The 452283-nt window shown below is 65.2% G+C and carries 435 protein-coding genes, 4 tRNA genes, 1 other RNA gene and 11 pseudogenes (1 of these 451 only partly in view); 268 read left to right on the top strand and 183 right to left on the bottom strand.

What is annotated here, in order from left to right; all coding sequences use genetic code 11:
- Positions 1–85: 85 nt before the first annotated feature.
- Positions 86–451, bottom strand: a complete 366-nt coding sequence (locus OJF58_RS19205) for a hypothetical protein (RefSeq protein WP_300779366.1) — start codon at positions 449–451, stop codon at positions 86–88.
- 99 nt (positions 452–550) lie between these two features.
- The gene (locus tag OJF58_RS19210; RefSeq protein ID WP_300779367.1) at positions 551–1003 is read right to left on the bottom strand and encodes a hypothetical protein; all 453 of its coding nucleotides are present in this window, start codon (positions 1001–1003) and stop codon (positions 551–553) included.
- 1259 nt (positions 1004–2262) lie between these two features.
- On the opposite strand from OJF58_RS19210, the gene OJF58_RS19215 reads away from it, so the two are divergent.
- Positions 2263–3027, top strand: coding sequence for a DUF6675 family protein (locus OJF58_RS19215; RefSeq protein WP_300779368.1), 765 nt, complete (start codon positions 2263–2265; stop codon positions 3025–3027).
- Positions 3028–3166: 139 nt separating this feature from the next.
- Here OJF58_RS19215 and OJF58_RS19220 read toward each other — a convergent pair whose 3' ends face one another.
- The 3 genes from OJF58_RS19220 to OJF58_RS19230 form a co-directional block, all read right to left on the bottom strand.
- The gene (locus tag OJF58_RS19220) at positions 3167–3388 is read right to left on the bottom strand and encodes a bacteriocin (RefSeq protein WP_300779369.1); all 222 of its coding nucleotides are present in this window, start codon (positions 3386–3388) and stop codon (positions 3167–3169) included.
- A 187-nt stretch (positions 3389–3575) separates the two neighbouring features.
- Positions 3576–3878: a sigma factor gene (locus OJF58_RS19225; protein ID WP_300779370.1), complete on the bottom strand. Its 303-nt coding sequence runs from the start codon at positions 3876–3878 to the stop codon at positions 3576–3578.
- 141 nt (positions 3879–4019) lie between these two features.
- Positions 4020–4571, bottom strand: coding sequence for a hypothetical protein (locus OJF58_RS19230; protein ID WP_300779371.1), 552 nt, complete (start codon positions 4569–4571; stop codon positions 4020–4022).
- 334 nt (positions 4572–4905) lie between these two features.
- On the opposite strand from OJF58_RS19230, the gene OJF58_RS19235 reads away from it, so the two are divergent.
- Positions 4906–5262 (top strand): hypothetical protein, encoded by a 357-nt coding sequence (locus OJF58_RS19235; RefSeq protein ID WP_300779372.1) that lies wholly within the window; start codon positions 4906–4908, stop codon positions 5260–5262.
- Positions 5263–5362: 100 nt separating this feature from the next.
- Positions 5363–6298, top strand: coding sequence for a hypothetical protein (locus tag OJF58_RS19240; protein WP_300779373.1), 936 nt, complete (start codon positions 5363–5365; stop codon positions 6296–6298).
- An 89-nt stretch (positions 6299–6387) separates the two neighbouring features.
- Here OJF58_RS19240 and OJF58_RS19245 read toward each other — a convergent pair whose 3' ends face one another.
- From OJF58_RS19245 to OJF58_RS19255, 3 genes and pseudogenes are all read right to left on the bottom strand, one after another.
- Entirely contained in the window at positions 6388–7416 is a 1029-nt protein-coding gene (locus OJF58_RS19245) for a fatty acid desaturase (protein ID WP_300779374.1), read from the bottom strand.
- 366 nt (positions 7417–7782) lie between these two features.
- Entirely contained in the window at positions 7783–9411 is a 1629-nt protein-coding gene (gene groL / locus OJF58_RS19250; RefSeq protein ID WP_300779375.1) for a chaperonin GroEL, read from the bottom strand.
- Between the two features lie 42 nt (positions 9412–9453).
- Positions 9454–9651 (bottom strand): annotated as a pseudogene (locus OJF58_RS19255) (co-chaperone GroES); the annotation flags it as partial.
- Between the two features lie 127 nt (positions 9652–9778).
- Here OJF58_RS19255 and OJF58_RS19260 point away from each other — a divergent pair.
- A complete protein-coding gene (locus OJF58_RS19260; protein WP_300778536.1) occupies positions 9779–11152 on the top strand; it encodes an IS1380 family transposase in 1374 nt (457 codons plus the stop codon).
- Positions 11153–11226: 74 nt separating this feature from the next.
- On the opposite strand, the gene OJF58_RS19265 is transcribed toward OJF58_RS19260, so the two are convergent.
- From OJF58_RS19265 to OJF58_RS19275, 3 genes are all read right to left on the bottom strand, one after another.
- Entirely contained in the window at positions 11227–11493 is a 267-nt protein-coding gene (locus OJF58_RS19265) for a hypothetical protein (RefSeq protein WP_300779376.1), read from the bottom strand.
- Positions 11494–11531: 38 nt separating this feature from the next.
- The gene (locus OJF58_RS19270; protein ID WP_300779377.1) at positions 11532–11786 is read right to left on the bottom strand and encodes a hypothetical protein; all 255 of its coding nucleotides are present in this window, start codon (positions 11784–11786) and stop codon (positions 11532–11534) included.
- A gap of 216 nt (positions 11787–12002) precedes the next feature.
- Complete coding sequence (locus OJF58_RS19275; RefSeq protein ID WP_300779378.1) at positions 12003–12725, bottom strand: hypothetical protein; 723 nt, start codon at positions 12723–12725, stop codon at positions 12003–12005.
- Positions 12726–12775: 50 nt separating this feature from the next.
- On the opposite strand from OJF58_RS19275, the gene OJF58_RS19280 reads away from it, so the two are divergent.
- From OJF58_RS19280 to OJF58_RS19290, 3 genes are all read left to right on the top strand, one after another.
- Positions 12776–13324 (top strand): hypothetical protein, encoded by a 549-nt coding sequence (locus OJF58_RS19280; protein WP_300779379.1) that lies wholly within the window; start codon positions 12776–12778, stop codon positions 13322–13324.
- 163 nt (positions 13325–13487) lie between these two features.
- The gene (locus tag OJF58_RS19285; protein WP_300779380.1) at positions 13488–14687 is read left to right on the top strand and encodes an IS256 family transposase; all 1200 of its coding nucleotides are present in this window, start codon (positions 13488–13490) and stop codon (positions 14685–14687) included.
- 539 nt (positions 14688–15226) lie between these two features.
- A complete protein-coding gene (locus OJF58_RS19290; protein ID WP_300779381.1) occupies positions 15227–16006 on the top strand; it encodes an exopolysaccharide biosynthesis protein in 780 nt (259 codons plus the stop codon).
- A gap of 102 nt (positions 16007–16108) precedes the next feature.
- Here OJF58_RS19290 and OJF58_RS19295 read toward each other — a convergent pair whose 3' ends face one another.
- The 6 genes from OJF58_RS19295 to OJF58_RS19320 form a co-directional block, all read right to left on the bottom strand.
- A complete protein-coding gene (locus OJF58_RS19295; protein WP_300779382.1) occupies positions 16109–16459 on the bottom strand; it encodes a hypothetical protein in 351 nt (116 codons plus the stop codon).
- A 140-nt stretch (positions 16460–16599) separates the two neighbouring features.
- Positions 16600–16962, bottom strand: coding sequence for a response regulator (locus OJF58_RS19300; protein ID WP_300779383.1), 363 nt, complete (start codon positions 16960–16962; stop codon positions 16600–16602).
- Between the two features lie 1733 nt (positions 16963–18695).
- On the bottom strand, positions 18696–19403 hold the full coding sequence (locus OJF58_RS19305; protein WP_300779384.1) for a hypothetical protein: 708 nt from the start codon (positions 19401–19403) through the stop codon (positions 18696–18698).
- A gap of 180 nt (positions 19404–19583) precedes the next feature.
- On the bottom strand, positions 19584–20735 hold the full coding sequence (locus OJF58_RS19310; RefSeq protein WP_300779385.1) for a hypothetical protein: 1152 nt from the start codon (positions 20733–20735) through the stop codon (positions 19584–19586).
- A gap of 97 nt (positions 20736–20832) precedes the next feature.
- The gene (locus OJF58_RS19315) at positions 20833–22032 is read right to left on the bottom strand and encodes an IS256 family transposase (protein WP_300779380.1); all 1200 of its coding nucleotides are present in this window, start codon (positions 22030–22032) and stop codon (positions 20833–20835) included.
- Between the two features lie 683 nt (positions 22033–22715).
- Positions 22716–23537 carry a cell envelope integrity protein TolA gene (locus tag OJF58_RS19320; RefSeq protein WP_300779386.1) on the bottom strand — a complete coding sequence of 274 codons (822 nt, stop codon included), beginning with the start codon at positions 23535–23537 and terminating at the stop codon, positions 22716–22718.
- 120 nt (positions 23538–23657) lie between these two features.
- Between OJF58_RS19320 and OJF58_RS19325 the strand changes: the two genes are divergently transcribed.
- Positions 23658–23930 (top strand): helix-turn-helix transcriptional regulator, encoded by a 273-nt coding sequence (locus OJF58_RS19325; protein WP_300779387.1) that lies wholly within the window; start codon positions 23658–23660, stop codon positions 23928–23930.
- A 132-nt stretch (positions 23931–24062) separates the two neighbouring features.
- Entirely contained in the window at positions 24063–24365 is a 303-nt protein-coding gene (locus OJF58_RS19330; protein WP_300779388.1) for a hypothetical protein, read from the top strand.
- A 152-nt stretch (positions 24366–24517) separates the two neighbouring features.
- On the opposite strand, the pseudogene OJF58_RS19335 reads toward OJF58_RS19330, so the two are convergent.
- Positions 24518–24922 (bottom strand): annotated as a pseudogene (locus OJF58_RS19335) (integrase core domain-containing protein); the annotation flags it as partial.
- On the opposite strand from OJF58_RS19335, the pseudogene OJF58_RS19340 reads away from it, so the two are divergent.
- From OJF58_RS19340 to OJF58_RS19360, 5 genes and pseudogenes are all read left to right on the top strand, one after another.
- Positions 24905–25297, top strand: a pseudogene (locus OJF58_RS19340) (DUF2130 domain-containing protein); the annotation flags it as partial. The pseudogenes OJF58_RS19335 and OJF58_RS19340 overlap by 18 nt on opposite strands.
- A gap of 442 nt (positions 25298–25739) precedes the next feature.
- Entirely contained in the window at positions 25740–26018 is a 279-nt protein-coding gene (locus tag OJF58_RS19345) for a DUF3489 domain-containing protein (protein ID WP_300779389.1), read from the top strand.
- Between the two features lie 10 nt (positions 26019–26028).
- The gene (locus OJF58_RS19350; protein WP_300779390.1) at positions 26029–26472 is read left to right on the top strand and encodes a DUF2924 domain-containing protein; all 444 of its coding nucleotides are present in this window, start codon (positions 26029–26031) and stop codon (positions 26470–26472) included.
- Positions 26469–28049, top strand: a complete 1581-nt coding sequence (locus OJF58_RS19355; RefSeq protein WP_300779391.1) for a recombinase family protein — start codon at positions 26469–26471, stop codon at positions 28047–28049. The genes OJF58_RS19350 and OJF58_RS19355 overlap by 4 nt, the downstream gene beginning before the upstream one ends.
- A 157-nt stretch (positions 28050–28206) precedes the next feature.
- Complete coding sequence (locus OJF58_RS19360; RefSeq protein ID WP_300779392.1) at positions 28207–28926, top strand: dienelactone hydrolase family protein; 720 nt, start codon at positions 28207–28209, stop codon at positions 28924–28926.
- A 1224-nt stretch (positions 28927–30150) separates the two neighbouring features.
- Here the strand turns inward: OJF58_RS19360 and OJF58_RS19365 are convergent.
- On the bottom strand, positions 30151–30462 hold the full coding sequence (locus OJF58_RS19365) for a DUF1476 domain-containing protein (RefSeq protein ID WP_300779393.1): 312 nt from the start codon (positions 30460–30462) through the stop codon (positions 30151–30153).
- A gap of 453 nt (positions 30463–30915) precedes the next feature.
- Between OJF58_RS19365 and OJF58_RS19370 the strand changes: the two genes are divergently transcribed.
- Together OJF58_RS19370 and ftsH are read left to right on the top strand one after the other, a co-directional pair.
- The gene (locus OJF58_RS19370; protein WP_300779394.1) at positions 30916–31371 is read left to right on the top strand and encodes a DUF1269 domain-containing protein; all 456 of its coding nucleotides are present in this window, start codon (positions 30916–30918) and stop codon (positions 31369–31371) included.
- Positions 31372–31824: 453 nt separating this feature from the next.
- Entirely contained in the window at positions 31825–33843 is a 2019-nt protein-coding gene (gene ftsH, locus OJF58_RS19375; RefSeq protein ID WP_300779395.1) for an ATP-dependent zinc metalloprotease FtsH, read from the top strand.
- Positions 33844–34061: 218 nt separating this feature from the next.
- On the opposite strand, the gene OJF58_RS19380 is transcribed toward ftsH, so the two are convergent.
- The 5 genes from OJF58_RS19380 to OJF58_RS19395 all read right to left on the bottom strand — a co-directional run bounded on the left by OJF58_RS19380 (position 34062) and on the right by OJF58_RS19395 (position 39399).
- Positions 34062–34754: a trimeric intracellular cation channel family protein gene (locus OJF58_RS19380; RefSeq protein ID WP_300779396.1), complete on the bottom strand. Its 693-nt coding sequence runs from the start codon at positions 34752–34754 to the stop codon at positions 34062–34064.
- Between the two features lie 21 nt (positions 34755–34775).
- Positions 34776–36038 (bottom strand): M20 family metallopeptidase, encoded by a 1263-nt coding sequence (locus OJF58_RS19385; protein WP_300779397.1) that lies wholly within the window; start codon positions 36036–36038, stop codon positions 34776–34778.
- A gap of 60 nt (positions 36039–36098) precedes the next feature.
- The gene (locus OJF58_RS27195; RefSeq protein ID WP_366526788.1) at positions 36099–36344 is read right to left on the bottom strand and encodes an integrase core domain-containing protein; all 246 of its coding nucleotides are present in this window, start codon (positions 36342–36344) and stop codon (positions 36099–36101) included.
- 422 nt (positions 36345–36766) lie between these two features.
- The gene (locus OJF58_RS19390) at positions 36767–37159 is read right to left on the bottom strand and encodes a transposase (protein WP_300779398.1); all 393 of its coding nucleotides are present in this window, start codon (positions 37157–37159) and stop codon (positions 36767–36769) included.
- A gap of 260 nt (positions 37160–37419) precedes the next feature.
- Positions 37420–39399, bottom strand: coding sequence for an HAD-IIB family hydrolase (locus OJF58_RS19395; RefSeq protein ID WP_300779399.1), 1980 nt, complete (start codon positions 39397–39399; stop codon positions 37420–37422).
- Here OJF58_RS19395 and OJF58_RS19400 point away from each other — a divergent pair.
- Positions 39319–39567: a transposase domain-containing protein gene (locus OJF58_RS19400; protein WP_300779400.1), complete on the top strand. Its 249-nt coding sequence runs from the start codon at positions 39319–39321 to the stop codon at positions 39565–39567. The genes OJF58_RS19395 and OJF58_RS19400 overlap by 81 nt on opposite strands.
- On the opposite strand, the gene OJF58_RS19405 is transcribed toward OJF58_RS19400, so the two are convergent.
- Together OJF58_RS19405 and OJF58_RS19410 are read right to left on the bottom strand one after the other, a co-directional pair.
- The gene (locus OJF58_RS19405) at positions 39551–40243 is read right to left on the bottom strand and encodes a site-2 protease family protein (protein ID WP_300779401.1); all 693 of its coding nucleotides are present in this window, start codon (positions 40241–40243) and stop codon (positions 39551–39553) included. The two genes, OJF58_RS19400 and OJF58_RS19405, sit on opposite strands and share 17 nt — an antisense overlap.
- Positions 40244–40439: 196 nt before the next feature.
- On the bottom strand, positions 40440–41276 hold the full coding sequence (locus OJF58_RS19410; RefSeq protein WP_300779402.1) for a ferritin-like domain-containing protein: 837 nt from the start codon (positions 41274–41276) through the stop codon (positions 40440–40442).
- 237 nt (positions 41277–41513) lie between these two features.
- Between OJF58_RS19410 and OJF58_RS19415 the strand changes: the two genes are divergently transcribed.
- A complete protein-coding gene (locus tag OJF58_RS19415; RefSeq protein ID WP_300779403.1) occupies positions 41514–41690 on the top strand; it encodes a hypothetical protein in 177 nt (58 codons plus the stop codon).
- 593 nt (positions 41691–42283) lie between these two features.
- On the opposite strand, the gene OJF58_RS19420 is transcribed toward OJF58_RS19415, so the two are convergent.
- Both OJF58_RS19420 and OJF58_RS27200 read right to left on the bottom strand, forming a co-directional pair.
- Positions 42284–42667 (bottom strand): hypothetical protein, encoded by a 384-nt coding sequence (locus tag OJF58_RS19420; RefSeq protein WP_300779404.1) that lies wholly within the window; start codon positions 42665–42667, stop codon positions 42284–42286.
- Positions 42668–43070: 403 nt separating this feature from the next.
- Entirely contained in the window at positions 43071–43643 is a 573-nt protein-coding gene (locus tag OJF58_RS27200; RefSeq protein WP_366526789.1) for a PTS sugar transporter subunit IIA, read from the bottom strand.
- A 1101-nt stretch (positions 43644–44744) separates the two neighbouring features.
- Here OJF58_RS27200 and OJF58_RS19425 point away from each other — a divergent pair.
- Positions 44745–45434: a PRC-barrel domain-containing protein gene (locus OJF58_RS19425; RefSeq protein ID WP_300779405.1), complete on the top strand. Its 690-nt coding sequence runs from the start codon at positions 44745–44747 to the stop codon at positions 45432–45434.
- A gap of 41 nt (positions 45435–45475) precedes the next feature.
- A complete protein-coding gene (locus tag OJF58_RS19430) occupies positions 45476–45844 on the top strand; it encodes a DUF488 domain-containing protein (RefSeq protein ID WP_300779406.1) in 369 nt (122 codons plus the stop codon).
- Between the two features lie 388 nt (positions 45845–46232).
- Here the strand turns inward: OJF58_RS19430 and OJF58_RS19435 are convergent, their stop codons facing one another.
- Positions 46233–46616, bottom strand: coding sequence for a transposase (locus OJF58_RS19435; protein ID WP_300779407.1), 384 nt, complete (start codon positions 46614–46616; stop codon positions 46233–46235).
- A gap of 74 nt (positions 46617–46690) precedes the next feature.
- Here OJF58_RS19435 and OJF58_RS19440 point away from each other — a divergent pair.
- Positions 46691–47332: pseudogene (locus OJF58_RS19440) on the top strand (IS5/IS1182 family transposase); the annotation flags it as partial.
- Between the two features lie 266 nt (positions 47333–47598).
- On the opposite strand, the gene OJF58_RS19445 reads toward OJF58_RS19440, so the two are convergent.
- The 4 genes from OJF58_RS19445 to OJF58_RS19460 all read right to left on the bottom strand — a co-directional run bounded on the left by OJF58_RS19445 (position 47599) and on the right by OJF58_RS19460 (position 51171).
- The gene (locus OJF58_RS19445) at positions 47599–48783 is read right to left on the bottom strand and encodes a CBS domain-containing protein (RefSeq protein ID WP_300779408.1); all 1185 of its coding nucleotides are present in this window, start codon (positions 48781–48783) and stop codon (positions 47599–47601) included.
- A complete protein-coding gene (locus tag OJF58_RS19450; protein WP_300779409.1) occupies positions 48780–49265 on the bottom strand; it encodes a PAS domain S-box protein in 486 nt (161 codons plus the stop codon). The genes OJF58_RS19445 and OJF58_RS19450 overlap by 4 nt, the downstream gene beginning before the upstream one ends.
- A 426-nt stretch (positions 49266–49691) precedes the next feature.
- Positions 49692–50297, bottom strand: a complete 606-nt coding sequence (locus tag OJF58_RS19455; RefSeq protein ID WP_300779410.1) for an FABP family protein — start codon at positions 50295–50297, stop codon at positions 49692–49694.
- A 43-nt stretch (positions 50298–50340) separates the two neighbouring features.
- A complete protein-coding gene (locus tag OJF58_RS19460) occupies positions 50341–51171 on the bottom strand; it encodes a universal stress protein (protein WP_300779411.1) in 831 nt (276 codons plus the stop codon).
- Positions 51172–51550: 379 nt separating this feature from the next.
- Here OJF58_RS19460 and OJF58_RS19465 point away from each other — a divergent pair, with 379 nt between their 5' ends.
- From OJF58_RS19465 to OJF58_RS19495, 7 genes and pseudogenes are all read left to right on the top strand, one after another.
- Positions 51551–51730 (top strand): hypothetical protein, encoded by a 180-nt coding sequence (locus OJF58_RS19465; RefSeq protein WP_300779412.1) that lies wholly within the window; start codon positions 51551–51553, stop codon positions 51728–51730.
- Complete coding sequence (locus tag OJF58_RS19470) at positions 51727–52029, top strand: hypothetical protein (RefSeq protein WP_300779413.1); 303 nt, start codon at positions 51727–51729, stop codon at positions 52027–52029. The genes OJF58_RS19465 and OJF58_RS19470 overlap by 4 nt, the downstream gene beginning before the upstream one ends.
- 56 nt (positions 52030–52085) lie before the next feature.
- Complete coding sequence (glgA, locus tag OJF58_RS19475; protein WP_300785320.1) at positions 52086–53582, top strand: glycogen synthase GlgA; 1497 nt, start codon at positions 52086–52088, stop codon at positions 53580–53582.
- A gap of 174 nt (positions 53583–53756) precedes the next feature.
- Positions 53757–54680, top strand: coding sequence for an adenylate/guanylate cyclase domain-containing protein (locus OJF58_RS19480; protein ID WP_300779414.1), 924 nt, complete (start codon positions 53757–53759; stop codon positions 54678–54680).
- A 445-nt stretch (positions 54681–55125) separates the two neighbouring features.
- Complete coding sequence (locus OJF58_RS19485) at positions 55126–55986, top strand: tyrosine-type recombinase/integrase (RefSeq protein WP_300779415.1); 861 nt, start codon at positions 55126–55128, stop codon at positions 55984–55986.
- A gap of 12 nt (positions 55987–55998) precedes the next feature.
- Entirely contained in the window at positions 55999–57189 is a 1191-nt protein-coding gene (locus tag OJF58_RS19490) for an IS91 family transposase (protein ID WP_300779416.1), read from the top strand.
- Positions 57190–57560: 371 nt separating this feature from the next.
- Positions 57561–58312, top strand: a pseudogene (locus OJF58_RS19495) (IS5 family transposase).
- 266 nt (positions 58313–58578) lie between these two features.
- Here OJF58_RS19495 and OJF58_RS19500 read toward each other — a convergent pair.
- Positions 58579–58977 carry a cytochrome c family protein gene (locus OJF58_RS19500; RefSeq protein ID WP_300779417.1) on the bottom strand — a complete coding sequence of 133 codons (399 nt, stop codon included), beginning with the start codon at positions 58975–58977 and terminating at the stop codon, positions 58579–58581.
- 22 nt (positions 58978–58999) lie between these two features.
- Positions 59000–59587 carry a ferritin-like domain-containing protein gene (locus tag OJF58_RS19505; RefSeq protein WP_300779418.1) on the bottom strand — a complete coding sequence of 196 codons (588 nt, stop codon included), beginning with the start codon at positions 59585–59587 and terminating at the stop codon, positions 59000–59002.
- 753 nt (positions 59588–60340) lie between these two features.
- Here OJF58_RS19505 and OJF58_RS19510 point away from each other — a divergent pair.
- The 11 genes and pseudogenes from OJF58_RS19510 to OJF58_RS19560 all read left to right on the top strand — a co-directional run bounded on the left by OJF58_RS19510 (position 60341) and on the right by OJF58_RS19560 (position 75282).
- Positions 60341–60883 carry a hypothetical protein gene (locus OJF58_RS19510; protein WP_300779419.1) on the top strand — a complete coding sequence of 181 codons (543 nt, stop codon included), beginning with the start codon at positions 60341–60343 and terminating at the stop codon, positions 60881–60883.
- Between the two features lie 183 nt (positions 60884–61066).
- Complete coding sequence (locus tag OJF58_RS19515; protein ID WP_300779420.1) at positions 61067–63934, top strand: aconitate hydratase; 2868 nt, start codon at positions 61067–61069, stop codon at positions 63932–63934.
- Positions 63935–63947: 13 nt separating this feature from the next.
- A complete protein-coding gene (locus tag OJF58_RS19520) occupies positions 63948–64712 on the top strand; it encodes a Crp/Fnr family transcriptional regulator (protein ID WP_300779421.1) in 765 nt (254 codons plus the stop codon).
- Between the two features lie 364 nt (positions 64713–65076).
- Positions 65077–65937: a tyrosine-type recombinase/integrase gene (locus OJF58_RS19525; protein ID WP_300779415.1), complete on the top strand. Its 861-nt coding sequence runs from the start codon at positions 65077–65079 to the stop codon at positions 65935–65937.
- A gap of 12 nt (positions 65938–65949) precedes the next feature.
- Positions 65950–67140 (top strand): IS91 family transposase, encoded by a 1191-nt coding sequence (locus OJF58_RS19530; RefSeq protein ID WP_300779416.1) that lies wholly within the window; start codon positions 65950–65952, stop codon positions 67138–67140.
- A gap of 613 nt (positions 67141–67753) precedes the next feature.
- A complete protein-coding gene (locus tag OJF58_RS19535) occupies positions 67754–69586 on the top strand; it encodes a response regulator (RefSeq protein ID WP_300779422.1) in 1833 nt (610 codons plus the stop codon).
- Positions 69587–70369: 783 nt separating this feature from the next.
- Positions 70370–71068 carry an ATP-binding protein gene (locus tag OJF58_RS19540; RefSeq protein ID WP_300779423.1) on the top strand — a complete coding sequence of 233 codons (699 nt, stop codon included), beginning with the start codon at positions 70370–70372 and terminating at the stop codon, positions 71066–71068.
- A gap of 495 nt (positions 71069–71563) precedes the next feature.
- A complete protein-coding gene (locus OJF58_RS19545) occupies positions 71564–73297 on the top strand; it encodes a molybdopterin-dependent oxidoreductase (RefSeq protein ID WP_300779424.1) in 1734 nt (577 codons plus the stop codon).
- 296 nt (positions 73298–73593) lie between these two features.
- Positions 73594–73944, top strand: coding sequence for an ATP-dependent metallopeptidase FtsH/Yme1/Tma family protein (locus OJF58_RS19550; protein ID WP_300779425.1), 351 nt, complete (start codon positions 73594–73596; stop codon positions 73942–73944).
- Between the two features lie 17 nt (positions 73945–73961).
- Entirely contained in the window at positions 73962–74585 is a 624-nt protein-coding gene (locus OJF58_RS19555; protein WP_300779426.1) for an AAA family ATPase, read from the top strand.
- 160 nt (positions 74586–74745) lie between these two features.
- A pseudogene (locus OJF58_RS19560) lies at positions 74746–75282 on the top strand (hypothetical protein).
- 260 nt (positions 75283–75542) lie between these two features.
- Here OJF58_RS19560 and OJF58_RS19565 read toward each other — a convergent pair.
- Positions 75543–75683, bottom strand: a complete 141-nt coding sequence (locus OJF58_RS19565; RefSeq protein ID WP_300779427.1) for a hypothetical protein — start codon at positions 75681–75683, stop codon at positions 75543–75545.
- Positions 75684–76040: 357 nt separating this feature from the next.
- Here OJF58_RS19565 and OJF58_RS19570 point away from each other — a divergent pair, with 357 nt between their 5' ends.
- Positions 76041–76913 carry an XdhC family protein gene (locus OJF58_RS19570; RefSeq protein ID WP_300779428.1) on the top strand — a complete coding sequence of 291 codons (873 nt, stop codon included), beginning with the start codon at positions 76041–76043 and terminating at the stop codon, positions 76911–76913.
- 317 nt (positions 76914–77230) lie between these two features.
- On the opposite strand, the gene OJF58_RS19575 is transcribed toward OJF58_RS19570, so the two are convergent.
- Positions 77231–77422, bottom strand: coding sequence for a hypothetical protein (locus OJF58_RS19575; RefSeq protein ID WP_300779429.1), 192 nt, complete (start codon positions 77420–77422; stop codon positions 77231–77233).
- A 96-nt stretch (positions 77423–77518) separates the two neighbouring features.
- On the opposite strand from OJF58_RS19575, the gene OJF58_RS19580 reads away from it, so the two are divergent.
- Together OJF58_RS19580 and OJF58_RS19585 are read left to right on the top strand one after the other, a co-directional pair.
- A complete protein-coding gene (locus OJF58_RS19580; protein WP_300779430.1) occupies positions 77519–77908 on the top strand; it encodes a hypothetical protein in 390 nt (129 codons plus the stop codon).
- A 433-nt stretch (positions 77909–78341) separates the two neighbouring features.
- Positions 78342–79556 carry an MFS transporter gene (locus tag OJF58_RS19585; RefSeq protein ID WP_300779431.1) on the top strand — a complete coding sequence of 405 codons (1215 nt, stop codon included), beginning with the start codon at positions 78342–78344 and terminating at the stop codon, positions 79554–79556.
- 923 nt (positions 79557–80479) lie between these two features.
- On the opposite strand, the gene OJF58_RS19590 is transcribed toward OJF58_RS19585, so the two are convergent.
- On the bottom strand, positions 80480–81679 hold the full coding sequence (locus OJF58_RS19590) for an IS256 family transposase (RefSeq protein WP_300779380.1): 1200 nt from the start codon (positions 81677–81679) through the stop codon (positions 80480–80482).
- Between the two features lie 787 nt (positions 81680–82466).
- Between OJF58_RS19590 and OJF58_RS19595 the strand changes: the two genes are divergently transcribed.
- The 7 genes from OJF58_RS19595 to OJF58_RS19625 all read left to right on the top strand — a co-directional run bounded on the left by OJF58_RS19595 (position 82467) and on the right by OJF58_RS19625 (position 86736).
- Positions 82467–82730, top strand: a complete 264-nt coding sequence (locus OJF58_RS19595; protein WP_300779432.1) for a helix-turn-helix transcriptional regulator — start codon at positions 82467–82469, stop codon at positions 82728–82730.
- Between the two features lie 538 nt (positions 82731–83268).
- Entirely contained in the window at positions 83269–83421 is a 153-nt protein-coding gene (locus OJF58_RS19600; protein ID WP_300779433.1) for a hypothetical protein, read from the top strand.
- 133 nt (positions 83422–83554) lie between these two features.
- Positions 83555–84754, top strand: a complete 1200-nt coding sequence (locus tag OJF58_RS19605; RefSeq protein WP_300779380.1) for an IS256 family transposase — start codon at positions 83555–83557, stop codon at positions 84752–84754.
- A 239-nt stretch (positions 84755–84993) separates the two neighbouring features.
- The gene (locus OJF58_RS19610) at positions 84994–85275 is read left to right on the top strand and encodes a hypothetical protein (RefSeq protein ID WP_300779434.1); all 282 of its coding nucleotides are present in this window, start codon (positions 84994–84996) and stop codon (positions 85273–85275) included.
- A gap of 81 nt (positions 85276–85356) precedes the next feature.
- Positions 85357–86061, top strand: coding sequence for a ParB/Srx family N-terminal domain-containing protein (locus OJF58_RS19615; protein WP_300779435.1), 705 nt, complete (start codon positions 85357–85359; stop codon positions 86059–86061).
- A complete protein-coding gene (locus OJF58_RS19620) occupies positions 86058–86381 on the top strand; it encodes a DNA methyltransferase (protein ID WP_300779436.1) in 324 nt (107 codons plus the stop codon). The genes OJF58_RS19615 and OJF58_RS19620 overlap by 4 nt, the downstream gene beginning before the upstream one ends.
- Positions 86368–86736 carry a hypothetical protein gene (locus tag OJF58_RS19625; protein WP_300785414.1) on the top strand — a complete coding sequence of 123 codons (369 nt, stop codon included), beginning with the start codon at positions 86368–86370 and terminating at the stop codon, positions 86734–86736. Before OJF58_RS19620 ends, OJF58_RS19625 begins: the two co-directional genes overlap by 14 nt.
- A 19-nt stretch (positions 86737–86755) precedes the next feature.
- On the opposite strand, the pseudogene OJF58_RS19630 reads toward OJF58_RS19625, so the two are convergent.
- Positions 86756–87471, bottom strand: a pseudogene (locus tag OJF58_RS19630) (IS3 family transposase); the annotation flags it as partial.
- A gap of 128 nt (positions 87472–87599) precedes the next feature.
- Between OJF58_RS19630 and OJF58_RS19635 the strand changes: the two are divergent.
- From OJF58_RS19635 to OJF58_RS19645, 3 genes are read left to right on the top strand one after another with little or no spacing between them, the layout of a single operon-like run.
- On the top strand, positions 87600–87881 hold the full coding sequence (locus OJF58_RS19635; RefSeq protein ID WP_300779437.1) for a DUF3489 domain-containing protein: 282 nt from the start codon (positions 87600–87602) through the stop codon (positions 87879–87881).
- Between the two features lie 10 nt (positions 87882–87891).
- Positions 87892–88335: a DUF2924 domain-containing protein gene (locus OJF58_RS19640; protein WP_300779438.1), complete on the top strand. Its 444-nt coding sequence runs from the start codon at positions 87892–87894 to the stop codon at positions 88333–88335.
- On the top strand, positions 88332–89912 hold the full coding sequence (locus tag OJF58_RS19645; RefSeq protein ID WP_300779439.1) for a recombinase family protein: 1581 nt from the start codon (positions 88332–88334) through the stop codon (positions 89910–89912). The genes OJF58_RS19640 and OJF58_RS19645 overlap by 4 nt, the downstream gene beginning before the upstream one ends.
- A gap of 239 nt (positions 89913–90151) precedes the next feature.
- On the opposite strand, the gene OJF58_RS19650 is transcribed toward OJF58_RS19645, so the two are convergent.
- Positions 90152–90225: transfer RNA gene (locus tag OJF58_RS19650), tRNA-Gln, on the bottom strand.
- Between the two features lie 134 nt (positions 90226–90359).
- Here OJF58_RS19650 and OJF58_RS19655 point away from each other — a divergent pair.
- The 3 genes from OJF58_RS19655 to guaB all read left to right on the top strand — a co-directional run bounded on the left by OJF58_RS19655 (position 90360) and on the right by guaB (position 93790).
- Entirely contained in the window at positions 90360–91427 is a 1068-nt protein-coding gene (locus OJF58_RS19655; protein ID WP_300779440.1) for a Ppx/GppA phosphatase family protein, read from the top strand.
- A gap of 4 nt (positions 91428–91431) precedes the next feature.
- Positions 91432–92127, top strand: a complete 696-nt coding sequence (locus tag OJF58_RS19660; RefSeq protein ID WP_300779441.1) for an RlmE family RNA methyltransferase — start codon at positions 91432–91434, stop codon at positions 92125–92127.
- A 199-nt stretch (positions 92128–92326) separates the two neighbouring features.
- Positions 92327–93790, top strand: a complete 1464-nt coding sequence (guaB, locus tag OJF58_RS19665; RefSeq protein ID WP_300779442.1) for an IMP dehydrogenase — start codon at positions 92327–92329, stop codon at positions 93788–93790.
- 11 nt (positions 93791–93801) lie between these two features.
- Here guaB and OJF58_RS19670 read toward each other — a convergent pair whose 3' ends face one another.
- From OJF58_RS19670 to OJF58_RS19685, 4 genes are read right to left on the bottom strand one after another with little or no spacing between them, the layout of a single operon-like run.
- A complete protein-coding gene (locus OJF58_RS19670; RefSeq protein ID WP_300779443.1) occupies positions 93802–95400 on the bottom strand; it encodes a gamma-glutamyltransferase family protein in 1599 nt (532 codons plus the stop codon).
- A gap of 12 nt (positions 95401–95412) precedes the next feature.
- Entirely contained in the window at positions 95413–96006 is a 594-nt protein-coding gene (locus tag OJF58_RS19675) for a hypothetical protein (RefSeq protein ID WP_300779444.1), read from the bottom strand.
- Positions 96007–97728 carry a long-chain fatty acid--CoA ligase gene (locus OJF58_RS19680; RefSeq protein WP_300779445.1) on the bottom strand — a complete coding sequence of 574 codons (1722 nt, stop codon included), beginning with the start codon at positions 97726–97728 and terminating at the stop codon, positions 96007–96009.
- Positions 97729–97749: 21 nt separating this feature from the next.
- Positions 97750–98499 (bottom strand): GNAT family N-acetyltransferase, encoded by a 750-nt coding sequence (locus tag OJF58_RS19685; RefSeq protein WP_300779446.1) that lies wholly within the window; start codon positions 98497–98499, stop codon positions 97750–97752.
- 69 nt (positions 98500–98568) lie between these two features.
- On the opposite strand from OJF58_RS19685, the gene OJF58_RS19690 reads away from it, so the two are divergent.
- Positions 98569–99357 (top strand): DUF2272 domain-containing protein, encoded by a 789-nt coding sequence (locus OJF58_RS19690; protein ID WP_300779447.1) that lies wholly within the window; start codon positions 98569–98571, stop codon positions 99355–99357.
- 6 nt (positions 99358–99363) lie between these two features.
- Here the strand turns inward: OJF58_RS19690 and OJF58_RS19695 are convergent, their stop codons facing one another.
- From OJF58_RS19695 to OJF58_RS19710, 4 genes are all read right to left on the bottom strand, one after another.
- A complete protein-coding gene (locus tag OJF58_RS19695; protein ID WP_300779448.1) occupies positions 99364–100956 on the bottom strand; it encodes a choline dehydrogenase in 1593 nt (530 codons plus the stop codon).
- Positions 100957–100967: 11 nt separating this feature from the next.
- Positions 100968–101720: a DUF2272 domain-containing protein gene (locus OJF58_RS19700; protein ID WP_300779449.1), complete on the bottom strand. Its 753-nt coding sequence runs from the start codon at positions 101718–101720 to the stop codon at positions 100968–100970.
- A 7-nt stretch (positions 101721–101727) separates the two neighbouring features.
- Complete coding sequence (locus tag OJF58_RS19705; RefSeq protein WP_300779450.1) at positions 101728–102465, bottom strand: VOC family protein; 738 nt, start codon at positions 102463–102465, stop codon at positions 101728–101730.
- Positions 102466–102532: 67 nt separating this feature from the next.
- Positions 102533–103057 (bottom strand): gamma carbonic anhydrase family protein, encoded by a 525-nt coding sequence (locus tag OJF58_RS19710; RefSeq protein ID WP_300779451.1) that lies wholly within the window; start codon positions 103055–103057, stop codon positions 102533–102535.
- 68 nt (positions 103058–103125) lie between these two features.
- Here OJF58_RS19710 and OJF58_RS19715 point away from each other — a divergent pair, with 68 nt between their 5' ends.
- From OJF58_RS19715 to OJF58_RS19730, 4 genes are all read left to right on the top strand, one after another.
- Positions 103126–103563, top strand: a complete 438-nt coding sequence (locus OJF58_RS19715) for a MerR family DNA-binding transcriptional regulator (protein ID WP_300779452.1) — start codon at positions 103126–103128, stop codon at positions 103561–103563.
- Between the two features lie 10 nt (positions 103564–103573).
- A complete protein-coding gene (locus OJF58_RS19720) occupies positions 103574–105361 on the top strand; it encodes an acyl-CoA dehydrogenase C-terminal domain-containing protein (protein WP_300779453.1) in 1788 nt (595 codons plus the stop codon).
- 121 nt (positions 105362–105482) lie between these two features.
- On the top strand, positions 105483–106388 hold the full coding sequence (locus OJF58_RS19725) for an MBL fold metallo-hydrolase (protein WP_300779454.1): 906 nt from the start codon (positions 105483–105485) through the stop codon (positions 106386–106388).
- Positions 106389–106513: 125 nt separating this feature from the next.
- Complete coding sequence (locus OJF58_RS19730; RefSeq protein ID WP_300779455.1) at positions 106514–107554, top strand: 2OG-Fe(II) oxygenase; 1041 nt, start codon at positions 106514–106516, stop codon at positions 107552–107554.
- A gap of 5 nt (positions 107555–107559) precedes the next feature.
- Here OJF58_RS19730 and OJF58_RS19735 read toward each other — a convergent pair whose 3' ends face one another.
- Entirely contained in the window at positions 107560–108351 is a 792-nt protein-coding gene (locus OJF58_RS19735; protein ID WP_300779456.1) for an enoyl-CoA hydratase-related protein, read from the bottom strand.
- Between the two features lie 325 nt (positions 108352–108676).
- Here OJF58_RS19735 and OJF58_RS19740 point away from each other — a divergent pair, with 325 nt between their 5' ends.
- The gene (locus tag OJF58_RS19740; RefSeq protein ID WP_300779457.1) at positions 108677–109750 is read left to right on the top strand and encodes an OmpA family protein; all 1074 of its coding nucleotides are present in this window, start codon (positions 108677–108679) and stop codon (positions 109748–109750) included.
- A 134-nt stretch (positions 109751–109884) separates the two neighbouring features.
- Positions 109885–110541, top strand: a complete 657-nt coding sequence (locus OJF58_RS19745; protein ID WP_300779458.1) for a cell cycle transcriptional regulator TrcR — start codon at positions 109885–109887, stop codon at positions 110539–110541.
- Positions 110542–110556: 15 nt separating this feature from the next.
- Here the strand turns inward: OJF58_RS19745 and OJF58_RS19750 are convergent, their stop codons facing one another.
- Positions 110557–111552 carry an NAD(P)H-quinone oxidoreductase gene (locus OJF58_RS19750; RefSeq protein WP_300779459.1) on the bottom strand — a complete coding sequence of 332 codons (996 nt, stop codon included), beginning with the start codon at positions 111550–111552 and terminating at the stop codon, positions 110557–110559.
- A 65-nt stretch (positions 111553–111617) separates the two neighbouring features.
- Between OJF58_RS19750 and OJF58_RS19755 the strand changes: the two genes are divergently transcribed.
- The 7 genes from OJF58_RS19755 (at position 111618) to OJF58_RS19785 (ending at position 116775) form a co-directional block, all read left to right on the top strand.
- Positions 111618–111806 carry a DUF1192 domain-containing protein gene (locus OJF58_RS19755; protein ID WP_300779460.1) on the top strand — a complete coding sequence of 63 codons (189 nt, stop codon included), beginning with the start codon at positions 111618–111620 and terminating at the stop codon, positions 111804–111806.
- A 4-nt stretch (positions 111807–111810) separates the two neighbouring features.
- Positions 111811–112596 (top strand): 3-hydroxybutyrate dehydrogenase, encoded by a 786-nt coding sequence (locus OJF58_RS19760; RefSeq protein WP_300779461.1) that lies wholly within the window; start codon positions 111811–111813, stop codon positions 112594–112596.
- Positions 112597–112604: 8 nt separating this feature from the next.
- Positions 112605–113900, top strand: a complete 1296-nt coding sequence (locus OJF58_RS19765; RefSeq protein WP_300779462.1) for an O-acetylhomoserine aminocarboxypropyltransferase — start codon at positions 112605–112607, stop codon at positions 113898–113900.
- Between the two features lie 2 nt (positions 113901–113902).
- Positions 113903–114691 (top strand): alpha/beta hydrolase, encoded by a 789-nt coding sequence (locus tag OJF58_RS19770; RefSeq protein ID WP_300779463.1) that lies wholly within the window; start codon positions 113903–113905, stop codon positions 114689–114691.
- Positions 114684–115421 carry an SDR family oxidoreductase gene (locus tag OJF58_RS19775; protein WP_300779464.1) on the top strand — a complete coding sequence of 246 codons (738 nt, stop codon included), beginning with the start codon at positions 114684–114686 and terminating at the stop codon, positions 115419–115421. The genes OJF58_RS19770 and OJF58_RS19775 overlap by 8 nt, the downstream gene beginning before the upstream one ends.
- Positions 115422–115514: 93 nt before the next feature.
- Entirely contained in the window at positions 115515–116270 is a 756-nt protein-coding gene (locus OJF58_RS19780) for a DUF169 domain-containing protein (protein ID WP_300785322.1), read from the top strand.
- 1 nt (position 116271) lies between these two features.
- The gene (locus OJF58_RS19785) at positions 116272–116775 is read left to right on the top strand and encodes a 2'-5' RNA ligase family protein (protein WP_300779465.1); all 504 of its coding nucleotides are present in this window, start codon (positions 116272–116274) and stop codon (positions 116773–116775) included.
- Between the two features lie 6 nt (positions 116776–116781).
- Here OJF58_RS19785 and OJF58_RS19790 read toward each other — a convergent pair whose 3' ends face one another.
- The 4 genes from OJF58_RS19790 to fabI are packed head-to-tail and all read right to left on the bottom strand — an operon-like array spanning position 116782 to position 121027.
- Positions 116782–118539 carry a S49 family peptidase gene (locus OJF58_RS19790; protein WP_300779466.1) on the bottom strand — a complete coding sequence of 586 codons (1758 nt, stop codon included), beginning with the start codon at positions 118537–118539 and terminating at the stop codon, positions 116782–116784.
- Positions 118540–118569: 30 nt separating this feature from the next.
- Positions 118570–119106 carry a hypothetical protein gene (locus tag OJF58_RS19795; RefSeq protein ID WP_300779467.1) on the bottom strand — a complete coding sequence of 179 codons (537 nt, stop codon included), beginning with the start codon at positions 119104–119106 and terminating at the stop codon, positions 118570–118572.
- Between the two features lie 6 nt (positions 119107–119112).
- Complete coding sequence (gene aroC, locus OJF58_RS19800; RefSeq protein ID WP_300779468.1) at positions 119113–120183, bottom strand: chorismate synthase; 1071 nt, start codon at positions 120181–120183, stop codon at positions 119113–119115.
- 10 nt (positions 120184–120193) lie between these two features.
- Positions 120194–121027, bottom strand: a complete 834-nt coding sequence (gene fabI / locus OJF58_RS19805) for an enoyl-ACP reductase FabI (protein ID WP_300779469.1) — start codon at positions 121025–121027, stop codon at positions 120194–120196.
- An 80-nt stretch (positions 121028–121107) separates the two neighbouring features.
- Here fabI and pdxH point away from each other — a divergent pair, with 80 nt between their 5' ends.
- The 3 genes from pdxH to OJF58_RS19820 are packed head-to-tail and all read left to right on the top strand — an operon-like array spanning position 121108 to position 124099.
- Positions 121108–121701: a pyridoxamine 5'-phosphate oxidase gene (pdxH, locus tag OJF58_RS19810; protein WP_300779470.1), complete on the top strand. Its 594-nt coding sequence runs from the start codon at positions 121108–121110 to the stop codon at positions 121699–121701.
- A 29-nt stretch (positions 121702–121730) separates the two neighbouring features.
- Positions 121731–122603 (top strand): cation diffusion facilitator family transporter, encoded by an 873-nt coding sequence (locus OJF58_RS19815; RefSeq protein WP_300779471.1) that lies wholly within the window; start codon positions 121731–121733, stop codon positions 122601–122603.
- Positions 122603–124099 (top strand): bifunctional aminoglycoside phosphotransferase/ATP-binding protein, encoded by a 1497-nt coding sequence (locus OJF58_RS19820; protein WP_300779472.1) that lies wholly within the window; start codon positions 122603–122605, stop codon positions 124097–124099. Before OJF58_RS19815 ends, OJF58_RS19820 begins: the two co-directional genes overlap by 1 nt.
- Before the next feature lie 7 nt (positions 124100–124106).
- Here the strand turns inward: OJF58_RS19820 and uvrA are convergent, their stop codons facing one another.
- Both uvrA and OJF58_RS19830 read right to left on the bottom strand, forming a co-directional pair.
- Positions 124107–127007, bottom strand: coding sequence for an excinuclease ABC subunit UvrA (gene uvrA, locus OJF58_RS19825; protein ID WP_300779473.1), 2901 nt, complete (start codon positions 127005–127007; stop codon positions 124107–124109).
- Positions 127008–127094: 87 nt separating this feature from the next.
- A complete protein-coding gene (locus tag OJF58_RS19830) occupies positions 127095–128342 on the bottom strand; it encodes an MFS transporter (RefSeq protein WP_300779474.1) in 1248 nt (415 codons plus the stop codon).
- A 270-nt stretch (positions 128343–128612) separates the two neighbouring features.
- Here OJF58_RS19830 and OJF58_RS19835 point away from each other — a divergent pair, with 270 nt between their 5' ends.
- On the top strand, positions 128613–129278 hold the full coding sequence (locus OJF58_RS19835) for an aspartate/glutamate racemase family protein (RefSeq protein WP_300779475.1): 666 nt from the start codon (positions 128613–128615) through the stop codon (positions 129276–129278).
- A 118-nt stretch (positions 129279–129396) separates the two neighbouring features.
- Positions 129397–129870, top strand: coding sequence for a single-stranded DNA-binding protein (gene ssb / locus OJF58_RS19840; RefSeq protein ID WP_300779476.1), 474 nt, complete (start codon positions 129397–129399; stop codon positions 129868–129870).
- Here the strand turns inward: ssb and OJF58_RS19845 are convergent.
- On the bottom strand, positions 129867–130508 hold the full coding sequence (locus OJF58_RS19845) for an HAD family phosphatase (protein WP_300779477.1): 642 nt from the start codon (positions 130506–130508) through the stop codon (positions 129867–129869). The genes ssb and OJF58_RS19845 overlap by 4 nt on opposite strands.
- Before the next feature lie 249 nt (positions 130509–130757).
- Between OJF58_RS19845 and gyrA the strand changes: the two genes are divergently transcribed.
- The 13 genes from gyrA (at position 130758) to OJF58_RS19910 (ending at position 144234) form a co-directional block, all read left to right on the top strand.
- Positions 130758–133490 carry a DNA gyrase subunit A gene (gene gyrA, locus OJF58_RS19850; RefSeq protein ID WP_300785324.1) on the top strand — a complete coding sequence of 911 codons (2733 nt, stop codon included), beginning with the start codon at positions 130758–130760 and terminating at the stop codon, positions 133488–133490.
- A 70-nt stretch (positions 133491–133560) separates the two neighbouring features.
- Positions 133561–134067 carry a pantetheine-phosphate adenylyltransferase gene (gene coaD, locus OJF58_RS19855; RefSeq protein WP_300779478.1) on the top strand — a complete coding sequence of 169 codons (507 nt, stop codon included), beginning with the start codon at positions 133561–133563 and terminating at the stop codon, positions 134065–134067.
- Between the two features lie 87 nt (positions 134068–134154).
- A tRNA-Lys gene (locus OJF58_RS19860) sits at positions 134155–134229 on the top strand.
- 28 nt (positions 134230–134257) lie between these two features.
- Positions 134258–135133 carry an ABC transporter permease gene (locus tag OJF58_RS19865; protein WP_300779479.1) on the top strand — a complete coding sequence of 292 codons (876 nt, stop codon included), beginning with the start codon at positions 134258–134260 and terminating at the stop codon, positions 135131–135133.
- Positions 135111–135893, top strand: coding sequence for an ABC transporter ATP-binding protein (locus tag OJF58_RS19870; RefSeq protein WP_300779480.1), 783 nt, complete (start codon positions 135111–135113; stop codon positions 135891–135893). Before OJF58_RS19865 ends, OJF58_RS19870 begins: the two co-directional genes overlap by 23 nt.
- 6 nt (positions 135894–135899) lie before the next feature.
- The gene (locus tag OJF58_RS19875; protein ID WP_300779481.1) at positions 135900–137042 is read left to right on the top strand and encodes a glycosyltransferase; all 1143 of its coding nucleotides are present in this window, start codon (positions 135900–135902) and stop codon (positions 137040–137042) included.
- On the top strand, positions 137039–137449 hold the full coding sequence (locus tag OJF58_RS19880; protein ID WP_300779482.1) for an STAS domain-containing protein: 411 nt from the start codon (positions 137039–137041) through the stop codon (positions 137447–137449). Before OJF58_RS19875 ends, OJF58_RS19880 begins: the two co-directional genes overlap by 4 nt.
- A gap of 78 nt (positions 137450–137527) precedes the next feature.
- Positions 137528–138652 (top strand): polysaccharide biosynthesis/export family protein, encoded by a 1125-nt coding sequence (locus tag OJF58_RS19885; protein WP_300779483.1) that lies wholly within the window; start codon positions 137528–137530, stop codon positions 138650–138652.
- Positions 138653–138690: 38 nt separating this feature from the next.
- Positions 138691–139689, top strand: coding sequence for an HlyD family efflux transporter periplasmic adaptor subunit (locus tag OJF58_RS19890; RefSeq protein ID WP_300779484.1), 999 nt, complete (start codon positions 138691–138693; stop codon positions 139687–139689).
- Between the two features lie 101 nt (positions 139690–139790).
- Positions 139791–140954, top strand: coding sequence for an ABC transporter permease (locus OJF58_RS19895; RefSeq protein WP_300779485.1), 1164 nt, complete (start codon positions 139791–139793; stop codon positions 140952–140954).
- A gap of 2 nt (positions 140955–140956) precedes the next feature.
- Positions 140957–141670 (top strand): ATP-binding cassette domain-containing protein, encoded by a 714-nt coding sequence (locus OJF58_RS19900; protein ID WP_300779486.1) that lies wholly within the window; start codon positions 140957–140959, stop codon positions 141668–141670.
- A 13-nt stretch (positions 141671–141683) separates the two neighbouring features.
- Positions 141684–142928, top strand: a complete 1245-nt coding sequence (locus tag OJF58_RS19905; RefSeq protein WP_300779487.1) for a glycosyltransferase family 2 protein — start codon at positions 141684–141686, stop codon at positions 142926–142928.
- A 4-nt stretch (positions 142929–142932) separates the two neighbouring features.
- The gene (locus tag OJF58_RS19910; protein ID WP_300779488.1) at positions 142933–144234 is read left to right on the top strand and encodes a glycosyltransferase; all 1302 of its coding nucleotides are present in this window, start codon (positions 142933–142935) and stop codon (positions 144232–144234) included.
- Position 144235: 1 nt separating this feature from the next.
- Here OJF58_RS19910 and OJF58_RS19915 read toward each other — a convergent pair whose 3' ends face one another.
- A complete protein-coding gene (locus tag OJF58_RS19915; protein WP_300779489.1) occupies positions 144236–145183 on the bottom strand; it encodes a hypothetical protein in 948 nt (315 codons plus the stop codon).
- Positions 145180–146373 carry a cyclic nucleotide-gated ion channel gene (locus tag OJF58_RS19920; RefSeq protein ID WP_300779490.1) on the bottom strand — a complete coding sequence of 398 codons (1194 nt, stop codon included), beginning with the start codon at positions 146371–146373 and terminating at the stop codon, positions 145180–145182. The genes OJF58_RS19915 and OJF58_RS19920 overlap by 4 nt, the downstream gene beginning before the upstream one ends.
- Before the next feature lie 94 nt (positions 146374–146467).
- Here OJF58_RS19920 and OJF58_RS19925 point away from each other — a divergent pair, with 94 nt between their 5' ends.
- From OJF58_RS19925 to OJF58_RS19935, 3 genes are read left to right on the top strand one after another with little or no spacing between them, the layout of a single operon-like run.
- Positions 146468–147469: a TRAP transporter substrate-binding protein gene (locus OJF58_RS19925; RefSeq protein ID WP_300779491.1), complete on the top strand. Its 1002-nt coding sequence runs from the start codon at positions 146468–146470 to the stop codon at positions 147467–147469.
- The gene (locus OJF58_RS19930; RefSeq protein WP_300779492.1) at positions 147466–148050 is read left to right on the top strand and encodes a TRAP transporter small permease; all 585 of its coding nucleotides are present in this window, start codon (positions 147466–147468) and stop codon (positions 148048–148050) included. Before OJF58_RS19925 ends, OJF58_RS19930 begins: the two co-directional genes overlap by 4 nt.
- Positions 148047–149351: a TRAP transporter large permease subunit gene (locus OJF58_RS19935; protein ID WP_300779493.1), complete on the top strand. Its 1305-nt coding sequence runs from the start codon at positions 148047–148049 to the stop codon at positions 149349–149351. The genes OJF58_RS19930 and OJF58_RS19935 overlap by 4 nt, the downstream gene beginning before the upstream one ends.
- A gap of 10 nt (positions 149352–149361) precedes the next feature.
- Here the strand turns inward: OJF58_RS19935 and OJF58_RS19940 are convergent, their stop codons facing one another.
- Positions 149362–151041 (bottom strand): Na/Pi cotransporter family protein, encoded by a 1680-nt coding sequence (locus tag OJF58_RS19940; RefSeq protein WP_300779494.1) that lies wholly within the window; start codon positions 151039–151041, stop codon positions 149362–149364.
- A gap of 122 nt (positions 151042–151163) precedes the next feature.
- Here OJF58_RS19940 and phnA point away from each other — a divergent pair, with 122 nt between their 5' ends.
- The 3 genes from phnA (at position 151164) to OJF58_RS19955 (ending at position 155142) form a co-directional block, all read left to right on the top strand.
- The gene (phnA, locus tag OJF58_RS19945) at positions 151164–152426 is read left to right on the top strand and encodes a phosphonoacetate hydrolase (protein WP_300779495.1); all 1263 of its coding nucleotides are present in this window, start codon (positions 151164–151166) and stop codon (positions 152424–152426) included.
- A 398-nt stretch (positions 152427–152824) separates the two neighbouring features.
- Positions 152825–153649 carry an isocitrate lyase/phosphoenolpyruvate mutase family protein gene (locus OJF58_RS19950; RefSeq protein ID WP_300779496.1) on the top strand — a complete coding sequence of 275 codons (825 nt, stop codon included), beginning with the start codon at positions 152825–152827 and terminating at the stop codon, positions 153647–153649.
- Positions 153649–155142, top strand: a complete 1494-nt coding sequence (locus OJF58_RS19955; RefSeq protein ID WP_300779497.1) for an NAD(P)/FAD-dependent oxidoreductase — start codon at positions 153649–153651, stop codon at positions 155140–155142. Before OJF58_RS19950 ends, OJF58_RS19955 begins: the two co-directional genes overlap by 1 nt.
- Here OJF58_RS19955 and OJF58_RS19960 read toward each other — a convergent pair.
- On the bottom strand, positions 155087–157024 hold the full coding sequence (locus OJF58_RS19960; protein ID WP_300779498.1) for a hypothetical protein: 1938 nt from the start codon (positions 157022–157024) through the stop codon (positions 155087–155089). The genes OJF58_RS19955 and OJF58_RS19960 overlap by 56 nt on opposite strands.
- Positions 157025–157144: 120 nt before the next feature.
- Positions 157145–157603 carry an ester cyclase gene (locus OJF58_RS19965; RefSeq protein ID WP_300779499.1) on the bottom strand — a complete coding sequence of 153 codons (459 nt, stop codon included), beginning with the start codon at positions 157601–157603 and terminating at the stop codon, positions 157145–157147.
- A 50-nt stretch (positions 157604–157653) separates the two neighbouring features.
- On the opposite strand from OJF58_RS19965, the gene OJF58_RS19970 reads away from it, so the two are divergent.
- From OJF58_RS19970 to OJF58_RS19990, 5 genes are all read left to right on the top strand, one after another.
- Positions 157654–158148, top strand: coding sequence for a MarR family winged helix-turn-helix transcriptional regulator (locus tag OJF58_RS19970; RefSeq protein WP_300779500.1), 495 nt, complete (start codon positions 157654–157656; stop codon positions 158146–158148).
- Positions 158145–159290: an FAD-binding oxidoreductase gene (locus tag OJF58_RS19975; protein WP_300779501.1), complete on the top strand. Its 1146-nt coding sequence runs from the start codon at positions 158145–158147 to the stop codon at positions 159288–159290. The genes OJF58_RS19970 and OJF58_RS19975 overlap by 4 nt, the downstream gene beginning before the upstream one ends.
- 34 nt (positions 159291–159324) lie before the next feature.
- Positions 159325–160662: an aminotransferase class III-fold pyridoxal phosphate-dependent enzyme gene (locus OJF58_RS19980; protein WP_300779502.1), complete on the top strand. Its 1338-nt coding sequence runs from the start codon at positions 159325–159327 to the stop codon at positions 160660–160662.
- Between the two features lie 16 nt (positions 160663–160678).
- Positions 160679–161653, top strand: a complete 975-nt coding sequence (speB, locus tag OJF58_RS19985; protein WP_300779503.1) for an agmatinase — start codon at positions 160679–160681, stop codon at positions 161651–161653.
- Between the two features lie 143 nt (positions 161654–161796).
- Positions 161797–162585: a class I SAM-dependent methyltransferase gene (locus OJF58_RS19990; RefSeq protein ID WP_300779504.1), complete on the top strand. Its 789-nt coding sequence runs from the start codon at positions 161797–161799 to the stop codon at positions 162583–162585.
- Between the two features lie 36 nt (positions 162586–162621).
- Here OJF58_RS19990 and OJF58_RS19995 read toward each other — a convergent pair whose 3' ends face one another.
- The 4 genes from OJF58_RS19995 to OJF58_RS20010 form a co-directional block, all read right to left on the bottom strand.
- Positions 162622–163620: an FkbM family methyltransferase gene (locus tag OJF58_RS19995; RefSeq protein ID WP_300779505.1), complete on the bottom strand. Its 999-nt coding sequence runs from the start codon at positions 163618–163620 to the stop codon at positions 162622–162624.
- The gene (locus OJF58_RS20000; protein ID WP_300779506.1) at positions 163617–165137 is read right to left on the bottom strand and encodes a lipopolysaccharide biosynthesis protein; all 1521 of its coding nucleotides are present in this window, start codon (positions 165135–165137) and stop codon (positions 163617–163619) included. The genes OJF58_RS19995 and OJF58_RS20000 overlap by 4 nt, the downstream gene beginning before the upstream one ends.
- An 87-nt stretch (positions 165138–165224) precedes the next feature.
- Complete coding sequence (locus OJF58_RS20005) at positions 165225–166112, bottom strand: glycosyltransferase family A protein (RefSeq protein WP_300779507.1); 888 nt, start codon at positions 166110–166112, stop codon at positions 165225–165227.
- 369 nt (positions 166113–166481) lie between these two features.
- Complete coding sequence (locus OJF58_RS20010; protein ID WP_300779508.1) at positions 166482–167627, bottom strand: iron-containing alcohol dehydrogenase; 1146 nt, start codon at positions 167625–167627, stop codon at positions 166482–166484.
- Between the two features lie 62 nt (positions 167628–167689).
- On the opposite strand from OJF58_RS20010, the gene OJF58_RS20015 reads away from it, so the two are divergent.
- The 4 genes from OJF58_RS20015 (at position 167690) to OJF58_RS20030 (ending at position 171675) form a co-directional block, all read left to right on the top strand.
- Positions 167690–169084, top strand: coding sequence for a M20 family metallopeptidase (locus OJF58_RS20015; RefSeq protein WP_300779509.1), 1395 nt, complete (start codon positions 167690–167692; stop codon positions 169082–169084).
- A gap of 41 nt (positions 169085–169125) precedes the next feature.
- Positions 169126–169461, top strand: a complete 336-nt coding sequence (locus OJF58_RS20020) for a hypothetical protein (RefSeq protein ID WP_300779510.1) — start codon at positions 169126–169128, stop codon at positions 169459–169461.
- Positions 169462–169595: 134 nt separating this feature from the next.
- On the top strand, positions 169596–170144 hold the full coding sequence (locus tag OJF58_RS20025; RefSeq protein WP_300779511.1) for a carboxymuconolactone decarboxylase family protein: 549 nt from the start codon (positions 169596–169598) through the stop codon (positions 170142–170144).
- A 16-nt stretch (positions 170145–170160) separates the two neighbouring features.
- A complete protein-coding gene (locus OJF58_RS20030; RefSeq protein ID WP_300779512.1) occupies positions 170161–171675 on the top strand; it encodes a M81 family metallopeptidase in 1515 nt (504 codons plus the stop codon).
- On the opposite strand, the gene OJF58_RS20035 is transcribed toward OJF58_RS20030, so the two are convergent.
- The 4 genes from OJF58_RS20035 to OJF58_RS20050 all read right to left on the bottom strand — a co-directional run bounded on the left by OJF58_RS20035 (position 171672) and on the right by OJF58_RS20050 (position 173941).
- Positions 171672–172052 carry a hypothetical protein gene (locus OJF58_RS20035; RefSeq protein WP_300779513.1) on the bottom strand — a complete coding sequence of 127 codons (381 nt, stop codon included), beginning with the start codon at positions 172050–172052 and terminating at the stop codon, positions 171672–171674. The two genes, OJF58_RS20030 and OJF58_RS20035, sit on opposite strands and share 4 nt — an antisense overlap.
- The gene (locus OJF58_RS20040; protein WP_300779514.1) at positions 172049–173098 is read right to left on the bottom strand and encodes a 2OG-Fe(II) oxygenase; all 1050 of its coding nucleotides are present in this window, start codon (positions 173096–173098) and stop codon (positions 172049–172051) included. The genes OJF58_RS20035 and OJF58_RS20040 overlap by 4 nt, the downstream gene beginning before the upstream one ends.
- Positions 173099–173129: 31 nt before the next feature.
- Positions 173130–173204 (bottom strand) — tRNA-Val (locus OJF58_RS20045).
- A gap of 35 nt (positions 173205–173239) precedes the next feature.
- Positions 173240–173941: an HAD-IA family hydrolase gene (locus OJF58_RS20050; protein ID WP_300779515.1), complete on the bottom strand. Its 702-nt coding sequence runs from the start codon at positions 173939–173941 to the stop codon at positions 173240–173242.
- 59 nt (positions 173942–174000) lie between these two features.
- Between OJF58_RS20050 and glmU the strand changes: the two genes are divergently transcribed.
- Together glmU and glmS are read left to right on the top strand one after the other, a co-directional pair.
- Entirely contained in the window at positions 174001–175359 is a 1359-nt protein-coding gene (glmU, locus tag OJF58_RS20055) for a bifunctional UDP-N-acetylglucosamine diphosphorylase/glucosamine-1-phosphate N-acetyltransferase GlmU (protein ID WP_300779516.1), read from the top strand.
- Between the two features lie 25 nt (positions 175360–175384).
- Entirely contained in the window at positions 175385–177208 is a 1824-nt protein-coding gene (glmS, locus tag OJF58_RS20060; protein ID WP_300779517.1) for a glutamine--fructose-6-phosphate transaminase (isomerizing), read from the top strand.
- Positions 177209–177247: 39 nt separating this feature from the next.
- On the opposite strand, the gene OJF58_RS20065 is transcribed toward glmS, so the two are convergent.
- Positions 177248–178627, bottom strand: coding sequence for an EF-hand domain-containing protein (locus OJF58_RS20065; protein ID WP_300779518.1), 1380 nt, complete (start codon positions 178625–178627; stop codon positions 177248–177250).
- On the opposite strand from OJF58_RS20065, the gene OJF58_RS20070 reads away from it, so the two are divergent.
- From OJF58_RS20070 to OJF58_RS20115, 10 genes are all read left to right on the top strand, one after another.
- Positions 178605–179393: an ABC transporter ATP-binding protein gene (locus tag OJF58_RS20070; RefSeq protein ID WP_300779519.1), complete on the top strand. Its 789-nt coding sequence runs from the start codon at positions 178605–178607 to the stop codon at positions 179391–179393. The two genes, OJF58_RS20065 and OJF58_RS20070, sit on opposite strands and share 23 nt — an antisense overlap.
- A complete protein-coding gene (locus OJF58_RS20075; RefSeq protein ID WP_300785325.1) occupies positions 179393–180106 on the top strand; it encodes an ABC transporter ATP-binding protein in 714 nt (237 codons plus the stop codon). Before OJF58_RS20070 ends, OJF58_RS20075 begins: the two co-directional genes overlap by 1 nt.
- A 19-nt stretch (positions 180107–180125) precedes the next feature.
- The gene (locus OJF58_RS20080; protein ID WP_300779520.1) at positions 180126–181031 is read left to right on the top strand and encodes a branched-chain amino acid ABC transporter permease; all 906 of its coding nucleotides are present in this window, start codon (positions 180126–180128) and stop codon (positions 181029–181031) included.
- A gap of 1 nt (position 181032) precedes the next feature.
- A complete protein-coding gene (locus OJF58_RS20085; RefSeq protein WP_300779521.1) occupies positions 181033–182037 on the top strand; it encodes a branched-chain amino acid ABC transporter permease in 1005 nt (334 codons plus the stop codon).
- 66 nt (positions 182038–182103) lie between these two features.
- Entirely contained in the window at positions 182104–183327 is a 1224-nt protein-coding gene (locus OJF58_RS20090; protein ID WP_300779522.1) for an ABC transporter substrate-binding protein, read from the top strand.
- Between the two features lie 213 nt (positions 183328–183540).
- A complete protein-coding gene (locus tag OJF58_RS20095) occupies positions 183541–184761 on the top strand; it encodes an ABC transporter substrate-binding protein (RefSeq protein ID WP_300779523.1) in 1221 nt (406 codons plus the stop codon).
- A 174-nt stretch (positions 184762–184935) separates the two neighbouring features.
- Positions 184936–186126: an ABC transporter substrate-binding protein gene (locus tag OJF58_RS20100; RefSeq protein WP_300785327.1), complete on the top strand. Its 1191-nt coding sequence runs from the start codon at positions 184936–184938 to the stop codon at positions 186124–186126.
- A gap of 102 nt (positions 186127–186228) precedes the next feature.
- Positions 186229–187593, top strand: a complete 1365-nt coding sequence (locus tag OJF58_RS20105; RefSeq protein ID WP_300778177.1) for an IS1182 family transposase — start codon at positions 186229–186231, stop codon at positions 187591–187593.
- 185 nt (positions 187594–187778) lie between these two features.
- On the top strand, positions 187779–188999 hold the full coding sequence (locus OJF58_RS20110) for an ABC transporter substrate-binding protein (protein WP_300779524.1): 1221 nt from the start codon (positions 187779–187781) through the stop codon (positions 188997–188999).
- 129 nt (positions 189000–189128) lie between these two features.
- On the top strand, positions 189129–190349 hold the full coding sequence (locus OJF58_RS20115) for an ABC transporter substrate-binding protein (RefSeq protein ID WP_300779525.1): 1221 nt from the start codon (positions 189129–189131) through the stop codon (positions 190347–190349).
- Positions 190350–190417: 68 nt separating this feature from the next.
- On the opposite strand, the gene OJF58_RS20120 is transcribed toward OJF58_RS20115, so the two are convergent.
- The gene (locus tag OJF58_RS20120) at positions 190418–190894 is read right to left on the bottom strand and encodes an EF-hand domain-containing protein (protein WP_300779526.1); all 477 of its coding nucleotides are present in this window, start codon (positions 190892–190894) and stop codon (positions 190418–190420) included.
- Between the two features lie 134 nt (positions 190895–191028).
- Here OJF58_RS20120 and gor point away from each other — a divergent pair, with 134 nt between their 5' ends.
- The 4 genes from gor to OJF58_RS20140 all read left to right on the top strand — a co-directional run bounded on the left by gor (position 191029) and on the right by OJF58_RS20140 (position 196365).
- Positions 191029–192417: a glutathione-disulfide reductase gene (gene gor / locus OJF58_RS20125; RefSeq protein WP_300779527.1), complete on the top strand. Its 1389-nt coding sequence runs from the start codon at positions 191029–191031 to the stop codon at positions 192415–192417.
- Positions 192418–192516: 99 nt separating this feature from the next.
- A complete protein-coding gene (locus tag OJF58_RS20130; RefSeq protein WP_300779528.1) occupies positions 192517–193953 on the top strand; it encodes a class II 3-deoxy-7-phosphoheptulonate synthase in 1437 nt (478 codons plus the stop codon).
- Between the two features lie 46 nt (positions 193954–193999).
- Entirely contained in the window at positions 194000–195148 is a 1149-nt protein-coding gene (locus OJF58_RS20135; RefSeq protein ID WP_300779529.1) for a hypothetical protein, read from the top strand.
- Positions 195149–195159: 11 nt separating this feature from the next.
- On the top strand, positions 195160–196365 hold the full coding sequence (locus OJF58_RS20140; protein ID WP_300779530.1) for an MFS transporter: 1206 nt from the start codon (positions 195160–195162) through the stop codon (positions 196363–196365).
- On the opposite strand, the gene hemA is transcribed toward OJF58_RS20140, so the two are convergent.
- The 3 genes from hemA to OJF58_RS20155 all read right to left on the bottom strand — a co-directional run bounded on the left by hemA (position 196366) and on the right by OJF58_RS20155 (position 199458).
- Positions 196366–197589: a 5-aminolevulinate synthase gene (gene hemA / locus OJF58_RS20145; protein ID WP_300785329.1), complete on the bottom strand. Its 1224-nt coding sequence runs from the start codon at positions 197587–197589 to the stop codon at positions 196366–196368. It lies immediately after the preceding gene.
- Between the two features lie 104 nt (positions 197590–197693).
- Entirely contained in the window at positions 197694–198047 is a 354-nt protein-coding gene (locus OJF58_RS20150; protein ID WP_300779531.1) for a hypothetical protein, read from the bottom strand.
- 1 nt (position 198048) lies between these two features.
- Positions 198049–199458 carry an aspartate aminotransferase family protein gene (locus OJF58_RS20155; RefSeq protein WP_300779532.1) on the bottom strand — a complete coding sequence of 470 codons (1410 nt, stop codon included), beginning with the start codon at positions 199456–199458 and terminating at the stop codon, positions 198049–198051.
- Positions 199459–199668: 210 nt separating this feature from the next.
- On the opposite strand from OJF58_RS20155, the gene OJF58_RS20160 reads away from it, so the two are divergent.
- From OJF58_RS20160 to OJF58_RS20195, 8 genes are all read left to right on the top strand, one after another.
- Entirely contained in the window at positions 199669–201285 is a 1617-nt protein-coding gene (locus tag OJF58_RS20160; protein WP_300779533.1) for an ABC transporter substrate-binding protein, read from the top strand.
- 61 nt (positions 201286–201346) lie between these two features.
- Entirely contained in the window at positions 201347–202336 is a 990-nt protein-coding gene (locus tag OJF58_RS20165) for an ABC transporter permease (protein WP_300779534.1), read from the top strand.
- Between the two features lies 1 nt (position 202337).
- Positions 202338–203273, top strand: a complete 936-nt coding sequence (locus OJF58_RS20170) for an ABC transporter permease (RefSeq protein WP_300779535.1) — start codon at positions 202338–202340, stop codon at positions 203271–203273.
- Positions 203273–204307, top strand: coding sequence for an ABC transporter ATP-binding protein (locus OJF58_RS20175; RefSeq protein WP_300779536.1), 1035 nt, complete (start codon positions 203273–203275; stop codon positions 204305–204307). Before OJF58_RS20170 ends, OJF58_RS20175 begins: the two co-directional genes overlap by 1 nt.
- Positions 204300–205340 (top strand): oligopeptide/dipeptide ABC transporter ATP-binding protein, encoded by a 1041-nt coding sequence (locus tag OJF58_RS20180; protein ID WP_300779537.1) that lies wholly within the window; start codon positions 204300–204302, stop codon positions 205338–205340. Before OJF58_RS20175 ends, OJF58_RS20180 begins: the two co-directional genes overlap by 8 nt.
- Before the next feature lie 110 nt (positions 205341–205450).
- Positions 205451–206644 carry a M20 aminoacylase family protein gene (locus tag OJF58_RS20185; protein ID WP_300779538.1) on the top strand — a complete coding sequence of 398 codons (1194 nt, stop codon included), beginning with the start codon at positions 205451–205453 and terminating at the stop codon, positions 206642–206644.
- A gap of 23 nt (positions 206645–206667) precedes the next feature.
- Complete coding sequence (locus tag OJF58_RS20190; RefSeq protein ID WP_300779539.1) at positions 206668–207528, top strand: DUF6671 family protein; 861 nt, start codon at positions 206668–206670, stop codon at positions 207526–207528.
- 38 nt (positions 207529–207566) lie between these two features.
- Positions 207567–208568, top strand: coding sequence for a TauD/TfdA family dioxygenase (locus OJF58_RS20195; protein ID WP_300779540.1), 1002 nt, complete (start codon positions 207567–207569; stop codon positions 208566–208568).
- Here the strand turns inward: OJF58_RS20195 and OJF58_RS20200 are convergent.
- The 4 genes from OJF58_RS20200 to OJF58_RS20215 all read right to left on the bottom strand — a co-directional run bounded on the left by OJF58_RS20200 (position 208565) and on the right by OJF58_RS20215 (position 212929).
- A complete protein-coding gene (locus OJF58_RS20200; protein ID WP_300779541.1) occupies positions 208565–209470 on the bottom strand; it encodes an ABC transporter permease in 906 nt (301 codons plus the stop codon). The genes OJF58_RS20195 and OJF58_RS20200 overlap by 4 nt on opposite strands.
- Positions 209467–210447, bottom strand: a complete 981-nt coding sequence (locus tag OJF58_RS20205; RefSeq protein ID WP_300779542.1) for an ABC transporter permease — start codon at positions 210445–210447, stop codon at positions 209467–209469. Before OJF58_RS20205 ends, OJF58_RS20200 begins: the two co-directional genes overlap by 4 nt.
- A 4-nt stretch (positions 210448–210451) precedes the next feature.
- Positions 210452–212065: a peptide ABC transporter substrate-binding protein gene (locus OJF58_RS20210; RefSeq protein ID WP_300779543.1), complete on the bottom strand. Its 1614-nt coding sequence runs from the start codon at positions 212063–212065 to the stop codon at positions 210452–210454.
- A 141-nt stretch (positions 212066–212206) separates the two neighbouring features.
- On the bottom strand, positions 212207–212929 hold the full coding sequence (locus OJF58_RS20215; RefSeq protein WP_300779544.1) for an orotate phosphoribosyltransferase: 723 nt from the start codon (positions 212927–212929) through the stop codon (positions 212207–212209).
- 268 nt (positions 212930–213197) lie between these two features.
- Here OJF58_RS20215 and OJF58_RS20220 point away from each other — a divergent pair, with 268 nt between their 5' ends.
- From OJF58_RS20220 to OJF58_RS20240, 5 genes are all read left to right on the top strand, one after another.
- Complete coding sequence (locus OJF58_RS20220; protein ID WP_300779545.1) at positions 213198–213827, top strand: DUF1345 domain-containing protein; 630 nt, start codon at positions 213198–213200, stop codon at positions 213825–213827.
- Between the two features lie 121 nt (positions 213828–213948).
- Positions 213949–214590 carry a hypothetical protein gene (locus tag OJF58_RS20225; RefSeq protein WP_300779546.1) on the top strand — a complete coding sequence of 214 codons (642 nt, stop codon included), beginning with the start codon at positions 213949–213951 and terminating at the stop codon, positions 214588–214590.
- A gap of 12 nt (positions 214591–214602) precedes the next feature.
- Positions 214603–216549: an OmpA family protein gene (locus tag OJF58_RS20230; RefSeq protein ID WP_300779547.1), complete on the top strand. Its 1947-nt coding sequence runs from the start codon at positions 214603–214605 to the stop codon at positions 216547–216549.
- A complete protein-coding gene (locus OJF58_RS20235) occupies positions 216546–217049 on the top strand; it encodes a Rab family GTPase (protein ID WP_300779548.1) in 504 nt (167 codons plus the stop codon). The genes OJF58_RS20230 and OJF58_RS20235 overlap by 4 nt, the downstream gene beginning before the upstream one ends.
- Positions 217050–217052: 3 nt before the next feature.
- Positions 217053–218258: an adenylate/guanylate cyclase domain-containing protein gene (locus OJF58_RS20240; protein ID WP_300779549.1), complete on the top strand. Its 1206-nt coding sequence runs from the start codon at positions 217053–217055 to the stop codon at positions 218256–218258.
- A 28-nt stretch (positions 218259–218286) separates the two neighbouring features.
- Here OJF58_RS20240 and OJF58_RS20245 read toward each other — a convergent pair whose 3' ends face one another.
- From OJF58_RS20245 to OJF58_RS20265, 5 genes are all read right to left on the bottom strand, one after another.
- The gene (locus OJF58_RS20245; RefSeq protein WP_300779550.1) at positions 218287–218562 is read right to left on the bottom strand and encodes a hypothetical protein; all 276 of its coding nucleotides are present in this window, start codon (positions 218560–218562) and stop codon (positions 218287–218289) included.
- A 45-nt stretch (positions 218563–218607) separates the two neighbouring features.
- A complete protein-coding gene (locus OJF58_RS20250; protein ID WP_300779551.1) occupies positions 218608–219714 on the bottom strand; it encodes an IS5 family transposase in 1107 nt (368 codons plus the stop codon).
- 75 nt (positions 219715–219789) lie between these two features.
- Entirely contained in the window at positions 219790–221217 is a 1428-nt protein-coding gene (locus OJF58_RS20255; protein ID WP_300779552.1) for a DHA2 family efflux MFS transporter permease subunit, read from the bottom strand.
- A gap of 1 nt (position 221218) precedes the next feature.
- Entirely contained in the window at positions 221219–222298 is a 1080-nt protein-coding gene (locus OJF58_RS20260; protein WP_300779553.1) for a serine hydrolase domain-containing protein, read from the bottom strand.
- 4 nt (positions 222299–222302) lie between these two features.
- Entirely contained in the window at positions 222303–223859 is a 1557-nt protein-coding gene (locus OJF58_RS20265; protein ID WP_300779554.1) for a gamma-glutamyltransferase, read from the bottom strand.
- Positions 223860–223959: 100 nt separating this feature from the next.
- Here OJF58_RS20265 and OJF58_RS20270 point away from each other — a divergent pair, with 100 nt between their 5' ends.
- Genes OJF58_RS20270 through OJF58_RS20290 form a run of 5 tightly spaced genes read left to right on the top strand, consistent with a single transcriptional unit; the run spans position 223960 to position 228353 of the window.
- The gene (locus OJF58_RS20270; RefSeq protein WP_300779555.1) at positions 223960–224505 is read left to right on the top strand and encodes a sigma-70 family RNA polymerase sigma factor; all 546 of its coding nucleotides are present in this window, start codon (positions 223960–223962) and stop codon (positions 224503–224505) included.
- Between the two features lie 50 nt (positions 224506–224555).
- Entirely contained in the window at positions 224556–225101 is a 546-nt protein-coding gene (locus tag OJF58_RS20275; RefSeq protein WP_300779556.1) for a hypothetical protein, read from the top strand.
- Position 225102: 1 nt separating this feature from the next.
- A complete protein-coding gene (locus tag OJF58_RS20280) occupies positions 225103–225636 on the top strand; it encodes a periplasmic heavy metal sensor (protein ID WP_300779557.1) in 534 nt (177 codons plus the stop codon).
- A 9-nt stretch (positions 225637–225645) separates the two neighbouring features.
- A complete protein-coding gene (locus tag OJF58_RS20285; protein WP_300779558.1) occupies positions 225646–227184 on the top strand; it encodes a DUF1800 domain-containing protein in 1539 nt (512 codons plus the stop codon).
- Positions 227185–227192: 8 nt separating this feature from the next.
- A complete protein-coding gene (locus tag OJF58_RS20290; RefSeq protein ID WP_300779559.1) occupies positions 227193–228353 on the top strand; it encodes a DUF1501 domain-containing protein in 1161 nt (386 codons plus the stop codon).
- Here the strand turns inward: OJF58_RS20290 and OJF58_RS20295 are convergent.
- Together OJF58_RS20295 and OJF58_RS20300 are read right to left on the bottom strand one after the other, a co-directional pair.
- Complete coding sequence (locus tag OJF58_RS20295) at positions 228323–229723, bottom strand: MFS transporter (RefSeq protein WP_300779560.1); 1401 nt, start codon at positions 229721–229723, stop codon at positions 228323–228325. The two genes, OJF58_RS20290 and OJF58_RS20295, sit on opposite strands and share 31 nt — an antisense overlap.
- Positions 229724–229862: 139 nt before the next feature.
- The gene (locus OJF58_RS20300; RefSeq protein ID WP_300779561.1) at positions 229863–230627 is read right to left on the bottom strand and encodes a DUF1849 family protein; all 765 of its coding nucleotides are present in this window, start codon (positions 230625–230627) and stop codon (positions 229863–229865) included.
- Between the two features lie 70 nt (positions 230628–230697).
- On the opposite strand from OJF58_RS20300, the gene OJF58_RS20305 reads away from it, so the two are divergent.
- Complete coding sequence (locus OJF58_RS20305) at positions 230698–231195, top strand: L,D-transpeptidase family protein (protein ID WP_300779562.1); 498 nt, start codon at positions 230698–230700, stop codon at positions 231193–231195.
- Positions 231192–231914: a ligase-associated DNA damage response endonuclease PdeM gene (gene pdeM / locus OJF58_RS20310; protein WP_300779563.1), complete on the top strand. Its 723-nt coding sequence runs from the start codon at positions 231192–231194 to the stop codon at positions 231912–231914. The genes OJF58_RS20305 and pdeM overlap by 4 nt, the downstream gene beginning before the upstream one ends.
- Positions 231915–231923: 9 nt before the next feature.
- Here the strand turns inward: pdeM and OJF58_RS20315 are convergent, their stop codons facing one another.
- Positions 231924–232724 (bottom strand): hypothetical protein, encoded by an 801-nt coding sequence (locus OJF58_RS20315; RefSeq protein ID WP_300779564.1) that lies wholly within the window; start codon positions 232722–232724, stop codon positions 231924–231926.
- Between the two features lie 46 nt (positions 232725–232770).
- On the opposite strand from OJF58_RS20315, the gene mobA reads away from it, so the two are divergent.
- Both mobA and dksA read left to right on the top strand, forming a co-directional pair.
- A complete protein-coding gene (gene mobA, locus OJF58_RS20320) occupies positions 232771–233487 on the top strand; it encodes a molybdenum cofactor guanylyltransferase (RefSeq protein ID WP_300779565.1) in 717 nt (238 codons plus the stop codon).
- Positions 233488–233897: 410 nt separating this feature from the next.
- Positions 233898–234323 (top strand): RNA polymerase-binding protein DksA, encoded by a 426-nt coding sequence (gene dksA, locus OJF58_RS20325; protein WP_300779566.1) that lies wholly within the window; start codon positions 233898–233900, stop codon positions 234321–234323.
- A gap of 61 nt (positions 234324–234384) precedes the next feature.
- Here the strand turns inward: dksA and OJF58_RS20330 are convergent, their stop codons facing one another.
- The 3 genes from OJF58_RS20330 to OJF58_RS20340 all read right to left on the bottom strand — a co-directional run bounded on the left by OJF58_RS20330 (position 234385) and on the right by OJF58_RS20340 (position 238593).
- On the bottom strand, positions 234385–235851 hold the full coding sequence (locus OJF58_RS20330; protein ID WP_300779567.1) for a D-aminoacylase: 1467 nt from the start codon (positions 235849–235851) through the stop codon (positions 234385–234387).
- Between the two features lie 3 nt (positions 235852–235854).
- Positions 235855–237363, bottom strand: a complete 1509-nt coding sequence (locus OJF58_RS20335) for a M81 family metallopeptidase (protein WP_300779568.1) — start codon at positions 237361–237363, stop codon at positions 235855–235857.
- A 330-nt stretch (positions 237364–237693) separates the two neighbouring features.
- Positions 237694–238593: an N-formylglutamate amidohydrolase gene (locus OJF58_RS20340; RefSeq protein WP_300779569.1), complete on the bottom strand. Its 900-nt coding sequence runs from the start codon at positions 238591–238593 to the stop codon at positions 237694–237696.
- 104 nt (positions 238594–238697) lie between these two features.
- On the opposite strand from OJF58_RS20340, the gene OJF58_RS20345 reads away from it, so the two are divergent.
- From OJF58_RS20345 to OJF58_RS20370, 6 genes are all read left to right on the top strand, one after another.
- Positions 238698–238772, top strand: a tRNA-Val gene (locus OJF58_RS20345).
- A gap of 17 nt (positions 238773–238789) precedes the next feature.
- Positions 238790–240832 carry an NAD(+) synthase gene (locus OJF58_RS20350; RefSeq protein WP_300779570.1) on the top strand — a complete coding sequence of 681 codons (2043 nt, stop codon included), beginning with the start codon at positions 238790–238792 and terminating at the stop codon, positions 240830–240832.
- A 54-nt stretch (positions 240833–240886) separates the two neighbouring features.
- A complete protein-coding gene (locus OJF58_RS20355) occupies positions 240887–241297 on the top strand; it encodes a DUF3775 domain-containing protein (protein WP_300779571.1) in 411 nt (136 codons plus the stop codon).
- 72 nt (positions 241298–241369) lie between these two features.
- Positions 241370–241777, top strand: a complete 408-nt coding sequence (locus OJF58_RS20360) for a rhodanese-like domain-containing protein (RefSeq protein WP_300779572.1) — start codon at positions 241370–241372, stop codon at positions 241775–241777.
- Between the two features lie 9 nt (positions 241778–241786).
- Positions 241787–243403, top strand: coding sequence for a class I adenylate-forming enzyme family protein (locus OJF58_RS20365; RefSeq protein ID WP_300779573.1), 1617 nt, complete (start codon positions 241787–241789; stop codon positions 243401–243403).
- Positions 243404–243407: 4 nt separating this feature from the next.
- The gene (locus tag OJF58_RS20370; RefSeq protein ID WP_300779574.1) at positions 243408–243878 is read left to right on the top strand and encodes a DUF3237 domain-containing protein; all 471 of its coding nucleotides are present in this window, start codon (positions 243408–243410) and stop codon (positions 243876–243878) included.
- A gap of 107 nt (positions 243879–243985) precedes the next feature.
- Here the strand turns inward: OJF58_RS20370 and OJF58_RS20375 are convergent, their stop codons facing one another.
- From OJF58_RS20375 to OJF58_RS20420, 10 genes are read right to left on the bottom strand one after another with little or no spacing between them, the layout of a single operon-like run.
- On the bottom strand, positions 243986–244828 hold the full coding sequence (locus OJF58_RS20375) for an alpha/beta hydrolase (RefSeq protein ID WP_300779575.1): 843 nt from the start codon (positions 244826–244828) through the stop codon (positions 243986–243988).
- Positions 244829–244830: 2 nt separating this feature from the next.
- Positions 244831–245214 carry a hypothetical protein gene (locus OJF58_RS20380; RefSeq protein WP_300779576.1) on the bottom strand — a complete coding sequence of 128 codons (384 nt, stop codon included), beginning with the start codon at positions 245212–245214 and terminating at the stop codon, positions 244831–244833.
- A gap of 1 nt (position 245215) precedes the next feature.
- Positions 245216–246400: a CoA transferase gene (locus tag OJF58_RS20385; RefSeq protein ID WP_300779577.1), complete on the bottom strand. Its 1185-nt coding sequence runs from the start codon at positions 246398–246400 to the stop codon at positions 245216–245218.
- 21 nt (positions 246401–246421) lie between these two features.
- Positions 246422–248668, bottom strand: a complete 2247-nt coding sequence (locus tag OJF58_RS20390) for a TRAP transporter permease (protein WP_300779578.1) — start codon at positions 248666–248668, stop codon at positions 246422–246424.
- Positions 248669–248696: 28 nt separating this feature from the next.
- Positions 248697–249848 (bottom strand): TAXI family TRAP transporter solute-binding subunit, encoded by a 1152-nt coding sequence (locus OJF58_RS20395; protein WP_300779579.1) that lies wholly within the window; start codon positions 249846–249848, stop codon positions 248697–248699.
- A gap of 9 nt (positions 249849–249857) precedes the next feature.
- Positions 249858–251006 (bottom strand): TAXI family TRAP transporter solute-binding subunit, encoded by a 1149-nt coding sequence (locus OJF58_RS20400; protein WP_300779580.1) that lies wholly within the window; start codon positions 251004–251006, stop codon positions 249858–249860.
- 44 nt (positions 251007–251050) lie between these two features.
- Complete coding sequence (locus OJF58_RS20405; RefSeq protein ID WP_300779581.1) at positions 251051–251437, bottom strand: cupin domain-containing protein; 387 nt, start codon at positions 251435–251437, stop codon at positions 251051–251053.
- The gene (locus tag OJF58_RS20410; RefSeq protein ID WP_300779582.1) at positions 251434–252402 is read right to left on the bottom strand and encodes a hydroxymethylglutaryl-CoA lyase; all 969 of its coding nucleotides are present in this window, start codon (positions 252400–252402) and stop codon (positions 251434–251436) included. The genes OJF58_RS20405 and OJF58_RS20410 overlap by 4 nt, the downstream gene beginning before the upstream one ends.
- 19 nt (positions 252403–252421) lie before the next feature.
- Positions 252422–253927 carry a tripartite tricarboxylate transporter permease gene (locus tag OJF58_RS20415; protein WP_300779583.1) on the bottom strand — a complete coding sequence of 502 codons (1506 nt, stop codon included), beginning with the start codon at positions 253925–253927 and terminating at the stop codon, positions 252422–252424.
- Position 253928: 1 nt separating this feature from the next.
- Positions 253929–254378, bottom strand: coding sequence for a tripartite tricarboxylate transporter TctB family protein (locus OJF58_RS20420; RefSeq protein ID WP_300779584.1), 450 nt, complete (start codon positions 254376–254378; stop codon positions 253929–253931).
- Positions 254379–254749: 371 nt separating this feature from the next.
- Between OJF58_RS20420 and OJF58_RS20425 the strand changes: the two genes are divergently transcribed.
- The 3 genes from OJF58_RS20425 to OJF58_RS20435 are packed head-to-tail and all read left to right on the top strand — an operon-like array spanning position 254750 to position 257234.
- Positions 254750–255796, top strand: a complete 1047-nt coding sequence (locus OJF58_RS20425; RefSeq protein WP_300785331.1) for a phosphotransferase — start codon at positions 254750–254752, stop codon at positions 255794–255796.
- Complete coding sequence (locus OJF58_RS20430) at positions 255793–256455, top strand: TetR/AcrR family transcriptional regulator (RefSeq protein ID WP_300779585.1); 663 nt, start codon at positions 255793–255795, stop codon at positions 256453–256455. The genes OJF58_RS20425 and OJF58_RS20430 overlap by 4 nt, the downstream gene beginning before the upstream one ends.
- Before the next feature lie 17 nt (positions 256456–256472).
- Positions 256473–257234 carry a C13 family peptidase gene (locus tag OJF58_RS20435; RefSeq protein ID WP_300779586.1) on the top strand — a complete coding sequence of 254 codons (762 nt, stop codon included), beginning with the start codon at positions 256473–256475 and terminating at the stop codon, positions 257232–257234.
- Between the two features lie 3 nt (positions 257235–257237).
- Here OJF58_RS20435 and OJF58_RS20440 read toward each other — a convergent pair whose 3' ends face one another.
- Positions 257238–257627: a RidA family protein gene (locus tag OJF58_RS20440; protein WP_300779587.1), complete on the bottom strand. Its 390-nt coding sequence runs from the start codon at positions 257625–257627 to the stop codon at positions 257238–257240.
- A gap of 94 nt (positions 257628–257721) precedes the next feature.
- On the opposite strand from OJF58_RS20440, the gene OJF58_RS20445 reads away from it, so the two are divergent.
- Together OJF58_RS20445 and OJF58_RS20450 are read left to right on the top strand one after the other, a co-directional pair.
- Positions 257722–258504, top strand: a complete 783-nt coding sequence (locus OJF58_RS20445) for an enoyl-CoA hydratase-related protein (protein WP_300779588.1) — start codon at positions 257722–257724, stop codon at positions 258502–258504.
- 1 nt (position 258505) lies between these two features.
- The gene (locus OJF58_RS20450; protein WP_300779589.1) at positions 258506–259717 is read left to right on the top strand and encodes a cobalamin-independent methionine synthase II family protein; all 1212 of its coding nucleotides are present in this window, start codon (positions 258506–258508) and stop codon (positions 259715–259717) included.
- Between the two features lie 31 nt (positions 259718–259748).
- Here OJF58_RS20450 and OJF58_RS20455 read toward each other — a convergent pair whose 3' ends face one another.
- Entirely contained in the window at positions 259749–261368 is a 1620-nt protein-coding gene (locus OJF58_RS20455) for an AMP-binding protein (RefSeq protein ID WP_300779590.1), read from the bottom strand.
- Positions 261369–261466: 98 nt separating this feature from the next.
- Here OJF58_RS20455 and OJF58_RS20460 point away from each other — a divergent pair, with 98 nt between their 5' ends.
- Entirely contained in the window at positions 261467–262063 is a 597-nt protein-coding gene (locus OJF58_RS20460) for a glutathione S-transferase N-terminal domain-containing protein (protein ID WP_300779591.1), read from the top strand.
- 59 nt (positions 262064–262122) lie between these two features.
- On the top strand, positions 262123–262431 hold the full coding sequence (clpS, locus tag OJF58_RS20465; protein ID WP_300779592.1) for an ATP-dependent Clp protease adapter ClpS: 309 nt from the start codon (positions 262123–262125) through the stop codon (positions 262429–262431).
- Between the two features lie 14 nt (positions 262432–262445).
- Here clpS (OJF58_RS20465) and OJF58_RS20470 read toward each other — a convergent pair whose 3' ends face one another.
- Both OJF58_RS20470 and OJF58_RS20475 read right to left on the bottom strand, forming a co-directional pair.
- Positions 262446–263648, bottom strand: coding sequence for a pyridoxal phosphate-dependent aminotransferase (locus OJF58_RS20470; protein WP_300779593.1), 1203 nt, complete (start codon positions 263646–263648; stop codon positions 262446–262448).
- A 104-nt stretch (positions 263649–263752) separates the two neighbouring features.
- Positions 263753–263929, bottom strand: a complete 177-nt coding sequence (locus OJF58_RS20475; protein ID WP_300779594.1) for a hypothetical protein — start codon at positions 263927–263929, stop codon at positions 263753–263755.
- A 3-nt stretch (positions 263930–263932) separates the two neighbouring features.
- Here OJF58_RS20475 and OJF58_RS20480 point away from each other — a divergent pair.
- Positions 263933–264217, top strand: a pseudogene (locus OJF58_RS20480) (DJ-1/PfpI family protein); the annotation flags it as partial.
- Positions 264218–264220: 3 nt separating this feature from the next.
- On the opposite strand, the gene OJF58_RS20485 reads toward OJF58_RS20480, so the two are convergent.
- Positions 264221–264646 (bottom strand): heme-binding protein, encoded by a 426-nt coding sequence (locus OJF58_RS20485; protein ID WP_300779595.1) that lies wholly within the window; start codon positions 264644–264646, stop codon positions 264221–264223.
- Between the two features lie 69 nt (positions 264647–264715).
- Between OJF58_RS20485 and OJF58_RS20490 the strand changes: the two genes are divergently transcribed.
- The 10 genes from OJF58_RS20490 to OJF58_RS20535 all read left to right on the top strand — a co-directional run bounded on the left by OJF58_RS20490 (position 264716) and on the right by OJF58_RS20535 (position 276370).
- Positions 264716–265600 (top strand): DUF72 domain-containing protein, encoded by an 885-nt coding sequence (locus OJF58_RS20490; RefSeq protein WP_300779596.1) that lies wholly within the window; start codon positions 264716–264718, stop codon positions 265598–265600.
- Position 265601: 1 nt separating this feature from the next.
- Positions 265602–266216: a UdgX family uracil-DNA binding protein gene (locus tag OJF58_RS20495; protein WP_300779597.1), complete on the top strand. Its 615-nt coding sequence runs from the start codon at positions 265602–265604 to the stop codon at positions 266214–266216.
- Positions 266217–266340: 124 nt separating this feature from the next.
- Positions 266341–266466 carry a type B 50S ribosomal protein L36 gene (gene ykgO, locus OJF58_RS20500; RefSeq protein WP_300779598.1) on the top strand — a complete coding sequence of 42 codons (126 nt, stop codon included), beginning with the start codon at positions 266341–266343 and terminating at the stop codon, positions 266464–266466.
- 91 nt (positions 266467–266557) lie between these two features.
- A complete protein-coding gene (locus tag OJF58_RS20505; protein ID WP_300779599.1) occupies positions 266558–268045 on the top strand; it encodes an FAD-linked oxidase C-terminal domain-containing protein in 1488 nt (495 codons plus the stop codon).
- Between the two features lie 13 nt (positions 268046–268058).
- Positions 268059–269228, top strand: coding sequence for a glycolate oxidase subunit GlcE (gene glcE / locus OJF58_RS20510; protein WP_300779600.1), 1170 nt, complete (start codon positions 268059–268061; stop codon positions 269226–269228).
- Between the two features lie 3 nt (positions 269229–269231).
- Positions 269232–270551 carry a heterodisulfide reductase-related iron-sulfur binding cluster gene (locus tag OJF58_RS20515; RefSeq protein WP_300779601.1) on the top strand — a complete coding sequence of 440 codons (1320 nt, stop codon included), beginning with the start codon at positions 269232–269234 and terminating at the stop codon, positions 270549–270551.
- A 4-nt stretch (positions 270552–270555) separates the two neighbouring features.
- Complete coding sequence (locus tag OJF58_RS20520; protein WP_300779602.1) at positions 270556–271167, top strand: tetratricopeptide repeat protein; 612 nt, start codon at positions 270556–270558, stop codon at positions 271165–271167.
- A gap of 30 nt (positions 271168–271197) precedes the next feature.
- Positions 271198–272433, top strand: a complete 1236-nt coding sequence (locus tag OJF58_RS20525; RefSeq protein ID WP_300779603.1) for an amidohydrolase family protein — start codon at positions 271198–271200, stop codon at positions 272431–272433.
- 34 nt (positions 272434–272467) lie between these two features.
- The gene (locus OJF58_RS20530) at positions 272468–275074 is read left to right on the top strand and encodes a DUF2339 domain-containing protein (RefSeq protein WP_300779604.1); all 2607 of its coding nucleotides are present in this window, start codon (positions 272468–272470) and stop codon (positions 275072–275074) included.
- Positions 275075–275089: 15 nt separating this feature from the next.
- Complete coding sequence (locus OJF58_RS20535; RefSeq protein WP_300779605.1) at positions 275090–276370, top strand: AMP-binding protein; 1281 nt, start codon at positions 275090–275092, stop codon at positions 276368–276370.
- Between the two features lie 3 nt (positions 276371–276373).
- On the opposite strand, the gene OJF58_RS20540 is transcribed toward OJF58_RS20535, so the two are convergent.
- The 12 genes from OJF58_RS20540 to OJF58_RS20595 all read right to left on the bottom strand — a co-directional run bounded on the left by OJF58_RS20540 (position 276374) and on the right by OJF58_RS20595 (position 287856).
- A complete protein-coding gene (locus OJF58_RS20540; protein WP_300779606.1) occupies positions 276374–276619 on the bottom strand; it encodes a hypothetical protein in 246 nt (81 codons plus the stop codon).
- Between the two features lie 65 nt (positions 276620–276684).
- The gene (gene pyk / locus OJF58_RS20545; RefSeq protein ID WP_300779607.1) at positions 276685–278097 is read right to left on the bottom strand and encodes a pyruvate kinase; all 1413 of its coding nucleotides are present in this window, start codon (positions 278095–278097) and stop codon (positions 276685–276687) included.
- An 83-nt stretch (positions 278098–278180) separates the two neighbouring features.
- The gene (locus tag OJF58_RS20550; RefSeq protein WP_300779608.1) at positions 278181–278648 is read right to left on the bottom strand and encodes a spore coat U domain-containing protein; all 468 of its coding nucleotides are present in this window, start codon (positions 278646–278648) and stop codon (positions 278181–278183) included.
- Positions 278645–281056: a fimbria/pilus outer membrane usher protein gene (locus tag OJF58_RS20555; protein WP_300779609.1), complete on the bottom strand. Its 2412-nt coding sequence runs from the start codon at positions 281054–281056 to the stop codon at positions 278645–278647. Before OJF58_RS20555 ends, OJF58_RS20550 begins: the two co-directional genes overlap by 4 nt.
- Positions 281057–281077: 21 nt before the next feature.
- Positions 281078–281809 (bottom strand): fimbria/pilus periplasmic chaperone, encoded by a 732-nt coding sequence (locus OJF58_RS20560; RefSeq protein WP_300779610.1) that lies wholly within the window; start codon positions 281807–281809, stop codon positions 281078–281080.
- 66 nt (positions 281810–281875) lie between these two features.
- A complete protein-coding gene (locus OJF58_RS20565; RefSeq protein ID WP_300779611.1) occupies positions 281876–282337 on the bottom strand; it encodes a spore coat U domain-containing protein in 462 nt (153 codons plus the stop codon).
- Positions 282338–282541: 204 nt separating this feature from the next.
- The gene (ltnD, locus tag OJF58_RS20570; RefSeq protein WP_300779612.1) at positions 282542–283456 is read right to left on the bottom strand and encodes an L-threonate dehydrogenase; all 915 of its coding nucleotides are present in this window, start codon (positions 283454–283456) and stop codon (positions 282542–282544) included.
- Positions 283453–284244, bottom strand: coding sequence for a 2-oxo-tetronate isomerase (otnI, locus tag OJF58_RS20575; RefSeq protein ID WP_300779613.1), 792 nt, complete (start codon positions 284242–284244; stop codon positions 283453–283455). Before otnI ends, ltnD begins: the two co-directional genes overlap by 4 nt.
- A gap of 11 nt (positions 284245–284255) precedes the next feature.
- Positions 284256–284900: a 3-oxo-tetronate 4-phosphate decarboxylase gene (gene otnC / locus OJF58_RS20580; RefSeq protein WP_300779614.1), complete on the bottom strand. Its 645-nt coding sequence runs from the start codon at positions 284898–284900 to the stop codon at positions 284256–284258.
- Entirely contained in the window at positions 284897–286153 is a 1257-nt protein-coding gene (gene otnK / locus OJF58_RS20585) for a 3-oxo-tetronate kinase (protein WP_300779615.1), read from the bottom strand. Before otnK ends, otnC begins: the two co-directional genes overlap by 4 nt.
- 9 nt (positions 286154–286162) lie before the next feature.
- The gene (locus OJF58_RS20590; RefSeq protein ID WP_300779616.1) at positions 286163–286582 is read right to left on the bottom strand and encodes a hypothetical protein; all 420 of its coding nucleotides are present in this window, start codon (positions 286580–286582) and stop codon (positions 286163–286165) included.
- Positions 286579–287856 carry a glycerate kinase gene (locus OJF58_RS20595; RefSeq protein WP_300779617.1) on the bottom strand — a complete coding sequence of 426 codons (1278 nt, stop codon included), beginning with the start codon at positions 287854–287856 and terminating at the stop codon, positions 286579–286581. Before OJF58_RS20595 ends, OJF58_RS20590 begins: the two co-directional genes overlap by 4 nt.
- A 29-nt stretch (positions 287857–287885) precedes the next feature.
- On the opposite strand from OJF58_RS20595, the gene OJF58_RS20600 reads away from it, so the two are divergent.
- The 3 genes from OJF58_RS20600 to OJF58_RS20610 all read left to right on the top strand — a co-directional run bounded on the left by OJF58_RS20600 (position 287886) and on the right by OJF58_RS20610 (position 289377).
- Entirely contained in the window at positions 287886–288653 is a 768-nt protein-coding gene (locus tag OJF58_RS20600; RefSeq protein WP_300779618.1) for an N-formylglutamate amidohydrolase, read from the top strand.
- A gap of 42 nt (positions 288654–288695) precedes the next feature.
- Positions 288696–288995, top strand: a complete 300-nt coding sequence (locus OJF58_RS20605; RefSeq protein WP_300779619.1) for a DUF1244 domain-containing protein — start codon at positions 288696–288698, stop codon at positions 288993–288995.
- Between the two features lie 109 nt (positions 288996–289104).
- Entirely contained in the window at positions 289105–289377 is a 273-nt protein-coding gene (locus OJF58_RS20610; RefSeq protein ID WP_300779620.1) for a DUF2312 domain-containing protein, read from the top strand.
- On the opposite strand, the gene OJF58_RS20615 is transcribed toward OJF58_RS20610, so the two are convergent.
- The 4 genes from OJF58_RS20615 to OJF58_RS20630 form a co-directional block, all read right to left on the bottom strand.
- Positions 289378–290262: a hypothetical protein gene (locus OJF58_RS20615; RefSeq protein WP_300779621.1), complete on the bottom strand. Its 885-nt coding sequence runs from the start codon at positions 290260–290262 to the stop codon at positions 289378–289380.
- 15 nt (positions 290263–290277) lie between these two features.
- Positions 290278–290952: a DUF429 domain-containing protein gene (locus tag OJF58_RS20620; RefSeq protein ID WP_300779622.1), complete on the bottom strand. Its 675-nt coding sequence runs from the start codon at positions 290950–290952 to the stop codon at positions 290278–290280.
- A gap of 7 nt (positions 290953–290959) precedes the next feature.
- Complete coding sequence (locus OJF58_RS20625) at positions 290960–292177, bottom strand: NADP-dependent isocitrate dehydrogenase (RefSeq protein WP_300779623.1); 1218 nt, start codon at positions 292175–292177, stop codon at positions 290960–290962.
- Between the two features lie 87 nt (positions 292178–292264).
- On the bottom strand, positions 292265–292858 hold the full coding sequence (locus OJF58_RS20630) for a TIGR00730 family Rossman fold protein (protein WP_300779624.1): 594 nt from the start codon (positions 292856–292858) through the stop codon (positions 292265–292267).
- Between the two features lie 121 nt (positions 292859–292979).
- Between OJF58_RS20630 and OJF58_RS20635 the strand changes: the two genes are divergently transcribed.
- The 16 genes from OJF58_RS20635 (at position 292980) to OJF58_RS20710 (ending at position 308963) form a co-directional block, all read left to right on the top strand.
- On the top strand, positions 292980–293996 hold the full coding sequence (locus OJF58_RS20635; protein ID WP_300779625.1) for a LysM peptidoglycan-binding domain-containing protein: 1017 nt from the start codon (positions 292980–292982) through the stop codon (positions 293994–293996).
- Positions 293997–294026: 30 nt separating this feature from the next.
- Complete coding sequence (locus OJF58_RS20640; protein WP_300779626.1) at positions 294027–294719, top strand: phosphatidylserine decarboxylase; 693 nt, start codon at positions 294027–294029, stop codon at positions 294717–294719.
- A gap of 20 nt (positions 294720–294739) precedes the next feature.
- Positions 294740–295567, top strand: a complete 828-nt coding sequence (pssA, locus tag OJF58_RS20645) for a CDP-diacylglycerol--serine O-phosphatidyltransferase (protein ID WP_300779627.1) — start codon at positions 294740–294742, stop codon at positions 295565–295567.
- Between the two features lie 124 nt (positions 295568–295691).
- Complete coding sequence (locus tag OJF58_RS20650) at positions 295692–295856, top strand: Flp family type IVb pilin (protein WP_300779628.1); 165 nt, start codon at positions 295692–295694, stop codon at positions 295854–295856.
- A gap of 303 nt (positions 295857–296159) precedes the next feature.
- Positions 296160–296651 carry a prepilin peptidase gene (locus OJF58_RS20655; RefSeq protein ID WP_300779629.1) on the top strand — a complete coding sequence of 164 codons (492 nt, stop codon included), beginning with the start codon at positions 296160–296162 and terminating at the stop codon, positions 296649–296651.
- A gap of 40 nt (positions 296652–296691) precedes the next feature.
- Positions 296692–297648, top strand: coding sequence for a Flp pilus assembly protein CpaB (gene cpaB, locus OJF58_RS20660; protein ID WP_300779630.1), 957 nt, complete (start codon positions 296692–296694; stop codon positions 297646–297648).
- A complete protein-coding gene (locus tag OJF58_RS20665; protein ID WP_300779631.1) occupies positions 297645–299801 on the top strand; it encodes a type II and III secretion system protein family protein in 2157 nt (718 codons plus the stop codon). Before cpaB ends, OJF58_RS20665 begins: the two co-directional genes overlap by 4 nt.
- Before the next feature lie 11 nt (positions 299802–299812).
- Entirely contained in the window at positions 299813–300493 is a 681-nt protein-coding gene (locus OJF58_RS20670) for a CpaD family pilus assembly lipoprotein (RefSeq protein ID WP_300779632.1), read from the top strand.
- 10 nt (positions 300494–300503) lie between these two features.
- Positions 300504–301790, top strand: a complete 1287-nt coding sequence (locus OJF58_RS20675) for a cellulose synthase operon protein YhjQ/BcsQ (protein ID WP_300779633.1) — start codon at positions 300504–300506, stop codon at positions 301788–301790.
- A gap of 9 nt (positions 301791–301799) precedes the next feature.
- On the top strand, positions 301800–303572 hold the full coding sequence (locus OJF58_RS20680) for an ATPase, T2SS/T4P/T4SS family (RefSeq protein WP_300779634.1): 1773 nt from the start codon (positions 301800–301802) through the stop codon (positions 303570–303572).
- Positions 303569–304576: a type II secretion system F family protein gene (locus tag OJF58_RS20685; RefSeq protein WP_300779635.1), complete on the top strand. Its 1008-nt coding sequence runs from the start codon at positions 303569–303571 to the stop codon at positions 304574–304576. Before OJF58_RS20680 ends, OJF58_RS20685 begins: the two co-directional genes overlap by 4 nt.
- Before the next feature lie 6 nt (positions 304577–304582).
- Positions 304583–305527: a type II secretion system F family protein gene (locus OJF58_RS20690; RefSeq protein ID WP_300779636.1), complete on the top strand. Its 945-nt coding sequence runs from the start codon at positions 304583–304585 to the stop codon at positions 305525–305527.
- 201 nt (positions 305528–305728) lie between these two features.
- A complete protein-coding gene (locus OJF58_RS20695) occupies positions 305729–307129 on the top strand; it encodes a pilus assembly protein TadG-related protein (protein WP_300779637.1) in 1401 nt (466 codons plus the stop codon).
- A gap of 10 nt (positions 307130–307139) precedes the next feature.
- The gene (locus OJF58_RS20700; protein WP_300779638.1) at positions 307140–307616 is read left to right on the top strand and encodes a TadE/TadG family type IV pilus assembly protein; all 477 of its coding nucleotides are present in this window, start codon (positions 307140–307142) and stop codon (positions 307614–307616) included.
- Positions 307617–307627: 11 nt separating this feature from the next.
- Positions 307628–308044, top strand: a complete 417-nt coding sequence (locus OJF58_RS20705) for a TadE/TadG family type IV pilus assembly protein (protein ID WP_300779639.1) — start codon at positions 307628–307630, stop codon at positions 308042–308044.
- 100 nt (positions 308045–308144) lie between these two features.
- Positions 308145–308963: a tetratricopeptide repeat protein gene (locus tag OJF58_RS20710; protein ID WP_300779640.1), complete on the top strand. Its 819-nt coding sequence runs from the start codon at positions 308145–308147 to the stop codon at positions 308961–308963.
- 2 nt (positions 308964–308965) lie between these two features.
- On the opposite strand, the pseudogene OJF58_RS20715 reads toward OJF58_RS20710, so the two are convergent.
- The 4 genes and pseudogenes from OJF58_RS20715 to OJF58_RS20730 form a co-directional block, all read right to left on the bottom strand.
- A pseudogene (locus tag OJF58_RS20715) lies at positions 308966–309410 on the bottom strand (SDR family oxidoreductase); the annotation flags it as partial.
- A 241-nt stretch (positions 309411–309651) separates the two neighbouring features.
- Positions 309652–309948: a NepR family anti-sigma factor gene (locus OJF58_RS20720; protein ID WP_366526790.1), complete on the bottom strand. Its 297-nt coding sequence runs from the start codon at positions 309946–309948 to the stop codon at positions 309652–309654.
- Between the two features lie 35 nt (positions 309949–309983).
- A complete protein-coding gene (locus OJF58_RS20725) occupies positions 309984–310589 on the bottom strand; it encodes a sigma-70 family RNA polymerase sigma factor (protein ID WP_300779642.1) in 606 nt (201 codons plus the stop codon).
- A 119-nt stretch (positions 310590–310708) separates the two neighbouring features.
- Complete coding sequence (locus OJF58_RS20730; protein ID WP_300779643.1) at positions 310709–311158, bottom strand: sigma-70 family RNA polymerase sigma factor; 450 nt, start codon at positions 311156–311158, stop codon at positions 310709–310711.
- A 165-nt stretch (positions 311159–311323) separates the two neighbouring features.
- Here OJF58_RS20730 and OJF58_RS20735 point away from each other — a divergent pair, with 165 nt between their 5' ends.
- From OJF58_RS20735 to OJF58_RS20770, 8 genes are all read left to right on the top strand, one after another.
- Positions 311324–311521, top strand: coding sequence for a CsbD family protein (locus OJF58_RS20735; protein ID WP_300779644.1), 198 nt, complete (start codon positions 311324–311326; stop codon positions 311519–311521).
- Between the two features lie 272 nt (positions 311522–311793).
- Complete coding sequence (locus OJF58_RS20740) at positions 311794–312564, top strand: response regulator (RefSeq protein ID WP_300779645.1); 771 nt, start codon at positions 311794–311796, stop codon at positions 312562–312564.
- 15 nt (positions 312565–312579) lie between these two features.
- Positions 312580–314307, top strand: a complete 1728-nt coding sequence (locus OJF58_RS20745) for a sensor histidine kinase (RefSeq protein ID WP_300779646.1) — start codon at positions 312580–312582, stop codon at positions 314305–314307.
- The gene (locus OJF58_RS20750) at positions 314300–316870 is read left to right on the top strand and encodes a response regulator (RefSeq protein WP_300779647.1); all 2571 of its coding nucleotides are present in this window, start codon (positions 314300–314302) and stop codon (positions 316868–316870) included. The genes OJF58_RS20745 and OJF58_RS20750 overlap by 8 nt, the downstream gene beginning before the upstream one ends.
- Positions 316871–317092: 222 nt before the next feature.
- Positions 317093–317296 carry a CsbD family protein gene (locus OJF58_RS20755; protein WP_300785332.1) on the top strand — a complete coding sequence of 68 codons (204 nt, stop codon included), beginning with the start codon at positions 317093–317095 and terminating at the stop codon, positions 317294–317296.
- An 11-nt stretch (positions 317297–317307) separates the two neighbouring features.
- On the top strand, positions 317308–317865 hold the full coding sequence (locus OJF58_RS20760; protein ID WP_300779648.1) for a hypothetical protein: 558 nt from the start codon (positions 317308–317310) through the stop codon (positions 317863–317865).
- A 665-nt stretch (positions 317866–318530) separates the two neighbouring features.
- Complete coding sequence (gene ltrA / locus OJF58_RS20765) at positions 318531–319784, top strand: group II intron reverse transcriptase/maturase (RefSeq protein WP_300778228.1); 1254 nt, start codon at positions 318531–318533, stop codon at positions 319782–319784.
- Positions 319785–319891: 107 nt separating this feature from the next.
- Entirely contained in the window at positions 319892–320152 is a 261-nt protein-coding gene (locus tag OJF58_RS20770; protein WP_300779649.1) for a GNAT family N-acetyltransferase, read from the top strand.
- Positions 320153–320158: 6 nt separating this feature from the next.
- On the opposite strand, the gene OJF58_RS20775 is transcribed toward OJF58_RS20770, so the two are convergent.
- Together OJF58_RS20775 and OJF58_RS20780 are read right to left on the bottom strand one after the other, a co-directional pair.
- Entirely contained in the window at positions 320159–320356 is a 198-nt protein-coding gene (locus OJF58_RS20775) for a hypothetical protein (RefSeq protein WP_300779650.1), read from the bottom strand.
- 64 nt (positions 320357–320420) lie between these two features.
- Positions 320421–320555 (bottom strand): hypothetical protein, encoded by a 135-nt coding sequence (locus tag OJF58_RS20780; RefSeq protein ID WP_300779651.1) that lies wholly within the window; start codon positions 320553–320555, stop codon positions 320421–320423.
- A 195-nt stretch (positions 320556–320750) separates the two neighbouring features.
- On the opposite strand from OJF58_RS20780, the gene OJF58_RS20785 reads away from it, so the two are divergent.
- Positions 320751–321074, top strand: coding sequence for a hypothetical protein (locus OJF58_RS20785; protein ID WP_300779652.1), 324 nt, complete (start codon positions 320751–320753; stop codon positions 321072–321074).
- Positions 321075–321084: 10 nt separating this feature from the next.
- On the opposite strand, the gene OJF58_RS20790 is transcribed toward OJF58_RS20785, so the two are convergent.
- The gene (locus tag OJF58_RS20790) at positions 321085–321975 is read right to left on the bottom strand and encodes a hypothetical protein (protein ID WP_300779653.1); all 891 of its coding nucleotides are present in this window, start codon (positions 321973–321975) and stop codon (positions 321085–321087) included.
- On the opposite strand from OJF58_RS20790, the gene egtB reads away from it, so the two are divergent.
- On the top strand, positions 321974–323374 hold the full coding sequence (gene egtB / locus OJF58_RS20795; protein ID WP_300779654.1) for an ergothioneine biosynthesis protein EgtB: 1401 nt from the start codon (positions 321974–321976) through the stop codon (positions 323372–323374). The two genes, OJF58_RS20790 and egtB, sit on opposite strands and share 2 nt — an antisense overlap.
- Positions 323371–324339, top strand: coding sequence for an L-histidine N(alpha)-methyltransferase (egtD, locus tag OJF58_RS20800; RefSeq protein ID WP_300779655.1), 969 nt, complete (start codon positions 323371–323373; stop codon positions 324337–324339). Before egtB ends, egtD begins: the two co-directional genes overlap by 4 nt.
- Positions 324340–324577: 238 nt before the next feature.
- On the opposite strand, the gene OJF58_RS20805 is transcribed toward egtD, so the two are convergent.
- The 3 genes from OJF58_RS20805 to OJF58_RS20815 are packed head-to-tail and all read right to left on the bottom strand — an operon-like array spanning position 324578 to position 327411.
- Entirely contained in the window at positions 324578–325069 is a 492-nt protein-coding gene (locus tag OJF58_RS20805; protein WP_300779656.1) for a DUF6306 domain-containing protein, read from the bottom strand.
- On the bottom strand, positions 325066–326193 hold the full coding sequence (locus OJF58_RS20810; protein ID WP_300779657.1) for an amidohydrolase/deacetylase family metallohydrolase: 1128 nt from the start codon (positions 326191–326193) through the stop codon (positions 325066–325068). Before OJF58_RS20810 ends, OJF58_RS20805 begins: the two co-directional genes overlap by 4 nt.
- 6 nt (positions 326194–326199) lie before the next feature.
- Positions 326200–327411: a winged helix-turn-helix domain-containing protein gene (locus tag OJF58_RS20815; RefSeq protein WP_300785334.1), complete on the bottom strand. Its 1212-nt coding sequence runs from the start codon at positions 327409–327411 to the stop codon at positions 326200–326202.
- A gap of 261 nt (positions 327412–327672) precedes the next feature.
- On the opposite strand from OJF58_RS20815, the gene OJF58_RS20820 reads away from it, so the two are divergent.
- On the top strand, positions 327673–328413 hold the full coding sequence (locus tag OJF58_RS20820; protein ID WP_300779658.1) for an SDR family oxidoreductase: 741 nt from the start codon (positions 327673–327675) through the stop codon (positions 328411–328413).
- Here OJF58_RS20820 and OJF58_RS20825 read toward each other — a convergent pair.
- The gene (locus tag OJF58_RS20825) at positions 328370–329614 is read right to left on the bottom strand and encodes an amidohydrolase family protein (protein WP_366526791.1); all 1245 of its coding nucleotides are present in this window, start codon (positions 329612–329614) and stop codon (positions 328370–328372) included. The genes OJF58_RS20820 and OJF58_RS20825 overlap by 44 nt on opposite strands.
- 51 nt (positions 329615–329665) lie before the next feature.
- Here OJF58_RS20825 and OJF58_RS20830 point away from each other — a divergent pair, with 51 nt between their 5' ends.
- From OJF58_RS20830 to OJF58_RS20880, 11 genes and pseudogenes are all read left to right on the top strand, one after another.
- Entirely contained in the window at positions 329666–330436 is a 771-nt protein-coding gene (locus OJF58_RS20830) for a metallophosphoesterase family protein (RefSeq protein ID WP_300779660.1), read from the top strand.
- 674 nt (positions 330437–331110) lie between these two features.
- Positions 331111–332430 (top strand): outer membrane beta-barrel protein, encoded by a 1320-nt coding sequence (locus OJF58_RS20835; RefSeq protein WP_300779661.1) that lies wholly within the window; start codon positions 331111–331113, stop codon positions 332428–332430.
- 183 nt (positions 332431–332613) lie between these two features.
- Complete coding sequence (locus OJF58_RS20840) at positions 332614–332808, top strand: hypothetical protein (RefSeq protein WP_300779662.1); 195 nt, start codon at positions 332614–332616, stop codon at positions 332806–332808.
- Between the two features lie 15 nt (positions 332809–332823).
- On the top strand, positions 332824–333048 hold the full coding sequence (locus OJF58_RS20845) for an MAPEG family protein (RefSeq protein WP_300785336.1): 225 nt from the start codon (positions 332824–332826) through the stop codon (positions 333046–333048).
- Positions 333049–333231: 183 nt separating this feature from the next.
- The gene (locus tag OJF58_RS20850) at positions 333232–334581 is read left to right on the top strand and encodes a substrate-binding protein (protein ID WP_300779663.1); all 1350 of its coding nucleotides are present in this window, start codon (positions 333232–333234) and stop codon (positions 334579–334581) included.
- 52 nt (positions 334582–334633) lie between these two features.
- A complete protein-coding gene (locus tag OJF58_RS20855; RefSeq protein ID WP_300779664.1) occupies positions 334634–335509 on the top strand; it encodes a branched-chain amino acid ABC transporter permease in 876 nt (291 codons plus the stop codon).
- Positions 335510–335522: 13 nt separating this feature from the next.
- Complete coding sequence (locus OJF58_RS20860; protein ID WP_300779665.1) at positions 335523–337355, top strand: branched-chain amino acid ABC transporter ATP-binding protein/permease; 1833 nt, start codon at positions 335523–335525, stop codon at positions 337353–337355.
- Positions 337352–338050, top strand: a complete 699-nt coding sequence (locus OJF58_RS20865) for an ABC transporter ATP-binding protein (protein WP_300779666.1) — start codon at positions 337352–337354, stop codon at positions 338048–338050. The genes OJF58_RS20860 and OJF58_RS20865 overlap by 4 nt, the downstream gene beginning before the upstream one ends.
- A 59-nt stretch (positions 338051–338109) precedes the next feature.
- Positions 338110–338935, top strand: a pseudogene (locus OJF58_RS20870) (oxygenase MpaB family protein).
- Positions 338935–339285 (top strand): ArsC family reductase, encoded by a 351-nt coding sequence (locus OJF58_RS20875; protein WP_300785337.1) that lies wholly within the window; start codon positions 338935–338937, stop codon positions 339283–339285. The pseudogene OJF58_RS20870 and the gene OJF58_RS20875 overlap by 1 nt, the downstream one beginning before the upstream one ends.
- A 147-nt stretch (positions 339286–339432) precedes the next feature.
- Positions 339433–339657 (top strand): bacteriocin, encoded by a 225-nt coding sequence (locus OJF58_RS20880; protein ID WP_300779667.1) that lies wholly within the window; start codon positions 339433–339435, stop codon positions 339655–339657.
- Positions 339658–339667: 10 nt separating this feature from the next.
- Here OJF58_RS20880 and OJF58_RS20885 read toward each other — a convergent pair whose 3' ends face one another.
- The gene (locus tag OJF58_RS20885; protein WP_300779668.1) at positions 339668–340000 is read right to left on the bottom strand and encodes a DUF2794 domain-containing protein; all 333 of its coding nucleotides are present in this window, start codon (positions 339998–340000) and stop codon (positions 339668–339670) included.
- A gap of 119 nt (positions 340001–340119) precedes the next feature.
- Between OJF58_RS20885 and OJF58_RS20890 the strand changes: the two genes are divergently transcribed.
- Genes OJF58_RS20890 through der form a run of 3 tightly spaced genes read left to right on the top strand, consistent with a single transcriptional unit; the run spans position 340120 to position 343582 of the window.
- Positions 340120–340812, top strand: coding sequence for a tetratricopeptide repeat protein (locus OJF58_RS20890; RefSeq protein ID WP_300779669.1), 693 nt, complete (start codon positions 340120–340122; stop codon positions 340810–340812).
- A gap of 3 nt (positions 340813–340815) precedes the next feature.
- The gene (locus OJF58_RS20895) at positions 340816–342153 is read left to right on the top strand and encodes a PQQ-binding-like beta-propeller repeat protein (RefSeq protein WP_300779670.1); all 1338 of its coding nucleotides are present in this window, start codon (positions 340816–340818) and stop codon (positions 342151–342153) included.
- Positions 342140–343582: a ribosome biogenesis GTPase Der gene (gene der, locus OJF58_RS20900; RefSeq protein WP_300779672.1), complete on the top strand. Its 1443-nt coding sequence runs from the start codon at positions 342140–342142 to the stop codon at positions 343580–343582. The genes OJF58_RS20895 and der overlap by 14 nt, the downstream gene beginning before the upstream one ends.
- A 2-nt stretch (positions 343583–343584) precedes the next feature.
- On the opposite strand, the gene OJF58_RS20905 is transcribed toward der, so the two are convergent.
- From OJF58_RS20905 to rpsF, 12 genes are all read right to left on the bottom strand, one after another.
- Positions 343585–344295 carry an SDR family NAD(P)-dependent oxidoreductase gene (locus tag OJF58_RS20905; RefSeq protein WP_300779673.1) on the bottom strand — a complete coding sequence of 237 codons (711 nt, stop codon included), beginning with the start codon at positions 344293–344295 and terminating at the stop codon, positions 343585–343587.
- Positions 344296–344299: 4 nt separating this feature from the next.
- Positions 344300–345760: an amidophosphoribosyltransferase gene (gene purF / locus OJF58_RS20910; protein WP_300779675.1), complete on the bottom strand. Its 1461-nt coding sequence runs from the start codon at positions 345758–345760 to the stop codon at positions 344300–344302.
- 46 nt (positions 345761–345806) lie between these two features.
- A complete protein-coding gene (locus OJF58_RS20915) occupies positions 345807–346412 on the bottom strand; it encodes a CvpA family protein (RefSeq protein WP_300779676.1) in 606 nt (201 codons plus the stop codon).
- Positions 346413–346449: 37 nt separating this feature from the next.
- Positions 346450–347889 (bottom strand): DNA repair protein RadA, encoded by a 1440-nt coding sequence (gene radA, locus OJF58_RS20920; RefSeq protein WP_300779677.1) that lies wholly within the window; start codon positions 347887–347889, stop codon positions 346450–346452.
- 94 nt (positions 347890–347983) lie between these two features.
- On the bottom strand, positions 347984–348757 hold the full coding sequence (locus tag OJF58_RS20925; RefSeq protein ID WP_300779678.1) for an ATP-binding cassette domain-containing protein: 774 nt from the start codon (positions 348755–348757) through the stop codon (positions 347984–347986).
- Positions 348758–348762: 5 nt separating this feature from the next.
- Positions 348763–349542, bottom strand: coding sequence for an ABC transporter permease (locus OJF58_RS20930; protein WP_300779679.1), 780 nt, complete (start codon positions 349540–349542; stop codon positions 348763–348765).
- On the bottom strand, positions 349539–350687 hold the full coding sequence (gene alr, locus OJF58_RS20935) for an alanine racemase (protein ID WP_300779680.1): 1149 nt from the start codon (positions 350685–350687) through the stop codon (positions 349539–349541). The genes OJF58_RS20930 and alr overlap by 4 nt, the downstream gene beginning before the upstream one ends.
- Before the next feature lie 7 nt (positions 350688–350694).
- Positions 350695–352224: a replicative DNA helicase gene (locus OJF58_RS20940; RefSeq protein WP_300779681.1), complete on the bottom strand. Its 1530-nt coding sequence runs from the start codon at positions 352222–352224 to the stop codon at positions 350695–350697.
- Positions 352225–352314: 90 nt separating this feature from the next.
- Positions 352315–353550, bottom strand: coding sequence for a cyclopropane-fatty-acyl-phospholipid synthase family protein (locus OJF58_RS20945; RefSeq protein WP_300779682.1), 1236 nt, complete (start codon positions 353548–353550; stop codon positions 352315–352317).
- Positions 353551–353778: 228 nt separating this feature from the next.
- Positions 353779–354417, bottom strand: coding sequence for a 50S ribosomal protein L9 (gene rplI / locus OJF58_RS20950; protein ID WP_366526792.1), 639 nt, complete (start codon positions 354415–354417; stop codon positions 353779–353781).
- Positions 354418–354427: 10 nt separating this feature from the next.
- Positions 354428–354661, bottom strand: coding sequence for a 30S ribosomal protein S18 (gene rpsR / locus OJF58_RS20955; protein WP_085933286.1), 234 nt, complete (start codon positions 354659–354661; stop codon positions 354428–354430).
- The gene (gene rpsF, locus OJF58_RS20960) at positions 354658–355110 is read right to left on the bottom strand and encodes a 30S ribosomal protein S6 (RefSeq protein ID WP_300779685.1); all 453 of its coding nucleotides are present in this window, start codon (positions 355108–355110) and stop codon (positions 354658–354660) included. The genes rpsR and rpsF overlap by 4 nt, the downstream gene beginning before the upstream one ends.
- Before the next feature lie 267 nt (positions 355111–355377).
- On the opposite strand from rpsF, the gene fabD reads away from it, so the two are divergent.
- The 10 genes from fabD (at position 355378) to OJF58_RS21010 (ending at position 364665) form a co-directional block, all read left to right on the top strand.
- Positions 355378–356319, top strand: coding sequence for an ACP S-malonyltransferase (fabD, locus tag OJF58_RS20965; RefSeq protein WP_300779686.1), 942 nt, complete (start codon positions 355378–355380; stop codon positions 356317–356319).
- 12 nt (positions 356320–356331) lie between these two features.
- Positions 356332–357069, top strand: coding sequence for a 3-oxoacyl-[acyl-carrier-protein] reductase (gene fabG, locus OJF58_RS20970; RefSeq protein ID WP_300779687.1), 738 nt, complete (start codon positions 356332–356334; stop codon positions 357067–357069).
- A 135-nt stretch (positions 357070–357204) separates the two neighbouring features.
- On the top strand, positions 357205–357444 hold the full coding sequence (locus OJF58_RS20975; protein WP_300779688.1) for an acyl carrier protein: 240 nt from the start codon (positions 357205–357207) through the stop codon (positions 357442–357444).
- Positions 357445–357474: 30 nt separating this feature from the next.
- On the top strand, positions 357475–358734 hold the full coding sequence (fabF, locus tag OJF58_RS20980) for a beta-ketoacyl-ACP synthase II (protein WP_300779689.1): 1260 nt from the start codon (positions 357475–357477) through the stop codon (positions 358732–358734).
- 17 nt (positions 358735–358751) lie between these two features.
- On the top strand, positions 358752–359765 hold the full coding sequence (mltG, locus tag OJF58_RS20985; protein WP_300779690.1) for an endolytic transglycosylase MltG: 1014 nt from the start codon (positions 358752–358754) through the stop codon (positions 359763–359765).
- A gap of 3 nt (positions 359766–359768) precedes the next feature.
- Complete coding sequence (locus OJF58_RS20990) at positions 359769–360473, top strand: molecular chaperone DnaJ (RefSeq protein ID WP_300779691.1); 705 nt, start codon at positions 359769–359771, stop codon at positions 360471–360473.
- 129 nt (positions 360474–360602) lie between these two features.
- A complete protein-coding gene (galU, locus tag OJF58_RS20995) occupies positions 360603–361478 on the top strand; it encodes a UTP--glucose-1-phosphate uridylyltransferase GalU (protein WP_300779692.1) in 876 nt (291 codons plus the stop codon).
- Positions 361479–361481: 3 nt separating this feature from the next.
- On the top strand, positions 361482–362798 hold the full coding sequence (locus tag OJF58_RS21000) for a UDP-glucose/GDP-mannose dehydrogenase family protein (protein ID WP_300779693.1): 1317 nt from the start codon (positions 361482–361484) through the stop codon (positions 362796–362798).
- 32 nt (positions 362799–362830) lie between these two features.
- On the top strand, positions 362831–364231 hold the full coding sequence (gene pgmG / locus OJF58_RS21005) for a phosphoglucomutase/phosphomannomutase PgmG (protein ID WP_300779694.1): 1401 nt from the start codon (positions 362831–362833) through the stop codon (positions 364229–364231).
- Positions 364231–364665 carry a gamma-glutamylcyclotransferase family protein gene (locus OJF58_RS21010; RefSeq protein WP_300779695.1) on the top strand — a complete coding sequence of 145 codons (435 nt, stop codon included), beginning with the start codon at positions 364231–364233 and terminating at the stop codon, positions 364663–364665. The genes pgmG and OJF58_RS21010 overlap by 1 nt, the downstream gene beginning before the upstream one ends.
- On the opposite strand, the gene OJF58_RS21015 is transcribed toward OJF58_RS21010, so the two are convergent.
- Positions 364634–366202: a D-alanyl-D-alanine carboxypeptidase gene (locus OJF58_RS21015; RefSeq protein ID WP_300779696.1), complete on the bottom strand. Its 1569-nt coding sequence runs from the start codon at positions 366200–366202 to the stop codon at positions 364634–364636. The genes OJF58_RS21010 and OJF58_RS21015 overlap by 32 nt on opposite strands.
- Position 366203: 1 nt before the next feature.
- Here OJF58_RS21015 and OJF58_RS21020 point away from each other — a divergent pair, with 1 nt between their 5' ends.
- The 4 genes from OJF58_RS21020 to OJF58_RS21035 all read left to right on the top strand — a co-directional run bounded on the left by OJF58_RS21020 (position 366204) and on the right by OJF58_RS21035 (position 369908).
- Positions 366204–366896 carry a hypothetical protein gene (locus OJF58_RS21020; RefSeq protein ID WP_300779697.1) on the top strand — a complete coding sequence of 231 codons (693 nt, stop codon included), beginning with the start codon at positions 366204–366206 and terminating at the stop codon, positions 366894–366896.
- A 114-nt stretch (positions 366897–367010) separates the two neighbouring features.
- Positions 367011–367382, top strand: a complete 372-nt coding sequence (gene clpS, locus OJF58_RS21025; protein WP_300785341.1) for an ATP-dependent Clp protease adapter ClpS — start codon at positions 367011–367013, stop codon at positions 367380–367382.
- Positions 367383–367413: 31 nt separating this feature from the next.
- On the top strand, positions 367414–369735 hold the full coding sequence (gene clpA / locus OJF58_RS21030) for an ATP-dependent Clp protease ATP-binding subunit ClpA (protein ID WP_300779698.1): 2322 nt from the start codon (positions 367414–367416) through the stop codon (positions 369733–369735).
- Positions 369735–369908, top strand: coding sequence for a hypothetical protein (locus tag OJF58_RS21035; protein ID WP_300779699.1), 174 nt, complete (start codon positions 369735–369737; stop codon positions 369906–369908). The genes clpA and OJF58_RS21035 overlap by 1 nt, the downstream gene beginning before the upstream one ends.
- 12 nt (positions 369909–369920) lie before the next feature.
- On the opposite strand, the gene OJF58_RS21040 is transcribed toward OJF58_RS21035, so the two are convergent.
- Together OJF58_RS21040 and OJF58_RS21045 are read right to left on the bottom strand one after the other, a co-directional pair.
- Complete coding sequence (locus OJF58_RS21040; protein ID WP_300779700.1) at positions 369921–371099, bottom strand: GNAT family N-acetyltransferase; 1179 nt, start codon at positions 371097–371099, stop codon at positions 369921–369923.
- 405 nt (positions 371100–371504) lie between these two features.
- Positions 371505–375197, bottom strand: coding sequence for a vitamin B12-dependent ribonucleotide reductase (locus OJF58_RS21045; protein WP_300779701.1), 3693 nt, complete (start codon positions 375195–375197; stop codon positions 371505–371507).
- Positions 375198–375495: 298 nt separating this feature from the next.
- Between OJF58_RS21045 and OJF58_RS21050 the strand changes: the two genes are divergently transcribed.
- From OJF58_RS21050 to OJF58_RS21065, 4 genes are read left to right on the top strand one after another with little or no spacing between them, the layout of a single operon-like run.
- Positions 375496–375849, top strand: coding sequence for an NADH:ubiquinone oxidoreductase subunit NDUFA12 (locus tag OJF58_RS21050; protein ID WP_300779703.1), 354 nt, complete (start codon positions 375496–375498; stop codon positions 375847–375849).
- Positions 375850–375904: 55 nt separating this feature from the next.
- Positions 375905–376339: an outer membrane lipid asymmetry maintenance protein MlaD gene (gene mlaD, locus OJF58_RS21055; protein ID WP_300785343.1), complete on the top strand. Its 435-nt coding sequence runs from the start codon at positions 375905–375907 to the stop codon at positions 376337–376339.
- Positions 376339–376569 carry a hypothetical protein gene (locus tag OJF58_RS21060; protein WP_300779706.1) on the top strand — a complete coding sequence of 77 codons (231 nt, stop codon included), beginning with the start codon at positions 376339–376341 and terminating at the stop codon, positions 376567–376569. The genes mlaD and OJF58_RS21060 overlap by 1 nt, the downstream gene beginning before the upstream one ends.
- The gene (locus OJF58_RS21065; RefSeq protein WP_300779707.1) at positions 376566–377075 is read left to right on the top strand and encodes a DUF2155 domain-containing protein; all 510 of its coding nucleotides are present in this window, start codon (positions 376566–376568) and stop codon (positions 377073–377075) included. The genes OJF58_RS21060 and OJF58_RS21065 overlap by 4 nt, the downstream gene beginning before the upstream one ends.
- Here OJF58_RS21065 and aat read toward each other — a convergent pair.
- The 5 genes from aat to OJF58_RS21090 form a co-directional block, all read right to left on the bottom strand.
- Positions 377012–377662, bottom strand: coding sequence for a leucyl/phenylalanyl-tRNA--protein transferase (gene aat / locus OJF58_RS21070; RefSeq protein ID WP_300779708.1), 651 nt, complete (start codon positions 377660–377662; stop codon positions 377012–377014). The two genes, OJF58_RS21065 and aat, sit on opposite strands and share 64 nt — an antisense overlap.
- Before the next feature lie 7 nt (positions 377663–377669).
- Entirely contained in the window at positions 377670–379013 is a 1344-nt protein-coding gene (gene accC / locus OJF58_RS21075; RefSeq protein ID WP_300779709.1) for an acetyl-CoA carboxylase biotin carboxylase subunit, read from the bottom strand.
- 15 nt (positions 379014–379028) lie between these two features.
- Entirely contained in the window at positions 379029–379499 is a 471-nt protein-coding gene (gene accB / locus OJF58_RS21080; protein ID WP_300779711.1) for an acetyl-CoA carboxylase biotin carboxyl carrier protein, read from the bottom strand.
- A gap of 20 nt (positions 379500–379519) precedes the next feature.
- Entirely contained in the window at positions 379520–379990 is a 471-nt protein-coding gene (gene aroQ / locus OJF58_RS21085; RefSeq protein WP_300779712.1) for a type II 3-dehydroquinate dehydratase, read from the bottom strand.
- 77 nt (positions 379991–380067) lie between these two features.
- Complete coding sequence (locus OJF58_RS21090) at positions 380068–380529, bottom strand: MarR family transcriptional regulator (RefSeq protein WP_300779713.1); 462 nt, start codon at positions 380527–380529, stop codon at positions 380068–380070.
- 52 nt (positions 380530–380581) lie between these two features.
- On the opposite strand from OJF58_RS21090, the gene hppD reads away from it, so the two are divergent.
- The 6 genes and pseudogenes from hppD to OJF58_RS21120 all read left to right on the top strand — a co-directional run bounded on the left by hppD (position 380582) and on the right by OJF58_RS21120 (position 386908).
- Positions 380582–381664: a 4-hydroxyphenylpyruvate dioxygenase gene (gene hppD / locus OJF58_RS21095; RefSeq protein WP_300779714.1), complete on the top strand. Its 1083-nt coding sequence runs from the start codon at positions 380582–380584 to the stop codon at positions 381662–381664.
- A 16-nt stretch (positions 381665–381680) separates the two neighbouring features.
- Positions 381681–382829 carry a homogentisate 1,2-dioxygenase gene (locus OJF58_RS21100; protein ID WP_300779715.1) on the top strand — a complete coding sequence of 383 codons (1149 nt, stop codon included), beginning with the start codon at positions 381681–381683 and terminating at the stop codon, positions 382827–382829.
- Positions 382830–382840: 11 nt separating this feature from the next.
- A complete protein-coding gene (locus OJF58_RS21105) occupies positions 382841–383833 on the top strand; it encodes a fumarylacetoacetate hydrolase family protein (protein ID WP_300779716.1) in 993 nt (330 codons plus the stop codon).
- Positions 383834–383862: 29 nt separating this feature from the next.
- Positions 383863–384507 carry a maleylacetoacetate isomerase gene (gene maiA / locus OJF58_RS21110; protein ID WP_300779718.1) on the top strand — a complete coding sequence of 215 codons (645 nt, stop codon included), beginning with the start codon at positions 383863–383865 and terminating at the stop codon, positions 384505–384507.
- Positions 384504–385979 carry a hypothetical protein gene (locus OJF58_RS21115; protein WP_300779719.1) on the top strand — a complete coding sequence of 492 codons (1476 nt, stop codon included), beginning with the start codon at positions 384504–384506 and terminating at the stop codon, positions 385977–385979. Before maiA ends, OJF58_RS21115 begins: the two co-directional genes overlap by 4 nt.
- An 87-nt stretch (positions 385980–386066) precedes the next feature.
- Positions 386067–386908, top strand: a pseudogene (locus tag OJF58_RS21120) (IS5 family transposase).
- 28 nt (positions 386909–386936) lie between these two features.
- Here the strand turns inward: OJF58_RS21120 and OJF58_RS21125 are convergent.
- A complete protein-coding gene (locus tag OJF58_RS21125; RefSeq protein ID WP_300779720.1) occupies positions 386937–387713 on the bottom strand; it encodes a DsbA family protein in 777 nt (258 codons plus the stop codon).
- A gap of 37 nt (positions 387714–387750) precedes the next feature.
- The gene (locus tag OJF58_RS21130) at positions 387751–389121 is read right to left on the bottom strand and encodes a M48 family metalloprotease (protein ID WP_300779721.1); all 1371 of its coding nucleotides are present in this window, start codon (positions 389119–389121) and stop codon (positions 387751–387753) included.
- Positions 389122–389260: 139 nt separating this feature from the next.
- Between OJF58_RS21130 and OJF58_RS21135 the strand changes: the two genes are divergently transcribed.
- From OJF58_RS21135 to OJF58_RS21145, 3 genes are read left to right on the top strand one after another with little or no spacing between them, the layout of a single operon-like run.
- Positions 389261–390484 carry a gamma-glutamyltransferase gene (locus OJF58_RS21135; RefSeq protein ID WP_300779723.1) on the top strand — a complete coding sequence of 408 codons (1224 nt, stop codon included), beginning with the start codon at positions 389261–389263 and terminating at the stop codon, positions 390482–390484.
- A 5-nt stretch (positions 390485–390489) separates the two neighbouring features.
- Positions 390490–391641 carry a pyridoxal phosphate-dependent aminotransferase gene (locus OJF58_RS21140; protein ID WP_300779724.1) on the top strand — a complete coding sequence of 384 codons (1152 nt, stop codon included), beginning with the start codon at positions 390490–390492 and terminating at the stop codon, positions 391639–391641.
- On the top strand, positions 391638–392639 hold the full coding sequence (locus OJF58_RS21145; protein WP_300779725.1) for a DUF3298 domain-containing protein: 1002 nt from the start codon (positions 391638–391640) through the stop codon (positions 392637–392639). Before OJF58_RS21140 ends, OJF58_RS21145 begins: the two co-directional genes overlap by 4 nt.
- Here the strand turns inward: OJF58_RS21145 and OJF58_RS21150 are convergent.
- Entirely contained in the window at positions 392636–393115 is a 480-nt protein-coding gene (locus tag OJF58_RS21150; protein ID WP_300779726.1) for a nuclear transport factor 2 family protein, read from the bottom strand. The two genes, OJF58_RS21145 and OJF58_RS21150, sit on opposite strands and share 4 nt — an antisense overlap.
- 77 nt (positions 393116–393192) lie before the next feature.
- Between OJF58_RS21150 and OJF58_RS21155 the strand changes: the two genes are divergently transcribed.
- Both OJF58_RS21155 and OJF58_RS21160 read left to right on the top strand, forming a co-directional pair.
- The gene (locus OJF58_RS21155; protein ID WP_300779728.1) at positions 393193–394350 is read left to right on the top strand and encodes an acyl-CoA dehydrogenase family protein; all 1158 of its coding nucleotides are present in this window, start codon (positions 393193–393195) and stop codon (positions 394348–394350) included.
- A gap of 17 nt (positions 394351–394367) precedes the next feature.
- Complete coding sequence (locus OJF58_RS21160; protein WP_300779729.1) at positions 394368–395423, top strand: acyl-CoA dehydrogenase family protein; 1056 nt, start codon at positions 394368–394370, stop codon at positions 395421–395423.
- Positions 395424–395433: 10 nt separating this feature from the next.
- Here OJF58_RS21160 and OJF58_RS21165 read toward each other — a convergent pair whose 3' ends face one another.
- The 8 genes from OJF58_RS21165 to OJF58_RS21200 all read right to left on the bottom strand — a co-directional run bounded on the left by OJF58_RS21165 (position 395434) and on the right by OJF58_RS21200 (position 402495).
- Entirely contained in the window at positions 395434–395730 is a 297-nt protein-coding gene (locus tag OJF58_RS21165; protein ID WP_300779730.1) for a DUF6166 domain-containing protein, read from the bottom strand.
- Positions 395727–395930: a hypothetical protein gene (locus tag OJF58_RS21170; RefSeq protein WP_300779731.1), complete on the bottom strand. Its 204-nt coding sequence runs from the start codon at positions 395928–395930 to the stop codon at positions 395727–395729. The genes OJF58_RS21165 and OJF58_RS21170 overlap by 4 nt, the downstream gene beginning before the upstream one ends.
- A gap of 19 nt (positions 395931–395949) precedes the next feature.
- On the bottom strand, positions 395950–396741 hold the full coding sequence (locus OJF58_RS21175) for a sterol desaturase family protein (RefSeq protein ID WP_300779733.1): 792 nt from the start codon (positions 396739–396741) through the stop codon (positions 395950–395952).
- Positions 396742–396783: 42 nt separating this feature from the next.
- Complete coding sequence (locus OJF58_RS21180; RefSeq protein ID WP_300779734.1) at positions 396784–397911, bottom strand: Zn-dependent alcohol dehydrogenase; 1128 nt, start codon at positions 397909–397911, stop codon at positions 396784–396786.
- Between the two features lie 5 nt (positions 397912–397916).
- Positions 397917–398627, bottom strand: a complete 711-nt coding sequence (locus OJF58_RS21185) for a GntR family transcriptional regulator (RefSeq protein WP_300779736.1) — start codon at positions 398625–398627, stop codon at positions 397917–397919.
- Between the two features lie 84 nt (positions 398628–398711).
- A complete protein-coding gene (locus OJF58_RS21190; RefSeq protein ID WP_300779738.1) occupies positions 398712–398978 on the bottom strand; it encodes a hypothetical protein in 267 nt (88 codons plus the stop codon).
- Between the two features lie 90 nt (positions 398979–399068).
- A complete protein-coding gene (locus OJF58_RS21195) occupies positions 399069–399509 on the bottom strand; it encodes an EamA family transporter (protein ID WP_300779739.1) in 441 nt (146 codons plus the stop codon).
- A 103-nt stretch (positions 399510–399612) separates the two neighbouring features.
- Positions 399613–402495 (bottom strand): Rne/Rng family ribonuclease, encoded by a 2883-nt coding sequence (locus tag OJF58_RS21200; protein WP_300779740.1) that lies wholly within the window; start codon positions 402493–402495, stop codon positions 399613–399615.
- A 457-nt stretch (positions 402496–402952) separates the two neighbouring features.
- On the opposite strand from OJF58_RS21200, the gene OJF58_RS21205 reads away from it, so the two are divergent.
- The 4 genes from OJF58_RS21205 to OJF58_RS21220 all read left to right on the top strand — a co-directional run bounded on the left by OJF58_RS21205 (position 402953) and on the right by OJF58_RS21220 (position 408080).
- The gene (locus OJF58_RS21205; RefSeq protein ID WP_300779742.1) at positions 402953–403798 is read left to right on the top strand and encodes an N-acetylmuramoyl-L-alanine amidase; all 846 of its coding nucleotides are present in this window, start codon (positions 402953–402955) and stop codon (positions 403796–403798) included.
- A 109-nt stretch (positions 403799–403907) separates the two neighbouring features.
- Positions 403908–406406, top strand: coding sequence for a penicillin-binding protein 1A (locus OJF58_RS21210; protein ID WP_300779744.1), 2499 nt, complete (start codon positions 403908–403910; stop codon positions 406404–406406).
- Between the two features lie 79 nt (positions 406407–406485).
- Positions 406486–407608 (top strand): peptide chain release factor 2 gene (prfB, locus tag OJF58_RS21215; protein ID WP_366526793.1). Its coding sequence is split into 2 segments (ribosomal slippage): positions 406486–406554 and positions 406556–407608, totalling 1122 coding nucleotides; the frame shifts between segments, so codons are not numbered across the junction.
- 37 nt (positions 407609–407645) lie between these two features.
- The gene (locus tag OJF58_RS21220) at positions 407646–408080 is read left to right on the top strand and encodes a hypothetical protein (protein WP_300779748.1); all 435 of its coding nucleotides are present in this window, start codon (positions 407646–407648) and stop codon (positions 408078–408080) included.
- A gap of 23 nt (positions 408081–408103) precedes the next feature.
- Here the strand turns inward: OJF58_RS21220 and OJF58_RS21225 are convergent, their stop codons facing one another.
- The gene (locus tag OJF58_RS21225) at positions 408104–408421 is read right to left on the bottom strand and encodes a hypothetical protein (protein WP_300779750.1); all 318 of its coding nucleotides are present in this window, start codon (positions 408419–408421) and stop codon (positions 408104–408106) included.
- A gap of 157 nt (positions 408422–408578) precedes the next feature.
- Here OJF58_RS21225 and OJF58_RS21230 point away from each other — a divergent pair, with 157 nt between their 5' ends.
- The 4 genes from OJF58_RS21230 to OJF58_RS21245 are packed head-to-tail and all read left to right on the top strand — an operon-like array spanning position 408579 to position 411898.
- Positions 408579–409205 (top strand): TetR/AcrR family transcriptional regulator, encoded by a 627-nt coding sequence (locus tag OJF58_RS21230; protein WP_300779752.1) that lies wholly within the window; start codon positions 408579–408581, stop codon positions 409203–409205.
- Entirely contained in the window at positions 409202–410737 is a 1536-nt protein-coding gene (locus OJF58_RS21235) for an acyl-CoA synthetase (RefSeq protein WP_300779754.1), read from the top strand. Before OJF58_RS21230 ends, OJF58_RS21235 begins: the two co-directional genes overlap by 4 nt.
- A 9-nt stretch (positions 410738–410746) precedes the next feature.
- Positions 410747–411421 (top strand): sulfite oxidase-like oxidoreductase, encoded by a 675-nt coding sequence (locus OJF58_RS21240; protein ID WP_300779755.1) that lies wholly within the window; start codon positions 410747–410749, stop codon positions 411419–411421.
- Entirely contained in the window at positions 411422–411898 is a 477-nt protein-coding gene (locus tag OJF58_RS21245) for a glutathione peroxidase (RefSeq protein ID WP_300779756.1), read from the top strand.
- On the opposite strand, the gene OJF58_RS21250 is transcribed toward OJF58_RS21245, so the two are convergent.
- Together OJF58_RS21250 and OJF58_RS21255 are read right to left on the bottom strand one after the other, a co-directional pair.
- Positions 411895–412545, bottom strand: coding sequence for a uracil-DNA glycosylase (locus OJF58_RS21250; RefSeq protein WP_300779757.1), 651 nt, complete (start codon positions 412543–412545; stop codon positions 411895–411897). The two genes, OJF58_RS21245 and OJF58_RS21250, sit on opposite strands and share 4 nt — an antisense overlap.
- Positions 412546–412556: 11 nt before the next feature.
- Positions 412557–413177 (bottom strand): NYN domain-containing protein, encoded by a 621-nt coding sequence (locus tag OJF58_RS21255; protein ID WP_300779758.1) that lies wholly within the window; start codon positions 413175–413177, stop codon positions 412557–412559.
- Here OJF58_RS21255 and folK point away from each other — a divergent pair.
- From folK to OJF58_RS21320, 13 genes are all read left to right on the top strand, one after another.
- A complete protein-coding gene (gene folK / locus OJF58_RS21260; RefSeq protein WP_300779759.1) occupies positions 413176–413835 on the top strand; it encodes a 2-amino-4-hydroxy-6-hydroxymethyldihydropteridine diphosphokinase in 660 nt (219 codons plus the stop codon). The two genes, OJF58_RS21255 and folK, sit on opposite strands and share 2 nt — an antisense overlap.
- Before the next feature lie 74 nt (positions 413836–413909).
- Positions 413910–414272, top strand: a complete 363-nt coding sequence (rpoZ, locus tag OJF58_RS21265; RefSeq protein ID WP_300779761.1) for a DNA-directed RNA polymerase subunit omega — start codon at positions 413910–413912, stop codon at positions 414270–414272.
- A gap of 87 nt (positions 414273–414359) precedes the next feature.
- Positions 414360–416534: a bifunctional (p)ppGpp synthetase/guanosine-3',5'-bis(diphosphate) 3'-pyrophosphohydrolase gene (locus OJF58_RS21270; protein WP_300779762.1), complete on the top strand. Its 2175-nt coding sequence runs from the start codon at positions 414360–414362 to the stop codon at positions 416532–416534.
- Between the two features lie 149 nt (positions 416535–416683).
- Entirely contained in the window at positions 416684–417433 is a 750-nt protein-coding gene (locus tag OJF58_RS21275; protein ID WP_300779764.1) for a pyridoxine 5'-phosphate synthase, read from the top strand.
- Entirely contained in the window at positions 417430–417831 is a 402-nt protein-coding gene (gene acpS / locus OJF58_RS21280) for a holo-ACP synthase (protein ID WP_300779765.1), read from the top strand. Before OJF58_RS21275 ends, acpS begins: the two co-directional genes overlap by 4 nt.
- A 150-nt stretch (positions 417832–417981) precedes the next feature.
- On the top strand, positions 417982–418803 hold the full coding sequence (gene lepB / locus OJF58_RS21285; RefSeq protein WP_300779766.1) for a signal peptidase I: 822 nt from the start codon (positions 417982–417984) through the stop codon (positions 418801–418803).
- The gene (rnc, locus tag OJF58_RS21290; RefSeq protein ID WP_300779767.1) at positions 418755–419507 is read left to right on the top strand and encodes a ribonuclease III; all 753 of its coding nucleotides are present in this window, start codon (positions 418755–418757) and stop codon (positions 419505–419507) included. The genes lepB and rnc overlap by 49 nt, the downstream gene beginning before the upstream one ends.
- Positions 419504–420424 (top strand): GTPase Era, encoded by a 921-nt coding sequence (gene era, locus OJF58_RS21295; RefSeq protein WP_300779768.1) that lies wholly within the window; start codon positions 419504–419506, stop codon positions 420422–420424. The genes rnc and era overlap by 4 nt, the downstream gene beginning before the upstream one ends.
- A gap of 49 nt (positions 420425–420473) precedes the next feature.
- Complete coding sequence (gene recO, locus OJF58_RS21300) at positions 420474–421190, top strand: DNA repair protein RecO (protein WP_300779769.1); 717 nt, start codon at positions 420474–420476, stop codon at positions 421188–421190.
- Between the two features lie 54 nt (positions 421191–421244).
- On the top strand, positions 421245–423488 hold the full coding sequence (gene parC, locus OJF58_RS21305; protein ID WP_300779770.1) for a DNA topoisomerase IV subunit A: 2244 nt from the start codon (positions 421245–421247) through the stop codon (positions 423486–423488).
- A gap of 4 nt (positions 423489–423492) precedes the next feature.
- Positions 423493–424299 carry an undecaprenyl-diphosphate phosphatase gene (locus OJF58_RS21310; protein ID WP_300779771.1) on the top strand — a complete coding sequence of 269 codons (807 nt, stop codon included), beginning with the start codon at positions 423493–423495 and terminating at the stop codon, positions 424297–424299.
- A gap of 65 nt (positions 424300–424364) precedes the next feature.
- Complete coding sequence (locus OJF58_RS21315; RefSeq protein ID WP_300779772.1) at positions 424365–425471, top strand: TRAP transporter substrate-binding protein; 1107 nt, start codon at positions 424365–424367, stop codon at positions 425469–425471.
- Positions 425472–425632: 161 nt separating this feature from the next.
- Positions 425633–426739 carry a TRAP transporter substrate-binding protein gene (locus OJF58_RS21320; RefSeq protein ID WP_300779773.1) on the top strand — a complete coding sequence of 369 codons (1107 nt, stop codon included), beginning with the start codon at positions 425633–425635 and terminating at the stop codon, positions 426737–426739.
- 56 nt (positions 426740–426795) lie between these two features.
- Here the strand turns inward: OJF58_RS21320 and OJF58_RS21325 are convergent, their stop codons facing one another.
- The 5 genes from OJF58_RS21325 to recR all read right to left on the bottom strand — a co-directional run bounded on the left by OJF58_RS21325 (position 426796) and on the right by recR (position 431086).
- Positions 426796–428385 (bottom strand): TRAP transporter large permease subunit, encoded by a 1590-nt coding sequence (locus OJF58_RS21325; protein ID WP_300785345.1) that lies wholly within the window; start codon positions 428383–428385, stop codon positions 426796–426798.
- The gene (locus OJF58_RS21330) at positions 428385–428930 is read right to left on the bottom strand and encodes a TRAP transporter small permease subunit (RefSeq protein ID WP_300779775.1); all 546 of its coding nucleotides are present in this window, start codon (positions 428928–428930) and stop codon (positions 428385–428387) included. The genes OJF58_RS21325 and OJF58_RS21330 overlap by 1 nt, the downstream gene beginning before the upstream one ends.
- 153 nt (positions 428931–429083) lie before the next feature.
- Positions 429084–429818 (bottom strand): arginyltransferase, encoded by a 735-nt coding sequence (locus OJF58_RS21335; protein WP_300779776.1) that lies wholly within the window; start codon positions 429816–429818, stop codon positions 429084–429086.
- Positions 429819–429882: 64 nt separating this feature from the next.
- Entirely contained in the window at positions 429883–430482 is a 600-nt protein-coding gene (locus OJF58_RS21340; protein ID WP_300779777.1) for a DUF4126 domain-containing protein, read from the bottom strand.
- A 10-nt stretch (positions 430483–430492) separates the two neighbouring features.
- Positions 430493–431086 carry a recombination mediator RecR gene (recR, locus tag OJF58_RS21345; RefSeq protein ID WP_300779778.1) on the bottom strand — a complete coding sequence of 198 codons (594 nt, stop codon included), beginning with the start codon at positions 431084–431086 and terminating at the stop codon, positions 430493–430495.
- A gap of 47 nt (positions 431087–431133) precedes the next feature.
- On the opposite strand from recR, the gene OJF58_RS21350 reads away from it, so the two are divergent.
- Complete coding sequence (locus OJF58_RS21350) at positions 431134–431478, top strand: DUF559 domain-containing protein (protein WP_300779780.1); 345 nt, start codon at positions 431134–431136, stop codon at positions 431476–431478.
- 56 nt (positions 431479–431534) lie between these two features.
- Here OJF58_RS21350 and OJF58_RS21355 read toward each other — a convergent pair whose 3' ends face one another.
- From OJF58_RS21355 to ffs, 3 genes are all read right to left on the bottom strand, one after another.
- On the bottom strand, positions 431535–431864 hold the full coding sequence (locus OJF58_RS21355) for a YbaB/EbfC family nucleoid-associated protein (protein WP_300779781.1): 330 nt from the start codon (positions 431862–431864) through the stop codon (positions 431535–431537).
- On the bottom strand, positions 431864–433639 hold the full coding sequence (locus OJF58_RS21360; protein ID WP_300779782.1) for a DNA polymerase III subunit gamma/tau: 1776 nt from the start codon (positions 433637–433639) through the stop codon (positions 431864–431866). Before OJF58_RS21360 ends, OJF58_RS21355 begins: the two co-directional genes overlap by 1 nt.
- A 91-nt stretch (positions 433640–433730) precedes the next feature.
- An RNA gene (gene ffs, locus OJF58_RS21365) (signal recognition particle sRNA small type) lies at positions 433731–433825 on the bottom strand.
- Between the two features lie 133 nt (positions 433826–433958).
- Here ffs and OJF58_RS21370 point away from each other — a divergent pair.
- The 3 genes from OJF58_RS21370 to OJF58_RS21380 all read left to right on the top strand — a co-directional run bounded on the left by OJF58_RS21370 (position 433959) and on the right by OJF58_RS21380 (position 437084).
- Positions 433959–435176, top strand: a complete 1218-nt coding sequence (locus tag OJF58_RS21370; protein WP_300779783.1) for a histidine kinase dimerization/phosphoacceptor domain -containing protein — start codon at positions 433959–433961, stop codon at positions 435174–435176.
- A gap of 115 nt (positions 435177–435291) precedes the next feature.
- On the top strand, positions 435292–436467 hold the full coding sequence (locus tag OJF58_RS21375) for an acyl-CoA dehydrogenase family protein (protein ID WP_300779784.1): 1176 nt from the start codon (positions 435292–435294) through the stop codon (positions 436465–436467).
- 2 nt (positions 436468–436469) lie between these two features.
- A complete protein-coding gene (locus tag OJF58_RS21380) occupies positions 436470–437084 on the top strand; it encodes a TetR/AcrR family transcriptional regulator (RefSeq protein WP_300779785.1) in 615 nt (204 codons plus the stop codon).
- A gap of 27 nt (positions 437085–437111) precedes the next feature.
- Here OJF58_RS21380 and OJF58_RS21385 read toward each other — a convergent pair whose 3' ends face one another.
- The 7 genes from OJF58_RS21385 to OJF58_RS21415 all read right to left on the bottom strand — a co-directional run bounded on the left by OJF58_RS21385 (position 437112) and on the right by OJF58_RS21415 (position 444947).
- On the bottom strand, positions 437112–438593 hold the full coding sequence (locus OJF58_RS21385; protein WP_300779786.1) for a hypothetical protein: 1482 nt from the start codon (positions 438591–438593) through the stop codon (positions 437112–437114).
- A 106-nt stretch (positions 438594–438699) separates the two neighbouring features.
- Positions 438700–439149 carry a hypothetical protein gene (locus OJF58_RS21390; protein ID WP_300779787.1) on the bottom strand — a complete coding sequence of 150 codons (450 nt, stop codon included), beginning with the start codon at positions 439147–439149 and terminating at the stop codon, positions 438700–438702.
- A gap of 21 nt (positions 439150–439170) precedes the next feature.
- Positions 439171–439674: a Gfo/Idh/MocA family oxidoreductase gene (locus OJF58_RS21395; protein WP_300779788.1), complete on the bottom strand. Its 504-nt coding sequence runs from the start codon at positions 439672–439674 to the stop codon at positions 439171–439173.
- A 54-nt stretch (positions 439675–439728) separates the two neighbouring features.
- Positions 439729–440832 carry an ABC transporter ATP-binding protein gene (locus OJF58_RS21400; protein ID WP_300779789.1) on the bottom strand — a complete coding sequence of 368 codons (1104 nt, stop codon included), beginning with the start codon at positions 440830–440832 and terminating at the stop codon, positions 439729–439731.
- Positions 440829–441860, bottom strand: coding sequence for an extracellular solute-binding protein (locus tag OJF58_RS21405; protein ID WP_300779790.1), 1032 nt, complete (start codon positions 441858–441860; stop codon positions 440829–440831). Before OJF58_RS21405 ends, OJF58_RS21400 begins: the two co-directional genes overlap by 4 nt.
- A gap of 28 nt (positions 441861–441888) precedes the next feature.
- Positions 441889–443652 (bottom strand): iron ABC transporter permease, encoded by a 1764-nt coding sequence (locus tag OJF58_RS21410; protein WP_300779791.1) that lies wholly within the window; start codon positions 443650–443652, stop codon positions 441889–441891.
- A gap of 98 nt (positions 443653–443750) precedes the next feature.
- Positions 443751–444947 carry an aminotransferase class V-fold PLP-dependent enzyme gene (locus tag OJF58_RS21415; protein WP_300779792.1) on the bottom strand — a complete coding sequence of 399 codons (1197 nt, stop codon included), beginning with the start codon at positions 444945–444947 and terminating at the stop codon, positions 443751–443753.
- A 64-nt stretch (positions 444948–445011) separates the two neighbouring features.
- Between OJF58_RS21415 and OJF58_RS21420 the strand changes: the two genes are divergently transcribed.
- From OJF58_RS21420 to OJF58_RS21440, 5 genes are all read left to right on the top strand, one after another.
- The gene (locus OJF58_RS21420; protein ID WP_300779793.1) at positions 445012–445677 is read left to right on the top strand and encodes a GntR family transcriptional regulator; all 666 of its coding nucleotides are present in this window, start codon (positions 445012–445014) and stop codon (positions 445675–445677) included.
- The gene (locus OJF58_RS21425) at positions 445674–448601 is read left to right on the top strand and encodes an FAD-binding and (Fe-S)-binding domain-containing protein (RefSeq protein WP_300779794.1); all 2928 of its coding nucleotides are present in this window, start codon (positions 445674–445676) and stop codon (positions 448599–448601) included. Before OJF58_RS21420 ends, OJF58_RS21425 begins: the two co-directional genes overlap by 4 nt.
- 83 nt (positions 448602–448684) lie before the next feature.
- Positions 448685–449617 carry an NAD(+) diphosphatase gene (gene nudC / locus OJF58_RS21430; protein ID WP_300779795.1) on the top strand — a complete coding sequence of 311 codons (933 nt, stop codon included), beginning with the start codon at positions 448685–448687 and terminating at the stop codon, positions 449615–449617.
- 23 nt (positions 449618–449640) lie between these two features.
- A complete protein-coding gene (locus OJF58_RS21435; RefSeq protein ID WP_300779796.1) occupies positions 449641–450771 on the top strand; it encodes an NADH:flavin oxidoreductase/NADH oxidase in 1131 nt (376 codons plus the stop codon).
- A gap of 78 nt (positions 450772–450849) precedes the next feature.
- Positions 450850–451758, top strand: a complete 909-nt coding sequence (locus tag OJF58_RS21440; RefSeq protein ID WP_300779797.1) for a DMT family transporter — start codon at positions 450850–450852, stop codon at positions 451756–451758.
- Here the strand turns inward: OJF58_RS21440 and OJF58_RS21445 are convergent.
- On the bottom strand, positions 451742–452283 hold the final stretch of the coding sequence (locus tag OJF58_RS21445) for a transcription antitermination factor NusB (RefSeq protein ID WP_300779798.1). 754 nt of this gene lie beyond the right edge of the window; only the last 542 of its 1296 coding nucleotides appear in the window; its start codon lies beyond the right edge, outside the window — the gene reads right to left on this strand; its stop codon occupies positions 451742–451744. The two genes, OJF58_RS21440 and OJF58_RS21445, sit on opposite strands and share 17 nt — an antisense overlap.

A 452283-nucleotide genomic window follows, 5' to 3' on the forward strand; every position in this document is an offset into this window, starting at 1 on the left:
CTGCAGTCCGTAGTTTTGCTATACGGCAAGTGCGGCGGCGTCGGACTCGCGGAGAGCCGGCGAGGGAGCACCGAGGCGCCTGATCCTATTGTACTGGCGTAAGCTTGAACCGGCATGAGAACCGCTTGTTGAACGCCTCGAACTCCCGCGTCTTCACATTCCCCGTAAGTTCGAGGGAATATGTATTCGCGCCGAGAGATCCCATGAAGGTTGTTTTGACAGAACCATCGGCGGCAACTGGCGTCGAGTACGTCTTCCCGCTATCGGTCTTTACCGAAAGCTCGCTGTCGGTCACGGTGAGATCGTAGAACAACTTTGAGACATCCGCCTCAACGCAGTTCGCGGGCGACCCCACTTCCATAAGCGTCACCTTCGTCCGCCAAGTCTCAGCAAGCACTGGTGGCGATAAGGTGACAATGCCTAGAACGGCTATGGTTGCAAGTGCGCGCATGTTCGACTCCAATGGAGCGCCGTCTGCCCTTGCTGCTGCCTAAATCAACGCGTGCCCTCGGTTGCATTAACAGCAGCCAGACGGCAGAGGCAGCGGCATCTACCCGGCGGAGTTATCGATCACCAACTCTACCAACTTCGCTATCTTCTCGCGTGTGAGATCGCCCGAATTCGAAATGAAAGGTTCAGCATCCGGCGGATACACAAACGCAACGCCCTTTGAGGATCCACTGGCCCCCAAACGAGTCACAACAATATTGCCGAACGCGGTCGTGATGGTTGTGGGCGCGCCGTCACCGATTCTAAACGAAACACCCACTGGCTTGTGGTCGATGTCTATTTGCGGCGCGAAAGAAAACTGATCAGCTCCGAAGTGGTACTCAAGCTCTGCGAGGAACGGCATCACCTGCTGTTCCATTGCTCTCTTGATGTGGACCACGTCGTCCAATCGGCTTTTGGCGCGGTCGGTCGCAACGGTTTGTTGACGTTGCTGCTCCGAGGCAGCAGCGGCAACCTTGGCGGAGAATTTCTGAGCCAGTTCCTGAGCGTTCATACGGCGGCTCCTTGTGGCGCGTATGTGGCTCGCGACGATTAAGAGGCTCCCTCCTCGTCGCGATAAGGACGAAAGCCCGCAATATTGCAAACACCATCCGAACAGATTAGTTGCACAGACTGCCAAAATGTCCGGAGAGCGAGTCGCGCGGCGATCGAAGTGCTGCTCCTGGCACGGGCTGCCGGCCGGACCGACGCGGCCGGCCTCGGAGAGAAAGCGGCTATCAACGAGCCGCAGATCGCCGATTTGAAGCCGGCCCTCGAGCGAGAAGTGCGAGACCGTCGAAGCTTTCAGACTCAAGCCGACCTGGCACGCGAGGCACACCATGCAGCCAACGAAAGAGCGGCCAGGGCAAGTGCATCGAGCTTCAGGGAAGGAGCTCCGCCGCGAGGATGTCGAGGCCGAAATCGCCCAGCTGAGGAGCGAGATCGAAACGCTGAAGGTTCGCAAGTGCCGCTGATGGCGCCGCCCTTTCATACGCCGCCACGGCGATGTCGCCATGGCGGTTTCGATGCCTCACCCGCTGAAGGCACGCCCGGGGGGCTGGAAGGTGCTGGTGCCACGATTGCCCGTGCGACCGGCCAGGGTCGAAGACCGACTGTCCACCGGAAATTGTATGGTCGCGGTCAATACGAGACAGACTCTGACCCGGCCCACTGTGACCCTCCACGAACACCGGCGAGCTCGCACTCTCCCCGCGGCAGTCGCCGTTATAGCCCGTCTGGGTGAGCCCCTCGCTCAGACGGGCGTCTCTTCTTGACGGGCATCTTGTTGGACGCGGTGAGCGAAAGCCAATGGGCACCCTGTCGGATGTCTTCTGGACAGTCCTCTTTGAGACAGACAGGGGCGTTTATGTACCTCACCCTGCGGACATCCACATCGCTGGAGAATGAACATGGACCGCAATTACAGGGCGCTGCTGAGCTGGCAAGAATTTGCCTCGCTGCGTCGACTAAGGTCCGATACAAGGCATCGGACATCAAGCAGACATCGGCAGTTGCTTCTGTCGATGGGCCTGGTCGCCGACGCCGGCGACGAGTTGAACCTCACCGAGACCGGCCGTACTCGCCTCGATGTCGAGGACCGTTGGCTTTCCCGCGAGGGGTCTAGTTCGCATAGTCGCACGACCTGAATCACGTGCCGCAGCCGATCGTGCCGTCCTCGGCTGGTCCGGAATTCGTCAGAGATGGCGGCGATGGTGATTTCTTGGGAACGATGCGGTCTGCAGGGGTTTGCCCGCGTCGGAGGCAACTACGGTCATGCACCGGCTGCTGCCATTGCTGTTGATCCTTCTGCCGATCGGGGCACCTCAGCCCGCAGACGGAGCGCTTCGGCCCCCATGCGACGAGGCCGCGATACCCGCATTTCCGGCAGCCGACGAGCCGCCTGCCGTCGCCGTGTGGCAGGAGAGCGAGCTGCGTCAAGCGCATTGGTCGCCGTCCGATTGTCTCAGGTGGAGCGGGACTACGCGTCTTGCGGGGGCGATTGCTGGCACATTTACTTTCGCGGCCGGCATGGATGGCTTGCTCGATCGGATCGGCGCCTTCTCACACTATCGGTTGATTCCCTACTGGTCGAACTCAAGGCGCGTTTGGGAACCCCTGACGCTTGAGGCCGGGCTTGTCGCAAGCGCGACATCCTCGCCAACCGAGCGAGATCTGCGTGCGGCCGATTTCGTACCTGGCCGCGCCTATGCCTATTTCGAGGTCGACCGCGCGGGGCGCACGACCTATCAGTTGACAGTTCGCGAACGCGGCCCCGAGCGCGCTGTGCTTGCGATTGAGAACACCAGCTCAATTCGCTTTGCATTCCTGCCGCTGTTCGATTCGTCTGCGCTACAGTCGGTAATCTTCCTCGAACGTCGCGGTCCCGACCTCTGGCAGTACTTTCAGGCGATGCGTGCAGGCGAAGGGGCCAGCCTGCTTGCGCTCAGCAATCCCGGCTCCTACGTCAACCGGCTAACCGCATTCTACCGCTATGTCGCATCACGCCCCGATCCGCGCGAGAAGGCAAAGGGCAGGTAGTGCCCTCTTGATCGTCGCTGATCACCTGGCCGGCGGTTAGGGCGCCGATATCGCGCAGCATATCCTTGCCGCCGGTCACCGAAACCGGGCGCCAGCGGCACCTTGAGACCTCTGCGGCGCCTCGCTGCGACGGGCCCGATCAACCGCGACGACCCGGCGTGGTCGCCGCGCCGACGCCGGCGCCCACGACACCGCCCACGACCGCGCCCGGCAGGACACCAATGCCGGTCACGGCGCCGACGGCAGCTCCCGAGCCGGCGCCGATCGCACCACCGGTGACCGCGCGCTGGCCCCACGTATCGCCGCAGGCCGTAGCACCGAGCAGAATTGACATGATGACCATGAACTTGATGGCATGCATTGGATGCCTCCTCCAGACAAGAGCCTTCTTGGGGATAGAGGTAACGCGCCGGACGATCCCCGCCTCCGGCGACGGAGGGGCGACGAAACCTCTGCCGTCCCTCGAGCCGACAATGAAGGTTAAGGAATGTTAGTATTCAGGTTGATGCCAGCGCCGTAGACTATCGGCGGCATTGGATCGACCTCCTTTAGACGCGTTGAGGGTGGGTATCCGATCTCTTGTAGCGGAGAGTGTCAGTGACGACGTCGTCGACCCCTACAGTTGGTCGAGCGTGCCGCAAGCCGGAGATGAATTCGTTGCGCTGAATGCGGAACAACCATGCGGCGAAATTCTCGCCAGGACGAAACGATTTGCAGTCGGCCAGCGCTTTTAATGCGGTCTGCTGGACCAGCGTATCGGCGAGTCCACCGTCGCGGGTCAACGACAGGGCGTAGATGCGAAGGCGCGGCAGCATGCTCTTGAATTCGAGATCGAAATCGTTGGTCGTCATTTGGCTTCTCGACATATGAGTCTCCGATTTCGTATGCATTGCCGCCGATGAACCGACGTGTCGCCGGTCTAGCTCCCTTTCGATTGGCAATTGCGCGGTCCGTCGTTGACGGGTCTGCAACGGACCGCGGAAGAAGCGCGCCTAGGGCGTTGTGCTCTGTGGGCTGATGATGCGTCCGTTGCGATCGATGCGATCGCCCTGCGTGTCGTAACGGAAACCATATTCGTCGCGGAAGGCTTCAATGCCCGTCGTAGCGGTGCGTGTGCCTACATAGGGTGTGGGCGACGGCATAGGGTTGTAGCCCGCGGCGTTGGCTCGTGGTGGTAAGGGCGTTTGGCTGTACTGGTCACGATAGCGTCGAGCATCGATCTCTCGCGTCACGCAGTTGTCGTAGCGTTGCGTGCCTCGCCCGAGGCCATAGCTGTAACAGGCCTGACGTGCGTCTTCGCTCAAGCGTGCTTCGGGGTAGTCGCGATTCGCGCGTCCGGCCGCCCGAGCGCTTGATTCGTTCCGGACACAACGATCGAAGGCCGGGGTGCCGGAGGCAAAGCCATAGTCGAGGCAGTTTCGCTCCGATGCCGTCGGGGTGCTCGCGACGCTTGACGACATGGAAGTCTGCCGGTCGTATGGACCCGCACAAGCGGCCGCGATCAGGCCGACCGACAGCGCCGCAAACAGTTTGGGATTGAACATTTGGATCCTCCTGAAAATTCGTCTGCTTCGATATGCCTTGGAGGTCGCCATACAAAAGGCGGTGTCGAGGAGAGCCTCCTTGCGACACCGGATCCCAGCGGGTGAACTCGTCCTAAGCGAGATTCGACGGGACTGGCGGACGCAGACATCAATGACTAGCAGCAGGACAGGAGTCTGTTCGGTATTGATCACATTCCCGAATTATTCATGGGACGTCGAACACCCCACTACACCCAGACACATCTGAGCAGGCAAGCCTTGTCATCTTCCTGTCGTTTGAAACGACAGGGTCAGTAGTCTGACCTCTGGAAACCGGATCGTTCGAAACTAGGACTTGGCCGTCTTGTCGGTGGTGGTTTTCACGCTCAGCACCCTTCCGCTCGAATTTGCAACGGCGCATCATCAACGATGCCATCAAGAACAGCGCAACTCGCTCGATTCTGGAGGTTACCTCATGTCCGACAAAGAGATGGATTCCGCAGCCTCTTTACGACAGCGCCAGCTAGCGCTTTCGAGGTGGGACAACGAAGGGGGAGCCGGACCTCGTGGACCGCAAGGCGCATCGGTGCCTGCGGAAACGCCGTCCGAGATCCCTCAATTGACGAATGCCCAGCTGGTGCAGCTCCGCATTCGCGTAATAGCGCTGGAGAATTTGGTGATCGCGTTGCTCGCCGAGGCGTCGGAGCGGTAGGTCGGCGTTGCCCGCGAAATGGCGACCTACATCTTGCCGAAGCCGGGCTTCACCCCCCCCAATCCGCTGACGGTTCAGGCCGCGGCTCGCATGATCGATCTTGTTGAAAGAGCCGGTCATTTCCGGGCCGCGACGCCTTCATAAACAGGCCGGGCGTTTGCCCCGCGTTCGACGAAATCACGTTGCCGATCAGATTTTTGGGCATGGGCTGTTCGTCGATAATACCGGGCGCCGGGCTTCAATGTCGGGTCTGGCATCCCCATATCTGCCGTGGTCCGGCGCTCGTTTCGATACCGGCGCACACGCATCTCCGCTCCTGGAGATGCTGGTCCACCCCGAGAAAGGGGCATCCATGACAATCCGATCTCACTACACCGCCGCGAGCTTGATCAAGAGCGGCGCAACCGCCCCTGCCGACGCGAAACAGGACGAAGGGCCGCCCGACAATTGCAAAAGCGAGGATACCGAGTCCGTCGAACACCAGTCGCTGGCGGAACCCGAAAACACCGATCTTGAACGACGCGTTCTTGCCCATGAGCGCATACTCCAGGCGCTGATAGCGCACATGGCGGAGTCCGAACCCGAGTTCGTCGAGAGGCTGGATTCGGTCTTCGGCGGGCCAATGCGGATGAGCCGTCGTGAGCACGACTATACCGATACCGATGCCTACGCCGACCGTTTCATCCGAGGAATCCGGCGGCTCGATGACCCTCCGGAGAAGGTGGCCGCGCCCCGCGCGCCCGATGCGCCACGATCGGCGGACCTCGATCCGGTCCCATACATGGTCGAACAGCCGGAGATCGTCCCGACCCTTCTTCTGTTGGCCCGCAGAGCCGGCGTTTGGGAGGTAACCAAGGATGGCGTTTTCTACGGCCACTATTATGAGCAGCAACCGGCGTTTGACGCCATGAACGCGGCGGCCCGGACTATCGTGGCGAATGGCGGGTCCGCCGACATTTTGCTTCGTGGCGAAAGGCCACGACGGCAGTCGTCGATCGTGCCGGGCCCTTCAGATCCGGTGAGGCCTGTAGTGTAAGCGGCTCGAGGCCTGGACCAAAGGCGGGTCGCGCCAGCTGATCGTCAGCCGATACCGAGGCCGGGTCAGCCGATACCGAGGCCGGACGGTCATCCTGCCACCTTCTCCACGTCGCGGAAGCGCACCAGCCGGCCGGAGGCCTCGTCCCACAGCGTCAGCCATGGTGCGCGCAAGGCGCCAGGGATGCTGAGGGGTCTTATCGGCAACAGGGCGTGCACCGCTTCATGTGCTGCGCGAAGCCGATAGCTCGGTATGCGCGGATTGAGGTGATGAACGTGATGGAAGCCGATGTTGCCGGTCAGCCAGTGCAGGAAGGGCGGCAGGCCGAACCAGGATGAGCCTTGCAGGGCCGCATCGGCAAAGCTCCAGTCACCCTTGGCGGTCCAGCGTGCGGCCTCGAAACGATGCTGCACCGAAAACAGCCACACGCCCGCGATCGAGGCCACGACCATGATGGGCAGGTGGATGAGCAGAACCTCCCGCCAGCCAAACAGCACGACCAGCGCGCCGAAAGCCGCGGCTAGCGCCAGGTTGGTGAGATGCACCGACCATCGCTCGCGTTTCCAGGCCTTCGGCGTGTCGAACGGCAGCCGATAGAGCAGCACGAAGACCAGCGGTGGCAGCAGCACGTTGGCGATCAGGGGATGGCGCGGCAAGCGGTAGAGAATGCGTTGCCGGGGCGACAGCGCCGAATAGGCGCGCACCGTCAGACAGGACGAATAGATGTCGGCGCCGCCGCCCTTGCGGTCGAGGTTGTTCCAGTCAGCGTGATGCAGTCCGTGTTGGCGCCCCCAGTTGGCGAACGGCGTCAGCGTGATCAGGCTGCACAACCGGCCGACCATCGCATTGGCCCGGCGCGAGGCGAAGAATGAACCGTGACCGCAGTCGTGCTGGATGATGAAGATGCGCACCAGAAGGGTGCCAGTCGGCACGGCGAGGGCAAGTGTCAGCGGATAGGAGATCGGGAAGACGAGATACATTGCCACGCACGCGGCAACGAACGGACCGAAGGAAGTCAGGAGCTGCAACGCGCCTCGTTCAGCGATCGGCTGTGCGAAGGCGGCTGCCGCCTGTCGTACCTCGACTCCCGAGCGAACATGAGTCCGTTCGGTCTCCATGAGGGGGTCCTTTTTGCGAGTATCGCCACGCGTTACATGGGGATTCCCGCGCCGGTGCGCAACGTCCTTGCAGACAGAGTGACTTGCTCCCGAGACAAATGCGAATTCGACGGCCTACCCGCGGGGCATGCTAGCATGTCCATGTTGTGAAAGGATTTTCCCAAAACTACGGCGACCGTGAGGTTCTTCAACATCAACCGGGTTTGACTTCATCCAGCCGGTTGGTGGCCTTCGTCCATATCGGTGCCGTCGAGCGCCGGCCTCAATCATCTGGTCGAGGGGCGAAAGATCCAGTTCAACCTGGTTGTCTGGCTTCCCGACTTCACGAGGAGGCTCTGTGCCCGCGACGACAAGAAGCAACGGATTTTAAAAGCCCATATCGCCGCTGCCTGGCATTGCCTGTTGCGCGTTCTTGGCCGACGCTTCGGCCACCATCGCCTCGGTCGTGATCAGCAGCCCGGCGACTGACACCGCGCCCTGGAGCGCTGTCCGGACGACCTTCGTCGGATCGATGACGCCTGCCTTGATCATGTCGACGTACTCCGCCTTCTGGGCGTCAAAGCCGAAATGCACGTCCTTCTGGTCGAGCAGGCGGCCCGCCACCACCGCGCCGTCGAAGCCGGCATTCTCGGCAATCTGGCGCAGCGGTGCCTGCAGGGCACGCCGCACGATGTCGATGCCGACCTGCTGGTCGTGGTTGGCGCTCCGCCTGTTCTCGAGCACGCGGGTCGCATAGAGCAGCGCCGCGCCGCCGCCGGCAACGACGCCTTCCTCGATCGCGGCCTTGGTCGCATGCACCGCGTCCTCGACCCTGTCCTTTTTCTCCTTGACCTCGATCTCGGTGATGCCACCCACCTTGATGATCGCCACGCCGCCGGCGAGCTTGGCCAGCCGCTCCTGCAGCTTCTCGCGGTCGTAGTCCGACGTCGCCTCCTCGATCTGCGCCTTGATTTGGGCGATCCGAGCCTCGATCGCCTTCTTCTTGCCCGCGCCGTCGATGATGGTGGTGTTATCCTTGTTTATGTGCACCCGCTTGGCGGTCCCCAACATGTCCAAGGTCACGTTCTCGATCTTGATGCCGAGATCCTCGCTGATCTCGCGGCCGGCGGTCAGGATCGCCAGATCCTCGAGCATCGCCTTGCGCCGGTCGCCGAACCCTGGCGCCTTGACGGCCGCGACCTTGAGCCCGCCGCGCAGCTTGTTCACGACCAGGGTCGCCAGCGCCTCGCCCTCGATCTCCTCCGCGATGATCAAGAGCGGCCGGCCCGACTGCGCCACTAGTTCGAGTAGCGGCAGGATCGCCTGCAGGCCCGACAGCTTTTTGTCATGGATGAGAATGTAGGGATTTTCGAGATCGCAGATCATCTTCTCGGCATTGGTGATGAAGTAGGGTGAGAGATAGCCGCGATCGAATTGCATGCCTTCGACGACTTCGAGCTCGGTCTCCAGGCCCTTCGCCTCCTCGACCGTGATCACGCCCTCGTTGCCGACCCTGTCCATCGCCTTGGCGATCATGTCGCCGATCGCCTTGTCGCCGTTGGCCGAGACGGTGCCCACTTGCGCGATCTCCTCGCGGGTCGAGACCTTGCGCGAGCGCGCCTTCAGCTCCTCGACCACCCATTCGGCGGCGGAATCGATGCCGCGCTTGAGATCCATCGGGTTCATGCCGGCGGCCACCGATTTGGCGCCCTCGCGCACGATCGCCTGGGCAAGCACGGTCGCCGTGGTGGTGCCGTCGCCGGCCGCATCGGAGGTGCGGGTCGCGACCTCGCGCGCGAGCTGGGCGCCCATGTTCTCGAACTTGTCGGAAAGCTCGATCTCCTTGGCCACCGTGACGCCGTCCTTGGTGATGCGCGGCGCGCCGAAGGACTTGTCGAGCACGACATTGCGACCCTTGGGCCCGAGCGTGACCTTGACCGAGTCCGCCAGGATATCGACACCGCGGATCATGCGGGTGCGGGCATCGCCGCCGAAACGTACGTCTTTTGCTGACATGTTCTTGTTCCTTGTTTGAATGCCTCGACAATTCGATTGGTGTTACACCGCTTTCTTCTTGGCGTTGGCGACACCCGGGTTCTCGATGACGCATCCGATTTCGTTCATGATTAGGAGATCCTCACCATCGAACTTGATCTCGGAGCCCGACCACTTGTCGAACAGGATGCGGTCGCCCGGACCGACGGCGGCGATCTCGCCCTTCATTGGCTTTTCCCGGTCGGTATCAGAAATGATGATCCGCCGGTCGTCTTGCCTTCAGGCAGGGTTAGCCCGGATATCTCAAAGGAGAGAGGTGCATCGGAGGGCTGACTCTGAGAAAGTTGTTTTGCGACAACGACTTTATCCGAGAAAGGAAGCCGCTCCGATGCCGACAGAGTGTATTGCGGATTTGTTTGGATTTGCACCTGTTGAAAGGCGGGCGGTGGTTGCGTCGTTCGACGGCGGGTCGATCACACCGGACGCCGGCGGGCTGTTGCTGGGAGCGACGGATCGGGCGCTCGGACTGATCGATCGGTTAGCCGGCTGCTTTAGGGACTTTCGAGACCCGTCGCTGGTCGAGCACGCGGTGCGGACGCTGGTGGGGCAGCGGGTGTACGGGCTGGCGCTGGGCTACGAGGACCTCAACGACCACGACCATCTGCGCCACGATCGGCTGTTTGCGGTGCTGGCGGGCAAGCTCACGGCGCGCCGCCGGGACTGCGCGCCGGTGGCCGGCAAGAGCACGCTGAACCGGCTGGAACTGAGCGGGCCTGGGCGCTCGCTGTACCACAAGATCGACCACGACCCGGCGGCGATCGAGCGGCTGTTCGTGGCGGTGTTTGTGGAGGCGCACAAGCGGGCGCCGTCGCAGATCGTGCTCGACCTGGACGCCACCGACGATCCGCTGCACGGTGAGCAGGAGGGGCGGTTTTTCCACGGCTACTACGACGGCTATTGCTACCTGCCGCTCTACATCTTCTGCGGCCGTCATCTGCTGGCGGCCAAGCTGCGACGCTCCAACATCGATGCCTCGGCGGGGGCGGCGGAGGAGGTGGCGCGGATCGTGGCGCAGCTCCGCCGACACTGGCCACGGGTGCAAATCCTGCTGCGGGCCGATTCGGGCTTCGCTCGCGAGTCGCTGATGGCCTGGTGCGAGGCCAACGGGGTGGACTACCTCTTCGGCCTGGCGCGCAACGTTCGGCTGGCGGGCGAGATCGAGGCCGAGTTGGCGGCCGCCCAGGCCGAAAGCCGGCGGACCGGTCGGCCGGCCCGCCGCTTCAAGGACTTCCTGTGGTCGACGCGCGACAGCTGGAGCAGCAGGCGACGGGTCATCGCCAAGGCGGAATGGACGCACGGCGAGGCCAACCCGCGCTTCGTGGTGACCTCGCTGAAGGGCGGCAAGGCCCGGGCGATCTACGAGAAGCTGTACTGCGCGCGCGGCGACATGGAGAACCGCCTCAAGGAGTGCCAGGGCGAGCTGTTCGCCGACCGTACCTCGGCCGCCACCATGTGCGCCAACCAGCTGCGCCTGTGGTTTGCCTCGATGGCTTATGTGCTGCTCTGCGCCTTGCGCCGCATCGGGCTCAGGCACACCCGCTTCGCCCAGGCGAGCTGCGGCTCGATCCGCCTGGCGCTGCTCAAGATCGGGGCGCTGATCACCATCAGCGTGCGACGCATCAGGCTCGCCATGGCCTCGGCCTGGCCCAACCAGCGCTCCTTCAAGCAGGCCTGGATCTCACTCGCTGCCGCCGCCCGCTGACGACCCAGACAGCGCATAGGCCACATTCGCCCAGATAGCGTCGCAGCCCGCGGCGTGTTGCCGCTCGCCCGCGTTCACGCCCGCTCCCTCTTCGCCGCATCCACGCGGGCCACCATCTTCGACTGCCCGCCGATCATGACGTCAGAGATGATGGTTTGAGAAATCCGGGTTAGCTCGGCGAACTTCAAGGCGATCGATCGCGCAGCGGCCTGAATTTGGCGTCCCTCTCCAAATTTTTGGAGCATTGGGGGCGGGCGCTCAGGCGCTCGCGATGCAATAGCTGCTAGAGAAATGGTGATATTTGACCAGCGAACAAGCGATATCTGCTTGAAATGATTCAAGCTACTCGTTTTTCCCGTCGTCGCGGGCAGAACCGGCCTTAATCCCGGCCGTCCGCTTCCACGACGGCGGCCCATTCCACGGGATCGACCTGCACCACGTGATGCGTGTCGCTTGTCGTCGACAGCGCGGGCAGATGTAGCAGCGTCGCGGTGCGCCGGAAGGCCACGAAGGACAGGCCAGGAATCTCCTCTTCCTCGATCACAAGGCGATAAGTTCCGGCGGGCTGCGGCGTATCCAGCGCGGACAGCACGAAGGAGTGCCGGAACGTGATCACGGTCTCGGTAGTGCGCATGTCGTCATTATACGCGCCTACGTCATACGCGCCTACGTCTGGTGTCCCAGACATGTTGTTGGCCAAACGGGGACGTCGTACCTAGGCGGGGCGCGAAAAGACGAGTTCCAGCTCAGCTATCGTGGCCATAAAGCAGCAGGCGTTCCAAGTCCATCCGGAGTCCGTCGCGGCGCTAATGGAAGGAGGCCATGACCGCACCTTCGGAATGCTGATCTCCTAGCGGTCTGCTTGCCGGATCGAGAAGTTGCGCCAACTCTGTCCGACGATTATTTCCAGGAAAAGAGCGCGTCGCGCCTTCATTCTTCCATGGGCAGACCCCATATTGGGCAAAGCTGCGCGCAGGGGTGAGTGACGCGCTTTGGTGGTCAGGCCCCGCTCCGGGGATCGCGCCCTCCCCGGAAAGGGGACCAGCATAATGATGGATGCCAATCGTAAGGCGGCGAGCCTGGCGCAAACCGGGCTCGTGGTCAGGCTCGGACCTGCCGTGCGCTGACGGCCGATATGCCAGGCGCGTTCAGATCCTTCGTATCGCGCTACTTCGGGCGCGACAGATTGGACTCTGTCCGCGATGATGAAAGTCCCATCTGCAGCGAGCTGTTCAGTGTTGAGCGACTGGAGCAGCATGCGCAGAGCCTTGCAGCCAGCCAACCTGTTCACTTGGGCAAAGCCGCCGGCAGGTCTCTCGTCTCCCGTCTCCGCGACAACGAACGCGTGTTGCTCGGTGCTTATCGCACGATTGCCGCCACTGCCGTTGAGGGTCGACCCATGGCGCCGGCTGCCGAATGGCTGCTCGACAATTTTCACCTGGTCGAGCAACAGATTCGAGAAGTCCGCACTGACCTGCCGGAGAGTTACTATCGCGAGTTGCCGAAGCTGAGCGACGGCCCGCTCACCGGCTACCCCCGTATGTTCGGACTGGCCCGAGCCTTTGTGGCCCATACCGATAGCCGATTCGACCCGGACACGCTGACGCTTCGTGCGTGCCTATCATGCTGGTTCAGCCGCTCACAATCGGCGAGTTGTGGGCCGTCGCCACCACGCTCCGTATCGTGTTGATCGAAAACCTGCGAAGATCGGCCAAACTCATCGTGAGCCGCTGGTTCGAGCGGGAACAAGCCGATCTCGTCGCAGACCGTCTACTGGGCGTGAAGGATCGCACGCCTGATCCCGCAGCGCTGAGACCGTACGAACGATTGTCCCTGTCTAACGGATTTCTGGTCCAGCTCGTGCAGAGACTGCGCGAGCTGGATCCTGACGCAATACCGGCAGTTGGATGGCTCGGGAAGCACCTGGCGCAGAAGGGAACGAATTCCGACGAGCTGGTGCGCCGTGAGCACCAGCTTCAGGGTGCTGCCAACGTCACGGTCCGCAATATCATTACCAGCATGCGCCTGATCTCGGACGTCGATTGGGCCACTCTTTTCGAGTTCGTGAGTCCCGTCGACGAAGTATTGCGCACAAACGGCGTTTTCGCAGACTTGGATTTCGCTACCCGCAACCTCTACCGCGACGCTGTCGAACAGCTCGCGCAATTGTAGTTATCGGTCGTGTCCCGGATGGTGGTGTAGCTGGGGAGAGCAAGGCCGCGAGCGAGCGCGCTGTTTGATGGCGCCGTAGCGAGGGAGCGGCCTTGCGGGGGTCACCGGCGATTTCCGGTTAGGGTTTGGTTGCGAGCTCCAACCTGCACGCGAGGAACCACCGATGACCGAAGAGATGATGGACCTGCGTTCGCTTGTCGAGAAGGCCCCTGACGCTGACGTTCTGCGCGAGATGATCGCCTTTGCTGCCGAGCGCCTGATGGAGATCGAGGTCGGTGCGCTGACCGGCGCCGCCCATGGCGAGAAGAGCGCCACGCGACTGGCCCAGCGCAACGGCTATCGCGACCGGGATTGGGAGACGCGGGCCGGCACGGTGGAGCTGCGCATCCCCAAGCTGCGCCGCGGCAGCTACTTCCCCAGCTTCCTCGAGCCGCGCCGCATGGCCGAGAAGGCCCTGACCGCGGTGATCCAGGAGGCCTACATCCAAGGCGTCTCCACCCGATCGGTCGACGACCTGGTCAAGGCCTTGGGCATGAGCGGCATCTCCAAGAGCCAGGTCAGCCGGCTGTGCGAGGAGATCGACCAGCGGGTGAAGGCCTTCCTCGACCGGCCGATCGAGGGCGACTGGCCCTATCTGTGGATCGACGCCACCTACGTGAAGGTGCGCCAGGCCGGCCGCATCGTCTCGGTCGCCGTCATCGTCGCCGTCGGCGTCAACGCCGACGGCCGGCGCGAGGTGCTGGGCATGGATATCGGCCCGTCCGAAGCCGAGACCTTCTGGACGGCGTTCCTCAGGAAGCTGACGCGCCGCGGCTTGCGCGGCGTCAAGCTGGTCATCTCCGACGCCCATGAAGGTATCAAGGCAGCGATCTCCAAGATCCTCACCGCCACCTGGCAGCGCTGCCGCGTCCACTTCATGCGCAACGCCTTGGCGCATGCCGGCCGAAGCGGACGCCGCGTGGTCTCGGCCTTCATCGCCACCGCCTTCGCCCAGGACGATGCCGAGCAGGCGCGTGCGCAGTGGCGGCGTGTCGCCGATCAGCTCCGACCCAAGGTCCCCAAGCTGGCTACCCTGATGGACGAGGCAGAGCCCGATGTGCTCGCCTACATGAGCTTCCCGGCACAGCACCGGGTCAAGCTGCACTCGATCAACCCCCTGGAGCGCCTCAACGGCGAGATCAAGCGCCGCACCGAGGTCGTCGGCATCTTCCCCAATGAAGCGGCCATCGTTCGACTCGTCGGGGCCATCCTGCTCGAGCAGAACGACGAGTGGGCCGTCCAGCGCTCCCGCTACATCACGCTGGAAAGCATCGCCCCCGTAAGCGATGATCCTCTCGTCGGGCTGCCTGCTGTGGCTGCCTGATCGATCCGGCTCACGCCGAAGATCGCTGTGCTGACTCAGCGCCAGCTACACCACGTCTCGGGGCACGATCGTAGTTATCGATAGCGCGCTCATATGTCCCTTGTCATCATAGGCGTTGCCGCGATTGTGGAACGCTTCGACAAGAGCTTTAGCATCCAGGTAGCCTAACGATATTAGGTGAGAGCAACTGGCAATTCTCTGATCAGCGGTGCTGCCATGAGAGCACTCTATACTCAGCCTATGGGTATCCTCAGCGAAAGCCGGCACAGCGCCCACAATAGACAGTAGTGCAATTAGGCTTGCGCGGATAATGCGCTGTGCCCGTACGGTTACCTGGCTCCGTGTGCTGAGCAAGCCGGGCGGAGCTTCATCTGCGTCCACCGACGCGGGCGAACCCCCAAGATTGGTGCCGCACAGCATCACGGCGCTCTCCATCATTTTGAAGGTGAGCGGGAACGCGGGGCATTCTTGGTTGTCGTTGATGCCGCTGTCTCTCAGCCGCTGGCGCTCGGTACTCCTTAGCCAGCGATGCCGCAAGGATGCGCGTCTTCGTCGCTCCGGGCAATGATGGATTCGTGCATTGCCTAGGAACCACAGCTTCCAGCAATCGTTTGGCCTCCATGATTGCCTGCGGCTGGGTGGTAAAAGATGGCCTCGTTGCTCCTCGGCCTCAAGGCGACCGCCGCAAACCGCCGAAGCGGGATTTCAATCACATGGAAGCGCGCAACTATGTCCCCACGTCGGTCCAGCTTTCGAAGATGCTTGGTCAGGCCCAGGACAGCGAAGTGTCGATCGGTTGGCTCGTGGAGCAATTGGGTCGGCGATCATTTGGCCTGACCTTCCTTGTGATGGCGGTGGTCGCGTTGCTTCCCGGAGCGTCGACAATCGTTGGTCTGCTGGTTGCCTGGCCAGCCATTCAGATCATCCTCGGGCACGATGTAGCTGTGCTGCCGCGCTTGATTGCTCGCAGGAAGATCAGTGTCGACCGGCTGGCTCGACTCATCAGCATTGTCACACCGCGGCTAGCATGGATGGAGAGCCTGATCCGGCCGCGCTGGCCACGACCCTTTGACATGGCCAAGCGGCTTACGGGAATCGTAGTGCTGCTTCTCGGACTGACGATGATTCTGCCCGTGCCATTCGGCAACGTGCTGCCAGCGCTTACAATCACGCTCCTGGCGCTCGCCTATCTCGAGGAAGATGGCATCGCCTTTCTGGTTGCGATGCTTGCTGCACTTGCTTCCCTCGCAATTGCCGTTGCGACGGTTTGGGGAACCGTTGAGACGATCGATTGGATCGATCCAGCTCGCCCTCGATAAAGTATAGATCTGGCGGTAGGGCCAGCATTATCGCGGTCGCCTTACCGCCTTCCAGCGAGGGGCGAGTCTGCCTGATTGAATATGAGACCTGTCACAGCACGTTTACGGCAAGACGACCCAAGCACTGGCTGGCTCAGCCTGCACCTCCAAGAAATCTTTGAGCAGATTCTCAATTGTGGCCGGTGTGAAGTTCCATTCGGACACATCGGATGCGAAGGTTCGGCCATCCATCCGCGCCTCGGCCAGAAGACCTTCTGCCCAAGCCTGCTGATAATAGCCACGCCGGAGATGGCCAATCGCCAACTCGATATGATGTCGCTCGTAAAGTCCGTCAGCCCGGGCACCGCTTCCGATGGAAGCCAGCACATGGCTAATTGCCACTTCGGCGATTTTCTTTCGTCTATGCGCAGGCAAGGCACCGACGTAGGCGTCGGCACTCCGGTTCACGGTCATTTCGCGCCTCCTAAGATGGAGGTACAGAAGTGGGGGCTAGCACCTATCACTACAAGGGCAGGTACGCCGCCGCCTGACGCTGTGTGGAGCGCTCTTGTGCGTGGAGGCCCGTCAGCGATGCATCGACTGACGTGGGAAGGTTACTGGTGGCCGAAGGAGCGCATGATGTGGACCAGCTGCTCCGCGCTATAGGGCTTCGGCAGGAAGTGGCCGCGCGCCGGAATGTCTTGCTTAGCGACGAGAACCTGGCCCGAGGTCAAAACCAGGTCGACCGGCGGCCACCGGCTCCGAATGACGAGCGCCAGGCGCCGTCCATCCATGCTCCCCGGCATGTTTATGTCCGTAAATACGATCAGGACCAGCGGATTGGTTTCGAGGTGCACGATGGCCTCGTCTGCGGATGCAGCGTCCAGCGTATCGAAGCCGCCGTCCTCGAGAATGGAAATGGCGCTTAGTCGGAGGATCGCCTCGTCTTCGACGACGAGAATTAAAGGCTGGGTCACGGGCGCACCTGTCAAGAATGACGAATCGTCGGACCAGCGAGCGGTGATCTGTGCACGCAAATCCTACAGTGTACTAACTGCCACTGGACTGCTTAGTTGCTTCAATGAGGATACTGATCAGATACTGGTCGCCCTTAGGGCCCCTCGACCAGCCTTTGGATCTTCGGATTCGCATCTAACACTGAGGGCTGACGCCAAGGAACCGAGCGGCGCTCCATGTCGGCAATCACGCGCTCGTGCATCAAATCGGGGACCGAGAAGGCGGCCTAGGGGCGTATGCCATCGCCGCATGCATGTCGCTCGAGGAGACCGCTGGCTGGACGGCAGCGCGGTGGCCGAGGCCGTCGAGTTTCAGAAGCCGGCGGCTGTCCACGCAATCAGGCTCGTCGAGATCGAGAAGGCCGCTTAACAACTGCTCTTGTATCCGATGCAGCAGCGGCTAGACTTACCCATCGTCGGCTGAGGCTATCAGGCGTCGACGGCTGAGAGACAGCGGCACTGGCGCACATGATGCCCCGAGCTCCCGCCTGCGGACAGCGGCGGATTGCACCATAGAGAATCAGACGCTCATTTCGGCCATTCGGCAGAACAGAAGGCTCTGGACCGTACGGCAAGCGGAACTGGACAGTCTCTCAAGCGAAAGGCTCGCCACGTCCCGAGCAGCATTGCATCGCTCGTACGACTTGCAGTCTCGGACCTACAAGTTGGTCGAAGCAGGGAGCGATACTAAGCCGATATCAAAATTTGGGTCAGCAACCACCGCACATCGGTTGCCGCACGTGCCAGGGACGTTACATGACATGCATCGTTGTTAGCCGCCGGCACCTACGCGTTGCGGCAGCTCGTCCAAGCGGCCTTGCGGACCCTTGATTCATATCGGCGTGCCCGCGCTGCAGTGCTCGCAGAACGGCGATTATGGAAATCGCAAAGCTTGCAGCGCCGCTCGAGCAAGTGTAGCAAAAATGCGGCTGCCTGTTTCCCCAAACGTCTGAGCGTTTGCTTAAGCATGACTGCGGATGAGCTGTGCACCGGCCTCTCTACCAAGGCCGACGTGATCGAATGGGCTCTCCGATAACTCAATAGGTGACCCGATGAACTACGCGGGTTTCCTGATCGAGTGGGTTGAGAAGGAGTATCGTGATTGGGTTTTGGCGGTGCCGCGGAAGACCATCACGTTCTTTGAGAAGCAGCAGGCTTAGTCTTTGGGAGACTTTGTGCCCACCTTCCCGGTGTATGGATTGACGTTGCCGCGCGTGCCGTAGTTGTCGCGTGTCGAGCTGTTGGAATTGGTCTGATGGTGGGGTTGCACATAGGTACCGTCGCGCTTGCTGTAGCCCTTCACCGAATGACTACTTGAATTGCTGCCGGTCCCATATCCGCCGTGGCCTCCGCCGCCGCTATGACTGCCACCACCGTGACCTCCACCGCCGCGTGCACTAGCATCGGTTATCGACGCCACTGTCGAAACAAGCCCCAAAATTCCCAAAGTAATTCTACGTCTATTCAATATTCCCCCCAGTAAGAATCCTCTTAAACGAGACACGGTAGCGTACTACCATTTGTAGAATATTCTATACCACTTTCGTGTGTCGGATGTTGCAATCGACAGCAATCATCAGCTCTAGCCGGCATTGTCATCAATGCCATCCATATCGCCAAGCCGGCCAAAGGCAGGCGGATGACCAAGTGATTGGTCATGTAACTACCCTCAGCGTTGGCCGCGTATGCCGGAATCACGGAGAACGTGCTGCGCTGACGGATGCCTCCATCATGCAACGGTCCAAGATCATGCGCGGATCAAAGCCGGGAAAACGAGCATTAGGGTCGGCATATACCTCAGCCACCCAAGTTTGGATGGCCGTTTCAGCTGCCGCTGAGCCTCGATAAACTTGCCCCTGAGGGCCATAGGCTTCGTTTCTTGTGATCAGTTCTGCGGCTGCTGCTTGCGAAAAGCCAGACATCTTGTAGGAGATCGCCTTTGCAATTATCGTCATTTTTGCTTGGCACATCTGCACATGCATCGCGCGCTCTAGCTGTTGGCGCATCCGAACATCAGGCGGTATTGCGGCTTCCCGTCTCGCCTGTTCCTGGGCTGCTGCGACTCTCCGTTGATGGTCGGCATCACTTGTGAAGGTGTAGGCGGTCGGATTTCCGCTTACCGCGAGTCTGCCCGACATCTCCGTTCCGTCGGCGTTGACCACCGTTAAGTGGCAAACGAACAAAGCATCGCCGGTACTCGTCGACGGGAAGTCGACGTTCGTTCTCGGTACGGTGGCGACATCGCGCAGGGTCGCTTTTTCGTAGCCCGGCACCTTATGGAGGCCGTCGAGAATTCGGCTCGCATTGTGCGACGTGTTGCAGGGATCCGTTTCGGCGGGAAGCTGCATGCAATTTGTAAGTGCCGCTAACACAAACAAGGGCACAAAAGTTGACAAGGCCATCTTCGCTGGCCGCCTCAGGAGCCACGCCAACCTTGCACACAATGGCGTTCCCGAAACCGCCTGCGATGGTCGAGGTACCGCGATTGGCAATGAGGGTTGCGATGCCTGTAGCGGGGCATGTGCCACATGTGTAGCGGCATCGCCGACTGCAGGGTGCTGCAACCAAAGCATGGTCGTGTCCTACTGCAGGATGTGGTGCAACTTGATCATGAATGTCGCGGCGAGGTCGATGCTGTCGTCTGCCGCGTCGATCTGTTGGTCGGTCAAGCCGACGTTGATCAGTGCACTGCGATCCAACTCGCCGTGTTTGGCGCGGCATACCTGCGACAAGAAGTAGTCGATCCTGTCTGTCGTCAAGAACACCTTCTTTCCGATCGTGTCGACGAAAATGTCGTACTTGGCGTACGAAGAATCGAAGGGGACCTTGGCGCAGACGTCGGCCTTTGCCTGTTTGGGGCTCGGCAGTGTCGTCGGGGCTGGCGACTGATCACTGGGCGAGGAAGGCGTTTTCGCTGCACCATTGGCTACGATGCCTTGCCGTGCACGCTCTATTGGTAACGCAGCTAGCGCTCCGGCGTGATTTGCTGCGGCTGCTTTTTCAAGCAACTGGAGACGCATCTGGTTCGGATTGGGCACGTCCAGTCGCTTTTCATCGATCATCGTGAACAGACTGGCGGCACAGTCTGCGTCACCCAATGCATACCCGGCCTGGAAGAGTTGAATGGCCCTCGGGTAGTCCTTCGAATCGGAAATGTAGATCCAGCCCAAGTTGTCAAATGCAGCTGCATAGTGAGCAACAACAAGTTGCTGAAAGAGCGCCGCTGCAGCTTTCTTGTCTCGGTATTGTAAGGCACGCGCAAGCTGATACTTGAACCGTAGCTCGGCCGGATGGGCATCCGCAGCTGCTGCGCACGCCTTTATTGCAGCATCCAAATTCGCGTGCAGTTCCTTGAACTGGACGCCGGGAGCGCCTGGATAGCGTTGGGCATCGGTGGGATTTGCGGCAAGCGTATCGCAGTCGTCTTGGGGGGCTCCCCCGCGTGGTATCGAACTCGAACTAGTGCGGGGCAGCGACTTTGCCTCTTCAGTAGAGTGCCCTTGTCCCTTTCCGACGCCGGGTCCCCGCGAGGCCGCTTCCAAAAAGACGACACGGCCTGCAACGCCACAAAGGGCAAGCTGAAGAGAAACAGTGTTCCCCGCTCGCAAGAGCGTTTGGAGGCCGCGAGTCAGCCAACCTCTTGTAACCGCACCGGAGTTCGCGAACGATGTGGGATCGACGTTGATGACTGTCCGTGCACCAGTTTCATCTTCGATCGTGAAGTTCACGATCACGGTGGCTTCGTCCTTATCGAAGGTTCGGATCGTGCCCCGAGACGTGGTGTAGCTGGCGCTGAGTCAGCACAGCGATCTTCGGCGTGAGCCGGATCGATCAGGCAGCCACAGCAGGCAGCCCGACGAGAGGATCATCGCTTACGGGGGCGATGCTTTCCAGCGTGATGTAGCGGGAGCGCTGGACGGCCCACTCGTCGTTCTGCTCGAGCAGGATGGCCCCGACGAGTCGAACGATGGCCGCTTCATTGGGGAAGATGCCGACGACCTCGGTGCGGCGCTTGATCTCGCCGTTGAGGCGCTCCAGGGGGTTGATCGAGTGCAGCTTGACCCGGTGCTGTGCCGGGAAGCTCATGTAGGCGAGCACATCGGGCTCTGCCTCGTCCATCAGGGTAGCCAGCTTGGGGACCTTGGGTCGGAGCTGATCGGCGACACGCCGCCACTGCGCACGCGCCTGCTCGGCATCGTCCTGGGCGAAGGCGGTGGCGATGAAGGCCGAGACCACGCGGCGTCCGCTTCGGCCGGCATGCGCCAAGGCGTTGCGCATGAAGTGGACGCGGCAGCGCTGCCAGGTGGCGGTGAGGATCTTGGAGATCGCTGCCTTGATACCTTCATGGGCGTCGGAGATGACCAGCTTGACGCCGCGCAAGCCGCGGCGCGTCAGCTTCCTGAGGAACGCCGTCCAGAAGGTCTCGGCTTCGGACGGGCCGATATCCATGCCCAGCACCTCGCGCCGGCCGTCGGCGTTGACGCCGACGGCGACGATGACGGCGACCGAGACGATGCGGCCGGCCTGGCGCACCTTCACGTAGGTGGCGTCGATCCACAGATAGGGCCAGTCGCCCTCGATCGGCCGGTCGAGGAAGGCCTTCACCCGCTGGTCGATCTCCTCGCACAGCCGGCTGACCTGGCTCTTGGAGATGCCGCTCATGCCCAAGGCCTTGACCAGGTCGTCGACCGATCGGGTGGAGACGCCTTGGATGTAGGCCTCCTGGATCACCGCGGTCAGGGCCTTCTCGGCCATGCGGCGCGGCTCGAGGAAGCTGGGGAAGTAGCTGCCGCGGCGCAGCTTGGGGATGCGCAGCTCCACCGTGCCGGCCCGCGTCTCCCAATCCCGGTCGCGATAGCCGTTGCGCTGGGCCAGTCGCGTGGCGCTCTTCTCGCCATGGGCGGCGCCGGTCAGCGCACCGACCTCGATCTCCATCAGGCGCTCGGCAGCAAAGGCGATCATCTCGCGCAGAACGTCAGCGTCAGGGGCCTTCTCGACAAGCGAACGCAGGTCCATCATCTCTTCGGTCATCGGTGGTTCCTCGCGTGCAGGTTGGAGCTCGCAACCAAACCCTAACCGGAAATCGCCGGTGACCCCCGCAAGGCCGCTCCCTCGCTACGGCGCCATCAAACAGCGCGCTCGCTCGCGGCCTTGCTCTCCCCAGCTACACCACCATCCGGGACACGACCAAGGTTCGCGCCACAACGCGCCCAGAGGTGGACTGAGATGAGCAGCCGGTGCCGGCCCCAGTAGGCACCAGTTTGCCTATCTCCAGGACCTGCGTGCCTGTCGGGTCCAATGTGTAGGAAGGTTCAACTTGTGAGGGTTGTGCCGCACCTGGTGTACTTTGAGCAGGGGCTTGGCTCACTGAAAGAGGGAGGACCAAAGCCAGTATCATGATTGTGGTGAGCCACTTCGGGCAGGCGACGGTGGTATTGTGAGACGGCGCTACACTTCTGACCGGATTGCGCCCTAAAGGGCGGCGCAATACCGCAATCTCTATGCCGCCGGCCATGTCTGGCTCCCTCCAATCCGCGCCTTACAACTAATATGATGTATATGTACCCTGTATTACCAGTGACAAGACTGTGCGCATCTAGGGATGGAAGTGAGAAAGCCGGTCGGCTGGAACTTGAGGCGCTTACGCGTCGCAAAGCGGCTGACCATCGAGGAACTGGCAGTCCGACGCATGCTTCGACGTTATGGTGATGAACTCAGTGTTTCACTGTGCCCTTCGCCATAGGGCTCAAAAGATCCGGATTGAACGTCATATTAATTGTTTTCCACCGGTCGTACGTCGCGGGGTCTAATGGCCAGGGCTGACAACGCGGATTCATGACGGCTCGCCAGGCTGAATCAGCGGCTGCTCGATAGGCACCTTGTTTATTGTATCGACCGACGTCTTGGACCTCGGCCGAAGCCGGGGTGCCGTCTCGGTTCATTTTGATGACCAGCGAGACGATCACCCCATCGTAACCACCGAAAGAAGACCAACACGGCCTGATCTTGTTTCTGACGGCCTCTATTGAGGCGGCATTCACCGCTTCCTGGTGCGGTTCCGCTTCCATCCGTTGTCGCTGCTGCTTTTCTGCTTGCTGGCGATCCTCTTCAATCTTTCGCCGCACGAAGTCCTCATCGACGTCGCAGCCGGTCGACGCGATCCAGCCGACGTCTCCGTTTCGAACCCATCCTGCGTTCATTAACGCCGACGTGGCGGCCTGCGCAGATGAATAAGGTCCAAACTTTCTTACCGGTATTCGAGCTTTCTCCATCGGAAGCTCCTTCAGTTCCGCGGCAGGGAGAACCATGGCCAAGCAAGCTTGGGACCGGTCGAAAGTGCCGTCGTGAATAGCAAACGTGTTCGTGCCTATCACGACGAACCATCCTTCCTGGGCTGGCCCAGGAAGCGCCTGGGCAAAGAGAAGAACAGGTAGAGCCATTACAAAGACGAGGCTAATGGCGATACGGCATATTGTTTTGTTCATGGCACAGCGGACAGTGCGTTCATTCAGAGATAGGGCTCGTGCGAGCCACACGCGATTGCTCCTGCTGCGATTCATTCGGCGATGCCCATGCTTGAGGCGGTATGCGCACTACAACTAATATAGTGTATATGTACCCTGTATTACCAGTGACAAGACTGTTCGCTTCCAGGCATGGAGGCGAGAAAACTGGTCGGCTGGAACGTGAGGCGCTTGCGCGTCGCAAAGGGGCTGACCATCGAGGAATTGGCGGGCCGAGCCGAGGCAGACGCTTCTTTTGTCGCGCGACTGGAGCGCGGTCAGGTCAATGTCGGCATCCTGATGCTAGAGCGGCTTGCCAAGCAGCTCGGAGCCAAGCTGGTAGAATTCATGGTCGAACCCGAAGCGGGGGCCAAGCCGCCCAAACCCCTCAAAGCGGGCCGCAAGCCGGGCTCCAATAGAAGTTAGCGGAGGCGACAACGTCAGAACGAATTTCATGTCGCCGTGTTGATCTGACCTCAATGGCTCTGATTCATGTCTGACCCAGACCGAACACTGGAGCCGGCCATTGCTCGCGCCCTAAGAGCCCGTCAGGCGCGAATGATCGAGAACAACAAGCCGGAGAATTTTGACAGGCTTGCGCGCTTGATTGCTCCTGCGCCACCGCACTGGCTAAAGGAATTTTTGCAAGGCTGGGTTCCCAGCATTGCGCTGGCCGGTGGTGTTGAGGAGCGCCAACCGACACGAGCAGAAATGTTGGAGGTTTTGGCCGAGGTGTCCGAGGCAGCGGCATTGTTGACACGCGCCTTGGGGGAATCTGCGATCTGTGAGTTTCTCAATGTAGACCCGTCAGTCCCTTTGGATGCGCCAGTGACCTGCCCTGTTTCTTCGGACCACGGATAACTTTAGAGAACTGGCGTCTCCTGGCTCTGTTGTCCTTTCAAGGACGGTGTTGCAACGGGCCGGGGCGCGAAGCCCCCGATGAGCGCAGCGTCCCGGCCCGTTGCGGAAGCGGGAACTGCGTCGGTCTGTTTGAGCTTCGCGGCGAAGGCCGTCGGCGTCAAATAGCCCAGACTCGAATGCGGCCGCACCTCGTTGTAGTGCCGCCGCCAGGATTCGATCACAACCTTGGCCTCGGCGCGCGAGCGGAACCATTCGAGGCTGAGGCACTCGTCGCGGAACTTGCCGTTGAAGCTTTCGCTGACGCCGTTCTGCCACGGCTTGCCGGGATCGATCAGGGCGGTCTCGATCTTCTGGTCGGCCATCCACTTCAGCAGTGCGCGGGCGACGAACTCCGGGCCGTTGTCGGAACGCAGATACAGCGGCGCGCCGCGCTCGCTGATCAGCCGCGCCAGCACCTCGATGACCCGGCCGGAGCGGAGGCGGCCGTCGACCTCGATCGCCAGGCTCTCCTTGGTCCACTCGTCGGTCACGGTCAGGCACTTGAGCTGCTGGCCGTTGCCGATGCTCGCTGTGCCTTGCCTTTGGCTATCGCTCTCCGCCAAACCCTGATCGAAGTACAAGGTGCGCGCCAAGCAACTCAAGGCCAGCAATCGAAGATGGAGCTGGTTTACCAGTACCTAACTGGGCCGCGGTTTCGACAGAGGGTGGAGGCGATCGTCGAGAGGTTTTCCGATATGCAGGCCGACCTCGAGAGAGAGCGGCGCGCCGCGACCAGGCTTTGGGCCAAGAGGGAAGCCCAAATCCGCGGTGTCATTGAGGCGACCATAGGCATGTACGGCGACCTTCAAGGCATCGCCGGACAAGCGCTCGAGGAAATCGAGGGGCTCACATTGCCATTGATCGAGGCTCAACCGTCGACTCCAACAGGATAAGTGTCATGACAATGATCCTTGGGCGGATGGTATCCTCGCCAAGGCCGTCGGCGACTAAGCCAGTGTTGAGACGCCCTTAACCACAGCCGTCGGGAGTGGAGCGGCGAGAGTAAGTGCAGGGGGCTGCATGGATCCACGAGAATTCCTCTGACGCTTGTGGCCAACTGAGTACATTTGGCCACAAGTCCTCGATCAGATCGTCACTGGCACGTTGTTGTGTCACCAGTGAATGACTCGCTGCATCCGATCATTGCAATGGAATGATCGTCGCTTCGTTTTGAACTCTAGGCCCCCGGAGCGGCACGTTCACGCCAGCCATAGGATGGCTCGTTAGCGGTAAATATCGCAATGGCATGATCCGACGATTTGCTTGAGATCGTTGGCACAGCAAGCGTGCATGTGGGACGCCGGCACTGGCGCCGGTCACCAGATGGAGCACGCGATGAGCAAGCAGAAGAAGACCACCAAGGTCACTGGCCGAGCAAAGACCGCAAAGAAGAAGCAGGGGACTGTTGCCGCCGGTACGACCAAAATCTCGCAACTGGAGGCGCTGCTGCGCCGACCGGAGGGGGCGACGCTCGACCAGATCAGCGCCTCGATCGGCTGGCAGGCCCACAGCGTCCGCGGCGCGATGTCGGGCACACTGAAGAAGAAGCAGGGGCTCACGATCACCAGCGACAAGGTACAGGACGGACAGCGCATCTATCGGATCGCTGCCTGAGCTGAAGGCTATGCGATCTGACGGAGATGCCCGGGAGGCCGAGATCCGACGACTGGACGATCTCGGCCTCGACGAGCTGCGCAAGCTCTGCGGCCCGGTGCTGGGGGCGGTGCCGGTGCACCACGGCGTCCACATGCTGCGGCGTCGACTGGCTTATGAGCTGCAGGCCAGGGCGCTGGGCGACCTGCCTTTGGAGACCCAGCGGCGGCTGCGGCGCCTGCATCAGTCCTTCAGGGCCGATCCGCAGCACAAGCCGATGCCCAGGCGCCCCCTCAAGCCCGGCCTAGTGCTGACGCGGAGCTGGCAGGGAGTACTGCACCAGGTCCAAGTGACGGACCAGGGCTTCGACTATCGTGGCGAACGGTTCGCCTCCCTGTCGGAAGTGGCCAGGCGCATCACCGGCACCCGCTGGTCGGGGCCTTTGTTCTTCGGCCTGAAGAGGACACGACCGTGAGTCCCAAGGTCAAACGCTGCGCGATCTATACCCGAAAGTCGTCGGAGGAGGGGCTGGAGCAGGCATTCAACTCCCTCGACGCTCAGCGCGAAGCCTGTGAAGCGTATATAAAGAGTCAGGCCCACGAAGGCTGGAAGCTCGTAAAGACCGCCTACGACGATGGTGGCTTCTCCGGCGGCACGATGGAGCGGCCGGCATTGCAGCGGCTGATGGCTGATCTGCGGCAGGGGCTGGTCGATGTAATCGTCGTCTACAAGATCGATCGGCTGACCCGGTCGTTGGCGGACTTCGCTCGCATCGTCGAGACGCTAGACCGGCAGGGCGCCTCGTTCGTGTCGATCACCCAACAGTTCAACACCACGACGTCGATGGGACGGCTTACGCTGAACGTGCTGCTCTCCTTCGCCCAGTTCGAGCGCGAGGTCACGGGCGAGCGCATCCGCGACAAGATCGCGGCTTCGAAACGCAAAGGGATGTGGATGGGCGGCAACCTGCCGCTCGGCTACGACCTGCAGGACCGCCGGCTCGTGATCAACGACCGGGAAGCCGAGACTGTCCGATACATCTACCAGCAGTACCTAGAGCTTGGCGCGGTCTCCGCGCTTCAGACCGAGCTCCGGCAGCAAGGCATCGTCAGCAAGGCCTGGGTCTCGGGCAGTGGCCGGCAGAAGGGTGGCCTGGGCTACAGCCGCGGCGCGCTATATTACCTGCTGCGCAATCCGCTTTATGTCGGCCGGATCGCCCATCGCGGAGCAACATACGACGGTCAGCATTCGGCGATTGTGCCGCAGGAGCTATGGGATCAGGTGCAGGCGATGCTGACCCGCAATCGCCGTGGCACGCATCGAACCGCAAGAGCGGCCCAACCCTGTCTCTTGGCGGGGTATCTATACGACGATCGGGGCCACCTGATGAGCCCGTCGCACAGCCGCAAGACGACGGGGCAGCGCTATCGTTACTATGTTAGCCAGGCGCTGTTGCAAGGACGGGCGGACGAAGCGGGATCCGTTCGGCGTGTGTCGGCCGAGGCCATTGAATCCATCGTCGACCGGAGACTTTGCGAGGCGCTGCCACCACAGCAGCAGCAGGCATGGTCAAAATCCTCCATCGACCAAAAGCGCATCCGCCTCAGGCATCTGGTCGAGTGCGTCATAATCAGTCGCGACAGCGTCGAGATCAAGGTGACCGAGGCAGGGCGTGAGACGCTGGCAGAGGCTGACTCCGGAGTGTTGAGCATTGTGACCGTGCTGAAGGCAGCAGCGGGAGGAAAGCAGATCGTCTCCCGCCACGCTTCTATGGCGCGAGCCGATCGTTCTCTCGTGAAGGCGATCGTCTGGGCGCGAGATCTGCGCCAGCGTCTGGAGCGGGAAGGCGCATCGCTGGACGAGCTGGCGCGGCAGGAAGGCTGCTCGCGACCCTACGTGAGCAGCATGATCAAGCTGGCTTACCTCGCGCCCACGATCACGCAGGCCATTCTCGACGGGACCCAGCCCGCCTCCCTCACCCTGGCTGACCTGATGAAGCGCGACGTTCCGGTCAATTGGACCGACCAGCGTCGCGCCTTCGGCTTCCTTTAGATCAGCGCAACCACAGTGGCGCTCTAATCGCATCGATTTCGGTTCGCGATGATCAAGCTAGCGATTTATCTCACTCTTAGCATCGTGCAGGCGCTTCTCGACAAGGGCCAGCCAGCTGCCCAGACTTAACCTGTGGATGTAGAGGAGAATGTAACCAATGAAGACCGCCGACATTGACTACCGCGATGGTTCTCTGACCTGCCGCGGCTTTCTTGCCTATGACGAGACGAAAGCCGGGCGCCGCCCCGGAGTCCTGGTCGTGCACGAGGCTTTCGGCCTCGGCAAGCACGCGATGGACCGGGCAAAGATGCTGGCCGGCCTTGGGTATGTCGCCTTCGCCGCTGACATGTTTGGTGAACGCATGCAGGTGACCGAGTTGCCAAAGGCGATCGAGATCATCACAGATCTGCTGGGCAATCCGCCGAAGCTGTTGGCGCGGGCCGGAGCCGCGCTCGAAGTGCTGCGTCAACGACCCGAGGTCGACGCCGCGCGGCTCGGTGGGATCGGTTTCTGCTTCGGCGGTTCGACCGTGTTGCAACTCGCGCGCAGTGGTGCGGACCTCAAGGGCGTCGTCAGCTTCCACGGCGCACTCTCGACCAAGGCGCCGGCTAAAGCGGGAAGCGTCAAGGCGGGGATACTTGCCTGCACTGGCGCGGACGATCCGATGATCCCGGCCGATCAAGTTGTCGCCTTCGAAGAGGAGATGCGTGCCGCCAAGGCCGACTGGCAGGTCATTCAGTATGGCAACACCCTGCACAGCTTCACCAACCCCGAAGCCGACGGCTCACTCAACCCGGCGATCCTCTATAATGAGAAGACTGACAAGCGTTCGTGGGCTGCGATGCGCGACTTCTTCCAGGAGAAGTTCGGAGCGTAGAGTCCACAACGCCCGGCGAAGGACCCTTTCCGCCTGCGAATGTCGATCATGACTGCATCTTGTTGCGTAAGTGCCAGAATGAGGCTCAGAGAGAAAAGGCGGAAAAGGCCCTGGTTTCAGAGAAAGGGGCCCGAAAATGGGCGTACAGACTGACGCCGCATGACGCCAAGTGCCGGAAATGTCGGGATGAATTACAGGCGACCACCCGCGGAGAACATTCCGTACGGGTGGTTGGCTGTGGGGGCAGTCCCACTCGAACCCTTCTCCACGGCAAATTCGCTATTATCAGGGAATTTTACGGCGATTTGAGAGCCAACCTGAGGCCAGAGGGCAAGAAAGTGCAGCAAAAGCGGGGCTTTTTGTCGTGCTGCGCCCGACGTGAGCTATGCAGGAACAGCGAATTTGAAACAGCTTAACAGCGAATTAAAAGGCACGAACAGCGAACGGGAGGGAACGGGACGACGGGACTGGGTGGTATGGGGGTAAGCGTCCATTCCTCGCACACTTGTTGGCCACGGGCCATTTGCGATCTGACTTCCACGGCGAGTTATGCTGAGGAGGTGAGGGCGAATGGGCAACTGGACGGTCATGGGGACGGCTGAGGAGCGCGAGGCATTCTGGCCGGTCGCATCATGAGGCGTGGCAACGCAGCAATCTGAACCAGCACGAGTATTGCGAAGCGCATGGACTGGTTCTGAAGCGCTTCGAGAACTGGCGGGCGAAGTTCAAGGATGAACCGGAGGTGCCGCAGAAGCTGCTGTACCGTCGGGGCAGCCGGCCAAGTCATATGACAGGTCATATGACGGTTCGCATGACTAAGGAGGGGTCGGACAGCATGGCGGTGCTCGCCGCCGGAGTGGCGGGGTGCCGCAGGTTCAGCGAGGAGGACAGGTGGGCGTGGGTTTCATTGCCTCTTTCCAGCGGAACAGCACCCGAACGGCATGCCCAGCGTCGAACATCCCAGGCTGGGACGCGTCGTCGACGATCCGGCGCTTCTCCTGATTGAAATGTCCTGATTGAAATGCGCATCTGCGAGGAAGTGCACGTGGTGGACGCGGGCCAACGGTACCGACCAGCCAGCTGCGGTCACTTGCGGCCGGCGCGCCGCCAACCCGTCATGGATCCGGCCCCGCGCGTCTTATTCGACGCAGTCAAGATTCCTCCTCCGACCTGACCGTCGCCCTGTCCCTCTAGCGGCTTCTAGGTGAATTGCATGAAGAGCGGCTAAGCCGTCATGACTTGGCGTCGAGCGCTTCTTTTCAAACTGGCAAGCTGGGAGCGAAGTTCACGTTCCGTTGTAGGAACGCCCTTTGCTTGGAAGTCGGCATGGACCTTCGCAACGACGTCAGGTTTGTCGAATTGGGCATGGACGACCGCTTCTGCGTAATCATCCGCCTCGGCCCCCGTAAGATCCAGGCGGGCCGCTGCCCATTCGCCGAACATCCGGTTGGCGCGTGCTGTGATCCTGAAGTGGAGATCCTGCTCGTGCCTGAATTGCTCCTCGAACTGCTTCTTGCGGTCCTCAAAGACGGTCATTTCATAAACTCCTCTGTCGATTTTTGGCCTCCTCACGACGCATTCCGGTGATGAAACGGACGCTCTCAAATCAGAGAGAGATCGCCTCGTCGCACCATTCTAATGTAGCCCGTCCGGGCCGCGAGACAAGGCTGCGCTATCACCCGCTTAGGGCGCCGAATGGAATGCCCAAGGACACCCGGCTGATACTGCTTGGATGAGTGCGCATGGCTTCCTGCTACAAAGCCTTTGCCTTCCGAAGTGTTTGCATGCATCCCGGGGCTGTGACACGTCTGCATCCCCTGCATGCCCAAGACGAACGGCAAGGCCGAGCGCTTCATCTAGACCGGCTTGCGTGACTGGGCCTACGAAACGTACGGCGACGGGGGGGCCGACCTTGGTGGTTACACCACTACAACTGGCATCAAGCTCGTGGCAGTATCTCTCGATCGGCAAACTGAAAGCCCAGTTTCCATGAGCAGGTTTGTTGTCGCGATCTTCCCCGACCTACCAAGCGCTCAAGGAGGAATCCGTGCGCTGAAGGACCTCGCATCAGAGGACGTCATCCGGCTGCATGGCGCCGCCACAGTGACGAAGGGGGACAGGGGAAAGCTGACGATGCGTGTGATGGCTGACGATGGTCCGGCAATCACGGCAGCAGGGGCGCTGCTAGGTGGACTAGCTGGTTTGGCGATAGGGCCGCTTGCTGTCGCCATCCTTGCGGCAGGCGGGGCGGTTTCAGGAGCTGCGGCTGGGATAACCCACCGCGCCGCGGGCGAGGCCTTCGCCGAACAGGTGGCGCAGGACCTTCCTGCAGACTCGGCAGCAGTGGTGGCCGAGGTGACCACCGAGGACGTAGCCATCCTGGTCGCCCGCTTGGAGGCGGTTGGCGGGACCGTGACCCGGCAAGATACACTGCCGGCAAAGTAGCGTGGGGTGGAGTGGGCCAGCGTCCGGTAAGTCGCGTGACGGGGTGACAGCGCGTTGAGTTGGGTCGATAGTGAATGCGGGCGCCTAAAGTTCGAAGTTGAGACGGAGCGCCTCTGACCGCGTGCAGGGGTTGCTATGTCAACGGCAGCCCTGTTGGGTCCCCGATCAACCGCAAGCTCGCCGAGGCTTGTGAAACCGATACGGGTGCGGGAGTTGGTCGAAATCTCGTTTGAGGGCTCGCCGATCCAGGACTACTTGCCTATCGATACCGACTACGAGTCCTCTTAGGTCGGCAAGGCCTTCAAGGCAGCAGTCGCAGGTGTAGTGCTTTCTGTAATACCGGAATAGGAGCGCCCCCATTCTCGGCGGACTGAAGAGGGCGATCGACGGGCACTAGAATTTCTCCACGAGAAAGCCGTCCGGTGTCGTTTGATCGCGGATGGAACGTTGAGCATGAATACGTCAGTTAATGGCATGGAAGCCAGTTCCAATCGAGCGCCGGGGAAGGCCGCTGACAAAAGCGCCATGCCGCCACGCAAGTCGTGGGTGGTATTCTTCGTCTTGCTGGCAATCAACTATTTCCTCGTGAGCCTGATTTTCCCCGCGCCTAAAGATCTGGAGTCGATATCGTACACGATGTTCAGGGCCGAATTGGCGAAAGACAATGTCGAGGCGATCCATACGCAGGCAGACAGGATCGAGGGGAAGTTCAAATCTCCGGTCCAGTGGACTCCGCCGACGTCTGAAGGCGAAACCGCCCCCAAGGCTCGCACCATCGACAAGTTCACGACGATCCTGCCCATGTTCGTCGATTCCGGCCTTGAAACGGAACTCATCAAGCGCGGTGTCGACATCAGGTCCAAGCCGATACAGGTCGAGTCCAATCCGCTGCTGACACTTCTGTCGGCCTTTGGTCCTGCGCTCCTGATCATAGGCATCTATGTCTGGCTGTTCCGCCGTGCCGCGAAACAAGGCGGTGGAATGCTTGGAGGATTCGGCGGCCTCGGCAAAAGCAAGGCAAGGCGCTTCGACAAGGAGACGGAAACCAAGGTCACCTTCGACGATGTTGCCGGCATCGAGGAAGCCGAGAACGAACTCGTCGAGATCGTCGATTTCCTCAAGAACCCGGAGAAATACACCCGTCTCGGCGGCACGGCTCCGAAGGGCGTGCTTCTGGTGGGCGCACCCGGAACGGGCAAGACGCTGCTGGCGCGAGCGGTGGCTGGCGAGGCGGACGTGCCGTTCTTTTCGATGAGCGGGTCGGAGTTCGTGGAGATGATCGTGGGGGTGGGCGCCGCGCGCGTGCGCGACTTGTTCCTGGAGGCTCGCAAGCATGCGCCGGCCATCATCTTCATCGACGAGATCGACTCCATCGGCCGGGCCCGCGGCCAGGCGGTGGTCGGGGGTGCCAGCGAGCAGGAGCAGACGCTCAACCAGATTCTGACGGAGATGGACGGCTTCTCGAGCCGGGAAGGGGTGATCGTCCTTGCAGCGACCAACCAGCCCGACGTTCTCGACAGGGCGCTGTTGCGGCCGGGTCGGTTCGATCGCCGCGTGGTCGTCAATTTGCCGGACAAGAACGGCCGCGAGGCGATCTTCAAGGTCCACACACGCAAGATGCCGCTCGCAGCCGATGTCGACCTCGGAGGAATAGCGCAGACGACCCCGGGCGTTTCGGGCGCGGACATCCGGAACCTTGTGAACGAGGCGGCGCTTCTGGCTGCGCGTCGCGGGCAGAACAAGGTCCACCACAAGGACTTCATCGACGCGCTGGAGAAAATCGTGCTCGGGCCGGAGCGTCCCATCATCCTGAGCGAGGCGGACAAGGAACGTGTGGCATACCATGAGGGCGGGCACGTTATCTTAGGGCTGGTCGTGCCTGGTGCCGATCCGGTCCACCGTGTCACCATCGTTCCGCGAGGGCAGGCGCTTGGCGTGACCTATCAGCGACCCCTCACGGACCGCTACAACTATCCCGAAGCTTATCTGCGTGCGAAGATCATCGGCATGCTGGGCGGGCGAGCGGCAGAGGAGGTCGTCTACGGCAGCCGGACGACCGGCGCGGAAAACGACATCGAGCAGGCCACTGGGTTGGCTCGGCAGATGGTCACCCGCTGGGGCATGAGCGACAAGCTCGGCATGGTTCAGCTGGCTCCACGGCAGAACAGCTGGGTCGGCCCTGCCGCGCTCGGCACCAAGCCCTACAGCGAAGACACGGCAAAGCTTGTGGACACAGAGGTCGCACGCATCATCAAGGAGTGCCACGAAGACGCCAAGCGCCTGCTCGGCGAACACCGCGCCAGGCTCGACGCGCTAGTTGCAGCGCTGATGCAACGAGAATCGCTGGACGAAAGGGAGATTCTCAAGGTGACCGGACTACCCGCGGCCCCACTCCTGCCGGATCGTCCAAGAATATTGGACGTGACTGCTGAGCCCCAGCGTGAGCCGCTCACTGATCGGGAGCAGCAATGAATCCCGATAAGATGGAGATAACATGGAAGGGTCTGGTGACGGTGATTTGCCTAGGAAGCCGGTCCGACCGTTCGCTCGGATGACATGAGCGGTGGCCGCGCTGCAACCTTGCGAGAGCAACTGACGGTTCTACCGAGAGATTCAGATCGGTTGGCCAGCGCACCGTACCGCCGAAAGCTAGATCCGCCGGGAGTGCCTGAATCATGGACAATCCGATCTCACTGCTTGCCGTTTGGACAGGAGGCGCGATCTTTGGAGGGCGCTGTTTCCTCGGTCTCCGCAGCCGATTGATGGCGGTCGTCTGCAATTGGAAGCCGCCAGCCGTGCTGGATGGCCATATAACGAAGGCCAAAGCATAGAACAGCACCTACTACGGCCGAAGCTTCCGATGGCAGACGTAGCACGGCGCCAATCACGACAACGGATGCACCTACGAGTGCCGCGACAGCATAAAGGTCGGCGCGCAGGACGACCGGGATCTCGGCCAAGAGCACATCGCGCATCATGCCGCCGCCGATCCCGGTGAGCATGCCGAGCAAGGCGGACATGATCGGATTGAGCCCGAAGGCAACCGCCTTTTGTGCGCCGGCAACGGCAAAGAATGCCAGGCCCGCAGCGTCGAATATCAGGACGGGATTGCTTAGCTTGTTGATGCCGGAATACCAGAAGAAGGTGATTGCGCCAGCGAGCAGCGACACAGCCAAATATCGCCAATCAGCGATCGCCGCTGGTGGAACCGCTCCGATCAACAAATCGCGGGTGATGCCACCAAAATTTCCCGCAACGAACGACAGAACGAGGACACCGAAAAGATCGAGTCGCCGATTGACCCCGGCGCTCGCACCGCTGATCGCGAATACGAAAGTACCCCCCAGATCGAATGCCGACAGAAGCGCATTCAGGCTGATCATCTCTAGCCCCGTGCCATGGTCTTATGGCGAGAGCCAGGCGAGAGAGCCGACCACCAGGGTCTCGATACCGGTGCGCAGCGTCGGATGAATGACGGGTGCGAACTGCGGGCTGTGATTGACCGGCAATTCGTTTATGCGACCCGCTTCCTTGGCCTTCGCATAGGTGGTGGGATCGGTGCCGCCGACAAACCAGAAAACAGAAGGAACGTGCCACTCGCTACCGAAACACCCGAAATCTTCACTGGCCGGTGCCGGCCCAGTGTGCCGGACGCGATCGGCCGGAAAGTATGTACGAAACGCGGCGGCAATGCGCTCGCTCGCTGATTTGTCGTTGACGTTGAGGGGATAGCGGTCCAGCGGCGTGATCTCCGGAGGTCGAGGCGCGCCTGACGCAGCAGCCTCAGCCTTGACGATGCGTTCGATCGCCGTGAGCACGCGCTGGCGCACACCTTCGTCGAATGTTCTGACGTTCAGTTTGATGATGGCTTCGTCCGGGATGACGTTCTCTTTGGTGCCCGCCTGCAGGACGCCGACGGTAAGCACGGCCGCCTCGGTGGCGGCAACCTCACGGGAAATAACGGTTTGGAGTCGCAATACTGTGGCCGCCGCCATGACCACGGGATCGACGCTGGCTTGCGGCATCGAGCCATGGGCTCCACGTCCAAACAGGCGAATTTGCAAACTGTCTGCTGCCGAGGTGATGGGGCCTGCGCTTCCGGCGATCGTCCCCGCTGGCCCGAGCATGACGTGTTGGCCGAGAACCACGGCCGGCTTCGGGAAGCGCTTGAACAAGCCGTCGTCGATCATCGCCTGGGCGCCTTGTGCCGTTTCTTCCCCCGGCTGGAAGACCACCATCAAGGTTCCATGCCAGGCGTCTCGCGTTAGCGAAAACAAGCTGGCGGCGCCCACTAGCCAAGCCACATGCATGTCGTGGCCGCACATGTGGCCGACCGGCACAGACTCTCCGTCTCGATCGGTTGTCTTGACTGTGCTTGCGTAGGTAAGGCCGGTCGCTTCCTCGACGGGCAGTGCATCCATATCGGCACGCAGCATGACCGTCGGTCCATTGCCATTACGCAGCAATCCGACGACGCCTGTCTTGCCGATGCCTGTCGCCACCTCATAGCTCGAAGTTCGAAGGCGGTCTGCCGCCAAGGATGCAGTCCGCATCTCTTGCATCGACAACTCCGGATGGGAATGGACATCCTTGTAGAGCGCCTCGAGATCCGGCAGTAGTCTTTCGAGATTCGATAAGATGAGATCAGCAGAGCGCGCATCGGCCATCGCTTATCTCCTCATCTCGCTACCAGTTAGCTCGGCCGGATCAGATGACGTTTCCACCGTTCAACGTTGGCACGTTCTTGCGCCGACAGCGAGTCCGCTGTGACCTGCTTCCCGTCTCACGTCGGCTGATCGAATCTGTTCCGCTTTTGCTCTCTCGCTGGATGTGGCAACGGGACAGGGCGCGACGCGATCGAGCGCAGCGTCGCGTAGCCTGCCATTGAAGCTCTCAAGGCAGGCATTTTGCATCGGCTTGCCGGCCGCGATGTAGTGCCATTCGATCTTGCGCGCGTCGGTCCAGCGCAGCACGCATTGCTGGTCAGCTCGGTGCTGTTGTCGGAGACGATCATCGCCGACCTGCCTCGCACTACGGTGATGACCTTCAGCTCGCAGATCACCCTGCAGGCCCGACAGCGAGAAGTCCGGCAACGCCGCTAGGCATTCGCTGTTGAAGTCTCGAGCACGTTCAAGAGCCGGAACCGGCGCCCATTTGGGAGCCTGTCGCTGACCAAGTCGCGTAACCGGCGCTGGTTAGCGCGCGCGGCACGACAATCGAAGCACCCGCCCAATGGTCCGCCGTCGCCTACGTCGACGATTCACGCCGGGCCTTCCTCCCGGTAGACCCGACAGACCTTCTTGAGGTTCACCTTCGGGCCTTCCCGCTCCAGCACCCGCACCACGCGCGGGTAGCTGAACCGCCGCCGACGGATCGAGCCAGAGCACGCAGCCGCTCACGCAAAGGCCCGTTGTCGAGCCGCGGCGATTGGTACCGGTAGCTGCTCACGTCCATCCTGATCAGCCTGCAGGCCCGGCGCTGGCTCGATCCGTGGCCCGTCTCGCGAGGTCCACCGCGCGGCGCCGCACTGCAGGCCGCAGAACTTTCCCGAGGCGATATCCTTCTCCAGGGGACCTCGGCCAGCAACTTCAGCTTGCGGTTCTCCTCCTTTAGGCATCACAGGCGTTTGGCATTTGGCACCTGCATTCCGCCAAACCGCGCGACCGCCATTGTACAGCGTCGCTTCGCTGATCCCGTGCTGTCGGTAGAGGTCCGCCGGCTTCGCGCCGGCCTGGCGCAGCCGCAGGATCTCGATTATCTGCTCGTCGCTCAACTGCTTGCGCTTCATGTCCGTTCTCCTCGAACGGACTCAACCCTACTACGTGAGAGTTTCAGGTGAGCAGCTCACGGGCGATCGCGGCAAACAATTGTCTAATAGCGTACCTTCTTAACAGCGCGCGCGTAGCAACGGCGGTGTCTAAGATGTTAACTTAAGCTGCTCGCAGCATGGGGGCTGCGATAATCACCTTAATTTTGTGCCGAGATCGCTTCGCAGTTCGGCGAGCCAGTCATCTACAACGGTTTGCCATCCAGTACCTTCTGATACAGCTATGGATTTAGACTATACTTTGCTTCGATCGCATCACAAATGCGACTACGGCTATCTTGTGGATCGTGGCTACGCTCCTCAATTTGCCGCACGATTTCAGCGAGGTCCTTGTCCCTGACGCTGTCTCGGATCCAGCGCGAATAGTCGCCTCGGCGGAGGTGGAAGAGCCACGTCTCTTCATCGATCCCTCTTCCGATGTGACAAAACAAGCTGAGGTTGGGCGCACTGAGATTGTGCTTCTCGTTAGGGCCACGAAACCAAAAGCTATGCCACTTCAGATCACCTACCGCATATTTTCGGAAATGGCGGATGCGGTCCGCTTTGCCGTGAGTGACGTGCATCGGGAACGGATCCTGTCCGCTCTGGACCAACCAGCAAGTAACGTCTCCTTCGGAATTCGTCAGTTGATCGGGCAGAAGGGAAAAAGGCAGCTTCCCCAATGCGGTCCCGAAATCTTGCAAAGTTTTGAGAGGAGATGGTCCAACCGCAATTGCGACGTCGACCATAGATAAGATCGCGGGTGCGACGTGACTAGGATGGACAGTGATGAGGAGAGTTTCCCCGAGCTTCTGAGGGAGAGAGTGACGCGCATGTCCCCATGTCGCAGGAAGCAGATGGTGGGCTTCATCAAGAACAAGCCAATGCGGCCGGCCGATACGAGCACGCATTGCCTGCAGATTCAGGAAAAGCTCGGTAAAAAAATGAGGACGGTCAAGCAGCGGAACACCCAGAAGATTCACATTCACATTCACATCGGGATCTTGGAGGACTCCAAGAGCTTCGCTGATGCTCGGAGGCCGCCCTTGATCTCCAATTGTCACAAGACTTGGGACCGTTACGTAGTCACCCTCTGGGTCCACGATGCAGACTTGGTAGGATTTTTCAATAAGACGTTCAATAAACCCGGCCGCCAGTGTCGATTTTCCGCTTCCTGAAGATCCAGCCACAAGAATGTTAGGCCCGTAAGGCGGGACCCGGACGACCGTCCGATCGAGCCGCGTGCCAAGCACGATATGACGGTGGATGAGCCGGGCGTCGATCTGCTTGAGATCGTTAACGATAAGTTCGTCAATCAGTTCTGTGACACCTTCTCCAGCGGGTGACTTCGTTATAAATGCAGCGACCTCCTTGATCGCATCAAGCGCGTTCGCAACCGCCACGGGACATTCGGAAAGATTGAGGAGTGAGTGATCGTTTTCGGAGTCGCCTACAGCAACGATCTCATGTGGAGACATGCCTAGCTTACGAAGTGCGTGTTTCGTCCCGAATGCCTTGTTTATTCCGGTTGGAAGAATCATCACCGACCCTCTGTTAAAGGTGATTTTGAGCTCCAAGCCAAGCTCTTGGATGATTCCGAGTATCTTTTCCTGATTGGGCACGTGCGTGGCCACAATGACGCTGCCGATTTCAATTGGAGCAATATTTGCGTCTTTTACTGCCCTGAGAAACCGGTCGGGCAGAGGTTCCGACAGCAGGGTCGTTTCTTGTGTTTTCGGTTCGTAGAGGAGTGCTCCGTTTTCGGCTATGACGTAGCTAAACAAGTCGACGAGTGGGCAAACCGCAAGGAGATCATTGAGCCTTCTGCCAGTTGCCATGATTGCGTGTCGGCCCGATGTGCGCAATCTATCGATGGCCGCGGCGGTGACGCTAGATACCAGCCCATCCGTCGCAAGCGTGCCGTCATAATCTGTGACTAGCGCTAGATACCGCATGCGTTCACCTTCGATGACCGTGTCGAAAGGTAGGCTAGGGGTACTGCGTCGTATGAGCAACGGCGACGGAAATGAGTTGGTCTGCTTTTCGCGCTCAGCGCCCCCTCCGCAAAACGCCCTGGGGCAAAGAATCATCTGTTCGCCGGTTCCGGTGATGGCGCCGACCGCTGGGCCAGCGTCTGTTCGATGATCACAACCGCCAAGTTCAACGACCGCGAACCCTACGCCTACCTCAAGGAAGTTCTGCAGCGCTTGACCAACGGCCATCGCGCCAGCCGCGCTCGACGACCTCCTCCCCTGGATCTGGATGCCCTCCACATGACCCGTGTGCAAGGAGTGGACGCTTACGTAAGCGATCGCACAGGCACGCAGAGCAAGCGTCCAATTCGCCGCCGACAGGGCGCGCGGCCGCCTCCGTTCACGCGTTTCCCGTAAGACGGATGATGGCTCCGACAATGGCGTTGGCCGGCCCTGAAATCAGCCACGCGAGCACATCCAGGTCGGTACCCAGTCGGGAACCGAGCATCGGCAAGATGAACAGCAGACCGATGATGATGGGCATGCCATAGCGCTCCAGTCGCGCGAGCAGTAAGGCCAGCACTCTCGGCAGCAAGCCGACAGCAACGCGGCCACCATCGAGCGGTGGCAAAGGGATCATATTGAAGACCGCGAGGACAACGTTAATGTCGATCCCGTTCTGAAGATTCTGTAGATACCATCGATCCACACCAGCCGGCAGAAAGGCGACGAGGTGCGCCATGAGGCCAGCCGTCGTCGCCAGCAAAAGGTTGGTCGCCGGCCCTGCCACGGCCACCCACACCATGTCGCGACGGGGATTGCGCAACGCATTGAAATTGACCGGAACGGGCTTGGCGTAACCGAAGAGAAACGGCGCACGCGCAAGCAGGAGAACGCCAGGCAGAATAATTGTGCCAAATGGATCGATGTGCCTGAAGGGGTTGAAATCAACGCGGCCCAGGCGCCAAGCCGTGTCGTCTCCGCATCGATAGGCAACAAACCCGTGCGCTGCTTCGTGGAACGTGATTGCGATGATTACCGGCAGTACCCAGGTCGAAGCAATGTAGATCATCAAGCCAGTCTGGCGACTCATTCTGACTCCTGGCAATAACCCCGGCACGAACGTCGGCGATGCTACCCGCGGGCCTCATGCGCGCCGACCCAGATGTGGATCAGCTGACGCGAGATGTTGCGTCGCTTCGACAGCCAGTGCACCGTCTCGCCGCCGATGACTCGTGGGCAACCTGCCGCTTGAAGGCGACGCCGTGCGGGCCCTTCGACCTCCGCCGCTATCGCACCAGGAAGCGGCGCGTTGCCGAGGCAACGACCGGCGCTGCGGTGCGCCCGACCCATGGCGGCAGGCCGAGCGGCTTCAAAAGCATTTTGACCGCCATTTGGTGGGGCAGGTGGCGTTTCACGAGCTGCAGGACATCGTCGCGCCAGGAATCGTAGTCACTACGCTGGAACACGCAGTCGGGATTGCAGGCGAGGAACACGGCCTTGAAGGCGCAGAAGGCGTCCTCTGAGTCGACGGCCGCGAGCCGGTCCCAGAGTGTGCGCAACACGGCCGCGCGGCCCGGCCGTTCGAGAGCCCGGTAACGCAGGAAATAGCGGTAAAAATGCTTGTAGTGACGTACCTCGTCGGCGCTGATGCGCGCCGCCAGCCCGCTCAGCACCGGTTCCTCGCTCAACTCCGACACCGTGCGGTAGAACGCGGCGGTGCCGGTCTCCACGACGCAGCGCGCCGCCATCTCGAGGGCGCGCGTGCCGGCGAGCTGTTCGACCGTGCAAAGCGGCGTGTACTGGTCGAGAAACGTCCGATAGGCCGCCTCCCAATCGAAGCCGGGCCACGCCGTCTGGACGTAGCGCTTCAACGCCGCGCCGTGCCGCAGCTCCTCGCTCTCCCACTCCCGCTCCAGCCACTCGACGACCTCGCTGTCGTCACGGAAGTAGTCGGCCAGGTTGCGCGTGTAGAGTCTCGACGTGATCTCGATGAAGGATGCGGAAGCGACGAGATAAAAGAGCCGCCGGTCGACGCCCACTGGGTCGGATGACAGCGCGTGGTACGGGACATCGTCGATCGACCACGAAGCTTCACGATGCTTGCCGGGGCGCCCGACCGCCATGGCGACATCTCCACGGTAATGCGGTGAACACAGCCGCCACTCGAGCCGGTGTCATCCCCAGCACAGCGCCAGAGAAGGTGATCGAGTGACTTCGGATCAAGACAGGTTGCGAGCGCGTGCCCCTCCGCGCAAGATTAAGCGATGCCCGGTGACAGACCCTTCGATATCGTCAAGGCGTCGAGCGTCGGACAGAGTTTGCAGTCGTGGTGCCGATAAGCAACGTTCAAGATCGGCAAGTTGCCGTTCCTGCTGTCGAAGCAGGCGCCGGATTACCCGGCGGTCATCAGGATCCATTTCCTGCCTGAGGGTGCTGCCAAGGATTGCTACAGTCTGTTTGAGGAAGATTTGGACGTTGAGCATTTCTTCTTACCCCTCCCACTGTCGTTTTTCCTTCGTCGAAATGCGCAGCAATGAATGCCTCGCAAAAGTTGGAGACGTTGATTCAGATCAGGGCGATTCACTCTCTGCAATCCGCGAGGGCCGATAAACTGGCCGCTCTTGCCCAGCGTTCCGCTCCACCGCCGCGCGACCCACATACTGTCGGAAATGTGCGCGACGTCGATCGCGAGAGGGCCGCTCCCCGATCATCCCCGTCTCTGCCGATAGCAACCGTACTCGCTCGCCTTGATAGTCAAAACAGCCCATCTTTGGTTCTCCTGCCAAATAGACTTGAGAGGATACTGGTGGATGGATTGCTTGAGCAGGCTCGGAAAATACCTAGACAGCTCCAGGTAGTTTCCTCGATCGGCGGAGCATGGCTTCGCCCATTCGCTTGTCGATCGCAAAGAACGCTTTAAGTTGAAGGCGAATCGCCTGGTTGCGAAACAGGTGTTGAGACTGGAACGGGCTTCGGCAAGAGGACCTCACCTGAAAACTGGATGATCATGTTGTTGTTGGCAACAACAGTCGTGTCCCTAGTGGTGGTGTAACTGGCGGGAGCAAGGCCGCGAGTGAGCGCGCTGTCGGATTAGCGTCGCGGCAGTCGATGGCTTAGGGCGTCTTATGGATCATTGCCTGAGAGGAGTAGCACTGATGGCGTTGGCGGAGGTTTCGTCCAACCGACAGTGATATTCGCTGGCCCAACCGGAATGGATATTGTTTTCCTGCGCATTTATGGCCTGCACCAGATTGTCGACATCGGTCGGATTGGCAAAGGCACAGAACACTCGCATCCCGTCGACCACGATCTCCGTACTAAGTGCGTAGCCGGCTTCCGGTGCCGTGTTCTTGATTAGGAGATCGACAAGGGCAACCGGGTCTTGCGAAATGGCTCTGGGTACCTCGAGGACTACCAAATGGCGGTCCTTCTGTCTCTGGATGAAGTCCGTCCAGGCAGTCTGCGACATACTTGGGCGGGAAGCCGGCGGCTCACGTTTTCCGATGACGTTCATAACGGTCTCCTTGCTGCCACCTCGCCGGAGAGATCTTGGCCAGCCGCCAATCTATGACGAAGCGCCGCCGGGCACATTGCTCCCGCGCAATGCCGGCGCGAAAGGCGCCTGCAGCATCGTGTTTCAAAGTAGCTCGCATTTTGCCAATACCCGTTACTTAAGTAGTCAAGATAGGGCGTCCAGGAAATGCCCATCAATCAAAAGAACCACGCTCTAGAAGCGCCGTCGGAGCTCCCCGTCGTTCAAAAGATCTCCAGCGCGCAATCGACGAGTTGCTCCAATTTGGCTTCTGTTGCGCCGAGTTCGGTCTGCTCGCGAGCGAGCAGCCGATCGATCAGAAGCGCAGCCATCGTCATCGTGAGGCGCGCTCGCTCTAAGACGATCGGGTGATCACGAGCGCCGCCTAAATCTCACCTGAAGGACGAGACGTGCCAATTCCCTCAGGGTGATACCCTATCTCAGATTCAACCGTTTCTAGTCTGAACCGTAGGATTGCGAACATCTCCGTTGGCGTACGCGCCTGCCGCAACATGTCACGCAGTACTCGGCGACGGAGCAGTCGGCAGGCACTCGCAAGGGTCGGCAGGAATTCCCGAACCGCAGCCCGTGGCCAAACTAGGGTGAGCAGGAGGTCCACCGGTGTGTTGTCGGGTGCATCAAAATCGACGGCTTCCTTCAGTAGAGCAAACGAAGCGACCGGATGTACCAAATCGTCCAGTATCGCATGGGGAACAGCTACACCATTCCCTAAAGCGGTTGAGCTCGATCGCTCGCGATCAAGAAGACCGGCACGGATATGCGCCTCATCCATGTCGGCCCGCTTCGCAAGCCGAGCAGCTATTTTTGATAAAGCCGATTTCTTTCCCCCGGCAGGGAGACGAAACACAATGTCCTCTTCTAGAAGCAGCTCTGTAACCTCCACAGTTAACCTCTCAGATCGAGACTGCCAGACGCCGCTCGGGCCGCAGTCAAGCATCGTCCTGATGCTACAGTACGCCAATGGTGGCAGTGGATTGGAGAATGTGGCTACCCCGGACGCGAGGCTAAGTCTTCGGACGCGCCCGGGCTAAAATCCTGCTTTGAGCTGTCTTGGCTTGAGTATTTGGCTCAGCACAATCATCTTGAAAGGGGAGATGGTGGCGCTACCCGCCAAAATCAAGAACCGCAGACCCGCTATGTAGGTAGGACACGCGGTCCTACATGAAGCAGTTGAATTGACGCCATCGCAGCGAGCTTCCAGGCCAGCACCTAGCTCTTCCCGAGATCGCGTCTTGTCGGCCACCTGAGGGTGCGCACCTGATCAGCTCAGGTCGAAGCGCGAACAGCTGATGACTGGATCCAGGAGCAAGCCCCAGGGCGGGCTATGCCAGTAATCTCAGAGCTACGTCGGCAATCGGTTGGGCGCGTAATCTCATCCGGCGAACATCAAGAAGTACAGGTTGCGAGACAGATCGTACGAGTCAACCCAGTCTGGGAGCGTCGCTGCTGTCGGATCTCAGTAGTTTCCGAGTCTGCCGAATTCGGTGCATCGCTGACTATGGTAGCGGCAGTGCCGGCGCGATCTGGCCTTTGAGTGGGAGCCGGAGGTGCTACACGCTACCGAGAGCGAGAGGTTCTTTGATGGTAAGTGACATTCCGACTGCCACCCCAAGATCTGCACCGATATCTCTTCCGAGAATTAGCGTTAATCCAGATTGGATACGACCGTTCACGGATGCGCCCGCAAAGTTTTACGCGGGCATTTGTAAAGAAGCGTTGAGTCGGACCGCCAATCGCCTTCAGGTTCAGGCGGACTACATCAAGATGCTAGCAGAATGTGACACGCCTCATGGCCTTCTCGCCTGCAATTACGAACTTTTTCAGAGGTCCGCGGCGATCTGGTTTCAAGAGATCGAAAAGGCCTTTGAACCGCTACACACTTCTCTTCTGACGGACCGCTGGAGAATCGATTAGGGCAGTGGTCACTATCGTCACAGGGTTCAACGCCGTGATTGATGGGCTCACCTTATCGAAAGCGGTGCTGCCAAAAGCATCAACTGTGGGACGAGGATCGAGCACGAACACAAAGGAGGGGCGAATGCTGTGGGCGGCGTCACTGATGTGGGGTTGCGTCGTCTCAGGAATCGACGGCAAGGTCGGCATGATTACAGATCTGCTCTTTGATGACACGAATTGGAAGATGCGTTGGCTTGTCGTCAAAACAGGCGATTGGTTTCCTAACCATGATGTGCTTTTGCCTGTTGCCGTTTGGCGATATCCCGATCCCGCTCGACACCAGTTTGCGGTAAACTTAACAGTCCAACAGATTCGGGATAGCCCTCATGTCGAAGACGACCTGCCCGTGTCGCGGCAGGTAGAGGTCCACTCGCCACCCCATCGTGCGACGCCCGCGCCGCATACCGGCTACCCCGTCCTTTCCATGGCCAAACCTAATGATCCGCATCTCCGCAGCATAGACGCCGTCGTTGGGCATCGCGTTCACGCAACCGATGGGCTAATCGGTCACATTGATGACCTTCTCATCTACGACGTCGATTGGAGTGTACGATTCATCAAAGTCGACACAAGGAACTGGGGCCCCGCTTGCAGGGTGTTGCTTCCACCGCGCCTGGTTCGAAAAATTGATTGGCCAGGGCGAGCGGTACATCTCGATGTCGATCGCCGGGCGGTCGAAAACAGGTCGCTTTACGATCCGGTGGTCGGGGACGACGTAGCAGATAAGGAGCTGTTTCTTGCATGCAATGACATCAGATGGGTCAAGGAGTGACCATTCCTGATCGGAGGTAACTCCTGATCGGAGGTAACCAGATGCAACAAAGAATTGCGGCACGTGATATTAAGCTGAAGCGAGCGTATAACCCGCCTTCGACAGGGGACGGTACGCGGATACTGATCGATCGTCTGTGGCCGCGAGGGGTGAAAAAGTCGGATGCAGCCATCGATCGGTGGATCAAGGACATTGCTCCCAGTACGGCGCTGCGAAAGTGGTTCGGACACGATCCTGCACGCTGGCAGGAGTTTCGCCGCCGCTACGCGACCGAGATCCGCAATCATGCTGACCAGCTTGCAGAGCTGCGAGCTGCGGCACACAAAGGGCCGGTCACGCTCGTATTTGGCGCGCGTGACGAACTTCATAACGATGCGGTGGTGTTGAGGGATGTCCTCTTGGGGCGGTAAGAGAACGCAGTCGGGACGCGATAACACGGCGCACGATTGGCACGGGCTGGCTCGTTTCCCGGCACCTGTCTTTTTTTGCACCCGGCCAATGATCAGAAGCTTTGCAAAACGTGCCAATCGTAGAGCTGGTCGAACGCCAAGCGGCAGCGCAGTTTCGTACTACGCGGAAGGCCGCAGCGTATTGGCTTGACGATGTTCAGCGAGGCCGATCGATCTGGTCGTTGATGATCTCCTGCAGGTTTTCGATGCCGAAGTCGGTGAAGGCCATTGTGTGGACGTCGTCGACATGGTGGATCTAGAGCAGACCATCCTCGGAGGTGAGCTGATCGGAGAGGTCCCACAGAAGTTGTTCGGTCCGACCGAGGAGCTAAGCTTTCCGGCAGCGGGATCATCGATGCAGCAATGCCCTGATCACGCGGCTCAGCACCACCGGGTCCACGTCACGGCCAGCGATCAATCGACAGCCGCCGGGCAGCTCGTTCTCCATTCGGCCTGCCATCGGCACAGCTACTGTCGGTGCCGAAGCTTGGGCCGACGCGTCGTTCGTTATGACCTCCGGTACAAATGCCGCCCGATCGTCCGATGCCCTCACATTAGCCCCGTACCGACGGCACCATGTGAACAGCAGGTTCGTATTGAGGTTGTGGCGTCTGGCAACGACCGACACAGATGCCCGATGCTCGAAGCTCTCTGCCACGATCCGCCCACGCTCTTCCTCGGCCCATCGGCGACGATAAGCCTTGCCGTCCTCCGACTCCGATCCTGCTGTCATCGCAAGTGTCCATCCGACCTAAGTGGACCCCTACACTCTCATCAACTCTTAACAAGACGCTAGGCGGCCTTCCTCGGATGCGTACCCTGCGCACCCGGCTGGGTCAGCTGATCCGCGACATCCGCCGCAAGACCAGAGAATAGAGCTTCCAGCCACGCTGCCGTTGCCGCTGGGAGGGGATCTGCGAGGCCCGTGCGAGCGCTTCCTGGAAGGCGTTGTCGAAGGCCCGCCTCCTTCCACGCTCTCGAGGTCGAGTGCACCGGCAAGGGCAAGGTCCGCGGCCGTACGCGTTCGGGGTCAAGGTCTCGATCGTCGCCGCCAACCGCTGCGCGGCCGCCGGCCAGTTCGTGCTGCATGCCCAGTCCTTGTCCGGCAATCCCTACGACGGTCACACGCTTCGCGGCGCCATCAAGCCCGCCCAGCGGCTCACCGGCCTCCACATCGAGCGCGCTTACGTCGACAGGGGATATCGGGGCCACGACGCGCCCTACTCGCGCCGCGTCTTCATCTCAGGCCAGAAACGCGGCGTGGTCGGCGTCATCAAGCGCGAGGTCAGGCGTCGCTCCGCCATCGAACCCCTCATCGGCCACATGAAGGAACAAGGGCACCTCGGCCGCTGCTACCTCAAGGACCATGCCTGCGGCGCCGCAAACGCCGTCCTGACCGCCGTCGGCCACAACTTCCGCCGCATCTTCCCCGGGCTGAGAGAGCTTTTGCCCTCAATCTTCCTCGCCCTGTTGGCCGGCCTCTTCACCCCAACCGAGCCTCAATCCGGATTCTTAACGTTCGACGGGCTATTGAGAACTGAAGCGCCACTGTCCTGTCTGCGCTGGCTTGCACCGAGATCACCCTAAGCGCCCGACTGGCAAGTCGCTGAACGAGCCGGGGGTTATGGCGCTCGACAGGACAGCATCATTGATCGGCGGCGTGCACTCGACGATCTACCATCGTCGCACTTTATGATGCGGCCCCCTTCCCATTGCTAACGAGAGCCGACGCACATCACATAATCACGCAATAGTTGCTCCTCGTGCTCGAATTCCTCGATCATCAGTTCAAGGACGTCCCGAGCGATGGCGAGGCCGATTGGCCGCGAGTCCGCGTCGACGATCGGGATATGCTTGAAACCGTTTGCTTTCATGTTTGACCAAAGGTCTGCCAAATAATCCTTTGGGTGGCAGGATAGAACCTTTCGTGTCATCGCGTTGGCCGTATTCCTACGGCTGAGGCTTCGACGACCGCACAATTCTCGGACGATGTCGGTTTTAGCTATTACGCCGGCCAGCTTCCCGTTGCGATGGCATATGACCACGAGATTCGCCTCCTTGTGGGCAAGAAGCTTGCCGGCTTCAACGAGCGAGGCATTCTTTGGAAGCGTCAGTAATTTTTTTTGTGCCAGCGGCAGCATACTTTCCACGAGCATGGCCATGCCTTTCTCTATCTCTCGCAATTCCTGGCCGCCCTGCGGGCCGTTTGTCTCGCATTCGCGAGAAGGTGTATGTGCAGCGTCGCTCTTCGGAAGCGGCTCCAATTCGGATCTTTCCGATTTCCTAGAGGGAAATATTCGTTGAGCAACTCTAGTCTTCGGGGCACGCACCGGATGACGCGTACGCATTTCCAACTTCCACTGCTTGAAATGGTCTCGGGCCGCCAGTGTTTCCGCTTCAAGCCGCACCGCAATTCGTCTCTTACCGAAGACAGATAGCTCTTGTTCAAATTCGTCCAGCGTCAAATCCTTGTGCAATAAACCCGCATCGTCATAATGGGAACGACGTCCGACCGGTGTCTTTACCTCTACTTTAAGCACCCAATAGTCCCGCTCCCGGCGGGGCTCGATGGTCAGTAACGCATGCTCGATAACAAAATCGAATGCAGGCTCATGATTGGGGGCATCCGAATGGTGCGCCCGATCGCCCTTCCTGAGATACTCTTTCGAGATTGTGAAATATAGTTCGGGTTGCCCCTTCGCGGATTCGATCTCTGCGCGCAGCAGACGAACGACCTCTCTTGCGGATAGTCTTGAGGTGAGAGTCGGGGTTGTATGAATGCTCCGCTCACTTGTCGGTTGGCCTTGCCGGGGGCGCCGCGATGTCCCGGCAGACTTGGCCAATGGAAGCATGGTCGCCAAAAGACGCGCCCGGTCACCCCGGAGCCGTCTCATCGTCATGATCGCTCCTCTTGGTCTTTGTGGCAGCGGCGTAGGCGCTTATCCGCTACCGAGGCCAGGGGCTTCAGGGCCGCCGCGGCTCGCAAAGCTTTCATCTCCTCGAACCGCTTTGTGACGTCACGCAACACCGCCGCCATACCCAGCGTGCGGCCAGTTTTATCGTGGAATGGCAAGATGGTGAACTCTACTGAGATATGTGTACCGTCCTTACGCAATGCTGGAACGGCTAGTACATCATCCGCGCCGTAACGAGATTTGCCGCTGCATACGGCCTCCCTATAACCGCTCCAATGGCGCTTGCGAAGGCTTTCCGGGATGATGATGTCGAGCGACTTACCGATGGCTTCGTCAGCCGAGAAACCGAAGATCCGCTCCGCGCCCTTATTCCAGAAGCCGATTTGGCCTTCGGCATCTGCATAGATGATCCCATCCGGCATGTCGCGTACAAGCGTCCGATAAAACCGGTCGATGTCGGGTTCCATTGCCTAGCGCTTCCTGCCATGCCGAGGCCGCGACTGCACTCGAACTGGCACCAAGGAGATCATGTCGACGCGCCCCGAGGCACAGCTTACAAGCGACTTGACCCGCAGAATCGCTGACAGTGCGCGTGGCCAGCGACCGGTCAAAACAATCCTCATGGCATCCTCCACTAGTTGATGAGCCCATTTCTGCGCAAATCGACGTCGACGTCTGCAATTCAGCGCATTGCGCCGAATCAATGCTGCGCATTCATCCACCGTCGAGCCTAAGCAAGCCATCCTTTTGGTCTGTTGAGACTTGCAATGGAGTTCTGACCGGCATGGTGGCACGTTCAACAATTGAGCGGCAACTACCCGGATCGACAAGGGTCGGATAGGTTATTGGCCGCCATTGTAGGTTGGCGAGGCTGCTGTTTGGTGTCGCGGTCATCAGCCGTTTTCGGCGCTGGGGTGATAGCGCTTGACGCGATGCAGGGTGTTCCTGTCCGTGTGATGCATTTCCCCGCCGGCGGCGGCGAGCTTCAGGAGCAGGTCGGAGGTATAGCTTAAGGTGCCGTCGTCGTTGATTGTGAAGCGGCTCCTGAAATCGCGGATTTCGGCGCGTTCCAGTAGATATTTGTTCTGCAGCACGCCGTAGTGTGTCGCCCCTGGCTTGGCGTCGAATGTCAGGATTTTATCGTGCAATTTGGCGCTGCTGCCCGCGAGGATCGCGATGCCGCGCCCGAACACCACCGCGCGCATGATTTCGCCGTGGGCCTTGTCCCACAGCAGGAAGCCGACCTCATCGTGGAAGGGATCCATCGCTTCCTCGCCGTGGCGCCACGCCGTCATACCGTAGTTGAGGCCCCACAATTCCTGGTGCCCGTTCTCCTGAATCGGTATCGGCCTGAACCAAGCTTTCTCGAAGTATGTGGTCTCGCCTGTCAGGTCGTCCTTGTTGTGGTACGAGAGATCGATCCCCGTATCGCCTTCCCATTCGCCGACCAGTGGCGTTAGCGGCCCCAGCTTCTGTGGGCCAAGGATTTCCTCCGGCATGATAAAATCTCCTTTTCGTGTTTGAGAGGACTCGACTCGCGATCTAGTGAGACATGAAGACCGGAACGGTCATGCTGGCGAGCACCGTCCGGCTGGCGCCGCCGAGCACCATTTCCCGCATCCGGGAGTGGCCGTAGATGCCCATCACGATAAGGTCGGCATCGTGATCGGCGGCACGCGACAGGATCACTCCGCCGACATCGGCATCCGGCGCCAGATCGCGCTGGACCCTGACCTTGACGCCATGGCGCGCGAGCCAGGCGGCCGCGTCGGCGCCCGGTTCGGCGCCGTGGCCTTCTGCCGAAACTGTAGGATTGACGACCAGGATGATGACCTTTTGCGCTCTCTTGAGGAACGGCAGGGCATCGGCCGCGGTACGCGTGGCTTCGCGGCTGGCGTTCCAGCACAGCAGAACGATCTTGCCCGGCGTCCTGGCGCCGATAAACGGCACTACGAGCACCGGCCTGCCGGTCGTGAGCGCTATGGTTTCCGGGAGGTCCGATGGTGTCGCCGTCAGCTCTTTGCCGGCTTGCCCCAGCACGACGAGATCGGCGTAGCGGGCCTGCATAGCAAGTTCGCCTTTGACATAGCCGTCAACCGCCCGCCACTCTGCAGCCAGTTCCTTGCCCTTGGTGGCCTTGGCGAAAGCCGCCGAGGCCTTGGTCTCGTCGGCCTTCACGCCTTCGCCGTAAATCCTGAAGAAGTCGGCCGTAGCGGATCCACTATCGAAGAAGGCGGACGTTTCAAAAGGCCGGCGAACGTGGAGGCCGACAAGGCGCGCACCGAACCGTTGCGCCAGCTCCGCCGCCACGACCAGTCGATGCGACACCGATTTGCTGGCGTCGCAATGAACAAGAACAGTCTTGTAGCTCACTGTCTCCCTCCTGTGCGTGACGACGTCACTGCCATGCTGCCACGGGCGTCTAAACCAACCCGAAGCAACGTTGGTCCGTCTTTGCCATGACGGGATAAACCGCCGTCGCGTGCTAGCGTCTTATCAGGCCGCAGCAGAGCATCAGTAGACTCGGAAACTACGGAGTGTGAATGCGTGTGGAGCAGGTGCCTAAAGTTTTCGAACGGCGTGCGGCACACAGCTGCAATTACGTAGTTTCCGAGGGTTAGCGCAGTGTGCCGACTTTCCTACATTTTGAGTCAGCTACAGGGCGGCATTGTCGCTCTCTGCTGGTCCTGATTTCTCAACTGTAGCGACGGACGCCGCGGAAATCGGTCTGCCAATGGAACACTCAGCTTCGATGCCCCAGCTTGGATCAGAGTTTGATGCTTTCCTGTTTGCTCCGGTCGGTGACGACGAGAACGGAATGGCACTCAGCGTTCTGTCGGCATTAGCGCGGTTGAGCGTCGACCCGTGGTTGGAGGCCGCCAGTTTGGCACAGTTGCCGGAACACTCGGCGATTGAAAGGCTGACCCATTGATCGCGACGTTGCCAAACGGCCCGTCGGTATGTCGAGATGCCGCAAAGGTCGCCGCTCGCCTGATCGCGCTGTTGCCGCGCGGCGCCGATGCCGAGAGGACGTGCCAGCCGCTGCGCGACCTCGATCTAGCATCCTACTCCCGCGCCGTCGCACGTCTGATCCTGATCGACGTGGTATTCATCGTCCTAGTGCTTGGCGCGCAATGGCTTGCGAGGACGCCAACGCAGTCTCCAGGGACTTCTACAACGGCAGCCCACACCGTCCCTGCGCAGATCTCAACGTCGAACCTCGACCGGTGACAAATGATCCAGGTGTTGCCGCGACAGAGGTCTTGAAATAGGTGGGAACCGTGACGATGCCCTCTACCGCAGACTACATTCTAAATCGTGCGCCTGCTGATCGGGGCGATCTCGACAATGCCCGTTTTCCCATTCTTGCCACAACAAAGCTTCTCTTCGTCACTTCCGAGATGAGTGGTTTCCTCCAGGCTGGCGGTCTTGGGGAAATTTCCGCTGCTTTGCCGCGGCAGTTGCGTGCCTTCTGTGATTTGCGCGTCCTAATTCCTGGCTACCGTCAGGTTCGGGCGATCAAGCCAGGCATGGAGATCATCCGCGAGATGCCCCGCACGGCGAGCCTACCTCCGTGGTCGCTTGGCCGCTTTTCGACTGTGGATGGTCTTACGATCTATGCTGCGCTTTGCGACGAGCTTTATGATCGCGAAGGTACGCCCTATGGGCCTCGCGCTGGCGAAGATTTCGGCGATAATGACATTCGCTTCGGCCGGCTATCGCTTGCCGCTGCGGAAATCGCCGCCGGCGAGGCCGATCCAAACTGGAAACCGGACATAATCCACGTCAACGACTGGCCGTCTGCCCTCGCTCCTGGTTACATGCGCTGGAAGGGTCTGACGACGCCCTCTATTCTGACGATCCACAATCTTGCCTATCAAGGTCAGTATGAACCCGAGCGCATGGGTAGGCTCGCTATCCCGGACTTCGCTTTCACCATCGACGGCGCTGAGTTCTACGGCAAGATTTCATTCCTCAAGAGCGGCATTTTCTACGGCTCACACGTCACCACCGTCAGCGAGACCTACGCACAGGAGATCACGACACCAGAGTATGGCTGTGGTCTGGAAGGCCTGCTCAAGACCCGCATGGATGAAGGGCGCCTCACCGGCATCATCAACGGCGTCGACGACAGCTGGAACGCACTCATTGAGGGTGGAAAGACCACAGAGCAGATCGTGCGATCATGGAAGTGCCGCAACGCCGCCGAGATCCGCAAAACATTCGAACTGCCAGATTCACGAGGCCCGCTCTTCTCCATCATTTCCCGCCTCGTTCATCAGAAGGGGATCGACCTATCGTTGGAGGTAGCAGAGACCATAGTATCTAAAGGTGGGCAGCTGGTCATCATGGGTCGCGGCGTGTCGCGTTACGAGGAGCGGGCTGAGAATTTGGCGCGGAAATTTCCGGGCGCGATCGCCGTCCGCATCGGCTTCGACGACCGCGACGCGCGGCGTCTCTTCGCAGCGAGCGACTTCTTGCTGATGCCGTCTCGTTTCGAGCCCTGCGGGCTGAGCCAGATGTATGCGCAGCTTTCTGGCGCGCTGCCGATCGCCCACCGCATCGGCGGCCTCGTCGATACCGTTGAGGACGGATTTTCCGGCATAATGTTCTCACCAGCGACGAGAGCGCGTTTGACCGGTGCCGTGACCCGCGCGTTCGAAGTCTTTCGCTTGAGGCGTCTCTTCTGCCAGATGCGCAAGCATGCCATGGCCAAGAACTTCGGCTGGCATCGCTCAGCAACCCGCTACGCCGACGTCTACGCGCGGGCGCTGGACGCTTGAGCGAATTGCGGCTTTTTGGACGACTTGCGCCGAAGGGGCACCAAACGCAGACCCTGGTCCAGTAGGGTCGATGGAAGGGCATGAACTTCAGGGTCTGTGCGGACGCCCCAAGATACGATTGATGTTGCAGATAATTGCCGAAACGGGGACGCGATTGTGCCGAGGATAACGTGTTTGCCAGATGGGCTGACCTTCGCTTTCGTGACCGAAGAAACCCTTCTGGAAGCGGATCTTCGAGCCGGAATCCGTCACGCGCATGCCTGCGGCGGAGCAGCCAAGTGCTCAACTTGCCGGGTGCGCATTCTCACGGGGCTCGAGAATTGTACGCCACGCACTGAGGCGGAACGGGCGTTATCCGAGCCGCTCGGATTTTCGCCCGAGTTACGTTTGGCATGCCAAACCCGATCACTGGGTGATGTAAAGTTTCGTCGCCTTGTCGTTGATGACGTAGATCTGGCAATCACGAGCCAATTGTCCAAGAAATCGATCGGCTCCTGCGGTGAGGCTAAGCATATTGCCGTCATGTTTTGTGACATTCGTGGATTTACAGCATTTGCGAGGGTGCGCTCGCCGTATGACGTGATGTTCGCTCTCAACCGCCACTTCTACCATATCGGGAAAATAATCGAGGCCAATGGTGGATATATCGACAAGATTATTGGGGATGCCGTGATGGCGATCTTCGGCTTGGGCGGTCAGAGCAACGCGCCATTTCGAAGCGTGAAGGCCGCGATGGAAATGCTGGACGAAGTCGACCGCCTCAAGTCCAGCATGCAGGTCGAGTATGGGCAAGGATTTGATGTCGGCATCGGCATTCATTACGGCGAAGCCGTTGTCGGAATGGTTGGCCCGCCTGCCAGGGAAAGCCTCACAGCCATTGGAGACACAGTCAATATCGCCAGTCGCATCGAGGCAGCAAACAAGGAGGCAAATACCAAGCTCTTGATTTCCTCCGAGCTATACGAACTCGTGAAGCAAAAGGTAATCACTAGGAATTCTATTTGCCTCAAGTTGCCTGGTACGACCGAGACCAGGATATTGCACGAGATTTCTGGGATACAAAAGTTGACCCCAGCTCGAGACGCGGAACGAATTTGAGAACTCTTAGTTGAATCGGGTGATGCGGCTGAACGGAATAGCAGTAGGCGATTTTCAACCTGTATTGAAGAACCTGCGAGCGTGCTCGATGACGCTCAGACGCATGGTCTAACTGACGGTTAATCGTTCGATGATTCCGAGCCGGAGCCAGCTTATAGGAGCGGAGCCCCGAACGATCCCAACCACAGAGTCCACTTCAGCGGCCCAACCTGCGGATGATTTGCCAGCCAGCCCCAACCCCTGGCTCGGCATCACTTGCCGCCCGTGCTCTAAACTGCCGCCGCGCCGTCAGAGACACCTCTCGTCGTCCGCCTAGGGCCTGTTGAGATTTGGGATTGAACTAAACCGCTGGCGCGGTGTTTGGGGTTCTGTATTGGCGTGAGAGCGCTCCTGTCTGAAGGATTGCGGGTTGTCGAAGCCCACCCTTGCAGACAGGAGAACCCCGATGGCCGAGTTGAGCCCTCTTCGCCGCCGCATGACCGAGGATATGACGGTCCGCAATCTGTCGCCGGCGACGCAACGATCGTACCTCCATGCGGTGGCGAAGTTCAGCCAGTATTTTGGTTGCTCGCCGGATCGATTGGATATCGAAGATGTGCGCACCTATCAGGTGCAGCTGGTTGCCCGCGGCATCTCCTGGCCGGCACTCAATCAGATCGTCTGTGCGCTGCGCTTCTTCTACGGCGTGACGCTGGGGCGGAGCGAACTGCCGGAGCGCATCCCGTATGCGCGCGAGCCTCGCAAGCTGCCGTTGGTGCTGAGTGCGGACGAGGTTGTCCGCTTTCTTGAAGCGGTGCCTGGCTTGAAGAGCCGCACGGCGCTGACCACGGCGTATGCCGCCGGGCTGCGGGCCTCGGAGGCGGTGCGGCTGAAGGTCAGCGATATCGACAGCAGCCGGATGATGATCCGGATCGAAGAGGGCAAGGGTGCCAAGGACCGCTATGCCATGCTGTCGCCGCAGCTGCTGACGATCTTGCGAGGTTACTGGCGCCTGGTGCAGCCGCCCCATTGGCTGTTCCCTGGCCGTGATGAGAACCGGCCGATCGATCCGCAAGTCCTGCATGCCGCCTGCCGTTCAGCCTGCAAGGCAGCGGGCTTGGCCAAGCGGGTGACGGTGCACACGCTGCGCCACAGCTTTGCGACTCACCTGCTGGAGGCTGGCACCGACATCCGCATCATCCAGGTCCTGCTCGGCCACAGCAACCTGTCGACGACCGCTCGCTACACCCGAGTGGCTTCCACGACGATACGCAACACGGCCAGCCCGCTCGACCGGCTGCGCCTGGACGTGGTGCCGCCCGGCTGACGGGCACACCTCGTGGCACCTGGGCTGGAGGTGGCGGAGATCTTCCGCCGCCACGGCGAAGCCTATCGTCGAGCCTATGCCGGTCACCTCGGACTGACCGAGCGACGCGTCATGAGCGCCATCGAGCTCTGCCGGACGGCGGCACTTGGCGGTCATGTCGAGCATTGTGCGGACTGTGGGCTGGTCCGCATCGCCTACAACTCGTGCCGCAACCGGCACTGTCCCAAGTGCCAGGGCCTGGCCCGTGCCGCGTGGCTGGCGGAGCGGCAAGCCGAGTTGCTGCCGGTGCCGTACTTCCACGTCGTGTTCACCCTGCCGGCTGCGGCGGCCGAGATCGCCTTCCAGAACAAGGCGACCGTCTATGCCATCCTGTTCCGGGCGGCTGCCGAGACGCTGTGCACGATCGCCGCCAATCCACGCCACCTGGGTGCCGAGATCGGCGTGGTCGCGGTTCTGCATACCTGGGGTCAGAACCTGCAGCATCACCCCCATGTCCACTGCGTCGTTCCCGCCGGCGGGCTGTCGCCCGATGGCACGCGTTGGGTTGCCTGCCGGCCGGGCTTCTTCCTGCCCGTGCGCGTGCTCTCGCGGTTCTTCCGGCGGCTGTTCCTGGAGAAGCTTCGCACGGCATTCGACGCCGGTGACCTCGGCTTCTACGGTGATCTCGCCGGCCTGGCCGATCAGGCCGGCTTCGAGCGGCGTCTCGACGAGCTGCGCCAGCTCGAGTGGGTCGTCTATGCCAAGCCACCCTTCGGCCACCCCGACCAGGTCCTCGCCTATCTCGGCCGCTACACCCATCGCGTGGCCATTGCCAACAGTCGGCTTGTCAGCCTCGAGCAGGGACAGGTCAGCTTCCGCTGGCGGGATTACCGACGCCACGGCAAGGCCAAGATGATGACCCTTGCCGCCAGCGAGTTCATCCGCCGCTTCCTCTTGCATACCCTGCCAGACGGCTTCCACCGCATCCGCCATTATGGCTTCCTGGCCAATGGCCATCGCCGCGCCAAGCTCGTTCACTGCCGACAGCTTCTCGCCGCCCCAACTCCTGAGTCTCCTACGCCAGCCGACTACCGCGAGCGCTATCGACAGCTCACTGGTCGTTCTCTCGACCTCTGCCCATGCTGTGGTGGCACCATGGTGCTGCTCGGGCCGCTGCCGCGCCCTGCTCGACAACGCTTGCTCAGCTGGTTCGACAGTTCATGAGACGCCATCGTTCTGTCGCCATCATCCAAACCCGCACAGCGTTCCATCAGTCGATGGGCGCTCGCCCTTGCGCGCAGGCGCCGATCCTGCACCTCGTCAGCGCGTCGTCCTCGCCGCTGGCGCGGCGATGGCCGCCGCCTGCGCCGCTCCAAACCCGCCTTCCACCGCGTCACCGTCCCCGCCTGCTGTCGCATTCGTCTGCCACTATCGCGGCGGCCTCGACACAATACCCATAGCTCGTGGGTTCCCAGCGGTTCAGTTCAATCCGGCTTCAATGAGGTCGCGACCTGCTGTGACCCAACCATCGGCCTGCGCGACCTCACAGAAGCCTCTAGATTCCCCGGAGAGCTCGAATGTGATTCAAGCTTGCGATGGATCATCTTTTACTGACCGACGCCCAATGGGCGAAGAGGAAACCGCACTGCCTGGGCAAGCTTTCGGACCCCGGGCGCAGCGGGAGTGACAACCGCCGCTTCATCGAGGCGGTGCTGTGGATCGTGCGGACCGGCAGCCCGTGGCGGGATCTGCCGGCCTTCTTCGGCAAGTGGAACACGGTCTTCAAGCGCTACCGCGACTGGACCAAAGCCGATGTCTTCAAGCGGCTTTTCGAGGCCTGCTCCGACGCGCCGGACATGGAGTACGCCATGGTCGACGCCACCATCGTCAAGGTCCATCGCCACGGACAGGGCGCAAAAGGGGGACTCAGAGCCAGGCCATAGGCCGCTCCAAGGGCGGCATGACCACCAAGATCCTGGCGCTGACCGATGCGCTGGGCAATCTCGTGCGCTTCGTCCTGCTGCCCGGCCAGCGCTTCGACACCATCGGCGTGCCGCCGCTGATCGACAGGCTGGCGTTCGGCGGCCTGATCGCCGATATGGCCTTCGACAGCAATGCCATCATCGCCGACCTCGACCAGCGCGGCGCCAAGGTCGTGATTGCCCAGCACCCACGGCGCACTTCCTCTCTGCCCATCGGCCCCGAACTCTACAAATGGCGACACCTGATCGAAAACTTCTTCAGCAAGCTCAAGGAGTTCAAACGCATCGCCATGCGCGCCGACAAAACCGACCAAAGCTTCGCCGCAGCCATCTACCTCGCCGCCGCCGTGATAAACTCACGATGATTCTCAACAGGCCCTAGTCTAGGCGCTCCCCACAAGTCCTCGCCTTTCCCCATCATCGCCAGTGGCGCATTTCGGCGAGCTTAAGCTGGCAGATTTCCGGTCTATCTGTAAGGCAACCATAAGGACCGTCACTTGCCCGACACACGTCAAGGCACTCCTCGACGGACCTCGACGGCGGGATACGGCGGTCCGATCGAGAACTTTGGCGAACTTCCTTGCGCGGGCGACAAGCGCGCACCGACAAGCGAAGTACGAGCCGTTCCCCTTCACTCGCAGATAGCTGGGTTCGGGGTCGCCTGCTTGAGATAGGCGATCAGGTCGGCGCGCTCCTGCGGATCCTTGACGCCGGCATAGCCCATCTTGGTGCCAGGGACCGCCTTCATCGGATTCTCCAGGAAATGGTCGAGCGTCTTCTTGTTCCAGATCACGCCGTAGTTCTTCATAGCCTTGGAGTAGGAGTAGTCTTTCAGCGAGCCGGCCTTGCGGCCGAATAGGCCGCACTGGCGCGGTCCGACGCGGTTGTGCTCCAGCGAATGGCAGGCGAGGCAGCGGTGATAGACCTCCTCGCCGCGCTTGGGATCGCCGGTCGCGGCGACGGCGGCCCGCTCGATAGGCAGTCCGGCGATGAGGAACGCAAGAAGGCTGGCCGCAACGAAAGCTCTCATGGACGGCGATCCCGGACTGGAATCAGGAGACGAAGGCGTCGGGCACGGGATTCTGGCCCAGCGCCTGGCGCAGCACGGCCCAGTGCATCGCCTCGTCGCCCAGGATCGAGGCGGCGGCCTTGGCCAGCTCGCGATCGGTGAGGATCGGAACGGCGCCGAGATAGGCGCTGACCGCACCCTTTTCGAGCGTCGCGGCAAAGCCCAGCACGTCGGCCTCGGTCTTGAGCTTGTCCTTGGGGAAGCCGTAGTCCTTGAGCGGTGTCGCCGGCTTGCCGCCCAGCTTCTGCACCGCCTTGGCGAGCGCCGCAGCGTGTTGCTTGTGATGGCCCTGGAATTGGACCGCCAGCGCCAGCACGGGCTTCTGCAGGAGGCCGGAGTCGGCGCCGAGCTGGTAGGCGGCGATCGCCTGCTGCTCGGCGCCGAGCGCCGAGTTCAGGATCGTGACGTCGTTGTTGGCGGTCTGCGCCGAAGCGGTGCCGATGAGGGCCAGCTTCTCGTTGCCGGCCAGCAGGGCGATGGCGGTCGCCGACAAGCTGAGCTTGCCGAACCCGGAAAAGAAACCTCTGCGACTGGCCGGAGCCAGCTCGGTATGTTGATTGACGACAGGCATACTGCTCTCCTCGAGCTTGGGCAAATGATGACGCGTCTCTTCTCGCATGGGTTCATATTGGAGGAAGGGATGCAGCGCGATAGGCTCGGAAACTACCGAGGTCGGGTGACCTGCCCCCCGTTTCTTATCGGTCAGCAGGTTGAGCCTGTTCCGCTTCTGCCCTCTCAGTTGGCGGTGTAATTGGACGGGGCGCGAAGCCCCGGTCGCGCAGCGTCCCGTCCCGTTACTCTTCGGGTCTGCGCGTAGCGCATACCGCCGGAGGCAACCTGTCCAACCGATCATCCTTCGCTATCGACCAGCGAATAGACCAGGCCACGCTTCGTGGGCCGAGAAAACTACCTGAGGAGTCTAGGTATTTTCCGAGCCTGTCCGCGCAATTTGTTCACCAATATCTTCTCGAGCCTATTGGCAGGAGGACCCAGGTGAAGGGTTGGATTATAGTGGCGCGCCGAGTACGGTATCAGGGGCCTCCGATCCATCCCCCGCTCGTGGCATTCCAAATCGCCCTTCTGGTGGGGCGCGCTCGCGGCACTACCTCGTCTCGTATGGATCATTCTCTCGGCGATCGTAGTTGCTCTCTTCCTCGCCAGCGGATGGCTAGGACGAGAGCTCGTCTTCCGACACCGCGTTGGCATCATGAACAACACCGGTGAGCTGAACGATTGATCGGCGATGACACGTAGGGCTTCGGTTGCGCGATATCTTTTTCCGGGTTGAAGGTGGGTTGAAATGTCAGAAGCGCAGAAGAGGCGCATGGTTCGCGAAGCCGTCGGCATCTTCAAAGACGCCGATACTCTCCAGGCTGCTATCGACGAACTGCTCCAGTCGGGCTTCCATCGCGCCGAGTTAAGCCTTCTCGCCAGCGAACAGGCGGTTGAGGAGAAACTCGGCCACCGGTATCGAAAAGTCAGCTCGCTTGCAGATGATCGGACGATCCCTCGAGCGGCTTACGTCTCACCCGAAGCTATCGGAGGAGCAGAAGGCGCGCTTATTGGTGTACTCAGCTATGTGGGTGCAGTGGCGGCGGCGGGAGCCATTGTCGCGTCCGGCGGCACGCTTACTGCCATTATCGTAGGTGCGGCGCTGACGGGGGGCGCCGGAGGTCTTATCGGCTCGGTTCTCGCCAAGTGGGTCGGCGAAGACCATGCCCATCATTTGCAGCAGCACCTGGATCATGGCGGCCTACTGTTGTGGGTACACGCAAGGACCCAGGCAAACGAAGAGCGTGCCATTAGCATCCTCAAAAAGCATTCCGGTGAACAGGTTCACATCCATGCACTTCCGGAAGCGGTATAGGCAAACAGAGATCGTCGGATCTTCGTGAGTGAATACCCCTAGGACCGTTGAGTGAAACGTCAACCGGGGACAGGCATTTCGACAGGAGATGCTGGTTATCGCTTTCGTGAACGGCACACGAGTGGGTGACGATGAACATGCGCCCTACACGACGCGTAACATGCCCCTGACGAGGAGTCTCACATGATTGATCTCCGCCAACGTCTGGATTTTCCCGCCGCGCCATCGAGCACATTTCATTCTCTTCCTCTATTCGAGAAGAAAGGGATCGGGCGCATTTCACGACTACCAGTAAGTCTTCGCATTCTCCTTGAATCGGTCCTCCGCAACCTCGATGGCCAGCGCATCCGAGAGGAAGACGTCGAAACTCTGGCGCATTGGCAACCAAATGCCGACCGGACAGCTGAGGTGCCTTTTATCGTCGGACGTGTATTGCTCCAGGACTTTACAGGCGTTCCACTTCTTGTCGACCTCGCTGCGATGCGCTCCGCCATCACCCGGCGCGGCGGCGACATTTTGCGTGTACAGCCAGTCGTTCCCGTCGATCTTGTTGTCGACCACTCGGTGCAGGTCGACTATTTCGGGCGATCCGACGCAGTCCGTCTCAATATGGAGATCGAGTTCCGCCGCAATAGCGAACGCTACCAGTTCCTAAAATGGGGGGCACAGGCGTTCAACAATCTGCGAATCGTCCCACCAGGCTTTGGTATCTGCCATCAGGTGAATCTGGAGTTCCTTGCGCGCGGCATCCTCGAGAAGGACGGGACGCTCTACCCCGACACGCTGGTCGGCACCGACTCGCACACCACGATGATCAACGGGCTCGGCGTCGTAGGCTGGGGCGTCGGCGGCATCGAGGCCGAGGCGGCGATGCTCGGCCAGCCCGTATACATCCTCCTGCCCGACGTGGTGGGAGTGCACCTGCACGGTCAACTGCGCGAGGGCGCGACTGCCACAGACCTGGTGCTGCGCATCACCGAGTTGTTGCGCCAGGCGCGCGTAGTTGGAAAGTTCGTGGAATTTCATGGCGAGGGCGCTGCAACGCTGTCTGTGCCGGACCGCGCTACGATCGGAAACATGGCCCCTGAATACGGCGCGACGATCGGCTACTTTCCCGTTGATGAGCAATCATGCCGGTACCTCAGGGTAACCGGCCGAAGCGACTCGCATGTGGAGGCGGTGCGCCGATATTTCCAGGCGCAGGGATTGTTCGGGATGCCGGCGCGAGGTCAATGCGATTACACTTCGGTCCTGGACGTCAATCTTTCCGAAATCGAACCATCGGTTGCGGGTCCCAAGAGGCCACAGGATCGAATCGCATTGGGCCAGCTCAAGCAGAAGTTCCTGACGTTGATCACTGATCCCGATGGTTATGGCAGGTCCGAAGCCGAACTAGCTCGCAGCGTCCCGGTGCAGCTCGGGACCATGGCAAGACCACACCCGGGCGGTGGCACGCAATCGACCGAAACGCTCCCAGATGGTCACGAAACGAATACCAACACACTCACTGAGACGGAGATGGTCAACAACCGGCCGACGCCAAACCGGCCCGGCGACGCAGAGCGACTGCGTGCTGAAACGTTGATTTGCGAGCTCTCTCATGGCGACGTCGTAATCGCGGCCATCACCTCATGCACCAACACCTCGAACCCGATAGTGATGCTCTCCGCTGGTCTCCTGGCGAAGAAAGCTGTCGAGCGTGGGCTCAGCGTCAAGCCATGGGTAAAGACGTCACTCGCACCTGGATCGCGCATCGTGAGTGAGTACCTCAGCAAGACCGGCCTGCAGCCGTTCCTCGACCATTTGGGCTTCAATCTTGTCGGATTCGGGTGCACGACATGCATCGGAAATTCCGGACCGTTGGACCGACAAATCGAGGAAGCACTCACCAAACGCGACATCATCGGCGCCAGCATCCTCTCGGGGAATCGGAACTTCGAAGCGCGCATTCATCAAAGTGTGAAGGCAAATTTTCTGATGAGCCCACCGTTGGTGGTCGCGTTTGCCATCGCCGGACGGATCGATATCGATCTCACGCGCGAACCACTCGCTGTCATCGACGGGCGCGAGGTTCATCTGCGCGACGTGTGGCCGACCGCGGAAGAGATCGAAGCACTCCTCGGAAGCGCGTTCGATCCAGTCGAGTACACGAAAGTTTATGCCGATTATGCCCGCCAGAATTCCCTGTGGACCCAAATACCCGCCGCTGTGGGGACCGCTTACGAATGGAATCCGGCGTCAATGTACATTCGTGAACCGCCATACTTCGATCCATCCATGGCAGCCACCGAGCCCGCGAGGTTCTCAGCTGCGCGCGCCCTTGCCATCTTCGACGACTCAATTACGACAGATCATATTAGCCCGGCTGGCGCGATCAAACCGGCATCACCAGCCGGCAGTTATTTGCGTGATCACGATATCCCAGTCGAGGACTTCAACAGCTATGGCGCGCGTCGCGGTAACCACGAAGTCATGGTTCGCGGGACCTTCGCCAACGTCCGCATCCGGAACCTTATGGTTCCGAGCGTCGAAGGTGGTTTCACCAGCCACCAGCCTAGTGGCGAGCGCATGAGCATCTACGACGCGGCTGAGCGCTACCGTACGGAGGGGGTGCCTTTAATCGTGATTGCCGGACAGGACTACGGTGCGGGCAGCTCGCGTGACTGGGCTGCGAAAGGTACGCGTCTGCTCGGTGTGCGCGCGGTGATTGCCAGCGGCTTCGAGCGGATCCATCGATCCAATCTCATTGGCATGGGCGTTTTGCCTTGCCAGTTCCCCGAGGGCGTTAGCGCACGCACGCTCGCACTCGATGGCACAGAGCGATTTGATCTAGAGCTGGAAGCTCTTCCACATCCACACCAGTCGGCAATCCTGCATATTGAACGTCGCGATGGCTTGCGCGAATCCATATCGCTCGTGGTCCGAATCGACACGCCAATCGAGGCCGCATACTTCTCTGGGCGCGGAATTCTCCCTTTCATGCTTGAGCAATTACTCGCGCAGTCAACGGGGCACAGAGGGCCACCGACGCGGCAGCCGACGAAAGGTTAGTACTGAGGAACCGATGGTGATGTTGCGGAAACTAACGGCAAACCCTGTCAAGGATCACCCCTTCGTCATCAAGTTGAACCGCTCGATACCACTCGATGACGACGATCTCGCGGCGCTGGCCCACCTGCTGGGGCGCAAGATCGTCGTGAAGAAGGCGAAAGACATTATCGTCGAAGGTTACGGGTACAAAGCGTTACATATTGTCGAGCGTGGATTTGCTATCCGATACAAGCTCTTGCACAATGGCAAGCGTCAGATCGTGAATATCATTCTGCCGGGCGACATCATCGGTTTTCCAGCATGCTTCTATGAATACGCGGTCTTTTCGGTCACAGCTGTCGACAAAATGGATCTGCATTACGTTCCGCTCGACGCGTTTACCGATGTCTGTTTGAAGAGAGCGAACATAGCAACGGCGCTCCTTTGGTTCGCTGCACGGGAAGCAGCGATTTACGCCGAACATATCACCGATACCGGACGCCGAGAGCCACTCATGAGGCTCGCGCACTTTCTGCTGGAGATGCTGACCCGCCTTCAGGCCGTCGGATATGCTTCTGAGAACTCTTTTGAAATGCCGCTTTCGCAGGAAGGTATCGGCGATGTCGTGGGGCTGAGCGCCCCGCATGTCAATCGCATGCTTGCCGAACTTAAGAGCGAAGGATTGATCGCCATGAACAGGCACGAGGTAAAGATTCTGGACAGGGCTGCGCTACAGATCCTTGGAGAGTTCCACCCTGCCTACCTTGTACGGAGCCCAATTCGCGATCGGCTGCGTTGACGGCCTCTCAGGTGTAGAGGAGGCCGACCCAGTTGGTCCCGCAGTCCGCGAGCCACTATGAGAACCTGTCGAGCGGCGCTACGACGACGTCCAAACTTTGCTATAGCAATCGTGTTCGGACGATAGAGTAGATGACTACTGGTGGACCAGGCTCGCTCGGCTTTTCATCAGCGTCAAGTCGCGCCTGCGCTTGACGAAAGCGGCCGATGGTTGCTTCCCGAAGCATCGCACAGAGTGATACTGTTATGACTTGATTGAACTAAACCGCTGGCGCGGTGTTTGGGGTTCTGTATTGGCGTGAGAGCGCTCCTGTCTGAAGGATTGCGGGTTGTCGAAGCCCACCCTTGCAGACAGGAGAACCCCGATGGCCGAGTTGAGCCCTCTTCGCCGCCGCATGACCGAGGATATGACGGTCCGCAATCTGTCGCCGGCGACGCAACGATCGTACCTCCATGCGGTGGCGAAGTTCAGCCAGTATTTTGGTTGCTCGCCGGATCGATTGGATATCGAAGATGTGCGCACCTATCAGGTGCAGCTGGTTGCCCGCGGCATCTCCTGGCCGGCACTCAATCAGATCGTCTGTGCGCTGCGCTTCTTCTACGGCGTGACGCTGGGGCGGAGCGAACTGCCGGAGCGCATCCCGTATGCGCGCGAGCCTCGCAAGCTGCCGTTGGTGCTGAGTGCGGACGAGGTTGTCCGCTTTCTTGAAGCGGTGCCTGGCTTGAAGAGCCGCACGGCGCTGACCACGGCGTATGCCGCCGGGCTGCGGGCCTCGGAGGCGGTGCGGCTGAAGGTCAGCGATATCGACAGCAGCCGGATGATGATCCGGATCGAAGAGGGCAAGGGTGCCAAGGACCGCTATGCCATGCTGTCGCCGCAGCTGCTGACGATCTTGCGAGGTTACTGGCGCCTGGTGCAGCCGCCCCATTGGCTGTTCCCTGGCCGTGATGAGAACCGGCCGATCGATCCGCAAGTCCTGCATGCCGCCTGCCGTTCAGCCTGCAAGGCAGCGGGCTTGGCCAAGCGGGTGACGGTGCACACGCTGCGCCACAGCTTTGCGACTCACCTGCTGGAGGCTGGCACCGACATCCGCATCATCCAGGTCCTGCTCGGCCACAGCAACCTGTCGACGACCGCTCGCTACACCCGAGTGGCTTCCACGACGATACGCAACACGGCCAGCCCGCTCGACCGGCTGCGCCTGGACGTGGTGCCGCCCGGCTGACGGGCACACCTCGTGGCACCTGGGCTGGAGGTGGCGGAGATCTTCCGCCGCCACGGCGAAGCCTATCGTCGAGCCTATGCCGGTCACCTCGGACTGACCGAGCGACGCGTCATGAGCGCCATCGAGCTCTGCCGGACGGCGGCACTTGGCGGTCATGTCGAGCATTGTGCGGACTGTGGGCTGGTCCGCATCGCCTACAACTCGTGCCGCAACCGGCACTGTCCCAAGTGCCAGGGCCTGGCCCGTGCCGCGTGGCTGGCGGAGCGGCAAGCCGAGTTGCTGCCGGTGCCGTACTTCCACGTCGTGTTCACCCTGCCGGCTGCGGCGGCCGAGATCGCCTTCCAGAACAAGGCGACCGTCTATGCCATCCTGTTCCGGGCGGCTGCCGAGACGCTGTGCACGATCGCCGCCAATCCACGCCACCTGGGTGCCGAGATCGGCGTGGTCGCGGTTCTGCATACCTGGGGTCAGAACCTGCAGCATCACCCCCATGTCCACTGCGTCGTTCCCGCCGGCGGGCTGTCGCCCGATGGCACGCGTTGGGTTGCCTGCCGGCCGGGCTTCTTCCTGCCCGTGCGCGTGCTCTCGCGGTTCTTCCGGCGGCTGTTCCTGGAGAAGCTTCGCACGGCATTCGACGCCGGTGACCTCGGCTTCTACGGTGATCTCGCCGGCCTGGCCGATCAGGCCGGCTTCGAGCGGCGTCTCGACGAGCTGCGCCAGCTCGAGTGGGTCGTCTATGCCAAGCCACCCTTCGGCCACCCCGACCAGGTCCTCGCCTATCTCGGCCGCTACACCCATCGCGTGGCCATTGCCAACAGTCGGCTTGTCAGCCTCGAGCAGGGACAGGTCAGCTTCCGCTGGCGGGATTACCGACGCCACGGCAAGGCCAAGATGATGACCCTTGCCGCCAGCGAGTTCATCCGCCGCTTCCTCTTGCATACCCTGCCAGACGGCTTCCACCGCATCCGCCATTATGGCTTCCTGGCCAATGGCCATCGCCGCGCCAAGCTCGTTCACTGCCGACAGCTTCTCGCCGCCCCAACTCCTGAGTCTCCTACGCCAGCCGACTACCGCGAGCGCTATCGACAGCTCACTGGTCGTTCTCTCGACCTCTGCCCATGCTGTGGTGGCACCATGGTGCTGCTCGGGCCGCTGCCGCGCCCTGCTCGACAACGCTTGCTCAGCTGGTTCGACAGTTCATGAGACGCCATCGTTCTGTCGCCATCATCCAAACCCGCACAGCGTTCCATCAGTCGATGGGCGCTCGCCCTTGCGCGCAGGCGCCGATCCTGCACCTCGTCAGCGCGTCGTCCTCGCCGCTGGCGCGGCGATGGCCGCCGCCTGCGCCGCTCCAAACCCGCCTTCCACCGCGTCACCGTCCCCGCCTGCTGTCGCATTCGTCTGCCACTATCGCGGCGGCCTCGACACAATACCCATAGCTCGTGGGTTCCCAGCGGTTCAGTTCAATCCGGCTTCAATGAGGTCGCGACCTGCTGTGACCCAACCATCGGCCTGCGCGACCTCACAGAAGCCTCTAGATTCTACTAGCCAATCAGTCAAGATTCTATGGTGGGTCTCCTTCCTGGAGAAGGAACCTCACACAGGCAAGAATTCGATTAAGGCATCGCCAAGATACGTTACTCTTAGATCACTATCCAATCTCGATTCGCGTTCAACCAATATTGCACTCGGATCGTTCGCCGCAGGCATAAATAATAAATCGTTATTGCTTCTTTCCCTTCATGCAAACAAGGCAACGAAAGGGGCAATCATGATAAGGGGACGACCTCCGGGAGCAAAGTTGAGCTCTGTGGCCATGCCGGCACCTCCGGCGATTGCCGCCGCGAAGCTCGCTTACGCGACTGCAAGCCGGGTCATCGAGATCATACGCCAGCCACTGGTCATACTAGATGACAAGTTTCGGGTTGTATTTTCGAATCACGCATTCTGTCGTACCTTTATGATCTCGCGGGATGAGGTCGGCCGGCACATAACGACCATTGGTGATCGTCGTCTCGACGTTGCCAGCTTTCGTGACTTTCTTAGCCTGATCGAGGCGGGCGGGACGGTCGTCGAAGACTATGAAATCGAAGTGGAAAGTCCAGCATTGGGCAGTCGAGTACTGGTGCTGAGTGGGCAGCCAATTTATGACGAACCGACGACGCGTGAAACGCTGGTGATGTTCGAAGACGTCACCGAGCGTCGACGCGCAGACATGAAATTGCTTGCCGACAAGTGGCATTCGGATCGCGCCAGCCTCGGAAAATCACGCATCCTTGCTGCTGCCAGCCACGATTTGCGGCAACAGTTGCAGACCCTCAATTTGATGCGGACGGTTCTGGCCAAGAACATCAAAGACGACGAAGGTTCGAAATTGATCAGGCAGCTCAACAAGACGACCGACGTCATGTTGGGTATGTTGGACACTCTCCTTGAGATAAAACGACTCGAGGCGGGCGTAGTAGACCCCCAAGAAGTCGAATTCCCGATCAACGATCTGCTCGAGCAGCTGAGGATCGAATTCACCTATCATGCTCAGGCTCGTGGGGTTGGCTGGCATGTGGTTCCTTGCGGGCTGACCGTTTGGAGCGATCCGCGCCTTCTGGAACAGATGCTTCGCAATCTGCTGTCGAACGCGATGAAATATACCGAGCGCGGCAAGATCCTGTTCGGTTGTCGACGGCGCGGCGATATACTGCGCATCGAGGTCTGGGACACCGGCATTGGCATACCGGAAGAGCAGCTTCATGCAATCTTTGCGGAGTTCCATCAGCCGGGCAATCCTGCGCATGATCGCACTCTCGGCTTCGGTCTCGGTCTGCCCATCGTGCAGCGTTTGGGGCATGTGTTGGGGCATTCCATCGATGTCCATTCCCGTCCGGGCAAGGGTTCGGTCTTCGCCATCGAGGTACCGCTTCGAGGAAGACAGCAGGAAGCCCCAGCGACCGGCCACGGGTGGCCCGCAATGTTGGACGCTGCTGGCGAAGCCGCGGTGCGGACGGGCGCGCCATCACCGGCTAATCCTAAAGACAGTGTGCTCCGCACAACCATCTTCGTCGTTGATGACGAGGGAGCGCTGCGGGACGCGATGCGCGAGCTACTCCAGGAAGAGGAGTGGGAAGTCGAAGCCTACCCGAGTGGCGAGGCATTCCTCGAGGCCTACCACGCCGACCGAGAAGGCTGTCTCGTTGTCGATGCCAGGATGCCAGGGATGAGTGGCCTCGAGCTGCTCGAACAACTCAAAGCCAAAGGCGGTGGGCTGCCGGCCATCATGATAACCGGCCATGCCGACGTCCGGCTGGCAGTTCGAGCGATGAGAGCTGGTGCCATGGCCTTCCTGGAAAAGCCAGTTCAGTACGGTGACCTGGTCGCCAACATCGAGCGAGCCCTCAATTTAGCACGAAACTCAACCGCGCTCTCCTCGTTGCGCGAGGCTGCCGCGAAGCGGATGGCACGCCTGACCTTGCGCGAGCGGCAGGTTGTTGAGATGGTTGTCGAGGGCAATCCGAACAAACAGATCGCTTACATCTTGGGGATCAGCCAAAGGACAGTCGAGACCCATCGTGCCGCCGCCATGAGGAAGGTCGGAGCGCGGACGCTTTCCGAGCTGATTCACCTCACGATCGACGGATCGCCGCAAGGCATGTGATGACCCTATGCCGGGTGAAAGATAGATTGCAGGACGAGGTCAATCCGCTGTAACCGCGAACGATCGCTGTTTCGCGCATTCCTCGAGCACGAGGAATCGCCAGCCAGTGTGTATCCGGACCTCCGTAGTTTCCGAGTCTGATATGCGGCGGGGTGAGTCGGTATTCTTGAGGCTGCGAATGCCGATGTCGTCGCTGGCTGGCACGGATACGACCAGAGCCGGCGAACGATAAAATGAAGGTCAGAATGGCAGAAACAGAGTGGAACGGAAATGTCCTCCAAAGGCTGCGGCCAAGTGCGTTTGGGAGCGGGGTATTGCAGGGCCTCGACGACTTCTGTTCGCCGATGGGTGACGGCAAAGCCAGAAGAATTGCTTCGCGGCTCGCACGCCAGCCGGCTTTCAATGGCCCTGGCGCTTGAGCTGGCGAAGGTGGGTCATTCTGTCCAGCGTCTCCATATAAGGGTCAAGGTTCACTTCGAAGAGGGAGAGAGCGAAGGGTCCATTCACAGACCTCGAGCGGAAGCACCAGGGCCAGATCTGGCGACGGCAAAATACGCGCAGGGGCGTCAGGAGAACCGTCCAGTATCGTGAGTCTTGTCATGCGTTGACGTCCATCTGTACGCCAAACTCTTTTAAGTAACGGAGGCAAGCATTACGAAGACGATCCAACCCAATCGTCTGGAGCCCTTCAAGGTGCCCCAGGTGCCTGACATCTCTCAACGAGAGCAATACTCATCAGAACAAGGCGTCCGTGCTGCACAACGGCTCTGCGCCCTCGGAGAAATGACCGCCGGGATTGTCCATGACTTCAGAAATATCCTGGCGATCATTGGATCGAGTCTGACGCTTGCCGAGAGGCATTTGGGTGACCCGCAGAGGATAGACGCTTTCATTGGCAGGGCGCAGGACGGTGTTCGTCGCGGCACGAAGTTGACCGCCCAACTCTTAACTTTTGCCAAAGAGCCTGACCCTGTCACACGCGTTAGAAATCTCAACGAGTGCCTGCAGAAGCTGGAATTGTTTCTGAACTCTGGCGTCGGTCCGGAAATCCGAATCGTGCTTCAGCTCGCGCCTGACATATCCGAATGTCTTCTTGATCAGGCGCAGTTCAATGCCGCCATTGTCAACCTTGTGGTCAATGCACGCGACGCGCTGCCCAAGGGCGGCACCATCGAAATCAGCACGGAACGTTGGGCGATAAATACCGTGACGGTCGATGGGCCCCGGCCTGGGCGCTACGTCCGACTCCAGGTCAAAGACAACGGGCAGGGTATGTCTCCAGAAGTAGCCCGAAGGGTGTTTGATCCATTCTTCACGACCAAGGGGGAAAGAGGAACCGGCTTAGGCTTGCCGCAGGTATCTGCTTTCATGCGCCTGATCAATGGCCATGTAAGCATCGCTAGCGAACTCGAGGTAGGGACAACTGTGAGACTCTTCTTTCCAGCGGTGGAAGCAGATGAGGACGATGATACCTCGCGCTGAAAGCTACTTCGCGTTCCAAAGTTGGTTGTAGGGACAGCGCGGAGGAACAGCATGATGCTGCTTTCTGCTACCAGGCGATCCGCCAGGTTCGGTTTTGAAGAGCGTGTTGCGCGACGTTGCTGCCTGCGCGATCTGTGGAACTGCAGTTCCGAGGCAAAGGCGGGCTGTTCTCCTGCATCGAAGAGCCGCATTGCCGTCCATACCGAATACTCCAGCTACTGACCTGAAGGGCACGATCAGATAATCTAAGCGCCAATGATCGCGTTCCTAAGCTTGGTCTTCCGCTTGAGCTGGCCCAATGCGATTCGATCCTGCGGCTTCTTGGACCTGAAACCGATCTCAGTAGTTTCCGACCCTGACGGGTTCGTTGCACTGCAGACTATGGTAGCGGCGCTAGCGTGATCCGCCGTTTGAGCGGTTCCGAAAGGCTCAGCACTCACCAGGCGTCGGGACTGACTAACCGCAGGCGCGATCGATAACAGAAGGCGATTGCCAATGCCCGTGATTCCGCAATCTCCGTCGCTAGAGCCGCTCCGCAGGAGCCTCAGCGACGCTGACGACCGCATCCGCCTGAATCATTGGATGGCGCCGCAATGGGGGATCGTGCCGAGGATCCGCGTCGGACGGCGCTGGATCAATATTGTGTGGGGGTTGCCCGTTGCAGCCGCAGCGCTGCTCTGTCTGATCGCTCTCGCTCAAAGTCTGCGCGAGCTTCCCGGCGTGACGGCCTTCATCCAGCAACATCCCGGCGTTGCTCAGGCCGCGCCGTCAGTTGACTCGGGCTTCCCTTGGTGGTTGCAGCTCCAGCATTTCCTGAACATGGTCTTCATGCTGTTCATCATGCGCGCGGGCCTGCAAATCCTGGCTGATCATCCACGGCTCTATTGGGGGCGCGACTGTACTCCCGGAGCCGACTGGTTCCGCTTCCAGGTGCCGGTGCCGAAAGGCGTCGTTTGGACCGCCAAAGACGATTCGGTCACTCTACCGACATGGCTCGGCATTCCAGGGCTACGTCATACCATCGGGCCGGCTCGGTGGTGGCATTTCTCGGTCAACTTGCTGTGGCTGGTCAACGGTATCGTCTTTTATGTGCTGCTGTTCGCCACCGATCAGTGGCGCAGACTGGTACCGTTGACCTGGGAGGTGTTCCCGGCTGCGCTTTCCACGGCGATCCAGTATGCGTCCTTGAACTTTCCCGTAGACCATAGCTGGACCCGCTACAACGGCCTCCAGCAGCTTAGCTATTTCATCACCGTGTTCATCGCTGCGCCTGTCTCGATCGCCACCGGCCTGATGCAGAGTCCGGCGATCTCCAATACCCTTGGATGGTTCGGCAGGCTATTCAATCGACAAGCAATGCGGTCAGTTCACTTCATTTCGTTTACGTGGTTTCTAGGGTTCATCCTGGCTCACGGCATCATGGTGTTCGTCACCGGCCTGAGACAGAACACCAATCACATGTTCGCCGGCGTCAACGACACGTCTTGGACAGGGTTTCCCCTGTTCGTTGTGGCGATGGTCATCCTCACAGGGACATGGCTCGCCGCCTCGCCCTTTACTATCCGTCACGCTCGTCTGGTGCAGCACATCGGAGCGTTCATGGTCGGTTGGATCATGGGGCTGGCCGAACGATGGGATCCGCGCTCCCAACTCACCGAGAAGGACATATCCCCCTACTTTTGGCCCAACGGCACCATGCCCAGCTCCGAAGAATTCAATGATCTCGCGGCGAACCAATTCGCCTCCTATAGGCTGCGGATCAGTGGCCTGGTCGAAGCGCCCCAGGACTTTTCTTTGGCAGATCTCAAGGCGATGTTAAAGCGGGACCAGATTACAACGCATTTCTGCATCCAGGGCTGGTCCGGCGTGGCCAAGTGGGGCGGCGTTCCCATGCGCGTTATCCTTGACGCGGTGAAGCCAACGTCCGAGGCCCGGTACGCCGTATTCTACTCTTTCGCCGACGGTGCCGACGATGGTCGTTACTATGACGTCCACAAGATTGAGAATATGGGCCATGCGCTGACGATCCTCGCATACGAGATGAACGGAGCGCCGCTCAGCATCCTGCATGGTGCACCATTGCGGCTGCGATGTGAGAACGAGTTGGGATTCAAAATGGTCAAGTGGATCGCCGCGATCGAATTCGTGCATGATTTCGCCGATCTCGGCGCGGGTCAGGGCGGCTACAATGAGGATCACGAGTTCTACGGTTACCGAATGCCGATTTGATTAGGTGTCGTCAGCAATACAGGCGGGTTCTCTTCAAGGACCAGAAGCGGAAACTCACCATCGGATACAACTATCGAAGCAGACAAAAAGGTTGAAGTAACGTTCATCGAGAGGATGTTGCCCTGTGCTCGCAAGCGACTGGCGATGATCGAAGCAAGCGTCTCTTGGGGGCTATCCGAACGCTGCGGGGCATTGCCTCTAACTCGAATTGTGTCTCATGGCGTGGAAGCGATGGCATCGATCTGCCAAAGGCATCTCTTCTGCGACATCTCCGCCGACGATCAGCGGAGGAGCCGGTGGACAAGAAAACGCACATCAACATCGCTTACGCTGTCGCTGCGTTCATCGCCATTCTCCTATTTCAGGGCGGGTTGGCCGCACGACAACAAGTCGAGACCGTTTCCTTCAGCGAGTTCGAACAGCTCCTCAAGGACGGAAAGATCGAGGCCGTCAACGTGCACGGCATTCTTCTCGATGGCAAGCTCAAGAAACCGCTTCCTGATGGTCGCCAACTTTATTCAACAGTCTTGGTGGCACCCGAAGAAAGGCGGCATCGGTGGCCTGACGGCAATTGGCAAAAGCAAGGCGAAGATCTTCGTCGAGAAGGACACCAAGGTCACCTTCCCGGATGTCGCCGGCGTCGATGAGGCGCGCGACGAAACTGGTGGAGACCGTCGATTTTCTAGGAGAACCGAAGCGTCATGCCCGGCTTGGCGCGCGCATACCGAAAGGCGTGCTGCTGGTCGGGCCGTCCGGTACCGGAAAGACCTTGCTTGCCCGTGCCGTAGCCGGCGAAGCAGCAGTTCCATTCTTCTCGATCAGTGGATCGGAATTCGTCGAGATGTTCGTCGGCGTCGGCGCGGCACGCGTGCGCGACTTGTTCGAGCTGGCCCGCAAGGTTGCGCTATGTATCATATTCATCGACGAACTCGACGCACTGGGCCGGGCGCGCGGCAGCGGGCCTTTCGTCGGAGGGCACGATGAGAAGGTGCAGACTCTGAATCAGCTTCTGATGGAAGTCGACGGCTTCGACCCTCAGACCGGCATTGTGTCGCTGGCGGCAACCAACAGGCCCGAAATTCTCGACCCGGCCCTTCTCCAAGCCGGGCGTTTCGATCCGCCAAGTGCTCGTCGATCGGCCAGACAAGCTCGGCCGCATTGCCATACTCAAGTGTACCTCAAGAAGATAGAGATCGCGAAGGATATCGATCGCGGGCAGATCGCGGCACTCACCCCGGGATACTCCGGCGCCGATCTGGCCAACTTAGTGAACGAGGCTGCTCTCTAGGCCACAAAACGTGATGCGCCAGCCGTGATGATGGCGGATGTTACGGTGGGTCTGGAGCGGATTGTCACGGGTCTCGAACGTAAAAGCAGGCTGCTCATTTCGGCAGGAGCGCGAGGTGGTTGCTTACCACGAGATGGGATACGCACTGGTGGCGCTGGCGATGCAGGGCGCCGATCCTGTCCAGAAGATATCGATCATCCCGCGCGGGGTTGGCGCTCTCGGCTACACCTTGCAGCGTCCGACCGACGGCCGCTTTCTGATGTACCGTGGCGAACTCAAGGGCAAGATGACGGTCCTTCTCGGAGGCCGCTCAGCCGAAGCGCTCGTTGTCGGCGAGATATCCTCTGGCGCGGCTGACGATCTTGAAAAAGGCGACGCACATTGCCCGCCCCATGGGTCACGCACTTCGGCATGTCGGAAGATCTGGGGCAGGTAGCTTACGAATCCCGGCACTCTGGCTTCCTGGATGGTCCAGCCTCCGTGACACGGGGACTATAGTGAGCAGACCGCGAGGGAAATCGATTGCGCCGTGCGCGCTCTGATGGACGACGCAGCGACGACTGCAATGCACATCCTGAAAACTCACAGGAAACAACTCGAAGAGGGAGCCAAACTGCTTCTCGACAAGGAGACATTGCTGCCAGACGAGTTGCCACACCTCGTCTTGCACCCCGGGCATCGCAAGACGAAGTCATGATGTGCCCACGGGCGACCGGGTCGCGGCCCGCCTCTGCCGAGAACTACGTCCGGCAATTCTGTCGTGCGCGGATGACGTTGGTAAGCTCTGATAGCAAGGGGTAACGGGTAGGTCGGTCTCACAGTTGAACTGCGCTGCAACACGCGGAGACCTTGAGGGAACACTTTGAGAGTTGCATGCTGGAAGAGAGGGTCACGCTCGTGTATGGGCTAGCGTGACCCCGCCAAGCGTGACATCCGCCACAGTTCCAGTAGCGATGTTCAGCTAAACGCTATAACGGCAATCATCCCCAACACGATCAAGACAAGACTGCTGATTAGCATCGGCAAGAGGCTGCTACCTGAGAATGGATCCTCAGCTCCCATGGGGTTCTTCTTTTCACGGCGCGGACCTTTGATCATGGAGTTCCTCCTTAACTGGCCGGCGCATCGTGTTGCCGCTGCAAGGCGCCACGATCGTGGCGGTTAGTGTCATCACCACATTCATCGTCTTTCGAATACGGTCCAGTCTTTAAATAGGTATCAAAAATGCCTATATAGCATTGCGGATAGGTATTTCAAATGCCAATTTGCTCTAGTCTCAGATAAACGATGCTAAGCGCGACACAGCTCAGAGGCGCTCATGAGAACGGTCAGTCAGTTTACGCGCAAAGCGCAAGGACGGAGGCAGAGCGTCAGGTAATCATTGTCTATTTCAACACCCTCCACTGAGGGGCAAGGCGTGATGTACATTGGAGGGCAATCGAGAGGAGGAATTGAGTGAAGCACGACATGGCAAGCTCGAGACCAGGCTCTAATGGCGATCCATCCAAGCGAGTCGACATCTTCGACCTGATTACCGAATTGCGCGGAAGGCGGCAGCCCTTTGCGGTTGCCACCGTCATCGAGACCGAGGGCTCCGTTTCTGCCAAAACCGCTTCCAAGGCCGTGATCGACGCCGCCGGCAACATGTTAGGCGGCTGGGTTGGGGGAGGCTGCGCTGAGGGTGCCGTCCGCAAAGCAGCCCTCGATTGTCTTGCAGCAGGAAGAACTGCCGTCCTCGATCTCGATCTTGACGACGAGGTACTGGGGACGGGCATGCCCTGCGGAGGGACGATGCGCGTTTATGTCGAGCCTTTCCTCCCGCAACCGTCTCTCTGGATCCTTGGTCACGGAAGAATTGCCGAGTGCCTTTGTCTCATTGGCTCGGAACTTGGCTTTCACGTTGTGGTCGATGACCCGGATGCGGACCGCGAGCATTATCCGGCAGCTTCGCTATTGATCACGGACGATCTCGACTACAGTCAATTGACGCCGGGAACGGCAGACTTCGTCGTTATTGCGACCCAGCACAAGGGCGACCATGAATCCCTGCAAACGGTTCTTCGACGGCATGTACCCTATGTGGGGTTGGTCGCCAGTAAGAAACGCTCGAGGCTCGTTCTTGACTATCTGAGAAAGGAAGGCCTCGACAACGGCAAACTTGCGCGCGTGCACGCGCCGGCGGGATTGGATCTCGGTGCTTGCACACCGGAGGAAATCGCCCTGTCGGTGATGAGCGAGATCGTTCTGCTGCACCGCGGGGGCAGTGGCACGACGATGCGGAAGGAAGCTGGAAAGCGGGACCAATCGGTTGGACAGGCGCTCTCATGATCGGACCGTTGCCGACGATCCCGTTTCGTGTGTCGCGGTCGGCTGAAAGTCGCGTTCGAGTCCATCCTTCCATGCCTGAGATTCGGCGCGGTCCGACTGAGCAACCTTCGATCACTCGGGCATAAAAGGGCGGTCCACTGGTCTTCACGCCGAGGGCCTAGCGTCTAGGGATATGCGTCACGGTCGAGGTCCGACGTCGAAATCTGCGCGGGGGGCTGCGTGGAGTGTCGCTGCAGAAGTCCCTTGAGACTGCGCTGGTGTCCTCGCAAGCGACAGAGCGCTCAGCATAAAGGCGATAAAGATCACATTGATCCAGATCAGGCGTACGACGATGACGGTCCCTGACAACACGCCGGCTTGGGAGCCTGAATCGCGCTCTCACCATTGGCGCTGTCTGGATCATGGCAGGCTTCGTGTTGCACTTTCGCGTACTTGAAAAGAACTTGCGGCGACAGATGGACATCACCGACGCGCTTTCGCGCGAAACGAATCATCGTGTCGGAAACCATTTGCAACTCGTTACTTCATTTTTTAAGACAGCGGGCGCGGGGCAGTCCCAATGAAGAGTCGCGTCATGCGCTCGAACTTGCCGAATCACAAGTGTGATGGTGATTGGAAAGATTCAGCGGTTGTTGTCGCATTCCGAGCCTTCGCAGATGGTTGAATCGAGAGCCTTTATCAAGGTGACCGTCGAGGAGGTGCGCTCAGCACTGCTGGATTCCAATCAAGTTGAGATCACGGTTCAGGCCGATTTCCGCGGAGTTAACCTCCATGCGTGCAATCGTGCTCGGGCCATGTTGCTGGAACTCACCAACAAAGCGCTGAAGTATGCGTTTTCCGACGGGATGAAGGGAATGCTCTTCGTGAGATTCTCCGCCTCAGACAACAAATACACAGTCGAGTTTGAGGACGATGGCATCGGCATTCCTCGTGGATGTTCCCTCGGCTTTGGCACTAGGAACGTGGAAGGCCTCGCACCCCTAATGGGAGGATGACCTGCGGGCCGGCCGGCCAGTCAGACGCGCGGCCAGGAACCAAATGGCGAGCGGTAATCCCGGCATGAGACCGTACGCTCGTGGTGCTGGCGAAATGGCGCGAACGATTGACTCCAGCGCCTCGCGTCGCTCTGTTTTAGCGCGGCGATCCGCCAATCGCCAAGGCAGCAACGGCATCCGCACGTACCCTCCGTTGCACCGGGATCGATCAGGCGCTTGCAATCACGAAGCCCGAGCCGATCCATCACGCTCTCATAGTTCGGCTGTCACCGTACTCTCAGACCAGCCTTCGATGCCATTATCTGGCCGCAGTCGGTAGATGCTGGGACGCCTCAGCTGTCAGATCGCGCTGCGCCTCCCTCGGAAGGTAAGACGTGGCGCAGATCACCGTCCCCCAAGCTAGCAATCAACCAATGTGGAGCGCACTTTGAAGATGACGCAAGCTCAAGTTAGCGCTGATGCGGCAGACTCCTTCGTAGGTTGGCTCGCCGCCCTGTCCGCCTTCATTGCCGGTTTCGTGGTTTTCGGCGTGATGTACAGCTTCGGCGTGTTCTTCACTCCGATGGAGACGGAGTTCCACGCCAGCCGCACCGCGACTTCCGTCTTTTTCGCCCTCACCAGCATGCTGTTCTACTTCTTCGGCTCGGTCACCGGCCGGCTGAGCGACCGTTTTGGTCCGCGGCGCATCGTCTTGGCGGGCGCGGTCATCATGGGGGTCGGTCTGGCACTTACGGCTGCGGCGCCGCGGATGTGGATCGGCTATCTGACCTATGGCGCCGGCGCCGGCGTCGGCGCTTCCTGTGTCTATATCCCGACACTGGCGCTTGTTGGCGGATGGTTCATCCGCCATCGCACAACGGCCCTGGGTTTGGCCGCAGCCGGCACCGGATGCGGAACACTGCTGATACCGCCCGTGGCCGCAGTGCTGATCCAAGCACATGGCTGGCGGACGACCTATGTGCTGTTCGGCGCGGGTTCGTTCATGCTGCTTCTGCTCTGCGCTGGGCTTGCCCGCCAGCCGCCGCTTGGCCAGACGAGCCGGACGACGAAACTGATTGGCGTTGTGCGGTCGCGCCCGTTCACGCTTCTCTATGCGTCCTGGGTACTGGCCACGACAGGCCTCGTCGTGTCGATGGTCTTCCTTCCGCCTTTCGCCCACGCCACGGGCGTCGGCCCGGTCGCCGCGTCGGCGCTGATCTCCGTTATCGGCGGCATGAGCATCCTGGGACGAGGAGGGATCGGCTTCATCACCCGGACGGCAGGCTCGGTGCGGCTATACAAACTCTCTGTGCTGGTGATGGCGGCAAGCTATCTGCTGTGGTTGCCGTTCACCGGCTACGGCTGGCTGGTGGCTTTCGCTGCCATGCTCGGGCTTGGCTACGGCGTCCGGATTGCACTGACGCCCGTGGTACTGATCGAGTTCTTCGGTCTTGAGAATCTCGGCGCAGTGCTGGGTGCGTTCTTTACCGCATCCTGTATTTCGGCCGTATGCGGTCCGCTGGTGGCCGCCCTGATCATCGACCAGACCGGCAGCTATAAATGGGGCGTTGCATTCGCGCTGGCGATGGGGGTGCTTGGCTTCGTCGCGATAGCGCCTCTTGGGTCTCGCGAAACATCTCTCGGGACCGGTCTTTCCGTCCCTGAATAAATTCCTTCGAAGCAATCTGCGACATACTCGGACGGGTAGCCGGCGGCTCACTTTCCCTGATGCTCATCAAAGCGTCCTCGCTGTCTGCTTTGCGGGAAAGCTCTTGGTGACTCGTTAACTTATGGCACATCAGCGCCGGTCACCTTGTTCCTGCACAATACCCGTAAAGTGCGAAAAAGCGTTCGCAACATCGTGCGTCGATACATGTCGTCGCTAGCGACACTATTGCCACCACCATCGACGCGGAACACCGAATGCTTGTCGTGTCAGTGTAAAAGACCAGCGGCTTGCCGTGGACTTGGAGATAGTCATGGGTGGTGGCGAAATAGGCGAAAGTTGACTCCGACTCCACGAACCTCAAGTGCATCAGCGGGCTGTGGCATCGTCGCCTAGTCGAGGAGCGTCCACACAGGCCCACGCTCCTCGAACCAGCGGTGCTCCGAACCGGCGAGCGGGATCAGCTCGTCAACGCAGTCTCGCCCTGGTGCCGAGGCTGATGCACGCGAGCGCGGCGCTTCTTGCGCTCGCACCAGGGCCCGGCTTCGATCATCCAGATCCGGACTGTCTTTCGGCCAAGGCAGAGCCCACGCGGCTTCGGAAGCTTCTCGGCTGCCAGCGTCGTGCCGAAATCGGCGTAGCGCTTGCCGATGATAGAGAGTGCCGCGAAACCAACCTCTTCGGGCTTGCGGCGACTGCTGGGGCGGCTGCGCTGCCTCGAGATCAGCCCATGAACGCCAGACGTTCGATTGGCCTTCAACAACTGCAGAACCTGTCGTCACGCGAGCCCCCCACGAGCTTGGCTGCAACGGCCGCCGTCGATCGTCGATGATCGAGATCGCGCACCACATCCAGTGATCGTGCCCCGAGACGTGGTGTAGCTGGCGCTGAGTCAGCACAGCGATCTTCGGCGTGAGCCGGATCGATCAGGCAGCCACAGCAGGCAGCCCGACGAGAGGATCATCGCTTACGGGGGCGATGCTTTCCAGCGTGATGTAGCGGGAGCGCTGGACGGCCCACTCGTCGTTCTGCTCGAGCAGGATGGCCCCGACGAGTCGAACGATGGCCGCTTCATTGGGGAAGATGCCGACGACCTCGGTGCGGCGCTTGATCTCGCCGTTGAGGCGCTCCAGGGGGTTGATCGAGTGCAGCTTGACCCGGTGCTGTGCCGGGAAGCTCATGTAGGCGAGCACATCGGGCTCTGCCTCGTCCATCAGGGTAGCCAGCTTGGGGACCTTGGGTCGGAGCTGATCGGCGACACGCCGCCACTGCGCACGCGCCTGCTCGGCATCGTCCTGGGCGAAGGCGGTGGCGATGAAGGCCGAGACCACGCGGCGTCCGCTTCGGCCGGCATGCGCCAAGGCGTTGCGCATGAAGTGGACGCGGCAGCGCTGCCAGGTGGCGGTGAGGATCTTGGAGATCGCTGCCTTGATACCTTCATGGGCGTCGGAGATGACCAGCTTGACGCCGCGCAAGCCGCGGCGCGTCAGCTTCCTGAGGAACGCCGTCCAGAAGGTCTCGGCTTCGGACGGGCCGATATCCATGCCCAGCACCTCGCGCCGGCCGTCGGCGTTGACGCCGACGGCGACGATGACGGCGACCGAGACGATGCGGCCGGCCTGGCGCACCTTCACGTAGGTGGCGTCGATCCACAGATAGGGCCAGTCGCCCTCGATCGGCCGGTCGAGGAAGGCCTTCACCCGCTGGTCGATCTCCTCGCACAGCCGGCTGACCTGGCTCTTGGAGATGCCGCTCATGCCCAAGGCCTTGACCAGGTCGTCGACCGATCGGGTGGAGACGCCTTGGATGTAGGCCTCCTGGATCACCGCGGTCAGGGCCTTCTCGGCCATGCGGCGCGGCTCGAGGAAGCTGGGGAAGTAGCTGCCGCGGCGCAGCTTGGGGATGCGCAGCTCCACCGTGCCGGCCCGCGTCTCCCAATCCCGGTCGCGATAGCCGTTGCGCTGGGCCAGTCGCGTGGCGCTCTTCTCGCCATGGGCGGCGCCGGTCAGCGCACCGACCTCGATCTCCATCAGGCGCTCGGCAGCAAAGGCGATCATCTCGCGCAGAACGTCAGCGTCAGGGGCCTTCTCGACAAGCGAACGCAGGTCCATCATCTCTTCGGTCATCGGTGGTTCCTCGCGTGCAGGTTGGAGCTCGCAACCCAACCCTAACCGGAAATCGCCGGTGACCCCCGCAAGGCCGCTCCCTCGCTACGGCGCCATCAAACAGCGCGCTCGCTCGCGGCCTTGCTCTCCCCAGCTACACCACCATCCGGGACACGACCCATCCAGTCGTGCCAGTTTCTTGTTGTTCATGAGCCGGACCGTCACCTCGAGTTGCACTCGGGCAGTGTCATTCCAAACCGGCAGAGAGGTGACATTCTCATCTGGGCGCTACACCCGCACATCGCCTGACGGCGATTATGGAAGGCGCTGGCGATCAGGCCGGAAGGAGGCCTGACGGTCAAAACTGGGCCTCGGTAACTAGCACAGCGGCTGGTTTGGGCAGCAAAATCAGAACGAATTCGCCGGCAAGCAAGAATACGCACAGTGCTACGATCACTATGAAATACAGCGGCACTGATCCGGCATCTTCCGGCATCGACGTACCGGCGGAATCCCTGGTTGGAGCTTGGTCGTCGCGTTTTGACTTCGGCCCGAGCAAGCGCGACGCCTCCTGACCAAAGAAAAACCGTAGGTCATGGCGCCGCTGTCAGAACTGTCGGCCGTAGCGCGGATGCCGGAGCGGGAATGGCGGTCTGATTGGAGGGCAGCTTCAACGCAGCCTTCCTTATGATTTTGCACGGTGCTGGTCGGCGTCGGCGCCATATTGGCTGTTCCCTTGGTTATCGGTCCATTAATATAGGGTATATGTACCCTGTATTGGTAGTGTCCAAACTGGTCGCCTTCGCCGATGGAGGCGAAGAAGCTGGTGGGCTGGAACGTGCGGCGCTTGCGCGTCGCCAAGGGGCTGACGATCGAGGAATTGGCAGGGCGGGCGGACGCCGATGCCTCCTTTGTTGCCCGACTGGAGCGGGGCCAGGTCAACGTCGGCATCGTGATGCTGGCCCGGCTGGCCAAGCCGCTCGGGGCGAAGCTGGCGGACTTCATGGTCGAGCCGGAGGTGGGGGCGAAGCCGCCCAAACCGCTCAAGGCGGGTCGCAAACCTGGCCGCTAAGAGACGGTCAATGATCGACCCTGACGGCAGGCCAGAGGCCCGCTGACCAGTCCGGGCCTGCAACGAGAGGCTGTGGCGCAAACAGTGGTAAATTGATGCCTAGATCGGTGCAGATCCGGCGCACTTCGGATTTCCTTGCGAATCTTGAAGCGAGGCTCTAGGGAGCAAATGTTGCTGCTAGACGAGTTCTAGAAGTCTCGACCGCGGCAACAACGGCCTCTGCGATGGTCTCCGCAGCGACGCCGAGAAGGAGAGCAGACCAATTGGAAAAGTGAGCTGCAGGCCCTGCGCTTGCGAAAGCACGCCGCCATCGTCCGATGTCGGCGAACTTACCTATTGGAGAATCTCCTATGGAAAATACTGTTGAACAATCTGGGTTGGCCCGTCGACATACGCGCGAGCAGATCCACTGTCTTCAATCGAATATGAAGATCTACGGGTTCCTTATCCCGGTCGTCATTGACGGCGACTGCAATGTGACTCCGGGCCACGCCGGCATTGAGGCCGCCAGAAGGCCGGGAACCTCAGGAGAACAGTCGTGAGGAGGCAAAGCGAGTGGATCGAGGTGCCGCTCAAGGACGTCGTGGCACTGTTCGAACAAAACTACAAGCGCGGGCCAAGGCCGAACGAAATTCATTGTTATCATCTCGCCAATGCCATCGCAGTGGTCGTGTCCCGGATGGTGGTGTAGCTGGGGAGAGCAAGGCCGCGAGCGAGCGCGCTGTTTGATGGCGCCGTAGCGAGGGAGCGGCCTTGCGGGGGTCACCGGCGATTTCCGGTTAGGGTTTGGTTGCGAGCTCCAACCTGCACGCGAGGAACCACCGATGACCGAAGAGATGATGGACCTGCGTTCGCTTGTCGAGAAGGCCCCTGACGCTGACGTTCTGCGCGAGATGATCGCCTTTGCTGCCGAGCGCCTGATGGAGATCGAGGTCGGTGCGCTGACCGGCGCCGCCCATGGCGAGAAGAGCGCCACGCGACTGGCCCAGCGCAACGGCTATCGCGACCGGGATTGGGAGACGCGGGCCGGCACGGTGGAGCTGCGCATCCCCAAGCTGCGCCGCGGCAGCTACTTCCCCAGCTTCCTCGAGCCGCGCCGCATGGCCGAGAAGGCCCTGACCGCGGTGATCCAGGAGGCCTACATCCAAGGCGTCTCCACCCGATCGGTCGACGACCTGGTCAAGGCCTTGGGCATGAGCGGCATCTCCAAGAGCCAGGTCAGCCGGCTGTGCGAGGAGATCGACCAGCGGGTGAAGGCCTTCCTCGACCGGCCGATCGAGGGCGACTGGCCCTATCTGTGGATCGACGCCACCTACGTGAAGGTGCGCCAGGCCGGCCGCATCGTCTCGGTCGCCGTCATCGTCGCCGTCGGCGTCAACGCCGACGGCCGGCGCGAGGTGCTGGGCATGGATATCGGCCCGTCCGAAGCCGAGACCTTCTGGACGGCGTTCCTCAGGAAGCTGACGCGCCGCGGCTTGCGCGGCGTCAAGCTGGTCATCTCCGACGCCCATGAAGGTATCAAGGCAGCGATCTCCAAGATCCTCACCGCCACCTGGCAGCGCTGCCGCGTCCACTTCATGCGCAACGCCTTGGCGCATGCCGGCCGAAGCGGACGCCGCGTGGTCTCGGCCTTCATCGCCACCGCCTTCGCCCAGGACGATGCCGAGCAGGCGCGTGCGCAGTGGCGGCGTGTCGCCGATCAGCTCCGACCCAAGGTCCCCAAGCTGGCTACCCTGATGGACGAGGCAGAGCCCGATGTGCTCGCCTACATGAGCTTCCCGGCACAGCACCGGGTCAAGCTGCACTCGATCAACCCCCTGGAGCGCCTCAACGGCGAGATCAAGCGCCGCACCGAGGTCGTCGGCATCTTCCCCAATGAAGCGGCCATCGTTCGACTCGTCGGGGCCATCCTGCTCGAGCAGAACGACGAGTGGGCCGTCCAGCGCTCCCGCTACATCACGCTGGAAAGCATCGCCCCCGTAAGCGATGATCCTCTCGTCGGGCTGCCTGCTGTGGCTGCCTGATCGATCCGGCTCACGCCGAAGATCGCTGTGCTGACTCAGCGCCAGCTACACCACGTCTCGGGGCACGATCCATCGCAGTTGTGCGCAACTGTGATCTTCCGCCCGTAAAGAATGCGGTTGCGTCGTATCGTCATCGGCGGAAGACCTTCGAGGCTTTTTCCAGGCTCGTCGAAGAACAGATCAAGACACACTATCCATGGCTTCGCTTGCCAGGCTTGGTGCACTTGGAGCAGCTTCAAGTGGCACTCGAGGCGGCAAAGGACGAGTTGCTCGCCCCGGCAAACCCGTTGGCCGGGGAAAGGCATGGCGCCGAGTGGCATTGGCCGGCGCGCTATCTCGCTCGATACGTCGAAGAGGCGGTCAGAGCTGCCGACCATCAGAAGAAATATCACAATAAAAAGGTTTCTCGGGCCAAAGGCGGCCCCTTTGTTTTGGTTGTTTGTGGTGCTTTGGAGCTTGCCGGGTTGAGAAGGCCCGAACCCGAAGCCGTCGCTGCTGCCTTAGCCAAATCTCCGCTCTAACCGCAGTCACTTTGGTTGGGCATCTGCGCCGTCGGCGCACGGCTAAATCACGGGCAACAAAACCCGTGAGGTGCGGCTGCTGTGTCCAAACGATTGAATCCCGCCCCCAAATACCATTTTGCAGCGACGGATGGCGTCATTCCTCAGGGGCGCCCTGAAATCGTACGGATCACTGCAATCCGTCCAAATCCGGGAAATCCCCGGTCTCATAGCCGCCAACAGCGCCGGGCCATGGCGCGAAGCCTTAGCCAGCTTGGCTACAACGCGCCGATCTTGATCGACGCGTTCGGCATGATCGTAGCGGGCGAACTGCGCTACGAAGCGTTGAAAATGCTTGGCGTGGAAGAAGTACTCGTGGTGCGCCTAGGTCATCTCACTCCAGAGCAGATCGAGGCCTACATTATTGCCGACAATCGGCTCGCCGAGCTCGCTGGCTGGGATGATCCAAAGCTGGCAAAAGCCCTCAAGAGGCTATGCGGGATCGCCCTTACCTTTGATATTGAAGTTACCGGCTTCGAGACGCCGGAGATCGAACTTCGGATCCAGTCGTTGGACCCGCCCGAAGAGACCGACGCGGACGACGACGTCGAGGTGCCGAACGGCGAGCCCGTCTCAAGGCCAGGCGACCTGTGGCGGCTTGGCCGCAATCATATCCTGTGTGCCAGTGCGCTAGAGACGTCGAGCTACGACACTCTCTTGGCAGGCCTGGTGTGCGACGCCGCAACAATGTCCAGCTCGGCAAGTTCGGGCGCACGCGCACCAACGTCTGGAACTACCCCGGCATGAACAGCTTCGCGCGCCGCGGTCAGGTTCGAGGGCTGGATCTGCACCCCACCGTCAAGCCGTTGGCCATGGTGTCGGATGCTATCCTCGACGTCACTGCCCGCGACGAGATCGTCCTGGATCCCTTCTGCGGCAGCGGCACCACCATCATTGCGGCCGAACGTACCGGTCGGCGCGGCTATGGCCTCGAGCTCGATCCGCTCTATGTCGACACCGCGATCCTGCGCTGGCAGCGCATGACCGGGCACACCGCGGTGCACGCCAGCGGCAAGACCTTCGAGGAGGTTCGGCGGGAGCGGGGAGGTGTCGATGTCGGTCGATGACTCCGACAACCCCCCTAAAAATCCTCCTCAGGGCGGAAACGATCGACCGCGCCGGCCGAAAAAGCGTCGCCGGCGCCGGGTGCCGGAAAGCACCATTGCCATCTTCGATCGGCTGCTCATGCGCCAACGCTCCATGATCCTGAACGGTGTGCAAACGAATCTTCCGACGATCGACGCAATTGCCTTTCAGCTCTGGCTGAAGAGCATGGACGGGGACATCCGTGCCCGCAACGTGCTTCTCAAATGGGAGAAGTTCGCCAGCCGCCGGACGAAGCGCAGACTCGAGGTTCGCTGGGCCGACAACGACGATACCCGCGCCATCCAACCGGCGAAGCCGGGAGATGAGAATGAATGACTATAAGGTCGGCTATGGTCACCGTCGCCAGCGCTTCCTTGGTGAAGTCGTCGACCACGGTCAGGATGCGGAAGCGCCGCCCGCTGGTGAGCTGGTCGGCCACGAAGTCGAGCGACCAGCGCTGGTTGGGACCCTGCGGCAGCGTCAACGGCGCCCGAACGCCAATCGCCCGCCGACGGCCCCGCCGGCGCCGCACCTGCAGCTTCTCCTCGCGGTAGAGCCTGCGGAAGCGCTTGTGGTTCATCCGCACCCCCTCGCGCTCCAGCAACCACTGCAAGCGCCGATAGCCAAACCGCCGCCGCTCGGCCGCCAGGGCACGCAGGCGCTCTCGAACCGCCGTGTCGTCCGGCCTGGTCGATCGATACCGGAAGCTGGTGCGATCCATCCCCAGAAGCCCGCAGGCGCGCCGCTGGCTCAGGCTGTGCGCCGTCATCGTGTGCTGCACCGCCCGTCGCCGTGCCGCAGGCTTCAGAAGTTTCCCGAGGCGATGTCCTTCAAGGCGGCGTTGTCCAGCATCGCCTCGGCCAGCAGCTTCTTCAGCTTGCGGTTCTCCTCCTCGAGCTGACGCAGCCGCCGAGCCTCCGACACCGTCATCGTGCCGTACTTGGTCTTCCAGTTGTACAGCGTCGCTTCGCTAATCCCGTGCTGGCGGCACACCTCGCCAGTCTTCCCGCCTGCCGCATGCTGCCGCAGGATCTCGATGATCTTCTCCTCCGTAAACCGGCTCTTCTTCATCGTCCGCTCCTCTCCAAGCGCGGACTCTACACTTCCAACCGGCTGACTTTCAGGGGCTCAGAGCACATTGGCACAGCAAGCGTGCATGGGAGGCCGGCAGTGACGCCGGTCACCAGATGGAGCACGCGATGAGCAAGCGGAAGAAGACCACCACCAAGGCCCCTAGTGGAAGAAAGGCCTCAAAGAAGAGGCTAGGGCGGGTTGCTGCTGGCACAACCAAACTCGCACAACTGGAAGCGCTGCTGCGCCGGCCGGAGGGGGCGACGCTCGACCAGATCAGCACCTCGATCGGCTGGCAGGCCCATAGCGTGCGCGGCGCGATGTCGGCCACGCTGAAAAAGAAGCAAGGGCTCACCATCAGTAGCGACAAGCGGGAGGACGGGCAACGGGTCTATCGGATTGCTGCCTGAGTGCGGGGTCATGCGATCCGAGGAGAACGCCCTGGAGGCCGAGATCCAACGGCTGGAGGATCTCGGCCTCGACGAGCTGCGCAAGCTCTGCGGTCCGGTGCTGGGGGCGGTGCCGGTGAACCATGGCGCCCACCTGCTGCGTCGCCGCCTGGCCTATGAGCTGCAGGCGAGAGCGTTGGGCGATCTACCGGCGGAGACCCAACGCCGGCTGCGGCGCCTGCATCAGTCCTTCAAGGCCGATCCGCAGCATAAGCCGATGCCCCGGCGCCCCCTCAAGCCTGGCCTGGTGCTGACGCGGAGCTGGCAGGGGGTGCTGCACCAGGTCCAGGTGACGGACCAGGGTTTTAACCATCGCGGCGAGCGCTTCATTTCCTTGTCGGAAGTGGCCCGCCGCATCACCGGCACCCGCTGGTCGGGACCCCTGTTCTTCGGCCTGAAGAAGGCAGGGCCGTGAGTCCCAGGATCAAGCGCTGCGCGATCTATACCCGGAAGTCGTCGGAGGAGGGGCTGGAGCAGGCTTTTAACTCCCTCGACGCCCAACGGGAGGCCTGTGAGGCCTATATCAAGAGTCAGGCCCATGAGGGTTGGAAACTGGTGAAGGCCGCCTACGACGACGGCGGCTTCTCCGGCGGCACGATGGAGCGGCCAGCCGTTCAGCGATTGCTGGCCGATCTGCGGCAGGGGCTGGTCGATGTCATCGTCGTCTACAAGATCGACCGGCTGACCCGGTCGCTGGCGGACTTCGCCCGCATCGTCGAGACCTTGGACCGGCAGGGAGCGTCGTTCGTCTCGATCACCCAGCAGTTCAACACGACGACCTCGATGGGGCGGCTGACGCTGAACGTGCTGCTTTCCTTCGCCCAGTTCGAGCGCGAGGTCACGGGCGAGCGCATCCGCGACAAGATCGCGGCCTCCAAGCGCAAGGGCATGTGGATGGGCGGCAACCTGCCGCTGGGCTACGACCTGCGGGACCGCCAGCTCGTCATCAACGAGCGGGAGGCCGAGACCGTCCGATCCATCTTCCAGCGGTATCTCGAGCTCGGCACGGTCTCTGCCGTGCAGGCCGAGCTCCAGCGGCAGAGCATCGTCAGCAAGGCCTGGGTCTCGGGCAGCGGCAGGAAGAAGGGTGGGGTGGGCTATAGCCGCGGCGCGCTCTACTACCTGCTGCGCAATCCGCTCTATGTCGGCCGCATCGCCCATCGCGGGGCAACGTACGAGGGCCAGCATCCGGCGATCGTACCGCAGGCGCTATGGGATCAGGTCCAGGCGATGCTGACCGGCAACCGCCGGAGCGGGCATCGAACCGCCGGAGCCACCGAACCTTCTCTCCTGGCCGGATTCCTGTATGACGATCGGGGCCATCTGATGAGCCCGTCGCACAGTCGCAAGGCGACGGGGCGGCGTTACCGCTACTATGTCAGCCAGGCGCTGTTGCAGGGGCAGCCGGACGAAGCGGGATCCGTTCGGCGGGTGTCGGCCGAGGCCATTGAGTCCATCGTTGATCGAACCCTCTGCGAAGCGCTGCCGCAGCTGCAGCGGAAGGCGTGGTCGACCTCCTCCACCGAGCAGAAGCGCATCCGCCTCAAGCAGTTGGTCGACCGTATCGTGATCAGCCGCGACAGCGTCGGAATCAAAGTGACCGATGCGGGGCGCGAAACATTGGCAGAGGCGGACTCCGGATCACTGCGCGTCGTGACAGTGCTGAAGGCTGCCATCGGCGGCAAACAGATCGTCTCCCGCCATGCGGTCACGGCGCGAGTCGATCGTTCGCTCGTGAAGGCGATCGCGTGGGCGCGGGACCTGCGGCAGCGCCTTGAGCGAGAGGGCGCATCGCTGGACGAGCTGGCGCGACAGGAAGGCTGCTCGCGGCCCTATGTCAGCAGCATGATCAAGCTGGCTTACCTCGCGCCCAACATCACACAGGCCATTCTCGATGGGACCCAGCCAGCCTCTCTGACCCTGGCTGATCTGATGAAGCGCAACATTCCGGTCGGTTGGGTCGACCAGCGCCGCGCCTTCGGATTCCTCTAATCGTCATATCCACAGTGGCGCTCCGATCGCGGGCTTTCGGGCCGCGATGTCGAGTGCAACTGCATCGTGTTGCGTAAGTGCCAAAATGAGGCCCGGAGAGAAAGCGCCGGACAGGCCGCAGTTTCGGCAGAATGCGCCTGAAAACGCGCGCACGGACTGACGCCGTCTGGGGACAACTACCGGAAAGGTCGACGGAAATAACTCGCGGCCACCCGTGGAGAAGATTCCGTACAGGTGGTTGGCTGGGGGACCAGGATTCGAACCTAGACTAACCGGGTCAGAGCCGGTTGTTCTACCGTTAAACTATCCCCCAATCAGGGCTCAGGCCGGGACCAAGCGCCATCGGCGGCTGGGATTTAGCGATGCCCGGCGCGCTTGGCAAGCGGCTCGCTCCCGGCCGTTTCCTCGGGTACCATCGTCACAAGGAACGACAAAGACGAGTACCGAATGGCCGGGGACGCCACGCCAAAGGGGGGCTGGCACAGCGGCCGTTTCGCGCACACTTTCGCCGCCATCGACCTCGGCACCAACAATTGCCGGCTTCTGGTGGCGAGGGCGTCGGTCTCGGGATTCGAGATCGTCGACGCCTATTCCCGGCCGGTCCGGCTGGGGGAAGGAGTGGCGCTGAACGGCGCGCTATGCGGCGACGCCATCGAGCGCACGCTCGAGGCGCTTCTCGTCTGCGCGACCAAGATCGAGCGCAACGGCGTGACGCGCGCCCGCCACATCGCCACCGAAGCCTGTCGCCGGGCCTGCAACGGCCTCGATTTCCTGGCTCTCGTGAAAGATCGCACCGGGCTCTGCCTCGAGGTCATCTCGCCATCGGAGGAGGCGCGGCTGGCGCTCGCGAGCTGCGAGAACCTGCTCGATCCCGAGATCCCCTACGGCCTGCTGGTGGATATCGGCGGCGGCTCGACCGAAGTCTGCTGGCTTCAGGTGCTGGGCCGCCGCAAGGACAGCGACGCCGTCGTCACCGAGCTGATCGACATGACCTCCGTCCCCTGGGGCGTCGTCACATTGACCGAGGCCTGCGCGGGCGGCCAGTCGCGCGAGCAGCCGATGGGCCGCGCCTGCTACGACGCCATGGTCGAGCGCATTCGCCAGTCGCTGCGTCCGTTCTGCGCCCGCCACGGGATCGGCCGCGCGGTGGCGCGCGGCGACGTTCAGATGATCGGCGTATCCGGCACGGTCACGACCATCAGCGCCCACCATCTCGGCCTGAAGCGCTATCACCGCGCGACAGTGGACGGCTCGCGGCTCGCCCACGAGGCGATCCTTGCCATCTGCGCCCAGCTCGCGCGCCTTTCCGTCGCCGAGCTGACAATGTTCCCCTGCATCGGCGACGATCGCGCCGATCTCGCGCTCGCCGGCGGCGCCATCCTCGAGGCGGTGTGCCGGCAATGGCCGACGCCGATGGTGCGGGTGGCCGACCGCGGCCTGCGCGAAGGCGTGCTGATGGATTTGATGCGCCAGGCCGATCGCGAGGCCGATTCTCACTGGCGCCGCAGGCGCTGAGGTCATGGCAAGCCAAGGCAAGGGCGGCAGCCGGCCGACAGGACGCCGCGCCACCGTGCGCGTCAGGACTGCGCGCGGGCGCACGGTCTCCTCTCAACGCTGGCTGCAGCGCCAGCTCAACGATCCCTACGTCGCCGAAGCGAAGAAGCGGGGCTATCGTTCGCGTGCCGCCTTCAAGCTGTTGCAGCTCGACGACCAGTTCCGTTTCCTGAGGCCCGGCGCACGCGTGGTCGATCTCGGCGCCGCACCGGGAGGCTGGACGCAGGTCGCGGTGGAACGCGTGCAGGCGGCGCGCGGCCATGGCGTCGTCATCGGCATCGATCTCACGCCGGTCGAGGCGGTCGCCGGCGCCACGGTTGTCGCCAAGGACTTCTATGACGAGGACGCGCCCGCCATGCTGACGGACCTGCTGGGCGGGGCGGCCGATGTCGTGCTGAGCGACATGGCGGCTGCGGCCACCGGCGATCCGCAGGTGGACCATCTGCGCATCATGGCGCTCGCCGAAGCCGCGCACGACTTTGCGCGCCAGGTCCTGAAGCCCGGCGGCGCCTTCGTGGCCAAGGTGCTGCGCGGCGGCACGGAGCGCACACTGCTCGAGCAGTTGAAGCGTGATTTCGCCAAGGTCCGTCACGTGAAGCCCGACGCCAGCCGGGCCGATTCGGCGGAGATGTATGTCGTCGGAACGGGCTTTCGGGGGTAATGCGCTCTCCCTTGGCTATTTGTATTTCCGCCAGGCCCTTGCGCACGCAATCTTCAGGATAGGGCGCGCCGGCCTCGGAAAAGGGTGTTTCCTCCGCGATCCGCACTTGGTTTGCAGCCGCCAATGTGTATAAAGGCTCGCCAACCCGGCGGCCCCCTCCCAGCGGGCCGCCTTTTTAGTATCCGGTGCGGAGGTTGGCATGCAGATTCAGGAAGCGCTCACTTTCGACGATGTGCTCCTGAAGCCCGCCGCCTCGGCGGTGCTTCCCGGCCAGACAGATATACGAACGCGGCTTACGCGCACCATCGAGCTCGGCATTCCCCTGATGTCGGCGGCGATGGACACGGTCACCGAAGCGCCGATGGCGATCGCCATGGCCCAGGCCGGCGGCATCGGCGTCATCCACAAGAATCTCGAGCCGGCGGCACAAGCCAACGAGGTCCGCAAGGTCAAGAAGTTCGAATCCGGCATGGTGGTGAATCCGGTCACCATCCATCCCGAGCAGACGCTGGCCGATGCGCTCGCGCTGATGGCGACACACCAGATCTCCGGCATCCCCGTGGTCGAGCGCGGCAGCGGCAAGCTTGCCGGCATCCTGACCAACCGCGACGTGCGCTTCGCCACCGACAACACCATGCCTGTGAGCGCGCTGATGACCAAGGAGAAGCTGGTCACGGTGCACGAAGGAGTGAGCTCGGAGGAGGCGAAGAAGCTTCTCCATCAGCGCCGCATCGAGAAGCTGCTGGTGGTCGATGCCGAGTATCGCTGCATTGGCCTGATCACGGTGAAGGACATCGAGAAGGCCAACCGCTTCCCTGGCGCCAGCAAGGACGAGAAGGGCCGATTGCGCGCTGCCGCTGCCACCGGCGTCGGCGAGGACGGTCTGCGCCGCGCGCAACTCCTGATCGACGCCGAGGTCGACGTGATCGTGGTCGACACCGCGCACGGCCATTCGAAGGGCGTGCTCGAGGCGGTGACACGGGTGAAGAAGCTCAGCAACTACTGCCAGGTGATGGCGGGCAACGTCGCGACGGCCGAGGGCGCGCGGGCCCTGATCGATGCCGGCGCCGATGCCGTGAAGATCGGCATCGGGCCGGGCTCGATCTGCACCACCCGCATGGTGGCGGGCGTGGGCGTGCCGCAGCTCACGGCGATCATGGAAGCATCCGAGATCTGCCACTCCGCCGGCGTGCCGGCGATCGGCGACGGCGGAATCAAGTATTCGGGCGACCTCGCCAAGGCGATCGCCGCCGGCGCCGACTGCGCGATGATCGGCTCATTGCTCGCCGGCACCGACGAGGCGCCGGGCGAGGTGATGCTCTACCAGGGCCGCTCCTACAAGTCCTACCGTGGCATGGGATCGATCGGTGCCATGGCCCGCGGCTCCGCCGACCGCTACTTCCAGGCCGAGGTGGAGAGCACGCTGAAGCTGGTGCCCGAGGGCATCGAAGGCCGCGTTCCCTACAAGGGACCGGTCGGCAACATCATCCACCAGCTCGCGGGCGGCCTGCGGGCGGCGATGGGCTATACCGGCAACGGCACCATCAGGGAGATGCAGACCCGGCGGCAGTTCCTGCGCATCACCGGCTCGGGTCTGCGCGAGAGCCACGTGCACGATGTCGAGATCATGCGCGAGGCGCCCAACTATCGCGGCGGGCTGTGAGGCGCCGTTAGCTAGAATCCGACTGCGGCGCCGTCGCGGCGGCTCTCCGAGGCGCCGAGGTAGGGTCCGCCGTCGGGAAAGCGCCAGATGATCTGGCTCGAGCCGAAGTCGAAGCTCGGCCATTGGGTGCGCGTGAGCTTGTGGCCGCGCGCTTCGAGGCCGGCGGCCGTGTCGGCGGGCATATGGTCCTCGAGCCACACCGTCCTGTCGACCTCGTGGACACGCCAGCGCGGCCCGTCGATCGCCGCCTGCGGGTTCTGGCCGTAGTCGACGATGCGCGAGAAGACCTGCATGTGGCCCTGCGGCTGCATGGCGCCGCCCATCAGGCCGAATGTCGCGACCGGCTTGCCGTCCTTGGTGATGAAGGCGGGAATGATGGTGTGGAACGGCCGCTTGAGCGGGCCGACCTCGTTGGGATGGCCCTTGGTCGTGACGAATCCGGTCGCCCGGTTCTGCAGGGCAATGCCGGTGCCGGGCACGACGATGCCCGAGCCGAAACCGGTGTAGTTCGACTGGATCAGCGACACCATCATGCCCGAAGCGTCGGCCGTGCCGAGATAGATCGTGCCGCCGTCCTTCGGTGTGCCTGGACCGAAGTCCTTCGCCTTCTTCGGATCGATCAGCTTGGCGCGGCTTTTCAGGTACGCCTTGTCGAGCATCTGCCGTGGCGTCACCTCCATAAAGCGCGGATCGGCCACGTAGCGCCAGATGTCGGCGAAGGCGAGCTTCATTGCCTCGATCCTGAGATGCGCCACTTCGGGTCCGTCGCAGTCGTGGCCGGCGAGATCGAAATTCTCGAGGATGCCGAGGGCCATGCAGGCGGCGATGCCCTGGCCCGACGGCGGGATTTCGTGCAGCGTCGTGCCGCGATAGCCGAGGCCGATCGGATCGACCCAGTCGGGCCTGTGCTCGGCGAGATCCTTCTTGCGCAGCGCGCCGCCGGTCTCGCGCGCGTACCTGTCCATCGCGTCGGCGAGCTCGCCACGATAGAAGGCCTCGCCCTTGCTTTCGGCGATCTTCGTGAGCGTTCGCGCCTGATCGGGAAACTTCCAGAGCTCGCCCGGCTTGGGCGCGCGTCCATGGGGCAGGAAGGCCTTGACCCAGCTCTCCTCGCCCTTCAGCCGCTCGATCGCCCGGTCCCACTGGCGCGCGATCATATAGGAGACGCGAAAGCCGTCATGCGCATACTTGATGCCAGGCTCGAACAGGTCGGCGAACGGCAGCTTGCCGTAGCGTCCGTGCAGTTCCATCCAGAGCGACACCGCGCCAGGTGTCGTGACGCTGCCCCAGCCGGTGCTGGGCATCTTGGGCTGGCCTGCATACTGGTCCGGCGTCATCAGCGCGGGCGAATGACCCGAGGCGTTCAGCCCGACGAGCTTCTGGCCGTCCCACAGGATGCAGAAGGCGTCGGCGCCGATGCCGTTCATGGTGGGTTCGACGACCGTGATCGCAATTGCCGCCGCAACCGCGGCATCGACCGCGTTGCCGCCCTTGGCCAGCATGCGCAGGCCGGCGGTGGCGGCGAGCTGCTGGGAGGAGGCGACGACGTTCTCGGCGAAGATCGGCAGCTTCCTGGCGCCGTAAGGGAACTCGTACGTGAAAGACGGCACTCCGAAGTCCTTTCATTTCTTGTTCGAGGCGGAAAGCGCCTCGATGCGCGCCACGAAGCGCGGCGACTGCAGGAACGCGCGATTGCCCGAATCGCTCTTGCCGAACAAGCGCGAGAGATCGAACAGACCGGACCCGGCGATGGCGCCCATCCGTCCGGAGAGCTGCACGTGCTGGCCGAGCCGGAAGGTTTTTAGCGCTCCCACCGCCTGCTCGGAAAGACCGGGCGGCGGCGCCTCGCGGGATCGTGTCGAGAAGAGGTCGGCGAAGGCGCCGGCCATGGCCAAAGCCCAGTCGTTGAAGGCGTAGAGCGAAATCTGCGGCCCGACCTCGATCGTCACGGCGACGTTCTGGGCGTTGCCGTCGATCGTCCTCAAGGTCCCGCACCAGTCGGTGAAAGCACCGATCGCCTCCGCCAGCGTCAGGCTGCGCTTGACGGCATCCTCGATGGCCAGCGGATTGTTGGAAGCCATCGCCGGCTTGGCGATCGCCGCAAGATCGCCCACGAACTTCTTCTGCTGGGGATTGGACTCGTAGCATGAGCTCTCGAAGCAGCCGCCGAGGATCAGCCCGGCGCCACCGAGCAGGAAGCCGCGACGGCCCTCCATTCATGCCGCCCTTGCGGTGGCCTTGGCCCGTTCCTCCTCCTTCAGCTCCTTCTTGGAGAGCTTGCCCACGGGAGTCTTGGGCAGCTCGGGACGGATCTCGAAAGCGACCGGCATCTCGTGCTTGCCGATCTTGCCCTCGAGGTGCCCTTTCAGCTCCTCGAAGGTGAGCGAGGCGCCCGGCTTCAGCTTCACGAACACCTTGGGCGCCTCCTGCCGATAGGGATCGGGGATGCCGATCACGATGCACTCGTCGACCGCGGGATGCTCGTAGACCGCCTCCTCGATCATGCGCGGATAGACGTTGTAGCCCGAGGAGATGATGAGGTCCTTGGAACGGTCGACGAGATAGAGCCAGCCGTCGGCGTCCATGTAGCCCATGTCGCCCGTGCGCAGGCCCTTCCACTGGCTCTCCGGGTGGTCGAACAGGACCTTGGCCGTCTCTTCCGGCTTCTTCCAATAGCCCTTCATGATCTGCGGGCCGATGATGCAGACCTCGCCGACATGCTCCTTGCCGGGCGGCAGGACGCGGTCGGGAGCCTCCATGTCGCGAATTTCGATCAGCGTGCCGGGCATGGGCACGCCGCACGAGCCCGGCCGCCGCACGCTCCGGTCGATCGGGCAGATCGCGCCGGTCGGCGAGGATTCGGTGAGACCGTAACCTTCGATCAGCGTCGCGCCGGTGAGCTTCTCGAAGCTCTGCTGCACCTCGACCGGCAACGGCGCACCGCCCGACATGCAGATCTTGAGCGCCTTCAGGTCGAGATTTTGCGCCCTGGGGTGCTTGTTGATGGCCGTGAACAAGGTCGGCACGCCGGGCAGGAACGTCGGCCTCTTGCGCGTCAGATCCTCGACGATCAGGTCGATGTCGGGACGAGGGTAAAGCAGGAGCTGATTGCCGTTGCGCACCGCGCCCAGCATGATTCCGGAAAGCGCATAGATGTGGAACAGCGGCAGCACGCAGACGACCTTCTCGGTGCCGGGCGTGGTGTAGGGCGTTGTCCAGGCTTCGCCCTGCGCCATGGCCGAGATAACGCAGCCGTGCGTCAGCATCGCAGCCTTCGGCAGGCCGGTCGTGCCGCCGGTATATTGCAGCAGGGCCACCTCGTCCCACAGGTTCTGCGGCGCGGGATGGGCCGTGTGCTTGCCGTCGTTGGCCAGCAGGTCCTTGAAGGACATGTGCCAGTCGTCACGCGGCCAGGGCGAGATCTCCTTCTTTTTGGCGATCGGGTAAAGCCAGTTCTTTGGGAACGGCAGGTAGTCGGCGATCGAGCCCACGATCAGCTTCCTGAGCCGCGTCTTGCCGCGCATCGCAGCCATCTTCGGATAGAGCGCGGCAACGTCGAGCGTCACCAGGATATCGGTCTCCGAATCGCCGATCTTGAACTCGAGCTCGCGAGCGGCGTCGAGCGGACTGTAGTTCACCACCCGCCCGCCAGCCTTGAGGACGCCGAAGAAGGCGATCAGATAGTGCGGCGTGTTCGGCAGGTAGAGGCCGACATTCACGCCGGGCTTCACGCCGAGTCTCTGGAAGCCGGCGGCGGCGCGGTCGGTGGCTTCCTTGTAGTCGCGAAAGCTCATCACCTTGTCGAGGAAGTCGGTCATCGGCCGGTCGGCGTATTGCGCGCAGCTTTCCTCGAACATCTGGTGGATGGTCGTGGTCGGGATATCGATCTCCCAGGCCACGCCGGCCGGGTAGCTCTTCACCCAGGGATATTGCGCCATCGTTCGTTCCTCCCGGCCCGACTATGGCACACGATAGGCATAGGAGTAGACGGTCTCGAAGCCGAGGCCGGCGTAGAGCGGGAGCGCCGCCGCGTTCGCGGCCACGACCTGGAGGTAGGCGAACCGCGCTCCGTGTGTCCGGCCCCACGCGCCGATGCTTTGCGTGAGCCGCCGCGCCAGTCCCTGCCGTCGCGCCTCGGACGCCACCAGGACGTCGAACAGGCCGACATGGTCGCCCTCGACCACGCCCAGCGCGAAGGCGACGAGACGGCCCGCCTGCTCGACCTGGGCGAAACCCACGGGCGGCGCGATGGAGGTCAGCATGCGGGTCATGGTCGGCCGATGGACCGGCGCGACAGGGCTCAGTTCGGCGAATCGGGTCAGCCAGCCGGAGGAGGGGACGGAGGTGATGACGACATCAGGATCGGCGACGAACCGCGCATCGACAGGAGCGATCTGGACCAGGCTTTCCTCGATCCGTCGATAGCCCGCGGCCGCCAGCGCCGCATCCGTCTCGGACGGGGCCAGCGGTGTCAGCCGCCATATCGGCGGCAGGCCGCGCTCGCGATATGGCCGCTCCACCGCCTCCTTCAGCTCCACCGTGAACGGTCCCTCCGGCTCTAACGCGTTGATGGAATTGGCTCTTTTTGTGTAGCCGCCAGCGATGCGCAGCACCCAGCCGGCGCTCGTCCGGGCTTCCAATGCCGGCCACGCGCGAAAGCCGCGGCGTTCGAGCACTCGCACCCGGTCGAGATCGATAGAGGATGACATTCGTGTCGATCTATGCTAGAATTTAAAATAATAAAAACAGTCCGTTAGAATACAAACTGCAAGTAGAGCATGAATTTACGCCTCCCCTCCGGCGATGTTCGTGTCTGCTGGCAGCCCGCCGATCTTCCCTCCTCCCGTTGTATCGGCCTGTGGCTGCCAGCGATCCTTCTCCTGGCCCTTACGCTCGCTGGCTGCGGTGGTTCGGCCAGTCGCAGCTACGGCTACGCCGACAATCCACCGGCAGATCCGACGGCGTTGGTAGCCTGGCGGGAATGGACGCGCTTCGGGCGCTCCACCGTCGTCTATGGCGGCCATGCCGGCGGCTATGTCAATCGCGCCGGTGTCAGCGAGCATAGCGAGCCGCTTTCGAGCCGGGTCGGAGACTATTGGGGAAGCTGCGGTCATCCTGAATGGAACGGCAACACGCGCGGCCGACCGTGGTCGGGCGCGTTCGTGTCCTGGGTCATGAGGCAATCGGGCGCCGGCAGTTTCCCGGTTGCCGGCCGGCACGGCCAGTATCTGGCGGCGCTTTATGATCGCGAATTCCGCGGCCGCAGCACGGCTTTCCTTCTGCATGCTCCCGATGAATATTCACCCAAGCCCGGCGATCTCGTCTGCGACGGCACCGCGGGGCCGAGCTGGCGCCATGCCAGCCCGGCGATGGCGCATCGGCGCATCGACAACACCGCGCGGCATTGCGATGTCGTGACCGACGTCCGCGGCGGCTATATCCAGGCCGTCGGCGGCAACGTGAAGAGCAGCGTCACCATGAGCCTCTATCCGATCGACCGTCGCGGCCGTCTTGCGCCGACACCGGGCAAGCTCTGGATGCTGGTCGTCGAGAACAGAGCGACCTGAGAAGAATCACCCTTTCCCCTGCATGTAGCTCGCCACGCGCTCGGCGATCATGATGGTTGGGGCGTTGGTGTTGCCGCCGATCAGCGTCGGCATCACCGAGGCGTCGACCACGCGCAGGCCCTCGATGCCGCGCACGCGACACTGATGATCGACCACGGCGGCCGGATCGTTGTCCGGCCCCATCTTGCAGGTGCCGACCGGGTGATAGATCGTCTCGCATTTCGCGCGGATCCACTGCTCGATCTCGGCGTCGCTCTTCACCGAGGCGCCGGGCTGGAACTCGTCCGCTCGATAGGGGTCGAGACCCGACTGGGCGAAGATCTCGCGCCCTATCTTCACGCCCTCGATCAGCGTGTCGAGATCCTTGCGCTCGGCGAGATAATTGGCGTCGATTAGCGGATGCTGCTTGGGGTCCTTGCTGGCGAGCCGGATCGTCCCTTTGCTCTCGGGCCTCAGCGTGCAGACATGCAGGCTGTAGCCGTTCCGCTTCATCTTGGTGCGGCCGTGATCGACCACCAGCACCGGAAGAAAGTGAAGCTGAATGTCCGGCGCCGACAGGCCCTCGCGCGTGCTGAGGAAGCCGCCCGACTCGGCGATCGGCGATGTGCCCGGGCCCTTCTTGTGCTTCCAGTAGCGGTAGAGCGACACCAGCTTGTTGGCGGTGTCGTACGTGTCCCTGGTCTTGCAGAACTGCAGGATCGCCGCGTCGACATGATCCTGCAGATTGCCGCCGACGCCCGGGATATCGAACAGCGGACGGATGCCGACCGCCTCGAGATGGGCGGCCGGCCCGATGCCCGACAGCATCAGGAGCTGCGGCGAGTTGACGGCGCCGCCGGCGAGGATGATCTCGCGGCTGCAGCGTGCGACCTCGTCCTGGCCCTTGTAGCTGTAGCGCACGCCCATCGCCTTGTTCTGGTCGAGGATGATGCGCTCCACGAGCGCGCCGGAGACGACATGGACGTTGTTCTTGTTGCGCTCCACCGCCGGCCGCAGATAGGCCGACGCGGTGCTCCAACGCTGCTTGTCCTTCTGCGTCACCTGATAGTAGCCGACGCCCTCCTGGCTCGCGCCGTTGAAGTCCTTGACGCGGGCGTGGCCGGCCTGCTCGCAGGCCTTGAGGAACGCCTCGTTGAGCGGCGTCGGATCGGCCTGGTCGGCGACGTTCAGCGGTCCGCCGGCGCCGTGGAAATCGTCCGCCCCGCGCTCGTTGTTCTCGGCCTTCTTGAAGAACGGCAGCACGTCGTTGTAGCTCCAGCCCGCATTGCCGAGCTGGCGCCAGTGGTCGTAGTCCCAGCCATTGCCGCGGACATAGAGCATGGCGTTGATCGACGACGATCCGCCCAACGTCTTGCCCCGCGGCCAGTACATGCGGCGGTTGTCGCAATGCTTCTGCGGCACCGTCTCGTAGCGCCAGTTGTAGGGCGAGTTCTCGCCGAGGCTCGCGAAACCGGCCGGCATCCGGAGCATGAAGGAGGTATCCTGCGGCCCGGCTTCGAGGATCAGGATGCGCAGCGAGTAATCCTCGGCCAGCCGGTTGGCGATCGTGCAGCCAGCGGACCCGGCGCCAATGATGATGTAGTCGTACGGCCAAGACATGGTCGTTGTTCCTAGGGCAGTCTGTTCTCGATCACGGTGAAGAAGGATCGGCCGGATATGGGCGACAAAAAGCCCGACTCGTCCAGTGGAAAGACGCTGCGAGTCACCGAGTCGTGCACATTGCCGCCGATGGCCTGCACTTGTCCGCGCCTTACCTCGACGACGATGTCGCAATGGCCGGGGCCGCGGTCGAGATTGTCGAGGGTCGTCTCGCCGCCGTCGCGCGAGGCGCAGATCAGGTCGCCGACCTGCGGCTTGCGCTCGTCGAGCCGCCGCGGGACGAAGCCGGCGCCGGGCCGCCGGGCGCGGTTGGCCATGCGCTCGACATAGACCGTATGCCTTGCGCTGGGGCAGAAGAGATCGCGCGGGACGCCCGCACTTTCGATATCCCAGGAGACAAAGGCCGCGGACCACGGGACCTGGCGATTGGCACCGCTGAGGTCTGGACGGCCGACGCTCTTCCAGTAGTCGCCCACCCGTTTCGACGCGAAGGGGTCGCCCTCCTGAAAGCCCAGCCGCTCGATGCGCGCCGGGCCGGCCCTCGTAAAGTCGATGGTCTGGCTGCCAAAGCGGAACCATTCGGCGACCGCGAGCAGCACCATGGATGTCTTCTCGCTCGCTGTCGGCGGCGGCGCCTCGGGATGCCAGGACGAGGCCGGGCAGGGGCCGAGCGGTGCGAGCGCCGAGCGTTGGATTGGCCGCGTCGCCGGCGCGCACGCGGTCACGCCGAGCGCGAGGGCAAGGAACGGAACAAGGCCACGCATGCCGTCCTTACCATCGTCCGAGGCCGCCGATGACGATCGTCGGCACGTTGGCGGTATGGCTGTGGACGGTAAAGACCTGCGTGCCCGCCCGTCGGCCCTCGCGCGGTTCCGACAGCTCGACGCCGGCCTTCGTGAGACGCGCATGGCAGCGCGCGATGTCCGGCGTACGCCAGCTCAGGCCCCAGAGCTGATCGGGCTCGTCGGACAGCCCCCTGCTCGAGTCGTGGGCGATCTCGACGACCAGATCGCCGCATCGGAAGAACAGGAGGCGCGCGTTCCACCGCGGATTGCTGCGATCCAGCCTCAGGTCGAGCCCCAACCGCCCGCCGTAGAACGCGACGGCGCGTTCGGGATTGGGCGAGCGGATCACGACGTGATCCAGTGCCGAGATGGAAGCCGCTTCATCAGGGCCTACAAGCGGCGAAAGCGCGTGGCTCTCCTTGTGCTGGATCAAGGCAATCGGCACCTGATGCGTCGCTTCCGGTGCAAGCACCAGTCGATCGTTCCCGCGCACGCCGGGTACGCCGCGCCGCTCGAGCAGCCGCTCGGCCTCGTCGAGCGACCCGGTCGCGAAGACCATCGCCGACAGATGAGCGGTGGACGCCTCGTCCTCGATCGCGAGTCCGACATTGCCCAGTCGGAACAGGCCGTTCGTCGCCCTCCGCCCGAACAGCGTCTCATAAGCGCCGACCGCACCGTCGAGGAACAAGGCCCGCAGGACGAGATGGTCCAGTGCAGCGATCATCGGAGCGCGCCACTCCAGTGGCGCTCTTGCATGCGCCACTGGAGTGGCGCGCTCCCTCGGGCTCTTGTCATCCGATTCGCTTCAGGTTCGCCTTGTAGTTCTGGCCGCGCTGGACGTAGCTTTCGGCGCTCATCTTGAGACGCAGCGCATTCTCCTCGTTGAGCTCGCGCACGACCTTCGCCGGCGAGCCGAAGATCACCGAGCGGTCGGGGAAGCTCTTGCCCTCGGTCACGACCGCGCCGGCGCCGACCAGGCAGTCCTTGCCGATCACCGACTTGTTCAGCACCACGGCCTGGATGCCGATCAGCGCGCCGTCGCCGATCGTGCAGCCGTGCAGCATCACCTGATGGCCGACTGTCACGTTCTTCCCGATGGTGAGCGGCGCGCCAGGATCGGTGTGCAGCACGCAGTTCTCCTGGACGTTGCTGCCCTCGCCGATCACGATCGGCTCGTTGTCGCCGCGCAGCACGGCGCCGAACCAGATGTTCACCCGCTCGCCCAGAACGACGTCGCCGATGATGATCGCTTCCTCGGCGATGTAGCAGGAGGCCGGGATGACCGGCTTGCGGTCGTTGAGCTGGTAGATGGCCATTTCACTCCCTTCCGTTTACGTAGACCGTAGTTGACGTTTACGTAAACGTTAACTAAGACACTTCCGCTATGCCTGCCGCCGCTCCCGCAGCTTCCCAGACACAGCGCGACCCTCAGCGCATCTATAGCATCGCCGAACTGGCACGCGAGTTCGGCATCACGGCGCGCACCATCCGCTTCTACGAGGACGAGGGGCTGATCAAGCCGCGCCGGCAAGGGCTGACGCGCCTCTATAGTGCTGGCGACCGCACGCGGCTGTCGTGGATCCTGCGCGGCAAGCGGCTGGGCTTCTCGCTCGGCGAGATCAAGGAGCTGCTCGATCTCTACCAGGTCGACCGCACCGGCGTGCAGCAGTTGCGCGAGCTCCTGCGCCGCAGCCGGCTGCATATCGAGGACCTGCAGCGCCGTCGTCGCGATCTCGATGCCCATATCGAGGAATTCAAGGACGTCGAAGCGCACGTGACGGCCGAGCTCAGGAAGCGCGGCATCGATCCCGAAAGCGACTGAGGAGGACCCCATGGCCGTCTACAAAGCGCCTTTGAAGGACATCCAGTTCGTGCTGAACGAGGTGCTGGACGTATCGAGCCTCGCCACGCTGCCGGGCTACGAGGATGCCACGCCCGACACCATCCAGGCGATCCTCCAGGAGGCGGCCAAGCTCTGCGAGAACGTGCTGTTTCCCCTGAACCGCAGCGGCGACGAGGAGGGCTGCACCTACGAGAATGGCGTGGTGCGTACGCCCAAGGGCTTCAAGGAAGCCTACCAGCAGTTCCGAGAGGGCGGCTGGACGGCAACGACCTGCGATCCTGCCTACGGTGGACAGGGGCTGCCCGCGACGGTGGGTTTCGCGATCACCGAGATGATCACGGCGGCCAACCAGTCGTTCGGCATGTATCCGGGCCTGAGCCACGGCGCCTACGAGGCGCTCAGCGCGCACGGCTCCGAAGAGCTGAAGAAGCTTTACCTGCCAAAGCTCACCGACGGCACCTGGTCGGGGACGATGTGCCTCACCGAGCCCCAATGCGGCACCGACCTCGGCCTGATCCGCACGCGCGCCGAGCCGCAGGCCGACGGCAGCTACGCCATCACCGGCACCAAGATCTTCATCTCGGCGGGCGAGCACGACCTCACGGAGAACATCGTCCATCTCGTGCTGGCGCGGCTGCCGGATGCGCCGGGCGGCACCAAGGGCATCTCGCTCTTCCTGGTGCCGAAGTTCGTCCCCACGCCCGAAGGCGAGGTGGGCGAGCGCAACGGCATCCGCTGCGGCGCCATCGAGCACAAGATGGGCATCAAGGCGTCCTCCACCTGCGTCATGAATCTCGACGGCGCCAAAGGCTGGCTGGTCGGCGAGCCGAACAAGGGCATGCCGGCGATGTTCGTGATGATGAACGCCGCGCGGCTCGGCGTCGGCATGCAGGGCCTGGGCATCGCCGAATGCGCCTACCAGAGCGCCGTCGCCTATGCGCGCGACCGCCTGCAGGGCCGCGCGCTCACCGGCCCGAAGAACGCCTCGGGACCAGCCGATCCCATCATCGTGCATCCCGACGTGCGGCGCATGCTGATGACGCAGAAGTCGTTCACGGAAGGCGCTCGCGCGCTGGCGCTCTGGGTCGGCATGCTGATCGACCGGGCGCATCGCCATTCCGACGAGAAGGAGCGCGAGGCGGCGGACGACCTGATCCAGATGCTGACGCCCGTCATCAAGGCCTATTTCACCGACATGGGGTCCGAGTGCGCCAACCTCGCGGTGCAGACCTATGGCGGGCACGGCTTCATCCGCGAGAACGGCGTCGAGCAGCTCGTGCGCGACGCGCGCATCACCCAGCTCTACGAGGGCACCAACGGCATCCAGGCGCTCGACCTGGTCGGCCGCAAGTTGCCGATGAAAGGCGGCCGGGCGGCGCAGCGGCTGCTCGGCGAGATTTCCGGCTTCATCGCCGCCAACAAGAGCGACGACAGGATGAAGGAGTTCGTCGAGCCCCTGGAGAAGGCGCTGGGCCGTGTCCAGGACGCGGCACTCTTCCTGATGCAGAACGCGATGAAGAATCCCGATGAGGCCGGCGCCGCGGCGACCGATCTGCTGCGCCTGATGGCGCTCACCGCCATGGCCTTCATGTGGAACCGCATCGTGGTCGCTGCGCACAAGGGTCTCGCCAATGGCGGCGACAAGGCCTTCTACGAAGCCAAGCTCGCGACCGCCCGTTTCTACATGGCGCGCGTGCTGCCGCAGACGACGTCGCTCAACCACCAGATCAAGGCCGGCGCCGCGACCGTCATGGCGCTGCCAGCGGAGGCGTTCTGACTCTTTTTGGAACCGCGAGCTTTAAGCTCGCTCATGAGCAAGAGCGAGCTGAAAGCTCGGTCCGAAAGAGCCGATGGCGCGCATCTGCTATACACATTGCTCATCGGGATGGAGGGGACGAATGCAGGATCGTCGGATCGGCGACGTGCGGGTCACGCGCATCGAGGAGCAGATGGGGCCGGGCTTTCCGGCCAAGGACTTCTTTCCGGAGTTCGAGGCGGAGGCCTTCGCGGCCCAGCAAGCCTGGCTCGCGCCCGGCTACTATCAGCCGGAGAGCGGGCTCCTGGTCACCTCGATCCACTCCTGGCTGGTGCGCACCGGCAAGTACACGATCCTGATCGACGCCTGCAGCGGCAACCACAAGCCGCGGCCCGGCATGCCGCGCTTCGACATGCTGAACACGAAGTACCTCGACCGGCTGCGCGAGGCGGGCGTGCAGCCGGAGGAGATCGACTTCGTCATGTGCACGCACCTGCACGTCGATCATGTCGGCTGGAACACGCGGCTGGAGAACGGCAAATGGGTGCCGACCTTCCCGAACGCGAAGTACGTGATGTCGCGCGCCGACCACGATCATTGGGCGGCGATGGCGAGGAGGCCGGACACCGAAGCGTATCAGGTCAATACCTACAACGATTCGGTCCTGCCGATCGTCGAGGCCAGGAAAGCGGAGTTCGTGACCGGCGAGCATGGCATGTGCGGCTGCTTCACCCTGAAGCCCGCACCGGGCCACACGCCGGGACAGATACGGGTCGATCTCGAATCGCGCGGCAAGCGCGCGATCTTCGCCGGCGACGCCTTGCACAATCCGGTGCAGGTGCCGCTCTGGCAGTGGAACAGCTGCTTCTGTGAGGACCGCGATCTCGCGCGACGGAGTCGCCATACCCTGCTCGCCGATTGCAGTGAGCAGGGCGCGCTCCTGATGCCCGCACACTTCGCGCCGCCGCACGCCGCTTATGTCAGGGCGGCCGGCGACCGGTTCGCCCTCGACTGGGATTTCGACAATATGCGCGGTCGCGCGAGCTGACTTGTAGGGAAGCGAGCTTCCGCCTCGCTCATGAGCGAGGCTGTTGATATATTTTCGCTGGCGCGTCGTGGACGCGCCGACGATCCCTCAGCATGGTCTCCTCGATGGCAACACCGCAGCGTCCAGTGACGATAACGGTCGGCGATCCGATGCCGCGGATCGTGCTGCCGGCGGCGGGCGGAAGCCTGTTCGATTCCTGGGACCAGACGGTCGGCGGCCGGGTGCATGTGTATTGGCTTGGCGATCCTCTCGCGGCATCGGCCGCGGAGCAGCTCGCCGCGGCGCTCGCCAACCTCGAAACGGAGCTGCACGTCGTGGGATCGACGCCGCCGGCATCTTCGGGCAATGGTGCGTTGTGGCTGCTCGATCCGTCGAACGAGCTCCGCCGGGCTGTGGCGGCGACGGGTTCCTGTGCGGTTGTCGTCGACGCCGCCGGCCGGCTGGCGGCGCTGATCCAGGCGCCGACACCCGGCGGCATCGTGGCCTTGGCGACACAGTTGTTCGAGGCCAGCGCGCCCACCGTTACGCAGGCGCAGGCACCGGTGCTGCTGCTCGACAAGGTCGTCGAGGCCTCGTTATGCGATGCGCTGATCGATCACTGGCGCCGCGGCGAAAAGCTGAGCGACGGCGTCGCTTCGGCCGCCGGTGCCAGTACCGCCAACGCCGATACCAAGCGTCGAATCGACGTCCCGGTCGACGATGCCAAGCTGTACATGCCGCTGCGCGACTGCCTCGTGCGCCGCGTGATGCCGGCGATCCTGCAAGTCTTCCAGACCCGTATCGTGCAGATCGAGATGCCGCGGGTGGGGTGCTACGATGCCGGCTCCGGCGGCTGGTTCCGGCGCCATCGCGACAATACGACCCGCTATACGGCGCACCGCCAGTTCGCTCTCAGCATCAACTTGAACGCGGCCGAAGACTATGACGGCGGCGAGGTGCGCTTTCCCGAGTTCGGCCGCCAGCTCTATCGACCTCCTGCCGGCGGCGCCGTGGTGTTTTCATGCGGGCTGCTGCACGAGGTCGTTCCGGTGACCCGAGGGCGCCGGTTCGGCGTCTTCACGTTCCTGCACGATCAAAGCCGCGACGCTCAGTACCGACAGATGAACGCCGAGCAGAAGGCGCGCGGCGCCGCCGGCATCCGTATGCGCGGCACCGCCGGCGGTTGAACCGCCTACCGCCCTTTCCAGTTGGGCTTGCGCTTTTCGGCGAACGCCTTCGGGCCTTCCACCGTGTCCTCGCTCCTGGTCATGGCGACGAATGCCGGATAGTGGAGATTGTGCATCGCCACCTCGATGGCCGGAGTGTCGAGCGAGCGCATTACCACCTGCTTGGTGGCGCGCACCGACATGGGCGAGCAGGCGAGGATGTCGTTCGCCCAACGCCTGGCGGCCGCCATCAGCTCGGCGTGCGGCACCACCTCGGTGACGAAGCCCAGCTCGTAGCCTTCCTTGGCCGACACGTGGCGGCCGGTCAGCATCATGCCCATCGCCTTCTTCAGCGGGATCATGCGGGAGAGGCGCTGCATGCCGCCTGCGCCCGCCGCCAGGCCGACCCTGGGCTCGGGCAGGGCGAAGGTCGCCTTGTCCGAGGCGACGATGATGTCGCAAGCGAGCGCGATCTCGAAGCCGCCGCCCATGGCCACGCCGTTCACGGCTGCGATCACCGGCTTGTCGAGGTCATGACGGTTGGTGAGGCCGCCGAAGCCCTTGAGCGGATGGACCGGTCGCTTGCCCGTCTTGGCCTGCACCTCGGCGTGGTATTTCAGATCGTTGCCCGCGCAGAACGCCTTGTCGCCGGCGCCGGTGATAATGGCGACCCACAAATCAGGATTGGCATGGAACTCGTCGAAGGCCTCGACCAGCTCCTGGTTCGCCATCGGGTGGCAGGCGTTGTAGACCTCCGGGCGGTTGATCGTGACGATCAAGAGGCGGCCGTCGGTCTCGACCTTGCTGTATTGCCCCATGGCGTTCCTCGTCCTTCCGTTGTCATGAACGGCGGTTTACCGCAGCTCACCATGGCAGGCGACACAAAAGGTTCCGATCATGGCCGGAGCCGGTAACTTGACGATGAAAAGTTCTATTTGGAGCCGGTTCTTGAAGCGAGATCTCAGGATTTTGCAGACGCAACTGCGAATGACGAGGGATCGAAATCCCCTACAAAATATCCTTCTTCTCCCGAGCAGCAGCCGGCGCCACCACATGATCTAGAATGCGCAATACCTGCGGAAAGTCCGGGCCGCAATCCATCGCGCAATACTGTTGCTCGACAGCCACAGGTTGGACGCGAAAATGCCCGGCTCCTTGCACTGCATCAAAAGCGATGTGTATATTCGACGCGGAGTTGGACACACCCAGCCAACGCTCGTCAGCTTACAACGAGGGGAAGAACTCATGAAAAAGGCTTTTGTGGCTGCTGCGGCACTGGTCGCGTTGCCGGTCATGGCCCAGGCCCAAACGCCGTCCGCCGGTTTCTATATCGGTGCGGAAGGCGGTCTCAACTGGATGCTCAACACCAACGCCGGCGCGTTCAACATTTCGCCGCAAACCGGCTGGGCAGCCGGCGGCGTGATCGGCTACGACTTCGTCGGCCCGCGCGTCGAGTTGGAAGGCGTCTTTCGGCAGAATTCGGCGAACATCAACGGCCCGCTGCCGTTTGGCTTCGCCAACACCAGCCGCAATATCAATCAGCTCGGCATCATGGCCAACCTGCTGTATGACTTTGCGCCGGGCGCGGTGATCACACCCTATATCGGCGCCGGTGCGGGTGTCGGCTTCGTCGACGGCTTCGACTTCTTCGGCAACACCACCTCCCTCAGCAACACGGTGTTTGCCTATCAGGGCATCATCGGCCTCGGCTGGAACGTCGACCAGAACTTCCGCATCAACCTCGATGGCCGCTACTACGGCACGACCAACCCGAACACTGCATATGGCAGCTACAGCAACAACAACTTCAGCGTAATGCTGGGCCTGCAGGTCAAGTTCGGTGCGCCAGCCGTGGCCGCTCCGCCGCCGCCCCCGCCGCCGGTTGCGGCGCCGTCGTTCATGGTGTTCTTCGACTGGGATCGGTCGACGCTCTCGCAGCAGGCCCTGAACACCATCCGTCAGGCGGCCGACGCCTACAAGACCAAGGGCAATGCCCGCATCACCGCGACCGGCCACACCGACCGGTCGGGCCCGGAAAACTACAACATGGCGCTGTCGCTGCGCCGTGCCAATGCGGTCAAGGACGCCCTGGTGCGTGACGGCGTACCGGCGACGGCGATCTCGGTCGTCGGCAAGGGCGAGGCCGATCCGCTGGTCCCGACCGCCGACGGCGTGCGCGAGCCGCAGAACCGCCGCGTCGTGATCGTGATCCAGTAAGCGGATCCAGAGACTGATTTTGGCGACGGCCGGGTAACTCCCGGCCGTTTCCTTTTGTTCCTTATGCAGGCGGTGCTTTTCGGGTTGGCGGGGGCCGAAGGGGTCTCTATATCCGGGCGCAGGAGTGTAAATTCATGCCGCAAGTGTTGATGCCCAAGGCGACGGCCGTCTGGCTCGTCGAGAACACGACCCTGACATTCGACCAGATCTCGGCCTTCACGGGTCTGCATCCGCTCGAGATCCAGGCAATCGCCGACGGCGAGGTAGCGGGGGGCATGACGGGGCTCGATCCGACCACCAACGGTCAGCTTACCAAGGAAGAGATCAAGCGCTGCGAAGCCGATCCTGCTGGCCGGTTGAAGCTCAGCGCCCGCGACGTCCCCGAACCCGTCGTTCGTGCCAAGGGGCCGCGCTACACGCCGGTCGCCAAGCGCCAGGACCGGCCCGATGCCATCGCCTGGTTGCTCAAGGTCCATCCCGAGCTCCAGGACAGCCAGGTCGCGAAATTGGTCGGCTCGACCAAGAGCACCGTGCAGTCGGTCCGGGATCGCACGCACTGGAACATGCAGAATGTCCGGCCGCGCGATCCGGTGACGCTGGGTCTGTGCTCGCTGAAGGACCTCAACGATGCGGTCGACCGGGCGCGCCGTAAGGCCGCCCGGGAAGATGCCGCGCGCAAGAAGGCGGGCTTGCCGCCCCTGGAGCCGCCGGCTGGGGCAGAGGCAGTCGACCCCGCCGAAGCCGAGCAGCCCGATATCGCGCCGCTCGATGTGAACGAGCATCACAACTGAGCGGCGCCGACCGTCTCACACCGTCAGCATCACCTTGCCGACATGGTTGGCGCGCTCGAGCTCGGCGTGCGCCGCGGCGGCATCCCTGAGCGGGAAGGTCTTGTAGAGGATCGGCCGAACCTTGCCGCTTTCCAGGAGCGGCCAGACCTTGTCCTTGAGGCCACGGGCCATGCGACCCTTGTTCTCGATGCTTTGCGGCCGGAGCGTCGAGCCGGTGAGGGTCAGGCGATTTACCATCACGGCACCGGCGCTGATCGTGGCCATGGCCCCGCCCTGCAGGGCGATCACGACACAGCGCCCGTCCTGCCTCAGGAGCTGAAGGTTCTTGGGCAGATAGTCGCCCGCCACCATATCGAGCACGACATCGACCCCGCCACTCGACAGCTTCTTCACCTCCGCGGCCCAGTCGCTGTCCTTGTAGATCACGGCGTGATCGGCTCCCAGCTTGCGCACGGCCTCGGCCTTCTCGGCGTTGCGCACGGTGGTGAAGACCGTCGCACCGAACGCCTTGGCGAGCTGGATCGCAGTCGTGCCGATGCCGCTCGCGCCGCCGTGGATCAGCACCGACTCGCCGCGCTCGAGCTGGCCGCGCTCGAAGAGGTTGTGCCAGACGGTGAAATAGTTCTCGGGCAGCGCCGCCGCGTGCAGCATATCGAAGCCCTTCGGAGGTGGCAGGCATTGCGGCGCGGGCGCGACGCAGTATTCGGCATAGGCCCCGCCCGGGGTCAGGGCGCACACTTCATCGCCCACGTTCCAGCCGCTCACGCCGTCGCCCATCGCCGCAACAGTGCCGGCCGCCTCGAGTCCGGGCAGATCGGACGCGCCAGGCGGGGGCGGGTAGGTGCCCGCGCGCTGCGCCAGGTCGGGCCGATTGACGCCACTCGCCGCCACCTTGATCAGGAGCTCGCCGGGCCCCGGGCGCGGCACCGGGCGCTCGGCGGGCACCAGCGCTTCCGGCCCGCCCGGAGTCCTGATCTCGACACACATCATCGTGGCGGGAAGTGCGCTCATGGGCAGCCTTTCGGATCGGTGGGAGCGATGGTAGGTCTCCTTAGCCGCTTCCGTGGAGTCGCGCCATGGCCTTCGATCTCGACGATCTCGATCCCCGCCAGAAGAAGACGAAGCCGTTGAACCTCGACGAGATGAACGTCGAGGACCTCAAGGAGTACGTCGCCGTCCTGAAGGCCGAGATCGAGCGGGTCGAGGCCAAGATCAAGGCCAAGCAAAGCCACGCCTCGGCGGCCGCGTCGCTGTTCAAGAGGTAGGTTCATGTCGCTGAGGGGCAAATCGGTCGTCGTCACGGGCTCGACGAGCGGCATCGGCCAGGCCATCGCCGAGGCTTTCGCTGCCGAAGGCTGCAACATCATGCTGAACGGCTTCGGCGACCAGGCCGCGATCGCCAAGCTGCGCGAGGGCATGGCGAAGAAGAACGGTGTCAGGGTCGAGTACAACGCCGCCGACATGGGCAAGCCGGCCGAGATCGCCGACCTCGTGGCCAGGGGCCAGGCGGCCTTCGGCAGCGTCGACATCCTGGTGAACAATGCCGGTATCCAGTTCACCGCGCCGATCGAGGCGTTCCCGGCGGAGAAGTGGGACGCCATCATCGCCATCAATCTCAGCGCCACGTTCCATGCCATCCAGGCGGCGCTGCCGGCGATGAAGACAAGGAAGTGGGGGCGCATCATCAACATCGCCAGCACGCACGGCCTCGTGGCCTCGGCGCACAAGGTGGCCTATGTGGCCGCCAAGCACGGGATCGTGGGTCTTACCAAGGTCGTGGGCATCGAATGCGCCGATACTGGCGTGACATGCAATGCCATCTGCCCCGGTTGGGTGTTGACGCCGCTGGTGCAGGCGCAGATCGAGGCGCGCGCCAGGGCCGAGAATATTCCGGTCGAGAAGGCGAGCCGCGACCTGCTGGCCGAGAAGCAGCCGCAACTCCAGTTCACCAGGCCCGAGCAGATCGCGGCTCTCGCCCTCTTCCTGGCGTCCGACGCCGCGTCCAACATGCAGGGCGCGCAGCTCGTCTCCGACGGCGGCTGGACCGCCCAGTAGGATCGATCGTGGTCGAAGCCAAGTTCCTGAAGCCTGACACGCTGGCGCTCCATGCGGGCCAGCATCCCGACCCGGCGACCGGCGCCCGCGCCGTGCCGATCTACCAGACGACGTCCTACGTCTTCCGCGACGTCGACCATGCGGCGAGCCTGTTCAACCTTGAGGTCGGCGGCCACATCTACAGCCGCATCTCCAACCCGACCGTGGCGGTGTTCGAGGAACGCGTGGCGGCGCTGGAGGAAGGGTCGGGCGCGCTGGGTGTCGCCAGCGGCCAGGCGGCGCTGCATATCGCCATCGCGACGCTGATGGGGGCCGGCGGCCATATCGTTGCCTCGACCTCGCTCTATGGCGGCACGCGCAACATGCTGGCCCTCACCCTGCCGCGCTTCGGCATCGAAACGACGTTCGTCAATCCGCGCGATCATGCGGGCTTCGCCGACGCCATCCGGGCCGAGACTCGCCTGATCCTGGGCGAAACCATCGGTAATCCGGGCGGCGAGGTCCTGGATATTCCGCGGATCGCCGACATCGCCCATGCGGCGAAGATCCCGCTGATGGTCGACAATACCTTCGCCTCGCCCGTGCTTTGCCGGCCGCTGATGCTCGGCGCCGACATCGTGTTCCATTCGGCGACCAAGTTCATCGGCGGCCATGGCGTGGCGATCGGCGGCGTGATCGTGGAGTCGGGGCGCTTCGACTGGGAGGCGTCGGCCAAGTTCCCGACGCTCACCGAGCCCTATGCCGGCTATCACGGCATCGACTTCGCGGAGGAGTTCGGGCCGCACGCCTTCATCATGCGCGCCCGCGCCGAGGGCGTGCGCGATTTCGGCTGCTGCCTCTCGCCGCAGAATGCCTTCTATCTCCTGCAGGGGCTGGAGACCTTGCCGCTGCGCATGGCCCGGCATGTCGAGAACGCGCGCAAGGTCATTGCCTTCCTGAAAGGCAGCCCGGCCGTCGAGCGCATCGCCTCGCCGGAGCTGGCCGATCACCCCGACCACGAGCTGGCGAAGAAGCTCCTGCCCAGGGGTGCGGGCTCGATCTTCAGCTTCGATATCAAGGGCGGGCGCGAGGCGGGAAGACGCTTCATCGAGCGGCTGAAGCTCTTCTCGCATCTGGCCAATGTCGGCGACGCCAAGTCGCTCGTCATCCACCCCGCCTCCACGACCCATGCCCAGCTCGATGCCACGGCGCTCGCGGCGGCGGGGATCGGCGAGGGCATGATCCGGCTGTCGGTCGGCCTCGAGGATCCCGACGATCTCCTGGACGATCTCGGCCAGGCGCTGCGCGCCTCGCAGAAGGGCTGACCATGAAGCTCGAGGTCGACGGGCGCGCGGTATTCGCGACCACGGGCGGTGTGGCCTTCGATCCGGCCAAGCCTGCGGTTGTCTTTCTCCACGGCGCGGGCTTCGACCGCACCGCATGGCGGCTGCAGACGCGCTGGTTCGCCCATCATGGCAGAAGCGTGCTCGCGGTCGATTTCCCGGCGCACGGCTGGTCGGACGGGCCGATGCTCACGAGCATCGCCGCGATGGCCGACTGGACGGCGGCCTTGATCGACGCGGCCGGACTGCGCGACGCCGCTCTCGTCGGCCATTCCATGGGCGCGCTGGTCGCTCTCGATTGCGCCGCGCGCCATGGCGGGAAGGTGCGGGCGCTGGCGCTCTGCGGTGTGGCGGCCGAGATGCCGGTGCACCCGGAGATGCTCGATTCGGCCAAGGCCAATACGCTGAAGGTGCAGGAGCTGATGACCTTCTGGGGCATGGGTAATGCCCTGCACAAGGGCGGCATGGTCTCGCCCGGCCTGTGGTTGCGGCGCGAATCGCTCTCGGTCCTGGCGCGCAACCGGCCGGATGTGATCCACGCCGACCTCGCGGCCTGCAATGCCTACAAGGACGCTCTCGCGTGCGCTGCTGCCGTCGGATGTCCGACCGTGCTGGTGCTGGGTGACGGTGACCTCATGACCCCCGCCGCCAAGGCCAAGTCCCTTGCCGCCGCGATCGTCGGCGCCAATACGAAGGTCATTCCCGATTGCGGGCATTTCATGATGGTCGAGCGGCCGGACGAGACCCTGGACGCGCTGAGGTCCTGTGTCTGATCGCGTCGCGTTCGTCACCGGATCGACCCAGGGGATCGGCGCGGCGATCGCACGTCGCCTGGCGCGCGACGGCTATCGCGTGGCGCTGCACGGCCGCCGTTCCATTGCAGAGGTCTCCAGCCTGATGGCGGAGCTGCCGGGCTCGAGCTACCACGTGGCCGATCTGGAGAAGGTCGAGCAGGCTGGCGGGCTGGTTCGCGATGTGCTGGCCCGTCACGGTCGGCTCGACGTGCTGGTGAACAATGCCGGCGCCGTTGCGCGCTTTCCCCATGCCGATCTCAAGGCCGCAACGCCCGAGGTCTGGCGGCGCATGATGGACGTCAACCTGATCGCGCCCTGGATGCTTGTAGCCGAAGCGGAGGCGGCCCTCCGCTTGTCGGCAAGGACCGGTCGGCCGGGCTGCATCGTCAATATCGGCACCCATGCCGGCGTGCGGCCCAAGGGCTCGTCGATTCCCTATGCCGTGTCCAAGGCGGCGCTGCACCACGCCACGCGCCTGTTGGCGCTCACCCTCGGTCCGGATGTCCGCGTGAACTGCGTGGCGCCGGGCCTGGTCGACACGGCCATGAGCACGGGCTGGGAAGCCGCCTACGAACTCTGGAACACCAGGGCGCCGATGCGCCGGCCTGCGAAACCGGAAGACATCGCCGATCTGGTGGCCGCCTTGTGCGCCAGCGACTACGTTACCGGAGAGATCCTGATCGCCGACGGGGGGCTGAACCTCACCTGAGGCCAAGCGACGGAGGAGACCATGACCGTGCAGACCTTGCCGCCCGGCTACAAGACCGCGCCGTGGACGCCGCCGGAGAAGATCGACGGCAAGATGCTGGCCGAGGCGAGCGCGCGGCTGATCGAGCTGCTGCGCATCCGGACGCAACCGATCGGCATGAAGCTGTTCGAGGATCCCGCCACCATGGACAATATCCCGGGCGTGCGCAAGCCGACCGAAGGCTTCAAGTTCACCATGTGCCAGATGGTGACGCAGTCGCGCTGGTACGGCTTCACGCTCGGCATCACCGTCGACAACACCCGCGGCGGCAATTGCGGCGGCGTGGTCGGCCTCAACCATCCGGGCGAGGGCTTCCTGTCCGGCGATCACATGAACGGCGTGTGGTTCGGCAACAAGGAAGCATCGGCGGCGCACCAGGCGCAGATGCCACGCGTGCCGCACGGCACCTACAACGGGCTCGTGGTATCACCGTTGCGCTCGGCGCGGCTCGATCCCCCCGACATCTGCCTGTTCTACGGCACACCCGGCCAGATGATCTATTTCATCAACGGCCTGCAGTTTCATCGCTACCGCCGTTACGACTTCACGGTGACGGGCGAGAGCGCCTGCGCCGATTCGTGGGGACGGGCGCTCGCCACCCGCCAGACCTCGCTGTCGCTGCCCTGCTACGCCGAGCGCCGCTACGGCGGCGTCGCCGACGACGAGCTCCTGATGGCCTGCCCGCCCGACGAGTTCCTGCGTGCGGTCGAGGGCATGGGCCATCTCGGCAAGAACGGACTGCGCTATCCGTTCCCGCCCTACGGCGCGGCGATGGACCCGGCCTTCGGCATGGCCAAGAGCTACGGCTGACGTGCTGTTCGCCGTCGCCTGGCCGGTGCTGAGCGAAGCCGACGACACCGCCCTGCGCCGCCTCAGGGCGCACTATCATCCTCGCGAGGCGGGCCTGATCGGTCCGCACTTCACGCTGGTGTTCGGTGTCGGTTCGGAGGGCGAGCCGCGGCTGCGCGAAGCCCTGGGCGGCTTGCGGCACGGGCCGTTCTGGTTCGTGCTCGATCGCATCGTCCGCTTCGACCGGCCGCCGCCGTCGCGAGCGGCCTATCTCTATGCGGTACCGGGCGACGGCGCGGAGGAATTGACCGCGCTCTACGATACCCTGAATCCGGAAGGTGGTAGCGAGCCGTTCGAGCCCCATATCACGCTGGGCCTGTTCGACCGTGCCGCCGATGCCGAGCAGGTGGCTCGCATCGTCGAGCGCCAGCATCTGCCAATTCACGGACGGGTGGAGGAACTCAGCCTGTTACGACGCGACGGCGACGGACTCGCGACGCTGGCGACTGTTCGACTCCAGACCTGAGCGCGGTCAGTGCCAGAGCGGGGGAAGCGGCGGCAGGCGGACGTTGCCAGGCCGTGCCGCGATACCGAATTTGGCCAGCAGGTCGCGCAACTCGCGCGGGACATGCACCTTGGGTCCTTTGGCGGTCACGTCGGCCAGGCGCATCAGACGAGTGGCGATCCGCTGCAGCGTATTGCTCTCGGCCGGGAAGGGCCGCAGCTCGATCGGCTTCGAGGCGTCGATACCCGCTTTGGCCTTCGCCGTCCGAAGGGCAACGTCGAGACCGCCCAACTCGTCAATCAAACCGGCCCGCTTCGCCTCGATGCCGGTGAAGACTCGCCCTCGGGCCGCCGCGTCGAGGCGCGCCGCATCGAGGCCACGCGCGTCGGCGACCTGGCGCGTGAAGTCCGCATAGACCGAGTCGAGCTCGCGTCCAATAGCGACCTGCTGAGCCGGCGTGGGGACGTGGAACGGCGAATACATGCCGGCATTCGCGCCGACGCGCAGCCGGTCGACCTTTATGCCGAGCGTCGCCAGGAGATCGGTCGCCACCGGCCATATGCCGAACACGCCGATCGAACCGGTGATGGTGGTGGGTTCGGCGACAATCGCGTTCGCCCGCACGGCGGCAAGATAACCGCCTGAGGCCGCGACATCGCCCATCGAGGCAATCACCGGCTTGCCGGCGGACCTGGCGCGGCCGACGCCGTCGGCGACGGCATCGGCCGCGGGGTAGGTGCCGCCCGGCGAATCGATGCGCAGCACGATCGCCTTGACCTCTTTCGACTGCGCCGCCGAATCGAGCGCATCGACGATATCGTCCGAAGCAGCCCTGAGATCGTCGCCGAGCGGATCGTTGGCGTTCGTTCCCGAGACGATCGTGCCGCTTACCCTGACGAGAGCCACCACGTCCCGAGGGACGTCCGGGCGATCCTGCCCATTGGCATAGTCCGACAGGGTGACAAGATCGCGTGTCGAGCCCGCATGCTGCCAGACGTCGTCCATGGCGTCGGCGCGATAGCCGATCTTGTCGACCAGCCCTTCTGTCCGGGCCCGCTCCGAATCGAGCGGTGCCGAATCGATGAGCTGCCGCAGCTTCGCCGGCGGAATGCGGCGGTCTCGCGAGACGTCCTCGATGAACCGGCCATACAAGCCGTCGATGAGCTGCTGCAGGTTCTCGCGCGCCGGCGCCGTCATGTCGGCCTGCGTGAAAGTGTCGGGTGCGCTCTTGTATTCGTAGCGCTTGCCACCTTCGACGCGAATGCCGAGCTTGTCGAGGCCGCCCTTGAGGAACGGCGTCTCGATCGCGAGCCCCGCCACGCCGAAGCCGCCGCTCGGTTGCAGCCAGATGCGATCCAGGGCGGCGGCGAGATAGTAGTCTGCGAAATGGTCGCTATCGCTGCCCAGCGACTCGGCGAAGCCAATCGCGAACTTGCCCTTGCTGCGAAACCGCTGGATCGCCTCGCGCAGCTCCTGCACCCGCGCAAGCCCTGCATCCTCGTCGCCGATCTCGACATAAAGTCCGGCGACATGCGGGTCGTCGGCCGCATGCCAAAGCGCCTGCAGCGTATCGACCATGTCGCGCGAGTCGCTCCACAAGCCGCCGAGCACGCCCGATGAGACGGTCTCCGGCGGCAGCCGGCGCAGGTCGAGCGACAGGACCATGCTGTCGGGCAGAGGCTTGACGGCGAGCGGCCCGCGGACGAAGAGAAGGACCATCGCGCCGATGCCAAGCAGCGTGATCGCACCGATAGTGGCCAGCAGGCCGATGATAAACCGCCGCATGGCGGACCCTCCGGTCAATCAGACAGTCGATCAGGGCGTCACGAGATTGGGCCGAAACGCCCGAATGGCGTCAAGCATCGCGCCGGCCGAGGCATCGAGCCCGTTGTCGCGCACCAGAACGGCGGCCGGCACACCCCGCACGGGCCGCAATCCGTCCTCGAGTGTCCATGTCGACAGTCTGAGGTCCGCGGCGACGAAGGCATCCGGGCTGAGGGCGATCTGGAGCTGCGGCCGAAAGGCGAGTCGGCGCAGGCGCACCCATTCGACATCGCTCCAGGCGAAACGCCGGTTGCGGCCGAAGCCGAGCGCGATGCCGTCCCGGTCGATCACGACCTGCGGCTTGCGATCGAGCGACCGCCGGGTGCCGAGATAGCCATAGTAGGCCATCGCGGCCGTCAGCACGGCGAAGAGCACGAAGCGAGGATCCGCCGGCGACAGCCGCGGAGCCTGCTCGGGACGGGCTGCAAATTGAAAAAGGGCGGTTGCCACGATGCCGACGGCCACGATCGCCATGCTGAGATTGTGCAATCGCCCGTACCGGACCTCGGCCGGCCTGCCAGTCGGCATCCGGCGTCAACCGCACTGCGCGCGATGGCGCAGCAGATGGTCGGCCAGCACACAGGCGACCATCGCCTCGGCAACGGGCGTTGCGCGAAGGCCGACGCAGGGATCGTGACGGCCCTTGGTGCGCAGCTCGACATCGTTGCCGAAACGGTCGACGCTGCGGACGGCGCGCAGGATCGAGCTGGTGGGCTTGACGGCGAGCCGGCAGACGACGTCCTGGCCGGTCGAGATGCCGCCCAGGATGCCGCCCGCATGATTGCTGAGGAAGGACGGGGCGCCGTCCTTCATGCGCATCTCGTCGGCATTCTCCTCGCCGCTCATGGCGGCCGTCGCAAAGCCGTCGCCGATCTCCACGCCCTTGACCGCGTTGATGCTCATCAGCCCCTTGGCCAGGTCGGCATCGAGCTTGTCATAGACCGGCTCGCCCAGCCCCGCGGGTAGACCGGACGCCACGACCTCGATCACCGCGCCGCAGGAGCTGCCGCGCTTGCGCACCGCATCGAGGTAACCTTCCCAGACCTGCGCCGCCTGCCGGTCGGGACACCAGAAGGGATTGTCGCCGGTCGCCTCCCAGTCCCACTTGGCCCGGTCGATCTTGTGGGTGCCCATCTGCACGACGGCGCCGCGGATCGTGACGTCGTCCCCCAAAATCTTGCGCGCGATGGCGCCCGCGGCCACGCGCACCGCTGTCTCGCGGGCCGACTGCCGGCCGCCGCCGCGATAGTCGCGTACGCCGTACTTCTTGAAATAGGTGTAGTCGGCATGGGACGGCCGGAACTTGTCCTTGATGTCGCCGTAGTCGCGACTGCGCTGGTCGACATTGTCGATATGGAGGGCGATCGGCGTGCCAGTGGTCACGCCCTCGAACACCCCCGACAAGATCCTGACGGTGTCCGGCTCCTGGCGCTGGGTCACGAAGCGCGACTGGCCTGGGCGGCGCTTGTCCATCCAGACCTGGATGTCGGCTTCCTTCAGGGGAATACGCGGCGGGGTCCCGTCGACAATGCAGCCGATCGCCGGCCCATGGCTTTCGCCCCAGCTCGTGAAACGGAAGAGCGTGCCGAAGCTGCTGCCGGCCATGGCCGCCAGCCTAGTCGTCTTCGAAATCGGCCAGCAGCTCGGAAAGCTGCTTGGCAGACTGCGTCTTGATCATGCCGACGACGTGGTAGCCTGCATCGACATGCATCACCTCGCCGGTCACGCCGCTGCCGAGATCCGACAGCAGGTAAAGGCCGGCATTGCCAACCTCCTCGGTCGAGACGTTGCGCCGCAGCGGTGCATTGAGCTCGTTCCACTTCAGGATGTAGTTGAAGTCGCCGATGCCCGAGGCGGCCAGAGTCTTGATCGGGCCGGCCGAGATCGCATTGACGCGGATCTTCCTGTCGCCGAGATCGGCTGCCAAATAGCGAACGCTCGCCTCCAGTGCCGCCTTGGCCACGCCCATGACGTTGTAGTGCGGCATCACCCGCTCGGCGCCGTAGTAGGTCAGAGTGAGCAGGCTGCCGCCTTCCTTCATCATGGGTACGGCGCGCTGTGCGACGGCCGTGAAGGAGTAGCAGCTTATATTCATGGTGAGCTGGAAGTTGTCGGGCGTCGTATCGAGGTAGCGGCCTTTCAACTGATCCTTGTTGGAGAAGGCGATGGCATGGACCAGGAAATCGAGCCCGCCCCATTTGTTGCCGATCTCGGCGAACACCGCGTCGATGCTGGCGGCGTCGGTGACGTCGCAGGGCAGGACCAGCTCGCTGCCGATCTCCTGCGCCAACGGCCGCACACGCTTCTCGAGGGCATCCCCCTGGTAGGTGAAGGCAAGCTGGGCGCCATGGTCATGGCAGGCTTTGGCTATCCCCCAGGCAATCGACCGATGGTTGGCGACCCCCATGACCAGGCCTTTCTTGCCGGCCATCAATTGTGCGGCTGTCATGCTTGTCGTTCTAGCGGGGCTGGGCCAGCGGGACAAGATGGCGGTGGTGGAAGCCGTTCCACCCCTCCATATTGTGGGTCATGATCCGCGCAAAAGACGATCCGCTTGCCCTCTTCGCCGACTGGTATGCCGAGGCCGAGAAGAGCGAGCCGAACGATCCCTCGGCCATGGCGCTGGCCACGGTGGGGGCCGACGGCACGCCGTCCTGCCGCATGGTGCTCCTGAAAGGCTACGATGCCTCGGGCTTCGTCTTCTACACGAACTACGAAAGCCGCAAGGGTCGCCAGCTCCTGGCGCACCCCAAAGCCGCGCTCCTGTTCCACTGGAAGTCGCTGCGGCGCCAGGTGCGGCTCGAAGGCTCGATTTCACAGACGACGCCGCAGGAAGCGGACGCCTATTTCGCGACCCGCGACCGCGGCAGCCAGATCGGCGCCTGGGCGTCCGACCAGTCCCGTCCGCTGGAAAGCCGCTTCGCCCTCGAGAAACGGGTGGCGGAATTCACGGCCAGGCACGTGATCGGCAAGGTGCCGCGTCCGCCGCATTGGTCCGGTTTCCGGCTGCAGCCGCTCCTCATCGAGTTCTGGCAGGACGGCGCCTTTCGCCTACATGATCGTCTGGAATACAGCCGTCCCGCAGCCGGTGCTCCTTGGTCGACGCGAACTCTGTACCCCTGACCGCCGAGCCGGGTGTCGCTGCACGCCTGATGAGGCAAGCGACCCTGGCGTCGATGTCGGTGGCAACGATCCTGGTCGTCGCCAAGGGGATCGCTTGGCTTGTCACCGACTCGGTGGGCATGCTGTCCTCGCTGGTCGACTCGGCGCTCGATCTTGTGAGTTCGCTGATCACTTTCATCGCCGTCCGCCAGGCGTTGGTCCCGGCGGACGAGGACCACCGCTTCGGCCACGGCAAGGCCGAGGCGCTGGCAGGCGTCGCACAGGCGGGGTTCATCGCCGCCTCGGCCGGCGGGCTGGTGCTGACGGTGGCCGATCGCTTCCTGCATCCGCGTCCGGTGCAGGCGGAGTCGACGGGCCTGCTGGTGAGCGCCTTCGCCGTCCTTCTGACCTTCGCGCTCATGCTTTTCCAGACCCATGTGGTGCGGCGCACGAACTCGATCGCCATCGGCGCCGACAAGGCGCACTACACGACGGACTTCGTCACGAACATCGCCGTGGGCGCAGGCATCCTGGCCGCGAGCCGTCTCGATCAGCCTCTGATCGATCTCGCGGTGGCGCTGGGCGTCGCCGTCTATCTCGTGACCGGCGCCTGGACCATCGGGCGGACCTCGATCGATGTCCTGATGGACCGCGAGCTGCCGGAACAGGATCGCGCACGCATCCTCGATATCGTGCATCGCCATCCGGGCGTGCGCAGTGTGCACGACCTGCGCACCCGCTCTTCCGGCCTGACCCAGTTCATCCAACTCCACGTCGTCTTGCATCCCACCATGTCGCTCGGCCGCGCGCATGTGATCGGCGATTCGATCGAGGCGGCGATCCGCGAGGCCTATCCGCAAGCCGAGGTGATCCTGCACATCGATCCGTGGAACGACGACGAACCTCGTCTGGCGCCGGACTGATGGCAGCGGAGCGCCCCTCGTTCGTCGTGGAGGATCAGTCCGAGGTAATCGGTTTCCTCGAGCGGCGTCTGGCGCCCGCGACGCGCATCGACACGCACGGTGCCGTGGTCTTCCTGACCGATGAGCGTGCCTACAAGCTCAAGCGCGCGGTGAAGTTTCCCTATATGGATTTCTCCACCGCCGATCGACGCTGGGCGATGTGCCAGGCCGAGATCGACATCAACCGGAGACTGGCGCCCGAGGTCTATCTTGGAGTGGCGCCGGTGCGGCGGGCCGGCCCGGATCGACTTGCGCTCGGCGAAGTGGGGGAGTCCGTGGCCGACGCCGTCGATTCGCTGGTCGTGATGCGCCGGTTCGACGACAGCAAGCTGTTCGACCGCCTGGCCGATCAGCGGGCGCTGACGATCGAGATGATGGGAGCGCTGGGCGCGCGAATTGCCCGTTTCCACGACGGCTTGCCGCCAATTCGCGACGGCTTCGGCCGTCCCGACGACTATCGCCAGTCGGTTGCGGCGGATATCCGCCAGATGCGCGAGCAGGGCAAGCGTCTCGACCCGGCGATGAGCGAGGCGCTGGCCGACGCCATGCCAAGGTCGCTCGAGCCCTTTGTCGATCTCGTCGCACGACGAGTCGAGGAAGGCGCGATCCGGCGCTGCCACGGCGACCTGCATCTGCGCAACATCGTGCTGATCGAGGGCAAGCCGGTGCCGTTCGACGCGATCGAGTTCTCCGAGCGCATCGCCAATATAGACGTGCTGTACGACCTCGCCTTCGCGCTGATGGACCTTTGCCATCGCGGTCTGCGCGCGCTTGCCAACCGGCTGCTGAACGAATGGCTGTGGCGCATCGGCGAGCTCGAGGGGGCACCGCATGACGAGGCGTTGGCGCTGCTGCCGATGTTCCTCGCGCGACGGGCTTCGATCCGGGCCTATGTCGATTCCTCGGTGACGGCGGTGAGCGGGGCGGACAATGAGCCGGCCCGCGCCTACCAGCGCGCGGCCCTCGCTTTCCTGCAGCCGGCGCCGCCGCGGCTGCTGGCGATCGGCGGCCTGTCCGGCAGCGGCAAGACGACGAAAGCCCTGCAGCTTGCGCCTGAGATCGGCCGCGCGCCGGGCGCCGTTGCCGTGCGCAGCGACGTCGAGCGCAAGCGGCTCGCCGGCATCGCGCTCGAGGAGCGCATGCCGGCCGGCAGCTATACGCCCGAGGCCTCGGCCGCGGTCTACGGCGCAATGATGGCGCGCGCCGAGCGCCTCCTGCGCGCCGGCCATAGTGTCGTGCTCGACGCGGTGTTCGCCCGGCCGGAGGAGCGACAGGCGGCGGAGGCGGTGGCGGCGACGGCGGGCGTGCCGTTCGAGGGGATGTGGCTGGATGTGCCCAAGGACATCGCGCAGGCACGCGTTGCCGCGCGCAAGGCAGACGCCTCGGACGCGACGCCCGCGGTGGTGGAGCGCCAATTCGGCTACGAGCTGGGCGAGATCAGGTGGAAGCGGCGTTAAGGAAGGTTCATGCCCGTTTCTTCGCCGCAGCGCTGCGCGGAAGGAGGCGGGCGAGGTAACGGCCGGTGTAGCTCTCGGCAACCTTGACGATTTCCTCCGGCGGGCCCTCGGCGATGATACGCCCGCCGCCCGCGCCGCCGTCGGGTCCCATGTCGAGGATCCAGTCTGCGGTTTTGATGACCTCGAGATTGTGCTCGATCACGAGAACGGTGTTGCCGCCCTCGACCAGCCGGTGCAGCACCTCGAGGAGCTTGCGCACGTCCTCGAAATGGAGGCCCGTGGTCGGCTCGTCGAGGATGTAGAGCGTGCGTCCCGTGGCACGGCGCGACAGCTCCTTGGCGAGCTTGACGCGCTGGGCCTCGCCGCCGGAAAGCGTCGTCGCTTGCTGGCCGATATGGATGTAGCCGAGCCCGACCTGCTGCAGGGTCAGGAGCTTGTCGCGGATCACCGGGACGGCCTTGAAGAATTCGACGCCTTCGTCGACCGTCATTTCCAGCACATCGGCGATCGACTTGCCGCGGAAGGCGATCTCCAGCGTCTCGCGGTTGTAGCGCTTGCCCTTGCAGACGTCGCACTGGACGTAGACGTCGGGCAGGAAGTGCATCTCGATCTTGATGACACCGTCGCCCTGGCAGGCCTCGCAACGGCCGCCCTTGACGTTGAAGGAGAATCGGCCGGGCTTGTAGCCGCGCTCGGTCGATTCGGGCAGTTGCGCGAACCAGTCGCGGATCGGCGAGAAGGCGCCTGTGTAGGTCGCGGGATTGGAGCGGGGTGTGCGCCCGATCGGCGACTGGTCGATGTCGACGATCTTGTCGAGATGGCCGATGCCGTCCAGGCCGTCATGCTGGCCGGGATGCTCGCGCGCACCGTTTAGACGCTTGGCGAGCGCCTTGTAGAGCGTCTCGACGATCAGCGTGCTCTTGCCCGAGCCGGAAACGCCGGTGACGCAGGTGAAGGTGCCGAGCGGGATGGAGGCCGTGACGTTCTGCAGGTTGTTGGCGCGCGCGCCTTTCACGGTGAGCCAGCGGCCTTTCCCCTTGCTTGCCCGGGCCGTCGGCTCGCGCCGCGCCTGCGGGATGGGGATCTGGCGGAAGCCCGACAGATACTGCCCGGTCAGGCTGGCGCTGTTCTGCATCACTTCCTCGGGTGTACCTTCGGCAATCACCTTGCCGCCATGCGCGCCGGCACCGGGTCCCATGTCCACGAGGTGATCGGCGGCGCGGATCGCATCCTCGTCGTGCTCCACGACCAGCACCGTGTTGCCGAGATCGCGCAGACGCGTCAGCGTCTTCAGGAGCCGGTCGTTGTCGCGCTGATGCAGGCCGATCGACGGCTCGTCGAGCACGTAGAGCACACCGGTGAGGCCGGAGCCGATCTGCGAGGCAAGGCGGATGCGCTGGCTCTCGCCGCCGGACAAGGTGCCCGAGGTGCGGTTCAACGTGAGATAGGAAAGGCCGACATTGTCGAGGAAGCCCAGCCGCTCGTTGATCTCCTTCAGGATGCGGGCGGCAATTTCGCGTTGCTTGGCCGTGAGCTTGGGGTCGAGCTCCTGGAACCACTTCACCGCCTCGCCGATCGAAAATTCGGTGACCTGGCTCACGTTCAGCCCGCCGATCTTCACGGCCAGCGCCTCGGGCTTGAGACGCGCCCCGCCGCATGCCTCGCACTTCGCCTCGTGCTGGAAGCGCTCGAGGTCCTCGCGCACCCAGGAGGAATCGGTCTCCTTCCAGCGCCGATCGAGGTTGGGGATCACGCCCTCGAACGGCTTGGTCGTCTGGTACTGGCGGATGCCGTCGTCGTAGCGCATGGCGATCGCCTCGCCGGCGCTGCCGTGCAGGATGACGTCGCGTACCTTCTTGGGCAGATCGCGCCAGGGCGTCGACATCTTGACCTTGTAGTGCTTGGCGATGCTCTCGAGCGTCTGCTGGTAGTACTGCCCCGACGAATCGGCCCACGGCGCGACCGCGCCCTCGGCCAGCGACAGGCGATCGTCCGGCACCACCATCTCCGGATCGAAGAACATCTTCACGCCGAGACCGTCGCAGGCCGGGCACGCGCCTTGCGGCGCGTTGAAGGAGAAGAGCCGGGGCTCGATCTCCTCGATCGTGAAGCCCGAGACGGGGCAGGCAAAGCGCGAGGAGAAGATCGTCCGCTCGCCGGTGTCGGCGTTCTCGGCCACCGCAAGCCCTTCGGCGAGGTCGAGCGCCGTCTCGATCGAGTCGGCCAGCCGATTGCCGAGATCGGGCTTCACCACCAGCCGGTCCACGACCACGTCGATATCGTGCTTGTATTTCTTGTCGAGCGCCGGCGCCGCGGCGATCTCGTGGAGGCTGCCGTCGATCTTGACGCGCTGGAATCCCTTCTTCTGCAATTCCTGCAGGTCCTTGCGGTACTCGCCCTTGCGACCGCGCACGATGGGCGCCATCAGGTAAAGCCGCGTGCCTTCGGGCATCGCCTTCACCCGATCGACCATCTGGGACACGGTCTGGCTCTCGATCGGCAGGCCTGTAGCAGGCGAATAGGGCACGCCCACGCGGGCGAACAGCAGGCGCAGGTAGTCGTAGATCTCAGTGACGGTGCCAACGGTCGAACGGGGATTGCGCGACGTCGTCTTCTGCTCGATCGAGATGGCCGGCGAGAGGCCCTCGATCGAATCGACGTCGGGCTTCTGCATCAGCTCCAGGAACTGGCGGGCATAGGCCGACAGGCTTTCGACATAGCGCCGCTGGCCTTCGGCGTAGATCGTATCGAAGGCGAGGGAAGACTTGCCCGAACCGGAGAGGCCGGTGATCACGACCAGCCTGTCGCGCGGCAGGTCGAGGTCGACGTTCTTCAGATTGTGTTCGCGAGCGCCCCGGATCGAAATGTACCGGTGCGGCTCGGCGGCGGGTAAGCGTGACTTGGCCATCTCTGGAGCAAGAATAGGCGATGCGCGGGATCAGCGCATATGGCTATCCACAGCCGAATCCGCCACCCCGATCCGTGTCAGGAAATGTCAGGCGGCTGCCGCCTCCGCTTCGGCCGCCACTCGCGCGGTCGGCCGGTCGTTCATCAGGAGCTGCAGGGTGCCGGCAACCAGGCCGATCAGCACGCCGATCTTCCAGGCGAGGTCGTAGGAGCCCATGAGATCAAAGAGATAGCCGCCGCCCCAGGCGCCGAGGAAGGAGCCGGCCTGGTGGCTCAGGAAGGCGATGCCGGTCAGCGTCGAGAGGAAGCGCAGGCCGAAGATCTGCACCACCAGCCCGTTCACCAGGGGGATGACGCCCAGCCACAGCGTGCCCATGGCGGCGCCGAACAGCACGACCGAGAGCGGCGTCGGCGGGAAGCTGAAGAACAGGGCCAGGGTGATCGAGCGCAGCAGATAGAGCCCGCCCAGCAACAGCCGCTTGGGGTAACGATCGCCCAGCCAGCCGAACAGCCACGAGCTCAGAATATTGAAGCCGCCGATCAGCATCAGGACGATCGCGCTGTAGGAGGCGTCCATGCCACACTGGGCGAGGTAGGTCGGCAGGTGGGTCGTAAGGAACACGAGCTGCAGGCCGCAGACGAAGAAGGCGGCCGCCATCACGAGATAGCCACGATGGCGGCGCGCCTCGCCCAGGGCGTTCGCCAGCGTCAGGTGCCGGTCGGCGGCGACGCCGTTGGGCAAGCGATCGGCGCGGCTGCCGACCAAGGCGGCCGGCAGCATGGCCAGCGCCAGGATGAGGAAGGCCCAGAGGCCGGCCCGCCAGCCCTGATGGTCGAGAAAGTAGGCGGCGATGGGCGCGGTCAACATGGTGCCGACCGAGCCCGCGGCCGAGACGATGCCGAAGGCCAGGGTCCGCCGCTGGGGCGCCACCACGCGGGCGGCGATGTTGGCGGTGATGCCCGAAGTCGTGCAGGCGAGCGCCACACCGATGAAGACGCCGGCGCCCAGCACGATCGGCCCTGTGCTTGTCGCGGTCGCGGTCAGCCAGAGGCCGAGCATGAAGATCAGGCTGCCGGCCAGCGACACGAAGCGCGTGCCGTACTTGTCGGCAAGGGCACCGGCGAACGGCTGGCTCACGCCCCAGGCAACCTGCTGCACCGAGATGGCCAGCGCGAAATCGGAGATGGCGATGCCCAGCTCGTGCGAGGCCGGAGCCTGGAAAAGCCCGAGATTCTGGCGAATGCCCATGGCAAGCGTCATCATCAGCGCCGCGCCGGTCAGCATCGCGTAGGCCTCGCTCCGCGAGACCTTGGAAACGTGGAAGGCGTCCTTCATAGGTAAACGATACGAACGGCCATCGGCCCAGGCCAATGAAATCCCCGAGGGCCGCCATGAGGCCGGCTCACAACGCGACCGGCGACGGGCGGTTCCTTCGGTGCCGAGTCGCCATCACTGTAGAATGCGGGCCATGGGGCCCGAGGGAGATCGGCAATGCCCAACGCGAGCCAGAAGCGCATCTGGTACCAAAGCTTCGTCCATCCGGTCGAGCAGGCGCCGTATGTCGAGAGCCTGCAGGCAACGCTTGCCCGGGTTGCGGGAGCGGATGTGCACTTCGAGGTCCATGGCCTGGATCCACCAGATCATTCCTTTCACCCGTTGACCGAGTTCCGCTGCGCCAACCAGGTCATCCGCAATGCTCTCGAAGCCGAACAGTCGGGCTATGACGCGTTCGTCCTTGGGCATTTCCAGGAACCGGGCCTGCTCGAAATCCGCGGTTGTCTGGACATTCCCGTCATCGGGCTGGGCGAGGCGAACCTGCTGGCAGGGCTCAGCCTCGGCCATCGGTTCGGGCTGGTGACGATCGATCCGATCCTCATCCCCTGGCACGACCGGCAGGTGAGATCCCATGGCCTGGCCGAGCGCTATGTCGGCACCACGGCACTCAAGATGAACCTCCCGTCCTTCATGCAGGCATTCACCGACCAAGCCACCTATGGCCGCGTGCGCGAGCAGTTCGTGGCGCAGGTCAAGCCGCTGATCGCGGCGGGAGCCGAAGTGGTCATTCCCGCCGGCGGCCTGCCTATGCTGCTGTTCGCGCGTGAATGCCCCTTCGTCGTCGATAGCGCACCGATCATGAATGGCATCGCCGTCGTGGCAAAAGCCGCCGAAATGGCGCTCGCCCTGAAGACGATCACCAAGGTCGTGGTCAGTCGGCGAAGCACCTATGCGAAGGCCGCGCCGGAGGCGATCCGCGAGTTCCTGGCGCGCTGAGCCTGCGGGGCCGGTTACAACCTGAAATCGGTGGCTGCCCACAGGGCGGTGGGGCTAGGTTGCCGGCCGTGAGGTAGGTGCGGCGCCCCGCTGCACCGGGAAAGCGAAGGAGGCCCCGATGGCGGGCAGTGTCAACAAGGTCATCCTGATCGGCAATCTCGGCCGCGACCCGGAAGTGAGGTCCATGCAGGACGGCAGAGCCATGGTGAACATGTCGGTCGCGACGTCCGATACATGGCGCGATCGCCAGACGGGCGAACGCAAGGAGCGTACCGAGTGGCACCGCGTGGTGATTTTCAACGAGAAGCTGGCCGAGGTGGCGCAGAAGTACGTGCGCAAAGGATCGAAGGTCTACGTCGAAGGACAGCTCTCGACCCGCAAGTGGACCGACCAAAGCGGCCAGGAGCGCTATACGACGGAGGTCGTGATCCCGCGCTTCAGCGGCGCGCTCACCATGCTCGACGGTCGCGGCGGCGGCGCTGAAGTCGGCAGCGGCGGCATGGAGGACGAAATCGCCGGCGGTTCGTCGAACGGAGGCCGCCCGGCTTCGCGCGCCGGCAAGGCCGAGCTCGACGACGACATTCCGTTCTAGGCGGGTAGCCCCATCGCCCTGAGCTCGGCGGCGGTCTCTGCAGCCGAGCGATGATGGATGGCGCGCATGCCGACGGCGCGGGCTCCTTCCACGTTGGTCAGCACATCGTCGATGAACACCGCCTCGCCCGGCTGGAAACCGCCGGTTCGGCAAACCAGCTCGTAGATGGCGGCATCGGGCTTGGCATGGCCGATCAGGCCGGAGACCACGTAGTCGCGAAACAGCCCGAGGAATGGGTGGCGCTGGCGGGCGGCGCCGCGCAGCCACGGGTCGAGCAGGTTGGGGGCGTTCGACAGCAGAAAAAGGGGCGTCCCCCCGGCATGCAGCCGCTCGACCAGCGCGGCCATCTCGGGAAAAGCATGGTCGCACATCTCGTCGAATCGCCCATAGAAGGCGTCGATCAGCTCCTCCTTGTCGGGATGCAGCGCCTGCAGGCGCCGAGTCGCTTCGGCTGGATCCCCGCCGTGGTCCTGGACGGCGTGCCATTCACGAGTGGCGACCTCGGCGAGGAAGCGCTCCATCTCGGCTGGATCGGCGAACAGCTTCCGGTAGAGATGGCGTGGGTTCCAGTCGATCAGCACGCCGCCGAAATCGAAGACGGCAACGGAGGGGTTTGGGGGGCTTGTTTTCGAGGCCAAAGGCGGGTCTTTCAAAGGGTGGTTTTCACGGTCAATTTAGCCTGTCAAATCAAGACGTTAAAGGCAGCTTCCCAGAGCGATTTTTGTTGGTCTTTCGGGCCTGGTTTGCTACTGTGCAAAACGTCTTCGCCGACCCTCCGGCGGGGCCGATAAAACGAGCAAAAAACCAGGTTCCACTTGAGCGACGATACGACCCTGCCGCCGGCGCCGCCGCCGTCCGGCACGCCTCCGCCGACCCCGCCGCACGACATCGCGCCGATCACGATCGAAGAGGAGATGCGTCGCTCCTACCTCGATTACGCGATGAGCGTGATCGTGGCGCGCGCCCTGCCCGATGCGCGCGACGGGCTGAAGCCGGTGCAGCGCCGTATCCTCTACGCCATGAAGGAGAACGGCTACGATTCGACCCGGCCGTTCCGCAAGTCCGCCCGCATCGTCGGCGACGTGATGGGCAAATATCACCCGCACGGCGACTCGGCGATCTACGATGCCATGGTGCGCATGGCGCAGGATTTCTCGATGCGCCTGCCGCTTATCTCGGGGCAGGGCAATTTCGGCTCGATGGACGGCGATCCGCCGGCGGCCATGCGCTACACGGAGGCGCGGCTTGCCGTTGCCGCCGAATCGCTGCTGGCCGACTACGACAAGGACACGGTCGATTTCCAGCCGAACTACGACGAGCGGGAGCAGGAGCCGACGGTGCTGCCGGCGGCCTTCCCGAACCTGCTCGCCAACGGCGCGGGCGGCATCGCCGTCGGCATGGCGACCAACATCCCGCCGCACAATCTCGGCGAGCTGATCGATGCCTGTTGCGCGCTGATCGACAATCCCGAGCTCACCATCCAGCAGGTGATGGAGCACGTGCCGGGCCCCGACTTCCCGACCGGCGCCACGATCCTCGGCCGCAACGGCATCCGTGCCGCCTATGAACTCGGCCGCGGCTCGCTCGTCATGCGGGCCAAGACCAGGATCGAGGAAATCCGCGGCGGCCGCGAGGCGATCGTCATCACCGAGATCCCCTACCAGGAGAACAAGGCCCGCCTGCACGAGCGGATCGCCGAGGTCGTGCGCGACAAGAAGGTCGAGGGCGTTTCCGAGGTCCGTGACGAGAGCGACCGCGATGGCGTGCGTCTCGTCGTCGAGCTGCGGCGCGACGCCATGGCCGACGTGGTGCTGAACCAGCTCTATCGCTACACGCCGCTGCAGACGACGTTCGGCGTCAACGCCCTGGCGCTGGATGGCGGCCGGCCGCGCCTGATGACGCTGAAGGAGCTCCTGGAGGCGTTCATCCGCTTCCGCGCCGAGGTCCTGACGCGCCGCACCAAGTACGAGCTCAATCATGCCCGCGACCGCGCCCATGTGCTGGTCGGGCTCGCCATCGCCGTCGCCAATATCGACGAGGTGATCGACATGATCCGCCGCGCGCCGGATCCCGTGGTCGCGCGCGAGCGGCTGATGGCGAGGGACTGGCCGGCGGCGGACGTGGCGCCGCTGATCCTGCTGATCGCCGAGCCGGGCCGCGAGGTCTCCGACGAAGGCACCTATCGCCTCTCCGAGGCTCAGGCCCGCGCCATCCTCGAGCTGCGCCTGCAGCGACTTACCGGCCTCGAGCGCGACAAGATCGCGGACGAGCTGACCGAGGTCGCCAAGCTGATCGAAGGCTATCTCGAGCTGCTGGGCGATCGCGACAAGCTGTTCGCCCTCATGCGCAAGGAACTGATCGAGATCAAGGAGCAGTTCGCGACGCCGCGGCGCACCGAGATCGTCGACAACGAGTTCGAGCAGGACGTCGAGGACCTGATCCAGCGCGAGGACATGGTCGTCACCGTGACCCACGGCGGCTACGTCAAGCGTGTGCCGGTCTCCGCCTATCGGGCGCAGCGCCGCGGCGGCAAGGGCCGGTCGGGCATGGCCACGCGCGAGGACGACTTCGTGTCCAGCCTGTTCGTGGCCAACACGCACACGCCGGTGCTGTTCTTCTCGAGCCGCGGCATCGTCTACAAGCTCAAGGTCTGGCGCCTGCCGCTCGGCGCGCCGCAGGCGCGCGGCAAGGCGTTCGTGAACCTGCTGCCGCTCAGCGAGGGCGAGACCATCACCACCGTGATGCCGCTGCCGGAGGACGAGGCGAGCTGGTCGACCCTGCATGTGATGTTCGCCACGGCGCGCGGCGGCGTGCGCCGCAACGAGCTGTCGGACTTCGTGAGCGTGAACCAGAGCGGCAAGATCGCCATGAAGTTCGAGGGCGACGACGCCGGCGACCGCCTGATCGGCGCGGCGGTATGCGGCGAGGACCAGGATGTGCTGCTGGCCACCCGGCTCGGCCGGGCGATGCGCTTCCCGGTGGCGACGGTCCGCGTGTTCCAGAGCCGCGCCTCGACCGGCGTGCGCGGCATCGCGCTCGCCGACGGCGACGAGGTGATCTCGATGTCGCTGGTCGACGGCGGCAAGAGCATCGCGACCGAGGACCGCGACGCCTATCTCCGCCAGTCGCGCGCCCTGCGCCAGCTTGCCAATCTCGACGATGAAAACGGCAACGGCGCAGAAGAGGCGGCAGCGACCGGCGAGGAGCCGGTGACGCCATCCACTGCCCTCTCGCCCGAGCGATTCAGCGCCCTGCGGGACAAGGAGGAGTTCGTGCTCACCGTGGCCTCGTCGGGCTTCGGCAAACGCACCTCGGCGTACGAGTACCGGGTCACCGGCCGCGGCGGCAAGGGCGTGGAGCTCATGAACCTTTCCAGAGGCGGCCAGGTCGTGGCCGCCTTTCCGGTGCGGCAGACCGATCAGATCATGCTGGTGACCGACGGCGGCACGCTGATCCGCTGTCCGGTGGATGGAATCCGCATCGCGGGACGGGCAACGCGCGGCGTGCGCATCGTCAATGTGAGCGAGGGCGAGCGTGTCGTTTCCGCTGTTCGAATCGGCGACGATGACGAAGCCGACGGCAACGGCAATGGCGACGCTGCCGAAACAAACGGTGGATAAGGACGGGCCGTGTCGCTAAGACTTCGCCGCGACGACCGGCGCACCTGCGGTCGGGGAACGAGGGGTAGACATGGCCGCAGAGCGCACCGGAGTGTATCCGGGCACGTTCGATCCCGTCACCAGCGGGCACATGGAAGTCGTGCGCCGCTCGCTGCGGCTCGTCGACCGGCTGGTGATCGGCCCCGCGATCAACATCGGCAAGGGTCCGCTGTTCTCCCTCGACGAACGCATCGAGATCATCAAGGAGGACATAGAGGAGTTCCCGCAGGCCGATCGCGACCGCATCAAGGTCGTGCCGTTCGAGGGATTGCTCATCCATTTCGCCCGGGAGATGGGCGCCACGGTGATCATCCGCGGTCTGCGCGCGGTATCGGATTTCGAGTACGAGATCCAGATGGCGAACATGAACGCCCGCATGGAGCCCGACATCGAGACCATCTTCCTGATGGCATCGGATCGTCATCAGTTCATCGCGTCGTCCCTGGTGAAGGACATCGCGCGGCTCGGAGGCGACACCTCCCAGTTCGTATCGCAGAAGGTCTTCGAGCGGTTGAAGCGCAAATTCGGCAAGGGATGATACCCTTTGGCACCGCGTTGACCGGCGGGCTGGCGCATCTTATACGGGCGCCGCGCCCGGTTCCGGCCTGCGGCGCGACACCGGGGCGAGCCCGTAGCTCAGCGGTAGAGCATCTGACTTTTAATCAGAGGGTCGTGGGATCGTACCCCACCGGGCTCACCACGGGTCCCAGCAAGGAGACAAGCGGCTCATGCCGTCGGTGAACGTCGTCAACGGCAAGCAGATCGTCATCGAGGAGCTCGATCCGGGCCGGCGTCTCGGCCGCTTCATCGTCAAGCCGTTCGCCCAGGTCTGGCATCATCGCGACCTCGTGCAGGCCATCCTCCGCCGCGAGGTGCGCGACCGGTTCAAGGGATCGGTCGCCGGCTGGGTATGGGCGGCGATCGCGCCCCTCCTGGCGATCGCGGTCTACAGCTTCGCCTTCACGACCAACCTGCAGCTCAACCTCGCGGTCGATGTCGGCCCGCGCGTCGGCTACGCGCTGTTCATCTTCAGCGGCATCGTCGTCTTCAACTTCTTTTCCGAGATGGCGTTTCGCGCGCCGATGCTGCTGCACGAATATGCGCACTTCATCAAGCAGACCATCTTCCCCAGCGACATGCTGGCGGTGATCTCGACGCTGCGCGCCACTCTTTATACCGTCATCTCCATCGTGGTGATGCTGGCCTTCCAGCTCGCGGTGGTGCGCAGTCTGCCGTGGACCGTCCTTCTGCTGCCGTTGATGTTCATTCCGCTCATGGCTTTCCTGGTCGGCATGTCGTGGTTCCTGTGCGCGATCGGCGCTTTCACGCGCGACGCGGGTTACCTCATGATCAACGTCGTGCCGCTGTTCATGTTCGCGACGCCGGTCTTCTACCCGCAATCCTCGCTGCCGCCGCCGTTCGACTTCTGGATCTACGCCAACGCCCTTACGGGCTATGTCGAGGTCATGCGCGACATCGTCCTGCTGGCGAAGCTGCCCGATTGGCGCGTCTATGTATGGACGCTGTTCACCTCGGTCTTCACCTTCTACTTTGGCTACTGGTTCTTCGACAGGTATCGGAATGTCATCGTCGACGTCATCTGACATCGTCGTTCAGGCCAGGCACCTCGGGAAGGCCTACCAGCTCTACGCCCGCCGCAACGACTGGCTGAAGCAGGTCATGTTCGGCTGGTGCAAGACCTACTTCAAGCCGTTCTGGGTGCTGCGCGACATCGACCTTCAGGTCCGGCGCGGCGAGAGCGTCGGCATCCTGGGCCGCAACGGCTGCGGCAAGTCCACCCTGCTGCAGGTGATCTGCGGCATGACGCTGCCGAGCCATGGCGAGCTTCGGGTGACCGGCCGCATTGCGCCCGTTCTGGCGCTCGGCTCCACCTTCGATGCCGAGCTGTCGGGCCGCGAAAACGTGATGATCGGCGGCGCCGTGTTCGGGCTGAAGCGCGCCGATATCCTGCGCAAGTTCGATCGGATTGCCGACTTCGCCGGCATCGGCGATTACATGGACCAGCCGGTGAAGCACTATTCGATGGGCATGCGCACGCGCCTTGCCTTCTCGATTTGCGCCCATGTCGAGGCGGAGATCCTGGTGGTGGACGAGGCGCTGGCTGTCGGCGACGTCGCTTTCCAGCGCAAGTGCCTCGACTGGATCGACGAATTCCGCAAGTCGGGCACGCTGCTGTTCGTCTCGCACTCCATGGGCGAGGTGCGGCGTCTGTGCAATCGCGCGATATGGATCGAGGAAGGCCGCATTCGCGAGCAGGGCGACCCGAGCGACGTCATCCGTTCCTATCATCGTGCCCTGCAGATCGAGAAGGACGACATGCACCGCTTCTCGGCGAGCGGGTGATGGGCGATGACCGGCAGCGCCCTGGTCTGGCTCGGACTTGGCTGGTGGGCGGCAAGCACGGCCATCCAATGGGCGAGCGCGGCGCTCGCGCGGCAGCCCGGGGTGCTTCCCGGCCTGCGCCATCGGCCTGAGGATTTCAGCATCGTGGCTCCGCTCAAGGGCGCCGCGGATGCGTCACCGGCGTATATCGCCCGCTTGCGCGCATTGTCGCAGGCGGGGGCCGAGGTGCTGATCTGCGTGGCGAGCGCCGACGATGCGGCGATCGCCGCCACGCACGCCACCTGGCCGGGCGCGTTGCTGCTCGTGGGCGCCGACACGACCTTCAATCCGAAGATGAACAATGTGCGCAAGGGGCTGGAGGCCGCCAGCCGGCCGGTCGTGGCGCTGTGCGACGCCGGAATTGCGCTCCACATGGACGACTTGCGGCGCGCTGCGGCGGCGCTTTCGGACGAGGTCGGTCTGGTGCTGGCCCTGAAGGCGGCCGATGCGCCGGAGAATTTCGCCGCCGAGCTCGAGCGCGCCTATATCGACGGCCATCAGGCGCGGTTCCTGTTTGCCGCCGATCGACTCGGCATCGCCGTGGCATCGGGCGGTGTCACCCTGTTGGCGTACGATACCTTGCAGCGCATCGGCAACTGGCGCGGCTTCAATCGCTGGATCGCCGACGACTATTCCGTCGCCCGCGCGGTGCGCGAACTCGGGCTCGCGACACGGCTCGGCGCTGTCATGCCGCGCCTGCCGCTGGGGCGGCGCCGTTGGCGCGACGTCTGGCTGCGTCAGGTCCGGTGGGCGCGCACGCGCCTCAGGCTGCCGGTATGGCCCCTGGTTCTGTGGGAGCCGGCGATCGGTGGCGCGGTGTCGGGCGTGGCCGGTGCGGCGGCCCTGGCTGGGCTGGGCGCCGGGGCAGCCGCGGTGGCGCTCGGCCTGCTTGTCCACATCGGCCTCTGGCTTGCTGCGGAGAAGTGGTTCATGGCAGGCAGGGGCCTGTCCTTCGGCCCGCGGGCCGCGACGGCCGCGTTCGTGCGCGAGGCGCTGGCGCCCTTCCTGATGACGCAGGCGCTTGCCGGCCGCACGATCGATTGGCGCGGGACCGACCTTGGCGGTCAGTGGCGCCAGAAAGGGGATGGCATGCCGGAGAAGTCCGTATGATCGGAGAACGGCGCATGAATGGCGCGAGTGGCGGTGGATTGGCTGGCGACATCGTTACTGTCGTTCTGCCCGACCGCATCGACTCGGTGACGGCACAGGAGGTGGAGAGGTCGATGCTTGACGCCCTCGTGCCCGGTGCGCGCGTCGTCATCGACGGAAGCGCGGTGGCTTACATGAGCGCAGCCGGGGTGCGGGCGCTGGCGACCGCGCTTCGTCAAGCCGAGGAGCGACAGGCGCGCGTGGTTTTTTGTCGCTTCACGGGGGCGGCCGAAGACTGCCTTGTCGTGGCCGGATTCTCCCAGCTCCTCGACGTCGTCGGCTCGCCCGAGGAGGCGGTCGCCAAGCTGCGTTCAAAGTCGGTGGGAAACCCCGCAGAGCGCTTGCACCCCCATGGTGCCACAGGGTAATTAGCCGGCGGGCTGAGCCAAGACCAAGGAACACGGAGCGGCGCTTGCATGCCGACCGTTCCGGACGGAGATCGCGAATTGACATTCTGGACGTGGCTGCATGCTGTCGGTCGACCTACCGCCATCGTCCTGGGTCTCGGTGTGGCTGTCGCCGGTTGCCAGGCGATTCCCGGCGACGGACCATGGATGAACGGCGCGAAGTCGACAAGCAGCGAGGCGCTGCCGTTCGATGTCATCGATCTCACGCCGACCACCGTTGTCGCGTACAGGCCGCCTGCCACTGTCGATCAGCCCTCCGCGGCCGGCAATCTGTCCGCTGCCGTGCCGATTTCGGTCCAGCCCGGTGACGTGCTCAAGGTGCGAATCTTCGAGCCGTACGAGGGCAGCATCTTCCCCACCATCCAGAGGCCAGGGGCGGATCTCGGCAATCAGCGCGTGACGCCGGACGGAACGATAGAGGTTCCCTATGTCGGCACGGTGAAGGTGGCCGGCTTGGACTTGCGCGAGATCGAACGGCGGATCGTCGAGCAGCTCGGGAGCAAAGCCCAGAACCCGCAGGTCATCGTCGAATACGTGGCCGACCGGAACAATACCGTGATGGTGTCGGGTGAAGTGAAAAGGCCCGGGCGCCTGTCGCTCCTGGAAGGGACGCGCTCGGTCGTCGATGCCATCAACAGCGCCGGCGGCCCGGTGGGAGCCGCCACGCAACTCCAGGTCGTCCTGCGACGACACGGCAGCGTGATCCTCGACAAGCAATATTCCGAGCTGCTGGCCGGCGGCGATATCGGCATCCAGAAGGGCGATGAAATCGTGGTCCGGCCCAATTCCCAGATCTTCACGGTGCTGGGCGCGGTGGCGAGAGCCGGAAACGTTCCCCTGACCAAGCCCAACATGACGCTTCTCGAGGCGCTGGGCGAGGTGCACGGCCTGTCCGACGAGCGGGCCAACAAGACCGGCGTCTACATCTTCCGGATGGGCGACATCCAGGACAATCCGAACGCCCGGGCGCGGGTCTTCCGGCTGGACCTCATGCAGCCCGTCTCCATCTTCGTGGCCCAGCAGTTCGGTATGCAGGCGAACGACGTGATATATGTCACGAATGCGCCACTTTACGAGTACAATAAGATCCTGACCTCGATCTACCGTACGTTCTCGATCGTGGGTATTGCGAAGGGCTCCGTAACGCCGACCGCCGCATTCTGATCGAACGCGGCGGGCGCGGATTGGAGAAACGAGTTCGGATGGCGCGAAAGCAGAAACTGAAATGGGGCGCGACCAGTGCGGTGACCCTGTTCGCGGTCGTCGCCCTGATGATTTGGATCGCGCCCAGCCGCCAGACCAGCAGCGCTCAGGAGGCGATGGCGGCATCGGGGCCGCTCATCTCGCGCGGCTACACCGACGCCCCCGCCGGCACGGCGTCCATTGCGGGCGACTCGGCCGGCGGCGGCGTCCTGCTCGAGCTGCGGGTCGCGGAGGGCCAGAGCGTGAAACGCGGCGATATCGTTGCGGTGCTGTCGGGCTATCCCATTGCCGATGTAACGGTGCGGGTCAACGAGGCCGAACTGGAGAAGGCCAAGCGGCAGCGCGAGTCGATGGTCTCCGGCTACCGGGTGGCCGAGATCGCCGAGCAGGAAGTGGTGGTCAAGTCGGCGGTCGAGGAGAACAAGCTCAAGAACCTCGAGATGCAACGTTCGGGCAAGCCGCCCGACCAGAAGGAGCTCGAGCTCAAGATCTCGCGGCAAAAACTGGAGAGCGCGCAGGCCAGGCTGCAGGTGATGAAGGAGACGCTGGCGACCGATCTCGCCCAGATCGACACCGACATCAGCATCAAGCAGGCCAAGCTCGACAATGCCCGCGCGACCCGCGAGCAGGCTCTCGTGCGCTCGCCGATCGACGGCCTGGTGGTGCAGATCTGGACGCGCCCGGGCGAGCGGGTCAGCCAATACGGCATCGCCAAGATCGTCGACATGAGCAAGATGCGCGTGTTTGCCGACGTCGACGAGGTGCATCTTGGACGCATTGCCGTGGGCGGCAAGGTGCAGGTCACGTTCCGCGGCAGCCCGACGATCTATACCGGCAAGATCTCGCGCATTGCTCCGGCGGTGAAGCGCATGCAGCGTACCGAGCCCGACAACGGCTCGTCGACCGATGCCCGCGTCGTGCAGGTGGAGATCACCCTCGACGATCCGTCCAGCACGCCGCAGGTGCTGGGGCGCGAGACGCGCGTCACCTTCCTCTGATGGCGATCTCCCTGCCTTCGCCTCCGTCGCTGCGGCTGCGCTGGAGGTGGCCTGTCTTTTCGCTGGCGTCGTTTCGGGTCGCCGCCAGGACGGCTGCAGCGATGCCGCTCGGCGCGCAGCAGCTCAAGCGGCAGCGTACCAGCACGCTGCTCTCGCTGGCCGGCGTGACGGCCAGCCTTCTCGTGGTGTTCGCGCAGCTCGGCATCGAGCGTGCCGTGTACGATTCGTCGATCCGGGTGCATCGGGCGGTCGTCACCGACCTCGTCCTGGTGCCGATGGGTTTCAAGTCGCTGCAGCTCAATGCCGACGTGCCGGTCGCGATGACCGACGTCGTCTCGGCCAATCCCTCGGTGGCCCAGGTCCTTCCGGTGTGGTTCGGCGTGATGTCGCTGAAGGGGCCCGGCATGCCGGTCGCCCGCAGGCTCGCCTGGTATGCCATCGACGTCGAGCGGCCGGCCATCGACGTGCCGGGTCTGAGCGAGAACCTCTACAAGCTTCGCGTCACGCGCCGCATCCTGTTCGACCGCGATTCCCGGCCCTACTTCGGCGATCTCGCGACGCTCGCCCAGAGCGGCAAGGAAGTCGCCGTCACGGGGCCGCCGGACAATCGCGGGCTGCTGCGCGAGATGTTCGTCGTGGGCACGGTGTCGATCGGTCCCAATGTCGTGAACGACGGCGCGATCATCATGTCCGAGGCCTCGATGGACGAGCTGCTCGGCCCCTGGTATTCGGACCGGCCGGCCTTCATGGGCGTCCGGCTGGTGCCGGGCGCCGACAAGTTTGCCGTGGCGCAGCAGCTCAACCGCGACCTCGGCGGCCGCGGCGAGGTGATCACGCGCGAAGAGTTCGAAGCGCGCGAGAAGCGCTACTGGTCGCGCGAGACGCCGGTCGGCTACATCACCGACCTGGGCTTCGTCATGGGCCTGATGATCGGCATGGTGTTCATCTACTATGCGCAATACCAGATCATCCGCTTCTATCTGCCCGAATACGCGATCCTGAAGAGCCTGGGCTACGACTGGTGGTTCTTCCTCTGCATGATCGGCCAGATCGGCGCCGCGATCATAACGCCGGCCTACATCGTCGCTTTCACGTTGGCGCGCATCATCTACGGCGTCGCCGAGGCGGCCATGCATCTCGGCATGACGATGGGGCTGCGCGAGATGGTGGTCTCGCTTCTGGCGTCGATCGTCATGACCATCGTTTCGAGCCTCTTTGCGATCCGGCGCCTGTGGAAGGTCGACCCGATCATGCTGTTCGAATAGCCATGTCGGCCGACAGCATCATCGGCCCGCCCGTCGTGGAGGCAATCGACGTCCATCATCACTACGGCGAGGGCGCGCAGCGCGTCGACGTCCTGTTCGACATCAACATGCAGGTCCGCGAGGGCGAGTTGCTGATCGTCACGGGTCCCTCGGGCTCGGGCAAGACGACGCTGCTGACCATCCTCGGCACCATGCGGCGGCCCTCCGAGGGCAAGCTCCGGCTGCTCGGCACCGACGTGGGGGGCCTCGCCAATGCCGAGCTGGACAGGCTGCGCAACCGGGTGCGCTTCCTGTTCCAGAAGCGCAACCTGCTCTCGTCGCTGACGGCGCTGCAGAACGTCATCGCCGGCGTGTCGACGACGGCGCTCACGCATCCGGACTGGGACGAGACCCGCGCCCGCCACCTCCTCAACTTGCTGGGGCTGGGCGACAAGGCCGGGGCATGGCCGGACGAGCTGTCCGGCGGCCAGCAGCAACGCGTCGCCATTGCCCGCGTGATGATCGGCCTGCCGGACCTGATCATCGCCGACGAGCCGACCTCGGCCCTCGATCGCGTCGCCGGCCGGCTGGTGGTCGATCAGCTCAAGGACCTTGCCATGCGCGCCAAGTGCGCGGTGGTGCTGTCGACGCACGATGAGCGCATCTTCGACGTCGCCAATCGCCGCCTGCATATCGAGGACGGCCGCTGCTTCGAAGTGCCGATCCATTACCACTGAACGGTGGGCGGACGTGCTGCTCTTCCTCATCGATCTCGTCGTCGTGCTCTGCCTGGCGGCGCAGCTCGGGATCGCTGCCTATTTCTTCTATCTGCTCTACTGGCTGGCCGGCCTGCCGCGCGCCGTCGAGGCATCGCCGCCGCTGCCGGACGAGCTGCCGCGGGTGCTGGTCCAGATCCCCGTCTACAACGAGCCGATGGTGGTCGAGCGGGCGGTGAGGGCGGCTGGAGCGCTCGACTGGCCGCGCGACCGCCTCAGGATCCAGCTCCTCGACGACAGCACCGACCTCACGTCGGACATTGCCCAGCATGCGATCGCCCGCCTGCATCGCGAGGGGGTAGACGCCGAGCATATCCGGCGTCGCGACAGGTCCGGCTTCAAGGCCGGCGCGCTGGCGGCTGGCATGGCGCTTTGCGACGCGCCCTATGTCGCGGTCTTCGACGCCGATTTCGTGCCCTCCACGGATTGGCTGCGGCGGGCGATGGCGGCGCTCCTGGCCGCGCCGCGGGCCGCCTTCGTGCAGACGCGCATCGAGTGGGGCAACGGCGATCGCAACTGGCTCACGCGGGCGCAGCGGCTGATGCAGGATGCGCATTTCGCGGTCGAGCAGGACGTGCGGGCACGGCGCGGCGTGCCGTTCCAGTTCAACGGCACCGGTGGGATCTGGCGTCGCGCCGCAGTCGAGGAGGCCGGCGGCTGGTCGCACGATACGCTGTCGGAGGATCTCGACCTCGTGCTGCGCACCCATCTCAAGGGCTGGACCGGCGTGTTCCTGATGGAGCCGCACGTCACCGGCGAGCTGCCGCAGCAACTCGCCGATTTCGGCGCCCAGCAGAGCCGCTGGTCGAAGGGCTTTGTCCAGGTGGCGCGCAAGCTTCTGCCGCAGGTCTGGAGCTCCGACTGGTCCGCCGAGGCGAAGTTCGCCACGACGGTCGCGCTCGGCCAGCAGCTCGTCTTTCCCGTTCTCGCGATCGGCATTGCCGCCCTCGTGCTGTCCATCGTCGGCCACGATCGGCTGCTGCCCTTCTTCGGCTCCCTGCTCTGGATGTGGCTCGCGCTCGTGCTGGTCGTGCTGATCGGCATGACCTGGGGCGCCTACCGACGCCTGAAGCGGGGCGGTCTGCTCGACTACCTCGCGACGGCCGCCACCGTGCCCGCGTTGATCGTCTATCTTGCCGTTGCCAATGCCGGGGCTATCGTGGCCGCAGGCCTCGGCCGCAAGACCGAATTCAAGCGAACCCCCAAGACTGGCGCCTGAAATCATGACGATCGTCATTGCTTCTCTGGCGCTTCTCCTCGCCGCCGCATTCGGCATCTGCTGCCTGCTTCTCGCCGCCTTCATCGGCAGCCTGCTCTACATGGTGGTGCTGCATCATCGCCTGAAGCACGAGGGACTGGAGCACGAAGAAGGGCTGCTGCTGACGCCGCTGCCGCCGGACGGCGCGCTGCCGCATGTCGTGGTCCAGGTTCCGTCCTTCAACGAAGGACCCGTGCTGCGGCGCGGCGTCGAGGCGGCGGCGCGGCTCGACTGGCCGCGCGACAGGCTGCACATCCAGATTCTCGACGACAGCACCGACGAGACCGCGGAACTGGCGCGCACTGTCGCGGCCGAATTGCGGAGCAAGGGTTACGACGTCGTCGCCCTGCAGCGCACCGAGCGCATCGGTTTCAAGGGCGGTGCGCTGCACGAGGCCATGCAGAAGACGCCCCACGACTATTTCGCCATCTTCGACGTCGATTACGTGCCGCCGGTCGACTTTCTGCGGCGCTGCATGCGCGTGTTCGTCGCCGAGCCCGATACCGCGTTCGTGCAGGCGCGCTTCGACTTCCTCAATCCACACGAGAATGCGCTCACCGAGATGCAGATGGTGACGCTCGACGCCCATCTCGGCATCGAGCAGGCGACACGCTACTGGGCCGGCCATCCGCTGCCCTTCAACGGCACCTGTGGCATCTGGCAGCGCGCCGCCATCGAGGCCGGCGGCGGCTGGAAAGGCGACACCGTCACCGAGGATCTCGACCTCACCTATCGCGGCTGGGTCAAGGGCTGGCGCGCCGTGTTCCTGACGAGCGTGGCCGTGCCCGGCGAACTGCCGGCCGACACCGGGACGTGGCTGCGCCAGCAGCAGCGCTGGCAGGACGGCTTTCGCCACGTCTCGATGCGGATGTTCCCGGTGATCCTCAGGAGCCGCAGCATGTCGCTTGCCGCCAAGGGCGCGGCGCTGCTGCATCTTTGCATGTCGCTCAATCAGCCGGTGCTGCTGGTCGGCGTGGTGTCCGGGCTGCTGGCGGGCTTTCTGGCGCCGACGCTGGTACCGCTGCTTCTGGCTGTGTTCGGCGTGACGCTGGCCTGGGTTCTGGTCTGTGCCACGACCTTCCTGCGCGCCGGCCATAACTTCCTCCGCGACGGCGAGATGCCGCCGCTGCGCTTCGCGGCCGTGCTGCTGCGCTTCGTCGGCGCGCAGGTCGCGACCGTCGGGCGCAGCCTGTTCGTGCATCTCAAGAAAGCCATCGCGCCCGCCAAGCCGATCGTGTTCGACCGCACGCCCAAGCGCGGCGGCTGAACTATCCGCGTCGCAGGGCCTGGTGGGCCGAGCGCAGGCCGCCGCCCAGGCTGACCGGGCCGTCGAACGGCAGCGGGATCGCCTCGACATGCCGCCGGCGCAGCTCTTCGATCAGTCTTTGGCTCCCGGCCTCGACGATCACCCGACTTTCCTCGAGCACGAGGAGGTTCGTCTGAAGCATGTCCGCCTCGGCAGGGCTCAACATGATCTTGTCGCATGAGCGCAGCGACATCGGCAGGCCGTCGATCAGCCAGTCGGGACAGTGGACCAGCAGGCCGGGCCCGATCAGCCCGAGCGCCCAGTCGAGGTGCAGGACATTCGACCGCAGGGCGACCGGGATCACGCGATAGATGTCGCCCAACAAGGCCTGCAGCCAGTCCACGCCCGCCATATCGGTGGCGCAACCGGACATGCCGACATAGATCTCGCCGCCGTTCGGCAGCACGTCGCCGCCCTCGAGGAAGGGGCCGCCGACTGCATCGGGCGAGCCGAGCGGCACGCTCGACCAGCGGGCGCCTGTGGCTGCCATGCGCTGGACCGGCGCGCGCAGGCCGAAGCGTTCGCGCTGGCGGCACTGCAGGCGCAGGGACGCCTCGATGACACGGTCGCCGATCACGATCAGGGGATCGCGCGCGAAGAGCTGGCTGCCTTCGCCGTTCGGTGCCAGGAAATGCCTTTCCGCATTGTGCAGCCGCTCCGGCCGATGGACGGCGACGCCCTCGCGCTCCAGCAGCGCGGCCAGGCCTTCGATTTGGGCCTCGATGCGCCGGGCGCGCCCGGCGTCGACGTCGATCAGGCGCCGCCCCGAGTGAACCCGATCCAGGGCAGCGGCCTCGGGCGATCGCCAGCGCTGCGAATTTTCCCGGAACAGGACGATGTCCTCGGCCGGCGCGATGCCGACGACCGCCTCGCGCAGGCGGTCCCATTCGTGACGGACGCTGCAGCTCACGCCGTTCTGCCCGACACGATGCGGCCCGCCTCGTTCTCCTGCCGTCGCCGCCGCGCTTCCTTCTCGACCGCGGCGACGAGGGACGGGATGTGTGCGGCGATCTCGTAGAAATCGCTGGCGTAGAGGACGAGCAGGGTCGTCGGCCGGGTGGTGACGATGGTGGCGCTGCGCGGCAAGCGATCGAGCAGCGCCATCTCGCCGAAAAATCCGCCCTGGCCCAGCCGTACCGGATCGCGGGGCAGGCGCACCTCGACCTCGCCCTCCGAGATGAAGAACATCGAATCGCCGGGCTCGTCGCGGCGCACCACGACGAAGCGCGGCGGGTAGTAGCGGACCCGAAGCTTGCCAACGATCTCCGACAGGGTCACCGTGCCGAGCTCGGTGAACATGGGAACCTTCACCACCTGGTCCCATACGCGCAGATATTCGCGGCGGCGGACCTCCTCGGCGAAGCCGGTGGCAAGGATACCGGTCATGAGCGCGAGCACCAGGATGCCGCTCACCATCACGACGGAGCCCACGATCCTGCCGCCGATCGTATGGGGAACGACGTCGCCGTAGCCGGTCGTGGTGAGCGTGACCACCGCCCACCACAGGGAGGAGGGAAGGTCGCCGAAAAGCTCGGGCTGGACGTCGCGTTCGAAGAAATGCGTCGCTGTCGCCGCCGCCACCAGCACGATGATGAAGACGATGAGCACGCTGGCAAGGGTAGCGCGCTCGTTCGAGATGACCCGCGCCAGCGTGGTCATCGCCGGGGCATGGACGCTGAGCTTCAGGATCCACAGGATGCAGAAGATGGAGGCGATGTCGCTGTCGGCCTTGATGGCGCTCAAGGTGATGGCGAAGGCGGGGACGACGGCCAGAAGTCCGATGAGGCCGGTTGCGGAAAAGGCCCAGCTCAGCCGCGCGCGACTGTCGGACAGGCCGCCGTAGCGCGGCGATTCGGGCGCGGACCACAGCCGAAGCGCGTATTCGACCAGGAAGACCGCTGCCACCAGGCCAATGACGACCGCCAGCAGGTGGTCGACGATGTCGGGCAGGCTTTGCACCGACGACAATGCGACGGCCAGCAGGCCCGATCCCAGGACCAACAGGTGGAATGCCCGCCAACGCCGGCCGCTCCGGCTGTCGTCGGAATGCCGCAGCGTTGCATGGACGCGCGCCCGCAAGGTCGAGGTCGTTGCCGCCACGGCGCGACCATAGGCAGTTTGGCTTGCGAATTGCAACGCGACGGCGACTGGTCTCTAATGCCGGCGCATCGGGGAAACAAGAACGGGGGCTTCCATGGGATTGGGACGGCGCGCGGCGCTCAAGGCTGGAGCAGGCGCCCTGCTGATGGCGCCGGCGATTGCACGGGCGGAGGGGCCGCTCAAGCTGCCGCTGGCGACGGTATGGCCGGACAGCAACTTCCATACCGTGAACGTCAAGCGCTTTGCCGCCGAGGTGAAGCAGGCCACCTCTGGTGCGGTCGACATCGACGTGAAGTCGGGTGGCCAGCTCGGCTTCAAGGGACCGGAGCAGTTGCGCGCCGTGCGTGACGGGCTGGTGCCGATGGCCGATATCCTGAACATCCAGCAGATCGGCGACGAGCCGCTGCTGGGGGTCGAGGGCCTTCCCTTTCTGTGCGGATCGGCGGCGGACCTCAGGGTGCTGCACAAATATCTGCGGCCCGAGTACGAGAAGGTCGTTCTCAGGAACAACCAGACCATGCTCTATACGGTGCCCTGGCCGACCCAGTATTTGCATCTCAAGGTCAAGGCCGAGACGATCGACGCCCTGAAGGGCATCAAGATCCGCGTGCCCGACAAGAATGCCCAGGACATGTGCAATGCGATCGGCATGGCCGCTGTTCTCATCCCCTGGGGCGAGACCATCGCGGCCTTGTCCTCGGGGGCCGTCTCGGGTGTCTCGACCTCTTCCGTTTCGGGGGTCGACGGCAAGTTCTGGGAGTTCCTCAAGTTCTTCCACGCGACCAATCACGCCTGGTCATCGGAAATCGTCACGATCAACAACGACACCTGGAAGAAGATCTCGCCGCCCAACCAGAAGGCCATCAGGGACCTCGCCGCGAAGCTCGAGCCGGAGTTCTGGGAAACCTCGGAGAAGGCGGACAAGGACAGCAACGCCAGGCTGATCGCGGGTGGGATGCAACTCGTCGAGGTGCCGGCGCCCATGATGGCCGAGCTGCGCAAGCGTACGGCGCACATGATCACCGACTTCATGAAGCGCGTTCCGGCATCGGAAAAGCCGATCAAGGCGTACCTTGCCGAGATGAAGCGCGCGTGAGCCGGCGCGGCGAGAGCCCGAACGCGGGCGCTCCTCCGGCGCTGCAGATTGTTCTGGATGCCATCGACCGGCTGGGGCGGCTGGACGGCTGGCTGGGCGCCGCCTGCCTTTTGGCGCTCACGTGCCTGATGCTGGGCGAAGTGCTGGTACGATCGCTGTCGGATTTCATTCCGTGGGTGCCGGCCGACATCCCGGTCGCCTGGGAATACAGCTCGTACCTGATGGCCGCCTCCTTCACCTTCGGCGCGGCAATGACGCTGCGGGCAGGCGGCCATATCCGCGTCACGCTGGTGCTGGCGCGGGTCTCGCCGGCGGTGCGTCGATGGCTGGAAGCCGTGCTGGCAGTGCTCGGTGTCGGCTTCACCGGGTTTCTCGCCTACGCGATGATCCAGTTCACGATCGGCTCGTTCATGGCGGGGCGGGTGTCGATCTCCAGTGAATCGCCGCTCTGGGTGCCGCAGGCGCTGGTGACGTTCGGCGTCTGCCTGCTGGTGCTGCAGTTCGTGGCGCGATTCTTCCAGGCCGCCTTCGGCCTGCCGCTCGAAGACCTCGACATGCGTGCGGCCTCCGTCTCCGAATGATCGTCGTCGTCCTCACCATGTTCGTGGTGCTGTTTTCGTTCCTGGCGGGCGGCCTGTGGATCGGCTGGACGCTGGCCGTGACGGGAACCGTGCTGCTCGCGATCTTTCGTGACATTCCCCTCGACAAGCTGCTGGCGCAGTACGCGTGGAACATCCTGACCACGCAGGAGCTTCTCGCCCTGCCGTTGTTCATCATCATGGGCGAGATCCTGTTCCGCACACGGCTGTCGCAGTCGCTGTTCCGGGGCCTGTCGCCCTGGGCGGCCTTGCTGCCCGGACGCTTGCTGCATGTGAACGTGATCGGCTGCTCGATCTTCGCGGCCATATCGGGGTCGTCGGCCGCGACGACGCAGGTGGTCGGCCGCATCTCGCTCGCCGAGCTCATTAAGCGCGGCTATTCGAAGGACGTTGCCATGGGCTCGCTGGCCGGCGCCGGCACGCTTGGTTTCCTGATCCCGCCCTCGAACATCATGATCATCTATGGCGTGCTGGGCGACGTCTCGATCGCCAAGCTCTTCACCGCCGGGTTCATTCCGGGGTTCCTGCTGGCGGCCTCGTTCATGGCCTGGATCATGATCCATACCGTGCTCGAGCCTGGCCTCGTGCCGGCCAGCGAGCGCAAGGTCCGGATCGCGTCGCTCGGCGAGTACCTGACCTCGATTCGCGAGCTCGGGCCGGTCGTGTTCCTCATCCTGTGCGTCCTGGGCTCGATGTATGGCGGGCTCGCCACGCCGTCCGAGGCGGCCGGTGTCGGCGTTCTGGGCGCGCTCATCGTCGCCCGGCTGCAGGGCGAATTGAGGTGGCCGGCGCTGCGCGCCATCGCCATAGGTTCGGTGCAGACCTGCGCCATGATCGCGCTGATCGTGCTCGGCGCGTCGATCCTCGGTAGCGCCGCCGCCTTCCTGGGCATCCCGGCCGCAGTTGCCGAATTCGTCAGCAGCCTCGGACTCTCGCCCTTCATGCTGATCGTGGCCCTCATCGCCTTTTACGTCGTGCTCGGCTGCTTCCTCGATGGCTTCAGCATGATCGTCATGACGTTGCCCATCGTCATGCCCATCGTGAAGGCCGCCGGCTTCGACCCGATCTGGTTCGGCGTCTTCCTCGTGCTGGTGGTCGAGATGGCGCAGATCACGCCGCCCGTGGGCTTCAACCTCTTCGTGATCCAGGGATTGAGCGAGCAGGGGCTGGGTTACATCGCGCGGGTCACGCTGCCCTATCTCGTGATCATGGTCCTTTTCACCATGGCGCTGGCGCTCGTCCCGGATATCGCGCTCTGGCTGCCACGCTATCTCAGCCCATGAGGTCTTGCCGTCAGGAACCGGCGTGGGCGTCGCGCAGCGGCTGCGCGGCCTTGAGCCGGGTGTCGGCAAGCTCGCCGGCGGCCTCGAGGATCGGGTAGGCGACCGACGCCAGATGGCCGTTGATCCGCTTCAGATCGCGGATCACGTCCATGTGGATCGAGCTGGTCTCGATCGATTCGGGCCGTCCCTCGCGCAGGCGGGCGAAGTGGCTGTCGGCGGCCCTGGCCTCGGCCTCGCGGATGACCGCTTTCTCGGCGACCAGGCGGCGCGCCAGCGCGATGTCCCGCGTCGTGAAGACGTTGAGCGCCAGCCGCAGGTTCTCCAGCACGCGGGAATGGAAGGCCTTGAGCTCGGCAAGACCCTCCACCGAGAAGACGTAGCGATTCTTGATCTTCTTGGCCGCAAGCTCCATCAGGTTCTTGTCGATGATGTCGCCGATATGCTCGAGGTTGGTCGTGAAGGTGAGGATCTCGACATAGCGCCGCCCTTCCTCCTCGCCGAGGTCAGTGCGGGAAGTCTGGATCAGATAGAGCTTGATCGCCTCGTAAAGGCTGTCGACCACGTTGTCGGCATGCTCGATGGCGCGAACCGCCTTGGGGTCCGAATGCTCGAACACCTCGATCGACTGGCGCAGCATGTCGGCTACCCGGTCGCCCAGCGCCAGCGTCTCGCGCAGGGCGCATCCCAGCGCCTCGGCCGGCGTGTCGAGGACGTTCGGGTCGAGATGGCGCGGCTTGCCGGGATCGTCCGCCACGGGCTTCGCCGGCAGCAGGCGACGGCAGAGCGCGGCCACCGGCTCGATCAGCGGCAGGAAGACGAGCGCCGCGACCACGCTGAACACCGAGTGGAAGTTGACGGCCGCGCGCGCCACCGACGGCTCCAGCAGCGCCAGCCAGTGCGCGACCGGCACCAGGAACGGCATGAAGGCGACGCCGATCACCAGGCGCGAGATCAGATTGGCCAGCGGCACGCGGCGGGCGTCGATGTCGGTGGCCGACTGGTCCATGTAGGGCGCCAGCGCGCCGCCGACATTGGCGCCCACGACCATGGCCAGCGCCAGCGCCGGGCTGATGATGCCGCTGCCGGCGAAGGACATGATCAGCAGCACGGCCGAGAGGCTGGAGTGGATGAACCACGTCGCGACGGTCGCGAGGATGGCGGCGATCACATATTCGTCCTGCATGCCGGCGAGCGCGGCGATGAAGGAGGGCGAGGTCCTGAGCGGCTCGATGGCGGCCGTAAGGAGCTTCAGGGACAGGAGCATCAGGCCAAGGCCGATGCCGACCCGGCCGAGGTGGTGCGGCTTGTCGGCATCGATCGTCATGAAGGCGATCACGCCGGCCGCGATCAGGAGCGGCGACAGCCAGCCGAGGTCGAACGACAGGACCTGGGAGGTGAGGGTCGTGCCGACATTGGCGCCCAGCATGACCGCCAGCGCGATCGGCAGGGAGATCAGGCCCCGGCCGGCGAAAGACGCCAGCAGGAGAGCCGTGGCCGTGCTGGACTGCAGCAGGCCGGTCAAGCCAAGGCCGCCCACAAAGGCCGTGAAGCGGTTGCGCGAGCAGGCCGCGATGGCGCGACGCAGTGTCCCGCCGAACGCCCGCGTGAGGCCGGTTCGGACCATGCGCACGCCCCACAGCAACAGGGTGACGCTGCCGAGAACGTTCAGGATCGTGTCGACGCCGTGCATGATTTTCGCAACCTACGCCTCGTGGGTGAACGATGAAAGTTTTTTGACCGTCGCGCCAAAGGTGCGCTGGACGAACCGGTCGCCCGCGCCGATCATCGCGCCGAAACACGGAAGGACCCGACATGTCTCCGGACAGCGCACGTGCGATTGACGGCGAGGTGATCGTGAACGGCCGTCGCTACCGACTGCCGCGACAGCCGACGGTGGTCGTCTGCATCGACGGCTCGGAACCGGGCTATATCGAGCGTGCGGTGGAAATGGGGCGGGCGCCGTGGTTCGGCAAGGCCCTCGAGACGGGCACCAGCCTGATTGCCGACTGCGTCGTGCCCTCTTTCACCAATCCCAACAACCTCTCGATCGTCACCGGCCGGCCGCCCTCCGTGCACGGCATTTGCGGCAACTATTTCCTCGATCCCGAGACCGGCCGCGAGGTGATGATGAACGACCCGGAGTTCCTTCGGGTCGAGACGCTGTTTCCGGCCCTCCAGCGCGCCGGCTGCCGGATCGCCGTGATCACGGCGAAGGACAAGCTGCGGGGTCTGCTGGGCAAGGGCCTTTCGCTGGGGCCGGGGAAGGCCTGCAGCTTCTCGTCCGAAAAGGCCGACCAGGCGATACTGGCCGAGAACGGCATTGCCGACGTGCCGGCGCTGGTCGGCCTGCCCGTGCCGGACGTCTACAGCGCGGGCCTGTCGGAATTTGTCTTTGCGGCCGGCGTCAGGCTGATGGAGCGCGACCGGCCCGACATCATGTATCTCTCCACCACCGACTATATCCAGCACAAGTACGCGCCCGGCAGCGCGGCAGCGAACGACTTCTACGCGATGATGGATGGCTACCTGGCGAGGCTCGAGGCGATGGGCTGCACGCTCGTTCTGACGGCCGATCACGGCATGAACGACAAGCACGATCCGGACGGTCGGCCCGATGTCCTCTATCTGCAGGACCTGGTCGACCAGTGGCTCGGTGCCGGCCGGGCGCGCGTCATACTGCCGATCACCGACCCCTACGTCGTGCACCACGGCGCCCTGGGCTCGTTCGCTGTCGTCTATCTCCCGCAGGCGGCGTCCGCGGACGAGGTGGCGGGGAAGCTCAAGCGCCTGCCGGCCATCGAGGCTGCATTGAGCCGAGAGGAGGCGGCGCAGCGCTTCGAGCTGCCGGCGGATCGCCTGGGCGACCTTGTCGTGATCTCGACCCGGCACAAGGTTCTCGGCACGTCGGCATCGCGGCATGATTTGTCGGGTTTGGGCGAGCCGCTGCGCAGTCACGGCGGGCTCTCCGAACAAAAGGTGCCACTGATCTGCAACAGAAAGCTGGCGGCGGGCGCGCCGCCGCGGCGATGGCGCAACTTCGACGCGTTCGATCTGGGGCTGAACCTCGTCGCCTGAAGGTGATAGGCTCGAGGCCATGAGCACACAAACCTACACCGGAAGCTGCCATTGCCAGGCGGTCTCGTTCGCCGTCGCTGTCGACCTCGACCAGGCGCTGCAGTGCAATTGCTCGATCTGCACCAAGCTGGGTGCCGTCTGGGCGTTCGCGCCAAAGACCGCGATGACTGAAGTCCGGCGCCGAAGCGCTGGGCGATTACCAGTTCGGCCAGAAGCGGCTGCATCATCGTATCTGCCGGCGCTGCGGCATCGAGAGCTTTGCCGAAGGAACGGCGCCCGACGGCACGCCGAGCGTCGGCATCAACCTCCGTTGCCTCGACGGCGTGGAGGTCGAGAACCTCAAGCCGCGCCAGTACGACGGGCGCAGCCTCTAGCTCAGCTTTCGCGGGAGAAGAGTCATGGCAGCAAGTCAGGCCGACAAGGCCGCGAAGTTCCGTGCCCTGCATGAAAGGCCGGGTGCCTTCGTCATTCCCAACCCATGGGACGGCGGTTCGGCCCGCCTGCTGGCCGGGCTGGGCTTCGAGGCACTGGCGACCTCGAGCGGCGCCAAGGCCGGCGTGCTCGGCAAGCGCGACGGCAGGGTGAGCCGCGAGGAGTCGCTCGCCAATGCGAGGATGATCGTGGAGGCGACCGACCTGCCGGTGGCCGCCGATCTCGAGAAAGGCTTCGGCGACGGTCCCGACGCGACCGCCGAGACCATCCGGCAGGCCGCCGCCATCGGCCTGGTCGGAGGCTCGATCGAGGACGCGACCGGGAACAAGGACACGCCGCTCTACGATCTCGAAACCGCGGCGGTGCGGGTGAAGGCCGCGGTCCAGGCGGCGCGCTCGCTCTCGATACCCTTCGTCCTGACCGCGCGCGCCGAGGGCTTCCTGCGCGGGCGGCCGGACCTCGACGACGTGATCAAGCGCCTGCAGGCCTTCGAGGCAGCCGGCGCCGATGTGCTGTTTGCGCCGGGCCTGCCCGATCTCGCGGCGGTGAAGAAGGTCTGCGGATCCTTGAAGAAGCCGTTCAACTTCATGGTCGGCATCAAGGGACGGTCGTTCACCAAGGCCGATCTCGAGGCCGCCGGCGTGAAGCGCATCAGCCTCGCCACCTCGCTCTATCGCGCCGCCATGACCGGATTGCTCGACGCGGCCAAGGAGGTGAAGGAGCGGGGCACCTTCGGCTATCTCGACAGCGCGCTCTCGACTCCGGATCTGAATGCGTTCATGAAGGAGTGATGGATACAGTCCTGAATCGAGTTTCCGACACCGTGGCCGCGATCGAGCATTTCGATGTCCTGATCGTCGGCGCAGGCCTCTCGGGCATTGGCGCCGCCTGGCACCTGCAGAAGGAGTGTCCGCGAAAGAGCTATGCGATCCTGGAGGGACGCGAGGCAAGCGGCGGCACCTGGGACCTGTTCCGCTATCCCGGCATCCGCTCGGACTCGGACATGTACACGCTGGGCTACCGCTTTCGGCCGTGGCGGGACGCCAAGGCGATCGCCGACGGGCCGGCGATCCTGAAGTACATCCGCGAGGTCGCCAGCGACCATGGCATAGACGCCAGGATCCGCTACCAGCATCGTGTTGTCGCTGCGTCCTGGTCGACGCCCGACGCGCGCTGGACGGTCGAGGTCGACTACGGCGCCCAGCGGGAGCGGCGAGTGCTGAGCTGCAACTTCCTCTGGATGTGCAGCGGCTACTACGACTATGCGGCGGGTTACCTGCCGGACTTTCCGGGCATGGACCGGTTCAGGGGCCGCATCGTCCATCCGCAGAAATGGACCGACGACATCGACTACGCGGGCAAGCGGGTGGTCGTGATCGGCAGCGGCGCCACGGCCGTCACCTTGGTGCCGGCCATGGCCGATACCGGCGCCGCCCACGTCACCATGCTGCAGCGCTCGCCGACCTATATGGCAATGCGGCCGTCGAAGGATGCGTTCGCCATCAAGTTGCGCCAGCGCCTGCCATTGAAGCTCGCCTATGCCATCACGCGATGGCGCAATGTGCTGTACGGCATGTATGTCTATCAGATGTGCAAGCGGCGGCCGGAGACGGTGAAGCGCTTGTTGTTGGGAGGCGTGCGCAAGGCGTTGCGGCCGGACTACGATATCGCTACGCACTTCACGCCGCGCTACAATCCATGGGATCAGCGGCTCTGCCTCGTGCCCGACGCCGATTTCTTCCGCGCTATCCGGCAGGGCAAGGTGTCCGTCGTCACCGATCATATCGACACCTTCACCGAAAGCGGCCTCAAGCTGAAATCGGGCGCCGAGCTGGCCGCCGATCTGATCGTGACTGCGACCGGGCTCGTGCTGATCCCGCTGGGCGGCGTCAAGCTCGCGGTCGATGGCCGGCCGGTCGAGCCGTCGCAGACCTTCATCTACAAGGGCATGATGTATTCGGACGTGCCCAATCTTGCATCGGTCTTCGGCTACACCAACGCGTCCTGGACGCTGAAGGCCGACCTCGTCTGCGAGTATGTCTGCCGGCTCCTCAATCGCATGGATCGCGGCGGTTACCGCTATTGCATGCCGCACAACAGCGACCCGACGCTCGAGGCCGAGCCCTGGGTGAACTTTTCGTCCGGCTATATTCAGCGTGCGCTCGAGCACCAGCCCAAGCAGGGCTCGAAGCGGCCGTGGAAGCTCTACCAGAACTACGTGCTCGACCTCATGAACCTGCGCTTCGGCGCCCTGCGCGACCGGGCGATGATCTTCGCCCGATAGACTGGCCTGCTTTCGGATCGACGCTCAGGGCTCGTTCTGGCTGATCGTCAGGGCGTGCACGCTGCGGCCTTTGCCGACCAGCGCCGTCTTGCCGTCCGGGGTCAGGCCGACGACGCGCTCGCCGTCGAACGGCAGGCTGAGCCGCTGCGTGCCGTCGGGCGCGTCGAGCACGAGGCGGTCCGCTCACCCGCAGGAGGCTGCCATCGGCCAGCAAACCGGCGAACCGGCCATCGCGGCTTTCCAGGCTATCGTCGCTGCCGAGCTTCCAGACCAGCAGGTGCGGCGGCAGATTTGCGGGCGCATCGTGCAGGACGATCGTTTTGCCGTCGGCCGAGATATCGAGGGATGGAGCGCTGAGGCCCGAGGCAGCGAGCTTGCGTTGCCGGATCGGGCGCCCGTCGCGCGACCACGCCGCCAGCCGGCCGTCCGCGGTGTAGATCGCGATCACGCCGGCGGAGGCGACCGCCGCCTCGGGAACGAGCTTCTGCTGGTCGCCGAAGGCCATGCGGCCGAGCACCCGGCCGTCGAGGTCCAGCATGAGGAATCCGGAGCCGTCCGGCATGGGCCGCAGCAGGCGATCGTCGAGCAGCAGCGTGGCGGCAAGTGCGGTGTCCTTCGGCCCGGCCGGGAATCGCATGGGCCGGCCGATGCGATTCCACGCTTGATCGAACACCTCGAACTGTCCATCGGGGGCCAGCACGCCGACCTTGCGCCCGCCGGGAGAGACGAACAGCCGTGGCGGCGCCGCGGCGATGGCGGAGCCGGCTCCAGACGGCTCGTTCTTCCAGAGCCGAAGGGCATCGCGGCTTTCGCTGCCGTCGAGCCGCCAGACCTGCAACCGGCCGTCGGCGTGCAATGCCGCAATCTGCGTGCCCCCGGCAATTGCGCGTGCGGCGACGGGCAGACCGAAATCGCCGAACGGGCGCTCGAGCCTCCGACCATCGCCGTCGAGCAGCACCAGCCCTTCGGCGGCGGCAACGGCAATGCGGCTGCCGTCTGCACTTGCTGCAATGCGCCTGGAACCGGCAGGCGCGGCATCGTCTTGGCGAAGGCCGCCGTCAGGGTCGAGGAAGCGCATGCGATCTGCGAAGAGGGCCACAAAGCCCCGCCGGCCGGGCAGGGCAGCGAGATCGAGCGGCTCGTCGTTGGCGTCGACGGCGTGCGGGCTGCCGAGCCGGCCGGAGACGACGGGCAGGATGTCCACCCCGTCCGGAGCAGGATAAACGACGCCCAAGGCCTGGCCGTCGTCGGAAAAGACGTGGCGCCTGACGTAAGGTCGCTGAATGTCCGGCTGCATCAGCCGCACGCCGCCTGGTCCGACCACACGGAGGTCACCGCAGACGCCGGCGAATGCCAGAAGCTGCTCGTCGGCCGAAAAGGACGGCGCGCGCTCGATGTCGTCCGGCGGGCAGATCTCGCCGGCGGCGGGCGGCTGGCCGAGCGTGATCGTGGGGCCATTGGGCCGGCCATCGGGCGCGAGGAGGCGCAGCGTTCCGGAAAGGCGCAGGGCGAGGTTGCGGCTGGCCGGCGCCACGCCGATGCCCCCGATGGGCTCGGCAAAGGTCGCGAGCAGGTTCGGCTCACGGCCGTACAGAGGCCAACTCTCGAGCCGGCCGTCGTCGCCGCCCGTGACGAGGTGCGTCTTGTCGAGCCATGCCACCGAGGTGAAATGACCGGGCAGGGTGCGCGCGAGCGCGACGCGGCCTCCGGCGCTCGCGCGGACAAGATGCACTTCGAGCCGCCGATCCTCGTCCGATCTCGCCAACAGCAACATATCGGTGTCGCCGGGGCGGAAGGAGAGGAAGGCAATGCTGGCGGGGTCGAAGACGGGCAGGCTGGCTTGCGCACCAGCGGAAGAGACGCTCGCCAGGACGGCAAACACGCTCGCCGCCAGAGCCCACATGCCACGCAGCCGATCACCAGAGCGGAACATCCGCCTCTTCTTCTCCCCACCGCTTCGGCAAGCCTAGGCGGCTCAGAGGGAGGCGACAAGAGCGCGAGCTCAGGCAACCTGTCGATAGTCGAGCCCGGCGAGAGCCGGAATGGGATCGGGCCCGATCTGGCGCAGCAGCGCCGCGAGGTCATAATGGAAACGCTCGCTGGCCATCAGTCCGTCGCGGAAGGTTATCGCGACCAGAAAGGGCTGGACGATCGGCCGGTCCGACGGGGCGAGGCCGAGGAAACGGCCGACATGGCGGCCGTGCCATGTCGCTTCGGCGAAGTAGCAGTCATCGTCGGTCCAGTAGCGGCGCTGGCCTGGGCCGCGCTGGACCTCGACATCGAAGGTGGTCCACCATTGCCGATAGTGGGCGGCGGCGCCTGCCCGGCCGTGCCAGGTCTGGCCGGTGGCGAAGTCGTCGAAACGGCATTCGGGGTGAAGAGTGGCCAGCGTGGCCTCGAGGTCATGGGCGTTCTCGGCCGCGAGCTGGCGACCGAGCAGGTCAGCAAGGGTCTGGTTCATGGAGCGGTCTCCAGTGTATTCGAGTTCGGATGAGTTATCAGAAGGCTGATATGAACCGCAAGTCCTCGGCGTCCCTCTCGGCCCAGGCCATTCCCGCTCCCGGCGAGGGCAAGCGCGGTCCCGAAGGCCATCTCGGCTATCTCCTGCGCCAGGCGCATGCTTCCGTGCGCGGGGCGATGGACCGTGCGCTCGCCGGCCTCGACCTCACGGCGCCGCAGTTCACCGTGCTCACGATGATCGCCGCCTATCCCGGCGTATCGGGCGCCGATCTCGCCCGGCTCACCTATCTCACGCCGCAGACCATCAACGTGATCGTGGGCAATCTCGAACGCGACGGCGCCATCGAGAAGAGCGCGCATGCCACCCACGGCCGCATCCTGCGGTTGCACGCCACGGCCAAGGGCCAGGCGCTGCTCAAGCGTTGCCGCTCCCGCATCACGGCGATCGAAGCGGAGATCGCCGGCCTGCTCGGCAAGGACGAGGAGCGCATCGTGCGCCGCTGGCTGAGTGCCATAGGCGAGAAGCTGACCGGGAGCGGCCGATGACGCACGGCGACGTGGCGATCGTCGGCGGTGGTGCGATCGGTTCGTCGATCGCCTTCCATCTCGTGGGCGACGCCGTGTTTGCCGGCAGGGTAACGGTTGTCGAGCGCGACCCGGGCTACCGGCAGGCGTCCTCGGCCCTGTCGGCGAGCTCGATCCGCCAGCAGTTCTCCACGCCGCTCAACATCCATCTCTCGCGTTACGGCGTCGAGTTCCTTCGCCGGGCACCGGACCTGCTAGGCGTGGATCTGGCGCTGAACGAGATGGGCTACCTTTTCCTCGCCGATGCCGGTGGCGAGGCAATGTTGCGGGCCAACAATGCCCTGCAGCGGGCCGAGGGCTGCGCCGTCGAACTAGTGCCGCCCGCCGGGCTTGCAAAGCGCTTCCCCTGGATCTCGACCGACGGCCTGGCGCTCGCCTCGCTGGGCACCGCCAACGAGGGTTGGTTCGATGGACCGTCGCTGACGATGAGCCTGCGCCGCGCCGCCAGGGAGCGGGGCGCGGTCTACATCGCCGACGAGGCGGTGGGGCTGGGGCCGCATCGGGTCGACTTGCGCACCAACGGGCGATTGGAGGCGGAAACCATCGTCATTGCTGCGGGCGCCTGGTCGGCCGGCGTGGCGGCGCTGGCCAGAATCGCGCTGCCCGTCGAGCCGCGGCGCCGCTCCGTGTTCGTGTTCGACGTGCGCGAGGCGCCGGGACCGACGCCGGTCACGATCGATCCGTCCGGTGTCTGGTTTCGACCCGAAGGCCGTTTCTACATTGCAGGAACGACACCCGCCGAAGGCAATGATCCTGCGGGCGCACCGCTCGAGGTGCAGCATCAGGAATGGGACGAGATGGTATGGCCGGCGCTTGCAGCGCGCGTGCCCGCATTCGAGGCGGCCAAGGTCGTGAACGCGTGGGCCGGCTACTACGAATACAACACCTTCGACCAGAACGGCATCGTCGGGCGCCACCCGGAGATCGGGAGCATCATCTTCGCCACGGGCTTCTCGGGCCACGGCCTGCAGCAATCGCCGGCGATCGGGCGGGCGGTGGCGGAGCTCATCGTGCATGGCAGCTACCAGACCCTTGATCTTTTGCCGTTCGGCTATGAGCGGATATCCGCAGGCCGTCCTATCCGCGAACTCAGCGTGGTGTGATAGGCTCGTCCTGCTGAGGAGAAGGGAGAGTAACGTGCCCGATCAAGCCTTGGTCAATTCGGACCTGCAATCCGCGCTCGCCGAGGCGCGTCAGGCCTACATCGACCGCAATCCCAAGAGCTTCGCGCGTCATCAGGAGGCCTGTCAGGCAATGCCGGGCGGCAATACGCGCACGACTCTTCACAACGCGCCGTTCCCGCTCACCGTCGTGCGCGGCGAGGGGTGCCGTCTCTGGGATGCCGACGGCCACGACTATATCGACGTCCTGGGCGAATATACCGCCGGCATCTACGGCCATTCCCATCCCGTGATCCGGGCCGCCATCGATCGGGCGCTCGATCACGGCTGGAACTATGCCGGGCGCAACGCCTACGAGGCGCAGCTTGCGCGGTTGATCGCCGACCGAATTCCCTCGATCGACCTCGTGCGTTTCACCAACTCGGGCACCGAGGGCAATATGATGGCGCTGGCGGGCGCCAGGGTCTTCGCCCAGCGCTTGGGCCGCACCCGGGCCACCAAGGTGATGGTGTTCAAGGGCGGATACCATGGCGGAGTGCTCTATTTCGTGAGCGGCGGCAGTCCCGTGAACATGCCCTACGACTATGTCGTCGCACCCTACAACGACATCGAGGGAACGCGCGCGCTTCTCGCCGGGCATGGCGAGCAGATCTTCGCCGTCCTGGTCGAGCCGATGCAGGGCAGCCACGGCTGCCTGCCGGGCGACCCGGCCTTCCTCAGGATGCTGCGCGAGGAGACGAAGGCCCGCGGCATAACATTGATCTTCGACGAGGTCATGACCTCGCGCCTGTCGCCCGGCGGCCTGCAGGCCAGGCTCGGCATCGTTCCCGACATGACCACGCTCGGAAAATATATCGGCGGCGGCATGTCGTTCGGCGCCTTCGGCGGACGACGCGACATCATGGAACTGTTCGACCCGACCAGGCCGGACTCGCTGCCGCACGCCGGCACCTTCAACAACAACGTGCTCACCATGGCGGCGGGCGTGGCGGGCTATGGCGAGGTCTATACGCCCGAGGCGGCGGAGGCGCTGAATGCGCGCGGCGACAAGATCCGCGAGCGGCTGAACGCCATCTGCGCAAAGAACGAGGTCGCTTTCCAGTTCTCCGGCATCGGCTCGATGATGACCGCGCATGCGACGACGCGCCCCATCAGGACGGCGGCGGATATCGCGAGCTCCAACCAGGACGCCAAGGAGCTCTTCTTTTTCGACATGTCGGCCGCCGGCATCTGGATCGCCCGCCGCGGTTTCGTGGCGCTCAACATCATGATCGGCGATGCCGAGGGCGACCGGTTCGTCGGCGCCGTCGAGGAGTTCGTGACGGCGCGCAAGGCCCTGTTGCGGCCGCAATGAATCCCCATATCGCGGCATGACCGAAACCAGCCATTTCCCCCAGCCCGTCTCCGGCACGGTGACGCCGCGCTTCGGCGACGTGGCCACCTTCATGCGCCTGCCCCTGTTCCGCGATCCTGCCGAGGTCGAGATCGGCCTGGTGGGCGTGCCCTGGGACGGCGGCACGACCAATCGGCCGGGCGCCCGCCATGGGCCGCGCCAGATGCGCGACCTCTCGACCATGATGCGCCGCGTGCATCACGTCACGGGCATCGCGCCCTACGAGCTCGCCAGATGCGGCGATCTCGGGGATGCCTCGGTGAACCCGGCCAGCGTCGACGATTCGCTGGAGCGCATTGCGAAGTTCTACGCTAGGCTGCATGCGGCCGGCACCATTCCGCTGTCGGCGGGCGGCGACCACCTGATCACGTTGCCCATCATGCGCGGCATCGCCAAGGAGCAGGCGCCGCTCGGCATGGTGCATTTCGACGCCCACAGCGATACCTGGGATACCTATTTCGGCGGCTACAAATATACGCATGGCACGCCGTTCCGCCGCGCCGTGGAAGAGGGGCTCCTCGATCCCAGGCGCGTGGTGCAGATCGGCATCAGGGGATCGCTCTACAAGCGCGACGACAATGCCTGGGCGGTCGAGCAGGGCATGCGCGTGATCACCATCGAGGAATATTTCGACCTCGGTGTCGAGAAGGTGATCGCCGAGGCGCGCCGCGTCGTGGGCCATGGCCCGACCTATGTCAGCTTCGATGTCGATGGCCTCGATCCGGCCTACGCGCCGGGCACCGGCACGCCCGAGATCGGCGGCTACACACCCCATGAGGCGCAACGCATGCTGCGCGGTCTGCGCGGGCTCAATCTGGTCGGCGGCGATGTGGTCGAGGTCTCGCCGCCCTTCGACATGAGCGGCAACACCGCGCTCGTGGGCGTCACCATGATGTGGGAGATCCTCTGCCTGCTTGCCGAGTCCGTGGGTAAGCGTAAGGGGCGGCTTTAGCGCCGCCTTTGGCGAAGGAACCCGGCTCGACGTTTCGCGTTACCCTCGGTCCGAAGGCCAGTCGCTCTGGCTTGGGTTGGTACCTGCTCTCGACAATTCACCGGCGTAGGCCGTCCTTACAGCCGACCGTGACAGGGGTGCCCATGTTCGCCATCAGGGAGCCAGCAAAGCCGACAGCGACGAGCAGCAAGGTTGTCGATCAGTTCGCTGTTCAGATCTTTCCGTTTTTCAAGGACGTCCATCACGTCAAGGAATATTTCGACGCGCACGGCACCAGAATTGCGTTCGACGTCGATTATGCTGATCAATTCTTGCGGCCAGACGACCGGGTCTTGGAGATCGGAGCATTTCCATACTTCTTGACCCTGCCTCTGGTGAGCCGGGGCTACGACCTGACGGCGCTCGATAAATGCGGAAGCCTCCAATACCTTCCATCGATAGCCGACAAATTCAAGCTGACGGTCCTCGACTGTGATCTGGACACCGAGCCAATCCCAGCGGCAGACTCGGCGTTCGATAGCGTGATCATGAACGAGGTGTTCGAGCACCTGCGCATCAATTTGATTTCGTCGATGCGCGAGATCCATCGGGTCCTGCGCCCCGGCGGTCGCTTGCTGCTGTCGACGCCGAACCTGCGGTCGGTGCGCGGCATCTACAATTTGCTGCGAAAGGAAGAAGCCTACTGCTCCATGGGCGGCGTCTACGACAACTTCGCCTTTCTCGAGCAACTGGGCATCATGGGTCACGTGCGCGAATACACCCCGAAAGAGGTGAGAGATTTTCTGCAGCGGATCGGCTTCGAGATCGAGGGAACGATCTATCGAGGAGAATATGCAGGCGGTTTGTTGTCGAAGCTATCGCAGGCGTTCACGCTGATGTATCCGCAATTCAAGCCTTTCTTTTCCGTCGTTGCGCGGAAACAAAGCGCATGACGGCCACCCGATATCAGACCGGCGAGGACCCGGTTCCTACGGCACCGCGGGCAGATCGTTGGCGATAGAGAACACGTCCTCGCCGCTGTAGACGAAATCGCGGTCGAGCGCACTCACGCATCTCAAAAAGGGCAGCGCCGTACCCTGTCTGGGGAACAGCCAGTCGTGCAGTTCGGCAACGATCACGGGCGTCCGGGCGACCCAGCCAGTATTGCGCGCGAAGACGTCCTGTTCGCCGCCTTCGATGTCGATCTTTGCCAGGAACGGGTAGAAGCCTGTCTCGCGGTATTCGTCATACAACGCATCGATCGTGACGCCGGGAATGAGGTCGCCGGCCTGGCTCTTCTCGGTTCGGAACGCCCAGCTGCCGCCGCCGGTGTCGACCACTGCGACCTCTCCAGCCTCCGCCGCCAGGGCGGCCTTGAGACACCGGATGTTGAGTCCTTGCGTATTCTTCACCAGCAGATCGAAATTGCCGGCTTCCGGCTCGATCGCGACAACCAGCGCCGTGGGAAAGGTGAGGGCGAAGAAGGCGGCACTGACGCCGATATTGGCCCCGGCGTCGATGATCAGCGGACGCAGTCCGTCGCGATGCCGCTGTTCGATAAGGGCGCGTATCTCGGTGAAGCGCCTGAGCATCGTCAGGTCGTAGTCGCCGCGCGCGAAGATCTGCCAGATGACATGCTCGTCGGACGTATCGGCGCGGTAATGCATCTTGTGCCGGCGAGCGGGCGTCTCGACCGTCATCGCACCCGACTCTCCGGCCAGCGCCTGACGACGGTGCCGGACTTGCTTGACGAGCGCGCAGTCCGGGTCGCGCTGTCGGAGAAAGGTGCGGCGAACCAGCTTCTCGATGCGGGCGGGGACCGTCGGGGTCAGCGCGAAGCCTTTGACGGTCATGGCTTCCATCGGCACGTAGAGCGCCTCGTCCGCCGCCTGTTGCATCTGAGCTGAATTGTCTGGCGTCGATATCGGCTGCCCGACGGCAAGAGCGCGCTCGCGCGGACCGTCCGGGGCCGAAGGTGTGGTCGTCATGCGCCGGCCTTTCGATAGTGGAGAATCTGCGAGGAGATATGCCCGATCGACATCAGGGCGCGACGGCTCTGCGGGATGCAGCCGAAGCTGAGCAAGGTGACGGCAAGGGCTGCACAGCCGCAGAGCATCAGCGCCACGATCGGCGATGCCGCCTCGACGCCCGGCAAGTGGCGGAGGACGGACACGGTGGCGAAGACGGCACAGCCGGCAACGACCGACGGCACGATCGACCGATAGAGGTCTGCGATCGTCACCGGTCCCTTGCGTCCGGCCAGCCAGAAGGACACGGGGACCCGCACGAAGGTGCTGCCGAGGGCGAAGCTCGCGGCGACGCCAACGGCGCCGAACGGCAGGCCAATCAGGATCGAGACCAGGCTGACGGCCGAACCGAGTGCAGCAACCTTGAACAGTTCGGTGGCCCGATCCTGTGTCAGAAATAGCAGCCCGGTGATGACGGCCACAGGCAGCAGCGCGGCCGCGAGGCCGAGCCAGCCGACGATCGGGCCCGAGTCGCGCCACTGCGCCCCGAGCAGCAGAACGACGATCCAGTCCGATGTCACGACCATCAACGCCGCCGCCGGCACCGTCAGCATTGCCAGCTTCTCCGACAGCGACAGATAAGCGCGTCGATAGCGCTCGGGATCATCGTGCAGCCGGCTGAGCGTCGGCATGCCGACGCTGTAGAGTGGCACCGTGACAGTATTGATCGGACTCATCAGCAGCTTGTAGGCGCGCTCGTAGAAACCGAGCGATACCGGCCCCCAGTACCAGCCGATCAGAACCTGATCGATGTTGCGGGCCAGGATATTGATTATGCCATTGCCTGTCACCGATCCGCCGAAAGTCAGCAGGGATTTCATGCCGGGACAACGGCGCGGCCAGCCTGGCCGCCAGCGCGACATGCTCCACGAGGCGAGCATCGCTGCACCGCTGTAGGCGAGGCGCTGCGCCACCAGCGCCCATATTCCAGCGCCGCCCAGCGCGGCCACGACCGCGGTCGCCATGCCCAACAGTTCGGAACCGACGTCAATCGAAGCTGCGGCGCGGAAGCGCATCTGCCGGCGGAGCAGCGCCCAGTGCTGCGTGGTCGCGCCGCTGATAACGAAAGCCAACGCCAACCAGCGAGCGATGTCCGTCAGCTCCGGCTGCCCGTAGAACTGGGCAAGAAGCGGCGCGCCCGCGAACAGCAGGAGTGCGACGGTCGCGCCGATCGCGCTGTTGATCCAGAACAGCGCCGTGACCTGCTCGTGCGTGATGTCCGTCTTCTGGATGGTGGCGGCCGACAGGCCGAAATCCTTGATCTGGTCGAGCACTTCGGTCAGGGCCGCGATCATCGCCATCAGGCCGAAGACCTGCGGCGGCAGCAGCCGGCTAAGCACCATCACCGTGCCGAACTGGATGGCGACCTTGACGCCCTGCGCGCCGAAGGTGATCGCGCCGCCGCGCAGCGATCGTCCTACCAGGTCCGCCTGCAGATGGTCGACACGAAGGGGCTGGTCGTTACTGCGTTCCGCCACACCCGCTCCCCATCGCGCCATGATGCAAGCAAGCCGGCCTTCTTCGACGTTCAGGCAAAAGGCGAAGTACCCCGCATCGTTCCGTGATCAACTCGCGGCCATCAACTGCGGCGGCGACGCGAATCGATACCCGACACCCCGCGCGCACCCGACCAAGAAGATACCCAGGGCGACAAAAATGCTTCCGGCGCCCTTCTTGTTGCGCAGAATGTGATAGGCGGTTCGCGCCACCTCAGCGAAGGCGATCCCGTCCAGATGCAGGGCAAACTTCATGAACACGGCAGCATGGCCAAGAATATAGGCACGCGCCAATGACTGGTACTGCGACAAGGACAGCCAATTGTCATGATAGATCAGGGGAGTAGGCACGAAAATCAGCTTCATGCGCTGGCGCAGTGCCCGATAGACGAATTCGGTGTCCTCGCCGGATTTCATGTGGGTGCCGGCGCCCAGTGACTCGATGAACAAGCCGATGCGGCAGAATACATCCTTCCTGAAGGACATGTTGTTGCCCGAGCCGAGCGCCTGCTGGGGCACGATAGGTGCGTCGACGGTTCGCCTTTCGTGAACATCGATCAGGCAGGGGCAAAACATGCCGGCTGTCTCTTCCCCGTAGGCGACGACGCGCCCGAAGACGCCCATCACCGACGGATCGCGCTCGAACTCCGCGGCGACCGATGACAGCCAATTGGAATCGCATATGCAGTCGTCGTCCACAAACGCGACGATGTCGGCATGGGCGGCCCTGATGGCGATGTTGCGAGCGCGGGAGAGACCGACCGTGGTTGTTCGGATGTAAGTCACGCGGGGGTCGCGAAACGACTCGACCCTCGTGCGGGATTCCTCGTTCGTACTCTGGTCGACGACGATCAATTCAAAATCGCGATAGGTATTTCTGAGAATGGATTCGATGGCTCTGTGCAGCTTGGTTTGACGGTTTCTTGTGCAGAGCAGAACGGAAATGGACTGGGGCATGGCATCTACCTACCGTCGAGCGGTTGCCGTCGAGATGAAGGAGGCCGAGAAGACGCGCCGCAGAAAGTCGGCACTTCGCTGGGGATGCATCGAAGATGCCGCCCTCGAGAGGGTTGAGGGCGGCGGTTGAGAGGGTAGCCGGGCCGTGGTGACGGCCCGGATCAGTCCGGCGAGGACGATCAGCCTGTATCGGCCGGTTGTTGCCGCAGCCCTAAGATGACACATGCGCCGAGAGATGTCGCCGGAAAGTTCCATTCATCGACGACAGAAACGCAGCCGGCCGCTTATGGTTACATAGGATTCATTAAATCGTGCTCGAATATCACGGCTGATGAACTTGCACGATAAGGTTAAATTAGCCGCCGGGACTTACGACGCGAGCTCCAGGATCTCTCTGACTTGCGCGGGCTCTGCAATGCGCCGCGGGTTGCGCGGCACCCAAGGCGTTCCCATTGCCTGCCGGGCGATGCGGTCGAACTGGTCCGATCCGACCTTCACCTCGCCAAGACTGCGGGGCATCCCCAGTCCACGGATGAAAGCATCGAGCACATCGCCCGCATCCTCACCCGGATGCCCCATGGCCGTCGCGACCAGCGCCTGTTTGTCGGCATTGGCCGACCTGTTCCAGCGCATGACCGAGGGAAGCATGATGCAGGAAGTGTGCCCGTGCGGGATGTCGAAGACGGCGCCCAGCACATAGCCGATGCCGTGACTTGCGCCCATTGGGACGCCGCTGACCAGCGGCGTCATGGAAAGCCAGGCGCCGATCTGGCAGTCGAGCCGCGCGTCCATGTCGCCCGGATCGCGCTTCACCCGTGGCAGGCCGCGGGCGAGCAGCTCAAGACCGTGCAGTGCGGCGGCATCGCCGTAGGGGCTGGACTCGTTGGAGCAGATCCCCTCCACGCAGTGGTCGACCGCGCGAATGCCCGTGGAGAGGAACAGCCACATAGGCGTATGCCGCGTCACCATCGGGTCGAGCACGACCGCTTTCGGCACGATGTCGGGATGGCGGAACAGCTCCTTCACCTTGGTCCGCTCGTCGGTGACGCCGGATATCCGGGAGAATTCGCCGGCCGAGAGCGTGGTCGGCACGGAAATCTGGCGCACCGTGGGCGATTTCACCGGCGCTGGCGCCCGCACACGGTCGAGCGCCTCTGCCGTCGTGACGTCGTTGGCGAGGCAAAGCTGCACCGCCTTGGCGCCATCGGTGATCGAACCACCGCCCAGGGTGACGATGAGGTCGGCCTTTGCCGTGCGGGCTTGTTCCGCAGCGGTGATCACCGCCGAGCGCGGGGTATGGGCGGGCATCCGGTCGAACGTGCCGACGCAGTGGTTGCCCAGCGCGCCGCGCAGCTTGTCGATCTCGTCGGTCTGCCGGTTGAGCGTGCCGCTCACCATCAGGAACACGCGTTCCGCGTGGTGACGACGGGCGATCTCGGCCACGGTCTCGGCGGCCGGCTTGCCGAAATGAACTTCCTCCAGCCTGCTGAAGACGACCTGTCCGGCTTGCGGCATGGCATTTCTCCCGGTCGCGCTTTTCTTGGCTCAGGGATTGCGCTGCTGATACCTTAGCGGTCATGTCAGGCACACGAAACGGCGCCATCGCGCGCGCCGAAACCTATTTCGACACCGGCGGCTTCCTGGCCGACCTGCAGCGCCGGGTGGCCATTCCCACCACCAGCCAGGAGGCAGGCTCGATGCCCGCACTCCAGGAATACGTTGCCGGCGAGATGACCCGCTCGTTGCAGCCGCTCGGCTACGACTGCAGCGTCTACCCCAATCCGCGCCCCGACTATGGGCCGCTCCTGATCGCGCGCCGCGTCGAGGATCCGGCCAAACCGACGGTGCTGACCTATGGCCACGGCGATGTGATCCGCGGCCAGGAGGATCAGTGGCGGCAAGGCCTGTCTCCCTGGAAGATCGTGGTCGAGGGCGATCGCCTTTACGGGCGCGGCACCGCCGACAACAAGGGGCAGCACACGATCAACATCGCGGCGCTCGCCTGCGTGCTGGAGGAGCGCGGGAGCCTCGGCTTCAACTCGACCGTCCTGATCGAGACGGGCGAGGAGACCGGCTCTCCCGGGCTCGCCGACTTCTGCCGTGCCAACAAGGCCGCCCTGAAGGCCGACGCGCTGATCGGCTCGGACGGACCGCGGCTCGACCATCGGCGGCCCACCATCTTCGGCGGCACGCGCGGCACCATGAACTTCAACCTCAAGCTCGCCCTGCGCGAGGGCGGCCATCACTCCGGCAACTGGGGCGGCTTGCTCGCCAATCCCGGCATCGTCCTCGCGCATGCGCTCGCCACCGTCACGGACGAGCGCGGGCAGATCAAGGTGCCGGAATGGCGGCCCAAGACGCTCACCAACTCGGTGCGCGCCGCGCTTGCCGACGCGCACGTCGATGCGGGGGACGATGCGCCGGAGATCGATCCCGAATGGGGCGAGAAGGGGCTGACACCCGTGGAGCGCGTGTTCGGCTGGAACTCGTTCGAGGTACTCGCCTTCAAGACCGGCAATCCCGATCGGCCGGTCAACGCCATTCCGCCAAGCGCGATCGCCCACTGCCAGCTCCGGTTTGTCGTCGGCACGGACCCCAACGACATCGTGCCGGCGCTGCGACGGCACCTCGAGCGGCACGGTTTCGGCCAGATCGAGGTCGAGCCGGCGCGCGACGTGGTCATGAACGCAACCCGCCTCGACCCCGAGAGTCCGTGGGCGAAGTTCGCCGCCGCGTCGATCGAGAGGACCGCCGGGCAGAAGCCGACATTGCTGCCCAACCTCGGCGGCTCGCTGCCGAACGAGGTGTTCACGGATATCCTCGGCATGCCCACCGTCTGGGTGCCGCATTCCTACGCGGCGTGCTCCCAGCATGCCCCCAACGAGCACCTGCTGGCGCCAGTGGCACGCGAGGGGCTGCGGCTGATGACAGGCCTGTTCTGGGATCTGGGCGTCGAGGGGCGGCCGAGGTGACTGCTTCCTTTCGGGGAGTCTGTAGCAGAGAGGAGGAAACAATGGCTGGTGTAGGAACGGAGAAAGTCTTCGAGAACGACAAGGTCATCGTCTGGAATTTCGTGCTCGCGCCGGGCGCGGAGACGCCGATGCATACGCACGAGCACAGCTACATGTGGTATTCCATCGACGGAGCGCCCTTGCAGATCTTCGACGAGCACGGGAAGGATCTGGGTACGCTCGACATTCCGACAGGTGCCATCTACTCGCTCAAACTCGACAACGGCTTCCTGGAAGTTCTTTCCGAACACGGAAAGGGAATGCGCGTGCCCGCCAGGCACAAGGCGAGGAATGTCGGTCCCACCGCCTATCGGGAAGTGCTGGTCGAATACAAGTGACCGGTTCGGCCATCCGATCGTGAGGCAGCCCGACGCCGCCATCGCGGTGTCGGGCTGGCCTTTCGCCTGACATTGTTCAATCCCGCTGGCATGGCGCGACCGCCTCTGACAGGCTCCGCCCTGGAGGAGAGCCTATGTCACGCATTCCGTACTACGAAGTCGACAACGCCACCGGCAAGCATGCCGAGTTCCTGGGCAAGCTCGGCACGCAGCTCAACATCTACCGCATGCTGGCCAACTCGGAGTACGGGCTGAAGGGCTTCGTACGCATGGGCAATGCGCTGCTGCATCGCTGCGAGCTCGATCCCGGCTTGCGCGAGCTCGCCATCCTGCGGGTAGGGCGCCTGAGCCGGGCCGCCTATGAGGTGTTCCAGCACGAGCGCATCGCGCGCGAGGTCGGGGTCGCGGAGGAGAAGATCGCCGCGCTGCGCGACGCCACGATCGAAGCTCCCGTCTTCTCCGATCACGAGAAGGCCGTGCTGCGCTTCACCGATGACGTCGTTCGCAACGTGCGCGCGTCGAACAAGGCATTGAAAGCGGTCGAGGCGTTCCTGTCGCGCGGCGCGCTGGTCGAACTCACGCTCACCATCGGCTATTACATGATGGTCTGCCGCTTCCTCGAGACGACGGGGGTCGACGGCGAGGAAGGCCAGGCCGAGTGGCTGAAGACGGCGAAACTGTAGGCGTGGAGTTCTATCGATGGCGTATCGCGTTCTGATCGCGCAGTTCATGCACGAGACCAATACCTTCAGCAAGCTGAAGACCACGCTCGACGACTACCGCCGCCGCTGGCTGATCGAGGGCGAGGCGATGGTGCCGCACTTCAAGGGCACGCGGAACGAGGTGGGCGGCTATATCGATTCGGCGGCCGAGTATGGCTGGGAGCCGGTCTATGCGGTGGCCGCGAACGCGACGCCCTCGGGAAAGCTCACCAGGGAAACCTGGGAGACGATCCGAGACAAGATTCTGGGCGCGGCGAAGCAGGCGGACAAGCTCGACGCCGTCTGTCTTTCGCTGCACGGCGCCATGGTGAGCGAGACCGAGGACGATGCCGAGGGCGCGCTCCTGGAGGCGCTGCGTCGTATCGTCGGGCCTGACGTGCCGATGGTGGCGACCCTCGACCTGCATGCCAATGCGACGGTCAGGATGGCGAGCAACGCCAATGCGCTGGTGTCCTTTCGCACCTACCCGCATATCGACGGCTACGAGCGCGCCGTGCAGGCGGCCGCGCTCGTGCAGGAGGCGCTCGAGGGCCGGAAGAAGCCGCGCTGCTTTCTCAGCCAACCCGCCATGCTCGAAGGCGCGGATCATGGCCGGACGACGCAGCCCGGCCTGATGCGCGACCTGCTCGCCAGGGCCGATGGCTACGAGAAGGAGCCCGGCATCGACGTCGTTAGCATCCAGGTCGGCTTCACCTGGTCGGATATCCCCTATACCGGCCCGTCGATCGCCGTCAGCCACGAGCCGTCGGCGCAAGCGCGCGCCAGGGAGATCGCGCGGGAACTGATCGACGAGATCTGGCGCCGCCGCGACGAGACGACGGCCGACTACCGGCCGGTGTCCGACGGCATCGCCGCGGCCCGTGCCAGGAGCGACAAGAAGGGACCGCTGGTGATCGCCGACGGGACCGACAATCCGGGCGGCGGCGGCTACAACGACACCACCCCCGTGCTGCAGGCGCTGATCGACGCCGGGATCGACAACGCCGCCATCGGCACGATCTACGATCCTGTCACGGTGCAGCAGGCGATGAAGGCCGGCGTCGGCGCCGAGATCACGGTGGCGCTGGGTGGCCGAACGGATCCGACCATGGGAGCGCCGGTGAAGACCACCGCCGTCGTGAGGATGCTGTCGGACGGCGTGTTCAGGAACGACGGGCCGATGAATGCCGGCGTCGAGAGCAACATGGGGCCGACGGCCGTGCTGCGCATCGGGGGGATCGATGTCGTCACGATCTCGAACCGCATCCAGACCACGGACCTGCAGGTCTTCAAAAGCCAGGGCATCGATCCGCAGGCCAAGGACGTGCTGGTGGTGAAGAGCGTGCAGCACTTCAGGGCCGCCTACGGGCCGATCGCGCGCGAGATCGTGCTGGTCGATTCGGGCGGCATCTGCTCGCCCGACATCTCGCGGCTGAAGTTCACCAAGCTGCGCCGCCCGATCTGGCCGCTCGATGGCGTGAACGACCCCTACGCCGGCGCCCGGTCAGGTTAGACGTCCGGCTTGCCGATGGGCAGGCAGTTGTAGAGGCTGTCCACGATCGCCGTCGCGTTCTCCAGCGTGAAGGGCACACTTGGCCTGTAGCCGACCGGGCAGACGGTGAAGTAATAGCCCTGGATCGTGCCCTGCACGACCTGCGAGTCGAACCAGCCGCCAGGCGGGACGTCCGCTTCCCGGACGTTGCCGCCGTCCTGGTCCATGAACTTGATGGCGACCGGCCGGTTGCAGTCGTTGCGCGTGCCGATATGTCCGCCTTCGGGCTTCCATTCGGTGCACGCTTCCATGTGGGCGCGCGATGACGGTTGGGCGATTGCGCCGCCAGCCGCGGCCGCGAGCGGCAGCGCCGACAGCAGCACCAGTGCGCGGATCACTTTTTCTGCCGGAAGAAGGTCGTGAGCACGAAGCGGCGTCCTCGGATCACGGGCAGCGCCTCGTGCAGGACGGAACAGGAGAAAACCGCGGCCGCGCCGAGCGGCGGCGAGATCCGCACGCTCGAATATTCGGGAAAGACCAGCTCGCCGCCCTCGAAGTCGTCGTTGAGGTTGAGCGACACGGCGAAGGCGCGGTCGGCGGTGGTCGGCGCGCCGTTGTCGCGATGGGCCGAGAAGAAGTGATGCCCTTCGGCGCTGTAGGACAGCACGACATGGGCATCGAAGGTGAATTCTCGGTCGAAGGCGAAGGCTTTCGCCAGCTCCGGCCCGATGCGATAGGCCAGCCGATCGGAGATCGCCTTCTGCATCATCGGCTCGACGATCATGTAGTCTTCGGTGCGCTTGAGCTCGGCCACGCCGACATTGCCGTAGCGGCTGGAGACGCCGCTGTCCTGATGGTCGCCCTTGTGCCAGAGGCGGATCACCTGGCCGCAGAAGTCGGGCTCGAAGACGCGCGGCAGCACCAGCACCGGCGCGGCCGGGCATCTGATGGACTGGTCCGCGCCGCCATCGCTTCGGATGCCTTCGGCGAGGCTCGCGATCGATTCGGCCGCCGCGAGAAGGGGACGGCTGTCGTACGTGGCGGCCACGCGCTGGTTGGGATCGAGCACGACCACGCGCGTGCGCAGGCCAGCCGCCAGACCAAAGCCGACACCGCCCTGACCAAGGAAGGCGGGCATGAATTTCCGGTCGGCATCGCAAAGCAGGCAATGGCCGTCGGTCTCGCCGCCGAGCTTGCGCCACACGGAAGACGCCGTGGCCGGTGCCGTTGCCGTCACGGCGACAAGCCCGGCGGAGGCTTCCTTGCAGGCCGTCGCCAGCGTCGCGAAATGGCCGGGATCGAGCGTGTCGAGATCATCGGCGACGACCAACGCCACCGGCTGGCCGGTGAAGGACCAGACGAACTTGCGATACTTGCCGTCGAGCCCGGGCAGCGCGAAGTCGGGAACACGATCACCAGGGCGAAGCAGGAGCGCGTTGGCCATCGGATTCTGGGTCAGGAAGGCGGGCAGGAAATGGTGGGCGCGGTAGGGATTGAACCTACGACCCCACCCGTGTGAAGGGTGTGCTCTCCCGCTGAGCTACGCGCCCGGAAGGCGCGCGTATAGGGCCTGCGGGCCGGGCCGTCAACGGCTGGCGATCCGGCTCAAGGCCTGTGGCAGGGCGTCGAACCGCTCGATCACCGCCTCGGCGCCCAGTTCGCGGGCGGGCCGCTCGGTGTAGCCCCAGCTCACCAGCACCGCCGGCAGGCCAGCGCCGTGCGCCGCTTCCACGTCATGGATGGAATCGCCGATCATCACCGTCCGCGCGGGGTCGCCGCCCATGCGCTCGACCAGCATGAGGATATGCCTGGGATCGGGCTTGCGAACGGGAAAGGTGTCGGCGCCGGCCAGGTCGGCGATCGGCGGCATCAGCTTCAGATGCTCGAGGATCGTGCGCGAGGGAGCCTCGAACTTGTTGGTGCAGACGCCCTGCTTCAGGCCCAGCTTCTCGAAGTGGCCGACCACCCGCGGCACGCCGTCGAAGGCGACGGTGTGGCCAACGGGGTCGGCTGCGTAGTAGCGGACGAACTCGCGTGTGACGGCGCTCAATGCCTTGTCGTCCAGCACCTTGCCGTGCCTGGCGAAGGCCTTGGCCATGGTGACCTTGCTACCCTGGCCCATGAAGATGCGCACATCCTCCTCGCTGACCGCCGGCAGGCCATGGTCGGCCAGCACATGACTCACGGCGAGCTGCATGTCCTTGGCGCTGTCGATCAGGGTCCCGTCGAGGTCGTAGACCACGGTGTCGAAACGGGCGGCAATGAGGGCGTCGACGGCGGCTTGCATGCTACCTCCTTAGCACATCCGTCTTGCGGGACCGCCAGCCCCATGGCATCGACCCGGGCATGAAATCACCCATTGCCGTGGTGGTCCTGGCGGCGGGCGCCAGCACACGCATGAGATCCGCCGTTCCGAAGGTGCTCCACCCGCTGGCCGGCTGGCCGATGCTGCGGCATGTGCTGGAAAGCGTGATGCGGCTGAAGCCCGCACGGATGGTCGGCGTCGTCTCGCCGGGGGCGAAGGCGGTCGCCGCCGCCTTTGCCCCGCATCCGACGGTCGTCCAGCGCCGACCGCTCGGTACCGGCGACGCTGCCAAGGCCGCCTTGACGGCGCTCGAGGGCCACGATGGACCAGTGCTGGTCGTCTATGCCGACACGCCGCTGATCACGACGGCGACACTGCGGCGGCTGGTCGAGGCCTGCGATCGTGCGAAGGCGGCGGTCGGCGTGCTCGGTTTTCAAGCGAGCGATCCGTCGCCTTATGGCCGCCTGATCGTACGGAATGGCGGACTCGACAGGATCGTCGAAAGCAAGGAGGCCGACGAGGCCGAGCGCAGGATCGACTTCTGCAATTCCGGCGTAATGTGCCTGCAGGGCACGCTCATGGCACGGCTTCTGGGGGCGATCCGCAGCGCCAATGCGAAAGGTGAATTTTATCTGACCGACGCGGTTGCCGTCGCCCGCGCGGCGGGCCACCGCGCCCTCGCCGTCGAAGGCGACGAAGCGGAGTTCCAGGGCGTGAATTCGCGGCTGGAGCTTGCCAGGGCGGAGCGGACGCTGCAGCAGCGACTGCGACTCGCGGCGATGGAAGCGGGCGTCACGCTCATCGATCCCGAGAGCGTGTGGCTTTCGGCCGACACGCGGCTCGCCGCCGACGTGACCGTCGAGCCGAACGTGCGCTTCGGACCCGGCGTCACGGTGGCGTCCAACGCGGAAATCAAGGCGTTCTGCGATCTCGAGGGCGTGCGCATCGGCAAGGGCGCCAGGGTGGGACCGTTCGCCCGCATCCGCCCGGGCTCCGAGGTGGCCGACGATGTCCATATCGGCAACTTTGTCGAGCTCAAGGCCACCAGGATGGGACGCGGTGCCAAAGCCAATCACCTCGCCTATCTCGGCGACTCCGACATTGGCGCGGCGAGCAACATCGGCGCCGGCACGATCGCCGTGAACTACGACGGTTACGGCAAGCACCGCACGGTGATCGGTGCCGAGGCCTTCATTGGCTCCAACAGCTCGCTGGTGGCGCCCGTGCGCGTGGGCAAGGGGGCAAACGTTGCCGCCGGAAGTGTTATCACGGAGGACGTACCCCCCAAGGCCCTGGCCCTTGGTCGGGCACGTCAGGTCATAAAGAAGGGACGTGCCGGCCCGCTTCGTGCGAAACTGAAGGCCCGCGCGGCCGAGGCCAAGCGGACAAGGCAGAAATAGCAACCCTGCGTCCGGACGGTCTCCCATGTGCGGCATCATCGGAATCATCGGCAAGGCGTCCGTCACTCCGCTGCTGGTCGATGCGCTGAAGCGGCTGGAATATCGCGGCTATGATTCGGCCGGCGTGGCGACGCTGGTGAACGGCCATATCGACCGCCGCCGCGCCGAGGGCAAGCTGGCGAAGCTCGAGGAGCGGCTGGCCCGCGAGCCGCTGCCGGGCACGATCGGCATCGGCCACACGCGCTGGGCGACCCACGGCAAGCCTAGCGAGCGCAATGCCCATCCGATTGCGACCGATCGCGTGGCCATCGTGCACAACGGCATCATCGAGAACTTCCAGGAGCTGAAGGACGAGCTGCTGGCTGACGGTCGTCGCTTCGAAAGCGACACCGACACCGAAGTGGTCGCCCAGCTCCTGACCTCCATGCTGGAACGGCAGATGACGCCGGAGGCGGCGATGGGCGAGGCGATGGGACGCCTGCGCGGCGCCTTCGCCCTCGTGGTGCTGTTCAGCGGCCGCCACGACATCCTCATGGGCGCCCGTCGCGGCAGCTCGCTGGCGGTCGGATACGGCGACGGCGAGATGTATGTCGGCACCGACGCGCTGGCGCTCGCGCCCTTCACCAAGCGCGTGAGCTACCTCGAGGACGACGACTGGGTCGTGCTGACGGCCAACGGCTGCAATGTCTACCAGGGGCATACCGAGGTGAAGCGCGAGATCCGCCAGAGCGGGATCTCGGGGGCGATGATCGGCAAGGGCAACCATCGCCATTTCATGATCAAGGAGATCTACGAGCAGCCGGCGGTGATCGGGGACACGCTTCAGACCTACCTCGACCCTGCGACGCGCTCCGTGACGCTGCCGGCCCTGCCGTTCGACTGGAACAAGGTGAGCAGGCTTACCATGACGGCCTGCGGCACGGCGTGCTTCGCCTGCCTGGTGGCCAAGTACTGGTTCGAGAAGCTCGCGCGCCTGCCGGTCGAGGTCGAGGTCGCGTCGGAGCTGCGCTATCGCGAGCCGCCGCTGCCGGAAGGCGGCGTCTGCATCGCAGTGTCGCAATCGGGCGAGACGATCGATACGCTGGCGGCGCTGCGCTACGCTAGGTCACAGAAGCAGACGATCCTGTCGGTGGTGAATGTCCCCGAGAGCGCGATCGCGCGCGAATCGCACATCGTGCTGCCGACCCTCGCCGGTCCGGAGATCGGTGTCGCCTCGACAAAGGCCTTCACAACGCAGCTCACCGTCCTGCTGACGGCCGCCATTGCCGCCGGCCGGGCGCGCGGCGTGCTGGGCGAGGCGGACGAAGCGCGGCTCGCGCATGCCCTGATCGAGCTGCCGGCGCAGGTCAACGAAGCCCTGAACATGGAAGAGCAATACCGCCGGATCGCCGAGGACATCCTCGCCGAAGCGCGCGACGTGCTCTATCTCGGCCGCGGCGCGTCCTTCCCGGTGGCGCTGGAAGGCGCGTTGAAGCTCAAGGAGGTCTCCTACATCCACGCCGAAGGCTATGCCGGCGGCGAGATGAAGCACGGCCCGATCGCCCTGATCGACGAGCTGGTGCCGGTCGTGGTCGTGGCGCCGAGCGATGCGATCTTCGAGAAGATCGCTTCCAACTTCGAGCAGGTGAGGGCGCGCGGCGGCAAGCTGGTGCTGATGACCGACGCGGCGGGCGCGGCGCGCCTTGGGTCGGAGGCCGTGGCGACCATCACGCTGCCCGCTGTCGATCCCGTCGTGGCGCCGATTCTCTATACGGTCCCGGCCCAGCTTCTGGCCTACCACACCGCGGTGGCCAAGGGTACCGACGTCGACCAGCCGCGAAACCTCGCCAAGAGCGTCACCGTCGAATAGCTGGACGGCAACGTCCGCTGTCGACAGGGAAAGGGCGTCTCAGCGCGTTCCCTGCGGCAGGCCGGGCGCCAATCCCTGAGGTAGCGGGGCAGGCTTCGGCTGGGCCGGCGCCGGAGCGGGCGCGGGCCGGGGCGGCTTCGCAGGAGCCAGGGTCTGCACCAGCGCCCTGAGCTTGGCGCCTTCGGCCGCCTGGGCCTTCTTGAACTCGTCCTCGTTCAGGAAGTGGTCCTTGTTGAGGTCGAGCTCGATGAACTGCTTGACGGCATTCGCGGTCCATTCGACGCGATCGAGCACGCCGTCCTTGTTGGTGTCGATCTCGTTGAACTTGTGCAGGGCGATCTGGCGACGCATCTCGTAGGGGGGCAGGCCCTTGGCCTTCGGGCCATCCGGCGGGCCGGCCACCACCGCGAGGAATTCATCGCGCGTCACCTTGCCGTCACCGTTCTTGTCGAGGTGATCGGCCTCGCGCAGTTGCATGTCGATGAAGTCGTTGATGGCCACCAGGCCCTGGCGACGCTGGGCCTCGGCCTGCTGGCGCTGGGCCGCCGCCCGCTGCATGGCCTGCTGGACGATCAGCCGGAGCTCCGGCTCGGTGACTTTGTTGTCCCGGTCCGTGTCATACTGATTGAACTCGGCGTGGACCACGGCCTCCGCCTCGGCGCGCTCGACGAAGCCGTCGCGATTGGTGTCCAGGTTCTGGAACTCGGCGCGCGCGCGCGTGCGGCGCTCCTCCAGTGACGGCAGTCCCTTGCCGTCATGAGAGAACGGCGGTTCCGCCACTTTCAGGAACTCGTCGAGCGAAAGCTTGCCGTCCTTGTTGGTATCGAGCTGCTCGAACGTCTTCATTCGGTACTTCAGGAATTGCTCGCGCGTCACTTCCCCTTTGTTCGCCGTGTCGATCTCGTGGAACCACGCGGGAAGGGGGATCGGGGCGTTGTGTCCGTCTTGCGGCGTTGCGTTCGCCGCCGGTGCGGACGGTCCGAGGGTCCCCGGCGCCGGCGTCGGGGAAGGAGAAGGAGCCGCCGGCGCAGTCGCCTTCGGCGTCGTCGGATGGGCCGGTGCCGGCGTCTGGGCGGCGGCTGGAACCGTCACCGCAACGGCGGCGGCGAGAGTCAGACAGAAGGCGCGTTTCATGGGCGGAAAGCTGGCGAGTCCTGAAGGGGCAATCCGTATCGGCGGCAACGCGACCGGTGTCAACGTCCGCGCTGCAGCACTTTCCTGCGACGCAATCGCGCCAAAAGCATGGCTCAGTGCCATTTGAGTTGCTTCGATCGTCCGGATGGGCCATCGTGCGGGCTCTGCAGGCTTCGGAGAAGGGCCGCAAGTACTTGGGAGGCAAGGGTAATTCCGCGTTGTGAGCATGCTGAAATATGCGAGCAGCGGAACCACTGTACACATGGCAGAACCGTCTTCTTCCAACGGCTCCGCGCTCCTCAGCGTGCGCGATGTTTCGGTCCGCTTCGGCGGAATCGTGGCGCTGGACGGCGTCACGTTCGATGTTTTCACGGGACAGGTCGCCGGTCTGATCGGCCCCAACGGCGCGGGCAAGACCACGCTTTTCAACTGTCTCAGCCGGCTTTATACGCCGAACAGCGGCGACGTCCTGTTCGAGGGCAAGTCGATCCTCGGTCGGCCGCGGCACGACATCCCGCAGATCGGCATTGGCCGCACCTTCCAGAACGTTGCCCTGTTCGACCGCTTGTCGGTGCTCGACAACGTGAAGGTCGGCTGTCACAGCGTGAGCTCCACCAGCTTCTTCGACAACGCCCTGCGGCTGCCCAAAGTCCGGCACGAGGAACAGCGCATCGAGACGCGCGCCCGCGAGCTGATCGAGTTCATGGATCTCGTGCCGTATACCAATGCCCTGGCGGGCCCGCTGCCGTTCCCCATCCGCAAGCGCGTCGAACTGGCCCGCGCGCTGGCGTCGAGCCCCAAGCTCCTGCTGCTCGATGAGCCGGCCGCCGGCCTCAACCACGACGAGATCGAGGTGCTCAAGGGACAGATCAAGCGTGTCCGCGACACCCAGCACGTGACGGTGCTGCTCGTCGAGCATCACATGAGCCTGGTGATGTCGGTTTCGGACAAGGTCGTGGCGATCGACTTCGGCAAGAAGATCGCCGATGGATCGCCCGCCGAGGTGCAGCGCGATCCCGAAGTGATCCGCGCCTATCTGGGGACTTCATGATGGCGGCGCTGCTGGAAGTGAAGGCGCTCAAGGCTTTCTATGGTCCCACCCAGTCGCTCTACGACGTGAATTTCGAGATTCCGACCGGAGGAATCACGACCCTGCTCGGGGCGAACGGCGCCGGCAAGACAACGACGCTGCGCGCCATCTGCAACATGGTGCGGACCGACGGTACGATCCGCTTCGATGGGCGCGACATTCGGGGCAGGGCGACCGAGGAGATCGTGCGCCTTCGGATCGCCCACGTGCCCGAGGGACGCGGCACGTTCACCTCGCTCACTGTCGACGAGAACCTGCGCATCGCCGCCTATACGCGCAAGGACAAGGCCGCTGTAAAGGCCGAGCTCGAACGCGTTTTTGCCTATTTCCCGCGCCTGAAGGAGCGCATCCAGCAGCAGGCCGGCACGCTGTCGGGCGGCGAGCAGCAGATGCTGGCGATCGCCCGCGCTCTGATGCTGAAGCCTCGGCTGATGCTGCTCGACGAGCCGTCGTTCGGCCTAGCGCCCTTGATCGTCCTGGAGATCTTCCGGATCCTGAAACGCATCAACGACGAGGAGAAGGTGAGCATCCTGCTGGTGGAGCAGAACGCGGCGCTGGCGCTCGAACTCGCCTCGCATGCCTACGTTCTCGAGACCGGCCGGGTGGTGATGTCGGGCTCGTCCGAGGTCGTCAAGAACGACGAGAATATCCGCAAGTCCTACCTCGGCTACTAAGGCACGGAGACCCTTAGCGATGGAACAATTCCTCGAACAGCTCGCCTCCGGCCTCGCCAACGGCGCCATCTATGCCTGCGTGGCACTGGCGCTGGTGATGATCTACGTCTCGACCGACCATCTCAATTTCGCCCAGGGCGAGATGGCGATGTTCAGCACCTACATAAGCTGGCAGTTGATGCAGTGGGGGCTGAACTTCTGGGTGGCCTTCGTCGGCGCCGTGGTGATCTCGTTCGTGATGGGGGTGGTGATCGAAAGGGTCATCCTCCGACCTCTTCACAACGCGCCTGTCCTGTCCGTCGTGGTCGTCTTCATCGGCCTGCTCGCGATCTGCAACTCGATGGCGGGGGCGATCTGGAGCTACCTGATCAAGGAATACCCCTCGCCGTTCCCCAAGAGCGCCTTCGGCCTGGCCGGCGTCATCGGTCCGCACCAGCTCGGCGTCGTCCTGGTCACGCTGATCGTGCTCGGCTTCCTGTTCGCGTTCTTCCGCTTCACGCCGCTCGGCCTTGCCATGCGGGCGGCGGCGCAGAACCCCCAGATGGCGCGCCTGGTCGGCGTGCGGGTGGACTGGATGCTGGCGCTGGGCTGGGGGCTCGCCGCCGCGGTGGGCGCGGTGGCGGGCATCATGGTGGCCCATATCGTCTACCTCGATCCCAACATGATGGGCGGCATCCTGCTTTACGCCTTCGCCGCGGCGCTGATCGGCGGCATCGGCAACCCCGGTGGCGCTGTCGCCGGCGGCTTCATCGTCGGGGTGCTCGAGAACATGGTCGCCTATACCGGAAACCAGATCGAGAAGCTGACCGGCGTCTACATCATCGGCAACGGCGAGAAGCTCACCGTCGCGCTGATCATCGTGATCTTCGTGCTTACCTTGAAGCCGGCCGGCCTGTTCGGCCGTGTCGTCGTGAAGAGGGTGTAAGATGCGGGCGCACGCCAGCAGAAAATGGGTGGCGGTGCTGGTCGCGCTCGCCATCGTGATCCCGCTCTTCCATCCGCTGATGCCGGACCTGGTCTCGAACTACCGACTGTTCCTGGTCAGCACCATGATCATCGCCTCGATCGCGGTGCTCGGTCTCAACCTGCTGACGGGCTTCAACGGCCAGATCTCGCTCGGGCACAGCGCCTTCTACGCGGTCGGCGCGTACACCGCCGCGATCCTGATGGACAAGCTCGACTGTCCCTACTACCTGACCCTGCCGGCGGCGGCAGTCCTGTCGTTCATCGTCGGCTACCTGTTCGGCCTGCCGGCGCTCAAGCTCGAAGGGCACTATCTGGCGCTCGCTACCTTCGCGCTGGCGCTCGCAGTGCCGCAAATCCTGAAATACAAGTGGCTCGAGGACCTGACGGGCGGCGTGCAGGGCATCGTGCTGCTGAAGCCCGAGGTGCCGTTCGGCCTGCCGCTGACCGAGGACCAGTGGCTCTATTACTACTGCCTGATCGTGATGCTGATCCTCTACTGGGCCGCGGCCAACATGCTGAACAGCCGCAGCGGCCGGGCGATGATGGCGATCCGCGACTACCCCATCGCGGCCGGCACGATGGGCATCAACACCGCGCTCTACAAGACCGTGACCTTTGGCATCAGCGCCGCCTATACCGGCATCGCGGGCGCCCTGTCGGCGTCGGCGGTCGCCTTCGTGGCGCCTGACAGCTTCAGCTTCTTCCTGTCGATCAAGTTCCTGATCGGCTTGGTCGTGGGCGGCGTCGGCTCGCTGACCGGCTCGGTCATCGGTGGTATCTTCTACGTGCTCGTCGACAATTCGGCGCAGGCGCTTTCGACTTTCGTCAAGAACGACATAGGGCTGCAGTTCGATCTGTCGGCGTATACCGTCTTCGGTATCCTGCTGATCGTTCTGATGTACCTGATGCCCATGGGTATTGCCGGCGGGCTTTTCGCGCTGATCCGGCGGCTGCGCCGCAGCTAGGTCGTTATCAAGGTTCCACTTTTAGCGTGAGGGTAGTGCATGGAGTAAGAAAACAAGGAGGCCTATATGTACAAGACCAACAGGCGTGCGTTCGTGGCCGGCGTATCGGCCGCGGCGATTCTTTCCGGTACCCGGGTGGCGTTCGCTGAGAAGAAGTACGACGAAGGAGCCAGCGACACCGAGGTCAAGATCGGTCACACCAATCCCTACAGTGGGCCGGCGTCCTCGTACGGCGTGATCGGCAAGCTTCATCAAGCCTACTGGAAGGCGGTCAACGACCGGGGCGGCATCAACGGCCGCAAGATCAACTTCATCACCTACGACGACGGCTACAGCCCGCCAAAGACCGTCGAGATGGTGCGCAAGCTTGTTGAAGAGGACAGGGTGCTATGCACCTTCAACACGCTTGGCACGCCGTGCAACACGGCGATCCACAAGTACATGAACCAGAAGAAGGTGCCGCAACTCTACGTTGCGACCGGCGCGTCGAAATGGGGCGATCCCAAGCACTTTCCCTGGACCATGGGCTACCAGCCCGACTACCAGACCGAGGCGGTCATCTACGCCAAGCACATCCTGGCCAACATCAAGAATGCCAGGATTGGCGTGCTGATGCAGAACGACGACTACGGCAAGGACTACTTCGAGGGCTTCAAGAAAGGCCTTGGCAAGGATGTCGGCCAGATCGTCAAGCATGCCAGCTACGAGACGACTGACCCGACGGTCGACAGCCAGGTCATCCAACTCAAGGATTCCGGCGCCAATGTCTTCTTCAACATTTCGATTCCGAAGTTTGCCGCGCAGGCGATCCGCAAGGCGGCCGACATCGGCTGGAAGCCGATCCAGTATCTGAACAATGTGTCGGCGTCGGTCGCCGCCACGATGAAGCCGGCCGGCTACGAAAACTGCCAGGGCATCATCAGCAGCCAGTACCTGATGGATCCGACCGACCATCAGTGGGACACGAACGCCGATATGAAGGGCTGGCATGATTTCATGGCCAAGCGCATGCCGGGCGCAAACACCGCGGATGCCGCCTACGTCTATGCCTACTCGGTAGCGCATCTGATGGAGGAAACGCTGAAGAGATGCGGTGACAACCTGACGCGCGCCAACCTGATGAAGCAGGCGGCAGGCTTCCAGAAGTTCCGGGTTCCGTTGTTGCTGCCGGGGATCACCATCAATACCAGCGCGACCGACTTCTATCCGATCCAGGCGATTCGGCTCGCCCGGTTCAACAAGGAATCGTGGGACCAGTTCGGCGACATCATGCATGCGGAGAGCAGCTGATCGAACAGCCCGGATGGGGGCCGCCGGCCATGTCGGCGGCCTTCGTCACTAAGGAGGGAGGACGAGGGCAGGCAGGCGTAGGTTCGTGGACGGCATGTCGGCACGTGACCGGTTCGCCGAAGCGATGTCCGTCAAGAGCATCTGACCGGAGGAACGGTCAGTTTGGGAAGGGGGTTGCACGTTCCGCAGCCGCCGATTTCAAGGGAGGAAAGAGTGAGAACCAGCAGGCGTACGTTTATCGGCAGTGTCTCGGCTGCCGCCATAGTCTCGAGCTCCGGTATCGCGTTCGGCCAGAAGAAGTACGACGAAGGCGTCACCGATACCGAGATCAAGATCGGCAACACCAACCCCTATAGCGGCCCGGCTTCATCCTATGGCGCGATCGGCAAGACCATCGATGCCTACTGGAAGAGCGTCAATGCGGCCGGCGGCATCAACGGCCGCAAGGTGAACTTCATCTCGCTCGACGACGGCTACTCGCCGCCCAAGACGGTCGAGGTCGTGCGCCAGCTCGTCGAGCAGGAGAAGATCTTCGCCCTGTTCCAGTCGCTCGGCACGCCGTGCAACACGGCCATCCACAAGTACATGAACCAGAAGAAGGTGCCGCAGCTCTACGTCGCGACCGGGGCGTCGAAGTGGGGCGACCCCAAGCACTTCCCCTGGACCATGGGCTTCCAGCCGGACTACCACACCGAGGCCGTGATCTATGCCAAGCACATCCTGGCCAACGTCAAGGACGCCAAGATCGGCGTCCTGATGCAGAACGACGATTTCGGGCGCGACTATTTCGGTGGCCTCCAGCAGGGCCTGGGCAAGGAAGCCAACCGGATCATCAAGCACGTGACCTACGAGGTGACCGATCCGACCGTCGACAGCCAGGTGATCCAGCTCAAGGACTCCGGCGCCAGCGTCTTCGTCAACATCTCGGCGCCGAAGCAGGCCGCGCAGGCGATCCGCAAGGCGGCCGACATCGGCTGGAAGCCGGCGCAGTACCTCGTGAACGTCTCGGTCTCGGTCGCGGCGGTGATGAAGCCGGCGGGCTTCGACAACAGCCAGGGCATCCTCACCGCCTTCTACCTGAAGGACGCGACCGACAAGCAATGGGACTCCGACGCCGAGATGAAGACCTGGCGCGCCTGGATGGACAAGTGGATGCCCGGCGCCAACAAGGCCGATGCCAATCACGTCTACGGCTATACCGTGAGCACGCTCATGCACGAGACGCTGAAGCGGTGCGGCAACACGCTGACCCGTGAGAACCTGATGAAGCAGGCTGCCTCGTTCCAGAAATTCAGGATACCGATGCTGCTGCCCGGTATTCTCGTCAATACCAGCCCAACGGATTTCTACCCGATCCAGGCGGTCCAGCTTGCGCGCTTCAAGGGCGAGAGCTGGAGCCTGTTCGGTGAGATCATGCACTCGGAGAGTGCATAACTCCGGTTTCGAGGGGCGAACTGCAAAATCTGTCGAAAGGCCGTCGAGTCCTCGACGGCCTTTCCTTTGCCGCTTCCTTTCGCCGCTTTCCTTTCCCGCGCCTTTCGGAGAAAAGTCGCGCATCTTTTGGTGTTTGGGAGGGTAAAGTCAGTGAAGACGAACAGGCGTACGTTCATCGGCGGCGTATCGGCCGCCGCTTTGTTGTCCGGCTCGGCGTTCGCGGAGAAGAAGTACGACGACGGTGCGACCGACACCGAGATCAAGATCGGCAACACCTTTGCCTATAGCGGTCCCGCATCCGCCTATGGCGTGATCGGCAAGGGCATCGACGGCTACTGGAAAATGGTCAATGACCAGGGCGGCATCAACGGTCGCAAGGTCAAGTTCATTACCTTGGATGACGGATACAATCCGGCGAAAACAGTCGAAGCGGTCCGCCAGCTCGTCGAGCAGGACAAGGTCTTCTGCACCTTCAACATACTCGGGACACCGCCCAACACGGCGGTCCACAAGTATCTGAATCACAAGAAGGTGCCGCAGCTCTACGTGGCGACGGGCGCCTCGAAGTGGGGCGATCCCAAGCACTTCCCGTGGACCATGGGCTATCAGCCCGACTACAACACTGAGGGCCAGATCTACGCCAAGCACATCCTGGCGAGCATCAAGGACGCCAAGATCGCGATCCTGATGCAGAACGACGACTTCGGTAAGGACTATGTCGACGGTTTCAAGAAGGGACTGGGCGGCGAAACCAACCGGATCGCCAAGATCGCTAGCTACGAGGTGACCGATCCGACCGTCGAGTCGCAGATCATCCAGCTCAAGGATACCGGCGCCAACGTGTTCTTCAACGTGGCGACCCCGAAGTTCGCCGCTCAGGCGATCCGCAAGGCGGCAGACATCGGCTGGAAGCCGGCGCAGTACATGACGAACGTCTCGGCCTCGGTCGCCGCGGTATTGAAGCCAGCGGGCTTCGACAATGCCCAGGGCATCATCACGGCGGCCTACCTGAAGGATCCGACTGACAAGCGCTGGGCGGACGACGCCGAGCTGAAGGTGTGGCGCGACTGGATGACGAAGTACATGCCCGGCGCCAACCAGGCGGATGCCAATTACGTCTATGCCTACAGCGTCTCGTTCCTGATGCACGAGACCCTGAAGCGGTGCGGCGACGCGCTGACGCGCGCCAACCTCATGAAGCAGGCCTCGAGCTTCAAGAAGTTCCGCGTGCCGTGCCTGCTGCCGGGCATCACCATCAACACCAGCCCGACCGACTTCTATCCCATCCAGTCGGTGCAGCTCGAGAAGTTCAAGGGCGAGACCTGGGACCTGTTCGGCGAGGTCATGTCGGCCGAGAGCACCTGAATTTCCTGTGCTCGCAGCAACGGGAAAGGCCGCCGGGTTCCGGCGGCCTCAGACCGCTGACAAACCCCTGGCATTTGCCAGGGGTTTTTGATTCAAGGCGGTATGCTGAAGAAGGCGCTACCGCAACAGATCGAACTCGAACTCGTGGCGATCGAGGGTCTGGTTCCGAAGGATCACCTGCTCCGCAAGATTGAAGCGGTGATCGATTTCTCGTTTATCCATGAGCGTGTGGCGGGGCTTTACTGCCCCGACAATGGGCGCCCGCCGCTGGATCCGGTGGCGATGTTCAAGGCCCTGTTCATTGGCTACCTGTTCGGGATCCGCTCCGAACGGCAGTTGGTGCGCGAGATCGAGGTCAACATCGCCTATCGCTGGTTTTTGGGGCTGAAGCTGACCGATCCGGTATTCGACGCCTCGACGCTGTCGCAGAACCGACGCCGGCGCTACAACGACACGTCGGTCGCGCAGGACATCTTCGATGCGATCGTGGAGCAGGCGATCCGTCACGGCCTGGTCGATGGCACGGTGCTGTACACCGACTCGACGCACCTGAAGGCCAACGCCAACAAGAACCGCTATGACGTTGCCGTGGTCGCCAAGTCGCGTTCGGACTATTGGGATGCGCTTGATGCAGCGATCGGGGAGGATCGTGCCGCGCACGGCAAGAAGCCGCTGAAGGACAAAGCGCGCCAGCCGATCGAGAAGGAGACCAAGGTCTCACGCACCGATCCGGAGAGCGGCTACATGGTGCGTGACGGCAAGCCGAAGGGCTTCTTCTATCTCGACCACCGCACGGTCGATGGTCGCCTGGGCATCATCACTGACACCTATGCGACGCCCGCCAACGTGCATGATTCCATCGTGTATCTCGGCCGCCTCGACCGCCAACGCCGCCGCTTCGACTTCAATGTCGGCGCCGTCGGCCTCGATGCCGGTTATGCGACCACTGGCATTGCCAAGGGCTTGGAGGAGCGCGGTGTACTGGGCGTGATCGGCTATCGCCGACCGACGCCGCCGCGATCCGGCATGATGCCGAACAAGGCCTTCCACTATGAGGCAGAGGTGGATGGCTATCGGTGTCCGCAGGGCCAGCTTCTCACCTACGCCACCACCGATCGCACCGGATATCGACACTACACCAGCGATCCGGCCATTTGCAGAGCCTGCCCGTTGCTCGCTTCCTGTACGTCCAGCGCCAACGCAACGCGCCTGATTACCCGTCATGTCTGGGCCGAGGTTCGCGAGCGCACCGACGCTCATCGGCTGACCCCTTGGGGCAAGCGCATCTACAAGCGACGCAAGGAGACGGTCGAACGCTCCTTCGCTGATGCCAAGCAACTCCACGGCCACCGCTATGCCCGCTTCCGTGGTCTCCTCGCCGTGGCCTGCCAGTGCTTGCTGGCTGCCGCTGCCCAGAACATCAAGAAAATCGCTCTCGCAATGGCGCCTATCCCCGTTCCGGCCTGATCCGATCAAATTCCAACACCATCAACAAAAAACCCCGCTGAAAAATCGACGGGGTTTGTCAGCGGCCTGAGGCCGCCGGGTTCCGGCGGCCTTTTTGCTTGGCGGCACAGCGCGACTCAGGGGCTTTTCAATCCGCGCTTTTGCAGCGACGCTGCTTCCGCATAACGATAACCCAGGAGGTGACGTTGAAGACCAGTCGGCGTGGTTTCATTGGCGGCGTTTCTGCTGCCGCCATCGTATCGTCGTCCAGCGTGGCGTTGGGTCAGAAAAAGTACGACGAGGGCGCAAGCGATACCGAGATCAAGATCGGTCATTGCTGCCCCTATAGTGGGCCCGCTTCCGCCTACGGCGTGATCGGCAAGTCGCATCAGGCCTTCTTCAAGGCGATCAACGAGGCAGGCGGCATCAACGGCCGCAAGATCGACTTCATCACCTACGACGACGGCTACAGCCCGCCGAAGACGGTGGAAGCCGTCCGTCGGCTGGTCGAACAGGACAAGGTGCTGCTGCTGTTCCAGACGCTGGGAACGCCGACCAACACGGCGATCCACAAGTACGTCAACCAGAAGAAGATTCCGCACCTTTACATATCGACCGGCGCATCCAAGTGGGGTGACCCCAAGCACTTCCCATGGACCATGGGCTTCCAGCCCGACTACAACACCGAAGGCCAGATCTATGCCAAGCACATCCTGGCCAACGTGAAAGACCCCAAGATCGGCGTGCTGATGCAGAACGACGATTTCGGCAAGGACTATGTCGACGGCTTCAAGAAGTCGCTTGGCAAGGACGCCGACAAGATCGTGAAGCACGTCACCTACGAGATCACCGATCCGACCGTTGACTCGCAGATCATCCAGCTCAAGGACTCGGGCGCGAACGCACTCTTCAACGTTTCCACGCCGAAGTTCGCGGCCCAGGCGATCCGCAAGGCGGCAGACATCGGTTGGAAGCCGGCACACTACATGACCAACGTGTCGGCGTCGGTCGCCGCGGTGATGAAGCCGGCCGGTTTCCAAAACAGCCAGGGCATCATCACGGCGGCCTATCTCAAGGATCCGACCGACAAGCAGTGGGAGAACGCGCCCGACATGAAGACCTGGCGCGCCTGGATGGCCAAGAACATGCCGGGCGAGAACACGTCCGACGGCGCCTACGTCTTCGCCTATGCCGTGGCGACGCTGATGGTGGAGACGCTGAAGAAGTGCGGCGACGACCTGACGCGCGCGAACGTGATGAAGCAGGCCGCCAGCTTCCACAACCTGCAACTGCCGCTGGTGCTGCCGGGCATCACCGTCAACACCAGCCCGACGGACTACTATCCGCTCCAGGCGGTCCAGCTCTCGCGCTTCAAGGGCGAGACGTGGGATCTGTTCGGCGACGTGATGCACGCCGAAAGCAGCTGAGCCTGCCTTTGCAGGAGCGGTCGAAGGCCGCCGGTTCCCGGCGGCCTTTTGCCTGATGCTGCGCCATCACAATGCCGCTTTTCCGCCAGACGGTTCGATGACCGGGGAGTCGAACGCAATGGAGGAAATATGCGTACGAACAGGCGCGGCTTTCTCGGAGGCGTCTCCGCCGCCCTTCTCCTGCCGGCTGCCCGGACCGCCTGGGCCGAGAAGAAGTACGACGAAGGCGCCAGCGACAGCGAAATCAAGGTCGGTCACTTCTGCCCGTACAGCGGGCCGGCCTCGTCCTACGGCGTGATCGGACAGGCTCACCAAGCCTACTGGAAAATGGTGAACGAGGCCGGCGGCATCAACGGTCGCAGGATCAATTTCATCACCTACGATGATGGCTACAGCCCGCCCAAGTCGGTCGAGGTGACGCGCAAGCTGGTCGAGCAGGACGGGGTGCTCTGCCTTTTCAACACGCTGGGCACACCGACCAACACGGCGATCCACAAATATATGAACCAGAAGAAGGTGCCGCAGCTCTACGTTGCGACAGGCGCTTCCAAATGGGGCGACCCAAAGCACTTTCCCTGGACGATGGGCTATCAGCCCGACTACCGCACCGAGGCCGTGATCTACGCCAAGCACATCCTGGCCAATGTCAAGAATCCCAAGATCGGCGTGCTGATGCAGAACGACGACTATGGCAAGGACTACTGGAACGGGTTCAAGGCCGGACTCGGAAAGGAAGCGGATCGCGTCGTCAAGCACGTGACCTACGAGACCACCGACCCGACCGTCGATTCGCAAATCATCGAGCTGCAGGGCTCGGGGGCGAACGTCTTCTTCAATATCTCGATCCCGAAATTCGCCGCCCAGGCGATCCGCAAGGCGGCGGCGCTCGGCTGGAAGCCGATCCAGTATCTCAACAATGTCTCGGCGTCCGTGGGCGGCGTGATGCAGCCGGCGGGCTTCGAGAACTGCCAGGGCATCGTCACCGCGGCCTATCTCAAGGATCCGACCGACAAGCAGTGGGACGGCAGTGCCGACATGAAGACCTGGCGCGATTTCATGACCAAGCACATGGCGGGCGCCGATCCGTCGGACGCGTTCTACGTCTATGCGTTCTCGGTGGCGACCTTGATGCACGAGACGCTGCGCCGCTGTGGCGACATGCTGACCCGGGCCAACGTGATGAAGCAGGCCGCCGGCTTCCACAAATACCGCGTTCCGCTCCTGCTGCCGGGCATCACCGTCAGCACCAGCCCCACCGACTACTACCCGATCCAGGCCGAGCAACTCGCCCGTTTCGAGGGCAAGACCTGGAAGCTGTTCGGCAATGTCGTCGAGGAGGAGAGCGTCTAGAGGCGGTCGCGCCCGCGCTACAACCGCGAAGGAAAGGCCGCCGGCGACGACGGCCTCTCCTTCGCCGTTCAGCGGTCTGCCTTGGCTGCCTGGCCGGGCTTGCGCCGCAAGGCTTGGCGGCATTCGGCGGTGTCGGTGCGGTCGTCCCGGTTGAGGTCGCAACGGGCGAAATTGCGGCTCGCCTGGGCCATGAACTCGTCCTTGGATACGGCCCCGTCCTTGTCGCCGTCGAGCCTGTTGAAATAGGCGGCCCGACGTCGGAGCTGGCGTTCGGTCGGGGTGGCGTTGCCGCCAGCGGCCGATGCGCGTGCAAACAGCTCGTCCTGGCTCAGCTTTCCGTCGCCATTGGCATCGAGCTGCTTGAACCGGGACTCCTGGCCGGCATTCCATTCGGCACGATCGACGGTGCCGTCGCCATTGGCGTCGTACCGCATCACGCCCTTGGTGGCGCGTGTTGGCTTGGCTTCGGCCGGTTGGGTGTCGGGCGCTGCGAAAGCCGGGCCAGCGACAAGGAGAGCCGCAGCCAGGGAAACAAGTTTCAGCATTGTTTTCAACCTATAATTGTATTATTGACGATAAAAACACGTATAGGTTCTCTTACCCACATATGCAAGGGCCGATATAGTCGGAGCCGCGACCGAACCATCGCCGTGTCGTGGTTTTGTTCTCGGGGTTCCCAATGGCGTACGACTACGACCTGTTTGTCATCGGTGCCGGGTCCGGCGGCGTGCGTGCCTCGCGCATCGCGGCTGGCCACGGTGCGCGCGTCGGCATCTGCGAGGACTACCGTGTGGGCGGCACCTGCGTGATCCGCGGCTGCGTGCCCAAGAAGCTGCTGGTCTACGGGTCGAAGTTCGCCCACGAGTTCGAGGATGCGCCCGCCTACGGCTGGTCGGTGGGCGAGGTCACCCATACCTGGGCCACGTTGCGCGACAACGTGCAGAAGGAAGTCGACCGGCTGAACGGCGTCTACCTCCGCCTGCTGGACGGGGCGGGGGTGAAGCTGCATATGGGCCGGGGCCGGCTTCTCGACCGGCACACGATCGAGGTCGGCGCCGAGACCGTCACGACGGACAAGATCCTGATCGCGACCGGAGGGCGGCCCGAGGTGCCGCCCATTCCCGGGCATCAGTTCGCGATCACCTCGAACGAGGCGTTCCACCTTCCCGACCCGCTGCCCCGGCGGATCACGATCGTGGGCGGCGGTTACATCGCCGTGGAGTTCGCCGGCATCTTCAACGGTCTCGGCTGCGAGGTCGATCTCGTGATCCGGCGCGATCGTGTGCTGCGCGGTTTCGATGACGAGTGCCGGACCTTCGTCCACGAGGCGCTGGCCGCGAGCGGCGTCAGGATACGGACAGAAACCCAGATCGCACGCATCGAAGCCGCAGACGGCAAGGCCCCGTTCCGGCTGCATACGCCGAACGGCGGCATGTTCGAGTCCGATCTGGTGATGTACGCGACCGGCCGGACGCCCAACACCGCCGGCATCGGCCTGGAGAAGGCGGGCGTGCAGCTCGACAAGGCGGGCGCCATCGCGGTCGATGAATGGTCGAGGACGACGGCCGAGAACATCTGGGCGGTGGGCGACGTCACCGATCGCATCAACCTCACGCCGGTCGCGATCATGGAGGGACACTGCTTCGCCGACTCGGTGTTCGGCAACAAGCCGCGCAAGCCCGACCACCGGAACGTGCCGTCGGCTGTCTTCTGCCAACCGGAGCTCGCCAATGTCGGTCTGACCGAGGAGGAGGCGGCGCGCACGCTGGGCGAGCTGCGCGTCTACACCGCGGCCTTCCGGCCGATGAAATACACGCTGACGGGCCGTCAGCAGCGAACCTTCATGAAGCTGATCGTCGAGGCGGCGACCGACAAGGTTGTCGGTGTCCACATGGTCGGCGACGATGCGGCGGAACTGATCCAGGGTCTTGCGGTCGCCGTGAAAGCCGGAGCAACCAAGGCCCAGTTCGATGCCACCGTCGGCATTCATCCGACGGCCGGCGAGGAGTTCGTCACCATGCGCACGGCGCGCCCCGAGCCCGAGCCGCGAAAGGCGGCAGCCGAGTAGGACCGGCGTCGGCGGTGCCATCTGGCGTTTTATCCACAGCACGTATAAGTTCACCGACCCCGGGGGGCCGCCCTTCGGCTTCGGGAGCAGGAGGAGCAAATGACCGCGATCCAGGGACCGTCCCCGACGGCCGGAAAGGCGCAGTCCCGCAGTTCGAGCGCCGCCGACTGGACGCCAACGAGCTGGCGCGGCCGGCCGGCGCAGCAGATGCCGGTCTATCCGGACGCCGCCGCCCTGGCGGGCGCGGAGGCGCGGCTGCGGCGCTACCCGCCGCTGGTCTTTGCCGGCGAGGCGCGCAAGCTCAAGGCGGCGCTCGCCAAGGTCGCGGCGGGCGACGCCTTTCTGCTGCAGGGCGGAGACTGCGCCGAGAGCTTCGTCGACTTCTCGGCCAACAATATTCGCGACACGTTCCGCGTGCTCCTGCAGATGGCCGTCGTCCTGACCTACGGCGCCGGCGTGCCGGTTGTGAAGGTCGGTCGCATGGCCGGCCAGTTCGCCAAGCCGCGGTCCTCGAGCACCGAGAAGGCGAACGGCATCGAGCTGCCGTCCTATCGCGGCGACAACGTGAACGGCTTCGAGTTCACCGCCGAAGCACGCCGGCCGGATCCCGAGCGCATGGTGCAGGCCTACAACCAGTCGGCGGCGACGCTCAACCTGCTGCGCGCCTTTGCCCAGGGCGGCTATGCCGACCTGCACGAGGTCAATCGCTGGAACCTCGACTTCGTCCGCAATTCGCCGGCCTCGGCACGCTACCAGGACCTCGCCGCGCGGCTCGACGAGACGCTGAACTTCATGGCTGCCTGCGGCCTCACCTCGGCCACGACGCCGCAGATCGCCGAGACCGACTTCTTCACCAGCCACGAGGCGTTGCTGCTGCAGTATGAGGAAGCCCTGACGCGAGTCGATTCGACCTCGGGCGACTGGTACGACTGTTCGGCCCATCTGGTGTGGATCGGCGACCGCACGCGTCAGCCTGACGGGGCGCATGTCGAGTTTCTGAGAGGCGTGCGCAACCCCTTGGGCTTCAAGGCGGGGCCGTCGCTGTCGGTCGACGATACGCTGCGCCTCATCGAGACGCTCAATCCTGCGAACGAGGCCGGCCGCATCGTCGTCATCGTGCGCATGGGGGCGGACAATGTGGCTTCCAAGCTGCCGCCGCTCGTGCGGGCGGTGAAGCGCGCCGGCCACTCGGTGGTGTGGTCGTGCGATCCGATGCACGGCAACACGGTGACCGCGGCCAACGGCAAGAAGACCCGCCACTTCGACGCGATCCTGCGCGAGGTGAAGGAATTCTTCGCCGTCCATCGCGCCGAGGGCACGCATCCGGGTGGCGTCCATTTCGAGATGACCGGCCAGGAGGTCACCGAGTGCATCGGCGGCGCGGTCGATATCAGGGTCGACAACCTGGTGGAACGCTACGAGACGCAATGCGATCCCAGGCTCAACGCCAGCCAGGCGCTGGAACTGGCCTTCCTGCTCGCCGAGCAGCTCAAGGCCGAACGCCTGCAGGTCCAGAGGGCCCGGCCGGGCCTCTGATGCCGGCCAGGCGCCACGAACAGGAGCTCAGGGCCGGGGAGAGCCGATGACGCATCCGAGCAACGGCGAGATCGAGCGCTACACCGATCACTACTTCAATCGCACGAAGCAGGTGATCGGCCGGTTCGGCGACAGCCGCGTGACCTACGCCATCTTCATGCGCCGTCCGGTGGTGTTCGCGCCCAGGCTCGCGCTCGACTGGCTGAAGGAGACGGTCAAGCGCCGCAAGGCCGATGTCGAGATCGATCTTCGCTACAGCGAGGGCAAGTGGGTCGGTGCCGGCGAGCCCATGATGTACATCACCGGCTCGTTCTTCCATCTCGTCGATCTCGAGACGATCTTCCTGCAGAAGCTCGGTCCGGCCTGTGTCGCCGCCTACAACGCCTGGACGATGTGCGCCGACATGCCGAAGGCGGCCTTCCTGGCGATGGACGCCCGGCACTGCGCCGGCCACGAGATGGCGGAGATGATGGCTTACGCAGCCTCGGTGGGCTCGGCCCGTGCCAAGCGCAAGGTCGGAGCCACGGGCTTCATCGGCAACGCCACGCACGCCACGGCGCATTTCTTCGGGCGCAACGAAGGGCTCGGCACCATGCCGCATGCCCTGATCGGCTATGCGGGCTCGACGGTACGGGCGGCCGAGATGTTCCACGAGACCTTTCCCGGCGATCCCATGACGGTCCTGGTCGACTATTTCGCACGCGAAGTGTCCGATTCGCTCGAGGTCTGCCGCCGTTTCCCCGAGCTCGCTGCCAAGGGCATGCTATCCTTCCGGCTAGATACGACGGGCGGTCGCTACATCGAGGGCCTCGATCCCGCTACCTCCTATGCGGTTCTGGAGCGCTTCTCGCCCGATTCGATTCGCGGCTATCGCAGTGAGGCGGAGCTGCGCTATCTCGTCGGAACGGGCGTCTCGGCGGCGGCGATCTTCCATCTCCGCGACTCGCTGGACCGGGCGGGCTTCAAGGCGGTGAAGATCGTGGCCTCCTCGGGCTTCGGGCCGGCCAAATGCCGTATCATGGCCGAGGCCAAGGCGCCGATCGACGTGGTGGGGACGGGATCCTTTCTGCCGTCGAACTGGACCGAAACCTATGCCACAGCCGATGTCGTCGAATATGACGGCCAAAAGCGGGTGAAGATCGGCCGCGAGTTCCTCCATCGCACGCGCGACGGGAACGCCAGCCGGCCACTGTAACGATCCTGGCTGTGCCCGCTCACCATTTTGCCTTCCCGGCCTACCTGGCCGGGCTCGGCGCCTGGTTCGTGCCTCTCGGTATCCAGATGGTGCTGTTCCCGTGGCTGGTCGCGGTCGTGCTGCGCATGGATGCCTTCGCCGTCGGCGTGGCGCAGACGGCCATCATGGCGCCATCGCTCCTGTTCCTGCCGCTCGGCGGTTCGGTGGCCGATCGCGGCAATCCGCGGCGCCTGCTGCTCTGCTATCACCTGGTCTATGCCGTACCACCTCTGGCGCTGGCGCTGGTGCTGCTGGCGGACGGGCTGAGCTATCCGCTGCTGATCGCCTACGCACTGGCGGCGGGTTCCATCAGCGCTTTTGCCGTGCCGACGCGCGATGCCTTGCTGCCGAGCGTCGCGGCCGACATCGGTCTGCCACGTGCCGTGGCGCTGGCGACGGCGCTGCAGTTCGGCGGGCAGCTCGTTGGCATCGCCTTCGCCTCGGTGGCGGATCGCTCGGGGGCAGTGCCGCTTCTCATATTGCAAGCGCTGCTCGTGCTGCTCGGGGCGGCGGCGGTATGGCGGTTGCCCGATCCGCCGGCACATCCGCCGGCGACCCATCCAGGCTTTTGGCACAGCATGGTTGAAGGCGTCGTGGCGGCGGGGAAGTCGGACCAGATCTGGCCGGTGCTGTTGCTCAATTTCGGAGTCGGCGTCTTCTACGTCGGGCCGTTCATGGCCGTCCTGCCGCTGGCGGTGCGTGACCACTACCAGGGCGGTGCCGCCGACCTCGCCTACGCCAATCTTGCCTTCTGGGCAGCCACGATCATCGCCAGCGTCGCCTTCGCCGGCCTTGCGCGACGGCTCACCCTGCGTGGACGGCTGATCGGCTGCGCCGTCATGACGGGGGCCGTCGTCCTCGCATTGCTCGCAATCTTGCCGTCCTTTCCGCTCTTCGTGGCGCTCAACTTCGTCTGGGGCATCGGCGCCGGCATCACGATGACGCAGAGCCGCACCGTGGTGCAGATCGTGGCACCGCCCACTCATCGCGCGCGGCTTTTGGCGCTGTTTCAGCTTGGGCTGAGCGGCGGCGGTCCGATCGGCGCTTTCCTGGCCGGGTCGATCTGCGCGGTCGGCGGCATCAAGATGGCAATGATTCTGCCCGCGATCGCCATGGTGGTGCTGATCGCCGTCGTCCTGGCCCGCTCCCGCCTGTGGTCGATGCGGACGGTAGAATAGCTACTCGGCAGCGGCGCGGCGGTCGAGGCCGAGCGTGCGCCACACGTCCTGCAGGGCAGTGACCAGATCGGCGATGTGCTGGTCGGAGTGCAGCGGGGTGGGCGTGAGCCGCAGCCGCTCCGTGCCGCGTGGGACGGTCGGATAGTTGATCGGCTGCACGTAGATGCCGTGGCGATCGAGCAGCAGGTCGCTCGTCTGCTTGCAGAGCGCGGCATCGCCCACCGATACCGGCACGATGTGGCTCGCCGACGGCGTGACCGGCAGCCCCGCGGCGGCCAGTCGCCGCTTGAGCGTCGCGGCGCGCTCCTGGTGGCGCAGGCGCAGCTCGGGATGGCTGCCGACATAGCGGACGCTGGCGAGCGCGGCCGCTGCGATGGCAGGTGGCATCGATGTCGTGAAGATGAAGCCCGAGCCGCAGGAGCGGATGAAATCCACGGTCGCTGCGGTCGAAGCGATGTAGCCGCCGACGACGCCAAAGGCCTTCGCCAACGTGCCCTGGACGATGTCCACCCTGTCCAGCACCCCGTCCCGCTCGGCAACGCCGCCGCCGCGTTCGCCGTACATGCCGACGGCGTGGACCTCGTCGAGATAGGCGAGCGCGCCGTAGCGGTGAGCGATGTCGCAGATCTCGCCGATCGGGGCGATGTCGCCGTCCATGGAATAGACGGACTCGAAAGCCACGATCTTGGGGGTCGAGGGATCGGCCGCGGCAAGCAGCTCCTCGAGATGGCGCGTGTCGTTGTGACGGAAGATCTTGCGCACCGCGCCCGAATGGCGGATGCCGGCGATCATCGAGGCATGGTTGAAAGCGTCGGAATAGAGCTCGCAGCCCGGCAGGAGGGCGCCGAGCGTCTGCAACGTCGTTTCGTTGGCGACATAGCCGGAGGTGAAGACGAGAGCCGCCTCCTTGCCGTGCAGCGCCGCCAGCTCGCGCTCGAGCGCCGTGTGCAGGGTATTGGTGCCCGAGATATTGCGTGTGCCGCCGGCGCCGGAACCCTGGGCACCGATCGCGGCCTGCATGGCCTCGAGCACGCCCGGATGCTGCCCCATGGCCAGATAGTCGTTGCTGCACCACACGGTGACATCGCGCACGGGCGTGCCATCGCGATGCAGGCGCGCCCGCGGAAAGCCGCCGACGACGCGCTCCAGCTCGGCGAAGACGCGATAGCGGCCTTCCTCGCGCAAGCGGTCGAGGTGCCCGGCAAAGAAGGCTTCGTAATTCATCATGGTCACGGCGCCGGCGATCTTAGTCGGCTTGGCACGGTGTCATCAGGCACATTTTGGTCGCGGAGGCGGGATTGCGGACTTCGGTTGCGAATGATTCGCAACTACGGAAGGACGGCGGCGACGAGAGCGGCGCTCAGGAAGAGCGAGATGGTGATCAGCGGCAAGGCGCCCAGCCACCGTGTCTGTTCCGGCAGGCCTTCCCAATAGCGCAGGGTGGAAAAGGCGGCGGCCAGCGCCATCAGCACTCCCGCCAACCAGAAGGCGAGGGCGAAGACGAACGCGATATTGATGTCGTTGTCGGGCCTGGTGCCGCTCGCAAGGCCGGCAAAGGTCGGGATGACCGATGCGGCGAACAACGCCACCGCCCAGATCGCGCGGTGGCGAATGCGCCGGTTCGTGCCGACAGGCGGGCTCCAGTCCGGATGCCCGCCCGTTTCAGCCGAGGGATCGGCCACGTCAGCCCTTGGTGAGCCCTTCGGCGCGCAGATCGGCCAAAGCGGCATCCAGCGCCTGCCGCAGCCGCCCGAAAAGATCGGCCAGCTCGCTCTCGTTGATGATCAACGGCGGGCAGATCGCCACGCGGTCGCCCATGTTGCGGATGAACAGGCCGCGCTCGACGGCGTGGTTGTAGACGCGGTTGCCGACGCCGACCGCGGCCAGGTCGAACGGCGCCCTGGTCTTCTTGTCGGCGACGATCTCGAGAGCGCCAACCATGCCGATGCTCATCGCCTCGCCTACCAGCGGATGGTCGGCGAAGGACTGGATGTGTTTGCCGAATACCGGGCTCATGCGCTTGGCGTGGCCGAACAGGTCGATCTCGTCGTAGATCTTCTGCGCCTCGAGGGCGACCGCGGCGGCCACCGGGTGACCGGAGTAGGTGAAGCCGTGGCCCCAGGTACCGATCTTGTCGCTCTCGCTCATCAGCGCCTGATAGATCTTGTCGTTCACCATCACCGCCGAGATCGGCAGGAACGAGGCCGACAAGGCCTTGGCGCAGGTCAGGATATCCGGCTTGATGTCGAGTGTCTGGCAGCCCCAGACATTGCCGGTCCGCCCGAAGCCGCAGATCACCTCGTCGGCGACGAACAGCATGTCGTACTTGCGGCAGACCGCCTGGATCTTCTCGTAATAGCCCTTGGGCGGCACGATCACGCCGCCTGCGCCCATGACGGGCTCGCAGATCATGGCCGCGACCTGGTCGGCGCCACCTTCCTTGAGGATGAGCTGCTCCAGCTCCTCTGCGCAACGCGTGGCGAACTGCTCCTCGGTCTCGCCGTCCTTGCCGAAGCGGTAGTAGTGCGGGCAGCTCGTGTGCAGGATCCCCGGGATCGGCAAGTCGAATGAACGATGGTTGTTCGGCAGGCCGGTGAGGCTGGCCGACGCGACGGTGACACCGTGATAGCCCTTGAGGCGGGAGACGATTTTCTTCTTCTGCGGCCGGCCGAGGGCGTTGTTCATGTACCACACCATCTTGACGACGGTGTCGTTGGCCTCGGAGCCGGAGTTGGCGAAGAACACCTTCGACATCTCCACCGGCGCCATCTGCTTCAGCTTCTCGGCGAGGTTGATCGCCGGCTCGTGGCTGCGCTGGTTGAACGCGTGATAGAAGGGGAGCTGCTTCATCTGCTCGTAGGCGACCGTCGCCAGCCGCTCGTTGCTGAAGCCCAGCGCCGCCGACCAGAGGCCGGCCATTCCCTCGATATATTCCTTGCCGTCGTCGTCCATGACATAGACGCCGCGTCCCCGCACGATCGTCAGCGGGCCGGACGCCTCGTGCTTCTTGAAGTTCGTATAGGGATGGAGGTGATGCGCAATGTCGCGCGCGGCATTGGAGTTGCCGCGGAAACTGCGGGAAACGTCGTTCATGGCTGCACCTGCAAGGAAACGCGAGAAAGGCACGATAGGAGGGCGTTTGGGGCCTGTCCAATGGATGTCTATTGGCCCCTGACGTGAAAATTTTTGTGGAATTGACGCGCTCACATCGCCAGTGCAGTTTGCCGGCCGTGCGCCGGCGCGCCGTGGCGGGGAACTCGGGGCCGGGAACGGCCGGCCGCGCATTGGAGGGGAGTTTCAACGATGAAGTTCAGCTTGCGGCATTCCATGGCGTTGACGGCTGTCGTCTGCGCCGCCTTCGCGTTCGCCCAGCCGGCGGGCGCCAAAACCTTCCGCTGGGCCAACTCGGGCGACGTGAGCTCGATGGATCCCTACGCGCGCCAGGAGACGTTCCTTCTGACCTTCACGGCCAATATCTATGAAGGTCTGACCCGCCGCGACAAGGATCTGAAGCTCGAGCCGGCGCTCGCGGTCAAGTGGGGCCAGACCGACCCCACCCACTGGTACTTCGACCTGCGGCCCGACGTGAAGTTCAGCGACGGCACGCCGTTCACGGCCGACGACGTCGTCTTCTCGATCGACCGCGCCAACGGTCCGGGGTCGAACATGAACGGCAACTTCTCGACGCTGAAGTCGATCAAGAAGGTGGGCGACCTGCGGGTCGAGGTCGAGACCACCGTGCCCGACCCGCTGCTGGCCGACAAATGGTCGTCGATCGGCATCATGTCCAAGGCCTGGTGCGAGAAGAACAACGCCGTCCACGCCGCCGACATGATCAAGAACGAGGAGAACTACGCGACCCGCAACGCCATGGGCACCGGCCCCTTCATGCTCAAGGAGCGCCGGGCGGGGGAGAAGACGGTTCTGGTCGTCAATCCCAACTGGTGGGACAAGCCGGTCCATAACCTGACGGAGGTGATCTTCACCCCGGTTCCCAACGCAGCCACCCGTATCGCAGCGCTGAAGGCCGGCGACATCGACATGACCTACGAGGTGCCGCCGGCGGACACGGAAAACCTCAAAAGGGACCCCAACATCAAGGTGATGCAGGGTCCCGAGACGCGCATCGTCTATCTCGGCTTCGACGAGGAGCGCGACGAACTGGTCGAATCCAACATCAAGGGCAAGAACCCGTTCAAGGACAAGCGGGTCCGCGAGGCGATGTACCGCTCGATCGACATCGAGGCCATCAAGCGGACGGTGATGCGCGGGCAGTCCTTCCCGACCGCGCTCATGGTGGCGCGCGGCATCAACGGCTACACCGCCGATCTCGACAAGCGGCCGTCGCTGCTGAAGCCGGACGAAGCCAGGAAGATGCTGGCCGACGCGGGCTATCCCGACGGCTTCGAGGTCGGCATGGATTGCCCCAACGACCGCTATGTCAACGACGAGAAGATCTGCCAGGCAGTGGTGTCGATGCTGGCCAAGATCGGCATCAAGGTGAATCTGCGGGCCCAGACGCGCAACCTCTTCTTCGCCAAGATCCTGCGCAGCACCAGCGACGGCAAGCCCAACAAGACCAGCTTTTTCATGCTGGGCTGGTCGCCCGGGACGACCTACGACGTCCACAACGTCTTCGAGCAGCTCCTCCAGACGCCGGACATCAAGCGCAAGAAGGGCCTCTACAACGTGGGCGGATACTCGAACAAGAAGTTCGACGAGCTGGCCGACAAGATCGAGGTCGAGACCGACAAGGCCAAGCGCGACGCCATGATCCACGAGGCCACCAAGATCTACGTCGACGATTACGCCTATATCCCGCTGCACCAGCAGGCGCTGGTCTGGGCGATGCGCAAGAATGTCGACCTGGTGCAGCCGGCCGACAACACGTTTCCGCTGCGTTTCGTGAACATCAAGTAGGATTGCCACTGGCCGGCTCCGAGTCGCGCGACGCGGTCGGAGCCGGCGCTTTCGTCAAGACATGCTCGCCTTCATCCTGAGACGCCTGATGCAATCCGTCGCCGTGCTGCTGGCGGTCGGCATGGTGTCGTTCTTCCTCTTCCGCTATGTCGGCGATCCGATCAACGCCATGGTCGGGCAGGACACGCCGGCGGTGGAACGCGAGGCCCTGCGCCAGAAGCTCGGTCTCGACGATCCGGCCCCGGTCCAGTTCGTGCGCTTCATCACCAATGCCGCGCATGGCGAGTTCGGGCTGAGCTACCGCACGTCCGAGCCGGTGAACCGCATGATCCTGGAACGCCTGCCGGCGACGCTCGAGCTCTCGTTCTGCGCCGCGCTGTTCGCGCTCCTGGTGGGCGTGCCGATGGGGGTCTATACCGGCCTCTACCCGCGTCACTGGACCAGCCGGCTGCTGCAGGCGGTCTCGCTGATCGGGATCTCGCTCCCGACCTTCCTGATCGGCATCCTGCTCATCCTTTTCTTTTCGGTCATTCTGCGCTGGCTGCCGTCCTTCGGCCGCGGCGAGACCGTGGCCATCGGCTGGTGGACGACCAATTTCCTGCGCTGGAAGGGACTCGAGGCGCTGATCCTGCCCTCGATCACCCTCGGCCTGTTCCAGCTCACCCTGCTGATGCGCCTGGTGCGCTCGGAAATGCTCGAAGTGATGCGCACCGACTACATCAAGTTCGCGCGCGCCCGCGGTCTCACCAACCGCGCGATCAATTTCGGCCATGCGCTCAAGAACACGCTGGTTCCCGTCATCACCGTCACCGGCCTGCAGCTCGGCTCGCTGATCGCCTTCGCCCTCGTCACCGAGACGGTGTTCGCCTGGCCGGGCGTCGGCCAGCTCTTCATCCAGTCCGTGCAGTTCTCGGACATCCCGGTGATGGCGGCCTATCTGATGCTGATCGGGCTTTTTTTCGTGATCATCAATCTGGCCGTCGATCTGCTCTACTTCGTCGTCGACCCGCGGCTGCGCGGCCAGATGGGCATGCGTTCGGGCGCGCACTGACATGGCAGGCCGCGCCGCGTTGGCCCAATGGCTGCATCAGGCTGCCGACAGCGACATCTGGTGGAGCTTCAAGTCGTCGGCCACCACGGTGGTTGCCGCCGTCGTGACGCTGCTCATCATCGCCATGGCGTTCCTCGCGCCGGTGATCGCGCCGCACACGCCGTTCGATCCGGCGACGCTCAGCCTCAGCGACGGACTGAAGCCGCCGGTGCTGATCTCGCCCGACGGCGACTGGAGCTTCCCGCTCGGCACCGACGATCAGGGCAGGGACGTGCTGTCCTCGATCATGTACGGCACGCGGCTGTCGCTGATCGTGGGCTTCGCCTCGGTCATCGTGGCGATGGTGCTCGGTATCGCGCTCGGCCTGGTGAGCGGCTACTTCGGCGGCACGACGGACGCGGTGATCATGCGGATCGCCGACGTGCAACTCACCTTTCCGGCGATCCTGGTGGCCCTGCTGATCGATGGCCTGGTTCGCGGCCTGATTTCGTCGCAGCGCCATGACGAGATCGCCACCTTCGTCATCATCGGCGCGATCGGACTCTCGTTCTGGGTCCAGTACGCCCGGACCGTGCGCGGCTCGGTGCTGGTGGAGAAGAACAAGGAATATGTCCAGGCGGCGCGGGTGATCGGCCTGTCGCCGGCCGTGATCATGGTCCGGCACGTCCTGCCCAACGTGACCGGGCCGGTGCTCGTGATTGCCACCATCAATCTTGGCCTCGCCATCATCACCGAGGCGACGCTTTCCTTTCTCGGCGTCGGCCTGCCTTCGACCGAGCCGTCGCTCGGCACGTTGATCCGGCTCGGCAACGAGCTCCTGCAGTCCGGCGAATGGTGGATCACCGTGTTTCCCGGCATCACGCTCGCGGTTCTGGTCCTGGCGGTGAACCTGCTGGGCGACTGGCTGCGCGATGCGCTCAATCCGAAGCTGCGCTGATGGCTGTCTCCCGCAAACCCTGGTCGAACGAAGCGCCGCTGCTCGAAGTGAAGAATCTGCGCGTCGAGTTCCCGACGCGGCGCGGCACGCTCGTTGCGGTCGATGACGTGTCGCTCGAGATCGCGGCTGGCGAGGTGCTGGGCGTCGTGGGCGAATCGGGCGCCGGCAAGTCGCTCACCGGCAATGCCATCATCGGCCTGCTCGAGCCGCCTGGCCGGGTGGCCGGCGGCGAGATCCGGCTCGAGGGGCGTCGTATCGACGACCTGCCCTACGAGGAAATGCGCAAGGTGCGCGGCGCGCAGATCGGCGCCATTTTCCAGGATCCGCTGACCAGCCTCAATCCGCTCTATTCGGTCGGTCGACAGCTCGTCGAGACCATCCAGACGCATCTGCCTTTGTCGGCGGGCCAGGCACGCAAGCGCGCGGTCGATCTCTTGAAGGAGGTGGGCATCCCCGCCGCCGAGCAGCGCATCGACCACTATCCCCACCAGTTTTCCGGCGGCATGCGCCAGCGCGTCGTGATCGCGCTGGCCCTTTGCGCCGGCCCGAAGCTGATCGTGGCCGACGAGCCCACGACGGCGCTCGACGTCTCCATCCAGGCGCAGGTGATTGCGCTTCTCAAGCGCCTGTGCCGCGAGCACGGGACAGCGGTGATGCTGGTCACCCACGACATGGGCGTGATCGCCGAGACAGCCGACCGTGTCGCCGTGATGTATGCCGGCCGCATCGTCGAGATCGGGCCGGTGCGCGAGGTGATCAAGGATGCCAAGCATCCTTACACCGAAGGTCTGATGGGATCGATTCCCAGCCTCGGCCATCGCACCGAACGGTTGACCCAGATCGACGGCGCCATGCCGCGCCTCACCGAGATTCCAAGGGGCTGCGCCTTCAATCCGCGCTGCCGTCATCGCGGTCGGCGTTGCCTGGCCGAACGTCCCGACCTGATCCCGACGGGCAACGGCAGTGCCGCCTGCTGGCTGCACGATGCGAATGGCGTCGGCGATCCTGTCGCGGAGGAATTGGCCCATGCCTGACGGCGGAGCCAGGCCGTTCGTCCGCATCGAGGGGCTGAAGCGGCATTTCGACGTCTCGCCGCCGTGGCTGGTGCGGCTGCTCGAAGGGCGCGGGCGTCAGATCGTCCAGGCGGTCGACGGCATCGACATCGACATCGCCAAGGGCGAGACCTTTTCGCTGGTCGGCGAATCGGGTTGCGGCAAGTCGACCGTGGCGCGGCTGGTGGTGGGACTCTATCCCCCTTCGGCGGGGCACATCGCGTTCGACGGCGACGACATTACGCGGCGGCGCGGGCGGGCGCAGACCTCGGCCTTGCGCCGGCGTCTGCAGATGATCTTCCAGGATCCCTACGCCAGCCTCAATCCGCGCTGGCGCGTGTTCGACATCGTTGCCGAGCCGATCCGCGCCTTCGGGCTGGCGCTCGACAAGGCCGACCTCGAGAAGCAGGTGGGCGATCTCCTGCGCCAGGTGCGGCTGACGCCAGCGGACGGGCGCAAGTATCCGCATGAGTTCTCGGGCGGCCAGCGCCAGCGCATCTCCATCGCGCGGGCACTGGCGAGCCGCCCGGAGTTCCTGGTGTGCGACGAGCCGACCTCGGCCCTCGACGTCTCCGTGCAGGCGCAGATCCTGAACCTGATGATGGATCTGCAGCGGCGGTTCGGGCTGACCTACCTCTTCATCTCGCACAACCTTGCCGTCGTCTATCACATCTCCACGCGAGTGGGCGTGATGTATCTCGGCCGCCTGGTCGAGCAGGCGCCGACGGACACGCTGTTCAAGCGTCCCAAGCACCCCTACACGCGCATGCTGCTCGACACGATCCCCGATCTCGACATGAGCGGGCGGCAGCGCGTTCCGGTCGCCGGCGAGGTGCCGAGCCCGATCGATCCTCCCTCGGGCTGCAGCTTCCATCCGCGTTGTCCCTTCGCCAATGAACGCTGCAAGCGCGAACGGCCGCTGTTGCTGCCGATCGAAGGCGGCGCGGTGGCCTGCCATGCCGTCGAGGAGGGACGGCTCGCGGTCGAACAACGCAGCTACGCCGCCGTCCGCTAAGTCGCGGCAATTGGCTGCAGGGAGCGTGATGTGCGGTGCTGCACACTTGCCGTGCTTGACCCGCTGTCGCCGTTGCTTACGATCCGCACCTATATTTTTTGGAGAAGTCCATGCCGGTTATCAACCGCATCGCCTCGTTTCACAGGGACATGACGGCGTGGCGGCACGACATTCATCGCCATCCCGAGACGGCCTTCGAGGAAGTGCGGACGTCCGACATCGTCGCGGAGAAGCTGAAGTCCTTCGGTCTCGAGGTGCATCGCGGCCTGGCCAAGACCGGCGTGGTCGGCGTGCTTCGTTCCGGGACCTCCAAGCGCGCGATCGGCCTGCGCGCCGACATGGATGCGCTCGACGTGCACGAGACGAACGAGTTCGGTCACAAATCGACCGTTCCGGGCAAGATGCACGCCTGCGGCCACGACGGCCACACGGTGATGCTGCTGGGGGCCGCGAAGTACCTCGCCGAGACCCGGCACTTCGACGGCACCGTCTACTTCATCTTCCAGCCGGCCGAGGAGAACGAGGGCGGCGGCCGCGTCATGGTCGAGGAGGGGCTGTTCGAGAAGTTCCCGTGTGAGGGTGTGTACGGCATGCACAACATCCCGGGCATTCCGGTGGGGCGCTTCGCCGTCAGGCCGGGGCCGATGATGGCGGCCTACGACATCTTCGAGATCGTCGTGAAGGGCGTGGGCGCCCATGGGGCGATGCCCCATCACGGCGTCGATCCGGTGGTGGTGGGCGCCCATATCGTGACGGCCTTGCAGTCGATCGTGGCGCGCAACGTCGATCCCATGGACACCGCCGTCGTCTCGACGACCCAGATCCATTCGGGCGATACTTGGAACGTCATCCCGCAGGAATGCGTGCTGCGTGGCACCGTCCGCACCTTCAAGAAGCCGGTGCAGGACATGATCGAGAAGCAGATCGAGAAGATCGCGCGCAACGTCGCGGCCGGCTTCGGCGCCGATGTCACCAGGTGGCGCTACGAGCGCCGTTATCCCGCCACCGTGAACAGTCCGCAGGAGACCGAGTTCGCGGCGGAGGCGGCCACGGCTCTGGTCGGGATGGACAATGTCAACCGCAATCCCACGCCGGCGATGGGCAGCGAGGATTTCGCCTGGATGCTCCTGAAGAAGCCGGGTTGCTACATCTGGATCGGCAACGGCGACGGCGAAGGAAGCTGCATGGTCCACAACCCGGGGTATGACTTCAACGACGAGATCCTGCCGCTCGGTGCGTCCTACTGGGCGACCCTGGTCGAGCAGCAGCTCGCGCGCCAGTCGGTTCCCCAAGCAGCGGAATAAGGGTCGCGTCCGACAAGTTCGTTGTGGCCGTGTCAGCTCATCCTTATGCCGGTGGCCGGATCGGCCTTGCGACGATCCATGCCAAGGAGCGCGCCATCGCTCCTCCGTTCCGTCGCCTGATCGATGCCAAGGTCGTCGTCGCGCCCAATCTGAACACCGACATCCTTGGCACGTTCACGGGCGAGGTTCCGCGACCCGATGCCCTGGTCGAGACATCCCTGCTCAAGGCGGAGCTCGTGTTCCGCACCATGGATGTCGACTGCGCGATTGCGAGCGAGGGCAGCTACGGGCCGATCGACCGCTTGCCGTTCAACGCCGGCGGCCTCGAAATCATGGCCTTCGTCGACCGCAGGCGCGGCATTCGCCTCGTGGAGACGATGACGACACACCGCACCAACTGGCGCCTGATGGCCTTCGAGGCCGGTGATCCCTCGGTGCCGCAGGCGGTGAAATCACTGGGTTTTCCCGACTATGGCGTGTTCGTGATCCGCGGCAGCGTCGGCGGCTACACTGTCAAGGACCTCGCTACCGTCGACGATGTCGTGGCGGCCGTCGATCGGGAGGCACGGCGCTCGGAGGACGGCAAGGCGCTGGTGGTGGCCGACATGCGGGCCCATCGCAATCCGACGCGCATGAAGGTGCTGCGGGCGCTCGCGTGGCGGCTCGCCAGGCGGTTGGCGACGCTCTGTCCGAGATGTGGGGCGCCGGGCTTCGGACACATGCTGTCGCCCCGCGGCCTGCCCTGCGAGGCATGCGGCGAGCCCACGCACTGGATCGACTTCGAGGTCGACGGCTGCGCCTGCTGCGGCCATGCTGTCGCTCGGCCGCGCAGCGACGGTCGACGGACGGCGCCCAGGCTTTCCTGCAGCGCCTGTCACGGCTGACCGTCGACGGCGGTCGCGCTGCCAAGGAGAAAGAGAGAATGCGCGCTTCGGTCGAAGTGACCCGACCGTTGCCCGGTGCGGCGTTCGGTGCGGTCGCGCGCCTTGCGCGGCCGCTTGCGGCCGGGATGCCCGACGGCTTGCCTCAGCTTCTCGCCGAAGCCGGCGGCCTGCTGCTCATTCCCGGAGCGGGCGAAGTCGGCCGCACGCCGGAGCTGCTGGTGCAGCTCAGCCGACTGTTCGGCCCGGAGGTCGAGGACTACCGGTTTCTGCCCACCGGCCGCGCCATGGTGCACGAGACGCAGCCGGAAATCTTCCTGGTCACGAACACCGTGGCGGGCGCGCGACCGCCACCGGCTCGGCCCGAGCCGCCATTGACGGCCGATGGATTGCTGCCGGTGCAATACCCGCACCGCAAGGGCTGGCATACAGATCAGAGCTATCGTCGGCCGCCGCCGGACATCTCGCTGTTCTATGCCGTGATGCCGGCGGACAGGAGCCGCGGGCAGACTCTCTTCGCCAGCGGCATCCTCGCCTACGAGGCCTTGCCGGCCCGCCTCAAGGAGAGGGTCGAGACGCTGCAAGGGCTGCATGCGCGGCCGGGCACCGGGCGTGGCCGCAAGGACGCGCTGGCCGGCAAGCTGCCCGGGCCGTTCGCGCCACACGAGCGCTCCCAGCCGCAACCGGTTGTCCGCGTTCATCCGGTCACCGGCCAGCGGGCGCTCTATCTCTGTGAATATGGCCAGATGGATTGGTTCGAGGGACCGTTTGTCGGCATGCAGGCCGGCCCGCATGGCGACGGTGCCGCGCTGCTGGACGAGCTCATGAGCCACTACACGAGACCGGAATTCGTCTACGTCCATGAATGGACGGCGGGCGATCTCCTGGTCTGGGACAATCGCTGCCTGATCCATGCCGCCACCTGGTACGACGCCGACAGGGAGCAGCGGCTGATGTGGCGCACGACGGTGCGCGGCAATCCCGGAGCGCTCTATGCCGGCGAGCGGCGGAGCTGGATTCCGCAGGAGGCGGCGTCCGCCTAAAGACGCCGCTCGCTGCGCGGGTCGAGGGCTTCCTGCAGGCCGTCGCCCAGGAAATTGAAGGCAATCACCGTCAGGAAGATCATGACGCCCGGCAGAAGCGCCAGCAGCGGCGCCTGGCGCAAAAGGTCCTGCGCGCCGGTCAGCATGTTGCCCCAGCTAGCCGCCGGCGGCTGCGTGCCGAGGCCGAGAAAGGACAGGGTCGATTCGAGCAGGATCAGGCTGCCGATCGACATGGTGGTCGCGACCACCAACGAGCCGGCCGCATTGGGCAGGATGTGGCGGAACATGATGCGGACGGGGGATGCGCCCAGCGCCCGCGCCGCCCGCGCGAAGTCGCGTGTCTTGAGCGAGAGCGTCTCGGCGCGGACCAGCCGAGCCGCGGTCGTCCAGCCGGTGAGCGCGACGATGACGACCAGGCGATAGAGCGAGAAGGTCTCCGACTGCGCGATCTCCGGGGGAATGCCGAGCTTGCGCGGGTCGATGGCCGCCAGGACGATCAGGAGTGGCAGCAGCGGAAGCGCGATCACGCCGTCGGTGAGGCGCATCAGGAGGCCGTCGAGGCGTCCGCCGAGATAGCCCGCGACGACGCCGATCGCAGCCCCCAGGACAGCCGAAAGGATGGCACCGGCGAAGCCCACCAGCAGTGAGATGCGACCGCCGTCCAGCAGACGCTGGAAGAGATCGCGACCCAGCTCGTCCGTGCCGAGCCAGTGACGGGCGGAGGGTGGCTGGAGCCGGCTGAAAAGATCGGTCATGGCGGGATCGACGCCACGCAGCCGTGCGATCAGGGGTGCGGCCAGCGCCAGCACGAGCAGGACGACAAGGAAGCCGATGGAAAGCTCGGCCAGGCGGTGGCGCAGCAACCGGCGCCAGACGAGGAGCGTGGGACCGGCGGCGATCACGGCGCGCGGCCCGAGAGCGAGACGCGTGGATCGATCCAGGCCAGCAGGAGGTCGGCCAGCAGGTTGCCGGCGACGGTGGCAAACGTTGCGATCAACAGTCCGACGAGGGCGAGATTATAGTCGTTGTCCAGGATCGCCTGGTAGATCGTCTTGCCCATGCCGGGCCAGGCGAACATGGTCTCGGTGATCAGGGCGCCGGAGAACAGCGCGCCGAAGGAAAGGGCCAGAACGGTGAGCACCGGGGCAAGCGCGTTGACGAAGGCATGGCCCAGCAGCACCCGCCGCTCGGACGCGCCCTTGGCGCGCGCGGTGCGGACGTAGTCCTGGCGCAGGACCTCGATCATGGCGCCGCGCATGAAGCGGGTGTAGGTGCCGACCTGGGCCAGAGTCAGCGTGAGGACCGGGAGGATGGCGAACCGCACCTTCTGGTCGAGAGCCGCCAGCCAGCCTGTTCCCGCCCGCAACTCGGCCATTCCCCCGGCCGGCAGCCAGCCCAGCGTCACCGCGAACAGCGTGATCAGCAGCAGGGCGAGCCAGAAGGTCGGGACGGAGATGCCGGCAAAACAGAAGAGATTGACCGTGTAGTCGGCGCTGCTGTGTGGTCGATTGGCGGCCCATATGCCTAGTGGCAGGGCGATCGCGACCGCGAGCAGGAAAGCGATGCCGGCCAGCTCGACCGTATTCAGCAGCCGGGGGCCCAGCACGGCAAGCACCGGCTGACCGAAGGAGCGCGAATAGCCGAAGTTTCCGCTCAGCGCTTGCTGTGCCCAGGCGAGGTAGCGTTCGGTCAGGGGCTTGTCGATGCCATAGACGGCGCGCAGTCGCGCCGCATCGGCGCTGGTCATCCTGGGATCGCCGGAAATCATGAGATCGATCGGATCGCCCGGCATCAGCCCGATCAGCAGGTACACGACCACGCTCATGATCGCGAGTGTCACCACGATCTCGACGGCGCGGAAGGCAAGGTAACGGCCCACGCCGCTATCCCTCCCAGCGCCATTGCTCGACCCACAAGGTCGAGCTGTTGAGCTGTCCGGTCGGACGGACGCCCTTGAGTTGCCTGGGGATCACGAAAGGATCGACGCGGAAGTAGAGCGGCAGGACGGGCAGGTCGTCGGCATACAAGCGCTCGATCTGCGCGAACAGCGTGCGTCGCTTGTCCGGGTCGAGCTCGCGCTCCGCACCGTCGAGGGCCTTGTCCATGACCGGATTGGCATAGCCGGGATAATTCTGCCCGCTCCAGCCGTTCTTTTCGGTCGGGATCTCGTCGGAATGCAGGGTCGAGCGCGGCACCCCTTCGGGCTGTTGCACCCAGGCATACATGGCAAGACCCGTGAACCTGCGATGGTTCAGCGTATCGGAAAAGATACGCGGCGGGAGCGCCTTGATACGAAGCTCGATGCCGACTCGGCGGAGCTCGCTCTGGATCACCTGGGCGATCTGCTCGCGCACGCGGCTGCCCGCGGTGGTGATGAGCTCGATCGAGAACGGCCGACCACCGCGGTCGACACGCACACCGTTCGCCATGATGGCGAAGCCCGCTTCGTCGAGGAGGCGGCGCGCGGCGGCCGGATCGTAGCCGTAGTGCCGGGCGGCGGGGCTGTACATGGGATCGAGGGGGCTGACGTCGCTGTCGGCGACCGGTTGCTTGCCCTCGAACAGCTTGTCGGAAATGGCCTGGCGGTCGATCGCCATCAGGATCGCGCGGCGCACGCGCCGATCCGCCAGGAGCGGATTGTCGAGATTGACGTCGATGTGCTCGTAGAACAGGCTGGGCTTGTAGATGACTTCGTATCTGGTCTTGTATCGTTTCTCGATCGCCAATGCCTGCTCGAGCGAGAGGCCAAGCTCTCCCGGCACATAGTCCACGTTGCCGGACAGGAGGTTGGCCTCGAGCGCCGAGCTGTTCTCGATGAACTTGAAGACAATCCTCTTGAAATAGGGCGTCTTTCCCGTCCAGTGCGCGTTCCGCTCGAGCGCGATGCGGCTGCCCGGCACCAGCTCGCTGACGCGATAGGGACCGAAAGCGAGGCCCGGATTGGTGGGATCGGTGTCGTAGGCGGTGCGCTTGCGATACTCGGCCGGGCTGGCGTCGAAGATCGGCTTTTCGATATGCGTCGGCACGACGACGAGACCGATATCGTTGTAGTCGAAAGTGACCCGATCGACCGTTGCGGTGAAACGGCGGTCGTCCTTGATATCGAGCTTCAGGATCCGTTTGTAGCCCTCGGCCGAAGCTACCCCTGACAGAGGATGCTTGCCGACCTCGAGGGTGAAGGCGACGTCCCTGGTCGTGACCGGAACGCCGTCGCCCCAGGCAAGCGGCCTGATCTCGACATCGATCTCCATACCCTGCCGGCCGTCCGGCAGCTTGATCGTCCGCGCCGTCCCGTCCTTGAGGCTGGGCAGCCGCGTGCAGGCGAGGCACACGAGCTTCCAGTCGGCGTCGTAGGCCGTGAACGGCCGCAAGGTCATGCCCTGGATCAGGGTCCTGGCCAACATCGAGCTGATGAGCGGGTTCATCGTGCCCGGCGCCTGGGTGGTCCCGAGGACCAGATCCTCCTTGCTTGCGGCGCGGGCCGCAACGGCAGCCATGGAAGAGGAAAGCGCAAGTCCAACGAGGGCGCGACGACCGAACATCCGCGCCAAGCTCGCATTGGCGGCGGCGGACCTCAAGCGGGGCGCGCGCTTTCGCCTGGTGCCGGACGATCAGGCGTCCTGCGCGTTGGCGGGATGCTAGCGGCCGAGGCCACTCGGCCGCGATGTCGGCGGACGGCCGCCGTGGCTCGCCGACCATTGCTCCGGTGCTTCGAGGAAGGCCCTGGTCTCCGCGAGCCCCTTCTCATCGAAGTACTTGTGCTTCTGCGCCGCTTCCAGCGCATCCCACCAGGTGGCCAGTGCATGCAGCTTGACGCCGGCCACGGCCAGCGTCTCGATGCTCTGCGGGAAGATGCCGTAGTGGAAGATCACGAAGCAGTCCGTGACCTTGGCCTCGGCCTTCTTGAGCGCGTCGATGAAGACGAGCTTGCTGCCGCCATCGGTCGCCAGATCCTCGACCAGAAGCACACGCTTGCCAGGCTTCAGGTCGCCCTCGATCTGCGCCATGCGGCCGAAGCCCTTGGGCTGCTTGCGGACATAGATCATGGGCTTCTTGGCCAATGCTGCCAGGAAGGCGGCAAAGGGGATGCCCGCGGTCTCACCGCCTGCCACGACGTCGATCTTGTTCCAGCCGATCGCCTTGGCGATGGCCTTCAGCGCATAGCCCATGATCTTGGCTCGCGCCTCGGGATAGGAAATCAGCTTGCGGCAATCGATATAGACCGGGCTCGCGCGGCCCGACGTGAAGATGTAGGGGTTGTCCGGCCGGCAGTGGATCGCTTCGATGTCCAGCAGCAGCCGGGCGGTCTCCCGGGCCTCCGCAGTGCCTGTGGAACGTGCCGAATTTGCTTTCCCGTTCAAGGCTCTAGCACTCGATTTGGCGGCCGATGGAGCGGGCGCCGAGATGGTCTTCCTCTTCGTCGCCATGCTGCTTGCTCCCCCCGCCGCTTGCGACAAAATGACGGCCGTGTGTTTAGCGTTCATCCACAGGACCGGCAAGGGCAGCGACGGTCGGACGCGCGTTCGTGGCAGTGGGCATTGGTTGGTTTCTGATAAGGACTTATCTCTATCGTCGAGGATTCCGATGATGAGGCATCCCGTTCCCGGGTCGCGCCTTGGCCGAGTGCTCATGGCCCGGCGTCGGCTGCTGGCGTCGGTGGGGGCGGGCCTCCTGCTGTTCGCGCTGCTGCCCGAATCCCTGAGGCTGATTACCCGGCTCCTGATGGCCTGGGACCTGACGGCGGCCATCTATCTCGGCGTCGCTTTCGTGATGGTCGCCCGATCGAATGTCGAGACCTGCCATCGCCACGCAGCCCTCTACGACGAGAGCGACTGGGCGATCGTCATGATCGTGGTCGGGAGCGCGGCAGCGAGCTTTGCCGCGATCTTTGCCGAGCTTGCCGTCCTCAGGTCTGCCCACGCCACGCCGTGGGCCAGCCTGTTCGTCACAGCAGCAACCGTCATCCTCTCCTGGACCTTCACCCACGTGGTCTTCGCCTTGCACTATGCGAACCTCTACTACCGTCCCGGCGAGACCGGCTCGTCGGGCGGGCTGAGATTTCCCGGCGATCGGCCGCCGGACTACCGCGACTTCCTCTACTATGCCTTCGTCATTGGCTGCGCGGCCCAGACAGGCGACGTCGACACGATCTCACATGCCATGCGGCGGGTAAGCCTTTGTCATGGCATCGTGGCTTTCGTCTTCAACACCGCCATCCTGGCGCTCTCGATCAACGTCGGAGCGAGCCTGCTCTCGTGACGTGTCCGTTGCACCTCGACCTGCCGCCGGCGTGATCGCTCACGCCCAGTTCATCGAGCAAGCGACTGGCCAACCGGTCGTTCGGGGGCCTACAATGACGACAGAGATATGGGAGGGGGACATGGCAGAAAAGCAGAAATCCGATGCTGGGTCGCCGGGCGCCACCATCGCCGTCGCGCCGGCCGGCAATGGTCTCACCGCGGGGCCCGATGTCGTGGGCGTGGACAAGATCCGCGACCTGCTGTTTGGCAATCAGATGCAGGACTACGACCGCCGCTTCTCCAAGCTCGAGGAACGGTTCCAGCAGCGGTTCAAGGAAATCGAGTCGGAGACGGCGCGCAATCTGAGCGCTCATGATACGAACGCGAAAAAGCAGGTCGATTCTTTGGCAAGCCAGCTTCGGGAAGAAAAAGACCTGCGCGCCGATGCCGACAAGGAGATCGAGCGATCGTTGCGCGAGCAGAACCAGGCGCTGGAGAAGCGGCTGCGCACGATGTCGGACCAGTTGAGCCAGCTCGAGCGCGACTTCGCCGACCGCCTGACACGGGAGGTGCAGACGCTGCGTGACGAGATCAAGCAGCGCAACGAGGACGTCCATCGCACGATAGAGAAGATGTTCGCAGAGCTCTCGAACGTAAAAACAGATCGGAACCTGCTGGCCGGACTCTTCGTGGAAGTGGCCAAGTGCCTGAATCTGGACAATGGTACGAAGAGCGCAGGCAAGGGCGCCGGCGAGGCGTCGCGCGGCTGGCCGGCCGGCTGACCGCTTTGCGAGATGAACCCCTCTGCCGCCGACAAGCTCGAGTGGCTGTTCCGTCCGCCCCCGTCCGATAGCGGGATCGACCGGAAGGCTCTGGCCGGCCTGCTGGTCGAGCTGGCGCGCACCGTCGAGCCGCGGAGTGCGCCGCCGGCCGACGTGTCGGTGCCGCTCGATCCGCGGCTCCAGGAACTGCGCCGTCTGCTGGTCGGGCACGAGATCGAGGTGCTCGGCCGGCTGCGCGAGGTGGTCGAGGATCCCGAGCAGCTCGGCGCGGCAGTGGGCCGTGTCCTGCCGACGGCGGTGGCCTCGAGCGACGCACGGCTGGGCGAGGTGCTGGCGCCGGCACTGGAGAAGGCGACAGCGAGCTCGATTCGCAACGATCCCCGCACCCTGATCGACATTCTCCAGCCGGTGATCGTTCCCGCGATCCGGAAGTCCGTCGGGGAAACGATCGACAACACCTTCCAGTCGCTGAACGAATCGCTGCGGCAAAGCCTTACCTGGCGCGGGCTGCGCTGGCGCCTGGAAGCCTGGCGGACCGGCAAGACTTTTGCCGAGGTGGTGCTCAACCACACGCTCGTCTACCAGGTCGAGCATGTCTTCCTCATTCATAGTCACACCGGCCTGCTGATCTCGCATGTCGCAGCGGAGGACGCGGCGAGCCAGGATCCGCAGCTCGTTTCCTCGATGCTGACGGCGATCCAGGATTTCGTCCGGGATTCGTTCCAGGGGGCCGGCCAGCAAGGGGTCGACACGCTGCGGCTCGGCGACCTCCGCTTGTGGTGCGAGGCTGGAACGTTCGCGATGCTCGTCGCGGTGATCCGGGGCAACCCGCCGGAGGAGCTGCGAGGCAAGCTGCGCGATGTTCTTGGGCGTATCCATGAGGAGCGCCGCCACACGCTCGAAACCTTCGACGGCGACAGCTCCGGCCTTGGCGATATCGAGGCGCGCCTGGGCGAATGCGCGGCGCTGCGCCAGGAGGGCGCGCCCGCGTCCAGGGCCGGTTTCCCGTGGTACGTCTTTCTGCTTGCGGCGCTGCTCGTGGGAATTGCCGGGGGCGTCGGGATCTGGCGATGGGATGTCGCGCAGAAGATCGCGCAGGAGCAGGCTCGGGTAGCCGAGGAGCAGGCGCGCATCCGCGCTGCCGAAGCGGAACGCCGCGCGGCCGAGCTGCGGCGCTGGTCGGACTATGTCGACCGGCTGCGGGCCCAGCCGGGCATCGTCGTCACCGAGGCGGCCGAGCGCGACGGCAAGTTCGTGGTCGCCGGCTTGCGTGATCCGCTCGCTGCCGATCCGACGGCGATCTTACACCAGTCGGGGATCGATCCGGTCAAAGTCGTCAGCCACTGGCAGCCTTATCAGGCGCTCGAGCCTGTCTTCGTGCTGCAGCGGCTGGAGGCGTCGCTTGCGCCGCCACCCAGCGTCACGCTCTCGATCGCCGGCGACCGCATTGTCGCGAAGGGATCGGCGACACCGGTCTGGCTCGCGCGCGCGCGGATGGCGGCGCGCATGATGCCGGCCGGCGGCCCGCAGCTCGACATTTCAGGGGTGCAGGACATCGCCGAGGGCCTCTTGGGCAAGCTGCGCGACTCGATCCAGGCGCACGAGATCCGCTTCAACACCAACGAGTCGCTGCCGGCACCCGGACAGGACGCCGAGCTTGACCGGCTTGCCGCCGGGATCAACGAGCTGACGGGGCTTGCGGCGAGCCTGCATATGATGGCGCGCATCAGGCTCACCGGCCATTCCGATGACACCGGTCCCGGAACCTACAATCTGTCGCTCAGCATTGCCCGGGCGGGCGCCGTTCTGGCATTGCTGAAAAAGCGCGGCGTCGCGGCCGACCTGATCACGATCGGCGGCGCCGGTCAGCTCGATCCGCTCAACGCCGGTGATTCCGACAAAGCCCGGTCGATGAACCGCCGCGTCTCGGTGGCGGTCCGGCTCGAGGACGAGCCATGACGGCGACCGTCCAGAGGAAGATCTGCATGCTGGGTGGCTTCTCGGTCGGCAAGACGAGCCTCGTCAAGCGTTACGTCCAAAGCATCTTCTCCGAGGCCTATCTGACCACGGTGGGGGTGAAGATCGACAAGAAGACGGTGACGCTGGGTGATCGGACCGTGCATCTGATCCTGTGGGATCTCGCGGGCGAGGACGACATGGCGTCGCTCCGGATGAGCTATATGCGCGGCTCGGCCGGTTATGTCCTGGTCGCCGACGGTACGCGGCCGGCGACGCTCGAAACGGCGCTGTCGCTGCGCAGGCGCGTCGAGGCGGAATATGGCCCGCTGCCCTTTGCGTTGCTGATCAACAAGAACGATCTCCGTGAGCAGTGGGCGGTCTCGGACGCCGATCTGGAGGAGCTTCGCCGCGGCGGCTGGTGGGTGCGGTCGAGCAGCGCCAGAACGGGCGAGGGCGTCGACGACGCGTTCACGGATCTCGCCAGCCGCGTCGCGGCCTGATCCATGGAGACCCTGCCCGCGCAAGTGGCCGAGCGGCTGCAGACATTGACATTGGCCGACCGGGCGATCGCCTGGTTCCACATGGACGATACGCTCGTGCTCGTGGGCGCCGGCGGGGACCTCGAGGCCTACGGGCTGGGGGAAGTGCGCCTCGGGGCGCCGGCTCCCGAGCAGGCGGTGTTTCTCGAGGGCCTGCTGCCGCTCGTCGAGACGCCCTATCTGGTGCCATCGGTCGAGATCACCCAAGGCCGCGTCGCCGATCTCCATTTCTGGAGCGAGCAGAGCGGGACCTGGCTGGTGCTGCTGGAAGTCACGTCCGAGCGCGACATGGCGCGGCGCCTGCAGCAGAAGGCCTATGACATGACGCTGCTGCAGGAACGGGAGGCATCCCTCAACCGGCGTCTGGAAGCGGCCAATGCGGCGCTGCTCGCGACCCAGCGCGAGCTCGAAGCGTCACGCGACGAGCTCGCACGCTGGAACAAGACGCTTGAGGAGCGGGTGGCGGCGCAGGTAAGCGAACTCGAGCGGACAAACCGCCTGAAGCGCTTCCTCGCACCCTCGATCGCCGAGCTGATCGTGTCGTCGGGCGACGAGAACATCCTGAAGCGCCATCGCCGCGACATCGCCACGCTGTTCTGCGACCTGCGCGGCTTCACCGCCTTCTCCGAGAGCGCCGAGCCGGAGGAGGTCAGCGACCTGCTGCACGACTATCACGCCACGCTGGTGCCGCTGATCCAGTCGTATGAGGGCACGCTCGACCGTTTCGTCGGCGACGGGCTGATGGTGTTCTTCAACGATCCGCTGCCTTGTCCCGACCCGGCCGAGCGCGCCGTCGGTCTCGCGGTGGCGATGCGGGAGGCGGTGGCGGCGCTCGCGGCGGCGTTGCGCAAGCGCGGCTACCAGATCGGCTTCGGGGTCGGCATCGCGCAGGGTTTCGCGACGCTCGGCCAGATCGGCTTCGAGGGCCGCTTCGACTACAGCGCGATCGGCACGGTGGTGAACACGGCCGCGCGTCTCTGCGATGCCGCGGCGGACGGCCAGATCCTGGTGACGGCGCGAGTCGCCACCGCCGTCGGCGATCTCGCCGAGCTGGCCGACATCGGCATGCTCCAGATCAAAGGCCTCAGCCGTCCCCTTGCCGTGTCCAACGTGGTGGCGCTCAAGTCTGCCGAGCACAAGGTCGTCTGGCTCAATCGCCAGACGCGGTGAGGCCGAAGAAGCCCGCGCGCATCCGTCTCTAGCAGGCTGTTGAAGAAGTGGTCCATCGGCGTGCGGTGAAGGAGATTTCATCGCCGCCGTGGAAGCAGATTTGGCCGATGAGGGTGCCGTCGGACTGCAACTCGGCCCATCCGTCGCCGCAGGCCTCATCCATTTCGTCGTTGCCATCCCAGTTGAACTCGACGGCATCGTGGTCACCGCCGCCGGCAAAGGTGCCGGTCACGCAGCCGAAGGCGAACTCGCCGCGAGTGGGCTCGAACAGGATGTAGGCCGGCCCCATCATGTCGGGAATCATCCGTGTAGTCCGGCATCTCCACGATGCGCCACTTGCCCAAGACGCTCATGCCGGGGGCGCCAGGAGCTTGGGCAGCCGGATCAGGTTGTAGGCGGCCAGGCCCAGAGTGAACGCGGCGTCCACTCGGGCGCGCCCTCGGAGCTTGATCCTGGCCAAGCCTGCCGAGCCTTTGATCCAGCCGAACACCTCTTCGATCCGCTTATGACAGCGCTGGCTGACGCCATAGCCGGGATGACGGGTCGTGCGCCGGTCGATCGCGGTGACGCGCGGCTTGCCCGTGATGCGCACGTGGCCATCGATGGCGATGTGCGGCGTCACGTTGTGGCGGCGCAGATCGCCGATGAACTGTCGAACGTCGTAAGCCTTGTCGGCTCCAAGCGTGATCCGCCTTCGACCAGGCCTGCTGGCCACCAGCTGAAGCGCTGTTTCCCGCTCGGCCGTTCCCGTCGCCAAGCTTATGCCGCCGTCCACCGCCAGACCGTGGCGGTTCTCCATCAGGACGTGCCCCATGTAGCAGAGCTTGGCCGCCTGACCGTCGCCCTTCCTGTAGAGCCGGGCCTCGGGGTCAGTGGTGCTCCGGTGCGTCCCGTTGGAGCGCTTCTCCTTGTGGAAGTCGCGCTCGGCATTGCGGCCCGGGCCTGAGCTGTCGTTATCCCGGCCGTCCTTGCGGCGGAAGCTCTTGATCGAGGCCCACGCCTCAATCAGCGTCCCGTCGACCGAGAAGTGGTCGCTCGACAACAACCGCTTCACCTTCGGCTGGGCCAACACCGCCTGCAGGAACTTGGCCGCGATCTCTCCGCCCAGCAGCCGGTCGCGGTTCGTCGTGAAGCTCGAGTGATCCCACGCCGGATCGTCCACCCCCAGGCCGACGAACCAGCGAAACAGAAGATCGAACTCCACCCGCTCCATCAGCTGACGCTCCGAGCGGATGCCGTAAAATGCCTGCAGCAGCATCGCTCGCAGCAGCCGCTCCGGCGGGATCGACGGTCGCCCCAGCCGACGCGGGTAAAGTGCCTCGAGGTCCTCGTTCAGCGACACCAGGGCCGCGTTCGCAATCTCCCGAATCACCCGCAGCGGATGGTCTCGACGAACCCGCACTTCGAGATTCACATATGAAAACAGTGACCCTGACCTGACGTCCGAACCCCGCATGCCGATCCTCGATACTCACCGTGTCGAGTGAATCATGCCTGATCCCGTCTCGCTACAGACTTCTTCAACAGCCTGCTAGACGAGTTTCCGGCCGCTGATGGCGCCACCGTCATTCTTCTTGAGACCCATGAAGATGACGGACGAGGCCATGGTCATGATCCCGAGCACGATGAAGGCCTGGTGGACGCCGTGGATCAGGGCGGTCGGATCGGACCGGAGCGAGGCCGGCACGAACATCGCGGCGATCAGCGATGCCGAGGCGATGCCGAAGCTGATCGACATCTGCTGCCCGGTGCTGGCGATGGTGCTGGCCGCGCTGGTCTGCCGGGCGCCGACATCGGCATAGACCAGCGTGTTCATGCTCGTGTACTGGGTCGAGGTGAAGAAGCCCAGGATGAAGGCCTGCAGGGCGATGCGCCAGGCCGGCGTGCCGACATCGATGGTCGCAAAAAGCATGATCAGCACGCCGAGCGTGAGCGTGTTCACCACGAGCACATTGCGGTAGCCCAGCCGTGCGAGGATTCTCGGCACGATCACCTTGAGACCCATGGCAGCCAAGGCTTGCGGCATCACCAGCAGGCCCGACTGGACCGGCGAATAGCCGAGGCCGACCTGGTAGAGCAGGGGGAAGAGGAACGGCAGGCCGCCGAGCCCCAGCCGGCTGAAGAAGCTGCCGGACACGGCGGCGCGGAAAGTGCGCAGGCGGAACAGGCTGAGCTGCAGCAAGGGAAACGGCGTGTGCGTCGCCTTGATGCCGTAACCGGCCAGCAATGTGCCGGAGAGGAGCAGCAGACCCGCCATCTCGATATCGCCGAGGCTGTTCTCGCCGAACACCTCGAGCACGTAGGAGAGGAGCGAGATGCCCGATCCGAACAGGATCAGGCCGACGATGTCGATCGGGTGGGTGCTGGATTCGCGATAATCGGGCAGGAATCGATAGACAAGGAGGAGGCCGGCGAGGCCGACCGGAATGTTCACGAAGAACACCACGCTCCAATCGAGATAGTGCACGATCAGGCCGCCCGAGATCGGTCCCAGCATCGGGCCGATGAGACTCGGGATCGAGACGAAGCTCATCGCCCGAATCAGCTCTGACTTGGGAAAGGTCCGCACCATGGTCATGCGGCCCACCGGCACCATCATGGCGCCGCCCATGCCCTGCACCACGCGGCAGGCCACGAGCATGGCGATGTTCACCGAGAGGCCGCACAGCAGCGACCCCAGCGTGAAGAGCCCGATGGCGCAGGCGAAGACCCGCCGCGTGCCGAATCGATCGGCCATCCAGCCGCTGATCGGAATGAACACCGCGAGGCTGAGTGTGTAGCTGGCGAGCACGGACTTCATGTCCAGCGGTGTCACGTGCATCGCCTCGGCGATCGCCGGCACCGCGGTGTTCAGGATCGTCGTGTCCAGCGACTGCATGAAGAAGGCCACGGCGACCAACCACGGCAGCAGGCGCTTTATGGTGTCGGTTGGAGGAGCGGGAGCGGTCGTGGTCGTCATGTCAGTCGATGGAGGGGAACGATCCTTGTCCGTTGGCAGCGAATACTCTTTCGCCGAAGGCCGGAATGAGAGGGCGCCCGCCTTCGCCGTTGGTCATCAATGCCAGACCGAAGCTGCCGTCGGCGACAAAAGTAAGCACCGAACGAAAGCCGGCATTCACACCATAGTGATACAGCAACGGCGGCCGGCCGCTCTGCGGATGCACGAAAATGCCGAGGCCGGTTGGACCGTCCCCGACGGGGCGCGCCATTGATCGGGCAAGATTCCGGCTGATCAGACCGCCTCCACGCCAGCTTGCCGAAATGACGAGGGCGAGGCGGGCGAGGTCGGCCGCGGTCGACCAGAGCCCCGCCGCGGCGAGCTCCGGATAGACATGACAGCGTCCTGGTAGCGGCCGGCCTTCGAGATCATGTGCCGTCGCGGCATCGGATTCGGATTGCGGCAACGGCTGGGCGAAGGAGCTGCGGGCCATGCCGGCAGGCCCCAGGACGAGATCGGAGGCGAGATGCTGGAATGGCCGACCGGCCGTATCCATGGCGAGTTGCTGCAAAACCATGGTGCCACCGCCCGAATAGCGGAAGGCCTGGCCTGGCTCCCATTCGACTCGTACGGGCGGCGTGTTGGCCGGCGGCGCTCCCTCCAGGATCTGCGGCAAGCTCGGCAAGGTCGCGCCGACCGCGTAACCGGGAAAGCCCGGCACATTGGTTCCGGCCCTATGGCTCAGGAGCAACCGCGGCGTGACCGCCTGCGCACGACGGCCCGGCAGCTTCCATGAATGCAATGCCTCGTTCACCGGCTGGTCGAGGTCGACCGTACGATGGTCTGCCAGATGCAGGATCACCTGGCCAGCGACGACCTTGCTGATGGAAGCGGCCTGGAACAGGGTCCGAGCGTCGGCGCCCAGTGTCACGCGCTCGGCGACCTTGCCGTTGCGGACGAGAGCGACGCTCGCTGCTGGCACGTGATGGCGTGCCATGAGCAGGCGCAGGTCGTCGGCCAGCTTCGCCTCCGCCTGGGCCGAAGCCCGCGAGGGCAGGAGCGACGTCGCGCCGCCGAGGAGGACGAGGCGGCGCGACGTCATGAGGCTAAAGGGCTGCGCCGCCCGCCCACGGCGACATGACCTCGTTCATGCCCGTCAGCTCGCGGGTCGTCGGGTCGCGCACGATGCAGCAGGGATTGGCGAAGCCGAGAGGCGAGATCTGGTTGGTCACCTCGACGATCGGAAGCTTGGCCGCGATCGCCTTCTTCACGTCATCGGGCAGATCGCGATTGACCCGGATCGGCCCCACGCCCGACACGTCGATGCGCGGCTGATGGAAGGCCGTTTCGACGTCCAGTCCACGATCGACCAGCATCATCGAAAGCTGCGTGACGGCTGGCACGATGCGCCGTCCGCCCGAGGCGCCGATGCAGAACCAGGGCTGTCCATCCTTGACGACGACTACCGGGCAGATGTTGCAGAGGGGCCGCTTGCCGGGCGCGATCGAGTTCGGCCGGTTGGGTTCGGGATCGAACCACAGCATGCCGTTGTTCATGGTGATGCCGGTCCTGGGCAGCATCACGCCGGAGCCGAACAGCGACATCAGCGTCTGCGTGAGCGCCACCATGTTGCCTTCGCTGTCGGCGGCGCAAAGATGGGTGGTGCAGGTGTTGGTCGGCTTCTCGCCCAGCGTCTTGAGCCGTTCCTCGTAGGCGTGATGCATCGCCTCGGCGACGCCCGTGAAGAATGCGGCATCGGGCGCGCCCTTGCCCTTGGTCCGATCGCCCAGCAGCTCGAGCGTGCGGCGCAAGGTCGGGCCCGCCGTCAGCCCGCCTGCGACGTTGACCGTGATGCCGTGATGTTCGAAGGAGAGCGGCTCGACGATCCTTGCGTCGTAGCTCTTGAGATCGTCGTAGGAAATGGCGGATCCGCCTGCCTGCAGATCGGCGACGATATCCCGGGCGAGGCCGCCTTCGTAGAATTCGCGCGGTCCTCCGTCCGCCAGCCGTCGCATCGTCTGGCCGAGATTGCCGAGCTTCAGGTAACGCTTGGTGCCTTGCCAATCGTTGGTCGGCACGCGGCCATCGTCGCACAGGTAGCTCGCGCGCGATGCGGGAAACCTCGAAAGATGCTCCGCCCCGTTCGCGATCATCACCTGCATATACCAGTCGAGTTCCATGCCGCGTTCGGCAAGCGTGATGCCAGGCGCCAGTGCGTCCTTCCACTCGATGGTGCCGAAACGCTCGAGGGCCTTGCCGAGGCCGGCGACCATGCCCGGAACGGCGATCGCGTGGTAGCCGACCTCGTTGCGCTGCTCGAGGATGTCGGGCCAGGCGAAGGGGTTGGCCGGACCTGGGCCCACGATCCGGTAGGCCGCGGGATCGAGCTTGCCGGCCGAGATCGGACCGTAGTCGATCGTCCAGGCGCGCTTCTCCTTTGCGCTCCAGATGGTCATGAAGCCGACGCCGCCGATGCCGCTCATCCACGGCTCGATGGCGCCGATCGCCATGCCGGTGGCGACCGCTGCATCGATCGCGTTGCCGCCCTTGCGCAGAATATCCACGCCGACCTCGGCCGCCCGGCAGTTCTGGGCAACGACGACCCCCTTGCCACGCACCGCCCGCTTGGTGATCTTCACTTGCCGTGTCAGCGATTCGCTCATCGATCCCTCTGCGTTGTTGCCTGCTGACTGTAGCGGGGCCTCATTTGGCCACAAACCCCGATAGACTGCTCTGCGGACAGGCCATGGACGGAACGCGGGTGTGACGGAACTCGGCCAGATCGACCTGCGCTCGCTGACGGCGGGCCACAAACGCACGTGGGATGCATTCGTCCAAGCCGCCGCTCCATTGATCCATGCCGTGGTGCGCCGGTCTCTCAACTCGCACCGGCTGGGCGAGGACGATGTGCTGGATACTGCCCAGAACGTATTTGTGCGCCTTTGTGCCAACGACTTTCGGCTCTTGAAGACGTATGACCCGGCGCGTGCCGGGCTTTCCACCTGGCTCGCCGTGGTGGCCCGCTCGGCAGCGGTCGACTTCCTGCGGCGGCGACGACAGGCCACCACCGCAATCGACGACATTCCCGAAGCGGCTCTGGCGGTCGAGGATCGCCATGTCGAGAAGCTCAGGATTCCGGATGGCCTGCTCACCGAGCGGCAGACCCTGATCCTGAAATTCTTGTACGACGAGGAGCGGGATGTGGCCGAAGTTGCACAGCTTCTGAAGATCGATGCGCAGACCGTCCGGAGCACCCATCACAAGGCGCTTCTGCGTTTGCGTGAACATTTCCGCGAGGACGCGCCATAGGTCGGGGATGATGGCGGTCAGTATGGCGTAAGGTAGTGCAGGAGATTTCCATGACTACGGAACGTAGCTCGAAAAGTGACCGGGAGCTGTGGCGCAGCCTCGCGCTGGACCACGGCCCGTCGTCTTCGGCGGCCGTCTCCGATCTGGATTTCGCGGCTTGGCTGGATGGTCGTCTGCCCGAGGCAGAGGCGGCGCGTATCGATGCGGCTGTCGCGCGCGACCCTGAATTGCGCGTCGCTGCGGTCGAGTTGGCAGAAATTCTGGGCAAGCCTTTGCCGGCCCCGCCGTCGCGCCTGGTCGTTCGCGCGCAGGCGTTGGTGGGCTTCGCTGCAGAACGTTCCGCTGGGCGCCATGTGCACACGGGGGTTCTGGCGCCTCTGGCGGCGTTCCTTTCTCCGTTCGGCTCGTTGCAACGCGGCCTCATGGCTGGCCTCGCCATCGCCGTGGCCGCCGTCGGCTTCGTGATGGGTGGTGGCCTCGGTGAATCCTTCGCCGCGCAGAAGTATGCCTCGGTAGAGGATTCGTCTGCCTTCCTCGGTCCCCTCGGCGCCGATGCGTCGCATCAGTTGAACGATCTGTTCACGGACAGCATCTGAGATGTCGTCGCGGTTCACCCAGATCCTGCTCGGCCTGTCGCTGCTGCTGAACTGCTTCGTCCTGGCGGGCTTCGTCTACAGGACCTGGATCGCACCACCGCCGTTTGCCGAGGCAGGGCGGCGCCCACCGCCGCGCGGCGGTCCGCTGGAGATGCTGGCGCGCGACGTGAAGCTCGACGACTCGCAGCGTCGGGCCCTGAACGATTTGTTCGATCGCTACGCCGGCGAACGCCACGACCGGTTTCGCAAGTTCCAGGCGATCCGGCAGGAAATGGCCGGCGAACTCAAGAAGCCCGAGTTCGACATGGCCCGGATCGACGCCCTCGTGGATCGCATGGCGGCGCTGCGAACGGAGTCTCAGAAGCAGAACTTCGCTGCGCTGGCCCAGCTCGCCGACCAACTTCGCCCCGATCAGCGCCAGCAACTGCATGCGATCCTTGCCGAACGGTTCGGAAGCTCGCCGCGCTGGCGTCCACCGCCACCGGACGAGGCTCGTCCGAAGCCCGGTCCGGCGCCGGCCCATCCTCCGCAATAGGAGGCCCATATGATGGTGCGTCTCGGTCGACGTGGTTTCGTGGGCGGGGCGGTTGCCCTTTCCGCCGCACTGTGGATGCCGCGGCCGGGTCGGGCTGCATCGGCGATGGGCTTCGACGTTGCCCGCCACTTGCTGTCGCGGACAGCCTTCGGAGCGACACCGGCCGAGGTCGAAGCGCTGGCTTCCATGGACTTCCCCGCCGCAATCGAGCGGCTGTTGGCGACCGGCCATCCGAAGACGGCGACGCCTGCGCCGGGCTGGGTGGATGAGACCCTGTCCGCTCTTCGCGAGCTGCGGCGGAAAGCACGGGCGGCGGCCGGCAAGACCCAGGACGGGAAGCCGGTGAACGAGGCGGCCCGGCTGGTTCGGGCGCACGGGCAGGAGCTCAGAAGCTGGTGGATCGGCGAGATGCTGGCGACCAACCAGCCTCTGGTCGAGAAGATGACCCTCTTCTGGCACAACCATTTCACCTCCTCGATCCAGAAGGTGCGCTACGTGCCCGCCCTGTATCGCCAGAACGTGCTGTTCCGACGCGAGGCGCTGGGCAATTTCGCCACGCTTCTGAAGGCGGTGGCGCGTGATCCCGCGATGCTGATTTACCTCGATGGCGTGCGCAACATGGCGCGCCAGCCGAACGAGAATTTCGCGCGTGAACTGCTCGAGCTGTTCACGCTGGGGGAGGGCCACTACAGCGAGGCCGACATCAAGAGCGCCGCCCGCGCTTTCACCGGCTGGTCGATCGACCGCGATAGCGGCCAGTTCGTGGACCGCATGCAGCTCCACGACGACGGAGAGAAGACCTTTCTGGGCCAATCGGGGCATTTCACCGGCGACGACATTCTCGCGATCCTGCTGCGTCATCCGCGGACGGCGGAGACGATCGTCGAGAAGCTTTGGCGCGAGTTCGTGTCGTTCACGCCCGGCCCTGCGGAGGTCAAGCACCTGGCGGCCGTCTTCCGCGGCAACAATTACGAGATGAAGCCGCTTCTGCGGGCGCTCTTCCTGTCGCCGGCTTTTCGTGATCCGGCCAATCGTGGCGCCCTCATCAAGTCTCCGGTCGAGCTGATCGTGGGAACGGTGCATGTGTTCGGCCTGCCGGTGCCGGATCCGACGCCGCTGGTTCGGATGACCGCGGGACTGGGCCAGGCCTTGTTCGCACCTCCCAACGTCAAGGGATGGCCGGGCGGCGAGAGCTGGATCACGACGAGCACGCTGCTTCTGCGCCAGCAATTCCTGCGCCGGCTGATCGAGGCCACGACAGTGTCGTCCCTCGATGGCAACATGGCGATGGCCCGGCGCGGCCGTCGCGCGGATCGGATTCAACAAATGCCGGAGGCGACGATGGAGTCCTATCCGGTCGAGGGTCGCTCCTTGCGCGGCGCTTCCGGCGAAGCGCAGCTGGGGCCGACCTTGACCGGCGTCGACAAGGGCACGCTCCTGCGTGCGCTTCTCCCGCGCAAGCCCATCGATGCCGCGGCGGTCGAGGCCGGATCGCCGGGCGCTGTCGTTGCGGCGGCGCTGCTCGATCCGGCCTATCAGTTGAAATGAGGAGGATCATGATGGATCGACGCCATTTCCTTCTCGGTTCTTCCGCTCTTTCGGTCGTCCTCGCGAGCCGGTCGGCCTTGGCCGAGCAGCGCCGCCGCGTGCTGATCCTGGTCGAGCTGAAAGGCGGCAATGACGGGCTGAACACCGTCATCCCGTATGCCGACCCTCTCTACCATCGCTTCCGCCCCGGCATCGGCGTGCCGCGTGACGCGACAATGCAGCTCGACGAGCGTGTCGGCCTGAACCGGAATCTCGAGCCGCTGATGAAAGCCTGGAAGGCGGGCGACTTCGCAATCGTCCAGGGAGTGGGCTATCCCTCGCCCAACCGCTCGCACTTTCGCTCGATCGAGATCTGGGACACCGCGTCGGCATCGGACCAGGTCCTGAGTGAAGGATGGGTGTCGCGTGCCTTCGAGGGCGTCCAGCTTCCTCGCGGCGCCGGCGTCGACGGGATCGTGGCCGATACCAACGCGCTGCCGATGACGGGGCCGGGACTGCGCACGATCGTCATGCAGGATGCCGCGAATTTCCTGCGGCAGGCCGCGGCGATGAAGGCGGAGAAAGATCCCCGTGACGATACCAATCCCGCCCTGCGTCATCTGCTCGAGGTGCGGCACGAGGTGAACGCCGCGGCGGCAGGGCTGCACGACAAGCTTCACGACGGGCCGGTGCCGGCTTACGCTTTCGCGGCGGACAACGGCTTCGGCCACCAGCTCGATCTCGCGACGCGCATCGTGATGGCGCATGTGCCGGTCGTGGCGATCAAGGTGGCGTTGATCGGCTTCGACACGCATGCCAACCAGGTGCCGACGCAGGACCGGTTGCTCGGTTTTCTCGCGTCCGGTCTCGCTACGCTCCGCGAGAACCTGATTGCAGCCGGCCTCTGGAACGACGTGCTCGTGATGACCTATTCGGAGTTCGGGCGGCGGGTCCGGCAGAACGCCAGCGGCGGCACCGACCATGGCACCGCAGCCGCGCACTTCGTCATGGGCGGCAAGGTGAGGGGCGGTCTCCACGGCGCCTACCCATCGCTGGCCGACTTGCAGGACGGCGACCTCAAGTATGCCGTCGACTTCCGCAACCTCTATTCGACGCTGGCCCAGGGCTGTTGGGGGCTGCGGCGCGATTTCGGCCAGCGTCAGGCGCGCCCGCTCGATCTCATCGCCTGAGGGCCGCGCCGGCCCAGCAGCTCGTCGCGTACCGAGCCGCGCACGGGCTCGACGGGGACGAACCACGCGAGCAGGGCGGCCAGCACCTTGATGACAACCGGCAAGACCACATACACCACGATCAGGGCGAAGGTTCCGTATTCGCGGCGCGCCGGATCGAAGCCGAGCATGGCCGCCACGGGCAACGAGCCGGCGGCGCCGATCGCCGTCGCAAGCTTGGTGGCCAACGCCCACAGGCCGAAGTATGTGCCCGTCTTGCCGCGCGTATCGCCGCCTTCCGGCGCATCGATGATGTCGGCCAGGATCGACGGCGGCAGACCATAGTCGGCGCCGATCCCCATGCCGGTCACGACGGAAAGAGCCAGGAACCAGTAGAAGTCGCCGGGGCCGACGAACACGGCCAGCGCCATGGCACAGGCGGTGAGCAGCATGCCGAAGAACCATGCCGCCATCTTGCCGACGCGTCGGGAAGCGATCAGCCACAACGGCACGCTGGCAGCGCCGGCGATGAAGTAGACGAGCAGGATGGTCCCCGCCTGCACCTTGGTGCCCACGAGCACGTGCTCGACGTAGAACAGCATCACGGTGACGGCGACGCCCAGTGCGGAGCCGTTCACGACGAAGATCAGCAGCAGGCGGCGGAACAGGCGGTTCTTGAGCGGGGCGAAGAAGGCGATGAAGGCATTGCGCTCGGCATGGACCACCGGCGGATGGACCGATGGCCCCGCGCCGAGCAGCGTCGGCAGGGAGAACACCAGGGCGACGGGGATGAACAGGAGCCCCAGGATCGTGTAGCCGTGCGCGTCCTCGAACAGGCTCGTGAGAATGGTGGGCAGCACCACCGCGATCGTCATGCCGATCAGGCCGAACACCTCGCGGCCAACGGTGACCTTCGTTCGCTCGTTGTAGTCGTCGGTGAGCTCGGCGCCATGCGAATGGTAGCTGATCGACACGCCGGAATAGCCGAAATGGACCAGAAGCAAGGCGGCCACCAGCCATATCGCCATCAGGCTCTCGTTGCTCTGCCACGCGCCCGGCGGGGCGAACAGCATCAGGAAGCCGCCGGCGAGGACAGGCACCATCAGGCCGACGAAGGTGAGCCGGCCGCGCGGGCCGCGGTGGGTGAAGCGGTCGCTGATCAGCCCGATGACCGGGTCCTGGATGGCATCGACAACGCGGGCGAAGATGAAGATCACGCCCATGACCTCGAGCGGGACCCTGAGCACCTCGCCATAGAAGTGGCTGACATTCAGCACGACGGGCAATGCCGCCATCGCGAGCGGAAGCTGGAGCGTCGAATAGGCGATCAGACGGTCGAACTTTATTCGGGCACTCCCGGTGGCGCCGCTGCCGGTCGATCCTCTATTCACCCACAAGCCTTCCCATTCTTCTTCCTTGCCTTGCGCAGGGGCGCCGCGTCGCCGCTGGTTATATAGGTCGGGCCGCCGCCTGCCAAAGGGCTTGCGGTGTCAATTGGCGGGTATCCGCCAATCCGGGCCAGGGGCGGAGCTACGAGCTGGAGCAGGCGGGAGCCTGGTGCATCTGCAGTTTCTGCAGGTCGGCGCTCACCTTGATGAGGCCGGTATCGACCGTCAGCCGGTCCAGAACGCCATTTTGATAGACATTGGCGCTGACCGAAAACAGCGGTCGGTGATCCTGTTCGCGGCCTCGGGTGAACGCCATGAACACCGGCCAGGAGTGCTCGGCTGGCACCGCCACCGGCTTCTGGGCCGGCGGTTCCGGGCGCAGCGCGTCGGGATCGAGTTCGGTCACGTCGACCAGGAAGGCATCGCCGAAGATCTCCGCATCGAACATGAGCGCGGGGAAGGCGGTGGCCTTGGCACGCAGGCGATCGACCAGGTGGCCGATGGCGGCGACCGGCATCAGGGTCGCTGCCGGAAGGACCAGGTGTGTCGGTCCATTCGGCGCCGTGATCTCCAGCCGGAGCTTGCCGTCGGCGCGTTCCACCTTGCCCGTCGTGGTGCGTTGGTCATCGTTCTGTATCTGCACGAGGCGATAGCGAAAGCCGGTGCCGTCCCGGGGCTCCTTGCCGTCGAGCTTCGAGGCGAGACTGAGCTTCCAGGTCGAGGTGAGGGCAATCTCCGTGGAAATATTTCGTCTGATGTGCCAGCCGCTGCAGTCCAGCGTGATATCCTGGACCGCGATGCCGATCCGCGGGCCGTTGGCGGCAGTGCCCAGGCGCAGGACGTATTCGGCCCGATGGGGCTGTAGCTGCGCGGCCGCTTCCTGTGGGACCAGGAGCGCCAAGGCCATCAACAAGCACACACCTCGACTCATCGAGCCACCTTGCGTAGAGGACTGCGGAAGGTCAATCGTACCGGCGATGAGATGGCGTGACTTCGTGGCGTTGCGATGGCGGGGCCGGGCCGGTGTGCCGCTTCCCGCAGCAGCCGGCGTGCAGGCCGATCTGGTCGAGGTGTTCAAGGGAGCGCGCCGCCTGGACCTCAAGCGCGGCGGGACGGTCATCAGGAGCTATCGCGTGGCGCTCGGCTTTTCGCCGCAAGGACACAAGGAGCGGGAAGGGGACGGCCGCACGCCGGAAGGTGTCTATCGCATCGATGCCCGCAATCCGCGCAGCGCGTTCCATCTGTCGTTGCGGGTTTCCTATCCCGACGCGGCCGACGAGGCGCACGCGATGAAGCTCGGCGTGCCGCCCGGCGGCGACATCTACATCCACGGCCTGCCCAACGGACTGCGCAAGCTTTTCGTCCGTCATCCGCTCAAGGACTGGACCACCGGCTGCATCGCCGTCAGCGACGCCGAGATCCGGGAGATCTGGTCGCTGGTGCCGACGGGTGCCCGCGTGATGATCCATCCATGACCGGTCTTGCGTTCCTGTGCGCCGGCGAGCGACTGGAAGCCCTGCCGATGGGGGCGCTCCATTGGCCCGGTCGGAGGCTGATCGCGGTTGCCGACCTCCATCTGGAGAAGGGTTCTTCCTACGCCGTCAACGCGCGCAAGCTGCTGCCTCGCCACGACACTCGCCAGACGCTGGTGCTGCTGGGCAAGCTGATCGACACGCTGCGGCCCGAGACGGTCGTTTGCCTCGGCGACTCCTTCCATGACCGCGAGGCGGTCGACCGGTTGCCCACAATCGAGCGCGCGGAGATCGAGCGCCTGACGAGGCTCGCGCGGTTCGTCTGGATTGCCGGCAATCACGATCCGGCGCCTCCTCCCGACGGCTGGGGGCACGTGGCGGAGGAGATCGCCGATGCGCCGCTGGTTTTCCGGCACGAGGCGCTGTTCGGTGCGGCCGATGGCGAGATCTCGGGGCACTATCATCCCGTCGCGGCGCTTACCGTCCGGGGCCGCGGCCTGCGGCGGCGCTGCTTCCTGACCGATGGTCGCCGCGTGATCCTGCCTGCCTTCGGCGCCTATGCCGGCGGGCTCAATGCTCTGGATCCGGCGATCGCCCAGCTTTTTCCCGACGATTACGACGCGCTGGTCGTCGGCCGGGACACCGTGCGCCGTCTCTCCTGGCGCCAGCTCCGGCCGGACGCCACGCTGGCATCCCTCGCGCGGGTGCGCGAGGTGCGGTGAAGATCGGCCCTACCGGGGCAATTCGTATTTCAGGGTGACTTCGCCGAGACCCTCGATCCTGCCGACGGCGGTGCTGCCGGGCGGTACGAACTGGCAGGCGACCATGCTGCCCGAGGACACGATCATGCCCTTCTTGAGCCGCTTGCCGTGCTCGCCGAGCTTGTTGGCGAGCCAGGCCAGGGAGTTGTAGCAATGGCCCATTACGTCGCCCGAATGGCCGGTGCGCACCACCTTGCCGTCGAACGAGATCGAGCCTTCGAGATCGGCGAGGTCGAGGTCGCGCCAGCCCTTGTTGGCCTTGCCGAGCAGCGATCCGCCGTTCCAGCCGAGATCCATGATCAGGGCGAAGGCCGAAAGCCGGCTGTAGTCGGCGCCTCGGTCCTCGATCAGCTCGAAGCCGGCGCGGGCGTCGCCAACATAGGGCGCGATCGTCTCCTTGTCGTAGGCGCGCCCCTTGGGCGCCGGCACATCGGCGTTCACCGTCAGAACGATCTCGAGCTCGACGCCGAGACGTGTCCACCGGTCGGCGCGCACCGAGGCCTTCTCATGAAAGACGCGCTTCTTGCGGATCGGCCCGTAGGCCGGGCTGCGCAGGCCGGTCTGCTCCCAGATCTGCGGCGCCGTAAGGCCGATCTTGTAGCCGACGACCGGCCCCTGCTTGGGAACGAGCTTCTTCAGGAAAGCGTCCTGGACCTTGTAGGCGGTGCGCTCGTCCTCCGGCATGTACTGGGCGGGCCACCAGCCCACCGTCGCACGGGCCTTGTCGACCGACTGCAGCCAGCTCGCCACCTTGGCGACGCTCATAGCCATGGTTTCCTCCCCTTGCCTGTCGTCCAGCGCTTCGCATAGTGCGCCCATGGCGGTCAACGCGTTCCACAATCTTGGGCCGGTGCGCGCAGGAGCACTGGTCGGTGTCGTGCTGGCCGGCGGGGAGGGGAGACGGATGGGGCCGGGTACGCCCAAACCGTTGCGCCTGCTGGCCGGCAAGCCGATGGTGGCCCATGTCGTCGAGCGCCTTGCGCCGCAGGTGATGGATCTGGTCGTGGTGGCCAACGATCCCGCGTCCGAACTGCGGGCGCTCGGTGTTCCGGTCATTCCCGATCCGATCGATGTGCAGCGTCAGGCGCGGCGCGAGGGCCGGCGGCTGGGGCCGCTGGCCGGCATCCTGGCCGGGATGGAATGGTCGCTCGAACACCATCCGCATTCGGGCTGGATCGTGACGGCTCCGGCCGACGTGCCGCTCCTGCCGCTCGATCTGACGGTGCGGCTTTGCGGGCATATGCATGTGCCCGAGCCGGAGGTGCTGGTGGTGCGCCACGGGCGGCGTCGCGAGCACACCTTGGGCGTCTGGTCGGTGACGCTTGCCGCCGATCTGCGACGGGCCGTGCTCGAGGAGGGCGTGCGGCGTGTCGAGGACTTCGCCCGCCGGCGGCGCTTCGCCGAACTCGTCTGGCCCGGAGGCCGTGCGGGCGCGTTCCTGAACGTCAACACGCCCGATGATCTCAGCCGGGCGGAGCGTCAGGTGAGGTCGGATCGGCGGGCACGAGCTCGATCACGTTTCCGTCAACCATGACCTTCCCGGCGTTCTCGAAATTGACGGTCAGTCGATGGCCGATCATCGACTGGATCTAGCCCAGGCCCCAGTCGGGACGATCCGGATGGCGCACGAAGTCGCCGGGCGACAGCAGGACGTTTCCAGCTTTTTCGGGCATGTTCGGCTCGGCTGTTCCTCGGGATCGATCTTTCCGTGACCTTTAAGCGTCTTGTCGCTGCGGTGCAGCATCAAAGTCGAGGCGGGTCCTTAATGCCCCGGCCTGAGGAAAGTTTTCTCAATCCGGGCTTTGCTGCAGTGCACGACAAACGGCACGGCTGGAGTGCGAACGAACTTGCGGGAGGAAAGTTGCTCCCTATACTCCGCGCGCCTTTGAAGGTCCGCCTTCCCCCGAGGCGGACGTGTAGTCGCTGCGAGTGGAGTTGCCGACGATGTCGATCACGTTGCCGCAGAATTACCGGCCGACCGACCGCGAACCTTTCATGAATGCCATGCAGCAGGAATATTTCCGGCAGAAGCTGCTGAAGTGGAAGGCCGAGCTGATCGAGGAATCCAACCAGACATTGCAAAACATGCAGGAAGAAAGTCTTGCCCAGCCCGATCTGGCCGATCGCGCCACGGCCGAGACCGATCGTTCCCTGGAGCTCAGGACCCGTGACCGTTTCCGCAAGCTCATCTCCAAGATCGACTCGGCGCTGAAGTCGATCGACGAGGGGACCTACGGCTACTGCGAGGAGACCGGCGAGCCGATCTCGCTGAAGCGCCTGGAGGCCCGGCCGATCGCGACACTCTCGGTCGAGGCGCAGGAACGCCACGAGCGGCTGGAGCGCACCCGACGCGACGAAGGCGCGGACTGAAGAAAGAGAGAAGGGCCTGCAGCGAGCAGGCCCTTCTTTTTTGCTGGCACGCGGTGCTTTGCTACGCCGAAGCCTTCGCTTCCGCTTGCAGTTCCTGCCGCCGGAGCGCGCGGCCTGAACGGCCGCCGCCCGGCTTGCCGTCGCGCCACACGATCGCGCCGTTGCACAGCACCGTATCGATACCCTTGGCGGGAGAGATCGGCTTGTCGAAGGTGGCCGTGTCGATAACCGTCGCCGGATCGAAGATGCAGAGATCGGCGTAGAAGCCCGGCTTCACCTCGCCACGCCTGGTGAGATGGAAGCGCTGGGCCGAATAGGACGTCATGCGCCGTACGGCATCTTCCAGCGGGAAGAGCTTCAGATCCCGCGAATAGTGGCCCAGCACGCGCGGGAAGGTGCCCCACAGACGCGGATGGGGATGGGTGTCGAAGGGAATGCCGTCCGAGCCGATCATCGCCCCGGGATGGGCCATCGCGGCCTGCACGTCCTTCTCGTCCATCATGAAGTAGATCGCCCCCGCCGGTTGCAGGCGATCCGCTGCCTCGTAGATCGAGCAGCCCATCTCCCTGGCGATGTCCTCGAGATCGCGGCCGCTGACCCCTTGCACGGTGTCGGACCAGGTGATCAGCACCTTGTCGGCGCGATCGAGCATCTCCTTGCGCAGGATCGTCGAGCCCGCGACATAGGGATAGACATCGAAGGCGATCTGCTGCTGCTTCATCGCTTCGGTGAACTTGGGCAGCGTCTCCTTCATGCGGCCGAAGTTGCTGCGTCCCGAGCATTTGTGGTGCGAGACGATCACCTCGGCGCCGGCGCGGCGGCCGATCTCGAAGGTCTCGTCCATCGACTTCAGGATATTGTCGCCCTCGTCGCGCATGTGCGCGGTGTAGACGCCACGCCACTTGCCGAGCGGCTTGGCGACCTCGGCGACCTCGTCGGTCGAGGCAGCCATCGCCGGCGGATAGAAGAGGCCGCTCGACAGGCCGATCGCACCCTGTTCCAGGCTCTGGTCGAGCAGGCCGCGCATCACGCCGATCTCGGTCGAGGTCGCCTGGCGGGCGAGATCGTCGCCCATGGCATTCATGCGCAGCGTCGAATGACCGATCAGGAAGGCGCCGTTGATGGCCGGCTTCGCCGCTTCGACCTTTCCGGCGAATTCGCCGAACGTCCTGGCGACATTGGCCTGCTTCTTCACGATCAGCGTCAGGAAATGGCCGATGTCGGAGCGCGTGAACGGCGCGGCCGAGGCGCCGCAATTGCCGCACACCACCGTAGTCACGCCCTGGCTCGCCTTCATCGCCATCGTCGGATTGTCGATCAGTGCGGTGTCGTCGTGCGTGTGCACGTCGATGAAACCCGGCGCCACGACCTTGCCGGCGGCGTCGATCTCGTTGTCGCCCTTGAGCGCCCCCGGCGCTTCGACCGCGGCGATGCGGTCACCCTTTAAGGCGACGTCGGCGGCGAACAGCTTCCTGCCCGTTCCGTCAGCGACCTGGCCGTTGCGGATGACGATGTCGTAGCTGGGCATGATCTACTCCTGGGCTGCATTGCGGCTGAGCCGCATGTCGAGGTCGAACGGATAGAGCGGCCGCTTGATCCTGGTGTACTTGAAGAGCTTGAGATCCGAGGCCGTGCAGCCGTCGCCGTCGCACATCACGATATGCCTGGCGATGGGCTCGAAGCCGGCGCGGAAATGCTGGCGCGACTTGATCAGCACGAACTTCTTGGCGCGCGGGTCGATGCCGCAATGGGTGAAGACGCCGAGATCGTAGGGCTCTGCGCGCTTCTCGGACACGACGATCTGCATCTTGCCGGTATCGAGCACGGCGGTCCGGCCCATACGGATGGTGGTCCCGGTCGCCATCGGGCCGGTCACCACGAACTCGCCATCGGTGATGGCCTTCACCTTGCCGGTGATCTCGAGCGGCTTGCCCTTGAGGCCCATGGCCGGCATGTCGATCTTGCCGCCGAGCTCGAGAGTGACCTCGGCGCCGACGCCGGCCTTGATCATCTGTGCGACGCACGCGGGATCGCAGATCGGCCCGGCGCAGGCATCGTCGAGGTCCTGCCTGATGGCTTCCTCGATCACGCTCATCACGTCCTGGGTTCCGCCGGACGCGGTGTTGTCGCCATGGTCGGCCATGACGACCGGCCCTTCGGCATAGGACTTGGCGCGCGCGACCTGCACCGACAGCGGCTCGGGATGGAACAGGAAACCTTCGCGCTTCTCCCAGGCCGTATCGAGGATCCGGTTCAAAAGGATCTCGCCCTCGGCGGTCCGCTTGTCGCAGACGATCACGGAAGAGAGGGCGAGGTGCGGAATGTCGGCCTGCGGGAAGCCGCCGAACACCGAGGCGTTCAACACCTGGCCGCCGTCCTCGGCCTCATTGGCCATGCCCATCAGCGTCTTCATCGGCTCGCGCGAGGGCGTGTGGACCAGCGAGCTGCTCATGATCGGGCGATTGCCCCATACCATCCGGGGCTCGACCTCGCCGGCAAGAGCCCGCAACAGCGTCCGGCCGGCGCGCCGGGCCGTGTCGGCCATGTCGATGTGCGGATAGGTGCGATAGCCGGTGATCACGGTGGCGCCCTTGATCATGGCGTCGGTCATCTGTGTATGGAAGTCGAGCGCCACGGCGATCGGCACGTCGGGCGCGACCTTGCGGATTCGATTCAGGAGCTCGCCCTCGCCATCGTCGTAATGCTCCGCAACCATGGCACCGTGCAGGGCGAGCAGAACGGCGTCGCAGCCCTTTCCGACCTCGTCGACGATGGCCGTCGTCATCTGCTCGTAGGCGGCCTTGGTCACCAAGCCCGACGGATGGGCGGACGCTGCCATCGGAACCGTGAACTCCGCGTCCGCCTTGCGTGCGATTTCGATGAAACCGCCAAGCGAGGTGTTGGTGCCTTCCGCCTCGTCGATGGCCGGCTGTCCGCTCAGGGCACCGGCGCGAGAGAAGGATTCGATCGGGGTTGGCAGAGGCGAAAACGTATTCGTTTCATGCATCATCATTGCGACGACGAACTTTTTCTTGGCCACGATCCCTCCTTGTGCAACGCGCTGGTTACCCTAATGAACATTCCTCGCAGCGCCGGCATCATTAGCCTTGCAACAACTGCAATCCTGCCTCCCGAAAGCATTGTGCGTTGCAAAAAAGCAACACCATGGTTCTTACCTTGGGAATGGTTAAGCATGTGAACCAAAGGCTCTTTTTGGCCCTTGAATTCCGTTCGCAGGTGCACCATTGTTCGGGGGCAGCAAACGCCGCCTCGGCGGCCTCTATGTTTGCTGTATGCCCGTCTTGGGCGTTTCCTCCCTAAACTCGGGCCGTGCTTGTCACGGCCCTTTTTTTGTCCGCAGCAGACCTTTCTACTCGGCTGCCAGCGGTCGCGGCAGAAGCATACTGAGAGCTGCCTGACCGACTTCCTCGAGGAACCCTGCCATCAGCTTCTGCAAGGTCATTGCCGTCGGCAGCTTCTCATGGCGTGCCTCGTCCATGTAGAGCGCGCGATTGATCTCGATCTGCAGGGCATGCCGGCCGAGCGCGGGCTCGCCGTAGCGCTGGGTCGTGAAGCCGCCCGCGTAGGGCTGATTGCGCAGGACCCTGAACCCCTGCCGGGCGAGCCAGCGCTCGGCGACATCGACGAGGCCCGGCGCGCAGGCTTCGCCGTGATTGTCACCCAGGACGATGTCGACCCGCTTGTCTCGATCGCGGATGCCGGTGCCCGAAGCCGACGACGGCATCGAGTGAGCGTCGATCAGCAGAACCGCGCCGAACAGGGCGTGAACTTGCTCGACCAGGCGCGACAATGTCGCGTGATAAGGACGCCAGCAGGTCCCGAGCCGACGTTCGATCTCGGCCGATGGCACACGCCCCCGATAAATGGCTTCGCCGCTCGCCGCCACGCGCGGGATCATGCCGAGCCCTGCGGCGACCCGTGTGGTGCGATGATTGAGCGGCCGTGGCAATGGGCCTTCGAACATCCCGGGATCGAGCTCGTAGGGCTCGCGATTGGCATCGACGTAGGAGCGGGGGAAACGCGCCGCCAGCAGCGGCATACCGAGAGCGGGCGCCGCGGCGAAGAGTTCGTCGACGAAGGCGTCTTCCGCCCGCCGCAGGGCGGCGAGGGGTACGGCGGCGGCCGCGAGGAAATCGGCCGGATAGAGGTCGCCGCTGTGCGGCGAGGCAACGATCACCGGCAGGCTCTGGCGAGCCGGCATCCTACAGTCCAACGGCTCTTGATCGACCGAAAAAGCCGGAAGTTCCATCTTCAAGTCATAGCGTGCAAGGCAGGGAACGTCACCTGTCGTGCACTTGCCAAGGCGGAAAGGCCGATGTAGACGACCGCACCCTTCGTCAAGGGGCCGGTGATGGGCGCGTAGCTCAGCGGTAGAGCACTGTCTTGACATGGCAGGGGTCACAGGTTCAATCCCTGTCGCGCCCACCATCGCCGACCACAACCCCTTGACCGACTTTTTCTCCCTCTACTCCCACGACTTCGTGCGCGTGGCCTGTTGCGTCCCGCGTACCCGCGTCGCCGATGCCGGCTACAACCTCAATGAAACGCTGAGGCTCGCCGCGCGGGGCCACGCGACACGCACCGCGGTGATGGTCTTTCCCGAGCTCGGACTCTCGTCCTATGCGATCGACGATCTGCTCCTGCAGGATGCGTTGCTCGACGAGGTCGAGGCATCGATCGCCAAGATCGTCGAGGCGTCGGCGGACCTGTTTCCGGTGCTGATCGTCGGCGCTCCCCTGCGCCTCGCCGGACGTCTGCACAACACCGCCGTCGTCGTCCATCGCGGCAAGATCCTGGGGGTGGTGCCCAAGACCTATCTGCCGAACTATCGCGAGTTCTACGAGAAGCGGCACTTCGTCTCGGGAGCGAACCTGATCCGGCAGGAGATCACGCTGGCCGGCCAGACGGCGCCGTTCGACACCGAGCTTCTTTTCCGGGCCTGCGGCATCGACCTCACCTTCCATGTCGAGATCTGCGAGGATATCTGGGTGCCGGTGCCGCCCTCCAGCCACGCCGCCCTGGCTGGCGCCGAGCTGCTGGTGAACCTGTCGGCCAGCAACATCACCATCGGCAAGGCCGAGGCCCGCCAGCTCCTGTGCGGTAGCCAGTCCATGCGCGCCATCGCAGCCTATGCCTATTCCGCCGCCGGGCCCGGCGAATCGACGACGGATCTCGCCTGGGACGGGCAGGCCGCGATCTACGAGCTGGGCGATCAGCTGGCCACGACGGCCCGCTTCGAGAAGGAGTCGACGATCGTCCAGGCCGACGTCGATCTCGGCCGCATCCGCCAGGAACGGCTGCGCAACAACGGCTTCGCCGACTGCGCGCTGCAGGAACGCGAGCGCGTCTCGCGCTTCCGCACCGTGTCGTTCCCGTTCGAGCCGCCGACTGAAAGCGTGGCTCTCGACCGGGCGATCGAGCGCTTTCCGTATGTGCCGTCGGATCCGGCCAAGCTGCACGAGAATTGCTACGAAGCCTACAACATCCAGGTCCAGGGTCTGGCGCAGCGTTTGCGGTCGAGCGGTGTGCTGAACGCCGTTATCGGTGTTTCCGGCGGGCTCGATTCCACCCAGGCGCTGATCGTGACCTGCCGCGCGATGGATCAGCTTGGCCTCGACCGCAGGAACGTGAAGGCGTTCACCATGCCGGGGTTCGGCACATCCGACAAGACCTACGCCAATGCCTGGCGATTGATGAAAGCCCTGGGGGTCACGGCCGACGAGATCGACATCAAGCCGGCCGCCCGGCAGATGCTGGGCGATATCGGCCATCCCTTCGCCAAAGGCGAGAAGCTTTATGATGTCACGTTCGAGAACGTACAGGCGGGCCTGCGCACCGACTATCTGTTCCGTCTGGCCAACCAGCACCGCGGCCTGGTCGTCGGGACCGGCGACTTGTCGGAACTCGGCCTGGGCTGGTGCACCTACGGCGTGGGCGATCACATGTCCCACTACAATCCCAACGGCTCGGTCTCCAAGACGCTGATCCAGCACCTGATCCGCTTCGTTGCCGCGTCCGGCGACGTCGACGAGGACACCGCCGCTGTCCTGCACGACATCCTGAACACCGAGATCTCGCCGGAGCTCATTCCCGCGGGCGACGGCGGCGCGATCCAGTCGACCGAGAGCTCGGTCGGTCCCTATGCACTGCAGGACTTCAACCTGTTCTACCTGACGAGACTGGGATACCGGCCATCGAAGATCGCTTTCCTGGCCTGGAATGCCTGGCACGACGCGAACAGGGGGGCATGGCCGGTCAATCTTCCCCAGGGAACCCGCCGCGCCTATACGCTGCAGGAGATCAGGCGCTGGCTGGAGCTCTTCCTGCAGCGCTTCTTCAGCAACCAGTTCAAGCGCTCGGCGTTGCCCAATGGACCGAAGATCTCGTCGGGAGGATCGCTTTCGCCTCGGGGTGACTGGCGGGCGCCTTCGGATGGCAGCCCGGACGTCTGGCTGGCGGAACTGGACGCGACCGTTCCCAAGGGCTGACTGTCGGCCACGGTTTCTCCCACCTTCGGTCGGTCACGGAGGAGGAGCGATGCAATGCCGACACTTTCCATCTCGTCCGAGCAGGTCTGCTATCTGATCGTGAAGATGCGCGAGTTCGACGTGCAGGACGTCGATACCGACCCGGACGATTCGTCGAATCCGTCCGACGATCGGATGGTGTCCATACTCGAAGATCATGCGGACAATCCGATCGTCCAGGAACTCCAGGCCGCCATCGACGCGCTGGCGGACGAGGAGAAGGCCGACCTCGTTGCGCTCCTGCAGCTTGGCCGCGGCGACCGCGAGATCGACGAATGGCAGGCGCTGCACAACGAGGCGATGCGCGAGTACGCCGAGCACGCCGCGGGCTATCTGCTCGGCCAGCCCCAGGCGAGCGACTATCTCGAGGAGGGTCTCGCCCAGTTCGGATTCTCCTGTGCGGATTTCGAGATCGGCCGCCTGTGACTCCGACATGCCGGGGCTTCCGCGCCTGCTGTTCTGAAAGTACAAAGGGGCATCGGGTCTGGAGGAATGCCCATGCCGCTCAAGATCAGGAAGACGGTGCAGCAGATGGTCGACGAGGCCAACCGCGACATCGAGACGGTGCCGGTCGCCGAGGCGATGAAGCTCGTGGGGCAGCCCGGCGTCACCTTCATCGACATCCGCGATCCGCGCGAGCTGTGGCGCGAGGGCACGATCCCCGGCGCCATCAATGTGACGCGCGGCATGCTGGAGATGTGGATCGATCCGGAGAGCCCCTATGCCAAGGACTACTTCCAGACCGGCAACAAGTTCGTCTTCTTCTGCGCCGGCGCCTGGCGCTCGGCGCTCGCGACCAAGACGGCGCAGGACATGGGCCTGACGCCGGTCGCCCATCTCGAAGGCGGACTCGGTGCCTGGAAGAAGGCCGGAGGACCTATCCAGAAGGTCGAGCCCAAGAGGTAGGCGCGTCCGATGAGTCCGGATCAGTCATCTCCGGCCGATCTGCTCGTCCCGCAACCGACAGCGGCGGACTTTCCCGAGTTCGTGTCGATCCCGGTCCGGGTGGCGCGGAACGCCGCTCGATGGCCGGACAAGACGGCGGTGAAATGCGGCGACGAGAGGCGGAGCTGGCGCGACTTCGATCGGCGCGTCGACAAGGTGGCCTGCGCGCTAACGGGCATGGGGATCGGCAAGGGCGACAAGATTGCAATCCTCGCCGCCAACTCGATCGAATATCTCGAGACCTTCATGGGCGGCCTGCGCGCGGGGGCCTGCGTCGTGCCGCTCTCGACCATGGCCGCCGCCGATGCGCTCGAGAAGATGCTCGACGATTGCGACGCCAAGCTGCTGTTCCTCTCCGACCGGTATCGCGCGCTGGTCGAGCCCTACGAGGAGAGACTCGGCAAGCTCGTGCCGGGCGGCCGCATCGCCTACGACTTCGAGCGCCAGGGCTGGCACGGCTTCGAGCGCTGGCTCGCTCCGGCCGGCGAGACGGCCTTCGACCTGCCGATCGATCCGCTCGACGACTTCAACATCATCTACAGCTCGGGCACGACCGGCCTGCCGAAGGGCATCCTGCACAGCCATGCGATGCGGGACATCCTCGCCGTTCGCTTCCAGGCCTTCGACTACGGTCCCGACACGATCTCGCTTGCCTCGACGCCGCTCTACTCCAACACGACGCTGGTCGCGGTGCTGGCGACCATCGGCATCGGCGGCACGACGATCCTGATGCCGAAGTTCGATGCGGTGCAGTTCCTGGAGATCGCCGAGCGCGAGCGTGTGACGCATGCCATGCTGGTGCCCGTGCAGTATCAGCGCCTCCTGGCGCACCCAGATTTCGGCAAATACGATCTCGGTGCCTTCAAGGCGAAGCTCTCGACCAGCGCGCCGTTGCGCGCCGAGGTGAAGGCCGAGTGCTTGAAGCGCTGGCCGGGGCGGCTGATCGAGATCTACGGCCTCACCGAAGGCGGCGGGAGCTGCACCCTCGAGGCCAATCTCCATCCGGACAAGCTGCATACCGTAGGCAAGCCCGGCCTCGGCAGCGAGATCGTGGTGCTCGACGAGCAGGGGCGGGTGCTGCCGCAGGGCGAGGTGGGCGAGCTCGCCGGCCGCGCCCAGCTCATGATGAAGGGCTACTACAAGCAGTCCGACAAGACGCGCGACCTTTTCTGGCACGACAAGGACGGCCGCCTGTTCTTCAGGTCCGGCGATATGGGCCGGATCGACGAGGACGGCTTCGTCGTCCTGCTCGACCGCAAGAAGGACATGATCATTTCCGGTGGCTTCAACGTCTACGCGGCGGATATCGAGGTTCTGCTGCTCAAGCATCCCGACGTGGTCGATGCGGCCGTGATCGGCGTTCCGAGCGAGCAATGGGGCGAGTCGCCGATGGCGCTATGCGTGCGCCGTGAAAGCGCTGCCGCCACCGAAGACGAGATCAAGGATTGGGCCAACGGCCAGCTTAGCAAGACGCAGCGACTGGTCGCTGTCGAGTTCCGCGAGGAGCTGCCGCGCAGCACCATCGGCAAGATCATGAAGCGTGAGCTGCGCGAGCCCTACTGGGCCGGGCGCAGCGCAAGGATCTGAGGTCATGACCGAACCGACACTCCGCTCGTCCCACCTGTTCACGCTGGCGCTCGATGTCGATCCGAATTCCGCGGATCTCGGCGAGACGCCCTACGGCCGGCGCCGCATCGCGACCGTGAAGGGCGGGCATTTCGAGGGAGAGGAGCTCAAGGGGACGGTGTTGCCATCGCCCGGCGGCGACTGGCTGCTGCAGCGGCGCGACGGCATCCTGATGCTCGACGTGAGGCTGACGCTCAGGACACACGACGACCATCTGGTCTACATGCACTATCGCGGCATGCGGCACGGGCCAGCCTGGGTGATCGAGCAGCTCAACAAGGGTGAGAAGGTCGATCCCGGCCAGTACTATTTCCGCACCACGCCGTGGTTCGAGACCGCTTCGGAGAAGTACCGCTTTCTCAACCGCATCGTTTGCGTGGCCACCGGCCGGCGCGATCCCGCCGGCCCGGTGTACGAAGTTTTCCAGATCCTTTGACCTCGATGCGCACACCATGACAATCCTGTGTCATTCCGAGCGAAGCGAGGAATCCTTGAGCGGCGCTGCGAAAGATCCCTCACTGCGCTCGGGATGACACGGAACGGCTAAGGTATCTTGCTCAGCACCGGCAGGATGTATTCGCGGAACTTGGCCGGGTTCTCGCTCATGGGAAAGTGACCCACTTCCTTCATGATCTTCACGTCGACGCCGGGGATCTGCCGCGCGGTGCGCAGCGTGTCCTCGGGCGTGCAGGAGAAGTCGTACTCGCCAGTCAACAGGTAGAGCGGGCAGATGTTCGTGTCGATCGACTTCGCCTTCTCGCGCAGATCGCCATCCACCCGGTAGAAATAGAGATCGCCCTTGAACACGCCAGGGCCGCCCTGCATGTACATCCAGAGCGTCTCGTGGCGATGGACCGGCGGACTCTGCGGCGCGATCAGGCCGGATACCAGCGCCGCGCAGACCTCGCCGCCATGGATGTCGGGCCGATGCAGCCAAGACGTGTCGTACCAGGGCTGCTGGAAATCCGCCGCTTCGAGGGCGATCAGCGCCCGGAATTCCCTGGCATGGGCGATCGCGAGGTTGAGCACGATGCGGCCGCCGATCGAGCAGCCCATCACGACCGGCCGGTCGAGCTCCATCGCGCGGCAGAAGGCACGGATGGCGGCGGTGTAGCCCTCCGTCGTGAGACGGTATTCCTGGCGTTCCCATCCGTCCGGAGGCGTCGACTTGCCATGCCATGGCAGATCGAATGCCAGCACGCGGAAACGCCGGGTGATCTCGGGCTCGGCCATCAGATGGCGATACTGACGGCCGTCGGCGCCGGCCGTGTGCAGGCAGACGAGGGGAATGCCCTGGCCCGCCTCCTCGAAATAGAGGCGGTGAGGGACGCCGTCGATCTCGGTGTGCAGATAGCGACCGACCATGGGATCGAGCCTGGGCGCCACGGTCAGCCTCCTCCCGGCGCCCGCCGCGGCAGTGCCAGCAGGTCCTTGAAATATTGCAGGTTCTGCAGCAGCGGACGCAGATCGCCTTCCATCGAGGCCACACCCCGCTTGGCAAGGGCGAAGAGGTCGTGCCAGCCCGGGTCGGGGGTCGTCTTCCAGTAGTTGATCCAGGCCTCGTCCGTGGCGCGCACGGTGAAGGCGGTCGAGCGCATCAGCCTCTGACCCCGCTCGAGCGCGGCCAGCGCGCCGTCGCGGATCGAGAGAAAGAACGGCTCCGCCCCGATATCGATCCGGCAGTCGACGGAAAGCCAGCGCCCGCGGCGCAGCAGGTCGGGGTCGGCGGACAGCAGGGCCGGCAGGTCGGCGAAACGGTCCGCGGGCGACATCTCAAACCACCCGGTCGGCCCGCAGCTTCTCGATGTCGGCCGGCCCGTAGCCGAGCTCGCGCAGGATCTGGTCGGTGTGCTCGCCGAGCTTGGGCGCGCGCGTGCGGATGGAAAGCGGCGTGCGCGAGAGCTTCACCGGCTCCTGCAGCACCGGCACCGGCTTGGCCGCGCCGGGGAACTCCATGTGGTGGAAGAAGCCGGCCTGCTGGACATGCGGGTCGTCGAGCGTCTGTTGCGGCGTATAGACGGCGCCCGCCGGGATGCGGTTGGCTTCGAGCTCGGCCAGGGCCTCGGCGACCGTGCGCCCGCCGCACCACTTCTGCATGATCTCCGACAGGGCTTCGCCATTGTCGCCGCGTGCGAGATCGTCCTTGAAGCGCGGATCCCTCGCGAGACTCTCGTCGCCCATCAGCTTGCACCAGCGGACGAACAACGGCTGGCCGATGGTCATCGCGTAGATCCAGCCGTCCTTGCACTTGAAGGTATCCGATGGCCCGGCGGTGAAGCCGCGGTTGAGCGTCGCCACCCGATTGAGACCGAGCATCGCCTGCTCGATCAGATGACCGTTGGCGATGTTGATGGCGGTGCGCAACAGCGCTGTCTCGACCTTCTGCCCCTTGCCGGTCTTGGCGCGGTCCATCAGGGCCGCGAGCACGCCGACGGTGCTGAGCAGCGCCGAGCTGAAATCGACATACGGCGTGTTGGCGCGGGTCGGCACCTTGCCGTCGCCCGAGAGATACATGGCGCCCGACATCGCTTGGCCGATCGTGTCGAAGCCGACGCGGGTCGCATAGGGGCCCTCCGAGCCGAAGGTCGAATTGGTGGCGAGGATGATGCGTGGATTGATGGCCGAGAGGGACTCGTAGTCGATCCCCATCTTCTGCAGGTCTTCATAGGGCAGGTTCGCGATCACCACGTCGGAGACGGCGACCAGCTTCCGGACGATCTCGCGGCCGGCGGGCTTCATCGGGTTCAGCGTGAGGCCGAGCTTGTTGCGGCCCATCTGGAGGAACATGGCGCCTTCGCCGCCTTGCACGACCGGCGTCACCCAGCGGTCCTCGCTGCCGTCGAGCTTCTCGATGCGGATCACCTCCGCGCCGAGATCGCCCAGCATGGTGCCGCAGAAAGGACCGGCGATGTACCGGCCGAAATCGAGAACGCGAATGCCTTCCAGGACCCCTGCCATCAACTTCCGCCTCGCTGCTGATCAGGCCGCGCGAACGCGGCGGACGAGCAATAGCGCGACAGCGAGGGTGGGGACAAGAATGGCCAGGGCCAGAAGCTCCATCGCCGCATTGCCAAGCGGCATGAAGCCGCCGCCGGGCGTGGCGAGAACCAGCCCGCCCACGATCAGCAGCACCCGGACCGGCCACTCGAGGATGCCGACGGTCTGCAGGTTGCCGATGCCCGCCTGGTAGCCCTGGATGCCGCCGCAGATGAACATCGTGCCGATCAGCGCCGTCACGACGAGGTAGACGGCCTCGAGGTAGGGCACCGGACCGCCCGGCGCCGCCTGCAACACGAGGGCCGGATTGGCGACGAAGAAGAACGGGATGAAATAGATGATGCAGCCGACCCACATCGATTCCCAGCCGGTCTTCATCGCCGGCGCTCCGGCGATGCCGGCGGCGGCGAACGAGGCGATGGCGACCGGCGGCGTGATCGAGGACAGCATGCCCCAGTAGAAGATGAACATGTGGACGGCCATCTTGTTCATGCCGAGCTTTTCGAGCGCCGGCCCGACCAGGATGGCGAGGAAGATGTAGCAGGCCGTCGTCGTGAGGCCGAGGCCCAGGATCAGGCTGGTGATGGCGCACATCGCGAGCAGCAGGAGGGCGTTGCCGCCGGCCAGGGCGAGGAGATCGTTGGCCAGCGAGGCGATGACACCGGTCAGCGAGAAGGCGCCGATCAGGAGGCCGCAGCCCGCCAGGATGCCGACCAGCTCGACGAAGGTCCGCCCGTTGGCCTCCAGGAAGCGGGCGTAGCGCGCCAATCCCCAGCGCTTCTCGCCGAACGCCTCGTTCAGCACCACCAGAAGCAGCATGCCGCCCAGCATCGGCATCAGGAGCGCGTTCATCCAGGCATCGAAGAGTGCGTCGGCCGGTGTGGCCGCCGGCAAGGCGAACACCTTGGCGAGATCGTCGCTGCGCGCGGTCATGACCGCGGTCGCGATCACGGCGACAACGAGGTTGATCGTGTTGACCGGCCGCCAGCGGCCCGGCTGCTCCCATTGGTTCAGCACCAGCAGCAAGGCGGTCGCGTAGAAGGGCGCATGGCTCTCGCGCTTGAAATAGAGCAGCATCACGATCAGCACGACCACGACGAAGGCGAAGTACCAGCCCTCCCGGAAAGTCTGCCGGAGGCTCGGCAGCTCGCGCCTTTCGAGGCCGCGCAAGCCGTGCCGGGCGGCATAGGCATCGACCTGCATGAACAGGCCGGCGTAGTAGAGCAGAGCCGGGATGATTGCCGCGATGGCCACCTCGGCATAGGTCGTGCCCATGAACTGCGCCATCACGAAGGCCGTGGCGCCCATCACCGGCGGCGCCAGCACCGCGCCGGTCGAGGCGCAGGCCTCGATCGCTCCGGCATAGGAGGCGCGAAAGCCCGTCCGCTTCATGGTCGGGATGGTCATGGTGCCGGCGGTCAGCACGTTGCTGACGATGCTGCCCGACATCATGCCGAGCAGCCCGGAGGCGAAGATGCAGACCTTCGCGGCGCCGCCGCGGAAGGTGCCGCAGAGGGCGAAGGCGAGGTTGATGAAGAATTTGCCGGCGCCGGTCATCATCAGCGCGGTGCCGAAGACCAGGAAGCCGATCACCACGTCGGCGAAGGCCTGGATGGGAATGCCGAGCAGGCTCTCGGTCGAGAGCATGTGATAGGCGGTGGCTTGCTGCAGCGTCGATTGGTTGCCCTTGAGCGGCCCCAGCCACTCGGCGCCGGCGAACAGCGGATACACGGTGAAAGGCAGGACGCTCAGCAGCAGGCTCCAGCCGCCGGTCCGGCGCAGCGCCTCCATCAGCACCATCCACATGAAGTAGCCGGACCAGATGATCGGCTCCGGCGGCTCGCCGAACTCCCATCCGAGCTCGGCCGCCTTGCGGATGTTGAGCATGAGATAGAACGAGACCGCCGCGGTGCCGGCGAACAGGGCAACGTCGTACCACGGGATGCGCTCGACCGACGCCTTCGGGTTCCCCGGGAAGATCACGAAGGTGAAGGGCAGCATGCAGAGGATGAGCAGGTAGAAATATTCCGTGTTGAGCGGCGTGAAGCCGACGAAGAAGCGCAGCCCGAACTGCTGATTGATGCAGAGGAAGATCGTGACCCCGGTCAGGGCGACCAGCGCCCAGCGCCAGGCGCCGGCGAGGGTGCGGACCCGCAGGGTCTCGGCTTCCGCCGGACCGGCCTGATGAGGGTCGTCGAACACGACCTTCGCCTTTGCGACATCCGCCATCTCGACGTCCCCCTTCAACGGCGCGGCATCACTCGAAGACGACGTCGAGCCCCGCCTGCTGCAGCGTCTGCTTGCGCCGGGCGAGCCAGGCCTTGCGGAAAGCCTCCCGGTCGTCCGGCGGATTGGACTCGAGATGCTCGGCCCATGCCTTTGTCAGACGATCCTGCCGCGCCACCAGCGCATCGTTGTGCTTCTGCACCTCGGCCGTCCAGACACCGGCCTCCTTCAGCGCCTTGATCGCGCCATCGTGGAACGGCACCACCCAGTCGAGCTTCTGCCGCTTGACCTCGAGGCCGGCCGCGCCGGGAGCGCCGTCCTTATAGAGGTCGTAGTCGGCGATCATGGACCGGGTGATGGCGTAGGCGAGGTCCGTTGGCAGCCTGTCGTAGGCCATGAAGATCGGATAGGGGAAGCCCGCCATCTCGGCCGGCGCCTGCGGCGACAGCCCGGCGGAGCCGCAGGTGACCATGTGCGGCGAGATGAACGGGCTCACCTTGCGCAGGCGCGCCCATCCCGCCTTGTCGCCGTGCGGGGTGCGCATCCAGACGAGGCCGCGCGGCGAGCTGTCGACCTCCCTGGGCTGGGCGGAGAGGGTCGAGGCGAAGGCGGCGTCGGCCTCGTTGTTCAGCACGCCCTTCCACATGGCGCCGTAACTCGCGAACTCGACCAGCTTGACGTCGGCCGCCGAAAGTCCGCCGAAGGCCAGCATGCCAAGCGCGTTCTGGTTCAGCGCCGGCGAGCCGACCACCATTCCGACGCGCTTGCCACGCAGCCCCTTGAGCTCGGTCACGCCGGTATCCTTGGCCACGCCGAGCGCCGCACCGTTGCAGTCGTTGGAGTGCAGGAGCTGGCGCAGCCTTTGCGGGCCCCAGTCGCGCAGCCCGAACTCGAACACGCCTTCCTGGGCGAAGTAGGTGCCCGTCCCGTTGGCCGCGACCTGCGCCCTGCCGGCCTTGACCGGCGCCAGCCGGGCCACATCGTTGCCCGCGGGCAGAACGCGCAGGTCCGAGCCGTGGCGCTGCTTGAAGGCCTTGCCCACAGCGACCGCGATGTTGAAGCCGGAGGAGCCGGTGTCGTAGGCGGTGAACGTCAGGGTCGCAGGCAGCTTGGCATCCTCCGCCTCGGCGCTTGCAATCGTTGCCGACAATGCCACCAGCGCCAGGGCGAGGATTCGGATCATGCCCGCCTCCTATTCGAAGACCACGTCCATGCCGGCTTTTTTCAGCGCCTCGGCCCGGGCCTTGAGCCAGCCCCCGGCGAACGCCTTGTCGTCCGACGGAGCCGAGCCGCGATAGGCCTTCCAGGCATCCATCATGACCTTCTGGCGGGCGATCAGTCCGTCATTGTGCTTCTGCGCGGCATCGGACCAGACGCCCTTCTCCTTGAAGGCCTGGATCGCCCCCTCGTGGTACGGCACCACCCAGGTGAAGTTCTGGAGATCGAGCGCCATCCCGTCGGCGCCCGGCGCTCCCGCCTTGTAGCCGTCGTAGGTGTCGATCATGGTCTTGGTGATGGCGTGGATCGTGTCGGCCGGCCTGTCGGCATAGGTCATGAAGATCGGATAGGCGTACGACGCCATCGTCACCGGATGATCCGGCGACAATCCGCCGGCGCCGCAGGTTGCCTTCTGAGCCACGAAGTAGGGCGCCCGCTTGTGGATGCGCGCCCAGCCTTCCTTGTCCTCGGTCGGCATGGCCGGCCAGGTGATGCCGCGCGGCGAGCTGTCGGCCTCCTTGGCCTGACCCGAGATGGTCGAGGAAAGCGCCACGTCGGCCTCGTTGTTGATGATGCCCTTCCACATGGCGTTGTTCGACGAGAACTGGACCAGCGTGACGTCCTTCTCGGTCAGGCCGCCGAAGGAGATCAGCGCCAGCACGCCCTGGGTGAGCGCCGGTGAGCCGACCACGATGCCGACCCGCTTGCCCTTGATGTCCTTCACTTCCTTGACGCCGGTATCCTTGGCGACGGCGAGCGAGAGCCCGTTGCATGCGGTGGCGGCCATGATGAGCCGCGCCGGCTGTGGGCCCCAGCTCTTCGAGCCGAACTCGAACATGCCTTCCTGGGCGAAATAGGTGCCGATGCCCATCTGCGAGATGACGGCGCGATTGGCTTTGACCGGGGAAAGCCGGCCGGTATCGTTGCCCGACGGCAGGATGCGTACGTCGGACGAATGCGCCTGCTTGAACTGTTGCCCGATCGCGACGGCGATATTGAAGCCCGAGGAGCCCGTGTCATAGGCCGTCCACGACATCTCCTTCGGCATGTCGGCGAAGGCCGGGATCGCAAAGTTGGTGAATGCGCACAGAGCGGCGCCCGTCAGGGCCTGCCGTAGCTTCATGGACTCCTCCCTCGGTGCGCCTTGTGGCCGGCGCTAGAAGGGGGTCATGTTGCCAAGGGTACAGTCGTTGTGCAATCGAAGAACTCGTTGGGCTTGAGGAAGAACGCCAGCACGAGACAGCCCTCGTCGGTCCAGGCATCGTGCCGGCTGCCGGGGCGGCGCCACACATAGTTGCCCGCGGTGCAGACGCCCTCATGATCGATCAGCGATCCTTGCAGGACGTAGCTCTGCTCCAGGGCCACATGTTCGTGGAGCGGCAGCCGAGCACCTGGCGCCCAGCGCATCAGCACGGTCGACATGCCGGTCGCCTTGTTCTCCATCAGCACCTTGGACTCGATGCCGGGAAAGCGCGTCGGCATCCACGGCAGGCCCGCCACCGCGACGTAGGTCGAGTCCGGCACGGTGCCGGCCGACCCCGTCTCGGCGTTCATGCCGCCGCCTTCTGTGCAGCCTTCTGCTTGGCCGCCTTGAGCGTGCCGCCGCGCATCACATGGCCGGGCAAGGGGCGTCCCACGATCTGCTCGGCGAGTTTGGCCACCTCGATCAGCCGCTCGACGTCGAGGCCGGTCTCGATCCCCATTTCCTCGCACATGTAGGCGAAGTCCTCGGTGCAGATATTGCCGGCGGCGCCCTTGGTGGCGGCGAACGGGCAGCCGCCCAGGCCGGCGACCGAGGCGTCGAACTTCGTGACGCCCAGCCTCAGCCCGGCATAGGCTGAGGGCAGGCCGGTGCCGCGCGTATCATGCAAATGCAGCGAGATCTCGAGCTCGGGCCACCTGTTGCGGATGGCGCCGATCAGGCGCTCGACCGACTGCGGCGTCGCCCATCCCATGGCGTCCGTGAGCTTCACGCCCGTCAGCTTGAAGCCGGCCAGCTCCGCTTCGTCGAGGATCTGCTGGCAACGCTGCAGGATCAGCTCGGTCGACAGCTCGCCCTCGTAGTTGCAGCCGAACGCGCCCAGCACGACACCCCATTTCACCGGCATGCCGCGATCCTTGAATGTCTTGAGCGACAGCCGCTGCTCGACCAGCGAATCGGCGACGGACTTGCCGATGTTCTTGCGCGAGAAGGTCTCCGACGCGGTGATGCGCACGCTGCCCTCAACATCGAGCGGGCCGCGCAGCGCGCGCTCCAGGCCCTGCTGGTTGAGATAGAGCGCGCTGTAGTGGATGCCAGGCTTGCGATGGATCGCCGCCGCCACCTCCTCGGCGTCCGCCATGGTCGGCACGCGCTTGGGATTGACGTAGGACACGCAGGCGATGTGGGTGAGACCGGTTTCCGCCAACGCCTCGATCAGGCGCACCTTGTCGGCGACCGGGATCATCTTCTTCTCCGATTGGAAGCCCTCGCGAGGGCCTTCTTCGTCGATGGTCACGCGCTTGGGCAGGTCGGCCATGGCTACACTCCTTCGAGGATCAACCTTCTTCTTCCTGGAACGCCTTCTCGCGGGCCCGCTTGATGTTCGGCAACGCCATCAGCAGCAGGAGGATCGCGGTGGCGATCAGCAGACCGAGACTGATCGGCCTCGTGATGAAGACTGACGCATCGCCACGCGAAAGCAGCATGGCGCGTCGGAAATACTCCTCCATTTGCGGCCCGAGCACCAGTCCGAGCAGGAAGGGTGCGCCCTCGCATCCCAAGCGCGAGAAGATGTAGCCCATGATGCCGAAGATCGCGACCTGATACACATGGAATGTGCTGTTCGCGAGGCTGTAGGCGCCGATGGAGCAGAACAGCAAGATCGCCGGCGCCAGGAAACGGTAAGGCACCGTCAGCAGCTTCACCCACATGCCGATCATCGGCAGGTTGATGATGACCAGCATCAGGTTGCCGATCCACATCGAGACGATCATGCCCCAGAAGAGGTCCGGCTTCTTTGTCATCACCTCGGGCCCCGGCTGGATGCCCTGGATGATCATGGCGCCGACCATCAAGGCCATTACGGCGTTCGACGGGATGCCGAGCGTCAGCATGGGGATGAACGATGTCTGCGCCGCCGCGTTGTTGGCCGATTCCGGCGCCGCCACGCCCTCCACCGCACCCTTGCCGAATATCTCGGGAGTCTTCGAGATCTTCTTCTCGAGCGTGTAGGACGAAAAGGCGGCCAGGGTCGGGCCGCCGCCGGGCAGCACACCGAGGATCGAGCCGAGGCCGGTCCCCCGGAGGGCGGCCGGGATGGCACGGCGTATCTCCTCGCGCGTCGGCCACAGCGACGCGACCTTGATCGTACCCGAGCGTGTCAGCTTGCGTTCGAGGTTGACGACGATCTCGGCGATGCCGAACAGGCCCATCGCCACCGGTGCAAAATCGATGCCGTCGCTCAACTCCGGAATGTCGAAGGTGAAACGCTGTGCACCGGTGTTGACGTCGGTGCCGACCAGCCCGACCAACAGGCCGAGGAAGACCATGGCGATCGCCTTCATGACCGACCCGCTCGCCAGGATGACCGCGGCCACGAGGCCGAGCGCCATCAGCGAGCAGTAGTCCGACGGCCCGAACTTCTGGGCCATCTGGGTCAAGGGCTCGGCGAACAGCACGACGATGACGGTGCCGACCGTGCCGGCGAAGAAGGAGCCCAGCGCCGAGACCGACAGGGCGGCGCCCGCGCGTCCGTTGCGGGCCATCTGGTAGCCGTCGATGCAGGTGACGACGGACGAGGACTCGCCGGGCAGATTGACCAGGATCGATGTCGTGGAGCCGCCGTACGCGGCGCCGTAGTAGATGCCCGCCAGCATGATCAGGGCGGAGACCGGCGGCAGGTGGAAGGTGATGGGCAGCAGCATGGCGATGGTCGCCGTCGGGCCGATGCCCGGCAGCACGCCGATCAGCGTGCCGACCATGCAGCCGATGAAGGCATAGAGCAGGTTCTGCAACGAAACAGCGACCTGCAGGCCGAGCGCAAGGTGGTCGAACATGGCCATGTCACCAGATCCCGTTCACGATGGCGACGTTCATGCCGAGCCCGACCTTGAAGACGAGGATGCAGAGGATCGCCAGGACCACGATGTTGCCGATGACTTCGGTCAGCTTGAATTCGCTGCCGCCGAGCGAAGCGAGGAGGACGAGCGCGATCAGCGCGGGGAGCAGACCGGTCCTCTCGAACAGCAGCCCAAAGACGACAACGCCGATCGTCACCATCGCGATCGGCCGCAATCTCGGCGTTTCAACGGGCTCGCCGCCCTTGAGCATGGCGATGCCGGCAATGATCAACCCGAGCACCATCAGGATATAGCCCAGCATGTTCGGGACGTATCCCGGTCCCATGCGCACCGGCGTTCCGACGGCAAGATGGCGGCCGAAAAAAATCGCCGCCAGGCCGAAGGCGATGAACATCACCCCGGACAAGAAGTCCTTGCTCAGGAATCGACTCAAACGATGCCTCCCCGTCGTCTACATATCGCGATATTGGGTCCGGTGACCGGGACCTGCCTGACACTCCGGCAACCTCACCCAGCCGCAAGTTGCGTCGCCGATATGCATGTCAGCAGCGGCTCCGTCCAGCCTTTCGTCCACGAGGCGCGGCGCGGCCGCAAGCGGTAGCCAGCGCCCGCTGTGTCGCATGCCGGCATGCAAACGGGCAATGATCGGCAGTCGTGCAGGACCACGATTCCGCGCTGGTCGGTCGTTCAGCCGGCGGTTTTCGGCGTATTGCATGCCTGCGAACGGACGAGCAAACTCCGCCCGGGTAAACGCCCGTTCAGGAGCTCTTGGTGGCGAGAAAAGGCGCAGATTATATCGGCACGATGGCGGTGCAGGAGAAGCACCGCTTCGACGTCCAGGCCCTGGTCCGCTTCATGGCGGCCCGGGTGGCGGGCTTTGTGGAACCCTTGCAGGTGGAGCAGTTCAAGGGTGGGCAGTCGAATCCGACTTATCGCCTGACCGACGGCGGAGGCCGCCGCTACGTCCTGCGCCGCAAGCCCCCAGGCAAGCTCCTGCCCTCGGCCCACGCGGTCGATCGCGAGTTCCGCGTCATCTCGGCCCTGAACCGGACCAACGTGCCGACTCCGCGGGCGTACGCGTTGTGCGAGGACGACAGCGTTATCGGAACGGCGTTCTACATCATGGAATATTGCGACGGCCGGGTGCTGTGGGACCCGTTGCTGCCGGAGGTCCCGAAGGAGGGCCGGCTTGCCATCTACAGGGCGAAGTTCGAGACGCTCGCGAAGCTGCATGCCGTCGACTATGTAGCGTTGGGCCTGGCGGACTTCGGCCGTCCGGGCAGCTATGTGGCACGGCAGATCTCGCGCTGGGGCAAGCAGTACAAGGCGTCGGAGACGGAGAAGATCGAGTCGATGGACAAGCTTCTCGACTGGCTGCCGGCGCATCTGCCGGCCGGCGACCAGACGGTGCTGGTGCACGGCGACTATCGCCTCGACAACATGATCTTCCACGCCGCCGAGCCGCGCGTGCTGGGCATCATCGACTGGGAGATCTCGACCCTGGGCGATCCCCTGGCCGAGCTGTCCTATCTCTGCATGCTGTGGCGCACGCCCAGGGATTGGGGTGGCCTCGACGGCCATGACCTCCAGGCCCTCGGCCTGCCGACCGAGCGGGAGATGGTCGCCTACTATTGCGATCTGTCGCGGCGAGTTCCGCCCGACCCTGGTCTTTGGGAATTCTACATGGCCTACAATCTCTTTCGCGTCTCCTGCATCAGGCAGGGCGTGTATGCGCGGTCGCTCGACGGCACCGCGTCGAACATCCGGGCCGCGGACTCCGGCAAGCTGGTACGGCCGGCCGCCGATCTCGCCTGGAGGCTCGTGTGCGACATGGCCGGAGCCACGCCATGATCCGGCGCAAGACGGCGCGGAATGCCTCCACGGCGTCCGCGGCGATCGAGCGCGAGGGCCGGCCGCCGGTCGAGGCGATCCGCACCGCCGCGTTCCGCCAGTTCGCGGAGCGCGGCTACCCGGTCGTCACGGTGCGCGACATCATGAAGGCGTGTGGCCTGACCCAGGGCGCGCTGTACAACCACTTCCGCTCCAAGGACGAGCTGCTGCACGACATCATCGCCTCGACCCAGGCGGAGCTCGAGCGGGTCTGCCGGCAGGCGGTCGCGGAGGCCGGCGAGGATCCGCAGGCCAAGCTCGCGGCCTTCGTGCGCGCCTATGTCGTGCGCCACTGCCGGCTGCGGGTCGAGGCGCTGGTGGCCAACCGCGAGCTGGGTTGGCTCGATCCCAGCCGCGTCGCCGACATTCGCCGTTCGCGGCGCGCCATCCGCGATGTGCTGGTCGGCATTCTCGCGCAGGGCGTGGAGCGCGGCGTGTTCGCGCCGCCCAAGGTCGACGGGCGGGAGGATCTCAAGGCGGTCGCCATGGCGTTGCTCGACCAATGCACGCACGTCTCGATGTGGTACGGTCCGGGCGGCCGTCTGGCCGAGGAACAGATGGCGGCGCTCTACGCCGAGATGGCGTTGCGCTCGGTGGGAGCGAAGCGGCCGGCCGCCTGAGATAGGGAGACATCCGCATGTCCTTGCGCGCCGCGACCTTCGTCTTCGCGCTGTCGGTTGCGGCTTGCATGTCGTCGTCGGACGGTGCGCCGTCGCTCGCGCCGCCTGCCGATCGGCCGATGGCCGGGCCGGCCACCTCCGTGCCGGCGACCGGCTGGCATGCGATGCTGGTCGGTGGCGACGACAGCAGTCCTGCTTTCGACAACGCCGTGGATACGTTGCGGGAGCGGCTTGCGGCGCTCGGCGTGCGCACCATTCGGACCTTCACGGCCGACCGTACGGGAGGCGCCGGCCTTGCGACCTCCACCAATGTCCGCGACGGGCTGCGCAACGTCGGCGGCGACGCCTGTTTCGTCTACATCACCAGCCACGGCGAGGAGCGCGGCTTCGTCCTGCGCGCCGACCGACGGGTATTCGGTCCGTCCGTGCTTGACCGTGACTTGGAGCAGAGCTGCGGCAGCGTTCCCACCGTGCTGGTCGTCTCCGCCTGCCACAGCGGCGTCTTTATCAGTTCGGAGACACGCCGGCCCAACCGCATCATCCTGACGGCCGCCGCGGCCGACCGCACCAGCTTCGGCTGCGGCGCCGACGACGACTATACCTACTATGACCAGTGCTTCCTGCAGCAGATCGACACTGCCCGCACGTGGCGCCAGGTGGCGACTGGCACGAAGTCCTGTGTCGAGGTGCTGGAGCGGCGGCTGGGGGTGCGTCGGGAATCGCGACCGCAGGCCTTCTTCGGCGCCGCGGTCGCCAATCTGCATTTGCCGGGACGATAGGTCTTATCCGCCGATCACCGCCACGAAATCGCAAGTGAGGTGACTGGGACTGTTGGCGTCGAGGAAGAGGGTATGGCGCGCGGGACGCGACTCGGCATCGGGAAACATCCTGGTCCATTCGCCGTTCAGCGCCTTGCGCCCGGTCGCGGGATCCTTCATCCAGAAGTTGACCTTGACGATGTCGTCCACCGTGCCGCCTGCCGCCTCGACGCACAGCCTGATCTGCTTGAAGACGTTGGTGACCTGCCCGTCGAGATCGGCCGGCATCGCGCTGGTCTCGGGATCGCGACCGCTGATGACGCTCGACATCAGGATGTTGCCGATGCGGCTCGCATTGGGGATCGGGTTCTGGTGCTTGAATCCCGGATAGCTGACGCTCTTGCGCTTGGCCATTGCTTGTTTCTCCTGTTGCAATTCCCGCGGCTCGTGATTTGGTCGGCCAGCATGGCATCAAGAAGTATCTGAAGCGACTGCAAAGGAGGAAACGATGGCGCTCGTGGAGTATGAGCGGGATGGAGCGATCGTCACCCTGACGCTCAACCGGCCGGAGAAGCTCAACGCGTTCAGCGACGAGCTGGTCGGCGTGCTGGGCGAGGCGCTGCATCGCTTCGATGTCGACGACGAGGCCGAGATCGCCATCCTGCACGGCAACGGCCGTGCCTTCTCGAGCGGCGCCGATGTCCATCAGCGCCAGCTCCGCTCGCGCGAGGAGTTCCTGAAGCTCGGCGGCCCGCAGGGGCGCGGCACGCATTCGGCCGACCTGCTGACGAAGGCCGTCAACTGGAAGCCGGTCATCGCCGCGCCACATGGTTACGTCCTGGGCCTGTCAGTGGGCATCGTGCTCGAGTGCGATCTGATCGTGGCGGAGGAGGGCACGCGCTTCCAGATCACCGAAACCTCGCGCGGCCTCGGCGCGGGCAAATATTGGGGCCTGATGCAGTTCCGCGGCGGTGGCGCCTTCACAATGGAAGCGGCACTGACGGGGCGCTTCTTCACCGCCGAGGAGGCCTTCGCGGCCAACCTGATCAACCGCGTGGCGCCCAGGGGCAAGCATCTCGACGTAGCGCGGGAGCTTGCCGAGGAAGTGATCGGGAACCCGCCGCTCAGCGTGCGCTCGACCGTGAGATTGAGGCGCTGGTACATGGACCGCATGAGCCGCGAGATCATGCATCAGACCGCGCCCGAGCGACTCTATCTCACCGAGGACTTCCAGGAGGCCGCCAGGGCCTTCACCGAGAAGCGCAAGCCCGCCAGGTTCAAGGGGCGGTGATATGAGGACGAGCGGCGACCGCATCCTCACCAGCCATGCCGGCAGCCTGCCGCGGCCCGACGATCTCATCGAGGCCAACCGGCAACGCGAGGCGGGCAAGGCGGACGAGGCCGAGTTCCAGGAGGCGTTGCGGCGGAGCGTGGCGGACGTCGTGCGTCGCCAGAAGGAGGCGGGCATCGCGGTGCCCGGCGACGGCGAGTACGGCAAGTCGATGGGCCACAAGGTCAACTACCGCGCCTGGTGGAGCTATTCGTTTCAGCGCCTGGGCGGACTCAAGGTGGCCGGGCTCGGCCTCTACGACTTCCCGGTGCGCCGTTCGAGCCCGGGCAACGTCGTCCTGTCGAGCTTCGGCGATCGTCGCGACCGCCTGCGCTTCGCCGCGGCCTATGCCGATCCGGAGTCGGGCGTCTCCACCGGGCCGCGCACGACCGACTGGCCGGTCTGCGTCGGCCCGCTCACCTATACCGGCCAGGCGGCCATCGCGGCGGACATCGCCAACTTCAAGGCGGCGCTCGCCGCCAACGACATCAGCGAGGGCTTCATGACCTCGATCGGTCCGGGCAGCGCCTCGCGCATCGGCAACGAGCACTACAGGAGCGACGAGGAATTCGTGTTCGCCTGCGCCGAGGCGATGCGCGAGGAGTACAAGGCGATCGTCGATGCGGGTCTCATCCTGCAGATCGACGATCCGGCGATCGCCGAGAACTTCGACCAGATCAACCCCGAGCCCTCGGTCGAGGACTATCGCAAGTTCACCATGCCGCGCGTCGAGGCGCTGAACCATGCGCTGCGCGGCCTGCCGCAGGATCGCATCCGCTTCCATCTCTGCTGGGGAAGCTGGCACGGACCGCATACGACCGACATCGCCATGCGCGACATCGTCGAGGTGATGCTGAAGATCGATGCCGGCGCCTATTCCTTCGAGGCGGGCAATGTGCGCCACGAGCACGAATGGGCGGTATGGAAGGAGACCAGACTGCCCGACGACAAGCTGATCCTGCCGGGCGTGGTGAGCCACGCCACCAACGTCGTCGAGCATCCCGAGCTGGTGGCCGAACGCATCGGCCGCTTCGCGCGGCTGGTCGGTCGCGAACGCGTCATCGCCTCGACCGACTGCGGTCTCGGCGGCCGCGTCCATCGTGACATCGCCTGGGCCAAGCTCGAGATGCTGGCGCAAGGCGCCTCGATCGCGAGCCGCCGGTTGTGGCAGTGATCGTCTTTTGGACCGCGGGCATCCCGCTCGCTCATGAGCGAGCCGCAGGCTCACGGTCCACAAGAGCTTCTGCCATCTCGCGCAGCTTGTTGCGCTGGATCTTGAAGCCGTTGGCCGAGGGAGTCCTGGGGAAGTCGTCGACCGCGAAGACGCGCAACGGCACCTTGTAGTTGGCGAGGCCCTGCTTGCAATGGGCGATGACGGCGCCTTCGTCGAGGCCGGCGCCCGCCGCCAGCGTCACGAAGGAGACGGCACGAACACCTTCGGGCCGGGCGAGTGCGATGGTCTGGCAAGCCTCGATGCCGGGCAGCCTCTGGATGTGGGTCTCGATCTCGAGCGGATTGACCAGGAAGCCCGAGAGCCGCAGCACGTCGCCCATGCGGCTCAGGAACGTGAACCCCCCGTCGGCATCGAGCTCGCCCAGATCGCCGGTGCGGACATAGCCGTCGGCGGTGACCGTCTCGACCGTCGCCTTCTCGTTGCCCCAGTACCCCACCATCAGCGACGGGCCGGCGCACTCGATCATGCCGGGCTGCCCAGGCTCCAGCAGCGCGCCGCTTTCGGGGTCGCGTATGCGCACATGGGCGAGCGGCGATGTCGGCATGCCGCCGCCCTTCTTGCGCCGGACTGTCGGGGCGTCGAGAGGCTGTGCCGCGTACAGCGCCTGCACCTCGCTCATCCCGTAGAGGCCGCGCAGGATCAGGCCGCGCCGCTCCGCCGTCTCGGCGATCGATTCGAGCGCGGTATTGAAACCGGCATAGCCGGCCCATCGCACCGAGGGCATCGGCCTCTCGCCCGGCATGCGTTCGAGCAGACGGGAGAACATGTCGTCGCTGCCGAACAGCGTGGTCGGCCGATGGCGCTCGATCAGCGCGGCGATCGTATCGATGTCGTACGACTCCACCAGAACGCAGGGCTTGCCGGCGGCGAGCGCGGTGAGCGTCTGGTTGAAGCCGAAAACCCCGCAGAGCGGCATGATGCTCAGCGACAGCGTGTCGGCGGCCGCGAGACCGAAGGCGCGGGCCACTTGCTGGGCGTGGCCTGCGATCGCGCCCTGGCGATGGGCCACGAACTTCGGCGCGCTGGTGGTGCCGGAGGTGGTGAAGATATTGCAGACGGCCCTTGCGCCGGCATCGCTGGGGCCGCGCCGCGGCCGCGTCAGCAGACGGTCGAAAGGCACCCGCCGCAACCGCTCGACTGCGCCCGGCGTGGCGGCTGGCGTCTCGCCGACGATGACCAGCGCCTCGAGCGCATCGAGCGCCTGCGGCTCGATGTCGGCCAGGATCGAGAGGAAGTCGATGTGGCGGAAGCCGGGCGCACAGGCGAGCACCTTGGCGCCCGACCGGCTCACGATGTCGGCGACCTCGACGGCGCGATAGCGCGTGTTGACGGCGACGGCGATGGCACCGAGCCGTGCGCAGGCGAAGTAGAGCAGGAGATAGGCCGGCACGTTGGGCAGCCAGAGCGCCACACGGTCGCCGCGGCCGACGCCGAGATCGGCCAGGCCCTGCGCCACGCGCAGCGCGCGCTCGGCGAGCTCGGCAAAGGAGATCGTGCGGTCGCCATGCAGAAGCGCAGGCATGTCCGGTGTCTGCCCGGCCCAGTCGGCCAGCAGAGCCCAGACGTCCGAAGCAGGCTTGTCGAGCGGCATGCGGGCGGAGCCTACCTCAAGGCGGGGGCTCTGCCGAGGAGGCACCTCGTCGCCGAGTCTCCGACGCGCTATGTAGGGACGAAGCCACGGAGGAAGAAATGAAGCTCGCCTACTCAGCCGCCAGCCCCTATGTGCGCAAGGTGACGGCCTGCGCCATCAAGCGCGGCATCGACGACAGGATCGAGCGGCTGAAGATCGGCACCACCGATCCGGCGCTGCTGCAGTACAATCCGCTGTCCAAGGTGCCGACGCTCATGACCGACGACGGCATGGCGATCTACGACAGCCCGGTGATCTGCGAATATCTCGACAGCGTCGGCTCGGCGCCCAAGCTGTTCCCGGCCGCGGGCCCCGCGCGCTGGCGGGCATTGACGCAAATGGCGCTGGGCGACGGCATCCTCGACGCCACCCAGCCGCGCCGCCGCGAGCTCACGCTGCCGCAGGACGAGGGCCGCAAGAGCTATATCGAGCTGCAGCAAGGCAAGGTGAAGCGCGCCGTCGACCTCCTCGAGAAGGAGGCTGATACGCTGGGCGCGCTCGCGACCATCGGCGAGATCACGATCGGCTGCGCGCTGGGCTATCTCGATTTCCGCTATGCCAACGAGCCATGGCGTCCCGGCCATCCCAAGCTCGAGGCCTGGTATGCAAAGGTGGTGAAGCTGCCGCCACTCGCCGAGACCATGCCGGTGGGATGACGGCAAACGGGCTTTGGCCTAGGATCGCGCAGGATTTCGCCTCGGCATAGGAGCAGCCTATGAGCGACGACGTCGTCCTGAAGCCCGACACGGTCGCCAAGCCCAAGGTCCAGCAGCCGCGCCTCTACAAGGTCATCCTGCTGAACGACGACTACACGCCGCGCGAATTCGTCGTGCAGGTTCTGAAGGCGGTCTTCCGCACCAGCGAAGACCAGGCCTATCGCATCATGATGACCGCGCATCAGAGGGGGGCTTGCGTCGTCGCCGCCTTCACACGCGACGTCGCCGAGAGCAAGGCGAGCGAGGGCACCGACATGGGCCACCGCAAGGGCTATCCGCTCGCCTTCTCGACCGAGCCGGAGGAGTGACGACCGAACGGTCGTCACTTCAGATCGGCGCAGAACTCCTGGATGCGGCGGCAGCCCTCGCGCAGGCTCTCGATGTCGGTGGCATAGGAGATGCGGAAGTAGGGGCTCATGCCGTAGGCCGCGCCCTGCACCGTGGCGACCTGGCGCTCCTCGAGCAGCGCCGTCACGAAATCGGTGTCGGTCTCGATCTTGCGGCCGGCCCTGGTGGTCTTGCCGATGCAGCCCGCGATGTTGGGGAAGACATAGAACGCGCCCTCGGGCTTGTGACAGGTGATGCCCTTCGCGTCGCGCAGCCAGCCGACCACGAGGTCACGCCGGTTCTGGTAGTCGGCCACGCGTTCCCCGATCAGATCCTGCGGGCCGTCGAGCGCGGCCGTGACGGCGGCCTGGCCGATCGTCGAGACGCCCGCGGTCGCCTGGCCCTGCATGTTGGTCATGGCGGCGATCATTGCCTTCGGACCACCGGCATAGCCGACGCGCCAGCCGGTCATGGCATAGGCCTTGGAAGCGCCGTTCACGGTCAGGGTGCGGTCGCGGAGCCTCGGCTCGACCTCGGCGATCGAGCAGAACTCCTTTCCGTCGTAGGTGAGATGCTCGTAGATCTCGTCCGCCATGACCAGCACGTGCGGATGCGCCAGGAGCACGTCGGCGAGCGCCCGCATCTCCGTCCGCGAGCAGATCGCGCCGGTCGGGTTGTTGGGAAAGTTCAGCACCACCCATCTGGTTCGGGCCGTGATCGCCGCCTCGAGATCGGCCGCGCGCAGCTTGAACTGGTTGTTCTCGGGACAGGAGACGGAGACCGGCATGCCGCCCGCGAGCTTCACCTGGTCGGCGTAGCTGATCCAGCCGGGGGCGGGAATGATCACCTCGTCACCCGGATTCACACTCGCCATCACGGCGTTGTACATGATCTGCTTGCTGCCGTTGCTGACCATGATCTCGTCGAGCGCATAGTCGAGCCGGTTGTCGCGCCTGAACTTGCGCTGCACGGCCTCCTTCAGCGCCCGCGTGCCGTCCTGCGCCGGATATTTGGTGTCGCCGGCCAGCGCCGCCTTGTGGGCCGCCTCTATGGCGTGCTTGGGGGTCGGGAAGTCCGGCTCTCCGGAGGAAAGCCCCACGATCTTGACCCCTTGCGCGCGCATCTCGCGCACCTTGCGGGTCATGGCGGCGGACGCGGAAACCTTGACGCTCTTGAGACGCTCGGCGGGCTCGAACATGGATCCTTCCGGATGGGCGCCGACACTTAAGCCCCCGGGTCGGCGAGCGCAACCGGCGTTCGCGATGGAGAAGCCTTTCGTCGGGTGAAATGCCGGATGCGCTGTCAGCTCGCCCGCTGCGCGAAGTCCGGCAGGACCTCCGCCTGGTAGAAGCCGATGGCCCGCTTCTGGTCGTTCTGGGCGACATGGACGTTCACGACCGAGACACCGCTTCGGAACAGCTTGTCGATGGCTTCGATGTGGGTTTGGGGGTTGGTGCCGCTGCACCATTCGCCCGCCACCTGATGAAGCTCGTCAAAGCGTTTCTCGATTCGGGCAAGCCTGTCGCCGCGATCTGTCATGCACCCTGGCTGCTGATCCAGGCGGATGCCGTGCGGGGCCTTGCGCTCACCTCCTACACGTCGATCCGCAAGGACGTCGAGAATGCCGGCGGGAAATGGGTCGACAAGGAGGTGGTCGTCGACAAGGGCATCGTCACCAGCCGCTCGCCGGACGATCTGAAGGCCTTCGTGCCCAAGATCATCGAGGAGGTGAGGGAAGGCCGCCACCAGCAGCGCAAGGCGGCCTGATTCCTAACCCGACACCAGACCGGCGGCGAGGATGCCGGCGATGCAGACCGCCTCGTCCTCGTCGCCCGTGCCGCCGCTCGCGCCGGCCGCGCCGAGCAGGTTGCCTTCCGGGTCCTTGATCAGCACGGCGCCCGTCTGCGGCAGGAACTTGCCATGCGCGGTCGCGGCGAGCGCACCGAAGAACTGCGGATTCTCCTTGGCGCGCTGCAGAAGCGTGCGACTCGAGGCGCCCATGCCGACCGCGGCCCAGGCCTTGCCGATCGCCACATCGTTGCGAAACATGCTGGCCTCGTCCTCGCGCTGCAGCGCCTTCACGTGACCGCCGTCGTCGAGCACCGCGACCGCGAGCGGCTTCACCCTCATCTCGCGCGCCTTGGCGAGCGCTACTTCGATGATCTTGTTCGCTTGAGCCAGCGTTAGCTTCGACATGCCTCGACCTCATTCAAATGGCAAGCCGGCACTCTACCCAGCCCCGGGCCCGGAACCAGGATTGTCGGCATGCGTTTCCCTGCCATGGCGGCCGACGTCCGCATCGGCATCTCGGGCTGGACCTACAAGCCCTGGCGGGGTGCGTTCTATCCGCCCGGTCTGGCTCGGAACAAGGAGCTGGCCTACGCGGCGTCGATCTTTCGCAGCATCGAGATCAACGGCACGTTCTACTGCATGCAGCGCCCTGAAAGTTTTGCGCAATGGGCGGACGATACACCCGACGATTTCGTGTTTGCGGTGAAGGGGCCACGCTACCTCACGCACATGCTGAAGCTGCGCAATGCCGAGGCGCCGCTCGGCAACTTCTTCGCCTCGGGCGTATTGCGGCTCGGCGACAAGCTCGGCCCGGTCCTCTGGCAGTTTCCGCCCAGCTTCCGTTTCAATGCCGAGAAGCTCGAGACCTTCTTCAAGCTCTTGCCACGCGATAGCGACCATGCGGCGGAATGCGGCCGTCGGCACGATCATCGGCTGAAGGCGCGCGCCTGGCTGCGAAGCGACGGGCGACGGCCGATCCGCCACGCCATGGAGATCCGGCACGAAAGCTTTCGCGATCCCGCCTTTGTCGAACTGCTGCGCAAGCACGACGTGGCGCTGGTCTGCGCCGACACCGTCGACTGGCCGCTGTTGATGGATATCACCACCGACTTCGTCTACGTGCGCCTGCACGGCTCGACCGAGCTCTACAAGAGTGCCTACAGCCGCCCGGCCCTCGAGCGCTGGGCCGCGCGGGTCACGGCATGGCGCGATGGCCGGGCGATGACGGATGGTCACTTCATCACCCCCCGGCAGCCGAAGGCGAGGCCGCGCGACGTGTTCGTCTATTTCGACAACACCGACAAGCTGCAGGCGCCGAAGGATGCGCTCTCCCTGATGCGGCGGCTGGGGCAGGGCTGACATGGCGTCGCAAAAGGCATCCGCGGCCAAGCTCGCCGAAGTGGCGGGCCAAGCGAAGGCTTGCACGCGTTGTCCGCTCTATCGCAACGCCACGCAAACCATCTTCGGCGAAGGGCCGGTCGGCGCGAAGTTGATGCTGGTGGGCGAACAGCCGGGCGATCAGGAAGATATCGCCGGCCATCCGTTCGTCGGGCCGGCAGGCAAGATCCTCGACCGTGCCCTGGTCGATGCCGGCATCGACCGCACCCAGGTCTACGTCACCAATGTCGTGAAGCATTTCAAGAACGAGCCGCGCGGCAAGAAGCGGCTGCACAAGAAGCCCAATCGCTACGAGGTCGAGGTCTGCAAGGTCTGGCTCGCCCGGGAAGTGTCGTTGGTGAAGCCCGGTCTCGTGGTGGCCATGGGCATGACCGCCGCCGAAGCCCTGGCCGGGCGGCCGATGACGCTGGCCCGCGAGCGGGGCAAGGAGATCGGCTTCGACGCGGGGCAACGCGGCATGGTGACCGTCCATCCCTCCTCGATCCTGCGCGTCCCCGACCGGGCGGCGCGGCACAAGGCCTATGCCGGCTTCGTGAGGGACCTGAAACAGGCGCTGAAGGTCCTTCAAGCCGCTTGAAATCATTGGGAAATTCCCCTTTGCGGCGGCAGAAGAGGGTTGACGCCTGCCTTCCGGCTCCCTATTTTCCGCCCGCTTTCGGAATTCACCCCGGCCCGGCCGGGGCTTTTTGTTGAGAAGAGCCATGAAGATCCGCCATTCGCTCAAGTCCGTGAAGGCCCGCCACAAGAACTGCCGCATCGTGCGCCGCAAGGGCCGCGTTTACGTGATCAACAAGACCAATCCCCGCTTCAAGGCGCGCCAGGGGTAGCCGGCAGCCTGATCCGACGAATTCGCAACGTGCACTAAGCGGCGGAGGCTTTGGCTTCCGCCGCTTTTTCATTTGGCGTAAGGAATCGGCCATGCATATGCCGCTGCTCGATCCCGACATCCTCCGCCGCCGCGCCGAGATCGTGGCAGCGCTGCGGGCGATCGTCCCCGGCGAGGGCGTGATCGACGATCTCGACGCCATGCGGCCTTACGAGTGTGACGCGCTGTCGGCCTATCGCCAGATGCCGCTGGTGGTCGTGCTGCCCGATACGGTTGCCCAGATCTCCTCCATCCTGCGCTATTGCCAGGAGCACAAGGTGAAGGTCGTGCCGCGCGGCGCAGGCACGTCCCTGTCGGGCGGCTCGATGCCGGTGGGCGATGCGATCCTGTTGGGCATGGGCAAGTTCAACCGCGTGCTGGAAATCGACTACCCCAATCGCTGCGCGCGCGTGCAGCCGGGCGTCACCAACCTCGGTGTCACCAAGGCGGTGGAGCACGAAGGCTTCTACTATGCTCCCGATCCCAGCTCGCAGATCGCCTGCTCGATCGGCGGCAATGTCGCCGAGAATTCCGGCGGCGTGCACTGCCTCAAGTACGGGCTCACCACCAACAACCTGCTGGGCATCGAGATGGTGCTGATGAACGGCGAGGTGGTGCGGCTGGGCGGCAAGCATCTCGATGCCGGCGGTTACGATCTCATGGGCTTGATGACCGGCTCCGAGGGGCTCCTGGGCGTCGTGACCGAGGTGACCGTGCGGCTCCTGCGCAAGCCCAGCACCGCGCGCGCCGTGTTGCTGGGCTTCCCGACCGAGGCACAGGCGGCGGACTGCGTCGCGGCCGTCATTGCCTCGGGCATCATCCCGGGCGGCATGGAGATGATGGACAGGGACGCGGTCAAATGCGCCGAGAACTATGTCGGCGCCGGCTACCCGCTCGATGCCGAAGGGCTCCTGATCGTCGAGCTCGACGGGCCCGCGGTCGAGGTCGACCATCTCGTGGCGCGTGTCGAGGAGATCGCCCGGGATCGCGGCGCCACCACTTGCCGCGTGAGCCGGGACGAACAGGAGCGGGTGCTGTTCTGGGCCGGCCGCAAGGCCGCCTTCCCCGCGGTGGGGCAGATCACCCCGGACTATATGTGCCTCGACGGCTCCGTTCCGCGCGGGCGGCTGGTCGAGGTTCTGGCCGAGATGCGCGGGATGTCGAAGAAGCACCGCCTGCGCGTGGTGAACGTGTTCCATGCCGGCGACGGCAACCTGCATCCGCTGATCCTGTTCGACGCCAACGATCCCGAGGAACTGCGCCGCGCCGAAGCGTTCGGCGCCGATATCCTACGGCTGTGCGTGCGCGTGGGGGGTGTGCTTACGGGCGAGCACGGCGTCGGCATCGAGAAGCGCGACCTGATGGGCGAGCAGTTCACCGAGATCGACCTCGACCAGCAGATGCGCGTGAAATGCGCCTTCGACCCCGATCACCTGCTCAATCCGGGCAAGGTCTTTCCGCGGCTGCGCCGCTGCGCCGAGCTCGGTCAGGTCGTCGTGCATCACAGCAAGATCCCGTTCCCCGACATTCCACGGTTCTAAAGCGTCAGCGACCATGAGCGGCACGATCAAACCGCGCGACGCGAGCGAGCTGCGGCAGGCGGTCGAATGGGCGCTGAACGAGGGGGCCACGCTCGAGATCCTGGGCGCCGGCAGCAAGCGCGCGCTCGGCAAGCCGACGAAATGCGACCACGTGCTGGATATGTCGGGCATCAACGGGATCGTCGACTATGCGCCGGAGGAACTCGTGATCACGCTGCGCGCCGGCACGTCGATGCGCGAAGTCGAGGCCTTGTTGGCCCAGCGCAACCAGATGCTCGCCTTCGAGCCGCCGGACCTCGGACCGTTGCTGGGCGGTCCGCCGAGCACGGGAACGCTGGTTGGCGCCCTCATGGGCAATTTCGCCGGCCCGCGCCGCCTCTCCGCGGGCGCCGCGCGCGACCATCTGTTGGGCTTCAGCGGCGTCAACGGCCGTGGCGAGGCGTTCAAGTCGGGCGGGCGCGTGATGAAGAACGTGACGGGCTACGATCTCTCGAAGCTGATCGCCGGCTCGTGGGGAACGCTGGCGGTGCTCGACGAGGTTTCGGTCAAGGTCCTGCCCGCCCCCGACCAGACGCGCACACTGATCCTGCGCGGCCTCGATGACGCGACAGCCGTACAGGCGATGTGCAGCGCTATGGGCAGCCCGCATGAAGTCTCGGGCGCGGCGCATGTGCAGGCCCGAACGGCCTTGCGCGTGGAAGGCGTCGCGCCATCGGTCGAAGCGCGGCTGAAAGGCTTGCGCGAGCTGCTGGCCGACACGAATGCGGCGATGGAGGAGCTGGGCACGCTCGAAAGCCGGGCCTTCTGGCGCGAAGTTCGGGATGGGACGCCGCTCGAAGTCGATGCCGACTGGATCGTCTGGCGCCTCTCCTGTCCGCCCACCGACGGTCCGGCGGTCATCGCTCGCATCCGCGCCCAGCGTCCGGATGCCAGATCCTTCTACGACTGGTCGGGCGGCTTAGTCTGGCTCGCCCTGCCACCCAGCTCCGATGCGAACCATCTTCTGGTGCGCGGCGCTCTTGGACCAACCGGCGGCCACGCGACGCTCATCAGGGCGTCCGAAGCGGTGCGCGCGGCCGTGCCGGTGTTTCAGCCTCAGCCGCCGGCGCTCGCGACCCTGGCGCAGCGCGTGAAGGAAAGCTTCGATCCCAAGGGCCTCTTCAATCCGGGGCGGATGGGGTAGGGCGTGCAGACCAATTTCACCCTCGCCCAGCTGGCCGATCCCGAGACGGCGCGCAGCGAGCAGATCCTGCGCAAATGCGTGCATTGCGGCTTCTGCACGGCGACCTGCCCGACCTTCGTGCTGCTGGGGGACGAACGGGACTCGCCGCGCGGGCGCATCTACTTCATCAAGGCGATGCTGGAGGGCAATCGCGCGCCGACGGCATCCGAGGTGCGCCACATCGATCGCTGCCTCTCCTGCCTGTCCTGCATGACGACCTGCCCCTCGGGTGTGCACTACATGCACCTGGTCGATCACGGCCGGCACCACATCGAGAACACGTACAGACGCGTACTGTCCGATCGCCTGCTGCGCCGGCTGCTGGGCTTCCTGATGCCGCGCCCGCAGTTCCTGCGCTGGGTCACGGTGCTCACCTGGTTTGCCAAGCCCCTGGCGGCGGTGTTGCCCGCCGACAGCGGCGACCCTGGCGGGGCGACCTTCTGGCGGCGCGTGAAGGCCATGATCGAGGCCGTGCCGTCGCGCGTGCCGGTGCCCTCGGCGGTCGACCGGCCGCAGACCTTTGCCGCTGAAGGCTCGCGCAGGCAGCGCGTGGCGCTGATGCCGGGCTGCGGCCAGCAGGTGCTGGCGCCCGAGGTGAACGAGGCGACGGTGCGGCTGCTGACGCGCCACGGCATCGAGGTGGTGAACGTGGCGGGCTCGGGCTGCTGCGGCTCGTCGGTGCAGCATATCGGCGACAACGCGCAGGCGCTGGAGCTCGCCAAGCGCAATATCGTCGCCTGGCTGAAGGAGGCGGACGGTCAGGGGCTCGATGCCGTCGTCATCAACGCGTCCGGCTGCGGTACGACGGTGAAGGACTATGGCTGCATGTTCGAGCATGATCCGCTGTGGCGCGACAGGGCACGGCGCGTGGCGGCGCTCGCCAAGGACATCAGCGAGCTCATGGTGGAGGTCGGTCTCGCGAACGTGACCCCGAGGCCGCTCACCGTCGCCTATCATTCGGCCTGTTCCATGCAGCATGGCCAGAAGGTGATCGAGCAGCCCATGAAGCTCCTGCGCGATGCAGGCTTCCACGTGAAGGAAGTGCCCGAAGGTCACCTCTGCTGCGGCTGGGCCGGCACCTACCAGATCCTGCAGCCCGAACTGTCGCGCCGGCTGCGCGATCGCAAGGTCGTCAACATCGAGAGCCTGCAGCCGGATGTGATCGCCGCCGGCAACTTCGGTTGTGTCGGCAACATCGCTTCCGGCACGGGCATTCCCGTCGTGCATACAGTCGAGCTGCTGGACTGGGCCACCGGCGGGCCCAAGCCGGCGGCGATGACCTGAGGCGATGACGCCCCTTCGCGCTTGCCTTGCCGGCCTCCTCGGCCTGATGCTGGCGGCGGGCGCTCACGCGCAGATCTCGAACAGCGACAGCGGGAGGGCCGCCATGCTCGACACCTTGTTCGCCAAGCTGCAAACCACCGCCGATCCCCTGGCCGCCCAGGCGCTCGAGCAGGCGATCTGGGAACAGTGGACCATGGTGCCCGATCCCGACCAGCGGCGGCTCATGCTGCGCGGAATGGCCGAGATGCAGCGGCAGGACCTGCAAGCCGCGGTCGCGACCTTCACGAAGCTGATCGAGATCGCGCCCGACCTGTCGGAGGCCTGGAACAAGCGCGCCACCGTCTACTGGCTGCTCGGCAATTTCGATGCGTCCATTGCCGATATTTGCGAGACGGTGAAGCGCGAGCCGCGACACTTCGGCGCCTATTCGGGGCTCGGCATGATCCGCGCGCAGATGGGCGAGCCGGCGCGCGCGGCGGCCGCTTTCGAGCTCGCACGGAAGTACAACCCGCATATCGTCGGCATCGACGAGGAGATCGCCCGGCTCAAGGCGCAGGCGGGTTCGGATACGGTCGAGGATCCGCTGGGTTGCGGCGAGCGCACCGCCGGAAGATAGTGCGCAAGCTCATCAGGAGGAGTTGAGGTGATGGCGACGTTGTATGTCGGCGGCCGGCTGTTCGACGGCGAGAAAGTGCAGGACGGCCAGGCGGTGCTCGAGGAGGGCGGCAAGGTGAGCCGCGTGGCGCCGGCCGGAGAGTTCGCGGGCTTCGCCGGCGAGAGGGTCGACACGTCGGGCGGCACGCTGATCCCGGGCCTGATCGACTGCCACGTCCATTCGCTGTCGGGCGCCGAAGGCAATCCCGGTGTCGTGCAGGACCGCATGAGCGCCGCGCAGCTTGCGGTGCGCGGCATGGAGTTCATGCGCGCGACGCTGGAAGGCGGCATCACCGCCGTGCGCGACTGCGGCGGCAAGGACTATATCGAGTTCGCGATCCGCGACGCCTACAACAACGGCCGTTTTCTGGGCCCCACGATGCGCTGCGCCGGCCGCATGATCTGCATGACGGGCGGCCACGGCAACCGTACTGGCCGCGTCGCCGACGGGCCCGACGAGGTGGTGAAGGCGGTGCGCGAGCAGATCCATGCCGGCTCCGATCTGGTGAAGATCATGGCGACCGGCGGGGTGATGACGCCCGGTGTGAATCCCGAGGACGCGCACTATTCGCCCGAGGAAATGAAGGCCGGCATCAGCGAGGCGCATCGTTTCCACAAATGCTGCGCCAGCCATGCGCAGGGCGCGCTCGGCATCCTGAACGCGGTGCGCGGCGGCATCGATTCGATCGAGCACGGCATCTTCATGACCGAGGAATGCGTGAACGAGATGAAGGAACGCGGCGTGTGGCTGGTCCCGACACTCGCCGCCGTGAAGAACATCCTGAAGGGCTATGACGACGGCGACCGCTCGATCCCCGACTATGTGATCGAGAAGGCGCGCCGCGTCTTCGATCGCCACATCGCCTCGGTCAAGATGTACTACAAGGCGGGCGGCCGCATCGCCATGGGCACCGACGCCGGCACGCCGCACAACCGGCATGGCGAGAACGCGCGCGAACTCGAGTTCATGTGCGAGATCGGCATCTCTTCGCGCGATTCGCTCTTCTTCGCCACGGCGAGCGCGGCCGACCTCGTGCGGCTGGTCGACCAGGGCCGTATCAAGGAGGGGAACTCGGCCGATTTCGTGCTGTGCGATGGCGATCCGCTGGCCGACATCAAGCGCGCGGCGCGCAAGGAGAACCATCGTCTGGTGGTGAAGCGCGGGCAGGTGGCCAAGGACAATCGCGCCGCCTTCGCGACGGCAGCGGTACGCGTGGCCGCCGAGTAACCGACCGGAGCGCCGCCCAGGCCCGAGCGAGCCCTTGGACTACGTCCTTCTGATCCTCCTGGGGCTGGCCTGGCTGCTCGGTACGCCGGTCGTGGCGCTCGTGGCGCTCGTCCGCACGTCGGGCCTGCGCGACCAGAATGCACGGCTGGCGGCCGAGATCGCGGCCTTGCGACGGGAGATCGCGCAACGCCCGCTCTCGGCCGAGCCCGCGGAATCCTCAGAAATTGCGCCGCCGGTCGAGGCGGCGCCTTTGCCGCCGCCGTTCGTCGCCGAACCAGTCGAGTCCGCGACGGAAGAGGTCGCCGAAGCTGCGCCTCCGCCGCTGCCTGCTGTCGAAGCGCCTGGCACGGCACCGGCCAAAGCCGGTTGGGAGCAGCGGCTGGGCGCGCGCGCCTTCGTCTGGGTCGGCGCGGTCACGCTTGCGCTCGCTGCCGTCTTCCTGGTGCGCTACTCGATCGACGAGGGCTATCTCTCGCCCGAGGTCCGCGTGATCCTGGCGGCGCTGTTCGGCTTCGGCCTGATCGCCGGCGCGGAGAAAGTGCGGGCGCGCGACGATCGCGTGGCGCAGGCCATGACGGCGGCGGGCGTCGCCGCGCTCTATGGCGCGCTTTTCGCGGCGGTGGCGCTCTACGGGATGATCTCCCCTGTGGCAGCGGCTGGAGGCGCCGCGGCGCTCACCGCCTTTGCCATCGGCCTGTCCCTGCGCCACGGCATCTTCGTGGCGGCGCTCGCTTTCGTCGGCGGCTTCCTCAGCCCGGCCATCATCGGGAGCGCCGAGCCGAATGTGCCGGTGCTGTTCGGCTATCTGCTCGCGATTGCCGCGGGCACCCTCGGGGTCATCCGCTATCGCGGCTGGTGGTGGCTGGGCTGGGGCGTGCTCGCGGGAACACTGGTCTGGACGGTGGTCTGGATAGCGGCCGCGGCGGACGGTCTTCCATGGGTCGGCGCGTTCCTGGTCGCGGTGGCCGGCCTGTTCGTCTGGACCACTTGGAAGCGCCTCGGCGAAAGCGAGAATCCGCCGGCCGATGTCGCCGCCCTGGTGTGGGCTGCGTTGGGTGGCACCGGTGCGCTCCTTGTCGCGATCATCGTGCGCGACGGTGGCCAGCAGAACGCCGGCTGGCTCGCGCTGGCCGTGCACGGCGTCGGTGCCTACGCTCTCGGCCGCTGGACGCCGCGCTTCCAGTACCATGCCGCCCTCGCGCCCGCGCTGTCGCTCGCGGCGCTCGCCCTGTGGTGGCTCACGATGTCCGGCGCGAGCCTGGGCTGGGACGCCGATCGCTTCGCCTGGTTCGCTATCCTGTTCGGCGGCCTCTACGCAGCGGGCGCCTTCGCGCTGATGTGGAACGCGTCGCGGCCGGGATTCTGGGCCGCCTTGTCGGTCGCGGCCGCCCTCACGCATTTCCTGTTCTGCTGGTACGTTCTGCGCGGACTGAAAACCGCGACCCCATGGGGCCTGATCAGCATCGGTCTCGCCGCACCGTTCCTGGTGGGCGCCGAGCGGCTCGCGCGATGGCGGGACCGCATGACGGGCGCCACGGAGGCGCTGGGCTTCCTCTTGGCCGGCGTTGCCTTCTTCATCGCCGCCGCCATCCCGCTCGAACTCCGCCACGAATGGATCACCGTGGCCTACGCGATCGAGCTCGCCGCCGTTGCCGCCATCGCCGCGACCCTCGACCTGGTGGCCATGCGCCGGATCTGCTGGGCCCTGCTGGCGGTCGTGGTCGTGCGTTTCGTGCTCAATCCCTGGGTGCTCGATTATCCCCTGGGCGTGACCCCGATCCTGAACTGGATCCTGTGGGGCTACGGCATCTCGATCGCGGCTCTTGCCGTCGGGCTGCGCTACCTCCGGCGCATGCGCGACGAGCCGCTCACCCGTGCGACAGAGGCAGCCATCGCGCTGCTCGCCTTCATGCTGGCGACACTGGAGGTCCGTAGCCTCTTCCAGCATGGATCGATGGACGCTTTCGGCACGTCGTTCATGGAACGCGCCTTCTATGTCCTGGTGTGGGGCGCTTTCGCGCTCGCGTCTCTGTGGCTGGCGCGCTGGCGGCAGGATGTCGTCGCCCTTTGGGCCTGGCGCGTCAGCGGGCTCCTTGCCTTGGGCATCGCACTCGTCGCGCAGGTAATCGTCGCCAACCCGATCTTCGACTCGGCCGATGTCGGTCAGTGGCCCATCCTGAACGGCCTTCTGCTCGCTTATGCCGTTCCGGCGGCGATGGCGGCCGTGGCGCGCCGCTGGATGGCCGATGTCGAAAAGGACGAGAGCGTGGGCGCCTTGGTGACGGTGGCGGCGGGCATCCTCGCCTTCGTCTATCTTTCGCTCGAGGTCCGCCATTTCTTCGATCCCGACTTCCAGCGGCCCGGATTGGAAGCCGAAGGCGTCGAGCTTTACGCCTATTCCATCGTCTGGCTGCTGTTCGGCGTCGCTCTGCTGACGCTGGGATTCGTGCGCCGCTCGGCCGTCCTGCGCCATGCCGGGATGGCGCTGGTCTGCATCGTGGTGCTCAAGGTCTTCCTGATCGATCTCGCCGGGCTGGAGGGGCTGCTAAGGGTCGTCTCCTTCCTCGGCCTCGGCGCGGCGCTGCTCGGTCTCGGATTCGTGTATCGTCGTCTCGGCTTCGATCCAGCGTCAGGGAAGTAGACACAGGAAGTACAAATGCGCTTTCCCGAGTTCGAGTACAGCCTCGACGCCCTGCGGGCGCTTCAGTTCGAGCGGCTGAAGGCGGCGCTGGCGCACGCCTACGCCCATCAGGCGCCCTACCGCGCCAAGTGCGAGGCGGCCCAGGTGCACCCGGACGACCTGCGATCCTTGGACGATCTCCCGCGCTTCCCGTTCACCGACAAGGCCGATCTGCGCGAGGCCTATCCCTTCGGCATGCTGGCCATCCCGCGCGAGCAATGCGTGCGCATCCACGCCTCCAGCGGGACGACCGGACGGCCGACGATCGTCGGCTATTCGGCCAAGGACATCGAGACCTGGAGCGAGCTCATGGCGCGCTCGCTCCATGCCGGCGGCATTCGGCCGGGCGACATTCTGCACAATGCCTACGGCTATGGCCTGTTCACCGGCGGCCTCGGCTTCCACTACGGCGCCGAGCGGTTGGGTTGCACGGTGGTGCCGATGTCGGGCGGCTTCGGCGAGCGCCAGGTCCAGCTCATCACCGAGCTCGGCGCGCATGGGGTGCTGATGACGCCCTCCTACATGATGGCGATCGCCGACGAGTTCGACCGTCTCGGCGTCGACCCGCGCCGGACGTCGCTCAAGGTCGGCTTCTTCGGCGCGGAGCCCTGGACGGAAGGCATGCGGGCCGAGATCGAGCAGCGCATGGGCATCGATGCCGTCGACGTCTACGGCCTGAGCGAGGTGATGGGCCCGGGCGTCGCCTGCGAGTTCGCCGAGACCAAGGACGGCCCCACCATTTGGGAAGATCACTTCCTTCCCGAGATCGTCGATCCCGAAACCGGCAGGCCGGTGCCCGATGGCCAGCCCGGCGAGCTCGTCTTCACTTCGCTGACCAAGGAGGCGATGCCGGTCATCCGCTATCGCACCCGCGACCTGACGTGCCTGCAGCCCGGCCAGGCGACGGCGATGCGGCGCATGGCCAAGATCACCGGTCGCAGCGACGACATGCTGATCGTCCGCGGCGTCAACCTGTTCCCGAGCCAGGTCGAGGAGCAGATTTTGCGCGACCCGGCGTTGACCGGCCACTACGTGATCGAGCTTACGCGCACCGGCGCTCTGGACGATCTCGTTGTGAGGGTCGAAAGCCGGAGTATCCTCGACGGCGACGACCATGCACAGTGCAGGGCGGGTCTGGTGCGGCGGCTCAAGGGAATGTGCGGCCTTGCGGCCATGATCGAGATCGTGAGCCCCGGCGCCATCGAGCGGTCGATGGGCAAGGCGCGGCGGGTGATCGACCGCCGGCCGAAAGCGTAGGCGTTACAACTGGCCGGTCGCCAGCTTGATTCGTGCGCCGATCAGAGCCGGGTCGAAGGGGTGCCGGATTGTCTGGTCGGGCAGATCCGACAATACGATCGTGCCGTTCGCATGGGCCCGCGCGGCATGCGGGTCGGTACCGACAACGACTGCCAAAAAGGTCAGGATCGTGGCGGCAAGGACGAGATAGTCCGCCCGGTTCAGCGCCGGTCGGGAACGGGCAGGGGCTTTCGATCGATCGCTTTCCAAGATCGCCTCACGCAGTGCCTTCTGGAAGGATTACGACGGAACCGTCGACATCATCCCCACAGGCGTCAGATGTAGGCGATGCGCAGCGTGTTGGTAGCGCCGGGCGTTCCGAAGGGCACGCCGGCCGTGATGACCAGCCGTTCGCCCGGCTGGGCGAGCTTCTCCTTGCGGGCGATCCTTACCGCGCGCTGAACCATATCGGAGAAGCTGTGCGCATCCTCGGTCTGCACGGGGTGGATCCCCCAGGCGAGCGTCAGCCGCCGGGCGGTGTTGAGGTTGGGGGTGAGGCAAAGGATGTACACGTCTGGCCGCTCACGCGCGGCGCGCAGCGCCGTCGAGCCGGTGTTTGTGTAGGTGACGATCGCCGCTGCCGTCAGCGTATGGGCGCACTGGCGCGCCGCCGCGCTGATCGCATCGGCAGTGGTCGCCTCGGGCTCGCGGCGGCTGGCGGCCATCAGGCGACGATAGAGCGGGTCGGCCTCCACGCTCTTCAGAATGCGATCCATGATGGTGACGGCCTCGATCGGATAGTCGCCGGAGGCCGACTCGGCCGAGAGCATCACGGCGTCGGTGCCGTCATAGACCGCGGTCGCGACGTCCGAGGCCTCGGCCCGCGTGGGCGTCGGGGAGTGCACCATCGAGTCCAGCATCTGGGTGGCGACGATCGCCGGTCTGCCGGCGGCGCGGCAGGCAGCGAGGATGCGCTTCTGCAGCGGCGGCACGGCTTCGGGCGGCATCTCCACGCCGAGATCGCCGCGCGCCACCATGATGCCGTCGCTCTGCTCGATGATCTCGTCGAGATGCTCGATCGCCATCGGCTTCTCGAGCTTGGCCATCACCGCGGCGCGGCCGGCGACGAGCTTCTTCAGCTCGGCGATGTCGTCCGCGCGCTGCACGAAGGACAGCGCCACCCAGTCGACGCCGAGCGACAGGCCATAGTCGAGATCGCGCCGGTCCTTCGTCGTCATGGGCGAGAGCGGCAGCATCAGGTTGGGCAGGTTCACGCCCTTGCGGTCGCTGATCGGGCCCGCCACCTCGACCGCGGCATCGATCGTCGTGTCGCTGTGCGCCAGGATGCGCAGCCGTACCTTGCCGTCGTCGATCAGCAACAGACCGTCAGGCCTGGCGGCGCGGAATATTTCCGGATGGGGCAGGGGAATGCGCTTGGCCGTGCCCGGCTCGGGATCGAGATCGAAGCGCAGCTTCTGACCTTTCTTCAGCTCCATCGGCCCCTTGGCGAAGGTGCCGAGCCTGAGCTTTGGTCCCTGAAGGTCCATCAGGATGGCGATCGGATGCCTGTAGTGCTTCTCGAGCGCTCTCAGGAGCTCGACGCGCTGCTTGTGGTCGGCGGCTGTGCCATGGCTGAAGTTCAGTCGGAAAACGTCGGCGCCCGCCTCGAACAACGCCTGCAGCCGCTCGGGGCTGGACGAGGCCGGCCCCAAGGTGGCGACGATCTTGGTGAAACGCTCGCGCCTCATGCGGTCAATCTAGCGCGCGGGGGGCGACACTTTGAGGGCCTTTTTTTGTTCGTTTTCAACAGGTTCTCTTGCCCCGGACGGCGTCAATTGAACGTCACGGTCACCGTGATGGTGTCGCTGTAGGGGCCTGGCGCGCGCCATTGCAGCGCGGGCAGGCGACCGTATGTGGTGTAGTTGCGTCTGACGTTGGTGCAAAGGACACAGGTGTAGCTATCGGAGACCGTGCTGGTGCCGCCGGTACCATTGCCCCAGACCGTCGTACGGCCCGCGGTCGTGTAGATCTGGTAGGACAAGAACGAGGTGCCGCTCTTCAGGCGTCGATTGAAGCCGCTGCTCGCGTTGAGGCCCTGGTTGAGTGCGATGGAATAGTTCACGGTTTGGGCGGCGGCGCTGCAGGTGACCGAGACCGTTCCGGCATTGTCGGTCGGACTGGCGGTCGACGGAATATAGGTACCGAAGCTGACGCCCGTGGCCGACGTCGTGCAGCTTGCTGCCCATGCGGGTGCCGGCAACAGAAGAAGGGACATTGCCAGGAAGGCCAGTCGCCTCATGGCACGGGCTCGCGGCAGGGGATCGGCCCGATGGTTGGGATGTCGCCGGGCTTGGGGGAGAAGGCGAAGGTGGCGCGGCAGCGCTGGCCGTTGCGGCGCTCGACGACGAGCTCGTTGCGGGGCTGCAGGTCGACCAGGTAGACCTCGCCGTCGTAGCCGACCGGGGCGGTGGCGCGGCTCGACTGCAGGGTGGCGATGCTGCCGAGGGGGATCGGCCGGCCGGCCTCGTCCTTGAGCCGCACCAGAGCGCCGTGGCTGGTCTTGATGGGGAAGCGCACGACGACGCCGGAGCGGTCCTGCGGGCGGACCTCGCGGGTGGTGTAGGGCACGGTGGCGTCGACCGGCACGTCGGTCGGGTCGATCGAGAGGTGGTTGAGCTCGAAGGCGCGCAGGTCGGGCACCAGCACCTGGCCGGCGGCGTTGGTGACGCCGGCGTCGCGGTTCTCCTGCTGCACGTGCACGCCCGGCACGCCGTCGGTGTCGACCACGGCGAAGCTGTCGTCGATGCGGTTGGAGGCGAACAGCCCGCCGCCGGCCCAGGAGACGGCGCCGCGGGCCTCGGCCTGGAAGGTGGTCTGGCCGGCCAGCCGGTCGACGCCGCCCAGCGCCAGGCCCCAGGGCGACTTGTACTGCAGCTCGGCGAACTCGTGGTCGGCATTGACGTCGGAGCCGCCGCCGAACAGGCGCCAGCCCCAGTCGCCGATCACGTCGGCGGTCTGGCTGGCCTGCAGCTGGGCCGCGCGCTCCTGGTTGGTGGCGCTGGCGCTCAGCCCGGCCGAGCTGCGCCGGCCCAGCGGCACGGTGAGGCCGACCATCACGCCGCGCCCGCCGTAGCCGGCGAGATCGTCGTAGGCGGTGGCGTAGAGCGAGACGTTGTCCAGCACCTGGGCCGACCAGGTGGCGGAGACGAGGTGCGTGCTCTGGGCCGGCTGGAGATAGAAGAACTGGCCGTAGGCCGAGACCGTCTGCACCATGGCGGCGGCGCGCTCGATGCCGTTGTAGGCGACGCTCAGCGAGCCGTACTTGCCGAGCGCCAGGCCGGCGCTGGCGTTGATCTGCAGCTGCGCCGCCGGCTGGCCGTTGGCCGCGGCGATGTCGGCGAAGTTGAAGCTGGCGAAGGTCGCCGAGGCGGCGAGGTTCAAGGGCTGGCCGAGCCGCTGCAGGCCGACCGTGACCTGGCCGCCGGTCCCGCCCGAGCCGCCGCTCACGGCGGCGGCGAGGTTGACGGCGGCGAGGTCGAAGGCGTTCCAGACCAGCCCGGCGCCGCCCATGAAGACGCCGTCGGTGCCCTCGGCATGGGCCTCCACGGTGAAGGCGTCGGACAGGCCGCGCCGCCAGGTGGCCGCGCCCGCGGCGGCGCCGTAGTCGTTGCTGATCAGCCCCCAGTTGCGCCGCACCAGCCCGCCCTCGAGCGAGAAGGTCTGCAGGCCGGGGGCCAGCAGCGAGGCGCTGGCGTAGAACGGCAGCTCGGTCGTCACCTGGCGGCCGAGCGCATTGGTCACGGTCATCATCACCGTGCCGGCGCCGGTGATGACCGGCAGCTGCGGCACTTGGAACGGGCCGGGCTGCACCTCGCGGCTGAGCACGCGGTTGCCGTTGACCAGCACGTCGACCGTCGAGGGCACGGCCACCGTGCCGCTGACCACCGGCAGCGGGAAGGTGACGAGGTCGGGCCGCATCGAGAAGTCGGACGTGACCTGGCCGCCGCCCAGCCGCACCGGGCGGGTCCAGCTGAGGCCGCCGCTGATGAAGTCGCCGGCGCGGTAGCGCATCAGGTCGTCGGGGTCGGAGTAGACGTAGGTCGAATCGAGGCGGATCGCCGAATAGCCGCTGAGCCCCGCCGGGTTGCCGCCGACATAGGCCAGCAGGCCGTTGGACAGCACCCCCCAGGGCGAGAAGGCGCGGAAGTCGAACAGGCCGCTGCCCACCCCCGGGGTGCCGGGGCCGAGCCCCAAGGGATTGGTCGAGCTGGCGGTGACGTCGTAATTGAGGGTGGCGCCGATGCCGCTCTCGACCGTGCCGCCGCTGCCCGGCGTCGTGCCCGCCACCTCGAGCAGCTCGGGCAGCAGCCGCTTGGGCCCGGCCGTGACGTGCAGGGTCTGGGTCGGCGCATCGAGGCGGGCGGCGAAGTCGGGGAGGTCGGCGAGCTTCACCAGCTTGTCCGGGGTCTCGGCGGTGGCCGCGGGGACGCGAAAGCCCAGCTCGCGCAGCGCGTCGCGCCGGGCGTAGAGCGCGCCGTCGCGCTGCACGAACTCGCCGATCTTGCCGGTCGGATAGCCGTTGACCACCACCTCCAGAAGCAGCGTCTCGTCGGCCAGCGCCGGCCTCGGCCGCGCCATCATCGCCGACAGCACGACGATCGCTGCCACCAGCGCCGCCCGCAGGATCGCCCCGCCGTCACCGGCCATTCACGTCACCGGCCATTCACGTCACCGGCCATTCACGGCAACCGGCTGGTCGATCGCCCCGTCCGCGCCGCTGCCGGTGAGGCGCAGGGCGCCGCCCGGCGGCCGGCCGGCCAGGCGCCAGCGCCGCGTCGTGCCGGCCAGCAGATAGGGCGAGACGTTCTTCGTCTCCACCGCCACCGTCGCGCCGCCGGCCGCGCGCAGCGCCAGATCGTGCACCTTGAGATGGCGGGTGCCGTCGTTGACGCCGACCAGGAAGCTCTGCCCGCCCGCGCTCTCGACGTGCCACGTCACGTGCGGCGCCACCCGCGCCTGCGGCAGGACGAAGATCGGGATCGAAAGACGCAGCGCCACCTGCACGATGCCCGGCGCCGCCGGCGGCGGGATCTGGTCGACCAGGATGCGGTAGGTCGCCTCGCGCTCGGCCGGCAGGCGCCGCAGCACCAGCCGGATCACCTGGCTCGCCCCCGCCGCGATCGTCCCCAAAGGCGGGCTGGCCAGCAGCGCGTCGGTGTCGTCCAGCTCCACCTCGCCGTTCTCGTTCTGGCGCCATCCGTACGCCCGCACCTGAAACGACGTCTGACCCGCGCTCATCACCCTCAGAACCGCCGCCTTCTGCCCCGGCGCCAGCTCGATCGTCACAGGCAATACCGTCAGCGCCTGCGCCTGCGCAGACACTGCACCCGAACCCAGGACAAGCGGCGCAGCCATGAGGGCGAGCGCCATCGCACGCAAAACTCTTGCAAGCGCGTTCATCGACAGGCTCCTCGAGAGGGGAAGGAGCTTCGCGGCCTCGTTGGGCCGCAGCGGCAGTTGTGTCGCCTAGAAGCTCACCGTGGCCGTGATGGTATCGGTATACGCGCCCGGTGCGGGGAACTGGCCGGCCGGAATGCGACCGTAGACGGTATTTGCCTGCGCAGCACCGTTGCCGGTGCCGGTCAGCGTGTCGGTGCCGACTGTCTGGCCCCAGTTCTGCGTCCGCGCCGCGTCCCGGAAAAGCGCATAGTTGAGCTGGGCCGCTCCGTTCAGCATGCAGCGCGTGGTCACTGTCGCGCCGGGGCAGGTCCCGGGATTGAGGCCGATGTTCCAGGCCGACGTGTTGGTGCAGGTCACGGTTATGGTCGACGTGGCGTCTGTCTGGGTGCCCGTATAGGTGCCGAACGACAGATTGGTGGCCGATATGTTGCAGGTTGCCTGGACGGTCGCCGTCACCGTGAAAGTCGCCGTCGCCGTCCCCGCTTCGGCGAGCTCGCTGGGCCCGCCGATTGCCGCGATCGCGGCCAACGCCGATCCGAAACCAATACGATCAAAATGGAGCAGTCGCATCGGCCTCCCCATAAATTATTTCATCGTAAAGGCAGCAATATCGAGGTCTTAGCTACCATCCTTAAGGTATGATGTGAGTTTGCGTCAGCCGGTGACAAATTTGTGGCTGCCCGGAGACGCCTGTCGCTCGGCGTCAGGCGGCCAGCGCCTCATGCGGCTGATCTATCGCTTGAGCGACGACACTTTGAAGTCGCCGGCCTGCTCGTAGACCTTCACGACTGCCGCGTCGTCGAGCCGGCCCCAGCCAGCGCCTGCCGCGGCCAGGAAGAGCTGATGCGCCGCTGCCGCCATGGGCAAGGGAAGGCGATGCTCATGGCCGGTGCCCAGCACCAGCCCGAGATCCTTGACGAAGATCTCGATGGCGGAGAGCGGCGTGTAATCGTCGTCGAGCATGTGCGGCACGCGGTTGCCGAACATCCACGAATTGCCCGCGCTGGCGGAGATCACCTCGTAGACGGCACGCGTGTCGGCGCCGGCCTTGGCGGCGAGCGCCATGGCTTCGGCGGCGGCGGCGATGTGCACGCCGGCGAGGAGCTGATTCACGGTCTTTACCAGCGATCCAATGCCCGGTGCATCGCCCAGCCGAAAGACCTTGGCCGACGTCGCGGCGAAGATGCTCTCGGCCGCGGCAAAAGCGCGGGGCGACCCCGACGCCATGAAGGTGAGCTCGCCCGACTCGGCGCGCGCCCGACCGCCCGACATCGGCGCATCGAGCAGGTCGTGCCCGGCCCCGGCGAGACGTTCGCCGAGACCTTTGGCAAAGGCGGCCGGCACGGTGGCGCATTGCATGACGAGTCCATCCTTGCGCAGCGCGGAGGCGGCGCCGTCCTCGCCATAGAGCACGGTCTCGACCTGCTTGTCGTTCACGACAGCGATGACCACGATGTCCGCAGTGGCTGCGGCCGCGGCCGGCGTGGCGGCGATCGTGCCGCCAGCCGCGGTGAAGGCGTCGCGCGCCGCGACGCTGGGATCGACCCCCACCACCTTGTGGCCGTGCTTGAGCAGGTTCTTCGCCATGCCGAGGCCCATCGAGCCCAGGCCGATGAAAGCGATGTCGGGTGTGTTCTTGTCGTTCATGCCGAGGCCTCGATGCCGTACCTGGCCGCCCAGCCGAGACCGGCGGCGGTGGTCGTCCTGGGCTTGTATTCCAGCCCGACATAGCCCTGGTAGCCCAGGCGATCGAGCACATCGAGCAGGTAGAGATGATTGGCCTCCCCGATATCGGGCTCGTTGCGGTCGGGATTGCCGGCGATCTGGACGTGCGCGGTGATCGGGAAGAGCCGTTCGGTGCGCTTCGTGAGGTCGCCTTCGGTCACCTGCAAATGATAGAGGTCGAGCTGCAGCCTGAGGTTAGGCGCCCCGACCTCGTCGATGATCTTCGTCACCTGATCGGTGGTGTTGGTGAAGTAGCCGGGAATGTCGCGGTGATTGATCGGTTCCAGCACCAGCGTGATGCCGCTCTTGGCCGTGCGGTCGCAGGCCTTCTCGAGATTCGAGACGAAGGTTCGATGCATCGCAGCCGGGTCGGCGCCCGGTGCGATCATGCCCGACATGACGTGCAGCGTACGGCACTCCAGCACCTTGGCATATTCCAGCGCCCTCTCGAGAGCGGCGGCGAACTCCGATTCGCGACCGGGCAGGGCGGCAAGACCGCGTTCGCCCTTGCTCCAGTCACCCGGTGGTAGGTTGAACAGCGCCTGCGTGAGCTTGTGCTTCCTGAGCTCGGCCGCGATCTCGGCCGCCGGTACCTCGTAGGGGAAAAGCATCTCGACGGCAGTGAAGCCGTGGCCGGCGGCGGCGGCAAAGCGCTGCAGAAGGGGCACCTCCTGGTAGATCCAGGAGAGGTTGGCGGCGAGCTTGGGCATTTGGATATCAATCAGGAGGGAAAGGCTTCCTCGATCTCGCGGACCTGGGAGGCGGAAAGCGTGCGGGTCTTGAGACCCTGCAGCAGCAGGTGGAGCTTGGCCGTTTCCTCCAGCTCCTCGATCGAGGCCGACGCGGCGGAGAGCGACGTGCCGGCCACGACCGGTCCGTGATTGGCCAGCAGGACGGCGCGATGGCCCTTGGCATACCCACGAATGGCATCGGCGAGCTTGGGATCGCCGGGCCTGAAATAGGGTACCAGCGGCAACTTGCCCACGCGCATCACGAAGTAGGCGGTGAGCGGCGGCAGCGTGGTCTCGGCGTTGTGATGGCACGACCGGTCGAGGCAGGAGATCGCGACCGCATGCGTCGAATGAAGATGCACGATCGCACCGTCGCCGGGACGCACGTCGTAGACCGACCGATGCAGCAGCGCTTCCTTGGTCGGCGGATCGCCGGCCACGTGCTGGCCCTCCGCGTCGAGCCTGGAAAGCCGCGCGGGGTCGAGTTCGCCCAGGGAGGAGTTGGTGGGCGTCATCAGCCAGCCGCCATCGATGCGCACACTGATATTACCGGAGGTTCCCGGACAGAGGCCGCGTGCGGCAAGCTTGGCGCCAAGCGCGCAGATCGCCTCACGCGATTTCGCTTCCCTGCTCATAGTCTGGCGAAGGCCTTGGTGAAGAAGTCGGGCGCGCCGAAATTGCCCGATTTGAGCGCCAGCAGCAGCGGCCTCTTGCCGACCGAGGCTGTCCATGGCACGCCGGGATCGATCTCTGGGCCGATGCGCAGTGCCGTGACGCCGAGGGCGCTTACGACAGCGCCCGAAGTCTCGCCGCCCGCGACCACCAGCCGGCCGACGCCGGCCTCGACGAGACCGCGTGCGAGCGCCGCCATCGTCTTCTCGATCGCCTGGCTCGACTGCTCGACACCGTACTTCGCCTGCAGCGCCTTCACCGCCTCGGGCTTGTCGCTGGCCGAGAGCAGGATCGGTCCGTTGCCGAGCTTGCCTCTTGCCCAGGCGAGCGCCTTTTCGCCGACCGGTTCGCCGCGGCAGATGGCGTCGGCATCGAGCGCGAGATGTGCGCCTTGGAAATCGGCGATCTGGCCCAGGGTCGCGGCGGAACAGGAGCCCGCCAGCACCGCCGAGGCGCCGGCAATAGCAGGCAAGGCATCGACACCCGACTTGTGCGCCAGCAGCCCGCGGCGGCGGTAGGCGGCAGGGAGCCCCAGCGCCACGCCCGAGCCGCCGGTGACGAGCGCATCGTCGCCGACCGCCTCGCCGATGATGCCGAGATCAGGGTCGGCCACGGCATCGACGACCACATGACGCACGCCGTCTGCCGCCAGCTTGTCGAGCGCGTCGCGCACGCTTGCCGATCCCGCTTGCACCTCCTCGAGCGGCACCAGCCCGACCTTGTGCTTCGTCTGCCGCGCCAGCACGCGCACGAGGCTCGAGTCGGTCATCGGCGTCAGCGGATGGTGTCGCATATGCGTGTCGGACAGCAGCAGATCGCCGACGAACAGATGGCCGAAGAAGATCGTACGGCCGTTCTCGGGGAAGGCGGGGCAGTAGATCGCCTGCCTGGCCTTCAGGGCCTCGAGCAGCGCGTCGCCGACCGGTCCGATGTTGCCCTGGTCCGTCGAATCGAAGGTCGAGCAGTATTTGAAAAAGAAGCGCACGCAGCCCGCGTCCTGCAGCGCCCGCAGCGCCTGAAGCGATTGTGCGACAGCGTCCCTGGCCGCGATCGAGCGCGTCTTGAGGGCGACGACGATCGCGTCGACATCGTCGGGCACGACGCTGCGGGCCGGCACGCCGATCGTCTGCAGCGTGCGCATGCCGCCCTTCACCAGCATGCCGGCGATGTCGGTGGCGCCGGTGAAATCGTCGGCGATGACTCCGAGGACGGCCATGGCTGGACGTTAGGCGATGACGGTTGCCGGCATCCAGAACTTTCGGCGCCGGGCGCGCCGGCGACTCTCGTCCTCGCCGTCGTAGTGGTGCAATGGCGGGGCGGGGTCGAAGGTGTCCCGGATATCGAGCGCGTTCACATTGACGATGCCGATCGAGCGGCCGTTGTCTTCCATCGCCGCACCGACGTAGGTGCCGCACCTCGTGCACAGCAGGTAGTCCGTGATGCCGAGGCCGAAGCGATAGCGTCCGATGTCCTTGTCGGCGCCGCGGAACTCCACCGAGCCGGCAGGATCGCCCATCGTGCGCGCGCCATGGCGGCGGCAGAACGAGCAGGCGCAGCGCCCGACGTGCATCTCTTCCGGGCGTTTCGGAGACTCGAATCGGATCTGGATGGCGCCGCAATGACAGGAGCCGGTGTACTGGGTCATGGAACCACCAGGGTTGCGCGGAAGTCGTTGACGTTGGTGCGGGTCGGACCGGTGACGAGGCTGTCGCCCAGCATCTCGAAGAAGCCGTGACCGTCATTGTCGTCCAGCATGGCCACGGGGTCACGGCCCTTCGCCCGGGCGCGGTCGAGCGTGTCGGGCGCGAAGAGGGCGCCGGCAATGTCCTCCGCTCCGTCGACTCCGTCCGTATCGGCGGCGAGGCCCCAGATTTCTGGCGCACCGCCGGCTGCAATGGCTTCGCTCAGCAGGTATTCCACGTTGCGCCCGCCGCGCCCCTTGCCGCGCACCGTCACCGTCGTCTCGCCGCCGGACAGGATGACCGTCGGTCGGCTCCTCGACTTGATCAGATCGAGCGCCTCGCGGCCATGTGCGGCGCCGAGCGCACGCGCCTCGCCTTCGAGATTGTCGCCCAGCATGACGACGTCGCAGCCGCGCCGGCGTGCGACCTCGGCGGCCGCCTCGAGCGATCGTCTGGGCGTCGCCACCAGGATGGTCTCGACGTTCGCGAGCCTTGGATCGCCGGGCTTTGGCGTCTCCTCGATCCTGCCGGCGGCGCCGGCTTCGAGATGCGCACGGATCGGGTCGGGCGGAACGATCTCGTATTTCGCGAGGACGGCGAGTGCATCGGCGAACGTCGTGCGATCGGCCACGGTGGGACCCGAGCCGATCACGCCGGGATCGTCGTTCGGCACGTCGGATATCAGCCAGCTCAGCACGCGCGCCGGCTGAGCGGCGACGGCGAGCCGACCGCCCTTGATGGCGGAGAGATGCTTGCGCACCGTGTTCATCTCGACGATGTTGGCGCCCGATCTGAGCAGGGCACGATTGACCTGCTGCTTGTCCGCCAGCGTGAGGCCGGGCGCGGGGAGGGCGAGCAGCGCCGAGGCGCCGCCGGAAATCAGGCAGAGGACGAGGTCGTCGGCGGAGAGACCCTTCACCTTGTCGAGGATGCAGCCGGCAGCGGCGCGGCCCTTTTCGTCCGGCACAGGGTGTGCGGCTTCGACGATCTCGATCTGCTTGCACGTCTCGCCATAGCCGTAGCGCGTGACGACCAGTCCTTCCAGCGGATGCGGCCAGCGGTCCTCGACCGCCCGCGCCATCGCCGCACTCGCCTTGCCGGCGCCGATCACCACCGTCCGTCCCTTCGGGGCCTGCAACCTGTCGATATAGGGCGCGAGGCAGGTAGCAGGGCGGGCGGCGGCGAGCGCCGCCTCGAACAGATCGCGCAGGAGCGCGCGGGCATCGGCATCTTTCATTGGCGCGATCTTCGCACTATAGGGGCGCGATGCAACCGCTGCTCGGGCCGGGCGATCCGCCGCCGTTCTCCGTCCACAATGAACAAGGCAAGGCGCCGCTCCTCCTGCTCTGCGATCATGCGAGCAGGGCCGTTCCCAGAGCGTTGGCCGGGCTTGGTCTTCCCGCAAGCGCGCTTTCGCGCCACATCGGCTGGGACATCGGCGCCCTCGACGCCGCGCTCGAGCTTTCCGCGCGCCTCGATGCGCCGCTGGTCGCCTCGGGCTACTCGCGGCTGGTGATCGACTGCAACCGTTGGCCGGGCGGAGACGGCTCGATTCCCGAGATCAGCGACGACACCGAAGTGCCGGCGAACAGGGGGCTGACCGAAGAGCAGATCGACCAGCGGGCGCAGGCCTGTTTCTGGCCCTATCACCACGAGGTCGACCGTCGGCTCGACTCCATGACCCGCAACGGTCGCGCAGTCTGTCTGTTGGTGGTTCACAGCTTCACGCCCGAGATGAACGGCTTCAAACGGCCTTGGCACCTCGGCGTCCTGTGGAACGATGATCCGCGACTGGCCCAGCCCCTGCTGGCGGAACTGCGCCGCGACCGGGCGCTGGCGGTTGGAGACAACGAGCCCTATTCGGCGCGCGCGTCCTACGAATATACGCTCGCGGCCCATGCGCGCCCGCGCGCCTTGCCCCATTGCTCGCTCGAAATCCGCCAGGACCTGATCGGCACGCCCAACGAGGCGCGCGGATGGGGCGGGAAGCTCGCCTCGCCGATCGGCGCCGCCGTTGCGGCAGCGCTCGCGTAAGCCTATATCCCGGGCAAATTGTGCACGGCTCAGGAGATCGTCATGGATGACAAGACCCGCACCGAACTCGAAGCCGCCGCCTTCCGCCGTCTGGTCGCGCATCTGCGTGAGCGCACGGACGTCCAGAACATCGACCTGATGAACCTCGCAGGCTTCTGCCGCAATTGCCTGTCGCGCTGGTATCGCGAGGAGGCTGAAAAGAAAGGCATCCCGATTCCCGACCCCAAGGCGCGCGAAGTCGTCTACGGCATGCCGTACGACGAATGGAAGGCGAAGTATCAAAAGGACGCTTCGGGCGAGCAGAAGAGGGCATTCGACAAGGCGCAGCATCGGCACGGCTGAACGGTCGGTGCCGTCCCCGTTATCCCCACCTTTCATGGCGTCGACGTCATTGAGCGGGCAGGGTCGCCGCTTCTATGGTCCGGGCCCATAGGATCGAGGAGTGGTGGACATGCCGGACGGGAGCGCTGTTTCGAAGAAGGTCAAGGCGGGGCCGATCTCGGCCGACCGGCTGAAGAGCTTCATCGAGCGCATCGAGAAGCTCGAGGAAGAGCGCAAGGCGATCGGCGGCGACATTCGTGACGTCTACAGCGAGGCGAAGGGCGTGGGCTACGACGTCAAGACCATGCGCAAGATCGTCTCCCTCCGAAAGATGGACGCCGCCGACCGCGACGAGCAGGAGACGCTGCTCGACACCTACAAGCATGCGCTGGGAATGGTCTAGTTAGGGACGCCCTGAGCCGGGGTCGCCGAGGGCGGCCATCGTCTGCGGCGCCGAGAACATCGCCGCGGCGTCGTGGCCGACGCCGGGCACTTCGACCAACGTCCAGTGGATCGGCCAGCCTCGCTGTTTCGCCACTTGACGTGCCATTTGAAAGGCATTGCGGCCACGCGCCAGTCGGTAGGGGCCTTGTGCCATGGCCTCGGGACTGCGCGCCAGATTGTGCGTGCCGATGTCGGCGCCGCCCAGGAGAACGACCAGTGGCCGGGCGAGATAGGCGCGCAACTCCTCCTCGGCTGCGGACAGCGGTTCGACGTTGAGAAAGCCGAATGGCGCGGCGGCGGTCAGGCTCGGCATGACCCAGGTGGAGGGATTGGCGACGACGATGCGCGCCGCATCGGTCGCCGTGAATGCGGCCACCCTGTCCACGAACTGCGCGCCGGCCGAGTGACCGAGCAGGACATAAGGCATTCGCGGTGAGCCCACGGCGGCTCGCGCCCAGGCGACGAGCGGGGCGACGAGATCGACGGTCCGGCTGCCGGCGGCGGCCATGACCTCCTTCCGCACGACTCCGCCGTACTGATAGAGATCACGCGGGAAGCGTTCCTTGTCGAACAGAGGCGCGAGCACGACGGCGCAGAGACGATCGGCCAGTGGTCGGGCACGATCGCGGTAGGGACCAGCGTCGCGCTTCACGCCGTGGAAAACGAGCAGGAGGAGACGAGGCGAGCAGTCGGCTGGACGATAGGTGAAAAGCTCAAGCGAAGCGCGGGGCAGCGCCACTGCTTGCTCACTTTCGCCGGGACCGATTCCGGTGCGATCCTGTCCGCGCGCCGTGCCGGCCGCCGCGGCGGTCGTCACGGCGAGCGCGAGCAGGCATCGCTTCATCGAGACCCTCGCCATTCAGTACCAGATGTTCATGGCGAGGCCGTGGCGATCCCTCGCTTCGAGCGGACCGAGGCGTGTCGCCTTGCCCGAGGCGATGAGCGTCGCCGTGCGGCAGACCGCCATAGCGTCGAGGATGTCGTCCCGCGCCGCGCCGGGCAAGCGATCCACGGGGCACTTGAAGCCGTGCCTGGCGAGGAGGTCCAGCCGTTCCTGCCGGCCCTCGGGTTTGCGCTTCTTCGACAGCACCGGCCGGCCGCCATTCATGCGGGCGAAGGCGAGCTCGGGATGGGCTTCGTAGACGACGTGGCGCAGCGCGTGATTGGCGCGCAGCAAATCGTCGACCTCGCGCAGCTTGGGAAAGAGATGGAACGTCTGCTGGTTGAGGCCGCTTCCCAAGGCCTTGCTCGTCGCGTTGGCCTCGGCGTGGGTCAGGCAAGCGAGCGCCGGGCGGCAGGGCGTGGGGAAGACCGAGCTTGCCTTGCCGGGCAGCAAGGCACGGGCTTCGGCCTCGCAGGCGCGGCCGGGGCGCGGTGTGTCGCAAAGCCCGATCGGCATGTCGACGGCCAAAATGGAAAGGCCCTCGCACGCATCGGCGAGGGCCTTCACGACCTTGATATCGAACGCGCCGTCGTCGTTGCGCCGGCAGACCACCCAGCCGGTGGGGCAGCCGTCGGCGCCGGCGACGATCAAGCGAAGATCACCACTTGGCCATCTTGGCCTTGAGGTTTGCGTCCAGTGTATCGAGGAAGTCCTGCGTATTGAGGAACGGATGCTTGGGGTCGATCAGGATCGCGAGATCCTTGGTCATCTTGCCGCTCTCGACCGTCTCGACGCAGACCTTCTCGAGCGTGTCGGCGAACTTCACGACGTCCGGCGTGCCGTCGAACGTGCCGCGGTACTTGAGCCCCTGCGTCCAGGCGAAGATCGAGGCGATCGGGTTGGTCGAGGTCGGCTTGCCCTTCTGGTGCTCGCGGTAGTGGCGCGTCACCGTGCCGTGCGCCGCCTCCGCCTCGACCGTCTTGCCGTCCGGCGTCATCAGCACCGACGTCATGAGGCCGAGCGAGCCGAAACCCTGGGCCACGGTGTCGGACTGCACGTCGCCGTCGTAGTTCTTGCAGGCCCAGATGAAGGCGCCTTCCCACTTCAGCGCCGAGGCGACCATGTCGTCGATCAGGCGGTGCTCGTAGGTGATGCCCTTGGCCTTGAACTTGTCGGCGAACTCCTGGTCGAAGACCTCCTGGAACAAATCCTTGAAGCGGCCGTCGTAGCGCTTGAGGATGGTGTTCTTGGTCGAGAGATAGACCGGCCAGCCGCGCATCAGGCCGTAGTTGAACGAGCTGCGGGCGAAGCCGATGATCGATTCGTCGTTGTTGTACATGGCCATCGCCACGCCGCCGCCCGGGAAGTCGTAGACATCGTGCTCGATCTTCTTGCCGTCGGCGCCCTGGAAGGTGATCGTGAGCTTGCCCTTGCCGGGCACCACGAAATCGGTTGCGCGATACTGGTCACCGAAGGCATGGCGGCCGATCACGATCGGCTTGGTCCAGCCCGGCACCAGCCGTGGCACGTTCTTGCAGACGATCGGCTCGCGGAAGATCGTGCCGCCGATGATGTTGCGGATCGTGCCGTTCGGCGACCGCCACATTTCCTTGAGGTTGAATTCCTTCACCCGCGCCTCGTCGGGCGTGATCGTCGCGCACTTGACGGCGACGCCGTACTGCTGCGTCGCCTTGGCCGAATCGACGGTCACCTGATCGCTGGTCTTGTCGCGATATTCGACGCCGAGATCGTAGTACTTCAGGTCGATGTCGAGGTACGGCAGGATCAGCTTGTCCTTGATGAACTTCCAGATGATGCGGGTCATCTCGTCGCCGTCCATCTCGACGACCGGATTCTTCACCTTGATCTTCGGCATCGTGCTTCCTTTCGAACCCCAAAATCCAACGCGCGCGGCGTTTTAGCGAAGCGGACCGCACGCGGCAAGTTGGCCTCCGGCACGGTCTCAGAGGCGATCCAGCTCCTTTTCCGGAACGGGCGCGCGCGGCATCGCGGCCAAGGTCGGCAACACGTGGTCGAGGTCGCTGACGAACACGACGTGGTCGAGATGGGCGGGCGAGGCGAAACCGCCATCGACCACGCCCTGCAACAAGGCGGCAAGAGGCTCCCAGTAGCCGTCGACGTCGAGGATGGCGATGGGCTTGGCGTGCAGCCCCAGCGTCCGCCAGGAAAGAACCTCGAAGAACTCCTCGAGGGTGCCGATTCCCCCCGGCAGGACCACGAAAGCGTCGGCGCGTTCGAACATCTGCAGCTTGCGCTGGTGCATGTTCTCCACCACCACCGTCTCGCTCAGCTCCGGGTGTCCCGCCTCGCGCTCGAGCAGAAACCGGGGGATAACACCGATCACCCGTCCGCCGGCATCGAGGGCGGCATTGGCAAGGACACCCATGAGGCCAACGCCACCACCGCCATAAATGAGTGTCCTTCGCTCGCGCGCCAGGATTTCGCCCAATTTGGCGGCCATGTCGCGCGCGACGCGGTCCTTGCCGAAGCGGGCGCCGCAAAAGACGCAGACGGAGGTGGGAAAGGGCTCGGACACGGTCGGATTGGTCTCGAAAACAGGGATCCGACGCCTTTCCGGACCCGAGCGGCATGGTATCATTTCGCCCAAGAAAGGGACGGCGCCAATAGCGGTCGGTCGTCGCACCGCTGGGAGTCAAATGTCACGCACTGTTTTCGCGCTGGTGGCGATCGGCGCGGCGGTCATCGCCATTGCCTTGGGAGTCGCTTGGCAGAGGAAGATGAGCGACCGCGAAGCCATGAACCAGGCCAAGGCGACCCAACCGTCGGCACCGCCGGCGGCGCCCGCCGTTCCCGCGCCGGCGCCGGAGGCCAAGTCGGCGCCTGCCCCGACGTCCGCCGTCATGGCGCCGAGCTTCGATGTGGCGCGCATCGATCCCGACGGACGGGCTGTCATCGCCGGCCGTGCCGCCCCGGGGGCGAAGATCGTCCTGCTCGACGGCGGCAAGGAGATCGCCCATGGCGAGGCCGACAGCCGCGGCGAATGGGTGCTGCTCGTGCAGGAGCCGCCGCTCGGTCCCGGTCAGCACGAGCTGCGGGTGGTGCAGCATATCGAGGGGCGGGCGCCTGTCACCTCCGAGCAGGTCGTTGTCGCGGTCGTGCCCAAGCCCGTCCCCGGTTCCAAAGACCAGACACTCGTCATGATCGCGCCGCCGGGCTCGGTTCCGACGCTGGTCCAGCCGCCGACCACGGCCGGGACGCCGAAATCGGGAGACCTTCAGCTCTCGACACTGGACTACGACGAGCAGGGCCAGACGACCGTGACGGGCAGGGCGGCGCCGGGCGGCCATGTCCGCGCCTATATCGACGACAAGATGGTCGGCGAGGGAACGGCGGACAAGGAGGGGCGCTGGAAGTTGACTCCAAAGGCGCCGATCGGGATCGGCAAGCACACGCTGCGGCTCGACAGGCTGGGGGCGGACGGCAAACCGATCGCCCGTCTCGAGATACCGTTTGCCCGGCAGGAGGCGGTTTCGGTGGCGGGCGACAGCCGCCAGCTCCATGTCGTGCGCGGCGACAATCTCTGGAACATCGCGCGCGCCCACTATGGCGAAGGGCTGCGCTACACTGTCATCTTCAACGCCAACAAGGACCAGATTCGGGACCCGAATCTGATATATCCGGGCCAGGTCTTCAGCCTGCCCAAGGTCGACTGAGGGCATCCGGTCCGACGAGCGCGTCCATTCATGCTGGCCAATTTCCTGATCCCCGTCCTCGACGACGGCTGGCGCTTCATCGCCGTTTTCGCAGCGGTGACATTCCTCGCCGCGCTCACCGGCATCGCCTGGCTGTTCTGGCCGCTGATGGCCCTGACCTTGTGGTCGGTGTATTTTTTCCGCGACCCGCCGCGCAGCGTCCCGCAGGAGGACGGCCTTCTGATCGCGCCGGCCGATGGCTTGGTCCAGATGGTCGCCGAGGCCGCGCCGCCGGCCGAGCTCGGTCTCGGCGACCAGCCACTGACCCGCGTCTCGATCTTCTTGAGCGTGTTCGACGTGCATATCAATCGCGCCCCTTGCGCCGGCATGGTCGAGACGATGGCCTATCGGTCCGGCAAGTTCCTGAACGCCGCCGCCGACAAGGCGAGCGAGGACAACGAGCGCATGGCGATCGCCTTCCGCCGCGCCGACGGTCGACTGATCGGTTGTGTCCAGATTGCCGGCTGGGTGGCCCGGCGCATCGTCTGCTCCGTGAAGCCGGGCCAGACGGTGGCGGCGGGCGAGCGCTTCGGCCATATCCGCTTCGGCAGCCGCACCGATCTCTATCTGCCGCCGGGCGCTCGTCTGCTGGTGGCGGCGGGGCAGCGCATGATCGGTGGCGAGACGGTGATGGCCGAGCTCGACCCGGCAATCGGCGCGCCGAGATCGGCGATCGAATTCTAGGGGACCGTAGAGGGACCACCATGGACAGGGACTATCGCAGCCGCCGCGGACTGCGCGGCTTTTCGGTCAACCGGCTCATTCCGAATGTGCTGACGCTGGCGGCTCTTTGCTCAGGGTTGACCGCGATCAGGTTCGCCTTGCGGGGCGAATTCCGCCTGGCCGTGATCGCGATCATCGTGGCGGCGATCTTCGATGCGCTCGATGGCCGGGTTGCCCGGCGTCTGGGGGTCACGAGCCAGTTCGGGGCCGAACTCGACTCGCTGTCCGATTTTCTTTGCTTCGGCGTTACCCCGGCCCTGGTGCTCTATCTCGCCTCGCTGAAGGATGGCGGCGCGCTTGGCTGGGTGGTGACCCTGATGTTCCCGATCTGCTCGGCGCTGCGTCTTGCCCGCTTCAATACCGGCCTGCTGGCCGACACTCCGCCGCCCGCCTGGACCGGGTCCTTCTTTACGGGCGTGCCGGCGCCGGCGGGTGCCTTGCTGGCGCTGATCCCGCTGGTGGTCAGCTTCGAAGCCGAAGCCGCATGGCCTCGGCATCCGCTGGCGGTTGGGGTGACCCTGGTTGTGGTCGGCGGCCTCATGGTGAGCCGCCTTCCGACATTTTCATTCAAAAAAGGGCGGATTCCCCGTCACCTCGTCCTGCCCTCGCTCCTCGCCGCAGCATTGGTCATGGGCGTCATGGCCAGCTCGCCCTGGATCGGGCTGTCCCTGCTGGGGCTTGTCTATATCGGACTCATCCCCTTCAGTTGGCTGGCCTATCGCCGACAGGCGACGCAGGAGCGGGCGGCGCCTTCGGCCGATGTGGTGTCGTTGCGCCGCGTCGACAATCGCCCTAATTTTGAAGAATGATAATTACATCAATCACTTATTTATCTTTCTTCATCTTCCTCATGAGATTTCATTGACTGTAAAGATTGATTTAAATAGTATTTATAAGTCTAGGAATAATCATACAAAAATGGAGATCCCCCTCATGTTGTCTCTTTTCCGTCGATTGATGAAGGATGTCGAAGGTGCGACGGCGATCGAATACACATTGATCGTCTCGCTCATCGCGGTTGCGGCCATTGCCTCTATGCGGACAGTCAGTGGCAAGGTCAGCAACGTGCTGAGCAATGTCAGCGGCGTCATGAGCTGAGTGAGCGGACATAGGCAGCTCACGATGGGCGTCCCCAGCAGTGGGACGCCCTTTTCTTTGAGCTACCATTAGCTGTGATCTTCGATAAATTATTATTTAGATTGAAAGGATTACAGGCTTGATTTAAGGTTAACAAAGAGCTATCGTGCGCGACGATTTCTTTGTTGTTTCACGCCTTGACCATATTTGGCTGTCGCTGAAGGTTTGAATCAAGAATACTTCGTAAGTGATTTTGAAAGAACAACAAAGAGATTTTGGGGAGAGGCAGTGTCGTACCGCGGCAGGTCTCGAATTGGGGGTGGGATGTCGCTGTTGGCGTTTTTGCAGGCTTGTTGCGTGGCCGCCTTTGCCGTCCTGCTGATTGCCGCCGGCTGGCAGGATTTGCGCACCATGCGGATCGCGAACGGCCTGTCCATTGGCATCGCCGCGAGCTTTGCCCTGTGGGCAGCGGCCGGAATGGGCCTCGGTCACCTCGTCCTGGCGCAGATCGGTTGGGCGTTCGCTTGCGCCGCGGCCGTCTTTGGCCTTGGTGCCTTGGCCTTCGCTGTCGGCGCGATTGGCGGCGGGGACGTGAAGCTGCTCGCGGCCGCCAGTTTGTTTGCCGGCCCTGCCCATCAGATCGACTTCCTCACGGTCACCGCGCTCGTCGGCGGATTTCTCGGCCTCGCCATTCTTGCCGGCGCCCGGGTCGGTCCCTCCGACCGCTCCGAAAGCGCCGTGCGTGGGGGCCTACCGTACGGTCCCGCGATCGCTGCCGGCGGCCTGTGGGTTGCCGCTTCGCTCGTGACCGCCTGATCGCGGGGACGAAATGAACAGCAAGCGCATCGTCTTTCTGTTGCTGGCCGTCATCGTCGCCGGCATGACGGCTTTCCTTGCCCGCGCGTGGCTTCAGGGCGAGCGCGCGGCGATCCTGGCGCAAGCGCAAGCCGGCGCCCAACGGAGCCAACCGGCGGCGACCGCCCATAAAGTGCTGGTGGCGAAGGGTCCGATCGGCAGGGGCCACATCGTCAAACCGGACGACCTTCGCTGGCAGGCCTGGCCGGGCGGGGATCTGGCTCCCGCCTATATCCTCGAAGGCAAGCGGCAACTGACCGATTTCGTCGGCGCCGTTGTCCGCAACCCGATGGGGCCGGGCGAGCCCGTCACCGAAACCAAGCTGGTGCTTGCCGGCACCCGCGGCTTTCTGTCCGCCGTGCTGCACCCCGGGATGCGCGCGGTCAGCGTGGCGATTTCGGCGACTTCGGCCGTCTCGGGCTTCATCTACGCGGGCGATCGCGTCGACGTTCTTCTGACGCAGACGCTGAACTCGCCGCAGGGTCAGCACAAGGCGACCGAGACCATCCTGCGCAATGCCCGTGTGATTGCCATAGACCAGAAGGTCGACTCGGCGCCGACCGACAAGCCGGACCTTGCCAAGACGGCCACGCTCGAGCTCACGCCCAAGCAGACCGAGATCGTCACGCTCGCGGTGAAGATGGGCGACTTGTCGTTGGTGCTGCGCAGCCTGCAGGAGAACGACGACAGCGAGTCGGTGACCGGCGAGGATGCGCCGGCCGAGCCGGGCGACAGCTATACCCGCGACGTGCAGGTCAGCCGCCTGATCAGCGACGGCCCTCCACCCCAGCCGCCGGCGCACACAGTGTTCGTTCTGCGCGGCAGCGGCCAGAGCAAGCAAAACCTCGACGACGGCAACGGCGGTTCCGGCAGCGAGGAAGGCCAAGAAGGAAAGCCCGCCGACAAGAAGACGCCGCGTACGACGACGTTCACCCGAACCTACAGCGTGTCGCCATGATAACGATCCCCTCCGTTGCACCGGCGTCGCCCAGGTGGCGCCATGTCGGCGCTTCTCTGGCGCTGGCAGCCTCTTTTGCTTTCGTCCTGCAGCCTGCCATCGCACTCGCCCAGTCGCCGGACAGCGAATCGGCGTCCCAAAGCCATGCAACCAAGCCGAAGCCTCACACCAAGCAGGCCGCGAAGAAGGCTTCGCGGCACGCGGCGAACGACTTCGTCTCCGACGATCTCAACCGGCGCGAGGCGGAACGCGCCGCGCTGGTCGTGCGCGAGCTGACCGGAGAGGCGGCGCCGGCTGCCGGCCCTTCCGGATCCTCGAAAGCTGCCGCCAAACCGACCCACGCGTCCGTTCCCGCCGTCGCGACGGCTGAAAAGCCCCAACGCACGGCAAAGAAGACGTCGAGGCATGCACCCAACGACTTCGTCTCCGACGACCTCAACCGGCGCGAGGCGGAGCGCGCGCAACGGGTCGTCCACGAATTGACCGAGGCCGCGGTTCCGGCGGCTGCAACCCCGACCGTCATGGCGCAGGCCACGTCTGGCGCGACCGACCAGCCGGAAATAATGCACGGCGGTCCTTCGGCGAGTGTGGCGCAGGCCCCGGCGCACACGACCGAGCGGCCCGACGTGCTACGCGGTGCCCCGGCCGACACGGCGCGGACGCCATTGGCCACCGATGCGAAATCGGAATCTCCGCCTCTTCCATCGACGGCCCAGCCGGTGCCCCAGCTCGCGCAAGCGCCGGCGCCTGCGCCCGTGCCGATCCAGCCGCCATCGGGTACAACCACGCCGACCACGCCGCCGGCCGTCGTCGGGGGCGCGCCGGGCCGGGCTTTCGGGCAAAGCCAGGTGGTGCCCCCGCAGCAGCCGACGCTCAGGCTCGAGGTCAACAAGGGAACGGCCGTAAAGCTGCCGGGCCCGGCCTCGACCGTGTTCGTGGCCGCTCCCGACATTGCCGACGTCCAGGTGAAGTCGCCCGGCATGATCTATGTCTTCGCCAAGAAGCCCGGTGACACCGTGCTCTATGCCGTCGACAGCCAGGATCGGGTGCTGCTCAATACTATTGTCAGCGTGACCTCGCCGCTCAGCCGCATCAAGGGCGCGCTCGATTCGATCCATCCTCACAACGGTGTCACCTTCGACAACCAGGGCGAGACGATCGTCCTGGGCGGCACCGTCCGCTCGGCGCAGGTGGCCGAGGACGCGCGGCGCCTTGCGTTGCAGCAGGTCAACGGCAACGCGTCCAAGGTGATCAGCAACATCCAGGTCGATGCGCCGACCCAGGTCCAACTCCAGGTGAAGGTCGCGGAGGTCAATCGCGACTCCCTGAAGCGTGTCGGTATCAACTGGCAGAACATCAGCAATGTCGCCCTGTTCGGCACGGGATGGGCCTCGGCCGGCTTTGCCATCAACACGATCCAGAATACAGGCGGCGCCGCTTCCGGCCTGATCAGGCTGCAGACCAACGGCGGTCTCACGTCACTGATCGATTTCCTCGCCACGCAGGGCCAGGCCACGATTCTCGCCGAGCCCAATCTGATCGCCATGTCCGGGGAGAACGCGAGCTTCTTGGCAGGCGGTGAAATCCCCGTGATCGCGCCGCAAGGCGGGATCACCAATACGATCGCGGTCACCTACAAGCAGGTCGGTATCAGCCTCAATTTCACACCGACGATCATTGGCGACCGCATCAACCTCAAGGTCGCACCGGAGGTGAGCCAGGTCACCACGACCGGACAGGTGAGCGTGCCGATCTCCCCCACGGCGTCGATCATCGTGCCGGCGATCCAGACGCGCCGCGCTTCCACCACTGTCGAGCTCGGAAGCGGGCAGAGCTTCGCGATTGCCGGCCTCATGCAGCGGACGACGAAGCAGGACATCCAGAAGATGCCCTGGCTCGGCGATATTCCCGTGCTGGGCGCGCTCTTCAAGTCCGACGCCTATCAGCGCAACGAAACCGAGCTCGTCATCATCGTCACGCCCTACTTCGTCCAGCCGACGAACGACCAATTGCGCACGCCGCTCACCGCGCGCGTGCCGCCGACCGACGCCGATCGGATCATCTATGGGCGCTTCAACAATCCCACGCCGCCGCAGCGCTTGACGGTGGGCCAGCAGTCGGCCGGCCCAACGGCCGGCTTCAAGCTCAATTAGGAGGGAGTTCGATGCGCTCCATTCTCCTCGTCCTTCTCGCCGCATTGGCGCTTGCCGCCTGCGAAAATCCGGTCGCGCAGGAAGCAATGGTCGACACGCGCACCACGCCGACGCGTGCCGATACCATGCTGGCGATTGGCTTCCGGCCCGGCTCAGGCCAACTCGATGCCGGCCAGGTGCGCGAACTGCAGACCATGGTGGCGGCCGGCCGCGCTGCCGAACGCGACGAGTTCGTGGTGGTGACCGACGGTTCGGGCGGGCCGATCCAGCAGGCGCGTGCACGGCAGGTCATGCACCGCCTCTCGAACGCCGGTGCGCGCTGGGTGGGTTCGACGGTCGAGCCGGCCATGACCATGGGGCCGGACAAGGTGGTCGTGGTCCGTTCCGAGTACCGGATCGCCGAGCGCGACTGTCCCAACTACAACCCGTCCAGCATCGCCAACGTCAACGAGGCGGTGATGGGCGGCTTCGGCTGCGCAACGGCCTACAATTCCGGCCAGATGCTGGCTCGTCCGCGCGATGCGGCCGTCGGCCGCTCGCCCGGACCTGCCGACGCCACCGTCAATGCCGCGGCTGTGCAGCGCTATCGCGAAGGCAAGGTGCGCACGGCGGAAGCCGGCGGCGGCAGCGGCGGCGGCGGGGTGGGCGGCATCGGCGGCGGCTCGGGCGCCACCGGCATGTCCGGCAACTGACGAGGAGAGCATGGCTTCGGCGGGAACGCAGCGCCGGCTGGCGACCACAGACGCGGCGGAAAGACCGGCAATAGCCGCGATGGCCTTCATCGGCGATTCCGTCGCCCAGCGGAGGGTGTCGACCGATCTCTTCGGCATGACTTTGGGCAAGGCGAACGTCCGCGAAGGCTCGATCGCCACTGCGCTGGCCATCAGCGAGTGGCCCCGCGACCTCGATTTGCTGATTGTCGATCTCGCCGATGCCGGCGATCCGGTGGCCGACGCGGCCGCGCTGAAGACCGCCGTTCCCGGCAACTGCATCGTGATCGGCCTCGGCCGGATCAACGACGTGGCGCTCTATCGCGATCTCATGGCTGTCGGTTTCAGCGACTATCTTGCCTTGCCGCTCGCCGAAGGCGCCATGGGGCGTACGGTGGAGCGCGCGTTCGAGATGCGCGAGCGCGGCATCGGCACGGGGGCGGCGAACGGCGCTGCCGCAACGAATGCCAAGCCGCGCACCTTGTCGGTCATCGGCTCGCGCGGCGGCGTGGGCGCGACGACGGTCGCCATCGCGGTTGCCGGCATGCTGGGCCATCGCCTCAAGGAAGACGTCCTGCTGATCGATTTCGACCTGCATTACGGCTCGCTCATGCTGGCGCTCGACCTCGAGGCGATCGATGCGCTGCGCGAAGCGCTCGACCAGCCGGACCGCGTCGACGCGACATTCATCCAGCAGGTCGCGCAAAAGAAGGGCGAATATCTCTATGCGATCGGCGCCGAGGAAGCGCCGACAGGAAGCTTTCAGGCCCGCCCACATGCGGCGAACGACTTCCTTCGCGCGGTGCATCGCCGCTTCCGTTGGGTGGTGGCCGACGTGCCGCGCGGCGATCCGGCGATCCAGCGGCAGGTGATCGAAGCGTCGACCGATGTTCTTCTCGTCACGGACATGTCGCTGCCGGGCGTGCGCGACGCGATGCGCCTGCAGCAGCTCGTCCACGACATCGCGCCGGGCGCCCGCTTGTATCTGGCCACCAGCGGCGTGCTCGATGCGCGACGCTCGGCCGTCAAGGTTGCCGACGTCGAGCGGACGCTCGGCCGCAAGGTCGACTGCCAGGTCTCGGGCGACGTCGCGGCCGCCCTGGCGGCGATCAACTTCGGCAAGCCGGTTGCGGACGCCGTTCCCAACAGCGCGATCGTGAAATCGCTGAAGCCCCTCGTCGCTGCCTTGGACGATTCCTCCAGCTCGGCAGGGCCCGCATCGGCGAGCGTGCTGCTGCGGCTCGCCCACTCGCTCAAGAACCGGAAAGGCAAGAAATAGGGCCGGAACATGTTCGGTTTGCGCAGCAGGAGCACCGCGGCGGTTTCGGAAGCCCGAGCCGATGCGCTCGATCGCCTCGGCCGGCGCGCGCCGGAACGCCGCCCCGACAGCGCCGCCGCGCCGATAGACCGTTCCGCGCGGCTCGACGCCGCTGCGGCGACACTGGCCGAGGCCGTCGGGCCAGGCCTGCAGGCGCTCGTCAAGGCGGGTGCGCCGGCCGGCGAGATCACGCGCCAGGCGGGGCTGCAGACGCAAAGCCATTTCCATGGCCATGGTGTCATCCTTGCGCCGCTCGAGCTGCGTGGGTTCGTGACCGATGTCCTGAGACCGGTGCTGCCGGCCACCAACTTCGCCGCACCGGCGTCGCCGCCGGACACGGACGAAGCACCCGTGGAAGCGACTCGACCGCGGCCGGTCGCGCTTCCCGAGCCCGCCGCATCGCCGCTTCCCGCGCCGTCTCCGGCCCGGCCGCGCGAAGCGCCACGCCCCGAGCCCGACGACAGGTCGATGAGCCGGCTGTCACGCAGCAAGGTCGAGCAGGCTCGCCGCATCGTCCAGTCGCTGGTGATCGGCCGCATCGATCTCGCCGCCGCGGTCAGCCTGCCGCGCAAGGAGCTGGTGCGGCAGTTGGAGGATCTGGTCTCAGAGCTGCTGGCCGAGCACAAGCTGCAGCTCAATCGGCCCGAGCAGGACGATCTCGTCTATCAGCTCGTGAACGACATGCTGGGCCTCGGGCCGCTCGAGCCGCTGCTCGAGGACGAAGGCATCACCGACATCATGGTCAACGGTCCGCGGCAGATCTATGTCGAGAAGCACGGCAAGCTCGAACTGACGTCGGTGACATTCGAGGACAACGCTCATCTCCTCAACATCTGCAATCGCATCGTCAGCCGCATCGGCCGCCGCGTCGACGAATCGAGCCCGATCTGCGATGCGCGCCTGCTGGACGGCAGTCGCGTCAATATCATCATCCCGCCGCTGGCGATCGATGGCGCATCGGTGTCGATCCGCAAGTTCGGCAAGCGGCAGATCGGCTTCGACCAGATGGTGCAGCAGGGCAACATCTCGGCCGCCATGGCGACGCTCCTGCGGATCGCCGCGCGCTCGCGGCTGAACATGATCGTGTCGGGCGGCACGGGGTCGGGCAAGACGACGATGCTGAACGCCCTCTCGGGCATGATCGACAACGGCGAGCGCGTCGTCACCATCGAGGATGCGGCCGAGCTGCGCATGCAGCAGCCGCACGTCGTTCGCCTCGAGACCCGGCCGGCCAATCTCGAAGGCAACGGCGAGATCACGATGCGCGACCTCGTGAAGAATGCGCTGCGCATGCGGCCCGACCGGATCATCCTGGGCGAGGTCCGCGGACCGGAGGCGATCGATCTCCTGCAGGCCATGAACACGGGTCACGACGGCTCGATGGGCACGCTGCACGCCAACCGGCCGCGCGAGGCCCTGACGCGCCTGGAGAACATGGTGACGATGGGCGTATCCAGCCTGCCGCCCAAGGCGATCCGCACCCAGATCGCCGGCTCGCTGCAACTGATCGTGCAGATCAGCCGCATGCGCGACGGCATCCGCCGTGTGACGCACATCACGGAGGTGATGGGCATGGAGGGCGAGGTCATCATCACGCAGGATCTTTTCACCTACGAATTCAAGGGGGAGGCGGCGGACGGCACGCTGAACGGCGCCTTCAAGAGCTCCGGCCTGCGCCCCCACTTCCTGCCGCGTGCCGCCTATTACGGCCTCGACAAGGTGCTGATGGAGGCGATCGCTTGAACGCGCTGGCAGATCATGGACTCGGCATCGATATGGTCGTGGCCTACATCGCGCTGGGGATCGGCATGACGATTCTGGCGCTTGGCGTCGTGTTCGGCGGCTTCTTCGCCGAGCGGCGACTGCGCGACCGCCTGGAAGAGCTCAAGTCGCGCACCCGCTCGGGCCATCGCGCGATCCAGATGGCGACGCTGCGCCGGGCCGAGAATGTCGGCCGGCTCGCCACCGTCGACAGGCTGCTGTGGCGCTGGCTGCCCAATGCCGGCAGCATTCGTCGCAAGCTGCAGGCGTCGGGCATGAAGGTGAGCCTGGGCGAATTCGCCCTGGCTGCGCTCGCTCTCGCCCTGGCGGTGGCCTTCGTGCTGAAGGTGTTGCTGGGCCTGCCGTCCCTGGTGGCCTTTCTGGGCGCGCTGGCGATCGGAGCAGGCGTGCCGAACTTCGTCGTCGGACGCAAGGCGCGCCGGCGTGGCCAGAAGTTCAATCTGCTGTTCCCCGAGGCCGTGGATCTGATGGTCCGCGCCCTGCGCGCCGGCTTGCCGGTTCAGGAGGCGCTCGGCAACGTGGCGCGCGACATCAAGGACCCGGTGGGATCCATCTTCCTGCAGGCACAGCAGGAGATCCAGCTCGGCGTCCCGATCGAGACGGCGCTGTGGCGCGTGGCGCAGACGGTGCAGACCGACGAGTTCAATTTCCTGATCGTCGCCATGTCGATCCAGCGCGACACGGGCGGCAACCTTGCCGAGACGCTGGCAAACCTGAGCGCTCTCCTGCGCGCCCGGCAGCAGCTCAGGCTCAAGATCCGCGCCTTCACGTCCGAGGCACGGGCGACGATGCTGATCATGTCCGGCCTGCCGTTCGTGGTGTGCGGTCTTCTGCTGGTGGTCTCGCCCAGCTACATCAAGCCGCTGTTCACCACCACGACCGGGCTCACGGTCGCCGCCGCGGCCGGCTGCAGCATGGCCATCGGCATCTTCATCATGAACAAGATCGCGACCATCAAGGTGTAGGCGGCGATGCCCTCAGGCGGATCGGACCAGAACTTCATGATCGTCATGGCGGTCGCGGCGCTCGTCTCCTTCTGGGCGCTGTGGCTCGCGGTCACCTGGCAGCCGCCGATGGAGGCCCGTCTCAAGGCGCTGCGCACCCGGCGCATGAAGACGCGCAGCGAGCAGGCGAGCGGTACGCGACCCTCGCCCAAGGCCGCGTCGATCGGCTTCATGCGCGAGATTGCCGACAAGCTCAATCTGCTGCGCGGCGCTGCCGCCGACCAGACCACGCGCAAGCTGCGCCTCGCCGGCTTCCTGTCGCGCGATGCCGCGGTGGTGTACGTCTTCGTCAAGCTCGCGCTGCCGCTGACGCTCGGCTTCGTGATGATCCTGCTGACCTCGGTGACCGGGCTGCTGAAGGTGCCCGACAACCTGACCCTGCCGGTCAGCATAGGGGGCGTTCTGGCAGGCTTCGTGCTGCCCGATCTCTACATCAAGAACGTGACGACCAAGCGCCGGGATACGCTGAACCTGGTCCTGCCTGAAGGCCTCGATCTGCTGACCATCTGCGTCGAAGCGGGGCTCAGCATCGACGCCGCCTTCCGCCGCGTGGCGAAGGAGATGGCGGGATCGATGCCGGAGCTCGCCGCCGAATTCGAGATGACAGCGATCGAGCTCACCTATCTGCCCGACCGCCAGCAGGCGCTCGAGAACATGGCCGAGCGCTCCGATTCGGCCGCCATGGCGGCTCTCGTGAACGCGCTCCGTCAGACCGAGAAATACGGCACGCCGCTTGCCAACTCGCTGCGGATCCTGAGCCAGGAATTCCGTCAGACCCGGGCGGCGAAAGCGGAGGAGAAGGGGGCCCGCATGCCGGCGCTGATGACGGTGCCGCTGATGGTCTTCCTGCTGCCGACCCTGATCATGGTGCTTCTGGCGCCGGCCATAATGTCGATTTTTGCCTTGACCTGACGGCCACAGTTTTCTTACACTTAGCGCATATTTCTATTTTTTTAGTCGAAGCGTACATTCCCTTCGGGGGTTTATTTTGTGCCTCTCAAAGGCACGCACCAATTTTGGGGGTTAATAATGTGGGGATCGTTCTCGCGCATGCTTGGGGCTGCGCGTTCAAAGGCCAGGAGCCTCGTCCGGGATGAGGCCGGTACCATCGTCATGTACGCCGTTGCCGTTCCGGTCTTCGCCGGGGTGGTGGCTGTCGGCGCCGAGACGGGAAACTTCTACCGCGTCAAGCGGCAGATGCAGAATGCGGCCGACGCTGCCGCGCTTTCCGCCTCGATCGACAGCGTGGCGGGCAAGTCCTCGGCGGCCATCGCGACGGACGCGCTGTACCAGGCTCAGCGCAACGGCTTTACCAACGGCGTCGACAACGTCACGGTGACCGTCAACAGTCCGCCGCTCTCGGGCCCCAACGTCAGCACGCCCGGCGCGGTCGAGGTCGTCATCAGGAAGTCGTCGCAGAGCTTCGTTTTCGGCAATGCGCTGAATGCCTTCCTGGGCCAGTCCAGCAATCCGTTCAACCTGACGGCCCGCTCGGTGGCGGCCAGGAGCAGCTACACCAAGTCGGGCCAGACGACGACGACGACCACGAACACCAGTTACGAAGGCTGCCTGGTGGCGTTGACTGACAAGCAAGAGCAGGGGATCAGCTTCAGCTCCTTCAACAATTTCAAGTCCGACTGCTCGGTCCTGTCCAACGGCACGGCGTCGACCAACGACAAGAACGCTTCCATCTACTTCACGTCGTTCAACACGGCGAACTTCAACACGATCTGGTCGCGCGGCTCGTTCTATCAGGCGAGCTCGAACAAGCTGACCTACAATTCGCTGATCACCAATCAGACGACCAAGGTCGTGGATCCCTACGCCTCGCTGCCGGATCCGACCCTGGGCCCGTCGAGCACGGCGTGCACCTACACCAACTTCAAGGCGCCCAGCGGCAGCTCCGTCACCCTCTTGCCGGGCACCTACTGCGGCGGCCTCGATATCGAAGGAGGCGTCAGCACCGTCTACTTCATGGCGGGCACCTACTACATCGCCAACGGTGATTTCTTCATCACGAGCGTGAACAATATCTCTTGCTCGAACTGCGTCGACGGCAGTTCCGGCGTCACGATCGTCCTCACCCGCACCTCGGACTATCCCACCTCCGCAATCGGTGGCTTCAAGATCACGTCCGAGAACAACGTGACGCTCAGCGCTCCGCCGAGCGGCCCTTACAAGGGAGTTCTGGTCTACCAGGATCGCAATGCCGACGTCGGCACGATGACTACGACCTCCAAGATCTTCACCTTGTACTCGCTCAACAACGCGAAGCTGGCCGGGGCGATCTATTTCCCGAACAATCGTATCGACCTGTCGAGCCTCAACAACGCCGGCAACAGCACGCAAGGCTGCACGGTATGGATCGGCCGCTACGTCAAGTTCTCGTCGTACAACAACAACTTCATTGCCGGCTGCAGCCTCTTCGGCACCACGCCGGCAGGCATTCAGACGACGACGACCACGACCGGCACGGGGCCCGTCACCGTTACGACGAGCCGAGTGGTGGAGTAAGGGCCACGTCATGCGCCATCCTCTCGATGGGCTCCTGCGGCGGTTCGCGCCGCAGGACGGCGGCAATGTCCTGATCGAGTTCGCGCTCGCCTTGCCGGTCCTCTGCCTCATGCTGGTCGGCGGTTTCGACATCGGCCGCTATGCGTTGCAGAAGTCGGCCATCGCCCAGGGCGCCCGCGCCGGCGCGCAGTACGGGGTCTTCAACCCGACCGATTCGGCCAACATCAATGCGACGGCGCAGAGCGCGTCGGGCCTCAGCGGCGTTACGGCGACCAACACCGTCTTCTGCGAATGCACGGCGGGAACGTCGATCTCGTGCTCGACGACCTGCGGCTCCGGCCAGCCGCCGACCAAGTACATCACCGTCAGCACGAGCAAGGGATATTCGTCCGTGGTCGCGCGGTCCACGGTCGACTTCGGCATCTTCGGAAGCTGGACGCCGCCCACGTCGATGTCGGCGTCCGTGACGATGATCGTTCCTCAATAAGGCCAGCTCAAATGACCTTGCCGGGCAAGTTTGGCCAGCTTTGGTCCGACAGATGTGGCGGCGCCGCCCTCGAGTTCGCCATGGTGGCGCCGGTGTTCATCGGATTGACGCTGGGCGCGCTCGAGCTCGGGCGCATGTACTATGTCCGCCAGAATCTGGAATATGCGACCGAGCAGGCCGCCCGCTACTACAGCCTGAATCCGAGCGCGTCGACGTCCGACGTGACGAGCAAGTTCGACGGTTTTTTGGTGGGCAATATCGCCAGCAACGCGACCGTTTCCTATGCCGACACGACCAACTGCAACGGCAACGCCTATGTCGTCTGCACGACGGTCACTGCCACCTACCCGTTCTCCTTCACCAGTTCCTATCTCGGATTCGCACCCACGACCCTGACGGCGAGGTCGCGGGCCGTTCGCCAGCAATGATCCCATAAAGCCAAAGTATTGCGGTTTTTGTTGCTGAAGGACCCAATATTTTGATATCCTTTGCCGGCTCCTACCGGAGCGGGGGTGTTTTGGGATACGAATGAAGCTGGCGCCGTTCATCACTGCTGGCCTTGCGCTGTTGTTGACGGCATGCGGGCTCGGGGCGTCGATCGAGGCGCCGAAAGGCGACAGCTATACCGCAGCGCTTCAGGAAGCCGACGCCGCCCGAAAGGCCGGCGAGCTCGACGTGGCGGTTCCGCTCTACGGCCGGGCGTTGCAGGCCAATCCCGAAGGGATGGACGCCAAGCTGGGGCTCGGCCAAAGCTACCTTGCGCTCGGTGCGGGCGAAGAGGCGGCCGCCCAGTTCCGCGATGTATTGGCCAAGCGCGCCGGTGACACGGTCGCCCGTCGCGGCCTTGCCGCCGCACTGATCACGCAAGGCCAGCCCGAGCTGGCCGAAAAGCAGGCCGAGCAAGCGTTGGCCTCCGACGGTCACGATTATCGCGCCCTCAACGTCCTCGGCGTTTCGCTCGACATGCAAGGCCGACACGCCGAGGCACAGGCGCGCTACCGGCAGGGTCTGGCGCTGGCGCCCGACGACGTGGCGCTGCACAGCAACATGGGATTGTCGCTCGCGATCGTCGGCCAGGCCAGGGAAGCGATCGGCCAACTCCTGCCACTTGCGAGCGGTCCGAAGGCCGACGGGCGAATCCGCCAGAACCTGGCCTTCGCCTATGCCATGGCCGGCGATTTCGAGAATTCCCTGCAGGTCAGCCGGCGGGATCTCGACGAGGCGCACGCCCAGCGCCAGCTCTCCTATTTCATGCGGCTCGAGGCCCTGTCGATCCAGGCACGCAGCGCCGAGATGCGACGCAACCCCCAGTTTTTCCCGCAGTCTTCGCCGACTCGCGGGACCTGACCTCAGCCTTGCACCGAGAAGCCGCCATCCACGGTGATGGCGGCGTCGGTGACGAAGTCCGAGGCGCTTGCCGCCAGGAAGACGGCGATGCTGGCGAAATCGTCGGCAACGCCCCAGCGTCCGGCCGGCGTACGTTTCAACACCGATTCGTGGAGGCCTTGCACCTCCTGTCGCGCGCGCCGGGTGAGGGCCGTGTCGATCCATCCCGGCAGGATCGCATTGAGCTGGATATTGTCGCGGGCCCAGGCGGTCGCGATCGCGTCGGTCATCTGCACCATTCCTCCCTTGCTCGCGGCATAGGCGGCCGCGAACGGTGCGCCGAAGATCGACATCATCGAGCCAATGTTGATGATCTTGCCGCGTCCGCCTCGCTTCATCGCGGGATTAGGCAGCATGGCTGCAGAGAAAGACGCTGGTGAGATTGCTGTCGAGCACCGTGTGCCATTCGGCGGCTCTTCGACCGCGGCCGCATTCTTCGCCGAATCCCCGGCCAGCGACGACGATCGTCGCGCCGGCTCTCACCATAGCGGTGGCCGCCGGAACCGCGAGCGAGGACGCCCGTTACGTCTTGGCTGCCGTGGTGGTGAGATGGAGTTCGCTGGCTGGCGGCCGGGCTGACCGACGGACGGCGAAAAGGGGAAGGGCGGCGGCTCCGGAGCCGCCGCCCTTCTTCCTTTGCCAGGAAGTGCTATTTCTTTCCGGTCGAGCCAGGCCCCCTGTCCGCCTTGGCATCCCGCTCGATGAGCGCCAGCAGGTCGTCGGGCAGCGGTTCGCTCGCGATCTCGTCGTACATCGCATGGAGCTGCTTCTGCAGCCAAATGTCGAACGGTCGGTCCGCTGTCGACTTCGTCTTCCCACGGGCCGGTTCAGCGGTTCGGCCCCTGGGTGGTTTTTCGTCATTCGCCATCGTTCTCGTTCCGCGGAAGGAGGACCACCCCCAAGGTTCCTGTCCGAGGCATGCAGCTCTCCGGGTGAGAATGCCCATCTCTTGCTCGTTCGTCCACGGTGGCTTGCGGCGTCTCAACGTCCGGCAGTGCTGGCCTTGCCGTACTCGCTGACGTGGCGGCGAACGGCAGGCTGTCCGGCGGGGGTCGCTCGCTGCCTGGAATCCCCTTCCAGCAGGAGCCGCTCGAGCGTGTCGCGCGCGCGCGAAATCCGACTCTTGACGGTGCCTACCGAAACACCGGTATGCGCCGCGATGACCTCGTAGGACTGGCCCTCGAGCACGGCCAGCAGCAGCGCCTCGCGCTGGGTCGGGGCAAGCTTGCCGAACGCCGACATGAACTCGCGCATGACCAGGCGGCTTTCCTGATGCGGTTGATGCGAGAGGCTTTCGGCAATGGCCGAATCCACCGGCACGGACGGCCGGGCGCGGCGCAGGCCGGAGATGAACTCGTTGCGCTGGATACGGAATACCCAGGCTGACAGATTCGTCCCCGGCTCGAAGCTCTGCCGGCCGGTCAGCGCCTTGATCACCGTGTCGTGCACGAGGTCGTCGGCCGCATCGCGATCGCGCGTCAACGACAGGGCATACACGCGTAGCCGGGGAAGAATCGCCTTCAGTTGTTCGTGGAAATCTCGGAGGTCCTGGTGGTTGTCAGTCTTCTTCGACATTTCGGCAGCCATGAGTTTCTCCGGTAGAACGACAGTATCGAATCAATGCCTGGCAGTGGGAAAGGTTACAGCCGGACTGGCGCTTGGGAGGTAAGTTGTTGATTTAAGATGAATTTCCTTCTTCGAGGATATCATCCGACTTTGCTGGCAAGCTGTTTGCGTGCCCGCGACACACGGGCCTTCAAGGTCCCAACCGAGCAATCGCACAGGGCCGCCGCCTCTTCGTAGGAGAAACCGCCGGCGCCGATCAGAATGAGCGCTTCGCGCGACTGGGGGCTGAGTTTCCACAATGCGGCCGACAGCTCCTTGAGCTGAAGCGACGCCTCCGGATTGTCCACGGCGGCAAGAGGAGCGGCGGCGCTGTCGTCGATCGGGGTCGGTCGCCTGCGTTGGGCGCGCAGGTCCGAGTAGAAGCGGTTGCGCATGATCGTGAACAGCCAGCCCTTCAGGTTCGTTCCCTCGGCGAACTGCCCCTGCTTGTCGAGGGCCATCAGGATCGTGTTCTGGACCAGCTCGTCCGCGGTCTCGCGCTCGCGGCACATGAAACGAGCAAAAGCGCGCAGATCCGGCAGCAACGCCACGATATCGTCCTTAATCATCGACGAGAAAGCTCCGGCCGCACGGTACGACGAGCAAACAAACTATGTGGGGCATGATCCGGGTGGTGCAAAGGATTTCCGCCGGCAACCGGCTTCGCGACGATCGCGTTAAACCCCTCCAACGGCTCTTGCACACAGGAGGACAGGATGAACTGGGATCGTATCGAAGGGAATTGGAAGCAGTTCACCGGCAAGGTGAAGGAGAAATGGGGCAAGCTTACGGAAGACGATCTGACGACGATCAACGGCAAGCAGGATCAGCTCGTGGGGCGCATCCAGGAGCGCTACGGTCTCGCCAAGGACGAGGCGCAGAAGCAGGTAAACACCTGGATTGGCGGCCTGTAGGGACTTCCGGCGCGTCCGACCATTCGACGCCGGACGCGGCAGGAGTGCGTCCGGCGTTGCTGCGTGGAACCGAACCCGTCCGATCGCGTTAGTTCGGCACTTCCGCCGGAGGCGATAAACCTGACCATACCCCCGAAGCACCGTCGCCGGGCGCATCCGCGCGGGTCGGGGCGTCGAGTCATGGGTTGTCTGCCGGCGTCCGGCGCGTACTCTACGGGCGATCACCGACAAAGGGGGCAATAGTGGCACAAGGGCCTACGACAACGAAGGACATGTCCGAAGCCATCACGAGGACGCTGCCGTTCCTGCGCCGCTATGCCCGCGCCGTCACGGGCTCGCAACAACGCGGCGACGAATGGGTCCGTCTGTGCGCCGAGGTCGCCCTGCAGCAGCCAGAGCTGGTCGCCAAGATGGACGACACGAAGCTCGGCGTCTTCGCGCTGTTCCATCGCCTGCAGCAGCCGTTCGGCGGGCTCGACGAACCGGGCGAAACGGGGAGCGTGAGCGGCCGCCTGAAGGAGTCGCTGACCGAGATGGCGCCGCTGCAGCGGCGTGTCCTGCTACTCACGGTGCTCGAAGGATTCACGGTGGGCGACGCCGCCCATATTCTCGATATCGACATCGACACGGCGGAGAGGAGCCTGCAGGAAGCGCGCCGTGAGCTGCAGCGCGTGGCCTCGGTGCGGGTGCTGGTGATCGAGGACGAGGCGGTGATCGCTCTCGACGTTGCCGATATCGTCCGCAACGCGGGTCATGAGGTCGTGGGCATCGCCGCAACGGAAAAGGCGGCGGTCGAGCTGGCCAAGAAGCACTCGCCGCACCTCGTTCTTGCCGATATCCAGCTCCGCGGCGCCGACAGCGGGATCACGGCGGTGAAGGAGATCATGCGGGCGATGGACGTGCCGGTGATCTTCGTGACCGGCTACCCGGAGCGGCTGCTGACCGGCACGCAGATCGAGCCTGCCTTCGTGATCTCGAAGCCGTTCGATCCGGACCTCCTTCGTGCTGCGATAGCCCAGGCGCTGGACACCGTTTCGATCTGAGCCCGGGCCGTTCCGATGGCTCGGTGGTCGCTGCGCTCGAAGCTGATGGCGGCGGTCGTGGCAGCCCTGGTGCCGGCGGTCGGGCTCGCCGCATGGAGCACCTACGACGACCTCATGGAGAGGCAGACGGCGCGCGATGAGGCCGTTTCCGCGGCAGTGGAGCAGACCGCGGCGCGCCACCGTGAGCTGATCGAGGGGTCGCGACGGCTCGTCCTGGCGGCTTGTTCCGCCGACGTCGTCCAGAAGGTGCTGAAGCCGACGGCGACGGCAGGTGATGTCGATGCCTGTGAAGGCTATCTGTCACGCGTGCTGAAGAGCTTCCCGAACGAATATTCGGCGATGATGGTCACCGACGCGTCGGGCATCGCGCGTTGCTCGACTTCGCCCGACGAGGTTGGCCTGAGCTTCGCCGACCGCCAGATTTTCCGCCTCGTGCGCGAGAGAGGGGGCGTCTCCATTGGCGCCTTCGCCGCAAGCCGCGTGGCGCCCCACACTGTCATTCCGATGGCGATGCCCATCACGGCCGGCGACGAGTTCCGCGGCATGTGCTCGCTGACCATCTCGTTGCAGCTCTTCTCCGAGCTGTCCGCCGGCGGCGATGCCAAGGGGCCCATTCCCGTCGTGCTGGTGGACCAGACGGGTGCACCGGTGGGCGGCAACGTGCAGATGACCCTCGCGATGCCGGTCTCGACACGCCTTGCATCCGCCATTGCCGCAGATCAGCGGCGTTTCAGCGATTTCGGGCAGGACGGGTCGTTCTACCAGTTCCACATCATCCCGCTCGCCGGTCACGCCATATTCGCGGTGGCGGCGATGCCCCTCGGGCAGGGCATGTCCTCGCTGCTGCTCGAGTTCGCTCGATTCGGCCTGATCGCGCTCGCGGCCGGCCTCGTCGTCCTGGCCGTATGGCTCGGCGCCGATCGCTGGTGCGTGCGTCCCTTGCGCTATATCGGCGATTTCGCCGGCCGGGTGGGTCGAGGCGAGGATGTCCACTTCGTGCCGCGGGGTTCCTGGGCAAGGGAACTCGCGACGGTCGGCGAGGGCGTCGGGCGGATGGCCGAGGCGATCGCCAGCCGAGAGGCCGACCTCAAGGCCGGCCTCGAGCAGCGCGACCACATGCTGCGCGAGATCCATCATCGGGTGAAGAACAACCTGCAGATGATATCGAGCCTGCTGAACCTGCAGGCCGGCGAGATCCGATCGCCGCGCATCCGCCGTTTCTTCGGCGACGCGCAGAACCGAGTCCTGACCCTGTCCATCCTGCACCGCCACCTCTACGAACGATCGAGCTGGTCGCTGGTCGACTTCCAGCAGTTCATCAGCGATCTCGTCCGCCAGATCTCGGTTCCGCGCCCGGGACTCGAGCGGCCCGCCGTGCGCTACCATATCCGTGCGCCGATCATGGCCGTCGGGCCCGATGTCGCCATACCCGTCGGGCTGATCGTGACGGAGGCGGTCGGCAGCGCCCTAAATCATGACTTCAGCGGCGTGAGCACGCCGGAGATCCGTATCGATGCGGCAGAGAAGGACGGGCGAGAGGTCGAGCTTGCGATCGAGGACAACGGGCTCGATAGCAGCCAGGCCTCGATCGGTCCGAACGTGCGCGGAAGCTTCGGCCTGACCCTGATCCGTGGGCTTGCCATGCAGCTCGGCGGCGAGGCCCGCATATCCGGCCGCGACGACGGGGGAACGCGCGTCGTCGTGATTTTCCCCATGGCGACCGACGGCGGGCCCGATGGCTAGCCCCCGCCGAAGCGTTCGCTCGACCGGCCTTGTGATCGGCCTCACCATCGCCGTCCTCGCGGCGACAGGCGCATTGCTGACCGTGAGCCATTCGCGCTCGGCGGCCGAGCAGCAGCGTTTCGTCGTCAAGAACTACGAGACCATGGCCTTGATGCGCGACGCGCTCGTCGTTCTGCAAGATGCAGAGATCGGGCAGCGCGCCTATCTCCTGACCGGCGACACCGCCAATCTCGGACCCTATGAGCGGGCCCGGCCGCGCATGGATACCGCGCTGCGGCAGATCGAGGCGTCCACTGCGGACGATCGCGACGCGTTGCGCCAGGTCGACGAATTCCGCACCGCCGCCAACGAGAAGCTGGAGGAGCTCAACGCGGGCATCGTGGCCTACCAGCTGTACGGCCATGAGGTGACCCTGCCGCCCGGATCGGGCCGGGCAACCACGGACCATATCCGGCAGGTCGCCGAGGCCTTCATCGAAGGGCAGCGTCTCCAGCTCTCCCGGCGACTGGCCATGTTGAAGTCGGAGCAGGACCAGGCCGACCTGGCCGGGCTGATGGTGTTGGGCGGCGCTTTCGTCTGCCTGCTGGCCGGGATGTTCATCATTGTGCGCGGCGGAGAGAGGCTCGAGCAGACGCAGCACCAGCTTGCCGCGCGTTCGCGGCTGCTGCAGGCGACCTTGGAGACGCTGCGCGATCCCATCTGCGTGCTCGACGCGCAAGGAGTCGTGGTCGCATGGAACGAGGCGTTCGTACGGCTCGCCGGCTGGGATCGGCTGCGCGAGCCGACGCTGAGACGGGAAGATCTGCTGTCGCCGCGCCTGCCGGCGATGCGCGCCTTGCTCGAGCCCCTCCTGGCCGGAGCCGAGGCCGCCAGCCAGAGCTCGACCATGCGTGTCTCCTACGAGGGCCGCGACTACGAGGTCTCGCGCGGCGAGATGGCCGACGGCGGGGCCGTGGTGCGCTGCGTCGACGTGACCGACAAGCTGCGTGACGAGGCGGCCCTTCGCCAGGGCCAGAAGATGGAGGCCGTCGGCCAGCTCACCGGCGGGATGGCGCACGATTTCAACAACATCCTCCAGATCGTCCAGGCCAATCTGGATCTGATCAAGGCGGACATGCCGTCCGATGCCGCGGCGCTGGCGCGCCTGCAGAGCGCCTCCACGGCGGCAGATCGTGGCGCGCGGCTCACGCAGCAGCTGCTGGCCTTTTCGCGGCGTCAGCCGCTGGCGCCGCGACCGACCGCGGTCGGCCGGCTGGTGGCGGATCTGTCGAGCTTGTTGAGGCACGCCCTGGGCGAGCGGATCACTCTGGAGGTCGTTGTCGCTCCGGCGCCATGGAACGCCACGATCGATCCGGGGCAGCTCGAGAATGCGCTCCTGAACCTTGCCATCAATGCACGTGACGCCATGCCCGACGGCGGGACGGTGCGGGTCGAGGTATCCAATGCCACGCTCGATCGCCGCTACGCCGCGCTGCATCCCGAGGTGACGCCCGGTTCCTATGTCGTGATCGACGTCGCCGACACCGGCACGGGCATGTCGGCCGACGTGGTGGCCCGTGCATTCGATCCGTTCTTCACGACCAAGCAGGAAGGAAAGGGCACCGGCCTCGGCCTCAGCATGGTCTATGGTTTCGTGCGGCAGTCGAACGGCCACATCCGGATCGACACGGCAATCGGCCAGGGGACGAGCGTGAAGCTCTATCTGCCGCGCACGCTGGACGCCGTGGTCGAGGCTTCGGGCGAATCCGCGGATCCGGCGGGCGGCAGCGCGCGCATCCTGGTCGTCGAAGACAACAAGGACGTCCGGCTCGCGGTGGTCGACATGCTTTCAGGCTGGGGCTACCGCGTCGTCGCCGCGGAGAGTCCCGATGCCGCATCCGAGATCCTCGAACGGGATCGCGCCTTCGATCTGCTGTTCACGGACATCGTCATGCCGGGAACCATGTCGGCGATCGAGTTGGCGGATCTGGCGCGGCGCCTCAATCCGGCGATCGCCGTCCTGCTGACGTCGGGCTACGCCCGCGATCTCATACCGACGCACGCTGGGCCTGTTTACCAGATGATCGCCAAGCCCTACCGCGGCGAGGAGCTGGCGGCCAAGATCCGCGCCGTCCTCGCCGGCCGCGAGCCCTCGGCCGCACCGGCGGCGGCGCAACCAGCCGCATCCCCGGCAGCGGCGCCGGCCGTGGCCAGGAGCGAGCGGCCGCGGCGCGTGCTGCTGGTCGAGGACGAGGTCGTGCTGCGCATGTCCACCGCGGACATGCTCGAACGGCTGGATTGCCTCGTTACCGGCGTCGGCAGCGGCGAGGAGGCACTGGACCTGCTGGCCGGGGGCGGCAATTTCGATCTGCTGCTGACCGATCTCGGCTTGCCCGGCATCAGCGGCGAGGAGCTGGCGAAGGAAGTGCGGGCGCGCTTTCCCGATATGCCGGTGGTCATCGCCAGCGGCTATGGCGCCACCGCCTCGGGACCGAGCGATACCCGCTTCATCAGCAAGCCCTATTCGTCGATCGACCTCCAGCAGGCGCTCGACCATATCGCCCATATGTCACCCTCCGCGTGATCGGGCGCCGGCAAGCAACCTCGACCGGCCCATGCCGTTAGTGGACGACAAAACGCAAAGCGTGCGGCGCCATCGCCCGTGCGCAAAGAGGAGGTTTGCATGCGCTTGATCGCCATTCTCGCCGCCGGAGCGCTCGCGGTGCTGCCGGCGGCGGCCAATGCCCAGTCGAGCTCAAGTTCGAGCTCGACCTCGACCACGATTTCGGAGCCCGATCTCCATACGATGTGGCAAAAGATCAAGGGGTCGTGGACGCAGACCAAGGGCGCCATCAAGGAGCAATGGGGCAAGCTGACGGACGACGATCTGATGGAAATCCAGGGGCGTCGCGAGAAGCTTGTCGGCAAGATCCAGACCCGCTACGGCATCAGCCACGAGCAGGCCGAGGCGCAAGTGAGCGGCTGGGAACAGAAGTACCACAGCATGTGACGGGGATTGTCATGATCCCCGCTTTTCGATCGGCACCACTGGTTGCCATCGCCGTCGCGCTTGGCGCCGTGAGTGCCGCGCTCGCCCAGGACATGCCACAGGTCCGCGACAGCCGGACGGGCAAGGTCTGGACGCCGGAACCTGTGACTGTGGAGACCCCGGGAGATGCCTCCCGGTCGCCTTCGTCCTATGCCAACAGGGCGTTCGACCCGAATGCGCAGAACGTTCAGGTTGCCGGCGTCGTGGTCCAGCATCCGCGCGCACAGTTGATGGCAACGGTGCCGATCACAGCCGGGCCCGCGATGCCGGTCGTGACGCTCGACGTGCCGTCGCTGCAAGTCGTGCCGGCCCGGCATTGGCTGTCGATCCTCTATCTCACGAACAACAGCGCCAATACCGTCAACGCCGTCGTCGGATGCCACTTCACCAACGGCGGACGCAAGGTCGAGGACGTGCGGGTGGTCGTCCCTTCGGCAGGTCCCGGCGAGCGTCTGGGCCTGCCGGTGCGCGGCCCGCGCTACGACGTCTTCGTCGACCGCGTGAGTTGCGACGTCATCTCACCGACCTGACGCCGGCGCGGCGATGGAATGAAGGGCCGGCAGCGGTTGCGTCGGCCCTTTTCTTGGTGCGCCAGGCATGGCGCGTAGGTGCGAGGGCACGATTTGACCGAGTTGGTATCCGGTCGAAGACTTGGAGGTGGAAGTCCTTCACGGGCCCTGGTGATGGGAACCGTTAGCCGAACGGCAAGGGCGTCATCGTGAGATGGGGTCTGAAGGAAGCTGCAGGCAAAGTGCCGGCCTGACGAACAGGAAGCGCATATGAGGCGTCCGCCTCTGGGCGAGGGAGCCAAGAAGCCCGAAGCCCGAATATCACCCGGAAGGGGCGGGCGTAGATGCGCCAGGTAGATGGCACGAAGGTCACGCGCATTACCCTGGGAGATCTGCCGTCTTGCCCCTGGCAACAGGTGTGCTACCGGCGCTGCGAGGCGGCGGGATGGGGCGGCAGGAGTCAGCAGAGGCCGTAGTAGTCGGCGAACCGGGTCGACAAAGGGCCGAACATCAAGTGCCGGAGGGAGGTCGGTCTTTCGATGGTGACAACAGACGCAGGCGATAGCGCTGAGATGCGCCATGCCCGCCCCGAGGGTAGCGGCCGGCAGCCGCGAGAGCAGGGGACGGGTGCGTCAACCACCACGGCAAGACCGCGACCTTCCCATCCGGAGGAGGAGATGCGGCTGATGGAGAAGATCGTCAGCCGAGAGAACATGATGGCGGCCTACCATCGGGTGATGACGAACAAGGGCGCCGCAGGCATCGATCGGATGACTGTGGAGCAGTTGGCGCCGCACCTGAAGGAGCACTGGCCGCGCGTCAGAGAGGAACTGTTGGACGATCGATACAGGCCCAAGCCGGTGCGTGGGGTCGAACTCCCCAAGCCCGGCGGCGGGATGCGCCAACTGGGCATCCCGACGGTCCTGGATCGGCTGATCCAGCAGGCGATGCATCAGGTGCTGATGCCGCTGTTCGATCCGGGCTTCTCAGCGTCCTCGTACGGCTTCCGTCCGGGGCGCAGCGCGCACGACGCGGTGCTTGCCGCGCGGGCGCACATGGCCGATGGCCGACGCTTTGTGGTCGACCTCGACCTGGAGAAGTTCTTCGACCGGGTGAACCACGACGTGCTGATGGCACGGGTGGCACGCCGGGTCGAGGACAAGCGGGTATTGCGGCTGATCCGCCGCTACTTGCAGGCTGGGTTGATGACGGGCGGGTTGACGACGGTACGGACCGAAGGCACGCCGCAAGGTGGGCCTTTATCCCCGTTGCTGTCGAACATCCTGCTCGACGATCTCGACAAGGAACTCGAGCGACGGGGCCATGCCTTCTGCCGCTACGCCGACGACTGCAACATCTACGTGCGGACGAAGGCAGCCGGCGAGCGGGTGATGGCGTCGATCACACGGTTCCTTGCCGAACGACTGCGGCTGAAGGTCAACAGCGCCAAGAGCGCGGTTGACCGTCCTTGGGTACGAACGTTCCTGGGATACACCGTGACGTCCCACAAGCAGCCGCGCCTTCGGGTGGCGGCCAAGAGTGTGGGCCGGCTGCGGAACAAGCTCAGGATGACGCTACGCCAAGGACGCGGACGAACCCTGGCCCGGACCGTCGAGGACCTCGCTCCAATCCTGCGTGGCTGGATGCAATACTTCCGGCTGGCGCAGGCAAAGGGGGCCTTCGAGGACCTCGATGGCTGGCTGCGGCGCAAGCTGCGCGGCCTGCTGTGGCGGCAGTGGAAGCGTCCGCGTACACGCGCCAAGCGACTGATGCAGCGCGGCATCGATCAGGCTCGGGCGTGGCAGTCCGCCACCAACGGACGCGGCCCCTGGTGGAATGCCGGGGCCAGCCACATGAACAACGCCTATCGTGCCGCCTTCTTCGCCACCCTCGGCCTGCCGTCGCTCCAGCAACTGCATCATCGCCTCACCCGCGCTTGACGAACCGCCGTATACGGAACCGTACGTACGGTGGTGTGGGAGGGGGAGGCTGTGAAGCCTCTCCCTACCCGATTGGGAACGCTACCCGGCCCAATGGAGGAACTGCGATGTCGGTCAAGCACAACGCTTCGCTCTTCCGCTACGAAATCGAGACGGAGCATGGCCTGGCCGTGGCGGTCTACCGGCAGCAGGGCGACAGCGTGATCTTCACGCATACCGAAGTGCCGCCGGCCGACGAGGGGAAGGGCATCGGCTCGAAGCTGGTGCGGGCGGCGCTCGACGATGCCCGTCGCCGCGGCTTCAGGATCGTGCCCGCCTGCAGCTTTGTCGCCGCCTTTGTGCGGCGTCATCCCGAATATGCGACGTGAGCCCGACTAGCGCTGATGGCCGTTCGGCTTGCAGGCAACGCGCGTTCCACCGGCCAGCGCAAGCTGACCGCGGCGCAGCAGGGACATCAGCGCGCGCCGGGTCTGCATTTCGTTGAAGCCGCGATCTTCGAGCCGCAGCTCCAGGTCCTTGATGGGCACGTCATGGCTGTCATGGCCGCCGAGGATGGCGATCTCGTCCAGCAACGCACCTTCTGCATCGGTCAGTCTGTGGGCAGGCGGACTCATGCGATGACTGCGAACGATGGGATCAACGGGGGAGGAGGAACACCCAGGCCAAGCCCAGGGCGATGATCGCTCCGACGAAGGAAGAGACGAGGACGAGAAGGACACGGCCGCTCACGACGCCGCTGCGCGCCTCGACCGGAGTGGATTCGCGTTGCACGGGAGCCTCCGTTGGCCTGTTCAAGGGGACTCAGCAGAGACCAACGTCACTCGGGAAGGCCGGTTGCGATCTCCGGTGGTTTTTGGCGGGCTCGACTTCCGGTCCGCTCGGCGCAACCGCGCGATGAAGGGCGCGTTACAACGCCGCGTCCCACTGTCGCGGGCAATACCGCGACCCAATGCAACGGAGGTCGTCATGTCGATCCGTGTCCTCGCCGCGGTTGCCGCGCTCGCGCTGGCGGCGGGCTGCTCTTACACCGAAACCCGTACAGTGGCCGCTCCGACACCCGCAGACGATTCGTGCCTGGTCTACGGCTACAAGCCCGGCACGACGGCCTACAATGTTTGCGTGGAGCGCGAGGCCGCGGCGCGCCAGCGTGGCCGCATGGCTGCCAGCTACTCGCAGGCGCAGATCGTGGCGGACTCGCAGGATGCTTGCGTCTCGTACGGGCTGGTGCGCGGCACGCCGGGCTACGACCGGTGCGTCCAGCGCGAGATCGCCTATCGACGTCCTATGTAGCTGGGCAATGTCATTGCTCGTTCTTCGCCCCGGCGAAGAAGGCGCGTAGCCGATCGCGAGCCGCGTTGCCCGAGGCGCGGTCCCAGCAATTGACGATGGCCACCCGGAAGCCGCCGGGCGGCATGGCGTGACGCTCGATGGCCAGCCGTTCGTGGAAGGTGATCTGCAGGCTCGATATGCCGGCCATGCCTTCGACCTCCCGCTGCAACCCGGCTGGTGGATGCCGGTAGCGGGGCCCGTGCGGCATGAACAGCACCACACTGTAGCCCGGCCGGGCCGTCCCCTCGCGGAACGACCATGCGCCCTCCGTATAGAGACGGACAAGCGCCTCGACCCATCGGTCGCCACCGTAAAGGTCGGGCCACTGGTCGGCGAAGCGCAGATGCACCTCGATGATGCGCCCGCCGATTGTCTCCAGATTCACCATGCCGGTATAGCCGGCGAGGTGGCGCCGGCACCAGGGTGCGCACCACTGCTCGACGGCCTCGTCGGCATCCGGCCGCACTTCCCAGTAATCGAAAGTGCCGGCGCCGCTCGCGATGCCGCGGGCGTGGCGCCACCACTGCGGCACACCATCGACCAGAGCGACATCGCTGCTGACATGCTCGCCCTCGAGCAGCGTCGACCAGAAATGACCTGGCTGGTAAGCATCGAGATAGTCGGCCTGCGACGCGAGCACGCGGCTGCCGACGCCCATTCCCTTGAGGTTGTAGATCGGCTTGGAGAAAACGGGATAAGCATCTGGCGCGACCCCGTGCGGGGCGGCCTCGAGCCCTTGGCTCATCGCGACTGCGAGCTTGTCATAGACCCAGCGATGCCCGGGATTCCACACCCAGGCATCGCTGTCCTCGGTGGGAATGCGCACATGCTCGGGGCAAGAGACTCGCTGGAAATACTGCATGCGCCATGGATCGATTTCGCAAACCGGCACGTGTAACCCTTTGCTGATTGTGGGCGAAGGTAACACAACTGCGTTCGCAGCGGCCGCCGCAACCGGTTATTCTTCGGTCGCGTTAGGACCCGGCGGAGGTGTCGTGTCAAATCTGATGACGCATGCCGAACAGGCGCCCGACCTCTCGCGCGTGGACCGTCTCCTTGCCGTGCGCGGCCTGAGCGAACAGCTCGCCGCGCCGCTTTCGCCGGAAGACCAGACCGTGCAGTCGATGCCCGATGCCAGCCCCGCCAAGTGGCATCTCGCGCATACGACTTGGTTCTTCGAGACCTTTCTCCTGCGACCGCACGCGACCGGCTACGAGACCTTCGAGCCGGCCTACGAATACCTGTTCAACTCGTACTACGAGGCTGTCGGTCCACGTCATCCGAGAGCGGAGCGTGGCATGATCACGCGTCCCGGTGTGGACGAGATCCTCGCCTATCGCCGCCACGTGACGGCGGCGATGGTCGACCTGATCGGGCGCACGGGCGACCGGCACATGCCCCTGATAGAGCTCGGCCTTCATCATGAGCAGCAGCATCAGGAGCTTCTGCTGATGGATATCAAGCATCTGCTGTCGCTCAATCCGCTGGAGCCGGCCTACCGACCGGCGGGACGCAGCAGAGATGGCGAAGGGTCGCCGGCCGGCTGGCTCGAGTTCGAGGGTGGTTTGTCGTCGATCGGCCATGAGGGGAATGGATTTTCCTTCGACAACGAAGGACCGCGGCATCGCCTCTGGATCGACCCTTTCGCGCTGGCGACCCGCCTCGTGACGAACGCGGAGTATGCCGCCTTCATCGCGGAGGGCGGCTACCGCCGGCCCGAGTTCTGGCTGTCCGCCGGATGGGACTGCGTGAAGCAGCGCGGTTGGGAAGCGCCGCTCTATTGGCAAAAGGACGGCGCGGGCTGGAGCGCGTTCACGCTGCACGGCCGCCGCCCTCTTCGTGGCGACGAGCCGGTCTGCCACGTGAGCGCCTACGAAGCTGCGGCCTACGCCAAATGGGCAGGCAAGCGCTTGCCGCGCGAGGGCGAGTGGGAGGTTGCTGCCGCCGCCGTGAAGCTCGAGGGCAACCTGATGGACGGCGGGCTGCTGCACCCTGCACCCGCGCAGGGGAGTGGTCTTGCGCAAATGATCGGCGACGTCTGGGAGTGGACCGCCAGTCCCTATGTCGCCTATCCGGGCTATCGCGAACCGCCTGGCGCGGTCGGCGAATACAACGGCAAGTTCATGGCCAACCAGATGGTGCTGCGCGGCGGCAGCGCGGTGACGCCCGCCGGTCATGTCCGCAGGACCTATCGCAATTTCTTTCCGCCGGACGCCCGATGGATGTTTGGCGGCATCCGACTGGCGGAGGATCTCCGATGAATGGCTTGGTGCTTGAGGTCGATCGCGCCCAGACCGCCGATCGAGAAGACTTCCGCCGTGCCGTCCTGGATGGCCTCTCGCGCCGGCCGCGGGCTATTCCGGCCAAGTTCCTGTATGACGCCCGCGGCTCGGCGCTGTTCGACGAGATCTGCGATCTGCCGGAATACTATCTGACGCGCACCGAGACCGCGATCCTGCGCGACCATGCGGGCGACATCGCCGCTCTCGCCGGACCGGACTGTGCCTTGATCGAGTTCGGCAGCGGCTCGAGCGTGAAATCGCGCCTGCTGCTCGACGCGATGAAGCCCGCGCTCTATGCGCCCATCGATATCTCGCGCGAGCATCTCGACCGTTCGATCGTGCATCTGCGGCGCGACTACCCGTCTCTGCCGATCGAAGGCGTGTGCGCCGACTACATGACCTTTGCCGGCCTGCCGCCGCTTTCCGCATCATCGTCGCGACGTATCGGCTTCTTTCCCGGTTCGAGCATCGGCAATCTCGAACCTCATGAGGCGCTCGCCTTCTTCCGCAGGGCCTGGGCCCTCCTTGGCGAGAATGGCGCGCTGGTGCTGGGCGTCGATCTGAAGAAGGATCCCGGCCTGCTGCACGCTGCGTACAACGACAGCGCCGGCGTGACAGCGGCGTTCACGCTCAATCTCCTGCGGCGCATGAATCGCGAATTGCAGGCGACCTTCGACCTCGGCCGCTTTGCACACGAAGCCTTCTACAATCCGGTCGCGGGCCGGATCGAGATCTACTTCCGCAGCCTCGGCGAGCAGACCGTCACGGTCGCAGGCCGTCCTTTCGCCTTTGCCGATGGCGAAAGGGTCCACACCGAATATTCGTACAAATACGACATCGCCCAATTGCGGAAGCTGACGCAGGCCGGCGGTTTTCGCCTGGACCGGGTCTGGACGGATCCGGACCGGTTGTTCGCCGTCGCCTACCTCACCGCCTTTGCCTGACTACTCCCGGAAGCAGGCAGCCCGCCCTCGAGTTTCCTCGAGAGCGGGCGGTAGCGGTCGAGCGGGGAGGGTGGCGTCGCTGAGCGGGGGGCAGGGGCGGCGCCAAGGACTCGACCTATCGATCCAACGCTATCACTTCCAAAAAGGTTGCCGGCGGGGTCGGCTAAAGTTGTGCCGCCGCGCGCATTGCCGCCGGACAGTCAATTCCAATGCATTGTGAGCGGGTTAGGATCGAATCCTAAGAGGTCTCCAGAGCCTTGCGAGCGCGCTCGATGTTGGCCTCGTGGGCTTGCAGCATCTCCTGGAGGTCGCGATGGAGGGCATCGTCCCGCACCTTGGGCAGCATCTCGCCCAGCTTGCGCACGACCCAGGCCTGGCCGCGATTGAGGAAGGCGATGCGCTCGCGCAGGTCCTGGATGGCCAGCGCCTTTTCCTGGAAGGCGCCGACTTTGGCCGAGGCCGGGGCGCCAAGCGCCTTGAGCTGCTTGAAAAGCATGGCGCACCAGCGCGCCTCGTCGTGATGGACGTCGCGCAGAAGCGCCGCGAACGGCGTCCCTGCCGCTGCCTCGGCGCTGCGCAGCGCGACGCCGGTGCCGGCGCGTTCGGCCTCCAGCAGCTCGTTCAGGAAGGCCGCAATCTCGTCTCGACTGGCGAAGCCCATGTAGGTGTCGTCGGCCTCGTGCGCGAGGCAGGCTGGCGAGCTCGGCTGGTTCTCGGGATTCCTGGTCATGACGGATGCCACCAGCGGCCCGCCAGCACGACGCCGGCCGACAACAGCCGCTCGTCTCCTATCATGCGCTCGCCGACCGCGTCGGCATAGTCGAACGTTCCGCTCTTCAGATCGATCACGGTGGCGTCGCCGATAGCGCCTGTCTCGAGTGTGCCCAGATCCGGTCGTCGTATGGCCGACGCCGCGCCGACGGTGGCGAGCTTGACCACCGTGGGCAGGTCGACGCCCAGGCACAGGAACTTCGACATGGTGGTGAGAAGGTCGAAAGCAGGTCCGTCGATCGAGAGCGCATGCACGTCCGAGGATATCACGTCAGGCAGGAAGCCGGCTGCCAGCATGCCGCGGGTCGTGCCGAAGCCGAACGAGCCACTGCCATGGCCGATGTCGAAGATCACGCCGCGCTGGCGTGACGCCAGAATCTCCGCGCGCACTTTGCCGTCCGGCCGCACCGGGGCATTGGGGAACGGCCGGAAGCAGTGCGTGAGAATGTCGCCTTTGCGCAGCCGGCTCACCACCTCGTGGCGAGCCGGCGGCGGCGCGTCGAGATGCGCCATCAGCGGCAGGCCCGTCTCCTCGGCCACGTCGAGTGCGATATCGAGCGGCATGATGCCCGAGTCCCCGCTCGCCGATCTGCCCACGCGCACCTTGATGCCGAGCACCAGGTCCTTGTGCTCGCGCGCCACGCGCACCGCCTCGCGGGCATCGAGCAGGCGCATGTCGGCACCCTCGCCGACCATCACCGTCCTCGAGAAGGCGAAGATGCCGGCGAAGGAGACGTTGAGAAAGGGCAGGATGCGCACGGGCGAGCGCTCGATGACATGCCGCCGGAAGCCGTGGAAATTGCCCGGGCCCGCACTGCCGGCATCGACAAAGGTGGTGACGCCGCCAGTGCGCGCCAGCAACTCGGCCTCGACGCCGAGCGAGGTGCCGCCCCAATAGACGTGCGTATGCAGGTCGATCAGGCCGGGGCAGACGATCTTGCCCGCGATGTCGCGAACGTCCTTGCCGGCCAGTCCGTCGCCGATCGCCGCCACCTTGCCGCCGGCGAAGGCGATATCCGCCGTCTTGTCCAGTCCCTGCGACGGATCGACGATGCGCCCGCCCTTCAACACCAGATCGTTCATTCCTTCTCACCCTCTCATCGCGCGGCCCAGCGAACCGGTCCGCGGCAGTGAAACATCTTCCAGCCCGAGCCAGTCCGCCATCAGCCGCAGCTCCTCGCGCAATGGCGCTGCGACGTGGCGCGCCTCGACGCCCGGCTCGAGATGTGCGGCGTGGACCAGCAAACGGCTGCTGGGACGATCGGCCTTGAGATCGACACGCGCCATCAGCCGATCGTCCAGCAGAAACGGCAGCACATAGTAGCCGTGCTTGCGCTTGGCGAGCGGCGTGTAGATCTCGATGCGATAGAAGAAGTCGAACAGCCGGTGCGTCCGGGCGCGTTCCCAGATCAACGGATCGAAAGGCGCGAGCAGTGCGCGGGCCTCGATCCGGCGCGGTTGACGGGCTGTCGGATCGAGATAGGCCGGCTTGCTCCAGCCCTCGACCTCCACCGGCAGCAGATCGCCCGACTCGACCAGCTGGCCGAGCCGTGCCCTGGTATCGGCGACGCCGAGGCGGAAATAATCGCGCAGATCGCCTTCCGTGGCGACGCCCAGTGCCCGCGCCGACATCCGCAGCAGCGCACGCTGCGCCTCCTCGGCGGCGGGTGTCGGCAGGTCGAGCACTTCCTCGGGGAGGACGCGCTCGGTCAGATCGTAGACGCGCTCGAAGGTGCCGCGCCGTGTGGCGGTCGTGACCTCGCCGGCGAAGAACAGCCACTCGAGGGCGAGCTTGCCGTCGTTCCACCCCCACCACGGCCCGCGGCGCTCGCCGCCATTGGAGAGTTCCGAGGCGGCGAGCGGGCCGCGGTCGGCAAGCTCGCGGCGGACCTCGCCGATGAAGGCGGCCTTCTCTCGCCGGAATTCGTGCAGCTTGCCTTTGCCGTCGCCGGCATTCGCCGCCGCGCGCTGCATGCGCCAGCGAAAGAGAGGGTGGGAGGAGAGCGGCAGCAGCGACGCCTCGTGCGCCCAGAACTCGAACAGCCGGCGCTGGCTCTTGCGGCCCCAGGCGGCGCGGTCGAGATGCTCGGCATCATAGTTGCCGAGGCGCGAGAAGAGGGGCAGGTAGTGCGCCCGCGCGAGCACATTCACCGAGTCGATCTGCAGAAGCCCGAGCCGCTCGATGGCGCGCTTGACATGGCCGGCATTGCTCCCGCCGTTGGGGCGAGAGACCCCAAAACCCTGTGCCGCGAGCGCGATGCGGCGCGCAGCGGCGGCCGATAGTCTGTGACGCTTCACCAGGAGACCTTATCTCGAAAAGGCGTGGATTGCCTGCTCGTCGCGCGACCATGCCACGGACGGATCAGCGTCATCCTGAACGGCCAGCCGGGGCGGCGGCATGGGCGACCGCGTTGTTCTATGCGCCGGCATGAATAAATGCAGCCGACGGCTTGAAGTATTGCCCCTCGACGGTGTGCCTCCTATTGTGACGCCCGTCCCCAACTTCGTATCAATCATTCATACCAAGCATATCAAGCAAAGGCGGAAAGAAGATCGCGCCTGATGTCGAGCATTGCTTCCCGCGCCGTTATCGTCACCGGCGGCAGCCGAGGCTTGGGCCTCGGGCTGATCGCCGACCTCGTGGCCAATGGTTATCGCGTCGCGACCTGCAGTCGAAGCTCGTCGCGGGAACTCGAGGATCTCGTGGCGACCGGCAGGGTGCTGTGGAAGAAGGGCACCGTGGGCGAGGCACGCGACGACGATGCCTTCTTTTCTGCGGCCGAGGCCTGGGCAGGGCCGGATGGCATCTGGGGCCTGGTGAACAACGCCGCCGTGTCGAGCGAAGGAATCCTGGCGACATTCCCCAACGTCGATTCCGAGCAGATCATCCAGACCAACCTCGTGGGCGCGCTTTATATGGCTCGCCTTGCTGCAGGCCACATGCTGCGTCGCACGACAGGCGGCCGCATCATCAACATCTCTTCGATCATCGGCCTGCGCGGCCACACCGGGCTCGCTGCCTATTCCGCCTCCAAGGCCGGCATGGACGGCATGACGCGTGCCCTCGCGCGCGAGATCGGCCGACGGCAGATCACGGTGAACTCGATCAACCCGGGCTATCTCGACACCGACGCTTCCTCGTCATTGCAGGAAGTGCAGCGCCGCCAGATCGTCAATCGCACCCCACTGGGGCGCCTGGGCCGCGTCGAGGACGTGTCGCCGGTGGTTCGCTTCCTGTTGAGCGACGATGCCTGCTTCATCACCGGTCAGTGCCTGGTTGTAGACGGGGGCGTGACCTGCTGACGGGCTGCTGGCGCTTTAGTTTCAGGAGCCGCGCCGCATTGCCGCCGAGGATCGCCGCCTTGTCGGCGGCCGTGAGCTTCGCGTCGCCGACGAACTGCACCGGCTCGTACATGCCCATGTCGAACGGATAGTCGGTACCCATCAGGATGTGGTCGCTGCCATATGTTCCGACGAGATACTCGAGCTGGCCCGGCTCGAACACGATCGTGTCGAAATACATCTTCTTGAGGTAGTGGCTGGGCTTGTGCTCGATGCAGAGTCGGCAGTCGCTGCGCGCGCCGTGCGCGTGGTCCATGCGTCCGGCATAGGCCGGGAGGAAGCCGCCGCCGTGGGCTACGCAGATCTTCAGCCCGGGATAGGTGTCGAGCACACCGGCGAAGATCAGGTGGCTCACGGCCACGGTCGAGTCGAGCGGGTTGCCGATGACGTTGCTGAAATAGTGCTGCGCGAGCCGCCGACCGTCGGTGAAGCCGCTGGGATGCAGGAAGATCAGGATGCCGAGCTCCTCGGCCTTGGCGAAGACCGGCCGGAACTGTTCCTCCGAAAGCTCGGCGCCGGCGACGTTGGTGCAGAGCTCGACCCCGCGCAGGCCGAGTTCCCTGACCAACCGCTCCATCTCGGCGACGGCGAATTCGGGCGCCTGCATTGGCACGGTGCCGAGACCGACCAGGCGGTCGGGGTGCTTCGCCACCGTGGCCGCGATGTTGTCGTTGATGAGACGAGCGACGTCGCGGCCGACCTCCGGCGGCGTCCAATAGTAGTACTGTGGCGGCGCCGGCGAGATCGCCTGGATGTCGACGCCCATCTTGTCCATGTCGGCGAGTCGCCGCTCGACCGACGTGAGCTGCGGCCGCACGGTCTCGGCCTGCGCCTTGTTCACCGCCCGCGTCGCCTCGTTCGAGAAGCGCACCTGCGGCTCGTCATGCGTCAGGCCGGCCTGCGCCACGAGTTCCACCGCGGCAGGGCTTAGAATGTGACAATGGATGTCGATGACCGGCCCGGCGGTCTTGCGGACAGCGCGTCGGGCCGCCGGAAGATGTGTCCCAGGTCGAGGCGAACAGGTATAGAGCATGGTTCCCTTCCGGTTGTCGGCAGCATAGTGGTCGACGTTATGAACGATTTTCCACAATGTATATCGGGGTATGTCGGATCGTCCTTGCGCAAAGAGGCCGGAAGTGCGGCCAAGGCCGGCGTACATCATCTCTGCGATGAGGCCGGTTTCGGGCCCCGGCCTTAGGGTGAGCGCAGGATTATGATCCTTGATCGGTTGTTTGGACGCAGGCCGGAAACCCTGCTGGGGGAGATCCCTCCCGGTGTGGCCGTCTACGCCATCGGCGACGTCCACGGTCGCTTCGATCTGCTGCAGGACTTGCTGGCGCGTATCGTCGATGACGCCGACCGGCATGCCGACGTCCGTCGCAACCTGATCTTTTTGGGTGACTATATCGACCGCGGGCCCGAGAGCCGCAGTGTCGTCGAGGCGCTCCTGCAGGACCCGTTGCCCGGCTTCGCGACGATCCGTCTGATGGGCAACCACGAGGAGGCCTTCCTCGCCTTCCTCGACGGCAAGACCGATGGCCTCGACTGGCTGGCGTATGGCGGCCTCGAAACGCTGATGTCCTATGGCGTGTCCCTGCGCCATCTGCCGCGGACCGAGGACGCGGTGGGGGCGCTTAGGCGGTCGGTGGCGGCGTCTGTTCCCGCGAGTCACATCGAGCTTTTGCGCCGCTGTGCTCTCTATCAATGTGTGGGCGATTACTTGTTCGTCCATGCGGGCGTCCGCCCCGGCGTGCCCCTCGAACAGCAGACGCCGGCCGATCTGCTGTGGATCCGCGACGACTTCCTGCGCAGCAAGGTGCCGCTGCCGGAGCACGTGGTCGTGCACGGTCACACGATCTGCGACTTCCCGCAGGATCGGCGGCACCGCATCAACATCGACACCGGCGCCTTCGCCAGCGGTCGGTTGACCTGTCTGGTGCTGCGCGGGGCGGGCCGCCGATTCATCTCGACGACCGATCGCTGACGCCCCGTTGCTACAGCCTCCACAGGGTGACGCCGGGCGGCACCGAGGTTCGGTCGAGAAGGGCGGGCACGTCGTCGACGAATCCGCCGGGTTTCAGGATGCTGCCGATCGCCGTCGACGCCGCGCCCAGAGGCTTGAGGTCCGGATGCTTGCTGGGATCGATCGAGTCGGGACGGTAACCATATGAAAGTCGGCGTCTCGCAGGTCTTCTGCAGTCTATGTGAAACGCAATGTCGGGGCATGCAAATCGGCGTCCCGGACTTCGCCGGTCCGGTCCCAGCCTTTCGAGAGTTCAGCAATACAGCCGCCGTCGGCATCGAACGCGACAACTGACGCTCCTGCCTTGGCGAAGGTCGCTTCAACAGGCAGGCAAACACAGCCCAAACCCGTCACAGGAATGCATTGTTCGGTGCGCCTGTCCGCCCTTACCCGGCGCCGTCAGAACTCTCGACATGCTGCCAAATGTCACTAGACGGACCTGGGAATGGCTACAGTTGAGGCGAATCCGCCAGCTTTTCCGACTACTTAGTTGGGCTGGCGCGTCAAACCAGTTCTCTTTGGCCGCGGTTCATATTAAAGTCTTTGCACACTACGAAGTGCAGGGAACTGTGATGAAAATTGGGGAGACTACCAGTCGTCTCTTGCCCTTCCCCTCAGGGCAGAGCGTAAGGGCCTTGGCGCGGTTGGCAAAACGTTCCTTGTGCTGGGAGATCGCGGCGCTCGCGATCGTCGGCTGGAGTGGGAGCGTCCTTGCCCAGACCCCGTACGGGACCGCAGCGCCCGAACAGCGATATGCGCCGCCGCCGGGTCAGGATTTTCAGAACCCGCGGGAGGCGGCGGCCGAGAACTACAATCCGCCGGGAGTGAGAGTGGGCTCCTTCCTTCTCTTCCCCACGCTCGAGTTGGACGAGGCCTATACCGACAACATCTATGCCTCATCATCCCAACGAGTCGGAAGCTTCATCCAGCTCGTGAATCCGAGCCTGCAATTGCGCTCGCAATGGGGACAGCACGCGCTGAACTTCTTCGCCCGAGGCAGCTTCGGCTTCTACAGCGCCGATGCGACCCAGAATTATCAGGACATCCAAGCCGGCTTCGATGGTCGCTACGACATCACTCCGGAGTCCAATTTCTATGGCGGTGCGACTTACACCCGTGCACACTACTTCCCGGGCACCCCAAATGCCGTGATCGGCCCCTTTCCGGTCTCCATATACAACCAGTACACGGCGAACGCCGGCTACTTTCAGCAGTTTGGGCGCTTTCGGGCCCGCCTGGACGGTCAATTCGACGCCTACGACTACCTCAACAACGGGCAGGGTCCTAACCAAGGCTTCAGTTTCAATAGCGATTTCAATCGCATCGAGCTGCGAGAAAGCCTGCGAATTGGGTACGAATTCCTGCCGGGCTACGAGATCTGGACGAGAGGCGGCCTAAATCAGCGGCGTTACCAAAACAATCCGGACTCCTCCGGTCTTTTTCACAATTCGTCCGGCTTCGAGGTCGTCGGCGGCTTTGCCGTCCAGATCAGCACCATCACCTCGTTCGAGGTATTCGCCGGCTATATTCAGCAGAACTATGTCGATCCGGCGTTCCCCACGATCAGCGTCCCGACCTTTGGCCTGACCGGCTACTGGAGCCCGCTCCGGCAACTGCTCGTGAAGCCGTATATTCGCCGGACTATCGACGAATCGTCGTTGTCGACCGCATCGGCCTACATCAACACGAGCGGCGGTCTGGACGTGAGCTACAATTTCCTACCCAACGTCCGCCTCGACGGCCATGCCGATTATTCGGTAGCCGATTACCAGATCGCCGTCGGGGAACAGGGCCGCTATGATCAATACTGGACGATTCGTGCCGGCGTGACCTACCAGCCGACGCCCAATTTCTTCATCGGGCCGAGCTACCAGTTCATCCATCGAACATCCAATCAGGTCGGATTGGACTACGACGCCAACCAGATCATGCTCCGCTTGGGCGCGCAGCTCTGACAGCGCTCCGTCGATTAGGCTGCGGATCGCTGCGCGGATGCTGACACTGTCGTCCGCGCGGTAGGCGGCGGCGATAATGGTCGCCCACCCGCCTCGCTTGGCGCCTGCGACGACATGGCAGCGGTAAACGGCGACCTTACCAATACATACTGTTTGTATGTAGATCGGTAAGCGAGGAACGTCGTGACGAACCTGAATCCGTCTGCGGTGTCGATCCTGCACGCCGTCCTCGGCATGGGGCTGCTTTCGCTGGTCATGGCGGGCTGGATGGGAGCAACGCGCCTGCCGGCGATGCGCCGGGCAGGCCTCTGCCTGCAGGACGCCGCCCACACGGTCGACCTGCATGCCCGGCTTCCGTCAGCCGCACGACGCGTTTAGGACAACTACAATCATCTGTTCGAGGCGCCGACCGTGTTCTACGCGGTGGCGCTCGTGGTGGTGGTCGCCGGAATCGCGGATCCCCTGTACGCAGGCTGCGCTTGGGCGTTTCTCGTCCTTCGTGTCCTGCACTCGGTGGTGCAGGCGACGGTCAATCTCGTGCCGCTGAGGTTGCTGCTTTTCGTCCTTTCCTGGGCCGCGCTCGTCCCCATGATCGTCTGTCCGCTATGGACGCTTTGAACGGCCTTGGCCTTCGGTCTCGATCGACCTTCGACCAAGGTCGCATTGACGAGGCAACAATATACCGCACAACTTGTGCAGCCTGAGACAGTCGGTCTGACGGGACGGAAAGGGCTGGCCTCGGGACGTGGAGTTTCGCAATTCGAGCTCAAGACTCGGATGCACGCACAGGAGGAAACAGAGATGACACAGCGTGTCCATTCCAATGCCTTGTCGCGGCGCGGGCTGCTTCAGGCGAGCACGGCTTTGGCCGGCGCGTCGCTGGCCGCACCGTTCCTGGCGCTTCCCGCACTCGCCGAGGACCATCCGGCGATCGGCACCTATCCGGCCGGTTCGAGCGGCTCGTCGGTCTTTGTCGGCATCACATGCCCGCGTACCGGCACCTATGCGGTGCAGGGAGAGGACGAGATCAAGGGCTGCGAGCTCGCGATCGAGCATATCAACAGCGGCCACCCGCTGATCAAGGCGATCTCACCCAAGACGACGAAGGGCGTGCTCGGCAAGGAAGTGAAATACGGCATCGCCGATGATGGTGCAAAGCCGAACAGCGCGGTGCAGAATATTTCGCGCTTCATCACCGAGGACAAGGCGGTGGTGTTCACCGGCGGCACCTCGAGCGCCGTCGCGGTGGCGCTGAACAAGCTCGCGCAGCGCGAGAAGGTGCTCTACATGACGAGCATCTCCGGCTCCAACGATACGACCGGCAAGGATTGCGTGCGCTACGGCTTCCGTGAGTGCTTCTATGGCCAGACAGCCGCGGCAGGCGTCGGTCCGGTGCTGCTGAAGGCGTTCGGCAAAGGCAAGAAAGCCGCCTATCTGACGCCGGACTACACCTACGGCCACACCGTCCAGAAGTCGATGGAGGAGTTCCTCAACAAGAACGGCGGCTGGACGACCGCGACCAACCAGGTCGCGCCGCTCGGCGCGCCGGACTACAGCTCGTATCTCCTGAACGTCGTCAATTCCGGCGCCGACTTCCTGCTTAACATCAACTGGGGGCACGACGCGGTCCTGTCGATCCAGCAGGCCAAGCAGTTCGGCGTGCTCGGCAAGATGAAGCTCGTGGTGCCCTACCAGACGCCGTTCCTGGCGCGCGAGGTCGGTGCCGAGCTGACGCAGGGCGTCTATGCCGCGACGGATTTCTGGTGGAGCCTCGAGGACAAGTACCCCCTGGCCAAGATGTTCGTCGAGGCCTTCGACAAGAAATACGGCTACAAGCCGGAATGGGGAGCCAACGCCTGCTATCTGCAATTCGCCTTCTGGGCGAATGCCGTGGAGACGGCCGGCACTTTCTATCCGCCCGAGGTGATCAAGGTGCTCGAATCGGGCGCCAAGCTGCAGTCGACGGTCGGCGAGGTGCATTTCCGGCCCGAAGACCACCAGCTCGTCCGCCCCGTGATCATCGTCCGCGGCAAGAAGCCCGCCGACATGAAGAACAAGGAGGACTTCTGGGAGGTTCTCGAGGTTCTGCCCGGCGAGCCGCTGATGCAGAAGCCCGACGCCTTCGGCTGCAAGCTCGGCGCCTACACCTGACGTTCGCGGCGGCGTCCGTGTTAGCGTACGGGACCGCCAATTGGGGTTGACGGTGTTTACGTGGGCTAATCTCGTCTCGCAAATGTTCAACGGCCTGGCGCTGGGGGCGCTGCTTGCGCTCATCAGCTCCGGGCTGACGATCATCTACGGCACGCTCGGCGTGCTGAACCTGGCGCACGGCGCCATGTTCATGCTGGGCGGCTACGCCGGCTACGTCGCATTCGACGCGACCGGCTCCTACATCGTCGCGGTGATTGCCGGCACGTTGTTCCTGCTGGTGGTGGGCGTGGTGATGGAGCGGGTGGTCATACGCCATTTCTACAGCCGCCCGCACGAGGATCAGCTCCTGGTCACATTCGGCCTCGGCATCTGTTTCGTCGAGGCGGTCCGTTTCTTCTTCTCGAGCCTGACGAAGACCGTGCCGGCGCCGCCCTTGCTGTCGGGCATCACCTCGCTCGGCTTCATGTTCTACCCGACCTACCGCCTGGCCGTCGTCGGCATCGTGGCGGTGGCCCTGATCGTTCTCTACTTCGTCCTCTATCGCACGCGTCTCGGCATGATCGTCCGTGCCGGCATCGAGGACTCGGTGATGGTCGATTCGCTGGGGATCGACGTCCACAAGGTATTCATGGTCGTGTTCGGCATCGGCGCGATGGCCGCGGGCTTCGCCGGTATCGTGAATGCGCCGGTGGTGTCGCTCACGCCCGACGTCGGCGAGGCGATCCTGGTGCAGACCTTCGTCGTGGTGGTGATCGGCGGCGTCGGATCTTTCCCGGGCGCGGTGCTCGGCGGCCTGATCGCGGGCGAAATCATCAGCATCACCTCGATGATCGATCCGGGCTACGCCTATGTCATGCTCTTCGCCGCGATGACCCTCGTCCTGCTGGTGCGGCCACACGGCCTGCTCGGCGCGCGAGGTCGCGAATGAACGGTGGCGTCTGATGTATGGTCGGCGTCGCTCCCTGGTCGAGCTGCTGACTGCGATCGGCCTGATCGCGGCGCCGTTCGTGTTGCCCTATCTCGATTTCGCCCCCAACACCGTGAACCGCATCCTGGTGTGGGGCCTGTTCGGCATCGGCTTCGACATCCTGTTCGGCTACACCGGTCTCCTGTCGTTCGGCCAGTCGGCGTTCTACGGCACGGGCGGTTTCGTCGCCGCCTACCTGCTCACCCGGGCGGGCTTTCCTCATGTGGTGCTCGCGCTGGTCATCGGCATGATCGCTGCCGCCGTGGTCGGCTACCTGGTCGGGCTGATCGCACTGCGGCGCACCGGCATCTACTTCGCGATGATCACGGTCGCCATCGCCGAGGTGTTCTACTTCGTGGAGTTCAATCCGCTGGCGGCGTGGACCGGCGGCGAGAACGGCTTGCCGGGTGTTCCGGCGCCGAGCCTTAATCTCGGCTTCTTCTCGCTGCACTTCACGACGGGCTGGTCGCTCTATCCGTTTCTCGCCTTCTTCTACTTCATCGGCATCGTGATAGCGTTGCGCATCGTCCGCTCGCCGGTCGGCGCGATCCTGACCGCGATCCGGGAGAACCCGCTGCGGGCAGCGGCGGTCGGCCACAACGTCCATGCCTACAAGCTGACGGCCTTCGTCATTGCCGCGGCCTATGCCGGCCTGGCCGGCGGCCTGCTGGGCGTGCTGCAGGCCTTCATGCCGCCCGAGGCCTTCACCTTCGACACGTCCGGCCAGCTCGTGATGCAGACCGCGATCGGCGGCCGCGCCACGCTGTTCGGGCCGTTGGTCGGCGCCGCGGTCTGGCTTTATCTTCAGGATTTCCTGCAGGCGACCGTCGGCCTCGGTGCGGCGTGGAAGCTGGTGCTGGGGCTGGTGTTCGTGCTGTTGGTCTGCTTCCTGCGCCAGGGCATCATCGGCGGCCTGAGGGACCTCTACCGGCTCGGCTCCAGGCGGGGCGGGCCTGCGAGCGAAGCCCCCGAGGAATCGGTTCCGGCGGCGATGTCGGTGGGCGCCGCGGCGACGCCGCTGCCGGTCCATCATCGCGTCGCCGAACCGGCCGCCGGCCCGATCCTGAAGGCGACCGGCGTCAGCAAGCGCTATGGCGGCCTGCTGGCCAACAGCGACATCGACTTTGCCGTCGAGCAGGGCGAGCTGCGCGGCATCATCGGCCCCAACGGCGCCGGCAAGACGACCTTCTTCAAGATGTTGACCTGCGAGGTCGAGCCGACCTCGGGCAAGATCGAGTTCGCGGGTCGCGACATCACCGGCATGGGCGTTACCGACGTCTGCCAGCTCGGCCTCACCAAGAGCTATCAGGTGAACCAGCTCTTCTCCCGCCTGACGGTGCGCGAGAACCTGCAGATCTCGGCCCTTGCCGACTTGCGGGGCAAGTTCCGTCTCGACCTCTTCCGCAATCCCCTCCGCATCCCGGGGCTTGGCGACCAGATCGAGCACACGCTCGAGCTCGTGAACCTGGCGCACCGCGCCGACGTGCCGGTCGCGCAGCTCGCCTATGGCGAGAAGCGGCGGCTGGAGATCGGCCTGGCGCTCGCGACATCGCCCAGTCTTCTGCTGCTCGACGAGCCGTTGGCCGGCATGAGCCCGCAGGAGCGGGTGGAGACCGTGAAGCTCCTGAAGTCGATCCGCCAGGGCCGGACCATGATCGTCATCGATCACGACATGGACGCCCTGTTCGAGCTGGCCGAGCGCGTCACGGTTCTGCAGGAGGGGCGTGTCCTGACGGAAGGCACGCCGGACGAGATCAAGGGCAACCCTGCCGTGCGCGAAGCCTATCTCGGAGGCGTGCTCGAATGAGCCTGCTCGAGGTCCAGGGACTGAACTCCTACTACGGCGATTCGCACATCCTGTTCGACGTCGCACTGCGTGTGGAGAAGAACGAGGTCGTGGCGTTGCTCGGCCGGAACGGGGCGGGCAAGAGCACCACGCTCAAGAGCCTGATGGGGGTGGTCACGCCGCGCTCCGGCAAGGTGATCTTCGACGGCCACGATATCGTCGGCCGCAAGAGCCACACCATCGCTCAGGCCGGCATCCAGCTCGTACACGAGGAGCGACGCATCTTCGGCAGCCTGAATGTCGAGGAGAACCTGATCCTGGCCGGACATACGGCGCCCGGACGCTGGCCGGTCGATCGCATCTGGGAAATGTTTCCGCGCCTGAAGGAACGGCGTGCGAGCCGCGGCACCGATCTTTCCGGCGGCGAGCAGCAGATGCTGGCCATCGCCCGCGCGCTGATCCGCGACCCCAAGATCGTCCTGCTCGACGAGCCGTTCGAGGGGCTGGCGCCGGTGATCGTGCATGATCTGATGAAAGCTTGTCGAAATCTCGCCGCGGCGGGCCAGACGATCGTGATCGTCGAGCAGAATCTCGCCGCGGTCCTTGCTCTCGCGCAGCGCGTCTACATCCTGAACAACGGCCACATGGCACACGAAAGCCCGGCCGCCGAGATCAAGGCCAATCCCGAGATTCTGCATCGGCATCTGGGCGTATAGGGCGAGGCGGCGAGCCGGTAGACCTCGGGCCGGGAATTTCCCATCTTGAGGCTATGCCCATGCTCGTCCTGCCGTTCCTCGACGCGCTTGCCCGCGACCTCGTCCAGCCGGCGGACGGGCCGACCGTGGACTTCACGCAGCCGCCGGGCGAGGCGGCCCTCGTTCCGGCGGATTCGGTATCGTGGCGGATCTTCAAGAACCCCGTGGCGCTGTTCGTCGGCGGCGTGGCGGCGGTGATTCTCGAGCTGGCCGATCCGGCGGTGCGCACCGGCGTCTGGGAGCATTCTTCCTTCCGTCGTGATCCTGTGCATCGCCTGCGTCGGACCGGACTTGCCGCCATGGTCACCGTCTATGGCGCCGGGAGCGCGGCCAGGGCGATGATCGGCCATGTCGTGCGCCTGCACGAGACGATCGTCGGCCGGACGCCGGCCGGCGAGGCCTATCGCGCTCGACAGGGAGGAGCTCGATCGGCTTTGCGAGGAGGGATTGACGGCGGCACGGCTCTACGGGGCGGTCAATGCACCAGCATCGCATGCGGCGCTGGAGCGGCTCTTCGAGTCCAAGCGCGACAGGCTCGAAGCCTCGCCGATCGTGTTCGAGTTCCTGGACATCATGCGGCGGGCGCCGGTCTTTCCCCTGGCATTGCGGCCACTGCAGGGCGCGCTGGTCCGCGCTGCGGTCGACCTCGTGCCTGGCTGGGTGCGCGAGCGCCTGGGCTTGTCGGCGTCTCTCGGCTTGCGCGTAGGGCAACGGCCGCTGGTCCGGCTGGCCGGGGCGCTTGCCGATCGGCTCATCCTGCGTTCCAGTCCGGCCGTGCAGTCCTGCCTCAGGCTCGGGCTGCCCGCGGACTATCTTTATCGACATCGACGGAGCGGAAAGAAGTGATCGCGAGACCCGCTGTCCTCTACGGCATCAAGAATTGCGATACGATGAAGAAGGCGCGCGCATGGCTCGACGCCAACGGCGTGGCCTATACCTTCCATGACTACAAGGTGCAGGGCATCGACCGCGTCCGCCTCGAGGGCTGGGCGAAGAAGGTGGGTTGGGAGGCACTGCTCAATCGCGCCGGGACGACCTTTCGCAGGCTGCCGGAGGCCGACAAGGAAGGTCTCGGCGAGAAGACGGCCCTCCGTCTGATGTTGGCTCAGCCTTCGATGATAAAGCGGCCCGTCCTCGAAGCCGGGGACGGGATTTTGGTCGGCTTCACGCCAGCCAAGTATGAAACCTTACGGTAAAATTTATTTTTTGAATCAAATAATTAAAACAGACACTTGACGTGAAGAATCAAAATCAGGAAGGTGACGGCCAATCCGGCCGCGTAAATGGCCGCAACAAAATTGCCAGCGGCCGCCCGGCCGCCTCTCCCTCTCGAGGTTCTGGCCATGAAAACAAAAGCTTTCGCCCTGATTCTCGTTCCTCTTGCCCTTTCCCTGTCCGCCTGCGGCGATAGCTGGGGTCAGCGCGCCGTGACCGGCGGCGCAATCGGCACGGGCGCCGGTCTCGCGGTCGGTGCGCTGGCCGGCTGGCCCTTGCTGGGCCCGGCGTTGGCCGGGGCAGCGCTGGGCGCCGGCATCGGCGCCGTCACGACGCCTGGCGGCGTCAAGTAGCGTCGCGGAGCTAAGCCAGCAGCAGCCTCAGCTTACGGTCGAAGACGCGCAGCACGTCTTCGAGACTGTCCCCGTGCGCCAGCTTGCGCGGCCCGTTATAGACCATGTAGGCCCCGCCCGGGCCGTGGCCCGGGACCTTGGCGATCGCGAACAAGGGTTGCTCGGCGGTATGACGAAAAATCGAGAAGATGGCCATGCCCGGCCGGAAATCGATGGCATAGTCGCGCCATTCGCCCGACGCCACCCGCAGGCTGTAGAGATTGAGCAGCCGGGACAACTCTCGGCGATCGAAGGAGACGATCCGGCGCGCCCTCCGGTCGGCGAGGCGGTAGAGATTGGTCATGCGGGCAGCGAGGGGGTCATGCCGTCTGGGCGAATTGTTGCAGATGGTTTTCCGAGGGTAAAGCCACCGATCCCCAGCGTGCGGCGTTCCATGGTTTGCCAAAGGTCGGGGTGACCGCTATGAACCCGCTGAAGCTGTTGATTTTCCGCAATAATCGGGAGTCTCGCGTGTCCGATCAGGCCGCCTTTCAGGAAATCGACGACGCCGTCCGGCAGGATGACCTCAAAGCCTGGTGGAAACGCTACGGGACTTGGGTGGTGGCCGCGGGAGTGGCGCTCGTCGTCGTTGCCGCCGGACTGGTCGGCTGGCGGCAGTATCAGAACGCGCAGCGGGCCACGGCGGGAGCAGCCTATGCCTCGGCCCTCGCCCTGATCGGCAAGGACAATGCGGCGGCCCGCGCCGCATTCGACAGGCAGGCCGCGAACGCGGCCGAGCCCTATCGCTCGCTGGCTGCCCTGATCGCGGCGCAGATGCGCGACAAGCCCGAGGAGCAGGTTGGCACGCTCCGCGACCTCGCGCCGAAGCTGCCGGGAGAACTGTCCGAGCTTGCGCAGGTGATCGCCGGCTATCGCAGCATCGACACGCCGAAGGCCGACGAGACGGTCGCCGCTCTCGGGCCCATATCGGGCGTCGATCACGCCTTCCATGGCAGCATCCTCGAGCTGCAGGCGTTGCAGGCTTTCCGCAAGGGCGACGCGAAGCGGGCCAAGGAGCTGTGGGCCGAGATCATCAAGGATCCGGCTGCTTCGTCAGGCACGGTGCAGCGCGCACAGGCGATGCTCAATCTTTCCGACGAGCAGGGAACCAAATAGGCGATGTCGACCGTGCTGCGCTTCTGCGATCCTCGAGTCCTTCTCGCCGCCACTCTCCTGTCAGCTTCCCTCACCGGATGCAGCCTGTTCGACAAGAAGGGGCCGCCGCTTCCGGGCGAGCGCATCGCCGTGTTCAACGAACGAAGCGAGGTCGAACCGGATACCGACATGGCCAACGTGCCGGTCGTCCTGCCGGCGCCGGTCGTGAACGATGCCTGGCCGCAGTCGGGCGGCTTTGCCGACTATGCCATGCAGCACCTCGAGATCGATGCGCAACCGCGGATCGTCTGGACGGCCGACATCGGTGCCGGGACGACCTCCGACCGCATCCTCACCACGCCGCCCGTCATCGCCGACGGCAAGGTGTTCGTTAAGGATGCCGAGAGCACCGTATCGGCGTTCCGTGCCGACACGGGGCAGCGGCTTTGGAGCGTGACCCTGAAACCGGAGGATGCGCGCGACGAGGGCGAGTTCGGTGGCGGTCTCACCTGGTATGGCGGACGCCTGTTCGTGACCACGGGCTTCGCCAGCGTGTTCGCCCTCGATCCGAATACCGGCGGCGAGATCTGGCGATCGAAGGAAAGCGCGCCGATCCGCGGCGCGCCGCTTGCCTTCGCCGATCGCGTCTTTGCCATCACGCTCGACGGCAAGCTGCATGCGCTGGCCGCGGTCGACGGCGCCGACCTGTGGTCGTTCACGAGCCTGCAGGAGGTGGCAGGCTATGTCGACGGACCGAGCCCGGCCGGTTTTGGCGACTATGTCGTCGCTCCCTTCAAGTCGGGCGAGCTGGTCGCGTTCCATCCTGCCAACAACCGCTCGATCTGGAACGATTCGCTGGTGGGACGGGGCGCCGAGGCGCGGGCCTTCGGCAATCTCGCCGACATCCGTGGGCGGCCGGTGATCGATCGCGGCCAGGTGTTTGCGATGGGCTCGGCCGGCCAGATCACGTCGATCGACCTCGCCAGCGGGCAGCGGCGGTGGGAGCGCAACTTCGGCGGCAACCAGACACCCTGGGTCGCCGGGCGCTTCCTGTTCGCGATCACCAGCAGGGCCGACGTTGTCGCGATGGATCGCGACAGCGGCAAGGTGAAGTGGGTGACGCCGCTCACGCAGTATTTCGACGAGAAGCGCCAGAAGCTCATTCTCTGGGGCGGCCCGGTGCTGGCGGGTGACCGCCTGCTGGTAACGGGCACGACCGGCGATCTGCTGGCGCTTTCGCCCTACACCGGCGAGGTCATGGGCAAGATCAGCCTCGGCGCCCCGACCCGGCTGGCCCCCGTGATCGCCAACCGGACGATCTATGTCCTGACCGATTCGGGCAGGCTCATTGCGCTTCGCTGAGCACGATCACCGTCCTGACCGGGCAGGGTCCCGGGTCGCCATCGTCGGCCGGCCCAATGTCGGCAAATCGACACTGTTCAATCGCTTGGTCGGACGCCGGCGTGCCATCGTCGATGACACGCCGGGGGTGACGCGCGACGTGCGCGAAGCACCCGCGCAGCTCGGCGATCTCGCCTTTACCCTGCTGGACACGGCAGGATGGGAGACTGCCGGTGGCGAGGCGCTTGAAGCGCGCATGCGCGGCTTCACCGAGCGCGCGGTCGACGCCGCGGACGTGGTCCTGTTCCTGATCGATGCGCGTGCCGGCATCCTGCCGCTCGACGAGGCTTTCGCGAGCTGGCTGCGCAAGCGCGCCGCCAAGGTGATCCTGGTGGCCAACAAGTGCGAGGGCCGCGCCGGGCAGCAGGGCCTGGCCGAGGCGCATGGCCTGGGCCTCGGCGAGCCCATCCCCGTTTCCGCCGAGCACGGCGAGGGGCTGAGCGATCTGCACGAAGCGCTCGCCAAGCACATCGCGCCCATGTCCGAGGAAGGCGCGGAAGAAGAGGCGCCGGACGAGGCGGAGGCCGAGGGCCTGGGCGACGCCGAGCGCGCCGGGCGCCCGCTGCTGCTCGCGATCGTCGGCCGGCCCAATGTCGGGAAGTCGACGCTGCTCAACCGGCTGGTCGGCGAGGAACGCGTGTTGACCGGGCCGGAAGCTGGCATCACCCGCGATGCGATTCGGGTCGAATGGCAGTGGAAAGGCCGGCCGGTGCGCCTGGTCGACACTGCCGGCATGCGCAGACGCAGCCGCATCGAGGCCAGACTGGAGGCTGCATCGGTCGCCGACACGCTCGACACCATTCGCCTGGCCGACGTGGCGGTGGTCGTCCTCGATGCCGCCAACATGGCCGAGAAGCAGGATCTCGCCGTCGCCGGCTGGGTGATCGAGGAGGGCCGTGCACTTGTGATCGCGGTCAACAAGACCGACCTGCTGGCCGATGATCGTAGCGCGGCCGCCAAGGCATGGCGCAGGCTACGCGACCGGCTGGAGGCCTCGTTCGCCCAGGTGAAGGACGTGCCGATCGTAGGCCTCTCGGCGCTGAACGGCCGCGGCGTGGAGAGGCTGATGCCGGCGGTGTTCGGGACCTACGAGGTCTGGAACAGACGGGTGCCGACGCCCAGGCTCAATCGCTGGCTGCGCGAGATGGAGACGCTGCATCCGCCGCCGCTGGCCCACGGCCGCCGCATCCGGCTGCGCTTCATGACGCAGATCAAGACCCGGCCGCCGACCTTCGTGCTGTCGGTGAGCCAGCCCGCGGAGCTGGGGGACGACTACCTGCGCTTCCTGGTCAATCGCCTGCGTGACGATTTCGGCCTGCCTGGCGTTCCGATCCGGTTGACCATGCGCAAGCCGAAAAATCCTTATGTCGGCCGGGCGAAGAAACGGTAGCGCTACACCGCCCGATCGTCCGCCACCCACTCGCCGTTCAGGATGCAGGAAGGGAGCGCCAGCCGGATCAGCACCTCGGCATGGGCCTCGGGCGGCGGCAGGTTCGCCGGATCCTCGCCCGGAAAGGCCTCCCTGCGCATCTTGGTGCGCGTCGGGCCGGGATTGTAGAGATTGGCCCTGACCGGCGTATGGGCGATCTCGGCGGCGTAGACGCGGATCATCATGTCGAGTGCCGCTTTGCTCGCGGCATAGGCGCTCCAGTAGGGCACGATCCGCCGCGAGATGCCCGACGTCACGAAGATCGCACGCCCGGCGTCGGACAGGCGCAGCAGCGGATCGAGGGAACGGATCAGCCGCCAGTTGGCGGTCACGTTCACCGCCATGACGCGTTCGAAGACAGTGGGATCGATATGGCCGATCGGCGAGAGCTGACCCAAGATGCCGGCATTGCCGAGGAGCACGTCGAGCTTGCCGAAGCGCTCGTAGAGCGCGGCGCCCAGCCGGTCGATTCCGGGACTGTCGGTGACGTCGAGCGGCACCAGCGTGGCGTTGCCGCCGGCCGCCTTGATCTGGTCGTCAACGGCTTCCAGCCCGCCCACGGTGCGGGCGACGAGCACGCAATGTGCGCCCTCCCGGGCAAAGGCCAGCGCCGCGGCCGCACCCAAGCCCCGCGACGCGCCGGTCACCAGCGCGATCCGCCCTTGCAGTCTCATCGGCTCACGCCGGTTCGGCGAGGAAGGAGAGCTGGCGATCCTCGTCGGCTTCAGCGAGGTCGTCGAGCGGGATCGGGTAGTCGCCCGTAAAGCAGGCGTCGCAGAACGAGGGGTTGGCGTTGTTGCGTCCGCCGGGCATGCCCATGGCGCGATAGAGGCCGTCGATCGAGATGAAAGCGAGCGAATCGACGCCGATGAACTTCGCCATGCCGGCCACGTCGTAGCGCGAGGCGAGAAGCTTGTCGCGCTCGGGCGTGTCGATGCCGTAGAAGCAGGGATTGGTGGTGGGCGGCGCGGCGATGCGCATATGCACCTCCCGCGCGCCGGCATTGCGCACCATTTCCACGATCTTCATCGACGTCGTGCCGCGCACGATCGAGTCGTCGACCAGCACGACGCGCTTGCCCTCGATATAGGCGCGATTGGCGTTGTGCTTCAGCCGCACACCGAGATGGCGGATGTTGTCCGCCGGCTCGATGAAGGTCCGGCCCACATAGTGGTTGCGGATGATGCCGAGCTCGAACGGGATGCCGGACCGATGGGCATAGCCGATGGCGGCTGGCACGCCCGAATCGGGCACCGGCACGATGACGTCGGCCGGCACGGGGCTTTCCCTGGCGAGCTCCATACCGATCCGCTTGCGCGCCTCGTAGACGCCCACGCCCTCGATCCGGCTGTCGGGCCGGGCGAAGTAGATGTGCTCGAAGACGCAGAAACGGCGCTGATGCCTGGGGAAGGGCTTGATCGAGCGCAGGCCCTGGCCGTCCACGATCACGACCTCGCCGGGCTCCACGTCGCGCACGAAGCGGGCGCCGATGATGTCGAGCGCGCAGCTTTCCGACGTCAGGATCCAGGCGTCCTCCAGCCGCCCGATGCAGAGCGGCCGCACGCCCAGCGGGTCGCGCACGCCGTAAAGCGCTTCACCCGTCAGCATGAGCAGCGAATAGGCACCCTTCACCTTGCCCAGCGCATCGATGATGCGGTCGACCACCGTCGAGTAGGTCGAGCGGGCGATCAGGTGGTTGATCACCTCGGTGTCCGTGGTCGACTGGAACAGGCAGCCCATGCGCACCAGTTCCTTGCGCAGCAGGTAGGCGTTGGTGAGATTGCCGTTATGCGCCAGGGCCAGCCCGCCGAAGTCGAAATCGGCGAAGATCGGCTGGATGTTTCGATCCGACGACCCGCCCGTCGTGGCATAGCGGTTGTGGCCGATCGCCGAATAGCCCTCGAGCTTGGCGATGACCGATTGGGCGCCGAAGATGTCGCCCACGAGGCCGGCTGCGCGGTGATTGTGGAAATGCCGACCGTCGAAGGTGACGATGCCGGAGGCCTCCTGGCCGCGATGCTGCAGGGCATGCAGGCCGAGCGCGGTGTGGGCGGCGGCATCCGCAGTCCCGTAGATGCCGAACAGCGCACATTCCTCGTGGAACTTGTCGAGGTCGTGGTGTGGGCGGGCAGGGGTCACGGCGGCGTTATATCTGGGAGCAACGCGCCGCGCCATCAAGGATAACTTACTGCGACTGATTGTTGTCTGTCGGCGCGGAGTCGGGTGTGGATGGCGTGCTCTGCGGCGAGGGCATTGGCCCCAGATTCGGCATGGAATCGACCGGTTTCTGCTGCAGGCGCGTGCGGAAGCCCGGCGGCAGATAGGGTTCGACGAAATTGGCCATGTCCTTGATCATCGGGAAGGTGGCGCCGCCCTCGACCGGCGGCGGAAGCGCCTTGGGGCCGAGATAGCTGTAGAAAAGGAAGGCGGTGCCCATGACCACCCAGGCGCAGAAGGCGCCGAACCCGGCGCCCAGGATGCGGTCGGGCTTGGCCAGCGGGCCGCCGCGGACCGAGCGGGAGAAGGCGTTGGTCAGCATGACCAGCACGATCAGGGCGCCGACGAAGACCACCAGCATCGAGACGAAGTAGGCGAGCTCGGGATTGGCGACCAGCTGCTGGACCTGGGGCTGGATCAGGTTCGAGAAATGGACCGCGATCCAGCCGGCGGCGACCCACGAGGCGATGAACAGGACCGAATGTGCGAACCCCGAGGACATGCCGATGGCCGCGCCGAAGATCGCGACGGCAATGACGGCGACATCGAACACCGTAAGGCCAAGCTGCTCCATCGCCCCTCTATCCCCTTTGTCTTTGCTCTTCCGTCACCTAGTCGCGCCTGCGTTCCGGGGCGCCGTCGCGCCGCGATCGCTTGAGGGGCCGATCGGCCGGTTGAAAACGTCTCACAAGGTCGGCCAGATGCTCGATTTCGTCAACAACGATGCCCTCGGCCGGTCGCGACGGGACGCCCGCGCCGGTCTGGCTGCGCGGCACCAGCGCGGTGCGAAAGCCGAGCTTCGTCGCCTCGCGCAGCCGCGCCTCGCGCTGGCCGACGGGACGCACCTCGCCGCCGAGGCCGATCTCGCCGAACACCACCATGTCGGGCGGCACCGCCTCGTCGGCGAGCGACGACACGACCGCCGCGGCGACCGCGAGATCGGCTGCTGGCTCGCCGATGCGCAGGCCGCCGGCAACGTTGAGATAGACGTCATTGGCGCCGATGCTGACGCCGCAGCGCGCCTCCAGGACCGCCAGCACCATGGCAAGCCGATTCGAATCCCAGCCGACCACGGCGTGGCGCGGCGTGGCGAAGGATGACGGCGCGACCAAGGCCTGGATCTCCACCAGCACGGGCCGCGTGCCCTCGATGCCGGCGAACACGCAGGCGCCCGAAACCTGTCCGCGCCGCTCGGCCAGGAACAGGGCGGAGGGATTGGCGACATCGGCAAGCCCGCGGTCGGACATCTCGAACACGCCGATCTCGTCCGTCGGGCCGAAGCGATTCTTGACCGTGCGCAGGATGCGGAACTGGTGCCCGCGCTCGCCTTCGAAATAGAGCACCGTGTCGACCATATGCTCGAGCACGCGGGGGCCCGCGATGGCGCCGTCCTTGGTCACGTGGCCCACCAGCAGGACGGCGATACCGCGCCGCTTGGCGAGCTCGACCAGCGCCTGCGCCGAGGCGCGCACCTGGGTGACGGTCCCCGGCGTGCTCTCGACCGTGTCGAGCCACATCGTCTGTATCGAATCGATCACAGCGACCTTTGGCGCGTCGGGGCGCTCGAGCGTGGCGACGATGTCGCGGATCGAGGTGGCAGCGGTTAGCTGGACAGGCGCGTCGTGCAGGCCCAGCCGCTCGGCTCTCAGCCGCACCTGATCGAGCGCCTCCTCGCCCGAGATATAGGCGCAGGCCGTGTGTTGCCTGGCGAGCGCGGCGGCGACCTGCAGCAGCAGGGTCGACTTGCCGATGCCGGGATCGCCGCCGATCAGCAGCGCCGAGCCCACCACCAGACCGCCCCCGCACACGCGATCGAACTCGGCGATGCCGCTCGTGTAGCGCGGGGGCTGCGGCGTCGAGCCGGTGAGACCGGCGAACTCGAGCCGCCTTCCCTTGCCGCCGCGCGACAGGCCGCCGCCGGCCGGTCCCGGAGCGGGGGCCGCTTCCTCCACGATCGTGTTCCATTCGCCGCAGCTCTCGCAGCGGCCACTCCATTTGCTGGTGACGGCGCCGCACGACTGGCAGACGAAGCGCTTCAGCGGCCGGGCCATCCGAGCTCCCAGGCCATGAGCGCCCCTGAAGCGGCGCAATCTTCCTGCTTCGTCCGCAAGGCCCGGCTGCGCGAGCGGCGTGCTCCAGTGATGCTCACAGTTTCCGCACCTGCATCCGGATCGGGCCTTCGGCGCGGCCATGGATGAACTGGTCGACATAGGCGTTGCCGCAATGATCGATCTCGTCGACCGGCCCCTGCCAGATCAGCCGGCCCTCATGGAGCATGGCGATGCGGTGGCCGATCTTGCGGGCGCTGGCCATGTCGTGCGTGATCGAGATCGCGGTGGCGCCGAGATCGCTCACGCATTTCACGATCAGCTCGTTGATCACGTCGGCCATGATCGGATCGAGGCCGGTGGTCGGCTCGTCGAAAAAGATGATCTCCGGCTCGCGGGCGATGGCGCGGGCGAGCGCCACGCGCTTCTGCATGCCGCCCGACAGCTCGGACGGGAAGAGCTCGCCGATCTCCGGCTCCAGGCCGACCGCGCCCAGCTTGGCGACGGCGACCTCGCGCGCCTTGGCCGGCGCCATCCCGTCGCTCTGGATCGGGCCGAAGGCGACGTTCTCCCAGACGCGCAGCGAATCGAACAGCGCGCCACCCTGGAACAGCATGCCGAACTTGCGCATCACCGCCTCGCGCCTGCGGCCATCGAGCCCCGCGGTCTCCTCGCCGTCGATCCTGATCGAGCCGGAGTCGGGCCGCATCAGGCCGATGATGCATTTCAGCAGCACCGACTTGCCGGTGCCGGACCCACCGATCACCACGATCGATTCGCCCTGCGCGACATCGAGGTCGATGCCTCGCAGCACCTTCTTCGGCCCGAAGGCCTTGGTGACGCCGCGCACGGAGATCTTCGGGGAAGCCATTGGCTCTAGCGGGCGAAGAAGGCTTCGGTGATGAAATAGTTGAAGGTGAGGATCAGGATCGAAGCCGAGACGACAGCGTTGGTCGTCGCCATGCCGACGCCCTGGGCGCCCCCCTTCGACGTATAGCCGTGATAGCAGCCCATCAGCGTGATCAGGAAGCCGAATACGGCCGCCTTCACGAGGCCGGAGAACACATCCTGGAACTGCAGGAAGTCGATCGTGTTGCGCAGGTAGGTGATGGCGTTGAAATCGAGCTTGTAGACGCCGACCAGATAGCCGCCCAGCACGCCGATGATGTCTGCGATCAGCACCAGCAGCGGCATCGTCACGATGCCCGCGATCAGGCGCGGCGCCACCAGGTACTTCAAGGGATCGGTCGACAGCGTATCGAGCGCGTCGATCTGCTCGGTGACCCGCATGGTGCCGATCTCGGCGGCCATGGCGGCGCCCACACGACCGGCCACCATCAGGCTGGCCAGCACGGGCCCGAGCTCGCGGGTGAGCGACACCACCACCACGTTGGGGATCGCGCTCTCGGCGGAGAAGCGGGCGAAGCCGGTATAGCTCTGCAACGCCAGCACCATGCCGGTGAAGATGGCCGTCAGCCCGACGACGGGCAGCGAGTAGTAGCCGATCTCCAGCATCTGCCGCGCGATCTGCCGGCGATAGTAGGGCGGCTGCACGGCCCGGCGGATCGCCTCGCCGGCGAAAGTGGTGACGGCTCCGATGCCGGCCAGGAAATCGAGCGTCACGCGACCGAGAAGCGTGATCAGGGGGACGTTCACGGGCCGCTCTCCGATCTGTCGTCGATATAGAGCCGGGCGTAGCGGCGGCCGAGCGCCGTCATGATCTCATAGGCATTGGTGCGGGCATGGTCGGCCAGGTCTTCGGCCGTCGTATGCTCGCCCAGCACCTCGACGGTGGCGCCGGGAAGGCAGGCGGTCTCGGGCACTTCCGTCACGTCGATCGTGACGAGATCCATGGAGATGCGGCCGATCACGGGCACGCGCCGGCCGGCGATGTGCACATGAGCGCGATTGACCAGATTGCGGAAGTAGCCGTCGGCATATCCAAGCGCGATCGTTGCCACGCGGGTCGGCCGGGCGGACCGCCACGCGGCACCGTATCCAACGGTCTGCAGAGCGTCAATCACACGGGTCTGCAGGATGCGCACGTCGAGTCGCACCGTGGACAGCATGGGATTGGGCTGCCCGGGCAGAGGATTGATGCCGTAGAGCGCGGCGCCGGGCCGCAGCAGATCGAAATGATAGTCGGGTCCGAGGAAGATGCCGGACGAGTTGGCGAGCGAGGCGGGGGCGCCCGGCATCGCGCGAACGAAGGTACGGAAGCGCGAAAGCTGCTCGCCGTTGACCGGATTGCCGGGCTCTTCCGACACCACGAGATGACTCATCAGCAGCGCCAGGCGGAGCCCGCGCAGGCGGCCCCGCTCGTTGATCAGCACCTGCGCCTCCTCGGGCCCGAAACCCAGGCGGTGCATGCCGGTATCGATATGGATCACGGCGTCGAGCGCGCGGTTGTAGCGCTGGGCGGCGGCGCGCCAGGCATTGAGCTGGCCGAGCTCGTTCAGCACCGGCGTGAGGCCGTGCTCCACGAAGTCGGGCTCCGTGTTGGCCAGCAGGCCGTTCAAGACGTAGATCGGCGCGTCCGGCACCACGGCGCGGAGCGCGATGCCCTCCTCGATATGGGCAACGAAGAAATGACGGCAGCCTTCGGCGGCGAGCCGCGGCCCCACGATCGCGGCGCCCGTGCCGTAGGCATCGGCCTTGAGCACCGCAGCGCATTCCACCGGATGGCCGACGGCGCGGCCGGCATCGCGCAGGCCACGCCAGTTGGCGGCGATCGCCGCCAGATCGACGGTCAAAATCGCGCCCGCCCGGCGCGTCGCGTCGGAGTCGAAGGAGGCAGACACCGACGACCTAGAAGGCCGGTGCACCCGACCGATCGTCGTCGGCCGGCAGATTGCCGAACTTGGTGAACTGGCCCTCGAAAGCCAGTCTCACGATGCCCGTCGGGCCGTGGCGCTGCTTGGCGACGATCACCTCGGCCTTGCCGTACTGCTGCTCGCAGCGCTGTCGCCACGCATCGTGCCGCTCGTTGAAGCGCTGATCGCTCTCCTCGGCGCGCCGCTGGGGTTCGTCGCGCATCAGGTAGTATTCGTCGCGATAGATGAACATGACGACGTCGGCGTCCTGCTCGATCGAGCCCGATTCGCGCAGGTCGGCGAGCTGCGGACGCTTGTCCTCGCGCTGCTCGACGGCGCGGCTGAGCTGGGAGAGCGCCAGAACGGGCACATCGAGCTCCTTGGCGAGCGTCTTGAGGCCACGCGTGATCTCCGACACTTCCTGCACGCGGTTCTCCTGACGCGTCCGGCCCGAAGGCGCCAGCAATTGCAGGTAGTCGACGATCAGGAGCCCCAGGCCGTGCATGCGCTTTAGCCGGCGGGCGCGCGTGCGCAGGGCGGCGATCGACAGGGCAGGCGTATCGTCGATGAAAAAGTTCAGATGCTCGAGTTCATTGGCCACCGACAGGACCTTGTCGAAATCCGCACTGATGAGCTCGCCCTTGCGGATCTTCTCGGAAGGGATCTCGGCCTGCTCGGAGATCATGCGGGTGGCAAGTTGCTCGGCCGACATCTCGAGCGAGAAGAAGCCGACCACCGCGCCATCCACCGCCTTCGCGCGCCCGTTCGCGTCGTGCTCCTCGCGGTAGGCCCTGGCGGCGTTGAAGCCGATATTGGTCGCCAACGAGCTTTTGCCCATGGCCGGCCGACCGGCGAGGATGATCAGGTCGGACTTGTGCAGACCGCCCAGGAGCTGGTCGAGCTGGAAAAGGCCGGTCGCCACACCGGTGAGCTGGCCGGCCCGGTGATAGGCGGCCTCTGCCGCCACCATCGCCTCGGTCAGCGAAGCGCGAAACGGTTTGAAGCCGCCTTCGATCTGACCGACGCTCGCAAGGTCGTAGAGCTGCTTCTCCGCCGTCTCGATCTGCTCCATCGCGCTTTCTTCGAGCGTCGGCTTGAAGGCGCCGTTCACCACATCGTGCCCGAGGGCGATGAGCTGGCGGCGGAGATAGAGGTCGTGGATCACGCGGCCGTACTGCTCGGCGTCGATGACGTGCACCGAGGCAGCGGCGAGATTCGCCAGATATTCGGCGCCGCCCGCCTCCTTCATGGCCTCGTCCTGCTCGAGGTAGGTCTTGAGCGTGATCACGCTCACGACCTGTCCCTTCTCGATCAGGCGAGCGATGTCGTCGTAGAGCTTGCCGTGCAGGGCGTTGGCGAAGTGCTCGCCCTTCAGGAACTCGCCGACTCGATGGTAGGCCGCATTGTTGACGAGGATCGATCCCAACAGCGCCTGCTCCGCCTCGAGATTCTCCGGCGGCAGGCGGATGTGCGGTTCTTCGACGCCCGGGAGGAGGGCGACTTTTCGATCTTGCTTGGGCTCCATGGAAGAGCCTTTGCCATTAGAGAGGGGCAAACTCTAGACAGAAACGCGCTTGGCCGCCACTGCCTGCCCACAGGTGGAAAAAAGCGGGGTTTACTCGGCCGCCATCGAGTGAGCGGTAGCCCTGCGCTCCGTATCCACCATATAGTCGCGGGTCAGCGGCACGGCATCCAGCTTCCGGGCGATCTGGATCTGGAAGACCATCTGGTTCATGTACCGGAACGCCACTTCGCAGCCGGCGAGATAGAACTCCCACATGCGGCAGAAGCGCTCGTCGTAGCCGGCCATCTGCTTGATGCGTTCACGATTGGCGTTGAAACGGGTGCGCCATTGGCGAAGCGTTCCCGCATAGTGCAGGCGCAGGACCTCGATATCGGTCACCCAGAGCCCGACCTTCTCGATCGCCGTCAGCACCTCCGACAGGGCGGGCGTGTAGCCGCCGGGAAAGATGTACTTCTTGAGCCAGGTATTCGTGCCGCCGGGCGGCTCCATGCGGCCGATGGCGTGCAGCAGCATCACGCCGTCCTCCTTGAGGAGGCTCTTCACCTTGCGGAAGTACTCGATGTAGTGGGCGACGCCCACATGCTCGAACATGCCGACGGAGACGATGCGATCATAGCGTCCGTCCTCCTGGCGATAGTCCAGCAGCTTGAACCGCACACGATCGGCGAGACCGCCTTCGAGGGCGCGTCGGCTCGATACGGCGAGCTGTTCCTTCGAGAGGGTCACGCCGGTGACGTCGACGCCGAACTGCTGGCTGAGGAAGAGTGCCATGCCGCCCCAGCCCGATCCGATGTCGAGCACGTTCTGGCCGGGTTTCAGAAGCAGCTTGGCCGCGATATGGCCCTTCTTGTCGAGCTGGGCCTGCTCGAGCGGCTCCTCGCCGGTTCTGAAGTAGGCACATGAATACTGACGGTCGCGGTCGAGGAAGAAGTCGTAGAGCTGATCCTTCAGGTCGTAGTGATGGGCGACGTTGCGCTCTGCCGTCCCGATGGGGTTGTACTGCTCGAGGACGCGTACGAGGCGCTGGAAACCGTACGACCAGCGAATGAACGGCGTCGTCTCAAGCGAGGCCATGTTGCGTCCCAGAAGGTCGAGCAGGTCGTAGATGCCGCCGCCCTCGACCGTCAGCTTGCCTTCCATGAAGGCCTCGCCGAAGGCAAGGCGCGGCCGCAGCAGCAACCGGAGCCCGGTCCAGCGATCGTGCACCCGCATCGTGACCTCGGGACCCGGCCGCCCGCCCCGGATGCGATGCGAGCGACCCGCCGCATCGATGATCGTCAGTTGGCCTTCCCCCAGTACACGGGAAAGAACCTTGGCTAACAGCATCGTGGGACCACCTCACAAATTCGCGAAAAGCGTCGATTCCTGTCGAATCGCCACCTTGTCGCCGCAAATGTTAATCCCATCGCCCTTTTCAATGCAAAGGCCTCTCGAAAGAAAATTGCTCAGCCTGTCGTCAGGTTCCTCCAGGACAAAATAAAACGCCTGCCGTCGCGGGCGTGCGACGGCAGGCGCATCTCGGTGCGGAGAAAAGCGACCGGCTGGTCTGCTCGCCTACTTCTCCTGGTCCTTCGCTTCCTCCTCGCCGGTCGATCCCTCGGCCGCCTCGCCCTCGGTGGGCTTGGCTTCGAACAGTGCGGCCGCCTGCTCGGCCGCGCGCTGGGCGGCCTCCGCCGCCTCGAGCGCGGCGCGCTCGGTCTCGGCCACCAGCGTGCCGCCCTTGGCGAGGAAATCGGCCTCGTCGGGAGAGCGCGCGACCAGCGCCATGATCTCGACCGTGACCTCCGGATGGAGATGGACCTTGATCGCATGGGCGCCCAGCGCCTTGATCGGCTTGTCGAGCTCGACCTGGCCGCGGGCGATCTTCACGCCTGCGGCATTTGCCGCCTCGGCGATATCGCGCGAGGTGACCGAGCCATAGAGCTGCAGCGCCTCCGACGCCTGGCGGATCAGCGTGACCTTGAGGTCCTTCATCTTTGCCGCTGCCGCCTCGGCCTCGGCCCGGCGCTCCAGGTTCTGGGCCTCGAGGACCTTACGCTGCGATTCGAAGTAGGCGATGTTGTCCTTGGTGGCGCGCAAGGCCTTCTTCTGCGGCAGGAGGAAATTGCGGGCAAAGCCGGGCTTCACCTTCACAACATCGCCCATCTGACCGAGCTTGGGCACGCGCTCCAGCAGGATGACGTTCATCGGCATGATGCGCTCCTCAGGAGATCACGTAAGGCAGGAGCGCCAGGAAGCGGGCGCGCTTGATCGCCTGGGCAAGCTCGCGCTGCTTCTTGGACGAGACCGCGGAGATGCGGCTCGGCACGATCTTGCCGCGCTCGGAAATGAAGCGCTGCAGGAGCCGCACGTCCTTGTAGTCGATCTTTGGGGCGTTGGCGCCGGAGAAGGGGCAGCTCTTGCGCCGGCGCGTGAAGGGTCGACGTTGGGCGCTCATTCTTCGTCTCCCGTCGTGGCGGTGGCCGCAGCACTGTCGTCGCCGAAGCGCGGACGCTCGCGCCGGGCCGGCCGGTCGCCCCAGCCGCCGCGGTCGCGATCGCCCGATGGCCGGTCCGATTTCTCGCTGGCCCGTTGCATGACGGCCGACGGGCCTTCCTCCAGCTCGTCGACGCGAACGGTCAGGTAGCGAAGAATGTCCTCGTTGATCGACATCGTGCGCTCCAGCTCCTTCACCGCGGCGGGCGGCGCATCGATGTTCAGCAGGGTGTAGTGACCCTTGCGATTCTTCTTGATCCGGTAGGTGAGCGAGCGCAGGCCCCAATATTCCTTCTTGGAGACGGTGCCGCCCTGGTTCGCGATCAGCTCCGCGAACTGGTTGGTGAGGGCCTCCACCTGCGTCGCCGGCACGTCCTGGCGCGCGATGAAGACATTTTCGTAGAGTGCCAACTGAAGCTCCTTATGGCTGTTAGCGACCCGGCGTTCGTCGCGGCCCGCAAGGGTCCGACCGGCAACCGCCCGGATCTAGCCGGCCCCTTCCCCGGACAGATTTGCCCCGGATCGGGTCGGCAAGGAGACGGGGCCGACTTAGGCCCCGAAGTGCGGGCGGTTATACAGGCAAATTCCCCTGAATCAAGCCGTTCCGGGCACCGTCCGAGTGAGGTATAGGGACGCCGCTTTGGGGCCGAGGACAAGGCCAGGACGGGGGGAAACCTGATGAGTCGCGCTTTTGTGTTTCCGGGACAGGGATCCCAGGCCGTCGGCATGGGGGTCGATCTTGCCGGGGCCTTCTCGACCGCACGGGACGTGTTCGGGGAGGTCGACGAGGCCCTGAAGCAGAACCTGTCCAGGCTCATGCGCGAAGGGCCCGAGGCCGATCTCGTCCTGACCGAGAATGCCCAGCCCGCCCTGATGGCCGTGAGCATGGCCGTGATCCGGATTCTGGACGCGGATGGCGGCAAGCCTCTGGCCACACTTGCATCCCATGTCGCGGGGCATTCGCTCGGCGAATATTCGGCGCTCGCCGCCGCGGGCGCGCTGAAGCTTGCCGATGCGGCGTGTCTTCTCAAACTGCGCGGCCAGGCGATGCAGAAAGCGGTGCCGGTGGGCGAGGGAGCAATGGCGGCCCTTCTCGGGATCGACCTCGAGCCGGCACAGCAGGCATGCGAGGAAGCGGCACAGGGCGAAGTCGTCGCCGTGGCCAATGACAATGGCGGGGGTCAGGTCGTCGTGAGCGGCCACAAGGCGGCGGTGGAGCGCGCGATCGAGGCAGCCAAGGCCAGAGGATGCAAGCGCGGCATGCTCCTGCCGGTCAGCGCTCCCTTCCATTGCCCGCTGATGCAGCCCGCCGCCGATGCGATGCGGGAGGCGCTGGAGAAGGTGGAACTCGCGACGCCGAGGGTGCCGCTGGTCGCCAACGTTCTGGCGTCCGAGATCACCAATCCCGAGGAGATCAAGCGGCGTCTCGTCGAGCAGGTGACCGGGCTGGTGCGCTGGCGGGAAAGCGTGCAGTACATGCGCTCACAGGCAGTCGATGTGCTCGTGGAGTGCGGCTCGGGCAAGGTGCTGTCGGGACTGGTGAGGCGGATCGACAAGGACATGACGGGGCTGGCGTTGAATACGCCGGCCGACATCGAAGCCTTCCTGAAAACCGTGTGAGGAGTGGAACGCATGTTCGATCTCGACGGCAAGGCGGCTCTGGTCACTGGAGCGTCGGGCGGAATCGGCGGGGCCATCGCGCGTGCGCTTCACGCGCAGGGCGCGACCGTGACGCTGTCGGGCACCCGGGCAGACGCTCTGGAGCAGCTCAGGGGAATGCTGGGCGAGCGTGCCCACGCCATCGCCGCGCGGATGGACGACCCGGGCGATATCGAGCGGCTCGCCAAGGAAGCGGAAGCGGCGATGGGCAAAGTCGACATCCTTGTGAACAACGCCGGCATCACGCGCGACAACATCTCCATGCGCATGAAGGACGAGGAATGGGAGAAGGTGCTCCAGGTCAATCTCACCGGCACTTTCAGGCTCACGCGCGCGGCGATTCGGGGCATGATGAGGCGACGCGCCGGCCGTGTGATCAACATCACCTCTGTCGTCGGCGTCATCGGCAATCCAGGCCAGGCCAACTATGCGGCGGCCAAGGCCGGGCTGATCGGCATGTCGAAGTCGCTCGCCCAAGAACTCGCCTCCCGGGGCGTCACCGTCAACTGCGTGGCACCCGGCTTCATTGCCACGCCCATGACGGATGTCCTGACCGAGGAGCAGAAGGCGATCATCCTCGGCCGGGTGCCGGCAGGCCGCCTCGGCACGCCCGCCGAGATCGCCGCCGCCGTGGTCTTTCTGGCCAGCGACGAGGCCGCCTACGTCACCGGGCAGACCCTGCATATCAACGGCGGCATGGCGATGATCTGAGGGGGAGTCGGGCACAAGTGCCTGATTCTGTGGGCTTTCCGGCGCTAGCCTTGGCCGGGGAGCTATGTTAGGAGAGCCGGAATTCGTCGTCCCCTTCGGCGAGCCGGGATTCGAAGAACACGGAAGGACAATAAAATGAGCGATATTGCCGAGCGCGTTAAGAAGATCGTCGTGGAGCATCTCGGGGTCGAAGCGGCCCAGGTGAAGGATGACGCCAAGTTCATCGACGATCTCGGCGCCGACAGCCTCGACACGGTCGAGCTGGTGATGGCGTTCGAGGAGGAATTCGGCATCGAGATTCCCGACGACGCCGCCGAGAAGATCCAGACGGTCGGCGACGCGATCGGCTTCATCAAGAGCAACGCCAAGTCCTGACCAGCGCCGGTTCCCGCGGAAGGAAGGCGAATGACGAGGCGGGTTGTCGTAACCGGCATGGGGATGGTGACGCCGTTGGGAGACGGCGTCGATGCAAATTGGCGCCGCCTGCTGGCGGCTGAGTCGGGCATCCGCGCGATCCAGGCGTTCGATACCGCCGATCTTGCGACCAAGATCGCAGGCGAAGTGCCGGTCGGCGATTGGGCCAACGGTCACTTCGATGCAGACCGCTACATGTCCCCGAAGGACCAGCGGAAAGTCGACAGATTCATCATCTTCGCCATGGCCGCCGCCAAGCAGGCGGTCGAGGATTCCGGCTGGAAGCCGCAGGACGACGAGGGGCGCAATCGCACCGGCGTCATGATCGGCGGCGGCATCGGCGGCCTGCAGACGATCTACGAGACCTCGCTCATCCTCAAGGAGCGCGGCCCGCGACGCGTCAGCCCGTTCTTCATTCCGTCGGCCCTGATCAACCTCGCGTCGGGCCAGGTCTCGATCGAGTTCGGCTTCCGCGGCCCCAATCATTCTGTCGTCACGGCATGCGCCACCGGCGCCCATGCGATCGGCGACGCCGCGCGACTGATACAGTTCGACGATGCCGACGTGATGGTGGCCGGTGGATCGGAAGCCGCCATCTGCCGCCTCGGCATTGCCGGCTTCAATGCCTGCAAGGCGCTTTCGACCGATTTCAACGACACCCCGACCAAGGCCTCGCGGCCGTGGGACAAGCGGCGCGACGGCTTCGTGATGGGCGAGGGCGCTGGCTGCGTGATCCTGGAAGAGTACGAGCACGCCAAGAAGCGGGGTGCGAGGATCTACGCCGAGATCGTAGGCTACGGCCTGTCGGGCGACGCCTATCACATCACGGCACCGTCGGAGGACGGAGACGGCGCCCAGCGCGCGATGAAGGCAGCGCTGAAGCGCGGTCGCCTCAACACCGATCAGATCGACTACGTGAATGCGCACGGCACCTCGACCATGGCCGACGTGATCGAGCTCGGCGCGGTCAAGAAGACCTTCGGCAACGATGCCTACAAGCTCTCGATGTCGTCGACCAAGTCGGCGACGGGGCATCTGCTCGGCGCCGCCGGCGCCATCGAGGCGATCTACTCGATCAAGTCGATCATTGACCAGGCCGTGCCGCCGACGCTCAATCTCGACGAGCCCGACGACGGCTGTGACATCGATCTCGTGCCCAAGCAGGCGAAGCAGCGCAAAGTCCGATATGCGCTCAGCAACTCGTTTGGCTTCGGCGGCACCAATGCCTGCCTGATCGTCGGCGCCATCTAGTCCTCGGAGGCTGGGTCATGCTCAGCTTTTTCCGCTGGGTCCTGTTCTTTATCGCCCTGTTCTTGACCGTGATCGGCGGCGCGCTTTTTTTCGGCCATGAGATGCTCGTCGCGCAAGGGCCGCTGGAGACGACGAAACGCATCGTGATCCCGCGCGGTGCAGGGCCTGCGACCATGGCGAGAGTGCTGCATCAGGAGGGCGTGATCGCCCACCCGCTGCTGTTTCGCGTGGCGCTGATGATCGATTCGGAGCCCAAGCCCATCAAGGCCGGCGAATACGAGGTGCCCGCCCATACATCGATGCAGGGCCTCGTCGAGTTGCTGCAGGCGGGCAAGCTGGTGCAGCGCCGGCTGACCGTTCCCGAAGGAATGACCACGGCCGAGATCCTCGATCTCGTGCGCAAGGCGGAAGCGCTGACCGGCGAGATCACAGTGGATGTGAAGGAGGGCGATCTTCTTCCCGAGACATACTTCTATTCGCGTGACGACACGCGCGACGGCCTGCTGCTGCGCATGAAGGAAGCGATGGAGAAGACGCTCGACGAGGCCTGGCGCAAACGCACGCCGGGCCTGCCGCTCGCCAATCGCCGCCAGGCCCTGATCCTGGCGTCGATGGTCGAGAAGGAAACCGCCGTGCCTGCCGAACGAAGCAGGATCGCCGCGGTCTTCCTCAACCGCCTGCGGCTCAAGATGAAGCTCGAAAGCGATCCGACGACGATCTACGGCCTGACCGACGGCAAGAAATCGTTCGATCGCGAGCTCACCAAGGCGGATCTGCAGTCGCAGTCGCCTTACAATACCTACGTCGTCACGGGACTGCCGCCTGGTCCGATCTGCAACCCGGGGCGAGCGTCGATCTTGGCGGTGACCCATCCCGCGCACGACCGGTCGCTCTATTTCGTCGCCGACGGGCAGGGCGGCCACGTCTTTGCACGCACCGTCGCCGAACACAACCGCAACGTCGAGCGCTGGAAGGCGATCCAGCGCGAGCGCCAGGAGCAGGCTACCCCGCCGACGGCCGGCAAGCCGTGAGCCATGCTGGCCCTGTTCCTCGCCCTTGGCGTGCTGGCGGCCATGGCGCTGGGGATCGGCTGGTTCCTTCGCGCCAATCCCTTGACCGTGGCGCGCAATTTGCGGCGCCTGCTTCTTGTACTCGGCATCGTTGCGGCGGGGATGGCGCTGGTGTTCTCGGTCCGGTTCCTGCCCGAAGTCCTGCCCGAGCTGCTCGGGCTCGTCGGCCTTGTCGGTGCCGCGCTCCTCCCCCGGCTGCTGCGGCATCGGCCATCCGACGGCTTCAGCTCACCGGGCGGCCGACAGCGGACCGAAGTGCGCACCGCGTTCCTGCGCGCCTGGATCGACCATGGAACCGGCGAGGTCGGCGGGGCGGTGCTGGCGGGCCGATGCGCCGGCCGGACGCTCGATAGTCTGTCCGACAGCGAGCTTCTCGAGGTGCGGATCGAAGCAGCGTCGGATGCGGACTCCATGCGTGTTCTCGAAGCCTATCTCGACCGACGCCTGGGGCCAGGCTGGCGCGGCGCGCAGCAGCAATCGCCGAAGGCTGGTCGAGCCGACATGACACGCGACGAGGCGCTTGCCGTTCTCGGCCTCGCCGAAGGCGCCACGGCGGACGAAATACGCGCGGCCCATCGCCGCCTCATCCAGAGAGTGCATCCGGACGTCGGCGGCAGCGCCGATCTTGCCGCCCGCATCAACCGCGCCAAGGATATCCTTCTTGGGTAAGCACTCAGGCTAAGCACCTTGCCCGCCTGCCCCGGCTGTGGCATCAACCGCCGCGCCCCATCCTCAGGGCGATACGTGGCAAATCATTGATCCTGCTTGAAAATATAACGCTGGATGAGGTCGACGAGCATGGCGCAGCGCGTCCGTAAAGCCGTTCTGCCGGTCGCCGGATTGGGCACCCGCTTCCTGCCTGCGACCAAGGCGATGCCCAAGGAGATGCTGACGGTCGTCGATCGTCCCCTGATCCAGTACGCGATCGAGGAATGCCTGGCGGCAGGCATCGACGAGTTCGTGTTCGTCACCGGCCGCAACAAAGGGGCACTCGAGGACCATTTCGACCATGCCTACGAGCTAGAGGCGACGCTCGAGCAACGGCGCAAGGCAGCCGAGCTGAAGCAGACCCAGGCCGCCACGATCAAGCCCGGCAATGCCGTCTTCACCCGACAACAGAAACCGCTCGGCCTCGGTCATGCCGTCTGGTGTGCCAGGCATTGGATCGGCAACGAGCCGTTCGCCGTGCTTCTGCCCGACGAGCTGATGGTGAGCTCGCCCACCTGCACGGCCCAGCTTGTCGCCGCGCATGAAAAGACCGGTGGCAACATTGTCGCCGTGATGGATGTGCCGCGCGAGCAGACCAAGAGCTACGGCATCGTGGCGGTCAAGGAAGAGAGGGATGGGCTCGCCGAGATGACTGCCATCATCGAGAAGCCGAGGCCGGAGGATGCGCCTTCGACGCTCGCCTGGATCGGCCGCAGCATCGTGCTGCCGGAAGTGTTCGGCCATCTCGACAGACACGAGACCGGCGCCGGCGGCGAGATCCAGCTGACCGACGCCATGGCCAAGATGATCGGCAGCACGCCTTTTCATGCCATGCGCTACACCGGCGGTCGCTACGATTGTGGCAACCGGCTGGGCTTCCTCGAGGCAAACGTCGCCGTGGCGCTGCACCGTTCCGACACTTCCGCCGAGACGCGGGCATTGCTCGCGCGTCTGCTGAAAGGCTGACCGATGCGCATCGCCATGATCGGCTCGGGCTATGTCGGCCTGGTCTCGGGCGCCTGCTTCGCCCAGTTCGGCCATGACGTCGCCTGCGTCGACAAGGACGCCGACAAGATCGACCGGCTGCGGCGCGGCGAGATACCCATCTACGAGCCCGGCCTCGATCGGCTGGTCGCCGACAACATGCGCGCCGGCCGCCTCGAATTCGGGCCCAACCTGGCCGACGCGGTGGCGAGGGCGGATGCCGTCTTCATTGCCGTCGGCACGCCGACCCGCCGAGGCGACGGGCACGCCGATCTGAGCTACGTCTATGCCGCGGCGGCCGAGATCGCCAGGGCGATCACGCACTACACGGTGGTGGTGACTAAATCGACCGTGCCGGTGGGAACCGGTCGCGAGGTTGCGCGCATCATCCGCGAGGCCCAGCCTGCCGCCGAGTTCGACGTGGCGTCGAATCCCGAGTTCCTGCGCGAGGGCGCGGCAATCGAGGATTTCATGAAGCCGGACCGCGTCGTGATCGGCGTCGAAAGCGAGCGCGCCCGCGAGGTGATGGCGGCGATCTATCGTCCGCTGAACCTGATCCAGACGCCGATGGTCTTCACCAACATCGAGACCGCCGAGGTCACGAAATACGCCGGCAACGCGTTTCTGGCGACCAAGATCACTTTCATCAATGAAATCGCCGATCTCTGCGAGAAGGTCGGCGCCGACGTGCACGACGTGGCGCGCGGCATCGGCCTGGACGGACGGATCGGACGCAAGTTCCTGCATCCCGGGCCGGGCTTTGGCGGCTCGTGCTTCCCCAAGGATACGCTGGCCCTCGCCTATACCGCCCGCGAGGTGGATGCCCCGCAAACGATCGTCGAGCAGGTGATCGAGGTGAACAATGCGCGCAAGAAGCGGATGGCGCGCAAGGTGATCGAATTCTGCAGCGGATCGGTTGCGGGCCTCACCATCGGCGTGCTCGGCCTCACCTTCAAGCCCAACACCGACGACATGCGCGATGCGCCGTCCCTCGACATCGTTCCGGCGCTGCAGGCCGCCGGCGCGAAAATCGTGGCGTTCGATCCCGAGGGCATGACAGAGGCCGGCCGGATCCTGCCTGGCGTGACGTTCGTCAAGACAGCCTACGACGCGGCGGCCAATGCCGACGTTCTGGTTGTGATCACGGAGTGGCATGAGTTCCGCGGACTCGATCCGCGGCGTATTAAGAAGGCGATGCGCCAGCCCCGCATCGTCGACCTGCGCAACATCTTCGATCCCGAGGAAATGCGCAGCCTCGGCTTCACCTACGAAGGGATCGGCCGGCCGCGGCCGCGTCCGTAGACCCTACGCGTTCTTTCAGCGGAGCCTTTTCGATGAGCCAGACGGGCCACAAGTTCGATTCGACGATCCTGCGCGAGTACGACATCCGGGGAATCGTTGGCACCACGCTGCACGCCGCCGATGCGCGTGCCATCGGGCGTACCTTCGGTTCCATGGTCAGGCGCAAGGGCGGCAAGCGGGTCGCGCTGGGATATGACGGCCGGCTGAGCTCGCCCGAGCTTGCCGCCGCCTGCATCGAGGGGCTCTCCGCCGCAGGCCTGCACGTGATCAATATCGGGCTTGCCGCGACGCCGATGCTCTATTTTGCGGTCTGGCACCTCGACGCCGACGGCGGGATCCAGATCACGGGTTCGCACAATCCGCCGGACTACAACGGCTTCAAGATGATGATGGGCAAGAAGTCGTTCTACGGGTCGGATATCCAGAAGCTCGGCGAGATGGCGGCGAAGGACGATGTCGAGACGGGCCGCGGCACGGTCGAGCAGAAGAGCGTACTGGTCGACTACGCGGCGCGGCTCCTGAAGGACGTGAAGCCGGGGCGCAAGCTCAAGGTCGCTTGGGACACCGGCAACGGCGCAGTCGGCGTGTCGATCCGCGCCGTGGTCGACAAGCTGCCGGGCGAGCATTTCGTGCTGAACGAGCAGGTCGACGGCACTTTTCCGGCGCATCATCCCGATCCGACAGTGCCCAAGAACCTCGAGCAGCTCGTGGCCGAGGTCCGGCGCCGTGGCTGCGATCTCGGCATCGCGTTCGACGGCGACGGCGACCGCATCGGCGCGATCGACGGCAAGGGCCGCATCCTGTGGGGCGACCAGCTCATGATCCTGTGGGCCCGCGACGTGCTGAAGAGCCGGCCGGGGGCCACCATCATCGCGGATGTCAAGGCAAGCCAAGCCCTGTTCGACGAAATCCTGCGCGCTGGCGGCACGCCCTTGATGTGGAAGACCGGCCATTCGCTGATCAAGACCAAGATGGCCGAGCTCAAGGCACCACTCGCCGGCGAGATGAGCGGCCATGTCTTCTTCGCCGATACCTTCTACGGTTTCGACGATGCCCTCTACTGCGGCCTTCGTCTGCTCAATATCGTCGCCAACGAGCGCGAAAGCCTGGCCGAGATGCGCGACAAGCTTCCGCAACTCGTCAACACGCCGGAACTCCGGTTCGACTGCGCCGAGGACCGCAAGTTCAAGATCGTGGAAGAGGTCAAGGCTCGGCTGACGCAGGCCGGCGCCAAGGTGAACGACATCGACGGCGTGCGGGTCAACACGCCGGACGGCTGGTGGCTCCTGCGCGCCTCCAACACGCAGGCCGTCCTCGTGGCCCGTTGCGAGAGCGCGAACGAGGCGGGCCTCGACCGGCTGAAGGGCGACCTCAAGGCGGCGCTGGCGGCAAGCGGCGTCAGCCTGCCGGACGAGGCGGCCGCAGGACACTGATGCGGTTCTTCTTCTACGGCACGCTGCTCGACCACGACGTGACGGCGCTGGTGCTGGGCCGGCGCCTGCCGCCTCGGGCCTTCCTTCCCGCGACCCTGCACGGCTACGCGCGGCATTGCGCCAGGGGTGTGACCTATCCGGTGATCGTGCGCGATCCCAACGGCACGGTGCCGGGGGCCGTCGTATGTGGCCTGAGTGCGATCGATGTCGAGCGGCTGGCGGCCTACGAAGGACCGCGCTATCGGATTGCGCCCCTGACTGTCGAGATCCACGGGCGTTTGACCACGGTGTCCGTCTTCGAGCCGCTGGAGAAGCGATTCGAGCCTGTCGACGGCGCGTGGGATCTGACGCTCTGGCAGCGCCGCTACAAGCGGGCCTTTGTCGACCGGATCAGGCGCGTGCTCAGCGCGCACCCTGTGTATTCCACGCGGTGACCTCGATCGCCGCGCAGTAGATCTTGTGCTGTTCGAGGCGCTTGCAGCCGTCGATGGCCTCGGTCTGGGAAAGATTGGTGACACGCGCACGGTGGAAGGTCTTTTGCGCCAGCGTCACTTCGTCGATCGAGGTGGCGGCATCGCCCATGAGGTCCGAAAGGATCGACGCCGCCCGCTGCAGCGCCCGCTCGGCCGAGCGGGAGTCCGAGAACGAGCCGACCTGGATCACCCAGCTTCCGACCGGAGGTGGTACCGCTTCGGTTGGCATGGTGGCGTCGGTGCTGGCGACCCGAACGGTGCTGGTGGAACGCAGCGCATTGGTCGTTGGCGCCGGTTCGGCCCGAACGACCTGGCCGATGCGCGGAACGTCCGGAATTGCCGTGCCTGGAACGAAATTGGCGGCGGCATAGCGCGCCGAGGGCGGTACCCGGGGCGAGGTCCAGGGCGGAAGATGCATCGTCCGGGCGGCGGCAAAGCCGCGATCCATCAGTTCAGCCATCAGCCGGTCGCGCTGCCTCGTGCTGTCGCCGCCCATGACGACACCGATCAGCCGTCGGTTGTCCTGGACGGCCGACATCACGAGGTTGAAGCCGGACGCGGCCGTATAGCCCGTCTTCAGCCCGTCCGCCCCGGGATAGTTGCCCAGCATGTGGTTGTGATTCTCGAGTGGATGGCCGTGATACAAGTAGCTCTGCACCGAAAAGATCGGATAGTAGTGTGGGAAATCCCGCAGCAGCGCATTGGCGAGCTTCGCCATATCGCGCGCGGTCGTGACCTGCTTGCGGTTGGGCAGGCCCGAGGCGTTGTAGTAGACCGTCGACGTCATGCCGAGCTGGCGGGCCTTCTGGGTCATCAGGCGGGCAAACTGATCCTCGCTGCCGCCCAGCGCCTCGGCCAGCAGGACGGCTGCATCGTTGGCCGACCGCGTCACCAGGCCCATGATCGCATCGCGAACGATGACGGTGCTGCCGGCCACCATCCCCATCTTGGTGGGCGGCGCATTCGCGGCGTTGCTCGATACCCGCAGGGCATCGCCCAGCGACAGGCGGCCGGAGTCGAGCGCTGAAAAGGTTAGATAAAGCGTCATCAACTTGGTGAGCGACGCGGGATACCGCAGGCTGTCGGGTTGATCGGATGCAAGCTCGCGGCCGCTGGTGGCGTCCACGATCAGGTATGCGTCTTTGGCGACGGCGGGCTTGGAAACAAGCCGATGCGCGCGCTTGGGCGCGGAACGTGACTGGGTCGAATGCCTTTGCGCATCGGCGTCGGCCGGCAACAGCGTCGAAAGGAAGAAAACGGCGACGACGAGCCAGGCGAGGCCCGCCGCATAGCGCCTGAGGGAGGGGGTCATCTCAAAAACGCCATACGAATTGCAACGATTTCTTGTGCCGAGCCAGAGGCTTAAGGCAATTTTTTGAAGATTACTAAAGTTGGCGGCGCGACGCAACTTTTCTGCGGTCGCGCTGTTGCCGCAGTTGGCTCGAAAACTGCATCGCGCTTTGCAATGGAGGAAGCCCGTGAAGACGAGGATTTTCACCGTGGCATCGGCCTTGATCCTGTTCGCAGCCGCGACGGCGTTCGCTCAGCGGGCCGACCGCAATGTCGATATGCCGATCGTTCGCAGCTTCCATTGGTTCTCCTACGTCGGAGGCGATGACATTCGCGCTGCCTGCCGGCCGGGCGGCCGGAGCCGCATACGGCTCGTCTACAATGCGCTGTGGGAGGAGCAGGTCCGCACTTACGAGATTTTTTTGCAGCCCGATGGAACCGCCGGCCTGGAGATCGGCGTGCTCGCCGATCAGGGCGACGTCAGCAATATCCTGGCCGGAAGCGGCACCGACGTCCTGAACCCCTGGCGTATGAAGCGTGGCCAGCGCCTGCTCGATGTCGCGGAAACACGGCATCTTATGGACCTGCTGCAGGCCAGCGCCGCCTTCGGGCCGCCGCGTGACGGCCTGCGCCTGCCCGACAACGATTTCTGGTGGACGGTCGCGTCCTGCCGCAACGGCGTCTGGGGCTTCCAAGCCTATCACTATCCCACCGACGGTTTCGCAAATGTGAAGTTTGCGGAGCAACTTTTTGCCTTGGACAACGTGAAAGTTCCTGTGAACCGTCCCCGCAAGCTGGAGCCGGCTGAATTCCGCCGGGGAATGGACGACGAGTCGGCGCGCCGCGGGCGTGGCGACCGCTGGGTGCTGGTGGTGGGGAAGGACGGATTGCGGCCGAGGTAGCGGAATCGCTTGGTGTGCCTATATAATAATTCGCTGGTGGCTTGGATAGGGGACCAGTTCGCGACAATGCTCTGTTCCGGTTCAGCAAAAGACGGGCGCGTCGGCGCCGGCCGGCTGGGTGGACCCCAGGAGCCGCCGGGCGGCGCGCCGCCCCAGCCGCCGCGTCGGGAGGACGGGGAAAGGGACAACGAGGGCCGCACCGGCGCGCTCACGCTCACGCGTACGCGCACCAAGAAGCCGTCGATGTACAAGGTGTTGATGCTCAACGACGATTACACGCCCATGGAGTTCGTCGTCGACGTGCTGCAGCACATCTTCCAGAAGAATCGCGAAGAGGCGACCCAGATCATGCTTCACGTCCATCAGAAGGGCGTGGGCGTGTGCGGGGTCTATACCTATGAAGTCGCCGAGACGAAGGTGACCCAGACGGTCGACTACGCCCGCAAGAACCAACACCCGCTGCAGTGCACCCTGGAGAAAGAGTAAGCAACGATCCGTTTTTTGGTCGAGGTGTTCGATGTCCATGTTGTCCAAGAACCTCGAGAAGTCCCTCCATCGCGCCTTCGCGCTGGCCGGTGAGCGGCGGCATGAATACGCGACGCTCGAGCATCTGCTCCTCGCGATGACGGAGGACGACGACGCAACCCCCGTGCTCAAGGCATGCGGAGTCGACATCGATCGCCTCCGGCACGACCTCGAGGCCTTTATCGACAATCGCCTGAAAGGCATCGTCACCCAGACGCCGAGCGAGCCTCTGCCGACCGCCGGCTTCCAGCGCGTCGTCCAGCGTGCCGCGGTGCACGTCCAGTCCTCGGGCCGCAAGGAGGTGACCGGAGCCAACGTCCTGGTGGCGCTGTTTTCGGAGCGCGACAGCCATGCCGTGTCTTTCCTCGAGAACCAGGGCATGTCGCGGCTCGATGCCGTCGACTACATCAGCCACGGCAAGGCCAAGGTCCCGGGCCGGGCACGCACCCGCCGCGTCACCGGCGCGGAGGAGGAGAACGGCGAAGCCGCCGTCAAGCAGGGCAACGAGGCGCTGACGGCCTATTGCGTGGATCTCAACCAGAAGGCACGCGAGGGCCGGGTCGATCCGCTGATCGGCCGCGAATACGAGGTCGAGCGCACGATCCAGGTGCTGTGCCGCCGGACCAAGAACAATCCGCTCTATGTCGGCGAGCCGGGCGTCGGCAAGACGGCGATCGCCGAAGGCCTTGCCCGCAAGATCGTCGAGGGCGATGTCCCCGACGTCCTGAAGGAGTCGGTCATCTACGCGCTCGACATGGGTGCGCTGCTTGCCGGCACGCGCTATCGCGGCGACTTCGAGGAGCGGTTGAAGGCCGTCCTGGCCGAACTCAAGAAGAAGCCGAACTCGGTGCTGTTCATCGACGAGATCCATACGATCATCGGTGCCGGCGCCACGTCGGGCGGGTCGATGGACGCGTCGAATCTCCTGAAGCCCTCGCTGCAGTCGGGCGAGCTGCGCTGCATCGGCTCGACGACCTACAAGGAATACCGGAACTACTTCGAGAAGGATCGCGCGCTCGTCCGGCGCTTCCAGAAGATCGACATTCCGGAGCCCTCGATCGCCGATGCCGTCCTCATCATGCAGGGCCTCAAGCCGGTCTACGAGAAGCATCACCACGTCGTCTACACCGACGACGCCATCAAGGCCTCGGTCGAGCTGTCGGCGCGCTACATCCACGACCGCAAGCTGCCCGACAAGTCGATCGACGTGATCGACGAGGTGGGCGCGGCCCAGATGCTGCGGCCGCAGGACGCACGAAAGTCGACCATCGACGTGCCCGACATCGAGGAGATCGTCGCCAAGATCGCGCGCATCCCGCCCAAGAGCGTGTCGAAGGACGACACGGAGATGCTGCGCAACATCGATCGCGATCTCAAGACGGTCGTGTTCGGCCAGGACAAGGCGATCGATCAGCTCTCGGCGGCGATCAAGCTCGCGCGCGCGGGCCTGCGCTCGCCGGAGAAGCCCATCGGCTCGTATCTGCTCGCGGGGCCGACGGGGGTCGGCAAGACCGAGGTCACGCGCCAGCTCGCGCGGCTCCTGGGCCTCGAGCTGGTCCGTTTCGACATGTCCGAGTACATGGAACGGCACAGCGTCTCGCGCCTGATCGGAGCGCCGCCCGGCTATGTCGGCTTCGACCAGGGCGGCCTGCTCACCGACAAGGTCAACCAGCATCCGCATTGCGTGATCCTGCTCGACGAGATCGAGAAGGCGCATCCGGACGTGTTCAACGTGCTCCTGCAGGTGATGGACTACGGCAAGCTCACCGACCACAACGGGCGGACCGTGGACTTCCGCAACGTCATCCTCTGCATGACCACCAACGCCGGCGCGGCGGATATCGCCAAGCCCGCGCTGGGTTTCGGTCGCGAGGCGCGGCAGGACGAGGACGACGACGCGATCAATCGCCTGTTTGCGCCGGAATTCCGCAATCGGCTCGACGCGGTCATCAAGTTCGCCAATCTCGGCCCCGAGAGCATGGGCAAGGTGGTGGACAAGTTCGTGGCCGAGCTCGAGGTGCAGCTCGCCGACCGCAAGGTCTTCATCGAGCTGTCCGATTCGGCGCGGCGGTGGCTCGCCGAGAAGGGCTACGACCGGCTGTTCGGCGCCCGTCCTCTGGCCCGCATCATCCAGGAGCATCTCAAGAAGCCGCTCGCGGAGGAGGTGCTGTTCGGCAAGCTCGCCAACGGCGGCGGCACGGTCCGCGTCGATGCCCAGGGTGAGGGCGCGGCGGCCAAGCTCGTCTTCACTTTCCTGCCGCCCGAGCGTGGGGCGCTGCCTCCGGCCAGCCAGGAACCAGTGCTCGCTGACTGATGTTCCGGCCTCTTTGGCTAGCCTTCCGGGCCGCGGTGCTGGCCACCGCGGTCTTCTGGGTGGCGACGCTCCTCGTCGACAAGCTGCACTGGCAGGCTCCGCTCGGCCTTACTCAGCAGCTCGTGTTCTTTGTCGTGTTCTTCCTCGGGATCCTGATGATCGAGAAGAAATGACGCCGGCCGGCGTCATTTTTCGTTCTCCTTCCGGAACGGCGAGTACTGCTGCAGGCCGTCGATCTCCTGCTGCACCGCCGGCCGCTCGCGCCTGAGATAGTCGTCGACCGCGCGGCGGAAGCCGGGGTCGACAATCCAGTGGGCGGAATAGGTCGGCACCGGCAAGTAGCCGCGCTGGATCTTGTGGTCGCCCTGGGCGCCCGCCTCGACACGCTGCAGGCCGTGGGCGATCGCGAAGTCGATGGCTTGGTAGTAGCAGGCCTCGAAATGCAGGAAGGAATGGCTTTCGAGACAACCCCAGTAGCGGCCGTAAAGCGTGTCGTCGCCCACGAGGTTGAGCGCGCCGCCGACCGGCCGACCATCGGCCTCGGCCATGATCAGCACGACCTTGTCGGCCATGGCGGCGCCCAGGATGTCGAAGAAGGCGCGCGTCAGATACGGCGAGCCCCATTTGCGCCCGCCGGTATCCATGTAGAAGGCGAAGAAGGCGTCCCAGTGTCGAGGTTCGATATCGGCGCCGGTCAGCGCCCGCAGCGCGAGCCCTTCGCGGCGTACCGACTCGCGTTCCTTGCGTATCGCCTTGCGCTTGCGTGACGCGAGGGCGGAGAGAAAATCGTCGAACGTCCGATAGCCGGCATTGTGCCAGTGATACTGCTGGCCCATGCGCTGCAACCAGCCATGGGCCCCGAACCGCTTCCAGTCGGCTTCGCTGCAGAAGGTGGCATGCACCGAACTGATGCCGTTGTCCTTGGCGATTTTCGCCAACATGTCGATCATGGCGTCGCAGACGGCGTCGGCCAGCGGGCCCGGACGGACGAACAGGCGCGGGCCGGGAACAGGGGTGAAGGGGATCGCGATCTGGAGCTTGGGATAGTACCGGCCGCCAGCGCGCTCGAAGGCCTGGGCCCAGCCATGATCGAAGACGTATTCTCCCTGGCTATGCCCTTTCAGGTAGAGCGGTGCGGCACCGAGCAACGTTCCGTCCGCCGCCTCTGCCAGCAGGTACTGCGGCTGCCAGCCCGTGCGACGGCCAACCGACTTCGAGTCCTCCAGCGCCTTCAGGAAGGTATGCGTCAGGAACGGATTGCCGGCCACACCCGGCGCAAGGGCGCAAGCATCCCATTGCGCGGCATCGACCGCCGCAAGCGAATCGACAACGCGCAGGCCGAGGGTCGGTGAGTCATCCGGCATGGGCCAAGCATAGCGCGAATCTTGCCCTCATTGAGGCCCGATCGGTCGCGCAGTACGCGCAAAAAAGTCCGACAGACCAAGGGTCGCCGGACACACAATCAAATTACTTTGCCCCTGCCGACGGGGCGTTGCAAAGGTTTCATCCCCGAATCTGAAGGTGGCTTCCGGTGGGGCCATGAGGGCACCCACACGGAAGCCGAAAGGCGTCGGTTAAAAGGGGCCAAAGTTGAGCTCTGGCCTACGCCCTTCCCTTATTCTTGGTTCTTGTTGTTACTGCTTCTTCTTCTTAGCAGCCTTCTTCTTAGCAGCCTTTTTCTTAGCAGCCATAACTGTCTCCTATGGTTAGCTATGAGGTCCCCAACCGCGAGGTCCCCGGGGTACGCGGGTACGCTACGTCACGCATGCTCAACTGCATCCCGTGGTGCCGCCGCAGGTCGTGCACTTGAGGCACGTCCCGTTGCGGACCATGGTGAAGTTGCCGCATTCCGGACAGGCATCCCCTTCGAAGCCCCTGAGCCTGGCCTCGACAGCCGAGCTCCGGGGTGAGGAGGATGCCCCTCCAGTCGCGACGCCGACGACGGCCGCCTGGGCGACATGCGCCGAAGCGACGGCTGGGCCGTCCGTCAGTCCGATGGGCTCGGAGCCGGCGGCGACCGCCTCGTTGGCGAGCGCGGCGCCGGCCATCCGGCCGTTCAACAAATGGAGGTTGCTGCGCATGTAGCCGACGCTGGCGATGCGGCTGACCGCAGCGGCGGCGGCCTGCGCGGCGTCGGTGCCGTCGACCGGCAGACCGTCATCGACCAGGCCGCGGCCGACACCGTCAGGCCGGAGATCGGCCTGCTCGACATGCGCCAGATCGTTGCGGCCGAGATAGGAGATCGCCAGCTCCCGGAAGATGTAGTCGAGCAGAGAGGTCGACATCTTGATGGCGTCGTTGCCTTCGACGATGCCGCTCGGCTCGAAGCGGGTGAACGTGTAGGCCTCGACGAATTCCTCCAGCGGCACGCCGTATTGCAGGCCAATGGAGATCGCGATGGCGAAGTTGTTCATCAGGCTGCGGAAGGCGGCGCCTTCCTTGTGCATGTCGATGAAAATCTCGCCGACCCGGCCATCCTCGTACTCGCCGGTGCGCAGATAGACCTTGTGGCCGCCGACGACGGCCTTCTGCGTGTAGCCCTTGCGCCGTTGCGGCAGCCGTTCGCGCCCACGGCGGACCTCGCGCTCGACGATCCGCTCCACGATCCGCTCGGCAACGATGGACGCGCGGGCGGCCGGCGGCAGCTCCAGAAGATCGTCGTTCGCGGCCTTGTCCTCGCCCAGCGCCAAGGCGGAGAGCGGTTGCGACAGCTTCGAGCCGTCGCGATAGAGCGCATTGGCCTTGAGACCAAGCTTCCACGACATCTCGTAGGCCTTGCGGCAGTCCTCGACCGTTGCGGCATTCGGCATGTTGATCGTCTTCGAGATCGCGCCTGAGATGAACGGTTGTGCTGCAGCCATCATGCGTATGTGGCTTTCTGCAGACAAGCAGCGCTTGCCATCTCGTCCACAGGGATTTGCGCAGTCGAAAATCGCGAGGTGCTCGCGCTTGAGGTCGCGTGCGCCCTCGATCGACATCGTCCCGCAGGCATAAACGTTTGCCGATGCGATGTCGGAGGAAGAGAAGCCGAGCCGCGCCAGCAGATCGAGTCCCGGATCGGCGAGGGCGGCGTCATCGAGCCCCAGCACCGAGCGGCAGAAGTCGTCGCCCAGCGTGTAGCGCGAGAAGGCGAACCGAATGTCGAAGGCCGTGGCGAGGGCCTTGTCGATCCGCGCCAGCACCGCCGCATCGAAGCCGCGCACCGCGAGCGTCTCGTGGTTGATGGCGGGGGCCGACCTCAGCGTGCCGTGCCCTACCGCATGGGCGACGATGCGCGCGATAGCGGCTTCATCGTACCCCAGCGTGCGCAAGGCCAGCGGCACGGTGCGATTGATGATCTTAAAGTAGCCTCCGCCCGCCAGCTTCTTGAATTTCACCAACGCGAAGTCGGGTTCGATGCCGGTCGTGTCGCAGTCCATCACCAGTCCGATGGTGCCGGTGGGAGCGATCACCGAGACCTGCGCATTGCGAAAGCCGTGCGCCTCGCCCAGCGCAAGGGCGCGATCCCAGGCGCGCCGGGCGGCCGACACCAGGTCAGGATCCGGGCAACCGGCGGCATCCAGCGCGACGGGGAGCGTCGACAGGCCCTCGTAGGCGGCCTCGTTGCCATAGGCGGCGCAACGATGGTTGCGAATGACGCGCAGCATGGCCGAGCGGTTCGCCGGGAAACCGGGGAAGGCGCCCATGAGCTTGGCCATCTCGGCCGACGTGGCATAGGCGGTGCCGGTGACGATGGCAGTGATGGCGGCCGCTATGGCACGACCTTCCGTCGAATCGTATCCCAGGCCCGAGGCCATGAGCAGCGCGCCGAGATTGGCATATCCGAGGCCGAGCGTGCGGTAGCGATAGGACAGCTCGGCAATGCGGCGCGACGGGTACTGCGCCATCATCACCGAGATCTCGAGAACGACGGTCCACAGCCTCGTGGCGTGCTCGAGCGCGGCGATGTCGGTCGCCCCGTCGCTGCGCCGGAACCGCATCAGGTTCAGGGAAGCGAGATTGCACGCCGTGTCGTCGAGGAACATGTATTCCGAGCACGGATTGGAAGCGTTGATGCGCCCCGACTCCGGACAGGTGTGCCAATCGTTGATCGTGGTGTCGAATTGCACGCCCGGATCGGCGGAATGCCATGCGGCCTCGGCGATGCGATCCCAGAGGGCGGCGGCGGAGACTGTCCGCGCGACCCGGCCGGTGGTGCGTTCAGTCAGCGACCATTCGCGGTCGGCCTCGACCGCCCGCAGGAAGGCGTCGGTAACCCGCACCGAGTTGTTGGCGTTCTGTCCCGCCACGCTGGCATAGGCTTCGGATTCCCAATCGGTATCGAAGGCCGGGAATTCGATGTGGCGATAGCCCTGCCGGGCGAACTGTATGACCCGATGGATGTAGTTCTCGGGAATTTCAGCGGCCCGGGCCGCGACGATCGCCTGGCGCAGACAGGGATTGCGCCGGGGATCGAACGCATCGTCGCCGCGGCTGTCATTCTCGATGCAGGCGCGCATGACGGCGTTGAGATGGCGGCTGGCGAGGCGCGATCCGGCGACGAGGGCTGCCACCTTCTGCTCCTCGAGCATCTTCCAGGAGACGAACTCCTCGATGTCGGGGTGATCGACGTCGACCACCACCATCTTGGCGGCGCGCCGCGTCGTGCCACCCGACTTGATGGCGCCGGCCGCGCGGTCACCGATCTTGAGAAACGACATCAGGCCGGATGATCTGCCGCCGCCCGAGAGCTTTTCGCCCGCCCCACGCAGGCGCGAAAAGTTGGAGCCGGTGCCCGAACCGTACTTGAACAACCGCGCCTCGCGGACCCAGAGGTCCATGATCCCGCCCTCGTTCACGAGATCGTCGGCGACGCTCTGGATGAAGCAGGCATGAGGCTGCGGCCGCTCATAGGCGGAGTCGGAAGGGTAGGCGATGCCGTCGCGATGGTCGACGAACCAGTGCCCCTGATCGGGGCCGTCGATGCCGTATGCCCAGTGCAGGCCAGTGTTGAACCATTGCGGCGAATTGGGCGCACACATCTGCGTCGCCAACATGAAGCAAAGCTCGTCGTGGAAGGCGCGCGCATCCTCCTCGCTGTCGAAGTAGCCGCCCTTCCAGCCCCAATAGGTCCAGGCGCCAACCATGCGAAGGAACACCTGGCAGGCCGACCGCTCGCCACCGAAGCGCTGATCCACCGGCAAGGCGGACAGCGCCTGGATATCCGGCGCCGAGCGCCAGAGCCATTCGGGAACGTCATGTTCGGCGATGCGCACGAGGCGGCGCGGCACACCGGCGCGGCGGAAATATTTCTGCGCCAGCACATCGGTCGCAACTTGCGACCACTCGGCTGGGACCTCGATCCCTTCCTGGCGGAAGACGACCGTGCCATCAGGATTGCGTATTTCGGAATCGGCAGCACGAAACGCCACTCCTTCGAATGGCGAATTTCCTGCTCGCGTGTTCCGACGCTCAAAGCGCATCGACGATCCCCCGTGCCAGCTTCCCGTCTTCGTCCCGTCGCGGGATGTGCTCTCTCGGTTGAAATGAGCACGCAGATATGGGCACACGATGATAGTAAATTACAAAATCTTGTGTGCGCAACTATATTTTGTAGACCAGTATGTTGATGATACTAGATGATGCAAGAACGCAACAAGGGTCAGGATCGACGACGAATCGCATGACGACAAACGATGAAGCACGAGCCCACATGCGTCGCGTTGCGCGTCCCCTGAGGCGCGCGTACAAGCGCGCGATCCTTCTTCGAGAGAGTGATTGATGACCTTCGGCACCTGGCTGTTCACCAAAATGCGCGGCGAGCTGGTTGGCACTGATGGCCAGGGCAATCGCTACTATCAGGACAGGCGGGTGATCCCCGGACGGCGTCGCAAGCGCTGGGTGATCTACAAGGGCGAGGCCGAAGCTTCGCGCGTTCCGCCCGACTGGCACGGCTGGCTGCATCACACGACCAACGCACCTCCGCCGGCCAACGGGCTGCCGCGACAGCCGTGGCAGAAGGAACACGAGCGCAATCTCAGCGGCACGGATCTCGCCTATCGTCCGCCGGGGTCCACCCTCGCGACTTCGGGCGAGAAGCCGAAGCCGGCCTACGAGGCGTGGCGTCCCGGCTGATTTTTCGGCGTGGTCAGGAAGTAGCGGGGGGAGGCAGCGCGTGGGCCGCAATGTCGTGGAGACGATCGTAGGCGCTGTCGTGCTCATCGTGGCGGGCGTGTTCGTCTTCTATGCTTTCGCGAAGTCGGGCCAGTCCAGCGCGGACGGCTATGAGCTTGTGGCGCGCTTCGGCCGGGTGGACGGGCTGAAGCGTGGCGCAGATGTCACCCTGAGCGGCGTCAAGGTCGGCACCGTCACGGCCATCGACCTCGACAGCAAGACCTACCAGGCGGTGGTCCGCATGGCCGTTTCCTCCGGCCTGCGGCTTCCCGACGACACCAACGCCAAGGTCGTCAGCGAATCGCTCCTGGGCGGCATGGTGGTGGCGCTCGAGCCGGGCGCGGACACGAAGACCTTGCCGTCGGGAGGCGAAATCACCAATACCCAGGATGCCATCTCGCTGACAGACTTGATCGCCAAGTTCATGTTTGGCGGAACAGGAAAGAAGTGATGAACGCACGGTTTCCGAAAACGTCGCACACATGGCGGCAATCCGACGGCACGCCGGTCTCCTGCCTCGAAAAGATCAAAGTCCTCAACCAGAACATCCAGGAGATCGAAACCCTCTGCGCCGATGCACTCGAGGATGGAGTTCTGATGGGATGCGATCCCGGGCAGATCAAGGCTGCGCTGCACGAGCTGATCGACGGACTGGTCGTTCCCCACGCCGCGAAAGGGTGAGCGTGCGTCCACAGGCTGCCCTTGCCACGCTGGCTGCTGTGATCGGCGCGACCGCCTGTGCCGCTGCGGCTGCGGCCCAGACAGCACCGGCCCAAGCCCCGACACAGGCCGCCTCGGAGCAGCCGTCGTCTTCTTCTTTCGACAACAGCCCGACCTTGCGGGCGATTCCCGATGGGCCCGGCAAGCCGGTCGCCGAGTTGCAGGGGCTCGACAAGGTGACCGCCCGCACCAAGCGCTTTATCGCGCCGGTGGGTCAGTCCACGACCTTCGGCACGCTCGCCATCACGGTCGGCGATTGCCTGGTCAATACCCCCGACGCGCCGCCCGAAGCGGCCGCCTATCTCACCATCGTCGACCACAAGCCGGGCCAGCCGGCGCAGAAGCTGTTCGCCGGCTGGATGTTCGCCTCGACGCCGTCCATTTCCGCAATGGATGACGGTGTCTACGACGTGCGGGTGCTCGCCTGCACCAGGGAGCAGGGATCCTCACCCGTCAAGTCGCCCTGAAAGACGGCCTCGCGACCGACCGCGTCGGCCAGCCGCTCGCGGAACTGGTCGCGCGGGATTTCGACCGCGCCGAAACTGCGCAGATGCTCGGTCATGAACTGGCAATCGAGCAGCCGGAAGCCGCCCTTGATCAGCCGAGCGACGAGATGGACCAGTGCGACCTTGGAGGCGTCGCGCTCGCGGCTGAACATGCTTTCGCCGAAAAAGGCGGCGCCGACCGACACGCCGTACAGGCCGCCGACGAGCCGGCCCTCGCGCCAGGCTTCGACGCTGTGGGCGTGGCCTCGCCGGTGAAGCTCGCCATAGAGCCTGACGATCGGCTCGTTGATCCAGCTCTCGGGGTGGCCCGGCCGCGGCTCGGCGCAGGCGCGCACGACCTCGACGAAGGCCTTGTCGGCGCTGATCTCGAACTGGCCGGACCGTACGGTGCGCGCGAGTCGTCGGGGCAGGTGGAAGCCGTCCAGCGGCAGCACCGCCCGCAGGCGCGGATCGAGCCAGTAGAGCTTGGGATCGTCACGGCGCTCTCCCATGGGAAAGACGCCGATCCGGTAGGCCTGCAGCAGGAGCTCGGGCGTGATCTCCAGCATGGCGGTGCTATTTCTTGAGGCCTACCAGCTTCTCCAGCCAGTGGATGTCGTAGTCGCCATTGACGAATTGCTGTTGGCCGATGATGCGCTGGTGCAGCGGGATCGTCGTTTCGATGCCGCCGATCACGAATTCCTCGAGCGACCGGCGCAGGCGCATCAGGCATTCGTTGCGTGTCGGCCCGCTCACGATCAGCTTGGCCACCATCGAATCGTAGTAGGGTGGCATGATGTAGCCTGCGTAAAGACCCGAATCGACGCGCACGCCGAGCCCGCCAGGCGGGTGGTAGTCGGCGACGCGGCCGGGGCAGGGCACGAAGGTCTCGGGATTCTCGGCATTGACGCGACACTCGATGGCATGGCCCTGGATCGTGATGTCGCCCTGCTCGAGCCCGAGCGGGGCGCCGTCGGCGATCCGGATCTGCTCGCGTACTAGGTCGATGCCGGTCACCGCCTCGGTGATCGGATGCTCGACCTGCAGGCGGGTATTCATCTCGATGAAGTAGAATTCGCCGTCCTGGAACAGGAATTCCATCGTGCCCGCGCCGCGATACTTGAGCCTGCGCACCGCGGCGGCGGCAAGCTCGCCGATGCGACTGCGCTGCTCGGGATTGAGCGCGGGCGAAGGCGCCTCCTCCAGCACCTTCTGATGGCGGCGCTGCAGCGAGCAGTCGCGCTCGCCGAGGTGAATGCCATTCCCCTGGCCGTCGCCCAGCACCTGGATCTCGATATGGCGGGGACGGCCGAGATATTTCTCCACATAAACAGAGTCGTTGCTGAAGGCTGCCTTGGCTTCGGCCCTGGCGAGCGCATAGGCTTCCGCCGCTGCGTCGGCGTTCTCGACAACTTTCATGCCGCGGCCGCCGCCGCCGGCCACGGCCTTGATCAGCACCGGCCAGCCGATCTTGTCACCCAGTGCCACGATCTCTTCGAGCGATCCGACCGGGCCGGGCGAACCCGGCACCAGCGGCAGGCCGAGTTCCTGTGCGGTCTGCTTGGCGACGATCTTGTCGCCCATCATGGTGATGTGCTCGGGTGTCGGTCCGATGAAGGTGAAGCCGCTCGCCTCGACCGCTTCCGCGAAACGCGCATTCTCCGACAGAAACCCGTAGCCGGGATGAATGGCGTCGACGTCGGTGATCGTCGCGGCGGAGAGGATAGCCGGGATGTTGAGATAGCTGTCGCGAGCCGGTGGAGGGCCGATGCAGACCGACTGGTCCGCCAGCCGGACATGCATGGCGTCGCTGTCGGCGGTGGAATGGACGGCGACGGTCTGGATCCCCATTTCGCGGCAGGCGCGATGGATGCGGAGCGCGATCTCGCCGCGATTGGCGATCAGGACCTTTTCGAACATTGTGACCGAGAGCCGCTATTCGACGATCATCAGCGCCTGTCCGAACTCCACCGGCTGTGCGTTCTCGATCAGGATCTGGCTCACCGTACCGGCCTTGGGCGCCTTGATCGGATTGAAGGTCTTCATCGCTTCGATGATCAGGAGCGTCTGCCCCGCCGCGACCTTGTCGCCGACATTGACGAAGACCGGCTTGTCCGGCTCTGGAGCCAGATAGGCGGTGCCGACCATGGGCGACTTCACGGCGCCCGGATGGGCGCCCAGATCCGCGCCGTTGCCGAGCGACGACGGTCCGGCCGACGCGCCGCCCGGTAATGCCGCAGGAGCAGCGGCGAAAGCCACCGGCGCGGCGGCGGCCATAGTGACCTGGGGTCGCGCTACTCGGATCCGCCGCTCGCCGTCGGCCAACTCGATCTCCCCGAGATGGGTTTCCTCCAGGATCTCCGCGAGCTTGCGGACGAACTCGGTATCCATCTCGAACTTGGCCATGAAGGAGGCTCCTGAAGATTTCAGCGGCCGAGCAGACGCGCCAGCGCCTGCAGGGCGAGGAGGTAGCCCTGGCTGCCCAGGCCGGCGATCACGCCCACGGCGGCGGGACTTATATACGAGCGGTGGCGAAAGCTTTCACGCTTGTAGATGTTCGAGATATGCACCTCGATGGCCGGTACCTCGGCGGCGTTCAGGGCGTCCAGCAGGGCCACCGACGTATGGCTGTAGGCGCCGGCATTGATCACGATGCCGCTGTTCTTTTCGCGCGCCGCCTGAATGAGGTCGACCAGGACGCCCTCGTGATTGCTCTGGGCGAACTCCACCTCCAGCCCGAGGCGTGCGGCCTCGGCCCGGCACGTCTTCTCCACGTCCGCCAAGGTCTCGCGGCCGTAGATCTGCGGCTGCCGCTTGCCCAGCATGTTGAGATTGGGCCCGTTGAGCACCAGCACGGGTTTCGCCGCCGGCGGACGTCGGGCGGCCCTGGCCGCCAAACTTGCCTCCCCATCCTTACAAGACGCGGGTTTATAGCATGGCGGGACTCGGCCACAAGAATGCCGGTCGGGGACAGTTATGACGCGATGCGCAGGGCCTGGGCGTGGGCGAACAGGCGCCCGGCCAGCGACTCGAACTGCCGCCGCTCGTCATCGGTGAGCGCTTCGTAGAGACGCTTTTCATAGGCAAGCGCGATGGGCACGATGCGGGCGTGCATGGCGCGGCCGCGGGCCGAGAGCTCGAGGGAGGCGCGCCGGCGGTCGTTGCGGTCGGTCGCCCGTTCGACCAGTCGCCGCTTCATGAGGCCCGCGACCGCCCGGCTCACGGCCACCTTGTCCATGACGATGCGCTGCCCCACATCGGATGCAGTGAGGGGGGCGAAGCGGCCCAGCGCCGCCATCACCCGCCACTGCGTCACGGTGAGCCCGAACGGCCCGACGTAGAGATCGTGCAGCGATTCGCTCACGAGCTGCGCCAGGACGGAGAGCCGGTAGGGCAGGAAATTTTCCAGCTCCAGGGCTTGCGGTCGGTTCGTCATAATAGTTACATATGAAACTAATTGTTCGTTCGGTCAAATTCGGGAGGACGGCATGACAGGCATCACCGATCTCGAGACCGATCCCGTCAATCCGATGGGAACGGACGGATTCGAATTCGTCGAGTACACCGCGCCCGATCCGGAGGCGCTCGGCCGCCTGTTCGAGAGCATGGGCTTCGTGCGCGTCGCCCGGCATCGCTCGAAGGACGTGTCGCTGTTCCGACAGGGCGACGTGAACTTCATCGTGAACGGCGAGAAGGAGAGCTTCGCGCAGGGCTTCGCCCGGGTTCACGGCCCCAGTGTCTGCGCGATCGCCTTTCGGGTGAAGAACGCGGCCCGCGCCTACAAACGCGCCCTTGGGCTCGGCGCCTGGGGCGTCGAGAACAAGGTGGGGCCGATGGAGCTCAACATTCCGGCCATCAAGGGGATCGGCGATTCGCTGATCTACCTGGTCGACCGCTACGGACCGAAGGGCAGCATCTACGATGTCGACTTCGAGTTCCTGCCTGGCGTCGAGCCCGGCCCGGCGGGCGTCGGCATCACCTATATCGATCACCTGACCCACAATGTGCATCGCGGCCGGATGGACGAGTGGGCGGAGTTCTACGAACGGCTCTTCAATTTCCGCGAGATCCGCTACTTCGACATCGAGGGCAAGCTCACGGGCCTGAAGTCCCGGGCGATGACCAGCCCGTGCGGCAAGATCCGCATCCCGATCAACGAGAGCACAGACGACAAGTCGCAGATCCAGGAGTATCTCTCGGCCTATCACGGCGAGGGCATCCAGCACATCGCGCTCGGCACCGGCGACATCTACCGCACGGTCGAGGCGCTCAGGGACAAGGGCGTGCCGTTCCAGACCGTTCCCGACACCTACTACGAGCAGGTGGACCAGCGCCTGCCCGGACACGGCGAGGATCTGGACCGGCTCGCGGCCGACCGCATCCTGATCGACGGCGCGCCCACCCAAGGTGGCGGGCTCTTGCTGCAGATCTTCACCCAGACGGTGATCGGGCCGATCTTTTTCGAGATCATCCAGCGCCGCGGCAACGAAGGGTTCGGCGAAGGAAACTTCCGGGCGCTGTTCGAGTCGATCGAGCTCGATCAGATCCGCCGAGGCGTGCTCAAGGCGTAGGACAGAGGAGGAACTCATGGCCAGGAACTGGATTCCGCTTCGCCAGGTCGAAGGAACGGCGTCGCGCCAGGCTCACGTGCGTCTGCCCGAGGGCACCTACGAGCGCGAGATCAGCAAGGAGGGGTTCTTCGGGCCGTCGGCCCAGTTCCACCACAGACACAAGCCGACCGATTGGATCGCCTTCGAGGGGCCGATCCGGCCGCGGGCGCTCGATATGAACAAGCTCGTCAAGGTGCATGCCGATCCGTGGCAGGCCGAGCTGGTGATGGGCAATTCGCATCTGCAGATGCGGATCTGGAAGCTCGACGACGCGATGACGGCGCTCGCCCGCAACAGCGACGGCGACCAGCTTCTTTTCGTGCATGAGGGGGCGGGCGAGCTCTTCTGCGACTATGGCCATCTCGAATATCGCGACGGCGACTATATCGTGATCCCGCGCGGCACGATGTGGCGCCTCGCGCCCGGCAAGCCCACAACCTCGCTCATGATCGAGGCCACGAACGATCATTTCACGCTGCCCGAGAAGGGGCTGGTCGGCCGCCATGCGATCTTCGATCCGGCGATGCTCGACACGCCGCATATCGACGACGCCTTCAAGGCGCAACAGGACGAGCGGCGTTGGACCGTATCCGTGAAGCGGCGCAACGCGGTTTCGTCGGTCACTTTCCCGTTCAATCCGCTGGATGCCGTCGGCTGGCACGGCGATCTCAGCGTGGTGCGCATCAACTGGCGCGACCTCCGCCCGCTGATGAGCCATCGCGCCCATCTGCCGCCGTCGGCGCATACGACCTTCGTGACCGGCCGGTTCGTCGTCTGCACTTTCGTGCCGCGGCCGCTCGAGAGCGATCCCGAGGCGCTGAGGCTGCCGTTCTTCCACAACAACGACGACTTCGACGAGATTATCTTCTATCACAAGGGAAGCTTCTTCAGCCGCGACAACATCCATCCTGGCATGATGACCGTCCATCCGTCGGGCTTCACCCACGGACCGCACCCCAAGGCGTTCGACGCGGCCACCAAGGGCGGCAAGACCGAGACGGACGAAGTGGCGGTGATGGTCGACACGCGCGATGCGGTCGACATCGCCGCGATGCCGGCCGGTGTCGAGTTCGAGGACTACGTGTCTTCCTGGCGGCCGGCCGACCTCAAGCAGGCAGCGGAGTAGGCCGGCCCGCGATGAAGCTCGGAACGCTGAAGCAAGGCGGCCGCGACGGCACGCTGATCGTCGTCAACCGGACGCTCACGCGCGCCGTCCGCGCGACCAGCGTCGTGCCTACCCTGCAGAAGGCAATCGAGGATTGGGCCGTCTTGGCGCCGCAGCTCGCCAAGCTGTCGGAACAATTGCATGCCGACAAGGCGCCCGGGGCCTTCGATCTCGACACCGCGGCACTCGCCGCGCCGCTGCCCAGGGCCTACCAGTGGGCGGACGGCTCGGCCTACGTGGTCCATGTCGAGCTGGTGCGCAAGGCGCGCGGTGTCGAGATGCCACCCTCCTTCTGGACCGACCCGCTGATGTACCAGGGCGGCTCCGACTCCTTCATCGGTCCGAACGACGAAATCGAGCTGGAGGACGAGGCCTGGGGCATCGATTTCGAGGGGGAGATCGGGGTCATCGTCGACGATGTGCCGATGGGCACGCCGGCCACGGCGGCGCGCCGGCACATCAAGCTCGTGACCATCCTGAACGACGTCTCGTTGCGCAACGTGATCGTGACGGAACTTGCCAAGGGTTTCGGCTTCTTCCACGGCAAGCCAGCCACGGCCTTCGCGCCGGTGGCGGTGACGCCCGACGAGCTGGGCGATGCCTGGGATGGGGCGAAGCTCGATCTGCCTTTGATCTCGATCCTCAACGGCAAGGAGTTCGGCCATCCCAACGCGGCCACCGATCTCACCTTCGATTTCGGTCAGTTGATCGCCCACGCCGCCCGGAGCCGGCATCTCGAGGCGGGGACGGTGATCGGCTCGGGCACGGTCGCCAACCGGGATCCGTCGGCCGGCTGCTCCTGCATCGCCGAGCGGCGCGTGCGCGAGACGATCGATACCGGCAAGCCCAACACGCCTTTCATGAAGTTCGGCGACCGCATCCGCATCGAGATGCTCGACCGCGCTGGCCAATCGATTTTCGGCGCCATCGATCAGAAGGTGGTCCGCTACACGCCGCCCGCGTAGGCCATGCTAAGGTATCAGCGGGAGGCTCCATGAAGCTCATCGGGTATTTTCGGTCGTCGGCCGCGTTTCGCGTGCGAATCGCCCTCAACCTCAAGGGGATCGCCGTCGAGCATGCCTTTCGCCATCTGCGCAAGGGCGAGCAGCGCGCCCCCGACTATGCGGCAATCAATCCCCAGAAGCTGGTGCCGGCGCTGGTGCTCGATACGGGCGAGGTGCTGACACAGTCGCTGGCGATTCTCGAGTATCTGGAGGAGACGCGCCCCGAGCCACCGCTTCTGCCCAACGATCCGGTGGGCCGGGCGAGGGTGCGGTCGCTTGCGCTGATCCCGACGGCGGACATCCATCCCATCCAGAACCTGCGCGTGATGGCTTATCTACGGCAGACATACGGGCAGTCCGAGGAGGCTGCCTTCGCCTGGTCGCGCCACTGGATCGAGACCGGCTTCGAAGTCTACGAGGCCATGGTAGCGAACGATCGCCGTACCGGTGCCTTCAGTCATGGCGATCGGCCGACGATGGCGGATCTTTGCCTGGTGCCCCAGATCTTCAATGCCGGCCGCTTCAAGGTCGATATGGCCAGATACCCGACCTTGAAGCGGATCTTCGACAACTGCATGAAGCAGCCGGCCTTCGAGGCCGCTCAACCTTCGAAGCAGCCCGACGCCGAGCCGTGAAGAAGAGTCTCGTCGCGGTCCTCGCCGTGGCCGCGCTCGTCGGTCTTGGCGTGGCGGGCGTGCCGGTGGCGGAACGATACGCGGCAGGCCGGATCAAGGCCGAGATCGAGCGTGACGGCCAGGCCTCGGTGGGCGCCGTCGAGGTCGGGCTCATCGACCGCAGCGTCGTGTTGAGCGATTTCCGGTCGCACGCCTTGGGTGACCTGGCGGTTCGGCGTTGGGAGTTGCGCGGTATGGCCGAGTCGCTCGGAGACTTGCTGGCCGGCCGCACGCCGCTCGCCAACTTCAGGCTCGGCGATCCGCTGCGCGCCGACCATCTCGAGCTGGCCGACCTCCATATCGCCAATCCCTCGACCGGCGCGACCTGGACCGTCGGCTCTCTGGTGATCGACGGCCTCGATCTGGCCGCCTACGACGCAGATATCGCGGGGCCCCGTCATCCGGAGATCCTGGCCGCGCGCATCGCCGGAGCGCTCAGCTTGCAGCATGCCGAGGCACGGAACGCGAGCCATACGCTTGCCGCGACCGGCGATGCCGTCTTCGTGCGCAGCGCCGCCATCCATCGGGTGGATCGCGGCCATATCGGTGCGCTTGCCATCGCCGATATCGAGGCGACGCCCAAGGGCGCTGCGGAGGCGTCCCTCAAGGTCGACGACATACGGATGAAGGAGATCGGACTGGGGCGCATTCTCTCCCAGATCGAGAAGAATGCACGGTATCCCGATAGTTCTCTCGGCCGTGTCGATATCGGCTCGGCCAGCGCGACCGGCTTCGGCGGCACCTTGCTGTCGAGCAACGGCGTCTCGCTCGAAAGCATTTCCCTCGAAACGGTGCGCGAGGAGGTCGGCGCCAGTCGATCGCGGCTGCGCGTCGAGGATCTCGCCCTGCGTCCGGCCGCGAATCCGACCGGTGCGCGGCTTGGCATCCTGCTGCAGGCCATGGGGCTTTCGGAGCTCAAGCTCGGCCTCGACTGCGCCGGTGTCGAGCGGCGTTCGAAGGGGGAGCTTGCCATACGGCAATGCACCCTTTCCGCTGCCGATCTGGGCGAAATGACCTTGTCCGCCGAGCTTACGGGTGCAGATGAGACCTTCTGGCGCGCGGTCGACAACGGCACCATGGTTGCCCTGCCGCAATCCTCGATTGCGCTCGCGTCGGCCAGACTGGTGCTGTTCGACAGGGGGATGATCGATCGATCCGTGCGCGCCCTGGCGGCGGCGACGAACCAGTCATCGGCGGTTGCGCGTGCCAATCTGGCGCACGACATCCGCACCTATCAACCACCCGATATCCTTATCACCCAGGATATGACAAAGCTCCTCGATACGGTTGCCCGCTTCGTCGAGGAGGGCGGCACGCTTACCCTCGCTGCCAGGCCCGATCCGCCGCTCGGCCTCGCTGCGGCAAGCCGGCTGAGCATCGCCGGCCCCGATCTCGTGCACCTGCTGGGACTCTCGGCGACGCTTTCGCGCTAGACTTAGAGCCTATCCGGAAAGAACTTGAGTCGGAAGAATCTGTTGTGATTCATTGTTCGGCACTCTGTGGTTTGAGACAGGTGCCAGATGTGGACGACAGAGCATCGTCGGGCTCATGAGCGCAAGGCGCTGCGCTACCCCAGCGATTTGACGGATGCGGAATGGGCACTGGTGGCGCCGCTGATTCCCCCCGCCCGCCGTGGCGGGCGGCCGCGCGACGTCAATATGCGGGAAGTGCTGAACGCCGTGTTCTATCTGCTGTCGACCGGTTGCCAGTGGGACGCCTTGCCCAAAGACCTGCCGCCCAAGAGCACGGTGTACGACTATTTTGCGCTCTGGCGCTCGGATCGGACTCTGCTGCGCCTGCATCAGGCCCTGTATGTCCAGGTGCGCGAGGCGGCGGGACGCAAGCCCGAGCCGACAGTAGCAATCCTCGACAGTCAGAGCGCCAAAGCGGCGCAAAAAGGGGGGCCTCGATCGATCCGCAAGGCTACGACGCGGGCAAGAAGGTGACCGGTCGCAAGCGACATATCGTCGTCGATACGCTCGGCCTGTTGCTGAACGTCGTCGTCCATCGCGCCAATGTGCAGGATCGCGACGGCGTCCGCCGGCTGCTGCGCAACGCAAGACGCCGCTTTCCCTCGATCCTCAAACTCTTCGCTGATGCCGGTTATCAAGGGCCACGCGTCGCCCAAGTCGTTGCCGATATCGGCTCCTGGCAGATCGAAATCGTCAAGCGCACCGAGGCGCACAACTTCAGCGTTCTGCCCAAGCGATGGATCGTCGAGCGAACCTTCGCCTGGATCTCTCGCAACCGCAGGCTCGCTCGTGACTTCGAACGCTACGCCTGCACCGTCGTCGCCTTCATTCGCCTTGCCATGATCCGACTCATGCTCAGGCGCTTGACCAGGCCAATACATTGTTCCTGAATCACAACTTCTCGGATCGGCTCTTAGACTAGCCCTTGCGGGCCTCGGCGATCAGTTGCTTCAGCGTGTCGGCGTCGACCGCACCCGGCACGAACTGGTTGCCGATCACGAACGCCGGCGTGCCGCGCACATCGAGTGCCTGGGCGAGGGCCTGGTTGCGCTTGAGGATGTCGTCCAGCTTCGGATCTTCCATGTCCTTCTGGAGCCGGGCCACATCGATGCCGACGGACGTGGCGATCTGCAGGATCCGGTCGAGGTCGAGCTTGCCGTTGAACGACATCAACGCGTCGTGAAAGGCTTCGTGCTTGTGCTGGTTGCGCGAGGCGAGCGCAGCCAGGGCGGCCATGCGCGACGCTTCTCCCAAGATGGGCAGATCCTTGTGGACGAGCTTGACCTTGCCGTCCGCCGCGACGACCGATTTGACGGCCGGGAAGGAGCGCTTGCAGTAGGGGCACTGGTAGTCGCTGAACTCGACGATGGTGACGTCACCGTTGGGATTGCCGGAGATCGGGCTGTCCGGATCGCTCGTCAGCTCCTTGCGATGTTCCTGGATGGCCTTCTGGACGGCCGAGTCGCGCTCGACATTCTGCTTGCGCTCGAGAGCCTGCATGGCCTCGACGAGGACCTCCGGATGGGTCACGAGGTAGTCGTGGATGCTGCGGTCGAGGTCTGATCGGCTGGCGTTGCCTTTGTCCGCGACGGCGGGCGAAGAGGCGGTGACGGCAACGGGTGCCGTCGCGTGGCCGGCGACGAGCCCGCCGACCGCGATCAGGATGGCGCAAAGAAGGAGGAGAGGGAGACGCATTGGATGCTCCTGGAGGAGGGGAGGGGATCGACGCCGCTCAACGTCGGCTCGGTCGCGAGTCGATGTAGGCCTTGATGTCCTGTGCACGCTGCCAGGCGGGCGTGCCCGGCTTCAATTGGCGGACAGCGCTGTCGGCAAGCGCCTGCGCCTCGGTCGGCTGTCCGCGGCGGATGGCCATTTCCGCCCGGGCCAGCGAGGTCATGCCGTGATTATTGAGCCGCGCATAGCCGATCGACATCAGTCGCCAGAACTCGAAGCTGTCGCCTTCGCTTTGTCGGGCGACTTCGAGGTTGCGGACGGCCTCCTGGTCGTTCGCCGCATTGTTCGTTCCGAGCAGCGCGGTCGCGAGCTCGACCTTCAGGATGCCGGCGCCGGGCAGGAGCTGGACGGCCTTGCGATAGGCAGGCACCGACTCGGCGACGTGCCCGTTCTCGTACAGCATCTGCCCCTTGAGCTCGTGGAAATACGGATCGTTGGGATGTTCCTTGAGTAGTCCGTCGATGGTGAGCAGCGCCGATCCCAGTGCGCCGGTGCGATAGAGCGCGATGGCGCGGGCGTAGCGTGCTGGAACCGCGCGGTCGCCCTCGTGGTAGCGCTGCAAGGCTGCGTTGGGCGCGGTGAAGCCATAGAGCTTCGCGACCATCCGCGCGTGCATCTCGACGAACTGCGGCGAGTCTGGGACGTTGGCGTAGGGCGAGCGCGCGGTTGCCCGGTCGAAGGTCGCGATGCGCTCCGGCGTGAGTGGATGGTCGGTCAGATAGGGGTCGCGTCGGCCGATCTGCAGGCGCTCCTGATGCTCCAGGATGCGCAGGAACTGTGCCGTCCCCTTGGGCGATTGGTGGGTGCGCTCGAGATAGGTGATGGCGGCCTGGTCGGCGGCGGCCTCCTGCGCCTGCGAGTACTGCAGATAGGAATAGAGCGTGCCGGGGATCGGCGTGCCGCCCGGGCCGGTCGGTCCGCCGCGACCCATGCCGCCGCCGGCGGCCGCACCGCCGGCCATGGCGGCGCCGCCCAGCAGCATCTCGAGAATCTGCAGCGTGCTCAGCCGGCGCAGTTCCTCCTGCTGGCGCGCGAGATGGCCGCCCGCGATATGACCGGTTTCGTGCGCCAGCACGCCGATCAGTTGATTGGGCGTTTCGGTGCGCATCAGCAAGCCGGTGTTGATGAAGATCCTTTGCCCACCGGCGACGAATGCATTGAGGCTGTTGTCCTGGACGATCATGATCTGCACCGCCTCCGGATCGAGTCCGGCGACGCGCCAGATCGGCGTCAGGAACGTGCGAATTGTGTTCTCGATCTCGGCGTCGCGGACGAGATTGAGGCGTTGACCTTGCTGCGCACTCGCGGCACGAAACGGCGCCAGCGCGAACAGCGCGAGAGAGAAGAGGGTGATGATGCGTCTAAGCACGGGCGGCACGCGTTGCGCGCAGGCTAGGAACACGGGATCAAGTCGTCAATTGCGCAGCCTGGCGCTGTGCGCGCTGCTTTTGCTGTCGGCTTGTGGCGGAAATGAGACAGATCGACAGAACGCGCTCAATCCGGCGGGCATGGCGCCGCCGAAGGCAGGCTACAGCAACATCTTCGGACGCACCGAGAAGTTCGCTGCCGTGTCGGCGGACGAGGGACAGGCGGCCGAGGCGGGTCGGACCATCCTGCAGGAAGGCGGCAACGCGACCGATGCCGCAGTCGCGATGTATTTCGCCATGGCCGTTACCCTGCCCTCCGCGGCGGGCCTCGGCGCGTCCGGCGTCTGCATCGTGCACGATGCCAAGACGAGGGCGGCGGAAGCCTTCGTTTTCGCGCCCGTTGCCGCCCCCGGGCCGATCAACGGCGTATCGTTCACCGTGCCCAATGCCGTGCGGGCGATGGCCCTCATGCAGATCCGCCACGGCCAGGCGCGTTGGGAGCTCGACCTTGCGCCCAGCGAGAAAATGGCGAGCCTGGGCGTTCCGGTCTCGCGCGCCCTCGCGCGTGACCTGGCAGCGGGTGCTGCGTCCCTGAACGACGATGCGCGGCGCGTCTTTGCCCGCAATGGCACCCCGCTCGGCCAAGGCGATCGTCTCGTTCAATCCGATCTCGCCACCACTCTGGTCGCGATCCGGCGCGGCAACGGCGTCGACTTCTTCCAGGGCAACTTCGCCAGACGCCTGTCCGATCAGATTGCGCAGCTTGGCGGCAGCCTTCCGGTCGAAGCCTTGCGCAATGCCGTGCCAAAGGCGGTGACGCCGCCGTCCGAAAGCGACGGCGGCTATCGCGTCTATGCCGCTCCGCCGCCGATGGCCGGTGCGAGTGCGCTGGCCGGCTGGAAGGGCGAGCCCGCGCCGGCTGCCGCGACGCCGACCGATTCGGGCGGCTTCTCCGGCCTCGCCGCCGTGGATGAAAAAGGCAATGCGACGGCCTGCAGCTTGTCGATGGGGCGCCTCTTTGGCACCGGCCTGATGGCGCCAGGGACAGGCATGCTGCTGGGAGCGCCGACCGCGGACAGCACGGCCGTGAGCCCGGTCGTGATCGGCAACCCCAACAACGGCGAGTTCAAGTTCGCCGGCGCGGGCGGCGGCCTGCCGACCGCGAGCTATGTCACCGGCGCCATCGCCCGGGCTGCCGTCGAGGGCGGACTTCCTGTGCTGAGTGCGCTGGCCAGGAACGCGGGCCGAGGCGGCTACGTGAACGCCCTCGCCTGCCCCAACGGCATCCGAAGCGGCGGCGCGACGTGCCAGGCCGGAGCGGACCCGGCCGGGTTGGGCGCCGCGCTGATCGCGACAGCGCAGTGACGCCCATGTCACGCTCCGCATCGCGTCGTTCGGGCGCCGTCGATCCGTTCATCGTCATGGATGTCATGGCGGCGGCGGCCGAGAAGGAGGCAGCCGGCGACACCGTCATCCATCTCGAGGTGGGCCAGCCCAGCACGCCGGCGCCCAAGGAGGCGTTGATCGCGGCGCACGCCGCGCTCGACAGCGATCGCATCGGCTATGTCGCGGCGCTCGGCCTGCCGGCGTTGCGCGAACGAATCGCGCGACACTATCGCGATACCTATGGCTGCGAGGTTTCGCCCGAACGCGTGATCGTCACCACCGGCTCGTCGGGCGGCTTCCCGCTCGCCTTTCTTGCAAGCTTCGACGCTGGCGACCGCGTGGCGCTGGCCGCACCAGGCTATCCCGCCTATCGCAATATCCTGGCCGCACTCGATCTCGAAGCGGTCGACCTGCCGACCTCGGCCGCCGACCGATTCCAGCCGACCGTCGAGGCGCTCGAAAAGGCGGGGCCGATCGTCGGCCTGATCGTGGCGAGTCCCTCCAACCCCACGGGCACGATGGTGACGCGCCGCGAGCTCGCGGCCATCGCCGAATGGTGCGAGCGACGCGGCGTGCGACTGATCTCTGATGAGATCTATCACGGCATCGTCTACGAGGGCGAGGCAGTCTCCGCTGCGGAGGTGTCGGAGCAGGCGATCGTGGTCAACAGCTTCTCCAAGTATTTCTCGATGACCGGTTGGCGCGTCGGCTGGCTGGTCGTGCCGCCGGAGCTGGTGCGGCCGATCGAGCGTCTGTCGCAGAACTTCTTCATCTCCGTGCCGACGCTCAGCCAGCACGCGGCGATCGCCGCCTTCGATTGCCGCGACGAGCTCGACGGCCATGTCCGTCGCTATCGCGCCAATCGCGACCTGCTGCTGGCCGGCCTGCCGGCGGCGGGCCTCGACCGGCTGACGCCGGCCCAGGGGGCGTTCTATCTCTATGCCGACATCTCGCATCTCACCAACGACAGCCGCGACTTCTGCAAGCGCATGCTGCAGGAGGCCGGTGTCGCGACGACGCCGGGCGTGGATTTCGATCGGCTGCGGGGGGCCGGAACCCTGCGCATCTCCTTCGCCGGCTCGACGCCGGAAATGGAGGAGGCCGTGCGTCGTCTGAAGGCCTGGAGGATGAAATGAGGATCGCAATCGTGGCGCTGCTGGCAACGATCGTCGTCACGCCGGCCTGGGCGCAGACCGGTCCGAGCTTCGACTGCTCGAAGGCGTCGACGGCGATCGAGAAGACGATCTGCGGCCGGCCGGAACTGGCCAGGGCCGACCGGGCGATGGCCGGGGCATACGGCGCCCTTGCCGCGAAGCTGACCGGCGCTGCAAAGGACCACTTGATGAAAGATCAGGCGCACTGGATCGCCTCGCGCGACAAGGCCTGCACCGGCGGTGCCGAAGAGATCGCGCGCTGTCTCGGGCAGCGCTACGCGGCGCGCCTGGAGAACCTCCAGGCGTTCGGCCAGGAGACCTATCCCTTCATCAGCGGGCAGACGCTCTTCAAGGAAGGGAAGGTCGGCAAGGTCGGCTACGCCATCGACGCCGCCTGGCCGCGGTTCGACGGCACGACGGCGGACTTTTCGGCATTCAACCGCCATCTCGCCGATCTCGCCCGCAAGGCGGGCGACGAGGCGATCCCCGATCGTCATGCCGGAGCCGATGCATCGTTCGAGCAGACCTGGACCTACGATCAGTACTTCACACTGCAGCGGCCGTCGGCCGATGCCGTCGCCGTGGCGATCAGGTTCTACGGCTATACCGGCGGTGCGCACGGCATGAGCGGAACCACCGCCTATCTTGTCGACCTGCGCAGCGGGCGGGCCGTCCCGCCCAGCGCCGTCTTCGCCAGGGGCGACGGCTGGCTCAAGGTGCTCGTGCCGTTGGTGCACGACGATCTCAAGAAGCAGTTCGACGCCGGCAAGCCGGGCTTCGAGGATGCGATCACGCCGGACAAGCTCGCCAAGCTCCTGCACGAGGCGGATCACTACTACTACCGGCGCGACAAGCTCGAGCTGATCTTCGACGCCTATGTCGTTGGACCATACGTGTCCGGCCCGTTCACCGTCGACATCCCCTACGCGACCCTGAAGCCGCTTCTGGCCGCCGAAGGGCCGCTCGGCAGCCTTCGCTAGTGGAGCTTGCGGCGGTCGCGCAGCGGCGGGGCGGCCGACGCGGCCGTTGCCTGCCGACGCTCCTCGACGGCGGGGACGGGAGCGGAGTGGTGGCCGAGGATGTGCCACCTGTCGTTCAGGCGAACGAAGCTGTTGGTCGCCATGAGCTGGCCGTTGGCCAGGATCTCGCGACAGACGACCAGGGCGAGACCGCTGCGGCCCACGATCCATTCGTCGGTGCAGCGCACGCGCGGCGACTCCGGATGGCGCATGATGGCGCGCCAGCTCGCCATGATTGCCGCCCGGTCGAGCAACGGCGCCTGCCCGGGATGCAGGCAGACCATCGCCCCGGTCGGTGCCCACAGCAGATCCATCGCGTCGTGGTCGCGATCGTTGAAGGCGCGGTAGAAGGCGCGATTGGCGGCCAGGACCGCCTCGCGCTCCTCGTCGTCGAATTCCGCCAGGAGCAGCGGCAGGCGGGGCGAGCGGCGCGGCATTCGATCTCCGAAACTCCGTGGTTGCGCGCCGTAGCTTTAGCCGACAGAGAGGAGCCGTCCAACTGTCGAGAACGACGATGTCCATTCCCAAGCTCGAATTCCCGCCGTTCCATCTGCCCAGCGAGGCCGAAATGCTGCGCGAGGAGGTGCGCACCTTCCTCGAGGAGACGCTGCCCCGGATCAAGACCGAGGACCGGTTCGCGAGCTGGAACACGCCCTCGCCGGAGTTCAGCCGCGAGATGGGCAAGAAGGGCTGGATCGGCATCACCTGGCCGAAGAAGTACGGCGGATCGGAGAAGAGTTTTCTCGATCGCTACGTTGTCACCGAGGAGCTGCTGGGCAACAGTGCGCCGGCCGGCTCGCACTGGGTCGCCGACCGGCAGTCCGGCCCGCTGCTGCTGCGCTTCGGCAGCGAAGAGCAGCGCCAGGCGATCCTGCCACGCATCACCAGGGGCGAATGCTTCTTCAGCATCGGCATGAGCGAGCCCGACTCGGGTTCGGATCTCGCCTCGGTGCGCACGCGTGCCGAGCCGGTGCCCGGCGGTTTCCGCGTCAACGGCACCAAGGTCTGGACTTCGGGCGCGCACCGCAATCACTACTGCATCGCACTGGTGCGCACCTCCGGCCAGCATGGCGACCGCCACAAGGGGCTGAGCCAGATCCTGGTCGATCTCAAGACGCCCGGCGTCACCATCCGGCCGATCATCAATCTCGCCGGCCGGCACGACTGGAACGAGGTGACGTTCAGTGACGCCTTCATCCCGGAGAGCTGCCTGATCGGCAACGAGGGCGACGGCTGGCTGCAGGTGACGAGCGAGCTTGCCTTCGAACGGTCCGGCCCGGAGCGCTTTCTGCAGAATTTCTATGTCCTGCGCGAGCTGGTGCGGGTGCTGGGCCGCCAGCCCGCGCGCCGGGTGGCGTCCGTTCTCGGCCGGCTGGTCGCCCGTCTCTGGACCCTGCGGCAGATGTCGGTTGCGGTCGCGGGCATGATGCAGGGCGGAAAGTCGCCCGCCATCGAGGCGGCGCTCGTCAAGGATCTCGGCACGATCTACCAGCAGGACCTGCCCGAGGTGGCGCGCACCCTCGCCGAGTCGGATGCCACCACCGAGGAGGACATGGCCGACTTCCTCGATATCGCGCAGTACGCCACCATCATGGCGCCGAGCTACACCATCCAGGGCGGTACGACCCAGGTCCTGCGCGGCATTGTCGCCCGTGGTCTGGGATTGCGGTGAGAAAGGAGATGACGACGATGGATCGTGAAACGCGCGATATGCTGCTCGAGACCGCCGATCGCTTCTTCACCAACCGCTGCGGCCGCGACGTCGTGAACGGCGTGGAGAAAGGCGTCTGGCCGGTCGATCTCTGGAAGGAGATCGAGGAGATGGGCCTGCCGCTGATCGCTGTCGACGACGACAGAGGCGGTACGGGCGGTACGCTGGCCGACATGCTGGCGGTGCTGCGCCTTGCCGGCGCGCATGCGGTCCCGGTCCCGCTCGCCGAGACGGCGCTGGCGAACCTGCTGGTCTCGGTGGCCGGAGCGACGCCAGCCGCAGGGCCCGGCACGCTGGCGCTCGGCACCTTGGCGCTCGCCGGCAACCGTCTGAGCGGCACGGTCGGGCGTGTTCCGTTCGCGTCGGTCGCCCAGCGGTTCGTCACGGTCGTGCCGGCGGCGGACGGACCGAAGGTCGCGATCATCCCGGCGGGCAATGCGACGGTCACCGACACGCCGAGCCATGCCGGCGAGCCCTACGGCACGGTGAGCTTCGAGAATGCCGCCTGCGAATTCGTCGGCGCCTCGCCTGTCGGCGCCGACCGCGCCTACGAGCTCGCCGCGCTGATGCGCGCGATGCAAATGGCAGGCGCCGCCGACAAGGTGCTGGCCACCGTCGTCGAATACTGCAAGCAGCGCGTCCAGTTCGGCCGGCCGATCTCGACCTTCCAGGCGATCCAGCAGATGCTGGCCGAGCTTGCGAGCTATGTCGCCGCCATTGTCGCCTCGGCCGAGACCGCAGCCCGCGATGCCGACGAGAGCGGCCTGGCGGAAGGCGGCAGCTTCTCGATCGCGGCGGCCAAGTGCCAGGCCTCGGACTTCGCCCAGCGCGTCGCCGCCATTGCGCACCAGTCGATGGGCGCCATGGGCTTCACCCATGAGCACATCCTGCATCACTACACGCGACGGCTCTGGGTGTGGCGGCGCGATTTCGGCAGCGAGACCTTGTGGGGCGAGAAGATCGGCTCGGCTTACGCCAAGGCTGGCCCGCGGGCCTTGTGGCCGGCGCTGAGTGCCAGCAGGTTCGCGGCATAAGTTCCAGACCTCAATCGCCGAGCGCGGCGAGACCGGCGTCGATATCGGCGGAGCTGAGCTCCCAGCTGTTGTCGAAATTGGCGACGATCTCGCGCATGAAAGCCTGATGCAGGGTCTCGGCGCGCCGCGGGTCGCCGAGGTGGTCGACCAGGAGAGCGAAAGCGAGCTGCGCGGGCTCGGGGCCCTCGTAGCTCCATTCGAAGCCGTTCCTCGACAATGTCTTGAGGTCGGTGCGCGGATCGAGCGGCTTGCCGTCGACCAGCACCTGGATGCCGTCGATCGTGCGATCGCCGGTGTAGGTCTTCATGACGCCTTTTTCCCGGCCTTCGCGTCGGACGGATGGCGCACGACCTCGGGAAAGATCCAGAGCGAGATCACCGTGAACGGCCCGAGAAAGGCGACCGCCCATTGCGGGCCGGTCTGGCCGAGATGGCCCATGTAGAACCAGCCGGCGACCGCGACGAGCGCGACCGTCAGGGTGAGCGGGAATTTGACCCGGAAGGGCATGGCGCGTCCTCCTCCTGCCTCACTGCGCAGGTCGCAGCTTGGCGGTCTCTTGCGGGCGCGGTGTGCGCGCGGTCTTGCGCATGTCGGTTTTCACGTACCTCGTGTCGTAGCCGTTGAACAGGGTGCCGATCAGGCCGCGGTCGAGGTCGGAGGTGCCGAACGCCCAGTCCATGATGGGGAAGGTGAGGTTCATGTTCCGCTCCATCATGATCGACTGCGCATGATGGGCGACGTGATGCCGACGCAGCGTGTTGACGAACGGCATGTGCCGCACGAACGCATTCTCGTCGACATGGCAGCAGAAATGCATGAATTCGTAGATCAGATAGACCGACGTCGTGGTGGCGATGAAAAGCCAGCCGACATTGGCGCCGAACAGCTGCCCCAGCACGATGGCGCCCGGAATGGACATCAAGGTGAAGGTGGCGAGCGCATAGGGCGGGAAGAAGGTCACGCGATAGTCGAGATGGTCGGCGAAGCGCATCTCCCGGTCGGTGAAGAACTGGTGATGCATCAGCGTATGGCGATTGTAGACCGCGCGGAACACTGCGTTCTGCGACGGGCGATGCATCACGTAGCGATGCAGCCACCATTCGAAGAAGTTGCAGAACAGGAAGGTGAGCGGCACGATGAGCCACTCGAGCGGCGTCACGCGGTGGAGATTCGCGACGTAGATGTAAAGCGCCGTGAAGCCGATGACATAGATGATCGCGATATGGAGATGACCATTGTACCAGCCCGACACGCGCTGGCGGTAGTTGGCGCGATACTGCCTCTGTCGGTCGGACATCGGGCTCGAAGCCAGTTCCATGGTCGTTTCCTCCGGGTGTGCATCTGATATATCAGCTGCATGTCACGAGGTCAAAGAGGCCGATCTCCTGCTGAATTGGATCACCGATCGGATGCCGCGGCCGGCCTTCAGGTCGTCGAACCCGCGGTTGATCTCCTCGAGGCGGAGGCGGCGCGTCACATAGGGGTCGAGCTGCAGCTTGCCGTCGAGGTAAGCCCTTGCAAGACGAGGGAAATCGCGGGCCGGACGCGCGCCGCCATAGCTGCTGCGCACGATCCGCTTCTCGCCCATCAGCGAGCCCCAGCGGAAGGCGACGTCGTCGTTCACACCGGCCTTGCCGAGCCATACGATCTGGCCGCCGGCGCGGCAGGCTTCGGCGGAAAGGCGGAAGGCGGCCCCGTTGCCCGCCGACTCGAGCACGCAGTCGACTCCACGGCCGCTCGTCAGCTTGCCGGCGAGCGCCAACGCATCGTCGTCGGGGACCGTGGCCGCATGAGTGGCGCCGACCTGCTGCGCGAGCGCCAGCCGCTCGCGATTGCGGTCGACGGCAAGGATGGTGGTCGCGCCGGCGAGGCGCGCGCCTTGCACCGCCGAGAGACCGACCGCGCCGCAGCCGATCACCATGACGGTATCGCCGTAACCGAGTTTCGCGACATTGATCGCGGCGCCCACGCCCGTCATCACTCCGCAGCCGATCAGGCAGGCGCGATCGAGCGGCATGTCGGCCGGCAAGGCGATGGCGCAGGCATCGGTGACGATGGCGTATTCGGCGAAGCCCGCGATATAGAACATGGTGCGCAGCGGCGCGCCCCCCAGCCTGAGACGCGTCGTGCCGTCGAACTGGACTGCTTGCGGGCCGTGCCCGACATAGGTTTCGCACAGGATCGGCTGGCCGCGCTCGCAATGGAAGCAGTGGCCGCAGTGCGGGTTCCAGGAGAGCACGACGCGCTCGCCGCATCGTCCCGGAGCCACCGCGCTGCCGATCTCCTCGATGACGCCCGCGGTCTCGTGGCCGAGCACGATCGGCATGGGGTAGGCGAGCTGCCCCTCGATCACCTCGAGATCGGTATGGCAGAGGCCGGCGGCGGCGATGCGCACCAGTACATCGTCGGGCTGCAGGTCGACGGCTTCGATCGTCTCGATCGCAAGCGGCGTGCGTGGCGCGCGCAGAACGGCGGCACGGAACTGCATGATGCTCATCCGATCGATTTGCGCGAGAAATCCTGGATGTAGTCGATGAGCCGGTCGGAGGCGACGGCGGCGGCATCGGGATCGCCGGCGGCCACGGCGCGCGCGACAGCGGCATGGAGCCGGGCGGCGAGCGGCATGTCGGCCACCTGCTTGTAATGGACGTACCAAAAGCGCCGGGCGAGGCCGTTGATGATCCGCATCGCCGCCGTGGCGAATTCGTTGGCCGCCGCCTCGAGCAGCAGCAGGTTGAAAGCGCGGTCGAGACGCATGAAGGCCATGTCATCCTGGCGTTCGGCCGCTTGCTCCATCACCTCGGCGATGGAGTCGAAGCGGTTGCGGACCTCTGGCGGGCTGCGCTGGGCGGCGGAGCGCGCGAGCAGCCGCTCGATCTCGCGGCGCACTTCCAGCAACCGCAACTGCGCCGCCACATCGATGTCGGTCACGATGACGCCGCGGCGGGGCAGGATCTGGACCAGCCCTTCGCTCGCCAGCCGCTGTAGCGCCTCACGCACCGGGGTGCGTCCGAAGCCGAGACGGGCGCTGAGGCCCGCTTCGCTCACGACGCTGCCGGGCGGGATTCGCAAGGTGACGATCTCCTCCTCGAGCGCGCGCCAGGCGCGTTCGGTGAGGGAGCTTTCCTGTGATTCGAGAGAAGGGGTCGCGCGCCGTGCGCTGCGCCTTGCGGACTTCGGTCTGGCGATCCGGATCTGTTCCAACAGTGACACTCGCGTTGTATGTCACTGATATATCAGCGGTGGCCGGCCAGCGCCAACCCGCCGCGCGCGAGTCCGGTTACGGCTCTAGTGAGTTGTCCGTGCGCTTTCCATGCCGTTTGGGCGGACGACCTTGAAGGTCCGGTCGCCGATCAGGGCAGACACCGCGATCGTCTTGGTGATGCCGGTCGCCAGTTGCTCGATCCGGGCGTGGGGAATGCCGACATAGGGCTGGATCTGGCAAACCCGCCACAGGTCCTGCTCTGGTGCGGGCGCACCGAAGGTGAAAACGCAGCCTGTCGACAGTTCGGGCGGCCGGCCCAGCCTCGATTTCAGGAAAGAGACGACACCCATAACCTCTCCCCACCTCACTTATTAAATGAAGAATATCACATAACCATGCATAAACAAATAACTTTTATTGGGAGCGATATGGTTTGCTTTTCAACTTTTGTACGCGATCAGGAGCGCACCGGCGGCAATCAGGGCGACGCCGAGCCAGTTGAGAGCGGCAAGCTTCTCGCCGAGGAAGACGACGCCGGACACGGCCACGAGGACGATGCTGAGCTTGTCGATCGGTGCCACGCGCGCAGCATCCCCGAGCTTGAGGGCCCGGAAGTAGCAGAGCCACGACGCGCCCGTCGCGAGGCCGGACAGGACAAGGAACGTATAGGTGCGCGTGGAAACCGAGTTCGGCGCCTGCCACTGGCCGGTCGCGGCGACCAGCACGGCCACGACGCCCAGAATGACCAGCGTGCGGATCAGCGTCGCGAAGTCGGAGTTGATATCCTCGACGCCCACCTTGGCGAAGATCGCGGTGAGGGCGGCGAAAGCCGCAGACAGGAGCGCCCACGGTAGCCAACCGGCGAGGAGTCCCGACTGCATGAAGCCTCCTGGAGCGCTTTCATCCCGAACACCGCCCGCAACGCCGGCGATGTTGCAAAAGGTCTCCCACTGCGTCCGGACGACATGGGGTGCGACGTTGCCGTCAGCGTCGCCACCAGCCGCGCTTGGGATTCGCCGGTGGCGTGTCGGCCGAGATCGTCGGGACTACGACCGACGGGGGTGGCGGCTCGGTCGAAGGCTCGGCCTGCACCGGCACCGGCTGCGGCGCTGCCGCGACGACCGGCTCCGGCGGCGGCGCGATCGACGGCGCGGCTGCCGGCGCGATGCTGTCGGCCAGCGCGGCCGGAGAGTCGTAAACCGGTTGCTCCACGGGCATGTGGCCGCCCGCCATCTGTTCCACCGGCTGGCCGTTCATGGGCGTCAACGGTGTGGCAGGCTGGTCCGTGGGCGACGCATCGGTGTCCATCCGCTGCTCGCCCGTATGATCGGCCGCATCGCCGTCGCCATTCTCGCGCCGCCGGCGTCGTCCGCCGCGACGGCCACGCCGCCGTCGCCGCTCGCCGTCGGCATGCTCGCCCTCCGCATGCTCGCCCTCGGCATGCTCTTCGGACGCCGTGACGCGGTTCTCCTCGCCTTCGGCCCCGCCTTCTTCGGGCAGGGAGCTTTCGCCCGCGTCGGCTTGCCGTTCGGCACCGTTGCCGGCCCCGGCATGCTCGCCCTCGGCCTCGCTTGCGGCATGATCCGACTCGTCGCGCCGCCCGCCGCGGCGGCGACGCCGCCGGCGTCGCCGGCTGCGGCCTTCGCCTTCTTCCTCGCCGGCGCGTTCGGCTGACGCCTCGTCGCCTTCGCCCTCGGCGGTCGTCTCGCCTTCGACGGCGTCGTAGCTGGCGCGCGCAAGCTCCGGCGCCGGCCGCTGATCGTCGGCGCGGCGCGTGCGCACACGCTCGATCTCGCAGTCGGCGGCGTGCATCTCCTCGTCCGCCTCGACGGTGACGTCGAAGCCGTATCGCTTCTCGATCTCCGACAGCGTGTGGCGCTTCTGGTTGAGGAGGTAGAGCGCCACATTGGGCGGCACGCTGACCACGATCTCGCTGGCGCGCCGGCGCACGCCTTCCTCCTCGATGGCGCGCAGCGCGTGCAGCGCCGCCGACTCGATCGAGCGAACGCGACCCGTGCCGGCGCAATGCGGACAGATCTCGGTCGAATGCTCGAGCAGCGAGGGCCGCAGCCGCTGGCGCGACATCTCCAGCAGACCGAAGGCCGAGATACGGCCGATCTGGATGCGCGCGCGATCGGCGCGCATCGCCTCCTTGACCTTGTGCTCGACCTGGCGCTGGTGGCGCGTCTCCTCCATGTCGATGAAGTCGATGACGATCAGGCCGGCGAGGTCGCGCAGGCGCACCTGGCGGGCCACTTCCTCGGCCGCCTCGATGTTGGTGCGCAGCGCCGTCTCCTCGATGTTGCGCTCCTTGGTGGAGCGGCCGGAGTTGACGTCGATGGCGACCAGCGCCTCGGTCGGGTTGATGACGATGTAACCGCCGCTGCGCAACTGCACCACCGGCGAGTGCATGGCGTCGAACTGGCTTTCGACCTGATAGCGGTGGAAGAGGGGGATCGGCTCGTCGTACAGCTCGACCTTGTTCGCCTGGTGCGGCACGAGCTGGCGCATGAACTCGGACGCCGCCTGGAAGCCGGCCTCGCCTTCGACCAGCACCTGGGCGATATCGGTGTCGTAGACGTCGCGCAGCGAGCGCTTGATGAGATCGCCTTCCTCGTAGATCAACGCCGGCGCCGTCGACCGCATGGTGAGCTCGCGGATCGAGTCCCAGAGTCGCGACAGATATTCGTAGTCACGCTTGATGTCGAGGTTGGAGCGCTCCAGGCCCGCGGTGCGCAGGATCACGCCCATGCCCTGCGGCACGTCGAGCTGCGCCAGCATCTCCTTCATGCGCTTGCGGTCGTTGGGATTGGAGATCTTGCGCGAGATGCCGCCGCCGCGCCCGGCATTGGGCATCAGCACGCAGTAGCGGCCGGCCAGCGAGAGGTAGGTGGTGAGCGCCGCGCCCTTGTTGCCGCGTTCCTCCTTCACGACCTGAACCAGCAGGATCTGGCGGCGCTTGATCACCTCCTGGATCTTGTAGGTGCGGACGGGATGGCGGCGGCGGCGCTCGCGCGTCTCGCGCTCCTCGCCGGCCACGTCGTCGCCACCCAGCGTCTCGACGGTGATCTCGGGCTGCGGCGCTTCGGCAGGATCGGTCACCGGCGCCTCGGTCGCGCCTTCGGGATGGACTGCCGCCGACGGTTCGGCTGCCTCGACCGGCACTTCGGCTGACCCTTCGGCCGAAGGCTCCTCGGTCGGCCCGGCGACGCGGTCGACCGCGACGGCCGCCGGTTGCGCGCTCTCGAGGACATCGACCGGCACCGGCTCGCCGGGTGCCTCGAACGGCGGCGGCTCGCCGGGTGCCTCGAACGGCGGCGGCTCGACCATCGACGCAGGTTCCGGGTCGACGACGGGCGCATCGCCATCGGGCGCCTCGGAAGAAACGGCGATCGGATCGGATTCCTCCGCGCCGTTGCCGTTGCCGTCGCTCTCGCCCTCGGCAAGCGGCACTTCGAGGGGCAGGCCCTCGGCCGCGGCGACTGCCTCGGCACGCTCGGCGCGGACCTCCTCGATGTCGGTCCGGTCGACCTTGTTGGAAGGCGGCTCCTGCTCCTGCTCCTGCTCGGCCTCCTCGTGCAGGCGCTGCTGCTCGGCGATCAAACGTTCGCGATCGGCGATAGGGATCTGATAGTAGTCGGGGTGGATTTCCGAGAAGGCGAGGAAGCCGTGGCGGTTGCCGCCATATTCCACGAACGCCGCCTGCAGCGACGGCTCGATGCGGATCACCTTGGCGAGATAGATGTTGCCTTTGAGAGGCTTGCGCGATGCGGTCTCGAAATCGAATTCTTCCAGACGCGTTCCGTCGACGACGACCACCCGCGTTTCCTCGGGGTGGCTGGCATCAATGAGCATTCGCCTTGCCATGGGCTCGCTCCCGAGGCGTCAAGTCCCGCCGGCGCGAGCAACCAGCGGCCATTGCCGCCTCTTTGGCGCGAGGGGAGCGGTGCGCCATCGACCCGTCGAACGGCCAAACACCAGGCCAAGACGGGGAAGCATCGCGCCGCCGGACCGTACGGGTCCTGCCACCTCGAGGTTTCCTGATAGCCACCGCCTGCCTGACAATCCCGCGGACCTTGCCCTGGGGAGGGGGGCCGGCGGGCTTGCCGTCGGAGCGCGGCCTCCACGGGAGGGCGCTTCGAACGACGGCGACTGCTCGCGGATCGCAACATACGGGGTTCGGCAAGAAGCGACAACCCAAACGTTGATGGCGTGCAAATCGTCGCATAACGTTCTGAAAAATATTGTCTTTGCTGATCTTTTCATGTTTTACTTTAAGAAAGCCGCATAACAACTGAACCCCTCTGACCGACTGGCGCTGGCCATGACTGACGTTCGCCGTCGCGATCTGATCGCCGCCTCTCTCGCTGCGGCAACCGTGATCATCGGCGCCAATTCGGCGCTCGCCGGGCCGCGGAAGTCGTGGAAGAAGCCGGCTGCGCCTGCCATCAGGCGCCACGGAAAGGCGACCCCGAAGCCCAAGATCATCGTCCTCGACGCGGGCCATGGCGGCAAGGATCCCGGGGCGCTCGGCGTGCACGGCACGCAGGAGAAGCGGGTGGTCATCAAGGTGGCGCATTACCTGCAGGGCCAGCTCCAGGCCGGCGGCCGCTATCGTGTCGTGCTCACCCGTACGGGAGATACCTTTATCCCCCTGCGCGAGCGCGTGGCGCGGGCCGAGGAGGTCAAGGCCGACCTCTTTCTGTCGATCCACGCCGATTCGCATCCCGACTCCAGCGTGCGCGGCGCCTCGGTCTATACGTTGTCGGAAGAGGCGAGCGACCGCGAGGCCGAGGCACTGGCGGCAAGAGAGAATGCCTGTGATCTCGCGACCCTGAACCTCAGCCGACACACGGACAGGGTGGCACAGACGCTGGTGGCCATGTCGCAACGCGGCACGGTGAACGACTCCCGCCGCTTTGCCGAGACCATCGTCGACACCTTCGGCAAGAACGGCGTACGCCTGCTGCGCCACAGCCATCGGGAGGCGGGCTTTGCCGTGCTGACCTCGCCGGATATTCCGGCGGCGCTGGTCGAGCTCGGCTTCCTCTCCAATCGTTACGACGAGAAGCTGCTTACCGTCGCACGCCACCAGGCGGCGCTCGGCCGCGCGCTCCAAGCCTCGGTCGATGCCTATTTTGCGGCCGCATCTGCCACAAGAAAGGCGTAACTGCCCGCAACTATCTTTCGCTGCGTTGCGCCGCATCGTCCCCGGCATGGCGGGGGCGACACAAAGGCCCTTGGCTGCGCAGGGACGAAAAGACCTGTAGAAGGTGACTGTGATTCGCTTCGTCAAAGTGCTGCTGGCCTTCTGCCTGGCCGGCCTGATCGTCGGCGTGGGAACCGTGGCGGGCCTGTTCTGGCATTTCAGCCATGGCCTGCCCGACCACAAGCAGCTTGCCGACTACCAGCCGCCCACCGTGTCGCGTCTCTACGCCGCCGATGGCCGGTTGCTGGCCGAGTTCGCCCGCGAGAAACGGATATTCGTGCCCGTTGCCGCCATGCCCAAGCGCTTGCTCGAGGCCTTCATCGCCGCCGAGGACCAGCGCTTCTACAGCCATCCCGGCGTTGATTTCATCGGCATGGCGCGGGCGGCGATCACCGATCTCGCCAATCCCGGCAGGCGGCCGGAGGGCGCCTCGGGCATCACCCAGCAGGTCGCCAAGAACTTCCTGCTCTCCAACCAGGCGACGATCTCGCGCAAGATCCGCGAGGCCATTCTCGCCTTCCGCATCGAGCAGGCCTATTCCAAGGACCACATTCTCGAGCTCTATCTCAACGAGATCTATCTCGGCGCGGGCAACTACGGCGTGGCGTCGGCGGCGCTGAACTACTTCGACCGGTCGCTGGGCGAGCTCAGCCTGTCGGAGATCGCCTATCTCGCGGGGCTGCCCAAGGCGCCCAACCGCTACAACCTCGTGCGCAACCCGCAGGAAGCATATGCGCGACGCGACTACGTGCTGGGCCGCATGCGCGAGGACGGCTACATCACCGCCGCCGAGGAGAAGGCGGCGAAGGCCGAGAAGCTGCACTACCGCAAGCGCGGGCCCACAGAGGTCGTGACCGCCGACTATTTCGCCGAGGAGGCGCGGCGCAACCTGCTCGCCGCCTATGGCGACAAGGGCCTCTACGAGGGTGGCCTCACGGTCATGACCTCGCTCGATCCCGCGATCCAGGAGACGGCCGACAAGGCGTTGCAGGCCGGTCTCATCGCCTATGACCGCCGGCACGGCTGGCGCGGGCCCTACGCCCGCATCGCCGACATGGGCCCGGACTGGCAGGAGGAGTTCGCGCGCATCCAGCAGCGCCGGCCGCTGTACGGTCCCTCGACGTGGCAACTCGCCGTCGTGACCAAGGTCGACCCGAAGGAGGCGGTCATCGGGGGCCTGCCCGAGGACGGCGCGAACACCGGCACGGGCAGCGTGCCGTTCGCCGAGATGCGCTGGGCCTGCAGGACGGGCCCCGAGCAGACGGTCGGGGCCTGTCCCAGCCGGCCCGCCAACGTCGTCCATGTGGGCGATGTGATCGTGGTGGAGAAGGTCGAGAAGGACGCGCAAGGCAAGCCCTATCCGCCCGACACCTATGGCTTTCGCCAGGTCCCCAACGTGAACGGTGCGGTGATCGTGATGGAGCCGCAGACGGGCCGCATCCTCGCCATGTCGGGCGGCTGGTCCTACGGCATGAGCCAGTTCAACCGGGCCGTGCAGGCGCAGCGCCAGCCTGGCTCCTCGTTCAAGCCCTTCGTCTACGTAGCGGCGATGGACGCCGGGCTGACGCCGTCCACCCTCGTGCTCGACGCGCCGTTCGAATACAACCCGGGCTATGGCCAGCCGATCTGGCGGCCCGGCAATTACCAGAACGAGGCGCCGCTCGGTCCCGCCACGGTGCGCCGTGGCCTCGAGCAGTCGCGCAATCTCATGACAGTGCGCATGGCGCAGCAGATCGGCATGAAACGGGTGGTCGATGTCGCCCGCGAGTTCGGCATCGCCGATAACATGGCGGCCTATCTGCCGATGGCGCTGGGCGCCGTCGACACGACGCTCTTGCGCATGACCATGGCGCACGCCGAGCTCGCCAACGGCGCGCGCCGCATCACGCCGAGCCTGATCGATCGGGTGCAGGACCGCGAGGGCAAGACGATCTATCGCCATGATCCCCGCATCTGCGAGGGCTGCGGCGAGGCGCCGGCCGGCCAGAAGCCCGCGCCGCCGCGCATCGTCGACCCACGCAAGCCGTTCCACGATCCGGCCTCGGTCTACCAGGTGGTCAACATGATGCTGGGCGTGACCACGCGCGGCACCGCCGCCCAGCTTGCCAAGCTCGGCCGGCCGATCGCCGGGAAGACCGGCACCACCAACGATTCCAAGGACACCTGGTTCTTCGGCTCCACGCCCGACCTCACGATCGGCGTCTATGTCGGCTTCGACGATCCGCGCACGCTCGGCCGCATGGAGACAGGCAGCGGCACCGCGGCGCCGATCTACGAGCGCATCGCCAAGGTGGTCTACAAGGGCAAGCCGCCCACGCCCTTCCGCGTGCCGCCGGGGCTCAGGCTCGTGCGCGTCGATCACGACACCGGTCAGCCCGCCTGGCCCGGCGATCCCAATGCCATCGACGAGTTCTTCAAGCCCGGCACCGAGCCCTTCGGCGACAACCAGCAGCAGGTGCTTGACGGCTCCGCCTCGATTTCGGGTATAGACCCGTCAGAGGGCGGTGCGATGTCGTCCGGCGGCGGTCTGCCGCGCGGCACCCTCACCGGCACCGGCGAAACTTATTGATTGTTGGAGAGCGCCACTATGGTGGCGCAATCATGAGCGCCACTGGAGTAGCGCGCTCCCCTGAAGGAAGAGTTGAGACATGCGCGCCGAAGCTCAGGCCATGGTGAACGAGATCGAGGAGTCGCTGGCGCTCCTGAGGAGGCGTCTTTGACTACGACCGTGCCGTCGTACGTCTTGCCGAGCTGAACGCGCGCGCCGAGGATCCGGCGCTGTGGAACGATCCGAAAGAGGCCCAGACCGTGATGCGCGAGCGCACGCGGCTCGAAGGGGCCATCGCCACCATAAAGGAGCTGCGCGCGGCGATCGACGACAATGTCGGCTTGATCGAGATGGCCGAGGCCGAGAAGGACGAGGCCATGATCGCCGACGCGGAGCGGTCGCTCGCCGAGGCACGCACGGCAGCCGCGAAGGCGAGGCTCGAGACGCTGCTGTCGGGCGAGGCCGATCCCAACAACGCCTATGTCGAGATCAACGCCGGCGCCGGCGGCACCGAGGCGCAGGACTGGGCCGAGATGCTGGCGCGCATGTACACGCGCTGGGCCGAGCGGCGCGGCTTCAAGGTCGCCTGGCTGGAGGAGAGCGCGGGCGAGGAGGCGGGCATCAAGTCCTGCGCCTTCAAGGTCGAGGGTCACAACGCCTATGGCTGGCTGAAGACCGAATCGGGCGTGCATCGCCTGGTGCGCATCAGTCCGTTCGATTCGAACGCGCGGCGCCAGACGTCGTTCGCCTCGGTCTGGGTCTATCCCGAGGTCGACGAGAACATCGACATCGAGATCCTCGACAAGGACCTGCGCGTCGACACCTATCGCGCGTCGGGCGCGGGCGGCCAGCACGTCAACAAGACCGATTCAGCGGTGCGCATCACCCACCTCCCGACCGGCATCGCCGTCGCCGTCCAGCAGGAGCGCAGCCAGCACCAGAACCGCGCCAAGGCGATGCAGATGCTGAAGGCGCGGCTCTACGAGGTCGAGTTGCAGAAGCGCGAGGCCGAGCGGCTCGAGGCGGAGGCCAACAAGACCGACATCGGCTGGGGCCATCAGATCCGCTCGTATGTGTTGCAGCCCTACCAGATGGTGAAGGACCTGCGCACCAACGTCGAACGCAGCGACCCCCAGAAGGTGCTGGACGGCGACCTCGACGAATTCATGGCCGCCTCCCTTGCCGCGCGCGTCGGAGAGGGCAAGGATAAGGCGGCGGCGTGATGCCGATCCCGGCGTCGCCGACCGGAGGGGCGCTTCCATGTCCGACGGATTGCTGGGCTTCGACGCGGCCGCGGTCTACGCGCTCTGGCAAAAGGCTTTGGAGCGCCGGCATAGGGACCCCGAGGGCGCAATCGGCGCCGCGCGCACGCTTCTGGAAGCGGTATGCCGGCATGTCCTGAACGAGAGGGGAGTCACCTCCCGTGCGGCCATGGATCTGCCGGCCCTTATGAAGATGGCCGTCGAGCAGCTCGATGTCGCCCCGACGCTGCATGTCCAGGCGGCATTCAAGCGCCTCCTCGCCGATACGGCGAGCGTCATCGAAGGGCTCGGCGCCCGCACGAAGCCCTCGGCGCGACACGCCCAGCTCGCGGTCAACATGGCGGGAGCGGCTGCGCTTTTCATCGTCGAGAGCTGGGAAGTCCGGGTCGAGGAGGAGTTCCTGGAAATGATGGACGACAGCAAGGGCGGTTGAGCAGACGCCTCACCGGGGCAAGGTCAGAGCCTGCCCTTGCCTTCGTCCGGCGTCCCTGCCCGCAGGGCGGCGACGATGCGCTCGACCAGGCGGCCCAGATCCGCATCGGACGGGCTCCATCCGAGATCGACGGCTTCGTCCCACGCGAGGATCCCCGAGACGAAGAACCAGAGCGCCGCCGGCCCCGGCTGCCGTGCGCGGTCGAGAATTTCCCTTCCGTGCGCCTCGAAAGCGTTCGCCAGCGTCATGAGGCGCATCGCCAAGGCGTCATGGGCGGCGTCGAATTCCGTCCATCCAGCCGGATTGCCTGCGTGACCTTCATCCTTTGGATAGATCATCATCGCTCGGTCTCCTCGATCGCCCTCGTTGTCGGATACGAGAGACGTGGCGGCGACTTTGGGGGCGTCGCCGAGGCTTTATGAAGGCTCCTGCGTCGTCGTGCAGGAGGAGGGCGAGTTGACCCCATCCGACGTTACGTACACACTGTGTATGTAAATCATGCCGCGCTATCTCACCGAACAGGACATCGCCGACTTCCGAGCCGAGCTGTGCAAGATCGCGACCGAGCGGTTCGCCCGCCACGGCTACGAGGGCGTTACCATGCGCCAGCTTGCCGAGGCGCTGGGCTGCAGCCCGAAGACGCCCTATCGCTATTTCAAGGACAAGGCCGATATCCTGGCGACCGTGCGGGCCCAGGCCTTCGGCCGGTTCGCCGACGCACTCGAGAAGGCGGCTGCGGCCGCACCGGATGCGGCGAGCCGCGGCCGGGCGATCGGCCAGGCCTATCTCGATTTCGCGCTCAGGAACCCGCACGCCTATCGCATCATGTTCGATATCGATGCGCCGATCGACGGCGCGCATCCGGAGCTCGGACCGCAAGCCGAGCGGGCGGCGCGCTATATCACGCGTGGCGCCGAGGAAATGGCCCGGGCGGGCGTGATCGAGGTCGACCCGACGCTGTTCGGCTGGGCGATGTGGGCGTCGCTCCACGGCATTGTCATGCTGCATCAGTCGGGCATGCTGGCGCACGGGCCGGACTACAGGGCGCTGGCCGCCTTCCACGGCACGACGATGATGAAGGGCGCAGCCACGCCCGGGCGGAAGAACAAAGGGAGCAGGCGATGACAGCGGGCGTCACCTCGGGCGAGCGCTTCCGAAGCTGGGCCGAGATTCAGGCCAACGCCGCGCGCGGTGCCGGCGGCTTCGCGGCGCTGGGGATCGGCGAGGACGACAGTGTCGCCCTGATGCTGCGCAACGACTTCGCGACCTTCGAAGCCAATATCGCGGCGAGCCAGCTCGGTGCCTATGCCGTGCCCATCAACTGGCATTTCACGCCCGACGAGGCAGGCTACATCCTGCGCGACTGTGCGGCCAAGGCGCTGGTGGTTCATGCCGACCTGCTGGCGCAGATCGCGCCGGGCATCCCGGCGGGCATCCAGGTTCTGGTCGTCCCCACGCCGCCTGAGATCGGCGACGCCTATGGCGTGCCTGCCGAGAAGCGCATGCCGCCGGCCGGCGTGCAGGCCTGGGATGCGTTCGTTGCGGCGAGCGCGCCCAACACGGCGCCACCGAGGCTGTCGCGCGGCAGCATGATCTATACCTCTGGCACGACCGGGCGGCCCAAGGGCGTGCGGCGCCAGCCCAGCTCGCCGGAGCTTCAGGCGGCAGCGGCGGCGGAGGTCGCCCGCTACTGGGGCCTGGTGACCGATCCCTCGATCGTGGTGATGATGAACGGGCCGATGTATCACTCCGCGCCCGCGGCCTACGGCATGAGCAGCGCGCGGCTCGGCCTGCCGGTCGTGCTGCAGCCGCGCTTCGATGCCGAGGACATGCTGCGGCTGATCGAGAAGCATCGCGTCAGCCACATGCACATCGTGCCCACCATGTTCGTGCGCCTGCTGCGCCTGCCGGCCGAGGTGCGCAAGCGCTACGACCTTTCCTCGCTGCGCTGGATCACGCACGGTGCGGCGCCCTGCGCGCCTGCGGTGAAGCGCCAGATGATCGAATGGTGGGGGCCGGTCATCAACGAGTACTACGGCGCCACCGAGACCGGCATCGTGGTCTGGCACGATTCTCACGAGGCGCTCAGGAAGCCCGGCACGGTGGGCCACGTGGTCGAGGGCGGCCTCCTGCGCATCGTCGACGAGCAGGGCCGTGACGTGGCGCAAGGCGAGATCGGCGAGATCTACCTGCGCGGCCCCCATCTGTCGGAGTTCACCTACAACAACGACGACGCCAAGCGCCGCGAGGTCGCGCTGGGCGATCTCGTGACGGTAGGCGATGTCGGCTACCAGGACGCCGACGGCTACGTCTTCCTGTGCGACCGCAAGCGCGACATGATCATCTCGGGCGGCGTGAACATCTATCCGGCCGAGATCGAATCGGTGCTTATCCAGATGCCGGGCGTACGCGACTGCGCGGTGTTCGGCATTCCCGACGACGAGTTCGGCGAGCAGATCTGCGCCCATGTCGAGCCTCTGCCGGGCGCCACGCTCGACGGCGCGGCGGTGCGCGCGTTTCTCGGCCGGCATCTCGCGCGCTACAAGGTCCCGAAGGTGGTCGAGCTGAGCGCCCGCCTGCCGCGCGAAGATTCGGGCAAGATCTTCAAACGCAAGCTTCGCGCGCCATATTGGGAGAAGGCGGGACGCAGCATCTAGAGGAGCGCGATGGCCGACGACGACGCGACCCTGATCGGCAGGCTCAGGAGCAAGCTGATCGACGCCAAGAAGAAATGGGCCGAGGACGGCCGCCTGCTCACCGGCGAGGAGGCGCCGCCGACCCGGCGCCTGCCGCCCGGCCAGCGTCGGGTGGACAACTGGCCGGTGCTCGATCTCGGCGTGCAACCCGATATCCCGCTCCACGCCTGGCGTCTTTTCGCCGATGGCGCGGTCGAGCAGCCGATGAGCTGGAAATGGGGCGAGTTCACCGATCTGCCCAGGACCACGCTCACGACCGACATCCATTGCGTGACCGCCTGGTCGCGCTACGACAACAGGTGGGAAGGCGTGAGCGCGCGCGAGCTGATCGGGCGCGTCAAGCCGAAGGCGGAGGCGCGGCACGTCGTCTTCCATTCCTACGACACCTACACGACCAACGTGCCGCTCGCCGATTTCGCGGCTGCCGACGTGCTGCTCGCCTGGAGCTGGAACGGCGAGCCGATCAGCCGGGAACATGGCGGCCCGTTGCGCGTCGTCATTCCGAAGCTCTATTTCTGGAAGAGCGCCAAGTGGATCAAGCGCATCGAGTTCTCGACGCTCGACAAGCCGGGCTTCTGGGAGGTGCGCGGCTACCACAACTACGGCGATCCCTGGCGCGAGCAGCGTTACGATGAGGAGGCGTGAATGGCATCGGCGCACGACTTCACCTTCACCACCATTGACAACAAGCCGCTCGACATGAAGAGCTTCGCCGGCAAGCTCGTGCTCGTGGTGAATACCGCCTCTTTCTGCGGCTTCACGCCGCAATACGGCGAGCTGCAGAAGCTGCACGAGACCTACGGACCGAAGGGGCTCGTCGTCCTCGGCGTGCCGTCCAACGATTTCGGCGCGCAGGAGCCCAAGACCGAGCCCGAGATCGCCCAGTTCTGCGAGACCGCCTACGGCGTCACCTTCCCGATGACTTCCAAGCAGAAGGTGGTCGGCGTCGACGCCCACGGCCTCTATCAATGGATCTCGGGGCAGGCGGGCGAGGCGGTGGCGCCGCGCTGGAACTTCCACAAGTACCTGATCGGCAAGGACGGCCAGCTGCTCGAATCCTGGCCGAGCCGAGTCAGCCCGACCTCGAAGGAAGTCACCGGCGCGATCGAGGCGGCGCTTTAGCGGCCGAGCGCTTCCCGGATTTTCCCGAACACGTCGTGGAACATCCCGGTTGTGAGGCGGCCGGTGTTCGTGTTGTAGCGCGAGCAGTGATAGCTGTCGGCGAGCTGCAGGCCGGTCGGCAGGGCATGCAGTCGGCCGTGCACGAAGGGGTAGGCGCCGGCCGGGCGAACGGTGAGCGCGCGCAGGATCTGGTCGTGCGCGCCCTTGCCCAGCGCCAGGATCGTCTTGAGGTTCGGCATCACCGCCAGCTCCGCCTGTAGGAAAGGCCGGCAGGCCGTGAACTCGGCCGGCAGCGGCTTGTTCTCGGGCGGCAGGCAGCGCACGGCGTTGGCGATGCGGCAATCGACGAGCCGCAGCCCGTCGTTCGGGTCGGCCCGGTAGGTCCCGCGGGCAAAGCCGAACTCCAGGAGCGTGGCGTACAGAAGCTCGCCCGCATAGTCGCCGGTGAATGGCCGGCCGGTGCGGTTCGCCCCCTTCATGCCGGGCGCGAGACCCACGATCAGCAGGCGCGCATCGAGGTCGCCGAAGGAACGGACAGGCGCGTTGCCCCAATCGGGGTATTTGCCCTGCAGCTCGTGACGGAAGGCCACGAGCCTGGGGCAACGCGGACAGTCGAGCGGCGGCTCGTCGAAGCGAGGCGCGGCCACAGCGTCGTTGGCTAGGCCGTGCGCATCAACTGATCGCCGTCGTCGAGCGAGTCGGTGTTCGGGGTGTTGGAGACCGCCGGCCGCGCCGCACGCTCCGACGGGTTGCGCGCGATGAGCGGGGCGAGCTCCGACAGCTCGATGAAGTCGTCGGCCTGGCGACGCAGCTCGTCCGCCACCATCGGCGGCGCCGACTTGATGGTGCTCACGACCGAGACCCGCAGGCCCTTGCGCTGCACCGCCTCGACGAGGCGGCGGAAATCGCCGTCGCCGGAGAACAGGATCACGTGGTCGAGGTGCTCGGCCATCTCCAGCACGTCGATGGCCAGCTCGATGTCCATGTTGCCCTTGATCTTGCGCCGGCCCATGGCGTCGGTGAATTCCTTGGTCGGCTTGGTCACCATGGTGTAGCCGTTGTAATCCAGCCAATCGATCAGCGGCCGGATGGGCGAATATTCCTGATCCTCGACGAGCGCGGTGTAGTAATAGGCGCGCACGAGTCGGCCCTTCTCGCGGAACACCTTGAGGAGGCGGCGATAGTCGATGTCGAATCCGAGCGCGCGCGCGGCGGAATACAGGTTGGCGCCGTCAATGAAGAGCGCCACGCGCTCATTCTCGTAGAAATTGCCTTTCATGGCGATTTATCCTTTGTTGAATATACGCAGAGGGAGCGAACGAAATTATAAGCGAGAGGAAGCCGATAATCTACAGCTCTCCTCCATAGCTTTAACTTTAGGTGACTATCCCATTGATCACAACCAGTTAAGGTTGGAGCCTGTGACAAATTTGGGGCACGTGCCGATCTATGTCGGGCTGGGAGCCAACCTGCCACATCCTGAATTCGGCTCCCCCAAGGCGACCTTGGAGGCGGCCCTGAATGAGCTGGGCCGGCGAGAAGTCGTCCTCGAGCGCCTGTCGCCATGGTACCGCAGTGCCCCGGTGCCGGCGTCGGACCAGCCTTGGTTCGTGAATGCAGTGGCAGAAATCTCCACAGGTCTGTCGGCAGACGCCCTTCTAGCCCAAATGCATGCCGTCGAGGAGGCCTTCGGCCGAGTCCGATCCGTGACCAACGCCGCTCGGCGTATCGACTTGGATTTGCTGGATTTTCGCGGCCAGATCGCGGTCGGCGGCCCGGGCAGGGCGACCCTGCCGCACCCGCGGCTCGCCGAGCGTGCCTTCGTCCTGCGGCCACTAGCCGATCTTGCCCCCGGTTGGCGGCATCCCGAGACCCAGATGTCGATCCAAGCCCTTGTCGCGGCCCTTCCTTCAGACCAAATGATAGAAAGGCTCTGAGCAGGCGGTGCGGGCCCTTGTCATTTGACCGAGGGTGCGTATAACCCGCCACTCCCGGGAAATCAGAGGTCTCCATGGCGCGTGTCACCGTCGAAGACTGCATCCTGCAGGTGCCCAATCGTTTCGAGCTCGTGATGTACGCAGCCCAGCGTGCACGCGACATCTCGGCGGGCGCCCAGATCACGCTCGACCGCGATCGTGACAAGAATCCGGTCGTCGCGTTGCGCGAGATCGCCGAGACCAAGCTCGACCAGGCCCAGCTTAAGGATTCGTTGATCTCGGGCATGCAGAAGCATGCCGACATCGACAAGCCCGAGGAGGTCAACGAGATGGCCGAGCTCGAGCAGGAGCTGGCGGCAGCGCTGGCGCAGGGCGGCGCCGAGGCGGCGCAGCCCAAGGCCCTGCCGATGGCCGAGGAAGACGACGTCACGGAGTAGGGCATCACCCGGCGGGCACCACGGCCCGGCTATTCGTGCAAACAGCGTGCAGAGGGCGCAATTCGCACCATATAATGTGCGATTGCGATGATCCGTCAGTTCGAGCTCGTTGAACGCGTGCAGTCCTACGATCCGGATGCGGACGAGGACATGCTGAACCGCGCCTACGTCTACGGGCTCAAGAAGCACGGGACCCAGCTTCGTGCCTCCGGCGACCCGTATTTCTCCCATCCGGTCGAGGTGGCCGGGATCCTGGCCGAGATGAAGCTCGACACCTCGTCGATCGTCACCGGCCTTCTGCACGACACGATCGAGGATACCGACGCCACGCGCGACGAGATCGCCGGCATGTTCGGCGAGGACATTGCTCGCTTGGTCGACGGCGTGACCAAGCTGTCGCGCCTGGAGGTGCAGTCGGAAAGCACCAAGGAAGCCGAGAACCTGCGCAAGCTGGTCCTTGCCATGTCGTCGGACATCCGGGTGCTGCTGGTGAAGCTCGCCGACCGCCTGCACAACATGCGGACCCTGAAATACATCAAGGATCCGGCCCGTCGGCGCCGCATCGCCCGGGAGACCATGGACCTCTATGCGCCGCTCGCCTCGCGCATCGGCATGGAGAACGTCAAGCGCGAGCTCGAGGAGCTGGCCTTCGCCGAGCTCAATCCCGACGGCCGGGCTTCCGTGCTCGCCCGTTTGGGCTACCTCCGCGAGAAGGGCGAGCAGGTCGTCCCGCAGATCGAGGTCGAGCTCACCGAGACCCTGAGAGAGGGCGGGCTCGAGGCGCAGGTCTCGGGCCGCGAGAAGGCGCCCTATTCGATCTGGCGCAAGATGCAGCAGAAGAACGTGTCGTTCGAGCAGCTCGCCGACATCATGGCTTTCCGCATCATCGTGGCCGACGTGGCGCAGTGTTACCAGGCGCTGGGCCTGCTGCACGGCCGCTACCAGGTGCTGCCGCAGCGCTTCAAGGACTACATCTCGGTGCCCAAGCCCAACGGCTACCGCTCGCTGCACACCGGCGTGATCGGCCCGTTCGGTCAGCGCATCGAGATCCAGATCCGCACCGAGGAGATGCAGGACCAGGCCGAGCGCGGCGTGGCCGCCCACTGGATCTACAAGCAGGGCGGGCCGTCGACCGACGCGCCGCAATATGCCTGGCTGCGCAGCCTGATCGAGATTCTCGACAAGGCCCCCAATGCCGAGGAGTTCCTCGAGCACACCAAGCTCGAGATGTTCCAGGACCAGGTGTTCTGCTTCACCCCCAAGGGCAAGCTGATCGCTCTGCCGCGCGGCGCGACGCCGATCGACTTCGCCTACGCCGTGCACAGCCAGGTCGGCGACACCTGCGTCGGCGCGAAGATCAACGGCCGTATGGTGCCGCTCAGGACGCAGCTCTCCAACGGCGACCAGATCGAGATCGTGACCTCCAAGGCGCAGACCCCGTCGCCGACTTGGGAGCGGTTCGCCGTCACCGGCAAGGCCAAGGCGGCGATCCGCCGCTTCATCCGCACGCGCCAGCGCGAGCAGTACCTGCAGCTCGGCCGCTCGCTCCTCGACAAGGTCTTCCACGAGGAGGGCTACGAGGCGACCGAGAAGGGCCTCGCGGACGTGAAGGCGAACTTCAAGCAGGCCACCACCGACGATCTGGTGGCGGCGGTCGGGGCGGGGCTGGTCGGCGCGCGCGAGGTGCTGACGGCGGTCTATCCCGGCCTGAAGCAGAAGCAGCAGCGCAAGGGCGGTGCCGACGTCGTACCGATCTCGCGCGCGCGCAAGGCCGCGCGGGCGCGCGAGGCGCAGGCCAAGCGCGAGACCGGCCGGATCGCCATCACCGGGCTTATTCCCGGCATGGCCGTGCATTTCGCCCGCTGCTGCCATCCGCTGCCCGGCGACCGCATCGTCGGCATCATCACGACGGGCAAGGGCGTCACCATCCATACGATCGACTGCGCCACGCTCGAGAGCTTTTCCGACGCGCCCGAACGCTGGATCGATGTCGGCTGGGACGCCGCCGGCGACGGCGAGGCGGCCTATACCGGCCGGCTCAAGATCACCGTCGCCAACCAGCCCGGCAGCCTGTCGAGCCTGTCGACGGTGATTGCCCGGCACGAGGGCAACATCTCCAACCTGCGCATCGTCAACCGGTCGATGGATTTCTTCGACATGGTGATCGATGTCGAGGTGTCCGACGTGAAGCACCTCGCCGACATCACCGCGGCGCTGCGCGCCACGCCCGCCATCAACGCCGTCGAGCGCGCCCGCAATTGAACGTCCTTGCGCTTACGCTTGTGAAGCGTTTGTCTGTTTGTCATCCTGAGCGAAGCGAAGGATTTCGCGCTCGTTGCAGAGAAGTCCGATGGACAGAGCGCAAGGTCCTTCGCTGCGCTCAGGACGACACGAGGTCGCGTTAGCCAGCCATGCCTTCCCCTCATCTGCGCCTCGGCGTGAACATCGACCACGTCGCCACCGTGCGCAATGCGCGCGGCGGCAGGTTGCCCGATCCGCTGCGCGCCGCCCGGATCGCCGCCGAGGCCGGCGCCGACGGCATCACCGCCCATCTGCGCGAGGACCGGCGTCATATCGTCGATGCCGATATCGAAGGCCTGATGCGCGAGCTTACGATCCCGCTCAACCTCGAGATGGCGGCGACCCCCGAGATGGTGGGTATCGCGCTCAGGCACCGGCCGCACGCGGCCTGCATCGTGCCCGAGAAGCGCGAGGAGCGGACCACCGAAGGCGGGCTCGACGCGGCCGGCCAGCACAACCACCTGAAGCCGATGGTGGCGCGGCTGCGCGATGCCGGCATCCGCGTCTCGCTCTTCATCGAAGCCGATCCGCGCCAGCTCGAGGCGGCGGTGGCGCTGGGCGCACCGGTGGTGGAGCTGCATACCGGCCGCTACTGCGAGCTGGAAGGCGACGCGCAGCGCGAGGAGCTTGCCCGCCTGCAAAAGGCCGCGGCGCTCTGCGGCAGGCTCGGCCTCGAATGCCACGCCGGGCATGGGCTCAGCTACGCCGATGTCGGCCCGGTGGCGGCGATCCGCGAGGTGCGCGAGCTCAATATCGGCCATTTCCTGGTCGGCGAGGCGATCTTCGTGGGGCTCGCTCCGGCGATCCGCGAGATGCGCCGCGTGATGGACGCGGCGCGTGCGGCGGAGCAGGCCGCGTGATCGTCGGCATCGGCAACGACCTCGTCGACATCCGCCGCATCGAGAAGTCGCTCGAACGTTTCGGCGACCGCTTCGTGCAGCGCGTCTTCACCGAGACCGAGCAGCGGCGATCCGAAGGACGCGCGACGCGCGCGGCAAGCTACGCCAAGCGTTTCGCCGCCAAGGAGGCGTGTTCGAAGGCGCTCGGCACGGGGTTGCGGCGCGGTGTCTTCTGGCGCGATATGGGCGTGATCAACCTCAAGGGCGGCAAGCCCACCATGGCGCTGACTGGCGGTGCGCTTGCGCGGCTGCAGGAGATCACGCCCGCCGGAATGTTGCCGCAAATCGATCTGACGTTGACAGACGAGTTCCCTCTCGCCCAAGCGATCGTGATCATCTCGGCCAATCCTCCCGCATGACCGCGCAGACTCTTTGATGCTCGCGCGATTTGCATTGCTGCGCCGCCGCGAGGCCGAAAGGCGGGAAATCCGCTCCCGTGCGGCGTCGGGAGGCGGAGACAGCGCCTTCCTGCCCTGCTATAGGCGCGGCTCGTCCAGACTGGAACGGCGATGACGGAAGTGGTCGAACGGCGCAAACGCGGACAGGAAAAGAGCAGCGGCTTCGGCGAGACCGTGCGGACGGTCGTGTATGCCGTGCTGATCGCACTGGTTGTGCGAACCTTCGTGATCGAGCCGTTCAACATACCGTCGGGGTCGATGATCCCGACGCTTCTCGTCGGAGACTATCTCTTCGTCTCCAAATATTCCTATGGCTACAGCAAGCACTCCTTTCCGTTCTCGCTGGGTCTCTTCCCGGGCCGCATCTTCTTCCATTCGCCCAAGCGCGGCGACGTCGTGGTGTTCAAGTATCCCGGCGACCAGGGCCAGGGCCTGAACCGCACCGACTACATCAAGCGCGTCGTCGGTCTCCCGGGCGATCGCATCCAGGTGACGAACGGCGTGCTCCACATCAACGGCGCCGCCGTGAAGCGCGAGCGCATCGGCGAGTACACCAAGGGCGGCGGCTTCCAGAAGGGCGTGCTCTATCGCGAGACGATGCCCGACGGCGGGCCGACCTATACGGTGCTGCAGTATTCGGACAGCGGCCCGTCCGACAACACGCCGGAGTTCCTGGTGCCGGCCAACAGCTATTTCATGATGGGCGACAATCGCGACGACTCGCTCGACAGTCGCACACGACTCATGCTGCGTGACATCAGCGGCGCGCCGCGCGAGCGCGACCAGCTCGGCTGGTACGTGCCGGCGGAGAACCTGGTCGGTCGCGCCGAGTTCATCTTCTTCTCCCACGACCCGTCCGAGGCGGGCTGGCTGGAACCGTGGAAATGGCCCGAGGCGATCCGCTTCAGCCGCTTCTTCATGGCCATCCACTGACACCTGGCGACGTCGATCTGGCGGCGCTGTCGGATAGGATCGGCCACGTCTTCGGGCGTCCCGAGCTCGCTGCCGAGGCGCTCACCCATCGCAGCGCCCTCGACCGGCAGCCCGAGCTGAAGGCGACCTTTCCCCACGGCAACGAGCGTCTCGAGTTCCTGGGCGACCGCGTGCTTTCCCTGGCGATGGCCGACCTCCTGCTGCGCCGCTTTCCGCACGAGCGCGAGGGCGGGCTGGCGCGCCGTCATGCGGCGCTGGTGCGGGCCGAGGCCCTGGCGGCGATCGCCGGATCGATCGGGCTCGGCGCGCTCATCCGGCTGGGCGAGTCCGAACGCGCCCACAAGGGCGGCGTGCGGCGCAACATCCTGGCCGACGCGCTGGAGGCGCTGCTGGGCGCCGTCTATCTCGATGCCGGCTTTGACGCGGCCGCGGGCTGCATCGAGGCGTTGTGGAGCGAGCGGCTGGAGAGCCAGGCGGTGGCGCCGCGCGACGCCAAGACGGCGCTGCAGGAATGGGCGCAGGCGCGTCGCCTGCCGCTGCCCACCTATCGCGAGATCGGTCGCGAGGGACCCGCCCATGCGCCGGTCTTCGTCGTCGATGTCGCAATCAAAGGCCACGAGCCCAGCCGCGGACGCGGCGGCAGCAAACGCGAGGCCGAGCGGCTGGCCGCGGTCGCATTGCTCGAACGGCTCGATCGGCCATGAACGCCTCGGCCACGCGCGCGGGCTTCGTCGCCGTCGTCGGCGCGCCCAACGCCGGCAAATCGACGCTGGTCAACGCGCTCGTCGGCGCCAAGGTGAGCATCGTCTCGCCCAAGGTGCAGACCACGCGCATGCGGGTCGTCGGCATCGCCATGACCGATCTCGCCGACGGCGCGCGCGCGCAGGTCGTTCTGGTCGACACCCCCGGCATCTTTCGCGTCGCCAGGCGCCGGCTCGAGCGCGCCATGGTGGCAGCCGCCTGGCAGGGAGCGGAAGACGCCGACGCCGTGGCTCTGGTCGTCGACGCCGAACGCGGCATCGGCGAGGAAACGCGGGCGATCGTGGAGAAGCTCGGTCAATCGCGCAGCCGTCGCTACCTCGTCCTGAACAAGATCGATCTCGTGCCGCGCGAGAAGCTGCTGGCGCTGGCGGCCGAGCTCAACACGCGCCTGCCGTTCGAGCGCACCTTCATGGTGAGCGCGCTCAAGAAGGACGGCATTGCCGATGTGCTTGCGGCCCTTGCGGAAGGCCTGCCGGCGGGGCCGTTCCTCTATCCCGAGGACCAGGCCGCCGACCTGCCGCTGCGCCTCCTGGCGGCCGAGGTCACGCGCGAGCAGGTCTTCCTGCAGCTCCACCAGGAGCTGCCCTACGAGGCAGCGGTCGAGACGGAAAAATGGGAGGAGCGGGCCGACAGCTCGGTGCGCATCGACCAGACGATCCACGTACAGCGCGACGGCCAGCGGGCGATCGTGCTGGGCAAGGGCGGGGCACGCATCAAGCAGATCGGCGCTCGCGCGCGGCAGGAGCTGGCCGAGATGCTCGGGCGGCCGGTGCATCTCTTCCTGCACGTTAAGGTGAGCGCGCGCTGGGCCGAGGACCCGGCCCACTACCGCGCCATCGGCCTCGACTACGAGACCTGACGGCTCCTGTCCATTTGAACGGAATGAAAAAGCCGGTCATATCCCGCGCATGGAATGGAACGACCGCGCCATCGTGCTGGCGAACCGGCCCCATGGCGAAACCGGACGGGTGGTCTCGCTGCTGACGCGCGACCATGGCCGCCATGCGGGTTTCGTCCATGGCGGCGTTTCGCGCCGGGCGAGGCCGGTGTGGCAATCGGGCAACCTGGTCGAGGTCGAATGGCGGGCGCGGCTCGCCGAGCAGCTCGGCACGTTCACGGGCGAGCTGCGCGAGGCGCATGCCGCGCGCGCCCTCGACGACGCGGTCGAGCTGGCGGGGCTGGCGGCGGCCTGCGCCGTCGTCGACGCCGCGCTGCCCGAGCGCGAGCCGCATCCGGCGGTGTTCGACGGCTTCCAGGCCTTCCTGGCCGCGCTCGGCCATGCCGGCTGGCCTGCCATCTATGTGAAGCTGGAGCTCGGCCTCCTGCAGGAGCTGGGCTTCGGGCTCGATCTCGAGAAATGCGCGGTGTCGGCAACCACGCGCGATCTCGCCTATGTTTCGCCCAAGACTGGCCGTGCGGTTTCGCGCGCGGCGGCCGAGCCTTACAAGGAGAGGCTGCTTCCCTTGCCGGCCTTTCTGTCCACCGGTGGCTTACCGGAAGATGACAACGAGCTGCGCCAAGGTCTCGATCTTGCCGCCCATTTTCTCGAGCGGCACGTATTTTGGCCACACAACAAGCCCTTGCCTCCCGCGCGGTCGAGATTTATGGAAGCCTTGCTCCGCTAGAACAACGATGGCTGCAGCGCCGATCGCAGCCGCTTCCCCTCTACGTCCCGGTCGATGGCCAAACGCAGCACCAACGTCGTTCCGCTCGCCGCCGTGAAGCCGGTGCAATTCGGGCAGGCGCTCCAGGAGCGCTACCTGTCCTATGCGCTGTCCACCATCATGTCGCGCTCGCTGCCCGACGTGCGCGACGGTCTGAAACCGGTCCATCGTCGTCTTCTCTATGCCATGCGGCAGCTCCGGCTCGATCCGAACAGCGCCTTCAAGAAGAGTGCGCGCGTGGTCGGCGACGTGATCGGCCAGTACCACCCGCACGGCGATCAGTCGATCTACGATGCGCTCGTGCGCCTCGCCCAGGAATTCTCCGCCCGCTATCCGCTGATCGAGGGGCAGGGGAACTTCGGCAATATAGACGGCGATAATCCGGCGGCGATGCGCTACACGGAGGCGCGCCTTACCGAGGTCGCGGAGGCGCTGCTGGCGGGGATCGACGAGGACGCCGTCGACTTCCGGCCGAACTACGACGGCTCGGCGCAGGAGCCGGTCGTGCTGCCCGGCGGCTTCCCCAACCTGCTCGCCAACGGCGCGGCCGGCATCGCCGTCGGCATGGCGACCTCCATCCCGCCGCACAACGCGGGCGATCTCTGCGACGCGCTCCTGCATCTGATCCGCACGCCCAACGCGCGTATCGAGACGCTGGTCGATCTGGTGAAGGGTCCGGACTTTCCGACCGGCGGCCTGCTGGTCGAGCCGCGCGAGTCGATCGTCGAGGCGTACAGGACCGGGCGTGGCGCGTTCCGGCTGCGCGCGCGCTGGATCAAAGAGGAGCTGCCGCGCGGCCAGTATCGCATCATCGTCACGGAGATTCCCTACCAGGTCCAGAAGGGCAGGCTGATCGAGCGCGTCGCCGAGATCATCACCGCCAAGAAACTGCCGATCCTCGAAGACGTGCGCGACGAATCGGCGGACGACGTGCGCATCGTGCTCGATCCGCGCACCGGCAACGTGCCGGCCGAGCTCCTGATGGAGCAGCTCTTCAAGCTGACCGATCTCGAGATCCGCTTTCCGCTCAACCTCAACGTCCTCGACAAGGACAACACGCCGCGTGTGATGGACCTGCGCCAGGCGCTGCAGGCCTTCCTCGACCATCGTCGCGAGGTGCTGATCCGGCGCTCGACCTTCCGGCTGGCCGAGATCGAGCGGCGGCTGGAGATCCTCGATGGCTACCTCATCGCCTATCTCAACCTCGACAGGCTGATCAAGATCATCCGCGAGGAGGACGAGCCCAAGCCGAAGATGATCAGGGCCTTCGGGCTCACCGACCTGCAGGCCGAGGCGATCCTGAACATGCGGCTGCGCGCCCTGCGGCGGCTCGAGGAGTTCGAGATCAAGGGCGAGCACAAGAAGCTCACCGCCGAGCGCAAGGAACTGAAGGCGCTTCTCAAGGAGGAGAAGCTGCAGTGGCAGGCGATCGCGGCCGAGGTGCAGGAGATCAAGAACAAGTTCGGCGGCAAGACGGTGCTCGGCCGGCGCCGGACCGAGCTGGCCGACGCCCCCACCGAGGTCGAACATGCGGTCGAGGATTTCGTCGAGCGCGAGCCGGTCACGGTGGTGCTGTCGGAGAAGGGCTGGATCCGCGCCGCCAAGGGCCATCTCGACGACAAGGCCGCGGCCGAGCTCAAGTACAAAGAAGGCGACCAGGCCAGGTTCGCGGTCCATGCGCAGTCGACCGACAAGATCCTGGTGTTCGGGACCAACGGCCGGTTCTACACGCTGCCCTGTGATCGGCTGCCTGGCGCCCGTGGGCATGGCGAGCCGGTGCGGCTCATGATCGAGCTCGGCAACGAGCAGGACATCGTCCAGCTCGAAGTGCTGAAAGGGGGGCGCAAATTCCTGGTCGCGTCGGACGCCGGCCGCGGCTTCGTCGTGCCCGAGGACGAGGTCGTGGCGCAGACCAGGAACGGCAAGCAGGTCCTGAACCTCGCCGACGGCGAGAAGGCGGTGGTCTTGTCTGTCGTGCCCGGGGGCGCCGATTCGATCGCGGCACTGAGCGAGGGCCGCAAGCTCCTGATCTTCCCGATCGAGCAGGTGCCCGAGATGGGCCGCGGCCGCGGCGTGCTCTTGCAGAAGTCCAAAGCCGACCAGCTCTCGGATGCCCAGGCCTTCAGGCTGGCCGACGGCTTGCCCTGGGCCAGTCGGTTGATCCCGGCGGCCGAGCTCAAGTTCTGGCGCGGCGAGCGGGCGCAGGCCGGCCGCATGCCGGAGAAGGGCTGGCCTCGCGCCACGCGTTTCAGGACCTGAGCGGATGGAGCCGGCGCTGATCTGGAAGACGCTGGTGATCGGCGTCATCGAGGGCCTTACCGAGTTCCTGCCGGTGTCCTCGACCGGGCATATCGTCCTGTCCGAGATCGTTCTCGACTTCCAGGGCCCTCCCGGCAAGGTGTTCGATATCGTGATCCAGCTCGGCGCGATTCTCGCCGTCTGCGTCCTCTATCGCGCCAAGCTCTGGGCCACGGTGACCGGCGTGATGGAGCGCGAGCCCAGGGCAATGCGCTTCGCCGGCACCGTGCTGATCGCCTTCCTGCCCGCCGCCGTGGTGGGCGTGATCGCCTTCAAGTACATCAAGGAGCTTCTCGACAGCCCCATGGTGGTGGCCGTCGCCTTGCTGCTGGGCGGCATTGCGATCCTGGTGATCGAGCGGCTGGTGCAGCGGCCGCGCATCAAGTCGGTCGACGACGTCGATTTCAGGACGGCGTTCTGGATCGGGGTCTGCCAGTGTCTCGCCATGTGCCCCGGCGTGTCGCGATCGGGCGCCACCATCATGGGCGCGCGGGCTTTTCGCGTGGACCGTGCTACGGCCGCGGAGTTCTCCTTCTTCCTCGCCATGCCGACGATGATCGGGGCGGGAGTCTACGACCTTTACAAGAACTGGAACGATCTGAGCTGGAACGGCAGTGCCGTGATCGCGCTGGGCTTCATCGCCGCGTTCCTCTCGGCGCTGGTCGTCGTCGGTCCCTTCGTGCGCTTCATCAGCCGACACGGATTCGCGGCCTTCGCCTGGTACCGCATAGCGATCGGCGCTTTGGCGATCGTTCTCCTGCTCCTGCATTGATACTTCCGGCGCCTCGGAGCGCGTGCCATAAGCCGGCACCGTTTTGGAGCAGTCAGGAGTAGTAGATGCAACGGCGTAAATTTCTCCTCAACGCGGGCATCGGGGCCGCGGCGACGGCGGCCACCGGCGCAGTGGCGGCGCCTGCGATCGCCCAGTCCATGCCCGAGCTCAATTGGCGTCTGACCTCGAGCTTCCCCAAATCTCTGGACACGCTCTATGGCGGGGCCGAGCGCTTCGCCAAGATCGTGGCGGAGGCGACCGACAACAAGTTCCAGATCCGCATCTTCGCCGCCGGCGAGATCGTGCCCGGCCTCCAGGTCGTCGACGCCGTGCAGAACGGCACGGTCGAGATCGGCCACACCGCCTCCTACTATTTCTTCGGCAAGGACCCGACTTTCGCCCTGGGCACGGTGGTCCCGTTCGGCCTCAACACCCGCCAGATGAACGCGTGGCTGACCGAGGGCGGCGGCAGCGACATGCTCAACGACTTCTACAAAGGCTACAAGATCCACGGCATCGCGGCCGGCAACACGACGGCGCAGATGGGCGGCTGGTTCCGCAAGGAGATCCATACCGTGGACGACCTGAAGGGCCTGAAGTTCCGCATTGCCGGGCTCGCCGGCAACGTGATGGCCAAGCTCGGCGTGGTGCCGCAGCAGATCGCTGGCGGCGACATCTATCCGGCGCTGGAGAAGGGGGCGATCGACGCGGCCGAGTGGGTCGGGCCGTACGACGACCAGAAGCTCGGCTTCGCCAAGATCGCGCCGAACTACTACTATCCCGGCTGGTGGGAAGGGAACGCGGCGATCCATATGTTCATCGGCCTCGACAAGTGGAATGCCCTGCCCAAGCATTATCAGGCGATCGTCAAGGCGGCATGCGCCGATACCAACAACTGGACAACGGCGAAGTACGACGCCGACAATCCCAAGGCGCTGCGCAAGCTGGTCGCAGGCGGCGCCAAGCTGCAGCCCTTCTCGCCGGCCATCATGGACGCGGCATTCAAGGCGGCCAACGAGGTCTATGCCGAGCTCACGGCGAAGAACGCCACCTTCAAGAAGGTCTACGAATCGATGATGGCGTTCCGCAAGGACGAGGTGCTGTGGTTCCGGGTGGCGGAGAACACCTACGACAATTTCATGGCCCGTCAGTCGGCGGCCAACAAGCTCTGACGTCAGGCATCGAGCTGGAGAAAGCCCCGCATCCGCGGGGCTTTTCTTTATGGGCCCGTGGCCCCGCCACTTTTCATCCTCCCTGCGCTATGTCATAACTCCGGCCGCTTGCGTAGCGAAATGCTCGACAACAAGCGCAAGGTTGAGGGAGGAATAGTTCAATGCAACGTCGTAAGTTCCTGCGTACCGCGGGGGTGGGAAGCGCCGCCGTCGCCGCAAGCGCCACTGTGGCCGCGCCGGCGATCGCGCAGTCGATGCCCGAACTCAAGTGGCGCATGACCTCGAGCTTCCCCAAGTCGCTCGACACGCTCTATGGCGGCGCCGAATATCTGGCGAAGGTCGTCTCCGACGCGACGGACAAGAAGTTCGAGATCAAGGTTTTCGCCGCGGGCGAGATCGTTCCCGGCCTGCAGGTCGTCGATGCCGTGCAGAACGGGACCGTCGAGATGGGCCATACGGCATCCTACTACTACTATGGCAAGGATCCGACCTTTGCGCTCGGCACCACGGTGCCGTTCGGCCTGAACACGCGTCAGATGAATGCCTGGAGCCGCTTCGGCGGCGGCGAGGACCTGCTGAACGACTTCTACAAGGGCTACAAGGTCTACGGCATGGTCGCCGGCAACACCGGCTGCCAGATGGGCGGCTGGTTCCGCAAGGAAATCAACACCGTCGACGATCTCAAGGGACTGAAGATCCGCATCGGCGGGCTGGCCGGGCAGGTCATGGCCAAGCTCGGCGCGGTGCCGCAGCAGATCGCGGGCGGCGACATCTACCCGGCGCTGGAGAAGGGCACAATCGATGCGGCCGAATGGGTCGGGCCGTACGACGACCAGAAGCTCGGCTTCAACAAGATCGCGCCGCACTACTACTATCCCGGCTGGTGGGAAGGCACCGCCGCGCTCCATGTCTTCGTCGGCCTCGACAAGTGGAACGCACTGCCGAAGAACTATCAGGAGATCCTGCGCGCCGCTTGCGCGGCCGCCAATTCCTGGATGACCGGCAAGTACGATGCGCAGAACCCGAAGGCGCTGCGCGAGCTGGTCGCGGGCGGCACCAAGCTGCATCCCTTCTCGCCGGCCATCATGGAGGCCTCGTTCAAGGCGGCCAACGACATCTATGCCGACATCATGGCCAAGAACGCCAATTTCAAGAAGGTGTACGATTCGATGACGGCGTTCCGCAAGGACGAGGTGCTGTGGTTCCGGGTGGCGGAGAACACCTACGACAACTTCATGGCCCACCAGTCGGCTGCCAACAAGCTCTGACGGTCACGCGTCTTCGACGAAAAGCCCCGCATTTGCGGGGCTTTTTTCCGGGTCGGCTACTTGAAGATCGGGGCGGCGTTGTCCTCGGCCGGTGGCGGCTGCAGATCGATCTTGATCTTGTTCAGATCGACCTTCTCCGCCGGCTCGAGGAAGAAGGTGACCGACTTCGGCACGGAAATCACCAGCACCACCATGAAGAGCTGAAGCACCACCCACGGGATCGAGCCCCAGTAGATGTCCGAGCTCTTGACTTCCTTGGGGGCGACGGAGCGCAGGTAGAAGAGTGCGAAGCCGAACGGCGGATGCATGAACGAGGTCTGCACGTTCACGCACAGCATCACGCCGAACCAGATCAGCGCCGCGTCGTGTCCGACCACCGGTTCGAGGATCTTCTGCGCCACCGGCGCCAGCATCGGCACGATGATGAAAGCGATCTCGAAGAAGTCGAGGAAGAAGGCGAGGAAGAAGACGAACAGGTTGACGACGATCAGGAAGCCCCAGACGCCGCCGGGCAGGCTCGACATCAGGTGCTCGACCCAGCGGTTGCCGTCGACGCCCTGGAAGGTGATCGAGAAGCAGGTGGCGCCGACCAGGATGAAGGCCACCATCGCAGTGATGCGCATGGTCGCTTGGAAGGCCTGCACGATCAGGTCGCGCAGCTCCTTGACCTCCCAGGCCCGCCAGCACAGCCAGACGATGGCCGCGAACATGACCGTGAAGGCGGCCTTGAAGGCAAGCGATTCAAAGGCGAACAGGCCGATGAAAAAGCCGACCACGGCGGCGGCGCAGCCCGCGCCGAAGGCCCACTTGTCGAACATGGTCAGCGGCGCGTTGCGCACCACGGCCAGCACGATCGCGCCGATCGTGCCCATGGCGCCGGCCTCGGTTGGCGTCGCGAGGCCCATCATGATGGTACCGAGCACCAGGAAGATCAGGACGGCGGCGGGGATGATGCCCCAGGCGCACTTGATCAGCAGCTTCCTGCCGAACAGCGAGCGCGGCACCGGGGGCAGCGCGGCCGGCTTCACGATCGAGAGATAGAAGGTATAGCCGATGAACAGCACGATCTGCAGGATCGAGGGGCCCCACGCTCCGAGATACATGTCGCCCACCGAGCGGCCGAGCTGGTCGGCCAGCACGATCAGCACCAGCGAGGGCGGCACGAGCTGGGTGATGGTGCCCGAGGCCGCCAGCACGCCGGTGGCGTAGCGCATGTCGTACTTGTAGCGGACCATGATCGGCAACGTGATCAGCGCCATCGCGATCACCTGCGCTGCCACCGTGCCGGTGATGGCGCCGAGGATGAATCCCACGATGATGGTCGAATAGCCGAGTCCGCCGCGCACCGGGCCGAAGAGCTGGCCCATCGATTCCAGCATGTCCTCGGCCAGCCCGCATTTCTCCAGGATCGCGCCCATGAAGGTGAAGAAGGGGATGGCGAGCAACAGCTCGTTCGACAGGATCGAGCCGAACACGCGGCCCGGAATGGCCTGCATGAAGGGCAGGGTGAAGTAGCCGAAGTCGATCGACAGGAAGCCGAAGAAGAAGCCGACCGCTGCCAGCGAGAACGCGACCGGATAGCCGATGATCATGAACACCACGAGGCCGGCGAACATGAGCGGCGGCATCCACTCGAGCGGGATGATCATTGCGTCGGCCTCTCGTAGTGGGCCTCGAGGCTCTCGACGGGAATCCCGATCAGGAAGGCGATGCGCTTGATGAGCTCGGAGACGCCCTGCAGAGCCACGAGCAGGAAGCCCAGCGGCAGCACTGCCTTGATCGGCCAGCGGAGCAGCCCGCCCGCATTGGACGAATGCTCACCGATCGCATAGGACTGCATGAAGAAGGGCCACGAAAGCCACGCCAGGATGAGGCAGGTGGGCAGGAGGAAGATCAGAGTGCCCAGGATGTCGATCCAGAGCTGTCCTCGCCGGCCCAGCATCATGTAGAGAAGGTCGACGCGTACATGCTCGTTGCGCTTCAGCGTGTAGGCCGCACCGAACATGACGATGACGGCGAACATGTACCACTGCACCTCGAGCCAGGCGTTCGAGCTCGTGTCGTAGGCGTAGCGGACCATGGCGTTGCCGCCGCTGACGAGACAGGCCAGCAACACCAGCCAGTTGCAGACGACGCCGATCTTTTCGTTGACTATGTCGACAACCGCGCTGAACTTCAGCAGGAAGCGCATTGCTCTCCCCGACTACCTTTTTCGTTCTTCTGAGCCCGTTTCGCCCCCCCGAGGCAGGCGCTCTCATAACGTGGTCCTTTCAGTCCCGCTAGGGCTTCGCGCGATTGTGAAAGGGGCGGGGGTGCGTCAAGTCGATCCACCCGTGGCATCTGCCTAGGGAGTGGGCAGTTCCATCCAGCCTTCGGGGCCGAAGAATTCGAGCGGCCGGAAGGAGCGCTTGTAGGCCATCTTGCTCGAATCGGCGATCCAGTAGCCGAGATAGACATAGGGCAGACCGCGCCGCGCCGCCGCGCCGGCCAGCCACAGGATCATATAGGTTCCCAGCCCGCGGCGCGGGTTCTGGGGGTCGAAGTAGCTGTAGACGGCCGATACGCCGCTCGACAGCCAGTCGACGAGGCAGGCGCCGACCAGCCGGCCCTCGGCCGAATCGTCGCGGAACTCGATGATGGCGGTGTCGACCGGGCTTTCCTCGACCATCGCCCGGTAGTCGTCGAAATCCATGTCGGCCATGTCGCCGTCGTGATGGCGGGCCATGACGTAACGCGAGAAGAGGGCATATTGCTCGCCGGTCGCCAGCGCCTGGGTCTCGACGGCATGGACATGCTCGTTGCGCCGCTGAATGCGGCGCTGGGCCCGGTTCGGCTCGAAGTCACGGACGCGGATACGGACCGGCACGCAGGCGCGGCAGCCGTCGCATAACGGCTTGTAGACGAAATGATGCGAGCGCCGGAAGCCGGCATCGGTCAGCGTGTCGTGCTGGGAGATCGCATCCGGACCGCTGAGCTCGGTGACGAGCTTCGTTTCCAGCCGGTGCGGCAGGTACGGACAGCGCATCGCCGGCGTGGTGCGGAAAAACCGCAGGGTCTGGAGGTTCTGGCGGATGAACATGATCGCTCGTCGAGAGTGTAGCGCGATCGGCCGCGAAGGAAAGCCGTAACGACGCTATTTCATTTCATCCCTGCCGGCGGCCGGACAGTCGGCGGAAGGGCTGGAGCGCCAGGCGCACCAGCTTCGGCAGCAGCCAGATCAGGCCGACGACGAACGCCGCCAGGACACAGAGGAAGACGAGCGGATGGAGGAGGGCGAGCATCAGGCCGGCGACCACTAGGCCGTCGGTCGTCAGCGAGGCGGCGATATTGCTGAGCGGCTCGGGCGAGGTGTTGATCAGGGCGCGCGAGCCGGTCTTGGCGATGTGCGTGCCGGCGGCCAGCGTGCCGCCGAGCAGGCCCGCGATCACGGCCGCCTCGGGACCGAGCTGGTCGGCGGCGCCATAGGCGAGCAGGGCGCCCGCCGGCACGCGCACGAGGCTGTGCAGCACGTCGTTGGCGCTGTCGACGAAGGGTATCTTGTCGGCGAGGAAGTTGAGCACGAACAGGAACCCGGCCACGCCCAGCACCCACGGTGAGGCCAGCGCCTGCAGATCGGGCGGCAGGGTGACCAGGCCGAGTTTCTCGGCGCCGCCCAGGATCAGGACGGCGGCGTAGGGGTTGAGGCCGCTCGCCCAGCCCGCGCCGAGCGCGACCGCCACGGCAGCGAGCGTGTCGCCGCTCATGCGGCCCCGCTTACAGGGCGCGCCGCGCCTTTAGCGCGGTCGCCAGCGTGCCCTCGTCGAGCCAGTCGAGCTCGCCGCCCACCGGCACGCCATGGGCGAGGCGCGTCAGCGGCACCTGGGTTCCGGCCAGGCGCTCGGCCAGGTAGTGGGCGGTGGTCTGACCGTCGACGGTGGCGTTGGTAGCGACGATCACCTCACGGATGCCGCCTTCCTGTACGCGTCGCAGAAGGCCGCCGATATTGAGCTCGTCCGGGCCGATGCCGTCGAGCGCCGAGAGCGTGCCGCCCAGCACATGGTAGCGGCCGGCGAAGATCTTGCCGCGCTCCATTGCCCAGAGGTCGCCGACATCCTCGACCACGCAGATGAGGCCCGCGTCGCGGCGCGGGTCGGCGCAGATCGAGCAGGGATCGACGGTGTCGAGGTTGCCGCATACCGAGCACGGCCTGATGGCGCGTGCCGCATCGGCCAGCGCCGCGCTCAGCGGCTGCATCAGCACCTCGCGCTTCTTCAGAAGATGCAGCGCCACCCGCCGCGCCGACCGCGGCCCCAACCCCGGCAACCGCCCCAGGAGCTGGATCAGCCGCTCGATCTCCGGCCCGTTCATATATCATGCTCCTCTCCCCCGGAGGGTGAGAGGTCGGGTGAGGGGGCGTGAGCGACGACAGCATCAAGAGAGCGCGCGAATTGCGCCGCGACAGCAGTCGTGCCGAGCGCATCTGTTGGGAGATGTTCCGCGACCGTCGTATGGCAGGTGTCAAATTCCGGCGCCAGCATCCGATTGATCCGTACTTTGCCGACTTTGCCTGCATATCCAGGAAACTGGTGATCGAGATAGACGGGGAACACTACGCCTTTCAAGTCGACGCCGATATTCGACGAACGAAGGCCATGGAGCGCGAAGGCTGGCGAATCCTCCGCTTTTGGGCGAACGAGGTCATGCAAAACCCGGAGGGAATCTGGAGCACAATCCAGTTGGCGCTTCATTCTCCCGCTTAGAATCCCCCTCACCCAGCCTCTCCCCCTCGGGAGGAGAGGTGCATGACCCTCGAGCATCAGAGCTTGAAGCCGGGCGGCAGGGGAAGGCCGCCGGTGATGGAGCGCATCTGCTCCTGGACCGTCTGCTCGACCTTGCCGCGCGCGTCATTGGCAGCGGCGACGATCAGGTCCTCGACCACACCCTTCTCCTCGGGCTTGAAGAGGGAAGGATCGATCTCGACGCGGCGCGTCTCGTTCTTGCCGTTGACGGTGACCTTCACCAGGCCCGCACCCGAGCTGCCTACGATCTCCATGCGCTCGAGCTGCGCCTGCAGCTCCTGCACCTTCTGCTGCACCTGCTGGGCCTGCTGCATCAGGCCGCCCAGATCCTTGAGCTTGTCGAACATCAGTACTCGCTTTCGGGGATGTCGTCGTCGACCGGATAGTCTTCCGCCGCCGGCGGTTCGTCATCGGCGGTCGGCGCGTGCAGTCCGGCGACCAGCGACGTCTCCTCGCCCTTGCGCCGCACCGTCTCGAGCCTGGCACCGGGAAAGGTCTTCAGGATCGCCTGCACGATGGCGTTGTTCTCGGCCTGGGTCCGGAGCGCATCGCCGCGACTGGCTTTCTGTGCCGCGAGCGTCGGCTTGCCTTCGTCACGCGAGACCGAGGCGATCCAGCGCCGGCCGGTGACGTTGCCCAGGAACCCGCTGAGCCGCGCTGCCAGATCCTTGGGCGCCGCCGGCTCGGGCCGGAACTCGATCAGGCCCGGTTCGCACCGCACCTCGTGAACGTGATGCATCAGGTGGTGCACCAGCCGAGCCTCGCGCTTCGTCTCCAGGAGCGCCACGACTTCGGTGAAGGTCCTGGGCGCGGGCGTTGCCGGTGCAGGTTGGGAGGCGACCGCCGACGCGGGCGCGGCGACACGCGCCGCCGCGGCTCCGCCGCCACCGGGTCGAGGCGCAGGCCCGCTGCCGCCGTTGGTCGCGCCCGCCGGCACACCGCCGCCGTTCTGCAGCGTCTTGAGAACGTCTGAAGGCGAGGGCAGCTCTGCGACGTAGCAAAGCCTTATCAAGGCCATCTCGGCCGCGCGCACGGGCGAGGGCGCGTTGAGCGTCTCCTTCAGGCCTTTCATCAGGAGCGTCCAGGCGCGCGTCAGCGAGGCCATCGACAGCTTCTTCGCCATCGCGAGCCCCTGTGCGCGCTCGCTGTCGGCCGAACTGGCGCCGGCTTCGGGCGCCACCTTGAGCCTGGTCACCCAGTGCGTGAGCTCCAGCAGGTCCTGCAGGATCACCACGGGATCGGCGCCCGAATCGTGCATCTCGCCCAGTGCCGCAACCACGGCAGCCGCATCGCCGCGCATGGTCTTCTCGAAGAGGTCGAGCACGCCGTTGCGGTCGGCGAGGCCCAGCATGTCGCGCACCTGGTTGGCGTCGACCACGCCGCCGCCATGGGCGATCGCCTGGTCGAGCATGGAGAGCCCGTCGCGCACCGAGCCGTCGGCGGCGCGCGCCAGCAGCGCCAGCGCCTCGGGCGAGATCTCGACCTTCTCGGCCTCGGCGATCTTGGCGAAGTGCGCGACCAGCACTTCCTGCGGCACGCGCTTCAAGTCAAAGCGCTGGCAGCGCGACAGTACCGTCACCGGCACCTTGCGGATCTCGGTGGTGGCGAACAGGAACTTCACATGCGGCGGCGGCTCCTCCAGCGTCTTCAAAAGCGAATTGAAGGCCTTGTCCGACAGCATGTGCACTTCGTCGATGATGTACACCTTGTAACGCGCCATTTGCGGGCTGTAGCGTACGCCATCGAGCAGTTCGCGCATCTCCTCGACCTTGCTGCGCGACGCTGCGTCCATTTCGATTACGTCAATATGACGATCCTCGCTGATCGCTCTGCAATGCTCGCACACGCCGCAGGGATCGACGGTCGGGCCGCCCTTGCCGTCGGCGCCGACGCAGTTGAGTGCTCGGGCGATGATGCGGGCGGTGGTAGTCTTGCCCACGCCGCGCACGCCGGTGAGCATGAAGGCATGGGCAATGCGACCCGAGGCGATGGCGTTGCGCAGGGTGCGCACCATCGCCTCCTGGCCGACCAGGGTGGTGAAATCGACGGGACGGTATTTGCGGGCGAGGACGCGATAGGGGAGTTGCTCCTGCTCCCCGGAGACTGTGGTGGCTTTCGCCATGGCGCTCACCCTCGATGCGCCGCGGCCCTTCTGGCCGGGCGGTCGTCGCGCCCGGGCGGCCCGGCCCGGCGACGGCGCGCGCAAGGCAACGGGTGAGGGACCGGCATGACCCGAAGCGAATTCGTTACGGCTGCTTCCTTCCGGATCTGACCGGGTTGGCGACTGCTCCGCCCACACCGGCCCCTCGAGGCGGTTATATCAGGAGTCGGGGCGGCCGGCGCAAGGGCCAGATCGGGGCCGAATCGGGACGAATAGCGGCGCGATTTCCCCCGCAATGAGCGCGCTTGTGGCGGTCGGGGGGAACGGCTAGGTCCTGTCCATGTGTCCTTCCCATGATGGCGATTCGCCGGTCGTCGAGCCCAACCCGGCAGGAGACGACCCGAACGTCACGCTGCGCGCCCTGAAGCAGCGTATCCAGCAGCAGGAGATACTGGCTGAGCTGGGCGTGGTCGCCCTGCATGGCGCAAGCCTCGACAAGCTGCTCACCGAGACTGCCCGCCTTGCGGCCGAGGGCCTGAGGGCGCAGTTCAGCAAGGTGCTGGAGTATATGCCGGCCGAGAACCGGTTCCTGGTCCGCGCTGGCGTGGGCTGGCAGGAGGGCGTCGTCGGCCAGGCCACGATCGGCGCCGACCTCGAATCGCCGGCGGGCTTTGCCCTGCGCACCGGCAAGCCGGTGATCTCCAATCATCTCGAGAACGAGGAACGCTTCAGGACGCCCGAGATCCTGCGCCAGCACGGCATCCATCGGGCGATGAACGTCATCCTGCAGGGCGACGGCCGACCGTTCGGCGTGCTCGAGGTCGACAGCCGGTCGGACGAGAAGTTCGTCGAGCAGGATCTCGCCTTCCTGCAGGGTGCCGCGAACATCCTGGGCATGGCGATCGAGCGCGAGCGCCACCAGCAAAGTCTCGAGGCGGCGCTGGAGCGTCACCAGGTGCTCCTGAAGGAGATGAGCCACCGGGTGAAGAACAGCCTGATGATCGTGTCGAGCCTGCTCCATCTGCAGGCCAGCGACGTCGGCGATGCGACCCTCACGGCTCATCTCGAGGAAGCGGCGCACCGGGTATCGGCGGTGGCGAAGGCGCACGATCGGCTGATCCATGGCGGCAATGTCGAACGCATGGATCTCGGCAAGTACATCGAGACCATCGGCAAGGATCTGGATGCGAGCGTCGCCCATTGCGTCATCCATATCGAGGCGTGCCACGGCATCGAGATTCCGGCCGACCGGGCGATATCGGTCGCCATGATCGTGAACGAGCTGATCACCAACGCGGCGAAGTACGCCTACAAGGGACGGACGGGCGGCGAGATCTGGGTCTCCCTAACCGAGAACGGCGATAGCGCGCTCACCATCTCCGTGCGCGACCGGGGCGACGGGCTGCCCCCGGGTTTCGACCTTGCCAGGCCAAAGGGGCTCGGCATGCGCATTGTTACGTCCTTCGTGCAGCAGTTGAAGGGCACCCTGCAGATCCGCGACCGCAACCCCGGTGTCGAGTTCGTGGTCAGCCTTCCCCGACCCGCGCCGGCGCGTTAGGTCGCGCGGCTCAACTCCGACAGGCCGGCAATCCATCCGAGACGCCGCCGCTTGACTCGGCGAACGTAGCGTACAACGATTTTCGAAGAACATTCGACTTATTGAGGATCCTCTCATGGATTTTGCGCTGCCGGCCGACCTCGTGCGCTTCCAGGAGCGCGTGCGGCAGTTCGTGCAGGAAGAGCTGCAGCCGCTCGATGCCGAGGTCGAGGCCACCGGCCGAGTTCCCGAACGGGCGCTGGAGGGACTGCGGCGCCTGGGGCTGTTCGGCACCAACACGCCGAGGGAATATGGCGGGCTCGGCCTCTCCATGCTGGGAAGCTGTCTTGCCATCGAGGAGCTCGCCAAGGCGCATGTCGCCTTCTACTTCCTGAGTGGCGTCAACGTGCATATCGGCTCCAAGCCGGTCGAGCTTGCCGGCAGCGAGGCGTTGAAACGGCGCTGGCTGCCCGAGCTGGCCTCCGGCCGCACCATCGCGGCCTTCGCGCTGACCGAGCAGGAGGCGGGCTCCGATGCTGCGGCCATCAGAACGACGGCGCGCCGAGACGCGACCGGTGACTACGTGCTGGAAGGCGCCAAGACCTACATCACCAACGCACCGGTGGCGGGCCTCTTTACCGTGTTCGCCACGGGCGATCCGGCATTGGGCGCCAAGGGCATCGCCGCTTTCCTGGTCGAGGCGGGCACGCCCGGCCTGCAGATCGGCCGCACGATCGAGATGGCGGCCGGCCGCGGCTCGGCCCATGCCGAACTGATCCTCGACGGCTGCCGCGTCCCGGCGGGCAATCGGCTGGGCGAGGAAGGGACGGGTTTCGCCCTCGCCATGCGCTGTCTCGACGCCGGCCGTACCCATTGGGGAGCCTATTGCGTGGGCGCCGCGCAGCGGCTGCTCGATCTCGCCGTCGAGCGCGCCTCGGCCCGCGAGACCTTCGGTCGCCGTCTGCGCGAGCATCAGGGCATCGAATGGATGCTGGCCGACATGGCGGCGGCGCTGCATGCGGCGCGGCTGGTGGCCTATGAGGCGGCCTGGCGCTACGACCAGAACGGACCAGGCGAGCGCACGCGGGCGGCGGCGACCTCCAAGCTGATCGGGGCCGACATGGTTCAGCGCGTGGCCGATGCGGCGCTGCAGATCTTCGGCGGCGCGGGCTATTCCAGGGAGCTGCCGGTCGAGCGCATCTGGCGCGAGACGCGCGTGGTGAGGATCCTCGACGGCAGCTCCGAGATGATGCGCCGCATCGTGGCCCGCGACCTCTTCCGCGCGGCTGACCGGCGCAACGCGGCGCGCTGATCGTGAGCCCGTCCCGGCTGAAGCTCGCCCAGCAGCGCAGCCGCGACCGGCGCGAGCGGATCGTGTCGGCGGCGACTCGGCTGTTCGGCCGCCGCGGCATTGCCCGGACATCGCTCACCGACGTGGCCAGGCTCGCCCGCGTGCCGCTGCCGAGCCTCTACGACTATTTCAAGGACAAGCAGGACCTCGTGGCGGCCGTGCCCGAGGCCAGCTATCTCGCGCTCTACGAGCGGCTCACGGCGGGCGTTGCGGGCAGCGGCGCCGGCGGCCGCCGCCGGCTTCGCGTCACTTATCTCACGAACCTCGAATACATCCGCGACAATCCGGACTGGGGCCGCGTCTTCTTCCTCGAGATCTGGCCCAGCGTCATGGTCGGGCAGGGCCGGATCCGCAAGGCCGTGGACCGCTACGGCCTGCACTATGTCGAGCTGATCCGCCGTGCCGTCGCCGCCGGCGAGTACCGCAGGGACCTCGATCCCTATCTCGCCATGTCGCTGCTGCTGGGTGGCCTGTGCCAGCTCACGGCGGTCTGGCTGCTCTATCGCCAGCCCTACGATCTCGTCGCCCGGGGCACGGAGCTGTTCGATCTCGCCGAGGCTTCGTTCCTCCGCAGGTAGCCGATTGCCCGGCGGATCCGGGTCGTTTCAGGAGCTCCGCTGCGGCACCACGGAGATGTCCACCGAGGGGCGCAGCTCGGCACAGACCTTCAGCACCTCGTGGATGTTGCTGGCCATGAACTTGTCGAACGGGGTGCCGTCGGTCGCCCCGTTCTCGTCGATCGCGGTGAAGGCTTGCTGCTTGAGAATATAGTCGAACCGGGATGCCCACTTGCGCGCGCCCAGCCGCGCGGTGGTCGAGCAGTTGTCGACCATGTAGGAGACGCCCTTGTAGTCCATGTAGGGATTGAGCGAATCGACGGCCTCGATGATCGATTCGTTGGCGATCTCCGAATAGGGATGGCCGCGGTCCTTCAGGAGGTCGACTTGGGCCATCATGCAGGCGAGATAGACGCCGGCCGTATCCGGATTGATCGGCGCATAGTTGCGTTCGCGGTTGGCGCGCACCTTCTCGCCGACCACCCACATGTCGGTGCCGTCGATCCTGCCCATCGGGTAGGTGCCGTGGCGGCGGGTGGCCTGGATGACGCTCCGCACTTCATTGCCCGAGGCAACGTCGTCGTAGATCTCCTCCAGGATCTCGCGGCAGGGATGGTAGGCGGCGTTGAAGGCCCGGCGGAAGGCCGCCTTCTCCTGGTCGTCGAGCTGCTCGTAGACGGCCTTGAGGCCAGAGCGCGATATGGTCTTGCTGATCGGCCCGGTGATCGACTCCGAAGTGTTCAGGTAAGCATCGTCCTTTGCCATGCCCTGGCCGACATAGCGCGCATAGAGGCTCTCGGCGATGCCATGCACGGCGCCGAGCAGGATGCCGCGCTCGCCGAAGATGTCGGACTTGTACTCCGATTCGAGTGTCGTCTCGAAGGTGTAGGGCGAGCCCAGCGCGACCGACCAGGCGAGGGCGTAGTCGGTGGCCTTGCCGTTGACGTCCTGCTGCACGGCGAAGCTTGCATTGATGCCGGCGCCGTTGACCTCGCGGCCCTGTTCGTAGAGCCGCCGCACCGACGGGCCCATGCCTTTGGGGCAGACGGCGATCACGTTGATGCCCTTGGGGAAGTCCTCGCCCTGCGCCTGCAGGTGGGAGAGAAGAAAGCCATGGCTGAGGCCGAGCGTCGTGCCCGGGCGGAAGGCGGCAAAGATCTTCTTGTAGTTCTCGGCGAAGGCGGCGTCGGAGATCAGCAGCAGCGACATATCGCTCTGGCGGATCACATCGTACATCTCGCCCAGCGTACCGCTCTCCTTGGTGAAGCCGACGGCGGCGGCTTGCCTCATCGACGACGACCCCTCGCGCAGGCCAACCTTCACCCGGATGCCGGAGCCTTCGAGAGACTCGCGCAGGTTCTGCGCCTGCGCCGGGCCTTGCGAGGACCAGCCAATGACGCCGATCTGGCGGATGCCCTCGAAGGCCTTGGGCAGAAGCGGGAACAGGTGGCGGCCGCCGGCCACGATGGTTTCCTCGCGGTCGGCCATCCTGACGGTGCGGGTCTCGAATACCTTCGAGGTGAAGCTCATCGGCGGTCCCCTATTGCTGCGGCTCCTTATGGAGAGGGCATGCAGCCCCGGTCAAGCGCGTGCGCTGCTGCCGCGCCACCGCCGACGCTTCGTTTCTGCGGAGAGCTTAGCCGATGAAGCTGACCGCCTCGCCGGTCGCCAGGGCGCGCTGCGTGGCCAGCGACAGGCCGAGCGCGGCAAGCGCGTGCTCGGCACCGAGCAGCGCCGGATCGGCCTTGGCGCGAATGCAATCGACGAAACGCCGCAACTCGGCTTCGTAGGGATTGACCGCCGGTAGCACGATCGGTCGAGGGGCGCTTCCGCCCTCGGCAATCGTGAAGGTGTTGCGTGGCGGGCCTTCAGCGAACACGGTTTCAAGCTCGAGCGCCGCCTCCTCGAACAGCGCGCGAAAGCCGACCCGGAACGGCGCGCCGATCGGCATCAGCCCGCTGGCGGCGATCGTGGCGCTCCGTCCGTCACTGTAGCTCAGAAGCGCGACGATCTCGCCGCCGCCGGCGGCTGCGAGCCGGGCCGGCCGGCCCATCAGCCAGTTCGAGACGTCGAAGTCGAAGGTCATCAACTCTGTCGTCGGATCGCCCTAGTGGTTCTTGTGATCGGGCGCGGCAGGCCTGAGGTAGGAGCCCAATCGCCAGGTCGACAGGCTGAGCAGCCGCCCATGCGTGCCCGTCTCCACGGCCGTCCCGAGATGCCGGTAGGCACCGATCGACCGCATGAGCGGCCCGACCTGGAGCAGGCGGCCGGACCTGCGCGCCGCATCCCTCATGGCTTCGGCCTGGTCCATCGTGAGGGCCATCGGCGTCTCGCAGAAGACATGCTTGCCATGATCGAGTGCGGCGATCGCGAACTGCGGATGGAGTGCCGACGGCAGGCAGATGTCGATGGCGTCGACCTCGCCGTCCTCGATCAGCGCCCGAGCGCCGGTGACGGCCCTGACATTGCCGAGGGCGGCGACTTCCCGGGCTTTCTCGACATCGCGTGAAAAAATGCCGACGACCTCGACATCGGTCATGGTGGTATAGGCCGCCGCATGCGTTGCACCCATTGCACCGGCGCCCAGGATGCCCAGGCGAACTTTTCGCAATTCGTCTGTCGCTCCCTGCGATTCTCGCGGAGCGTATCACAAACCGACGGGCGTCTAATCCAGGCCCTGGCCTTCGTCGCGATAGGCCCAGCACATCTCGGGCGGCAGGGTGAGCGGGATCTCGGCGTTGGAGTCGTGCCGTGCCGCCGTGCCGAGCTCCAGGGCTTCGAGCCGCTGGCCGCCGACCTCCAGGTCATAGACGGTCTGCGTGCCCTGGTAGCGGCGTTCGAGCACGCGGGCCGAGAAGACGTTGCGCTCGGCGCGCTCGCCGAGGCGGATGTTCTCCGCCCGGAGCGCGATGCGCGCCTTGTCGCCCGCCGATAGCGGCTGTGGCGTCCAGGCCTCGATGCGGCCAGCCGGGCCGAGATCGATGGTCGCCGTCTCGCCGCTGCGCGCCAGCACCTGTCCCCGCAGCACGTTCGAGGCGCCGGTGAAGTTGGCGACGAAGGCGTCGGCCGGCCGGTTGTAGATCTCGCCGGGTGGCGCCATCTGCAGCAGATGGCCGTCGCGCATCACGCCGATGCGGTCGCCCAGCACGACGGCCTCGGCCTGGTCGTGGGTGACGTAGAGCCCGGTCATGCCGGTCTGCTTCAGGATGCGCCGCAGCTCGTCGCGCAGGCGCAGGCGCAGCTTGGCGTCGAGATTGGAAAGCGGCTCGTCGAGCAGCAGCAGTTGCGGCCGGTAGACCAGGCTGCGGGCGAGCGCGACGCGCTGCATCTGGCCGCCGGACAGCGAGACGACCGGCCGGTCGGCATAGTCGGCGAGGCCGACCAGTTCGAGCGTGTCGTTCACCTTGGCGTTGATGTCGCCGCCGCCGTTCTTGCGGCGGTGTTTCAGCGGATAGGCCACGTTCTGGCGCACGGTCATGTGGGGCCAGACCGCATAGGACTGGAACACCATGCCGATGTCGCGCTCGCGCGGGCTGACGAGCAGCCCGCGCTCCGGCTCGGAGACGACGCGATTGCCGATCGAGATGCGGCCGCCCGTGGGATGCTCGAGCCCGGCGACGCAGCGCAGGGTCGTGGTCTTGCCGCAGCCGGAGGGACCCAGCAGCACGACGATCTCGCCCGCCGGCACGTCGAAGCTGACGCCGTCGACGGCCGGCCGGCCCACGCCGAAGCGCTTGCTGAGATCCTCGATGCTGAGGGCGGCGCTCACTGGCGATATCCGTAGGTCTTGTTCCAGTCCTCCAGCCACGCCGCGCGCAGCTTCTCGAACTCGTCGAACTTCGGCACCCAGACCTTGACCGTCTTGGGATCCCAACCCTTCGGGAAGGCCGGCGGCTCTTTCATGGAGGTAATGTTGCCGAGTTTCTCGATCTGGAAGGTCTGGCCCTCCCGCGACAGTCGCCAGTTCATGAACAGCTTGGCGGCGTTCGGGCTCTTGGAAGTCTTGGGAATGCCGTCGGCGTAGGGGATGATCGGCACGCCTTCGGGCGCGAACACCGTCTCGGCGGGCGCGCCTTCGACGATCTTGGTGTAGATGATGTTGTAGAGCAGCGGCGCGATCGAAACCTCGCCGCGCACCAGCGCATCGGAGGTCGGCGCTCCCGACGGGTAGAGGGCGATGCCGAGCGCGGCCTGCTTTTTCCAGTAGTCCTCGCCCAGCACCTGGCGCTCGAACATGATGCGGGTCCAGGTGGTGCCGCCCGACGGGCCGACGACCTGGCCGATCTGCTTGTCCTTGTATTCGGGCTTCAGGAGATCCATCCAGGTCTTCGGCGCGGTCTTCACGAGCTGCGTGTTGTAAGCGATCGCCCAGCCGAGCGTGACGCCCGGCCACAGCTTCGGCGAGACGAGCGCGTCCGGACGGTAGTCCGCGGCGTTGGGCGGCGTGTAGTCCTGGAAAAGATCGGCGAGCTCCAGCATCAGGCCGCGATCGGAATGGTTGATGACGTCGGCCGCGAGCTTGCCGGCGGCCGCCTCGGTCTTGATGCGCGTGATGAGCTGGCCGCCCGGCGCACGCACCATCGCCACCTTGATCTTGGGGAAGCGCTTGTTGAAGGCCTTGATGACCTCCTGCTCCGTCTCGGCGAAGTTCGCCGTGTAGTAGGTGAGGCCGCCCTCCTTCTCGGCCGCGTCGATCAGCTCCTTGGATCCGAACGTGTCGTCGGCCCATGCCGGCAGGCCGGCGAAGCTCGTCGCGGCTAGACCGGCCGCGCCGGTGATCATCGTTCTACGCTTCATGACGATACTTCCTCCTGTTGTCGTCCGTTCAGCCGACGCGCGCGCTGCCTTGCGCCGAGCCGCGTGAAAGCCAGTTGGTGAGCCCGAGCAGCACCGCGAGAATCACGGTCTGCACCAGGCTGAAGGCGGCCGTCTTGCCGGTATTGCCGCCTTCGTAGTAGTCGAGCAGCAGCACGGCCATCACGGTCGTGTCGCTGGTGTAGAGAAAGAGCGACGAGCCGAGCTCGCGGATCGCCAGCACGAACAGGAGCGTCATCGAGGCGACGACGCCCGGTCGCGCCAGCGGCAGCACGATGGTGCCGATCGTTCCCAGAAGCCCGCGGCCGCAGATCCAGGCCGCCTCCTCGAGCTCCTTGTGGATCTGCAGGAACGAGGTGGAGAGTGCCTTCACCGTATCCGGCATGAAGCGGGCGACGAAGGCGAGCGCCAGGATCCAGATCGTGCCGTAAAGCCCGCCGGGGAGACCGATCCAGGCCCAGAGATAGGCGACGCCCACGACCAGGCCGGGGATGGCCACGGGCACGGTAGCCAGGAGGTCGATCAGCTTCCGCCCCGGCACGTGGGTGCGGTTCACCGTGTAGCCGATGGCGAAGGCCAGCGCGCCGCCGACCAGCGCCGTGATCACGCCGACCTTCAGCGTGTTCCAGATCGACAGCATGGTGAGCGGATTGTCGAACACCGCGTTGAAGTGCGCGAGGCTGTAGGCCTTGGCGTCGAACAGCGCGTCGAAGTTCTTGAAGAACAAGAACTTGCGGAAGGCGGCGATCACCAGCGCGATCGTCGGCAGCACCACCACGACGAACAGATAGACGAGGGCGAGGCCGAAGGTGAACCAGCGCCAGGGTCCGAGGCCGAGGCTGCGTGGCCGGAAGGCCTTGCCGGCGACGGTGGCGAAGCTCTTGCCGCTCAGCACCTTCTGCTGCGCCCAGACCATGATGGCGGTGACGACCATCAGGAGGATCGCGACCGCCGCGGCGGTGTTGTAGAGCGGCGGGCTCCAGGCGGTGAGCTTGAAGATGTAGGTGGTGAGCACGTTGATATTGGCCGGCGCGCCGAGCGCCGCAGGCACGCCGTAGATGCCAAGCATCACCACGAAGGAGAGCAGCGTGCCGGCCAGGATCGCCGGCGCGATCAGCGGAAAGGTGACGGTGAAAAGCGTCGTGAAGGCCGAGGCGCCCGCCACCTCGGAAGCCTCCTCGAGGCTCGGATCCATGTTGCGCAGCGCCGACGAGGTGAACATGTAGACGTAGGGGGCGTAGTAGATGCCGAAGACCAGGATCAGCCCCGACATCGAATAGAAGTCGAAGCGGAAATCGACTCCGATCCACTTCAGCACGATGTTCAGCAGGCCGGTCTTGGGCGAGCCGAGGATGCTCCAGGCGACGCCCGCCACCAGCGGCGGAACGAACAGCGGGACCATGCTGGCGCCGGCGATGAACCGTCTTCCCGGCGTGTCGGTGCGCACGACGATCCAGGAAAAGAAGAGTCCGATCAGCACCGCGAGCGCCGTGCCGCCGCCGCACGCGACCAGCGCGTTGAAGAAGGCGAGATGGACGTTCTCGTTGCCCAGCACCTCCAGGAAGCGGGCGATCGAGGGATGGAACGCACCGAAGCCGTCGACCACGGGATTCGAATCGCTCAGCGCGCCGAACACCAGCATCGCCAGCGGATAGATCACCAGGAACGTCAGAACGATCAGCAGCGCGCCGACCCAGAGCGGCGCAGCCAGCCGGCGGGTCGGACGTTCGAGGCTTCCGGTCGCAGGCAAGGCGGCAGCATTCGTTGCCGTCAAACGATCAATCCTCCCGATCTTCTGCGGACCGATGCCCGCGGCGCTTCATTGGCTGTGCACCGTAGCCTATCGCCTGTTGCGGCGCTACGCGTGTTTCGTCAGCCGTTCCTTGCGCCGGGTGCAGTGTCGCGCAAATAGGTGAGGGCGGCCTGAACGCCGCCGGGCTTGTGCGGCACCTTGGCGAGACCCAGCGCCATCTCGACACCGGAGAGCGTGGCCATCAGCATCAGGTCGTTGAAGTCGCCGAGATGGCCGATGCGAAAGACCTTGCCGGCAACCTTGGTGAGGCCTTGGCCGAGCGACAGGTTGAAGTTCTCCAGCGCCACCCGGCGGAACGCGTCGGCATCATGGCCGTCGGGCATCAGGATCGCCGTCAGGGAGCCGGAATAGGCCCTGGGGTCGTCGCACAGGATCTCGAGGTTCCACGCATTCACCGCCGTGCGCGTCGCTTCGGCATGGCGGGCATGGCGTGCGAACACTGCGTCGAGCCCTTCCTCCAGCAGCATGTCGCAGGCTTCGCTCAGGCCGTAGAGAAGGTTGGTGGCGGGCGTGTAGGGGAACCAACCGTTGGCATTGGCAGCCAGCATCTCTTCCCAGGCCCAGAACGATTTGGTCATCTTCGACGCTTTGGAGGCGGCGATCGCCTTGTCGCTGACGGCGTTGAAGGAGAGCCCGGGCGGCAGCATCAGGCCCTTCTGCGAGCCGGCGACCGTGACATCGACGCCCCAGGCATCGTGGCGATAGTCGATCGAGCCCAGGGACGAGATCGTGTCGACCAGCAGCAGGGTAGGGTGTCTCGCCTGATCGATAGCCCGCCGGACGGCGCTGACATCGCTCACCACGCCGGTCGAGGTTTCGTTGTGGACGATGCAGACCGCCTTGATGGTGTGGCCCGTATCGGCCTTCAGGCGCTCTCCGATGGCGACCGGGTCGGCTGGCTTGCGCCAATCGCCGCCCATGAATTCCGGCTTGAGCCCGAGCCTGTCGGCCATCTTCTTCCACAAGGAGGCGAAGTGCCCGGTCTCCCACATCAGCACCGCATCGCCGGGCGAGAGGGTATTCACGAGGGCCGCTTCCCAAGCTCCTGTCCCAGATGAGGGAAATATTATAACTGGCTGTTTTGTCTGGAAAATATGTCGAGCTCCACTCAACACTTTCTTGGCCAGCGCGTTGAACTCCGGTCCGCGGTGATCGATCGTTGGATGATCCATCGCACGCAGGATCCGGTCTGGCACGTTGGTCGGCCCCGGAATCTGCAGGAAATGCCGTCCGCTGGGATGGGAGTTCAGGCGCATCTGTCGATCCTCCGTCAACGTGCTGATTGCATTTTGTATACAACATGCCAAACTGAGTCCAGCCATGGACGGATCGAACTTTCAGATCGCGCGGCTGACCCTGCCTGAAGCGGCGGCGGAGCGGCTGCGCGCCCTCATCATCGAAGGCGAGCTGGCGCCTGGCGCGCGCCTCAACGAACGTGAGCTGAGCCAACGGCTGGGCGTCTCGCGTACACCGCTGCGCGAGGCCTTCCGCATGCTGGCGGCGGACGGGCTCCTGGTGCAACTGCCCAATCGCGGCGCCCAGGTCGTGGCGCTGTCGCCCGAGGATGTGCGCCACGCTTTCGAGGTGATGGCTTCGCTCGAAGGGCTGTCGGGGGAGCTCGCGGCGAACCGCGTCTCCGACAGCGACCTCGTCGAGCTGCGGACATTGCAAGCCGAGATGGAGAGGGCGCATGCCGGCCACGACCTGCCGACCTACTACCGCATCAACCGCGCCATCCACGACCGGATCAACGCCATCGCCGGCAATCCGATCCTGACCCAGACCTTCCGCACCTTGAACATTCGCCTGCACGCGCTGCGCTTCCGCTCCAACCTCGTGCGGGGCAAATGGGATCAGGCGGTCGCCGAGCATCGCCATATGATCGACGCGCTGGCGGCGCGCGACGGCGCACGGCTGCGCGGTATCCTGGTGCGGCATCTCAAGGCCAAGCTGCAGGTGGTGCTGGAAACGATGGACGCCGCATGACCTCGCTCGAGCAAGCCCTGCGCCGCACGGTCAAGGGCGATGTCCTGTTCGACCGCGCGTCGCGCGGCCGCTACTCGACCGACGCCTCGATCTATCAGATCGAGCCCATTGGCATCATCGTGCCGCATGACGAGACCGACCTCGCCCTGGCGCTCGATGTGGCGCGGGATGCCAAAGCGGCGATCCTGCCACGCGGCGCCGGCACGTCGCAGTGCGGCCAGACGGTGGGCGAGGCGCTGGTCGTCGACTTCTCGAAGTACATGCGCAACGTCGTGGGCTTCGACAAGGAGCGGGCCGAGGTGGTCGTGCAGCCGGGCGTCGTGCTCGATCAGCTCAACGCCTGGCTCAGGCCGCACGGCCTCTGGTATCCGGTCGACGTTTCGACCGCCGCCCAATGCACCCTGGGCGGCATGGCCGGCAACAATTCCTGCGGCAGCCGCTCGATTCGCTACGGCAACATGGTGCACAACGTCGCGGCAATCGATGCGATCCTGGCCGACGGCACGCGCGCGCGGTTCGATTCACGGCGGCCGGAGGACATGCATCCCACCGTGCGCGCCATCGCCGACAAGGTGGCGGCACTGGCCTTCGCCGAGCAGGACGAGATCGCGCGCCAGTATCCCAAAGTGCTGCGGCGCGTCGGCGGCTACAACCTCGACATCTTCTTCCCGCAGTCGGAGCGACCCTACACGACCGACAACTCCGTGAACCTCGCACATCTCCTGGTGGGCAGCGAGGGCACGCTGGCGGTCACGGAACGGCTGACGCTGAGACTCTCGCCGCTGCCGAAGCACAAGACGCTGGGCGTCGTGAACTTCCCGAGTTTCTACAAGGCCATGGAGAGCGCCCAGCACATCGTGACGCTCAAGCCCACGGCCGTCGAGCTGGTCGACCGCACGATGATCGAGCTGGCCCGCGCCAATCCGGCGTTCCGGCCCGTGATCGAGGCGGCGCTGATCGGCCAGCCGGAAGCGATCCTGCTGGTCGAGTTCGCGGGGGAGGAGCGGGAGGCGCAACTGCGCGACCTCGGACGCCTGGTCGAGCTGATGGCCGATCTCGGCCTGCCGGGCAGCGTCATCGAGATGCCCGAGCCTGGCCCGCAGTCGGCACTGTGGGAAGTGCGCAAGGCCGGCCTCAACATCATGATGTCGATGAAGGGCGACGGGAAGCCGGTCTCCTTCATCGAGGACTGCGCCGTGCCGCTCGAGCATCTGGCCGACTACACGCAACGCCTCACCGAGGTGTTCGAAAAGCACGGCACGCGCGGCACCTGGTACGCGCATGCCAGCGTCGGTACGTTGCACGTGCGGCCGATCCTCGACATGCGCCGCGACGGTGCCGAGAAGATGCGCGCCATCGCCGAGGAGGCGTCGGCCCTCGTACGCGAGTACAAAGGCGCCTATTCGGGCGAGCACGGCGACGGGCTGGTGCGCTCGGAGTGGGTGGCGTGGCAGTTCGGTCCCCGGCTCACCAAGGCCTTCGAGTCGATCAAGGCGCTGTTCGATCCCGAGAACCGCCTGAACCCGGGCAAGATCGTGCGGCCGCCGCGCATGGACGACCGCGCGCTGTTCCGCTTCAAGCCGGACTATCGGAACATCGATTACAGGCCTGCACTCGACTGGTCGGCCTGGAACGTCCAGAACGACCCGCGCACCGAGGCGCTGACCAACCCCGGCAGCGGTGGCGATGCGAGCGGCGGCTTCGCCAAGGCCGTCGAGATGTGCAACAACAACGGCCACTGCCGGAAGTTCGACGCGGGCACGATGTGCCCCTCGTTCCGGGTGACGCGCGACGAGATTCACCTGACCCGCGGCCGCGCCAATACACTCCGGCTCGCGCTGTCGGGGCAGCTCGGACCCGACGCGCTGACCTCGGATGCCGTGGCTGCGGCGCTCGATCTCTGCGTGAGCTGCAAGGGCTGCAAGCGCGACTGCCCGACCGGTGTCGACATGGCGCGCATGAAGATCGAGGTGAAGTCGGCGCGGCGGGCGAGCAAGGGGCTTTCCCTGCGCGACAAGCTGATCGGCGATCTGCCGGCAATGGCGCCGTGGGCGCGGCGCCTGCCGGCGCTCTTCAATCTCGCGGCAATTGCAGGACCCTGGCTCGGCTTCGCGAGGCAGCGGTCGCTGCCGAGATGGCGGCGCGACACGTTCCTTGCGACGACCGATGTCGATGCGGTCGACGCGACGGTCGTGATCTTCGCCGATACCTTCTCCAACTATTTCGAGCCCGCGATCCTGCATGCGGCGCGGCGCGTGCTGGAGGCGGCGGGGCACCGTGTCGCGGTCGCCTGGCCGGAGCTCGGTTCCCGCGCGCTCTGTTGCGGGCGCACCTATCTCGCCACCGGCCAGGTCGACAGGGCGCGCGACGAAGCCCGGCGGCTTCTCGAGGCTCTGTCCCCGTTCGTGGCGCGCGGCGTACCGGTGGTCGGGCTGGAGCCGTCTTGCCTCTTCACCATGCGCGACGAGTTCCTGGGACTGGGGCTTGGCGACCAGGCCAATGCGACGGCAACGAACGCTTTCCTGTTCGAGGAATTCCTGGCGCACGAGAAGACGGCCGGTCGCCTCTCGCTTGCACTGAAGGCACTTCCCGAGAAGACGGCCCTGCTGCACGGCCATTGCCACCAGAAGGCTTTCGGCGCGATGAGTGCGGTGCAGGAAGTGTTGGCGCTGATACCCGAGCTCGCCGTGAAGCCGATCGAGTCGAGCTGCTGCGGCATGGCCGGCAGCTTCGGCTACGAGGCCGAGCATTACGACACCTCGATCGCCATGGCCGAGCTCTCCCTGCTGCCCGCCGTCCGGGCCGCTGCTGCCGACACCCTCATCGTCGCCGACGGCACCTCCTGCCGCCACCAGATCGCCGACGGCACGCGTCGGCATGCGCTGCACGTCGCCGAGGTCCTGGAGAGGGCTTTGGCTCCATAGCCTCCTCCCTGCGCGCAGCTGTTTGTGCTGGAGAGGCAGGAGAGATTGCAGCCGGGACGCTGCTGTGGCACGGTCCGCGCCGCATGGAAAGACCGCGAAACCCTTATTCCAGCGCGGAAATCGACCGCGCCAGTCACGAGCGCGAGAACGAGGAGAGGATCATCGAGCTGGCTTCCTCGGGCGTGGCGCGGTTCGTGCCGATCGACACCGAGCGGAACCTGATCAGCAAGGCGGCTGGCAATCCGGAAGCCGTCTTCCTGCAGGGCATGATGGCGCGTGCCGTGGCGAGCACGGCCGAGCATCATATCTTTCTCGGCTACGTCGAGGGCACACCCTATTTCGCTGTCGATGTCACCGGCAAGGAAACGCCGCTCGCCGAGCTGGGCGAGTTCGTCGACCTGCGGCAGGTGGGCGCGCTCCTGTTCGCGCGCGAGGGGTCGATCCTGGCCTATGCCCGCGGCATGACCTACTGGCACCGCCGCCATCGCTTCTGCGGCGTCTGCGGCTCGCCGACCAGGGTGATGCGCGCCGGCCATGTCCGTGTCTGCACCAACGAAAGCTGCAAGACCGAGCATTTCCCGCGCACCGACCCCGCCGTCATCATGCTGGTGCACCGCGGCGACAAGTGCCTGCTGGGGCGCGGCAAGCAGTTCCCGCGCGGCATGCATTCCACGCTCGCAGGCTTCGTCGAGCCGGGCGAGAGCTTCGAGGACGCCGTCGCGCGCGAGGTCTATGAAGAGGTGAGGGTGCGCGTGCGCAACGTCACCTACCGCTCCTCTCAGCCCTGGCCGTTCCCGGCCTCGGTCATGATCGGCTTTCATGCCGAGGCCGAATCGCTCGAGATCGAGGTCAACCAGGACGAGCTCGCCAGCGCGCGCTGGATGAGCCGCGAGGAACTCCGGCCCGAGAACCTGCCGAAGGACGGCTCGTTCTTCATGCCGCGGCGCGACTCGATCGCCCGCCGGCTGATCGAGGAATGGCTGGGCCACGAAGCCGGCCCGTCGATCGCGGGCTGATGGATCAAAAGTCGGGAGCGTCGATGACCGCCAAGCTTTTCACGCCGATCGACCTTGGCGGCGTCACGCTGCCCAACCGCATCGTCGTCTCGCCGATGTGCCAGTACTCGGCGGTCGACGGCAGCGCCCAGGGCTGGCATCAGGTCCACTACGGCATGATGTCGATGTCGGGCGCCGGCCTCCTTTGCTTCGAGGCCACGCATGTCGAGCGGGAGGGCCGCATCACCCGGGGCTGCCTCGGTCTCTACAGCGACGAGAACGAGGCGGCGCTGCGGCCGATCGTCGAATGGATCCGAGGATGGATGCCCAATGTGAAACTCGGCATCCAGCTCGCCCACGCAGGCCGCAAGGCGTCGGCGCAGCGTCCGTGGAAAGGCGGAGGGCCGCTCACCGGTGCCGACGCGCCGGATCTGCCCTGGACGACCGTCTCTGCGTCCGCGGTCCCCTATGACAGGGGCTGGCACACGCCGGTTGCTCTCGACGAGGTCGGCCTGAAACGCGTGAAGGAGGCCTTCGTCGCGGCGGCGAAGCGCAGCCTGCGGCTGGGCTTCGACCTGATCGAGCTGCACGGCGCCCACGGCTACTGCCTGCACCAGTTCCTGTCGCCGCTCAGCAACCATCGAACGGACGCCTATGGCGGCAGCATGGAGAAGCGCCGGCGCTTTCCGTTGGAAGTCTTCGAGGCCTGCCGGCAGCTCGTACCGGCCGACAAGGCGCTCGGCATCCGGCTCTCGGCGACGGACTGGGTCGATGGCGGGCTCACTATCGAAGACACGATCGAGACGGCGAGGCAGCTCAAGGCCCTCGGCTGCGACTTCGTCGACGTGAGCTCGGGCGGCAACGCGCCGGCGCAGAAGATCGCCGTTGCGCCGGGCTATCACGTGCCCTTCGCGGCGCGCATCCGCAAGGAAGCCGGCATCAAGACCTGGGCGGTCGGCGTCATCACCGAGCCGGAGCAGGCCGAGCATATCGTGGCCTCTGGCGAGGCCGACTGCACCGCCCATGCCCGCGCCTTCCTGCTCGATCCACGCTGGGCCTGGAACGCGGCACGGACGCTGGGCGTCGAGCCGCCGCCGTTGCCTCTGCCGGCCGTGCGGGCGACGACCATCCTTCCCTTCAAGCCGCAGCCCGCTCTCGCCCGCGCCGCGGAATAGGGACGTCGATATCGCCACGGTTCGGCATGCGTATCGCGTCGGCTTGTCTCGGCGGCCGCGAGCGTTAGTTTAGGCGCAATGACTGTTCCGGCGCCGCCTCCGGCGGATCGCATCCTGCGCGCCATCGTCTCCACGGTCGTGGCGATGACGTGCTTCGCCATCCTGAACGCGATGTCGAAGACGCTCTCGACCTCCGGCTATCCGGTGATCGAGGTGATCTGGGCGCGTTATATTTTCGCTTTCGTCTTTATGCTGGCAATGTTCCTGCCACGCAACGGCAAGGATCTGTTCACCATCCGCCGGCTCGATACCCAGGTGGTGCGCGGGCTGCTGCTCTTCTTCTCGTCGTATTTCTATTTCCACGGCGTGGTCTATCTGCCGCTGGCGACGGCCGCCTCGATCTCGCTGTCGAGCCCGCTGATCGTGACGGCGCTGTCCACGCGCCTGCTCGGCGAGCCGGTCGGCCCGAGGCGCTGGGCGGCGGTCGGCGTGGGTTTCCTCGGTGCGCTCATCATCGTCCGGCCAGGGCACACCGATTTCGACTGGCATATTCTCTGGGTGGTCGCGAGCACTGTCTGCAGCGCCTTCTACCAGCTCTTCTCGCGGCGTTACGGGCAGACCGAGCGGCCCGATGCATCGGCGACCGTCGCCACCATCGTCGGCACCGTCGCGGCGAGCCCGTTCATGCCGTTCGAATGGGTGATGCCGGCCTCGCTTTGGCACGTCGTCCTGTTCGTCGGCATGGGCGTGATGGCAGGCACCGGCCACTACTTTCTGACCATAGCCTACAGCCAGGCGCCGGCGGCAGTGGTCTCGCCCTTCAACTACACCCAGCTCATCGGCGCGGCGGTGCTTGGCTTTCTCGTGTTCGACGAAAGCCCGGACATATGGACCTGGATGGGGGCGGCCGTGATCATCGCCTCCGGCCTTTATATCGGCTACCGCGAGCGCGTGCGCTACCGCGCGAAGCTCACGCCGAAATCCTGACGAATCGCGCGACATAGAACCCGTCGAGGCCGCCGCGCTCGGGCCACATCGAGGGCAGGGTGCGCACGTCGCCGGCCGGGGTGATCGCCTCGGCGAGGCCCGGCAGCTCCTCCGGCCGGATCTGCACGCGTTTCAGCCGCGGCGAGCGCCCGAGCAGGGCGTCGATCCGTGCCGGCCCCTCGTCCTCCTGCAGGGAGCATACGGCGTAGACGAGCGTGCCGCCGGGCTTCACCAGCTCGGGCGCATGCAGCAGCAGGCGATCCTGGGTGAGCGTCAGGCGGCCGACATCCTCCTGGTCCTTGAGCCAGGCGATGTCGGGATGGCGGCGCAGCGTGCCGGTGCCCGAGCAGGGCGCATCGATCAGCAGCGCGTCGAACCTCTCATCGGGCGTCCACTTGCCGGCGTCCGCCGTCACCAGCTCGGCCTTCAACCCGGCGCGGGCGAGATTGTCGGCGAGCCGGGCGATGCGGCGGGCGGAGATGTCGACAGCCACGACGCTGGCCCCGGCAGCGCAAAGCTGCAAGG

The organism is Enhydrobacter sp. (assembly GCF_030246845.1).
GTDB lineage: Bacteria > Pseudomonadota > Alphaproteobacteria > Reyranellales > Reyranellaceae > Reyranella.

Excerpts from the sequence above, each read along its gene's own strand:
- OJF58_RS19700 (WP_300779449.1), bottom strand. The coding sequence starts at position 101,720 with ATGCGTGGCCTTGTTCCGTTCCTTGCCCTCGCGCTCGGCGTGACCGCG.
- OJF58_RS19435 (WP_300779407.1), bottom strand. The coding sequence starts at position 46,616 with ATGACAGCAGGATCGGAGTCGGAGGACGGCAAGGCTTATCGTCGCCGA.
- OJF58_RS21230 (WP_300779752.1), top strand. The coding sequence starts at position 408,579 with ATGCCGCGCTATCTCACCGAACAGGACATCGCCGACTTCCGAGCCGAG.
- coaD (WP_300779478.1), top strand. The coding sequence starts at position 133,561 with ATGGCCGCAGAGCGCACCGGAGTGTATCCGGGCACGTTCGATCCCGTC.
- OJF58_RS20650 (WP_300779628.1), top strand. The coding sequence starts at position 295,692 with ATGTTGTCTCTTTTCCGTCGATTGATGAAGGATGTCGAAGGTGCGACG.
- radA (WP_300779677.1), bottom strand. The coding sequence starts at position 347,889 with ATGGCCCGGCCGCTGAAGCGCTTCGTCTGCCAGTCGTGCGGCGCCGTC.
- recO (WP_300779769.1), top strand. The coding sequence starts at position 420,474 with ATGGAATGGAACGACCGCGCCATCGTGCTGGCGAACCGGCCCCATGGC.
- OJF58_RS19280 (WP_300779379.1), top strand. The coding sequence starts at position 12,776 with ATGCTGGTTCAGCCGCTCACAATCGGCGAGTTGTGGGCCGTCGCCACC.
- OJF58_RS19760 (WP_300779461.1), top strand. The coding sequence starts at position 111,811 with ATGTCGCTGAGGGGCAAATCGGTCGTCGTCACGGGCTCGACGAGCGGC.
- OJF58_RS19210 (WP_300779367.1), bottom strand. The coding sequence starts at position 1,003 with ATGAACGCTCAGGAACTGGCTCAGAAATTCTCCGCCAAGGTTGCCGCT.
- OJF58_RS20470 (WP_300779593.1), bottom strand. The coding sequence starts at position 263,648 with ATGTTCGAGCCCGCCGAGCGTCTCAAGAGCGTCAAGGTTTCCGCGTCC.
- OJF58_RS21105 (WP_300779716.1), top strand. The coding sequence starts at position 382,841 with ATGAAGCTCGGAACGCTGAAGCAAGGCGGCCGCGACGGCACGCTGATC.
- OJF58_RS20220 (WP_300779545.1), top strand. The coding sequence starts at position 213,198 with ATGGCCCGGCGTCGGCTGCTGGCGTCGGTGGGGGCGGGCCTCCTGCTG.
- OJF58_RS19365 (WP_300779393.1), bottom strand. The coding sequence starts at position 30,462 with ATGACCGTCTTTGAGGACCGCAAGAAGCAGTTCGAGGAGCAATTCAGG.
- OJF58_RS20365 (WP_300779573.1), top strand. The coding sequence starts at position 241,787 with ATGAGTCCGGATCAGTCATCTCCGGCCGATCTGCTCGTCCCGCAACCG.
- OJF58_RS19820 (WP_300779472.1), top strand. The coding sequence starts at position 122,603 with ATGGCAGCGGAGCGCCCCTCGTTCGTCGTGGAGGATCAGTCCGAGGTA.
- OJF58_RS19715 (WP_300779452.1), top strand. The coding sequence starts at position 103,126 with ATGCCTGCCGCCGCTCCCGCAGCTTCCCAGACACAGCGCGACCCTCAG.
- OJF58_RS20020 (WP_300779510.1), top strand. The coding sequence starts at position 169,126 with ATGGCTGGTGTAGGAACGGAGAAAGTCTTCGAGAACGACAAGGTCATC.
- glcE (WP_300779600.1), top strand. The coding sequence starts at position 268,059 with ATGAGCGGCACGATCAAACCGCGCGACGCGAGCGAGCTGCGGCAGGCG.
- fabD (WP_300779686.1), top strand. The coding sequence starts at position 355,378 with ATGAGTCGCGCTTTTGTGTTTCCGGGACAGGGATCCCAGGCCGTCGGC.
- OJF58_RS20105 (WP_300778177.1), top strand. The coding sequence starts at position 186,229 with ATGCTGAAGAAGGCGCTACCGCAACAGATCGAACTCGAACTCGTGGCG.
- OJF58_RS20425 (WP_300785331.1), top strand. The coding sequence starts at position 254,750 with ATGGCGGTGCAGGAGAAGCACCGCTTCGACGTCCAGGCCCTGGTCCGC.
- OJF58_RS20675 (WP_300779633.1), top strand. The coding sequence starts at position 300,504 with ATGGCTTCGGCGGGAACGCAGCGCCGGCTGGCGACCACAGACGCGGCG.
- otnK (WP_300779615.1), bottom strand. The coding sequence starts at position 286,153 with ATGGCCGTCCTCGGAGTCATCGCCGACGATTTCACCGGCGCCACCGAC.
- OJF58_RS19450 (WP_300779409.1), bottom strand. The coding sequence starts at position 49,265 with ATGGAACCCGACATCGACCGGTTTTATCGGACGCTTGTACGCGACATG.
- OJF58_RS19410 (WP_300779402.1), bottom strand. The coding sequence starts at position 41,276 with ATGGCGGTCGGGCGCCCCGGCAAGCATCGTGAAGCTTCGTGGTCGATC.
- OJF58_RS20750 (WP_300779647.1), top strand. The coding sequence starts at position 314,300 with ATGGCTAGCCCCCGCCGAAGCGTTCGCTCGACCGGCCTTGTGATCGGC.
- otnC (WP_300779614.1), bottom strand. The coding sequence starts at position 284,900 with ATGAGCAGGGAAGCGAAATCGCGTGAGGCGATCTGCGCGCTTGGCGCC.
- OJF58_RS21225 (WP_300779750.1), bottom strand. The coding sequence starts at position 408,421 with ATGATGATCTATCCAAAGGATGAAGGTCACGCAGGCAATCCGGCTGGA.
- OJF58_RS19395 (WP_300779399.1), bottom strand. The coding sequence starts at position 39,399 with ATGGCCGTTGGTCAAGCGCTGCAGAACTTCCTTGAGGTAGGCGTAGGG.
- OJF58_RS20885 (WP_300779668.1), bottom strand. The coding sequence starts at position 340,000 with ATGACCAATCTCTACCGCCTCGCCGACCGGAGGGCGCGCCGGATCGTC.
- OJF58_RS21165 (WP_300779730.1), bottom strand. The coding sequence starts at position 395,730 with ATGAAGACCTACACCGGCGATCGCACGATCGACGGCATCCAGGTGCTG.
- OJF58_RS21035 (WP_300779699.1), top strand. The coding sequence starts at position 369,735 with ATGTTCCGGCCTCTTTGGCTAGCCTTCCGGGCCGCGGTGCTGGCCACC.
- fabG (WP_300779687.1), top strand. The coding sequence starts at position 356,332 with ATGTTCGATCTCGACGGCAAGGCGGCTCTGGTCACTGGAGCGTCGGGC.
- OJF58_RS20610 (WP_300779620.1), top strand. The coding sequence starts at position 289,105 with ATGCCGGACGGGAGCGCTGTTTCGAAGAAGGTCAAGGCGGGGCCGATC.
- OJF58_RS21170 (WP_300779731.1), bottom strand. The coding sequence starts at position 395,930 with ATGCCCTTCCGGGTCAAATTCCCGCTCACCCTGACGGTCGCGCTCGTC.
- OJF58_RS20170 (WP_300779535.1), top strand. The coding sequence starts at position 202,338 with ATGGCAGGCCGCGCCGCGTTGGCCCAATGGCTGCATCAGGCTGCCGAC.
- OJF58_RS19995 (WP_300779505.1), bottom strand. The coding sequence starts at position 163,620 with ATGACGACCACACCTTCGGCCCCGGACGGTCCGCGCGAGCGCGCTCTT.
- OJF58_RS20600 (WP_300779618.1), top strand. The coding sequence starts at position 287,886 with ATGCAACCGCTGCTCGGGCCGGGCGATCCGCCGCCGTTCTCCGTCCAC.
- OJF58_RS20030 (WP_300779512.1), top strand. The coding sequence starts at position 170,161 with ATGGCGTATCGCGTTCTGATCGCGCAGTTCATGCACGAGACCAATACC.
- OJF58_RS21145 (WP_300779725.1), top strand. The coding sequence starts at position 391,638 with ATGAGGATCGCAATCGTGGCGCTGCTGGCAACGATCGTCGTCACGCCG.
- OJF58_RS19590 (WP_300779380.1), bottom strand. The coding sequence starts at position 81,679 with ATGACCGAAGAGATGATGGACCTGCGTTCGCTTGTCGAGAAGGCCCCT.
- OJF58_RS21255 (WP_300779758.1), bottom strand. The coding sequence starts at position 413,177 with ATGAAAGGCAATTTCTACGAGAATGAGCGCGTGGCGCTCTTCATTGAC.
- OJF58_RS19880 (WP_300779482.1), top strand. The coding sequence starts at position 137,039 with ATGATCGGAGAACGGCGCATGAATGGCGCGAGTGGCGGTGGATTGGCT.
- OJF58_RS21435 (WP_300779796.1), top strand. The coding sequence starts at position 449,641 with ATGACCGCCAAGCTTTTCACGCCGATCGACCTTGGCGGCGTCACGCTG.
- OJF58_RS21045 (WP_300779701.1), bottom strand. The coding sequence starts at position 375,197 with ATGCGCTTTGAGCGTCGGAACACGCGAGCAGGAAATTCGCCATTCGAA.
- OJF58_RS19230 (WP_300779371.1), bottom strand. The coding sequence starts at position 4,571 with ATGTTCAATCCCAAACTGTTTGCGGCGCTGTCGGTCGGCCTGATCGCG.
- OJF58_RS21245 (WP_300779756.1), top strand. The coding sequence starts at position 411,422 with ATGGCATCGGCGCACGACTTCACCTTCACCACCATTGACAACAAGCCG.
- OJF58_RS19380 (WP_300779396.1), bottom strand. The coding sequence starts at position 34,754 with ATGATCAGCCTGAATGCGCTTCTGTCGGCATTCGATCTGGGGGGTACT.
- OJF58_RS20260 (WP_300779553.1), bottom strand. The coding sequence starts at position 222,298 with ATGACGTCGCGCCGCCTCGTCCTCCTCGGCGGCGCGACGTCGCTCCTG.
- OJF58_RS20745 (WP_300779646.1), top strand. The coding sequence starts at position 312,580 with ATGGCTCGGTGGTCGCTGCGCTCGAAGCTGATGGCGGCGGTCGTGGCA.
- OJF58_RS19620 (WP_300779436.1), top strand. The coding sequence starts at position 86,058 with ATGAACAGCTTCGCGCGCCGCGGTCAGGTTCGAGGGCTGGATCTGCAC.
- OJF58_RS19565 (WP_300779427.1), bottom strand. The coding sequence starts at position 75,683 with ATGATCAAAGGTCCGCGCCGTGAAAAGAAGAACCCCATGGGAGCTGAG.
- accB (WP_300779711.1), bottom strand. The coding sequence starts at position 379,499 with ATGGCCAAGTTCGAGATGGATACCGAGTTCGTCCGCAAGCTCGCGGAG.
- OJF58_RS20180 (WP_300779537.1), top strand. The coding sequence starts at position 204,300 with ATGCCTGACGGCGGAGCCAGGCCGTTCGTCCGCATCGAGGGGCTGAAG.
- pdeM (WP_300779563.1), top strand. The coding sequence starts at position 231,192 with ATGACCGGTCTTGCGTTCCTGTGCGCCGGCGAGCGACTGGAAGCCCTG.
- OJF58_RS20665 (WP_300779631.1), top strand. The coding sequence starts at position 297,645 with ATGATAACGATCCCCTCCGTTGCACCGGCGTCGCCCAGGTGGCGCCAT.
- OJF58_RS20075 (WP_300785325.1), top strand. The coding sequence starts at position 179,393 with ATGGCGGCGCTGCTGGAAGTGAAGGCGCTCAAGGCTTTCTATGGTCCC.
- OJF58_RS20505 (WP_300779599.1), top strand. The coding sequence starts at position 266,558 with ATGCATATGCCGCTGCTCGATCCCGACATCCTCCGCCGCCGCGCCGAG.
- OJF58_RS19950 (WP_300779496.1), top strand. The coding sequence starts at position 152,825 with ATGGCAGCAAGTCAGGCCGACAAGGCCGCGAAGTTCCGTGCCCTGCAT.
- OJF58_RS20790 (WP_300779653.1), bottom strand. The coding sequence starts at position 321,975 with ATGCAGTATTTCCAGCGAGTCTCTTGCCCCGAGCATGTGCGCATTCCC.
- OJF58_RS19305 (WP_300779384.1), bottom strand. The coding sequence starts at position 19,403 with ATGGCCTTGTCAACTTTTGTGCCCTTGTTTGTGTTAGCGGCACTTACA.
- rnc (WP_300779767.1), top strand. The coding sequence starts at position 418,755 with ATGGCCCGAGGCGATCCGCTTCAGCCGCTTCTTCATGGCCATCCACTG.
- OJF58_RS20805 (WP_300779656.1), bottom strand. The coding sequence starts at position 325,069 with ATGACCAGGAATCCCGAGAACCAGCCGAGCTCGCCAGCCTGCCTCGCG.
- OJF58_RS19965 (WP_300779499.1), bottom strand. The coding sequence starts at position 157,603 with ATGAACCAGACCCTTGCTGACCTGCTCGGTCGCCAGCTCGCGGCCGAG.
- OJF58_RS20410 (WP_300779582.1), bottom strand. The coding sequence starts at position 252,402 with ATGGCCGACCTGCCCAAGCGCGTGACCATCGACGAAGAAGGCCCTCGC.
- OJF58_RS20690 (WP_300779636.1), top strand. The coding sequence starts at position 304,583 with ATGCCCTCAGGCGGATCGGACCAGAACTTCATGATCGTCATGGCGGTC.
- OJF58_RS19625 (WP_300785414.1), top strand. The coding sequence starts at position 86,368 with ATGTCGGTCGATGACTCCGACAACCCCCCTAAAAATCCTCCTCAGGGC.
- OJF58_RS19485 (WP_300779415.1), top strand. The coding sequence starts at position 55,126 with ATGGCCGAGTTGAGCCCTCTTCGCCGCCGCATGACCGAGGATATGACG.
- OJF58_RS19830 (WP_300779474.1), bottom strand. The coding sequence starts at position 128,342 with ATGAAGGACGCCTTCCACGTTTCCAAGGTCTCGCGGAGCGAGGCCTAC.
- OJF58_RS21150 (WP_300779726.1), bottom strand. The coding sequence starts at position 393,115 with ATGCCGCGCCGCTCGCCCCGCCTGCCGCTGCTCCTGGCGGAATTCGAC.
- OJF58_RS19315 (WP_300779380.1), bottom strand. The coding sequence starts at position 22,032 with ATGACCGAAGAGATGATGGACCTGCGTTCGCTTGTCGAGAAGGCCCCT.
- OJF58_RS20290 (WP_300779559.1), top strand. The coding sequence starts at position 227,193 with ATGATGGATCGACGCCATTTCCTTCTCGGTTCTTCCGCTCTTTCGGTC.
- OJF58_RS20940 (WP_300779681.1), bottom strand. The coding sequence starts at position 352,224 with ATGGAGCCCAAGCAAGATCGAAAAGTCGCCCTCCTCCCGGGCGTCGAA.
- hemA (WP_300785329.1), bottom strand. The coding sequence starts at position 197,589 with ATGAATTACGAAGCCTTCTTTGCCGGGCACCTCGACCGCTTGCGCGAG.
- rpoZ (WP_300779761.1), top strand. The coding sequence starts at position 413,910 with ATGGCGCGTGTCACCGTCGAAGACTGCATCCTGCAGGTGCCCAATCGT.
- OJF58_RS21200 (WP_300779740.1), bottom strand. The coding sequence starts at position 402,495 with ATGGCAAGGCGAATGCTCATTGATGCCAGCCACCCCGAGGAAACGCGG.
- OJF58_RS19815 (WP_300779471.1), top strand. The coding sequence starts at position 121,731 with ATGAGGCAAGCGACCCTGGCGTCGATGTCGGTGGCAACGATCCTGGTC.
- OJF58_RS21160 (WP_300779729.1), top strand. The coding sequence starts at position 394,368 with ATGGATCGTGAAACGCGCGATATGCTGCTCGAGACCGCCGATCGCTTC.
- OJF58_RS21385 (WP_300779786.1), bottom strand. The coding sequence starts at position 438,593 with ATGAGCTTCACCTCGAAGGTATTCGAGACCCGCACCGTCAGGATGGCC.
- OJF58_RS20085 (WP_300779521.1), top strand. The coding sequence starts at position 181,033 with ATGCGGGCGCACGCCAGCAGAAAATGGGTGGCGGTGCTGGTCGCGCTC.
- OJF58_RS20405 (WP_300779581.1), bottom strand. The coding sequence starts at position 251,437 with ATGAACGCCGAGACGGGGTCGGCCGGCACCGTGCCGGACTCGACCTAC.
- OJF58_RS21375 (WP_300779784.1), top strand. The coding sequence starts at position 435,292 with ATGGATTTTGCGCTGCCGGCCGACCTCGTGCGCTTCCAGGAGCGCGTG.
- OJF58_RS19270 (WP_300779377.1), bottom strand. The coding sequence starts at position 11,786 with ATGCGCACTACCGAGACCGTGATCACGTTCCGGCACTCCTTCGTGCTG.
- OJF58_RS20915 (WP_300779676.1), bottom strand. The coding sequence starts at position 346,412 with ATGGAGCAGCTTGGCCTTACGGTGTTCGATGTCGCCGTCATTGCCGTC.
- OJF58_RS20455 (WP_300779590.1), bottom strand. The coding sequence starts at position 261,368 with ATGCCGCTCGACAAGCCTGCTTCGGACGTCTGGGCTCTGCTGGCCGAC.
- OJF58_RS21335 (WP_300779776.1), bottom strand. The coding sequence starts at position 429,818 with ATGTTCATCCGCCAGAACCTCCAGACCCTGCGGTTTTTCCGCACCACG.
- OJF58_RS19275 (WP_300779378.1), bottom strand. The coding sequence starts at position 12,725 with ATGGGCCACAAAGGCTCGGGCCAGTCCGAACATACGGGGGTAGCCGGT.
- OJF58_RS20740 (WP_300779645.1), top strand. The coding sequence starts at position 311,794 with ATGTCCGAAGCCATCACGAGGACGCTGCCGTTCCTGCGCCGCTATGCC.
- groL (WP_300779375.1), bottom strand. The coding sequence starts at position 9,411 with ATGTCAGCAAAAGACGTACGTTTCGGCGGCGATGCCCGCACCCGCATG.
- OJF58_RS20265 (WP_300779554.1), bottom strand. The coding sequence starts at position 223,859 with ATGAGCGAATCGCTGACACGGCAAGTGAAGATCACCAAGCGGGCGGTG.
- OJF58_RS20175 (WP_300779536.1), top strand. The coding sequence starts at position 203,273 with ATGGCTGTCTCCCGCAAACCCTGGTCGAACGAAGCGCCGCTGCTCGAA.
- OJF58_RS20450 (WP_300779589.1), top strand. The coding sequence starts at position 258,506 with ATGAGGACGAGCGGCGACCGCATCCTCACCAGCCATGCCGGCAGCCTG.
- OJF58_RS19910 (WP_300779488.1), top strand. The coding sequence starts at position 142,933 with ATGACGATCGTCATTGCTTCTCTGGCGCTTCTCCTCGCCGCCGCATTC.
- OJF58_RS20895 (WP_300779670.1), top strand. The coding sequence starts at position 340,816 with ATGTCGACCGTGCTGCGCTTCTGCGATCCTCGAGTCCTTCTCGCCGCC.
- lepB (WP_300779766.1), top strand. The coding sequence starts at position 417,982 with ATGACGGAAGTGGTCGAACGGCGCAAACGCGGACAGGAAAAGAGCAGC.
- recR (WP_300779778.1), bottom strand. The coding sequence starts at position 431,086 with ATGAACGGGCCGGAGATCGAGCGGCTGATCCAGCTCCTGGGGCGGTTG.
- OJF58_RS20460 (WP_300779591.1), top strand. The coding sequence starts at position 261,467 with ATGAAGCTCGCCTACTCAGCCGCCAGCCCCTATGTGCGCAAGGTGACG.
- OJF58_RS19425 (WP_300779405.1), top strand. The coding sequence starts at position 44,745 with ATGCTGTGGGCGGCGTCACTGATGTGGGGTTGCGTCGTCTCAGGAATC.
- OJF58_RS19635 (WP_300779437.1), top strand. The coding sequence starts at position 87,600 with ATGAGCAAGCGGAAGAAGACCACCACCAAGGCCCCTAGTGGAAGAAAG.
- OJF58_RS20605 (WP_300779619.1), top strand. The coding sequence starts at position 288,696 with ATGGATGACAAGACCCGCACCGAACTCGAAGCCGCCGCCTTCCGCCGT.
- parC (WP_300779770.1), top strand. The coding sequence starts at position 421,245 with ATGGCCAAACGCAGCACCAACGTCGTTCCGCTCGCCGCCGTGAAGCCG.
- clpA (WP_300779698.1), top strand. The coding sequence starts at position 367,414 with ATGTCCATGTTGTCCAAGAACCTCGAGAAGTCCCTCCATCGCGCCTTC.
- OJF58_RS19655 (WP_300779440.1), top strand. The coding sequence starts at position 90,360 with ATGGCCGGGGACGCCACGCCAAAGGGGGGCTGGCACAGCGGCCGTTTC.
- OJF58_RS19430 (WP_300779406.1), top strand. The coding sequence starts at position 45,476 with ATGCAACAAAGAATTGCGGCACGTGATATTAAGCTGAAGCGAGCGTAT.
- OJF58_RS19755 (WP_300779460.1), top strand. The coding sequence starts at position 111,618 with ATGGCCTTCGATCTCGACGATCTCGATCCCCGCCAGAAGAAGACGAAG.
- OJF58_RS21330 (WP_300779775.1), bottom strand. The coding sequence starts at position 428,930 with ATGCGCTTCCTGCTGAAGTTCAGCGCGGTTGTCGACATAGTCAACGAA.
- OJF58_RS20275 (WP_300779556.1), top strand. The coding sequence starts at position 224,556 with ATGACTACGGAACGTAGCTCGAAAAGTGACCGGGAGCTGTGGCGCAGC.
- dksA (WP_300779566.1), top strand. The coding sequence starts at position 233,898 with ATGTCGATCACGTTGCCGCAGAATTACCGGCCGACCGACCGCGAACCT.
- OJF58_RS20710 (WP_300779640.1), top strand. The coding sequence starts at position 308,145 with ATGAAGCTGGCGCCGTTCATCACTGCTGGCCTTGCGCTGTTGTTGACG.
- pyk (WP_300779607.1), bottom strand. The coding sequence starts at position 278,097 with ATGAGGCGCGAGCGTTTCACCAAGATCGTCGCCACCTTGGGGCCGGCC.
- OJF58_RS20785 (WP_300779652.1), top strand. The coding sequence starts at position 320,751 with ATGTCGATCCGTGTCCTCGCCGCGGTTGCCGCGCTCGCGCTGGCGGCG.
- OJF58_RS19205 (WP_300779366.1), bottom strand. The coding sequence starts at position 451 with ATGCGCGCACTTGCAACCATAGCCGTTCTAGGCATTGTCACCTTATCG.
- OJF58_RS19690 (WP_300779447.1), top strand. The coding sequence starts at position 98,569 with ATGAATTTACGCCTCCCCTCCGGCGATGTTCGTGTCTGCTGGCAGCCC.
- OJF58_RS19400 (WP_300779400.1), top strand. The coding sequence starts at position 39,319 with ATGATCACAACCGCCAAGTTCAACGACCGCGAACCCTACGCCTACCTC.
- ftsH (WP_300779395.1), top strand. The coding sequence starts at position 31,825 with ATGAATACGTCAGTTAATGGCATGGAAGCCAGTTCCAATCGAGCGCCG.
- OJF58_RS20340 (WP_300779569.1), bottom strand. The coding sequence starts at position 238,593 with ATGGAACTTCCGGCTTTTTCGGTCGATCAAGAGCCGTTGGACTGTAGG.
- OJF58_RS20010 (WP_300779508.1), bottom strand. The coding sequence starts at position 167,627 with ATGCCGCAAGCCGGACAGGTCGTCTTCAGCAGGCTGGAGGAAGTTCAT.
- OJF58_RS19525 (WP_300779415.1), top strand. The coding sequence starts at position 65,077 with ATGGCCGAGTTGAGCCCTCTTCGCCGCCGCATGACCGAGGATATGACG.
- OJF58_RS20225 (WP_300779546.1), top strand. The coding sequence starts at position 213,949 with ATGGCAGAAAAGCAGAAATCCGATGCTGGGTCGCCGGGCGCCACCATC.
- OJF58_RS21415 (WP_300779792.1), bottom strand. The coding sequence starts at position 444,947 with ATGCGCCTGAACTCCCATCCCAGCGGACGGCATTTCCTGCAGATTCCG.
- OJF58_RS20990 (WP_300779691.1), top strand. The coding sequence starts at position 359,769 with ATGCTGGCCCTGTTCCTCGCCCTTGGCGTGCTGGCGGCCATGGCGCTG.
- OJF58_RS20705 (WP_300779639.1), top strand. The coding sequence starts at position 307,628 with ATGACCTTGCCGGGCAAGTTTGGCCAGCTTTGGTCCGACAGATGTGGC.
- OJF58_RS21390 (WP_300779787.1), bottom strand. The coding sequence starts at position 439,149 with ATGACCTTCGACTTCGACGTCTCGAACTGGCTGATGGGCCGGCCGGCC.
- OJF58_RS20760 (WP_300779648.1), top strand. The coding sequence starts at position 317,308 with ATGATCCCCGCTTTTCGATCGGCACCACTGGTTGCCATCGCCGTCGCG.
- OJF58_RS20080 (WP_300779520.1), top strand. The coding sequence starts at position 180,126 with ATGGAACAATTCCTCGAACAGCTCGCCTCCGGCCTCGCCAACGGCGCC.
- OJF58_RS19970 (WP_300779500.1), top strand. The coding sequence starts at position 157,654 with ATGAACCGCAAGTCCTCGGCGTCCCTCTCGGCCCAGGCCATTCCCGCT.
- OJF58_RS21240 (WP_300779755.1), top strand. The coding sequence starts at position 410,747 with ATGGCCGACGACGACGCGACCCTGATCGGCAGGCTCAGGAGCAAGCTG.
- OJF58_RS27200 (WP_366526789.1), bottom strand. The coding sequence starts at position 43,643 with ATGCTTGACTGCGGCCCGAGCGGCGTCTGGCAGTCTCGATCTGAGAGG.
- OJF58_RS19225 (WP_300779370.1), bottom strand. The coding sequence starts at position 3,878 with ATGACGACCAACGATTTCGATCTCGAATTCAAGAGCATGCTGCCGCGC.
- OJF58_RS20550 (WP_300779608.1), bottom strand. The coding sequence starts at position 278,648 with ATGAGGCGACTGGCCTTCCTGGCAATGTCCCTTCTTCTGTTGCCGGCA.
- phnA (WP_300779495.1), top strand. The coding sequence starts at position 151,164 with ATGTCTCCGGACAGCGCACGTGCGATTGACGGCGAGGTGATCGTGAAC.
- OJF58_RS19940 (WP_300779494.1), bottom strand. The coding sequence starts at position 151,041 with ATGCACGGCGTCGACACGATCCTGAACGTTCTCGGCAGCGTCACCCTG.
- OJF58_RS19890 (WP_300779484.1), top strand. The coding sequence starts at position 138,691 with ATGGCGCGAAAGCAGAAACTGAAATGGGGCGCGACCAGTGCGGTGACC.
- OJF58_RS20890 (WP_300779669.1), top strand. The coding sequence starts at position 340,120 with ATGAACCCGCTGAAGCTGTTGATTTTCCGCAATAATCGGGAGTCTCGC.
- OJF58_RS20370 (WP_300779574.1), top strand. The coding sequence starts at position 243,408 with ATGACCGAACCGACACTCCGCTCGTCCCACCTGTTCACGCTGGCGCTC.
- OJF58_RS19580 (WP_300779430.1), top strand. The coding sequence starts at position 77,519 with ATGGTGATTGGAAAGATTCAGCGGTTGTTGTCGCATTCCGAGCCTTCG.
- gor (WP_300779527.1), top strand. The coding sequence starts at position 191,029 with ATGGCGTACGACTACGACCTGTTTGTCATCGGTGCCGGGTCCGGCGGC.
- OJF58_RS20395 (WP_300779579.1), bottom strand. The coding sequence starts at position 249,848 with ATGATCCGAATCCTCGCCCTGGCGCTGGTGGCATTGTCGGCAACGATT.
- OJF58_RS20005 (WP_300779507.1), bottom strand. The coding sequence starts at position 166,112 with ATGCCCCAGTCCATTTCCGTTCTGCTCTGCACAAGAAACCGTCAAACC.
- OJF58_RS21420 (WP_300779793.1), top strand. The coding sequence starts at position 445,012 with ATGGACGGATCGAACTTTCAGATCGCGCGGCTGACCCTGCCTGAAGCG.
- egtD (WP_300779655.1), top strand. The coding sequence starts at position 323,371 with ATGAATGGCTTGGTGCTTGAGGTCGATCGCGCCCAGACCGCCGATCGA.
- ltnD (WP_300779612.1), bottom strand. The coding sequence starts at position 283,456 with ATGAACGACAAGAACACACCCGACATCGCTTTCATCGGCCTGGGCTCG.
- OJF58_RS19515 (WP_300779420.1), top strand. The coding sequence starts at position 61,067 with ATGATTGATCTCCGCCAACGTCTGGATTTTCCCGCCGCGCCATCGAGC.
- rpsR (WP_085933286.1), bottom strand. The coding sequence starts at position 354,661 with ATGAGCGCCCAACGTCGACCCTTCACGCGCCGGCGCAAGAGCTGCCCC.
- mobA (WP_300779565.1), top strand. The coding sequence starts at position 232,771 with ATGGCGGTCAACGCGTTCCACAATCTTGGGCCGGTGCGCGCAGGAGCA.
- OJF58_RS21195 (WP_300779739.1), bottom strand. The coding sequence starts at position 399,509 with ATGCAGTCGGGACTCCTCGCCGGTTGGCTACCGTGGGCGCTCCTGTCT.
- OJF58_RS19505 (WP_300779418.1), bottom strand. The coding sequence starts at position 59,587 with ATGCCTGTCGTCAATCAACATACCGAGCTGGCTCCGGCCAGTCGCAGA.
- OJF58_RS19895 (WP_300779485.1), top strand. The coding sequence starts at position 139,791 with ATGCCGCTCGGCGCGCAGCAGCTCAAGCGGCAGCGTACCAGCACGCTG.
- OJF58_RS21140 (WP_300779724.1), top strand. The coding sequence starts at position 390,490 with ATGTCACGCTCCGCATCGCGTCGTTCGGGCGCCGTCGATCCGTTCATC.
- OJF58_RS19245 (WP_300779374.1), bottom strand. The coding sequence starts at position 7,416 with ATGGAGACCGAACGGACTCATGTTCGCTCGGGAGTCGAGGTACGACAG.
- egtB (WP_300779654.1), top strand. The coding sequence starts at position 321,974 with ATGCGCCATGGATCGATTTCGCAAACCGGCACGTGTAACCCTTTGCTG.
- OJF58_RS20435 (WP_300779586.1), top strand. The coding sequence starts at position 256,473 with ATGTCCTTGCGCGCCGCGACCTTCGTCTTCGCGCTGTCGGTTGCGGCT.
- aat (WP_300779708.1), bottom strand. The coding sequence starts at position 377,662 with ATGCTGGAGATCACGCCCGAGCTCCTGCTGCAGGCCTACCGGATCGGC.
- OJF58_RS19345 (WP_300779389.1), top strand. The coding sequence starts at position 25,740 with ATGAGCAAGCAGAAGAAGACCACCAAGGTCACTGGCCGAGCAAAGACC.
- OJF58_RS20495 (WP_300779597.1), top strand. The coding sequence starts at position 265,602 with ATGGCGTCGCAAAAGGCATCCGCGGCCAAGCTCGCCGAAGTGGCGGGC.
- OJF58_RS21135 (WP_300779723.1), top strand. The coding sequence starts at position 389,261 with ATGGCGCCGCCGAAGGCAGGCTACAGCAACATCTTCGGACGCACCGAG.
- OJF58_RS20090 (WP_300779522.1), top strand. The coding sequence starts at position 182,104 with ATGTACAAGACCAACAGGCGTGCGTTCGTGGCCGGCGTATCGGCCGCG.
- OJF58_RS20165 (WP_300779534.1), top strand. The coding sequence starts at position 201,347 with ATGCTCGCCTTCATCCTGAGACGCCTGATGCAATCCGTCGCCGTGCTG.
- OJF58_RS20485 (WP_300779595.1), bottom strand. The coding sequence starts at position 264,646 with ATGTCGAAGCTAACGCTGGCTCAAGCGAACAAGATCATCGAAGTAGCG.
- OJF58_RS20160 (WP_300779533.1), top strand. The coding sequence starts at position 199,669 with ATGAAGTTCAGCTTGCGGCATTCCATGGCGTTGACGGCTGTCGTCTGC.
- OJF58_RS19385 (WP_300779397.1), bottom strand. The coding sequence starts at position 36,038 with ATGGCCGATGCGCGCTCTGCTGATCTCATCTTATCGAATCTCGAAAGA.
- OJF58_RS20015 (WP_300779509.1), top strand. The coding sequence starts at position 167,690 with ATGTCAGGCACACGAAACGGCGCCATCGCGCGCGCCGAAACCTATTTC.
- OJF58_RS19660 (WP_300779441.1), top strand. The coding sequence starts at position 91,432 with ATGGCAAGCCAAGGCAAGGGCGGCAGCCGGCCGACAGGACGCCGCGCC.
- OJF58_RS21010 (WP_300779695.1), top strand. The coding sequence starts at position 364,231 with ATGCGGTTCTTCTTCTACGGCACGCTGCTCGACCACGACGTGACGGCG.
- pgmG (WP_300779694.1), top strand. The coding sequence starts at position 362,831 with ATGAGCCAGACGGGCCACAAGTTCGATTCGACGATCCTGCGCGAGTAC.
- OJF58_RS19925 (WP_300779491.1), top strand. The coding sequence starts at position 146,468 with ATGGGATTGGGACGGCGCGCGGCGCTCAAGGCTGGAGCAGGCGCCCTG.
- OJF58_RS19725 (WP_300779454.1), top strand. The coding sequence starts at position 105,483 with ATGCAGGATCGTCGGATCGGCGACGTGCGGGTCACGCGCATCGAGGAG.
- OJF58_RS19735 (WP_300779456.1), bottom strand. The coding sequence starts at position 108,351 with ATGGGGCAATACAGCAAGGTCGAGACCGACGGCCGCCTCTTGATCGTC.
- otnI (WP_300779613.1), bottom strand. The coding sequence starts at position 284,244 with ATGCCCAAGCTCGCCGCCAACCTCTCCTGGATCTACCAGGAGGTGCCC.
- pssA (WP_300779627.1), top strand. The coding sequence starts at position 294,740 with ATGGACAGGGACTATCGCAGCCGCCGCGGACTGCGCGGCTTTTCGGTC.
- OJF58_RS20315 (WP_300779564.1), bottom strand. The coding sequence starts at position 232,724 with ATGGCTATGAGCGTCGCCAAGGTGGCGAGCTGGCTGCAGTCGGTCGAC.
- OJF58_RS21340 (WP_300779777.1), bottom strand. The coding sequence starts at position 430,482 with ATGAGCGGCGACACGCTCGCTGCCGTGGCGGTCGCGCTCGGCGCGGGC.
- OJF58_RS21155 (WP_300779728.1), top strand. The coding sequence starts at position 393,193 with ATGTCCATTCCCAAGCTCGAATTCCCGCCGTTCCATCTGCCCAGCGAG.
- OJF58_RS20820 (WP_300779658.1), top strand. The coding sequence starts at position 327,673 with ATGTCGAGCATTGCTTCCCGCGCCGTTATCGTCACCGGCGGCAGCCGA.
- OJF58_RS21090 (WP_300779713.1), bottom strand. The coding sequence starts at position 380,529 with ATGACGAACCGACCGCAAGCCCTGGAGCTGGAAAATTTCCTGCCCTAC.
- OJF58_RS19500 (WP_300779417.1), bottom strand. The coding sequence starts at position 58,977 with ATGAGAGCTTTCGTTGCGGCCAGCCTTCTTGCGTTCCTCATCGCCGGA.
- guaB (WP_300779442.1), top strand. The coding sequence starts at position 92,327 with ATGCAGATTCAGGAAGCGCTCACTTTCGACGATGTGCTCCTGAAGCCC.
- OJF58_RS21440 (WP_300779797.1), top strand. The coding sequence starts at position 450,850 with ATGACTGTTCCGGCGCCGCCTCCGGCGGATCGCATCCTGCGCGCCATC.
- OJF58_RS19750 (WP_300779459.1), bottom strand. The coding sequence starts at position 111,552 with ATGAGCGCACTTCCCGCCACGATGATGTGTGTCGAGATCAGGACTCCG.
- OJF58_RS21235 (WP_300779754.1), top strand. The coding sequence starts at position 409,202 with ATGACAGCGGGCGTCACCTCGGGCGAGCGCTTCCGAAGCTGGGCCGAG.
- galU (WP_300779692.1), top strand. The coding sequence starts at position 360,603 with ATGGCGCAGCGCGTCCGTAAAGCCGTTCTGCCGGTCGCCGGATTGGGC.
- OJF58_RS20945 (WP_300779682.1), bottom strand. The coding sequence starts at position 353,550 with ATGCTGTTAGCCAAGGTTCTTTCCCGTGTACTGGGGGAAGGCCAACTG.
- OJF58_RS19780 (WP_300785322.1), top strand. The coding sequence starts at position 115,515 with ATGCTGGCCGAGGCGAGCGCGCGGCTGATCGAGCTGCTGCGCATCCGG.
- OJF58_RS20430 (WP_300779585.1), top strand. The coding sequence starts at position 255,793 with ATGATCCGGCGCAAGACGGCGCGGAATGCCTCCACGGCGTCCGCGGCG.
- OJF58_RS19330 (WP_300779388.1), top strand. The coding sequence starts at position 24,063 with ATGATCGAGAACAACAAGCCGGAGAATTTTGACAGGCTTGCGCGCTTG.
- OJF58_RS19585 (WP_300779431.1), top strand. The coding sequence starts at position 78,342 with ATGACGCAAGCTCAAGTTAGCGCTGATGCGGCAGACTCCTTCGTAGGT.
- OJF58_RS20250 (WP_300779551.1), bottom strand. The coding sequence starts at position 219,714 with ATGCGGGGTTCGGACGTCAGGTCAGGGTCACTGTTTTCATATGTGAAT.
- OJF58_RS20070 (WP_300779519.1), top strand. The coding sequence starts at position 178,605 with ATGGCAGAACCGTCTTCTTCCAACGGCTCCGCGCTCCTCAGCGTGCGC.
- OJF58_RS20300 (WP_300779561.1), bottom strand. The coding sequence starts at position 230,627 with ATGGCCTTGGCGCTCCTGGTCCCACAGGAAGCGGCCGCGCAGCTACAG.
- OJF58_RS21190 (WP_300779738.1), bottom strand. The coding sequence starts at position 398,978 with ATGGGTGTCGTCTCTTTCCTGAAATCGAGGCTGGGCCGGCCGCCCGAA.
- OJF58_RS20830 (WP_300779660.1), top strand. The coding sequence starts at position 329,666 with ATGATCCTTGATCGGTTGTTTGGACGCAGGCCGGAAACCCTGCTGGGG.
- OJF58_RS21275 (WP_300779764.1), top strand. The coding sequence starts at position 416,684 with ATGCCTTCCCCTCATCTGCGCCTCGGCGTGAACATCGACCACGTCGCC.
- OJF58_RS20380 (WP_300779576.1), bottom strand. The coding sequence starts at position 245,214 with ATGTCGCCCGCGGACCGTTTCGCCGACCTGCCGGCCCTGCTGTCCGCC.
- OJF58_RS20390 (WP_300779578.1), bottom strand. The coding sequence starts at position 248,668 with ATGGCGGATGTCGCAAAGGCGAAGGTCGTGTTCGACGACCCTCATCAG.
- OJF58_RS20255 (WP_300779552.1), bottom strand. The coding sequence starts at position 221,217 with ATGACGACCACGACCGCTCCCGCTCCTCCAACCGACACCATAAAGCGC.
- OJF58_RS19685 (WP_300779446.1), bottom strand. The coding sequence starts at position 98,499 with ATGTCATCCTCTATCGATCTCGACCGGGTGCGAGTGCTCGAACGCCGC.
- OJF58_RS21175 (WP_300779733.1), bottom strand. The coding sequence starts at position 396,741 with ATGGAACTGGCTTCGAGCCCGATGTCCGACCGACAGAGGCAGTATCGC.
- OJF58_RS20235 (WP_300779548.1), top strand. The coding sequence starts at position 216,546 with ATGACGGCGACCGTCCAGAGGAAGATCTGCATGCTGGGTGGCTTCTCG.
- OJF58_RS20305 (WP_300779562.1), top strand. The coding sequence starts at position 230,698 with ATGAGATGGCGTGACTTCGTGGCGTTGCGATGGCGGGGCCGGGCCGGT.
- OJF58_RS21220 (WP_300779748.1), top strand. The coding sequence starts at position 407,646 with ATGTCCGACGGATTGCTGGGCTTCGACGCGGCCGCGGTCTACGCGCTC.
- OJF58_RS20595 (WP_300779617.1), bottom strand. The coding sequence starts at position 287,856 with ATGAAAGATGCCGATGCCCGCGCGCTCCTGCGCGATCTGTTCGAGGCG.
- OJF58_RS19865 (WP_300779479.1), top strand. The coding sequence starts at position 134,258 with ATGCCGTCGGTGAACGTCGTCAACGGCAAGCAGATCGTCATCGAGGAG.
- OJF58_RS20625 (WP_300779623.1), bottom strand. The coding sequence starts at position 292,177 with ATGCCGAAGATCAAGGTGAAGAATCCGGTCGTCGAGATGGACGGCGAC.
- OJF58_RS20230 (WP_300779547.1), top strand. The coding sequence starts at position 214,603 with ATGAACCCCTCTGCCGCCGACAAGCTCGAGTGGCTGTTCCGTCCGCCC.
- OJF58_RS21205 (WP_300779742.1), top strand. The coding sequence starts at position 402,953 with ATGACTGACGTTCGCCGTCGCGATCTGATCGCCGCCTCTCTCGCTGCG.
- OJF58_RS20440 (WP_300779587.1), bottom strand. The coding sequence starts at position 257,627 with ATGGCCAAGCGCAAGAGCGTCAGCTATCCGGGATTCAAGCACCAGAAC.
- OJF58_RS20590 (WP_300779616.1), bottom strand. The coding sequence starts at position 286,582 with ATGACCCAGTACACCGGCTCCTGTCATTGCGGCGCCATCCAGATCCGA.
- OJF58_RS20735 (WP_300779644.1), top strand. The coding sequence starts at position 311,324 with ATGAACTGGGATCGTATCGAAGGGAATTGGAAGCAGTTCACCGGCAAG.
- OJF58_RS21180 (WP_300779734.1), bottom strand. The coding sequence starts at position 397,911 with ATGCAGTTCCGTGCCGCCGTTCTGCGCGCGCCACGCACGCCGCTTGCG.
- OJF58_RS19370 (WP_300779394.1), top strand. The coding sequence starts at position 30,916 with ATGAGCAGGTTTGTTGTCGCGATCTTCCCCGACCTACCAAGCGCTCAA.
- OJF58_RS21310 (WP_300779771.1), top strand. The coding sequence starts at position 423,493 with ATGGAGCCGGCGCTGATCTGGAAGACGCTGGTGATCGGCGTCATCGAG.
- OJF58_RS19720 (WP_300779453.1), top strand. The coding sequence starts at position 103,574 with ATGGCCGTCTACAAAGCGCCTTTGAAGGACATCCAGTTCGTGCTGAAC.
- OJF58_RS19875 (WP_300779481.1), top strand. The coding sequence starts at position 135,900 with ATGACCGGCAGCGCCCTGGTCTGGCTCGGACTTGGCTGGTGGGCGGCA.
- OJF58_RS19540 (WP_300779423.1), top strand. The coding sequence starts at position 70,370 with ATGACCGCCGGGATTGTCCATGACTTCAGAAATATCCTGGCGATCATT.
- OJF58_RS19595 (WP_300779432.1), top strand. The coding sequence starts at position 82,467 with ATGGAGGCGAAGAAGCTGGTGGGCTGGAACGTGCGGCGCTTGCGCGTC.
- OJF58_RS20720 (WP_366526790.1), bottom strand. The coding sequence starts at position 309,948 with ATGGGCATTCTCACCCGGAGAGCTGCATGCCTCGGACAGGAACCTTGG.
- OJF58_RS20770 (WP_300779649.1), top strand. The coding sequence starts at position 319,892 with ATGTCGGTCAAGCACAACGCTTCGCTCTTCCGCTACGAAATCGAGACG.
- ssb (WP_300779476.1), top strand. The coding sequence starts at position 129,397 with ATGGCGGGCAGTGTCAACAAGGTCATCCTGATCGGCAATCTCGGCCGC.
- OJF58_RS21425 (WP_300779794.1), top strand. The coding sequence starts at position 445,674 with ATGACCTCGCTCGAGCAAGCCCTGCGCCGCACGGTCAAGGGCGATGTC.
- OJF58_RS20560 (WP_300779610.1), bottom strand. The coding sequence starts at position 281,809 with ATGAACGCGCTTGCAAGAGTTTTGCGTGCGATGGCGCTCGCCCTCATG.
- OJF58_RS20115 (WP_300779525.1), top strand. The coding sequence starts at position 189,129 with ATGCGTACGAACAGGCGCGGCTTTCTCGGAGGCGTCTCCGCCGCCCTT.
- nudC (WP_300779795.1), top strand. The coding sequence starts at position 448,685 with ATGGAAAGACCGCGAAACCCTTATTCCAGCGCGGAAATCGACCGCGCC.
- OJF58_RS20880 (WP_300779667.1), top strand. The coding sequence starts at position 339,433 with ATGAAAACAAAAGCTTTCGCCCTGATTCTCGTTCCTCTTGCCCTTTCC.
- ltrA (WP_300778228.1), top strand. The coding sequence starts at position 318,531 with ATGGAGAAGATCGTCAGCCGAGAGAACATGATGGCGGCCTACCATCGG.
- OJF58_RS19455 (WP_300779410.1), bottom strand. The coding sequence starts at position 50,297 with ATGCCGGAGGAAATCCTTGGCCCACAGAAGCTGGGGCCGCTAACGCCA.
- OJF58_RS21355 (WP_300779781.1), bottom strand. The coding sequence starts at position 431,864 with ATGTTCGACAAGCTCAAGGATCTGGGCGGCCTGATGCAGCAGGCCCAG.
- OJF58_RS19420 (WP_300779404.1), bottom strand. The coding sequence starts at position 42,667 with ATGAACGTCATCGGAAAACGTGAGCCGCCGGCTTCCCGCCCAAGTATG.
- OJF58_RS21100 (WP_300779715.1), top strand. The coding sequence starts at position 381,681 with ATGGCCAGGAACTGGATTCCGCTTCGCCAGGTCGAAGGAACGGCGTCG.
- OJF58_RS21360 (WP_300779782.1), bottom strand. The coding sequence starts at position 433,639 with ATGGCGAAAGCCACCACAGTCTCCGGGGAGCAGGAGCAACTCCCCTAT.
- OJF58_RS19705 (WP_300779450.1), bottom strand. The coding sequence starts at position 102,465 with ATGATCGCTGCACTGGACCATCTCGTCCTGCGGGCCTTGTTCCTCGAC.
- OJF58_RS20120 (WP_300779526.1), bottom strand. The coding sequence starts at position 190,894 with ATGCTGAAACTTGTTTCCCTGGCTGCGGCTCTCCTTGTCGCTGGCCCG.
- rplI (WP_366526792.1), bottom strand. The coding sequence starts at position 354,417 with ATGCCGATGAACGTCATCCTGCTGGAGCGCGTGCCCAAGCTCGGTCAG.
- accC (WP_300779709.1), bottom strand. The coding sequence starts at position 379,013 with ATGTTCGAAAAGGTCCTGATCGCCAATCGCGGCGAGATCGCGCTCCGC.
- OJF58_RS20490 (WP_300779596.1), top strand. The coding sequence starts at position 264,716 with ATGCGTTTCCCTGCCATGGCGGCCGACGTCCGCATCGGCATCTCGGGC.
- OJF58_RS21060 (WP_300779706.1), top strand. The coding sequence starts at position 376,339 with ATGAACGCACGGTTTCCGAAAACGTCGCACACATGGCGGCAATCCGAC.
- OJF58_RS20905 (WP_300779673.1), bottom strand. The coding sequence starts at position 344,295 with ATGAGACTGCAAGGGCGGATCGCGCTGGTGACCGGCGCGTCGCGGGGC.
- OJF58_RS20245 (WP_300779550.1), bottom strand. The coding sequence starts at position 218,562 with ATGATTCCCGACATGATGGGGCCGGCCTACATCCTGTTCGAGCCCACT.
- OJF58_RS19900 (WP_300779486.1), top strand. The coding sequence starts at position 140,957 with ATGTCGGCCGACAGCATCATCGGCCCGCCCGTCGTGGAGGCAATCGAC.
- OJF58_RS19290 (WP_300779381.1), top strand. The coding sequence starts at position 15,227 with ATGCGCGTCTTCGTCGCTCCGGGCAATGATGGATTCGTGCATTGCCTA.
- OJF58_RS21320 (WP_300779773.1), top strand. The coding sequence starts at position 425,633 with ATGCAACGTCGTAAGTTCCTGCGTACCGCGGGGGTGGGAAGCGCCGCC.
- aroC (WP_300779468.1), bottom strand. The coding sequence starts at position 120,183 with ATGGCCGGCAGCAGCTTCGGCACGCTCTTCCGTTTCACGAGCTGGGGC.
- OJF58_RS19465 (WP_300779412.1), top strand. The coding sequence starts at position 51,551 with ATGCCCCAGCTTGGATCAGAGTTTGATGCTTTCCTGTTTGCTCCGGTC.
- OJF58_RS19870 (WP_300779480.1), top strand. The coding sequence starts at position 135,111 with ATGTCATCGTCGACGTCATCTGACATCGTCGTTCAGGCCAGGCACCTC.
- fabI (WP_300779469.1), bottom strand. The coding sequence starts at position 121,027 with ATGACAGCCGCACAATTGATGGCCGGCAAGAAAGGCCTGGTCATGGGG.
- OJF58_RS20185 (WP_300779538.1), top strand. The coding sequence starts at position 205,451 with ATGCCGGTTATCAACCGCATCGCCTCGTTTCACAGGGACATGACGGCG.
- OJF58_RS19710 (WP_300779451.1), bottom strand. The coding sequence starts at position 103,057 with ATGGCCATCTACCAGCTCAACGACCGCAAGCCGGTCATCCCGGCCTCC.
- OJF58_RS19770 (WP_300779463.1), top strand. The coding sequence starts at position 113,903 with ATGAAGCTCGAGGTCGACGGGCGCGCGGTATTCGCGACCACGGGCGGT.
- OJF58_RS19295 (WP_300779382.1), bottom strand. The coding sequence starts at position 16,459 with ATGACCGTGAACCGGAGTGCCGACGCCTACGTCGGTGCCTTGCCTGCG.
- OJF58_RS21370 (WP_300779783.1), top strand. The coding sequence starts at position 433,959 with ATGTGTCCTTCCCATGATGGCGATTCGCCGGTCGTCGAGCCCAACCCG.
- OJF58_RS20850 (WP_300779663.1), top strand. The coding sequence starts at position 333,232 with ATGACACAGCGTGTCCATTCCAATGCCTTGTCGCGGCGCGGGCTGCTT.
- glmS (WP_300779517.1), top strand. The coding sequence starts at position 175,385 with ATGTGCGGCATCATCGGAATCATCGGCAAGGCGTCCGTCACTCCGCTG.
- OJF58_RS19745 (WP_300779458.1), top strand. The coding sequence starts at position 109,885 with ATGCCGCAAGTGTTGATGCCCAAGGCGACGGCCGTCTGGCTCGTCGAG.
- OJF58_RS21270 (WP_300779762.1), top strand. The coding sequence starts at position 414,360 with ATGATCCGTCAGTTCGAGCTCGTTGAACGCGTGCAGTCCTACGATCCG.
- OJF58_RS19535 (WP_300779422.1), top strand. The coding sequence starts at position 67,754 with ATGCCGGCACCTCCGGCGATTGCCGCCGCGAAGCTCGCTTACGCGACT.
- OJF58_RS20975 (WP_300779688.1), top strand. The coding sequence starts at position 357,205 with ATGAGCGATATTGCCGAGCGCGTTAAGAAGATCGTCGTGGAGCATCTC.
- OJF58_RS20135 (WP_300779529.1), top strand. The coding sequence starts at position 194,000 with ATGACGCATCCGAGCAACGGCGAGATCGAGCGCTACACCGATCACTAC.
- OJF58_RS20635 (WP_300779625.1), top strand. The coding sequence starts at position 292,980 with ATGTCACGCACTGTTTTCGCGCTGGTGGCGATCGGCGCGGCGGTCATC.
- OJF58_RS19680 (WP_300779445.1), bottom strand. The coding sequence starts at position 97,728 with ATGGCGCAATATCCCTGGGTGAAGAGCTACCCGGCCGGCGTGGCCTGG.
- OJF58_RS19285 (WP_300779380.1), top strand. The coding sequence starts at position 13,488 with ATGACCGAAGAGATGATGGACCTGCGTTCGCTTGTCGAGAAGGCCCCT.
- OJF58_RS21315 (WP_300779772.1), top strand. The coding sequence starts at position 424,365 with ATGCAACGGCGTAAATTTCTCCTCAACGCGGGCATCGGGGCCGCGGCG.
- OJF58_RS19575 (WP_300779429.1), bottom strand. The coding sequence starts at position 77,422 with ATGGTTTCCGACACGATGATTCGTTTCGCGCGAAAGCGCGTCGGTGAT.
- OJF58_RS21050 (WP_300779703.1), top strand. The coding sequence starts at position 375,496 with ATGACCTTCGGCACCTGGCTGTTCACCAAAATGCGCGGCGAGCTGGTT.
- OJF58_RS20755 (WP_300785332.1), top strand. The coding sequence starts at position 317,093 with ATGTGGCAAAAGATCAAGGGGTCGTGGACGCAGACCAAGGGCGCCATC.
- OJF58_RS20535 (WP_300779605.1), top strand. The coding sequence starts at position 275,090 with ATGCGCTTTCCCGAGTTCGAGTACAGCCTCGACGCCCTGCGGGCGCTT.
- OJF58_RS20040 (WP_300779514.1), bottom strand. The coding sequence starts at position 173,098 with ATGGCCAACGCGCTCCTGCTTCGCCCTGGTGATCGTGTTCCCGACTTC.
- speB (WP_300779503.1), top strand. The coding sequence starts at position 160,679 with ATGACCGAAACCAGCCATTTCCCCCAGCCCGTCTCCGGCACGGTGACG.
- OJF58_RS20400 (WP_300779580.1), bottom strand. The coding sequence starts at position 251,006 with ATGAAGCTACGGCAGGCCCTGACGGGCGCCGCTCTGTGCGCATTCACC.
- OJF58_RS19360 (WP_300779392.1), top strand. The coding sequence starts at position 28,207 with ATGAAGACCGCCGACATTGACTACCGCGATGGTTCTCTGACCTGCCGC.
- OJF58_RS19220 (WP_300779369.1), bottom strand. The coding sequence starts at position 3,388 with ATGCATGCCATCAAGTTCATGGTCATCATGTCAATTCTGCTCGGTGCT.
- OJF58_RS19675 (WP_300779444.1), bottom strand. The coding sequence starts at position 96,006 with ATGGAGGGCCGTCGCGGCTTCCTGCTCGGTGGCGCCGGGCTGATCCTC.
- OJF58_RS19350 (WP_300779390.1), top strand. The coding sequence starts at position 26,029 with ATGCGATCTGACGGAGATGCCCGGGAGGCCGAGATCCGACGACTGGAC.
- OJF58_RS19955 (WP_300779497.1), top strand. The coding sequence starts at position 153,649 with ATGGATACAGTCCTGAATCGAGTTTCCGACACCGTGGCCGCGATCGAG.
- glmU (WP_300779516.1), top strand. The coding sequence starts at position 174,001 with ATGAAATCACCCATTGCCGTGGTGGTCCTGGCGGCGGGCGCCAGCACA.
- OJF58_RS20655 (WP_300779629.1), top strand. The coding sequence starts at position 296,160 with ATGTCGCTGTTGGCGTTTTTGCAGGCTTGTTGCGTGGCCGCCTTTGCC.
- OJF58_RS19695 (WP_300779448.1), bottom strand. The coding sequence starts at position 100,956 with ATGTCTTGGCCGTACGACTACATCATCATTGGCGCCGGGTCCGCTGGC.
- OJF58_RS20925 (WP_300779678.1), bottom strand. The coding sequence starts at position 348,757 with ATGGCTTCCCCGAAGATCTCCGTGCGCGGCGTCACCAAGGCCTTCGGG.
- OJF58_RS20050 (WP_300779515.1), bottom strand. The coding sequence starts at position 173,941 with ATGCAAGCCGCCGTCGACGCCCTCATTGCCGCCCGTTTCGACACCGTG.
- OJF58_RS20640 (WP_300779626.1), top strand. The coding sequence starts at position 294,027 with ATGCTGGCCAATTTCCTGATCCCCGTCCTCGACGACGGCTGGCGCTTC.
- OJF58_RS20210 (WP_300779543.1), bottom strand. The coding sequence starts at position 212,065 with ATGGCTGCCGTTGCGGCCCGCGCCGCAAGCAAGGAGGATCTGGTCCTC.
- maiA (WP_300779718.1), top strand. The coding sequence starts at position 383,863 with ATGAAGCTCATCGGGTATTTTCGGTCGTCGGCCGCGTTTCGCGTGCGA.
- OJF58_RS19790 (WP_300779466.1), bottom strand. The coding sequence starts at position 118,539 with ATGCGGCGGTTTATCATCGGCCTGCTGGCCACTATCGGTGCGATCACG.
- OJF58_RS19215 (WP_300779368.1), top strand. The coding sequence starts at position 2,263 with ATGCACCGGCTGCTGCCATTGCTGTTGATCCTTCTGCCGATCGGGGCA.
- OJF58_RS19935 (WP_300779493.1), top strand. The coding sequence starts at position 148,047 with ATGATCGTCGTCGTCCTCACCATGTTCGTGGTGCTGTTTTCGTTCCTG.
- OJF58_RS19990 (WP_300779504.1), top strand. The coding sequence starts at position 161,797 with ATGTTCGCCATCAGGGAGCCAGCAAAGCCGACAGCGACGAGCAGCAAG.
- OJF58_RS20385 (WP_300779577.1), bottom strand. The coding sequence starts at position 246,400 with ATGGCAGGGGTCCTGGAAGGCATTCGCGTTCTCGATTTCGGCCGGTAC.
- OJF58_RS20195 (WP_300779540.1), top strand. The coding sequence starts at position 207,567 with ATGCGCGCTTCGGTCGAAGTGACCCGACCGTTGCCCGGTGCGGCGTTC.
- OJF58_RS19390 (WP_300779398.1), bottom strand. The coding sequence starts at position 37,159 with ATGAAGCGCAAGCAGTTGAGCGACGAGCAGATAATCGAGATCCTGCGG.
- pdxH (WP_300779470.1), top strand. The coding sequence starts at position 121,108 with ATGATCCGCGCAAAAGACGATCCGCTTGCCCTCTTCGCCGACTGGTAT.
- OJF58_RS19325 (WP_300779387.1), top strand. The coding sequence starts at position 23,658 with ATGGAGGCGAGAAAACTGGTCGGCTGGAACGTGAGGCGCTTGCGCGTC.
- OJF58_RS20355 (WP_300779571.1), top strand. The coding sequence starts at position 240,887 with ATGCCGACACTTTCCATCTCGTCCGAGCAGGTCTGCTATCTGATCGTG.
- OJF58_RS20130 (WP_300779528.1), top strand. The coding sequence starts at position 192,517 with ATGACCGCGATCCAGGGACCGTCCCCGACGGCCGGAAAGGCGCAGTCC.
- OJF58_RS20445 (WP_300779588.1), top strand. The coding sequence starts at position 257,722 with ATGGCGCTCGTGGAGTATGAGCGGGATGGAGCGATCGTCACCCTGACG.
- OJF58_RS21040 (WP_300779700.1), bottom strand. The coding sequence starts at position 371,099 with ATGCCGGATGACTCACCGACCCTCGGCCTGCGCGTTGTCGATTCGCTT.
- OJF58_RS19545 (WP_300779424.1), top strand. The coding sequence starts at position 71,564 with ATGCCCGTGATTCCGCAATCTCCGTCGCTAGAGCCGCTCCGCAGGAGC.
- glgA (WP_300785320.1), top strand. The coding sequence starts at position 52,086 with ATGCCCTCTACCGCAGACTACATTCTAAATCGTGCGCCTGCTGATCGG.
- OJF58_RS20725 (WP_300779642.1), bottom strand. The coding sequence starts at position 310,589 with ATGGCTGCCGAAATGTCGAAGAAGACTGACAACCACCAGGACCTCCGA.
- OJF58_RS20240 (WP_300779549.1), top strand. The coding sequence starts at position 217,053 with ATGGAGACCCTGCCCGCGCAAGTGGCCGAGCGGCTGCAGACATTGACA.
- OJF58_RS19520 (WP_300779421.1), top strand. The coding sequence starts at position 63,948 with ATGGTGATGTTGCGGAAACTAACGGCAAACCCTGTCAAGGATCACCCC.
- OJF58_RS19605 (WP_300779380.1), top strand. The coding sequence starts at position 83,555 with ATGACCGAAGAGATGATGGACCTGCGTTCGCTTGTCGAGAAGGCCCCT.
- OJF58_RS20615 (WP_300779621.1), bottom strand. The coding sequence starts at position 290,262 with ATGAAGCGATGCCTGCTCGCGCTCGCCGTGACGACCGCCGCGGCGGCC.
- OJF58_RS20680 (WP_300779634.1), top strand. The coding sequence starts at position 301,800 with ATGTTCGGTTTGCGCAGCAGGAGCACCGCGGCGGTTTCGGAAGCCCGA.
- OJF58_RS20520 (WP_300779602.1), top strand. The coding sequence starts at position 270,556 with ATGACGCCCCTTCGCGCTTGCCTTGCCGGCCTCCTCGGCCTGATGCTG.
- OJF58_RS19795 (WP_300779467.1), bottom strand. The coding sequence starts at position 119,106 with ATGCCGACTGGCAGGCCGGCCGAGGTCCGGTACGGGCGATTGCACAAT.
- OJF58_RS19260 (WP_300778536.1), top strand. The coding sequence starts at position 9,779 with ATGCCGACAGAGTGTATTGCGGATTTGTTTGGATTTGCACCTGTTGAA.
- OJF58_RS19405 (WP_300779401.1), bottom strand. The coding sequence starts at position 40,243 with ATGAGTCGCCAGACTGGCTTGATGATCTACATTGCTTCGACCTGGGTA.
- OJF58_RS19510 (WP_300779419.1), top strand. The coding sequence starts at position 60,341 with ATGGTTCGCGAAGCCGTCGGCATCTTCAAAGACGCCGATACTCTCCAG.
- OJF58_RS20670 (WP_300779632.1), top strand. The coding sequence starts at position 299,813 with ATGCGCTCCATTCTCCTCGTCCTTCTCGCCGCATTGGCGCTTGCCGCC.
- OJF58_RS20360 (WP_300779572.1), top strand. The coding sequence starts at position 241,370 with ATGCCGCTCAAGATCAGGAAGACGGTGCAGCAGATGGTCGACGAGGCC.
- clpS (WP_300779592.1), top strand. The coding sequence starts at position 262,123 with ATGAGCGACGACGTCGTCCTGAAGCCCGACACGGTCGCCAAGCCCAAG.
- OJF58_RS20700 (WP_300779638.1), top strand. The coding sequence starts at position 307,140 with ATGCGCCATCCTCTCGATGGGCTCCTGCGGCGGTTCGCGCCGCAGGAC.
- OJF58_RS21405 (WP_300779790.1), bottom strand. The coding sequence starts at position 441,860 with ATGAAGCGTAGAACGATGATCACCGGCGCGGCCGGTCTAGCCGCGACG.
- OJF58_RS20280 (WP_300779557.1), top strand. The coding sequence starts at position 225,103 with ATGTCGTCGCGGTTCACCCAGATCCTGCTCGGCCTGTCGCTGCTGCTG.
- folK (WP_300779759.1), top strand. The coding sequence starts at position 413,176 with ATGGCGATTTATCCTTTGTTGAATATACGCAGAGGGAGCGAACGAAAT.
- OJF58_RS21125 (WP_300779720.1), bottom strand. The coding sequence starts at position 387,713 with ATGCGTCTCCCTCTCCTCCTTCTTTGCGCCATCCTGATCGCGGTCGGC.
- OJF58_RS20025 (WP_300779511.1), top strand. The coding sequence starts at position 169,596 with ATGTCACGCATTCCGTACTACGAAGTCGACAACGCCACCGGCAAGCAT.
- OJF58_RS19975 (WP_300779501.1), top strand. The coding sequence starts at position 158,145 with ATGACGCACGGCGACGTGGCGATCGTCGGCGGTGGTGCGATCGGTTCG.
- OJF58_RS20865 (WP_300779666.1), top strand. The coding sequence starts at position 337,352 with ATGAGCCTGCTCGAGGTCCAGGGACTGAACTCCTACTACGGCGATTCG.
- OJF58_RS21000 (WP_300779693.1), top strand. The coding sequence starts at position 361,482 with ATGCGCATCGCCATGATCGGCTCGGGCTATGTCGGCCTGGTCTCGGGC.
- OJF58_RS20415 (WP_300779583.1), bottom strand. The coding sequence starts at position 253,927 with ATGGCCATGTTCGACCACCTTGCGCTCGGCCTGCAGGTCGCTGTTTCG.
- OJF58_RS19740 (WP_300779457.1), top strand. The coding sequence starts at position 108,677 with ATGCCCGGCTCCTTGCACTGCATCAAAAGCGATGTGTATATTCGACGC.
- ykgO (WP_300779598.1), top strand. The coding sequence starts at position 266,341 with ATGAAGATCCGCCATTCGCTCAAGTCCGTGAAGGCCCGCCACAAGAAC.
- hppD (WP_300779714.1), top strand. The coding sequence starts at position 380,582 with ATGACAGGCATCACCGATCTCGAGACCGATCCCGTCAATCCGATGGGA.
- OJF58_RS19445 (WP_300779408.1), bottom strand. The coding sequence starts at position 48,783 with ATGACGATGAGACGGCTCCGGGGTGACCGGGCGCGTCTTTTGGCGACC.
- OJF58_RS20695 (WP_300779637.1), top strand. The coding sequence starts at position 305,729 with ATGTACGCCGTTGCCGTTCCGGTCTTCGCCGGGGTGGTGGCTGTCGGC.
- OJF58_RS20525 (WP_300779603.1), top strand. The coding sequence starts at position 271,198 with ATGGCGACGTTGTATGTCGGCGGCCGGCTGTTCGACGGCGAGAAAGTG.
- OJF58_RS20285 (WP_300779558.1), top strand. The coding sequence starts at position 225,646 with ATGATGGTGCGTCTCGGTCGACGTGGTTTCGTGGGCGGGGCGGTTGCC.
- mltG (WP_300779690.1), top strand. The coding sequence starts at position 358,752 with ATGCTCAGCTTTTTCCGCTGGGTCCTGTTCTTTATCGCCCTGTTCTTG.
- fabF (WP_300779689.1), top strand. The coding sequence starts at position 357,475 with ATGACGAGGCGGGTTGTCGTAACCGGCATGGGGATGGTGACGCCGTTG.
- OJF58_RS19640 (WP_300779438.1), top strand. The coding sequence starts at position 87,892 with ATGCGATCCGAGGAGAACGCCCTGGAGGCCGAGATCCAACGGCTGGAG.
- uvrA (WP_300779473.1), bottom strand. The coding sequence starts at position 127,007 with ATGGCCAAGTCACGCTTACCCGCCGCCGAGCCGCACCGGTACATTTCG.
- OJF58_RS20860 (WP_300779665.1), top strand. The coding sequence starts at position 335,523 with ATGTATGGTCGGCGTCGCTCCCTGGTCGAGCTGCTGACTGCGATCGGC.
- OJF58_RS20330 (WP_300779567.1), bottom strand. The coding sequence starts at position 235,851 with ATGCCCAGCTACGACATCGTCATCCGCAACGGCCAGGTCGCTGACGGA.
- OJF58_RS20810 (WP_300779657.1), bottom strand. The coding sequence starts at position 326,193 with ATGAACGATCTGGTGTTGAAGGGCGGGCGCATCGTCGATCCGTCGCAG.
- era (WP_300779768.1), top strand. The coding sequence starts at position 419,504 with ATGAACGCCTCGGCCACGCGCGCGGGCTTCGTCGCCGTCGTCGGCGCG.
- OJF58_RS20555 (WP_300779609.1), bottom strand. The coding sequence starts at position 281,056 with ATGGCCGGTGACGGCGGGGCGATCCTGCGGGCGGCGCTGGTGGCAGCG.
- OJF58_RS20825 (WP_366526791.1), bottom strand. The coding sequence starts at position 329,614 with ATGATGTACGCCGGCCTTGGCCGCACTTCCGGCCTCTTTGCGCAAGGA.
- OJF58_RS20155 (WP_300779532.1), bottom strand. The coding sequence starts at position 199,458 with ATGAACGACGTTTCCCGCAGTTTCCGCGGCAACTCCAATGCCGCGCGC.